General features: G+C 47.6%; 433 protein-coding genes, 2 tRNA genes, 3 pseudogenes, 1 CRISPR repeat array and 2 riboswitches (1 of these 441 only partly in view). Of the genes and pseudogenes, 78 read left to right on the top strand and 360 right to left on the bottom strand.

Translation table 11 applies throughout. The features are described 5' to 3' along the window. The 3 genes from typA to FYJ53_RS02470 form a co-directional block, all read right to left on the bottom strand. On the bottom strand, positions 1 to 474 hold the 5' portion of the coding sequence (gene typA, locus FYJ53_RS02480) for a translational GTPase TypA (protein WP_013382240.1). 1,344 nt of this gene lie to the left of the window's left edge; the window shows 474 of its 1,818 coding nt (coding positions 1–474); the start codon lies at positions 472 to 474; the stop codon falls past the left edge of the window. A gap of 232 nt (positions 475 to 706) precedes the next feature. Next, entirely contained in the window at positions 707 to 1,126 is a 420-nt protein-coding gene (locus FYJ53_RS02475; protein WP_013382241.1) for a MarR family winged helix-turn-helix transcriptional regulator, read from the bottom strand. Beyond that, positions 1,077 to 2,414, bottom strand: coding sequence for a cytidylate kinase family protein (locus FYJ53_RS02470; protein WP_148429191.1), 1,338 nt, complete (start codon positions 2,412 to 2,414; stop codon positions 1,077 to 1,079). Before FYJ53_RS02470 ends, FYJ53_RS02475 begins: the two co-directional genes overlap by 50 nt. Before the next feature lie 140 nt (positions 2,415 to 2,554). Here FYJ53_RS02470 and fliB point away from each other — a divergent pair, with 140 nt between their 5' ends. Next, positions 2,555 to 3,700: a flagellin lysine-N-methylase gene (gene fliB / locus FYJ53_RS02465; RefSeq protein ID WP_148429189.1), complete on the top strand. Its 1,146-nt coding sequence runs from the start codon at positions 2,555 to 2,557 to the stop codon at positions 3,698 to 3,700. A gap of 110 nt (positions 3,701 to 3,810) precedes the next feature. On the opposite strand, the gene FYJ53_RS21610 is transcribed toward fliB, so the two are convergent. From FYJ53_RS21610 to FYJ53_RS02340, 26 genes are all read right to left on the bottom strand, one after another. After that, positions 3,811 to 3,936, bottom strand: coding sequence for a hypothetical protein (locus FYJ53_RS21610; protein ID WP_256168583.1), 126 nt, complete (start codon positions 3,934 to 3,936; stop codon positions 3,811 to 3,813). Positions 3,937 to 4,005: 69 nt separating this feature from the next. Beyond that, positions 4,006 to 4,215: a hypothetical protein gene (locus tag FYJ53_RS02460; protein ID WP_090415031.1), complete on the bottom strand. Its 210-nt coding sequence runs from the start codon at positions 4,213 to 4,215 to the stop codon at positions 4,006 to 4,008. A 288-nt stretch (positions 4,216 to 4,503) separates the two neighbouring features. Further along, positions 4,504 to 5,274: a DeoR/GlpR family DNA-binding transcription regulator gene (locus FYJ53_RS02455; protein WP_013382247.1), complete on the bottom strand. Its 771-nt coding sequence runs from the start codon at positions 5,272 to 5,274 to the stop codon at positions 4,504 to 4,506. 335 nt (positions 5,275 to 5,609) lie between these two features. Then, positions 5,610 to 5,789 (bottom strand): class II fructose-bisphosphate aldolase, encoded by a 180-nt coding sequence (locus FYJ53_RS02445; RefSeq protein WP_148429187.1) that lies wholly within the window; start codon positions 5,787 to 5,789, stop codon positions 5,610 to 5,612. Positions 5,790 to 5,923: 134 nt separating this feature from the next. Next, positions 5,924 to 7,480 (bottom strand): xylulokinase, encoded by a 1,557-nt coding sequence (gene xylB, locus FYJ53_RS02440; RefSeq protein WP_090415035.1) that lies wholly within the window; start codon positions 7,478 to 7,480, stop codon positions 5,924 to 5,926. Positions 7,481 to 8,588: 1,108 nt separating this feature from the next. Continuing rightward, complete coding sequence (locus tag FYJ53_RS21090) at positions 8,589 to 8,747, bottom strand: hypothetical protein (protein ID WP_177190834.1); 159 nt, start codon at positions 8,745 to 8,747, stop codon at positions 8,589 to 8,591. Between the two features lie 96 nt (positions 8,748 to 8,843). Further along, entirely contained in the window at positions 8,844 to 9,818 is a 975-nt protein-coding gene (gene bsh / locus FYJ53_RS02435) for a choloylglycine hydrolase (protein WP_073383364.1), read from the bottom strand. Positions 9,819 to 10,233: 415 nt separating this feature from the next. Beyond that, positions 10,234 to 10,374 (bottom strand): hypothetical protein, encoded by a 141-nt coding sequence (locus tag FYJ53_RS02430; protein ID WP_154556938.1) that lies wholly within the window; start codon positions 10,372 to 10,374, stop codon positions 10,234 to 10,236. Positions 10,375 to 12,163: 1,789 nt separating this feature from the next. Continuing rightward, positions 12,164 to 13,177 (bottom strand): GH25 family lysozyme, encoded by a 1,014-nt coding sequence (locus FYJ53_RS02425; RefSeq protein ID WP_073383362.1) that lies wholly within the window; start codon positions 13,175 to 13,177, stop codon positions 12,164 to 12,166. Next, a complete protein-coding gene (locus tag FYJ53_RS02420) occupies positions 13,177 to 13,632 on the bottom strand; it encodes a holin family protein (RefSeq protein ID WP_337926996.1) in 456 nt (151 codons plus the stop codon). The genes FYJ53_RS02425 and FYJ53_RS02420 overlap by 1 nt, the downstream gene beginning before the upstream one ends. Before the next feature lie 30 nt (positions 13,633 to 13,662). Beyond that, positions 13,663 to 15,579, bottom strand: a complete 1,917-nt coding sequence (locus FYJ53_RS02415; protein WP_154556937.1) for a hypothetical protein — start codon at positions 15,577 to 15,579, stop codon at positions 13,663 to 13,665. Next, positions 15,580 to 15,891, bottom strand: a complete 312-nt coding sequence (locus FYJ53_RS02410) for a hypothetical protein (RefSeq protein ID WP_073383677.1) — start codon at positions 15,889 to 15,891, stop codon at positions 15,580 to 15,582. Beyond that, entirely contained in the window at positions 15,878 to 16,078 is a 201-nt protein-coding gene (locus tag FYJ53_RS02405) for a hypothetical protein (RefSeq protein ID WP_073383680.1), read from the bottom strand. Before FYJ53_RS02405 ends, FYJ53_RS02410 begins: the two co-directional genes overlap by 14 nt. Before the next feature lie 18 nt (positions 16,079 to 16,096). Beyond that, positions 16,097 to 19,045, bottom strand: a complete 2,949-nt coding sequence (locus FYJ53_RS02400; RefSeq protein WP_154556936.1) for a hypothetical protein — start codon at positions 19,043 to 19,045, stop codon at positions 16,097 to 16,099. A gap of 6 nt (positions 19,046 to 19,051) precedes the next feature. Further along, positions 19,052 to 19,408: a DUF6711 family protein gene (locus tag FYJ53_RS02395; protein ID WP_073383684.1), complete on the bottom strand. Its 357-nt coding sequence runs from the start codon at positions 19,406 to 19,408 to the stop codon at positions 19,052 to 19,054. Between the two features lie 10 nt (positions 19,409 to 19,418). Beyond that, positions 19,419 to 22,658, bottom strand: coding sequence for a hypothetical protein (locus FYJ53_RS02390; RefSeq protein WP_154556935.1), 3,240 nt, complete (start codon positions 22,656 to 22,658; stop codon positions 19,419 to 19,421). Further along, a complete protein-coding gene (locus tag FYJ53_RS02385) occupies positions 22,655 to 23,017 on the bottom strand; it encodes a hypothetical protein (protein WP_073383690.1) in 363 nt (120 codons plus the stop codon). Before FYJ53_RS02385 ends, FYJ53_RS02390 begins: the two co-directional genes overlap by 4 nt. A gap of 26 nt (positions 23,018 to 23,043) precedes the next feature. After that, complete coding sequence (locus tag FYJ53_RS02380; protein ID WP_118518162.1) at positions 23,044 to 23,499, bottom strand: DUF6096 family protein; 456 nt, start codon at positions 23,497 to 23,499, stop codon at positions 23,044 to 23,046. 14 nt (positions 23,500 to 23,513) lie between these two features. After that, positions 23,514 to 23,939, bottom strand: coding sequence for a phage tail tube protein (locus tag FYJ53_RS02375; RefSeq protein ID WP_073383693.1), 426 nt, complete (start codon positions 23,937 to 23,939; stop codon positions 23,514 to 23,516). Positions 23,940 to 23,959: 20 nt separating this feature from the next. After that, a complete protein-coding gene (locus FYJ53_RS02370) occupies positions 23,960 to 24,316 on the bottom strand; it encodes a hypothetical protein (protein ID WP_073383695.1) in 357 nt (118 codons plus the stop codon). Beyond that, on the bottom strand, positions 24,313 to 24,810 hold the full coding sequence (locus tag FYJ53_RS02365; RefSeq protein ID WP_154556934.1) for an HK97-gp10 family putative phage morphogenesis protein: 498 nt from the start codon (positions 24,808 to 24,810) through the stop codon (positions 24,313 to 24,315). Before FYJ53_RS02365 ends, FYJ53_RS02370 begins: the two co-directional genes overlap by 4 nt. Beyond that, on the bottom strand, positions 24,807 to 25,181 hold the full coding sequence (locus FYJ53_RS02360) for a hypothetical protein (RefSeq protein ID WP_073383699.1): 375 nt from the start codon (positions 25,179 to 25,181) through the stop codon (positions 24,807 to 24,809). Before FYJ53_RS02360 ends, FYJ53_RS02365 begins: the two co-directional genes overlap by 4 nt. After that, positions 25,135 to 25,476 (bottom strand): phage head-tail connector protein, encoded by a 342-nt coding sequence (locus tag FYJ53_RS02355; RefSeq protein WP_154556933.1) that lies wholly within the window; start codon positions 25,474 to 25,476, stop codon positions 25,135 to 25,137. Before FYJ53_RS02355 ends, FYJ53_RS02360 begins: the two co-directional genes overlap by 47 nt. Beyond that, positions 25,477 to 25,716: a Rho termination factor N-terminal domain-containing protein gene (locus FYJ53_RS02350; RefSeq protein WP_073383704.1), complete on the bottom strand. Its 240-nt coding sequence runs from the start codon at positions 25,714 to 25,716 to the stop codon at positions 25,477 to 25,479. Positions 25,717 to 25,731: 15 nt separating this feature from the next. Beyond that, positions 25,732 to 26,673: a hypothetical protein gene (locus FYJ53_RS02345; protein WP_073383707.1), complete on the bottom strand. Its 942-nt coding sequence runs from the start codon at positions 26,671 to 26,673 to the stop codon at positions 25,732 to 25,734. A gap of 20 nt (positions 26,674 to 26,693) precedes the next feature. Continuing rightward, on the bottom strand, positions 26,694 to 27,326 hold the full coding sequence (locus FYJ53_RS02340; protein WP_154556932.1) for a DUF4355 domain-containing protein: 633 nt from the start codon (positions 27,324 to 27,326) through the stop codon (positions 26,694 to 26,696). A 226-nt stretch (positions 27,327 to 27,552) separates the two neighbouring features. On the opposite strand from FYJ53_RS02340, the gene FYJ53_RS02335 reads away from it, so the two are divergent. Beyond that, positions 27,553 to 27,744: a hypothetical protein gene (locus tag FYJ53_RS02335; protein ID WP_073383712.1), complete on the top strand. Its 192-nt coding sequence runs from the start codon at positions 27,553 to 27,555 to the stop codon at positions 27,742 to 27,744. Positions 27,745 to 27,762: 18 nt separating this feature from the next. On the opposite strand, the gene FYJ53_RS02330 is transcribed toward FYJ53_RS02335, so the two are convergent. The 28 genes and pseudogenes from FYJ53_RS02330 to FYJ53_RS02200 form a co-directional block, all read right to left on the bottom strand. Beyond that, complete coding sequence (locus tag FYJ53_RS02330) at positions 27,763 to 27,987, bottom strand: hypothetical protein (protein ID WP_073383714.1); 225 nt, start codon at positions 27,985 to 27,987, stop codon at positions 27,763 to 27,765. Positions 27,988 to 28,044: 57 nt separating this feature from the next. Continuing rightward, the gene (locus tag FYJ53_RS02325) at positions 28,045 to 28,371 is read right to left on the bottom strand and encodes a YjcQ family protein (protein WP_073383717.1); all 327 of its coding nucleotides are present in this window, start codon (positions 28,369 to 28,371) and stop codon (positions 28,045 to 28,047) included. Then, complete coding sequence (locus tag FYJ53_RS21085) at positions 28,364 to 28,534, bottom strand: hypothetical protein (protein WP_167495218.1); 171 nt, start codon at positions 28,532 to 28,534, stop codon at positions 28,364 to 28,366. Before FYJ53_RS21085 ends, FYJ53_RS02325 begins: the two co-directional genes overlap by 8 nt. Beyond that, complete coding sequence (locus tag FYJ53_RS02320) at positions 28,535 to 30,112, bottom strand: minor capsid protein (protein ID WP_073383720.1); 1,578 nt, start codon at positions 30,110 to 30,112, stop codon at positions 28,535 to 28,537. It abuts the gene before it with no gap. After that, positions 30,099 to 31,502, bottom strand: coding sequence for a phage portal protein (locus tag FYJ53_RS02315; RefSeq protein ID WP_243143929.1), 1,404 nt, complete (start codon positions 31,500 to 31,502; stop codon positions 30,099 to 30,101). Before FYJ53_RS02315 ends, FYJ53_RS02320 begins: the two co-directional genes overlap by 14 nt. A 227-nt stretch (positions 31,503 to 31,729) precedes the next feature. After that, on the bottom strand, positions 31,730 to 31,888 hold the full coding sequence (locus FYJ53_RS02310; protein WP_154556931.1) for a hypothetical protein: 159 nt from the start codon (positions 31,886 to 31,888) through the stop codon (positions 31,730 to 31,732). Between the two features lie 13 nt (positions 31,889 to 31,901). Beyond that, positions 31,902 to 33,188, bottom strand: coding sequence for a PBSX family phage terminase large subunit (locus FYJ53_RS02305; RefSeq protein ID WP_154556930.1), 1,287 nt, complete (start codon positions 33,186 to 33,188; stop codon positions 31,902 to 31,904). Further along, complete coding sequence (locus FYJ53_RS02300) at positions 33,160 to 33,921, bottom strand: terminase small subunit (RefSeq protein ID WP_243143928.1); 762 nt, start codon at positions 33,919 to 33,921, stop codon at positions 33,160 to 33,162. The genes FYJ53_RS02305 and FYJ53_RS02300 overlap by 29 nt, the downstream gene beginning before the upstream one ends. Before the next feature lie 131 nt (positions 33,922 to 34,052). Continuing rightward, on the bottom strand, positions 34,053 to 34,412 hold the full coding sequence (locus FYJ53_RS02295; protein WP_154556929.1) for a hypothetical protein: 360 nt from the start codon (positions 34,410 to 34,412) through the stop codon (positions 34,053 to 34,055). Continuing rightward, a complete protein-coding gene (locus FYJ53_RS02290) occupies positions 34,393 to 34,647 on the bottom strand; it encodes a hypothetical protein (RefSeq protein ID WP_154556928.1) in 255 nt (84 codons plus the stop codon). Before FYJ53_RS02290 ends, FYJ53_RS02295 begins: the two co-directional genes overlap by 20 nt. Next, positions 34,619 to 36,031 (bottom strand): annotated as a pseudogene (locus FYJ53_RS02285) (SNF2-related protein). Before FYJ53_RS02285 ends, FYJ53_RS02290 begins: the two are co-directional and overlap by 29 nt. Before the next feature lie 34 nt (positions 36,032 to 36,065). Then, a complete protein-coding gene (locus tag FYJ53_RS02280) occupies positions 36,066 to 36,386 on the bottom strand; it encodes a VRR-NUC domain-containing protein (protein ID WP_154556927.1) in 321 nt (106 codons plus the stop codon). Positions 36,387 to 36,601: 215 nt separating this feature from the next. Continuing rightward, entirely contained in the window at positions 36,602 to 39,070 is a 2,469-nt protein-coding gene (locus FYJ53_RS02275) for a virulence-associated E family protein (RefSeq protein WP_154556926.1), read from the bottom strand. A gap of 9 nt (positions 39,071 to 39,079) precedes the next feature. Continuing rightward, on the bottom strand, positions 39,080 to 41,053 hold the full coding sequence (locus FYJ53_RS02270) for a DNA polymerase (protein ID WP_154556925.1): 1,974 nt from the start codon (positions 41,051 to 41,053) through the stop codon (positions 39,080 to 39,082). After that, positions 41,031 to 41,198, bottom strand: coding sequence for a hypothetical protein (locus tag FYJ53_RS02265; RefSeq protein ID WP_154556924.1), 168 nt, complete (start codon positions 41,196 to 41,198; stop codon positions 41,031 to 41,033). The genes FYJ53_RS02270 and FYJ53_RS02265 overlap by 23 nt, the downstream gene beginning before the upstream one ends. Continuing rightward, entirely contained in the window at positions 41,191 to 41,466 is a 276-nt protein-coding gene (locus FYJ53_RS02260) for a hypothetical protein (RefSeq protein WP_154556923.1), read from the bottom strand. Before FYJ53_RS02260 ends, FYJ53_RS02265 begins: the two co-directional genes overlap by 8 nt. A gap of 51 nt (positions 41,467 to 41,517) precedes the next feature. Then, complete coding sequence (locus tag FYJ53_RS21380; RefSeq protein ID WP_154556922.1) at positions 41,518 to 42,297, bottom strand: DUF2815 family protein; 780 nt, start codon at positions 42,295 to 42,297, stop codon at positions 41,518 to 41,520. Between the two features lie 14 nt (positions 42,298 to 42,311). Beyond that, entirely contained in the window at positions 42,312 to 42,656 is a 345-nt protein-coding gene (locus FYJ53_RS02250; RefSeq protein ID WP_154556921.1) for a DUF5406 family protein, read from the bottom strand. Between the two features lie 9 nt (positions 42,657 to 42,665). Continuing rightward, the gene (locus tag FYJ53_RS02245; protein ID WP_154556920.1) at positions 42,666 to 43,841 is read right to left on the bottom strand and encodes a DUF2800 domain-containing protein; all 1,176 of its coding nucleotides are present in this window, start codon (positions 43,839 to 43,841) and stop codon (positions 42,666 to 42,668) included. Next, positions 43,838 to 44,356 carry a hypothetical protein gene (locus FYJ53_RS02240; protein ID WP_154556919.1) on the bottom strand — a complete coding sequence of 173 codons (519 nt, stop codon included), beginning with the start codon at positions 44,354 to 44,356 and terminating at the stop codon, positions 43,838 to 43,840. The genes FYJ53_RS02245 and FYJ53_RS02240 overlap by 4 nt, the downstream gene beginning before the upstream one ends. A 3-nt stretch (positions 44,357 to 44,359) precedes the next feature. Further along, positions 44,360 to 44,584, bottom strand: coding sequence for a hypothetical protein (locus FYJ53_RS02235; RefSeq protein WP_073383610.1), 225 nt, complete (start codon positions 44,582 to 44,584; stop codon positions 44,360 to 44,362). Positions 44,585 to 44,639: 55 nt separating this feature from the next. Next, entirely contained in the window at positions 44,640 to 45,032 is a 393-nt protein-coding gene (locus FYJ53_RS02230) for a hypothetical protein (RefSeq protein ID WP_154556918.1), read from the bottom strand. Between the two features lie 102 nt (positions 45,033 to 45,134). After that, positions 45,135 to 45,299 carry a hypothetical protein gene (locus tag FYJ53_RS02225; protein WP_154556917.1) on the bottom strand — a complete coding sequence of 55 codons (165 nt, stop codon included), beginning with the start codon at positions 45,297 to 45,299 and terminating at the stop codon, positions 45,135 to 45,137. A 98-nt stretch (positions 45,300 to 45,397) separates the two neighbouring features. Next, complete coding sequence (locus tag FYJ53_RS02220) at positions 45,398 to 45,610, bottom strand: hypothetical protein (protein ID WP_073383617.1); 213 nt, start codon at positions 45,608 to 45,610, stop codon at positions 45,398 to 45,400. 1 nt (position 45,611) lies between these two features. Next, on the bottom strand, positions 45,612 to 45,914 hold the full coding sequence (locus FYJ53_RS02215; RefSeq protein WP_154556916.1) for a hypothetical protein: 303 nt from the start codon (positions 45,912 to 45,914) through the stop codon (positions 45,612 to 45,614). A gap of 13 nt (positions 45,915 to 45,927) precedes the next feature. Continuing rightward, positions 45,928 to 46,227: a hypothetical protein gene (locus tag FYJ53_RS02210; RefSeq protein ID WP_154556915.1), complete on the bottom strand. Its 300-nt coding sequence runs from the start codon at positions 46,225 to 46,227 to the stop codon at positions 45,928 to 45,930. A 2-nt stretch (positions 46,228 to 46,229) separates the two neighbouring features. Beyond that, on the bottom strand, positions 46,230 to 46,466 hold the full coding sequence (locus tag FYJ53_RS02205) for a hypothetical protein (protein ID WP_154556914.1): 237 nt from the start codon (positions 46,464 to 46,466) through the stop codon (positions 46,230 to 46,232). A 1-nt stretch (position 46,467) separates the two neighbouring features. Then, positions 46,468 to 47,286: an ORF6N domain-containing protein gene (locus FYJ53_RS02200; RefSeq protein WP_154556913.1), complete on the bottom strand. Its 819-nt coding sequence runs from the start codon at positions 47,284 to 47,286 to the stop codon at positions 46,468 to 46,470. 106 nt (positions 47,287 to 47,392) lie between these two features. On the opposite strand from FYJ53_RS02200, the gene FYJ53_RS02195 reads away from it, so the two are divergent. Continuing rightward, entirely contained in the window at positions 47,393 to 47,668 is a 276-nt protein-coding gene (locus FYJ53_RS02195) for a hypothetical protein (protein WP_154556912.1), read from the top strand. Here FYJ53_RS02195 and FYJ53_RS02190 read toward each other — a convergent pair. Both FYJ53_RS02190 and FYJ53_RS02185 read right to left on the bottom strand, forming a co-directional pair. After that, complete coding sequence (locus FYJ53_RS02190) at positions 47,665 to 47,988, bottom strand: hypothetical protein (protein ID WP_154556911.1); 324 nt, start codon at positions 47,986 to 47,988, stop codon at positions 47,665 to 47,667. The genes FYJ53_RS02195 and FYJ53_RS02190 overlap by 4 nt on opposite strands. Before the next feature lie 37 nt (positions 47,989 to 48,025). Next, a complete protein-coding gene (locus tag FYJ53_RS02185; RefSeq protein WP_154556910.1) occupies positions 48,026 to 48,217 on the bottom strand; it encodes a helix-turn-helix transcriptional regulator in 192 nt (63 codons plus the stop codon). Between the two features lie 155 nt (positions 48,218 to 48,372). On the opposite strand from FYJ53_RS02185, the gene FYJ53_RS21305 reads away from it, so the two are divergent. From FYJ53_RS21305 to FYJ53_RS02170, 3 genes are all read left to right on the top strand, one after another. Next, positions 48,373 to 48,813 (top strand): helix-turn-helix transcriptional regulator, encoded by a 441-nt coding sequence (locus FYJ53_RS21305; RefSeq protein ID WP_207639448.1) that lies wholly within the window; start codon positions 48,373 to 48,375, stop codon positions 48,811 to 48,813. 5 nt (positions 48,814 to 48,818) lie between these two features. Further along, positions 48,819 to 49,244, top strand: coding sequence for an ImmA/IrrE family metallo-endopeptidase (locus FYJ53_RS02175; RefSeq protein WP_154556909.1), 426 nt, complete (start codon positions 48,819 to 48,821; stop codon positions 49,242 to 49,244). Positions 49,245 to 49,408: 164 nt separating this feature from the next. Next, positions 49,409 to 50,431, top strand: coding sequence for a site-specific integrase (locus FYJ53_RS02170; RefSeq protein WP_154556908.1), 1,023 nt, complete (start codon positions 49,409 to 49,411; stop codon positions 50,429 to 50,431). A gap of 123 nt (positions 50,432 to 50,554) precedes the next feature. On the opposite strand, the gene rpsI is transcribed toward FYJ53_RS02170, so the two are convergent. The 39 genes from rpsI to FYJ53_RS01975 form a co-directional block, all read right to left on the bottom strand. After that, entirely contained in the window at positions 50,555 to 50,947 is a 393-nt protein-coding gene (gene rpsI, locus FYJ53_RS02165; RefSeq protein ID WP_013382250.1) for a 30S ribosomal protein S9, read from the bottom strand. A 24-nt stretch (positions 50,948 to 50,971) separates the two neighbouring features. Beyond that, a complete protein-coding gene (rplM, locus tag FYJ53_RS02160) occupies positions 50,972 to 51,409 on the bottom strand; it encodes a 50S ribosomal protein L13 (protein ID WP_013382251.1) in 438 nt (145 codons plus the stop codon). 206 nt (positions 51,410 to 51,615) lie between these two features. Next, a complete protein-coding gene (gene truA, locus FYJ53_RS02155) occupies positions 51,616 to 52,350 on the bottom strand; it encodes a tRNA pseudouridine(38-40) synthase TruA (RefSeq protein ID WP_148429183.1) in 735 nt (244 codons plus the stop codon). Between the two features lie 61 nt (positions 52,351 to 52,411). Further along, entirely contained in the window at positions 52,412 to 53,233 is an 822-nt protein-coding gene (locus tag FYJ53_RS02150) for an energy-coupling factor transporter transmembrane protein EcfT (RefSeq protein ID WP_013382253.1), read from the bottom strand. Next, positions 53,226 to 54,092: an energy-coupling factor transporter ATPase gene (locus FYJ53_RS02145; RefSeq protein ID WP_013382254.1), complete on the bottom strand. Its 867-nt coding sequence runs from the start codon at positions 54,090 to 54,092 to the stop codon at positions 53,226 to 53,228. Before FYJ53_RS02145 ends, FYJ53_RS02150 begins: the two co-directional genes overlap by 8 nt. Continuing rightward, positions 54,083 to 54,919 (bottom strand): energy-coupling factor transporter ATPase, encoded by an 837-nt coding sequence (locus tag FYJ53_RS02140; RefSeq protein WP_041690453.1) that lies wholly within the window; start codon positions 54,917 to 54,919, stop codon positions 54,083 to 54,085. Before FYJ53_RS02140 ends, FYJ53_RS02145 begins: the two co-directional genes overlap by 10 nt. A 128-nt stretch (positions 54,920 to 55,047) precedes the next feature. Continuing rightward, positions 55,048 to 55,389 carry a 50S ribosomal protein L17 gene (gene rplQ, locus FYJ53_RS02135; RefSeq protein WP_013382256.1) on the bottom strand — a complete coding sequence of 114 codons (342 nt, stop codon included), beginning with the start codon at positions 55,387 to 55,389 and terminating at the stop codon, positions 55,048 to 55,050. Between the two features lie 7 nt (positions 55,390 to 55,396). Continuing rightward, positions 55,397 to 56,356, bottom strand: coding sequence for a DNA-directed RNA polymerase subunit alpha (locus FYJ53_RS02130; protein WP_013382257.1), 960 nt, complete (start codon positions 56,354 to 56,356; stop codon positions 55,397 to 55,399). Positions 56,357 to 56,459: 103 nt separating this feature from the next. Further along, the gene (rpsD, locus tag FYJ53_RS02125; RefSeq protein WP_013382258.1) at positions 56,460 to 57,089 is read right to left on the bottom strand and encodes a 30S ribosomal protein S4; all 630 of its coding nucleotides are present in this window, start codon (positions 57,087 to 57,089) and stop codon (positions 56,460 to 56,462) included. Positions 57,090 to 57,109: 20 nt separating this feature from the next. Next, positions 57,110 to 57,502, bottom strand: a complete 393-nt coding sequence (gene rpsK, locus FYJ53_RS02120; protein WP_013382259.1) for a 30S ribosomal protein S11 — start codon at positions 57,500 to 57,502, stop codon at positions 57,110 to 57,112. 11 nt (positions 57,503 to 57,513) lie between these two features. Beyond that, on the bottom strand, positions 57,514 to 57,882 hold the full coding sequence (gene rpsM / locus FYJ53_RS02115; protein ID WP_013382260.1) for a 30S ribosomal protein S13: 369 nt from the start codon (positions 57,880 to 57,882) through the stop codon (positions 57,514 to 57,516). A 189-nt stretch (positions 57,883 to 58,071) separates the two neighbouring features. Further along, positions 58,072 to 58,185, bottom strand: a complete 114-nt coding sequence (rpmJ, locus tag FYJ53_RS02110) for a 50S ribosomal protein L36 (protein ID WP_013382261.1) — start codon at positions 58,183 to 58,185, stop codon at positions 58,072 to 58,074. A 15-nt stretch (positions 58,186 to 58,200) separates the two neighbouring features. Then, complete coding sequence (gene infA, locus FYJ53_RS02105) at positions 58,201 to 58,428, bottom strand: translation initiation factor IF-1 (protein ID WP_013382262.1); 228 nt, start codon at positions 58,426 to 58,428, stop codon at positions 58,201 to 58,203. 3 nt (positions 58,429 to 58,431) lie between these two features. Next, on the bottom strand, positions 58,432 to 58,728 hold the full coding sequence (locus tag FYJ53_RS02100) for a KOW domain-containing RNA-binding protein (protein ID WP_038354277.1): 297 nt from the start codon (positions 58,726 to 58,728) through the stop codon (positions 58,432 to 58,434). Between the two features lie 11 nt (positions 58,729 to 58,739). Further along, entirely contained in the window at positions 58,740 to 59,489 is a 750-nt protein-coding gene (gene map, locus FYJ53_RS02095) for a type I methionyl aminopeptidase (RefSeq protein WP_013382264.1), read from the bottom strand. Between the two features lies 1 nt (position 59,490). Then, on the bottom strand, positions 59,491 to 60,141 hold the full coding sequence (locus FYJ53_RS02090; RefSeq protein WP_013382265.1) for an adenylate kinase: 651 nt from the start codon (positions 60,139 to 60,141) through the stop codon (positions 59,491 to 59,493). A 19-nt stretch (positions 60,142 to 60,160) separates the two neighbouring features. Then, positions 60,161 to 61,420 carry a preprotein translocase subunit SecY gene (gene secY, locus FYJ53_RS02085; protein WP_013382266.1) on the bottom strand — a complete coding sequence of 420 codons (1,260 nt, stop codon included), beginning with the start codon at positions 61,418 to 61,420 and terminating at the stop codon, positions 60,161 to 60,163. Continuing rightward, positions 61,421 to 61,864 carry a 50S ribosomal protein L15 gene (gene rplO, locus FYJ53_RS02080; RefSeq protein WP_013382267.1) on the bottom strand — a complete coding sequence of 148 codons (444 nt, stop codon included), beginning with the start codon at positions 61,862 to 61,864 and terminating at the stop codon, positions 61,421 to 61,423. It lies immediately after the preceding gene. A gap of 10 nt (positions 61,865 to 61,874) precedes the next feature. Next, positions 61,875 to 62,057 carry a 50S ribosomal protein L30 gene (gene rpmD, locus FYJ53_RS02075; protein ID WP_013382268.1) on the bottom strand — a complete coding sequence of 61 codons (183 nt, stop codon included), beginning with the start codon at positions 62,055 to 62,057 and terminating at the stop codon, positions 61,875 to 61,877. Positions 62,058 to 62,069: 12 nt separating this feature from the next. Next, entirely contained in the window at positions 62,070 to 62,576 is a 507-nt protein-coding gene (rpsE, locus tag FYJ53_RS02070; protein WP_013382269.1) for a 30S ribosomal protein S5, read from the bottom strand. 17 nt (positions 62,577 to 62,593) lie between these two features. Further along, positions 62,594 to 62,962, bottom strand: a complete 369-nt coding sequence (gene rplR, locus FYJ53_RS02065) for a 50S ribosomal protein L18 (protein WP_013382270.1) — start codon at positions 62,960 to 62,962, stop codon at positions 62,594 to 62,596. 46 nt (positions 62,963 to 63,008) lie between these two features. After that, a complete protein-coding gene (rplF, locus tag FYJ53_RS02060; protein WP_013382271.1) occupies positions 63,009 to 63,542 on the bottom strand; it encodes a 50S ribosomal protein L6 in 534 nt (177 codons plus the stop codon). A 24-nt stretch (positions 63,543 to 63,566) separates the two neighbouring features. After that, on the bottom strand, positions 63,567 to 63,965 hold the full coding sequence (gene rpsH / locus FYJ53_RS02055) for a 30S ribosomal protein S8 (RefSeq protein ID WP_013382272.1): 399 nt from the start codon (positions 63,963 to 63,965) through the stop codon (positions 63,567 to 63,569). Positions 63,966 to 64,000: 35 nt separating this feature from the next. Further along, positions 64,001 to 64,186, bottom strand: a complete 186-nt coding sequence (locus FYJ53_RS02050; protein ID WP_013382273.1) for a type Z 30S ribosomal protein S14 — start codon at positions 64,184 to 64,186, stop codon at positions 64,001 to 64,003. A 14-nt stretch (positions 64,187 to 64,200) separates the two neighbouring features. Next, a complete protein-coding gene (gene rplE, locus FYJ53_RS02045; RefSeq protein ID WP_013382274.1) occupies positions 64,201 to 64,740 on the bottom strand; it encodes a 50S ribosomal protein L5 in 540 nt (179 codons plus the stop codon). Between the two features lie 20 nt (positions 64,741 to 64,760). Beyond that, a complete protein-coding gene (rplX, locus tag FYJ53_RS02040; protein WP_013382275.1) occupies positions 64,761 to 65,087 on the bottom strand; it encodes a 50S ribosomal protein L24 in 327 nt (108 codons plus the stop codon). A 15-nt stretch (positions 65,088 to 65,102) separates the two neighbouring features. Continuing rightward, positions 65,103 to 65,471: a 50S ribosomal protein L14 gene (rplN, locus tag FYJ53_RS02035; RefSeq protein WP_013382276.1), complete on the bottom strand. Its 369-nt coding sequence runs from the start codon at positions 65,469 to 65,471 to the stop codon at positions 65,103 to 65,105. A 29-nt stretch (positions 65,472 to 65,500) separates the two neighbouring features. Beyond that, entirely contained in the window at positions 65,501 to 65,758 is a 258-nt protein-coding gene (rpsQ, locus tag FYJ53_RS02030) for a 30S ribosomal protein S17 (protein WP_176731170.1), read from the bottom strand. A gap of 15 nt (positions 65,759 to 65,773) precedes the next feature. After that, positions 65,774 to 65,977: a 50S ribosomal protein L29 gene (gene rpmC, locus FYJ53_RS02025; protein WP_013382278.1), complete on the bottom strand. Its 204-nt coding sequence runs from the start codon at positions 65,975 to 65,977 to the stop codon at positions 65,774 to 65,776. 2 nt (positions 65,978 to 65,979) lie between these two features. Next, the gene (gene rplP / locus FYJ53_RS02020) at positions 65,980 to 66,408 is read right to left on the bottom strand and encodes a 50S ribosomal protein L16 (protein WP_013382279.1); all 429 of its coding nucleotides are present in this window, start codon (positions 66,406 to 66,408) and stop codon (positions 65,980 to 65,982) included. Positions 66,409 to 66,426: 18 nt separating this feature from the next. Beyond that, positions 66,427 to 67,146: a 30S ribosomal protein S3 gene (gene rpsC / locus FYJ53_RS02015; RefSeq protein ID WP_013382280.1), complete on the bottom strand. Its 720-nt coding sequence runs from the start codon at positions 67,144 to 67,146 to the stop codon at positions 66,427 to 66,429. A 12-nt stretch (positions 67,147 to 67,158) separates the two neighbouring features. Further along, complete coding sequence (gene rplV, locus FYJ53_RS02010) at positions 67,159 to 67,503, bottom strand: 50S ribosomal protein L22 (RefSeq protein ID WP_013382281.1); 345 nt, start codon at positions 67,501 to 67,503, stop codon at positions 67,159 to 67,161. Positions 67,504 to 67,521: 18 nt separating this feature from the next. After that, entirely contained in the window at positions 67,522 to 67,800 is a 279-nt protein-coding gene (gene rpsS / locus FYJ53_RS02005) for a 30S ribosomal protein S19 (RefSeq protein ID WP_013382282.1), read from the bottom strand. 17 nt (positions 67,801 to 67,817) lie between these two features. Then, positions 67,818 to 68,651, bottom strand: a complete 834-nt coding sequence (rplB, locus tag FYJ53_RS02000) for a 50S ribosomal protein L2 (protein ID WP_013382283.1) — start codon at positions 68,649 to 68,651, stop codon at positions 67,818 to 67,820. A gap of 46 nt (positions 68,652 to 68,697) precedes the next feature. Beyond that, entirely contained in the window at positions 68,698 to 68,988 is a 291-nt protein-coding gene (gene rplW / locus FYJ53_RS01995) for a 50S ribosomal protein L23 (protein ID WP_013382284.1), read from the bottom strand. Further along, entirely contained in the window at positions 68,988 to 69,608 is a 621-nt protein-coding gene (gene rplD / locus FYJ53_RS01990) for a 50S ribosomal protein L4 (protein WP_013382285.1), read from the bottom strand. Before rplD ends, rplW begins: the two co-directional genes overlap by 1 nt. A 29-nt stretch (positions 69,609 to 69,637) precedes the next feature. Next, entirely contained in the window at positions 69,638 to 70,267 is a 630-nt protein-coding gene (gene rplC / locus FYJ53_RS01985; protein WP_013382286.1) for a 50S ribosomal protein L3, read from the bottom strand. A 62-nt stretch (positions 70,268 to 70,329) separates the two neighbouring features. Further along, positions 70,330 to 70,638, bottom strand: a complete 309-nt coding sequence (gene rpsJ / locus FYJ53_RS01980; RefSeq protein ID WP_013382287.1) for a 30S ribosomal protein S10 — start codon at positions 70,636 to 70,638, stop codon at positions 70,330 to 70,332. A 515-nt stretch (positions 70,639 to 71,153) separates the two neighbouring features. Continuing rightward, positions 71,154 to 72,038 (bottom strand): DegV family protein, encoded by an 885-nt coding sequence (locus tag FYJ53_RS01975; protein WP_090413899.1) that lies wholly within the window; start codon positions 72,036 to 72,038, stop codon positions 71,154 to 71,156. A 271-nt stretch (positions 72,039 to 72,309) separates the two neighbouring features. Between FYJ53_RS01975 and FYJ53_RS01970 the strand changes: the two genes are divergently transcribed. After that, a complete protein-coding gene (locus FYJ53_RS01970) occupies positions 72,310 to 72,765 on the top strand; it encodes a GNAT family N-acetyltransferase (protein ID WP_013382290.1) in 456 nt (151 codons plus the stop codon). 153 nt (positions 72,766 to 72,918) lie between these two features. Here FYJ53_RS01970 and FYJ53_RS21605 read toward each other — a convergent pair whose 3' ends face one another. The 13 genes from FYJ53_RS21605 to FYJ53_RS01910 all read right to left on the bottom strand — a co-directional run bounded on the left by FYJ53_RS21605 (position 72,919) and on the right by FYJ53_RS01910 (position 84,155). Beyond that, positions 72,919 to 73,047, bottom strand: a complete 129-nt coding sequence (locus FYJ53_RS21605; RefSeq protein WP_256168584.1) for a hypothetical protein — start codon at positions 73,045 to 73,047, stop codon at positions 72,919 to 72,921. Between the two features lie 73 nt (positions 73,048 to 73,120). Further along, positions 73,121 to 74,314, bottom strand: coding sequence for an elongation factor Tu (gene tuf / locus FYJ53_RS01965; protein WP_013382292.1), 1,194 nt, complete (start codon positions 74,312 to 74,314; stop codon positions 73,121 to 73,123). Positions 74,315 to 74,524: 210 nt separating this feature from the next. Beyond that, positions 74,525 to 74,725, bottom strand: coding sequence for a cold-shock protein (locus FYJ53_RS01960; RefSeq protein WP_154556907.1), 201 nt, complete (start codon positions 74,723 to 74,725; stop codon positions 74,525 to 74,527). 288 nt (positions 74,726 to 75,013) lie between these two features. After that, positions 75,014 to 76,024: an InlB B-repeat-containing protein gene (locus FYJ53_RS01955; protein ID WP_148429829.1), complete on the bottom strand. Its 1,011-nt coding sequence runs from the start codon at positions 76,022 to 76,024 to the stop codon at positions 75,014 to 75,016. Between the two features lie 376 nt (positions 76,025 to 76,400). Next, a tRNA-Thr gene (locus tag FYJ53_RS01950) sits at positions 76,401 to 76,476 on the bottom strand. 144 nt (positions 76,477 to 76,620) lie between these two features. After that, a tRNA-Tyr gene (locus FYJ53_RS01945) sits at positions 76,621 to 76,705 on the bottom strand. Positions 76,706 to 76,895: 190 nt separating this feature from the next. After that, a complete protein-coding gene (locus tag FYJ53_RS01940) occupies positions 76,896 to 77,471 on the bottom strand; it encodes a sigma-70 family RNA polymerase sigma factor (protein WP_013382297.1) in 576 nt (191 codons plus the stop codon). After that, positions 77,471 to 78,001 carry an NYN domain-containing protein gene (locus FYJ53_RS01935; RefSeq protein WP_013382298.1) on the bottom strand — a complete coding sequence of 177 codons (531 nt, stop codon included), beginning with the start codon at positions 77,999 to 78,001 and terminating at the stop codon, positions 77,471 to 77,473. The genes FYJ53_RS01940 and FYJ53_RS01935 overlap by 1 nt, the downstream gene beginning before the upstream one ends. A gap of 130 nt (positions 78,002 to 78,131) precedes the next feature. Beyond that, positions 78,132 to 78,983 (bottom strand): 23S rRNA (guanosine(2251)-2'-O)-methyltransferase RlmB, encoded by an 852-nt coding sequence (gene rlmB / locus FYJ53_RS01930; protein ID WP_013382299.1) that lies wholly within the window; start codon positions 78,981 to 78,983, stop codon positions 78,132 to 78,134. Between the two features lie 168 nt (positions 78,984 to 79,151). Then, positions 79,152 to 80,318: a class I SAM-dependent RNA methyltransferase gene (locus FYJ53_RS01925; protein ID WP_148429831.1), complete on the bottom strand. Its 1,167-nt coding sequence runs from the start codon at positions 80,316 to 80,318 to the stop codon at positions 79,152 to 79,154. Between the two features lie 76 nt (positions 80,319 to 80,394). Beyond that, complete coding sequence (gene hisS, locus FYJ53_RS01920) at positions 80,395 to 81,639, bottom strand: histidine--tRNA ligase (RefSeq protein ID WP_227929906.1); 1,245 nt, start codon at positions 81,637 to 81,639, stop codon at positions 80,395 to 80,397. Positions 81,640 to 81,642: 3 nt separating this feature from the next. Next, positions 81,643 to 82,869 (bottom strand): tyrosine--tRNA ligase, encoded by a 1,227-nt coding sequence (gene tyrS / locus FYJ53_RS01915; protein ID WP_148429834.1) that lies wholly within the window; start codon positions 82,867 to 82,869, stop codon positions 81,643 to 81,645. A 38-nt stretch (positions 82,870 to 82,907) separates the two neighbouring features. Further along, complete coding sequence (locus tag FYJ53_RS01910) at positions 82,908 to 84,155, bottom strand: AI-2E family transporter (RefSeq protein WP_090414733.1); 1,248 nt, start codon at positions 84,153 to 84,155, stop codon at positions 82,908 to 82,910. A 241-nt stretch (positions 84,156 to 84,396) separates the two neighbouring features. Between FYJ53_RS01910 and lspA the strand changes: the two genes are divergently transcribed. Further along, positions 84,397 to 85,155, top strand: a complete 759-nt coding sequence (lspA, locus tag FYJ53_RS01905) for a signal peptidase II (protein ID WP_148429836.1) — start codon at positions 84,397 to 84,399, stop codon at positions 85,153 to 85,155. A 74-nt stretch (positions 85,156 to 85,229) separates the two neighbouring features. Here the strand turns inward: lspA and FYJ53_RS01900 are convergent, their stop codons facing one another. Both FYJ53_RS01900 and ispE read right to left on the bottom strand, forming a co-directional pair. Further along, entirely contained in the window at positions 85,230 to 85,910 is a 681-nt protein-coding gene (locus FYJ53_RS01900; protein ID WP_090414735.1) for a GntR family transcriptional regulator, read from the bottom strand. A gap of 14 nt (positions 85,911 to 85,924) precedes the next feature. Then, positions 85,925 to 86,776, bottom strand: coding sequence for a 4-(cytidine 5'-diphospho)-2-C-methyl-D-erythritol kinase (gene ispE, locus FYJ53_RS01895; RefSeq protein WP_090414737.1), 852 nt, complete (start codon positions 86,774 to 86,776; stop codon positions 85,925 to 85,927). 181 nt (positions 86,777 to 86,957) lie between these two features. Between ispE and FYJ53_RS01890 the strand changes: the two genes are divergently transcribed. From FYJ53_RS01890 to FYJ53_RS01875, 4 genes are read left to right on the top strand one after another with little or no spacing between them, the layout of a single operon-like run. Then, the gene (locus FYJ53_RS01890) at positions 86,958 to 87,608 is read left to right on the top strand and encodes an HAD family phosphatase (protein WP_013382307.1); all 651 of its coding nucleotides are present in this window, start codon (positions 86,958 to 86,960) and stop codon (positions 87,606 to 87,608) included. Positions 87,609 to 87,622: 14 nt separating this feature from the next. Then, positions 87,623 to 88,300, top strand: coding sequence for a uracil-DNA glycosylase (locus tag FYJ53_RS01885; protein WP_013382308.1), 678 nt, complete (start codon positions 87,623 to 87,625; stop codon positions 88,298 to 88,300). A gap of 15 nt (positions 88,301 to 88,315) precedes the next feature. Then, on the top strand, positions 88,316 to 88,855 hold the full coding sequence (locus FYJ53_RS01880) for a phosphatase PAP2 family protein (protein ID WP_148429838.1): 540 nt from the start codon (positions 88,316 to 88,318) through the stop codon (positions 88,853 to 88,855). Continuing rightward, positions 88,842 to 89,582: a GH25 family lysozyme gene (locus FYJ53_RS01875; RefSeq protein ID WP_148429840.1), complete on the top strand. Its 741-nt coding sequence runs from the start codon at positions 88,842 to 88,844 to the stop codon at positions 89,580 to 89,582. The genes FYJ53_RS01880 and FYJ53_RS01875 overlap by 14 nt, the downstream gene beginning before the upstream one ends. A 32-nt stretch (positions 89,583 to 89,614) precedes the next feature. Here FYJ53_RS01875 and FYJ53_RS01870 read toward each other — a convergent pair whose 3' ends face one another. From FYJ53_RS01870 to FYJ53_RS01745, 26 genes are all read right to left on the bottom strand, one after another. After that, positions 89,615 to 91,390, bottom strand: a complete 1,776-nt coding sequence (locus tag FYJ53_RS01870; protein WP_090414741.1) for a VWA domain-containing protein — start codon at positions 91,388 to 91,390, stop codon at positions 89,615 to 89,617. Positions 91,391 to 91,431: 41 nt separating this feature from the next. Continuing rightward, entirely contained in the window at positions 91,432 to 92,346 is a 915-nt protein-coding gene (locus FYJ53_RS01865) for an AAA family ATPase (protein ID WP_090414743.1), read from the bottom strand. 39 nt (positions 92,347 to 92,385) lie between these two features. Then, positions 92,386 to 94,125: a hypothetical protein gene (locus FYJ53_RS01860; protein WP_090414745.1), complete on the bottom strand. Its 1,740-nt coding sequence runs from the start codon at positions 94,123 to 94,125 to the stop codon at positions 92,386 to 92,388. Between the two features lie 146 nt (positions 94,126 to 94,271). Beyond that, positions 94,272 to 94,541, bottom strand: coding sequence for a hypothetical protein (locus tag FYJ53_RS01855; RefSeq protein WP_013382314.1), 270 nt, complete (start codon positions 94,539 to 94,541; stop codon positions 94,272 to 94,274). 77 nt (positions 94,542 to 94,618) lie between these two features. Beyond that, positions 94,619 to 94,978 carry a hypothetical protein gene (locus FYJ53_RS01850; protein ID WP_090414746.1) on the bottom strand — a complete coding sequence of 120 codons (360 nt, stop codon included), beginning with the start codon at positions 94,976 to 94,978 and terminating at the stop codon, positions 94,619 to 94,621. A 157-nt stretch (positions 94,979 to 95,135) separates the two neighbouring features. Further along, a complete protein-coding gene (locus FYJ53_RS01845; protein WP_090414748.1) occupies positions 95,136 to 96,116 on the bottom strand; it encodes a hypothetical protein in 981 nt (326 codons plus the stop codon). Further along, positions 96,117 to 96,878 (bottom strand): ParA family protein, encoded by a 762-nt coding sequence (locus tag FYJ53_RS01840; RefSeq protein ID WP_013382317.1) that lies wholly within the window; start codon positions 96,876 to 96,878, stop codon positions 96,117 to 96,119. 128 nt (positions 96,879 to 97,006) lie between these two features. Continuing rightward, positions 97,007 to 97,555 carry a BMC domain-containing protein gene (locus FYJ53_RS01835; RefSeq protein ID WP_013382318.1) on the bottom strand — a complete coding sequence of 183 codons (549 nt, stop codon included), beginning with the start codon at positions 97,553 to 97,555 and terminating at the stop codon, positions 97,007 to 97,009. A 74-nt stretch (positions 97,556 to 97,629) separates the two neighbouring features. Then, positions 97,630 to 98,571 carry a hypothetical protein gene (locus FYJ53_RS01830; protein ID WP_013382319.1) on the bottom strand — a complete coding sequence of 314 codons (942 nt, stop codon included), beginning with the start codon at positions 98,569 to 98,571 and terminating at the stop codon, positions 97,630 to 97,632. A gap of 23 nt (positions 98,572 to 98,594) precedes the next feature. Continuing rightward, on the bottom strand, positions 98,595 to 99,920 hold the full coding sequence (locus FYJ53_RS01825) for a 4Fe-4S dicluster domain-containing protein (RefSeq protein WP_013382320.1): 1,326 nt from the start codon (positions 99,918 to 99,920) through the stop codon (positions 98,595 to 98,597). Positions 99,921 to 99,940: 20 nt separating this feature from the next. Continuing rightward, positions 99,941 to 101,350, bottom strand: a complete 1,410-nt coding sequence (locus FYJ53_RS01820; RefSeq protein WP_013382321.1) for an aldehyde dehydrogenase family protein — start codon at positions 101,348 to 101,350, stop codon at positions 99,941 to 99,943. A 39-nt stretch (positions 101,351 to 101,389) separates the two neighbouring features. Next, positions 101,390 to 102,397, bottom strand: coding sequence for a cob(I)yrinic acid a,c-diamide adenosyltransferase (locus FYJ53_RS01815; RefSeq protein ID WP_090414752.1), 1,008 nt, complete (start codon positions 102,395 to 102,397; stop codon positions 101,390 to 101,392). 12 nt (positions 102,398 to 102,409) lie between these two features. After that, positions 102,410 to 102,688: a EutN/CcmL family microcompartment protein gene (locus FYJ53_RS01810; RefSeq protein ID WP_013382323.1), complete on the bottom strand. Its 279-nt coding sequence runs from the start codon at positions 102,686 to 102,688 to the stop codon at positions 102,410 to 102,412. An 11-nt stretch (positions 102,689 to 102,699) separates the two neighbouring features. Then, complete coding sequence (locus FYJ53_RS01805; RefSeq protein ID WP_013382324.1) at positions 102,700 to 103,536, bottom strand: flavoprotein; 837 nt, start codon at positions 103,534 to 103,536, stop codon at positions 102,700 to 102,702. An 18-nt stretch (positions 103,537 to 103,554) separates the two neighbouring features. Then, complete coding sequence (eutJ, locus tag FYJ53_RS01800; RefSeq protein WP_090414755.1) at positions 103,555 to 104,379, bottom strand: ethanolamine utilization protein EutJ; 825 nt, start codon at positions 104,377 to 104,379, stop codon at positions 103,555 to 103,557. Next, positions 104,379 to 105,038 (bottom strand): phosphate propanoyltransferase, encoded by a 660-nt coding sequence (pduL, locus tag FYJ53_RS01795; protein WP_013382326.1) that lies wholly within the window; start codon positions 105,036 to 105,038, stop codon positions 104,379 to 104,381. Before pduL ends, eutJ begins: the two co-directional genes overlap by 1 nt. A gap of 48 nt (positions 105,039 to 105,086) precedes the next feature. Next, positions 105,087 to 105,533, bottom strand: coding sequence for a BMC domain-containing protein (locus tag FYJ53_RS21600; RefSeq protein ID WP_148429841.1), 447 nt, complete (start codon positions 105,531 to 105,533; stop codon positions 105,087 to 105,089). 15 nt (positions 105,534 to 105,548) lie between these two features. Then, positions 105,549 to 105,914 (bottom strand): glycerol dehydratase reactivase beta/small subunit family protein, encoded by a 366-nt coding sequence (locus FYJ53_RS01785; protein ID WP_090414757.1) that lies wholly within the window; start codon positions 105,912 to 105,914, stop codon positions 105,549 to 105,551. Position 105,915: 1 nt separating this feature from the next. After that, positions 105,916 to 107,730 carry a diol dehydratase reactivase subunit alpha gene (locus tag FYJ53_RS01780; protein ID WP_148429843.1) on the bottom strand — a complete coding sequence of 605 codons (1,815 nt, stop codon included), beginning with the start codon at positions 107,728 to 107,730 and terminating at the stop codon, positions 105,916 to 105,918. 38 nt (positions 107,731 to 107,768) lie between these two features. Then, complete coding sequence (locus tag FYJ53_RS01775; protein WP_013382330.1) at positions 107,769 to 108,278, bottom strand: diol dehydratase small subunit; 510 nt, start codon at positions 108,276 to 108,278, stop codon at positions 107,769 to 107,771. A gap of 12 nt (positions 108,279 to 108,290) precedes the next feature. After that, positions 108,291 to 108,962: a propanediol/glycerol family dehydratase medium subunit gene (locus tag FYJ53_RS01770; RefSeq protein ID WP_013382331.1), complete on the bottom strand. Its 672-nt coding sequence runs from the start codon at positions 108,960 to 108,962 to the stop codon at positions 108,291 to 108,293. Between the two features lie 18 nt (positions 108,963 to 108,980). Next, positions 108,981 to 110,639 carry a propanediol/glycerol family dehydratase large subunit gene (locus tag FYJ53_RS01765; protein WP_013382332.1) on the bottom strand — a complete coding sequence of 553 codons (1,659 nt, stop codon included), beginning with the start codon at positions 110,637 to 110,639 and terminating at the stop codon, positions 108,981 to 108,983. Positions 110,640 to 110,681: 42 nt separating this feature from the next. Continuing rightward, positions 110,682 to 111,467 carry a propanediol utilization microcompartment protein PduB gene (pduB, locus tag FYJ53_RS01760; RefSeq protein WP_013382333.1) on the bottom strand — a complete coding sequence of 262 codons (786 nt, stop codon included), beginning with the start codon at positions 111,465 to 111,467 and terminating at the stop codon, positions 110,682 to 110,684. 26 nt (positions 111,468 to 111,493) lie between these two features. Next, the gene (pduA, locus tag FYJ53_RS01755; protein WP_013382334.1) at positions 111,494 to 111,769 is read right to left on the bottom strand and encodes a propanediol utilization microcompartment protein PduA; all 276 of its coding nucleotides are present in this window, start codon (positions 111,767 to 111,769) and stop codon (positions 111,494 to 111,496) included. Positions 111,770 to 112,082: 313 nt separating this feature from the next. Next, complete coding sequence (locus FYJ53_RS01750) at positions 112,083 to 113,159, bottom strand: response regulator (protein ID WP_013382335.1); 1,077 nt, start codon at positions 113,157 to 113,159, stop codon at positions 112,083 to 112,085. Beyond that, a complete protein-coding gene (locus tag FYJ53_RS01745) occupies positions 113,152 to 114,417 on the bottom strand; it encodes a PocR ligand-binding domain-containing protein (RefSeq protein ID WP_013382336.1) in 1,266 nt (421 codons plus the stop codon). Before FYJ53_RS01745 ends, FYJ53_RS01750 begins: the two co-directional genes overlap by 8 nt. 360 nt (positions 114,418 to 114,777) lie before the next feature. Here FYJ53_RS01745 and FYJ53_RS01740 point away from each other — a divergent pair, with 360 nt between their 5' ends. Further along, positions 114,778 to 115,755 (top strand): biotin--[acetyl-CoA-carboxylase] ligase, encoded by a 978-nt coding sequence (locus tag FYJ53_RS01740; RefSeq protein ID WP_148429844.1) that lies wholly within the window; start codon positions 114,778 to 114,780, stop codon positions 115,753 to 115,755. Here FYJ53_RS01740 and FYJ53_RS01735 read toward each other — a convergent pair. The 7 genes from FYJ53_RS01735 to FYJ53_RS01705 all read right to left on the bottom strand — a co-directional run bounded on the left by FYJ53_RS01735 (position 115,741) and on the right by FYJ53_RS01705 (position 124,654). Further along, positions 115,741 to 117,648: a cation-translocating P-type ATPase gene (locus FYJ53_RS01735; protein ID WP_154556905.1), complete on the bottom strand. Its 1,908-nt coding sequence runs from the start codon at positions 117,646 to 117,648 to the stop codon at positions 115,741 to 115,743. The two genes, FYJ53_RS01740 and FYJ53_RS01735, sit on opposite strands and share 15 nt — an antisense overlap. A 408-nt stretch (positions 117,649 to 118,056) precedes the next feature. Then, the gene (locus tag FYJ53_RS01730) at positions 118,057 to 119,589 is read right to left on the bottom strand and encodes a BCCT family transporter (protein WP_090414765.1); all 1,533 of its coding nucleotides are present in this window, start codon (positions 119,587 to 119,589) and stop codon (positions 118,057 to 118,059) included. Between the two features lie 68 nt (positions 119,590 to 119,657). Continuing rightward, complete coding sequence (locus tag FYJ53_RS01725; protein WP_013382340.1) at positions 119,658 to 121,064, bottom strand: trimethylamine methyltransferase family protein; 1,407 nt, start codon at positions 121,062 to 121,064, stop codon at positions 119,658 to 119,660. Between the two features lie 45 nt (positions 121,065 to 121,109). Then, a complete protein-coding gene (locus tag FYJ53_RS01720; protein ID WP_090414768.1) occupies positions 121,110 to 122,399 on the bottom strand; it encodes a nitrate/nitrite transporter in 1,290 nt (429 codons plus the stop codon). A gap of 205 nt (positions 122,400 to 122,604) precedes the next feature. Continuing rightward, on the bottom strand, positions 122,605 to 123,288 hold the full coding sequence (locus tag FYJ53_RS01715) for a GntR family transcriptional regulator (protein ID WP_013382342.1): 684 nt from the start codon (positions 123,286 to 123,288) through the stop codon (positions 122,605 to 122,607). Positions 123,289 to 123,297: 9 nt separating this feature from the next. Further along, entirely contained in the window at positions 123,298 to 124,023 is a 726-nt protein-coding gene (locus tag FYJ53_RS01710) for a GntR family transcriptional regulator (protein ID WP_148429848.1), read from the bottom strand. Beyond that, positions 124,010 to 124,654 carry a B12-binding domain-containing protein gene (locus FYJ53_RS01705; protein WP_074617960.1) on the bottom strand — a complete coding sequence of 215 codons (645 nt, stop codon included), beginning with the start codon at positions 124,652 to 124,654 and terminating at the stop codon, positions 124,010 to 124,012. The genes FYJ53_RS01710 and FYJ53_RS01705 overlap by 14 nt, the downstream gene beginning before the upstream one ends. Before the next feature lie 648 nt (positions 124,655 to 125,302). Between FYJ53_RS01705 and trmB the strand changes: the two genes are divergently transcribed. Together trmB and FYJ53_RS01695 are read left to right on the top strand one after the other, a co-directional pair. Beyond that, positions 125,303 to 125,962, top strand: coding sequence for a tRNA (guanosine(46)-N7)-methyltransferase TrmB (trmB, locus tag FYJ53_RS01700; protein WP_148429849.1), 660 nt, complete (start codon positions 125,303 to 125,305; stop codon positions 125,960 to 125,962). A gap of 80 nt (positions 125,963 to 126,042) precedes the next feature. Then, a complete protein-coding gene (locus tag FYJ53_RS01695; RefSeq protein ID WP_090414778.1) occupies positions 126,043 to 126,780 on the top strand; it encodes a 1-acyl-sn-glycerol-3-phosphate acyltransferase in 738 nt (245 codons plus the stop codon). Positions 126,781 to 126,819: 39 nt separating this feature from the next. Here the strand turns inward: FYJ53_RS01695 and FYJ53_RS01690 are convergent, their stop codons facing one another. The 22 genes from FYJ53_RS01690 to rpiB form a co-directional block, all read right to left on the bottom strand. Then, on the bottom strand, positions 126,820 to 128,769 hold the full coding sequence (locus tag FYJ53_RS01690; protein ID WP_148429851.1) for an NAD(+) synthase: 1,950 nt from the start codon (positions 128,767 to 128,769) through the stop codon (positions 126,820 to 126,822). Positions 128,770 to 129,309: 540 nt separating this feature from the next. Continuing rightward, positions 129,310 to 130,932, bottom strand: a complete 1,623-nt coding sequence (locus FYJ53_RS01685) for a CTP synthase (RefSeq protein ID WP_073383556.1) — start codon at positions 130,930 to 130,932, stop codon at positions 129,310 to 129,312. A gap of 156 nt (positions 130,933 to 131,088) precedes the next feature. Next, positions 131,089 to 135,873, bottom strand: a complete 4,785-nt coding sequence (locus tag FYJ53_RS01680) for a Cna B-type domain-containing protein (protein ID WP_154556904.1) — start codon at positions 135,871 to 135,873, stop codon at positions 131,089 to 131,091. A 293-nt stretch (positions 135,874 to 136,166) separates the two neighbouring features. Beyond that, a complete protein-coding gene (locus FYJ53_RS01675; protein WP_038352506.1) occupies positions 136,167 to 138,035 on the bottom strand; it encodes a YfjI family protein in 1,869 nt (622 codons plus the stop codon). Between the two features lie 10 nt (positions 138,036 to 138,045). Next, positions 138,046 to 139,479 (bottom strand): helix-turn-helix domain-containing protein, encoded by a 1,434-nt coding sequence (locus FYJ53_RS01670; RefSeq protein ID WP_090414784.1) that lies wholly within the window; start codon positions 139,477 to 139,479, stop codon positions 138,046 to 138,048. A gap of 634 nt (positions 139,480 to 140,113) precedes the next feature. Next, positions 140,114 to 141,055 (bottom strand): transketolase family protein, encoded by a 942-nt coding sequence (locus FYJ53_RS01665; protein WP_038352504.1) that lies wholly within the window; start codon positions 141,053 to 141,055, stop codon positions 140,114 to 140,116. A 2-nt stretch (positions 141,056 to 141,057) separates the two neighbouring features. After that, positions 141,058 to 141,867, bottom strand: coding sequence for a transketolase (locus FYJ53_RS01660; RefSeq protein WP_038352503.1), 810 nt, complete (start codon positions 141,865 to 141,867; stop codon positions 141,058 to 141,060). Between the two features lie 232 nt (positions 141,868 to 142,099). Continuing rightward, positions 142,100 to 142,975 (bottom strand): YitT family protein, encoded by an 876-nt coding sequence (locus tag FYJ53_RS01655; RefSeq protein ID WP_052237270.1) that lies wholly within the window; start codon positions 142,973 to 142,975, stop codon positions 142,100 to 142,102. A gap of 60 nt (positions 142,976 to 143,035) precedes the next feature. Beyond that, positions 143,036 to 144,235, bottom strand: a complete 1,200-nt coding sequence (gene alr / locus FYJ53_RS01650) for an alanine racemase (RefSeq protein ID WP_052237269.1) — start codon at positions 144,233 to 144,235, stop codon at positions 143,036 to 143,038. 18 nt (positions 144,236 to 144,253) lie between these two features. After that, positions 144,254 to 144,940 (bottom strand): 5'-methylthioadenosine/adenosylhomocysteine nucleosidase, encoded by a 687-nt coding sequence (locus tag FYJ53_RS01645; protein WP_090414789.1) that lies wholly within the window; start codon positions 144,938 to 144,940, stop codon positions 144,254 to 144,256. Positions 144,941 to 144,969: 29 nt separating this feature from the next. Further along, the gene (gene ispF / locus FYJ53_RS01640) at positions 144,970 to 145,452 is read right to left on the bottom strand and encodes a 2-C-methyl-D-erythritol 2,4-cyclodiphosphate synthase (protein ID WP_148429855.1); all 483 of its coding nucleotides are present in this window, start codon (positions 145,450 to 145,452) and stop codon (positions 144,970 to 144,972) included. Positions 145,453 to 145,753: 301 nt separating this feature from the next. Further along, a complete protein-coding gene (locus tag FYJ53_RS01635; protein WP_013382362.1) occupies positions 145,754 to 146,074 on the bottom strand; it encodes a hypothetical protein in 321 nt (106 codons plus the stop codon). Between the two features lie 596 nt (positions 146,075 to 146,670). Beyond that, the gene (locus FYJ53_RS01630) at positions 146,671 to 147,351 is read right to left on the bottom strand and encodes a ThiF family adenylyltransferase (protein WP_013382364.1); all 681 of its coding nucleotides are present in this window, start codon (positions 147,349 to 147,351) and stop codon (positions 146,671 to 146,673) included. Further along, a complete protein-coding gene (gene argS, locus FYJ53_RS01625) occupies positions 147,351 to 149,045 on the bottom strand; it encodes an arginine--tRNA ligase (RefSeq protein WP_148429901.1) in 1,695 nt (564 codons plus the stop codon). The genes FYJ53_RS01630 and argS overlap by 1 nt, the downstream gene beginning before the upstream one ends. A 52-nt stretch (positions 149,046 to 149,097) precedes the next feature. Continuing rightward, entirely contained in the window at positions 149,098 to 149,544 is a 447-nt protein-coding gene (locus FYJ53_RS01620) for a DUF1934 domain-containing protein (protein ID WP_013382366.1), read from the bottom strand. 162 nt (positions 149,545 to 149,706) lie between these two features. Continuing rightward, a complete protein-coding gene (locus tag FYJ53_RS01615; protein ID WP_148429856.1) occupies positions 149,707 to 151,236 on the bottom strand; it encodes a D-alanine--D-alanine ligase in 1,530 nt (509 codons plus the stop codon). Further along, positions 151,233 to 151,859, bottom strand: a complete 627-nt coding sequence (locus tag FYJ53_RS01610) for a hypothetical protein (RefSeq protein WP_038352497.1) — start codon at positions 151,857 to 151,859, stop codon at positions 151,233 to 151,235. The genes FYJ53_RS01615 and FYJ53_RS01610 overlap by 4 nt, the downstream gene beginning before the upstream one ends. A gap of 106 nt (positions 151,860 to 151,965) precedes the next feature. Beyond that, on the bottom strand, positions 151,966 to 152,652 hold the full coding sequence (locus FYJ53_RS01605) for a TIGR00266 family protein (protein WP_013382369.1): 687 nt from the start codon (positions 152,650 to 152,652) through the stop codon (positions 151,966 to 151,968). Positions 152,653 to 152,747: 95 nt separating this feature from the next. Next, positions 152,748 to 154,451, bottom strand: a complete 1,704-nt coding sequence (locus FYJ53_RS01600; protein ID WP_013382370.1) for a phospho-sugar mutase — start codon at positions 154,449 to 154,451, stop codon at positions 152,748 to 152,750. 207 nt (positions 154,452 to 154,658) lie between these two features. Continuing rightward, entirely contained in the window at positions 154,659 to 155,531 is an 873-nt protein-coding gene (galU, locus tag FYJ53_RS01595; RefSeq protein WP_013382371.1) for a UTP--glucose-1-phosphate uridylyltransferase GalU, read from the bottom strand. A gap of 17 nt (positions 155,532 to 155,548) precedes the next feature. After that, positions 155,549 to 156,871: a UDP-glucose/GDP-mannose dehydrogenase family protein gene (locus tag FYJ53_RS01590; RefSeq protein WP_038352496.1), complete on the bottom strand. Its 1,323-nt coding sequence runs from the start codon at positions 156,869 to 156,871 to the stop codon at positions 155,549 to 155,551. A 179-nt stretch (positions 156,872 to 157,050) separates the two neighbouring features. Then, on the bottom strand, positions 157,051 to 157,500 hold the full coding sequence (gene rpiB / locus FYJ53_RS01585) for a ribose 5-phosphate isomerase B (protein WP_090414796.1): 450 nt from the start codon (positions 157,498 to 157,500) through the stop codon (positions 157,051 to 157,053). Between the two features lie 162 nt (positions 157,501 to 157,662). Here rpiB and FYJ53_RS01580 point away from each other — a divergent pair, with 162 nt between their 5' ends. Beyond that, a complete protein-coding gene (locus FYJ53_RS01580; RefSeq protein WP_154556902.1) occupies positions 157,663 to 158,211 on the top strand; it encodes a Uma2 family endonuclease in 549 nt (182 codons plus the stop codon). A 44-nt stretch (positions 158,212 to 158,255) separates the two neighbouring features. Here the strand turns inward: FYJ53_RS01580 and FYJ53_RS01575 are convergent, their stop codons facing one another. The 4 genes from FYJ53_RS01575 to FYJ53_RS01560 form a co-directional block, all read right to left on the bottom strand. Then, positions 158,256 to 159,293 (bottom strand): L-threonylcarbamoyladenylate synthase, encoded by a 1,038-nt coding sequence (locus FYJ53_RS01575; RefSeq protein WP_148429862.1) that lies wholly within the window; start codon positions 159,291 to 159,293, stop codon positions 158,256 to 158,258. A 20-nt stretch (positions 159,294 to 159,313) separates the two neighbouring features. Next, a complete protein-coding gene (locus FYJ53_RS01570) occupies positions 159,314 to 160,747 on the bottom strand; it encodes a nicotinate phosphoribosyltransferase (protein WP_090414800.1) in 1,434 nt (477 codons plus the stop codon). Positions 160,748 to 160,927: 180 nt separating this feature from the next. Then, complete coding sequence (locus FYJ53_RS01565; protein WP_148429864.1) at positions 160,928 to 162,763, bottom strand: diguanylate cyclase domain-containing protein; 1,836 nt, start codon at positions 162,761 to 162,763, stop codon at positions 160,928 to 160,930. Between the two features lie 116 nt (positions 162,764 to 162,879). Next, positions 162,880 to 164,553, bottom strand: coding sequence for a YfjI family protein (locus FYJ53_RS01560; RefSeq protein ID WP_187367979.1), 1,674 nt, complete (start codon positions 164,551 to 164,553; stop codon positions 162,880 to 162,882). 190 nt (positions 164,554 to 164,743) lie between these two features. On the opposite strand from FYJ53_RS01560, the gene FYJ53_RS01555 reads away from it, so the two are divergent. Continuing rightward, positions 164,744 to 165,475: a helix-turn-helix domain-containing protein gene (locus FYJ53_RS01555; RefSeq protein WP_148429867.1), complete on the top strand. Its 732-nt coding sequence runs from the start codon at positions 164,744 to 164,746 to the stop codon at positions 165,473 to 165,475. Between the two features lie 202 nt (positions 165,476 to 165,677). Here FYJ53_RS01555 and FYJ53_RS01550 read toward each other — a convergent pair whose 3' ends face one another. From FYJ53_RS01550 to FYJ53_RS01460, 19 genes and pseudogenes are all read right to left on the bottom strand, one after another. Beyond that, positions 165,678 to 166,499 carry a type II secretion system protein gene (locus FYJ53_RS01550; protein WP_243128680.1) on the bottom strand — a complete coding sequence of 274 codons (822 nt, stop codon included), beginning with the start codon at positions 166,497 to 166,499 and terminating at the stop codon, positions 165,678 to 165,680. A gap of 10 nt (positions 166,500 to 166,509) precedes the next feature. Further along, positions 166,510 to 167,319: pseudogene (locus FYJ53_RS01545) on the bottom strand (type II secretion system protein); the annotation flags it as partial. A 49-nt stretch (positions 167,320 to 167,368) separates the two neighbouring features. Next, complete coding sequence (locus FYJ53_RS01540; RefSeq protein WP_013382383.1) at positions 167,369 to 168,670, bottom strand: type II secretion system protein; 1,302 nt, start codon at positions 168,668 to 168,670, stop codon at positions 167,369 to 167,371. Then, complete coding sequence (locus FYJ53_RS01535) at positions 168,667 to 169,968, bottom strand: hypothetical protein (protein WP_148429870.1); 1,302 nt, start codon at positions 169,966 to 169,968, stop codon at positions 168,667 to 168,669. Before FYJ53_RS01535 ends, FYJ53_RS01540 begins: the two co-directional genes overlap by 4 nt. A 2-nt stretch (positions 169,969 to 169,970) precedes the next feature. Further along, the gene (locus tag FYJ53_RS01530) at positions 169,971 to 170,960 is read right to left on the bottom strand and encodes a prepilin-type N-terminal cleavage/methylation domain-containing protein (RefSeq protein ID WP_090414811.1); all 990 of its coding nucleotides are present in this window, start codon (positions 170,958 to 170,960) and stop codon (positions 169,971 to 169,973) included. A 285-nt stretch (positions 170,961 to 171,245) separates the two neighbouring features. Next, positions 171,246 to 172,046, bottom strand: coding sequence for a hypothetical protein (locus FYJ53_RS01525; protein WP_148429872.1), 801 nt, complete (start codon positions 172,044 to 172,046; stop codon positions 171,246 to 171,248). Next, positions 172,043 to 172,597 (bottom strand): hypothetical protein, encoded by a 555-nt coding sequence (locus tag FYJ53_RS01520; protein ID WP_154556900.1) that lies wholly within the window; start codon positions 172,595 to 172,597, stop codon positions 172,043 to 172,045. Before FYJ53_RS01520 ends, FYJ53_RS01525 begins: the two co-directional genes overlap by 4 nt. A gap of 86 nt (positions 172,598 to 172,683) precedes the next feature. Further along, positions 172,684 to 173,571 (bottom strand): type IV pilus biogenesis protein PilM, encoded by an 888-nt coding sequence (gene pilM / locus FYJ53_RS01515; protein WP_154556899.1) that lies wholly within the window; start codon positions 173,569 to 173,571, stop codon positions 172,684 to 172,686. Positions 173,572 to 173,588: 17 nt separating this feature from the next. After that, the gene (locus FYJ53_RS01510; protein ID WP_148429877.1) at positions 173,589 to 174,779 is read right to left on the bottom strand and encodes a type II secretion system F family protein; all 1,191 of its coding nucleotides are present in this window, start codon (positions 174,777 to 174,779) and stop codon (positions 173,589 to 173,591) included. A 60-nt stretch (positions 174,780 to 174,839) separates the two neighbouring features. After that, positions 174,840 to 175,613, bottom strand: coding sequence for an A24 family peptidase (locus tag FYJ53_RS01505; RefSeq protein WP_090414822.1), 774 nt, complete (start codon positions 175,611 to 175,613; stop codon positions 174,840 to 174,842). Between the two features lie 38 nt (positions 175,614 to 175,651). Further along, positions 175,652 to 176,104, bottom strand: coding sequence for a type IV pilin protein (locus tag FYJ53_RS01500; RefSeq protein ID WP_148429879.1), 453 nt, complete (start codon positions 176,102 to 176,104; stop codon positions 175,652 to 175,654). Positions 176,105 to 176,160: 56 nt separating this feature from the next. Next, positions 176,161 to 176,679: a type IV pilin protein gene (locus FYJ53_RS01495; RefSeq protein WP_148429881.1), complete on the bottom strand. Its 519-nt coding sequence runs from the start codon at positions 176,677 to 176,679 to the stop codon at positions 176,161 to 176,163. Between the two features lie 351 nt (positions 176,680 to 177,030). Then, positions 177,031 to 177,507: a type II secretion system protein gene (locus tag FYJ53_RS01490; RefSeq protein ID WP_148429883.1), complete on the bottom strand. Its 477-nt coding sequence runs from the start codon at positions 177,505 to 177,507 to the stop codon at positions 177,031 to 177,033. A 180-nt stretch (positions 177,508 to 177,687) separates the two neighbouring features. Continuing rightward, positions 177,688 to 177,781: riboswitch (cyclic di-GMP riboswitch) on the bottom strand. Positions 177,782 to 178,045: 264 nt separating this feature from the next. Then, positions 178,046 to 179,326, bottom strand: coding sequence for an O-antigen ligase (locus FYJ53_RS01485; protein ID WP_148429885.1), 1,281 nt, complete (start codon positions 179,324 to 179,326; stop codon positions 178,046 to 178,048). A gap of 60 nt (positions 179,327 to 179,386) precedes the next feature. Further along, the gene (locus FYJ53_RS01480) at positions 179,387 to 182,503 is read right to left on the bottom strand and encodes an EAL domain-containing protein (RefSeq protein ID WP_154556898.1); all 3,117 of its coding nucleotides are present in this window, start codon (positions 182,501 to 182,503) and stop codon (positions 179,387 to 179,389) included. Between the two features lie 18 nt (positions 182,504 to 182,521). Further along, entirely contained in the window at positions 182,522 to 183,571 is a 1,050-nt protein-coding gene (locus FYJ53_RS01475; RefSeq protein ID WP_013382398.1) for a type IV pilus twitching motility protein PilT, read from the bottom strand. A 20-nt stretch (positions 183,572 to 183,591) separates the two neighbouring features. After that, a complete protein-coding gene (locus FYJ53_RS01470) occupies positions 183,592 to 185,268 on the bottom strand; it encodes a GspE/PulE family protein (RefSeq protein ID WP_148429890.1) in 1,677 nt (558 codons plus the stop codon). Between the two features lie 119 nt (positions 185,269 to 185,387). Then, the gene (locus tag FYJ53_RS01465; protein WP_013382400.1) at positions 185,388 to 185,903 is read right to left on the bottom strand and encodes a type 1 glutamine amidotransferase domain-containing protein; all 516 of its coding nucleotides are present in this window, start codon (positions 185,901 to 185,903) and stop codon (positions 185,388 to 185,390) included. A 1-nt stretch (position 185,904) separates the two neighbouring features. Beyond that, positions 185,905 to 187,755, bottom strand: coding sequence for a diguanylate cyclase domain-containing protein (locus FYJ53_RS01460; RefSeq protein WP_148429892.1), 1,851 nt, complete (start codon positions 187,753 to 187,755; stop codon positions 185,905 to 185,907). A gap of 321 nt (positions 187,756 to 188,076) precedes the next feature. On the opposite strand from FYJ53_RS01460, the gene FYJ53_RS01455 reads away from it, so the two are divergent. Beyond that, positions 188,077 to 188,499 (top strand): Hsp20/alpha crystallin family protein, encoded by a 423-nt coding sequence (locus FYJ53_RS01455; protein WP_013382402.1) that lies wholly within the window; start codon positions 188,077 to 188,079, stop codon positions 188,497 to 188,499. Between the two features lie 185 nt (positions 188,500 to 188,684). Here FYJ53_RS01455 and FYJ53_RS01450 read toward each other — a convergent pair whose 3' ends face one another. The 6 genes from FYJ53_RS01450 to pyrB all read right to left on the bottom strand — a co-directional run bounded on the left by FYJ53_RS01450 (position 188,685) and on the right by pyrB (position 193,811). Then, positions 188,685 to 189,593: a dihydroorotate dehydrogenase gene (locus FYJ53_RS01450; RefSeq protein ID WP_148429894.1), complete on the bottom strand. Its 909-nt coding sequence runs from the start codon at positions 189,591 to 189,593 to the stop codon at positions 188,685 to 188,687. Continuing rightward, positions 189,590 to 190,288, bottom strand: a complete 699-nt coding sequence (locus FYJ53_RS01445; RefSeq protein ID WP_013382404.1) for a dihydroorotate dehydrogenase electron transfer subunit — start codon at positions 190,286 to 190,288, stop codon at positions 189,590 to 189,592. Before FYJ53_RS01445 ends, FYJ53_RS01450 begins: the two co-directional genes overlap by 4 nt. Then, the gene (pyrF, locus tag FYJ53_RS01440; protein WP_073383541.1) at positions 190,279 to 191,145 is read right to left on the bottom strand and encodes an orotidine-5'-phosphate decarboxylase; all 867 of its coding nucleotides are present in this window, start codon (positions 191,143 to 191,145) and stop codon (positions 190,279 to 190,281) included. The genes FYJ53_RS01445 and pyrF overlap by 10 nt, the downstream gene beginning before the upstream one ends. Next, positions 191,123 to 192,295, bottom strand: coding sequence for a dihydroorotase (locus tag FYJ53_RS01435; RefSeq protein ID WP_148429896.1), 1,173 nt, complete (start codon positions 192,293 to 192,295; stop codon positions 191,123 to 191,125). The genes pyrF and FYJ53_RS01435 overlap by 23 nt, the downstream gene beginning before the upstream one ends. A 165-nt stretch (positions 192,296 to 192,460) precedes the next feature. Beyond that, the gene (locus FYJ53_RS01430; protein ID WP_013382408.1) at positions 192,461 to 192,892 is read right to left on the bottom strand and encodes an aspartate carbamoyltransferase regulatory subunit; all 432 of its coding nucleotides are present in this window, start codon (positions 192,890 to 192,892) and stop codon (positions 192,461 to 192,463) included. Continuing rightward, entirely contained in the window at positions 192,885 to 193,811 is a 927-nt protein-coding gene (gene pyrB, locus FYJ53_RS01425) for an aspartate carbamoyltransferase (protein WP_013382409.1), read from the bottom strand. The genes FYJ53_RS01430 and pyrB overlap by 8 nt, the downstream gene beginning before the upstream one ends. A gap of 286 nt (positions 193,812 to 194,097) precedes the next feature. On the opposite strand from pyrB, the gene FYJ53_RS01420 reads away from it, so the two are divergent. The 5 genes from FYJ53_RS01420 (at position 194,098) to FYJ53_RS01400 (ending at position 199,870) form a co-directional block, all read left to right on the top strand. Then, positions 194,098 to 194,991 carry a fumarylacetoacetate hydrolase family protein gene (locus FYJ53_RS01420; protein ID WP_013382411.1) on the top strand — a complete coding sequence of 298 codons (894 nt, stop codon included), beginning with the start codon at positions 194,098 to 194,100 and terminating at the stop codon, positions 194,989 to 194,991. A 771-nt stretch (positions 194,992 to 195,762) separates the two neighbouring features. Beyond that, positions 195,763 to 196,395: a B12-binding domain-containing protein gene (locus tag FYJ53_RS01415; RefSeq protein ID WP_038352545.1), complete on the top strand. Its 633-nt coding sequence runs from the start codon at positions 195,763 to 195,765 to the stop codon at positions 196,393 to 196,395. Between the two features lie 246 nt (positions 196,396 to 196,641). Further along, on the top strand, positions 196,642 to 197,283 hold the full coding sequence (locus tag FYJ53_RS01410; RefSeq protein WP_013382417.1) for a B12-binding domain-containing protein: 642 nt from the start codon (positions 196,642 to 196,644) through the stop codon (positions 197,281 to 197,283). Between the two features lie 3 nt (positions 197,284 to 197,286). Next, positions 197,287 to 197,991: a GntR family transcriptional regulator gene (locus FYJ53_RS01405; protein WP_013382418.1), complete on the top strand. Its 705-nt coding sequence runs from the start codon at positions 197,287 to 197,289 to the stop codon at positions 197,989 to 197,991. A 13-nt stretch (positions 197,992 to 198,004) separates the two neighbouring features. Beyond that, positions 198,005 to 199,870 carry a glycerophosphodiester phosphodiesterase family protein gene (locus FYJ53_RS01400; RefSeq protein ID WP_180493486.1) on the top strand — a complete coding sequence of 622 codons (1,866 nt, stop codon included), beginning with the start codon at positions 198,005 to 198,007 and terminating at the stop codon, positions 199,868 to 199,870. Between the two features lie 235 nt (positions 199,871 to 200,105). On the opposite strand, the gene FYJ53_RS21595 is transcribed toward FYJ53_RS01400, so the two are convergent. From FYJ53_RS21595 to FYJ53_RS01365, 8 genes are all read right to left on the bottom strand, one after another. After that, complete coding sequence (locus tag FYJ53_RS21595; RefSeq protein ID WP_013382291.1) at positions 200,106 to 200,234, bottom strand: hypothetical protein; 129 nt, start codon at positions 200,232 to 200,234, stop codon at positions 200,106 to 200,108. Between the two features lie 73 nt (positions 200,235 to 200,307). Beyond that, positions 200,308 to 201,501, bottom strand: coding sequence for an elongation factor Tu (gene tuf, locus FYJ53_RS01395; RefSeq protein WP_013382292.1), 1,194 nt, complete (start codon positions 201,499 to 201,501; stop codon positions 200,308 to 200,310). Between the two features lie 165 nt (positions 201,502 to 201,666). Then, a complete protein-coding gene (gene fusA / locus FYJ53_RS01390) occupies positions 201,667 to 203,742 on the bottom strand; it encodes an elongation factor G (protein ID WP_013382421.1) in 2,076 nt (691 codons plus the stop codon). Positions 203,743 to 203,816: 74 nt separating this feature from the next. Then, positions 203,817 to 204,287, bottom strand: a complete 471-nt coding sequence (rpsG, locus tag FYJ53_RS01385) for a 30S ribosomal protein S7 (protein WP_013382422.1) — start codon at positions 204,285 to 204,287, stop codon at positions 203,817 to 203,819. 111 nt (positions 204,288 to 204,398) lie between these two features. After that, positions 204,399 to 204,773: a 30S ribosomal protein S12 gene (gene rpsL, locus FYJ53_RS01380; RefSeq protein ID WP_013382423.1), complete on the bottom strand. Its 375-nt coding sequence runs from the start codon at positions 204,771 to 204,773 to the stop codon at positions 204,399 to 204,401. A 132-nt stretch (positions 204,774 to 204,905) separates the two neighbouring features. Then, the gene (locus tag FYJ53_RS01375) at positions 204,906 to 205,145 is read right to left on the bottom strand and encodes a ribosomal L7Ae/L30e/S12e/Gadd45 family protein (RefSeq protein WP_013382425.1); all 240 of its coding nucleotides are present in this window, start codon (positions 205,143 to 205,145) and stop codon (positions 204,906 to 204,908) included. Positions 205,146 to 205,283: 138 nt separating this feature from the next. Next, positions 205,284 to 209,036, bottom strand: coding sequence for a DNA-directed RNA polymerase subunit beta' (rpoC, locus tag FYJ53_RS01370; RefSeq protein WP_013382426.1), 3,753 nt, complete (start codon positions 209,034 to 209,036; stop codon positions 205,284 to 205,286). Between the two features lie 74 nt (positions 209,037 to 209,110). Beyond that, on the bottom strand, positions 209,111 to 212,794 hold the full coding sequence (locus tag FYJ53_RS01365; protein ID WP_050814121.1) for a DNA-directed RNA polymerase subunit beta: 3,684 nt from the start codon (positions 212,792 to 212,794) through the stop codon (positions 209,111 to 209,113). Between the two features lie 704 nt (positions 212,795 to 213,498). Between FYJ53_RS01365 and FYJ53_RS01360 the strand changes: the two genes are divergently transcribed. Then, on the top strand, positions 213,499 to 216,156 hold the full coding sequence (locus FYJ53_RS01360; RefSeq protein WP_148429181.1) for a cation-translocating P-type ATPase: 2,658 nt from the start codon (positions 213,499 to 213,501) through the stop codon (positions 216,154 to 216,156). Between the two features lie 44 nt (positions 216,157 to 216,200). Here FYJ53_RS01360 and FYJ53_RS21080 read toward each other — a convergent pair whose 3' ends face one another. The 6 genes from FYJ53_RS21080 to FYJ53_RS01340 are packed head-to-tail and all read right to left on the bottom strand — an operon-like array spanning position 216,201 to position 221,625. Beyond that, positions 216,201 to 216,347, bottom strand: a complete 147-nt coding sequence (locus FYJ53_RS21080; RefSeq protein ID WP_013382430.1) for a hypothetical protein — start codon at positions 216,345 to 216,347, stop codon at positions 216,201 to 216,203. A gap of 10 nt (positions 216,348 to 216,357) precedes the next feature. Next, positions 216,358 to 217,509: a uroporphyrinogen decarboxylase family protein gene (locus FYJ53_RS01355; RefSeq protein ID WP_090413906.1), complete on the bottom strand. Its 1,152-nt coding sequence runs from the start codon at positions 217,507 to 217,509 to the stop codon at positions 216,358 to 216,360. 1 nt (position 217,510) lies between these two features. Continuing rightward, the gene (locus tag FYJ53_RS01350; protein WP_148429179.1) at positions 217,511 to 218,848 is read right to left on the bottom strand and encodes an APC family permease; all 1,338 of its coding nucleotides are present in this window, start codon (positions 218,846 to 218,848) and stop codon (positions 217,511 to 217,513) included. 47 nt (positions 218,849 to 218,895) lie between these two features. Next, positions 218,896 to 220,263 (bottom strand): MFS transporter, encoded by a 1,368-nt coding sequence (locus FYJ53_RS01345; RefSeq protein ID WP_013382433.1) that lies wholly within the window; start codon positions 220,261 to 220,263, stop codon positions 218,896 to 218,898. Between the two features lie 46 nt (positions 220,264 to 220,309). Continuing rightward, complete coding sequence (locus FYJ53_RS21075) at positions 220,310 to 220,456, bottom strand: hypothetical protein (protein WP_013382434.1); 147 nt, start codon at positions 220,454 to 220,456, stop codon at positions 220,310 to 220,312. 11 nt (positions 220,457 to 220,467) lie between these two features. Then, positions 220,468 to 221,625, bottom strand: a complete 1,158-nt coding sequence (locus FYJ53_RS01340) for a uroporphyrinogen decarboxylase family protein (protein WP_013382435.1) — start codon at positions 221,623 to 221,625, stop codon at positions 220,468 to 220,470. Positions 221,626 to 221,824: 199 nt separating this feature from the next. On the opposite strand from FYJ53_RS01340, the gene FYJ53_RS01335 reads away from it, so the two are divergent. Then, the gene (locus tag FYJ53_RS01335; RefSeq protein WP_013382436.1) at positions 221,825 to 222,505 is read left to right on the top strand and encodes a TetR/AcrR family transcriptional regulator; all 681 of its coding nucleotides are present in this window, start codon (positions 221,825 to 221,827) and stop codon (positions 222,503 to 222,505) included. 75 nt (positions 222,506 to 222,580) lie between these two features. Here FYJ53_RS01335 and htpG read toward each other — a convergent pair whose 3' ends face one another. The 11 genes from htpG to FYJ53_RS01280 form a co-directional block, all read right to left on the bottom strand. Further along, positions 222,581 to 224,491 (bottom strand): molecular chaperone HtpG, encoded by a 1,911-nt coding sequence (gene htpG, locus FYJ53_RS01330; RefSeq protein ID WP_148429175.1) that lies wholly within the window; start codon positions 224,489 to 224,491, stop codon positions 222,581 to 222,583. Between the two features lie 278 nt (positions 224,492 to 224,769). Beyond that, positions 224,770 to 226,662 carry a GDSL-type esterase/lipase family protein gene (locus FYJ53_RS01325; protein WP_148429174.1) on the bottom strand — a complete coding sequence of 631 codons (1,893 nt, stop codon included), beginning with the start codon at positions 226,660 to 226,662 and terminating at the stop codon, positions 224,770 to 224,772. A 130-nt stretch (positions 226,663 to 226,792) separates the two neighbouring features. Continuing rightward, positions 226,793 to 227,449: a transaldolase family protein gene (locus FYJ53_RS01320; RefSeq protein ID WP_090413918.1), complete on the bottom strand. Its 657-nt coding sequence runs from the start codon at positions 227,447 to 227,449 to the stop codon at positions 226,793 to 226,795. Between the two features lie 120 nt (positions 227,450 to 227,569). Next, positions 227,570 to 228,169, bottom strand: a complete 600-nt coding sequence (gene rbr / locus FYJ53_RS01315) for a rubrerythrin (RefSeq protein WP_013382441.1) — start codon at positions 228,167 to 228,169, stop codon at positions 227,570 to 227,572. An 84-nt stretch (positions 228,170 to 228,253) separates the two neighbouring features. Next, positions 228,254 to 228,823 (bottom strand): ANTAR domain-containing response regulator, encoded by a 570-nt coding sequence (locus tag FYJ53_RS01310; protein ID WP_013382442.1) that lies wholly within the window; start codon positions 228,821 to 228,823, stop codon positions 228,254 to 228,256. Positions 228,824 to 228,864: 41 nt separating this feature from the next. Continuing rightward, a complete protein-coding gene (glnA, locus tag FYJ53_RS01305) occupies positions 228,865 to 230,163 on the bottom strand; it encodes a type I glutamate--ammonia ligase (protein WP_090413920.1) in 1,299 nt (432 codons plus the stop codon). 11 nt (positions 230,164 to 230,174) lie between these two features. Next, the gene (locus FYJ53_RS01300; RefSeq protein ID WP_148429172.1) at positions 230,175 to 230,897 is read right to left on the bottom strand and encodes a glutamate synthase; all 723 of its coding nucleotides are present in this window, start codon (positions 230,895 to 230,897) and stop codon (positions 230,175 to 230,177) included. Between the two features lie 11 nt (positions 230,898 to 230,908). Continuing rightward, positions 230,909 to 232,147 carry an NAD(P)/FAD-dependent oxidoreductase gene (locus FYJ53_RS01295; RefSeq protein ID WP_148429170.1) on the bottom strand — a complete coding sequence of 413 codons (1,239 nt, stop codon included), beginning with the start codon at positions 232,145 to 232,147 and terminating at the stop codon, positions 230,909 to 230,911. After that, complete coding sequence (locus FYJ53_RS01290; RefSeq protein ID WP_013382446.1) at positions 232,140 to 232,598, bottom strand: 4Fe-4S dicluster domain-containing protein; 459 nt, start codon at positions 232,596 to 232,598, stop codon at positions 232,140 to 232,142. Before FYJ53_RS01290 ends, FYJ53_RS01295 begins: the two co-directional genes overlap by 8 nt. A 197-nt stretch (positions 232,599 to 232,795) precedes the next feature. Next, the gene (locus FYJ53_RS01285; protein WP_148429168.1) at positions 232,796 to 234,301 is read right to left on the bottom strand and encodes a glutamate synthase-related protein; all 1,506 of its coding nucleotides are present in this window, start codon (positions 234,299 to 234,301) and stop codon (positions 232,796 to 232,798) included. Positions 234,302 to 234,304: 3 nt separating this feature from the next. Further along, positions 234,305 to 235,408, bottom strand: coding sequence for a glutamine amidotransferase family protein (locus FYJ53_RS01280; RefSeq protein WP_038352040.1), 1,104 nt, complete (start codon positions 235,406 to 235,408; stop codon positions 234,305 to 234,307). Positions 235,409 to 236,208: 800 nt separating this feature from the next. On the opposite strand from FYJ53_RS01280, the gene FYJ53_RS01275 reads away from it, so the two are divergent. From FYJ53_RS01275 to FYJ53_RS01260, 4 genes are all read left to right on the top strand, one after another. Further along, a complete protein-coding gene (locus FYJ53_RS01275) occupies positions 236,209 to 238,329 on the top strand; it encodes a glutamine synthetase III (RefSeq protein ID WP_013382450.1) in 2,121 nt (706 codons plus the stop codon). Positions 238,330 to 238,446: 117 nt separating this feature from the next. Then, entirely contained in the window at positions 238,447 to 238,785 is a 339-nt protein-coding gene (locus FYJ53_RS01270; RefSeq protein ID WP_013382451.1) for a P-II family nitrogen regulator, read from the top strand. Between the two features lie 178 nt (positions 238,786 to 238,963). Next, complete coding sequence (locus tag FYJ53_RS01265) at positions 238,964 to 240,217, top strand: ammonium transporter (RefSeq protein ID WP_148429166.1); 1,254 nt, start codon at positions 238,964 to 238,966, stop codon at positions 240,215 to 240,217. Positions 240,218 to 240,354: 137 nt separating this feature from the next. Further along, complete coding sequence (locus FYJ53_RS01260; protein ID WP_090413932.1) at positions 240,355 to 240,936, top strand: nucleoside triphosphate pyrophosphatase; 582 nt, start codon at positions 240,355 to 240,357, stop codon at positions 240,934 to 240,936. Between the two features lie 6 nt (positions 240,937 to 240,942). Here FYJ53_RS01260 and FYJ53_RS01255 read toward each other — a convergent pair whose 3' ends face one another. The 5 genes from FYJ53_RS01255 to FYJ53_RS01235 all read right to left on the bottom strand — a co-directional run bounded on the left by FYJ53_RS01255 (position 240,943) and on the right by FYJ53_RS01235 (position 246,809). Continuing rightward, the gene (locus FYJ53_RS01255; RefSeq protein WP_090413934.1) at positions 240,943 to 241,818 is read right to left on the bottom strand and encodes a DMT family transporter; all 876 of its coding nucleotides are present in this window, start codon (positions 241,816 to 241,818) and stop codon (positions 240,943 to 240,945) included. 143 nt (positions 241,819 to 241,961) lie between these two features. Beyond that, positions 241,962 to 243,227: a hypothetical protein gene (locus FYJ53_RS21070; protein ID WP_187367946.1), complete on the bottom strand. Its 1,266-nt coding sequence runs from the start codon at positions 243,225 to 243,227 to the stop codon at positions 241,962 to 241,964. A 179-nt stretch (positions 243,228 to 243,406) separates the two neighbouring features. After that, positions 243,407 to 244,237 (bottom strand): phosphoenolpyruvate hydrolase family protein, encoded by an 831-nt coding sequence (locus tag FYJ53_RS01245; protein WP_013382456.1) that lies wholly within the window; start codon positions 244,235 to 244,237, stop codon positions 243,407 to 243,409. 25 nt (positions 244,238 to 244,262) lie between these two features. After that, entirely contained in the window at positions 244,263 to 245,477 is a 1,215-nt protein-coding gene (locus FYJ53_RS01240; RefSeq protein WP_041690475.1) for a Tm-1-like ATP-binding domain-containing protein, read from the bottom strand. 144 nt (positions 245,478 to 245,621) lie between these two features. Continuing rightward, positions 245,622 to 246,809: a phosphoenolpyruvate hydrolase family protein gene (locus FYJ53_RS01235; protein ID WP_148429164.1), complete on the bottom strand. Its 1,188-nt coding sequence runs from the start codon at positions 246,807 to 246,809 to the stop codon at positions 245,622 to 245,624. Positions 246,810 to 246,981: 172 nt separating this feature from the next. Beyond that, a CRISPR array of direct repeats spans positions 246,982 to 247,729; the repeat unit is 30 nt; unit sequence ATTTAAATACATCTCATGTTAAACTTCAAC. A 333-nt stretch (positions 247,730 to 248,062) separates the two neighbouring features. Further along, a riboswitch (cobalamin riboswitch) is annotated at positions 248,063 to 248,234 on the top strand. Positions 248,235 to 248,490: 256 nt separating this feature from the next. On the opposite strand from FYJ53_RS01235, the gene thiC reads away from it, so the two are divergent. The 6 genes from thiC to FYJ53_RS01205 all read left to right on the top strand — a co-directional run bounded on the left by thiC (position 248,491) and on the right by FYJ53_RS01205 (position 256,669). Beyond that, the gene (thiC, locus tag FYJ53_RS01230) at positions 248,491 to 249,774 is read left to right on the top strand and encodes a phosphomethylpyrimidine synthase ThiC (RefSeq protein WP_148429162.1); all 1,284 of its coding nucleotides are present in this window, start codon (positions 248,491 to 248,493) and stop codon (positions 249,772 to 249,774) included. 13 nt (positions 249,775 to 249,787) lie between these two features. Then, a complete protein-coding gene (bzaB, locus tag FYJ53_RS01225; protein WP_154556897.1) occupies positions 249,788 to 251,071 on the top strand; it encodes a B12 lower ligand biosynthesis ThiC-like protein BzaB in 1,284 nt (427 codons plus the stop codon). Between the two features lie 118 nt (positions 251,072 to 251,189). Then, positions 251,190 to 252,266: a nicotinate-nucleotide--dimethylbenzimidazole phosphoribosyltransferase gene (gene cobT / locus FYJ53_RS01220; protein ID WP_090413941.1), complete on the top strand. Its 1,077-nt coding sequence runs from the start codon at positions 251,190 to 251,192 to the stop codon at positions 252,264 to 252,266. Continuing rightward, a complete protein-coding gene (gene bzaC, locus FYJ53_RS01215) occupies positions 252,253 to 253,809 on the top strand; it encodes a 5-hydroxy-benzimidazole O-methyltransferase BzaC (RefSeq protein WP_148429160.1) in 1,557 nt (518 codons plus the stop codon). The genes cobT and bzaC overlap by 14 nt, the downstream gene beginning before the upstream one ends. A gap of 12 nt (positions 253,810 to 253,821) precedes the next feature. Further along, complete coding sequence (gene bzaD / locus FYJ53_RS01210) at positions 253,822 to 255,147, top strand: B12 lower ligand biosynthesis radical SAM protein BzaD (RefSeq protein WP_187367945.1); 1,326 nt, start codon at positions 253,822 to 253,824, stop codon at positions 255,145 to 255,147. Positions 255,148 to 255,169: 22 nt separating this feature from the next. Continuing rightward, positions 255,170 to 256,669 carry a B12-binding domain-containing radical SAM protein gene (locus tag FYJ53_RS01205; protein ID WP_148429156.1) on the top strand — a complete coding sequence of 500 codons (1,500 nt, stop codon included), beginning with the start codon at positions 255,170 to 255,172 and terminating at the stop codon, positions 256,667 to 256,669. 61 nt (positions 256,670 to 256,730) lie between these two features. On the opposite strand, the gene FYJ53_RS01200 is transcribed toward FYJ53_RS01205, so the two are convergent. After that, positions 256,731 to 257,405, bottom strand: a complete 675-nt coding sequence (locus FYJ53_RS01200) for an HAD family hydrolase (RefSeq protein ID WP_090413949.1) — start codon at positions 257,403 to 257,405, stop codon at positions 256,731 to 256,733. A 248-nt stretch (positions 257,406 to 257,653) separates the two neighbouring features. On the opposite strand from FYJ53_RS01200, the gene FYJ53_RS01195 reads away from it, so the two are divergent. After that, complete coding sequence (locus FYJ53_RS01195; protein ID WP_148429154.1) at positions 257,654 to 258,466, top strand: alpha/beta hydrolase; 813 nt, start codon at positions 257,654 to 257,656, stop codon at positions 258,464 to 258,466. A gap of 57 nt (positions 258,467 to 258,523) precedes the next feature. Here the strand turns inward: FYJ53_RS01195 and FYJ53_RS01190 are convergent, their stop codons facing one another. Beyond that, positions 258,524 to 261,190 (bottom strand): cation-translocating P-type ATPase, encoded by a 2,667-nt coding sequence (locus tag FYJ53_RS01190; protein ID WP_148429152.1) that lies wholly within the window; start codon positions 261,188 to 261,190, stop codon positions 258,524 to 258,526. A 285-nt stretch (positions 261,191 to 261,475) separates the two neighbouring features. Then, entirely contained in the window at positions 261,476 to 262,186 is a 711-nt protein-coding gene (locus FYJ53_RS01185) for a TetR/AcrR family transcriptional regulator (protein ID WP_148429150.1), read from the bottom strand. Positions 262,187 to 262,339: 153 nt separating this feature from the next. On the opposite strand from FYJ53_RS01185, the gene FYJ53_RS01180 reads away from it, so the two are divergent. The 3 genes from FYJ53_RS01180 (at position 262,340) to FYJ53_RS01170 (ending at position 266,526) form a co-directional block, all read left to right on the top strand. Continuing rightward, on the top strand, positions 262,340 to 263,632 hold the full coding sequence (locus tag FYJ53_RS01180) for a nitrate/nitrite transporter (RefSeq protein WP_038352056.1): 1,293 nt from the start codon (positions 262,340 to 262,342) through the stop codon (positions 263,630 to 263,632). Between the two features lie 34 nt (positions 263,633 to 263,666). Then, a complete protein-coding gene (locus FYJ53_RS01175) occupies positions 263,667 to 265,112 on the top strand; it encodes a trimethylamine methyltransferase family protein (RefSeq protein WP_148429148.1) in 1,446 nt (481 codons plus the stop codon). 67 nt (positions 265,113 to 265,179) lie between these two features. Beyond that, positions 265,180 to 266,526, top strand: coding sequence for a sodium/glutamate symporter (locus FYJ53_RS01170; protein ID WP_148429146.1), 1,347 nt, complete (start codon positions 265,180 to 265,182; stop codon positions 266,524 to 266,526). Here the strand turns inward: FYJ53_RS01170 and FYJ53_RS01165 are convergent. The 4 genes from FYJ53_RS01165 to FYJ53_RS01150 all read right to left on the bottom strand — a co-directional run bounded on the left by FYJ53_RS01165 (position 266,523) and on the right by FYJ53_RS01150 (position 272,580). After that, complete coding sequence (locus FYJ53_RS01165; RefSeq protein WP_148429144.1) at positions 266,523 to 268,601, bottom strand: 3'-5' exonuclease; 2,079 nt, start codon at positions 268,599 to 268,601, stop codon at positions 266,523 to 266,525. The genes FYJ53_RS01170 and FYJ53_RS01165 overlap by 4 nt on opposite strands. Continuing rightward, positions 268,591 to 269,439: an AraC family transcriptional regulator gene (locus tag FYJ53_RS01160; protein WP_148429142.1), complete on the bottom strand. Its 849-nt coding sequence runs from the start codon at positions 269,437 to 269,439 to the stop codon at positions 268,591 to 268,593. Before FYJ53_RS01160 ends, FYJ53_RS01165 begins: the two co-directional genes overlap by 11 nt. 173 nt (positions 269,440 to 269,612) lie before the next feature. Further along, the gene (locus FYJ53_RS01155; RefSeq protein ID WP_148429140.1) at positions 269,613 to 270,992 is read right to left on the bottom strand and encodes a sigma-54-dependent Fis family transcriptional regulator; all 1,380 of its coding nucleotides are present in this window, start codon (positions 270,990 to 270,992) and stop codon (positions 269,613 to 269,615) included. 175 nt (positions 270,993 to 271,167) lie between these two features. Then, positions 271,168 to 272,580 (bottom strand): trimethylamine methyltransferase family protein, encoded by a 1,413-nt coding sequence (locus FYJ53_RS01150; RefSeq protein WP_148429138.1) that lies wholly within the window; start codon positions 272,578 to 272,580, stop codon positions 271,168 to 271,170. Between the two features lie 318 nt (positions 272,581 to 272,898). On the opposite strand from FYJ53_RS01150, the gene FYJ53_RS01145 reads away from it, so the two are divergent. Then, complete coding sequence (locus tag FYJ53_RS01145; protein ID WP_148429136.1) at positions 272,899 to 274,506, top strand: BCCT family transporter; 1,608 nt, start codon at positions 272,899 to 272,901, stop codon at positions 274,504 to 274,506. Positions 274,507 to 274,707: 201 nt separating this feature from the next. Further along, positions 274,708 to 279,555, top strand: a complete 4,848-nt coding sequence (locus FYJ53_RS01140) for an InlB B-repeat-containing protein (RefSeq protein WP_154556896.1) — start codon at positions 274,708 to 274,710, stop codon at positions 279,553 to 279,555. Positions 279,556 to 279,626: 71 nt separating this feature from the next. Here the strand turns inward: FYJ53_RS01140 and FYJ53_RS01135 are convergent, their stop codons facing one another. The 8 genes from FYJ53_RS01135 to FYJ53_RS01100 form a co-directional block, all read right to left on the bottom strand. After that, positions 279,627 to 280,658: a zinc-binding dehydrogenase gene (locus FYJ53_RS01135; RefSeq protein ID WP_013382486.1), complete on the bottom strand. Its 1,032-nt coding sequence runs from the start codon at positions 280,656 to 280,658 to the stop codon at positions 279,627 to 279,629. 153 nt (positions 280,659 to 280,811) lie between these two features. Then, entirely contained in the window at positions 280,812 to 281,876 is a 1,065-nt protein-coding gene (locus tag FYJ53_RS01130) for a YdcF family protein (RefSeq protein WP_187367944.1), read from the bottom strand. A 142-nt stretch (positions 281,877 to 282,018) separates the two neighbouring features. Then, complete coding sequence (locus tag FYJ53_RS01125) at positions 282,019 to 282,948, bottom strand: hypothetical protein (RefSeq protein ID WP_148429130.1); 930 nt, start codon at positions 282,946 to 282,948, stop codon at positions 282,019 to 282,021. 37 nt (positions 282,949 to 282,985) lie between these two features. Further along, positions 282,986 to 283,618, bottom strand: a complete 633-nt coding sequence (locus FYJ53_RS01120; protein ID WP_133968459.1) for a corrinoid protein — start codon at positions 283,616 to 283,618, stop codon at positions 282,986 to 282,988. A gap of 16 nt (positions 283,619 to 283,634) precedes the next feature. Next, positions 283,635 to 284,438: a methyltetrahydrofolate cobalamin methyltransferase gene (locus FYJ53_RS01115; RefSeq protein ID WP_148429128.1), complete on the bottom strand. Its 804-nt coding sequence runs from the start codon at positions 284,436 to 284,438 to the stop codon at positions 283,635 to 283,637. 12 nt (positions 284,439 to 284,450) lie between these two features. Continuing rightward, a complete protein-coding gene (locus FYJ53_RS21755; protein ID WP_148429126.1) occupies positions 284,451 to 285,527 on the bottom strand; it encodes a uroporphyrinogen decarboxylase family protein in 1,077 nt (358 codons plus the stop codon). A gap of 11 nt (positions 285,528 to 285,538) precedes the next feature. Further along, complete coding sequence (locus tag FYJ53_RS01105; RefSeq protein WP_148429124.1) at positions 285,539 to 287,095, bottom strand: FGGY-family carbohydrate kinase; 1,557 nt, start codon at positions 287,093 to 287,095, stop codon at positions 285,539 to 285,541. 248 nt (positions 287,096 to 287,343) lie between these two features. After that, the gene (locus FYJ53_RS01100) at positions 287,344 to 288,108 is read right to left on the bottom strand and encodes a DeoR/GlpR family DNA-binding transcription regulator (RefSeq protein ID WP_148429122.1); all 765 of its coding nucleotides are present in this window, start codon (positions 288,106 to 288,108) and stop codon (positions 287,344 to 287,346) included. A gap of 164 nt (positions 288,109 to 288,272) precedes the next feature. Here FYJ53_RS01100 and FYJ53_RS21360 point away from each other — a divergent pair, with 164 nt between their 5' ends. Next, the gene (locus FYJ53_RS21360; RefSeq protein WP_227929898.1) at positions 288,273 to 288,632 is read left to right on the top strand and encodes a hypothetical protein; all 360 of its coding nucleotides are present in this window, start codon (positions 288,273 to 288,275) and stop codon (positions 288,630 to 288,632) included. On the opposite strand, the gene FYJ53_RS21750 is transcribed toward FYJ53_RS21360, so the two are convergent. The 3 genes from FYJ53_RS21750 to FYJ53_RS01080 all read right to left on the bottom strand — a co-directional run bounded on the left by FYJ53_RS21750 (position 288,621) and on the right by FYJ53_RS01080 (position 292,792). Continuing rightward, positions 288,621 to 289,355, bottom strand: coding sequence for an HNH endonuclease (locus FYJ53_RS21750; RefSeq protein WP_227929897.1), 735 nt, complete (start codon positions 289,353 to 289,355; stop codon positions 288,621 to 288,623). The genes FYJ53_RS21360 and FYJ53_RS21750 overlap by 12 nt on opposite strands. 178 nt (positions 289,356 to 289,533) lie before the next feature. Then, positions 289,534 to 290,841, bottom strand: a complete 1,308-nt coding sequence (guaA, locus tag FYJ53_RS01085; RefSeq protein WP_133968472.1) for a glutamine-hydrolyzing GMP synthase — start codon at positions 290,839 to 290,841, stop codon at positions 289,534 to 289,536. A gap of 97 nt (positions 290,842 to 290,938) precedes the next feature. Next, the gene (locus FYJ53_RS01080) at positions 290,939 to 292,792 is read right to left on the bottom strand and encodes a lectin like domain-containing protein (protein WP_148429120.1); all 1,854 of its coding nucleotides are present in this window, start codon (positions 292,790 to 292,792) and stop codon (positions 290,939 to 290,941) included. Between the two features lie 155 nt (positions 292,793 to 292,947). On the opposite strand from FYJ53_RS01080, the gene FYJ53_RS01075 reads away from it, so the two are divergent. Further along, positions 292,948 to 293,247: a nucleotidyltransferase family protein gene (locus FYJ53_RS01075; RefSeq protein ID WP_074617770.1), complete on the top strand. Its 300-nt coding sequence runs from the start codon at positions 292,948 to 292,950 to the stop codon at positions 293,245 to 293,247. Beyond that, positions 293,231 to 293,635 carry a DUF86 domain-containing protein gene (locus FYJ53_RS01070; RefSeq protein WP_148429118.1) on the top strand — a complete coding sequence of 135 codons (405 nt, stop codon included), beginning with the start codon at positions 293,231 to 293,233 and terminating at the stop codon, positions 293,633 to 293,635. The genes FYJ53_RS01075 and FYJ53_RS01070 overlap by 17 nt, the downstream gene beginning before the upstream one ends. A 38-nt stretch (positions 293,636 to 293,673) precedes the next feature. Here the strand turns inward: FYJ53_RS01070 and FYJ53_RS01065 are convergent, their stop codons facing one another. The 23 genes from FYJ53_RS01065 to FYJ53_RS00955 all read right to left on the bottom strand — a co-directional run bounded on the left by FYJ53_RS01065 (position 293,674) and on the right by FYJ53_RS00955 (position 327,227). After that, complete coding sequence (locus FYJ53_RS01065) at positions 293,674 to 294,120, bottom strand: D-Ala-D-Ala carboxypeptidase family metallohydrolase (RefSeq protein WP_227929902.1); 447 nt, start codon at positions 294,118 to 294,120, stop codon at positions 293,674 to 293,676. A 164-nt stretch (positions 294,121 to 294,284) separates the two neighbouring features. Then, on the bottom strand, positions 294,285 to 294,512 hold the full coding sequence (locus FYJ53_RS01060; RefSeq protein ID WP_013382495.1) for a DUF2922 domain-containing protein: 228 nt from the start codon (positions 294,510 to 294,512) through the stop codon (positions 294,285 to 294,287). Between the two features lie 14 nt (positions 294,513 to 294,526). Beyond that, positions 294,527 to 294,760, bottom strand: coding sequence for a hypothetical protein (locus tag FYJ53_RS01055; RefSeq protein ID WP_013382496.1), 234 nt, complete (start codon positions 294,758 to 294,760; stop codon positions 294,527 to 294,529). A gap of 205 nt (positions 294,761 to 294,965) precedes the next feature. After that, on the bottom strand, positions 294,966 to 295,541 hold the full coding sequence (locus FYJ53_RS01050) for an RNA polymerase sigma factor (RefSeq protein ID WP_148429114.1): 576 nt from the start codon (positions 295,539 to 295,541) through the stop codon (positions 294,966 to 294,968). A 10-nt stretch (positions 295,542 to 295,551) separates the two neighbouring features. Then, positions 295,552 to 295,752 (bottom strand): hypothetical protein, encoded by a 201-nt coding sequence (locus FYJ53_RS01045; protein WP_090413998.1) that lies wholly within the window; start codon positions 295,750 to 295,752, stop codon positions 295,552 to 295,554. A gap of 4 nt (positions 295,753 to 295,756) precedes the next feature. Further along, positions 295,757 to 296,368: a restriction endonuclease subunit S gene (locus tag FYJ53_RS01040; RefSeq protein WP_148429112.1), complete on the bottom strand. Its 612-nt coding sequence runs from the start codon at positions 296,366 to 296,368 to the stop codon at positions 295,757 to 295,759. After that, entirely contained in the window at positions 296,365 to 296,802 is a 438-nt protein-coding gene (locus FYJ53_RS01035; protein WP_154556895.1) for a hypothetical protein, read from the bottom strand. The genes FYJ53_RS01040 and FYJ53_RS01035 overlap by 4 nt, the downstream gene beginning before the upstream one ends. 125 nt (positions 296,803 to 296,927) lie before the next feature. Next, positions 296,928 to 297,476, bottom strand: a complete 549-nt coding sequence (locus tag FYJ53_RS01030; RefSeq protein WP_148429108.1) for a hypothetical protein — start codon at positions 297,474 to 297,476, stop codon at positions 296,928 to 296,930. A gap of 129 nt (positions 297,477 to 297,605) precedes the next feature. Further along, complete coding sequence (locus FYJ53_RS01025; protein ID WP_148429106.1) at positions 297,606 to 298,064, bottom strand: tol-pal system YbgF family protein; 459 nt, start codon at positions 298,062 to 298,064, stop codon at positions 297,606 to 297,608. A gap of 16 nt (positions 298,065 to 298,080) precedes the next feature. Further along, positions 298,081 to 303,972, bottom strand: coding sequence for a glycerophosphodiester phosphodiesterase family protein (locus FYJ53_RS01020; protein WP_154556894.1), 5,892 nt, complete (start codon positions 303,970 to 303,972; stop codon positions 298,081 to 298,083). A gap of 18 nt (positions 303,973 to 303,990) precedes the next feature. Continuing rightward, positions 303,991 to 304,644, bottom strand: coding sequence for a hypothetical protein (locus FYJ53_RS01015; protein ID WP_148429102.1), 654 nt, complete (start codon positions 304,642 to 304,644; stop codon positions 303,991 to 303,993). 71 nt (positions 304,645 to 304,715) lie between these two features. Further along, positions 304,716 to 308,324 (bottom strand): PLAT/LH2 domain-containing protein, encoded by a 3,609-nt coding sequence (locus FYJ53_RS01010; protein ID WP_154556893.1) that lies wholly within the window; start codon positions 308,322 to 308,324, stop codon positions 304,716 to 304,718. A 3-nt stretch (positions 308,325 to 308,327) separates the two neighbouring features. Beyond that, positions 308,328 to 308,612, bottom strand: coding sequence for a hypothetical protein (locus FYJ53_RS01005; protein WP_148429100.1), 285 nt, complete (start codon positions 308,610 to 308,612; stop codon positions 308,328 to 308,330). 89 nt (positions 308,613 to 308,701) lie between these two features. After that, a complete protein-coding gene (locus tag FYJ53_RS01000; protein ID WP_148429097.1) occupies positions 308,702 to 315,589 on the bottom strand; it encodes a YDG domain-containing protein in 6,888 nt (2,295 codons plus the stop codon). A gap of 255 nt (positions 315,590 to 315,844) precedes the next feature. After that, complete coding sequence (locus FYJ53_RS00995) at positions 315,845 to 317,320, bottom strand: Ig-like domain-containing protein (protein ID WP_148429095.1); 1,476 nt, start codon at positions 317,318 to 317,320, stop codon at positions 315,845 to 315,847. A 109-nt stretch (positions 317,321 to 317,429) separates the two neighbouring features. Continuing rightward, entirely contained in the window at positions 317,430 to 321,593 is a 4,164-nt protein-coding gene (locus tag FYJ53_RS00990; RefSeq protein WP_195840228.1) for a YDG domain-containing protein, read from the bottom strand. Positions 321,594 to 321,896: 303 nt separating this feature from the next. Next, positions 321,897 to 322,499 (bottom strand): HD-GYP domain-containing protein, encoded by a 603-nt coding sequence (locus FYJ53_RS00985; protein ID WP_148429091.1) that lies wholly within the window; start codon positions 322,497 to 322,499, stop codon positions 321,897 to 321,899. A gap of 85 nt (positions 322,500 to 322,584) precedes the next feature. After that, a complete protein-coding gene (locus FYJ53_RS00980; RefSeq protein ID WP_227929901.1) occupies positions 322,585 to 323,655 on the bottom strand; it encodes a site-specific integrase in 1,071 nt (356 codons plus the stop codon). A 933-nt stretch (positions 323,656 to 324,588) separates the two neighbouring features. Beyond that, entirely contained in the window at positions 324,589 to 324,840 is a 252-nt protein-coding gene (locus FYJ53_RS00975) for a hypothetical protein (protein WP_090414019.1), read from the bottom strand. 91 nt (positions 324,841 to 324,931) lie between these two features. Continuing rightward, on the bottom strand, positions 324,932 to 325,192 hold the full coding sequence (locus FYJ53_RS00970; RefSeq protein ID WP_090414021.1) for a hypothetical protein: 261 nt from the start codon (positions 325,190 to 325,192) through the stop codon (positions 324,932 to 324,934). Between the two features lie 6 nt (positions 325,193 to 325,198). Next, positions 325,199 to 325,870 (bottom strand): DUF2589 domain-containing protein, encoded by a 672-nt coding sequence (locus FYJ53_RS00965; protein WP_148429087.1) that lies wholly within the window; start codon positions 325,868 to 325,870, stop codon positions 325,199 to 325,201. Positions 325,871 to 325,888: 18 nt separating this feature from the next. Next, positions 325,889 to 326,395 (bottom strand): DUF2589 domain-containing protein, encoded by a 507-nt coding sequence (locus FYJ53_RS00960; RefSeq protein WP_013378732.1) that lies wholly within the window; start codon positions 326,393 to 326,395, stop codon positions 325,889 to 325,891. A gap of 88 nt (positions 326,396 to 326,483) precedes the next feature. Continuing rightward, complete coding sequence (locus FYJ53_RS00955; RefSeq protein WP_148429085.1) at positions 326,484 to 327,227, bottom strand: AbrB/MazE/SpoVT family DNA-binding domain-containing protein; 744 nt, start codon at positions 327,225 to 327,227, stop codon at positions 326,484 to 326,486. A 253-nt stretch (positions 327,228 to 327,480) separates the two neighbouring features. Between FYJ53_RS00955 and FYJ53_RS00950 the strand changes: the two genes are divergently transcribed. From FYJ53_RS00950 to FYJ53_RS00940, 3 genes are read left to right on the top strand one after another with little or no spacing between them, the layout of a single operon-like run. Beyond that, complete coding sequence (locus FYJ53_RS00950; protein ID WP_154556891.1) at positions 327,481 to 330,552, top strand: hypothetical protein; 3,072 nt, start codon at positions 327,481 to 327,483, stop codon at positions 330,550 to 330,552. A gap of 41 nt (positions 330,553 to 330,593) precedes the next feature. Beyond that, positions 330,594 to 333,989 carry a S8 family serine peptidase gene (locus FYJ53_RS00945; RefSeq protein WP_154556890.1) on the top strand — a complete coding sequence of 1,132 codons (3,396 nt, stop codon included), beginning with the start codon at positions 330,594 to 330,596 and terminating at the stop codon, positions 333,987 to 333,989. A gap of 11 nt (positions 333,990 to 334,000) precedes the next feature. Next, a complete protein-coding gene (locus FYJ53_RS00940; protein WP_148429079.1) occupies positions 334,001 to 334,867 on the top strand; it encodes a CPBP family intramembrane glutamic endopeptidase in 867 nt (288 codons plus the stop codon). 132 nt (positions 334,868 to 334,999) lie between these two features. Here the strand turns inward: FYJ53_RS00940 and FYJ53_RS00935 are convergent, their stop codons facing one another. From FYJ53_RS00935 to FYJ53_RS00860, 16 genes are all read right to left on the bottom strand, one after another. After that, positions 335,000 to 335,191 carry a hypothetical protein gene (locus FYJ53_RS00935; protein ID WP_013378726.1) on the bottom strand — a complete coding sequence of 64 codons (192 nt, stop codon included), beginning with the start codon at positions 335,189 to 335,191 and terminating at the stop codon, positions 335,000 to 335,002. A 165-nt stretch (positions 335,192 to 335,356) separates the two neighbouring features. Next, positions 335,357 to 336,742 carry a BrxA family protein gene (locus FYJ53_RS00930; protein ID WP_187367942.1) on the bottom strand — a complete coding sequence of 462 codons (1,386 nt, stop codon included), beginning with the start codon at positions 336,740 to 336,742 and terminating at the stop codon, positions 335,357 to 335,359. 126 nt (positions 336,743 to 336,868) lie between these two features. Further along, positions 336,869 to 337,678 carry a family 1 encapsulin nanocompartment shell protein gene (locus FYJ53_RS00925; RefSeq protein ID WP_148429075.1) on the bottom strand — a complete coding sequence of 270 codons (810 nt, stop codon included), beginning with the start codon at positions 337,676 to 337,678 and terminating at the stop codon, positions 336,869 to 336,871. A gap of 10 nt (positions 337,679 to 337,688) precedes the next feature. Continuing rightward, complete coding sequence (locus FYJ53_RS00920) at positions 337,689 to 338,054, bottom strand: demethoxyubiquinone hydroxylase family protein (RefSeq protein ID WP_148429073.1); 366 nt, start codon at positions 338,052 to 338,054, stop codon at positions 337,689 to 337,691. A 147-nt stretch (positions 338,055 to 338,201) separates the two neighbouring features. After that, on the bottom strand, positions 338,202 to 340,976 hold the full coding sequence (locus FYJ53_RS00915) for a UPF0182 family protein (RefSeq protein ID WP_013378721.1): 2,775 nt from the start codon (positions 340,974 to 340,976) through the stop codon (positions 338,202 to 338,204). 100 nt (positions 340,977 to 341,076) lie between these two features. Further along, positions 341,077 to 342,447, bottom strand: coding sequence for an MATE family efflux transporter (locus FYJ53_RS00910; protein WP_013378720.1), 1,371 nt, complete (start codon positions 342,445 to 342,447; stop codon positions 341,077 to 341,079). Between the two features lie 21 nt (positions 342,448 to 342,468). Further along, positions 342,469 to 343,098, bottom strand: coding sequence for a M15 family metallopeptidase (locus tag FYJ53_RS00905; protein WP_090414040.1), 630 nt, complete (start codon positions 343,096 to 343,098; stop codon positions 342,469 to 342,471). A 176-nt stretch (positions 343,099 to 343,274) separates the two neighbouring features. After that, on the bottom strand, positions 343,275 to 344,159 hold the full coding sequence (locus FYJ53_RS00900) for an amidohydrolase family protein (protein ID WP_013378718.1): 885 nt from the start codon (positions 344,157 to 344,159) through the stop codon (positions 343,275 to 343,277). Between the two features lie 13 nt (positions 344,160 to 344,172). Then, positions 344,173 to 344,553: a glycine cleavage system protein GcvH gene (gene gcvH, locus FYJ53_RS00895; protein WP_013378717.1), complete on the bottom strand. Its 381-nt coding sequence runs from the start codon at positions 344,551 to 344,553 to the stop codon at positions 344,173 to 344,175. A 121-nt stretch (positions 344,554 to 344,674) separates the two neighbouring features. After that, positions 344,675 to 346,048, bottom strand: coding sequence for a dihydrolipoyl dehydrogenase (gene lpdA / locus FYJ53_RS00890; RefSeq protein WP_148429070.1), 1,374 nt, complete (start codon positions 346,046 to 346,048; stop codon positions 344,675 to 344,677). Between the two features lie 13 nt (positions 346,049 to 346,061). After that, positions 346,062 to 346,940: a methylenetetrahydrofolate reductase gene (locus FYJ53_RS00885; protein ID WP_041689994.1), complete on the bottom strand. Its 879-nt coding sequence runs from the start codon at positions 346,938 to 346,940 to the stop codon at positions 346,062 to 346,064. Position 346,941: 1 nt separating this feature from the next. After that, positions 346,942 to 347,607, bottom strand: coding sequence for a methylenetetrahydrofolate reductase C-terminal domain-containing protein (locus tag FYJ53_RS00880; RefSeq protein WP_013378714.1), 666 nt, complete (start codon positions 347,605 to 347,607; stop codon positions 346,942 to 346,944). Positions 347,608 to 347,672: 65 nt separating this feature from the next. Continuing rightward, the gene (locus FYJ53_RS00875) at positions 347,673 to 348,575 is read right to left on the bottom strand and encodes a bifunctional 5,10-methylenetetrahydrofolate dehydrogenase/5,10-methenyltetrahydrofolate cyclohydrolase (protein WP_148429068.1); all 903 of its coding nucleotides are present in this window, start codon (positions 348,573 to 348,575) and stop codon (positions 347,673 to 347,675) included. A 35-nt stretch (positions 348,576 to 348,610) separates the two neighbouring features. Beyond that, positions 348,611 to 349,240 carry a cyclodeaminase/cyclohydrolase family protein gene (locus FYJ53_RS00870; protein ID WP_148429066.1) on the bottom strand — a complete coding sequence of 210 codons (630 nt, stop codon included), beginning with the start codon at positions 349,238 to 349,240 and terminating at the stop codon, positions 348,611 to 348,613. A gap of 160 nt (positions 349,241 to 349,400) precedes the next feature. After that, the gene (locus FYJ53_RS00865; protein WP_090414046.1) at positions 349,401 to 351,080 is read right to left on the bottom strand and encodes a formate--tetrahydrofolate ligase; all 1,680 of its coding nucleotides are present in this window, start codon (positions 351,078 to 351,080) and stop codon (positions 349,401 to 349,403) included. Between the two features lie 702 nt (positions 351,081 to 351,782). Further along, complete coding sequence (locus FYJ53_RS00860) at positions 351,783 to 352,598, bottom strand: methyltetrahydrofolate cobalamin methyltransferase (RefSeq protein ID WP_013378710.1); 816 nt, start codon at positions 352,596 to 352,598, stop codon at positions 351,783 to 351,785. Between the two features lie 298 nt (positions 352,599 to 352,896). Here FYJ53_RS00860 and FYJ53_RS00855 point away from each other — a divergent pair, with 298 nt between their 5' ends. Beyond that, positions 352,897 to 354,678: an ASKHA domain-containing protein gene (locus tag FYJ53_RS00855; protein WP_148429064.1), complete on the top strand. Its 1,782-nt coding sequence runs from the start codon at positions 352,897 to 352,899 to the stop codon at positions 354,676 to 354,678. A gap of 47 nt (positions 354,679 to 354,725) precedes the next feature. Here FYJ53_RS00855 and FYJ53_RS00850 read toward each other — a convergent pair whose 3' ends face one another. The 6 genes from FYJ53_RS00850 to FYJ53_RS00825 all read right to left on the bottom strand — a co-directional run bounded on the left by FYJ53_RS00850 (position 354,726) and on the right by FYJ53_RS00825 (position 360,138). Beyond that, entirely contained in the window at positions 354,726 to 355,112 is a 387-nt protein-coding gene (locus FYJ53_RS00850; protein ID WP_013378708.1) for a PadR family transcriptional regulator, read from the bottom strand. A 120-nt stretch (positions 355,113 to 355,232) separates the two neighbouring features. Next, the gene (locus tag FYJ53_RS00845) at positions 355,233 to 355,514 is read right to left on the bottom strand and encodes a hypothetical protein (protein ID WP_013378707.1); all 282 of its coding nucleotides are present in this window, start codon (positions 355,512 to 355,514) and stop codon (positions 355,233 to 355,235) included. Between the two features lie 71 nt (positions 355,515 to 355,585). Further along, positions 355,586 to 356,443 carry a 16S rRNA (adenine(1518)-N(6)/adenine(1519)-N(6))-dimethyltransferase RsmA gene (rsmA, locus tag FYJ53_RS00840; protein WP_148429062.1) on the bottom strand — a complete coding sequence of 286 codons (858 nt, stop codon included), beginning with the start codon at positions 356,441 to 356,443 and terminating at the stop codon, positions 355,586 to 355,588. After that, positions 356,412 to 357,659, bottom strand: coding sequence for a CCA tRNA nucleotidyltransferase (locus FYJ53_RS00835; RefSeq protein ID WP_148429060.1), 1,248 nt, complete (start codon positions 357,657 to 357,659; stop codon positions 356,412 to 356,414). The genes rsmA and FYJ53_RS00835 overlap by 32 nt, the downstream gene beginning before the upstream one ends. After that, positions 357,659 to 358,297, bottom strand: coding sequence for an HAD-IA family hydrolase (locus FYJ53_RS00830; protein ID WP_013378704.1), 639 nt, complete (start codon positions 358,295 to 358,297; stop codon positions 357,659 to 357,661). The genes FYJ53_RS00835 and FYJ53_RS00830 overlap by 1 nt, the downstream gene beginning before the upstream one ends. A gap of 35 nt (positions 358,298 to 358,332) precedes the next feature. Then, positions 358,333 to 360,138 carry a PAS domain S-box protein gene (locus FYJ53_RS00825; RefSeq protein WP_148429058.1) on the bottom strand — a complete coding sequence of 602 codons (1,806 nt, stop codon included), beginning with the start codon at positions 360,136 to 360,138 and terminating at the stop codon, positions 358,333 to 358,335. 253 nt (positions 360,139 to 360,391) lie between these two features. On the opposite strand from FYJ53_RS00825, the gene hisZ reads away from it, so the two are divergent. The 9 genes from hisZ to hisIE are packed head-to-tail and all read left to right on the top strand — an operon-like array spanning position 360,392 to position 367,939. Next, complete coding sequence (gene hisZ / locus FYJ53_RS00820; protein ID WP_148429056.1) at positions 360,392 to 361,645, top strand: ATP phosphoribosyltransferase regulatory subunit; 1,254 nt, start codon at positions 360,392 to 360,394, stop codon at positions 361,643 to 361,645. Position 361,646: 1 nt separating this feature from the next. Further along, positions 361,647 to 362,276, top strand: coding sequence for an ATP phosphoribosyltransferase (gene hisG, locus FYJ53_RS00815; RefSeq protein WP_013378701.1), 630 nt, complete (start codon positions 361,647 to 361,649; stop codon positions 362,274 to 362,276). A gap of 10 nt (positions 362,277 to 362,286) precedes the next feature. Next, entirely contained in the window at positions 362,287 to 363,573 is a 1,287-nt protein-coding gene (hisD, locus tag FYJ53_RS00810) for a histidinol dehydrogenase (protein WP_154556889.1), read from the top strand. An 11-nt stretch (positions 363,574 to 363,584) separates the two neighbouring features. Beyond that, positions 363,585 to 364,637 carry a histidinol-phosphate transaminase gene (hisC, locus tag FYJ53_RS00805; RefSeq protein WP_148429054.1) on the top strand — a complete coding sequence of 351 codons (1,053 nt, stop codon included), beginning with the start codon at positions 363,585 to 363,587 and terminating at the stop codon, positions 364,635 to 364,637. Between the two features lies 1 nt (position 364,638). After that, positions 364,639 to 365,226 (top strand): imidazoleglycerol-phosphate dehydratase HisB, encoded by a 588-nt coding sequence (hisB, locus tag FYJ53_RS00800; RefSeq protein ID WP_148429052.1) that lies wholly within the window; start codon positions 364,639 to 364,641, stop codon positions 365,224 to 365,226. Continuing rightward, positions 365,223 to 365,831 (top strand): imidazole glycerol phosphate synthase subunit HisH, encoded by a 609-nt coding sequence (hisH, locus tag FYJ53_RS00795; RefSeq protein WP_148429050.1) that lies wholly within the window; start codon positions 365,223 to 365,225, stop codon positions 365,829 to 365,831. The genes hisB and hisH overlap by 4 nt, the downstream gene beginning before the upstream one ends. Next, positions 365,828 to 366,541, top strand: coding sequence for a 1-(5-phosphoribosyl)-5-[(5-phosphoribosylamino)methylideneamino]imidazole-4-carboxamide isomerase (gene hisA / locus FYJ53_RS00790; protein ID WP_090414057.1), 714 nt, complete (start codon positions 365,828 to 365,830; stop codon positions 366,539 to 366,541). The genes hisH and hisA overlap by 4 nt, the downstream gene beginning before the upstream one ends. A gap of 1 nt (position 366,542) precedes the next feature. Beyond that, the gene (gene hisF, locus FYJ53_RS00785; protein WP_148429048.1) at positions 366,543 to 367,298 is read left to right on the top strand and encodes an imidazole glycerol phosphate synthase subunit HisF; all 756 of its coding nucleotides are present in this window, start codon (positions 366,543 to 366,545) and stop codon (positions 367,296 to 367,298) included. Positions 367,299 to 367,315: 17 nt separating this feature from the next. Beyond that, entirely contained in the window at positions 367,316 to 367,939 is a 624-nt protein-coding gene (hisIE, locus tag FYJ53_RS00780; RefSeq protein ID WP_148429046.1) for a bifunctional phosphoribosyl-AMP cyclohydrolase/phosphoribosyl-ATP diphosphatase HisIE, read from the top strand. Between the two features lie 62 nt (positions 367,940 to 368,001). Here hisIE and FYJ53_RS00775 read toward each other — a convergent pair whose 3' ends face one another. The 7 genes from FYJ53_RS00775 to mtcB all read right to left on the bottom strand — a co-directional run bounded on the left by FYJ53_RS00775 (position 368,002) and on the right by mtcB (position 374,896). Continuing rightward, complete coding sequence (locus tag FYJ53_RS00775) at positions 368,002 to 369,327, bottom strand: MATE family efflux transporter (RefSeq protein ID WP_148429044.1); 1,326 nt, start codon at positions 369,325 to 369,327, stop codon at positions 368,002 to 368,004. A 164-nt stretch (positions 369,328 to 369,491) separates the two neighbouring features. Beyond that, positions 369,492 to 370,289, bottom strand: a complete 798-nt coding sequence (locus FYJ53_RS00770; RefSeq protein ID WP_148430304.1) for a MerR family transcriptional regulator — start codon at positions 370,287 to 370,289, stop codon at positions 369,492 to 369,494. Positions 370,290 to 370,346: 57 nt separating this feature from the next. After that, a complete protein-coding gene (locus FYJ53_RS00765; RefSeq protein ID WP_148430302.1) occupies positions 370,347 to 370,664 on the bottom strand; it encodes an AzlD domain-containing protein in 318 nt (105 codons plus the stop codon). Beyond that, positions 370,661 to 371,392 (bottom strand): AzlC family ABC transporter permease, encoded by a 732-nt coding sequence (locus FYJ53_RS00760; RefSeq protein ID WP_148430300.1) that lies wholly within the window; start codon positions 371,390 to 371,392, stop codon positions 370,661 to 370,663. Before FYJ53_RS00760 ends, FYJ53_RS00765 begins: the two co-directional genes overlap by 4 nt. Positions 371,393 to 371,394: 2 nt before the next feature. Then, a complete protein-coding gene (locus FYJ53_RS00755) occupies positions 371,395 to 371,982 on the bottom strand; it encodes a 4'-phosphopantetheinyl transferase superfamily protein (RefSeq protein ID WP_187368005.1) in 588 nt (195 codons plus the stop codon). 92 nt (positions 371,983 to 372,074) lie between these two features. Next, complete coding sequence (locus tag FYJ53_RS00750) at positions 372,075 to 373,385, bottom strand: nitrate/nitrite transporter (protein ID WP_154556888.1); 1,311 nt, start codon at positions 373,383 to 373,385, stop codon at positions 372,075 to 372,077. A gap of 50 nt (positions 373,386 to 373,435) precedes the next feature. Then, positions 373,436 to 374,896 carry an L-carnitine--corrinoid protein Co-methyltransferase MtcB gene (gene mtcB / locus FYJ53_RS00745; RefSeq protein ID WP_148430294.1) on the bottom strand — a complete coding sequence of 487 codons (1,461 nt, stop codon included), beginning with the start codon at positions 374,894 to 374,896 and terminating at the stop codon, positions 373,436 to 373,438. Positions 374,897 to 375,181: 285 nt separating this feature from the next. Here mtcB and FYJ53_RS00740 point away from each other — a divergent pair, with 285 nt between their 5' ends. Continuing rightward, positions 375,182 to 376,591 (top strand): sigma-54-dependent Fis family transcriptional regulator, encoded by a 1,410-nt coding sequence (locus FYJ53_RS00740; protein ID WP_148430292.1) that lies wholly within the window; start codon positions 375,182 to 375,184, stop codon positions 376,589 to 376,591. A 9-nt stretch (positions 376,592 to 376,600) separates the two neighbouring features. On the opposite strand, the gene FYJ53_RS00735 is transcribed toward FYJ53_RS00740, so the two are convergent. The 10 genes from FYJ53_RS00735 to FYJ53_RS00690 form a co-directional block, all read right to left on the bottom strand. Continuing rightward, entirely contained in the window at positions 376,601 to 376,759 is a 159-nt protein-coding gene (locus tag FYJ53_RS00735; protein ID WP_148430308.1) for an N-acetyltransferase, read from the bottom strand. 45 nt (positions 376,760 to 376,804) lie between these two features. Continuing rightward, positions 376,805 to 377,098, bottom strand: a complete 294-nt coding sequence (locus tag FYJ53_RS00730) for a DUF3795 domain-containing protein (protein ID WP_148430290.1) — start codon at positions 377,096 to 377,098, stop codon at positions 376,805 to 376,807. Between the two features lie 358 nt (positions 377,099 to 377,456). Further along, entirely contained in the window at positions 377,457 to 378,101 is a 645-nt protein-coding gene (locus tag FYJ53_RS00725) for an ABC-2 transporter permease (RefSeq protein WP_148430288.1), read from the bottom strand. Next, positions 378,079 to 378,837, bottom strand: coding sequence for an ABC transporter ATP-binding protein (locus FYJ53_RS00720; RefSeq protein ID WP_148430286.1), 759 nt, complete (start codon positions 378,835 to 378,837; stop codon positions 378,079 to 378,081). Before FYJ53_RS00720 ends, FYJ53_RS00725 begins: the two co-directional genes overlap by 23 nt. Continuing rightward, positions 378,838 to 379,290: a helix-turn-helix domain-containing protein gene (locus FYJ53_RS00715; protein ID WP_148430284.1), complete on the bottom strand. Its 453-nt coding sequence runs from the start codon at positions 379,288 to 379,290 to the stop codon at positions 378,838 to 378,840. A 116-nt stretch (positions 379,291 to 379,406) separates the two neighbouring features. Further along, positions 379,407 to 380,765, bottom strand: coding sequence for an MATE family efflux transporter (locus tag FYJ53_RS00710; RefSeq protein ID WP_090414085.1), 1,359 nt, complete (start codon positions 380,763 to 380,765; stop codon positions 379,407 to 379,409). A gap of 30 nt (positions 380,766 to 380,795) precedes the next feature. Further along, positions 380,796 to 381,239 carry a MarR family winged helix-turn-helix transcriptional regulator gene (locus tag FYJ53_RS00705; protein ID WP_195840227.1) on the bottom strand — a complete coding sequence of 148 codons (444 nt, stop codon included), beginning with the start codon at positions 381,237 to 381,239 and terminating at the stop codon, positions 380,796 to 380,798. A gap of 124 nt (positions 381,240 to 381,363) precedes the next feature. Further along, a complete protein-coding gene (locus tag FYJ53_RS00700; protein ID WP_148430280.1) occupies positions 381,364 to 381,849 on the bottom strand; it encodes a DUF6376 family protein in 486 nt (161 codons plus the stop codon). Further along, on the bottom strand, positions 381,839 to 382,201 hold the full coding sequence (locus tag FYJ53_RS00695; protein WP_148430278.1) for an arsenic metallochaperone ArsD family protein: 363 nt from the start codon (positions 382,199 to 382,201) through the stop codon (positions 381,839 to 381,841). The genes FYJ53_RS00700 and FYJ53_RS00695 overlap by 11 nt, the downstream gene beginning before the upstream one ends. Before the next feature lie 134 nt (positions 382,202 to 382,335). Beyond that, a complete protein-coding gene (locus FYJ53_RS00690) occupies positions 382,336 to 383,007 on the bottom strand; it encodes an MBL fold metallo-hydrolase (RefSeq protein WP_187368003.1) in 672 nt (223 codons plus the stop codon). A gap of 101 nt (positions 383,008 to 383,108) precedes the next feature. On the opposite strand from FYJ53_RS00690, the gene FYJ53_RS00685 reads away from it, so the two are divergent. Then, positions 383,109 to 383,303, top strand: coding sequence for a (Fe-S)-binding protein (locus tag FYJ53_RS00685; protein ID WP_013378675.1), 195 nt, complete (start codon positions 383,109 to 383,111; stop codon positions 383,301 to 383,303). A 17-nt stretch (positions 383,304 to 383,320) separates the two neighbouring features. Here FYJ53_RS00685 and FYJ53_RS00680 read toward each other — a convergent pair whose 3' ends face one another. The 5 genes from FYJ53_RS00680 to FYJ53_RS00660 form a co-directional block, all read right to left on the bottom strand. Beyond that, a complete protein-coding gene (locus tag FYJ53_RS00680) occupies positions 383,321 to 383,569 on the bottom strand; it encodes a MoaD/ThiS family protein (protein ID WP_187368002.1) in 249 nt (82 codons plus the stop codon). Continuing rightward, positions 383,566 to 385,458: an aldehyde ferredoxin oxidoreductase family protein gene (locus tag FYJ53_RS00675; protein ID WP_154556886.1), complete on the bottom strand. Its 1,893-nt coding sequence runs from the start codon at positions 385,456 to 385,458 to the stop codon at positions 383,566 to 383,568. Before FYJ53_RS00675 ends, FYJ53_RS00680 begins: the two co-directional genes overlap by 4 nt. Next, positions 385,455 to 385,874 carry a 4Fe-4S binding protein gene (locus tag FYJ53_RS00670; RefSeq protein WP_148430270.1) on the bottom strand — a complete coding sequence of 140 codons (420 nt, stop codon included), beginning with the start codon at positions 385,872 to 385,874 and terminating at the stop codon, positions 385,455 to 385,457. Before FYJ53_RS00670 ends, FYJ53_RS00675 begins: the two co-directional genes overlap by 4 nt. A 341-nt stretch (positions 385,875 to 386,215) precedes the next feature. Beyond that, positions 386,216 to 386,860 (bottom strand): ethanolamine utilization microcompartment protein EutL, encoded by a 645-nt coding sequence (gene eutL / locus FYJ53_RS00665; protein ID WP_058693179.1) that lies wholly within the window; start codon positions 386,858 to 386,860, stop codon positions 386,216 to 386,218. A gap of 298 nt (positions 386,861 to 387,158) precedes the next feature. Further along, positions 387,159 to 388,037 carry a LysR family transcriptional regulator gene (locus FYJ53_RS00660; protein WP_148430269.1) on the bottom strand — a complete coding sequence of 293 codons (879 nt, stop codon included), beginning with the start codon at positions 388,035 to 388,037 and terminating at the stop codon, positions 387,159 to 387,161. A 146-nt stretch (positions 388,038 to 388,183) separates the two neighbouring features. On the opposite strand from FYJ53_RS00660, the gene FYJ53_RS00655 reads away from it, so the two are divergent. The 4 genes from FYJ53_RS00655 to FYJ53_RS00640 all read left to right on the top strand — a co-directional run bounded on the left by FYJ53_RS00655 (position 388,184) and on the right by FYJ53_RS00640 (position 392,450). Next, on the top strand, positions 388,184 to 389,119 hold the full coding sequence (locus FYJ53_RS00655) for a 4Fe-4S binding protein (RefSeq protein WP_013378669.1): 936 nt from the start codon (positions 388,184 to 388,186) through the stop codon (positions 389,117 to 389,119). A gap of 98 nt (positions 389,120 to 389,217) precedes the next feature. After that, complete coding sequence (locus FYJ53_RS00650; protein WP_148430267.1) at positions 389,218 to 389,547, top strand: MGMT family protein; 330 nt, start codon at positions 389,218 to 389,220, stop codon at positions 389,545 to 389,547. A gap of 213 nt (positions 389,548 to 389,760) precedes the next feature. Then, on the top strand, positions 389,761 to 391,596 hold the full coding sequence (locus FYJ53_RS00645; RefSeq protein ID WP_148430265.1) for a glycerophosphoryl diester phosphodiesterase membrane domain-containing protein: 1,836 nt from the start codon (positions 389,761 to 389,763) through the stop codon (positions 391,594 to 391,596). 86 nt (positions 391,597 to 391,682) lie between these two features. Then, positions 391,683 to 392,450 carry an SDR family NAD(P)-dependent oxidoreductase gene (locus FYJ53_RS00640; RefSeq protein ID WP_013378665.1) on the top strand — a complete coding sequence of 256 codons (768 nt, stop codon included), beginning with the start codon at positions 391,683 to 391,685 and terminating at the stop codon, positions 392,448 to 392,450. Between the two features lie 70 nt (positions 392,451 to 392,520). On the opposite strand, the gene FYJ53_RS00635 is transcribed toward FYJ53_RS00640, so the two are convergent. Further along, on the bottom strand, positions 392,521 to 393,678 hold the full coding sequence (locus FYJ53_RS00635; protein WP_187368001.1) for an aldo/keto reductase: 1,158 nt from the start codon (positions 393,676 to 393,678) through the stop codon (positions 392,521 to 392,523). Between the two features lie 151 nt (positions 393,679 to 393,829). On the opposite strand from FYJ53_RS00635, the gene FYJ53_RS00630 reads away from it, so the two are divergent. From FYJ53_RS00630 to FYJ53_RS00620, 3 genes are all read left to right on the top strand, one after another. Continuing rightward, positions 393,830 to 395,428, top strand: a complete 1,599-nt coding sequence (locus FYJ53_RS00630; protein WP_154556885.1) for an L-serine ammonia-lyase, iron-sulfur-dependent, subunit alpha — start codon at positions 393,830 to 393,832, stop codon at positions 395,426 to 395,428. Positions 395,429 to 395,510: 82 nt separating this feature from the next. Further along, positions 395,511 to 396,257: a LytTR family DNA-binding domain-containing protein gene (locus FYJ53_RS00625; protein ID WP_090414127.1), complete on the top strand. Its 747-nt coding sequence runs from the start codon at positions 395,511 to 395,513 to the stop codon at positions 396,255 to 396,257. Between the two features lie 110 nt (positions 396,258 to 396,367). After that, positions 396,368 to 397,549: a GHKL domain-containing protein gene (locus tag FYJ53_RS00620; RefSeq protein ID WP_158308575.1), complete on the top strand. Its 1,182-nt coding sequence runs from the start codon at positions 396,368 to 396,370 to the stop codon at positions 397,547 to 397,549. Between the two features lie 31 nt (positions 397,550 to 397,580). On the opposite strand, the gene FYJ53_RS00615 is transcribed toward FYJ53_RS00620, so the two are convergent. Further along, positions 397,581 to 398,219 carry an HAD-IA family hydrolase gene (locus FYJ53_RS00615; protein ID WP_148430259.1) on the bottom strand — a complete coding sequence of 213 codons (639 nt, stop codon included), beginning with the start codon at positions 398,217 to 398,219 and terminating at the stop codon, positions 397,581 to 397,583. 128 nt (positions 398,220 to 398,347) lie between these two features. On the opposite strand from FYJ53_RS00615, the gene FYJ53_RS00610 reads away from it, so the two are divergent. Further along, positions 398,348 to 399,235, top strand: a complete 888-nt coding sequence (locus FYJ53_RS00610; protein ID WP_227929891.1) for an amidohydrolase family protein — start codon at positions 398,348 to 398,350, stop codon at positions 399,233 to 399,235. A 178-nt stretch (positions 399,236 to 399,413) separates the two neighbouring features. Here FYJ53_RS00610 and FYJ53_RS21350 read toward each other — a convergent pair whose 3' ends face one another. From FYJ53_RS21350 to FYJ53_RS00570, 10 genes and pseudogenes are all read right to left on the bottom strand, one after another. Beyond that, positions 399,414 to 400,556 (bottom strand): acyl-CoA dehydrogenase, encoded by a 1,143-nt coding sequence (locus tag FYJ53_RS21350; RefSeq protein ID WP_227929900.1) that lies wholly within the window; start codon positions 400,554 to 400,556, stop codon positions 399,414 to 399,416. Between the two features lie 354 nt (positions 400,557 to 400,910). Further along, positions 400,911 to 401,753: pseudogene (locus tag FYJ53_RS21345) on the bottom strand (electron transfer flavoprotein subunit alpha/FixB family protein); the annotation flags it as partial. Positions 401,754 to 401,765: 12 nt separating this feature from the next. Next, entirely contained in the window at positions 401,766 to 402,551 is a 786-nt protein-coding gene (locus FYJ53_RS00600; RefSeq protein WP_090414137.1) for an electron transfer flavoprotein subunit beta/FixA family protein, read from the bottom strand. 183 nt (positions 402,552 to 402,734) lie between these two features. After that, entirely contained in the window at positions 402,735 to 404,087 is a 1,353-nt protein-coding gene (locus FYJ53_RS00595; RefSeq protein ID WP_148430253.1) for an MATE family efflux transporter, read from the bottom strand. 175 nt (positions 404,088 to 404,262) lie between these two features. Beyond that, on the bottom strand, positions 404,263 to 405,537 hold the full coding sequence (locus tag FYJ53_RS00590; RefSeq protein ID WP_074618259.1) for an SLC13 family permease: 1,275 nt from the start codon (positions 405,535 to 405,537) through the stop codon (positions 404,263 to 404,265). Positions 405,538 to 405,635: 98 nt separating this feature from the next. Then, on the bottom strand, positions 405,636 to 405,758 hold the full coding sequence (locus tag FYJ53_RS21590; protein WP_013378654.1) for a hypothetical protein: 123 nt from the start codon (positions 405,756 to 405,758) through the stop codon (positions 405,636 to 405,638). A 10-nt stretch (positions 405,759 to 405,768) separates the two neighbouring features. Beyond that, complete coding sequence (locus FYJ53_RS00585; RefSeq protein WP_148430251.1) at positions 405,769 to 406,935, bottom strand: uroporphyrinogen decarboxylase family protein; 1,167 nt, start codon at positions 406,933 to 406,935, stop codon at positions 405,769 to 405,771. 11 nt (positions 406,936 to 406,946) lie between these two features. Continuing rightward, a complete protein-coding gene (locus tag FYJ53_RS00580) occupies positions 406,947 to 407,087 on the bottom strand; it encodes a hypothetical protein (protein WP_013378652.1) in 141 nt (46 codons plus the stop codon). Positions 407,088 to 407,096: 9 nt separating this feature from the next. Then, positions 407,097 to 408,242 carry a uroporphyrinogen decarboxylase gene (locus tag FYJ53_RS00575; protein WP_148430249.1) on the bottom strand — a complete coding sequence of 382 codons (1,146 nt, stop codon included), beginning with the start codon at positions 408,240 to 408,242 and terminating at the stop codon, positions 407,097 to 407,099. Positions 408,243 to 408,303: 61 nt separating this feature from the next. Continuing rightward, positions 408,304 to 409,698 (bottom strand): MFS transporter, encoded by a 1,395-nt coding sequence (locus tag FYJ53_RS00570; RefSeq protein WP_013378650.1) that lies wholly within the window; start codon positions 409,696 to 409,698, stop codon positions 408,304 to 408,306. Positions 409,699 to 409,903: 205 nt separating this feature from the next. Here FYJ53_RS00570 and FYJ53_RS00565 point away from each other — a divergent pair, with 205 nt between their 5' ends. Further along, positions 409,904 to 410,563, top strand: coding sequence for a TetR/AcrR family transcriptional regulator (locus FYJ53_RS00565; protein WP_013378649.1), 660 nt, complete (start codon positions 409,904 to 409,906; stop codon positions 410,561 to 410,563). Between the two features lie 176 nt (positions 410,564 to 410,739). Then, positions 410,740 to 411,888, top strand: coding sequence for a M20 family metallopeptidase (locus tag FYJ53_RS00560; protein WP_148430247.1), 1,149 nt, complete (start codon positions 410,740 to 410,742; stop codon positions 411,886 to 411,888). Between the two features lie 62 nt (positions 411,889 to 411,950). On the opposite strand, the gene FYJ53_RS00555 is transcribed toward FYJ53_RS00560, so the two are convergent. Further along, entirely contained in the window at positions 411,951 to 413,156 is a 1,206-nt protein-coding gene (locus FYJ53_RS00555; RefSeq protein WP_148430245.1) for an ammonium transporter, read from the bottom strand. 434 nt (positions 413,157 to 413,590) lie between these two features. On the opposite strand from FYJ53_RS00555, the gene FYJ53_RS00550 reads away from it, so the two are divergent. Beyond that, entirely contained in the window at positions 413,591 to 414,094 is a 504-nt protein-coding gene (locus FYJ53_RS00550) for an HD domain-containing protein (RefSeq protein WP_148430244.1), read from the top strand. Between the two features lie 135 nt (positions 414,095 to 414,229). Here the strand turns inward: FYJ53_RS00550 and FYJ53_RS00545 are convergent, their stop codons facing one another. The 7 genes from FYJ53_RS00545 to FYJ53_RS00515 all read right to left on the bottom strand — a co-directional run bounded on the left by FYJ53_RS00545 (position 414,230) and on the right by FYJ53_RS00515 (position 419,729). Further along, positions 414,230 to 414,781, bottom strand: coding sequence for a DUF1062 domain-containing protein (locus tag FYJ53_RS00545; RefSeq protein WP_013378644.1), 552 nt, complete (start codon positions 414,779 to 414,781; stop codon positions 414,230 to 414,232). 203 nt (positions 414,782 to 414,984) lie between these two features. Next, positions 414,985 to 415,302, bottom strand: coding sequence for a CD3324 family protein (locus tag FYJ53_RS00540; RefSeq protein ID WP_256168581.1), 318 nt, complete (start codon positions 415,300 to 415,302; stop codon positions 414,985 to 414,987). Between the two features lie 277 nt (positions 415,303 to 415,579). Further along, complete coding sequence (locus FYJ53_RS00535) at positions 415,580 to 415,717, bottom strand: hypothetical protein (RefSeq protein WP_154556882.1); 138 nt, start codon at positions 415,715 to 415,717, stop codon at positions 415,580 to 415,582. 23 nt (positions 415,718 to 415,740) lie between these two features. Further along, positions 415,741 to 416,913 (bottom strand): uroporphyrinogen decarboxylase family protein, encoded by a 1,173-nt coding sequence (locus FYJ53_RS00530; protein WP_148430243.1) that lies wholly within the window; start codon positions 416,911 to 416,913, stop codon positions 415,741 to 415,743. A 22-nt stretch (positions 416,914 to 416,935) separates the two neighbouring features. Continuing rightward, positions 416,936 to 418,348, bottom strand: coding sequence for a DASS family sodium-coupled anion symporter (locus FYJ53_RS00525; RefSeq protein WP_013378638.1), 1,413 nt, complete (start codon positions 418,346 to 418,348; stop codon positions 416,936 to 416,938). Positions 418,349 to 418,372: 24 nt separating this feature from the next. Next, positions 418,373 to 418,519 carry a hypothetical protein gene (locus tag FYJ53_RS00520; RefSeq protein ID WP_154556881.1) on the bottom strand — a complete coding sequence of 49 codons (147 nt, stop codon included), beginning with the start codon at positions 418,517 to 418,519 and terminating at the stop codon, positions 418,373 to 418,375. A 49-nt stretch (positions 418,520 to 418,568) separates the two neighbouring features. Next, a complete protein-coding gene (locus tag FYJ53_RS00515) occupies positions 418,569 to 419,729 on the bottom strand; it encodes a uroporphyrinogen decarboxylase family protein (RefSeq protein WP_148430241.1) in 1,161 nt (386 codons plus the stop codon). Positions 419,730 to 419,973: 244 nt separating this feature from the next. On the opposite strand from FYJ53_RS00515, the gene FYJ53_RS00510 reads away from it, so the two are divergent. Beyond that, positions 419,974 to 420,630: a TetR/AcrR family transcriptional regulator gene (locus tag FYJ53_RS00510; RefSeq protein ID WP_013378635.1), complete on the top strand. Its 657-nt coding sequence runs from the start codon at positions 419,974 to 419,976 to the stop codon at positions 420,628 to 420,630. Between the two features lie 125 nt (positions 420,631 to 420,755). Here FYJ53_RS00510 and metG read toward each other — a convergent pair whose 3' ends face one another. The 16 genes from metG to FYJ53_RS00430 form a co-directional block, all read right to left on the bottom strand. After that, positions 420,756 to 422,738, bottom strand: a complete 1,983-nt coding sequence (gene metG / locus FYJ53_RS00505) for a methionine--tRNA ligase (protein ID WP_154556945.1) — start codon at positions 422,736 to 422,738, stop codon at positions 420,756 to 420,758. Continuing rightward, positions 422,695 to 423,441 carry a nickel pincer cofactor biosynthesis protein LarB gene (gene larB / locus FYJ53_RS00500; RefSeq protein ID WP_148430549.1) on the bottom strand — a complete coding sequence of 249 codons (747 nt, stop codon included), beginning with the start codon at positions 423,439 to 423,441 and terminating at the stop codon, positions 422,695 to 422,697. The genes metG and larB overlap by 44 nt, the downstream gene beginning before the upstream one ends. Before the next feature lie 79 nt (positions 423,442 to 423,520). Next, positions 423,521 to 424,834, bottom strand: a complete 1,314-nt coding sequence (locus tag FYJ53_RS00495; protein WP_013378632.1) for a sodium-dependent transporter — start codon at positions 424,832 to 424,834, stop codon at positions 423,521 to 423,523. 452 nt (positions 424,835 to 425,286) lie between these two features. Further along, entirely contained in the window at positions 425,287 to 426,186 is a 900-nt protein-coding gene (locus FYJ53_RS00490) for a D-isomer specific 2-hydroxyacid dehydrogenase family protein (RefSeq protein WP_148430547.1), read from the bottom strand. 34 nt (positions 426,187 to 426,220) lie between these two features. Beyond that, complete coding sequence (locus tag FYJ53_RS00485) at positions 426,221 to 427,426, bottom strand: DUF362 domain-containing protein (protein ID WP_148430545.1); 1,206 nt, start codon at positions 427,424 to 427,426, stop codon at positions 426,221 to 426,223. A 169-nt stretch (positions 427,427 to 427,595) separates the two neighbouring features. After that, positions 427,596 to 428,282 (bottom strand): GntR family transcriptional regulator, encoded by a 687-nt coding sequence (locus FYJ53_RS00480; protein ID WP_090414164.1) that lies wholly within the window; start codon positions 428,280 to 428,282, stop codon positions 427,596 to 427,598. Positions 428,283 to 428,452: 170 nt separating this feature from the next. Then, on the bottom strand, positions 428,453 to 429,292 hold the full coding sequence (locus FYJ53_RS00475) for an IclR family transcriptional regulator (RefSeq protein WP_013378627.1): 840 nt from the start codon (positions 429,290 to 429,292) through the stop codon (positions 428,453 to 428,455). Between the two features lie 90 nt (positions 429,293 to 429,382). Then, on the bottom strand, positions 429,383 to 431,128 hold the full coding sequence (locus tag FYJ53_RS00470) for a cobalamin-dependent protein (protein ID WP_148430543.1): 1,746 nt from the start codon (positions 431,126 to 431,128) through the stop codon (positions 429,383 to 429,385). Positions 431,129 to 431,150: 22 nt separating this feature from the next. Then, a complete protein-coding gene (locus FYJ53_RS00465) occupies positions 431,151 to 432,536 on the bottom strand; it encodes a glutamate mutase L (protein ID WP_148430541.1) in 1,386 nt (461 codons plus the stop codon). 291 nt (positions 432,537 to 432,827) lie between these two features. After that, a complete protein-coding gene (locus tag FYJ53_RS00460) occupies positions 432,828 to 434,099 on the bottom strand; it encodes a Glu/Leu/Phe/Val dehydrogenase (RefSeq protein ID WP_148430539.1) in 1,272 nt (423 codons plus the stop codon). Positions 434,100 to 434,233: 134 nt separating this feature from the next. Beyond that, positions 434,234 to 435,412, bottom strand: coding sequence for a pyridoxal phosphate-dependent aminotransferase (locus FYJ53_RS00455; RefSeq protein WP_148430537.1), 1,179 nt, complete (start codon positions 435,410 to 435,412; stop codon positions 434,234 to 434,236). Positions 435,413 to 435,414: 2 nt separating this feature from the next. Further along, positions 435,415 to 436,875 (bottom strand): 4-hydroxyphenylacetate 3-hydroxylase family protein, encoded by a 1,461-nt coding sequence (locus FYJ53_RS00450; RefSeq protein ID WP_148430535.1) that lies wholly within the window; start codon positions 436,873 to 436,875, stop codon positions 435,415 to 435,417. Between the two features lie 9 nt (positions 436,876 to 436,884). Continuing rightward, positions 436,885 to 437,775, bottom strand: coding sequence for a thiamine pyrophosphate-dependent enzyme (locus tag FYJ53_RS00445; RefSeq protein WP_090414177.1), 891 nt, complete (start codon positions 437,773 to 437,775; stop codon positions 436,885 to 436,887). Continuing rightward, positions 437,765 to 438,949: a transketolase C-terminal domain-containing protein gene (locus FYJ53_RS00440; RefSeq protein WP_148430533.1), complete on the bottom strand. Its 1,185-nt coding sequence runs from the start codon at positions 438,947 to 438,949 to the stop codon at positions 437,765 to 437,767. Before FYJ53_RS00440 ends, FYJ53_RS00445 begins: the two co-directional genes overlap by 11 nt. Continuing rightward, positions 438,946 to 439,248, bottom strand: a complete 303-nt coding sequence (locus FYJ53_RS00435; protein ID WP_038351933.1) for a 4Fe-4S binding protein — start codon at positions 439,246 to 439,248, stop codon at positions 438,946 to 438,948. The genes FYJ53_RS00440 and FYJ53_RS00435 overlap by 4 nt, the downstream gene beginning before the upstream one ends. After that, positions 439,249 to 439,797 carry a 2-oxoacid:acceptor oxidoreductase family protein gene (locus FYJ53_RS00430; protein WP_148430531.1) on the bottom strand — a complete coding sequence of 183 codons (549 nt, stop codon included), beginning with the start codon at positions 439,795 to 439,797 and terminating at the stop codon, positions 439,249 to 439,251. A 325-nt stretch (positions 439,798 to 440,122) separates the two neighbouring features. On the opposite strand from FYJ53_RS00430, the gene FYJ53_RS00425 reads away from it, so the two are divergent. Then, positions 440,123 to 440,449, top strand: a complete 327-nt coding sequence (locus FYJ53_RS00425; protein WP_148430529.1) for a hypothetical protein — start codon at positions 440,123 to 440,125, stop codon at positions 440,447 to 440,449. A gap of 486 nt (positions 440,450 to 440,935) precedes the next feature. Here the strand turns inward: FYJ53_RS00425 and nth are convergent, their stop codons facing one another. Next, positions 440,936 to 441,577, bottom strand: a complete 642-nt coding sequence (gene nth, locus FYJ53_RS00420) for an endonuclease III (RefSeq protein WP_148430527.1) — start codon at positions 441,575 to 441,577, stop codon at positions 440,936 to 440,938. 254 nt (positions 441,578 to 441,831) lie between these two features. Here nth and FYJ53_RS21745 point away from each other — a divergent pair, with 254 nt between their 5' ends. The 3 genes from FYJ53_RS21745 (at position 441,832) to FYJ53_RS00410 (ending at position 446,518) form a co-directional block, all read left to right on the top strand. Further along, entirely contained in the window at positions 441,832 to 442,182 is a 351-nt protein-coding gene (locus FYJ53_RS21745) for a type IIL restriction-modification enzyme MmeI (protein WP_371720082.1), read from the top strand. A 32-nt stretch (positions 442,183 to 442,214) separates the two neighbouring features. After that, positions 442,215 to 444,620 carry a DNA methyltransferase gene (locus tag FYJ53_RS00415; protein WP_371720080.1) on the top strand — a complete coding sequence of 802 codons (2,406 nt, stop codon included), beginning with the start codon at positions 442,215 to 442,217 and terminating at the stop codon, positions 444,618 to 444,620. A gap of 80 nt (positions 444,621 to 444,700) precedes the next feature. After that, on the top strand, positions 444,701 to 446,518 hold the full coding sequence (locus FYJ53_RS00410) for a DUF262 domain-containing protein (protein ID WP_038351938.1): 1,818 nt from the start codon (positions 444,701 to 444,703) through the stop codon (positions 446,516 to 446,518). 111 nt (positions 446,519 to 446,629) lie between these two features. Here the strand turns inward: FYJ53_RS00410 and FYJ53_RS00405 are convergent, their stop codons facing one another. After that, positions 446,630 to 446,968: a helix-turn-helix domain-containing protein gene (locus FYJ53_RS00405; protein WP_038351939.1), complete on the bottom strand. Its 339-nt coding sequence runs from the start codon at positions 446,966 to 446,968 to the stop codon at positions 446,630 to 446,632. Positions 446,969 to 447,842: 874 nt separating this feature from the next. Then, positions 447,843 to 448,481 (bottom strand): TetR/AcrR family transcriptional regulator, encoded by a 639-nt coding sequence (locus tag FYJ53_RS00400; protein WP_148430525.1) that lies wholly within the window; start codon positions 448,479 to 448,481, stop codon positions 447,843 to 447,845. A 217-nt stretch (positions 448,482 to 448,698) separates the two neighbouring features. Here FYJ53_RS00400 and FYJ53_RS00395 point away from each other — a divergent pair, with 217 nt between their 5' ends. Both FYJ53_RS00395 and FYJ53_RS00390 read left to right on the top strand, forming a co-directional pair. Continuing rightward, complete coding sequence (locus FYJ53_RS00395; protein ID WP_148430523.1) at positions 448,699 to 449,859, top strand: uroporphyrinogen decarboxylase family protein; 1,161 nt, start codon at positions 448,699 to 448,701, stop codon at positions 449,857 to 449,859. A 153-nt stretch (positions 449,860 to 450,012) separates the two neighbouring features. After that, positions 450,013 to 451,254 (top strand): MFS transporter, encoded by a 1,242-nt coding sequence (locus FYJ53_RS00390; protein ID WP_148430521.1) that lies wholly within the window; start codon positions 450,013 to 450,015, stop codon positions 451,252 to 451,254. A gap of 466 nt (positions 451,255 to 451,720) precedes the next feature. Here FYJ53_RS00390 and FYJ53_RS00385 read toward each other — a convergent pair whose 3' ends face one another. The 6 genes from FYJ53_RS00385 to FYJ53_RS00360 form a co-directional block, all read right to left on the bottom strand. Next, positions 451,721 to 452,992, bottom strand: a complete 1,272-nt coding sequence (locus FYJ53_RS00385) for a site-specific integrase (protein WP_038351944.1) — start codon at positions 452,990 to 452,992, stop codon at positions 451,721 to 451,723. A gap of 137 nt (positions 452,993 to 453,129) precedes the next feature. Continuing rightward, complete coding sequence (locus FYJ53_RS00380; protein ID WP_013378602.1) at positions 453,130 to 453,516, bottom strand: hypothetical protein; 387 nt, start codon at positions 453,514 to 453,516, stop codon at positions 453,130 to 453,132. 500 nt (positions 453,517 to 454,016) lie between these two features. After that, positions 454,017 to 454,517 carry a sigma factor-like helix-turn-helix DNA-binding protein gene (locus FYJ53_RS00375; RefSeq protein ID WP_013378601.1) on the bottom strand — a complete coding sequence of 167 codons (501 nt, stop codon included), beginning with the start codon at positions 454,515 to 454,517 and terminating at the stop codon, positions 454,017 to 454,019. A 428-nt stretch (positions 454,518 to 454,945) separates the two neighbouring features. After that, on the bottom strand, positions 454,946 to 455,860 hold the full coding sequence (locus FYJ53_RS00370) for an AAA family ATPase (RefSeq protein WP_154556880.1): 915 nt from the start codon (positions 455,858 to 455,860) through the stop codon (positions 454,946 to 454,948). A 26-nt stretch (positions 455,861 to 455,886) separates the two neighbouring features. Beyond that, complete coding sequence (locus FYJ53_RS00365; protein WP_154556879.1) at positions 455,887 to 457,635, bottom strand: hypothetical protein; 1,749 nt, start codon at positions 457,633 to 457,635, stop codon at positions 455,887 to 455,889. 31 nt (positions 457,636 to 457,666) lie between these two features. After that, the gene (locus FYJ53_RS00360) at positions 457,667 to 457,978 is read right to left on the bottom strand and encodes a thioredoxin family protein (protein ID WP_013378597.1); all 312 of its coding nucleotides are present in this window, start codon (positions 457,976 to 457,978) and stop codon (positions 457,667 to 457,669) included. A gap of 98 nt (positions 457,979 to 458,076) precedes the next feature. Between FYJ53_RS00360 and FYJ53_RS00355 the strand changes: the two genes are divergently transcribed. Continuing rightward, positions 458,077 to 458,466, top strand: coding sequence for an arsenate reductase ArsC (locus tag FYJ53_RS00355; RefSeq protein ID WP_090414194.1), 390 nt, complete (start codon positions 458,077 to 458,079; stop codon positions 458,464 to 458,466). Positions 458,467 to 458,604: 138 nt separating this feature from the next. Here the strand turns inward: FYJ53_RS00355 and arsD are convergent, their stop codons facing one another. From arsD to arsA, 3 genes are all read right to left on the bottom strand, one after another. After that, positions 458,605 to 458,991 carry an arsenite efflux transporter metallochaperone ArsD gene (arsD, locus tag FYJ53_RS00350; RefSeq protein WP_090414196.1) on the bottom strand — a complete coding sequence of 129 codons (387 nt, stop codon included), beginning with the start codon at positions 458,989 to 458,991 and terminating at the stop codon, positions 458,605 to 458,607. Position 458,992: 1 nt separating this feature from the next. Continuing rightward, positions 458,993 to 459,388, bottom strand: a complete 396-nt coding sequence (locus FYJ53_RS00345; protein ID WP_177190809.1) for a helix-turn-helix transcriptional regulator — start codon at positions 459,386 to 459,388, stop codon at positions 458,993 to 458,995. Between the two features lie 74 nt (positions 459,389 to 459,462). Continuing rightward, a complete protein-coding gene (arsA, locus tag FYJ53_RS00340; RefSeq protein WP_154556878.1) occupies positions 459,463 to 461,178 on the bottom strand; it encodes an arsenical pump-driving ATPase in 1,716 nt (571 codons plus the stop codon). Positions 461,179 to 461,373: the final 195 nt, after the last annotated feature.

Below are 461,373 nucleotides of genomic sequence, written 5' to 3'. Positions count from 1 at the left end.
TTCGTCATTGGCCTTGAGCTCTACAAAGAGATCGAAAACCATATCGACCACTTCCTCGGCGCGCTGGTCCTTCTTGTCAATCTTGTTGATGAACAGAATCGGGCGCAGTCCCTGCTCCAGGGATTTGTTGAGGACAAAACGGGTCTGGGGCATAGGGCCTTCGCTGGAGTCCACCAGCAGAATAACCGTGTCAACCGTCTTTAAGATACGTTCAACCTCAGAGGAGAAGTCCGCATGGCCCGGGGTATCCACAATGTTGATCTTGATATTATCGTGCATGATGGAACAGTTTTTGGAATAGATGGTGATCCCACGCTCCCGCTCCAGGTCATTGCTGTCCATGATACAGTCAACCACTTCCTGGTTATCTCTGAAAACGCCGCTCTGGCTCAGCAGTGCGTCGACCAGGGTCGATTTACCCGCGTCAACGTGGGCGATAACCGCAATATTGATAATCGGTTGTTCTTCTTTCATATGTTTCCTGCTTTCTTAGTTTCTTTATATCCGGAGCCGGAAAGGCTCTTTTTGTACAGAATGCGTCGCCTTTACATTGGCGGTATAATCAGAAAAAGATACCCAGGGCCTCCCCCTGGATATCTTTTCAAAATTGCATTGATTGAAAATTAATCCGTCCTTTATTATACTTCAAAAACACCCTGAACACAAGGGTTTTTATGAAAAAAACTGAAAACTGAAATTTTGTTCTCTATTTTCCATTCAGGTTCTCATAGATCCTGCAGAAAACCGCCATAAACGCTTCGCGCTCCGTCTCCGGGATACCCTCAAAAGCCGCGCTCTCCAGGGCCGCGAAGGCCTCCTCGATCCGGGCAGCGTTTGCCCTGCCCTTCTCTGTCAGATAAACGTACAGGGACCGGCGGTTGCCGTTCTCTGTTCGTCTTTCAATGAGCCCTGCCGCCTCCATCCTCGGCAGCAGGCTGGTGACGGTCGCCGGCTCAATCTGGCATCCGGCGGCGATGTCTTTCTGGACACTGCCGTCGTTGCGGTTCAGGTACTCCAGCACCTTGGGCTGCCCGGAGGACAGGCCCGTTCCCTGCAGTGCTGCGTAGAGCCGCTTGTTAAAAAGGCTCTGGCTGACAAACAGCAGGTTGTGAAAGCTCTGATTCATTTTCTTTTCCTTTCCAGGCACGCCCGAAGGCGTCCTCAATCACCGCAGCAGCTCCCTCAATCCCAAAGACTGAGGTGTCTACCGACAGGCTGTAATTTCCGGCGGCGCCCCAGGCCTGGCCGGTAAAGTGCTTATAATGGCTGGACCGCTCCCGGTCCTTTTCTGCGATCCGCTGCCTGGCGGCAGTCTCGCCCAGGTTTTCCTTTTCCATAATCCGGCGAGTGCGGTCTTTTATATTCGCGCTGAGATAGACATGGAAGCAGTCCGGCCGGTCCCGGAGCACATAATCTGCACAGCGCCCCATGATCACGCACGGGCCCTGGCAGGAAAGCTCACGGATAACCCGGCTCTGGGTCTCAAAGAGAGCGTCCAGCGGCGGCACCTCACCGGGAGCCATGGCGTAATTGGAGGCCACCAGGTCGTAGAGCAGGCTGTTGGTATAGCGCTGCTCCTCCCGCTCCACATACTGGTAGGTATAGCCGCCCTCGGCGGCAGTGCGGCTGCTGATCTCACGGTCATAAAAAGCCATCTTCAAATCGCCGGCCAGGCGTCTGCCCACCTCATTTCCGCCACAGCCATACTGCCGGCTGATGGTAATCACCGGGCAGCCGCAGGGCTTATCCGCCTCAGCGCCCTTGGACCGCACACCAAAGAGTCCGTCCCTCAGAAAGCCGAGACGCCTGCTGTAAAATTTGACAATGGTTCCCACGATCAGGGCCGAGATAAGCGTCCCTTCCCGGATACCCTGCAAACCGTGAAAAAAGACCAGCGACAGAATACAGGCTGTGGCCATCAGCGTAACGTCAAAGCCTACCTTGACCGACCCAAACTGCTTTTTAAAGGTCACTGCGATGGCGTTGACAATCCCCTCGCCCGGCACCAGAATCACATCCGCAAAGACCTCCAGCGTAATGCCAAAGGCCAGAATCGCACAGCCAATCAGCAGAAAGACAAGCTTTATGACATAATTTACCGGGTTTAAGCCACCGAGCAGCAGCATACTGAAATCAATGAAATAGCTGAACACCACATTAACCACAATCTGCAAAAACTGGATTTTCTCAAACCTTCTGCGCAGCAGGGCGATCTCCAAAATAATAAAAATCATGTTGAGCACGAATGAAAACTCACCCAGAGTCGGCTCAAAACGCAGGCTCAGCACATAGGGAACGCTGGAAATAGGCGAGGTCCCCAGACTGGCCTTTGTAATAAAGCTGATGCCAAAGGAGTTGATGAGAACCCCGATGGTAAAGACAATATAGCGTTTAATTTTTTCTTCTGCTGTCATCCTCCACACTCCTTTTAAACAATTAGAACTCTAATTATTATACTTCTAATCATTTAAAAGTCAAGACAGTCCAGACGTGTTTTTATTTTTAAACACAGCCTTGTTCTGCTATAATGGTGTCAAACCAAAAGGAGAATACCATGAATTTTCAAACACCCGAACCCTTCGATTCCTTCAGATGCCTGGCCGGGGACTGCCCGGATACCTGCTGCGCAGGCTGGGAGGTCGTCATCGACCCTAAATCCGAGCGGCTCTACCAGAAGGCAGAAGGCCCCATAGGCAAGCGTCTCCGTGATGCCATGACCCTGGACGGGGACGGCGACTGCATTTTCATCAATCGGGACGGACGCTGTCCCTTCCTCAACCCTGAAAATCTCTGCGACATTCATACCGCCCTGGGCGAGAATGCCCTGAGTGAGACCTGCCGCCTCTACCCCCGCTTTTATGCGGACTTCGGAAGCCTCCGAGAGGCAGGCCTATCCCTGTCCTGCCCAGAGGCCGCCAGACTCATTCTGTCCAATCCGGCTCCCATGCGCTTTGTGATGGCCCAGAACGACGAGTCTTCCGGTTACGATCCGGATCTCGATCCGCTGTTCTGTACGCGCATGCTCAGAGCCCGGCACCTTGGCCGTACACTGCTGCAGAACCGCCGTTTCACAATCTTTGAGCGCCTTGCCCTGCTGCTCCAGTTCGCTACCCGGCTCACTGCCCTCCTGTTTATCTCAGACGAAGCTGCCGAAAACAGTCTGTACACAGCATTTTCAGATGACCGGCAGCTCACCCGGACCTTGAGCGATCTCCGATCCAGCGTTCCGCCCGCAGAAGCTGAGGTGAGCGGCACCCTCGACGCTCTTTTTAACCTCCTTATCCAGTGTGAGCACCGCCAGAGTGCTTTCACAAGACAGCTGGAGCGCGCCCGTAAGCGCCTCAAGGCGCCGGACAGTCTTACTGCCGCCAGGGCCTTTAAGAGCGTCCACGCCCATTATTATGAGCATTTAAGCGTATACTACCTGTTCCGCTATTTCATGGACTGCGCCTGGTCCTGTGAGCCTCTTCTGCAAATCCAGCACATCGCCCTGGCCTGCCTCTCCGTCTACACCCTCTCCTTGAGTTTGTGGCTGGAAAAGGACCGGGCTTTATCCGACCAGGAGCACCAGGCTGTTTTCTGTTCCTACTCCCGCGAAATCGAACATTCTATCCCAAATCAGACCCTTCTGAGTGACCACCTGACCCTTACCCCTGAGCTAAGCGCCCCGGCGCTGAGCCGTCTGCTGGTATCCCTATAGACAACTTGAAAAAGCAGTCTCTTTTAATGATAAAGAGACTGCTTTAGTTTATAATTCCGCAGCCTGCTTTTCAAGCTGCCTTTTAAAAATTGTCCGGAATAAGAACCGCATCAGCGGCCCGCAGAAAAAATCTGCCAGCAGAGGGCCATTGGAAAATTGATGACAATGGTCTCCAGCCAGACGGCCAGAAACTGTACACACGGGCGCTTGAAAATCAGGGTCGCCCAAAAGCTCATCACCGGACACATCACATCAGGCAGTCGGTCACCGCCGCCTGGACGCTAATGCCTTATCCTCGCCTGGCGTTACCATTTTAAAGGCGATTTTGGGGGCGATCCGCTCCATGAAAAAATACCCATCACAAAACAAACGGACACCATGATCCGCATTTCTGAAAAGGCCGTAAAAAAGCCTGCATTGGTCATTCCTCCCATGCGCAGCCTCGTAATGGCCAGCACCATAAAAAGGGCCATTAAAACCGCATAAACGATCTCCTGTAATTTTGTCCTTGGCATCATATCACTTCTTATTTTCAGAAAAATAAAAAAAGCGAGCCGTGGTGTCAACTGGACTTATGTGATGTGCACTACTCGCTAATCTGGACTTTATTATAACACTTGGTTTTTAATTTTTCTAAAATGACCTGCCGTATTCTTTTTTAAATTTCCAGACCTATGCTCAAAAGACTCAAAACACTTCGCGCTGGAGGTTTTGAGTCTTTTGAGCATAGATTTTATATAGCAAACAAAGATTTAGGGTAAAACTTCAAAATCAATGTTTCCTCGGCAAATGAAAACTATATTTTACTTAGTCTGTCCATACGTTGTATTCACCGTGTTAACGCACACCCCACTCTTCTTAAGATCATTCCTGATCTTATCTGGAATCTGGTCATCGGTGTAAAGGGCATGAATACTGGTACTGGGAAGAAGCGCCATAACACCGTGGTTTACAAATTTTTCCGATTCCGTCAGTACAATCGTCTTTTTAGCCTGGCCGGCCATGGTACGGATGGATTCAACACGCATAATGTCGCTGGCAGTAAAATACCCGTCTGGCGTAAAGCCATCAACACCTGTATAGAACTTATCCACATAGAAGTTCTTTGCCGCCTGCACCATGATGGGTCCTACCGTTACCATTGGTTCCATCTGTATTTCGCCGCCCAGCAAAATAACATGATTCCCCAAGGCTGGCCGTATGTGGTCTGCAATATAGATCGAGTTGGTAATAATCGTCACATCCTTTGAGGCCTTGACAATTTCCTCAGCTAAAAGAGTGCAGCAGGAGCCAGACTCAATCATAACGGTCTCACCATTTTTGATCTCCTTCACAGCTTCCTCTGCAATGGACAGCTTCTCCCTGTGGTGATAGGCAAGACGGTTTGTCACATCATTTTCACGATCCAGCTCTGCAATCCCCTGAAGCCGCCGAATAAGTTGCTTCGATTCTAACGCGTCTAGATCTTTCCGAATGGTAACCTGGGACACTCCCAGTATTTCCGCAAGCTTTGCCACCTCAACCCTGCCGTTTTCCGAAATAAGAGCAAGTATTTGAAACTGCCTTTCTGTCATTCCTGCACCTCCAAAGTTTCTATGCTTTTAAATAGAACTAATTAATAGCAATTACTAAAAAATGAACACTTTCTTAAATTTAACATTAATTAACATTTTTTACAACTGCAATCAAATAAATTTGAATTAATTATGATTTTTTTTCATGATATTGAAGGCTACTGGCCAGAACCAAATGTTTTATGGGCCTATTCGTCTATTACCATCACATGGCATTTTCTATCGCGCACCCGGTTGTGATCCTAGTCAACTAAAGTAGATATACCCCACAGAACCAGTGAGCATGGTTCCATTTTCTACAATAAAGGTTTCACTTGCGCCAAATAAGAAGCCTCTTATATGGGCATCCCCGTTAGTGCAATAAAAGGAATCGACAGGGCTTCTGCCAAATTATGAGGGATCTCAAAATCCAGCTTTGTTGTTTCGGCACTCTTGTAGACACCGTAAGCGGTCCCAATGGACACCGCTAAAGAGTCAACATCTGTCATTTCATAAAAGGCTTCCGCCAGAAGCATCCGAGCAGCCCTGACTCATATAGCCAATTTCTGTTTCCATTGTCATATTATGGGCATAGGCATAATTCACCAGGTCTCTGGTTTTGCGTACATGTTCGTCAAAATTTTATTGCTGACCTCTATAAAAAATGCTTTTATTCAGCCGAATGGTGATATTTGTCTACAATAACTGCATTCTGTTTGAAATTAGATTTCAGGGATGGATACAAATTCTTATAAATTTGATAGTATTCATTATAAAGAGCAACCTGCTTTACATTAGGCTCTGTCACAGAAGTTACCTTTAAAATAGCATCACATGCCTCTTGAATATTCTTGAAATAACCTGCTCCAACCGCACCTAAAATGGCAGCACCAGCTCCGGGTCCCTCTTCCATATTCATGGTAACAACACTGGCGTTATAAATATCTGCCTGCATCTGGCGCCAAAGTGGACTCTTAGCACCGCCGCCCGAGGCAACGACTTTTTTAACATCCAATCCACATTCGCGAAACAGCTCCACTGTATCGCGCAGGGAATAGGTCACACCCTCCATCACACTCCGGCAAATTTCCTGAATACCATGCCGTTGAGAAAGCCCAAACCACACTGCCCTTGCGTGCTCATCATTATTGGGGGTTTTGTCACCATTTAAGTATGGCAGAAAAATCAGCCCATCACTTCCTGCTGCTGCCCCCTGGGCCAGCCTTGTCATATAATCGTAGACATCACTTCCTGCTGCTGCCATGGCTGCTTTTTTATCTGGAAATATGTTATCCCTCAGCCACTTAAAGGAAGCCCCGCTGGTAAGCGCCAGCCCTAAAAAGCACCACTTATCCGGAACAGCATGTGCCATACTGAAGGTTCCGCACTCCTGGTCAATCATAAAGGGCTTGTCCACTGATCCGAATACTACGCCGGAGGTCCCAATGGATGAGCCGATGACACCATCGTTCACTATACCTGTTCCAACACCACATGCTGGCTGATCTCCCGCACCAGCCGCCACCGGAATGCCCGGGTTCAGGCCCCAGTCCTTTGCAACTTCAGTACGTAGCTGTCCAACAATTTCATAGGACTCAACCAAACGCTCTGGCAAAATTTCCTTTGGAATACCCGTTGCCTGAAGCATACGCTCGGACCAACAACGGTTCGGTACATCCATTAAAAATGTCAGGGATGCATCACTTACCTCGGTGGCAATCTCACCTGTCATTAAAAACCTTAGAAAGTCCTTTGTGAACATGACCTTTGCAGTCTTCTCATAATCTTGTGGACGGTGCTTTTTAATCCAGAGAATCTTTGGTGCCCAATAGCTGTTCAAACAATGATTCGAGGTGATTTCCAAAGCCTCCTGATCTGAAATAAGCTGTCTTATTTCCTCGACCTCCTCATTGGCTCTTTGATCAAGCCAGATCATACAGTTTCCAATGGGCTTTCCCTCCTTATCCACCATGACATTCCCCTGCATCTGTCCTGAAAAACCAATACTGACAATCTCTTTTCCACAACCGCTACCTTCAACGGCTTCCCTCACTGCACCATCGCAGGCCCGCCACCAGTCCATTGGATCCTGTTCAGCCCAGCCAGGATTTTCACTGATTACATCACATTCCTGATAGCCAATACTTTTGAGTTCGCCATTTTCATCAACAATGACAGCCTTTACCCCACTTGTACCAGCGTCAATTCCTAAAAAACAATGCATCATTCTACCCCACTTTCTGTTGCCCCTGATTAATCATAAGGATTGTGCATGGATCTGCTTTTATTTTTTTTGCATTTTTCTACTGTAGTCCTTCTTTAAATATAATCTAAAATTTGATTTAATAAAAACTCCTTCAAAACTATATATTACTTTTAAAGCTACATTCCAACGCTTCCATTAGTTTTAATCTAAAACACAAATCAGATTCATACATAACTATTATTTCTTTCAAACGAAGGCAATAACTATTTTATTCATTATTATAGCATCTTTTATCGCTTTGTCAATTTATTTAATGCGAAACTTTAATGAACTTTTAAAACAAAAAAATTCTCATAAATATTTCTAAATATTTATGAGAATCATACACAAAAACCCGCTTTCTCAAAGTACCTATATTTCGCCGAATATTCCCATTTCAAAATGACTGTCGGCATAACGGTGTCAGTCACCTCTCAGGATGCTCTCCTTGAAACAACTTGTGTCCCAATCAGACTCCCTGCTTTTATTGCATTATTCACACTCTGGGACAGCTATAAACCTTCTGGGTTGTTAGGATGGCAAATTAAATCGCTGGCATACAGAACCCGATTCCAATCACAGTAACAGCTCACATGGATTTCTTGTCTTTTTATCCCTGATCACATAGATGATATTTCGATTATTTTCGATGTCAACATCACTTCCAACGTTTAGTCCATATGCTCAAAAGACTCAAAACCTGATTTTTCACAGGTTTTGAGTCTTTTGAGCATGCCCATAGAAAATCAAAATTAATTTAACACATAAAAAACCCCGGCATAGAATCCGGGGTTTTGTGATTTCGATAATATTATCTCTTGGGTAATTACAAACAGCTAAAAACCGCTATTTTAAAGGATTCTGCTAAAAGATTGCTGGTTATTTTACAATAGTTTACAAAACGTTCCAGATTTATTTCCCAAAACATCACCCGTTTTTTATTCATAAATAGGTAGAAAACTTCATAAAGACCTCTATTTCTTAGACCTTCTTTGGCTATTTTTTACGACTTTAACGAACATCTTAAGTTAACGCAAAAAAAAGCACGACAACATCCGTGCTCGATGAATCCCTATACTATTATAGTAGCTTAGCTGATGTGGTTTACTTTCTTCTTAAATTCCCGTACAACTTCCTCAACCGTCAACCCCTGGAGTCGATCCTGCGTTTGCTGGATAATGCCATTCACAACCCCATTCTTGTAGAACACATCCAAATAGTAACCTTTGTACTCTTGTGCGATTTTCATTATTATCCTCCATACAAGAAAACACCAAAACAATAAAAGCCCCCGATTCGACTAGGGGCTAAAATACACCATGAAAAATTTATGTTGATACGGTTTTTAGTTTTGTATTTTTATCTGTTGCTCTTTAATTAATGGATAAGAGACAATACTTTGACTGTCGAGGTTTTCATTATGCATGTCTACGCCTGTTATTTGGCTATTTTCGTAAGTTTTATAGTAATAGACTCCCTTATCAACATTGCAACAAGAGCTATAAATAGTTATTTCATACGTATCTTCAGCTAAACGAACACATCCGCGTTCTTGATTGACTGAACCAAGTATGTGAAAAAACTGACTAATGCTTTCAGATTCAGAAGTTCCAGAGACGGAATTTAGTTTAGTAAATACTGCTTTTACAAAACGAGAGGATGAAGAAAGGTCTCCAGGAATCCCAATCCCCCCCATACCACGGCTATAAACATCTAAAGCTATTGCACTTGAAAAACGATTTTCGGGTATTTCTCTGGTGGCATTCACATAATTATTTAGGTTGAAGATCTGAATATCAAAAGTTGGGTTATTGGTTAAAATTCCTACAGGGTTATCATATATTTTCATCCCTTCTTTTACAGATTCCACAGTTATCGATTCGTTCCGGTCCGATATCATCCAGTGCAAGGGTGAAAGCGGTAATTTTTCACTAAAATTGATATTGATAAGATTGATCCTACCAAGGAGTTCTTTTACCTCTTTAATGGTAGAGCACTGCCCTAAAATCCAGGGAATAAACTCGAATGGGGTTACATTATCTTTTCCCTCTGCTTCTTGTTTATAGTCCGCATTTTCTGGAAAATTCAATCCTGCCATGCTTAGTCCCTTTTCGTTGGTGGCATCATAATACAGCGGATAATTATCCACAACGAAGGCCGTACCAATCATAGCATAATGAGATTCCAGTGCTTTTACCTTTCTGAACTGAAACGGATAATTTCGTGGTGTTACTGTTACCGTTTCATTATAGGAGAATTCCAAATCAAGATTACGACCAAAATAATGATCTTTTGTTGTGTATGTCGCTGCCGTACACATTTTAGCACCTCCGTTTTATATGGATTTCAATTATACAATACCCAGAATCTTACTGTCTTAACCGCACATAAATTTAAAAAAACAAAAAACTCCCGATCCAAAAGACCGGGAACTCTAAAAAAGGAAAAGTTAATGGGGAGAGTAATTTGTATTTTAAAAAGTAAGAGGTATGTGTGTTCGTGATTATTTATACCCTCGCTGAGCGGATTTTAAACCATCAAAAAAACCGCCTTAACCAATTCGTTAAAGGCGATTTTTCATCCAATAGACATTGGATATCTCCGAATTGTTTTTCAAGCCAAATTGTGCTATAATCTCACTCACAGGGGCATCCGGCCCTTGTGGCACTGGCACGGTCAAATCCAGTCCCAGAAATGGGGTGAGGCTTATGGATAGTAACCAATTGATCTTGGTTTTAATCCTGATCGGGTTCATTCTGGAGCTCATTAAAAATGGAAAAGACCGCTAGCCCTTCCACAGAATAGCGGTCTACTCTCATGTTGTATTGGGGCGGACCGTTGCCGGTGTCCCTGTTTCTTTTTCTATTATACCACATTTCCATCAAAATTCCTTAAGTTTTAAGCTTTTCACAAAAACAAAAAAGGCCGCCCTTCAAAATGGAGGACGGCCAAAACGGAATAGAAATGAAAAAAGATTCCGTTTATCTCTTTATTTATGTAAAAAATACAACACAAACCTTTAAAACAGCTTAAAAGTATAAATAAATTATCCAAATAGCAGCACAAAGATCTGTTCCCCGACAATCTCATTCACGGTTAACCCGCTACTTTTTGGAAGTCTTTGTCCGCCTGAAACCGCTCAGCTCGCCGGCTCCTCCTCCGTTCCAGCCCCGTTGAAATATTATCTTATAAAGATCATCTCTATTTGCATTATAGACCTTTTGTTTTGCAACAAAAAACTCCTGATCCAAAGACCGGGAGTTTTCAAAAAAAGGAAAAGTTGAGATGAAAATTATCCTAATAGGAGGTAGATGATCTCAGAAAATATTTTACCCATTAAGAGACGTTTTAAACCATCAAAAAACCGCCTCGACCAATTAAAAAGAAAAAGTAACCGCTGTTTACTTATCTTTAGAATCCTTTTTAGTTAAAATAGTGGGGGCCGCTCACAGAGACTGACATTATTCCGACAAAAAGCTCTGTAACGCACCCACATATTCGCCCCCACTATCCTTTTTATTATACAAAAACATGAAAAAAATCTCAAGTATGCTCGGCAACACTTATAAGAAAATTATGATCAGAATTAGCAATACCTCAACTTCCTAAAATTTACACAAAATTCTTTCGTCCAACCAAACGATATCCTTCTTAATGACCGGACATGCCTGTTCCTCATCGATGTAAAAATACCCAAATAATATTCTTTATACTCTACTTATCTTTTTCATCTTTTATCCCTTGTATTTCTTTATACAGCAAAAAGCTCGCGAACCTTGAATCGCGAGCTTTTTGTAAGGAAAGTAAATAAAATGAAACTGAAGTGGATGTTTCTGTGTTTTGATGATTGTCAACTCTCAAAATATTAAAAGGGTACTGGATCCCTCTTCCTTTTCCCCTTTAGAGAGGGACCCAATAATCTGATGCAAAGATGTGAAGGAGACATCATTTTCTGTATAATACGTGATCTCCCTTAAATCTATCTTAAATCCCTAAAAATATTTTTAGTGCCTATAAACATATACTTAGAATCTCTATAACGAATGTTTCATCTTTTCTTTTTTATTCATTTTTATCGGGCTAACTTGAGTCTTTATCTAAAATGTTACAGCGTAACTTTTACAAGAATGATAAAACGTCTTTGAACCTCCGCTTCCAGACCACGATGCCTTTATCTTATAACGCAAACGCTTTAATCCCTCAAAACAAAACCCCTGGTTAAATCAATCCCAGGGGTTTTGCCTATGAAAAGAGGATATATGCTATGGAAGCCCGAATTCTCCTTCATTCAGGCTTATTAGGAGATTTTAAAAAATAGCACTCTACAAAACAACGGTGTCTCTTTACAGGTATTATACAATCATCACAAACGAATGCTCATCCTGTTTTAAAAAGCGTTCCAAACAAAAGGTTGCGTTGTTTTTTCATTCTCCAAACAAAAGGCTGTATTTGGGCGAACCATTGCCAATATCTTTTTTATATTACTCTACATTTCCACAAAATATCCCTAAGGTATAAGGTTTTTCTAAAGAAGAACATCCGCCCCAAAACAGCCGCCCCGAAAGGCAACATGAAAGGAAAAAAATAGAAAAGATAAAGATTATGTGTATCTTTATGCAAAGAGTACAACACAAACCTTTAAAACAGCTTAAAAGTATAAATGTATCATCCAAATAGCAGTGCAAAGGTCTGTTCTCCGACAATCCCATCCGCGATTAATCCGTTGCTGGCCTGGAAGTCTTTGACCGCCTGGAACAACTGTGGTCCTGGGATACTGTCGAACTCGCCATGATAGAAGCCCAGCTCCGCCAAACGTTTTTCGTAGGCCAGAATCTGATCTTCCGCCGGAGCCTGGGTCTGATCGCCAAAGAAACCGTCGACCGGGACCCCATAAGCACGCTGCCCGTTCATGACGCCAAGCTTTGTTTCTGGTCCATCAAGGTTGTCGATCGGGGCGCCGGGGTTATAGTTGCAGATATTCATCCAATACTGAATGGTATCCACGCCCCAGGGGGCGGTTCTTGGGCTGCTTGGGGTTGGCTGTGGCTGCGGCGTTACGCCGGTTCCACCGCCTGCGTAAGCGTCCCAGGCAGCATGATCGCCGTAAAAAACGTTCAGGTCTAACCGATCACCCCAGCCCGCTAAACGCCCACCGGAAGTGTATTGAAGCATCGCAGCATCGCTCCAATAATGGATCGGATACATGGGCGCTTCCGGCCAGTAGCCATCACAGCTGTCTTTACTGTAATAAGCCACCCATAAGCCATAATCCCCGGCCACGACCGCGCTCCAATCCCATTCATTCACAACGGAGCCGCTCATATAGATCATGGGTTTAATGCCGGTGCGGGCCTGTACTCTGTCCAGAAACGCCTTGGCATAGCCGGGGCCGCAGTTGACGGCATCGGTTTCCCAGTCCAAAACCAGAATCGCTTCTCCGATGTAGCCCTGGATATTATCAATAAAGAAATCCGCTTCGGCTACCCCGGAGCTGTTCCCGTCCGCGAAGTGGTACACGCCCAGCTTCTTTCCGGCCGCTTTGGCCTGCTGGTACGCCCGGTCACAGTCATCGTTGATGTAGTCAAGCCCCTGGGTTGCCTTAACGATCACAAAATCGGATGGCACCGATGCGGCGTCAATGCCTCTTTGCCATGCACTGATATCAATTCCGTTTAACATTATTCCTTACCTCCATTTTTATCTTCTGTTTCAGACTTCTTTTTTAAAATCTCAATGGCCTTTGTGATGGCTTCTGGAATCGGAACACCCATCAAGCCCATATTTTCCACAATGCTCAACATTTCATTCACGCAGTACGCGATTACCACCGCGTCCCGGACGAAGTTTGTGCCGATCATAATGTCTAACCGACACGCCACCAGGACCACTAAAAGGACCATTCCTTTTCTCAGCAGCCCCATAAAGGCCGCGTTTGATCCCAATGCGCCGCTGTCTGTTTTCGTGCTGTTCTTAAACACTCCGGCCACAATTAAGCCGGTAATGTAGTCCACACCCATAAAAATAAGCAATGTTATCAGCGCGGCGTCCCAACCACCAAAAAAGCCGGCAATGACACCGCCGACTGCTCCAATGCCCGCAATTACCGGGCCTTTTACTGTTATCATGTTTTCCATTGTTTATTCTCCTATTTTATAAATGCAATATTAACTGCTGGGATGTTGATCTGAAATTTTATTTATAATTAAATAACCGTCCTGTAGTGCAGTTCCTTTAACTCCGCTTGCTAAAAAAAATGTCACTCGAAGATACGAAGCAACAACCTGATAGCAAGTTGTTCCAGTGAAAGCATATATAAATTTGCTCGCATCCTGTGAGCCGTTCACTCTACTGCCTGGGATATCTCCAAAATCAGTATAATTTTCGTCTGTAACACTACAAACCACCTCAAGCGCGGTGTTCGGTTCTGACTCAAGCTCTAACAATGAATTAAATTCAAAAGTGTAGGCTCCTGGACCTGCTAAATCAATCGACCCATCGGCAGCAAGCGTTGCGACGCTTTGATTTTGTACATAATTTACTAAAGGAAAAATCCCACCATCGGCATCTGCAATGAAGCCTTTTTTTATTTTAAAGGCTGCACACCCGCCAGTTGCACCGCCGGAACCGGATTGTCCCTGGGGAATCCCAAAATTCAGGACAGCAGCGTTTTCGGTACCGCTGTTATTGACTGTGGCGGGCTGCCCGGGTTGAAGGGTGGTGACGGTTCCGACGCTCACCGTTGCTGCTTTTCCATCGGCGCCTTTTGCCCCGGGCGCACCGTCTTTACCATTGGTTCCCGGAACCCCCTGTGGGCCGGTCGCCCCTTTGATATTGCCTGTTTTGACCCAGGCTCCAGTAGCTTTGCTGTACACATCATAGGTTGTTGTATTAATATAAAAATCGCCGGTCTTTCCCTGGTTGGTTGGTGCCACATTTCCAAACAGCCAGGTAGCGCCGTCGGCGCCTTTGGCTCCGGGTGCTCCGTCCTTCCCATTGGTGCCATTCTCTGGGACGGCTTTTTTATCGGTCTTTGTCCCATTTATCTCCCAGTAACCATCGGCGGATATGGAAATTTCGGGTGAAACACCATCAACGCCGTTGCGTCCGTCTTTCCCGTCTGTTCCGGGCGGCCCGGTCGGTCCCTGGGCCTTTTGTCCGGTATCCTCCCCGTCGATATAGAAATTTCCGTTTACTCCGATTGTAAGAATGCTGGTGTCGCCTTTGGCTCCCCGGCTGGGCTTTCCGGTATCCACGCCATTCACAAACCAGTTTTCATTGGCACCAATGGTGATGGTTGGCGTTGGTCCTTCTGGACCGATTACGTTGTAGCCTTCCGGCGGTGTTGGGTCATTATCCACAATAAAATTCAAAATCCCATTGGTGATCACGGGTTTCCAGGTCTTAACTTTGGCCGCTTCGGTGGTGGCGGTATTTGCTGCGGTCTCGGCTCGTTCGGCGCTGGTTTCGGCGGCGGTTTTACTTTTGTCCGCTGCGGCTGCACTGGCTGCCGCGTCGCTGGCTTTTTCTTCGGCGCTTCTGGCACTGGCTTCGGCGGCATCCTGTCCCTCTTTTGCCGCTTTCGCACTGTTCGTTGCTTCGGTCGCTTTTGCGGTTGCGGTTTCGGCGCTTCTTTGGGCTGCTGCGTCGGCTGACTCAGCGGCATTTTTAAATTGCTCAACCAGTTTTTTATCGCTTTCGACTTCTTTTTTTGCCTTGACTGCCGCGTTTTCAGCAGCTTCAGCAGCCTCGCGCGCCGTTTCGGCACCCATCTCAGAAGCTTCTGCTTTTTTAGCGGCGGTTTCAGCTCCCGTTTGGGCTATTACCGCGTCATTTTTAGCTTTCGTTGCCTGCGATTCAGCGATTTCAGCCGCAGCTTGTGCGGCTTCGGCTGCTTTTTGAGCCTTTTCTGCGTCCTCCACTTCCTGCCAAATATCTTCCTTCGACGCGAGCTCTTTCACATCTCCCGCAGCGAACGCCGCATATACTTTTCTTGTACCGTCTATGGTGACCGCCAGCTCACCGGGCTTCATCTTTTCTGGCCGAAAATCCGCACCGGCGCCACGGCGCATCTGTATTGCCATTTAGCTTCCCTCCTTTGCCGGGCTTGCTTGTGTTTTGCTCTGAGCAGTTTGAGCGGATTGTGCTTTGAACGCTTCCAGCAACTCTTCTTTTGTCCCGGTTTTTGTTTCGGTTAACGGTTTAGCCAATTCAAGCACGGCACTAGCGTAAAGCCTGTTTTTGGCGTCTTTGATATTTTGAGACAGTCGAGCCACAACCCCCTCAATGTCCGTGATATCCAGTCCGTATTGGCTGCTCATCTCGGTCAGGCGGCTGTCCATTTCGTGGTAAACAGCATCCATATTAGCCATTTTCGTGATATTAATGCCTTCCAAAGTAAATCACTCCCTCCTGTTTCTTTGGTTTTTCTCCAAACCACCCCTCATCTGGTGTGGCCACGATCGTCTCGTTTCCTTGGCTTTCCTCAAAAACGATGCGCCAGCCGTCTCTCAAAAACCGATCCGACTGTTTCTCTGGATCGGACAAATACATTTGCACATTATCTTTTACTGCCTTGTACATTTTTCTCCTCCCACTGGCTTATAGCGCTGAACAAAGCAGACCGTTTATAAAATAATATGTTGATTTTTCCCAGCGAAGCGCTCCCTGTAACTCCACAATATTTGTGATGACAGACATCGATCCACTGCCGCACATATTGCTGACGCCGGACTGCCCGGCCATCGTCGCTAACCGCTCTGCTTTTATGTCAAGAAACTCTGTTTTTATCTGGAATCCCCTGTAATTGGTGCCTTGATAGGTGATGGATGCCGCACAATCAATCAGTCCACGCTGCTTTCCGGCAAAATAGCCGTAGATTGTGCCGCCTTCAATCATAATCTGTCCCATCGTGCTGTAGCCAGAAACCAATTTTCCAAGAAATTCGCAGCCTTCTTTGAATTTTCCTTTTGACGCGATGAGCCCATCCTTGTCAAGTGTGGCAACGACAGCTCCCGAGTCGTTATAAACCCAGATTTGACCCGCTTCGTTATTTTTATTTCCCGCTTGAAGCGTGCCTCCTTGGATCAAATCCGCGCTTAACATCCCAGTTTTAATATATGATGCATTGAAATATAAGTTGCCACTACTATCGGAGTACAGACCTTGCCATTCACCGTTATTGGTCAATTTATTAAAAACCTCTTCTTGGGTCAAAGCCGTCGCATCCTTAATCATCGAAACGATCGTTCTGGCGTAAAGTCCTTGCCTGGGGAAACCCCCTTGCCAAAATGAGGGTGCCGCCGTTACGCGGATGCCTGTCCACGTTTGGTCCTCTAATGTGTAGGTTTTCGTATATCCAGTGACTTCCTGGTCATAGTCAACGACCTCCCATGCGATGCCGTCCGTTGTTTTCTCCAATAACCATGCGGCAGCCTGAACCGTTTCATCCAAATTGGTGCGTTTTGCACAACGAAAAGTGACACTTCCGGGTGTTAGCCCTTCGTCGGTAACCGTGACGGTCTGGGCGCTTGGGGTTACAACATACACGACGCCGTCGGCGCCCGCCTTATTTTTTGAAACCTGAAAAACACCGGTTGCTTTTCGGTTTTGATAGGTTACCGTAAAGGTCACTTTTCCGGTTTCACCTGTTAAATTTGTCACTTTATATCTGTGGGCCGATGCGTCCCAAGTGCCCGTCACTGACGAATCGGCTAAAACCGAATACGCCGCTGCGTCGCTCACATCCTGGGAACCAAACATCGCCTTCACCGTTGTTTCACACTCCGTATAGTCGCCAGTTCCATCTGCTTTTGTCGGAATCCCAAAATAGTCATTCATTTGCAGGTAAAAGCTGGTGGCAATCTCTATTTGTTCAGGCATTGCCACCGGATTGCTTCCGATTGACAAGCGCTCGGCATTGATGCGCACAGCCCCGGTTTCCATGGACGCATAAAACATTTCGCGTCCCTGTTTATCCTTGACCACCAGCTCGCCTGCATTAATCCAGTCGGCATTGATCCCCACCGCAGCGAGCACATTAACCACCGCATTCGCGTTTTTATCAATGCCTGCTGAGTAGGTCTTGCCACCGTCTTGGGAGATAAAAAAACCATCGGCAGTGATTTTATAAACCACCATACTCTCAGCCAGTTTGGGTTTATCATGCATATAGGTTATCCGGCTGCCGTCCTCTAAGGTTTCAACCGTTTGATAATAGCCCATGGCGTTCATGGCCAGTTGATTCATCTGCGTGACGTATTGGTCGTATGCCGAAAGTTTCGCTTCCGTGTTACGGTCGGCCTCAACAAGGGCCTTCGTGATTTCGGAATAGCGCTTTGAGGTGTTGCGGCTGGGCGTTTCTGCGTCGGTTGAGATGCGCTCGTAACTGCCGATCGTATAGGTCAGATTGGTAATATAGCACGAATACGTATTTCCTTTACGGTCTGTCACATACGCAGCATCTCCGGCTTCAATGGATGGATCACCCAGACAAGAGGCGGACATCTTACGAAAGCGCATGCCGACCATTTTCTTGCCCAAATGCGCCGCGACGGTTTCCGCCTGACCATAGCAAATCAAGGGGTTGCCTGTAATCTCCAGAACATAGCCCACACGCCCATAAAGGACCGTTTCCCCTTTTAATGTTTCGGTGCCACGCTTTACCTCATCTGAAGCCGTTACCCGGATTCCGGTAATCACAACATCGTCGGTGGCAACCTTCAGTCCCGACAACGCATAGATATGATGGCAGTTCGTCCAGGCGCTTTGATCAAATTCCCCACCATCAACCGCACTGCCGCTGGCATAATCTGCAAAGTTTCCGCCGTCTGCACAGTCACCGCTTTGATAGTCCGGGGCACCGTTATCAAAACAACCACCGTCCAAACCATTGCTTTCAAAAACTGTCTGGTCATACCACTTCAGTTCCAGTTGCCCATCCGTGTTACACCGGGCATAGCACCCCGCAATCTGCGCACAGTGGGATAAAATTTCCCGCCACGTTACCTGCTCGTTACTTTTAAAGGGGTTTTTCTGGATAACATAGGTGTCAAAATCAAAGGTATTGGTCCCAAGAATCACGCCACATTGGTTACAAGCGTGCCGCACAATCGACTGCATCGTTGCAGGAAAGGTCAGGCTCCCATCATAGTTACGGTCAAATTTCTCCATGTTATCAAGGGCTTCAATGGATAAAATACTGGCGCTGGCTTGCGGGTCGTCTGCGTTATAGACGCCCTTCTTAAGCCATTCCATTGTATTTCCAAGGGACTTTCCAACCCACACAGTAATCACAGCATCAGTAAAATCAACATTTGAAAAGGTATCCTTGATGTTGTTTAGGGATAGCGTTAACTTCCCGATGACCGCTGCACCAACATCAAAAGTGCTGGTACTGCTCGTGCCATCATCAATCTTGACACCTTCCTGAAAAATATCGGTTTGATCGACTTGAAGGGTTTCACCGTTTTTTAAAAGGATCGTCGCTTTGGCCACACAATGGCTGTTTTCAAGCAGCGCGTCTTTAAAGGCATTACTTGTATGAATCATCGCTTATCACCTCTCGATAATGTCAAACGCCACTTGTGTATAGCGTTTGTACTGGGTTGCCCAGTTGCGCATGGGTGCGGAGCGGTCGCCGGCGTAAAATTCCCGGCGTTCACGCTGGCCACTCAAAGCGTCCGGATAGGTCACATAAAAATATTCTGCGTTAAAAGCCTGGAGGATCGCTGCGGTTTCTTCGGGTGTTGGATTATTCCAGGCGAGTTTAATTTTTCTTTTTTGAGCGATCCGGTTTTTGTGCATGAGGGTATCCTCCGTGCGCCCGGCATCAGAACTTGAAACATCCTGTAATCCCCATTCAAAAACAGCGGGGTCCTTGACTGGGACCCCATTCACTTCAATCATTGCCATTGCCTTCCTCCTAAATCTTAACCGTAGCGGAATAACGACGGTCTGCTTTTTCTTCCCCGCGACGCACTGTTCGATAAAGCGTCTCTGTATCCGCGATAATCGTGAGTTCAATGACAGGCTGCAGGTCGTTTTGCCCACTTCCTGTAAAAAACATGGCAGCCTCAACCACTGCTTCCTTAACGCCTTCTTTGATCCCTTCGACGATCTGGCTGTTATTCGCAACCACATTTCGGTTCCCCATTCGTCCCACCAGCTCCGGACCATTTTCACGGGCAATAAACATTTCTCCCATACCTGGGGATCCGCCTTTGGCATACCATCCTACGTGAAAATCCGGAATCGGAATGGACAGGTTCCCGAGTTTTACGTCACGCCAGTTCCAGTCAATGCGTGGCGTTGGAATGTGGAATGAAGAGAATCCATCCGCAAAAGAGCGAATGGCGCTTCTGCCAATATCCCATAAATTACCAATACCACTGGTAATCAAATCCGATACGCCTGACACGGCCCACCGTATCTCATCTTTATGATTTTCATATCCGGTCTTTATGGCGGTGACAATGTCAATCCCTTTTTCCTGGCAGGTATTCACAATATCGCCAATCGCGTTAAAGACTTCATTTTTGGCGTTCCGTAAACCCGATAAAAAGCGGCTTTCTTTGACGCTCTCGTAGCCGTTTTTCAAACCTTCAACAACGTCTTTACCTTTTTCAAACACCCACTCTTTTGCGTTCCCCAACACCTCCCGAACTTTGTTCGGCAGGTCAGCAAACCATGCGAGCACGGAGCCAATGCTGTCGAGGATTCCCTGAAAAAAGCCGGCAATAAGATTCCCGCCGATTTCCATCATTACGGTGGAAGGGCTGTGAATGCCAAAGGCGCTCATAATACCTGAAAGAAAAGGCCACGCTATATTGTCCCATATCCAAATAAGGATATTGCCAATTGCGTCCGTAATGCCTCTTAAAAAACCTAATCCGACACTACCGCCGCATTCTGCAATTTTTTCTTCAAAGTAAGGACCAATCCCAGAAAAAGCATCACCGATCAGTCCGAATAGAAAGGCTGCTAATCCGCCTAATAATGAGCCTAACAACTCAAACAGTCCTCTCACAATTCCAGCCCAGTCAATGTTCATCAGAAAAGTTCGTACCGATTCACCAAGCTGCCACCAGTCAATCCGCTGGACAGCTGTAATTAACATCTCCAAAAGCCCTTTTGCGCCATTGGAAAGTGTTTGCCCAACATAAGCCCAGTCGACGGTTGATGCGATGCCGTTGATTCCGTCGGCGATCGCTTGTCCCAATGAAGCCCAATGAAAATTCTCGACAAACGTCCCCAAAAACATAAAGGCCGTGTTAAAGCCTTCTGCCAGGGTTGCCCCAACTAAACGCCAGTCGGTCGCTTCGATAAAGCCGTTCAAGAAGGTGGCGATGCTTTTGGCAATGCGCGCGGTCGTCTCTTTGATCTGGTTCCATGGAATGCTGGCGAGCGCTGCATTCAGCTTATTGCCAACAGTGGCGCCGATTTCGGTAAAGTCCGCGGCGGCCCAGGCATCTTTAATCTTTTGCGCAAAATCCTGAATTTGCTGCGGGATTGAAACTTCTTCAAACATATCGCCTGGCGAAATCCCGCCGATGTCACTGGAACCCGGGGTGTCCGCGCTGCTGGTAGCGTCGCTGTGGTCATCCAGCTTATTAATCTCATCAAAACCTAAAAGGGTCCGTTGCAGCTTCCGATTTGCCGCATCGGCTTTATCGGCACTGCTGGTCTGTTTATCTAAACTCGCAGCGTAATCCTGTTGGACTTTTTTCGCCCGGATGAACGTGCTTTGACCCGTTAAGCGTGCAATCAGCATCCCGGCAGCCGTGACCGCCTGGGAAATTTTCTGAATCAGGACATTTAAGATGGGGGCTACCACATTTAAGATCGGTGCAAAGGCTGTTGCCAGACTGTTTTTGAGCTGCGTCAGGCTGGACATCAGCATAGAGAGGCTGGCGTTCGTCGCGCTGCTGTACTGTGCCAGGTTCTGCATCCCCTGTTTGGCCCCCTCAAGGGCACCGCGGATCAGGAAGCTGGCAAGCATAAACTTTGCGGTCATGCCGAGTGTTCCGAGGATGCCGCCTAAACGATGGCCGCTGCTCCCCATCCCGTTCATGGCACTTGTCAGGCGCCGGACGCCTGGAATGCCTGTGATAAACCGCTGAATGAGCGCGGCAAAGGCTCCGCCAGCCCGCTTAATTGATGGCGTCACCCGGTCAAAAGCGGCTTTCATGCCGCCTATTTTTGCAACAATATTGGAAGCTGCGTTGCGAAGTCCGGCAAACTGGAGGCCCTCGCCACTCGCTTTCAAGCGCTGCATAGACCGTGTTGCGCTGTTGATCCGCTGCTCGGTCCGGCTGATCTCAGATTGAAGGTTATTCCAGGCATTACTGCCAACGTCCTTCCCAGAAGCCTGCATCCGCTTCATTTCTGTATTATACTGGCTTAGCTTTTCTCTGGCCTCCTGAATCCGGCTGCTGAGGTTCTGCATCTCCTTAGTCGTGTTAAACGCGCCACCCTCCTTTTGAAGGGCTTCCATCCGCGCCTGAAGGTGCCGGATCGCCTGCTCGGCTTCCCTTACTTCTTCCTGAAAGCTTTTCGGCACTGCACTGTCGGGCAATCCCATGGATTTCCAGTTGCTCTGGGTATCCTCCAGGCCACTCAGACGGCTTTTAGCGGCTTCCATCTGCTTCGCAAGGCTTGCGTATCCTTCTGTTGGCTTAGCGCCTTTCCCTGAGGCTTCCAGGACCTTTTGACGGGCCTGAAGCGCAGCCAGTGTCTTCTCCGCTTTTTCGGCCGCAGCGCTCAGCTTCTGATATTTCTCAGACAGCTGTCGGTCTGCGCCTTCTGCCTTTAAATCACGCTGCTTCTGGTTCAGGCGTTCCAGCGCCTTTTCTGCCCGGTCGACGTCGGCCTGAAGGGCCTTGTATTCATCGGTGTAGGTTTTGATACCTGAGTCTACTTGAAAGTCCTTGATTTTATCGCCGATGCTGGCTTTAATCTGCTTCAGCACGTTTTGTACCTGCTTCAGCTTACCAAGAGACGGATCGCTTGTGATGCCCTTTAACGGGCTCTTGACCGCTTCTGTCGCCTGATTGATGGCTTTCGTGGTCTTCTCTGTTTCAGAGAGCGCCTCTTTAAGCGCTTTTTTATACTGGGCTGTGCTGCCCTCAATGACCACCTGCAGCTTTTCAAGCACTTCACTCATTCGGGTTCACCTCCTTTCTGCTTTTTTCTTCGACGGTTAAATTCCCGGACATAGTCCAGGCGCCGCGCTTTGTAATCTTCCATCGCATCTGCGGCCATTCGGGTCTCATACTGCGTTTTTTCGTCGGCGTACAGCTCAGGGTAATACTCCCATACTTTCGGAATCTCACCCTTTCCGTCCATGGCCATGGCCAGATAGCGGGCGTTGACCTCTGCCATAATGAAATCCTGGTTGATCCGCTGTTTGGCCTGCTGCCGTTCAATACGGCGATGGCTTTCCATCAAATCACAGATTTCCATGGGCGAGGCGTTCCAGAAATCAGCCGGTGAAATCCCGCAGTCCAGGGCCAGTGTGTACAATTTTGACAGCTGGTCAGACAGGGTCCTTACAGCAGCTCGTCCACATCTTTCAGGTTTTCCATCATGGACGCTGCCTGTTTTTCGGTAAAAAAACCGGAAACCGCCAGAGTCGGCATGAGTACCTCGGTAAAGAGTTCCATCTGATTGCCGCCCTCCTCCAGCCATCGATCATACAGCTTTTGGACATCCTGATAAGCAATCCCGTGTTCCCAGGGCGCAATGGCTGCCTGGATAATGGTCAACATGATGGAAAGTGGCGGGATACCGCCATCTGAAACCAGGGTCAGCATGTTGGTGCGGTATTTGCTTTCCAGCCTCCCGATCATGGCCGTGGTCAGCTTCAGCTTGTAGTCTTTGCCGCTTACCCGCCAATAATGAAAGGGCTTCCGCTTTGGCTTTTCCGGTTCCTGTTTAACTTCCTCAAAACCAGTATTTGATGCTTCAATGTTCATTTCGTTATCTAATCCGTATAAATCACTCATTGCTTACTCCTTTATTAACTTCCTGCCCCGCTTGTGGGGTCGGTAAATTTCAAATCGCTCTGCACCATCATGGTTAACTCAAATTCGATGACGCCGTTCACGCCGCCGCCTGTGCGTTTCACCGACACCTGGGCATCGTAGGCAGTGGCCGTGCCATCTTTCAGGGTTTCCTGAAAGCTCAGCACCTCCCCAGCGGCCTGCGCCTCACGCATGACTCGGTAAGGCGAATCGGCTTTTGTGTTATCATATTTGAATTTATAAGTCATTTCCGGAAGGTCGCCAATGCCCTGTTCATACATCTTATTGGCGTCTGTCAGACAGGTATTTTCGACCTTTTCGGGTTCAACGCCCATTTCCGGGATTTCTTTCAAGCCGGGCAGGTCGGTATAGGTAGCGCCGCCCTTTTTCTTGAAGCCTAGTTTTGCTCCGTTTGCTAACATGTTTTCACACTCCTTTTCATTTAATTCGGCCAGTAAACATCGTCACTCTCCATGTCGATGATGGCCTCATAGCGCATGACTTTATGCTTTAGCCCCGATGGGTCCGGGGTATCCTGGCACAAGGTCCGGACCAGTCCAAGGGCCGCCAGTGCTTTATCCACTTTGATCGCCTCCGGAGAGGTGGACCGGTTGTGCCAGATATCTACTTTATAGCGCACATACGCCTTATCTTCTTTGTCGGTTTTTTCATAAACCTTGTTGTCTTCCTCAATGTACTGGATCACTGGGAAGTCCGCCCAGTCCTTTGGGTACTGGTCGGACACATTGTCAAAAGCGGCATCCAGCGCCGCGTAAACCTGGTCTTTTACATTTTTCATAGCTGCTCCTTTGCAAATCGCGCGATGATCGCTAAAATGGCGTCTTCATTGTTCTTCAGCGCCGGGTACATAAAAGGCTGGGCCGCCTGGCCGTAGCACTTATAAAAGCGCCCGTTTTCCGTGTCGATATGGAAAAAGCGATAACGCTCAGCAACATCCCGCCCGATCTGGCTTTCGTGAATCCACCAGCCGGTTTGACTGTAGGACATTGCGACATCCGGGGAGATGCCGTCATGATCGGCCTGGCCTTTGGGGCCGGTGCCGAACTCGACATAGGGCGCATATTGTTTGTTGGTGTAGCAGGTCCCTCGAATCTTGCCGTCTTTGTTTTCTACCGCTGTAAAGATACTTTCTCTCAGTTCGCCGTCGTGCACCGGGCAATTGGCCTTTGCGTCCTCCTGGACAAGGGAAATCCCTTTTTCAATGCCTTGCCGCAGCTCCATTTCAGACAGTGTCCTCAGCTTCTTTTCAAGCTCTAACGCCCCCAGAATCATATCTTTTCCGCCTCCAACCGCAAAATTTTGTAGGGTTTCACGGCGATAATTTTGTAATCTGGCGGGCGGTCCGGGCCAACATCCAGGCAAAGGCCGTCCCCTTCCACAATATCCGGTCCGTCCTCAAAAACATAGTGCACCACATCTTTTGAATCCGCCGTGATGGTGTAAGGGCCTTCAAGCCGCAGGTTCCGGATATTGGACAGGCGCTCACCGTACAGCTCTGCCTGTAGCTTGCCGCTGCCCGGCCAGAGTTCGGCTGTAAAAGAAGTCGCCGCGCCATAATCGGTGTAGGTATTGCCCTCGCTGTCTTTTTTCAGGCTTTTACGCCGGTGATGGTATGTCTTCAGACGACTGCGTTTGATTTTCATAGACCTTTCCTCCCACCCGGACCAGACGGTATTGGTTTAAAATAGCGTATATATGCTTTGGGGCAGTGTCAAAGCTGTAGCGCTCACCGCCCTCACTTCGGCCTGTTTCACCCTCTGTGCCCATCCGGTTCAGCGCGATCACCGCCAAGTCCCGCACGGGCTTTTTCAATGCTGGAATCAGTTTTGACCGGTTGGTGTAGCCGAGAACAAAAGATTCTGCGTCTTCCAGGACGACGGTAATTAAATTTTCATCACTCTCACCTGTCAGCAGCTTAATCTTTTCTGCCTCTGTCAACTAAACCACACCTTTCAGGACTGCCAGGAGTTCCTCTTTCGTCAGACTTGAGTAGCCTTCAATCTCTTTTTCTTTGGCAATGGCTTTTAATTCCGCCACTGTTTTTGTGTTGATGTCTACGTCTGCCTGGTCAGCCTCTGCGGCATCCCCGCCAATCGGCCGGAATCCCTGGGCTTTCAGTTTTTCAATCTGAGCTTCTGTAACGGCGACACGCTCAACGTTCTTTCGAATCAGTCTCATGGCTCATCCCCCCCATCACACGGACGGCTTGGCGTCTTTAATGCTCAGGTAGATGGAGTCCAGTTTATTATCCAGTACCCAGATATCATGGAAACGGCGGTAGTCCATCTGCCAGGCGTTGAGCTTCTGATTGATGGTCGGGTCGAAGATACGCATGATATCCTGTTTGGTAATGGCGATCGGAGTCGCTGTTGGCAGGATCACAAAGTTCAGATCCAGCGCTTTCGTTCCCTTTGCGTAGCCGCCCGCTTCCTGTCCAGAGGTGGTGCCGTCATTGATGGTGATTGCAGAGTACATCCGGTTGGCTGGTGTCGCGATAATCGGTACGCCGTCAATGGAGGGCACCTGGGTATTAATACCGCCCTTGGAAAAGGTGACGGCCATAATCTTTCCGGCCAGCTCAATCTCCAGTTCCAGGATGAAACCTGGTGTCGCATGAATCACCAACGGGCCATTATAACCGGCTTCACGGACGGCCTTAATGCCTTCTTTTACCTTTCTCAGTGCGGAGGTGTTCGCTGCGCCGGGAGTGTATCCGTAGTCAATCATCCCTGCTTTGTCCGCCGTGATGGTTTCAGATGCGATTTTGGAAATACGGTAGGCGTCAATTTCCGGAACCACGTGCATCCGCTGGAATTCACCCATCACCGCTGCGGCTGTGGTGACAAAGTTGTTTTCGTTGATATCCATGGGGTCCAGCTGGAACTTGCGGCCACGGTCCTGTGTCATGGTCCTGGTTTCGTAGGTGAGGGTTACCCCGCCCTGCACATAACCGTTATCCCGGTCATAGTCCCCCATGCCCTGTACAGACATTTTTGGAATCTTGACTTCTGCGCCGCCATTGTAAATGACCTGGCCGGCGTTGGCGTCCATCCAGCCCGTCACGGCATCCTGGATGGCGACCTTATCCAGTGTGTTCTGGAAAAGTGTTGCGGTTGCTAATGTGTTAATTGCCATAATTTATCTTTCCTTTCAATTTATACTTTTCCCATCATCAAGTTTTCAACCTGTTTCGCCAGGTCTGTGTCGTCCTGTGACGGGGCTTTTTTCAGTGGTTTATCGCCTTTGAGCCGTTCTTCCACAGAGGCCTCGACAGCCTCTTTAAATGCTTTTTCAACGGCTTCAATGGATTGTTTGCAGGCATCGGCGTCCGAATAATTGAGCACCTCTGCCAGACTAACCGGTAGCTTTTTCTCAGCCAGGGTGTTCTTTGCCTCTGCTGCCAGCTCGCGTTTTGTGATCGCGGCTTCTCGGTCAGCCATCTCTTTTTCTTTTTTCTGCTGCAGGTACTGCGCCTTTTCCTTTTCAGTCATTTTTGCCAGTTTCTCGGCCTCGGTGGCCTTTTCATCAAAGAGCACCTCTAGCTTAGAGCGCTGCGTCTCCAGGGCTTTCTGTACCCTTCGGTCAAACTCGGCCTGGTAGTCCTTATTGCCTAAAATGTCATCAAAGGTTTTGGGCGGTTCCTCCTGCTGTTTATTTTCTGGCGCGTCTTCTGCGCCGGCCATGTGATCGTTTGTGCTTTCACTTTCTCCACCCCCTCCATTGTCGGCGGCGTCCTCAGCGAAAAGCTGCAGATTCATGGGAATCCGTTCATCGTTTGGGTATTTCATTCGTACTTCCTTTCTGCCCCGGCTCGTTCAAAGCCCAAGCCATTGCACTTAAATTTCATAGTTTACCCTCGTTTCGGAGCATGAAAAAAGGCGCGTTACTCTGCGCCTTACGGGAGATAAACGGATCACCTACCTTTCCACTTGCCTTGTTGAAAGTTCGCTTAGAATCCCTTATAATTATATTATCGGTCTACACATCGAAATACGTTTGAAAGGAGACTCTACAATGGACAAGATATTCTCTGGCTTTTGCCCAACCCAAAAGAAAGACTATCAAATTATTGTCAAGTATATTGATACGTCTACCTTTGATGCCCAAGAACATGAAAAAGGCACGTTCGATTGCGCTTACAATATGTATGGAAATAAGTGCAATATTCAATGCCCTATTTACAGTTCTGCTCCAGATTCGATTTGACAAATGCACCCAGGGCCGTTAATCGGCTCTTTTTTCATAAAAACCTTTATAAATCTCTGGCAATGTTGGGATAATATCCCCATCAATTTCTAAGTCGACTGCTTTTAAATCTACTTCCAAAATGGGTAAGCCTCCCGCTGTGTGCTTTAATTGGTATCCGCGAACTCCCTTAATTTCTACGCCATCAATAAAAATCTTGGCCTTTATGCCTGCTGTTTTAATTCTTATTTTTGGTCTTGCCATTTTTCATCACCTTTCCTGATTTTGGGTATAAAAAAACCACTGAAGTTTATTCAGCGGTTATAATTCCGGTATGGTTTCCTTAATGCCTTTTAAAATGTTGGCAGCTTTTTTCATCAACGTATTATCAGCCAGATATTCAAGTCCTTTTAGCGTGATGACCGGCTGTATGGGCTGTTCAATTTTTGGACTGTAATCTGAAGCACACTGATCATAAAAAACGCCCTCGATGTATCCGGACTTTGTTAACATAATTAAAATCTTTTCCCAGCGCTCATAGGAGATGCCAAGGCGCTCATGGGATATCTTAGAAACATCGAAAGCCTCAAAGTCCATGGCTGCTTCTAAAGCCTTTAGGATTTTGTAGATGATGGTGAAGTTATCCATTCGGGATCACCTCTTTAATATCGTCGATGGTGATGTCGATCGTTTCCCAATCCTTTGGAGAACTGCCGACGTCTGCAATAAAAACTTTATTGTCAAAGGCTTCCATAATGTCGGCTTTTCTTCCGTCTTTCAAAAGTACAGTATCAAATTCCTTGATTTCCATTTACTTTACCTCCTTGATGTATGCGCTTGACATTGAGACAGAGCCATCTGGTTTTAGTAACCACCCAACAACAACGTTAGCAGGTGTACCTTTATTCCCATAAAGCACTATTTTTTGCTCGTATCTATCGCCATACCCATTATTGTCCTTGTAGACCGCTGGATATTTCACCGCCCTTTCGGTGATTTCATTTTGAAGCTCTGACCAGTTGTTAATGTCGTAACCCAGTCTTGACGTAAACGCCGCTCCTTTCGCTAACCCCTTTTGATGATCGCCTCCAAACAAATAGTGTGAAAACTTTTTGTCTGGAACAATAACATTTTCAGCATTTGGCAATTTTAATTCTGGGTGCTTCGCAAGTTCATTCTGTCGCTGGTAATCCAGCTTTGTAAACTGCCAGCGCTCACTATTATTATACTTCATTTCCTGGAATTTATCCAGGTTTTCAGGCACTTCGTCTGCAAGGACCTTTCGGTATTTTTGGTGCTGTGAACGGTCAGCTGTCCGGTTCTTCAATTTCTTTTCTTCCCGTTCAACCGCTGGCTTACCCCTCACGTATTTGTCGTACCATTTTTCATAGTTCATGGAGCGTGGCACCTTGATGCGTTTGCCCGTGGCGGGGTCGATGGCGGAGCGCTGCATTTTGGCGATCAAAGATTCTTCCACCACTGAAATGGTTGTTGACCGGCACCAGGGGTGCATTGGCGGGCAGTTCACGCCAGCTTTGCGGTCCTTTACCAGAAACAGTTTACCGTCCAGACCTCGGCATATTTCAGAGGTGCGCAGGTCGAGGGTTGCCAGGTACTGGTATTTCTCGACGCCGCATTCCTCGTAGGCTTTAAAATTCAATTCCGTAGCCAGATAGTTGCTCTCGGTTCGGACGAGGCGCCTTGCTTTGCTGGCGCCTTTACCGAACTTGTTTTGTATGATCTCGGCCACTTCCCGGTTCGTGCGGCCAGTGACCAGGTTGATGAGCAGCTCCTGCTTCAGTTCCTGTGCTAACAGCCGGGTATTTTTCCAGATGCGTTCGGAATAGTTTTTTCCAGACCATTTCCGGTTAACGGCAGCCTCGATCTGCTTGGCGGAAATGTAGGAAAACCCAAAAGCTGCCTCTGCCTGCTGCTGGAGATCAAAGATGCCCCGGTAGTAGGCTTCATTCCCAAGGTCCACATAGTGACTGCGGTTTTTCTGTTTTACCTGATCGTATACCTCGGTCATGATCTGGTCAATCTGGTTTTGCAGCTGCTTCAGGCGTTCAAGGCGGGCCTGATAGGCTGGCGCTTCCAGTTTTGCAAGCAGTTCTTTCTGATGATCCTCGCCATTCCTGAGCTTTTGAAGCAGTTCATCCAGAGATGCCTTATCCTGCAGCTGATTAATCAGGCGGTAAGCTTCTGCTTCAGTCAGACGGTGCTTTGTCTGATATTTATCGAAAATTGCGTCTGCCTGATGGCTGATGTATCCGGAAGCCTTTTGGTACAGCTTCGCGATCTGATCGGCGGCGTCCTCAGCCTTTTCCATGTAATGGTACATATTCTGAACCTGCCGCTGCTCCCAGTAGGAAAGCCTATGCTTCGCCATCTTCCTCGTCCTTACCCTCTATCTCTGGCGATGTGTTTGGCGCATTACCGAAGATTTCCTTTTGCTTTTGGAGGTTCTCTTTTTCTTCCTGCTGCACAGCTTTAAGCTCTTCATCGGGATCATCGACAAAGGGCACCTGAGACAGCAGCGTCTTTTTACTGACCTTACCCCAGAGGTTTGCCACGTATTGGCTGATCTCCAGTAAATTTTTAGGCATCGCTCGTGTGAAAACCAGCGAAACACCTGAAACATCGATTGAAACGGCTTTTTTACCGAGGAAGTTGGCGAAAATACGAAGCCGCTTCCGGAGGCCTTTTTTGTAGCACCGGGTCTTGATCTTTGTGATGTTCTCCATGCCCAGTAACTTGAACTCCATGGCCACACCGGAAACGTTGCCGCCGAAATTCTCGTCTGTCATACAGGGGATGTGGCTGAATTTGTGGATGTCCTGCTCGATGGCTTTCTTCAGGATTTCAACGCCGGCCTCATCAAAAGTGCGGGTGAGATACTCGGCTTTTGCATCGGCGGGCAGTTCAAGCAATTTTTCCTGATTCAGCCGCTTTCTGGCTGCCTCGGTTCCCTTTCCATCGCCCTCTTTTTCGTCATCCTCATCTGAAAGCAGGGCGCCGTACAGGGCAAGGATCGCGTCAATGAACTGTTCCTTGTCAGTGATGCGGTCACTCATGAGCGCGTTGTAGGCATCGATCAGTGGGATTTGCAGCTCATAGTCTCCAATGGCCAGCTTGTTATTGTGGTATTCGATGATGGGGACTGCGTCCATAAAATGGGGCTTTGCGTCTTCTGTAAACGCCTGTGGGCCTTCGATGTCCTGGATGTCCATGATATATTTAAAATTTCGGGTCACAATGGTTGCCACATATACGGTATTGGCTTTGTCAGTAGAATCGACTTTAGCATAATAATAAACAGCAAAGAGTTCATTCTGCTCAATGCTGTCATCGTAAACCATGAAGGTATTTTTAGGGCTGAGGTTTTTGATTTGAAGCGCTGTCTCGCCTTCTTTGGCATAGATGTATTCATAGGCCCGGCCATAGATGGACAGGTCCAGACCATTGTCCCCATCGGCTTCATCCGATCCAGCGCTTTCCAGCGCTTCTGTCAGCCTTGTGATGTCCGCCTCGGCTTTATAGGAGACCGGATTGCCAATAAAGTAAGCGCTGGCTGTGTCCGCAATGTCTTTGGCGTGATTACAGACCAGTTTATTCTCGCGGTCAATATCGCTCAGTATCTGATGCCTGCCCTCGTAGTAGTTCTCCAGTTTCTGCAGGCGCTCAATACCGGACCGGTGCTTGAGGATCAGATGCCGGATGGCCTGCTTATCAATATTTTGTTCGTCAAATTTTTCTGCGGGCATGGTAAATACCTGCATAATATCACTTCCTCTCTTTTCTGTGCTTGTTTTTCCGCTTTCACATCCCTATAATGTACTTATAGCCTATCACGGGTTATAAGTACGAAAGAAAGGGGGCACAGAATGGAAAACTTTGATGCTTTTTTAAAAACAGTTGATCCGGGATCAATTATCTGAAATTGCAGGAAAAGCCGCCGCCTCACAAAACGATGCATTTGCCGGGGCTTCTCAGGCTTCCACGTCCGTTACACTTGCTTTGCTTCGTCAATATCACGAATGGCTGATGCAAGAGCTTCATGAACACCGTTAGAAACTGCCCGAACGCGTTTCGACTCCTTTTCACCTTTTCTGGCTTGGAGTCCTTTTTTTATCAACATTAATTTTTGAAATAATATTGTCAGCATTTTTATAAATCTCCTATCTAAGCCCGGCACGGGCCTTATTTTTTATCTTAGCCTTTCTTCTGGTCATGGCGTCTTCCATCCCATGCCGCACAGCGTCGATGGTGTGGTTGTTCTTGTCTGGGTAGCTGCCCTTGAAATTGCCGTCTTTATCCTGCTCCAGTTCGTAGCTGGTAAACTCTCGGGCGGCATTGGGACAGCGCTTCGGGTCAATGACAATCTCCTCCAGTTCATCAGACAGGAACTCCATCCCATAATCCACGGACCCTGGGCCTTTCTTTGCGCCAATGACACGAAGCCCCAGTTCATTGAGTGCCGCAATGGCACGTGGTTCTTCTGAATCGGCTGTTATGTAATGATTGAGTGGGTTTAGCTTACGGATTTCCCGGGCGGCTTTGGTATTCCCCAGCTTTACGGCGTAGATTTCACCAAATAAAAAAAGACGTTTTCGCGTCTTGTTGTAGTGCATTTTGATATAGGCGAGTGGGTCTGCGCCATAGCCGAAGTCCAGACCGTTTTTAATCCGGTCAAACCGGGACAGCTCTTCATCGGTAATGGTGCGAACGGTGACATTTTCAAAGACGGCTCCTCCGGTCCCGGTGGCCACGCCTAAATATTCGTGTTCGTAGGCTTTTGGCTTTGTGTCCCGCAGATGCTCGGCCTCGATGAAAAATTGTTCGCCAAGCCAATCCCTCGGGACGCTCCGGTAGTCTGTATGGCTCACAATGGTGTCGGGCCGCTCCAGAAGAATGTCCTGATTCACCCAGCTGTTGATGCTTTTTGGCGGGTTCCAGGAATAAAAAACATAATAGTCGGTACCGCCGCGCATCAGGGACTGGAGGATGGTTCTTTCTTCCTCTGGTCCGTCAAACTCGGATCGTTCTTCAAACCAAATGTATTTAAAATAGCCTTTTTTAAGTTTTACAGATTTAATCTTTTGAGGATCATCGGCGCCACGGAAAATGATCTTATTCCCAAATGGGAGATAGGATAGCCCCAGCGGCGAGAACCGGACTTTCCATTTGTCGGAAACGCCCAGTCCCTCAATGGCCCACCGCAGCTGCTCGAAGACGGATTCTTCCAGAAAACGGCCAACTTTCCGCATCGCAATGGCGTTCGCCTCCGGGTCCTGCATCATTCCAAGAATGATTTCCAGGCTGATAAACGAGGACTTTGTCGATCCGCGGCCCCCGGCCAGTTTGTAATGCGTGTGCTTGTGCTCTAAAATATCCCAGTGCAGCTCGTGAAAAGAGGGCGCGATCAGGGATGTCAGTTTAACCGGTGTCTGTTTTTGGGATGTCATTGACAATCACCACACCCCCAATGTCGCCGCCGGCGCGTTCTTTGTTTTCGGCTTCTACCTTGGCGGTCTCGGCTTTATATTTGTCGATCCGCGCCTGCTGCTCGGGATTAAAACTTGTGTAGCGCTCCGTCAGCCACTTGAGCGCCTGCATCCGGTCGGCCAGCTTCACAGACACGCCGGCTTTTCCTTCCTTGACCTCGGTGATCAGTGTGCCGTCTACCTGTCCGGAATCTTTTAAAACAACGCCGCCGGGTCCAAAGCTCGCATAATCTGTCATATCCGAAAAGGCGATGTCCATATATTTTTGAAACAGATCGTCCTCGGAAAGTAGCTCCCGGTTCAGACGGCTCTGCTTAAGGCGTTTTATTTCTGCCTTGATTTCAGGTTTTTTCAGGTTCTCAAAGCCAATGGAGTAGGCTGTTTCTGCACTGTACCCAGCTTTTATGGCTGCTTTCGTTGCGTTGAAACAACGAATATAACACAAGCAAAACAGGCGCTGTTTATCGGTGAGACCATTATTGCCCAGGACCTGCTCAACTTCTTCAGCGGTAATTTTCTGGTCTTTCCTTTTGGTTGCAACTTTTTTGGTTGCAGGGTTGCAACTCCCTTTTTTCCAGTACCGGGCTGCCCAGGACTTTACAGCGGACAGGCTGACGCCATATTTTTTCGCGATATCTTTGTATTTCATGCCCTCGAGATAATCCTGATAAGCTAAATCTCTTATGTCCGGCAACCACCTCACCTCTCTCTTTTACGTACGAAAAAAGACCACAGCTCTTGCCGTGGCCTCTTAATTACACTCTTGTTAACGCCATTATACCACATATGGGGTGTTTTTTATCGGTTAGAGTGTTACCTAAATTGTTACCTGTTTTCGGCATTCATAAAAACACGCCGGATATAGCCATAACTATACCCCAAATACTCTGCCGCCTCTTTCTGCGTCATGCCGTATACGTTCACCAGAAACAATACTTTCTCTGCTAAGCTTTCAAAACGGTCAACACAGTCTTTAAGCTCTTGTCTCAGGGCGTCCATCCTGTCGGTAACACGCTGATATTCCTCAAAAATATCGATCGCCGCCCGGCGATGGTTCCCGTGAATATTGTCTGCATCTGTATAGCTTGTCTCTGATTTCACACTCTCCGGGCCTTGGTATTTCAAAATGTCCAGACGAACTTTGTTCAATCGTTCCAACTCCGTTTTAATCTCGGTTGGATTCATGGGCACCCTCCATTCTCATTCTGGCTATAAATTGCCCGTAAGTTAAGCCGTGTTTTCTGGCGGCATCCTCAATCTCCTGTATGGCCATCCGCTTTTCTCTTGGTTTTGCTGCTTCCAGCTTTTGGCGCTCTCGGGCCAGATGATAACACGCGGGCCCACAGTAGCGCTGGTTCCCAGCTTTGGGATCAAAGAGACCCCCGCAGCCTTCACAGCGCTTTGGCTTCATTGTTGGCATCTTCTTCCTCCTGCTTATATTCTTCAATCCGTGCTTTCAGAGCGTTCAGTAAGGCATCCTGTGTGGCTTCCTTCCCCTGCAGCGCTTCCATGACCTGCTCGTCCATGCCGCCCTGGGTGACCAGGTGCTGGACGATGACGGTCTCGGTTTGGCCCTGACGGTGCAGTCTTGCGTTGGCCTGCTGGTACAGTTCCAAGGACCAGTTAAGCCCGAACCACACGACGATGTGCCCGCCGTCCTGAAGGTTTAATCCATAGGCGGCGCTGGCTGGGTGAGCCAGCAGAATGTCCAGCTTACCGGTGTTCCATGCTTCGATGTCTTCCGGGGTTTTCAATTCCCCGATTCTCAGTTTCATCCGGGACAGGGCTTTCTTGATCCGGTCCCGGTCATGCTGGAAGTTATAAAACACCAGCAAGCTGTTTCCCTGGGCCGTGTCCACAATCTCTTTCAGTGCCTCCAGCTTCTCGTCGTGCAGCGCGTAGACGGCTTTGTTTTCGTCATAGATAGCTCCGTTGCACAGCTGCAGCAGCTTGTTGCTTAAGACCGCTGCGGTGCTGGCGTCGATGGTGGCCTCATCCACCTGCAGCAGCATGTTTTTTTCCATCTCGCGGTACTGCGCGGCGGCTTTTGGACTCAGGTGGACCGGGATCACGTTGTCAATGCGTTTGGGCAAGGTCAGGTAATCCCGGGCTGAAAGACTGATGCAGATGTCGGAGATAGCCGCCTTGATGTTGCCTTCAGACCCGTCTTTTGGCTTGTAGGTGTAAATCCGGTCCACACCCCGCTGGTCGGGGTTAAAATACCGGTCGCGGTAGGCGGTGACGGTTTTCCCTAATCGCTGCCCCTGATCCAACAGATACACTTGGCTCCAGAGGTCCAGTAAACCGTTGGGCGCCGGGGTGCCCGTGAGGCCGTACAGGCGCTTGATGTGCGGCAGCATCAGCTTCAGGGCTTTGAACCGCTTGGCGCTGGGGTTCTTAAAGCTTGACAGTTCATCAATGATCACACAGTCAAAGGGCCAGTCGTTGCGGTAATAGTCCACCAGCCACTGCACATTTTCGCGGTTGATCACCCAGATGTCCCCCGGTGTGTTCAGTGCCCGGATGCGCTTGTTTTTGGCTCCTAAGACAGCGTTAATCCGCAGCAGGTGTAAGTGGTCCCATTTTGAACTTTCTCTTGTCCAGGTGTCCTCTGCGACTTTTTTCGGGGCAATGACCAGGGTTCTTGAAATGGCAAAGCGGTTGAACCGCAAATCGTTGACGGCGGTCAGGGCGATGACGGTCTTGCCCAGTCAAAGCCCCATGTCTAAGAGTAATCCTAGATGGTCCTCAAAAATCATGCGGTTGATACAATAGCGCTGATAATCATGTGGGATAAATTTCATGGGTTCATCACCTCCTTACTTTTCTTGCCTTCGTTCATAGGGCACCATGCAGCCCCCACCGGTAGATTGGCCACAGCCCTGACTGGGTGTCTTCCAGAACGTATGGTATTCTGGCGCAAGAGTCCAGCAGATACACCCTGCACCCTAAAGCCGTTAGCCGATTCATCTGCAGCATCTGGTTTTTGGTCGGCTTCTTTCCGGGCTGTTTTAACTCGATAAAACCGATTTTTCCTTCGGGGAATACGACTAACCTGTCGGGCACCCCGGCATTCCCCGGCGATGTAAATTTATAAGCCCGGCCGCCCTGTTGTTTGACGGCGTCTCTCAGCTTTGCTTCCAGTTCCTTTTCTAGCAACTTTGATCACTCCTCCATAATTTTTTAAATCCTATCGGACAACATTCGCAACGTTCTCCTATATACGTTATGTGAATATAAGGCGTATAAGGCTTTACGTGTCCCCTACGCCTTATATATTCTTATTTATATATATATTTATATATAAATGTTGACATTGTTGTCATAAGGCTTAAAGCCTTATAGAATCAGGGATTACGTGTAAACATTCTATGTCAACTTTTCCTATTTTCATTGTTGTCATTGTTGACAGCGTCTGTTGACAATTCTCTGCGTATGTACCCCCTTTGTTGACCGTAAGACGGACCAAAACGTCGATTTGATTTACACTTTTCAAATTCACTTATATTTGCAAGAATCGCATTTAAGCTCACGGCGTCACTTCTTCGCATTGTCCCGGGCGGATTATTAAAGCACTCGCTCCACACCTCTACAGCACAAATTCGGTCGCGTTCCACAAGCTTTTCTTCTGCAGCTTTTGACCACTCAGTCGCCCAATAGGTACGTCTTGCCGACAGATCCATCTTTTGCCAGTCTAACGGCACTTTACGGAACACAAATTCCGTCACAATCCCTTCTTTAGGATCAACTTCCCGGTGCTCTTCCTGGGCGATTTTTGCTTGTTTCTCAGCCTCACCGACAAGGAATAGCGATTCACCAATGACATAGCGTACATACGCTTCTGCCCAAATCTGATCGACTTCATTTTCCAGGTCTCTAAAAACACTCTTTGTCGGTTTACCCTTCCCCAGATCCACCGGCCAGAACCGGCGCCCGCCCGTTTGATCGCGTAAAAAGGTGGCATCGTTGGTTGTACCGAAGAACACACAGCTTCTGGGGAAGGCGGCGGTTCTTCGTTCATAGGGCACACGGTACACATCTTCCAGCTTTGACAAAAACTGCTTGACGGCATTCATCTCGGACCGGTTAAACCCTGCCAGCTCACCCACCTCAATGATCCAGTAACCCTGTACCAGTTCAGAGGCTTCCTTACCATCAAAAGTGGTTAAACTATCTGAAAACCACTCTTTCCCTAATATTCTTAAGAAAGTACTTTTCCCGATACCCTGTGCGCCAGATAAAATCAGCATCGTGTCAAATTTAGTGCCTGGTGCCATTGCGCGGGCTACTGCGGCCACTAAGGCCTTACGCATAGCCTCTCTTGTATAAACTCTGTCTTCCGCACCGAAATAATCAATTAACAGAGTATCAATTCTAGGGACACCGTCCCATCTCAAAGCGGACAAATACTCTTTAATTTTATGCCGGCTGTGTTTCTTTGCATAAAGTGCCATGGCGTCATATATCCTTTCTTTTCCTGTAATTTTATAAACGGTCTCCATGTACCACCGCAGTCCGGCGTCGTCCACGTTCTCCCAGGGGCGTTCGCCTTTATATGCGTTCCCATTCTCCCAAGGGAAAACACCGCAGACCACAGGCCGGTTGCTGAATTCATCATGGTAAAAGCGATCCCGTATTAAAGGGTCATGCTCTAAGACCGTCAGAATGTTCTCAATGGTTTTTAAATATTGGCCATTTTCATTAAATTTTAGCAGCCCCATCCATGCGGTTGGGTCTTCCACGGCATCCGTTACCTCAATGCCGTCAAATTCAGTCACTGCCTGCTCATAGCGTTCAGTTGACAATAAGGCTTTAACCTCCGGGTCTTCCACGCAGAAACTGCGCATTTCCCGGTAACTGGGCAGGCTGGCCACTGGGGTCTCAGGTTTGGCGTCCTCGTCCAGATGACCGAACTTGTGCAGCCTTATCAAGTCGAAGGCGTTGCAGAGCAGGCCGCTGATCGGGTCGGTAGCGTGGTGGGAGAAAATGAAGTTTCCTCCGTCGTAGAGCACGGCCCCGCCCACGGTGGAGCCCTCCGCGTAGCTGTAACGCCCTGGGGTGTCACAGGGGTTGTAGGCGTCTGGAATAAACTTCGCGATGGCGCCCGGCACATCGTATGTCCGGCAAAACGCGCCCACGACGCCCTTTTTATCCAGGGGATTCCCCTGACGTTTGGCGGCGGTCTGTCGTACTTTGGCCGCGCCGGGCACTTCGGGCCATTCGGCCACGTCCTGCCAGTTGGTGTACTGGGCAAGCACCCCTTCTCCGGAGAGAAAAGGCTTGTCTTCATAGGCAAAAACATACTGCCGTGACATGTCCGCGCTGATGCTGGGCCAGTACATGAGCCGGCTGGCCTCAAAGGTTGACGGGTCCATCATGGCCATGCCGATGTAGCTGGCAACTTTCCGCGCGATGGGCTCGTACTGTTCGGCCGTGCAGGGCTTGTCCAAGGGGATCACAATGCGCAGTCTTGGCGCGGCTTCCTCGTGCTTTCGCGTGGAATACACCACGTAGGCGCAGCCCAAAGCCGATACCGCCTGTAAAACCGCCTGGGTGCCTCCAGACGGGACGGAATCCGCGTCCAGGGTAATCAGGGACCGGTCGATGACTTTGTCGTTTTTACGGCGGTTTTCGGCCAGTCTTCCGCCAACAAAGCCCCCGACGTCCTTGAGGTCGTCCTGCTGCTTTTTGGGCAGGCGCTTGTAGGCCGCAAAGTTCTCGGAGGTGATGATGGGGCTTGATACTTTCTGTATAAAATCGGCCCAGTACAGTTCCTGGGGGTACCAGAAGACCGCATGCCTCCCGGACCCAGTGGAGATGGTTAACTTGATGTTGTTTTGCATAAGGGCCTCCTAATCTTTCTTGTAGTAGTCGGATGTGAACCCATCGGCGTTTAAGGGCAGGTCAGGTGCCCAGGCCGGGGGCTCGCACATGATTTTGATGGCGTTGTCCAGGTTATAGACAGGGTCATTCTTTGGAATTTCCAGCACAACCTCGTCATGGATATGAAAGCAGATTTTGTAACCTGCGCAGTGCAGCTTGTACATGGCTTCTGCCAGGCAGTCCCGGGCGACGGCCTGTACAATATTTTCCACCAGTTTGCCGCCATAGGTCGGCACGTATTCCCATTTCTTAGTGGTCTGGTTTAAGCCTTCAAACTGGACCTGCTTTCGGCCCATATCTCCGGGGACAATGACCGGATTGGTGTAAAAAAGCTGTCTGCCTGAGGGTAAGGTGATCAACAGATAATGCGTGTCTCGGCTGATGGTGATTCCATGTTGCAGCAAACAGGGTTCCCCGAACTCCACGCATCCCAGTGCGGCGTTCTCAACGGTATACCAGAAATCTACAATCCGGCGGTTGGCATCCCGCCAGCGTCTCACAATGTCGGGGAGCTCTTCTTCATCCAGGCCCATCTTAAGGGCGCCCATCTGGATCAGCGCGCCTTTTGACCCCTGATAGCCTAACGCCAGTTCAGCGATCTTCCCTTTCTGCCTCAGCGCGTACTCCGGGTTTCCTTTCTTGATTTTTTCGAGAGGAACACCAAACATGGCACTGGCGGAGGCTTCGTATATTTTCCCATGGGTGCGGAACACGTCCATACGCCACTGCTCCCCGGAGAGCCAGGCGATCACTCTGGCCTCAATAGCTGAATAATCCGCGATGGCAAACTGGCAGCCCTCGCTGGGCACAAACGCGGTGCGGATCAGCTGGCTGACCGTATCGGGTACGTTGCCGTAAATGACTTTGAGCATGTCGACGTTTTGGGTTTTAACCAGGTCGCGTGCAACGTCCAGCGTTTCCAGGTAGTTCCTCGGAAGATTGTGCACTTGAATTAAGCGCCCGGCCCATCGGCCGGTTTTTGCACCGTAGAACTGTAGCAACCCCCGGACACGGTTGTCAAAGCATACGGCGTTGTGCATGGCACGGTATTTCTTAATGCTGGTCTTTGCCAGTTCCTGGCGAATACAGAGCACTTTAGCCGCCTCAGGATGTCCTTCGGCTTCCATGGCTTCGATCAGGTCCGGAAGGTCGGCCTTGTTCAGGCTTGGCACGGGCTTTCCGGTTTCCTGTTCCAGCCAGTTTTTAAGCTGTGCCGGACTGTTCGGATTGTCAAGACCGGTCAATTCTCTCAACGCATTCACCAACTCAGCGGTCATAATATCGTCGATGGCCATCGCGCCGTTCACCAGACCGGTGTCGATCTGAACACCCCTGCTGTTAATGGCCTGATCCATGATCCAGTAGCGCTGCTCCTGTTCAGGCAGGGGGTACTTGTCCAGACGTTCTTTGATAGCTTTTTCCACCACCACGTCCTGGCGGCAGTATTCAATAAAAAGCTTCCATTGTTCCGGTTCATGTTTTGGTAAAGTGCGTGTATAAGGCTTGTTTTTAGTCGGTTTTCTGGGAACACAGAATTTCTTAATCAGGGCCTTTCCCGCTGTGTCTTTTTTCTTATCCTCTGGAAAGCCCATCACTCGGGCGACCAGCCCCAGACCGGCAGGATACCCGGCATACAGACCATGCACCATAGTGCACTCCCACTGCTCCAGCGGGCTCACGAAAAACTTGTTGATGCAGTACCACTCAAAGGCCGCATTGTAGGCGGTCTTTTTCACGTTTGGATCCTGAAGGGCCCAGAGTACACGCTGCGGCAGGGTTCGCCCTTTCTGGGTTAAATCCACCACCTCCACAGGTTCATCGTCAAAGCTGTAAGCAAAGAGCAGAATCTCAAAGTCCGGGGACTGCACGTATTTGTACAGCCCTGCCTTGGTTAAATCTACACTGGAGTAAGTTTCGATATCAATGCTGAGGTTCTTTGCCATCTGGGTGCCCCCGTTTCTTCTTTGTCGTTTGGTTTTTGTGTTTTCGTTTCTCTTCCCGCTCTAAATGCTCGATGGCATCGCCGCAGGTTGGGTCGGGATAACCAGACCCGTTGTATCGGTGTTCATTATATTTATTTTTACTCATCGAGAGATACCTTCTGTATTTTGACTTCCTCAATCCATCTTACTGCAGAGTACGGCAATTTCTCGAATTCAAAGTAATCATTTAGGATTGTCTCTAATTGGTATTGCGCTTCGTCGATTTCGGAATGACCACAATCATCCTCCCAATCATCGTAACTGGCATAGCATTTCTTGGTAATGTCTCCGCCGCTTTTTAACGTTTCCTGGATGTTATCCCATTCGATTCCCGCAATCCAATCTAAAGGATAAGATTTTGTGTTAAAATTCATTTTTTCGATCTCCTTTGCTAAAAACGGCCCCACTCTGGGGGCCGTGAATGCTCAGATGCCCATGACCGCCGGCGGGATCGGCTGGCCGGTAATCGGGTCAATCTGCTGGGGTGCTGCGGGCTGTGCCGGGGTCTGACCGTACTGGGGCTGTACCAGGGCAGGCTGTTGCTGTTGCGGATATCCCGGCGTAACTGCTGGTGCCGTGGGCTGCTGCGCATAAGGATTCTGCATGGCCGCGGTGTATCCGGGCTGTGTTACAACCCCAGGAGCTGCGGGTTGTCCTTGTACAGGGACCGTGACACCGGCAAAGGCGTCTTCAACGCTGGTTCTTGCGCCCGCGAAGGCTTCGCCGTCTCGTGTTTTCCAGACGTGCTGCAGGTAGCAGCCGACACCCTTTTTTCCGCTGGCGTTGTAGGCGGTGAAGTTGACAAATACGTAGCCATAGCAGCCGGAGTAGACTTCACTCTGATCCATTGCAGGGTGACGGTCAGGGCCTGCGACGACGCCAGGCGCCCCGAACTCTGGCTTACAGGATGCGGTCATTACATAGTGCCCTTTACACTCTTCGCCATAAGGTTCCCCGGTCTGCTTTGTGCCGTCGCCGTCGTGCATTGGAGACGCGACAAAGCCGGGCATTGTGCCGCCGAACTTCTTTGCGACCCCCTCCTGTTTGGCCTGTTCAATAGCGGTCTGAATCTGCTGCACCAGCTGCGTGTTGCTCTTAGGGATCAGCAAGGTCACGGAGTATTTTGGCTCTCCACCGTTGGCCGCATAAGGCGCAAACACGTTGACATAACTCATTCTAATTTCACCAATCAATAATTCACTCATTTTATTTATTCCTCCTAAAGTTTATAATTTCGACAGTCTATAATTTCTAACCCAACGATGTAATCGCCAAAGCAATCACACGTATCTTTCACAAGGAGCTCGTCGCCCTGATCGTTTTTTAAGCTCATTTCAAAATAGTATTGGCCTTCGCTGTCCGGGTCTTCAAACTCTTTAAAATCACAGTCGTTCCGTACGGGGCTAATCGAATCGCACTCAGGGTCGAGGTGCTTCAGTGCGTCATAGCCTGAAATGTTGCCCCGAATTTGAATTACCAGCGATCCTTTGTATTCCTCACATTGCAAGGTGGTTTTTATGTCATACTCCCGCGCTTTCCAATGGTGTGCGTCGTATTTTTCCATTTCATCCTCCTAGATTTGAATATCTTTGAATACTTCTGCCGCGCTCTGACGCTTGAACGGCTCCCGTTTGTCGTCTTCGGGCACCAGTGTTGGTTTTCCCTGGGGTTTTACCACGTCGGCGGCTAACAGGCTGTCGAACTGGTTTTTGCCTAAGAGCTTCTCAACACCGGTCAGGGTCAGGGGGACGCGTTCATAGAGCAGGGATTCGTCAAAGCCGGCTTCCTTAATCTTCTGGAATGCGACATCGAGGTTCTTAAAGCTGCGTGTGCTGCGTCCTTCGACCACTTTGAAACCGGGAATCGTCAGGCCTTCTAAAGCTTTGGTCAGAGCATATTCTTTCAGCTTCTTGTGGTAACTGACCACGCCCTCCAGCTTTTCGAGCATCTGAGCCATCTCTGCGGCGTTCATGGTCTGCGGGTCTTTAATCTCTTCTTCTTTGACGTCGTACTGCCCGGCGTAGGCTTTGCAGACAGGCTTGACGGGGCAAAACTGGCAGTGTTTACCCGGGAAGCACTCCCCGCCGCCGGCATAGGCTTTTTCGGCCAGGGGTTTGACCACTTCATTCCCCCACTGGCACAGGGCGGCCACGTCGGTGTCCCATTTCACGATGTTGTCCATGCGGGGCTGCACAATGCAGAGGGTCACGGTCTGGATGGGGTAGATGAAACCATAATCGGCCAGCGCGCCCAGGGCGTAAAGCTTCAGCTGGCTGTTGTCCTCGGCATCGACCTTGATGTTTTTGCCATACTTAAAGTCAATGACCCACAGGTGATTCCCGTGGATGACAATACAGTCCGCGGTGCCAAAGCCTTCGGGGGCGTAAGCGCTGTAATTAACCCGCTTTTCCACTTCCACAAAGGGCGCGGTTGTCTGCGCGTAGGTGATGCTGTTCACAAACTCCAGATACTGGTCGGTGTAGCGCTGCATTTCGGGGTTATACTGGTCGTGATCTTTGGTCAGCTTGTTCATGCGCCTTGTGAAGGTTGCTTTACCCATGGGATCGGTGTACTGCTTTCTCAGCTTCAGCTCGGCGATGGCGTGGGCCAGGGTGCCTTCTCTGGCCGAATCACCTGCCAGGTCCGGCATCCCTTCGGATAACCGGACCGAGGCCGGGCAGTTCATCCACCGCTCCGCGCTGCTGGCGGACAGCAGGGCATGGGCCGGGGTTCCTTTCTTTGAACTCATATCTGCGCCCCCATTTCACGCAGTTTTACGGCCAGGGCGCCGTACTGTTCTTTGGGTAGTTCGACTAAACTGCTGACGCCAAAGCCCTGGATTAACGCCATGATCTCCGGCTGTTTGCCCTGGCTGACCAGGCCGGCCATGGCCACGCTGATCTGATCCTGGGTGTACTCCTGGGTCACGGCAGTGGTCGGCAGAGGTTGTGCCGCCGGCGCTGGTTGCTGTACTGGGGCGGGTTGAGCTGGCGGCGGGGTCACCGGGGTCTGCTGAACGGGTGCCGGCTGCGGAGCTACGGGGGCCGCCGGAGCGGGCTGTGCGGTTGTCTGCACAGGTGACACGGTTGGCGCCTGTCCTGTCGGGGCAGGCTGCTGGGCCGGCTGGTGCATCTGCTGCACGTCAATCGGATGCAGCCCGGAGTTATCAATATAGGCCGGCTGGTGCTCCGGCGCGTTTACCATGTGCAGGGTGTGTGTTGCGTAATCTCTGATTTCCTCGTGGCTATCGAATACAAATTTCATTGTTTATCTCCCTTCGATTAAATCTAAATTTTTTAAATAACATTTTCCAGAGGCGTCTGGGTTTCGTTTTGAATAATACTCCAAGTGGACGCCTTCTCGGTTGATGACTTCTTTTGTGATGACGATTTTACGGCTCTTCTTGAATTTCTCATAATCCGTTTTATAAACGCTTATACTGCCTCCGCTGTCGTCATTGCACGGTAATAAAAGGGTGTTACGTTTGTACATAGGCTTTATCCTTTCTGAGGGCTGCCTTTACAGCCCTCCTGAATTCTGATATAATCTAATTGTTAAATTTTGCATTTTCCTCCGTCTCTCGTGCGTCAACACGATCGGAGGATTTTTCTTTTACTGGGCATTCTTCACGGGCACTTGTCCATTGCTTTGTATATTCTTTCGTCATTTTTACTGGATCACCAATAATCCGTTCAATTTCGCGCTCAATGTGCAGCCCATAAGCAACACCCGCATCAAAAGCATCGGTTAAACTGGCGCTGTGTGCATCTCTTATCGTGTCTACTAAACTTTTTTGACTTCCGCTGCTTTCTACTTCGATACTGTCTAGCAGTTCGTAGAAATAAGCATCTGAATCACTGGTTTCCTGAAGTGCATTCAGCACATTGCCCCGCGTTTTTAAATCTGCTAACGCTCTGAATATCTCAATATTTAATTTCATGTTTCTAATCCTCCTCTTTTGGGCTTTTTATTTCTGTAGTCATTCTGTCAGAAAGTTCCCTGAGCGCTTCGCAAGTCTCACCCATATAATCAGATAAAACATCTACAAAAGCGCTGATGCGGTCATATTGATACAGTATTTTTTTTGCTTATCCTCATCTTTTGTGAAATTGAAGTATTCTCCGATTTCCTTTTGGATAAAAATGGATTTATCCTGCAATACGCGGATGTCCTCGACATCGTCTCTGAGATCAAATAGTAACCCCATATTTTAATCCTCCTAAAATTTTTCTACAATCTTTGTAATCAAGTAAAATAGCACGGGCCCCATAATCATGAATGGTAAGCCAGCAGTTGCTAAGTCCATCATGAAGCCTCCTCTCCTTCGTTCTCTTCTTTTCCCATGTACTCTTCAAACTTCTTAGGTGAAATATGATAAGAATACTCTCCATTTTCCTTTTGCTGTACAGCGTATCCAAATTTCAATATCCCTCGCTGTAGGCCAACACGTATAAACTGTTCGGCTACTCCCATGCGTTGAGCGGCTTCTTTGACTGTTATTTTTCTTTTTACTGGCAAATCACTCACCTCCCATACCGCATTCCTTAAAGAGTTTCATAGCGGTTTTAAACCCTATCTCAAAGCCCATGTACTCACAGCAGGACCCATAACTTGCAAGAATGTCCATTATGCTGTCCCACCGTCTACTCTTGCCTAGATTCTCAATGATTCCAGCATCCACCAGATAGGAGTGAAGTTCTTCTAAATATGCATCGCTGAACGATTCTCCTTCTAGTTTTGTACTATCGTTGTCTGATAAATCGTAAAGACCGTGTAAAGTAGGATTTCTTTCCCAGTATTTTACTTCTTGCTTTTCACCCATTGTCTTAGCCCTCCTATGCCGGCAACGGCCCTTTGTGCAACACGTTATGGCCTTCACGTTCCAGCTGCTTAATTCTTTTAAGAACCTCTGCTTCCGTTTCTCCGGTTACGGCACAAACATCGTCAACGGTAAACAGCTCATTCCCTCCGAACTGACTGGATAAGGCTAAGCGGGCCCCGATAATTGCCGACTTGAGTGAAATGCCCTGCTTTAATCCACTATTGATGATTTCTTTGAGCTGCTTTTTACTGACTCCGTACTTGCCGTATTTTTTATACAACTGCTCAATGGCTTTTTCTTTTTTATTTGCCATAACTACATCACCAATTTTTTTGCTAAGCGAGTAATCGCCATTTCCGCATCAATGCAGTCACATAGATTCACAATTACATCGCTCCCGTACACGACGCTATATTCTTTCACGATTTTTCTTAGTTTTTTTAACTTCTTAATGCTTATGCTGCATTTAAGTTTAATTTCGGATGCTTTAACGAAAAATTCTTCAAACGACCGACACTGGTTCAATTGATACTTAATTTCTTTTGTTTTCATTTTATTTTTCTCCTTCTTCTTTGTAATATTCTTTTAAAAGCTCCACAGCTTTTTCATTCCACAAGGGGCGATAATCAGTGTGTGAACTACCATTATTATGTGACGCAGTGAAAGGCATCATCTCACCATATTCTTTTCCTGCCTCTGTGATAACCCAGTCTTTTTCTTTTACCTGTAATCCCAACGTTTTTAAGGTCTTATTGATGGCTCTTGGTGAAACAGGGCTGTCTGGTCGGACTCTTTTTCCTAAATCTGTTGCATTATACATGCCTGTTGGGTGATCTGCTGCTGGTAACAGCTTTTCATAGGCCAGAAGATTGCAGCCACTTTCCTTTTCAGCTTCATCGATGGCCACGCTGTATGCAATGCCTGGATCAAGGCCAACTTTCTCAATCATGATTTCTACGATATTCATATGCTGTTTTACGGCAAGGTCTTTTGGTTTAAGACGCGGGCGTTTTGGTTTTGGCTGAGTGGCCTGTTCTTTAAATCTAAAGTAGTTGTTCACCAAAGAGCGATGAACAGCCCAGGCACGATCATCATTTAACGATTTTGACAGCATCATGTAACCGGATTCTGTGACGAGAACCAAGCCATTAGGAGCCATTACCCCAAACTCATTTTTCGCTTCGTCCGTTTTTCGGACGAAGTAATCCTCTCCCTCAACAAAACGTTTTTTATTATCATTAAATCTTTTTCTTGCCGTGCCTTCCGGTCTCTCATGAGCCGCATCGATGTCTTTAAAAGTGACAACACGCTGCCCATTGAATTCTTTAATTTGCAAATCGGTCCCTTCAATATTTACGGTTAATTCTTGCATTTTTGTTTTCCTTTCTAAATTTGAGTTTCTTTTTGTTTCGCTAAAAATGTGATATACTTTCCTTATCGGTATGCCTTTACCGAAATCTAGGAAAGGAGTACCTATTATGAACGCAGATTCCTATAACGATTTAACCCCCGAAGAACAAGCTGAATTAAGAGCATATATCGCAGATACGTTCCACCCTGTTCAAAACTACAACACTGAGTGCTCTGCTTATGGATTGAAGCAGCGCTTTACACGCCTGCACCATCTAGATCATCACGTTACCAGCCAATGTTTTATGGAAGCGATGGTTGAGATGGGCTACAAAGCTAAACCGATGGGGAAAAATCCCGAGAACTGGCATTTCAATATCGGGAAAGTCGACTACAGAGACTAATCAAAAACCCAATTTTTAAAAGATTCAACCTGGCCTCGGAGCGTCTCCAACAGTTCTGGGACTGGCCTTTTTTCACTGTCTTTAACTTTTAGAAAAAGGCCAGTCATCTCTGGTCTAAATTCAGGACCATCCGCTTCGGGATGCAAGCCCGGCTCATCTGCTTTAATTCCAGCCTCTTTTAAAAACTGTGTGATTGTAGATTTACCTAGTCCTCGCCCATAGAAGTAAACGGGAAATCCCGATCGTAGAGCAGCTCTTAAAACTTTCTGTTGCTTTTCTGTAAGCAGATCGTTTAGAAAATCGCGCCAATCTTTTTTCATTTTAGTTTCACCTCCTTTTTTACGCTTAAAGCGTCTTTTAAATCAAAAAAATAACATCGTCATACCGCACTTGATAAACCTCTTCTATTTTTTTAATGGCAAGAGCATCTGGGTAGGACTTTCCCCTTTCCCAGTTACTGATAGTGTCTTCAGACACACCAATTAATACAGCAGCCTGTTTTTGTGTAAGATTTCTATTGCTGCGAGCCGCTTTTAGGCTGATCTTCATTTTTATCACCTCCTCAACACATCTTTAGTATGGTTAAATTGTATCACGCTTTAAGCGTATTGTAAATAAAAAAGCGTAATTTTTTCACTTTTTTCTTGCAAAAAATACGTTTATAGCGTATAATAAGGCTAAATATAAATAAGTAGGTGTTTTTCATGAGTGATATAGGAAATAAAGAAATTTTTTCAGGAAACCTTAAGTTTTATATGCAGAAATTCGATAAAACACGCAATGATGTCTGCGATGATCTCGGTTTTAAATACACAACGTTCTCTGATTGGGTTAATGGAAAAAAATACCCACGAATAGACAAAATAGAAATGCTGGCTAACTATTTTGGTGTAGAAAAATCTGATTTAATTGAAGATAAACCCAAAACGCCCACCAAAACCTCTGACTTAACCGAAAAGGACGAAAAAGACATCGCCAAAACAATGAAAAAGCTAAAAAACCAACTTATGACTGAAACAGATTTAATGTTTGATGGCGAGGCCATGGATCCCGCAACTATAGAATTACTCCTTCAGGAGATAGAACAACAGGAGAGGATTGTAAAGGCTGTAAATAAAAAATACATCCCTAAAAAATATAGGTGATCGTTATGTGCCGTGAAAAAGATGTCGTCGACAGGCTCGTGGAGAAATACAAGACCTGCGATCCTTTTGAACTCTGTGATTATATGAATATCGAAGTACGCTATACCGATATTGGAGAGTATCGGGGGATGTATCGCTATTCTAAAAGAAATCAATTTATTACTATTAACACATCCGTTCCGGATGACCTTCTTAAAATTGTGTGTGGACATGAAATAGGCCATGCCCTTCTCCACAGAGGTATGAACCGCATTTTTATGGACACCACCTTTTTCGTCCCATCAAAATACGAACGCCAGGCGGATCGAGTTTCCGCTTATCTTGCACTAGCGAACTGGGATAAACGGGATTTGTACGGGTTATCGATCGATGAAATCTATGGTCTTACAGATATTCCGGTTGAGTATCTGTGGCTAGTCATCGGTAAATAAAAAAAAACGCCCCCGTGCTACCAACACAGAGGCGATGACATAGATTCCCGGGATGATCCGGTACACTAAGTCACTCAACAAACTTATTGTACCACATTATCCCGGTATTTTCCATATACCGGGCATTTTTATGCCCAAAATTCTTAAATATTAGGAGGTACAATATGAGACTGCCCAACGGTTTTGGAACCGTGTACAAGATGAAAGGAAGCCGTCGGAGGCCGTGGATCGCAAGAAAGACTTTAGGATTCACTAATACCGGGAAACAAAAGTGGTTTACCATCGGCACCTATGAGACAAAGAAAGAGGCGATGTGTGCGTTGGTCAAATTTAATGAAAATCCTTATGATGTGAAACAGAACAAATTAACCTTTGAAGACCTTTATAACCGCTTTAAAACTGAAAGTGTAGATAAGCTTTCCAAGAGCGCACAAAACGGATATAACGCCGCATTTAAGCACTGCTCTCCTATCCATAAGAAAATTTTTGCTGAGCTTAAGGCCAGTGACCTTCAGAGGATTGTGGATACGTGTGACAGATCCTACGAAACTAAACGGAAGATAAAGGTTTTATTAAAAGGTGTCTATAAGTATGCGATGAAGAATGACATCGTTGCAAAAGATTATTCAGAGTTTATCGAGCTTGGGAAACGCGAAACGACCATCGAGCGCAAGCCATTTACCGACGCAGAGATCAAACGGCTCTTTGACGTTGAACCTGAAATTTCAATGGTTGATACAATCTTAATTTTAATCTACACCGGTTTTCGGATTAGTGAGCTGCTGGATATAAAAACCGAAAACGTGAACCTGGAGGGCGGCACGCTCACTGGTGGGCTAAAAACAGAGGCCGGTAAAAACAGAATCGTGCCGATCAGTCACAAGATCCTGCCTCTGATTGAAAAACGCTATAACCCAGATAATAAGTTTCTAATCACCAACCGACTGGGCCGACAAATGAAATACAGTAACTATGTCCGCGAATATTTTGAACCAATCATGGAGCAATTAGACATGGATCATAAAACACACGACTGTCGGCATACGTGGTTCACACTGATGGATAAAGCCGGAGCGAACAAAGTTGCGATTAAAAAAATCGGAGGTCACGCCTCCTACCAAACCTCTGAGAAAGTCTATACACACAAAGATATTGAAGACCTTAAAGAAGCCATTGAGCTTTTATAGTTTGCTGGTTATTTGCTAGTTGTTTGCTGGTTATAATACGAATTTTTGCCGTTTTATACCGAAGCATAACATAAGAAAAACCCCGGAAATAAGCCATTCCGGGGTTTTGTGATTTCGGTATAATTATCTCTTGGAGAACTGTGGTGCACGACGTGCTTTTTTGAGACCGTATTTCTTTCTTTCAGTCATTCTTGGGTCACGGGTTAAGTAACCGGCTTTTTTCAGTTCTGGTCTTAAGTTGGCATCGGCTTCGAGTAAAGCTCTTGCGATACCGTGACGGATTGCACCAGCCTGGCCGGTGAAGCCGCCGCCGTATACGTTGACGATCACGTCAAAAGTATCGGTGGTTCCTGTTAAGGTTAATGGCTGTTTTGCGATCACTTTTAAAGTTTCCATACCGAAGTATTCATCGATATCACGGCCATTGATGACGAATTTGCCTTCGCCTGGTAATAAACGAACTCTGGCGACAGAGGTTTTTCTTCTACCTGTTCCAAAATATTGTACTTTTGCCATTCTATTTTTTCTCCCTTCTTAGCATTAAATTTCTAAAGCTTCTGGTTGCTGTGCAGCATGCGGATGTTCATTGCCTGCATAAACCTTTAATTTGGTCATGATCTGGCTGCCCAGTTTGTTGTGGGGAACCATGCCTTTAACAGCTTTGGTAACCAGTAATTCTGGTTTGTCTGCTAAGAATTTTCTGTATGTTACTTCCTTTAATCCACCTGGATGTCCGGAATAGGTTTTGTATAATTTCTGATCTAATTTGTTACCGGTTAATACAATCTTGTCGGCATTGATAATAATCACAAAGTCACCGCAGTCTACGTGTGGTGCAAAATATGGTTTGTTCTTTCCTCTTAAAATGTTGGCTACTTCTGTTGCTAAACGGCCTAATACTTTTCCTTCGGCGTCAACAACGTACCATTTACGCTCTATTTCATGAGATTTTGGCATTTTTGTTGCGTTTGAATTCATCTCAAGCTCCTCCTTCATTCTTCTAAAAAACTCGGTTATTCTGGGTTTAATCTATAGTGTCTTTCCGGTAAAAGTGGGGGTTACCGGAACACGTTCATCAATGTATCGGGGCTAGTGATACAATAACGTCCACGCTATATTCTATTACATCTCACCTGGTGTGTCAATTCTTTTTTGCTTAATTTTCAGGCTTTTTTGATGTTTTTTCAATACAGCACTTCCCGCAGAAAAAGGCCCTGGGGCGGGGCGGTCATACCAGCCTGTTTTCGGTCACAGGAGGCGATGATTCCCGGCAGCGCTTCTGCCTTTATCCTGCCCATTCCAATTTCCGCCAGGGTTCCGGTCATGATCCGGACCATATTATAGAGAAAGCCATTGCCCGTATAAGTTATGCGCAGCAGTGCCCCTTCCTGCTCAAAGGTAATGGCCCGGATGGTGCGGACGGTCCCTCTGACGCTGCTGCCGGCAGCCATAAAGCCGCGGAAGTCGTGCTCCCCCAAAAAGGCCGCTGACGCTGCTTTCATTCTGGAAACATCCACAGGGTAATTAACATGCCAGCTGTATTCGGCGTAAAATGGGCTCGAAACCGGGTTTAAATAGAACTGGTAGGTATAAACCTTGCCTTTCGCCGAATAACGGCTGTGAAAGCCTTCTGTGGCCTCACAGCTTGACAGCACACGGATGTCCCCGGGCAGCCTGGTGTTAAGGGCGGCTGCAAAGCGTTCGGGCGGTACCCGGCTCTCGGTGTGGAAGTTTGCGCTTTGCCCAAGGGCGTGGACGCCCGCGTCGGTACGGCCGGAGCCGTAAAGGGTGACGGTCTCACCAGTCACAGCCTTGATGGCGCCTGTCAGGACTTCCTCGACGGTGGGGGCATTTGGCTGGCGCTGCCATCCGGCGTAGTGAGTGCCTTTGTAGGCGATGATCATCTGGATATTTTTCATGGTATCATTCCTTAAATAAATCGGGACCGGCAGATTTTACCGGTCCTGGATGTTTCTATGATCACGCTGGAAAAATCAGCGGTATTGTAATCAACCGCGACAGGATAAAGACCGCAATCATGACGAACATCATGGCGAACGCAAAACCGTCGCGCTTTGCGAATTTCAGCTGGTTCATGCGGGTGCGGTTTTCGCCGCCCCGGTAGCACCGCGCTTCCATGGCGGTCGCCAGCTCATCGGCCCGCCTGAAGGCGCTGATGAACAGCGGTACCAGTATGGGGATCAGGGCTTTGGCCCTTGAAATGATATTGCCAGTCTCAAAGTTGGCGCCTCTGGCCTTCTGTGCTTTCATGATCCGGTCCGTTTCTTCCATCAGGGTCGGGATAAACCGAAGGGCGATGGACATCATCATGGCCAGCTCATGGGCATATCGGCGCACAAAAGGAATACCCTTCATGCAGAACTCCATGCCGTCGGTCAGGTCAATGGGTGAGGTGGTCAGGGTCATGATGCTGGTGCCCACGACCAGGAAAATCAGACGCATGGCCATAAAGACGGCGACCTTTACCCCTTCCATGGTAATATGCAGCGGTCCAAGGCTGGCGATTTCAGTCCCCGGCGTCATAAACAGGTTGAGAATGACGGTCAGCAGGATGATAAAAATCAGCCCTTTAACGCCACGCACTATGTAGGACAGGGGAATCCGGGAGGCAATGATGACGCCGACCAGCAGCGCGAAGGCTGCGATATAGCCCCACAGGTTGTTGACGACAAAGAGCATGACAATGTATGCAAAGGTAAAAATGATCTTGGTCCGGGGGTCGAGCCGGTGGATGATGGAATCGGTGGGATAGTACTGTCCGATGGTGATATCTTTAAACATCGCTTTCCCTCCTCACTACCCGCTCGATCTCCTGCCTTGCAGCTTCGACGGTAAAGATATCCTCACGGATATCCGGATATTTTTTCTTAAGCTCACGCATGAGGTAGGTAACTTCAGGCACTGCCAGCCCGATGGACTCGAGGGTGTCGATCTGTGTGAAAACCCTGGCCGGGGTGTCGAAAAAGACGACCTCTCCGGCGTGCATGACGATGATTTTATCCACCAGCTTGCCAACGTCCTCCATGCTGTGGGACACGAGGATAACGGTGATTTTCTTTTTCTCATGCAGGGTTTTGATCTGGTTTAAAATCTCGTCCCGTCCGCTGGGGTCCAGGCCTGCGGTGGGCTCGTCCAGGATGAGTACGTCAGGATCCATGGCCAGGACACCGGCGATGGCGACCCGCCGCATCTGCCCGCCGGACAGCTCAAAGGGGGATTTATCCTTGACTTTTTCATAGTTCAGCCCGACCATTTTGATGGCGTGCTTCACGCGCCGGCTGATCTCTGCTTCGTCGAGCCCCAGGTTTTTGGGGCCGAAGGACACGTCCTTTTCAACGGTCTCCTCAAACAGCTGGTGTTCGGGATACTGGAAAACCAGCCCGATTTTATGGCGGATCTGGATCAGGGCTTCCTTTTTCTCGGTAAAGATGTCTGCCCCGTTAAACAGGACGGTGCCGCCGGTGGGCTGAAGCAGCCCGTTGAGGTGCTGGATCAGGGTGGATTTTCCAGAGCCGGTATGGCCGATGAGTCCCACAAACTGGCCGTCCTCAATGTTCAGGTTGATGTCTTTCAGTGCCTTAAACTCAAAGGGGGAGCCCTCGGAATAGGTATGATCTAAATGTCGTATTTCTAGTGGCATAGGGCATTCACCATTTCTTCGATATGAAGGATATCATCGGGAATATTGAAGCCGGACTGGCGTAAATCATGGGCTAGCTCGGTCATCTGCGGGACATCAAGCCCGATTTCTTTCAGCTTGTCCACCTGCCGGAAGATTTCTTTGGGTCTGCCCTGCATGACGATTTTTCCTTTATCGAGTACAATGATCCGGTCTGCGTCAATGAGCTCATTCATGTAATGGGTAATGTGCAGCACAGTCATTTTCTTTTCTTCGTTCAGCTTTTTGATGGTCCGCATAACTTCTTTTCGACCAGATGGGTCGAGCATGGCGGTAGGCTCATCAAAAATAATACAGTCGGGTTCCATTGCCAGTATGCCGGCAATGGCGATCCGCTGTTTCTGGCCGCCGGACAGCTGATGGGGTTTCTGCCTGCGGTAGGCTTCCATGGCGACGGTGCCGAGTGCCTCGTCCACGCGCCTGCGGATTTCCTCCGGCGGTATACCCAGGTTTTCCGGTCCAAAGGCCACATCTTCTTCCACGATGGTGGCAACCAGCTGGTTATCGGGATTTTGGAAAACCATGCCCGCGGTCTGGCGGATATCCCAAAGGTGTTCGGGATCTTTGGTGTTCATTCCATTCACGACGACGTCGCCGTCTGTGGGCTGAATGATGGCGTTGAGGAGCTTTGACAGGGTGGACTTACCGGAGCCGTTATGGCCGATAATGCCCACGAACTCCCCGCGTTCTATACTGAAATCGACGCCTTGCAGCGCGATGGTGTTTTCATTTTCATTGGTTCTGGGGTATTCATAGAACAGGTTTTTAACCTCGATAATTTTTTCCATGAGCTTCTCTTTCTGTTTAATGCAGGGCACGCTCTGTGCTCCCACTTAATTTTCAATGGCATTTTGAAATTTCGGACTAAATCGTCAAAAGGGATTAAACCTTGCGCAAGGCTTAATCCCATTTTCGTTTATACTAATTCAATTACTGCCATTTCAGCACCGTCGCCTCTGCGTGGTCCAACACGGTAGATGCGTGTGTAACCACCCTGTCTTTCGGCGTATTTAGGTGCAATTTCATCGAACAGGCTCTTTACAACATCGTCTTTTGTAATGTATGCTAACGCCTGTCTTCTGGCATGTAAGTCGCCTCTTTTACCCAAGGTGACCATTTTGTCTGCCATTCTTTTTACTTCTTTTGCGCGGGTAACGGTTGTTTCGATTCTACCGTGCTCTAAAAGTGAAGTGGTCAGATTTCTGAGCATTGCTCTTCTTTGATCGGTTGGGCGGCCTAATTTTCTGTATCCAGCCATTATTCTATCACTCCTTTGTCTTTTCGTCTTCTTGACTCAGAGATAACCCGATTTCAGCCAGCTTGTGCTTGATTTCATTTAAAGACTTACGGCCAAGGTTACGCACCTTGATCATGTCCTCTTCGGTTTTCTGAGTTAATTTTTCAACGGTATCAATATTTGCCCTTCTCAGGCAATTGCTTGAACGCACGGATAATTCCAGCTCTTCGATGGACATTTCACGGATGCGTTCTTTTTCATTCTCTTCTTTTTCAACCATGATTTCGACACTGTTTGCGTGGTCGGTTAAATCAATGAAAAGATTCAAATGTTCATTCAGTACTTTTGCTGATAATGACAGGGCTTCTTCGGGGGTGGTGGTCCCATCGGTCCACACCTCCAGGGTCAGCTTGTCAAAATCGGTTATCTGACCGACACGGGTATTTTCCACCAGAAAGTTAACCTTACGGATTGGTGAGAAAATGGAGTCAACCGGTAAGGTACCGATTGGCATACCCGGATATTTATTTTTATCAGAAGCGACATAGCCGCGGCCCTTTTCCAGACGCATTTCCATGTTCAGGGTTGCGCCCTTTGCCAGGGTTGCGATGTGCATGTCGGGATTTAAGATTTCCACATCAGCGTCGGTAATGATATCACCAGCGGTGATCTCGCCTTCGCCTTCTGCTTCAATGCGGACGGTTTTGGGTTCGTCTGAGAAGATTTCAGCAGCCAAACCTTTCATGTTCAGCAGAATTTCCACAACGTCTTCCCGTACGCCGGGGATGGTTGAGAATTCATGAAGAACACCGTCTATTTTAACGGAAGTGACGGCAACGCCTGGGAGGGAGGAAAGCATGATCCGTCTTAAGCTGTTGCCTAAGGTTGTACCATAGCCTCTTTCCAAGGGTTCGACGACAAACTTGCCGTAGGTTTCATCTTCTGATTTTTCAACGATTTCGATAATTGGTTTTTCAAATTCGATCATTTAATCTTGACCCTCCTAAATTTAAATTTTTCAGTTCCATAACGTGAGGGTTACGCATACCGGCGCAGAGCGCCGGCGAATGTCTCATTGTCATTTTATCCTATTATTTAGAATACAATTCGACGATTAGATGTTCAGCAATTTCAACATCAATATCTTCTCTTGTCGGTCTTCCGATAACTTTTCCGCTTAAAGTATCTAAATCTGCTGATAACCAAGGAGCGACAGCTCTGTTTTCAGTTGCTTCAAGAATTTCTTTAAATTTAGGTGATTTTTTGCTTTTTGCCTTTACTTCGATGGTGTCGCCTTCCTTAACCAGGTAAGAAGGTACGTTGACCTTTTTGCCGTTAACCAGGAAATGGGCGTGCTGTACGAGCTGACGGGCTTCTTTTCTGGATGTTGCTAAGCCAAGACGGTAAACAACGTTGTCCAGACGGGTTTCCAGGATTTCTAACAGGTTAGAACCGGTAATCCCTTTCTGTTTTTCAGCTAAATCAAAGTAATGTGCGAACTGTTTTTCCAGAACGCCATAGATTCTTTTAACTTTCTGTTTTTCACGTAACTGTAAGCCGTATTCAGATAATTTTGTACGTCTTTTACCATGCTGTCCTGGTGGTGTCGGTCTTCTTTCAAACGCACATTTGTTTGTAGAATAACATCTTTCACCCTTTAAGTATAATTTCATGCCTTCACGTCTGCACTGACGGCATGATGCTTCTGTATATCTTGCCATACTATTCTTTACACCTCCTATTAGACTCTTCTGCGTTTAGGCGGACGACAGCCATTGTGCGGGATTGGGGTTACGTCTCGGATGAGGGTAATTTCAAGGCCCGCTGCCTGTAAGGCACGAATCGCTGCTTCACGACCTGAACCTGGTCCTTTGACCATTACTTCAACACTCTTTAAACCGTGTTCCATTGCAAGCTTTGCAGCCTGTTCAGCAGCCATCTGAGCTGCGAAAGGTGTGCTTTTTCTGGAACCTCTGAAACCTAATTCTCCGGCACTTGCCCAAGATAAGGCGTTTCCTGCAGTGTCAGTGATGGTCACAATGGTGTTATTGAATGAAGATTGAATGTGGGCCTGGCCGCGTTCAATATTCTTTTTGATTTTTCTTTTCTTAGAACGGATAACTTTCTTAGCCATGATTCAACCTCCTATTTGCTCTTTCTTCCGACTGTTTTCTTCGGACCTTTGCGGGTGCGGGCATTGGTTTTGGTTTTCTGTCCGCGGACAGGTAAACCTCTACGGTGTCTTAAACCTCTGTAGGAACCAATTTCGATCAGCCGTTTAATATTTAAATTAACTTCACGACGCAAATCACCTTCTACGGTGTATTTTTCATCGAGAATGTTTCTTAATGCGTTAACTTCATTTTCAGTTAAGTCTTTAACTCTGGTATCAGGGTTAATGTTTAACTCTTTTAAAATCTTATTGGAAGTTGGACGACCAATTCCATAAATGTAGGTCAAGCCTACTTCTACCCTTTTATCTCTGGGTAAATCGACGCCGGCAATTCTTGCCATATGGTTAGTACCTCCTAAATTTTATTGGTCATGTATATGATGACCTGGAACCCCGGATTCCTTGCTTATTTTTCCTAGTCCCATGTTCGACAGACCCCTTGTGGGTTATGCAATCAGGCCTGTGCCTCTATATCATGCGTACGGATTAATTGCCGCGGCCGCACGCTTGTTTTAGTCCAAAGGGTTTTATTAACCCTGTTTCTGTTTGTGTTTAGGATTTTCACAAATTACCATTACACGACCGTTTCTCTTAATGATTTTGCATTTTTCGCAAATCGGTTTTACTGATGGTCTTACTTTCATTGTTTGTTTCCTCCTTTATGATCTGCCTTTTCCCCGCCATACGATACGCCCACGGGTCAAATCATATGGGGACAATTCTAACATAACTTTGTCTCCAGGTAAAATCCGAATGTAGTTCATTCTTAATTTTCCTGAAATATGCGCTGTTATCTGATGCCCATTCTCTAATTCTACTAAAAAAATCGTATTTGGTAAAGCCTCAATGACTTTGCCTTCGACTTCAATCACGTCTTTTTTGCCCATTGATCAAACCTCCTCACTTTTACCGTCATCAATCTCGCCTAAAAATGGTTCAAGACATTTTCTGATTTCGGCATTGTTTACTTTATCACCGTTTTTCAATTTCTCATGCAATATTGTGACGATCTGGTTTGTCTTTGCCAGGTGCCTGACCTTTTTCTTTTTGGGGTTACTTACTTTTCTAAGCTTTCCATCACAGATCGTTACGTAGTTCTGATCCAGAATCTCGTAGACAACCATGACCTGGCCTTTATCCCGTCCGGCTAATGGCCGGACAATCTGTCCCACTTTTAAATCATCCATCTTCATTACCCTTAAAGCATCGTGAGTATCTCAGGCGCTTCTTTGCCTGTAATGTAAATTGTATTTTCATAGTGAGCGGATAAGGAACCATCCGCAGTCACAACGGTCCAGTCGTTCGCTAAAAGTTTTACGTTGTAAGTCCCCACATCGACCATCGGCTCGATGGCAAGGCACATTCCCTGGCGCAATCTAGGCCCGTGACCGGGTTTACCATAGTTTGGAATGGGCGGATCTTCGTGCATTTCGCGTCCGATGCCATGTCCCACATAGTCCCTTACCACTGAGAACCCGTTTGCTTCCACAACTTCTTGTATCGCATGGGAGATGTCTGACAGGCGGTAACCCTCTCTGGCATACTCAATGCCTTTAAAGAAGGACTCTCTGGTTACATCAATGAGTTTTTGCGCTTCCTCGGAGATTTTACCAACCGCATGGGTTCTGGCCGCGTCGCCGACGTAACCGCCTAACGTCGCGCCGAGATCCACGGCGATAATGTCTCCCTCCTTTAACCTGCGGTTCCCGGGAATGCCGTGAACCACTTCTTCGTTAACGGAAGCACAAATGGAATTTGGGAAGCCCTGATAACCCAGGAAGGTTGGGTACGCACCCTGTTCCCGGATAAACTTTTCAGCGATCCGGTCCAGATCCAGGGTTGTCATACCCGGTTTTATTTTTGATTGAATGAGCGCGTGGCACTCGGCAACAATTCTGCCGGCGCGCCGCATCGCTTCAACCTCGTTTTGTGATTTTATGGTAATCATATTACCGGGCACCACCAAGCGCAACTTTGATAGCTTCTGCAACTTCTGCAGGAGACTGGGTACCGTCTATGGTAACCAGTTTACCCAGCTTGTCGTAATAGCCTACTAAAGGAGCGGATTCTTCTTCGTATACGTCAATCCGGGTTTTTACCGTTTCCGGTTTATCGTCATCTCTCTGAATTAAGGCTGTGCCGTCATTGTCACAGATACCTTCTTTCTTTGGTGCGTTGTACCGGATGTGGTAAGTCGCGCCACATGCTGGGCAGCTGCGTCTTCCGGTGATCCGGTCAACCAGGATGTCTGAAGGAACGGAAATGTTCACAGCAAAGTCCAGAGGATGACCCATTTTTTCGTTAAATGCTTTCAGTGCTTCTGCCTGTGCGACGGTTCTTGGGAAACCATCGAGCAGGTAACCATTTTTACAATCGTCTCTTTCGATCCGGTCTTCTACCAATGCGATGACGAGTTCGTCCGGCACCAGTTTCCCGGCGTCCATATAGGACTGTGCCTTGACTCCGAGCGGTGTTTTATTTTTTAAATTTTCTCTGAAAAGATCTCCAGTGGAAATATGAGGAATGGCGTAGGCATTTGCGATGCCTTTTGCCTGTGTACCTTTTCCAGCACCCGGAGGTCCTAATAATACAACTCTCATTTTCTTATCTCCGTTTTTACTATTTTAAAAATCCTTGATAATTCCGCATGGTCATTTCTGACTCGATTTGTTTAACTGTTTCCAGTGCAACACCGACGATGATCAGTAAGCTTGTACCACCGAACTGTAAGCTGACGCCGCCCATGAAATTCCCGATGATGATTGGAATGATCGCAATCAACGCGAGGAAAATCCCACCGAAAAGGGTCAGACGGTTCATAATACGGGATAAATACTCAACGGTTGGCTTACCTGGTCTTATACCGGGCACATAACCACCCTGTTTCTTGATGTTGTCTGCAATATCGAATGGATTGAAGGTAACAGCTGTATAGAAATAGGTGAATGCTACAATTAAAACGATATAAATAATGGTTGTTACCGGTGCGCCCCAGGCAAAGTATTTAGATATCCAGGCTGAGAAGCCGGAGTTCGGGAAAAACTGTGCTAAAGTTGCCGGGAAGAGGGTTAAGGAACTGGCGAAAATGATGGGGATAACGCCTGCCATATTCACGCGGAGCGGAATGTGGGTGCTTTGTCCGCCGTACATTTTACGTCCGACCACTCTTTTTGCATACTGCACGGGTATTTTACGCTGCCCTTCGGTAACGGCCACAACGGCAACCGTTGCAATGATGATGCCGATGACCAGTAAAATAACCGCTACGATCGACATTGTCCCAACCTGTACGTATTGGTAAATCTGCACGATCGCATTTGGAATTCTGGAGATGATACTGATAAAGATAATCAGTGAGATCCCATTGCCAATGCCGTTTTCTGTGATCTGTTCGCCTAAGAACATCAGGAAGGTTGTTCCTGCTGTAATACAGAGCACAACAACGAAAATGGTAAAGGCATTCTTTTCGGTTAAAAGTCCACCATAGGATAAACTCATCCCCAAGGCTTGGATAATTGCCAGTACAATGGTTAAGTAACGGGTGTACTGAGCAATTTTTTTACGTCCTTCTTCGCCTTCTTTTTGTAATCTTTCTAATGCTGGTATGGCAAATGCTAGAAGATTCATGATGATGGATGCATTGATGTAAGGGGTGATGCTCATGGCAAAAATCGTAAAATTACCAAAGTTCCCCCCGGAAATGATGTTAAACAATCCAAAAATTCCGCCATCATTAACAAGGTTCGCAAGCTGCGCGGTGTCAATGTAAGGGACGGGAATAAAAGAACCCAGACGATAGACGAACAGCAAGGCGATCGTATAGATCATCTTGCGTCGTAAATCCGGAATTCTCCATGCATCCTTCAAAGTAGAAATCATCTAAATCACCTCTACCTTTCCTCCTCGGGCAAGGATTTTTTCTTCAGCAGACTTGCTGACTTTGTTCGCTTTAACGGTTAAAGCTTTTTCCAAATCCCCTTCACCCAAAATTTTTACACCAGCTTTTAATTTGCGAATGAAACCATATTCTAATAATAACTCAGGTGTTACTACTGTATTTTCTTCAAAAGCGTTTAATTCGCCAACATTGACGATGGCGTATTCTTTTTTGAAACGATAGTTTGAGAAACCACGTTTTGGCAGTCTGCGGGCCAGTGGCATCTGACCACCTTCAAAGCCCGGACGTACACCGCCGCCTGAACGTGATTTTTGGCCGTCCTGACCTCTGCCGGCAGTTTTACCCTGTCCGGTTGCGGTACCGCGGCCTTTACGCTTGGTATCTTTCTTAGAGCCTTCTGCAGGTCTTAAGGTATGTAATCTCATCGTACACCTCCTATACTTCTTCAACGTCGAGCATGAAATCTGTTTTGTGGATCATGCCGCGAATCTGAGGGGTGTCATCATGAACAACGGTCTGTCCGATTTTCTTAAGACCCAGGGCTTCAATCGTCTTACGCTGTCTCTGATTGCGACCGATGATGCTTTTCTTAAGTGTGATTTTTAATTGTTTCGCCACGATGAACGCCTCCTAACCTAAAATTTCTTCAGGTGATTTGCCGCGTTTGGCTGCTACTTCTTCAAGAGTGGTTAAACGCGCTAACCCTTCCATTGTAGCGTTGACCATATTGCGGGCATTATTCGTTCCTAAAGATTTCGTTCTGATATCTTTAATTCCGGCTAATTCGCATACAGCACGAACAGCACCGCCGGCGATAACACCGGTACCAGGTCCGGCAGGTTTTAAGAGCACTTTGCCGGCGCCATCTTCGCCCTGTACTAAATGCGGAATGGTTGTTCCAACAAGTGGTACTTTGATTAATGATTTTTTAGCGGATTCGATGCCCTTGCGGATCGCGTCCGGAATTTCCATTGCTTTTCCTTTGCCGACACCTACATAGCCGTTTCCGTCTCCAACAATCACTAAACAACTGAATCTAAAGTTACGACCACCTTTTACAACCTTGGTGACACGGTTGATGGTAACAACTCTTTCCTGTAAATCCAATGTGTTCGGATCAATTTTATTACTCTGCATCAAGCGACCTCCTTTACTTAGAATTTTAATCCGGCTTCACGCGCGCCGTCTGCTAATTCTTTTACTCTTCCAGTGTAGATATAACCGCCTCTGTCAAACACAACATCTTCAATGCCCGCTGCCAGTGCTTTTTTGGCAATGGCTTCGCCGACCATTTTTGCAGCGGCTTTTCCGCCACCTTTTTCGATCTGGTCTCTCAGATCTTTGTCAAGGGTGGAAGCAGAAACCAAGGTGACGCCTTTTGCATCATCAATGATCTGTGCGTACATATTTTTATTGCTTCTGAATACGTTCAGACGAGGTCTTTCATTTGTTCCGGCAATTTTTTTGCGGACTCTCAAATGTTTTCTCAAACGCAATTCGTTTTTATTGATTTTTTTAATCATTCAGATTCACTCCTTTTTCTTACCTGTCGGGCATAGCCGTTAATGATTAACCAGTTTTACCAACTTTACGACGGATATGTTCGTCCGCGTACTTAACACCATGTCCCTTGTAAGGTTCAGGCAATCTCTTTGCACGGATATTGGCAGCGTGTGCGCCAACGGCTTCCTTGCTGATGCCTTTGACAATTACTTTAGTCTGTCCATCACAAACGGTCTCAACGCCTTCTGGATCTTCCATTTCGACAGGATGGGAATATCCCAGGTTCATGACCAGTTTGTTGCCTTTCTTTTCAGCTCTGTAACCAACACCACTGATTTCAAGAACTTTTTCAAATCCGCTGTTGACGCCGGTTACCATGTTGGCGATCAGCGCACGGGTTAAGCCGTGTAAGGATTTGTGCTCTTTGTTTTCAGATGGTCTTTTAACAATCACTTCGTTATCTTCAATTTCGATAATCATATCAGGATGGAATTCTCTAACCAGTTGACCTTTAGGCCCTTTTACAGTTAAGGTATGTCCATCTAATTTGACTTCGACACCAGCGGGAATGGCAACTGGAGCTTTACCGATTCTTGACATTTTCGTATACCTCCTGTTAATTTGTTACCAGACGTAACAGATTACTTCGCCGCCTACGCCGGCTCTTCTAGCTTCTTTATCGGTTAAAACGCCCTTAGATGTAGAAATAATGGCTACACCCAGTCCGTTTAATACTTTTGGGATTTCGTTGTTCCCAGCATAAACACGCAGGCCTGGTTTTGAAATTCTCTTTAAACCAGCAATAACCTTGCTCTTGTTTTCGCCGTATTTAAGTGTGATTTTGATAATGCCCTGTTTGTCATCATCAATGAAATCTACTTTATTGATATAACCTTCTTCCAAAAGAATTTCAGCGATCGCTTTCTTTTCTTTGGAAGCCGGCATTTCTACAGTTTTGTGACCTGCATTGTTTGCATTTCTGATTCTTGTCAGCATATCTGCAATTGGATCAGTCATTGTCATGCTTAGTGCCTCCTTTTCGTTTGTGTAAGCCGTACTTACCAGCTGGCTTTACGAACACCAGGAATTTCTCCCTTATAAGCCAATTCTCTAAAACAAATTCTGCAGATACCAAACTTTCTTAAGTAAGCATGTGGTCTCCCGCAAATCCGACAACGGTTGTATTCACGTGACGAATATTTTTGTTTTTTCTGCTGTTTTTCTTTCATTGCTTTTTTAGCCATTGTAACGAGCCTCCTTATTTAGCATACGGTAAGCCGAGTAAGCTTAACAGTTCGTGCGCTTCCTCGTCAGTTTTAGCCGTGGTTACGAACATAATGTCCATCCCTCTGATCTGTTCTACCTTATCGTAGTCAATTTCAGGGAAGATTAACTGTTCCTTGATACCGAATGCGTAGTTGCCTCTGCCGTCAAAAGACTTGTTGGATAAACCTCTGAAGTCTCTTACGCGAGGGAGAGCGATGTTAAACAGCTTGTCGCAGAATTCGTACATTCTGTCGCTTCTTAAGGTCACTTTAGCACCGACATTCTGTCCTTCTCTTACCTTAAAGTTTGCAACTGATTTTTTAGCCTTGGTAACAACCGGTCGCTGGCCGGCGATGATGCCTAAGTCAATTACGGCAGCTTCCAGAGCCTTTGAATTATCTTTACAGTCCCCTAAACCCATGTTGATTACAACCTTTTCCAGTTTAGGAACTTCCATTACATTTTTATACTGAAATTTCTCTTTCAAAGCCGGTACGACTTCGTTGAGATACTTATCTTGCATTCTAGCCATAATGTGCCTCCTTCCCCAGATTAGTTATCGAGAACCTGTCCGCATTTCTTGCAGACTCTTACTTTTTTACCGTCTTCTGTGATCTGTACGCCGGTACGAACGCCGCGGCCGCATTTATCACAGTTTAACAATACGTTAGAAGCGTCAATCTTACCTTCTTCGCGGATAATGCCACCCTGCTGCATTGCCTGGGATGGTTTTTTGTGCTTGGTCAGAATGTTGACACCTTCGACACGTACTTTTCCTTCGTCAGGGAAAGCTGCTAAAACCTTACCGGTTTTGCCTTTATCTTTACCAGAAATTACCTGGACAATATCATCTTTTTTTACATGCATCTTATTAGCCATATGGTCACCTCCTAATTAAAGTACTTCAGGAGCCAAAGATACAATTTTCATATACTTCTTGTCTCTTAACTCTCTCGCAACAGGTCCGAAGATACGGGTTCCTCTTGGATTTTTATCATCTTTTATCAAAACAGCTGCGTTCTGGTCAAATTTGATATAGCTTCCGTCATCACGGCGCACACCGCGTTTTGAGCGAACAACAACCGCTTTTACAACGTCACCTTTTTTAACGTCTCCGCCAGGAGCAGCACTTTTCACAGCGCATACAATCACGTCGCCAATGTTGGCATAACGTCTTCCTGAACCACCGAGAACTCGGATGCATAACAATTCCTTTGCACCGGTATTATCAGCAACTTTCAATCTACTTTCTTGTTGAATCATCCGAAATACCTCCTTCCGGGCATTAAATCTTATAATGCCTTTTCTACTATTTCAACTAATCTCCAGCGTTTATCTTTACTAAGTGGTCTTGTTTCCATGATTTTAACGGTATCGCCAATGCCACATTCGTTATTTTCATCATGAGCTTTAAACTTAACTGTATTCTTAACTCTTTTCTTGTAAAGAGGATGTTTTACAAAAGTTTCTACGGCAACAACAATGGTTTTGTCCATTTTGTCACTGACGACGCGACCAACACGGGTTTTTCTATCATTACGTTCCATCAGCTAAACCTCCTGTTTTTACGCTTCAGCCGATTTTGCTTCACGTTCCTGCATAATCGTCTTGATACGTGCGTATGTTTTCTTTACTTCTTTAATCCGCATCGGATTTTCTAATTGTCCGGTAGCGTGCTGGAAACGCAGGTTGAATAATTCTTCCTTTAAATCTCCAAGCTTGCCTTCTAATTCTACGTTTGTTAATTCTCTTAATTCATTTGCTTTCATACTTATTCACCCACTTCTTCCTGTGCTGCACGAGTGATAAACTTGGTTTTGATCGGCAGCTTGTGCTGAGCAAGACGCATCGCTTCTCTTGCGACATCTTCAGGAATACCTGAGATTTCGAATAATACGCGGCCTGGTTTTACAACGGCCACCCAGTATTCTGGAGCCCCTTTACCGGAACCCATACGCGTTTCGGCTGGTTTGGCAGTAACCGGTTTGTCCGGAAAAATCTTAATCCAAACCTTACCACCTCTTTTGATATATCTGGTCATGGCAACACGGGCAGCTTCAATCTGATTGGCTGTGATCCATGCTGGTTCCAAGGCCTGGATCGCGTAATCACCATAGGTGATTTTGTTACCGCGGGTAGCCTGGCCTTTCATACGACCTCTATGTACTCTTCTACGTTTAACACGTTTCGGCATTAACATATTGTATGTCCTCCTCTCTTAGTTTGCTTCTTTTCTAGGAGCTTTACGACGGTTGTTTCTTTTGCCCTTGGAATCTTCTTCCTCGCTGACGGCTAAGATGTTTTCACGTCCTGTTAAGATTTCACCTTTGTTGACCCAAACCTTGATGCCTAATTTACCATAGGTTGTGTCCGCTTCAGCGAAACCGTAATCGATATTGGCACGCAGGGTCTGCATGGGGACGTTCCCCTGAGCGTAACCTTCTGTACGGGCCATTTCAGCACCGTTCAGACGGCCGGCAACCATGGTTTTGATGCCCTTAGCGCCTGCGCGCATGGTGCGCTGCATGCACTGCTTCATTGCACGACGGAAAGAAATTCTTCTTTCTAACTGGCCTGCAATGTTTTCAGCGATTAACTGAGCATCCATATCGATGTTCTTAACTTCTACAATATTGATGAAGACTGTTTTGCCAGTCATTTTTTCAAGTTCTAATCTCAGCGCTTCAATACCAGCACCGCCCTTGCCGATGATCATGCCGGGTTTAGCGGTATGAATGTGGATTTTAATCTTGTTACCGAAACGTTCGATAACGATTTTGGAAATGCCCGCCTGGAATTGGCTGGCCTTGATGTATTTACGAATATCGTGATCTTCAATTAAGCAATCCGCAAAATCTCTGTCATTTGCATACCATTTTGCATTCCAGTCTTTAATCACGCCCACACGTAAGCCGTGTGCATTAACTTTTTGACCCAAACCTGATTCCTCCTATTCCTGTACTTCGTATTCTTTTAAAACAGCTGTGATGTGGGAAGTTCTCTTCTTAATTGGAAAAGCACGTCCCTGCGGGCCAGCTTTGTATCTTTTTAAGGTTGGTCCCTGATCGGCGTAGATCTGATCGATGTACAATTTTTCAGGATCCATGTTATGGTTATTTTCCGCGTTTGCTAAGGCAGATTTTACGACTTTTTCAGTGATTTTCGCGGCTTTGTTCGGTGTTAAAGCCAAAATACTTAAGGCTTCTCCGAGGCTTTTACCTCTGATCAAATCAGCCACTAATTTAGCCTTTCTGGATGAAACACGTACATATTTAGCTGTAGCTCTTGCTTCCACTTTGCACCCTCCTTTTGGCTATTTCATTTTTGTTTTCTTTTCGCCGGCATGGCCTCTGTAGGTTCTTGTGGGCGCAAACTCGCCGAGTTTGTGACCAACCATGTCTTCAGTGACATATACAGGCACATGCTTTCTACCGTCATGAACAGCGATGGTGTGTCCAACCATCTGTGGGAATAAAGTGGAGCTTCTTGACCAGGTCTTCAGCACGTTCTTTTCGCCTTTTTCGTTCATTTCTTCTATTCTTTTAAGCAGCTTTTCGCTGACGTAAGGTCCTTTTTTTACAGATCGACTCATATTTTAACCTCCTATGCTTATTTCACGTTACGACGACGTACGATATATTTATCGGAAGGTTTATTCTTCTTACGTGTCTTATAACCAAGAGCCGGTTTACCCCAAGGCGTAACCGGGCCAGAGCGGCCAACCGGAGCGCGGCCTTCACCACCACCGTGTGGATGGTCATTCGGGTTCATAACAGAACCACGAACGGTTGGGCGGATACCCATGTGGCGTTTACGGCCTGCTTTACCAATGCGGACATTCTGGTGATCTAAGTTACCAACTGTACCGACGGTTGCGCGGCATTCCAGGCGCACCTGGCGCATTTCACCAGATGGCAGACGCAGTGTTGCGTAGTTGCCTTCCTTGGCCATCAGCTGTGCAGAAGCACCGGCAGAACGCACCATCTGGCCGCCCTTGCCCGCTTTTAATTCGATGTTGTGTACCAGGGTACCAACCGGGATATTCTTCAGCGGCAGGCAGTTGCCAATGGTAATGTCGGCTTCAGGACCAGAGACGATGGTGTCGCCAACCTTTAATTTTAAAGGCGCGATGATGTAACGTTTTTCCCCATCAACATAGTGGATCAGCGCGATGTTGGAGCTACGGTTCGGATCGTATTCAATCCCTGCAACCTTGCCCGGCACACCGTCTTTGTTTCTCTTGAAGTCAATGATTCTGTATTTTCTCTTGGCTCCGCCACCCTGGTGTCTTACGGTAATACGACCGTAGTTGTTACGACCAGCTTTGGACTTCAAAGGAGTCAATAAGGATTTTTCTGGTTCTTTTTTAGTGATTTCGTCAAATGTATTGACGCTCATATTTCTGCGTCCAGGGGACGTCGGTTTGTATTTTTTAATACCCATTATTCGCAAACCTCCTGTAGTGTTAAATGCTTATCGGGTCTTAGGCTTATACGCCTTCGAAGAATTCAATGGCCTTGCTGTCTTCAGTCAGTTTAACGATGGCTTTTTTCCAGTTTTTTCTTCTGCCTTCGAAACGGCCCATTCTCTTCATTTTACCGTTCATGTTCATGGTCGCAACTTTTTCGACCTTTACATCGAAGATTTCTTCAACGGCATTTTTGATTTCGATTTTGTTCGCATTCTTAGCGACTTCGAAAGTATATCGGTTGAATTCACTATCATCCATGCTCTTTTCAGTGATCAGCGGACGGATGATAATATCGCGAGGATTCTTCATTATGCGTATACCTCCTCAATTTTTTCTAAAGCGTCCTTGGTCATAACCAGAACGTCGTATTTTAACATGTCATAAACATTCAGTTCGCTGACCGTTGTGGTCGCCACCTTCTGAATGTTGTTTGCAGAGCGGACAACCGCATCGTCCTTTTCCGCTGTTACGATCAGAGCCTTCGGCGCGTTAATCGCGCTTAAGATGCCGACCATTTCCTTGGTTTTGGGCGCATCCATTGTCAGCTGATCCAAAACTCTTAATTCGTTGTCCTGAGCCTTCGCTGAGAAAACAGAGCGCATGGCCAGGTTACGAACCTTTTTGTTAACCTTCTTGCTGTAATCTCTGGATTTCGGAGCGAAGATCACGCCGCCGCCAATCCATAACGGAGAACGGCTTGTGCCGGCACGGGCGCGGCCCGTTCCTTTTTGTCTCCAAGGCTTTCTGCCGCCGCCTCTGACCTCGGAACGGGTTAAGGTGCCTTTCGTGCCCTGACGTTTATTTGCAAGCAGTGCTACGACTACTTCATGTACAACCGGTTCGTTGGGTTCGATCCCGAAAACTCTTTCGCTGAGTTCCACGTCACCAACGACATTTCCTTTTACATCTAAGATGTCCATTTTTGGCATTTGAATTCCTCCTTTCAAGCTAAGATATTCTATGCTTTAACGCTGCTTTTGATGGAAACCAGTGAGCCTCTAGGACCGGGAACAGCACCCTTAATGAGCAGAATATTGTCTTCTGCAGAAACCTGAACAACTTCCAGATTTAAAGCAGTGACATTCTTATTCCCCATCTGACCTGGTAAGTTCTTACCCTTCATAACGCGAGCCGGGTAAGCGGAAGCACCCATGGAGCCTGGGCTTCTGTGGTACTTGGAACCATGAGCCATCGGTCCTCTGGACTGGCCGTGACGTTTGATGACGCCCTGGAAACCCTTACCTTTGGATTTACCGGAGATATCAACCTTGTCGCCTGCTTCAAACATGTCAGCCTTGATGACCTGTCCTGTTTCAAAAGCATCATAATCGTCTAATTTAAATTCACGGATGACTTTTTTATATTCAACGCCGTGTTTGTCATAATGACCTTTTAAAGGTTTGGTTACGCGTTTTTCCTTCACATCGCCGTAAGCGAGCTGAACCGCTTCGTAACCGTCAACGTCCATATTTTTCTTCTGGACGACAACACATGGACCCGCTTCCACAACCGTAACCGGAACAACCGTACCGTTTTCTGTGAAAATCTGAGTCATACCAATTTTCTTGCCGATAATTGCTTTTTTCAATTTTTTCCTCCTATATCATTGGATCGCCGGGCGATCATAATATTGTGTGTGGTTGACTAAAATTATAATTTAATTTCGATATCAACGCCTGCTGGCAGGTTTAAACGCATTAAGGCGTCTACTGTTTTCGGTGTCGGATTTAAGATGTCGATCAGGCGTTTGTGCGTGCGCATTTCGAACTGTTCTCTGGAATCCTTGTACTTGTGAACCGCTCTTAAAATCGTGATGATTTCCTTGTCAGTCGGAAGCGGAATAGGGCCAGAAACACTCGCACCTGTTCTCTTTGCTGTTTCAACGATTTTTTCAGCTGATTGATCGAGTAACTGATGATCAAAAGCCTTGAGTCTGATTCTAATTTTTTGTTTTGCCATACCTAAATTTACCTCCTTGTATGTTTTTTGCAATAGCATTTAGGTACGTCAACCACCTTGTCAACTCAGCCGGGTGTTTCATTCTAAAACTTTTAAAAAAAAAGCGGCCCGAAACAGCCGGTTTCAAGGGGTTGTCGTCCGATTCTTTGATCGTGACATACTCCATGGGAATTACCTGAATTAGTAACAGCAACTTCCCATCTCATCGCAGATAGTCAACCTTGTCTATTATACATGCCGGGGCGCCTGGATGCAAGCTTTTTAAGGAAATAAACATCTTTTTTTTGACGCGCTATGAAAAGACGTTTACATTTAAGAAAGTCTTAAGAAAATGCGCTTTCGCATAGTAACGCATCCCCCGGCTCCGAACCCCAAAAGTTCATAACGCCAAAATCAGGCGGCGGCCCATGTGTTATGAAAAAAGGCCAAAACCCCCATGAACACAGGGTTTCAGCCCTCCAAAAAGTCATAACCATATAACACACATAACCCGGGCCGTTTTATCTCTTAAGCCCCTACAGGCAATCCCTCAAAATCACCTCAGGCCGTTCATCCCAGAAGTAAGCGCCGATCCCCCGCAGCCCCAGGTGGGCGGCCAGTACGGTGCCGATGGGCACTGGCGCCGTATCCGGCATGCCCGCAGCCGCAAGCTTATCCTGCAGCGACACCACCAGCTCCTGGCATTCCATGGGATCGGCGTAGGCAATGCCAATGGTCTGATCCCTGTAATCACCGGTCCTCTCAAGCACCTTTTCCACCAGCGTCGCCACTGCCTTTTTATCACCCCGCACCTTGCCGATGATGTTGAGCTCACCCTGGTCCACATAGACCACGGGACGGATTTTCAGAAAATCCCCCACCACAGCGATCCCCTTGGACACCCGGCCGCCCTTGTTCAGCCACTTCAGGTCCTGAACCGAAAAATAAAACTGGGCGTGGGTTTTCAGCTTCTCCGCCGCGTCCGCCAGCAGCGGCAGATCGGCGCCGGCGTCCAGCAGACGGATCAGCTCCATGGCGATGAGGCCTACGCTGCCGCCGCTCTGCAGGCTGTCCACCACAATACATCTGAAATCCGGGTAGGTCTCCTGAACCTCCCGCAGCATCACACGCCCGGTCTGGCAGCTCCCGGACAACTTGGAGGTAAAGGCCAGGTACAGCACCTCATCCCCTGCCTCGGCGTAAGCCTCAAAACGTTTCTTAAAATCCCCGGGACGCACCTGCGAGGTGCTGGGCATTACTCCCTGACGCATATAGGCATGAATTTCATCCAAATGAATCTCTACCTTATCCCGGTAGGAGCGCTCCTCCACAATCACATTGAGAGGGATCATATCCACCCGCGGATGCTTCTGGAAAGCCTCCGGCATATCACACATACTGTCAATTAAAAGTCGCACCATTTCTGTTTCCTCGATCTGTTTTTTTATTTATAGCCTTTAAATCATATCATGTTCCCAAAAAGCTTTCAACACCCGCTGTCATTTTCTGGGGCTGAAAACGCGCCGGGTTATGTGCGTTATGACTTTATGACTTTTTTGCGCTCTCAATCTCCCTGTTTATGCGGGTTCCAGCCTTTTCTCATAACGCACGGGCCGCCGCCTGATTTTTGCGTTATGAACCGCCCGGGCACTGTGGTATAATAAAAACACCTTATCATCAAAGGAGATCATCATGTTTTCAAATTTAACCCTACGAAAAATCATCGCCTACGGCTCCGGGGATTACGACCAGGCCCTTGCCCTCCGGGACCGGTTGCTGCGGAAACCCCTGGGTCTGAGCCTTTATGACGAGGACCTGAGCGACGAAAAAAACAATTATCACCTCGGCATCTTCAGAGGCCCTGAGCTGGCCGCGGTGCTGGTGCTCATCCCAAAGGACAGCACCACCCTCCAAATGCGCCAGGTGGCTGTGGATACCGCCCTGCAGAGGCAGCACCTCGGCGCAAGGCTCATCGCCTTTGCCGAAAGTTTTGCCGCCACCCAGGGCTTTACCCGCATTGTTCTCAACGCACGCCAGACCGCCGAGGCTTTTTACCACAAGCAGGGGTACACGTCTGTGGGCGAGCCTTTTGTGGAGCTGGGGATCGGGCACGTGAGGATGGAGAAGGCGTTGGGAATGGAAAATTGAGAATGGAGAATGGAGAATTTTGGAAGAAACACCGGCTCTGCCGGGTTTCTTTTTTTGGCGTCGGCGGTTATACCTGAATTTCAACGCAGTGTCCGCAACTAAAATTTAAAATTTATTCTGTAAAAAGACCTCCCGAAATCCCGAAAACTGTTTTCAAACAGCGTTTTCGGGATTTCGGGAGGCCTTTTCCAGTTGCGGACACAAACCAGAGCCAGCCGCCGTGCTACCATCGCCTTCCATCAAACGCAGCCAAAGGCTGCCGTTTGCTCCAATAATTCTCAATTCTCAATTCTCCATTAAAAAAGGATCAGGCTCGCAAAAAGCCTGATCCTCTAAATTCTATTCTAATCTAAAATTAATCTGTAATAATTTTTGCAACGGCTCCGGAGCCAACGGTACGTCCGCCTTCACGGATCGCGAAACGTAAACCTTCTTCGATCGCGATTGGGGTGATCAATGTGATTTCCATTTCAACGTTGTCCCCTGGCATAACCATTTCTACGCCTTCTGGCAGTTTGATATTACCGGTTACGTCGGTTGTTCTGAAGTAGAACTGTGGTCTGTAGCCATCGAAGAATGGGGTATGGCGGCCGCCTTCTTCTTTGGTCAGGACGTATACCTGGGCGGTGAAGTGGGTGTGTGGGTGGATGGAGCCTGGTTTTGCCAGTACCTGTCCACGTTCGATCATGGTACGGTCGATCCCACGCAGTAACGCGCCGATGTTGTCGCCTGAACGGCCTTCATCTAACAGCTTACGGAACATTTCAATCCCGGTTACAACGGTTTTCTTGATTTCGTGGATACCAACGATTTCTACTTCATCCCCTACGTGTACGATACCACGTTCAACTCTACCGGTTGCAACGGTACCACGGCCGGTGATGGAGAATACGTCTTCCACTGGCATTAAGAATGGTTTGTCGGTGTCGCGTTCTGGTTCTGGGATGTACGCGTCAACTTCTTTCATCAGCTCGACGATCTTGTCGCCCCATTCGCCGTCTGGATCTTCTAATGCTTTTAAGGCGGATCCGATAACGATTGGTGTGTCATCTCCCGGGAATTCGTATTCGTCTAACAGTTCACGAACTTCCATTTCAACCAGTTCTAATAATTCTTCATCATCTACCATGTCGGCTTTGTTTAAGAAGACGATGATGTATGGTACGCCTACCTGACGGCTTAACAGGATGTGTTCACGGGTCTGCGGCATTGGGCCGTCGGCTGCGGATACAACTAAGATCGCGCCGTCCATCTGGGCTGCGCCGGTGATCATGTTTTTAACGTAGTCGGCATGGCCCGGGCAGTCGACGTGTGCGTAGTGGCGGGCGTCGGTTTCATATTCAACGTGGGCGGTTGAGATGGTGATGCCACGTTCTCTTTCTTCTGGTGCTTTATCGATGTTGTCGAAAGCTACAGCTTCACCGGTTCCGAAGCGTTTGTTTAATACGGTGGTGATTGCAGCGGTTAATGTTGTTTTACCGTGGTCAACGTGACCGATGGTACCAATGTTAACATGTGGTTTGGATCTTTCAAATTTTTCTTTAGCCATTTTGTTATCTCCTTAAAGATTATAAATTAATTTAAATAGATACGATTTGATGCGCGCCGTTTTTTCCATATTCAGGACGGCTTCACTCAGGATATTATACAATAGCATCCGGGGGGTTTCAAGCTTTTTTGTTCCAAAACTTAAATAAAATTGGGATAAAAAAAATAAGCCGGAAGTATCCGGCTTAAAATTTGATAAATCGGCGGCAGACTACGCCGGACAGACGTTCTTAGCCTGCGGGCCGCGCGGGCCCTGTTCGGTGTCAAAGGTTACCCTGTCGCCGTCATTTAAGGTCTTGAAGCCATCGCCAACGATGGATGAGAAGTGTTCGAATACGTCGTCGCCGTCTTCTCTTGAGATGAAACCAAAACCTTTATCGCCATTAAACCATTTAACTGTACCATTATTCATTGTGGTACCTCCTGAAAACTGAAGAAAGCCCCGGCATGTGATGGCCAGGGCTTTCTGAGAGAAAATTGGGAGATTGAATTGTTCGTTAAAATAAGAGGTCTGTGTGTTCAGAAATATTTATACCCGGCGTCTGCCCTTTTTAAACACAGGCCCGTGCTTTTCCCCAATCCATTCATCGAAGGCATTTTATCCCTGATCACAGATCGCACCCCCACAGCTCACACCGTCTCCCGCGGAGTTTCCAGGTTTTAGCTTGCTTCCTGTTCATCGTTTCTCAATGGTCTGTTGTTATCTTTGGTGTTTCAGCAGCGCAAGTGCCCCAAAGGACAGGACGCCCAGGACTGCCAGGAAGCCTAAAAAGTAATTGCCTTCCTTACCGGTTGCCGGGTTTTTGCTGGTTGTGTCTGTCTTGTCCTGAATCGTTCCAGCGCTGTTATTGTCTGCTCCTGCCGTCCCATTGCCTATTCCGGCGTGATTGCCATTGTCTTCTTTGGTCCACGATGCCCATAACGTCATGTTTTTTTCTCCGGCCGGGCGGTTGAAATCCCAGAGCAGGGGGGTGCCATTTTCATCATATGCGTATGCCCATCCCTCAAAAACGTATCCCTCACGCTGCGGGTCGGCGGGGATGTCGGTCACTTTATGCCCGGGCTTGACAACTGCTTTATAAAAATCCGGATACGTTGCCTTTCCGTCATCCGGGTCAAAGGCAACGATGGTTCCATTTTCCCAGACGGCCCACAAGGTGGTATTTTCACTGACGGCATCGGTCTCAAAATTCCATAAAACCGGAATGCCATTTTCATCATACGCGTACGCCCATCCCTCAAAAACAAACCCTTCCTTCTGGGGATCGGCAGGCTGATCCGTTATCTTTCCGCCCGCTGGAATGGTGACCTTGTACCAGTCGCTGTAGCCTGTTCCATCCTCGGGGTCAAATACGATCTGACAGGCTTTCCCCCAGACTGCCCACAGGGTTGTGTTTTCACTCACAGCATCGGCCGCAAAGTTCCATAAAACCGGGGTGTCATTTTCATCATACGCGTATGCCCATCCCTCAAAAATAAAGCCTTCCTTCTGGGGATCGGCAGGCGGATCCGTTATTCTCCCGCCCTCTGGAATGCTTGCCTTATGCCAGTTATGGTAGCTGCTCCCATCCTCTGGGTCGAACACAACCTGATAGATGGGGCTGTCCGGGGCAGCCTGGGCCACCGCAAAGGGCGAAAAGCCTGAGAGCAGAATCAGGCAGGCCAGCAGATACAGCGAACCAAGTTTTTTAATGGAATTTCTCTGTTTCAATTGATCTCTCCTTTATAAATATCATTTAAAAACACCAGTACCTCCCCAGACAAGAATATTAAAAAACATTCTCTTCTGATAATCGTCCTTAAATCATACTGCCTTTTGCCTGTAACCGCAATTCTAAAAAAAATTTGTCACGCTGAGAAAGTGACACCTCTGTGACTTTTTTGTGAGATGCCCACATCCTGCCCTTAGTTTGTGTCTTTGTATCCGTTCAGTAATGAAACAACCCCTACCGGCCTGCGATCTCCTGTTTCCGGATAAGCAGCGGAAAGCCTGCCCAAGCCGAAAATTGGCAAGAAAAAACCGGTCGTCAAAATGGACAACCGGCATAAAAAAAACAGCTTCTGAAAGCCGCTTAAATGTCTGTGTATGGAGCCCTTGTCCGGATTCGAACCGGAGACCCCCACCTTACCATGGTGGTGCTCTACCTGCTGAGCTACAAGGGCATGTATAAAGGATCGTAGATTCCTCAGCAATTCGATTATCCTTATCGGATAACTGCTTCGTCATCTGCGTTAGTTTTGTTGCCGTGCGCCCGCTAACGCTCCATGCGCACTACCAAATTCACTCCATAAATTTGGACAAAACGTTGGTGGGGAGAGATGGATTCGAACCATCGTAGACTCAGTCAACGGATTTACAGTCCGCCCCCTTTAGCCACTCGGGCATCTCCCCATATAAGGATCACAAATGCTTTGGAAATTTCATAACCTTTCAGGAAAATTTCCGTATCACTTGCGCTTGTCTCGTTACCGCACGCTCTATGCGTGCTGCCAAATTCGCTTCGCAAATTCGGACTCAACATCGACAGCTTCTATATGATACTCTATTCTGATAGGATAGTCAAGGGGTTTTATTAAAATTTTTAGATTTTTTTTCGGATACGCTGGATCGCGTTGTCCACAGCCTTTTTCGACCGGCCGATCTTATCGCTGATCTCCTGGTGGGACGCGCCCTTCAGGTAAAAATAAAGCACCTGCTTTTCCAGCTCTGAGAGCTCGCTCTTAGCCACCTGGCTGAAATGCTCCACAGCCTCGCGGGTCACCAGCTCCTCATCAGGGTCCAGCGCCGCAGTGGAGGCCACCAGATCCAGCAGCGTGGTATCCGGGTCATCCTCCGAGATGGGTGAATACAGGGAGACCGTATCGCCCATCGGGCTGTGCTTCGGCCGTTTCGCTTTTGTGACCACACTTTTTATACGGTTTTCCACACACAGGCCGGCAAAGGTTTTAAAGCTTGTGCCCCGGTCCTCACGGTAATCCCAGATCGCCCCCAGCAGCGCGATCATGCCCTCCTGGATCAAATCCTCCTGGTCGCCGCCGATGTAGTAAAAGGGCCGGGCCTTCTGCGTCACCACACAGCGGTATTTTTCCACAATGGTCACCACTGCTTCCTTATCACCGCCCTGGGCTTTTTTCACAAGTTCCAGATCCTTGTCCATCAATCCTCCACATTTCCTTTTCTCAGTTCTTTCATAACGGCCAGCACCTCGTCATCCATGTAATCCTCCAGCTTGTTGCGGGTATCACTCTCGGTCCTACGGTACTGCTTTCTGACCTGTTTTGCACTCTCAGCCATGGCCTGTATCAGTTCGCGGGAGGGCACCCGCTCCCCGCCGTTTGCCAGCACCACACGCTGAAGCGTATAGTCTGAAGTGACCACTTTGACCGTGTAGGGCCTGGGCAGGCTGAATACCAGTTTTTCGATATAGGTGTCGGCGGTTTTGTTCTTCTCAGTAAAGACCACCTTGATGCGTCCCCGTATCTCCTCGCGCCGCTCTGCGTTTTCCTGGGAATAAGCGTCAAAAACCAAAACCGTCTCATAGCCCATCAGCCCGCTGTAGCTGTTCAGCTGCTCGATCAGATCCTCCCGGGCCTCCTCCAGATTAAAATCGGTAAGCCCTTCCATCTCAGCTAAATGGTGGATCACATTGTAGCCGTCGACAATCAGATAGGTTTTTATTTTTGACACCCCCTTCAGTATTTATCCGTTTTGAGAACGGACAGACACAAAATGAATTCATACCGCCCAAACAGGATCCTTTTTAATGGAGAATTGAGAACAACGCTTAACGTTAAATCCGGTGCGGTCCAGACCGTCTCTACTGGTGGCGCTGTCTGGCTGCCTCGCTCAGGATAATGGCCGCTGCGGCCGACGCGTTAAAGGAATCAATATCGCCGTAAAGCGGAATCGAAACACTGTAATCGCACTGTTTTTTCACATTGGGGCTGATACCCTTGCCCTCGTTGCCGATAATAATGGCCAGCTTGCCCTTAAAATCGTTTTTGTAGTAAGGGGCGCCGTCCATATCCGCTGCCATGATCCAGAAGCCCTTTGCCTTGAGCTCATCAATGCACTGGGTCAGGTTTCCGACCTTGACAATGGGGGTATGGGCCACGGCGCCCGAGGATGCCTTGACGGATACGGCTGTCAGGCTCGCCGACCGGCGCTTGGGGATAATAACCCCGTGTACCCCGCAGAGGTTGGCGCTTCTGATAATCGCGCCCAGGTTGTGGGGATCGGTCAGATGGTCTAAGATCACCACAAGGGGCTCCTCGCCCTTAGCGTCTGCCTTTGCCAGCACATCCTCCATGCTGCTGTAGGGAAAGGGCGCCATCATGGCTGCCACGCCCTGGTGCGGCTGTCCGTCCGCCAGACCCTCCAGCTTGATTTTCTCAACACTCTGAACCACAATGCCCCGCCTGCGTGCCTTTTCGGCAAGGTCGCCCAGCACATGGTCTTTATTGTCCTTGAGGATCAGCAGCTTATCCATCTGCTGTTCTGAGCGGAGCGCTTCCATCACCGGGTTTTTGCCCACGATCACAAAGCGGTCATCTCCTTCATCGTCCTGCCTGCGCGTTTCGCGCCGCTTCAGGTCCGCCCGATGGTAGCTTTCCTTTTTCTGTTCCCGCCCATGGTCATTCCGCGTTTTTTTACGATCATTCTTTTTCATTTTATACCTGCTTATTTTTATTTTATTTTAACATTGAAACATTAATCAATTATTATTAAATTTTTTATAAAGAGATAGAGTACATTCTCCATTTTCCATTAAAATCGCCTTTCGCTCTATCTTTGCCGCTTCCTTTCAGCTTTACCCAAAAGCCATGACCGGTAAATATTACCGGTCGTCCGCTTCCCCCTCATGCCGCTTTCTGGGCGGCAGCGGGCCGAAATACTGGTAGAAATAGGTTTTGATGGTGCTGTTGTAGAGCTTGCGGTTTTTCGTGGCTTTTTTGCCAAAATAACGCTCAAATTCCGGATAGCCGGTGATAATAAAGTAGGACCAGTCCTCCAGTCCTGAAAACGCCTCACCCATATCGCGGTAGAGTGCCTGAATCTCCTTTTCCTGCCCGATGCGCTCGCCGTAGGGCGGATTGGTGACAATGACCCCGTAGCGCCGTTTGGTGGCGATGGACTGCACAGGCAACTTCTGGAAGGCCACATAGCCACTCACACCAGCCAGCTCTGCGTTGATACGCGCCTGCTTCAGCGCCGCTGGGTCAATATCCGACCCCAGAAGCCGGAACTCACGGTCATTGACCGCCGCCCGGGCATTTTCCCGCGCTTCCTCCCACTGACGGGCTGGTATGGCTGGCCATTCCTCAGAAACAAAGTTCCGTTTTAACCCCGGCGCAATGTTTTTCCCCATCAGGGCCGCCTCAATAACAATGGTTCCAGATCCGCACAGCGGGTCAAGGAAAACACGGTGGGGCTGCCAGCGTGACAGGTAAACCAGCGCCGCGGCAATGGTTTCCTTGAGCGGCGCCTCATTGCCGTACTGTCTGTAGCCGCGCTTGTTCAGGCCAGAGCCGCTGGTGTCAATGGACAAGACCACCTCATCCTTCAAAATCTGAATGTGGATGGGATAATTGCCTTCGGTTTCCTCAAACCAGCCCACGCCGTAGACTTTTTTCAGCCGCTCAACCACTGCCTTTTTCACAATCCGCTGTCCGTCCGATTTGCTGAAAAGCTTGGATTTTACGCTGGTGATCTTGGCTGCCGGAAAGACCCCCTTCACGGGAATCCAGTCCTCCCAGGGCAGCGCCTTGGTTTTTTCAAAAAGCGCGTCAAAGGTTTCCGCCCGAAACTGCCCCATTTTCAGCAGAACCCGGTCTGCGCACCGCAGCCATAAATTGGACTCCGGAATGGCTGAAAGAGGACCGGTGTAATAAACCCGCCCGTTTTCAACCGCCTCGATTTCATAACCCAGGCGTTTAATTTCATCCTTTACCACACTCTCCAGCCCAAAGGCTGTCGTCGCGATCAGATGTACTTGTCTGTTCATAATTTTCCTTACCGTTCATTTATTTTTTCGCATTAAAACTGAGAAAGGCGTGTGCTAAAGCCACGCCCTTGAACTGCTAAAATGCTTTTATTTCTTCGTCCCTGCCAAAAACCATGAATCCGCCGTAGCCCTTGCCTTCGTAATAATTGATCTGCTTGCCGAATTTTTTCTTCATGGCGACCAGATTGACCGTGTAGCCGTCCGCCCTCAGCTTATCGGCGTAGGGAATGACCTCAGTCATCGCGTCCTTACCCGCGTCGTAGAACAGGAGAAGCCGCTTGTTTTCAACCGCCTTGTCTGCCTGTTCCTCCAGAAGAATGTTGACAATCCGTTCAAAGCCGATGGAAAAGCCAACCGCCGGAACCGAATTTTTAGAGTATTTGCCGATCATATTGTCATAGCGCCCGCCGCCGGCAATGGAAAAGCCATAGGGCCCATAGCTGACCTCAAAGATCTGGCCGGTATAATAGCCCATGCCGCGGATCAATGTAAAGTCAAAGACAACCTGGTACCTGCCGCCAGAAAGGGCCGCGCTGGTTTCAATGACCTTTTTCAGGTCCGCCACCGCCTCGGGCTCGTCAACCTTTTCGCCGATGTTGTCCAGGGTGATGGTGGCTGCCTCATCCACGAAAGCACCCACCATGGCTTCGTCATAGCCCTTTTCGATGAGTTCCTTTTTCACGCCGTCCGCGCCGATCTTATCCGCCTTGTCCAGGGAAATGCAGACCGAGCCTGCATCCTCTTCCTTAAAGCCCGCCTTTGCGATAAAGGCGTTGAGCAGCTTGCGGTCATTCACCTTGATGGTGAAGCGCTCAAAGCCAATGGCCATGAGCGCTTTGGAGGTCGTGTTGATCAGTTCCATCTCAGCCGATACCGTGGGATCGCCAATGATATCAATATCGCACTGCTTGAAGGAACGGTAACGCCCCTTCTGCGGGCGCTCCGCCCGGAACACGTTGCCGATCTGGATGGCTTTAAAAGGCGTTTCCAGCTCACCGGCATTGTTGGAGTAAAAACGGCTCAGCGGCAGGGTCAGATCAAAGCGCAGGCCCATATCGCAGAGATCAGACACAGTGCTTTCCTCATGAACCTTAAGCTTGTCGCCGCGCTTTAAAACCGTGAAGAGCATCTTCAGGTTTTCGCCGCCGTCGCTGCCGAGCAGCAATTCGATATTTTCAAGGGCCGGCGTTTCAATCCGCGAGAACCCATGACTTCTGTAAATCTCCAGGATCTGCTGTTCTAGCTGATCCCGGATAAGCATTTCCCGGGGCAGAATATCACGCGCGCCCCGCACTGGATTTGAACTAATCAATTCGGTCACCTCTTATACTAATTTAATCTGACGATAGACTTTCTTGCCCTTTTTAACGATGATGGCGTCATCCTTGAAATCAGCCGGTGTGACAAGCGCCTTGATGTCTGTAATCTTATTGCCGTCCACTTCAATACCGCCCTGCTGTACCAGCCTGCGGCCTTCACTTCTGCTCGGAATCAGGCCTGCTGCATCGAGCAGCGTCAGGATTTCCATACCGTCGCCCAGCGCATCCCGTGACAGGTCCACACTTGGGATATCGTCGGTCTTCACACCGCCCGCAAATAAGGCTCTTGAAGCTTCCTGCGCCTTGTCGGCGTCCTCCTTGCTGTGAACCATAGCGGTAACCTCATAGGCCAGGATTTCCTTGGCTTTGTTGATTTCAGAACCCTCCAGGGAACCCAGACGGTGAACCTCATTCATGGGCAGGAAGGTGAGCATTGCCAGGCATTTCTCAACGTCAGCGTCCGCCACATTCCGCCAGTACTGGTAGAACTCGTAAGGTGAGGTTTTTTCGGGATCAAGCCACAGCGCGCCCTTGGCGGTTTTACCCATTTTAATGCCCTCGCTGGTGGTCAGCAGAGAGAAGGTCATGCCGTATACGGTTTGGGCATCCTTGCGGCGCACCAGCTCAGCCCCGGCGATGATATTAGACCACTGGTCATTGCCGCCGAACTGCATTTTACAGCCATAGTTTTTGTGCAGCACATAGAAGTCATAGGCCTGCAGCAGCATGTAGTTAAATTCAAGGAAGGTCAGGCCCTTTTCCATTCTTGATTTGTAGCACTCGGCTGTGAGCATCCGGTTGACGGAGAAGTGGGAGCCCACATCCCGCAGGAACTCGATGTAGTTGAGCGGCAGAAGCCATTCTGCGTTGTTGACCATCATGGCTCTGTCATCCTCAAAGGTCAGGAATTTTTCAAAGACCTTTTTGAATTTTTCGCCGTTTTCCGCAATCCGTTCCTGGGTCATGACCTGACGCAGGTCCTGTCTGCCCGAGGGGTCCCCGATCATGGTGGTTCCACCGCCGATCAGGGCAATGGGTCTGTGCCCGTAGCGCTGCATGTGCGCCATCACCATAATCTGGATGAAGTGCCCAACGTGCAGGCTGTCTGCCGTCGGGTCAAAGCCAATATAAAAGGTGACCGATTCGCTGCCCAATAATTTACGGATTTCTTCCTCATTGGTACACTGCTCGATCATACCGCGTTCTTTTAGTACGTCAAATACATTTTCCATTTGTCTGTCTATCCTTTCAAAAGTGTTTTATTATTTCTCTATAAAAGATCCTTCATATTTTCATTAATTTTATCCGTAACCTCTTCCTGAACCGTCGTCTTACGCCGTTCCCAACGAACCAGCGCCTCAGTGACAAACACCTTGATGACCGCAAAAAACGGAATGGCCACAAACATGCCGAGCGGCCCGAAGAGGCTTCCGCCCACCATGACGCAGAACAGCACCCAGAAGGGGTTCAGCTCCACGATTTTCCCAAGGACGTTTGGTCCCAGAACATTGCCGTCAAACTGCTGGACAGCAAGAATCCAGATTGCAACCCCGAGGGCCTTGGCCGGACTGTAAAGCAGCGTCAGGAAAATACCGGGGATCGCCCCGATGATCGGACCAAAATAAGGGATAACATTGGTCACGCCCACCACCAGTGCGATAAGCGGCGCGTATTCCACCCGCAGCACCAGAAGCCCGATGTAGCAGATGAGCCCGATCAACGCTGAGGTCATGATTTTACCAGAGAAGTATTTGTAAAAAACACCGTCAATGGTACGGATGGCCCAGTTAAAGCCATTGTTAGCCTTTGGGCTCATAATGGCACGGTTCAGCCGTTTCAGCTGGCTCTCAATATTTTCCTTGTCCAGCATCAGGTAGAAGCCGGAGAAAAAGACTGCCACAAAGCCGATTAAAAAGCTGGTGGTTCCCTTGGCGAAGCCAACGGCAATGTTCCCAATCTGCTTAACCGATTCGGAGTTGAAATTCATATTGCCAAAAATAAAATCCATGGTATCCTTGGCATTCAGGTTCTGGACCGAAGACAGGTCCAGCTGTATCATGTCCACCAAATCCTTAAAGAAACCGCCCCGCTGTGACAGGTTTATGAGAAAAGTGTTGATTTCTGCCGCATAGGTGGGTATACTGCTCACTAAGCCCACCACGCTGTCAATGATGGCCGGTATCGAGATATACATGAACAGAATCACCACGATGATCGTGATGACATAGATGACCAAAACCGCCAGAAGCCTGACGAGTTTTGGTTTTTTCTCACTTCCCTTAATGTACTTAAAGGCTTTTTTCTCAATCCACCGCATGGGACGGAACAAAAAGTAGGCCAGCACTGCCCCCATGATAATGGGCAGCAGAATTTCAAAGGCCGAGCCCACCACATGGCTGACAGCCGAGAGAATAAAGCCGAGATTGTCGAGTATCTTATAAAACAGAATGATGGTAATGACGCCTAAAACCGCGTAGGTATAGTATTTTAAATACTGCTTATCAAATTTAATGCGCATTCTCTGCACCTCCTGTCTTAAAAAATAGATTAACAACCTTCATCTTACCATTTTAAGAGAAAAATTTAAACAATTTTCTAAGAAATCTTTGAAAAATTTCAAATTATCATGTATACTTGAACAATAATAAAACAAATGAGGCAGTTAACACTGAATTTATAAAATTCCGGACCAAGGTAAAAAGCGAATCCCACGGCACCGCCGCTCCGTTTTTTATCGGCGGCCCTCTTAAGGAGCATCCATGTTATTTTATATATTATTCATCATTGGAGGAATCATCGTTGACCAGCTAACCAAATATCTGGCCGTCACATTTTTATCGCCCGTCACCACTGTCCCGGTCATCCCCCATGTCTTTCACCTGACCTACGTGGAGAATACCGGTGCCGCTTTCAGTATTTTTGCCGGGAAACAGATTTTTCTGATCCTTCTGACCCTGATTTTTATTATTGTGCTGGTCTACTTCTTTGTCATCATGCCAAAGACCAAGCGGTATTTTGATGTTAATCTGGCCCTGTCCATGATCATCAGCGGCGCGGTCGGCAATCTGATCGACCGTATCCGCCTGAACTATGTGATTGACTTTTTCGACGTCCGTCTCATTGGCTTTGCTATTTTCAACATTGCCGATATTTTTGTGGTCGTTGGATGTATCCTCATGGTTATCGCCATTTTCAGAAACAAAGAGCTTCTCAACGACCCGCCAAGTCTGGCTAAAAAAAAACGCCAGCGGGCCGCGCAGACATTAAAAAAGTCCAAAGCCAGCGCAAAAACCGATAATACGCCCGCTGAGCACACGGACGAAGAAGCCCAGGGGCTGAACAAGGATGTGCTTTCAAAGAGAAAGCCCCGGAAACGCCGCCGAAATCTGGAGCCAAAGGTCATGACAAAAATCGAAAAGCTGCCCGAGCATTACAGCTCCATCGACTTTGAGCCTGGACCGCCGCCAGAGGAGCCAGAGTTCCTCCAGCACAAAAAGAAAAAAGATTCCAAAGATTAGTCCGCAGATTAAAACACCTCCTGAAACGCCAGCTTCTGGTTTTTCGGGAGGTGTTTTTGCGTTGGCTGTCTCATCTACTCCAGTACAGCCACCATATCTTTTTCAGTGATCTGAATATGTGCGCCGGCCGCTTCGCTGGCTTCACTGCAGCGGTGGTTGGCGATATTGTCAATAATCTTCTGATGCTGGCCGATGAGCGGCGTCTTATCCTCAATATGATGAACATATTCCACACGGACACGCTGCATCTGCTCTCTCAGAGAGTTGATCATCTGGATCAGGCGCTCGTTTCCCGTCGCGCGGTAAATGGCTTCGTGAAACGCAATATCATAGTTGATAATGCCTTCCTCATCATTTTCAAGGGCGGATTCCTCAAAGCCACGGTTGCTTTCCTCCAGCTTTTTGACATCCTCCTCTGTTGCGTTTTTGGCCGCTAACTCAGCGGACAGGGCTTCCAGAGCGCGCCTTATTTCCATCATATCCCGGAGGTCGTCGATGGACATGGGCGTCACGTAAGCGCCCTTTCTCGGCACCATTTTCACAAGCCCCTCCAGCTCCAGCTTACGGATGGACTCACGCACTGGGGTACGGCTGACGCCCAGCTGTTCTGCCAGCTGCACCTCCATGAGACGCTGCCCTGGCTTCAGGTCGCCGTTGATAATGGCGTTTCTGATGGTTTCAAACACGATTTCTCTCAGCGGCTTGCATGAGCTCACATCAAGGGTTAATTTGATTTTTTCTTTTTCTGCTTCCATGTTCTTTGTATCCTCTATTCTATTTCAGTTAAAAATGTTAAAAAATAATTACGCCTGAAGGCCTCGCAGGCCTTCTCCGCCGCAGTCCTGTCCAAAAAGTAACCGATCACTGTCGAACCGCTGCCGCTCATAATGGATGCGAAAGCGCCGGACTCCAGCATTTCTGCTTTCATCTGGCCAATCTCTGGATAATCCTGGAAAACCACCTGCTCAAAGGCATTGCCCACAACACTGCCAAGGGCCGCGTAATCCTCTGTCTCTACCAGCTGGATGACGCGGTCAATATCCGGGTGCGCCACATGCTCCGCACTGTCCAAACGGCCAAAGGCCCAGGGTGTCGCGATGTCTATCTGGGGCTTTACTACCAGCACCGGCAGCTTTCTCAAAGGCTTTACCGGCTTAATAACCTCACCGATCCCCTCTACCAGCGCCGTTCCCTTATAACAGCAATAGGGAATATCCGCGCCGATGGTGCTGCCGAAAGCGAGCATTTCCCCAAGGCTCAGGTTCAGCTCCCAGATCAGGTTCAGGCCCAGAATGGCTGCCGCCGCGTCGGCGCTGCCGCCAGCCAGTCCCGCTTCACTTGGAATGTTCTTCTGGATGTCGATCTGGACTCCCCGGTCAATGCCAAAACGTGCCTGCAGCTTTTCAGCGACCCGATGGACCAGATTGCGCGCATCTGTCGGAATTTTAGGATCACTGCAGGAAACAGCGATTCTCTGACCGTTTTCTTTAAACACAAGTATATCCGACAAGGCTACCGAATGGTTGACCATGCGCATCTCATGATAACCGTCAGGGCGTTTGCCGATAACGTCCAAAGAAAGGTTTACCTTTGCGGGTGCCCGCACTACATATTCTTTCATACATCCATCCTTCTCGTTTATACTCTGAGCACATTGTATACATTATAACACAAGACAAGGTAAATTCAACTGCTATCTTTAAGTTTGTCTAAAAATTATCTGTAAGTTTAAATGCAATTTCATGTATTTCTTTAAGCAAATAGTGTATAATTAGGGATACTTTGATTAAGGGAGCATCTAAATGAAAAACATAGAGGATTACAGGGCTGTCATCTTTGATTTTGACGGCACCCTTGTAGATTCAATGGGGCTGTGGCACAGCATTGACCACATCTATCTGGAACGCCATCACAAGGTCTGCCCTGAAACCCTGCCCTATGAGATTGCCGGTAAGAGCTTTACCGAGACCGCAGAATATTTTAAGGAGCGTTTCGCGCTCGAGGACTCCATCGAGGACATCAAGGCCGAATGGGTGGCCATGTCCCACGAAGAATATTTAAACCACGTACATTTTAAGCCCGGAGCCCTGCGCCTGATCTATGATTTGCACAGGCGCTGCCAGCGCATTGCCATGGCAACCTCCAACAACCGGGAGACCACCGAGGCTTTTCTGCAAAAGCACAATGTACTGAGCTACTTTGACATTCTCTGCTTCACCACCGAGGTCGGCGCGGGAAAACCCAACCCGGCAGTTTTTAACCAGGCGGCACAGCTCCTGTCCCTGCCGGCAGAGGACTGTCTGGTCTTTGAGGATACGCTGGAGGGGATTCAGGCCGCGAAGGCCGCCGGAATGGATGTGATCGCCGTAGCGGATTTATGGCAGGGCGACCATCTGGTCAAAATCAAGAATCTGTCCGATGGCTTCATTCAGGATTTTACAGATTTAGAATAGAAAGGAAGTCTCCGATGTCCATCAACTTTCAAAATGACTGGGAGGATACTCTCCAAAAAGAATTTCAACAGGAATACTACCAGAAGCTTCGGCGCTTTCTGCTTCACGAGTATAAAACACAGACCGTGTACCCGGATATGTATGACATTTTTAACGCATTTCATTTCACGGCCTACTCGGACACCAAGGTCTGCATCATCGGCCAGGACCCTTACCACGGCAGAGGACAGGCACATGGACTCTCCTTTTCTGTAAAGCCAGAGGTCGCTGTGCCGCCATCGCTTCAGAATATTTACAAGGAACTGCACGATGACCTGGGCTGCGCGATTCCCAGCCACGGCTATCTGAAAAAATGGACCGATGAAGGGGTACTGCTGCTCAACGCAGTGCTCACCGTGCGGGCTGGTCAGCCAGCCTCTCACAGGGGCATGGGCTGGGAACAGTTCACAGACCATGTCATCGAAACCCTGAACAGGCGCGAGGATCCTATTGTCTTTATTTTGTGGGGCGCTTTTGCCCAGTCCAAAATCCCAATGATCACCAACCCGGCCCATCATATTATAAAATCGCCGCATCCCAGCCCTTTCTCAGCAGGCCGCGGCTTCTTTGGCAGCCGGCCATTTTCAAAAACCAACGCCTTTCTCGAAAGTATTGGCAAAAAACCGGTTGACTGGCAGATTGATCCCCTTTAGAAACGAGGTTCATCTTTGGATTTAACAATTTTACTCTGGATTCAGGCACATATGCGCTGCGATGTGCTTGATTTTATTTTTACCCTTATCACAAAGCTTGGCAATACCGGCATTATCTGGATACTGCTGACCCTGATCCTTCTCACCCGCAGAGATACCCGCTATACAGGACTGGTCATGGCCATCGCGTTCATCCTGTCGGCGGCAGTGGTCAATCTTGGTATAAAGCCCCTTGTCAGCCGGCCGCGGCCCTTTCAGGTCCATCCCATCGAGCTTGCCATCGCCGCGCCTTACGGGACCTCCTTCCCATCAGGCCACAGCGCCACCTCCTTTGCGGCTGCCTGGGCCTACTTTATCACAAGAAAAAACCGGCTTCGGTGGGGGCTTTTGGCACTGGCTGCCGCCATTGCCTTCTCCCGCCTGTACCTCTTTGTCCATTTCCCAACAGACGTGCTGGCCGGCATCATCATCGGTATTATCCTGAGCTATGCCGCAAAGCTCATTGCTGACAGGCTCGTAAAAAATGGAAGGTGGGGAATCCATGCAAGCCCATAAGAAAAGCTCCCCCCTGATCATCATTGTCCTTCTTCTGATCACAGGTGCCTTTCTGCTCTACCACTGGGGCATCCTGCAGTTTAACCATCCTGACGCGGAGACCTACCCAGTGCAGGGCATTGATGTCTCCACCTACCAGGGCACCATCGACTGGCCGGTTTTGGCCAGCAACGACCTGACCTTTGCTTTTATCAAGGCTACCGAGGGCAGCAGCTTTCAGGATGAGAAATTCAAATATAACTGGGAAAACGCTGGAAAGACCCATCTGAAGGTCGGCGCCTATCATTTTTTCAGCTATGAAACCAGCGGCGCCACCCAGGCGGAAAATTATATCAAAACCGTCCCCATAAAAGACGATGCCCTGCCGCCTGTGGTCGACATTGAATTTTACGGCAGCTATACCCGTTATACCGCGCCGGATAAAGAGACCATCCGCAGGGAGCTGACAGAGCTTTTAAACCGCCTTGAAAGCCACTATGGCAAGCGGCCGATCATCTACACCTCTACCAAGCCCTATGCCAGCTACATCGCTGATTATTATACCGATTATCCCATCTGGATCCGGAATTTCTACGCCTGTCCCATCCTGTCGGACCACCGGCAATGGACCTTCTGGCAATACTCAGATAAGGGCTCTCTCTCCGGATATACAGGCTACGCGCCCAACATCGACCTCAATGTTTACCGCGGCAGCTATGATGAGTTCATAGCCCAGTTCGGGTATTAAAAAAGCTGTTACCAGGCTGGCAACAGCTTTTTTTAATTGGTTATAACCTGCTTCAGGTATTTGATCACCAGGTCCGCAAAGCGGTTAATGTCTTTGATATAGGCAAAGTCCTTACCGTAAATCAGCTTTTCTGCCGGCAGATCCCTTTCCTTTCCCGTAAATACACCGAGCACCATGATCCCCTGCTGGCGTGCCCTGCGCACCTCAATCGCCGTATCTCTCACGGCTGTGGCGCCGCGGTAGGCCTCCTCAAGCGTCTGGCTCTGTCCTTTCCCCACCTTGATATCATTGGGGCGGCCATCGCTCAAAACAATGAGAATTTTATTATCCTCCGGGCGGCTTTTCAATTCCTCAACCACTGCCTTGATGGCTAAACCATCACGGTTATTGCCAGTACAGTAATACTCAAAAATATTTTCATTGGCCCTCAGGCTTGACTCATAATCACGGTAACGCTTCAGGATCGTGTAATCCAGAAAACTGTTAAACCCCATTACCCGGTTGGGAATGCCGTTCAGGGTCAGCGCCTGAGCCAGCACATAGGCCTGGCTTGCTACCAGCGCCTGGTTGCGCCGCTGCGAGCCGCTGGAATCAATGAGAATATCCACCACATAGCTTCCCTTGTCATTATCCAGTGTACGTACAAACACCTTCGTGTTGCTGCTGCGCCCGACCCGCCACAGCTTATTGGGCACGAGCATTCCCTGGTCTGATGGAATCTCATCCTTAAATTCCTCCTGAACCAGCGTCCGGGCAATACTGTCCCGCAGTTTGTGGATATTGCGCTTGTGAATACGCTTGTTCACACCGTAGGCCAGGGTATTCTTTACCTTGTGCCGTCCAACCAGATTTTTCTGGAATCCGTTGTCACAATTGCTGCGGATAACCCCATCGGTCAAATGAATCCTGCAGTTTTCATGCACATCGCGGCATACCCTGTTCTGCAGCCTCCGGACCTCCGGCGTCGAGAGGTAGGTTTTTCCAAAATGGTAGGAGACCTTTTCGTAAATTTTATCCAGATCCTCTGCCTTGATACGGAGGACACGGTTACTTTTGACATCACTGTTAAGCCCGCTGCCCTCCCCGCTATCACCCAGAAGGGACTCAGCGATTTCATCCAGGCTTTCATCCAGCTGCATTTCTTCTTCCAACGCGTCGTCATAGAATTCTTCCATCATAAAATCATTAAAATCACTTGGCTCCGCATCGCTGCGGCGTTCCTCGCCAATAACCTCCCCATCCTCTGAGTACACATAAATGGGGAAATACTTGATATAGACTGCCTCAACGCCCTTCAGCATCTCAATGGTGTCCTCACAGCCACTGAGGGATTTTATGTCACTAATCAGGCCGTTTGTCGCCACATCCATCCGAGGCGTTTTACCAACCTTTTCCAGCACCAGCGCGTGTCTTGCCTTTTCAAGAAGATTGTCGGTATGCATCCTGAAATAATCGGACAGAATGTCATCATAGGCTTTTTTCCGAATATCATAGATTCCTGGCCGTTCCTCCATGAGCTTTTCCTCTACCAGCACATCCGTCGCCATCTGGATCAGCCCAAGGAGAACGTCCTTGTCCATCCCCGCCTTTACACGGCTGATGATGAAACGCTTCACGGCGTCCCAGTTGATGTATTTGCGCCGTCCGCCTGCTGTGATCCCCTGGTAAAGGGCCACATCCCTGGAGATAAAGCTCTTTTCGCCAGCGTCCATGTTCTCATCGTAATTGCCGGAAATCGTCCACATCAGATTTGTCACACGGTTGTCAAAATCCAGATCGTCATAGACCCATTTTGCCGGTTCTGTCATTGTCATCCCTCCTTTCTCAAGGGGTATCGCCGCGATACGGGTTAAAAAATATCCTCAGCTGTCCAGTCCTCCCGGATACGCGTCCGGATAACGTCATAGACAATCTCTTTCTCATACTGGTCAAAGGTTTTCCCGATAACGCCCATATTGATGGCGAGCATTGGCCGCAAGCCCCTGCGTATGGTGCGGAGGCTGCCCATGATTCCGCGAAGGTCCACCGATTTGGTCGAAATTTCAGAGTTCATGGCTTTTTCCTGTAAGTCCAGAAAGATACCGGCAAACTGCTTCAGCATATCCTGCCTGGCGTCTGGAAATTCATCAGCTAAAATAACCATCAGGGTTTCTTCATCAATCTGAGGAATGTCAATGGTCATAAAACGGGATACCAGAGCTTCATTCAGCTCTTTGGTCCCCGCATATTCATAATTCATGGTCCCGATAAACCGGGTGGCCGGATTCAGGCTGATCTTTTCATAGCCTGGCACATCAATAACCTTACGGTAGTCAAGGGCCGAGTGAAGAACCACCAGCGCGTCATTTTTCGCCATGTTGATTTCATCAAAGACGCCGAACCCGCCGTTTACCGCGCATTCATAAACCGACCCGCGGCGCAGGCGGACCTCATTGTCAATAAAGGTATCGGTTCCGATCAGGCTGGTGCTGTCTGTGTTGACATGAAAGGATGTATTCCACTGGGGTCTGCCGAACAGTTCGCACAGGTTATCGGCCAGGACGTTTTTTCCTGTCGCCTTGGGGCCGGAAAGCAGAATATTTTCGCCCTCCAGAATCGCGGTGATGCACATTGCCCAGATGTCCCTGCCATAAAAGATGGTCTCTGACCTGGGCACACGGTCTGCCAGGTCTACCTCAACCGGGTACTCTTCTCTAAAATGCTTTACATCGTCAATCAATTTTTCACTGATGCCCTGCTCTAAAAGTTTGTTATAAAGTTCCAATTCAATCTCCTTTTGTCTTTTCTCATCATTTATTTTTCTCTACCGCGTAATAATACGCTTGAGATAGGTTGTAACAATATCCGAAAAATGCTTAACATCCCGGGTATAGATAAAGTCCTTGCCATAGATCAGCTTTTCTGCCTTAAGCTCCTGTTCGTTTCCAGTGAAAACGCCGAGGACCGATATCCCACGCTGTCTGGCAATGCGCACCTCCTTGGCCGTATCACCGACAGCCAGACCGCCGGTATAGGCTTTTTCTCCCCTGAACGGATTTTTATTTCCCTTGCGCTCCAGATGCATGTCGTTGGGCTTGCCATCGCTCAGTATAATCAGGATTTTATTCTCCTCATCCCTTGTATAAAGCCCATCACAGATTCCCTTGATGGCCAGGCCATCCCGGTTGCTTCCTTCACAGTAATATTCAAAAATATTATCGGTCTCCCTCAGGGGATCATCATAATTTCTAAAACGTTTGAGGACCGTAAAATCCAGAAAGCAGTTAAAACCGTTGACCCGGCAGGGTATCCCGGCTTCAATCAGCGCCCGGGCAATGATGTACGCCTGAATGGCAACCAATGCCTCCCGCCCTTTTTGAGATGTACTGCTGTCCAGCAAGAGGTCAACCACGTAGCCGCCCTTATCATTGCTCTCAAAACGCCTGAATATCCTGGAACAGGGTGTTCTGCCCACACGCCATACCTTGGCGGCGTCAATATCGCCTGAATCGCTGGCGACTGGATAGAGGGCTCTCTCTGCGACCAGTGTGCGGATCAATGCGTCCCGGAGACGCTTGATCGTTCTGGAATAAACTCTCAGATTTGCCTGATAGGCGTCCTGGTTTCTCTTCAGATCCCTTTTCGCATATTTCCTCTGAAATTCACCGTCACACTCACTCCGCAGCACACCCTCTGTATAATGCAGCCTGCAGTCCCGGTGAACGCCCTTGCATATCCGGCTCTGAAGCTGCTTGACCTGGTAGGACTCCAGGTATGAGCTGCCACAGTAATGCGCCACCTGCTTATGCATATTGTCAATCTGTTCCTGATCAAGATAAACCACATCCGCTTCTGCGATATTTCCAGACATTTCCTTTTGGTCACTGCTTACCTGGAGCGATTCGCGGCTCATCATCGCCGAAATAACACTGTCCACAAAATCCTCTGTGTTGATATCCTTTTCTTTATCCTGGTGCAGAACCGCCCCCCAGTCAAGAGGCCCTGCGTCTTTTAACCCCTGCCACTCAATATAGACGGCATCCACGCCTTCAAGCAGCTCTGCCGTTGTCGCTGAGCTTCGCAGTCTCAGTAAACCCTCTGCCAGCTTCCGCGCTTCAGGTTTAACCGAAGAAGCAGCCCCTGCCAGTATCTCAAAAATGGCATACTCGACCTGATCCAGTATCTTATTTGAATCTGGCGCTTCCATCAGGACGACCAGCTCTGAACAGGCTTCGTTTTGAATGTCTGCGATTCCCGGTCTTTCTTTAACCAGATGGTCAATGACCATTGGGTTTGCAGCATGAAGAATCAACAGCTGAAGCCGGTCCCGCTTAAATCCCTGACGTCTCCGCCAGCCAACATAGGTATCGACCAGCTGCCAGTCTATAAAACGCCGGCGGCCGCCTGCTGTAATGCCATAATAAAGCGCAATATTTTTTGAAAGGTTGGTTTTCTCCGCTGTACTCATCTGCTCCTTGTAATCTCCGCAGATGGTCCACATCAGGTTTGTTACGCGGTTATCAAATTCAAAGTCATCGTATTCCCAATGTAAATTTTCCCCCATTATCTTTTCCTCGATATTCTTTTATAATATCCCCAGTTTATCACTTATTCTTTAAATTAGCCACCCTATGAACGGGTAAATTAATGCTATTCTATTTTAACATACTGCCTCCTTAAATGCTGTTGTAAAAAACACAAAACCGGCATTTAGCAGTGCCGGTTTTCTTTTTTAATCTGTTCATTATGGTATTTTTTTAACATGACCGTTCCAGCAAGAGAACCGCCCCCGGCCAGAAGCAGAACTGCGCCTGTTCCCAACTTTTCCGCAATTCCGGTATTTGGGTTTCCTGCGCTGGTTTGGACTGCTGCCTGCGGCACTGCATTTCCGTCTTCCTTTGCCATGACAAATGCCTGTGGGCTAAAAGCTAAACAAAATAAAAGTATGGCTATAATGATTGAATGGTTTATTTTTTTCATGATAAGACTCCTTATATTTTATAAGTATTTACTTTATACCCCTCCGGCAAAATTTGACACATTGCCTTAAAAAAGTCTTATTCTTCTTTATCCGCTTCCTTTCTCAATGAAAAAAACAAAGCCGCCGATCCGAGAATGGCGACCAGAAAAATCAAGGCCATGCCCACATCCCGGATTTTTATGTACAGGTCTTTTTCAAAAACATTGGCATAAGCTTCATAGGCGCTCACACCGCTGTAAAGCAGGGCATTCTCTTTTTCTGTCTCCTCGCCCGCTTCAACAGATGTGTTCTCATCTTTGCCCCTGTCCTCTCTCTGCTCGAACTCCTGGTCAAGCTGAAGAGATCCCATCTCCTTAACATAAGTAAAAAAGCTGCTGCTGATAATAAATATTATAATCCCCAGAAAAGCCAAAAGGCCTTTCGTAAACTTATCCATCCTTTTTACTCCTTCTCTATTATGGCGTATCTCTTATTATAGAAGACCCTTTCCACTTCTAAACATTCTTTTAGCAAAAATCACGAAAAAAGTGTGACACTTCTGTGCGCAAATAAAAAAAAGACCCATACCTTTATTGGTATGGGTCGCATAATGTTTAAAGCAGATAATCGGGAAGCTCGTGAAGCTTCTTCATTTTTTCTTTCAACTCTCTTTTAACTTTTTCTTCAAGCTCGACTTTATTGCGCGCTTCCTTCTCTTCTTTTTCTTTTCGTTCTTTTTCGATACGGATGGCTTCCTGCCGTTCAAATTCTTTCTTTTTAGCTTCTTCGGCCTTCCGTTTTTCTTCGGCTTCCGCCTTCTTCTTAGCTTCTGCTTCGGCAGCTGCTTTCTTCTTATCTTCCTCTTCAGCTTTCGCTTTGGCGGCCGCTTCTTTCTCAGCCTGCTTTTTCGCTTCCGTTTCTGCCTTTTCTTTTGCCTTGGCGGCTTCCTCAGCTTTTTTCTTAGCCTCAGCTTCTTCCCTGGCCTTTGCCTGGGCTTCTTCAGCCGCTTTTGCTTTCGCAGCAGCTTCTTCCTCTGCTTTTTTCTTGGCCTCTGCCTCGGCTTTCGCTTTTGCCTCAGCTTGCTGTTTTTTCTTTAACTCTGCCTCAGCTTTCTTCTTTGCAGCTTCTGCTTCTTTTGCCTTTTGTTCCGCCAATTTTTCTGCCTTTTCTTTTTCAGCGGCTTCCTTAGCGGCCTGCTGATCCGCCTCTTCTTTCGCCTTTTTTTCAGCTTCCTTTGCCTTGGCAACAGCTTCAGCCTCTTTTTTCGCTTTTTCGGCGGCCTCAGCCTCTGCTTTCTGGCGAGCGGCTTCGGCTTTCTTTTCTTTTTCCTCAGCTGCCTTTTCGGCCAGTTCCTTTTCCTTTTTGATGGCTTCGGCTTTCAGTTTTTCTGCTTCAAGCTTGGCAGCAGAGACCTGATCCTCTTCCTTCGGTTCCCCCATAATCTTTTTCTTCAAATCGTCGATGATTCCCACTTCGTTATCCCCCGTATTAGTAGAATTTTCATCTGTCAAAACCTTAGAAGCCAGTTCATTTTTTTCTTTAATGGTACTATTATGTGTTTTTAATTCTGATTTTAATTTGCTTTTCCTAGCCATTTAAAAGCCCCCTTTGGATTCTATTTCTTTAAATAAATTCAGATAATCTTCAGCGCCATTTGACTTTGGTTTATACTCAAAAATAGATTGCTTGAATATCGGTGACTCTACCAGGGCGATATTCTTTCTGATATAAGTATCCATAAACTTCTCGCCAAAGCTCGCCTTTAAATTATCATATTGAAGATTGTTAATATTATTACGTACATCATGAAGTGTTGCAAAAAGAAGGGTAATATCCTTATTGATTCCCAGTGACTTGCTGATATATTCCAGAGTTTCCTCCAAGAGATGCACCCCGTCCACAGCATAATACTCAGTTTGCACTGGAATGAAAATATCATCGGTGACAACAAGCGCGTTGGTGGTTACAATACTGAATGACGGCGAACAGTCAATGATGCAGTATTCATAATCGTCTGCCACTGCCTCAAGCTTGCGTTTTAAAATAAACTCACGTCCATACATGCCTGCAAGCCGCGGCTCAATCGTTGCCATCAGAAGACTGGAAGGAATGATATCAATGTTATCGCTTACTTGATAGATAACATCCTTAGCCTCTTTTTCGTCAGTAAACAAATGATAGATACATGGACGGTCCAGATCGTACTCCATAAGAGAGTTGGTCAGGTTGCTCTGCATATCGCAGTCAATATAGAGCACCTTTCCTTTTATCTTTTGTCCCAGCAGATATCCGAGATTGATGACAGATGTGGTTTTTCCGCAGCCGCCTTTTAAGTTAAATAAACTGATGGTTTTCACGTCGTTCCCTCTTATCTTTTTATTTTTTATAAAAGATCATAGTGCTATAATCGCTTATAAAAAATAAAAGGTCTGTATATGAAAAGATGTTTAGATGGAATAGCTTCCATCTAAACATTTCATGCGTTTTAGAAAATGACTTTCTTAATATCTTTATGCGGTGACGCGATTACTGAGTAACTTGTGATAACACCTAAATCGCGCATATCTGCCTCTGCGGCTTTAATCGCCTGTTTAACAGAAGCAACCTCACCAGTCAATAATACAAAACCTTTACCACCCAAGCCTCTGGCTATTCTGATTTCAATCAGCTCGACATTCGCAGCTTTAACAGCCACGTCGCCAACGATAATTGAAGAGATTGCATTAATTGTTTCAACGATACCAAGAGCTTTGACATCTTCGATTTCTCCCGCACCTAACATAGCCGGCAATACATCCGGATGAATGTTCGGAATAACGTGGGATTCGAGTACATAGATTCCACCGATGTGCTCACCGTTTCTAATTGATGCCTGAACGGCCCCTACGTCACCGGAAATTATGGTAACATATTTCCCGGGACATAAAGGAGAGGCCATCATTAAATCAACATTTCCGGCTTTCAGCATATCATCAGTGGCTTCGATGCCGATAGGAATACTCTTAAATTCTATAAAACCTACTGCTTTTTTCAAAATACCACTTCTTTCTATACTGTGAATTCAATGCTTATTTGCTACAAATTACGTATAATTACTAGATTAAAAAATTAAAGAACTGATGGTAATAACATCATTAACAGGCTAAAGTTAACTAACTGCCATACCCAGATAGTAGCTGCTGGAGGGTCAATATGAGAATCAGCATAGCTATTGAATGTCAATGCCATTACTTCGCCCCATACAGAGGTAATGATACCCATGATAGCGCCACCTAAGATTGCTAAGAATGGATTTAATGTAGCAGCGAAAACGATCATAGCTGTTGTGCCTGCTGGCAGAATTACGTGGTGGTATCCTTCTAAAGGAAGACCCATACATAAGAACGTCAGGGATACAGCAGCGATACCGAAACCGATGGAACCGATGTTATTGAATAAGTATAAAGCTTCATCAGAACCAGCTACACCTAACTGACCTAAAGTAGCAGCTAAGCCACCAATAGCAATACCAATACCTAAGCCTACCATAATTAAGAAGCTTAAGCGTTTGCCTTCTGGGAAGTATTTTCTCTTTTCAGTACCAGTATATTTACCAGTAAGACCAGATTTTGTGAAGATCAAACGTACTAAGATGTCAGAGATGAATACTGTTAAAGCAACAGTATCGGTCCAACCTGCATAGCTGAATACCATTCCGCCAAGAACGGCACCTAATAAGTACTGAATTAAGAAACCAATAATACCAAATACACCACCGACTAACAGAACACCAGCGTCTCCAGTTTTGAATAATGGAGTAACGATATCCTGACCGTCGTCTAACAGGTTTTTAGTCTTAGCGTATGCAGCACCGGCTACAGCACCACCGAATGCTACGTGAGGTCCAAAGAAAGAACCAAAGCTTAACGCACCAATCATAGGAGCACCAGCTTCTCCGCCAAAAATAGCAGCAATTACAGTTAAACCTGTAAATACGAATGAAGGAACACCACCGATAGCAGCAGCTAATAAACCACCGCCAAACGCGGTAATTAACATTGTAAAGTCCATAATTATCCCCCTTATTAAATTATTTAGGACCGGATGGTAATTTTACCATCTTCGACGGCAGTTACTTTACCGTCGATACTTGCGAAAATACGGGCGCCAAGGCTTCCTTCCGGGATTTCTCCGATCAGGGTTCCCTTTTCAACAACATCCCCTACACTGACAACCGGCTGAGCAGGTGCACCAATGTGCTGTGCCAGCTGAATGGTTACTTCAGTAAACTGTTTGCCGCAATCGACCATCGGAGCTGGTTGATCATATTCATCCAGACCCAGACGAGAAATTAAACGATGTACGTTAAACTGTTTTGCCGATCTGAAAGGATCAGCCTGTTCAGGTTTGTTGTGATGTGGGTTTTTGATGCCTTTGCTGCCTAATTCCCGCTTGAGTGCGATATTGAACTTCCAAGGCTGGAGATCCATAACGCACGCATATTGACATAAGCCACATTCACAGCATAAGAAAGCATTTGTAGCTTGAGTGGTCGTATCACAAGTTGAGCCATAGGCTGCGATTCGCATAAGCTTGTGTGGTTCAAGGTTATGTCCCAGACTGTGTCTCGGACAAACTTCTGTACATAAACTACACTGCATACACGCCATTCCGGCTAATTTTATCGTATCCTGGATGCTTCTTGTCTTTGATTCGATCAATGGATGATCGCTCGGTAAAACAATAAAGCCCTTTGTGGTCTTTGTGACGTAGGAGTCGATATCGACAATTTTCCCCATCATTGGTCCACCATTGATAATGACAAAATCGGAAATGGTTGTTCCGCCAGCCAGCTCAAGTGCTTCACGAACAGTAATTCCAAGTGGAACCTTTGTCGTGATTTTATTGCGGACTGCTCCCGTAACAGTAATATATTTATCTACTACGGGCTTGTCCTCGTTCATTATATCATAAATATTGAGAAGTGTCTCTACATTTATGACTAAAGTTCCAACATTTAATGGAATTCCACCCTCTGGAACAATTCTCCCTGTTGTTTCATATACCAGTGTTTGTTCATCACCGGCAGGATAGAAATTATTCATAATGTGAAGGTCGATTTTTGGAAAATTTGGTAAGTCCTGTCTTAAAGCGCCAATGGCCGGGACATATTTCTTTTTAAGTCCGACAATGCCTGCCTTTGCCTTAGTATGATCCATAACAGCCTGAAGAGCCACCAGCATGTGGTGGGCTCTCTCGGCCATTAATTGTTGGTCAACTCTTAACAAAGGCTCACATTCAGCACCGTTGACAATAACTGTATCAACTTCAGCGTCGATTTTCACATGGGTTGGGAAGCCAGCCCCGCCGGCACCAATAATACCAGCGCTTTTGACTATTTCAACTAAATTTGTGCTCATGAGCAACACCCCTGTTATTGTTATTTAATATCGAATCCCCCAACGAGCACACATCTTCTTCTTCTTGCGAAGGATTTAGCAGATGTTAAGCCTTCACCGGTCGGACCTGCAATCGTGAATGTCGGATAACCTTCACCACCAAAGCCAATACCAGCGTAGGATGGACCATTTTTAACGAAAATGGTCGTCTGGATTCTCTTAGCCATTTCTGTTAATTTATCTACATTTTTGGAATGCATGATAGCGGTGTGTCTGTTTCCATGTTCTAATTCAACAGCAACATCGATACCTTCATCAACGTTAGCAACACGAACGATTGGAAGAATCGGCATCATCAGTTCTTCTACAGCCAACAGATGATCTTTAGAAGTTTCACAGATTAACACGCGTGTGTCTTCAGGAACATCCAGGCCAGCTGCCGCTGCGATGTATTTAGCAGATTTACCAACAAAGTCACGGCTCAGACGGCCTTCAGGACAAACCAGATCGGCTAAAGCGTCAATGGCTTTTTTGTCTGTAATTTCATATGCGCCGTTTTTCTTCATGTTGAAAATCAGATAGTCTGCTACCTGGTCAACAACAACGACTTCTTTTTCTGCAATACATGGCAGGTTATTGTCGAAAGAACAGCCGTCGATAATATCTTTTGCTGCTTTTTCGATATCTGCGGTTTCGTCAACCAATGCCGGTGGGTTACCGGCGCCGGCGCCAATGGCTTTTTTGCCACTGGACAGAACCGCTTTAACAACACCTGGGCCACCTGTCGCAACTAACATTCTGATTTTAGGATGAACCATCATTTCGTTAGCAGCTTCAATTGTGGGGTTAGCGCAGGTTACGATTAAGTTTCTCGGACCACCAACAGAAACAATGGCTTCATTTAATAATTTAATACATAAGAAGCTTGTCTTTAATGCCTTTGGATGGGGTGAGAAAACAACCGCATTGCCGGCAGCTAACATACCAATACTGTTGTTAACAATGGTTTCGTTCGGGTTTGTGGTCGGTGTAATCGCACCGATTACGCCGAATGGTGACAGCTCAAGTAATGTACAGCCGTCATCGCCAGCCCATGCTTCTGTCAATAAATCTTCAACGCCCGGTGTACCCGTTGTTGCAAGACGGTGTTTAGCTAACTTGTGTTCATAGTTACCCATACCGGATTCTTCAACAACCATCGCGCAGATTGTTTCAATATTTTCTTTTTTGAGCATGATTTCACGCATTGCAGCAATCATCTGACGACGCAGTGCCAATGGTTTCTTCATATACTCCTTCTGGGCAACTGCAGCAGCTTCAATTGCAGCGTCCATGGTCTGGAAAACGCCGTCTTTGCCATCTACTACCGGAGCACCGGTTTCTTCAGCATAGTCGATCTGATCCATTACCTTTTTTACAATATATTCAATACCTGTTGTATCAATATTCATACAGATTTCCTCCTGGATTCCTCTATTAAATCTTCTCTTTTATAAAATAGCTAATGCGCTTTGTGCAATGGCCATATCCTGGTCTGCTGTACCGCCGCTAACGCCGATACCGCCGACAACTTTTCCCTCAACAATGAGTGGATAACCACCACCGAAGGTCACAATACGGCCTTCATTAGTAAATTGAATTCCAAAGAGTGCTCCATCTTCTTTTGCCAGATCGGTAACCTTATCGGTAGACATTTTCAACGCATTGGCTGTATAAGCCTTGTTAACTGAAATATCCATACTGGCAAGCAGGGAATCTTCCATTCTTTCAAAATACGTTAAATTACCACCTGCATCAACAACGGAAAAAACAATAGGCACACCCATTTCTTCTGCTTTAACCCTTGCTGCTGCTCCCATTCTCTTAGCAGTTGTCAGAAGTGAAAAGTCTTTTTTTTTCTCTTCCTCAGGAGCTTCTTCTGAAGGCGCTTCAGCCATTTTTATTTTTTCAACGACTCGTCTGACGACTTCTTTCACCATTTCGTTGTATTCTTCAGTTCTTGCGAGAACGAAAAGCAGATCGGAAAGACGGTTGGCAAATTTCACCAGCTCCGGTCTTACATCAGGATCCTTGTGGGTATACTCCACAATTCTTCTTTCGCCGCGCCGTACAACTGTACGAGCCAGATGCAAGGCTGAGGATACAGGGTTTTTCCCTGGTACAATAAACGATTTTTGCGGGCCGATAACGGAAAGGTAATAGTCGAGTTTTTCTTCCATAAAGTCAATGTCTCCCTGGGAAATCCCATCCTTCAACATTGCCTTCCCCTTTTCGTCACTGGCGAGTTCCGCACCTAAAACGAAAATTCTTTCTTGTAAATGGTGGAGGATTTCGCGGATGTCATTGTCTTCAGATAAAGAATAGGCCAGGCCAATGGCTGAATTGGCTTCATCCATTGTACCGTAGGCTTCTACCCGAATATCATCTTTAGGCGTGCGGTTACCGCCGAACAAACCGGTTTCACCTTTGTCACCGCCTCTTGTATAGACATTTGGCATATTTCTACCTCACTAAACAATTTGAATTTCGTCAACAATTCCAACGATAGTCATATCAAGCGGTGCCAGTTTATCCCCGTAAACATAACGGGCCGTACTACCGGTCGTTACAATGACGGTTTCACCAATGCCAGCGCCGACAGAGTCGACCGCAATGGCAGTAGACTGGCTGGAGTATTTTTCAAACTCCCCGTTTTCATTGATTTTTTTGATAATTAAAAGCTTACAGCCCACAAGGTTAGAATCCTTCTGGGTTGAAACCACATTACCAACTACTTTTGCTAAATGCATTCAATCACCTACTATATCTTTTCTACACGAAGACCAAGGGTAGCGATTGCTTCCTTAGCATACTCTGTAATGATAGCGTCCGCAGGCACTTTGATCACTTTGCTGTTGCGGTGTAATAATACATCGCCCCGGCTGATGATACGTTTTGCAATCATGCCATCATCCGGTTCAAAGGGATCGGATTCTTTGGCTGTCTGCGCAGGCGCTGCACAGGCGCTGCTCTGAAGCGCGTCCTTGCAACTGTCTTTCCCAACACAGCCATCATACAGCTCATCTGAGCTGACCAGCTTGATTCCAAAGCTTTTTAAAGCCTTGAGGTTATTTCTCAGTAACTCACGGTAGCCTTGTGGGGATTTTCCCATTCCCAGCTGGGCTCTGACGCTGTCATCCGGACATGCGCCATTGATCGCACAAACAACTGGTGTTCCGGCCATAATCCCGTGGTTGATGAGGGTGAGCATTTCATTATCACAAATACCGTGAGCAACCTTTGCTGCGGTATTAACAGTTGTCGCTGCAATAATGATTTGATCAACTTCACCGTAAAGTTCTTTTTGGGCTACCTTGGAACCACTGTTATAAATGGTGTCTAAGCCTAAGGTTTCCTGTATATAGCTCGGAGTGAATACGTTCATCGCCTCATCCGAAAGGAAAACCTTTAATTGCCAACCATCATTTTTTAACTTGACCAGTGAATCCATTGCCTGTTTAAACCCAATCGCCGCACCGGAAAAAACAACAAGCGCTGTTTTAGGTTTATTTTTTATTCTTTTGATGACTTCTTCGACAACCTTCTGGATAAAAACATCCATAAAGGCTTCACTGTTAATCAAATCTTTTAAGTCCAAATTATATCACCACATTCCTTACCTTTGACAATTAAAGGCTATCCCTAAAGGAGTTACCAACAAAGGTTCTACGGGTTTTACTGTTTTGATGCCGATTTCTTTTTCAAAAACCTGTTCAAATTTATCAAAAACACAGGCCCCGCCGACCACATAAATGGTGTCGACATCATAGCCCTGGATAAAACGATGGACAATTGACGCCATCTTTTCCACAACTGGTTTAATGACTGGAAATATCTTCCGCTGGTCTTCATGCTTTTTCATTTCTTCTGCTTCTTCAAAGCTGATATGATAAGCGCCTGCGATGACAAGACTCATATGCGTCCCGCCAGTTGCCTCATCGGCTGTAAAAATGACTTCACCATTTTTCAAAATACTGATACCGGTGGTACCACCCCCAACGTCTACAACAGCTCCGTTCTGGATTCCCAAAACGGTTGCGGCCGCCGTCGGTTCGTCGACCACATTGGTAACGGTAAAATCAGCTGAATCCACAACATTGGAAATAATCTTAGTATTTCCTTCCAAAATTCCAGGTGGGATAGCGGTTGCGGCATTGGCATACGTTAAATCAACACCAATAATATTTTCGACTTCGGATTTTAATGTTCTGACGATGTTCACCGCTCCGAGATAATCCACGACGATCCCGTCTCTTACAACGTGAGCGCCCTGGGTAGCGCCTGCTACCGGACGGTTATTTTCGTCAACAACAGCTACAACGATATTGGCTGTACCAAGGTCGACGCCAACCTTCAGGTTACCCTGATAAGGGTTTGCTCTTTTGGCTTTGATCAGTTCATTAAACTCTAGTATCGTGTCATTACCGCTCTTCCAGTCCATTATTTCTCCTGCTTTTTAACAATTTTTAAAATGTCATTATTTTTAAGTCCGGCAGCATTGGCTTCATCGGTATCAATATGCATTTCATAAGCATATTTCGGTGATACACGTACCAACACATCACGGAAAAGAGTAGGACGCAGCCCACTGCTTTCCACACCTACACAATCGCCATCCTTCAGTCCCAGCTGTTCTGCAATGTCCGGAGTCATGTGAATGTGACGCAGTGCCGCAATGGCACCATGATCCAGTTCAACACGTCCGCACGGTCCTTCCAGAATAAGTCCCGGTGTTCCTTCCAGTTTTCCGGATTCACGAATCGGTACATTCACACCTAATGTTCGTGCATCGGTCATTGAAAGTTCAATCTGGGTTTCGCTTCTTGCTGGTCCTAAAACTCTAACTTTAGGAAATTCACCTTTGGGTCCAATGATTTTGACACATTCTTCACATGCAAACTGACCAGGCTGTTTAACATCTTTCAAGTTTGTAAGCTGATGTCCTTTGCCGAATAATATTTCGACATGTTCCTGTGTCAAGTGAAGATGTTTATTGGAAACGCCCAACGGCACGCGATTGGGAGCGTCTTTTTCTGCCATTAATTTCTTGACAGTGTTGATGACAATCTCTTCAATCACTTTTCTTTCAATATCATTCATTCGCTTACACCTTTTCTTTAAGATCTATGGATCTGCTGTTCGCAAGGATTATTCTTCTTCTGTCGGTTGTTCTTCGATTGCTTCATCTTTTTCTTCAGAAATAGGCGTCAGTGTTTTTTCCACTGCGGTTGTCGGTTTTTTCTGGTCATACTTGTTAAAAACCCAGTAAGAGTCCAGTTCCATCCGATCGCGATCCTGTTCCGGATCAAAGCCCATTGTCTGGTTGTTATAGATCATCGGTCCAAGCCCATCGGCCGGACGTGCAATCACTTTTGTACTAAAGACACCGCGGCCTTTGGCACAGGCCGCCGTCGCCGCTTCAACAGCAGCTTTAACGGCACCTACGTCGCCAACGACTTTAATGGTATGCATACCGTCGCCTTTAGCGGATTCTAACCCAAGCAACTCGACATTTGCTGATTTCACAGCAGCATCAGTGGCTTCAATGGCTGTTGCCAGCCCAATCGCTTCAATCAACCCTAATGCTTGTCTCAAATAAATCCCCCCTCACTATTTAGCACTGCCAATGTCTTTAAAAGGCATTCGTTTTACAAGTCTGGCCGCATTTGCGCCAATGGCTCTGAGGGTATTCTCATCATCCTGAAGACAGACAGAAAACAGCGGAGCGTTTTCTTTCAGCTTAATGTAATGTAAAACAATACTGTCGCCGATACCGATGCCCACACCGAGATGTGAGACCTCAGCCGCTTTGTAAGCCAGCTCAACGCCGTCATTGTTGTCCTTTTCTTCAAGAGAATAAGGTAAACCTTCTTCTTCGATGCCTAATAAAACCTGTGTGACAATGCTTTTATTGACAGAGTTTTTATTGTAATAAACCTTTATTTCTGGTTTTGGAGCTTCGAAGTTCACGTTCATGTTATTCACCTTCGCCGTACGCAAGTACTAATCCGGTGGCAACTGCGTTTCTTGGACCTTCTACACTTCTTATATTTGCTCTACCTGCTACAATACTAAATTTTGATAAAGCATCCGTTACCAGCTGCGGAATCTCGAAGTCGAGCGCAGAGCCACCGACCAATGTAACAAACTCGATGTCTCTTACATTACCAGTTGGGCTGACGCGTTCCAATGAACGAATCGCGTTGACAACAAAAACTTTGGTTTTTGCTTCTCGGCGCACAGTACGGATTCTTTCCAGCGAATGGTTTCCTGGAATCGGAACCATGCCACTTGGTGTCAGAATAACGACACGTGCAAATGATCTCGGATCTAATGGTTCATCAAAAAATTGAACAGTTCCATCTTCATGACGAATATGGAATAAGCTTTCTACCTTTGCTAAAGGATATTTTTTAATATCTTCTGCCAGACCTGAGTCCTCGAAACCAAGTTCTGAACCGATAAGCATGGTGACCATGTTACCAGCGCCTGCCAGATGAATAGAATGTATTTCGCCAGCCCTGTTAATAATAGCAGCATCTGTCGATCCTGCGCCCATGTCAATGATCGCGAGCGGTTTATTGCTCCCCGGGGTGGTTAACGCACCGCGGATCGCCATGTCAGCTTCAACACCGCCGACTTCAACCTTAACGTTCAGTTCTTTTTCAAGAACTTCAGCAATCATGTTCATCTGTAATTTATCAGCCTTAACCATCGCGGCGATACCAACAGCATTTTCCATGGAAAATTCGTCGGCCATACCACCCTTTACGCTCTGAGGCACAAAGGTGTCAACAGCTAATAAATCCTGAATTTTGATGTTTTGAGGATTCTGTTCAGTCAGGTTTGACATAACCTGTCTTACCTTTTCGAGCATACCGCCGGCGTTTGTCCCGGCTTCCCCCTTAACATCTTCGACAGGCGCAACGCTTCGGATTGCATCCATGATGATTTCCGCGCCTTCATCAACATTAACTTCGGCTTTTTTATGTTCGCCCTGGATAATGATTTTACCAGCTGGGATTTTACGTTCTTTAACGTCCCCTGCTGGTGTTTTGATGACAACGGCAGAACGGTTCCCGATCAAGGCTCTTGATACAGGAACAACTTGTTTGGTTTCATCTGAGGATAAATCGAAGACTGTTGCAATCCCATAAGGATTGGATAATTGTTCAACAACGGCTCCTGGAGCTGCTACTTCTACAGCAGCACGCATTCCAAGCGGAACCTTATCAATTAAAGAAACTTCATCGACAATCGGGATCTGTTTGTTCAAACGGTTATTAATTAAAACGCCATCATCACGCTGGACAATGGCACCATTTACAAAAATGCCGTTTTCAACGGCCTGATTAATAATGCTGGAGGAACTCTCAAAGTCAACTTCACGCGGAATGATGACAATAACCGAGTCGCCTTTTTTAACACTATTAATTTCCCTTATGTTTACAGTAACACCAACGCCGGTCCCCAATCCTCCCGGTGTGGAAGGATTGTGACCGATCATGGTTGATTCTGTAATAATTGTCTCAGTAATAGTTTCCATAGCCACATCACCAATAACTGGAGCGGCTTCATTGATTCTAATTAAATCAACATTATCAACAGTTAAGTTTGCTTTTTCTAGGGCTTGTTTTAGAGAGGCGAACACTCCATGAATATTTTGACGTGTCCCTTTCATACCAGTGGTACTAACGATGCCACTGCTCAGGAACTCAGGTTTTCCGTCAGTATATCGGGCAAGCGCCGTTTCGGTACTTGCGTTACCAATATCAATACCTGCAATAATCATATCGCTTCCTCCAAACAATTTCCTGGATTATATTGTGTTTACTTAAATTCTTTAGATCTCTTTCTTACATAGTAAACTTCAGCGGCTTCTGCTACTAAAGCTGCAGAGATAGGTGCATTGTACTGAGTTTTCAGTTCTTCTGAGATAGCTAACAGTTCATCTTTAGTAGATTTGTAAGGTCTCAGTGCATTGTAGATTTCAAGTAAACGAGCATCTGGAACAGCGATCAATTCAGCAGCTCTTCTTAAGTTGCCTGCGAATGCATCACGATGTACAGATTCAGCTACCTGAGCCTGTAATTCCAGAGTTTCTGGTCTGATTCTTAAATCTTCAGCGGTTAATTCACCAGCTAATAATTTATCCAGTGTTAATTCTTTGTACTGTTTGCCAGTAGCAGAGATAATTAATTCTGGTCTCTTATCACCGATTGGGTAATCATCTTTTGTAACTTTGTCGCCACAAGCACAAGAAGGTGCTTCAGCTGGTGCAGCTGACATAGACGCCATAACTTGTTTAACGATCTGTTCTAACATTTGTTCTTGAGTCATTCTATCCACCTCCTATTTGAATGTAACTTTCATTTCTACAGGTTTCTTACCTGGCACAACATGTTCTGTTTCTTTAATGTGTAACAGAGCAGCTTTAGCCTGATAAGCAGGACGAGCCATCTGGTCATTACGAACCGGAACTGGAGCCGGGCTTTCGCCTTTAGCATATTTAGCAGCATTTTTACCGATGGCACGATAGGTGTCTAAATCGATCAAAGGAGCCTGAGAGAATAATTCCAAGTTAGATAACTGTGGTAAATCTTTCTGGTGGATTAAGCAGGTGCCTTTTGACTGTAAGCCAACAGCAACGCCAGAACCACTCAGTTCAGCAGCGTCATGTCCGCATACAGCAACGTCGGAGCTTCTGTATACTTTGATAACACGAGCTTTTAAACCTTCTTCTTCGATACCGGCAATAATTTCTTTTAAGATTTTATCATGAGGTACGCCAACAATATTTTCTGTCTGGAATTCAGCAAAAGCTGGAGCTAAACCAATCAGAACTTCGTCAGCAGCAACGCCCTGCTGAACATCCCCTACTGGAGTTAATTCAACAGAACCTGCAGCAGCAGCGGCAGAAGCAGCCGGAGCAGCAGGAGCAGCATCGCATGCAGGAGCAGCGCCGCTCATTTCATTTAAAACATCTTCGATGATACTTTTTAACATTTGTTCATTAATAGCCATTCTACTACACCCCTTTCCTTAAATGCTGGCTGGGTCAACAGCCCATGGAATATCCTGAATTTCTTTCCATCTTTCATCACTGATTACATAACCAGTCATTGGACCATGGTAGTCATTCATGTAGTTAACTGCAGAAACAACTTCCCAGTCAGATGTGATCATAGAAGCGGTGTGTAAGTAGTCACCAGCACATTTCTGTAACTGAATGTTGAAGATAGATTCAGCAACATCTCTCATGCCGCCGCGGTCTAATGCTTTAACGAAGTCAACAGCAGTTGCGCGGTTTACTAAGTCTTCAGCAGCTTTCAGGTCAGCAACTACGTCACGGTCAGGCATATCCTGAGAACCGTTAGCGTATGTACCAGCTTCAACTTCTTCATCGGTGATTTCCGGTAAGCCTAATTCACGGAAGATAACCTGCATAGCACGGGCAGCTTTTGCACGGGCGGCAACAACAGTATCTTCATCAGCTGGCTGTAAGCCGGCGTCGATCTTAAGGTCGCGCTGGATTACGTTCCAGTCATCATAGTCTTCAGCATCCCAGTTAGAACCTGCGAACATGTTGTCGTAGTTTGGTGTAGAAGAGTAACCAGAACAGATATAGTCCGTACCTGGTACCATCTGCATTAATGAACGAGCAACTCTACGAAGGTCTGAGTGGGTGAAGGTCTGGTCATTAGAAGAAGCACATTCAAGGTCTAAACATGCTGCTAATAAGTTTTCAGCCAATACTTCACGGATACCGCCAGGTACACCGGCAGGTACACCGATACAGGATACGGAACCATTCTGAGTACCCTGAACGCCAGCGCCTTTTGTTACATATAAGCAGCGGGCTTCCAAGTATAACATGGATTTACCTTCGGCATAACCCATCTGTACTTCAGAACCGGAACCGGATGTAAAACGCATCTTAAGGCCACGGGAAGCGTAGCAGGATGCTAAGAATGCTTTAGAGTAAGGAGTATCATCGCCATCCATGAATACTGGTTCTGTACCATATACAGAAATCGTTTCAGCATAAGCGGTGTAGCCCTTCATACCTAAGTCAAGTTCGGTCGCTTCTTCAACAGCACACTGTGTTAAGATACCAGGACGGCCAACATTTGCGCCAACCATGATCGCTAAGGCGTTGAAAGGAGCGTAACGAGCGATACCAACGGTTGTTTCCATTTCGTCGAAACCACGGATAGCAGCTTCAGCAGCGTCACACGCGATCTGAACCATGTTATCTTTAACGTTGGTAACGTGGCACTGGTTAGAAGGCATTAAGCGGGCACGCATTTTTGTCTGTGCCATCATCATTTCCAGTACTGTCATGTTACCTAAAACTTCGGTAATTTTAGCAGGAGTAATGGAAGTAGTAATGTCTACAACAGTTGCTCTTGGTACGTTGATATCACAAAGCATACGAGCAATTTCCAGAGAATCCATTGCCATGTATTCCTGTGCTTTTTCTGTACGGATACCGTAGTTTGCGATGAAGGTATCGAGCATATCGAATTCTGCTCTTGCCTTACCGTCCATTTCTACGATAACGCCATTTTCAATTTTTAAGCTCGGAGTAGGATCTCCGGGGTTATTCATTGCAATAAGACCTACTTCAGGCCATTCTTTTACGAAACCGTCCTTTTTAACCGGACGAGCATCTAACGCTTCAAATCTTTTTGATCTCATAGTCATTCCTCCTCTTTTCTATAACTATTTCGCTACTGCTTCTTAAATATAAGGAGTTGTAGAAGATGGTGCAGGACCAGCCATAGCTTCCAGAGCTGGTTTACCAACTTCTCTTGCAGCGTAAATAGCTTGACGAACAGCACCTGCGTCGCCAGAGAAGAAAATCATGGACTCGTTTGAATACTGTGTGCCACCATTATCAGGTGAAGCATAACCAACTAATTCTACGTTAGCAGCTTTTAAAGCAGCATCAGACATTAATACGCCGATACCTGCAGGAGCGCCTACAACGATACCGAATGCTTTACCAATTGGAGCGCCTAATACCATGTTGCAAGCGAAAGAAGCTCTTGCTGTGTACTGGAATTCCAGATGGCCAGCGTCGTTTCCGTATACATCGCCGAAAGTTCTGTTTAAGTCATTTAAAGCGACTTCAACAGCACGTTTAGCATCAGATACGTCTTCAGCACCGAAAATAATTAAAGAACCGTGACCAGCGCCACCTTTTGTATCTCTTGCGAATTCGCAGGAAACAACTTCTGTGTTGGTAGCTTTAACAGCTTCGTCAGCTGCGAAAACCTGAGGGCCAGCACCAGTACGAGCGGATAAAATACCGATTGATCTATATTTAGGGTCAATTTTCATTGCTTCATGTAACTGAGAGTCTACATTAGCGATTACGAAACCAATGGTGTCACCAATGGCGGTTCCAACGAATTCAGTTAAGCCACAAACACCAGTTGCTGCTGCACAAGTACCTGTTTCTTCAACTTCATCCATTTTTTTCATGACTTCTTCCATCAATTTGTTCATTAAATCATCTTTCATTAATCTACACCTCCATTAAATTTAGATTAAAAACTAGGTAACATTTTTTCCACATCTTGATGTGGTCTTGGGATAACGTGTACAGAAACAACCTGACCTACTTTGTCAGCTGCAGCTGCGCCAGCGTCTACGGCTGCTTTTACAGCACCAACATCGCCACGAACCATAACGGTTACTAAACCAGAACCGATTTTTTCATAGCCTGTTAATACTACATTTGCAGATTTAACCATTGCATCAGCTGCTTCAATACAGCCAACAAGACCTTTGGTTTCAATCATACCTAAAGCTTCATTTGTCATAAGCTTTGCCCTCCTTGGTTGATATTAATATTCTTACTGTTACTATTTTAATCCATATACGGGAGTAATTACTTGCACTATTGTTATAAAATTATTGTCCGATTGCCGCTTTTTTTGAAAACGGTTTTCAATTTGGTTTCTTTTTGTCTTTGACCTTTCAGAGCCCTATCTTTTTTTGTCTTTTCCCGATATTATTTTGTGAATTTTCGTAAAATAAAAACAGGAAGTGCATTTTTCAATCACACTTCCCGCTTCTCAGACCTGTTTTCTACGTGTTTTTATAGGTTTATCTTTTTTTGCTTTAAGAATAAAATCAGGAAATTTCCTTTTCTTCTTCCTTTTCTTCGCCACTGTCGCCCTTTCGCAGACGCCTGTACTCTGTCGGCGTCATTCCTGTGCTTTTCTTAAAAACCTTACTGAAATAATTTGGCTCATGGTAGGACAAATCCAGCGCGATATTGATAATCGGCACATCAGTGTTGAGCAGCATATCCTTGGCAATCTCAATTTTTCGTTCGGTGAGGTAGGTGACAAAATTGACGCCGGTTTCTTTTTTAAAGATTTTACTCAGATAGTAAGAGCTCATGTTGGCGTACTCGCCCACCTGATCCAGAGAAATGTCCTTATGGCAGTTCCGGTCAATATAATTCAGGATATCCTCAATATTATTCTTCCGGTTTTCCTTATTGTCCATGAGGTGATCGAAAATTTTGTCAATAACCTTCATAATTTCGACCTTCAGATCGTATCGGTTTTTATAGGACGTCACAAATTGCTGGTTGTTCTTCATACGCAGCGGACTTTTGATGTCGTAGCCGCAGGTATCCATGGAGACAATGTTCAGCTCTTCCATAAAATGCTGAATCTCATTCTGGATGGACATCAGGTCGTAGCCATAGTGGTCATAGAGCAGATCCAGGTATTCGGTGAGGACGCTTCTGGTGTCGCTGTATTTTTTCTGGACAACCGCGAAAATGACTTCACTCATCTTCTCGTCAAATTTATTTTTTGCGTTTGCTTTTAATGTAGAGATCACCATGTTGATGGATTCCATAAGCTGCTGGGGCCTGATAGGCTTCAGCAGGAAATCATCCACACGGGCTTTGATGGCCTGGTGGGCAAAATCGAACTCGTTAAAAGCAGTGATTAAAATGACCTTTTTTTCCTGATCCTCTTTTTTGATGGCGCGCAGCACATCAATACCATTGATTTCCGGGATATTGATATCCAGAAGAACAATGTCAGGATCCAGCCTTCTGATCTCTTCCAGGGCAACGCGTCCTGAAGACGCTTTTCCAATGACCGTGATATTTTTACCGTACTGACTTAAAATCAATTCAATCGCTTCAATTTCCAGATGTTCGTCTTCTACGATAAATAATTTATACATTTAAACCTCTCCCTAATAATGCCTTACGGGGTATCTTAATCATCACTTCAGTCCCTTTACCAACTTCACTGTTGATCTTAATACCAAATTCAGGGCCATAATAATATTTTAGCCGTTTATTGGCATTGTTAATGCCAATACCCGTATTTTTGTCATTACCCTGCGCCTCTGGGTCGTAGTTGCCATCAAGGATCTTTTCAATCAACTCCGGAGCGATTCCCTTTCCATCGTCAATAATGCGGACCGTCACGATATCGCCGTCCTGTTCTCCGGTGATCATCACCTTGCCGCCGGCAGCATGGGGTTCAATCGCATGATTGATCGCGTTCTCCACAAAAGGCTGGATCGTCATGAAGGGGCACATCACCTCTTCGGCGTCCTCGTCGATGTGAATGGAATAATCCAGACGCTCTCCCAGGCGCATCTTCTGAATCGAGAGGTAATTTCGCACATGCTCAACCTCTTCCTTCAAAGTAACGATATTGGTGTTTTCCTTTTTTAAAGTATAACGCATCATATCCGAAAAGGCATAGATCATCTCCTGGGTCTTTTCGGCATTTTCAAGAAGAGCCAGACGCCCGATGGTATTGAGGACATTAAAGAGGAAGTGCGGATTGATCTGGGCCTGCAGCGCCTTGAGATCCGCCTCCTTGAGGGCCGCCTCCACTTCACTTCTCAGCTTGACCTCTTCCATGAGCTCGAGGTTTTTGTTGTGCAGCTCTTCCTGCATGATGTGAATCATCTGCTTTTCGACCAGATAATTGGCAATCGTATACAAAAGGTCCGCAGCAGCGTGAACCTGTTTCAGAGTGGTCACCATCGTCTGATCATAAAGCTTCTGAAGCTCCGGATTACCTGAGAAATCGGTGAGCTCGGAAACAGAACCGAGAGGCAGCTTTTTCATTCCCTCCTCGTCAATCCGGATCTGGCCGGACATAATGGCACCCAGATAATTCCCCTTGACCATGATCGGAACTGCTAAATCTACGAGGCCTCCATGACAGATATAGATTGAGGGTTTTCCTGAACGGGCAGACTCAATGCCTCCGTGAGCGTCAGAACGATAGCAGCACTCGAGACACTTGGCGTCCTCCCGCACCTTGGTGCAGTAGCCGGAAAAATTACTGTATTCCGTAATGGGGTTTCCCTTGTAATCTACGGTGATGGTCGCAAAGCCTGTTGCATCTGAAAAAGAATCTTGAATTTTCTGCAGCACTTCCACATCGATGATATCTGTGATTTTTAATAAGACTCTCATAGATTAACCTCTTTATCTTAATGATCTTACTTTAAAAACTCTTGTTTGAATAATATTATAACACAAACGTGCACTTTTTTAACCAAATTTTTGACATTTTAGATTATTTTGACTGAAATAGGCATTAAATTGTCCAATAATTAAGAATCATTTTAATTTGATGGCAAAATATTCCTTTTTTATTTACTTTCCTCTTTTAAATATAAAAGTCATATTTTTACTCCTGTAACCTTTTTAAGGTTTGTTTAAAGATTCTGAGCGCGAAAAACAGCAATATTTTGCCCTCAGAGGATTCTTGCATTGACCGCTGCTTTTCTTCTATCTTATAATAAGACTAATAAATATAAAGGAGAACTGCCCATGTCCACACAAACCGACCTTTTAAAAATACTGGAGGAAAACCGGGGCGACCCTGTGTCTGGCGAAGCGCTGGCAGAAGAGCTGAACCTCTCCCGGAGTGCTGTCTGGAAGGCCATCAAGGCCCTCAGAGATAAGGGCTACCAGATCACGTCCAAAACCCGGCAGGGCTACACGCTGTGTAAAAGCAACGATATTCTCTCCGCTGCTTCCATCGCACCCTGGCTGAAGGACCCGGCGCAGGCGGAGCGTCTGGAGGTCTACCCTTCCCTTGACTCCACCAACAGCCTTGGCAAGGAGCGGGCCCTGGCCGGAGCGCCGGACGGCACAGTCATCATCGCGGAGTCCCAGACCGGCGGACGCGGGCGTATGGGGCGCACCTTTTTCTCGCCCGGCGGCTCCGGGATTTATCTGAGCATGATCCTGCGGCCCGGCACGGCCATCAGCCAGTCCCTTTTCATCACCATTGCCGCCAGTGTTCTGATCCGCCAGGCCATCGCGGACGTGACAGGCCTGGAGCCTGAGATTAAATGGGTCAACGACCTCTACATAAAGGATAAAAAAATCTGCGGCATTCTCACCGAGGCTGCCGCCGACTTTGAAACCGGGAATATTGACTACATTGTCCTTGGCGCCGGGATCAATTTTACCGAACCAAAGCAGGGTTTTCCCGAAGAACTCCAGCCGGTGGCAGGCGCCCTCTTTAAGGAAGCGCCGAACGGGCAGCTCCGCAGCCGGCTGGCCGCCGAGCTGGTCAACTGCCTGAGCCGCCTCACCTGCATTCCTGAGGCCGGCGCCGTCATGACGGACTACCGGAAGCACTCCATGGTGATCGGAAAACCGGTCACTATCCTGAACGGTCGGGAAACCCTGGAGGGCGTGGTCAGCGACATCAATGACGCGGGACATCTGATCCTAAAAAAAGACGATGGAACCTTTCAGTCCATCGTCTCTGGCGAGGTCAGCCTACGGCTGCGATAATTTCAGGGAACCGGACGTTTTCTGCCGGTCCTCTCCGTTTTTCTTCTCATTAAAGTTCAGCAGCATGGCTGAGCTGATGATGACCGCCACCGAGCCCACATTGTGGACCAGCGCGCCGGCCACCGGCCCCATGACCCCGGTCATGGCCAGCACCACCGCCACGGCGTTGAGCGCCTGGGACAGAAAAATATTGATGCGGATGGTCCGCATCGTTTTCCGGGACAGGGTCATCAGATAAGGTACCTTCATCACATCATCTCCCACAAACACCGCGTCGGCGGCGTCCATGGCGATGTCTGAGCCGATATCTCCCATGGCCAGACCCACGTCGGCTGTCTTGAGAGCCGGCGCGTCGTTGATGCCGTCGCCGATCATACAGACCTTTTCCTGCCCCTTCCGCTGGAGCCGTTTGATCACGACGATCTTATCCTCGGGCAGACAGCCGGCTTCAACGGTGTCAATCCCAGCCCGCTCTGCCATATAAAGCGCCGCGGCCCGGTGGTCGCCGGTGATCAGGGCTGTTTTAAGCCCCTGTGCTTTCAGTTTTTCAACCATATTCGGCGCATTGTTGCGGAGAGTATCTGCCAGCACTGCGTAGCCTGCTGCTTTTCCATCCACCGCGATATAAATAATAGTACCGCCCTCACTCAGGTATTTTTCCGCTGATTTTTCAAGTCTTTCCGTCATCGAAACACCCATCGCGTCCAGAAGTTTTCGGTTTCCGGCTGCGATTTCATGCCCCTCTACCACCGCGCAGACGCCCTTGCCGGGCAGCATTGTAAATTCCGACGGTTCTGGCAGCCGCTCCGGATGGCCTTCGGCATAATGTTCTGAGACCGCTTTGCCGAGAGGATGCTCGGAGCGGGCTTCGGCGGCTGCGGTCCATTTGAGCAGCGCGTCCTTTTCCCACCCCTCCTCACACTCAAAAGCACGCACGCAGGGCTTTCCGTAGGTGATGGTGCCGGTTTTGTCAAAGGCAATGCGCCCCACGGACGCAAGCCGCTCCAGCGCATCGCCAGACCGGATCAGAATCCCGTTTTTCGCCGCGTTGCCGATCCCTGCCATGATGGCTGTGGGCGTGGCGAGCACCAGCGCGCAGGGACAGAATACCACCAGGATGGTGACCGCCCGGGTCAGTTCTCTGGTCACCAGGCCAGTGACAACGGCAGCGGTCAGCGCCAGCACCACAATGACCGTAGCCCACCGGTCTGCCAGGTGCGCGATGGGCGCGCGTCCCGCGTCGGCCGACGCCACCAGACGGATCATCCGTTTCAGGGAGCTGTCCTCCGCCGCCCTGGTCACGCGGATGTCCACTGTCCCAAACTGGTTCATGGTCCCGCAGAATACCTCATCACCCTTTTCCTTATCGACCGGCAGGGATTCTCCAGTCATCAGGGACTGGTCCACCGCCGTATCGCCGCAGAGGACCATACCGTCTACGGGTATTTTTTCTCCGGGCAGCACACGCACTGCTTCGCCTACTGCCACGTCCTCCACATTGATGACGACTTCCACGCCATCCCGCATCACACGGGCCTTTTCCGGCGTCAGATCCACCAGACGCTCAATGCCTTTCCGGGCTTTATTCACGGTTCTTTCCTCCAAATAGCCGCCAAGGGTCATGATGACCGCGATCTCGCCCGCCGCGAAAACCTGGCCGATGGCCACTGAGGCAATGATGGCGATGGAGACCAGCACATCCGCCCGGATGTCAAATTCCTTTATCACTGCGGACACCGCGCCGATGATAATCGGCAGGCCGCATAAAACAACCGCAATCCACGATAAATTAAAAGCCAGACGGCCGCCCGCCACAAAATGGATTCCCAGAGCCAGCGCCGAGATTATCATGGCCGCAACCGTTCTTTTTTCTTCATCCTTTAGCCAAGTCATCCTGATTTCCTCCTTGTCTACTCTATACCCCTATAGGGTATGTCGATTTTTTGAAAAAGTCAAGAGGAAGGTAAAAATTTATCTTTAGTTTGGTACGGCGCGTTTCAGACCGTACCCAAATGAACCAATATCAAGAGACGAAGCCTTTTACCTAAGGAAGAAAAAGCCGTCCTGCGGGCTTCAACCTGCCAACAGTATCTTCTTGCATAATGCAGACCTCTCTGCTCTCTAATGTCCGGCTGTTCATGCCAAGCGGCACAACTCCTGGCCGTTGACACAGCGCCTGGATGCTTTTTCTTATCTGGATGAAAGGCGCAGTCTCGGGCTCCGCCACTTCCTGCAAAGGGGTACGGCGCGTTTCAGACCGTACCCAAAAACAACCCGTATCGCGGCGATACGGGTTGAAGCTTATAGCTTTTCTTTTACCTCTCTCTTTTTCAGCCAGCGGAACAGCAGCACGGTCATGGCGATGGTCAGTATGGCTGAGGGCAGGCCCACGACAATGACAAAGGTCTGTAGGGCGTTGATACCGCCGCCGAGCTTCAGCACCGCCACCCCGAGAATGGCGATGGCGATGGACCAGGACAGGCGGTTCCAGCGGGCGGGCTGGCTGATGTCGGTCATTTCCTCTGACGCGATACAGCCCATGGTAAAAGCGCAGGAATCCACACAGGTGGCCAGAAAAACAAAGTACAGAAGAATCACGCCCACAATGATCCCATTTTTAAAGGGCAGCTGATCCAGCATGGCCAGCACTGCGTAATTGCTCCCCTGTTCGGCGTTGATCTTTGCCAGATCCACCACGCCGCTGCTCTGCAGCTTGAGGGCGTAGTTTCCCAGCACACAGAAAATTGCCATGGTGCCGGCCGATCCGGCGCCCATGATGCCGAAAACCAGTTCGCGGACGGTTCGTCCCTTGGATACTCTGGCGATAAAAATAGCCATGAAGGGCACTGAGGCCACCCACCAGCTCCAGTAAAAAACTGTCCAGTCCTGGGCAAAGGTTCCGCCGCCGAATACATCGCTGTAGCTGTTCATGCGGAGGAAATTGCTGAGCAGGGTCCCGAATTCCTCGACCGAGGCTGCCAGAATATAGCGGGCGCCGCTGGCAAAAAAGATAAACAGAATGACGCCGATGAGCAGATACATGTTAATGTCACTGAGAATCTTGATGCCCTTGTCCAGCCCACGGTAAACGCTGATGGAGAAAATAAACATCCAGACCACCAGCACAACGACCTGAAGCTCTGTGGTGTCCGGCAGCCCGGTAATTTTACAGATGAGCACAGAGAGCAGGGGTACCCCTAAGCCAAGGGCCGGCGCAAAGGTGCAGAAGGTCGCAAAAATCGTCACGATGTCAATGGCTTTGCCCGGAACGCCTTTCGCGGCCTTCTCACCGATCAGGTCAGTCATCACGCCGGATATTTTCAGGTTTCTGCGCTTCAGCACCAGAAAATAATAGGAGACCACCAGGCCGGACAGCGCGTAAAAGGACCAGGCCACAGGCCCCCAATGAAACAGGCCGTAGGGAATGGCGATGTTGAAGGCCTCAAGGGAGTAGGGCTCATAGCCAAAGGGCGGCGACGCGATGTAATTCAGCGGCTCGCACACGGACCAGAGGATGGCGGAGGAGCCGATGGCAGAGAAGAAAATCATGGCCAGCCAGCTGTAGAAGCTGTAGGCTGGCGGCTCCCCCTCGCCGCCGAGTCGGATCTTGCCGTAACGGCTGCAGCCCACCACCATACAGACAATGAACACCCCCAGCCCGAAAAGCAGGAAAAACCAGTCGAATTTTGTGATGACAAAGTTCCTGAGCACACCCGATACAGAGAGCGCCTGTTCTGGAAAAGCAAGGCAGGCCGCAGATACCAGGAGCATGAGCAGCAGCGCGCCGAAAAAAATGGTTTTATCAATGGGGATTTTGTTTTTTTGCGGGTCCATATTCCACTTCCGTTTCTTAAATTCAAAAACAAAGACGGGCTTGCCTGCAGCGCGCCCGTCTATGCCGTTTACTTAATTAAATATTTTTCAATAACTTTCATCTGTTCCGTTGTTTTTTCCGGTTCCTGGTAGGCAGCCAGGCGTTCAGCTACCTTTTCGGATGCCTTTTCTTTAACGGATTTTTTATCCTCTGTCTGCCAGGTGTTATAGTCTACCTTCACAAACAGATCGGGCACATAGTGCTCATTGCGGTATTCTTTGGGGGTACGGCCAGACATAAAGTTGCCTCTCGGGCCGACCTTGCTGATCTCTTTAGTATAATCTTTATTGTAGTCAATGGCAATCCCCTGGGTCATACGTTTCAGCATCTTGATGAGCTGTTCGTCCGCCACATATTTTTCCAGCGAGCTGACATTAAAGCCACTGAGCATGCCACAGCTGAAGAAAATCAGGTCTGTGCCGCTGAGGGTGCCGCTCATCAGGTTAAGGGTGGATTCGACCCCTGCCTGGTAGTCAACATCAATGGCGTCGTTGAGGGCGCCGGAGGTTCTGAACGGCATTCTGTAATATTTGGCCATGGCGGCGCTCGCCAGCGAGATCAGGGCTGTTTCGGTGTTGCCCAGAGCCATGGATACTGCTCTCAGGTTCGTGGAAGTGGAGGTGCTGCCGTAGAAAATCGGCAGGCCCGGTTTGATGAGCTGGATGAGCACGGTGACGGCCAGCAGCTCTGCGTTGTTCTGGATAATGGTGCCCAGAATGGAGGCCGGGCTTGTGAGCACCGGCAGTGAGCAGGTAGCCAGCTGCATGGGCTGGTTCAGCTCGCAGTAGGCAAACATGGCGTCCAGACTATCCTTGACCCATGCCAGCGGCGAGATCGGACTAATACAGCCAACCGCCACATATTTGTCATGGACATCTACGAAATCCTGTATCATTTTAACCACATTAGTGGCAACAGTCCCGGAATCGTGCAGCTTGGTTGCCAGCGCCGTCAGCGAAATCGGCAGGGTTGTATAGTTCAGCAGCGCGGCGGCCATGTTGTAGGAGCGGTCTTCTCTCGGGACGTCATAGGTATCGCAGAGCAGAAGATGGGTCATGTCAATACAGTCACTGGTCTGTACCAGCTTGCAGATATCGACATAGTCGTGCATTTCGGCAAAACGGAACTCACCGTTTTCCATCACGTACGGCGGGCTGCCGGCTGTGGCCATGGTGAGGCTTCCCCCGCCCATGTGATAGCTAGTGCCGTCCGGGCGCAGAATATCAAATTCCTGGCTGACGGTAGACAGGCCTTTGGCAATGAGCTCATCGGTAAAATGAACGGTATAGCCATCCACAGTGGCGCCGTGTTTTTTGAAAATTTCAACCGCGCGGTCATCCTCGAACACGCAGCCGGTTTCCTTCAGTAATTTTGCAGACTGTTCGTGAATAAATTCAACATCCTTAGCCTGTAAAAACAGTTTTTCAAGTTCCATATGATTGTTTGTCTCCTTATAATTCTCAGATTCTTTTTGAATGGCTTACGCCTGTGTTTTTTCAGTGGGTTCTTCGATTGAGATCCCCTTTTTCTTATTGTAGACCAGTACCAGCAGTGCGCAGCCCATAGACAGGATCGCGCTGACGCCCAGGGCGATAAAGATATAGGTATAGGCCTGGTTTCCATAGCTGTCCAGCCATTTACCGGCGATCGGTGATACGAACATATCGGGCAGGAAGCCGATCAGTGACAGAATACCCGAGGCAGAGCCGAAGATAGCTGCCGGCACCTTGGTTTCTGTGAACAGGGAGGATTCAACCCCATATGCCCCGCTTAAGAAGAAGGACAGAATCATGATCAGGATAATGGCCGGAATCATAAAGCCTGCGGTCTGCGGTGCCAGAACGATGACAAAGAGGCAGACGGCCGTGATGGCCATACAAAGCAGGATGGTTTTGGCCGGTGATTTGATCTTTGTCGCCAGAGCCCCGATGATCGGTGATGAAAAGAGCGACGTACCGTACATACGGATATTGCCCATGAGCGCAGCCATAGCGACGCTGGCGCCAAATACCGCCTGTACGTAAGGCACCGTATAGCTGAGTGAGGTATAAACCGTATAGGTAAAGAACATGCACAGGGTTGTCAGCCATACACCAGGGTGCTTAATGGCTGCCACCAGCTCAGATAAATCGAATTTTTTCTTGGTTTTGATGATTTCGCCTTCAAATTTCGGAATCAGGAAGAAGGATGCCAGGGCAAAGGCGATGTTTAAGAATGCGTAGAACATGAGCACCATGTTGAAGCCGGAAGCCGGATCTGCAAAGAGGTCGAAAATCCACATGGAAATGAAGTTGACCACTAAGCCGAGAATCCCGACGATCCCGTAGCTGATGCCGATATTTCTGGAATAGGTGTTGTCTGTGCTGACAAGGCGGATACCCTTATAGCGGACGCCCCAGTAAATAAAGGTCGTGCAGACCCCCATGAGCAGGAAGATCACCTTCAGAGTCTCATAGCTCGGCAGTGTCGCGTACCAGAAAGTTAAAATTGCAGAAAGACCAAAACCGGCAGTCGCCAGGTATTTGACGCGAATTTTATCTGCCAGAATACCGCCGGGCAGGTAAGAAATCATGGCCGTTGTGCCATAAAGGCCGTAGAGCACACCAAGCTGTTCGTTTGAGAGCGCAAGGCTCTGTAAAACCGGTTCATAAAAGACGTACCGGATCAGAAATGTCAGATAAACTACTACTGCACCGGAGCTGATAATACCGATTACCGCGTTCCGGGTAAAGCCGCTGATGCTTTCGTTTGTTACTTCGTTTTTATTCATTTTTCCCCTCCATAAAAACTGATAACACTTGGGTCCGGACCATGTGTCATATACAAGTATGCTACAACTATAACACGTGCAACGGTTTCTGTCAATAGAATTTGATCAAAAAATATATAACAGATGATATAACTGTATATATCAATAGAACAATGAGGTTCACCTGTGCAAAAAACAAAGGGTATCGCGGCGATACCCTTTGTCTTTAATATTTCATTTTCAACTGCATTTCCTCACAGGGCACATAAGTTTCCGACACCCCGACAAGCTGTCCGCTCTCAGTGCGGTAGGTCTGCCTGAACTCAAAGACTCCGTCATCGGCGTCAATGAACAGTCTGTCCCGGACCGGGGCGTTGTCCGTCATGAGTGTGATCTCAAGCTCCTTGTAAATATCGTAATTGCCCAGCACCAGGTTCAGCGAATCCATGAGGCGCTCCGGGTTTCGGACCGGCGAGGCACTCCGGACATTGTGGATAATGTACTTGACATCCAGACCAATGGGCATATCCCGGTTATACAGAATCCGCACAGCCCGCAGACAGCGGGTCTGAGACGGAATCTCCAGTCCAAACCGATCCCAAAGAGCCCCGCTGCTCACCTCCTCAATGGTCTCAAGGCGGATGTCGGTCAGATGGTCGATGCTTTTGGTCTCATGAAAGATCATGGTGTAGGTTTTATGGTTGCCTGAGCTCACAAAGAAGCCCTTGCGGTCCACCACATACACATAACCGCGCTCCTCCAGAATCGCCAGGCTTTTCTTTACCGTGACCGGCGTGGTCGTGTAAATTTTCGAGAACTCCCGCAGCGAGGGGAGCTGTTCCTCAGGCTTGTAGTCGCCTTTTTCAATTTTGGCCTGAATGTCATTCAGAATAAATTCATAGGTCTTCACAGCGCACCTCTACACTCTGGAATTGCCGCGGAGACGGCACAGATCGCTCTCCACATACAGCTTTCCGTAGCCGATGGGAATATCGTCGGAATCGTAAAGCTTCTGCTCAAAGAGCATCATAAACTTCTGCTTTTTCTGGGGCTCCCCGGTCATTTCCTCGAAAAAGGCGCCGATCCCGGCGTCGGTCATCACACCGGTGACAAAGATTTCCTCCCAGTAGCCAAAGCCGTAATTCTCACCAAAAATGATACTGACCATATCGCGGTAGCTGAAGCTGTCCTCCTTGATGTTCATACCCGGAAAATAAGGAATGTACTTCTCATCCAAAGCCACAGGCCGATCTCCCTGGAACAGCATGGAGCGGATGCAGACAATCTTTGTCTTGGGGGCCACCTGAAGGTGGTAGACCAGCTCGATGGTGGGCGCCATGATTTTGGCGTGGATGAGTTTGGCATGGCTGTAGCCCCCGCGGATGATCTCGTCAATTTTAAAGCCCACCTCAAATTTGTTCAGAGAGTACTCCCGCACATAGGTCCCCTTGCCCGGGGACGACATCAGGTACCCCTCGCCAATGAGCACCTCGATGGCTTTGCGGATGGTCATACGGCTGACACCGTACTCCTCGCAGAGGCCGTTCTCCGATGGCAGCAGGTCGCCGGGCTTATAGATATTGCTGAGAATCTTGATCTTAATGGAATCGGCAATGTTGAGGTATTTGACTTCATTTTTGCTCATCTTTTAACCATCCCTGACAGATTTCCACCCCTTTGATGGCCGATTTGGTATAGGCGTCTGCGCCCACGAAATCACTGACGGTTTTGTTGGCCACACAGCCGCCGATAATGATCTTGACCTGGTCCCGCATGCCCGCCTCCACAAAGGCGTCCACCACTTCCTTGACCGAGGGGATACAGTCAGTGAGCACAGCGCTCAGGCCGATGATCTCACACTTGTACTTCCTGGCCGCCTCCACAAAATCCTGGGCCTTGACATCCACACCCAGGTCCCTGACAATAAAACCGCCGGCCTGCATGGCGCCCTTAAAAATCGACTTTCCGATGTCGTGTATATCCCCCTCGACCGTGCCCAGCAGCATGGTCTTTCCAAACTCCCCGGCTTCGATGCTGTCGTAAATATCACACATATTGGTGTACTCCAGCACATTTTCAAAAATAATACCCACGACCATGAGGTCCGCGATGGAGTACTCGCCGGTCTCATAGCGCAGACCGACCTTTTCCAGCCCCTTATTGAGGGCCATCCAGATATCCTTAGGCGGTGTCCCCGCTGCCACGCAGCGTTTCACAATCTTCAGAACCTTTTCTTCATCCAGCTCCTCAATGGCGTTGATTAACATTTCTAACATAGTGCTCTCTCCAAATTTTTATATAATTGATAGTTGATAGTTATGGAACGCTTTCGCCAAGGCTCAAGCGAGTTAGACAGCAGCTTTCGACCGCTACGGCATGTCAAAAACCTTAAGAGACGAAGCCTTTTACCTAAGGAAGAAAAAAGCGTCCTGCGGCCACTGCTCCCACAATGGTATCTTCCTTACTAAAGTTAACGCTTTATCTCGACAGTGTCCGGCTCTTCCAATCGTACGGCACGATTCGTAGCCGTTTACCGCAGCGCCTGGACCTTTTTTCTTATCTGGATAAAAGGCACAGTCTCGGACTTCGCCACTTTTTCAGCAGTTTGCTCATTGTCGACGGCCGGACGACCAACGGTCTAAGAGAATGGGCAAAATGCAAGGCGCAGGCTTTTTTAAATGAAGGCGCATATTCATAATATGTAACTGAATTTAAAATAGTCTGCAACGCAGCAGTTTGCCCATTATCGACGACCGCTGTAGTATACTTGTCTAGCCAAATTATATCACAGATCCCACAAAAATAGCTTTACTTTTTTTAACACTTCGGATAATAATTTAAAATTGACGGATGACGGGGCAAATGGTAATATATCCTAGGAATTAATCCCATTTTTTGAACAAAACAATTGACGGAGGGCATTTATGCATATTCGACCAAAACCCTGGGCGCGGCCGGAGCTCTTAGCCTGCGGTTTTTTTATCCCGGAAGCCCCTGAACTGCGGGGACACTGGCAGGACGCTTTTGAGCGCAGAGCGCCGCTGCATCTGGAGCTGGGCTGCGGCAAGGGCACCTTTATCGCCGCTTTGGGCAGACGCCATCCAGAGGTCAACTACCTGGCGGTGGACATGATCGACGCGGTGCTGGGGCTGTCCAAGCGCAACGTGGAGCAGGCCTACGCGCCCAAAGCGGTGGATAACGTCCGCCTGACCGCCTGGGACATCGCCCGTATCGGGGAGATGCTCTCGCCAGAGGATGCGGTAGAGCGGATCTACATTAACTTCTGCAACCCCTGGCCCAAGCGCCGTTACCAGAAAAAGCGGCTGACCCACTCCCGCCAGCTTGAGCAGTATAAAAAAATCATGGTTCCCGGGGCGCAGATCCATTTCAAGACCGACGACGATCCCCTGTTTGAGGCGTCCCTGAAATACTTTGAGGACTCGGGCTTCCGGGTGACCACCCTCATCCGGGACCTGCACGCGTCGGATGAATATCCGGGCAACATCGTGACCGAGCACGAGCGTATGTTTGCTGACCAGGGCATCAAGATTAAGCTGGCGATCGCGGAAATCAATGGAGAATGAAAAACCTGACACAAATTTGAAAATGTCAAACACTGTATCTTTTTTTCGAAAAACATCATATTTATTACGAGGAGACAAATTTGAGAACAATTCTATGGTTTATCCATTTCTGGCTGTATCAGCTGGCCCTTTTACCCAGCCGTTTTAAGGCCCGCAGGCTTGCGAAAGCGGGTGATCGTGCCGCCCATGACGCAGTCGTCCGAAAGGCGGTCGGCCCCTGGGCCAGGAGCATGATCCGCACGGCCGGGGGCACAGTCTCGGTGGAGGGGCTTGAGAACATGCCTGAGGAGCCTGCGGTCTATGTTTCCAACCACCGCAGCTACTTTGACATTCCCCTGGTTCTGGGCTATCTGGGTGATGACACCAAGCCGCTGGTGGCCAAGAAAGAAATCGGCAAAATCCCATTGATCCGCGCGTGGATGGAGGAGCTGCACTGTGTGTTCCTTGACCGGGACAACCCGCGCGAGGCCATCAAAAACATCAAAGAGGCGGAATACTGGGTGGCCGAGGGCTACTCCATGGTTGTCTTTCCAGAAGGCACCCGCACCAAGGACGGGTACCTGGGCGAATTTAAGCCCGGGGCCTTTAAAATCGCCCAGAACAACAAGGTGCCCGTGGTTCCCTTCTGCATGAAGGATACAGACAAACTCATGGGCCGCGACAATCTCTGGATTCATCCGGCCCACGTTGCCATCAAGGTACTGCCCCCCATCGACACCGAGGACTATACCCGGGCCGACTGGAAAAACCTGCCAAAGCTGGCAGAGGAAAAAGTGCGCGAGGGGCTTGAAGCCATGGACGGCGAGGGGTTTCATTAAAAAAGAGGTACGGTCCAAAACAGACCGTACCTCTTTTTTTCACGCCTTGTCTGGCTGGAGAGCGTCCAGCACGCGCATCCATTCCTCCACCTTTGCGTCTGAGGGCATGCGCCAGTCCCCCCTCGGGGACAGGGACACGGTGCCCACCTTGGGGCCGTCGGGCAGGCAGGAGCGCTTGAACTGCTGGGTAAAGAAGCGCCAGTAGAAATTGCGCAGCCACTTGTAAAGGGTGGCGTCGTCATAGGCCCCCTCAAAGGCCTGACGGCTCAGGTAGTAAATCTTGTCCGGGCTGTAGCCGTTCCTGAGCACATGGTACATGAAGAAATCGTGGAGCTCATAAGGGCCCACCAGATCCTCGGTTTTCTGGGCGATTTTGCCCGATGCGTCCGGGGGCAGCAGCTCGGGCGATACGGGCGTATCCAGCACATCGTAGAGAATCCGGCGGATCGCTTCGTCGGGGTTTTCGTCGGCCACGTAGCGCACCAGGTAGCGCACCAGGGTCTTGGGAATGCCGCCGTTAACCCCGTACATGGACATGTGGTCCCCGTTGTAGGTAGCCCAGCCCAGGGCCAGCTCGGACAGGTCGCCGGTGCCGATGACCAGGCCGTTCAGGCGGTTGGCCAGGTCCATGAGGATCTGGGTCCGCTCCCGGGCCTGGGCGTTCTCATAGGTGACGTCGTGGACGCTCAGGTCATGGCCGATGTCCTCCAGATGGTGTGTGGCCGCCTCCCTGATCGAAATTTCGTGGAAGGTGGCTCCCAGGGAACGGATCAGGCTGACCGCGTTGTCGTAGGTGCGGTCAGTCGTACCAAAGCCCGGCATGGTGACCGCGTGGATGCGCTTTCGGTCAATGCCGAACTGGTCACAGACGTTCACGCACACCAGCAGCGCCAGGGTGGAATCCAGGCCGCCGGAGATGCCCACCACCATGGCCGGGTCGCCGATATGGGCCACACGGCTGCCCAGAGCCATGGTCTGAATATTGAAGATTTCCTCACAGCGCTCGTTGCGGCGTGCTGTGTCCGCAGGCACAAAGGGCTGTGGGTTCACACTGCGCAGGCAGTCCTGGGCATCGCAGGCAGTAAAGAAACATTCCTCATACACGCGCCCCTCCAGAATATCCACCGAATCGCCAAAGGAGGTCTGGAGCTGGCGGTCATGGAGGATGGCCTCCACGTCCATGTCGGCCACCACCAGCTGGCTTTCGGTCTGGAAACGGCGCGACCGGGCCAGCAGCATGCCCTTTTCACAGATAAGAGCGTCGCCGCCAAAGACAAGGTCGGTGGTGGACTCGCCATAGCCGCTGGAGCAGTACAGGTACCCGGCGTTTAAGCGGGCAGACTGCTGTCTTACCAGGTCTCTGCGGTACGCGCTCTTTCCGATGATCTCATTGCTGGCCGAAGGGTTCACGATAATGGTGGCCCCAGCCGCGGCCTGATAGCTGCTCGGGGGTACCGGCGCCCACAGGTCCTCACAGATTTCAATGCCCACGACCACTTCTTCCCAGCTCTCGTGGCTGAACAGAAGCCCGGTGCCCATGGGCGCCGGCTCCCCAAAGAAGCTGGTTTCGGATACGCGCAGCTGCCCGGCGGAGCGGAACCAGCGCTTTTCATAATATTCCTGATTGTCCGGCACATAGGTTTTGGGCACAATGCCCAGGATCTCCCCGTCCGAGATGGCGACCGCGCAGTTGTACAGCCCGCTGCCCACAGCCACAGGCGCGCCCACCACGATGAGCATGGCTCTGCCCTCAGACCACGCCCTGATTTTATCCACAGCCGCTGCCGCTGCCTTTTGCAGGGTGCGCTGGAAAAACAGGTCGCCGCAGGTGTAGCCCGTAACGCACAGCTCCGGAAAAGCCACGATGCCCACCTGCTTTTCAAAGGCTTCTGCACACAGCGCGATGACCGCGTCCGCGTTGGCCGCGCAGTCCCCTACCTTGATGACCGGCACCGCGCAGGCGGTGCGAATATATCCTAAATCTTTCATATTTACCCTTTCTTTTTCATTGAAAACATTATCTTTTTTGACGGACAAAGTATGGTGTGAAAAGCCTGCCCCAAGATATAGTTTTGCTTTTATCTCATTATACCGCGAATCGGATTTATGAACAAGTGTGGATAACTACGGGGGGTTATCCACAAGTTGTGCATAAACTTTTCCAGAACCTTATCCACAGATTCTCCACTTTTCAACAATGGATTTATGGGGATTTTCACAGTTACCCACCAAGTTATAAACATTGTCCACAGGAAAAACGGATGTTTTCCACAGTTTTACACATTTTTAACCGGTTTTTATAAACAAAACAAAAGTTATCCACAGTTTTGCACAGGCCTATATCTTGTGTCAAGAGGGAAAATTTCAATGGAGAATGCAGAATGCAGAATGGAGAATTATGGTGCAATTTGGCTTTGCCAAATTGATTTTAATCAAATGTGCAAAGCACATTTGGACTTTTAATTCTCCATTCTCAATTTTCCATTCTCCATTAAAAAAGGGGTATCCTAACGATACCCCTTTTTTTAATTACCGGCTTCCCTTGTTTCTGTAGTTCATGGCCGCTTCCACAAAGCTGCTGAAAAGCGGGTGGGCTTTGTTCGGGCGGGATTTGAATTCCGGATGAGCCTGGGTGGCGATGAAGAAAGGATGCTCCTTGAGCTCAACCATTTCCACCAAAACGCCGTCGGGTGACATACCGGAGAAGACCAGGCCTTTTTCGGCCAGGGTCTGAATATACTCGTCGTTGACCTCGTAGCGGTGGCGGTGGCGTTCCTCGATGGTCTTGGCGCCGCCGTAAGCCGCACAGGCGCGGGAGCCTTCCTTGAGCTCACAGGGGTAAGCGCCCAGACGCATGGTGCCGCCCATGTTCTGGATTTTTTTCTGTTCCTCCATGAGGCTGATAACCGGGTAAGGTGTCTCCTCGTCCAGCTCGATGCTGTTGGCGCCCTCTAAGCCTGCCACATTGCGGGCAAACTCGATGACAGTGAGCTGTAAGCCCAGGCAGAGCCCCAGGAACGGGATCTTGTTTTCGCGGGCCCAGCGGATCGCTTCGATTTTACCCTCGATGCCGCGGTTGCCAAAGCCGCCGGGCACGATGATGCCGTCCACATCCTTCATGATACGGTCCACGTTCTGTTCGTTTAAATCCTCGGAGTGCACCCATTTGATGGTGACCTCGGCGTTGTTCGCGATGCCGCCGTGGCGCAGGGCTTCGGCGACGGACAGGTAGGCGTCATGAAGCTCGACGTACTTGCCCACCAGGGCGATGGTCGCCTTGTTTTCCAGGCTCTTGGCGCGGGTGACCAGCTCCTTCCACTCGGTGAGGTCCGGGTCCTTGCAGCGGATCTTGAGCTTGCTGCAGACCAGCCGGGCCAGTCCTTCCTTCTCAAGCATCAGCGGCACCTCGTACAGCTCCGGCGCGTCCAGGTTGGTGACGACTGCGTCCTTGTCCACGTTGCAGAACAGGCTGATCTTATCCTTGAGGCTGTCCTCTACTTCCTTTTCGGAGCGCAGGACAATGATGTCCGGCTGAATGCCGATGCTGCGCAGCTCCTTGACCGAGTGCTGGGTGGGTTTGGTCTTGAGCTCGCCGGCCTTGCCCAGGTAGGGCAGCAGGGTGACGTGGATATAGAGCACGTTTTCCGGACCCAGGTCGCCCTCAAACTGCCGGATGGCCTCCAGGTAGGGCAGGCTCTCAATATCGCCCACCGTACCGCCGATTTCGGTGATGACCACGTCCGGGTTGGCTGCGCTCTCAGACACGCGCAGGATGCTTTCCTTGATCTCATTGGTGATGTGCGGGATAACCTGTACGGTACCGCCCAGGTAATCGCCCCGGCGTTCCTTGGAGATGACATTCCAATAGACCTTGCCGGTGGTCACGTTGCTGTACTGGCCCAGGCTTTCATCGGTAAAACGCTCGTAGTGGCCGAGGTCGAGGTCGGTCTCTGCGCCGTCATCGGTCACGAAGACCTCGCCGTGCTGGTACGGGCTCATGGTACCCGGATCATAATTGAGGTAGGGGTCAAATTTCTGAATGGACACCTTCAGGCCTCTGGCCTTGAGCAAACGCCCCAGGGATGCACTGGTGATCCCCTTTCCAAGTGAAGAAACCACACCGCCGGTTACAAATATATACTTTGTTTTCATTACGCCTCCTGATGATAAAATAAAGAAAATCACTGCAAAAAAGTGGTTTTTTTTTTGCAGTGATGCAATTAACATTATATATCTTCTATTTTACCTTTTCTTTCAAAAAGTGCAAGGGAAAGTTTTAAAATTCCTGAGAATTTTCTGGTTTCTTTCCTACCGTCTGCGCACTTTCCTTAAAACAGCGGTGACTGCCAGGAGCAGTACAGCGCCGAACACGCCTGCATAGGCAGCCTTTGTGCCGGTGTTCGGGTTCACAGAGGCGGCAGGCACCTGCGGCGGCACCTCAAAACTCTGAGGCGGCACAATATCCGGGGTTCCCGGGTCTGTCGGCGGGTTGACCGGCGGGTTCACAGGTGGGTCTACCGGCGGATCGACTGGGGGCTCCTTCTTCGCAAAACCAACATCTGCGGCCTCCTGCTCCGGCGCGTCCAGAATGATTTTCTGCTGCTGGTTCTCGGTTGTGCAGACATAGCCGTCGCCGCGGTCGCTGACGCTCACAGTGTACGCGCCGTATTCCAGGCCGGTGAAGCGGTAGTAACCGCTGCTGTCCGCAAAGGTCTCGCCCACCTTGTCCCCGGCTTCATTGTACAGGGTAACCACGATGTTGCCCACCGGGGCTTCGGTGTCGTGATCCCATTTCTTATCCCAGTTGTCGTCGTAGAAGACATTGCCGCTGATGCTGCCGAGCTTGCTGGGCTCTGGGGGCACGCTGCAGTCCCGGCACTGGTTGGTGATGTTGTAGCCGTTGTAGATGGTGTCATAGCCCGGAACCGGGTCCTCGACCACGGTATAGGCCACCAGGCTGCCGTCATCGCCTGTTTTGTCCAGGTTCTCGAAAACGTACTGCCAGTCCGGCCCGTAGACAGTCTGGGCGGCGATTTCGACGCCGTTTGCCATGAGGTGTACCCGGACGCTGCCTGGGCGCTTGCCGGAGGCGTCGTTGTCGTCACCCCAGGTCTTGGTGCCGCTGATCTGGATTTTCTCCTTGGCCGGGTGCACGTTGACAATATCGCTGCCGTTGTAGTCGGCGCTGTAGCCATCGGGCAGGTCGATTTCTTTAACGGTATAGACAATGGCGTCGCCGTTCTGGTTGTAGCCCGGGATCCGTTCAAAATTATAGGTCCAGTCATTTTCCGCGGACATGACCCGGGTCTGGCCTTCTACCGGTGTGGCGGCTGCGCCGCCGATGCTCTGCATGAGCTGGACGGTGACGCTCTCGGGCCTCATGCCGTCCTGATTGTTCTTGTCGCTCCAGGTCTTGCGGCCGTGCAGGCTTGTGACCTCGTCGCGGATATTGGTGAAATTAAAGGGGTTCTCCGGGTCCTGATAGCCGCCGTAGCCGGCTGGGACGGCCTCGGTTACGGTGTAGGTGATGGTCTTGCCCTCTGCGTCAAATTTGTCCAGGCTGCGGTATTCATAGGTCCAGACATCGCCGTCCTGCTTGCTCCACTCTGGCGTCTTATCGGGCTGTTCCACGCCGTTTGCCATGAGGATCAGGTCCAGATAAGGCCTGTTGGCGCTGTGGCTGTCCTTCCAGGTTTTGGTGCCTGAGACAGTGATGGTCGGGATACGTGTGTTGATGATGTCCGTGCCGTCATAGCGGGTGGTGTAGTGGTCCACAGGGGCTTCTTTGACGGTGTAGCGGACCGGGTTGTCTCCGGTGCCGGGGTCCAGGCCCTCAAAGCGGTACTGCCAGTCCGGGCCGGTGACGGTCTGGCTGGCGGCCTCTACGCCGTCCTTCATCAGGTAAACGGTAATGCTGTCGGGGCGCAGGCCCTCGGCATCATTATTGTCCTCCCAGGTCTTGGCACCGGCCACCTCGATGGTGGGCTTGGCCGGGTGGGTGTTGATGATGTCGGTGCCGTCGTAGCTGGTGGCGTAATCATCCGCATTAATGCCTTTTTCAGCCACAGTGTAGATGATGCCGCGGCCTTGGCTGTCGTAGGCGGGCAGGCCGGTAAAGCTGTAGCTCCAGCCGGCTGCCTCGTCTGTCACAGCGGTCTTGCCGTCCACGGGCACTGGAGCGCCGTGGTCAATGCTCTGCATGAGCTGGACGGTGACCTCAGCCGGGCGTGTGCCGTCCGCATTGTTGTCATCCTGCCAGATTTTTTTGCCCTCCAGGCTGGTGACGCCGGTGCGGGTGTTGGTAATGTCGTTGCCGTTCATGGTAGTGGTGTAGCCGTCCATGGGGGCTTCTTCTACCGTGTAGGTGATGAGCTGGCCCTCTTTGTTGTATTTCAGCAGGTTTTCAAAGGTGTAGGACCAGGTGCTTCCCCCGTAGGTCCAGAATGGCACTGCATCCTTCACCACCTCGCCGTCTGCTTTGAGGGTGAGCGTAATATTGGGGCGCTGGCTGTTGTTCTGGCCGCCGTCCTGCCAGGTCTTCTGTCCGGTGACCTCGGTGGTGCCAAAGCGGATGTTGGTGATGTTATTGCCGTCGTATTCGGCCTTGTAGCCGTCGGGAACGGCTTCTTCCACGGTATAGGTGATGAGGCGGCCGCTTCCGTCAAACTTGTCCAGGTTGCCGAAGCTCCAGGTCCAGACGTCGCCGGTCTTGTCCCAGGACGGCACCGCGCCTGCAACCGGGGTACCGCCCGCTTTAAGGGTCAACGTGACCTCAGGCCGGGCGCTGCCGCCGTCCTTCCAGGTCTTGGTACCGGACAGGCTGGTCTTGCCCACGCGGGTGTTGACCAGGGTGTAGCCTGAGGTCATATCGCCCTGGGTCTGGCTGGTGTAGCCGTCTACGGTCACCTCGGCAATGGTGTACTGGATGGCCTTGCCGTTTTCAAATTTGAGCAGGTTGTCAAAGCTGCCCCTCCAGCCATTCCCGGCGTTCAGGGTCAGGCTTTCCAGAGTGGGCTTGTCGTTCTTGAGCAGCCTGACCACAATCTCGCCAGGCCGGGCGCTGGTGTCGTCCACATCGTTCCAGAGCTTCTGCACTGGGATGCTGATGGTTTCCGGGGGCACGTAGTAGCCGACGTCGGTGTTGGTCACGTTGGGGGTGGCCGGGTCCACGGTGTCCAACTGGAGCTCATTGGTCTTTGTGGCGTCTGTTTTATCCTTGGTGGTGCAGGCATTCATGCCCGGATAGGGGCTGACCACCTGTGCCCGGTAGGCGTCCTCTGAGAAGGGGACATTGGTGAACACATAGCTGCCGGAAATGTCGGTGGTTGTGGTGGCGATAAGGGTTTTGCCGTCAGGCCCCAGCAGCTCGACCGTCACGTTTGGCAGCGGGTAATCCTGGTCGATTTTGGCGTAGATGCCGTCCTTGTTGCTGTCGTAGAAGACCAGGCCGCGGATCTCGCCGTTGGTGTCGTCGGTTCTTGGGATCAGCTCAAGGCTGGTGCTCAGGCTGCCCGGATCGCCGATTTTGTAATAGGCCCAGACGTCCAGGATGGTCCGGTTGCCCTTGTTGCCTGAGAATTTCATGGCGCCGCCAGTGCTGTCCACTCCTGCGCTCTGGTCGGCGTCTGGGCCGTTCAGGGCCGGGACGGTGGTATTGTTGTAGTCGATGGTGTGGCGCTCGGCATCGGTGCCGCCGCCGTTGCAGCGCTCAACGATGATGCCGCCCGGGTTATTTTCCACATCCAGAAACGGCAGATGAACCTCGCCGCCCCGGGCCTGAAGGGTCACCTGGGTCAGGTCACACCTGCCCGCGGGCAGCACGTTGCCGTCCGCGTCCCTGCCGTCCCAGGATACGCTGTTGAGTCCGTCGACGCAGGCGTTGCCAATGGTCACAATGCCGTGATCTACGGTTTTATAGCTGCCGTCAGCCTGTTTTTCCTGATAGCTCCGCAGGTCAATTTTGAGCTCATAGCTGCTGATGTTCTGGGCGTTAAAGGTAAAGGTGCCGCCCTCGCCCACGTAACCGAAGCCTTCCTTGAAGCCTGTGAATTTAAAACCGCTCACGGTGCCGCTGGTGTCTGGCTCCTGGGCCATCCCCAGGGATTCCAGCAGCTCGGTATCTGGTGTGTTGAAGAAGATGCGGTCATTGATGTCCAGGCCGTTGTCCGGAACAATGGGTGAGTTGAGCTGCAGGGAGGGATCATGGTTGATGAGGGTGTCAATGTCCACGCCCTGTCCTGGATTGTCGGAGTAAAAGGAGTGGTAATAGCTGTTGTTGGTGTCATCCACGACCAGGCCGCGGTTGTTGGCAAAGAAAATAAAGCCAAAGGGGTCCATGCCGTTCATATCCACGCAGTACTGAAACCCGTCGAGGGTGAGCACCCGCACCTTGGACTCCAGACTGCGGCCGTTGTTGCCCATGTTCAGGGTCAGAAAATGGGTGAATACCCTTCCGGGCACCTGGGTGCCGTCCGCCTTGGCCACGGTCACGTCCCAGGCCGCCACGGTGCTGTCGCCCTGTCCGCTTGCCTTCCAGGCGTCGTTGCTGTCCACGTTCAGGGGGCGGGGGTTGTTCCGGTTGCCGCTGTCCAGCCGGGCGTGGAACTCAAACTCGTAGTTGCCGGTTTCGATCACTTTAAAGACCAGGGGCTTGTAGCCCGTGCCGGTGCCCGCAATGTCCGGGCCGGCCTTTTCCTGATCGCGGTTCATGAGATAGCCTGCATTGTCGCCGGTGTTGGTGTCATAGACAAGCTCCATGCCCTGCTGGCCCGGCGCGATGGTAAAGGGCTCGTAGCCCGAGTCATCGGCGCCGGTATAACGCATGACAATGTCCTGCTTATTCACATTATCGGTGACGCTGGAGCCAAAGTACAGGGTCTCCCCTGCCTTGGCGTAGACCTTGACGATCTGATGGCGCAGCACGCCCGCGTCCTTGTGGTCGTACCACTCGGTGTAGGGCCGGTCGCCGCCCTCGGCTGCCAGCTCGCGGCTGCCCTCTGCACGCACCGGCGCAGACCAGAAAAGCAGGCCCGCCAGAAGCAGCAGCACTGCGAATAAAAAGGTCCGGAGGATCGGTAAGCGATGTGTTTTCATTTTATTTTCCTTTTCTTAATGGTAAAAATTAATCTTTTAAAGAGTTTTACCCATCTAATTAAGGAAAAATCAAGTATTTGGGCGGGATGCTTTTTTATCTTTTGGGGTGAATTTAGGCCATAACAACGCATAGCCACTAACTTCCAAACCGTATACCTTTAATTCAATCTTGAAAATGAAAAAAAGACATTTTTATAATATAATATTTATATAAAATAAACATTACATAAAAATGCCTAATGAGTCTTATCCTGCTTTGCAGGTTTTGGGGCTCCTGATAAAAATGTCAGTGGTTATGCGTTGTTATGGATGACCTCCTGGGCTTCAAACACTGCCGGGTTCACCTGGTAGCCTGTAAAGGTGCGGTTTCCATTGGTGAACTGGCCGCTTCTCAGATAGCCGTAGTCTTCCAGAATATTCAGATAGGGCAGCAGATCTGAAATTTTTTTACAGCCCATGCGTGAGATGCCAAAGAGCTCGGTTTTCGAGAAGGTTTTGAGCCCCTGGGCCCGGACCACCTCCACAATCCGCCGGCAGACGCCCATATTCGGGTCCATCCCCTCGCCCATATTATAGATGATGCGTGCGTACTCGCCGAAATAGCGGGCCAGCTTGTAGGCCTGATCCACGGTTTCCTTGGCCACCGGGGTCTCCAGGATGGCATGGGGGTGGGCGGCGCACTGAAGGATGCCCACCAGGCGCAGCATCTCGCCGCCGAGCTTGCTGCCCCAGTCTCTTATATCCTTCATATCCCCTTTCAGACGGCGCTCAAACACAGTCTCATAGGCCATATAGGCCATCTGAGCGCTGTCCTTCAGCTCAAGCTGCCTGGGTTTTGGCTCGAGGGTGATGTGGTTGTCTGCGTACAGGCTGTAGACAGCGTTGTAGTAGTCCGCGTCGATTTTGGGGTCCACGTCGGGGGCGGTCTCGATGTTGCGCTCGCCCACCCTGGTTTTGGGCATGGTGTAGAGAAAGCGGGCGTTCATGCCGCGGCCCCGCATCACAGGGTCGGCCATAATGGTGTCGATGATGATGGGCTGGACCATGAGCAGAATGCTCAGGTTGCTGGCGGGCAGGTGGACGGGGTCGCGGCCCACGCGGTGGGTCTTGGAGCTGCCGCCGGTGTGGCCCTTGAGCAGAGCGCCCAGGGTATGCTGGCCGCCGGTGTACAGGCCCATCATGTTGGCGAACAGGTCGCCCTCATCGGACATGATGATCATACGGCCGCCGTTGCGGGCCAGCTCCTGTTCCAGGGCCGCGTTGGTGGTATCGTCCATATACAGGCAGGGCGGGCATTTTTTCTGGAAAAAGGCGATTTTTTCCTTGAGCTCGAGCATGGTTTCCTTCAGTGCCTCCCGCTCGGAGGATTCTTTGCATTTCTTGTACTGGTTCTTGGCGGTCTTAAAGGCTTCCTCTGCCAGCTCCTGCTCCAGCTCGTCATCGAACTGGTTCTTCTGATATTCTTTCCAGAGCTTTTGCTCGTAGTCCTTGACTGGGCGCACCACCTCGTCGTAGACACTGGATTTCCGCTCGCCGGGGTCGGCCACCACCAGGGTGTACAGTCCCAGAGGCACCGTGAATTTATCCTTTGCGTTGATCTCGTACCGCTTCTGCAGGCAGCCGCCCAGCAGGGCCAGCACGGACACGCCCACCATGTCCACGGGCACCTGGAGGCTCGCGGCCAGGGCTTCGGTGTAGGAGGCGTAGGGCTCGGGCAGGGCGTTCACGGGGAAGGCGGGGCGCTCGATCTCCTCGGTCAGGGGTCTCAGCCGTCCCCACTCGGCGCGGACGCTTCCGGTCTCGGCGTACTCTTTCATGCGCTCTTCGTAGTGCTCATAGTCCTCCAGAGTCCAGCCTTTGCCGGGATCGCAGAGGTATTCGCCCCATTTCAGACGGAAGTCGGGATAGTAGCGCACAGTCTCCTCCACAGTGGTCATGGCCGCCCGCTCCTCATCGGTGAGTTTCCGCTCCTTGCCGGTTTTAGGGTCGCAGAGGGTAATGGTCTCATGGGTGACCCGGTGTGTGTGTTTGATGTAGGGCTTTCCGGGCTCCCGGTCCTTTTCCTCCACGGCCAGGGCCGCGTTAATATTCTCCAGGCTTTCCTCCAGGGCCTTGGCCTGTTCTGGCGTCAGCGCCTGGTTGTTTACGTCGTCGGTTTTCATGGATTCTCCTTTATAAGTAGCTTTTCAGCAGGTCAATCATCCCCTCCCGGCTCAGGGTCAGATCGCTCTCGGGCAGATAGTCAAAGAAATCGGAAAAGGCTTCGCAGATGCCGGGCTCGTCGATGACCACGGCGTTGAGCCGCTGGCTGTCATTGCAGAAGCGCTGGACCACCACCTGCTGGGTGTCGGATAGAATGATCTCCACATTGAGGGGCGTCCTGAATTTGTCAGAATCCATAGCGGTAAAGGCCGTCTCACCGGCCTCCACAGCTGCCAGCAGCTCTTGCATAAAGACCTGCCGCTCCTCTTTGGTGCAGCAGCGCACCAGACTTTCCGGGAAGTAACAGATGCGCCCGGTTTCGACATAGGCCCTCAGCCCTTCCCGGGAAAAGAAGGACCTTGGCAAGGGCTTTTCGCCACGGCTGTAAGGGCCGTAAACCTCGCGCGCCAGGGCGCAGACAGCCTCCCTTCCGGGGATACCTGGCCGCACCAGAGACTCGATGCGCTCGTCGGTCAGGCAGAGGGTCAGGCAGGGGTGGGGCTCCAGACTGGCGTCGCCCAGGTTCTCTCTGGTCCAGCCATACATATCCTCAAGGTTGTCGGTCCTGCGGGTAAGCAGTGGCAGGCCGCGGCAGAGGCGGTCCACTGATTTCTGATAAAAGTCCACAATGGGAGCATCATCATACAAAATGGCGGTTTTAAAGCTTCTGGACAGCTTCAGCACATGGCGGTTGGTGATGATGAAATAGGGCAGAAAGGTGGTAACGGCCTGGGCAGGGTCGGCACCGGTATAGGAATAGTAGGGATGATAACCGTCCCGGCCGCACAGGCTGAAGGACAGAATGTACTGGAGGTGGCGCAGATTTTTTTGGATGGCGTCATGGCGGCTGCTCTCCTTTTCCAGGTAGATAAAGTGCTCGATGTCCACTGCCTCGGCAGTGCACACAAAGGCGTTGTACAGGTACTCGTACACAAACTGGTGGTCAAAATCCAGGGCGATGGCCAGGTGCGGCGCCTCTCTGTGGTAAATCTCGTCGTTGATCACATCAATGATCACGCTGTTGATGTCGTTTTTGCCCTCGATGACCTGTGTCCCGTGCTGGAGTACGGGAAAGGCCTTGTACTCGCGGTCTGCGATGTCCTCGGTGGGGGCGTAGGTGTTGCCGGCCAGCTCCTCCACGAGCCGCTTGACGCTGTTGCGCCGGTAGTAGACCTTATCGCCGATCTTGGCCATCTTGTAGAGATCGTCGAGCTCGCTCTTTTCAAAGGGGGTCAGTAACAGGGAGCGGCAGAGCTTTTTATAGAAATCGGCGCTGGGCACGCGTTCGCCCACCATGACCTTGTGGATGGTGGAGCGGTCGATTTTGGCTTTTTTGGAAAGCTGATAGATGGAAAATCCCGTTGCTTCAACTAAAGTTGTCAGGCGTTCACTGAATTGCGACATGGGCTTTCTCCTTTCAGACGTGAATTTAAAGATTAATAGAAATATTATATATTTATTTGTGGTAAAATACAATGTCAATATTCTCAAGTATAAGAGAATTTTTTGCAAACGTTCTACAGTTCAGCCAAAAAAATACTGCCAATGGCAGTATTTTCACCAAACAGTTTAAACCGGAAAATTTGGAGCAGTCCGGCATGATGCCTCGGAGCAGTCTTTGGCATCAAGGGATAAACTGTAGAGATTGGACATGTTTTACCGGTCTGTGGCGTCCACAGCACCAGAATGTAATCTCATCATATCAGAGTTTTGCGGGGATTTCAATATGTGGCAAAAAGTGTGGCAAAGATATTTTTTAATTTTAAAGATTTTTTACAGGGTTTTTACAAAAAAGTTCTTCCCTAAAACTTGTCCCTTTGCTTAATTTTCTTTAAACGCAAATGTTTCAACCTGAAAATGTTCAATTCTTAAATAAAAATTAATTCGCTGTCGGAACAGGTAGGGATACCAAGACCGCCAATCCCAGAGTCCCGTCCCTTCAGCCCGTATCGCCGCGATACCCTTTGAATAAATCGGAAATTTTCCATTTAAAAAAGAGGCAGGGTCTGTTTCAGACCCTGCCTCTCATGCGGTATCTTTATTTGGCTTTGCGTGCCACGACCTTTTTGGCGGCTTCCACGATGGCGCCAGTAGTCAGGTTGTATTTTTCAAGCAGTTCCAGCGCTTTGCCGGACTGGCCGAACTGATCCATCACGCCGACTTTTTCAACCGGTGCCGGAGTGGTTTCTGCCAGAACTTCGCAGACTGCGCCGGCCAGGCCGCCGATGATGCTGTGTTCTTCAGCAGTGACGATGGCGCCAGTTTCTTTGGCGGCTGCTTCGATGGCTTCACGGTCAATGGGTTTGATGGAGCCCATGTTCAGGACGCGAGCGGAGATGCCTTCTGCCTTTAAGATGTCAGCGGCTTCCAGAGCCTTTTCAACCATTAAGCCCATAGCCATGATGGTCAGGTCGTGGCCTTCTTTTAATGCGGATGCCTTGCCGACTTCAAATTCATAGTCTTCGTCAAAGATCACGTTGGTGTCCAGACGGCCTAAGCGGATGTAGACCGGGCCGTCGATGGCAACGGCTGCGTCCATCATGCGCTGTGTTTCAGTGGCGTCTGCCGGTACCAGAACGGTCATGTTCGGAACCGCGCGCATCAGGGCAACGTCTTCCACAGACTGGTGGGAGCCGCCGTCTTCGCCGACGGAGATCCCCGCATGGGTCAGGGCAATCTTCACGTTCAGCTTTGGATAGCAGATGCTGTTGCGGATGATTTCAAAAGCACGGCCAGCGCCGAAAATGGCAAAGGTGCTGGCAAACGGGATCTTGCCTGTGGTGGCTAAGCCAGCGGACATGCCCATGAGGTCGCATTCTGCGATACCGGCGTTAAAATGACGTTCTGGCATCACCTTTTTAAATTCAGAGGTTTTGGTCGCGCCGGATAAATCCGCGTCCAGAACCACAATATCTTTATTTTTTTCGGCGAGCACTGCTAAATATTCGCCGTACGCCTGTCTTGTTGATTTTTTACTCATGATTAATCCTCCAGTTCTTTCAGTGCAATTTCAACCTGTTCCGCGTTTGGTCCCTTACCGTGCCAGCCAGCATTGTTTTCCATGTAGGAAACGCCCTTGCCCTTAACGGTTTTGCAGACTAAAACAGAAGGCTTGCCTTCGCAGGCATAAGCTTTTTCAAGGCCTTCGCGCAACTGATCAAAGTCGTTGCCGTCTGCGATGTTGATGACATTCCAGCCAAAGGCCGCAAATTTTTCATCAATCGGGTACGGTGACATAACGTCTGTGATGGCGCCGTCGATCTGCAGGTTGTTGTTATCCACAAAGGCGATCAGGTTGTCCAGCTTGTAGTGGGCTGCGGACATGGCAGCTTCCCAGACCAGGCCTTCCTGGAGTTCGCCGTCGCCGAGTAACACATAGGTTTTCCAGTCTGCCGCATCAATCTTAGCGCCCAGCGCCATACCGACAGCAGCGGAGATACCCTGGCCCAGAGAACCGGTGGACATATCCACACCCGGAATCTTCTTCATGTCCGGGTGGCCCTGAAGGATGGCACCAACCTGACGTAAGTTATCCAGTTCGGATGCGTCAAAGAAGCCCTTTGCTGCCAGGGTTGCGTACAGAACCGGTGCGGCATGGCCCTTTGACAAGACGAAACGGTCGCGGTCTGCTTTTTTAGGATCCTTTGGATCAACGTTCATCTTTTCAAAATATAACAAGCTCAAAATTTCAACTGCTGATAAAGATCCACCCGGATGACCGGAAGCGGCTTTACCAATCATTTTCACGATATCCCGGCGGATACCTTTTGCTGTTTTTTCTAAGTTTTCCATATGTTACTCCTTCTAAAATATTTTTAGCACTTCGCAAAGTGCGAACAAACATGGTAATTTATATGCCTTCCTAATAAGAAAGCAAATTTTGCCAATGGAGATTTGAGAATGCAGAATGGAGAATTAGAGGAACAAAATGCAACGCATTTTGAATGGAATGGCGGCCTGCGGCCGCTGTCTTAATCACTTTTTCGATAGAAAAAGGGTTCATCAATTCTCCATTCTCAATTCTTCATTCTCCATTGAAATTCTTAAACCCTGCGCCCAGCACCTCCTGGGTATCGGCCAGGGTTACAAAGGCGTTCGGGTCAATCTCATAGATGATGCTTTTGAGCTTAGCGATCTGGTTTCTGTAGACAATGCAGTAAACCACATCCTTGCTCTGCCCCGAATACGCGCCGTAGGCGTGAAAAATCGTGGCGCTCTTGTTGAGGTCTGTGCGGATGCGCTCACAGATTTCCGGACTTTTGTCTGAGACAATGTTGGCCGCCTTGGCGTAATTGTTGCCCGCGATGACAAAATCCATGACCTGCGTGTATAAAAACAGCACGATGATGGAATAAAGCATGATCGAAATGTTTTTAAAGGCGATCCCCGCAAAGAGGACAACGCAGAAGTCAATGCACATGATCCAGGTGCTCAGAGTCAGGCGCTTTGTGACCTTATGGAGCATCCGGGCCAGCAGGTCTGTCCCGCCGCCGGAGCCGCCCATGCGGTACAGCACGCCCATGCCGACCCCGTAAAGGACGCCGGCGAAAATACTGGCCAGAAGGACGTCGTCTGAGAAGGGCGGTATCACACCTGCCATCACATCGACCAGAACCCCGTAGGCCAGGGTACAGACAAAGCTCTTGAGGCCCACGCTCTTGCCCAGCACTTTGAGCGAGATCAGCTGTGTGGCCACAGAGAATACAAAGGTAACCGTCCCAACCGGCAGCCCCGTCACATAGTAGAGCACAGTGGCAAGCCCGCTGAAGCCCCCGGGTGCCAGCTTATTGGGAATCATGAACATATTGGCAGCCAGGGCTGTCATAAATGTCCCGAACAAAATGCCCACGTACTCAAAAATGGTACGGGCGACCTTATTATCTTTGATTTTGTTTTCCATTTCCCCATCACATCGGCCGACACACCGCCGGCCGGCCTAACCTCATAAATTTTACAGCGGTCAGAGGCCGCCAAAAAATCCATCGTTCAGTATCTCTACCTCCAGATGTTTCTCACCCATAAAATCATAAATGCGGGGAACCCGCTTGTTGACCATACAGAGCAGCTCATAGGAGATGGTGCCCAGCTTTTCAGCCAGCTCCTCGGCGGGGAGGTTCTCCCCGAAAAGCTCCACCTCATCATAGAGCGAAACGCCCTCAAGGCCTGTAATATCAACCATACACTGGTCCATACAGATATTCCCCACAACAGGCGCGCGGTAGCCGTTAATCAGTACCTCCGCACCCTTTCCGGAGAGCATCCGGCTGTAGCCGTCAGCATAGCCCACCGGCAGTGTCGCGATTTTTCGGTCACACTCAGCCGTGAACTTTCGTCCATAGCTCACCGAGTCCCCCGCGTGAATGGTCTTGATATGGACGATTCTGGTTTTAAAGCTCATAACCGGCTTTAGCCCAAGCTTTTCCTTTTTCACCTCGTCTGAGGGGTAGTGGCCGTAGAGAATGATGCCCGGCCGCACCATGTTAAAAACCGTTTTATCAAAATCAATGATGGCGGCTGAGTTTTCCACATGCTTGAGCGGAATCTCAACGCCCTTATCGGAAAGCGCCTTGACCACCTGAGCGTAGCGCATGAGCTGTAAATGCGTAAAGTCCTTGTCGCCTTCATCCGCAGTGGCAAAGTGGGTGTAAAGCCCCTCGATGCGGATGCCCGGCATCTCTGCGATCTTCAGGACCGCCTCCACCGCCTCATCCCACCGGAAGCCGATCCGGCCCATGCCGGTGTCCACCTTGATATGGACCGGATGCACCGAGCCATTGACCACACAGTAGTCCGAGAGGGCCTGGGCAAACTCAAGCTGATAAACCCCAGGCGTCACATCCCATTCCACCAGCTCTGGAATCTGGTCGGCGCCGGTGTAGCCCAGAATAAAGAGATCGCAGCGGTCAATCCCTTTCTGGCGCAGGGCGATGGCCTCGTCCAGAAAAGCGACTCCCAGCCAGGGCACGCCCTCGTCCTGCAGGAGCTCGGCCACATCCACGCCGTGGCCATAGGCGTCCGCCTTGACCACGCCCATGATCCGGGCCTCTGGCCCTACCGCTTTTTTTATCTGCTCAAGGTTAAAGAGCAGGTTCTCAAGCTTGATCTCCGCCCAGGTAGGCCGGTGGGCCGGGACTACACTAAAATCATCAAAAAGATCCAAGGGAAACACCTTCTGTCTTTAGTAATTTTTAACCATTTCCAGCACCATCTTGGCTGCGTTGACCACAGACATCTGGAAATTATTCTGGTAGGTTTCTACCAGATCACCGTCCGCATTGTCTGAAATGGAACGGATCACGATATAGGGAATATGATTGATGCAGGCTGCCTGGCCGATGGCCGCGCCCTCCATCTCCACACAGGCCCCGCCGAAGAGCTCGGTCAGCTCCTGCTTGAGCGCCTGGGAATCAACCCCCAGGTCAGCCGTCATCACACGGCCCACCAGGGCAGCCGCCCCTACCTTGGCGGCCGCCTCTTTGGCCAGTTCAATCAGCCGCTCGTCGGCCGGGAAAAAGGTCATGTCCATGTTGGGGATCTCGCCTCTGGGGTGTCCAAAGGCTGAAGCGTCCATATCATACTGGACCGAATCCTTCGAGATCACAATGTCGCCCACGGTCAGGCCCTTGGCCACAGCGCCGCCCACGCCCACGTTAATCACACAGTCCACATTAAAAAGGTCTGCCAGAGCCTGGGTGCACAGCGCCGCGTTGACCTTGCCCACGCCGCACATCACAGCCACCACCAGCTTGCCGTAGAGCATGCCCTTATAAAAGGTCATTCCCGCCTTCTCACTGGTCTCGACCTGTGTCATGTTGTTTTTGATGTCCCGCACTTCATCTTTCAGTGCCGCAATGATTCCAATCATAATCTATCTCCACTCTCTTCTTTTCATTCTCATTTTTTAACCAGCAGCACCACTGCCTTGGCGGCAATGCCCTCCTGGCGCCCGGTAAAGCCAAGCTTTTCCTCAGTGGTCGCCTTCACGCTGACCTGGTCCCGGTCACCCCCCAGAGTCTTTGCGATATTCTCCCGCATGGCCTCAATGTAGGGGGCGCATTTGGGCGCCTGGGCCACAATGATGGCGTCAATATTGCCCACCTCATAGCCCCTTTCAGCGATCAGAGCGCCCACCTCAGCCAACAGGCCGATGCTGTCCGCACCTTTATATTTTTCATCCGTATCCGGAAACCATTTTCCAATGTCACCGAGGGCCAGCGCCCCCAGCATGGCGTCCATAATGGCATGGACAAGCACATCCGCGTCCGAATGACCGAGCAGTCCCCTGGTGTGCTCAATCTCCACACCCCCAAGGATCAGCTTGCGGCCCTCTGCCAGCTGATGCACATCATAACCGAGTCCGACTCGAAAGGGATTCATAGGGTTACCTCCACGAATGTTTGTCATCATTATTTCTGAAATTGCCCGGGCAGACCTGCCTTTTTCACCCTGAAAAAAGCAATGCTCCCGATAGCTGAATCTTATCATATTCTAAAAGATTTGCATAGAGAATCCCTGAACAAAAACACATGTAATCCTATGCAAATTTACGGTTTTTCCGAAAAACCAAAAATACGTCCATTATGTTTAATTAAGTAAAAATAGTTCTGCCATTCATCCGCCAACAGCGGGTTTAGCGGATACCAATTTTTACAAAATTAAAGGCATTCTCATCGAACACTCAGCGGATTTCATCTTCCTCCGAGAATTCCTTATATACCCGGTAAGGCTTGGTAATCACACGGTAAGGCAGTGAACGCAAGAAGCCGTTAAGGTCTGCCTCCATTTCCTTTGTCATCCGCTTCGGCTTCGACATTACCCGGGAAATAAAATCATCTTTGTAGTGTTCCTTGACATATTCCTGGTTAATCTGAATACCGATCCCACAGTTCTTACAGGTAATCTTATGGATCTGCCCGTCCAGATAATCAATTTCATGCTCGGTTTCCTTATCACAGTTCATGCAAAATAAATAAGCATCAACCTTACTGCTCTTTGCCATTTCACGCCTCCATTCCGTTGTCCCACCGGGACTTTTATGGCTCTATTATACCATAAATCGGAAAAAGCTTCACCGCCGCTGGTACGAATTAATGAATAATTAATAAATTTGAAAGGGAAAGAACAAATGCGAAAATGGGCAAGATCTGTGATAAATGATGTCAAAGGATTTTGAAAGAAAGCGGAGAAATGGCGCAGTCTCGGGCTCCGCCACTTCCTCCAAGAGGTACAGCGCGTTTCACACCGTACCCCAAAAAAACAACCCGTATCGCCGCGATACGGGTTGAAATGGTCAGGAAAGTTTAAAAATCTGAGAGACGAAACCTTTTACCTAAGGAAGAAAAAAGCGTCCTGCGGGCTTCAACCTGCCAACAACATCTTCCTTCATAACGCAGACCTCTCTGCTCTCCAATGTCCGGCTGCTCCGATAAAACGGCACGATTTCCGGCCGTCACCCATAGCGCCTGGACCTTTTTTCTTATCTGGATAAAAGGCGCAGTCTCGGATTTCGGCACCTTCCTGCAAGAGGTACAGCGTGTTTTTTTACACCGTATCCCAAAAAAACAACCCGTATCGCTGCGATACGGGTTGAAATATCTAAAGCCCTGCCAGGCTCCGCGTCACCTCTCCGGCGATCATCAGGCCAGCGACGGAGGGCACAAAGCTCACGCTGCCCGGCGGGGTGCACTTCAGAGCAGGCACTTCCTTTGAATAGAGCACCTTCAGCTTTTTGATGCCCCGGGCCTTCAGCTCCCGGCGCATGACCTTTGCCAGCGGGCAGACCGAGGTCTTGTAGATGTCGGTGATCTCAAAACAGGAGGGGTCCAGCTTGTTGCCGGTGCCCATGCTTGAGAGCACAGGAATCCCTTTTTCCTGACACGCGCAGATCAAAGCCAGCTTGGCGGTGACCATGTCGATGGCGTCAATGACATAGTCATAGGTTTCCAGCTCGAAATCCTCGGCGTTTTCCGGCAGAAAGCACTGGTGCAGCGGGATGATCTCTGCCGCTGGGTTGATGTCCCTCAGCCGTTCGGCGGCTACCTCGACCTTTACGCGGCCGATGGTGGAGTGCAGGGCGATGAGCTGGCGGTTGAGGTTGGTGATGTCCACCACGTCCTTGTCCACCAGGGTCAGACTGCCCACCCCTGCCCGGATGAGCGCCTCAGCGGTAAAGGAACCCACGCCGCCCACGCCAAACAGAATCACCCGGGCGTTCTGCAGCTTTTTAAGGCCCTCGTCACCAAGGACAAGGGCCGTTCGGTCAAACTGTGTTGCCATTACATTCTTTCTGGCGCGTCAATGCCCAAAATCTCCAGGACATTGGCCAGTACCTGCTTGGTCCCCTTGATCAGGGCCAGACGGGCTTTCATCAGCTCGATATCCTCCACGCGCACGCGGCAAGCGTTGTAGAAGCTGTGGAACGCGGCGGCCAGATCCATGGCGTAGTGGGTGATCCGGCTCGGGTCCATTTTCTCCTCAGCCACGATGATCTCATTCGGCAGGTTTGACAGCATATCCAGCAGGGTCAGCTCTTCCTTTTCCCGGAGCAGGGTCAGGTTGGCCGGGCCTTCGGTGTTTTTGTCCTCTGCCATCTGGCGCAGGATGCTGCAGATACGGGCATGGGCGTACTGGACATAGAACACCGGGTTCTCATTGGACTGCTCGATGGCCAGATCCAGATCAAAATCCAGATGGCTGTCCGGTGAGCGCATGTTAAACAGGAAGCGGGCAGCGTCGCGGCCAACCTCCTCGATGAGGTCGGTCAGAGTGATCATTTCACCCTTGCGCTTGGACATACGCGCGATCTCACCGTCACGCATGAGGCGCACCAGCTGCATGATGACAATTTCCAAATGGTCCGGGTTCACGCCGGCAGCCTGCATGGCCGCCTTTAAGCGGGCGATGTGGCCGTGGTGGTCGGCGCCCCAGACATTAATGCAGCGGTCAAAGCCGCGGGTCTTGAACTTGTTCAGGTGGTAGGCGATATCCCCCATAAAATAGGTAGGCAGGCCGTTCTGACGCACCAGCACGTCGTCCTTTTCACAGCCGAACTCGCTGGTGGTAAACCATAGAGCTCCTTCCTTTTCATAGACCGCGCCGCTGTCCTGTAAGATTTTCAGGGCCGATTCGATGGCGCCCTGGTCGTAAAGGCTCTGCTCAGAGAACCAGATATCATAATGGATGCCGTATTTTTCAAGGTCGGCGTGCATTTTTTTCAGGTTCTTTTCAAGGGCATAGTCGACAAAAATCCCTTTGCGCTCAGCCTCGTCCATGGTCAAGTATTTTTGACAGGCATCTGCGCCGCCCTCCTGGTCGATGAATTCCTCCATGTGCACACGGATGTCATTGCCCTGATAACCGTCCTCCGGGAAAGGAATGTCCTCGCCCATGAGCTGGCGAAAACGCGCGTCCAGAGAATCCCCAAACTTGGCGATCTGGTTGCCGGCGTCGTTGACGTAAAACTCGCGGGTCACATCATAGCCCGTCCACTCCGCGATGGCGGCCAGAATATCCCCGATGGCGCCGCCGCGGGCGTTTCCCATGTGCATTGGGCCTGTGGGGTTGGCAGATATAAACTCAAGGTTGTATTTTTTGCCGGCGTTGCCCTGGGTTTTGCCGTAGTTTTCCTGCATGGCTTCAATTTCCAGCAGCACCTCATACACCCAGTCAGACTTGAGCTTGAAGTTGATAAAGCCCGGTCCGGCAATCTCAACTGCCTCCACGTAGGAGTTGTCAATGTTCATATGGCGCACGATGCTCTCAGCAATCACACGCGGCGCTTTGTGGGCCTGCTTTGGCAGCTGCATGGCAATGTTGGTGGCGTAGTCGCCGTGTTCCTTCTCACGGGGCACCTCCAGATAAATCTCCGGCAGCGCACGGGCAGAAAAGTCGCCAGCCTCCATGGCAGCGTCCACAGATCCCGCAATGAGCGCCTTTATTTGGTTTTCAATTTTTTCTCTGATATACATAATATCCTCCAAATCACATCAATAGAAAGGGCGAACATTGTTCGCCCTTTCTGAACTAGTTTTTATAATTACTGATTTTGATGTCCAGCGTATTTTCCGTGTTGGTCATTCCCTCAACCTCGATGGCGTAATCGACCTTGACATTGACCGGGTCCTTCCGGTCGTTGTAGGCGATGTTCACGCCCTTGGTAAAGATGCCCATGGCGATGTCGCCATAAGGGGTGGAATAGAGCGTCACATTGCGTTTGCCTTCTTCAAATTCCATGAGGGAGTTTACTGAGCCCAGGCGGATCACGGAAATTTTACCGCCCTCCACTTTCACAGTGGTGGTAGTGCCTTCCATGCCGGAGACCTCAGATTCTTTATAGGTCAGACAAGAGATGTTTTTTTCCTTATACATATCGCCTTCGGTTGAAAACTCCATCTTATCCTCATTACGGTGCTGATCGCTCACGATTCCAGTAATCGAAAGCCATACTTTTTTTCTTTCATCATCTGTCACAACAATCACCTCCGAATCGTTACAAACTTTTCAGGCTGCTGCACAGCAGGAAGCCGCTACCCGGAGGCACCTTGCTTCGCGCTTTGTACACTTTTAACTTTAGTGTCTCTATTAAATCATTTATGGCTTTATTTTTCAAGGATTTTCTTAAATAATCTGCAATTAGCTGTTGACACGCTTAACCGCAGCGCCCTGGATCAGCTTTTCAACCAGCTCAGCGTAAGAAACGCCCATGTTCTCCCACATTTTCGGGTACATGCTGATATTGGTAAAGCCTGGCATGGTGTTGATTTCATTGATATAAATGTTGTAGGTCGCGCGGGTCACAAAGAAATCTACACGGCTGAGGCTGCTGCCGTCAATCACCTCAAAGGCCTTGATGGCGTATTCGCGGATTTTCTCGAGCAAAGCGTCGCTGATCTGTGCAGGGATCACGATTTTGGAGTCCTGGTTGTCGCTGTATTTTGCTTCATAATCGTAAAATTCCTTGGAGGCGACCACTTCGCCAGGAATCGCTGCTTTGATCTCACCGTTTTCTTCCAGAACCGCACATTCAATTTCCCGTGCGTTCAGGAAGCCTTCAACCACGATTTTATGATCGTAACGGAGCGCTTCGTTGACGCCGTCGATGAATTCTTCCCTATTATGCGCCTTGCTGATGCCGACGCTGGAGCCCATGTTGGAGGGCTTGATAAATACCGGGAAGCCCCGGCCTGCGATGTCATCGATGATGCGGTCCGGATCCTTTTCCCAGTCTCTGCGTTTGAAGTAAACATATGGGCCCACTGGGATGCCAGCGCTCTCAAAAAGCATTTTGGAGGCCACCTTGTCCATGCCAGCAGCGGAAGCCAGCACACCGCAGCCCACATAAGGCTTGTTCATCAGCTCAAAGAGGCCCTGGATGGTGCCGTCCTCGCCCATTGGTCCGTGAAGCACGGGGAAGAACACATCCACATCCTGGATAATGGGATCGTGGAAAATGGAAAAATCCGCGTGGATTTTGTCCGTATCCTGCTCCCAGGAGCCGTCCTTAATGTTTTTATAGTCCCCGGTGTAGACCTTCCAGTCACCGTTTTTGGTGATGCCGATCAGGGTAATATCGTATTTTTCTTTGTCAATCACTTCAATGACATTGCAGGCCGAGGCGCGTGACACCTCATGTTCGCCAGACTGTCCACCGAATACAATGCCTAAATTAATCTTTTTCTCCATAATGGATTCCTCCTTAAATTTTTGCGTCAGCCACTCCTGCTCTGTCATGACCGTCAGGCCGTTTTGCAGGAACAGCTCCGCTGTTATGCCATTTCCAGGCACCAGCCGTTTATGGAAACTGCCGTCATAGACACAGCCGCACCCGCAGGAGGGGCTCTTTGCCTTGAGCACCGCCAGCCGCGCGCCCGCATTCCTGGCAAGGGATAACGCTTTTTCCGCCCCTTTTTTAAAGGCGTTCGTTAAATCTTCATTTTTTACATTATACACTTTCCTTTCCCCTTTGACTACCCTAATTTCACAGGGTTTTCGGGGAATTTCCAGTCCGCCCAGGCATTCCGGACAAATGGTCACTGCCTTTCCTTCCTCCACCAGCGCCCTGAGCTCGGGCACCAGGTTGTCCCGGCCGTCGTAACGGCAGGCCTCCCCGGCCAGGCAAGCGCTGATGACGAGCTCCGCCCTTTTCATTTTATCTGCTCTCATTCCTTCGGCACTTCATTCTCTTTATAAATCCAAGCCCCGCGTTTGTAGACCATTTTCATCACCATATCTTTTACCACAATCTCGCCCGTTTGAATCACCGTACCTGCGGCAATGGTAATCTTATCCTTGAGCGTGGCGCTGTGACCGATAAAGGTGTGGTCCTTCACTGTAACCTCATGGCCGATATTGACCCGGGCCAGCAGCTCACAATAGGGCTCGATCCGGCTCAGAGCCCCGACGATACTGCCCTCTCCGATGACGCTGTGAGCACCGATCGACGCGCCAGTCCCCACAACAGCGCCGGCTCCGATATAGGCGCCGGGCTCTACCACCGCGTCCGCTGCCACATGGGCCGCCGGATGGATTACCGCCTGATAGCCGAGCTCCGGAAAAGCCCTGACCACAGCCTCGCGGTCTTTCAGGCTGTCCGCTGCCACAATAAAGCCCCTGCCATCCCTGGAAAGGCCTGGGGCATCCTCCGGTGCTCCCAGCACCGGATAGGGCCAGCCGTCCGGGGGCAGGTCCGCACTCAGGAAGCCTGCCAAGGTGACCTCAGGCCCTCTCAAAGCGTCCGCGATCACTCTGCCAGCAAGGCCTGTTCCTATAACCACCATTTCTCTCATTTCCGCACATTTTTCCTTTCCTTCATTTACTTCATTTTACCACACCGCCCGGATAAAAACAAAAAAATCCACCCCTTTGCGGGAATGGATTCTTATCTTTTCAGCCTCAGCTGCTGGTGCTGGTCGGCATATAGGGGATCAGGGCTTTGGCCAGCTTGTCCACTGGCATGCTCTGAAGCACAACCCGCCCCGGGCCGGTCAGTGTGGCAAAGAACAGGCCCTCGCCGCTGAACAGGATGTTTTTAGCGCCTTTTACCTGGGTGACGTCAAAGTGCACCTTTTCCTGGAACACAGCGATGTGTCCCTGATCCACATTGATGGTCTGCCCTTCCTCAAGGTTGTACTCAATGGTGCTGCCATTGAGCTCAAGGAACACCAGCCCAGGCCCTGTGAGCTTCTGGAGGATAAAGCCTGCGCCGCCAAAAACGCCGGTCTTGACACTCTTCTTAAAGAAAATTGAGAAATCTACAGATTCCTCAGCCGCCAAAAAAGCTGTTTTGGCACAGATGATGGACTGTCCCGCCTCCAGATGCACTGCCCGGATGTTGCCCGGGAAGGACGACGCAAAGGCGATCTTTCCCTTGTCGCCCGTACAGGTGTAGGTGGTCAGGAATAGCGAATTGCCGCTGAAGCTCCTCTTAATGGCTTTCAGCGCACCGCCTCTGGTGCTGGTTTCCATATCAAAACAGGGGTCCATCCAGGACATGCCGCCGGACTCTGTATAAATCTGCTCACCCCGGTCCAGCTCAAGCTCTACAACCGGCAGGGTATCGCCAATAATTTCATATTTCATTTTTTACTCCTATTCCTTAAACAAGCCTCCCGAAATCCCGAAAACATCGTGTTCAGGATTCCGGGGGCTGCTCTGTCCTCCGGTTTGGTGAAGGATCAGGCCTCGATGATTTCATTAACCGCTTTTCTCAGAATTTCCATTTTTTCCTCTGCGCTCTCGCGGCTCCTGCCGGTCACAGAGTAGTAAACCTTCAGCTTCGGCTCAGTGCCCGAAGGTCTCAGGGCGTACCATGAATTTTCGTTAAAGACAAATTTGAGCACGTTGGATTTTGGCAGGTCAATGGCGGATTTTTCGCCGCCCGCCAGATCCAGGCTTTCCTTAGACTGGTAGTCATTGTAGGTCACCAGCTTTTCATCCGCAAAGGTGTTGAAATGGTTGGCGCGGAATTTTTCCATGATGTTTGCGATCTGTTTTTTGCCCTCGATGCCCTCCAGCGTCATGGACTGGATGCCCTCAATAAAGTAGCCGAATTTCTGGTACAGTCCTTCCAGGGCATCGTACAGGGTCATCCCCTGTTTTTTATAGTAATCCGCCATCTCGCAGACCAGCGCGGAGGCCAGCACAGCGTCCTTATCGCGGGCGTAGTTGCCTGCCAGGTAGCCATAGCTTTCCTCATAGCCAAAGGCAAAGGTCTTTTCGCCGGTCGCCTCGTATTCTGTCATGTGTTCGCCGATGTATTTAAAGCCGGTGAGCACATCCACCACCTCAGCCCCGTGGGATTTGGCCACGATACCGCCCAGCTCGCTGGTCACAATGGTCTTGATGACCACCTTGTTGTCGGGCAGCCCGGTGCGGGTCTTGAGGAAATAGTCCACCAGCAGCGCGCCGGTCTGGTTACCGGTAAAGACCACGAACTCGCCCTCTGCGTTGCGTCCGACCACGCCCACACGGTCGCAGTCCGGGTCGGTGCCGATGATGATGTCCACATCCCTGGCTTCAGGCATTTCCATGGCAATGTTAAACACTGACCGTTCCTCAGGATTCGGATAGGAAACCGTCGGGAAACTGCCGTCCGGCTGTTCCTGCTCAGCCACCACTGTCACATTTTTATAGCCGAGGTCATCCAGCACACGGCGCACCGGCACATTGCCGCTGCCGTGGATGGGCGTGTAAATCACCTTTAAGTCGCTGCCCGGGTTCGCCTTTACCACATTTTCGACCGCAGCGGCGTAAGCGTCGTCCACTTCTCTGCCGATGATCTGGATCATGCCGTCTTCCACAGCTGTCTGCATATTGGCCAGCGGAATATCAAAATAATTGTCAATTTTTTCAATCTCAGCCACCAGCTCGTCAGCCGCCGGAGAAACCATCTGGCCGCCATCGGGGCCGTAGACCTTGTAGCCGTTGTACTCTTTGGGGTTGTGGGAAGCGGTGATGACAATCCCGCCAGCAGCGCCCACGTGGCGTACGGTGAAGGACAGCACTGGTGTTGGTCTCAGGCTTTCAAACAGGTAGGCCTGAACGCCCATGGACGCCAGCACACGCGCGGCGGTCTGTGCGAATTCAGCCGATTTATTTCTGGAGTCAAAGGCGATGGCCACACCCTTTTCAGCATTTTTGGGGTCTGCCCCCAGCAGGTATTTGCCCAGTCCATAGGTCGCCTTTGCCACAATATAAACATTCATCCGGTTAATGCCCGCGCCGATCTTGCCGCGCATCCCGCCAGTGCCAAATTCAAGGTCCTGGTAAAAACGGTCCTCGATTTCACCCTCGTCGGTCATTGTCTCAAGCTCAGCCCGCAGGTCTGCGTTCAGCTCCGGATAATCTTTCCATAATTGGTATACTTCTTTGTAGCCCATTGTGTTCCTCCTTATATGATTTTAAATGATTGATTTCGGTTACATGATCTTATTATACCCGAAATAATGGTTTGACTCAACAAAAATGCGTGTCAAATTCTGTAAAACTTCTATAAAATTTTCACAAAAAACAACAGGGAACACGCCGCTCCGGGCAGACGGTTTTATCCCCTGCTCCAGACCGCGCGTCCCCCATGACGCTTTTGTTTAGTTGTGATGGAAATAATTTTTCAGGTATTCGGTAAAGCGCTCCTCAAGCCCTGGTGTGCGCAGGCCGTACTCAACCGTGGCTTCCAGAAAGCCCAGCTTGTCGCCCACATCGTAGCGGCGGCCTTTAAAGTCATAGGCCAGTATGCGCTGTTTTTCGCCCAGAGTCTTCAGGCCGTCAGTCAGCTGGATCTCGCCGCCGGCGCCTTTCCCGGTATTTTCCAGAATGTTGAAGATAGCCGGTGTGATGATGTAGCGGCCCAGGATGGCTAAATTAGACGGCGCGGTGCCGATGGCTGGTTTTTCGACCATGTCGTCCACCTCAAAAATGTCCCCGGTCACAGGCTTGCCAGAGACAATGCCGTATTTGTCCACCTGGTCATCCGGCACGGTCTGCACGCCGATCACAGAGGCCTGGTATTCGTCAAAGACCTCGATCATCTGCTTGAGAGCAGGCTTTTCCGGGTTGTAGACAATATCGTCCCCCAGCACCACGGCAAAGGGCTCATCGCCCACAAACTCCTTGGCGCAGAGCACCGCGTGGCCCAGGCCCTTGGCTTCCTTCTGGCGCACGGTAAAGATGCGGGCCATATTGGTAATGTCCTCGATCATCCTGAGCTCCTCGGTTTTGCCCTTCATCTTCAGGTTAAACTCCAGCTCTGGCACATTGTCGAAATGGTTGGTGATGATGTCCTTGTTCCGCCCGGTGATGATCAGGATTTCCTGAATGCCAGAGTCCACAATCTCCTCAATAATATACTGAATCGTCGGCTTGTCTACAATGGGCAGCATTTCCTTTGGGACCGATTTGGTCACCGGCAGAAAACGGGTGCCCAGGCCCGCAGCCGGAATGACCGCTTTTTTTACTTTCATAATTCCTCCTCTGATGCTTAATGCATCCCTAATCCATAGTATTTAAAGAGCTGCTTAACCTCCTTGCGCTTCACAAAAAGGTTCTGCAGGTCGATGAGTATATCGCCCTTCATTTTTTCCTTCAGCTGGTTTTCGTCCGTCGCCCGGGTGTTTGGCCATTTGGTCAGTACCACCAGCGCGTCGGCGTTCTCAGCCGCCTCGTAGATGTCATCGCAGAAGGTAATGGCGTCTTTTTCCTTAAACAGCCGCCATTTTGCCTGCTGGTAGCCATCGGGATTGTAAATCCGCAGGCTGGCTTCCTTTTCCACAAGGCATCTTATAATATCCAGCGACGGCGCCTCCCGGAGGTCATCGGTGCCGAAATCCGGGGACAGCCCCAGAATACCGATGGTCTTTCCGCCCACGCCATCCATGATGTTTTCAATCTTCGCCACACATTTCTGCTTCTGGCACTCATTGGCTGTGATGGCGCCCTTCAGAACCTCAGCGGTTTCGTCCGCTTCTTCGGCAATGCGCACCATGGCGCGGGCCGTCTTGGGCAGAATGCTGCCGCCGTAGCCCGGCCCCGGGTCCATCAGCTGGGGTGAAATCCGGGAGTCTTTGCCCATGATCCGGGTGGTCATGTCCACGTCGATGTCCAGCTTCTCGCACAGCATGGCCAGCTCGTTGATAAACGCGGTTTTTACCGCGACCAGGCCGCTGATAGCATAGTCGGCCATCTCCACCTCTGCCGGGGAGGCGTCAATGATCTTGTTCATCACAATGCCCGTCTCGCGGTACAGGTTCCGTACCTTTTCACGCGCTTCCTCATTATCCGCCCCGATGGCCACAAACCGGGGGCGCTCAATGTCCTTCAAAAAGCTGCCGGCCTTGGCAAAGGACGGTGAGGACACCACATCAAAATGGATATCCGCCTCACGCTCGTCAAGGGCTTTCTGGATAGTCTCCTCAATGACCACCGACGAGCCGGGGGGCACGCTGGATTTTAAGACTACAATCTTGGGCTCCTCCATCTGGCTGCCGATGCTCTGGGCAATGGCCCGTACAAACCGCAGGCTTGGCATGTGTTCGTCATCCTCAGGCACCTCACAGGTAATAAAAATGACCTCCGCCTCCTTGATAACCTTGCGCAGATGGCCGGTAAACTCCAGATTGCCCGTGGCCTCAGCCTCAGCCACCACCCGTTCCAGTCCGGATTCATAGCCGGGAAGCTCGCCTTCCTTCACGGCATTGACAATTTCTTCATCCATGTCGGTGCAGTAAACCTGATGGCCGCCGCGGGCAAAGGAAGCCGCATACGCCAGTCCAAGGACCCCCGCACCTATTACACTAATGATCAATTTGCTCTCCTTCAAAATAAACACTGCTCTTTACAGCAGTATTTAGTGCTTTATAAATGGTATACTTAATATCAGATTATAACATAAACACCGTTGGTTTTCCATTAGAAATTCTGATTCCCAGGCATAGAAAAAGCCTCCCAAAATCCTGAAAAGGGGTTTTGGAAGGCCTTATCGTCTTATTTATCGTATTTTTTTTCAATGTCGCCAATCATGTCGATCCGGCGCTGGTGGCGGCCGCCCTCAAACTCGGTGTGCAGCCAGGTCTTGACAATGTTCTTTGCCAGGTCGTCTCCCAGGACGCGCCCGCCCAGCACCAGCACGTTGGAGTCATTGTGGCGTCTTGTCATCTCAGCCATGTATTCGTTGGTACAGAGTGAACCGCGGATGCCGGGAACCTTGTTCACCGCGATGGAGATACCCACGCCGGTACCGCAGATGGCAATACCGCGGTCGTATTCGCCGCTCGCCACCGCCTCAGCAACCTTCTGCCCATATACGGGATAATCCACTGATTCCGCTGTTTCAGGCCCCATATCGGTATAGTCAACGCCTTCTTCACGGAGCAATTCCATGACAACCTGTTTCAGTTCAAACCCACCGTGATCCGATCCAATCGCTAATTTCATTTGAGTTCCCTCCGATTTGTTTTTGTTTATTATAACATACTTTCCCAATTTTAACGATAGTAAGCATTAAGAAACTTTGTAAAAGTATTATTCTTAATCAAAATGGCTTTCCATGACATTTTATCGTCCGGCAAGTATGATTAAGAAAAAGGGGGCAATCTTATGGGCTTGTTACAGAAAAAAGATACAAAATTTGAAAATATGACACTGACCGAATTTGATAAGCTGCCAAGAGACGAGCAAGAACGTTACGAATTTGTGGACGGAATGGTCATGATGCCACCCAAAGCCACATTGATACACCAGCTGCTCATCACTAATCTGATCATCGGGCTTGGCCCTTATTTTAAAGGAAAAACCTGCAAAGTTTTTTCCGAGGCTGAGATCAAGCTGAAAAACGATATTTTCATCCCAGATATCAGCATTCTCTGCGACCCTGACAAATTCAGCAAGCAGCGCTATGAAGGCCCGCCCGCCGTTGCCATCGAGGTGCTCAGCCCAGCTACCAGAAGCTATGACCTCTTTACCAAGCTCAACAAGTACCAGATGACCGGCGTGAAGGAATACTGGATTGTCGATCCCAAATCCCAGACCATCACCGTCCACCGCTTTGAAATCAGCGAGGCCGACATCTACATCCGCGGCGAAGCGCTGACGACACCGCTCTTTGAGGGACTGGAGCTTGCGATGGACGATATTTTCGCATCATAAAATCAACCCGTATCGCCGCGATACGGGTTGATTTTAATTCTTCACTATATAAAATGGTAACCTCCGGCCTTATACAGCCGGTTGGCCAGAGCCAGAGTGTCGTTGCCGACCTCGATGTCCTCGGCGTAGATCTTCTCAATGCCCAGATCGTCAAAGGTGCGGAGTCTGGCGAAAAGATTATGGCTCATTTCCTCCGGGTTCTCCCGGCTGCCCAGGGAGATGATGATCCCCGAATGGTAGTTGCCCATGGTCTCGTCAGTTGCCAGAATGCCGATTTGCATTTCCTCGTGCTTCTTGATATGGCGGTTGATTTTTTCAACCTTCTCGGCGTCTGTGCCCTTCACAATGACCAGATCGCCCTTCGGGGAATAGTGGGTATACTTCATGCCCGGAGATTTGGCCTTTTCCGGGATCACGTTTTCGATGGCGTTGGGGGACACCTGCACCCTGCCGATGACAGCCTCCAGCTCCGCCACGGTCACCCCGCCCGGGCGCAGCACAGTCGGCGGCTCGGTGGTGGTGTCCACCACCGTGGATTCCAGCCCGACATCTGTATCCTCAGACACAATGATGGCCGAAACACGGCCCATCATATCCTCGATCACATGCTCGCTTTTTGTAGGGCTTGGCCGTCCCGAGATATTAGCGCTGGGCGCCGCGATGGGAACCCCGGCGGACTTGATGAGCCCCAGGGCGATGAGGTTGGAGGGAAAGCGCACCGCCACGGTATCAAGCCCCGCGGTCACAACCTCCGGCACCCCGCTGCTCTTGTGCATGATCAGTGTCAGAGGCCCGGGCCAGAAGGCGTCCATGAGCTTCTCGGCCTTTTCAGGCACCTCGGTCACCAGCTTTTCAAGATCGTCCCGGTCAGCGATGTGCACAATGAGCGGGTTATCCGCCGGGCGTCCCTTGGCTTCAAATATTTTCTTCACAGCGTTTTCGTCCAGGGCGTTGGCTCCCAGGCCGTACACCGTCTCTGTGGGAAAAACCACGGTCTCTCCCCTGGCAATCAGTTCGCCGGCCTTGGTCAAATGGACGACCCCGAGCAGGGGGCTGTCTGTTTTAAAAAGTTCTGTTTTCATAAGATCAACCTGCTATATTATTATTCTGCCTCGCTCAGCAGCTGCTGCTTCATATCCCAGAGCGGCTGGGAGAGGTCCACATGGTATACGTGGGGGTTTACCATACGCTTGAAGGCTGGCCACAGGGTTTGTTTTTCCTGCACGAGCCGGTCGTGAATTTCGCGGATGGCGGGCTTCTCATACACGCATTTCCCGTCCACAAACACCGGCACCAGCAGCTCTTTCACATAATAATCCGTAATGGTGCGCTTTTTCCAGGTGTGCATGGGATGGAAGATGGTAAGCGGCTGGCTTTCGTCAATGGTTTCGGAATCCAGGGTCATCAGGTCAGCCAGAGCCATGTTGTTGCTCTTGCCGTAGATCCGGTAAATTTTCTTATAGCCCGGATTGGTGATTTTCCAGGGATCGTTGGACACCTTGAGCTTGGGCTTGCCGTCGATTTCCGCCAGTTTATAGACCCCCCCGAGGGCCGGGCAATCATAGGCGGTGATGAGCTTGGTGCCAATGCCCCAGGAGTCAATTTTGGCGCCCTGGAGCTTCAGGTCCTTGATCAGGTACTCGTCGAGGTCTGAGGACGCGCAGATGGCCGCGTCCTGGAGGCCCGCCGCGTCCAGCAGCTTTCGGGCTTCTGCGGTCAGGTAAGCCAGGTCGCCGGAATCAATGCGGATGCCGTATTTTCCGGTAATACCGCCCTCTGCCAGCGCTTTTTTAAAGACCTTAATGGCGTTGGGCACCCCCTGCTCCAGGGTGTTGTAGGTATCGACCAGCAGCGTAGCGTTCTGGGGATTGTATTTGACAAACTTCTCAAAAGCCTCCAGCTCCGTGTCATAGCTGAGGATAAAGCTGTGGGACATGGTGCCCATGGAGGGCCGGTCCAGCATGGCTTCAGTTTCGACTACCGAGGTGCCCACACACCCGCCGATGACTGCGGCGCGGGCGCCGAAATAGCCTGCCTCAGTGCCATGGGCACGCCGCAGGCCAAATTCCATAACCGCGCCGCCCCGGGCTTCCTCCACAATGCGGGAGGCCTTGGTGGCGATCAGCGTCTGGTGGTTGATGATGCTCAGGATGGTGGTCTCGACCAGCTGAGCCTGTACCAGCGGCGCCTTGACCCGGATAATGGGCTCAAAGGGGAAAAAAATTGTGCCCTCCGGCAGGGCGTAAAGCTCTCCGGTAAATTTAAAATTGCGCAGATAGCTGATAAATTTATCTGAAAATTCCGGGTGGTTCTTTTTGAGAAGCCGTACATCCTCTTCTTCAAAGGCCAGCCCCTCTATATACTCGATGACCTGTTCCAGCCCGGCTGCCACGGTATAGCCGCCGCTAAAGGGGTTGTTTCTGATAAAAACGTCAAAGACAGCCATTTCGTCCTGTTTGCCGTCCTCTACATAAACGTTGCCCATACTCATCTGATACAAGTCGGTCGCGAGCTGGAGTTTCCGTTCAAACTGCATAAGTCTCTCCTTTATCACACATCGGTTTATCCGTTTTTCAATGGGTGTGTGTTTCATTCTCTATTGTAGCACTTTAGTCCGTTCAAATCCAATTCTTTTCAAAATTTTCCACTCCGGGCCTCCCGAAATCCCGAAAAAAAGAACCGGCAGCGCCGGCTTCTCATTTTCTGTCATGCTTCTTTATTCTCCGTAGACCGCGTATTGATTTTTGCCTTTGCGCTTGGCCTCGTACATGGCGTCGTCCGCGTGGCTGTACAGGCTCTCAAAATCCTTTTCGCTGTTCTCAGCAACCACCACGCCCAGGCTGCAGCTCACATACTGCCCCTCGGTCACAGGAATCCGGCGAAAATCCGCGATCAGCTCCCGGGCCCGCTTCAGTATATCCTCACGGGTGTTGGTATTTCTCAGAAAAACGGCAAACTCATCACCACCGATGCGGCCCACTATATCCGAGGTCCTGAACAGGCGCAGCAGGCAGTCCGCAATATCCCGGAGTACCTGGTCGCCCACCCCGTGGCCATAGGTATCGTTAATGCCCTTGAAATCATCAATATCCAAAAGGAAAAAGCCATGACAACAGGTTTCGCGCCGCTCATTTTTCAGAATAAAGGTAATCTGTTCCTCAGTGGCTTTTTTGTTGTAGAGATTGGTCAGCGAGTCTCGGCTGGCCTGGTTCATGAGCTGGACCTCGCGCTTTTTCTGGGTGTCAATATCCTCAATGAGCCCCATGATCCGGCGCACATTGCCCTGCTGGTCTCTGATCCCCGTCAGGCGCACACGGCACCAGAAAATACTGTTGTCCAGGTGCCGCATCCGGTATTCCTCCTCGCCGTGGCTCAGGCCGCCGCGCACACTCTCCAGAAAGCCCGCAAAGGACAGGGCTTCATTGACATCCACAATCCCGCCGGATTCCACTTCCGCAAGAGTTGGTGTATAGCCCATCCGCTCCTGCCAGCCCTGGGAGCAGACCAGAGTATTGTCCGTCAGATCCCATTCAAAGAACAGGGCGTCCATATTTTCGAGCAGCACGCGGTAGCGCTCATTGTCCATTCTGGACAGCTCCTGCCGCTCTTTTTCCTTGCGCTCATTTCTTCGATGGCTCAGGCCAACGTACACACCCACTGCCAACAGCGCCAGGCCGATTTTTACACAGAGCAGCAGCGCCATCTGGCTGATGTACTCCGCCTGGCCCATAATCACCCGGTCTGGCACCATCGTCACCACATACCAGTTATTAATGGTTGTGGGCACATAGCAGAAGTGCCAGGTTTCATCACCATCTTTGAAGGAGGCATAGCCTGACTCGCCGCTGTGCATTTTCCTGCTGACCTCCTCCTCAGAATCACCATTCGCCAGCCATTTTGAAATCTCGATATTACCGTTCCTGGGCAGGAGAACATAACTGCCATCTGTCTCCACCACATAGGTCAGGCTCTCTCCTCCGTACACCTCCATGTTTACCACATTGTTGAAGGTTTCAGTCAGGTAAGAGCCTGAGAGCACGCCGGCCAGCGCCCCCTCCCTGTAAACCGGCACCGCCACCGCAAAGCCCTCTTTGCCCGTATGAGCAGAAACGATAATACCTGACACCGCATCCTGACCCTCCAAGGCTTTTTTATAATACTCGCGGCCGCTGAGGTCCTGCTCTGCCCCTGTGGAGGTGTAGGCCATGCCGTCCGGCTGGATATAGGTCATGCGGTCAAAGGAATAATTCTCACAGCCCAGTCTGAGGTTGCGGGTAATCATGTCTTTATTGTCAATGGAGTCATCCTCCACCATGATGGCCGCCAGGCTGTGAAGAAACTCAAAATCCCGCTTAATCTGCGTCTCTAAAAGCAGAGCACTCTCGTGATTCATATCGTGCAGAGTCTGCTCCGCATTGCTGTGGACCGAGTTCCGTACTCTTTGGGAAAACTCAAAAAAGGAGGCCGCAATCAGAAAAACAATCAGAGCGGCAAACAAAATATCCAGGACAATACGCTTGCCTGTTCGTTTGACTTTTTTCTGATCCTCCATTAAAGCAACCCCCTTTTATCTGTCCAATACCTTCTATAATATTCTATTATATTTTATCACAACTGCTTCTCCTTTACAAACCTTAACCCCCTGAAAAATAAACATCTGGTTTAACTTTAAGATACCTCCGCGGTCGTCTCCAGCGCTGCTGTTTTCGGGTTTTCGGGATGCAGTTCTGTGACAACCGAAGCATTTTTACCCAACACCTCATCCTGTAAAAGCGGATTGATGCCGTAGCGCAACGCTTTGGGCCTTCCATTCTTTCCAGCCGCTGCTTCCTCCTCTGGCAGTACCCTCAGATACCCCCTCTCTATGAGCCCGGAGATATACGGCCTTTGCTCCTCATTGGTGCGCAGACGGCCGCGGCAGCTCTCACGCAGCACATCGTGCGGCACCACCATTTTCTTGAGCGCGCGGCATTTTTCCCACACATATTTCAGACTCTGCACCTCCTCGCTGTCCTCCACGGTTTTGTGCGCCGCCTTGGTGTGCTCCAGAAAATAATTGGTCAGGCGGATGGCCTTCTCCACCGTCTCCGCCGAAATCTCACGCTTTTCCACCGCCTTGCCGCCATGCTCCATGAGGTGCAAAATTCCCGCCAGGCGGATGGTCTGGCCGATCACGCGCCGCGCCACCCGCTTGATGCAGGCCAGATCCTCCTTAATACGTTTTTGAATGTTCTGGTCATTATAAGCAACCATCAACCGTTCGGCCTCTTTTGAAAAACACAGCTCGTAAAGCTCATGCCCATTGCGTTTAATGGACATAATATCTCTGATCTTATTTTCATAATTCGCCAGGACCAGCGGTTCAATATCCGGTGAATCCCCAAGACAGCGCTCGTCCAACTCCTTTGGGATTGAATAGATAAAGCGCGAAGTCATCCCCTTTTCAATAAAATCCCTGCGCATAAAATCTTTAAGCACCGTAGGCTGAATAGAAAAATTTACCGTCAGATAGAGATGATCGACATGAATATGACCCTGTCCCGCGCGGTCTTTGTCCAACGACTCATTACTGTATCCATGCAGATAAACATCAATATTTGAGCTGCCGTCCTTGCTGTAACGTCCCCCCATAATATCAATGACGCCGCCCTCCGTCGAGACCACCGACATAACCCCATTGTTCTCAGCCAACAGGTTCTCAAGGGCCTCCGACGTTACATTGTCCGTCATGCAGCGCAGATTTTTTACAGGCTTAAAGGCCGAAAATTCCTTCTGTACCTTCTCCAGATCCGAATACTCGGCCTTGCCACTCACACACTGTTTTTTCGTCTTTTCCACACGATCCCTCAAAACATTCTGCCAGTTCGCGTCCATGTCGATTTTCCCCTTATACTTCTCATTAAAATCATGGACAAAATCCTCCACCGGCTTTTTAAGCACATTCATGATCTCCGACTTGCCCGTACCCGATTCCATCACCGTCATGGTAAACAGGTTAACCCCCTTCTGGTACACCGCTGCTTTTCCTGGATTTACCTTAAAACGGCCCCCCTCCGCCAGAGAGATCATCGAAAGCAGCGATACCCCCACTGCGTCCACTGGTGCCTGCTTACAGGCTGCCAGGTCTTTGGCAAAGCGTCTAAAATCATCCGTCAGGCAGTCCAGCGGAAAATCCGGCAGCCGATCCTGCACCAGCTCAATACGTTTGAGCGGCGCGTATTTCGCAATTTCATCCAGACGGCGCTTTTCACGCGCTTCCGCCTCCAGTCTCAACGCGTTTGGCGATTTCTCCCCAATCATGCTGCCATTCCCCTGAACCATTAAATTCGTGATTGTTGACATCCTCATTACCCCGTGCTTTCTTAAATTTTTGAAAACTACTTGCCAATTCATCTTATTCCTGATATAATCACTATAGTGAATAATATATAATTTATTCACTATAGTGATTATTCTATTTTATTATCCAAACTCCTTTAAAATAATCAGTATTTTATAAAATTTAAGCATTATTTAAGAAACGAGGCCCAGAATGTCCGACATCAACCTTTCCTATTTTCCAGCCCGCCTCCGGGAGCTCCGGAAATCCCATAAACTTACCCAGGCTCAGATGGCTGCCCGCCTCGGTATCGCCCCGGCCAGCCTCAGCTATTACGAAAGCGGCGAGCGCCTGCCCGACCTGCGTGTCATGGATACCCTCTACAACGAGTTTGACGTCAGCTTTGAGTATATGCTTGGCTATACCCAGTCCCCCCTGCCACCAGACCCCACTGTTCTGGATTTCCTGGACCTGAGCCCTGCCGCCTGCGACAACATCGTAGAGCATTTTAATAAAACCCATACCGATAACGCCGCCCTCAATATCCTGCTGGAATCCCAGAGCTTTTTCGAGTACGCCCGCCTGCTGGCCGACAAAGCCATCCGCCAGCTGCGCAAAGAAGCCCCAGACCCCGATGCCGATAAAAATGAAAAGCTGCTGTACACCCTGATTGAGGAGAGCATTGAAACCAGCTACAGCCAGGAGCTCAGCCGTCTCGAAAAAAGCATGGAAGCCGAAATGATCGAAAAGGGCACCAGCCACCCTGCCTTCCAGCATATCTCCGAAAATGTGCCCAACCAGCTGGACGACTGCCTGGAGCTTTTGTATAAATACCGTATTTATACAAAGGAAGGCCGCCCCTTCCCGCCAGAGGACCAGATGAAGCTGAACAAGCATTTTAAATGGCTTAGGCAAATGGATGAGGAATTTGAGGGAGAAGCATAAAAAAGACGACCGGTAAATTTTGCCGGTCGTCTTTTGATGTTTGGGGATAATCTTATTTAATTTTGATTTCGTCCGAACAGATACTTTTTATTAAACAAGTAAAAACTCCCGAAATCCTGAAAAGTCCTGGAGAGAGAGTTTTCGGGTTTTCGGGAGATATATTTAAAAATTTCTCAGATTACTTTTTCAAAATGGTGGTCTATTATCCATTTTTCCAGTTCCTCGCTATTTTGAAAGCTGGTTTTGTTAGACAGACTGTCGGATTGATCGAGCATTCCGTTATAGTTATTTTTTTTGTTGTTCTGTAATACACACCATTTATTTCAACAACATATCCTTTCCACTGCGCATGATCTTGTGTATTCGTTGTATTAGCATACATGATATAAGTTTTTTCACCATTTACCTCCATAGTCAGTGGACGCCAATATAGGGATTCTGGTTTTCCGTTAATCGTTGAATTCCAATCCTCACCAAAAATATTTTTCAGGTCAATCTCATCTACAGGTTTTAAGCTGTTATTATTTTCTTTGAAAAACTCTTTAATAAAATCTGACTGCTGACTTGATTTAAATAAATCTAATAGTTTTTCTGCCAAACTTTTTGATGCGTCTAAATTCGGCCGTGATGAATCTTTATCATGGTGCACACTACATGGGACTTCTTTCAAACGATAATATCCATTTTCAAATTCAAATCTACATTCTGCCAGATTATACTCACCACCTGCTGGACAAACCCCCTTTGCGATATTATTTTCTATCGTCGCATCACCATAGCTATTCTGAATTGCCTTTGCTAATATGGGAATCGCTTCTTCTCTGGTTGCCGGCAGTTTTTCTGTGGCCTGCGACTGATAGTAACGCAGACAGTCACTCCTTGCCGATTCACACAGCTTTTCTTTTGAATTACCGACAAAGCCCAACATGGCGGGAATTGTAAAAGCGGCCAGAATCGCGAGGATCACGAGGACGATGATGAGTTCTATGAGGGTGAAGCCGCTAGAATTATTATATTTTTTCATCTTTCTCAAATTATTTATCCTCTATCCAATTGGCATTTGTTTCGATATGTTTAATATCCTTTTCACCATCAGAGTGTACTCCAACTTCTGTCTTGGCATGATAAAACTTACCTGTTGAAACATTGTATTTTGTTACATATATTTCACTTCCCTCTGGTAAATCATCAATAAAAGTTTCTGTCCAATAAATATTATAGTCTTCACCAATTTTTTCAATACGCCAACTACATGTTGTCTTTGTATCAACGCCTAAAAATTCCAATATTTTTTGTACATCTGGCGCAAAATTCTTACCTGTAGAGTCCAATGTACTCGTTGGATGTGCATTAAAATAGCTTACTATAAAGGAATTATCACTTTTTATATCATTCTCAAGAGTACGTATCGCAATATGCGTTACCCCAGCCTTGTCACTTGTATGTCCTTCACAAGAGCATAGAATATGCATCTCAACTTCCGTACCTTTACTTTCTTCGGTATCTACGAACTGAATAAGATAAATCCCCCCGCTCGGACAAATACCTTTATAAACTTTTTCCACTTTACTTCCTGTTTCATCTTCTGTATCAAGCACTTGGGTTTCTCCGCCGTATTTATCAATAACAATTTTATCAACAATCGAAAAGCTCCGATACTTTGTAGGTACCTCTACACCTTTGTCAACCACTAAATCCGTATAAGATCGCTTAATATCATTTGTTTTCGACCGGCAATCCTTGGCCTTAGCATCATCGACAAATCCCAGAAGTGATGGAATGGTAAAAGCCGCGATAACGGCCAGTACAGTAATCGTGACAATGAGCTCGATCATGGTAAAGCCCTTTTCAGTTTGAAAGTAATTTTTTTAAAAAACCTCAAACAACGCTTTTTCATTCCACTTTTACCCATGTCCCTTCCTGCGTGCTGGCTTTGTTTGTTATTTCATCATAAACGGGGGTTTTACTGCTAGATACACCATCCTCTTTTCGCCAAACTTTATTGTCTATAGTAATATTATCTGTAATTCTCCCGTTTGTTCTTTTACCCTCTCTATAAGCAAGATAATACCATCCGCTTTCTCCTGGTACATCGCAGTAAATCAATCGGGTTGCCCACTGTTGCCCCTGTGAATTCGAAACATATACAAAGCATGAGACTTTTTTTGTATTGGATTCCGATATAAGATATGCCCGCATTTTCATCGTGCCTTTATAATTTGTCAGATAATTCGTCAAGGTTTGATTATCACTTTTTTTGTCATCTGCTGTCCCCTTATACTCTGTAAGTTCCATTACTTTTTTGTCAACATTATCGATGGTATTTTGATCGAATCCCGGGAAATCCGGCCAGTATGCATAAACAATATCTTTACTCCAGCTTCCCAGATAAGGCTGTCCTTTATAGTAAAATTGTGTAACGTAAGCTGAAATGAAATCATTTGAAGCAAATTGATTATTAATTAAGCCCGTTATCGCTTCACCGTCTTTAAGGGCCTCACCCTTTATGATTCTACTGTAAGTATCCAACATCTGATCTTTCAACGCGAGTGGATCATAGGTGGTGGTGGCTGTTTTTTCTTCGTTGTATGAAATCACCGGGTTCGTATAAATAACATTGCGTTCGCCGCCTGTCACTAAAATGCTCCCGCTATCCCGTGTATTGGCCTTTAAATTAATGGTCTTTAACACCTCGCTGGTGCTATAAACCGGACTGGTGTTTCCCTTGTCCAGTACATTGACTGTTAATTCTAAATGGGTTGTATCCAACACTTTTACCTGATAATCTACCTGATAGCCACTATCATAAAATGCTGAACCAAAAACATTGGTGTAAGCGTAAGTTTTCTTCTTTTCTTCTTCTTTTTCAAACGTTCCAATCATAAGCTGTCCGCTATCGCTTAGCCTAAAAAGCTTATCATACTGAGGATCTTTATCTTTCGTTTTATCTGGATTCATGATCTCCACATGTGTAGCGTAAGTAAGACGTCTCTGTACATATTCAAAAACACTGTCACCAATATATTTTTGGGTATTTTTAACTTCAGTTTGAGCAAAAAGATTGTTTCCAAAATACAAATAATTTCCGGCCACTGCCAGTATAATGGAAAAAATAGCCAGCGTCACGATTAGCTCGATGAGCGTAAAGCCGTTCTGATTCCTTTTTGCCTTTCCTGACAGTTTTAAAATTTTCATTCGATTTTCTTCCTTTCGTACTGGTATATTTCCCAGCTGTTTTGAAGAATACCGCCTTTATCTGCAAGCGTCTCCCCTACCTTTGTCGCATTATTATTATAGGGTTTTCCAGCCTGCTTGTAGCCACTTAAGGGCAAACGGCTCGGAACACCATTATTTTCATTTTTAGAAAAGACTTTTCCTTCATTGTCCGTCAGCCATTCATCGGAATTATTTTTTTTAGAAATTTCGACATCTTGTATCCAATAAATTTTAACATCTGTATTCTTCTCTGTCGTTACTTTTGGCTTTGTTTCAGTATTGCTTGTACCTGTAATGTAAAAGGGAAATGGCACAATCTCGCTACTATTTGCATTTCGATTAGGATTCATAAAATTAACGGAAGCTTCATCCTCCATATAAATAAAAATATCTGGCCCATAATAATATTCCCAAGCTTCAGTGGTATACTCGCCCTTCTCATTTTCAAACCATTTATCCTTTTGTGTTGATGTTACATTTTGAGCCGTAGTATTTTTAAAAAGCTCATAATCCATTCCATAAATATTGAGAGTTGCGCCTTTTTCTAAATAAATAAAAACCGCTCTTTTTTCAAGGTTCCCGTTTCCCACTATATCCCTGCTAATGGTTAATTTACCTGAAAGTGTTTTTTCTGCTTCCAACTTATAGACTGCCACATCCATTGTGTTATCTGCTACATTCTTTTTTGTTTCATCGTTCACGATAGTGCTGTTGTTTCCCACATAAATTTTTCTGCTGTTTTTGTCTCCGCTTAACTGTTCATCATCTTTCAACGTAGTCGCCCATTCTTTCGCTGGCCAGATAATACTTTCCGGCTTTCGGTAAGCATCTAAAATAACTGTCTCTGTTGTGTCGTTTACCGTTGCGGTAGAGGTAATAATGGCATGTCCTTTGGACATGGCAGCTTCTACATTCGCTTCTCCCATACCCTCCGTATTTTCCTGAACAGAGCCACCATCCTTTTCGAGAACATTGTCATATTTCACAAAATAATTCTGCCCGCTCACTTTATTTCCATAGACAAGATTCTTATATAAATCATCATAAAAATTTTTACTTTGATTATTGCCGCTAACATATCCATTCAAGCTATTAAAAACCGAATTAGCTGTAGACAGTGCAGTAAAATAGCTCTGATTAAGATTGTCATTTTTTATACTTCGCCGGTTCATGGACAGGGCAACCCAACCAATGGCGATTCCTAAAAGACCAAAAATCAGGCAAATAACCAACACCCACACCAATGCAGATCCCTGCTTGTTATTGATTGCTTTCATGGCTAGTTATTATCCTTAAATAAATTTGTGACATAATCATACACGATCTGATTTTGATCTAAATAGGACATGTTTTTGATATTGCAGACATCAAAATCTTCTTTTTTCATGCTAAAAAGATCTTTCCCCGCCGTACCTAAATCAATCAGATAATATCCTTTTTCAATGCCTGTCGTTGTCCCGACAGTAACATCATTGGCAAAATAAATTAAAATTTTATTTTTATTAGTGTCTTTAACTGTTTTTATATTGGTTAGTATTAGCTTACTATTGTTTTCTTGTATAATATTACCTTTAACATAAAGAAAATCCAAATCCAATTTCAGGTTTTTTTGTATCTCCGGCATTTTTACCTCAATAGAAGTCGTATCTTTTGTAAAATAGAGCTGACGAACCTGATTAGCACCACCTGCATCTGCATCGGTAAATGGTTGTGTTAAAGTGATTACGCCAATATATGTATCTTTTTTCAATTTATCATAATATTTACCTGTTTTGCTGTCGAGCACTGATCCACCATAACCAACATTGGCATTTTGTTCAGCCGGCACTGTAGGCGCTTCCACTGGTTTTGCTTCTTTTTTGGGTATTTCTGATAGTGTTGGCGTAGTTAGAGCGTCCACGCTATTATCTGGCTGAAACAGTTTCATATCCATATCTGCCTTTTCTGTCGAAGTCGCAATATAAAATGTGCCAGGCACTGCGTATTTTTTAAAAAAGGTTAATATCGTCGTCTTGCCATTTTCTGGAATCGTCGTAATCTCCGAATTTTTCAGCCCCTCAAATTCCTCAAGCGCCGAAGCACCCACCGCATTTAATTTCCCTGTATTCTCCTGGCTCGCATTCTTTATAGACTCACTATTCCCCATCACCTTCAGTGCCCCGTTAAACCCGGTAATCAAAATCGTAGCCGCAATCGCAAAAATCGCAAACGCCACGATCACTTCCAGCAGGGTCATGCCCTTATTGTCGAGCTTCCATTGTTTTTTCATCCATCAACGCTCCTTTCCGGGCTTTTGGCTGTTCTGCCCGTGGTGCTGGACCGGTAAATTCCACCAGTCGTCTCATCGCTTCCCGGGACGTAGCGTTTCATTGCCGTCCCGGACTTTTCCATTTCCTTATCACAAAGCACCCTCGGGTGCGCTCTGATCAAAAAACAAAAATAATCCTAAAATCCCCTCCCGAAATCCCGAAAAGTACCTGGCGCAGTATTTTTCGGGATTTTGGAAGGTTTATCAAAGGAGAACGGGGCGTGCCCATCCTCAATTAATAGCTTGTTATTCAGCCGTGTTGGCCGCGGCAGCGCCTTTATCCACCATATACACGTTAAAGGTCACGCTGACCGTGTTTGTGCCCGCACGCAGGTTGGCAACCTTATTTTTGCTGCCTGAGCTTGATGCACTGCTGGTTCCCGGGCTCACATCAAAGGCGGTAATCTGGATATCGGAACGGGCATTGACAGTGTCTAACAGATTCTCGAACTGGCCGATGTTTCCCTGGATCGTCATGGTGACGGTCCCGATATAGATACCGTTGATGGTGGGCTCAGCAGTGGTGGTTGTACTGTTTTTATCCGTGGTGGTATTGCCCTGCATCTCGGCCAGGTCTTTCATTTCCTGGGCCTCGGTGGTGGTGTCGCTGGACTCGGTAGACTCGGCAGCGTCACTGCCAAAAGAGGCGACTGTGGCAATCTCATTGGCTGTGATCGCGAGATCCTGGGCTTTAAAGCCTTCGTTCACCACCAGGTTGGTAATGAGGTTATCCAGCTCATCGTTGGTCATACGCTTTTCGTAGCCTTCTTTTTTAGCTGAAAGATCCGCAGCGGCTGCGTCCTTGATGGTCTTATTGGCTGGCAGGCTGGCAATGGCCATTTCCATTTCCTGTTTTTTAAACTCGGCCTCACTCCGTTCCTCGGACAGGGTCTGATATTTGTTGATCCCCGGGAAAAACACCAGGTACAGGGCGGCCATGATGAGCAGGGCCATGCCTAAAACATAGAGCAGGCCCTTTTCACGCCTGGTAAACTCATAATTGATGTTCATCTTGATATTGGGTTTTTTAAATTCTGGCTTTTTCATGGCTGCACCACCCCCGGTTTCAGATAGGCCACAACGGAGAAGCCGTAGCTGTCCGGTGTTTTGACGGTTTCGGTATTTGGGGTTGTCACCGTCTGGCCGTTTGGCAATGTGCTTGTGGATGAGCCATTGGTCACTGTGGACGTGCTGCCTTCGCTCAGGCTGTAGCCCTGGTACTCAATGCTGCTGAACAGGCCGGAACGGTTGAGCTCGCTGACATAGGCCGCTGCCGCAAACTCATTAGGCGCAGAGGCGGTAATGCCCACGCCGCCAGTGGTCCAGTCATAGCTCAGGGCGCCCACGGTAATGTTATTGCCCAGGTTGAGCACCTGGTAGACTTTATCGCTATTGACCACCGGATAAGATTCCATGGCCTTTCGGTTGGTATCCAGAATACTGGTCTGGCTCTGGATGATCTTCAGGGCGCTGTCCAGCTGCTGGGCCTCGCTGTACTCGGACACGTTAGTAGGGTCGTTGATGTATTTGTTGGCCTTTTTAAGGGCCCTGTCCACATTGTAATTCATGATGGTAAAAAACGTAAATCCAATGACCATAACCGCCACCACCACCAGAGGCGGAATGGCCCATTTGTTTTTGATAGAAAAGGAGCGTTTAGGCTTGAGCGCTGTCTTGTAGCTCGTCAGCAGATTGACATCGTTCTTTTTCTCAAAGAAAAGGGACGCAGGAGAAAATCATCGTCAATGCTGAAATTTTCCTGGATATTCCCGGTGTTTTCCACCGCGCAGACGGATACCTCGGTGTCGTCCACATACGCCTGGAGCCGCCGGATCTCGTCTCTGGTCAGGCCAGCGTAGTAGGCCTTGTCCAGAATGTATTCGGATTTCTGGCTCTTGTTAAACTGCACCAGTGAGGACAGCTTGGAGGCCATCTCAATGGTAAAGGCCTCAGTGCCACGCTCTGCCATGATTCTGGCCTGGCTGGAAAATGTATACACACCATTTTCGAAAAGGGCGTACATAAGGTTATTGCCGTCCAGCATGTTGATGGCAAAGGTCTGTCCGCTATATTCGCTTGTGGCCTCCACATAATTGATGGTGGCGTTCAGAGCAGTGTCGATGCGTCTGAGCTTGATGCCCGCCGTCTCGAAAAGGCGGATGTAGCTTTCCAGCACCTCCCGCTCCACGGCACAGCAAAGCATGTTGGTGCCCTGTTTCCCTCGGATACTGCTGTAGTCAATGATCAGATTCTCAAAATTGGTGGCGTCCTCAAACTCATGGTGGGACAGCTCGGTGAGCTCCTTTGGCGTCATCTTGGGCACAGCCACATTTTTGTTGACGATCAGGCTGGAATTGATGACCAGATTGGTGCTGTGAAAATCAATATCGCCTGCCTCGTCGGCCTGGTCAATGGCGTCAAGAAGCATATCCTCGTTGGTGATGACCCCGTTGATCATGGCGCCCGGTCCCATCTCCACGGTCAGGTGCTTTGATATGGTCAGCTTGCCGCTGCGCACATCCCCCTGGAGTATCTGAATGGCGTCGCTGCCTAAATAGATGGTTGTCTGCATACTCTCTTATTATCCCCCTAACCGATACTCTGATAAAATGTGACGATCGGTACCATAACGGACAGCATTACCGTCCCAACGATCACCGCCATGATAATAATCATTACCGGCTCGATGATCGTAACCATTCGCTGTATGGCCATTTCTGAGTCATAATCGTAGGAATCCGCAATGGAGTCCAGCATGGTGTCAAGATTCCCGGTTTCCTCACCGATAAAGATGGTGGATACCAGCTTCTTATCCATACCGTCAATGCTGCCGATGGCCTCGGACAGAGTGCTCCCGCTGCGCACCATCTGGGTGGCCGGGCCAAACTGTCCCTCGATATACTTATTGCCCACAATGCTGGCGCTGATTTCCATGGCGTTGATCATGGAAAGGCCGCTGGAATACAGCGAGCTCAGCGTCCTGGCAAAACGCGCAGTGTAAATAATTTTAATAAGCTTCCCTGCCCAAGGCAGGTGGACCTTCATCTTGTCAAAGCGCAGCCTGAAGGACGGCGTACCGAGAAGCGCCCGGAAAGCCCCAATACACAGGGCCACCGCAATAAGCAGCCAGTACCAGTTGGCGGTCATAAAATTGGAAATCCCGATGACCATGACCGTAATCGCTGGCAGTGCCGCATCCATGCCCTCAAACAAATCAAAAAACTGGGGCAGGATAAAGGTAAACAGCCCGATCACCACCACGACCGTTGCCACTAAGAGCAGGATCGGGTAGATCATAGCGTTTCTTATTTTGGTGTGGAGGCGGTGCTCCTTCTCATAATACAGCGCCATCTTGTGCGCGGTCTCGGCCATCTGGCCGCTGGACTCGCCCGCCCGGAACATATTGATGATAAGCTGGGGAAAAGAGCCCCGGCTGTTTTCCATGGCCTCCGACAGGGTAATCCCCTGCTGTACCTCACGGTAAAGGGCTTTATACACCTTTGCCACATTGGGCTTGATGTTGCGCTCCATCATAATGGAAAGCGCGCGGATCACCGTAATCCCCGAGGCCAGCATGTTCTCTATCTCCCTCGAAAAATCCGAAAGCTCCATGTTTTTCATCTTGTAAGCTTTCTTCTCAGCGTCCACTTCACGGCACTCAAGCAGAAATTCATCCTTTTCCCGCAAAGCCTTACGCAGCGTGCTCTCGTCAATGGCGTCCGCCATTCCATTTACTATTTTTGAGTTCATGTTTTTTGCTTTATACTTAAACTTTGGCAAAGTCTCATCGCTCCTTCCGGCCGCTTCATAAGGTTGAAGTCCAGGGTGTCTACCTTCTCATTAAAGTCCAAAAAAATTCAAATACCAAAAGATGATCTGCATTCCCCACAACATGGATACCAAAATCCCCACTGAGAGGTATGGGCCAAAGGCCATGTGCTTTTCCCCGCTCTTGCGGATAAGCTTGATGACACCTACAATACCGCCCAGCACCAGGCCGATAAAGGTCGCCAGCAGGGTGCAAGGCCAGCCGAGGAGAAATCCAGCGACTGCCATGAGCTTGACATCTCCGCCGCCAAAGCCGCCGGGAATGACCAGTGATAAGACCAGCATGGGCACCGATATGACAAACACACCGATTACCCGGGAAATAAGACTGGGTTCCAGAAACACAAAGTAGCTGGCCGCCACAGGGATTATCAAAGCGATCACCAGGCCATTGGGGATGGTCATGGTGTCAAAATCTATGAGGGTAACTGCAAGTAAAATGGCCGCTACCGCAAACCCCACCACCGCCTGAAGGCCAAAATCATAATGCCCGGCCATGAGCAGGGCCAGCAGCCCGCCGCACAGCTCGGTAAAGAAATACCGTGGCGCGATTTTCGCCCCGCATTTCCGGCATTTTCCCCGCAGCCACAGATAGCTGAGCAGGGGGATATTATCATAAAACGCAATGGGCTTGCCGCAGTTCGGGCAAAAAGACCGGCCCTTGGCGACTGAAATGCCAATGGGCACCCGGTAGACCACCACATTTAAAAAACTGCCAATCATACAGCCAAAAATAAAGACAAAGGCATACAGCACAAAATATATCAAAGATAAAGAATCATACAAAGCGAAACCTCCAGGATTTATGTGTGAATTCATACATTTTACTTTTGATCATCCCTGGAATAAACAGTTCTCACCTTTCCATCGACAACCACATTTTTTCCTGGTTCAATTATAACATTGATGTTATTTTTAATCATCTCAATTTTATCAATGGTGCCGTCACGGTTATCGTCCACAATGGTCAGCTTTGTAACCCCCTCATAGACGTTATCCGGCCCCACCAGATCCCGCAGGTCATTGGCATCCGGAATGCGGTAAGGGTTTTCCGCTGTCTCGGCGGATTTAAACTCCGTTGCCCGTATCTGGGCCGCCAGGTAGATGGTTCTTGCCTCAGCCACCACCGCGTCTTTTTTGGCGTCGCCGATGAAATGGAGGTACCCTGGAATGATGATCACAGCCAACAGGGCAATGACGACAATGACAGTGATGAGTTCCATCATGGTGAAGCCGTGAACGCTTTTGATTAAGTTTTCCAGTTTACGGTTAATCATGGACAGGCTCCTTTTGTTCTTACTAATTTAGTTTTTGGGTTTTCGGGATACAGGTTTTAGTTCTTTTCTATTTTTGTGATTTCGGCGGAGCCGCCTGCCGAAATAATTACAATATATTTTCCAGTTTTATCTAAATATTGAATTTCTCGAACTTTCCCCTCATCTTCAGTACCTTTTTTACCAAGCATTACATAAATACGATTAGTTTTAGCCGCGTTATTATCAGAAGCTAAATCATGCCTCTCCCCATCATCGAAAGAGTCTGTTTTAAACCAAAGCTCGTCTTTACTCATTCCAAAATCACTCGCTAAATACTCTGCGATTTTTTCAGGAATTTCTATTCTTGAATTATTATTACTGTAGTATTCCGTAGCTACCGCCTGTGCCGCCACATAAACCTCCCGTGCCTCGGCAATGGCGGCTTTTCCTTTGGCGTCCTCAACAAACCCTAGCATGGCGGGGATGGCAAAGGCTGCGAGAATAGCCAGAATAACCAAAACCATAATCAATTCGACCAAGGTGAAGCCCGAACGGGACCGAATACTGTTTTTTAATCTTCGTTTTAGAAAAATCATCTTCCTGCCCCCTGCACAGAAAATCGGAATCCTGCTCTGCCATTCTCCATTCTCAATTTTTCCATTGAAAAACCCCTCCAGAAATCCTAAAAACACAACGGCTCATCTACTGAAAAAGTAATAGAATCTTGTTTTTAAGGCAGAAAAGCATTTAAACCAATTTTAAATTAGTTGATAGTTGATAATGGGCAGTTGATCGTTCATGTACAAATTACCAAAAGCAATTTGCTCCATAACTATCCACTATCAACTGTCAACTACTCTCTTTTCTTTCCGGCAATAAAAAAAGCGCCTGAAAAGATGGGGAAAAAGGCCGGCTGCGGCGCTGCAAGCTCGGCCTTAAATATAATATTATTTTATAGTAACTGAACCACCTGAAGCATTTTCTTCAATAGTAATCAATTTTCCATTTGCCCCCATGTATTCGACTTTTTTTACAATAGCCGCTCTGTCACCTGTATCCATTGTAACATTTACTTGACCACTAGTACCAGGGGTAGTTGTAACTGGTGCAAAATTCGGAATATCATCTTTAACTAATTTTTGTACTTTTAAAGGAAAAGCATCTGTCTTATCATTCGCAAGAGCAGCAGTCCATACTGGAGCTGCATTAGTAGTATTATAAATTTCTGTCGCGGCTGATTGTGCAGCTACATAAATTTCTCTCGCCTTTGATACCTCTGCTTTTTCTTTCGCATCATTCACAAACCCCAACATCGCCGGAATCGTGAACGCTGCTAAAATCGCCAAAATAACCAATACTACAATCAATTCTACCAAAGTAAAACCTTTCTGGTTTTTCTTCAGCTTATTAATCATCTGAATCATTTACATCTCTCCTTTTATGTTCTCTTGTTTACCTTTAAATATAAACCTTTATTTTAACCGTCCGCGCCATGACGATTATAAACAGAGTGATTGCCTGCTCCAGCGGTCCTTTTTGTTAAAGGCTACTCAAAAAATAAAAATAGCCGGAAACCATACAGGGGTTTTCGGCCATCTACCGGTTGTGGCATCTGGCTGTCATATCGGCCTGGAGCTTCCGACGTAGACCCTGTAGTTTTGCGCCACGGGCTTTCGCACCGCTTTGCCTTTTGAACAATTCTATTCTACAACTGATTCGGACATTTGTCAAGAACTATAAAAACCAGTTACTTTTAAATATTCCGAAAGTTTCCTGTCAATCACTATTCATACACGTTGACACACTCTTAAAAATATGTAAATCTGCTTTTTACGCTTCTCTTATAGCGATAAGTTATTATAAATGCTGTTTCATTTACCACCAGCATTAAACAAATGGTAAAAACAGTACTATTTGGGTAAAATACTAAATTTTTTCAAAATTTTTTCAATTTTTGTTTCCTTAAATCATATTCAAATTCGATTGAATTTCACCACTCAAACGCACCGCAATTCCGCAGAATATCCAAAAAACCGGAGCCACAGTTACCACGGAAATATTAAAGCAGGCGGCGGCCATGTAGGCAGCGATGCTGCAGACAAGCGGCACAAGCATGGGCGAGCGGCGCCAGTTTTTAATACCACGGTAAAGCGTCGTTCCCTCAAACGCCAGATAGCTGAGGGCTGCGGGGATACCGCTGCTCACCGCGATGTGCAGGTACTCGTTGTGTGCCCGGTCGATGACCAGGTGGCGGCTGGTCACCCTGATAATATCCTTTTCAAAATACTGGCCCATGACCTGGCCCAGGGTCTCGATGCCAAAACCGGTCAGCGGGCGCATGCGGATGAGCTCCAGGGTTTTTGACCAGATAAAAAGCCGGTAAGAACCGCCTTTTTCCCAGTCATCGCCCCTGAGCATTTTAGACAGATCGGCAAAGACACTGAGAAAACGCGCGCCAAAGCCGCTGTTCACCAACAGAAAAACAAGGGTTAAAAGCACAAACACCCCACTCACCACCGCGAAACGGCGCCGGTTTTCCCGCTCGCCCAGCAAAAACACCCCCAGCAGCGCAAAGCCCAGCAGACTGCCGATCCACGCTCCCCTGGTGTTGGTGCACAACAGGCAGAAATACACCAGCCCGCAGGGCAGCAGGTAAGCCTTTGGGCCTCTGATAAAAGCATAGATGAGTATGGGCAGCGCCAGTGTCAGAAAGGAACCCAGGAAATTCGGGTTGCCGATGGTGGCGTAGGAAGCGCCTGGCCCGCCGTACATCAGAGGGTCCTGTGGCTGAAAGTCCAGACCAAATTTCTGGAAGATGCCGTAAACCGCCACGCAGGATACCCCCACCACGTAAAGGCGTACATGCCAGGGCTTAAAGGTATAGAAAAAAGCGCCCAGCATCATTAAAACACCATAAAACAAAATAGCGGAGTAGCTCTCCAGGCGAAAGGACCGCCCCTTGAGCGACAGCATCACATCTGTCGAAAAGGGCAGGGTGATGGTAACGCACAAAAGGTACAAAAGCACCAGCTTCACGGACAGAGGGATTTTCGGCTTCCCGGTAAAATACTCGGTAATGGGCCGCACATACAAGAGCAGCAGCCCAAACACCAGCACCTCGATGGTCATCAGCTTGGGCATATACAGGGTATCCCCAAAGGGCGGCACTACAATCAGCGGCACCGCCCCGGCGACAATGGCCAGCACTGCGGAGACAGCGGTTTTAAGTTCAAGTTTTCGCATTATTTTCCTCAATATTTATGTTTTTTAAATGGCATCATCCCTTTAACACACCTGCATTTTCTACCATTCCCCATCCAGCTTCTTAAAAAACTCGTCCATGGGCATGGGCTTCGCGAACAAAAAGCCCTGGGCGCTGTCGCACTGGATACTTTTCAGGAATTCGGCCTGGCCGGTGGTCTCGATGCCCTCAGCCAGCACCTGGAGGTCGAGCTCCTTGGCCATGGCGGCAATATTTTTGAGAATGACCCGTTCCTTGGGTGAGAGGTTTTCCTCCCGGCAGAGGGAGCGGTCAAGCTTGAGCACATCCACGTCGATTTCGGACAGCAGATTTAATGAGGAATAGCCTGAGCCAAAATCGTCGATGGAGACCTTAAAGCCGTCGCTTCTCAGCGTGCTGACCAGCCGTTTGACATAGCCGCTGTTTTCGATGAAGATGGTCTCAGTCACCTCCACCTCAATGAGGCCAGGGTCGATCTGGTATTTGTCTGCCAGCGCCCGGAAGCGCTCGATGTAGTTGCCGGATTTCAGATGAATTCTGGACATATTCATGGAGATGGGGACGCATTTCAAGCCTCTGGTTTTGCGGTAATAGTGGGCTTTAAAGACTTCCTCATACACGTAAAAGTCCAGCTCGACAATAAAGCCGTTGCTCTCGAAAATGGGGACAAACTCCCCGGGCAGCACAATATTGCCCCGGTCATCCACCCAGCGGGCCAGAGCTTCGGCGCCCACCACTCTGCCGCTTTCCAGATCAATTTTGGGCTGCAGATAGACAAGAAACTCCTTATCTCTCAAAGCCCTTTCCATCCGCGCCTCAATCTGGCGGGTTTTCAGGATCTTTTCTCCCATGGATTTATCGTAAAAGGCAATGCCGGTCTTGCGGCTGCCCTTGATGGATTTTCTTGCAATGTCGGCGTTGTCCATCATTTTTCCAATATCCCGCTCGCCTTCCCTGGCGTGGTACACACCAATCTGAAAATTGAGGCGGATGCCTGGTATCACATAGTCCAGCCGTTTGTTGATTCCGTCGACCATCTGCATAATTCTCATGACCAGGGCTTCCTCACTGGTCCATTCCACCAAGGCCACAAACACGTCGCCGGTCACCCGGGCGCAGACCTCCGCGCCGCTCATGGCGCCCACCAGGCCGCCGGAGATATAGCGCAGAAGCTGATTGCCCATGCTGTAGCCGTGAAACTCATTAATATACCGGAACTCGTCGATGTCAAAGGTGACCATGGCGTATTCCTTGCCGGTTTCATGGTCAAAGATTTCGGTGGTATCCAGCTCAAAACGGCTGAAAGTGGAAATGCCAGTGAGCTTATCCACATACAGGATGTTGTCCACAAAATTGGAGATGTCGTCCATGGCGACAAGCACAGCTTCTCTGGCACCCCGCCACTGCAGGCTGTGGCACTGGAAATTAAACCAGCGGTTCCAGCCGCTGATGTAGCGCTGCCAGTTAAAATCTGGTGTTTCCTGGGATATTTCATCCAGACGGCAGAAGGGGCAGGGCGCGTCCAGGCCCATGACGGTCTCGTAGCACAGGCTGCCCACCCGGGCATTTGGCCGCTCAGCCTTCAGAGACGCGCTGACAAACAGCAGCTCATGGGTTTTGGGATCGATCACATGGCTTTTGATACTCTGGGAATCCACGATGGCGCGGGCCACCTGGCTCTCGTAGGCGTTTTCGGTCTGGAGCTTTGCTTTATACAGGTTTACGCTGATGATCTTAGCCACCAGGCTCACAAATTCCTTTTCGCTCTCACTCCAGACACGGTTGTTCCGACTGCCAGAGAGCCCGATGCACCCTAAAAACCGGCCGTTTTCCACCAGTGTTTTATAAAGTCCGGAGCAGATTCCCCTTTCCCTGAAAAACGCGCGCTCCCGGGCCGGAAAGTTGTCCACACTCCCCAGGGCATACAGGCCGTTTTCATCAAAAAAGGTTTTGTAATACGCATGCGCTTCTTCCCCAACCCGTTCGGTTTTGGGGCGGACAGCAGTGCCGGAATACCAGCTGTACTGGTTGACCAGCTCCTTTCCTTCCTGCTCCTGCTCAAAAATACAGACCCGCTCCACGCCGATAAAACGGCCGATCATCCCCAGAATCAGAAGCATGGAGGAGGTAAAATCCTTAGAATCGGCCAGGATTTCGAAAATGTTGATGAGTACCCGGTTTTCTGCAGAGATCCCGCTTTTCTGAAAAATTGCGGTATCAATATTAGTGGCATGGCCGTTCAGGTAAGACATACCGCTCATCTTTTCATCATAACGGCACCAGCGGTCTCTCCCCTCCATTTTCGCCATGCTCAGGGCCTGGTCAGCGCAGTGGAACAGCGTCTCGAAGGTGGTGCCGTCCTTAGGGCAGGCCGCAACGCCCAGGCTGCATGAAATGCGGTAGGCCTGGCTTTTCCCCTCAAAGGTATGGTCAAAAATGCGGCGGATACGGGCTACCCGCCCGGCAATCTGGTTTTCTGCCACGCCTGGGCTGTAAACCAGAAACTCATCGCCCCCGATGCGGCCGATGACATCGCCGGGAGCCGCGTGGGCTGTCAGCTTTTCGGCGGTTTCCACCAGGACGGCGTCACCAAAAATATGGCCCAGATTCTCATTAACGGCTCGAAAGCCGTCAATGTCTATCAGCATCAGGATACCTTTATCCATCTTATTGTTTGCTTCCAGGGCCTCGCCGATTTTTATGCGGGTCCACTTTTGATCGTAAAGCCCTGTGAGCTGGTCACACCGGGATTCCTCAACCAGGCGGTCCTCTCTGCGCTTCTGGTCGTCAATATCCCGCATGATGCCCACGGTCTCTGTCACTCTGCCCTCACTGTTTTGCACGGTGGCGGCCCTGACGAGTGTCCAGTGGTAACGTCCGTCCGTTTCATCGGGGCGGGTCACACGGATAACGATGGCCTGGACTGTCAGCCCGTTGATCAGGCGGATGGTTTCCTCGATATCATCGGGATGCACCAGATTGCCCAGGTGCAGGGCCTCGGTGTAGCGGTCCACCGCCAGCGTGTAGTGCACATACCGGCCCTTCTCCAGCCTGGCTTCGTCGAACAGCATCCGGTCCTCGTCGATATGGTAGTCAAATATAATGTCTCCGGTGGTTTCCAGGATTGTCCCATAGCGTTCTATTTTCTTTTCCAAAGCGGAGAGCTGTTCATTGCTCATGGCGATTTTCTCCCTTACTTAAAAGTATTGGTTAAACTCGTTTTTGTCTGACGACCACTGGAGACCGGTATCAAAGCCGATCTTTCCTTCCTTCACCAGCTTGGCCAGGTGGCTGTTCAGGGTGTTCATGCCGTCCCGGCTGCCGGTCTGCATGGCAGAGGAAAGCTGATGGGTTTTGTTTTCACGGATAAGGTTGAGCACTGCGTCGGTGCCTGTCATCACCTCAAGGGCGGCCATCCGGCCTTCGCCGGAAGCCAGAGGCACAAGCTGCTGTGTCACAACACCCTTCAGGGTGCTGGCGAGCTGTGTCCGTATCTGCTGCTGGCTGTGGGGCGGGAACACGTCGATAATACGGTCTACTGTGTTGGCAGCACCGATGGTGTGCAGAGTAGACAGCACGAGATGCCCGGTTTCAGCGGCGGTTACAGCGGCCGAGATGGTTTCGTAGTCACGCATTTCCCCTACCAGAATGACGTCGGGGTCCTCACGCAGGGATGAGCGTAGCGCGTCGGCAAAGGAGGATACATCCACTCCCACCTCACGCTGGTGGATCATGCTCAGTTTATGGTAATGGCGGTATTCCACCGGGTCCTCAATGGTGATGATATGCTTGGCAAAATTGACGTTGATGTAGTCGATCATAGCTGCCAGTGTGGTGGATTTCCCACTCCCGGTCGGCCCGGTGATCAGGATCAGCCCTCTCGGCTCAGCGGCCAGCTTGCGGATAATGGGCGGCAGGCCCAGCTCCTCAAAGGTAGGAATGGTGTCGTTGAGCAGGCGAACGGCAGCGCAGAGCTCATTCTGCTGGCGGTACACGTTAACCCTCTGTCTGAGCCCCTCTGGCGTGACAAAAGTAAAATCCGCGTCCTCTCCCCGCTTGATTTTCTCACGGTTCATCTCACTGAGCATCCCGATGATCATCTCTCCGATTTCCCTTTTGCTCATTTCAAAGGGGCCTTTGACAAGCACCCCGTTGCTCCTGAATACCGGCGGCAGATCTGCCGTCAAATGAATATCCGAACAGCCAGTCTGGCGGCCGTAGTCGATTAGGTCTAAGATGGTTGGCATTTGTTTTTCCTCACTTTTATTTACTCAACGTAATACGTAACCTTCAGCAGCTCTTCCATGCTTGTCACACCCTGTTCTACCAGCTCGGCCAGACTTTGGCGGAGACTGGTGGTTTTGTGGCCTGCCGTCACGTACTCATAGACCTCCTCGATGGGGGACTGGCTGGAAATCATGTTGCGAATGGTTTTGTCGATGGCTAAAATTTCATGGACAGCGATACGGCCTTTATAGCCCGTATGGTTGCACTGGTGGCAGCCCCGTCCGCGGTACAGTACAGGGACATCCCTTCCCAAAAGCTCCCGCTCGGCCTCACTGGGGCTGTAGGCCTCCTTGCAGTCCGGGCAGATTTTCTTGACAAGGCGCTGGGCCACCACCCCGGTCAGGGAGTTAGCGACCATATAGGGTTCGACCTCCATATCCACCAGACGCACAATGGTAGACACGGCGTCGTTGGTATGCAGGGTGGAGAGCACCTGGTGCCCGGTGATGGCGGCACGCACAGCGATGTTGGCGGTTTCCGAGTCTCGGGTTTCACCGACCATGATGATGTCCGGGTCCTGCCTTAAAAGGGAGCGCAGGCCGCTTTCAAAGGTGAGGCCGGCCACGTTGTTCACCTGTGTCTGGTTGATGCTGTCCAGGTTCCGTTCTACGGGGTCCTCGATGGTACAGATATTGACGTTTTTGCTCGAGAGCATTTCCAGAACCATGTACAGGGTGGTGGTTTTACCGCTCCCGGTGGGTCCGGTGATATAGATGATGCCGTGGGGGCTCTGCAGAATCTGGCGCATGCGTGCGTAATTGTCATCGTTCATGCCAAAGGTGCCGGAATGGTCGAGCTTGGTGTTCTGGTTCAGAAAACGCAGAACGGCTTTTTCGCCGTAGACCGTCGGGATGACCGAGGTACGGATATTCATCTCGATGCCCTTGATCCGGGCCCGGAAGTGCCCATCCTGGGGCAGGCGCCGCTCGGCGATATCCAGGTTGGACAGGATCTTGATACGGGCGATGACGGACTGGTGCAGGGCGCTGGCCAGTGTCAGATAATCAACGATGAGGCCGTCGATACGCAGACGCACATTGGTTTTATCCTCAAAGGGCTCGATATGGATATCACTGGCGCCGGTATTATAGCCCTTTATGAGCATGGTATTGATGAGGTTGACCACTGGCGCGTCATCCCCGGCGGCGTCCAGGTCCTCTACGATGGAGACAGTTTCCATATCGTCGGCCATCTCGTTGGCACTGGTGGCTGCCTGGCGGGCCTCGATTTCCGAATAGCTGCTGTCAATGCCCTTGAGAATGGCATCCTTTTCGGCCAGGACAATATCAATGGGCATATTGGTGATGAGACGCAGATCCTCGATGGCGTAAAAATCCAGTGGGTCATTGGTGGCAACCAGCAAATGGCCGCTTGAAAACCCTATTGGGATAAGGGTGTACTTCTGTGCAATATTTTTGGGTATTTTGGCGGCTGCCTCCAAATCCACCTCAATCTGGCTCAGATTGATGACCTGAAGGTCCAGACGTTTTGCCAGTGCACCCAGCAGCTGGCTCTCTGTCACGTAGCCGTAATCGACCAGGATCGCGCCCAGGCGCTTGCTCTTATCCACCTTCTGATAGGCCAGGGCTTCCTGAAGCTGTCCCTCTGTAATATAGCCGTCGCCGACCAGTATATCCCCTATACGGATGTTCTTCATGCTTCTACTCCTTAACGCTTTATAATTGCTATATTATACCACAATTGTGAATGATAGTAAAAAAATCCCGAAATCCTGAAAACCGTTTTTAGATTTTCGGGATTTCGGGACCTGCTTTTCTACTTCATCAAAACCTTGATGTAATCCTTCATGTACTGCGGAAGATCCGGCGGACGCCTGGCCGAAATAATATGGCCGTCGACAATGGACGGGGTGTCATGCCAGACAGCGCCTGCGTTTTCCATATCGTCCCGGATGCCGGGAGTGCTGGTGACATTTTTCCCCTTCAGGATACCGGCGGAGATAAGCACCCAGCCCGCATGGCAGATTTCCCCGATGGGCTTGCCGGCCTTATCCATTGCCCGCACCATGTCCAGAACGGCTGGGAAGCGGCGCAGCTTGTCTGGCGCCCAGCCGCCAGGTACCAGAATCCCGTCGTATTCGTCAGGATTGATTTCGTCAAACCGGTAATCCGACACGCAGGGCACACCGTATTTTCCAATATAGGTCTTACCCTTTTCCTCACCCACCACATCGACAGTCACGCCTTCTTCCTCGCGGAGGCGGTGTACCGGATACCATAATTCCAGATCTTCAAAGTCGTCGCTGATCAGCGCAATAATTTTTTTGGACATTTCAAAACGCTCCTTTTCGTGTATTGTTATCATTATTACCCAAAGCATCCCCTATGGACGCGTCATAAACCTTAACATTGTTTTTTCCGTGATCCTTCATATAGTAGAGCGCCTCATCGGCCATGCTGTAAAGCATCTCAAAGGCACTGTTCCTGAAGGAATAGGCAAGCCCGACACTGACAGAGACCTCGATTTGGCCGCTGTTTCTTTCATAGCAGCGGTTCATGGCCCGGCAGAGGGCTCTGGCTGCCTGAACAGGCTTGTCTCTACAGGCTTTGACATCTTTCACAAAGACCAGAAACTCATCGCCGCCCAAACGGCCTAAAACAGCCTCTTCGCCAAAGCAGGCGGTCATTTCCCGGGCGAGATCCTCCAGCACCTCATCGCCGCCCTGGTGGCCCAGGGTATCGTTGACAGTTTTAAAGTGGTCCAGATCCACAACCATCATGGCGCCTTCCTCATCCCCACGCTCCTGCAGATAAGTGTTCACCAGCTCCTCAAAGGTCGTGCGGTTATACAGCCCGGTGAGAGCGTCCCGGTGCGCCTGGTTGATCAATGCTTCTTTTTCGCATTGCTCAGCGTTGATATTGATGATTTTGCCAATGGCCCGCATGGGCTGGTTATGCTTATCAAAAATGATCATGCTGGTAGCGCGCACCCACTCCTCATTCCCGGAAGGCACTGTGGTTTTGTATTCCACCTCATAGCGCGCCTCCTCCGGCGGACGGCGTTTTATCAGACCCGCAAAACAACGGGCGCTCTCATCAATATCCAGCCTTTTGCTCAGGATTGTGGAAAAAAAGTGGTCAACCTGTGATTTACCGCCAAAGGTATGGGCAAACTGCTCGGATACCACTATGCTGTCCTCACGGTAGTCATACTCAAAAATAAATTCCTTGGACATCTCTGACAGAATACGGTAGCGCTCATAGTTTAAGAGCATCTGCTGGTTGCGCTGCATACGGATATACATGGTCATACCGACCACCGCGGCCAGCACAAGCCCGATGCCCAGGGCCGCCACAATGCTCTCAGTGGGGTTGGCTTTGATAAAGCTCTCCAGGGTAACCTGCTGGTTATTTTTGTTAAAATATTTCATGTACAGTTCGGTGGCGTAGTTGGGGTTTTGCTCATTGATGGCTGCTGTGGCTGTATTGATGCCGCTGACCACCTCAGTATTGCCCTTAGTGACCGCGAAATAATAAGGCCGCCCGTCAAACCGCGCGACAATGCGCTCATCGTCGCCCATGGCGACGTCCGGCCCCAGCAGGGCGTCCACCCCGCCGGACTTCAAAGCTGCCTGCATGGCCTCATCGCTGTCGTACTCAACGATACTCAGGGTAATCCCATTGGCGCGGCAAAATTCATTCAGGGCCTGTATTCTTCGGGTCGCGGTTTTGCGTGCCCCTACTTTCATGTTGTTAAAGGTCGAATAGTTGGTCGCGTTGACATCCTCATTGTCTTTTAACACCGATAAGGTGGAGTAGCTGTAGCCGCAATTATACTCTGGAAAATCATAATCCTCGGCCAGCTGCGGTGTGTACACCATACCGCCCATAATGTCAATCCGGCCGTTTTTCAGGTCCTCCATCATTTTTAACAGGCTCTCATCGCTGCTGTCTCCGGTGATGAACTCATACTCCCAGCCTGTATATTTTGCAATTTCTTCTAAAAACTCGTAAGTATAGCCTGAATGGTTTCCCGCAGAGTCGGTGGATGAAAACCCAGTCTGTTCGGGAAATGCAACCCGGATGATCTTCTTTTCTTCTGCCTGTACCCGAGAGGTTGTCAGGCAGAAAACAAGACACAGTGCCAGGCCCATACTCCATATTTGTATTGTGTGCTTTTTCACTTTTCCCTCCCCGACTTCTTTGTTCTCACTTTAGTATTACTCCTTATTATATACTGATACAACCAAATATACAATTTTTTTGTGAAGGGTTTTCTGTCAAACCAATTTTACGCCGTCATTTCTGGTATTTCGGGAGGCCTGTAAGCTTAAATCTTCCTAAAATTTTAGCACTCACCGCTTGACAGTGCTAACAATCCGACCTATAATATACTCGTAAACAAAGTTAAGCGAAGTCCCTTGAAAAAGGAACCGAACTCAATGGTTATAAAGGTTTATCACTTCATAAATCATGAAAACTAAAATGCAAAGGAGGAATGCCTTATGTTGTTGATGCCTAGAGATCGTTTCGGTTTTAATTTGTTTGATGATATGTTTAATGACCCGTTTTTCAAAAAAGCAGAGTCACCTGCTCTCATGAAAACAGATATTCAGGAAAAGGATGGCAAGTACATTCTGGATATGGACCTGCCGGGCTTTGGCAAGGAAAATATCAAAGCGGACCTTGAAAATGGCTACCTGACCATTACCGCTTCCAGAGATGAGTCGAAGGAAGAAAAGGATGAAAAAGGCAACCTGGTCCATCAGGAACGCTACACTGGCCAGTGCTCAAGAAGCTTCTACGTTGGCGACAACGTAAAAGAAGAAGACATCAAAGCCGGCTATAAGGATGGTATTCTCCATCTGGAATTCCCGAAAAACGAAACCAAGCAAGTAGAACAGAAAAAATACATTGCGATTGAATAAATCATAGATTATCCCTTATCGGATCATTCCGATATTCATTTTATTACTCCCCCGTAATCACAAAGCCGCGCTCACTCCCCTGAGCGCGGCTTTTGTGTTCTGATCTAAAAAAACACCTCCCGAAATCCTGAAAACCCATTCGATCTGGGTTTTCGGGATATTTGGGAGGTGTTTTCAGTTTTAATTTACAATAAAATACCGCGCACCTCATCAATGTTTACCAGGCTCTCGGCCTGGCAGTAGGCTTCTAAGCCCTCGATGATTTTAACCGGCGACTTGGGGTCAATGAAGTTCATGGTTCCCACCTGCACACAGGCCGCGCCAACCATGATAAACTCAAGGGCGTCTTCCCAGGTGCTGACGCCGCCCATGGCCATGACCGGCACGTCCACTGCCTTGCAGACCTGATGGGTCATGCGCAGTGCGATGGGCTTGACCGCCGGGCCGGACAGCCCGGCGTAGGTGTTGTCAAACACGATCTTCTTCTTCTTGTAATCAACGGCCATGGCCTGAATGGTGTTGATGAGCGAGATACCGCAGGCGCCGGATTCCTCACAGGCCAGGGCGATCTCCGCGATGTTTTCCACATTCGGGGACAGTTTGACCATGACGGGCGCTTTGGAGACAGCCACTACCTTGCGGGTGATATCCGCCGCCATTTCTGCCTTGATGCCGTAGGCCATACCGCCTGCCTTGACATTGGGACAGGAAATGTTCAGCTCAACCAGCTGGGCGTTGATGGCGTTGATGCGCTCTATGGCTTCCAGGTAGGAGGCTTCATCCTTTCCGCCCACGTTGACCACAGTGACGGTGTCGATCCCCTTGAGGTGGGGCCACTCATTTTCGATAAAAGCGTCCACGCCGGGGTTCTCAAGGCCAATGCTGTTGATCATGCCCGCTGGGGTCTCCCACAGGCGCATTCCGGTATTTCCCGGACGCGGCTCCAGGGTCAGGCCCTTGGTGCACAGGCCGCCCAGCTCTGCCAGATCATAGTATTCCTCAAACTCCCGGCCGAAGCCAAAGGTGCCAGACGCGGTGAGAACCGGGTTTTTAAAAACAATATCGTTAAATTTCGTTTCTAACGCTTTACTCATAGGGCTGCCACCTCTCTGGTAAACACTGGCCCGTCCTTACAGACCTTCTTATTGCCTTCACTGGTCTCGCAGGTGCAGCCCAGACAGGCGCCGATGCCGCAGGCCATATGCGCCTCCAGCGACACGTAAACCGGGTTTTCGGCCGGGACAATGTCACACAGGCTCTTCATCATGATTTCCGGGCCACAGGTAAAGAATACCTCGCCGGAACGGGCTTCTACCCGGTGGGTGATGATGCCGCCGATATCCACGACCACTTCATCGGCCACTGCGTCAAATTCCTCCACACAGTAGGCAGTGTCGCGGTAGCCCAGGTAAACACGCAGGCTGCGGTCCGGGTGTTTTTTCTTGAAGTCGCGGCACACATAGTATAGGGGCGCGACACCAATGCCGCCGCCCACCACCACCAGGTCAGCGTCCACATCCGGGAAGCCCTTGCCGTACGGGCCCTGTAATTCCACAGTGTCGTCCTTTTCCAGTTTTGACAAAAGCTGGGTGCCCTTGCCTACAATCTGATACAGGAAGGTGAGCACACCGTTTTCGTAATTATGGACGGAGATGGGCCGTGACAGCAGCGGGTCCTTATCCCAGGCTCTCAGCATGAAAAACTGGCCGACGCCCACTTCACCGTCGTAGGCCACGTCCATTTTGTAAATGCCCTCGGCCACAAACTGGTTATCTAAAATTAAAGCCACTTTAAAATGTCCTCCTTCATGGCCAGTGTTTTTTCACGGATCAGGGCTTCAAAGCCCTCGGTCTCACAGGGGGTCTCTGCCTTCTGATGGGCAGTGATCAGCCCTCTGGAGGAATTGATGACCGCGCAGCGGGACTTTTTGAAGATGTTGGCAATATCCTTACCGGTACCGCCCTGTGCGCCGTAGCCCGGCACCAGGAAAAAGGTGGAGGGACACTGGTCCTGCAGCGCTTCAAATTCTTCTGGGAAGGTCAGTCCGACCACAGCGCCCACTGCAGAGTAGCCGCTCTCCCCGATATAAGGTTTTCCCCACTCGGTGATCTTGTCCCCGACTGCCTCGTACAGCTTCTGGCCGTCTTTTTCCAGCTTCAGCTCCTGAAAATCCCGCGATGATGGGTTGGAGGTGTGAAGCAGGACAAAAAGGCCCTTTTCATTGTTTTCGATGTAAGGGAAGTAAGGTGATACGGCGTCCTCGCCCATGTAGGCGTTGACGGTCAGGATATCCACCTCGAAATCGCCCTCAAAATGGCCTTTGGCATACTGGGCAGCTGTGGAGGTAATGTCGCCTCTTTTCGCGTCTCCGATGGCAATTTTACCGCTTTTCCGTACATATCTGACGGTTTCTGAGTAAGCCTTCATACCGTCCAGGCCCAGGGCCTCGTAGCAGGCGATCTGCATTTTGTAACAGGCCGCAATATCGGCGGTGGCGTCTACAATCTTTTTGTTAAACGCTGTTATTTTTTCACCGGCTGACCAGTCCTTATCCTTCAGGTACTGGGGCAGAAAGTCAATTTTTGTATCCAGGCCCACACAGACGGGGCTTTTTAATGCTTCGTTATACAAGCGATCCATTATCATATGCGATCTCTCCTCCTTTAAATGTCATGAGCACCTTGCCCTTGAGCAGTTCCCTGCCAAAGGGGGTGTTGTGGCTTTTTGAGATAAAGGTCCTGGGGTCTACCCGTTCCTCAGCGTCCAGATCCACTAAAACCAGGTCTCCGGCGTAGCGTTCCTTGACCAGGCCGGCCTTTATCCCCATGCGCTCAGCCGGCGCCTCGCTCAGCATCCGACTCAGGCGTTCCACAGAAATACCCGCTCCCTCAAAAACAGTGTAGTACATGGCAAAGGCGGTCTCAAAATTATTGATCCCCGGCGCGCCTTTCAGCTTGTCCTCGTCGCTGTGCGGGGCGTGGTCGGTGCCGCAGATATCAATGCTGCCGTCCCTGGCGCCCTCGATCAGAGCCCGGCGGTCCGGATAGCTTCTGAACGGCGGGTGTACCTTATATTCCATGGCAGAGGCGTACAGATGGTGCGGGGTGACCTCACAGGTAATGTCCAGACCTTCTGCTTTGGCGGCCTTGATGGCGTCCAGGGTATCCTTTTTGCTGATATGGCACACATGCAGGTGTCCTGGCGTTTCACGCAGAAGGGCGATGTCCCGCTCCACAGTCTCGGTTTCCGGCTCACAGTGGGTGGCCAGAATAAAATTGTACTCGGTGGAGGCCGCCAGCCCCTTTTTCATGGTCTCTTCATTGTCCACATTGTGCCCATCGTTGGAGTAGACATTGGTGTATTCCCGGGTGCTCTCAAAATCCACCAGGTCAGCGTCGCTGAAATCCTTTGTCAGTGCACAGACCTGTACCAGGTCGCAGAGGCCCAGGGCTTCTGCTTTGTCCATATTGGCTTTCAGGGCTTCTGCGTTGTCCATGACCGGCTTGGTGTTGGCCATGGCTACCAGCGTGGTGAAGCCGCCTTTCAGAGCTGCCTTCATGCCTGTTTCCATGTCTTCCTTATAGGTGAGCCCGGGATCGCGCAGATGACAGTGCATGTCGATAAAACCCGGCATCAGCACCTTGCCCTGGCCGTCGATTTCCCGGTCGTGCGCTGCCTTCACCTGTCCCTTTTCCTTATAAACCTTTTTGATCTTACCATCATCATCGATCAGCACCTTCCCCGGCCTTCGGCCAGTGGCGTCGATGATTTCAACATTTGTGATTAAAGTTTTCATGGTCGTTCCTTCCCCTTTATTTAAGGATCACAAATTCTTCGGAAATCTTTTTATCCTTTCAGGATGATTTCCTCATCATTTGCATTTGCTTCGTTACCGGACGCATTCGCCTGACGGCTCATAGAACTGCGTCCTGCCAAATTCTTTCAGAATTTGGACTCAGCTTCACTTCTCAATAAACGTCGTATAAGAATCGCAGTATTCGCAGCGGTATAATTTCTTTTCTGCGTCTACCAGGTAAAAGTCAATATCGCCCACGTCTTCGTACTGGCTGATGCAACGCGGGTTTTTGCATTTCATGATGCCGGTTACCCGGGTTGGCAGGGTCAGCTGCACCTTGCTCACAAGCTCGCCGTTGTTTACAAAATTAATGGTGACATTGGGATCGATAAGCCCCAGAACGTTCATATCGAGCTCCAGGTCGGTTTCGATTTTGATCAGGTCTTTCTGCCCCATTTTTTTGCTGGGGACATTTTTCATCAGCACGACAACATCGTCGATTTCGTTGAGGTGCAGCTCCTTGTAAATTTCAAAGCCGTGGCCGGATTCGATATGGTCAATAATAATTCCTTTTTTCAGTTTTGATACATTAATCATTGATGTCTACCCCCAGTAATTTTGAAATCAGGGCCATGCGCACATACATGCCATATTTTGCCTGTTTGAAATAAACCGCTCTCGGATCATCGTCCACTTCCACGGCAATCTCATTGACACGCGGCAGCGGGTGCATGACGATCATGTCTTCCTTGGCTTTTTTCATTTTCTTTTTATCTAAAATGTAGTAGTCCTTCAAGCGCAGGTATTCTTCCTCGCTGACAAAGCGCTCGCGCTGCACGCGGGACATATACAGAATATCCAGATCGCCGATGACGTCGTCCAGGCTGTCTGTTTCAATGTAGGAGCCGGGTTCCAGCATGCTCAGGAAAAATTCCGGCATTTTCAGTTCCTTTGGCGAGATGAACACAAATTTATTGCCCTTGTAGCGGTTCAGGGTTTTGACCAGTGAGTGGATGGTCCGTCCGAAAAGCAGGTCCCCGCAGAGGCCCACCACATGGCCGTCGCAGCTGCCGCGTTCATGGCGGATGGTCAGCAGGTCTGTCAGGGTCTGAGTGGGGTGCTCATGGCCGCCGTCACCGGCGTTGATGATGGGCATATCGCAGGCGGCCTTGGATACCAGCTTGGCAGTCCCTTCTCTCGGGTGGCGGATCACCGCGATATCGGCGTAGCAGCCGACTGTACGGATGGTATCGGCAATGCTTTCGCCCTTGGATACTGACGAGTTGGCAGGGTTGTCAAATCCAATGACCTTGCCGCCTAAGCGCAGCATGGCCGACTCAAAGCTGAACCGTGTACGGGTGGATGGTTCGTAAAAAAGGCTGGCTAATAATTTTCCCTTGCAAACGTCAATATAATCATCCTGATTTGCAATAATATTATCAGCCAGCCCAAAAATGGATTCTAATTCTTCTATGGTAAAGTCACCGGGTTCTATTAAATGTCTTCCTTTTAGCATCTCTTGCCTCCTTGGCTTAAAATTCGTCCACGACGTGCATTTTTGCAAAAAAAAACACCTTTTCAAACTGTTAAAAGGGCGTTTCACGCAATATTTATGCACTATAATACTCTAAGGTCGTGGTCATCTTTAACAGGGGTTTCCTCTGCCCTTTTGTTAAGAGTTTAATTAAATTAATGATAAAGTATAACCTCAAAAATGTCAATATCTTAAAGGTTCAAAATATTGGCCTTTACTAAGAAATTATGGTAAGATTAAGCAAATGAAATGAACGGAGGTAATTCAAATGTATTTTGTCACCTATCAATACGCTTCTTTCAGCGAAGCGGGGATTCTCACCGCGGATTTCAAACGCGTAGTGCCCGTTACTACCATCGGCAAGGTGCTTGGCATCAAGCTGCCTGAACAGATGACGGACTTTATCCGCCTGGCCGATGACGCTCTGATCGCTTCGATCGAAAAAGCCATGGCCGATAATCCCAATATGGGCATTAACCTGAACTCTGTCAAGCTGCTGGCCCCCATTCCCAAGCCTGAGCGCAATATTTTCTGCCTTGGCAAAAACTACACCGAGCATGTCCAGGAGATTAAAAATATTCCCGGCCTCGGCGCGGCTCCGGAAAGCCCCATTTACTTCTCAAAGCTTTCCTCATCGGTTACTGGCCCCGATTCGGTGATCCTGTCCCATGCCAATGCTACCAAACAGATCGACTACGAAGCCGAGCTGGCCGTCATCATTGGTAAGGAAGGCTCAGATATCGCCAAATCGGACGCTGAAGACTATATTTTTGGCTATACGGTCGCCAATGACATCACCGCCAGAGACCTCCAGAAAAAGCATTCTCAGTGGTATAAGGGCAAATCCCTGGACACCTTCTGCCCCCTTGGGCCAGCCATTGTCCACAAAAGCGCCCTGCCCCTTCCCCTGAATCTCGGCATCCGCTGCCGTGTCAACGGTGAGACCCGCCAGGAATCCACCACTGGCCACATGATCTTTGACATCCCCACCATCATAAGCGACCTGTCCCAGGGCGTTACCCTGTACCCCGGCGACATCATCCTCACCGGAACACCTGCTGGCGTCGGCCTTGCCCAGGACCCGCCCGCCTTCTTAAAACACGGCGACGTTGTCGAAGCCGAAATCGAAAAGATCGGCATCCTCCGGAACCATATACAGTAGATGGAACGGGCTTGCAGCCAAACCCGACGGGAGATTTTCAGCAATATGCCGCAATCAGGGTACTCTTACCTCTCGGCTTCGGCGGCTCTGCGTAAAATGTACTAATTTTTTTCTCAATGAGACCGCAGGCGCCGTTCGGTAAAGTACCCTGCTCACGGCATGGGGGAAGAAAATCTCCCGTCTCCTCAAAAAATTGAATGCTTGCAGTTCAGCGTTTTTAAAAGCATCCAGACGGCTCGAAAACCAATAAGGCACCATCATCACAAAACACTGCGGAGTCAAAGAATTTTTCATCCACTCGCGCCGCAGAGCGCGGTACTTTATTGAGCTGCGCCTATGGTCTCATTACCTATCAATGACTGTTGATTTTTCAAAGAGCCATCGAAGCTGCGAAATAAGAGTACCGCGATTTGCGGCCTCCCACAGAAAAATTCTTTGACGGTCCCCGGTCCCCCGCTAAACATCTTTTCCTCCTCCATACACCTCCCGAAAACTCCTTTTTTCCGATTTGTTTAAAGAGGTTTTCGGGATTTCGGGAGGTATTTTCTTAAGGAAACCGCTTTTTTTTTCATGTAAATTAGTGTAATTCCTCCTGCACATACTTCGAAACAGATAAATTTTTGTTTTTTGCCATTTTTGAGCAAAAAATCGAAAGCGTTTTCTTGACAACGGATTCAAAAGAGAGTATTATATAATCACAAACAACACATGTACACACATGTGCTTACTGAAAAATTATTTATTCAAAAAATGAAGGGATGGTATTTTAAAATGGCAGATTGGAAAAATTTAACACAGGCAGTTGGAGACTTAGAAGAAGACGATGTAATGGAAATCTTAAATGATTTCGTAGCTACAAATCCTACCGAAGCAGAAGCTGAAGAAGCAGTTGCAGCTTGTCAGGCTGGTATGGCTGTTGTTGGTGATTTATTCGAAGAAGGCGAATATTTTGTTGGGGACTTAATTTTCGCAGGCGAATTATTAACCGAAGCAATCAACGTATTAAAACCAGTATTAGGCAGCGGCGACACAGCAGTTGCTGGCACCATCTTAATTGGTACCGCTCATGGCGATTTACATGACATCGGTAAAAACATCTTCAGAAGCATGGCTGAAGCAGCTGGCTTCCAGGTTACTGACTTAGGTATTGACGTAGCGATCGACACATTCGTTGAAAAAGCTAAAGAAATCAAACCAGACATCATCGGTATCAGCGGCGTTTTAACCCTGGCGATCGATTCTATGAAAGAAACTTCAGACGCTCTGAAAGCAGCTGGCGTTGACTCTAAATTAATCATCGGTGGTAACCCTGTTACTAAAGAAGCCTGCGAATATGTTGGCGCTGACGACTTCACAACAAATGCAGCTGAAGGCGTTAAGATCTGCCAGGCATGGGTTGGCTGAGACAAATCCGTAAAGTAAGATCAAATATAAAAAGACACCAATAATGGTGTCTTTTTTGATGTCTTTTTTTGTCTTATGTCTAGATTTGTATATACAGGTTAGTATAAGTATGGTATAATAAAGACAAAACGATTTCAGATTGTTTGAATTTTTTTAAGTTTATTAAGATAATTTTTTCACAAACAATCTTTTTATGGTATAATTTTTGAATAATTCTTTGTGTGAACACAAGTTAGGTAAAGAATCATGAAAGAGAGTATTGTAAGATCAGTAGAAGGGTTGTATGAGCAGCGGACACTGGAGCTGGTAAAAATCGCTGTGCGCAAGGGTTTTACCCCGCTTCAGATTTTGGACTGGCTGCGCATCGGCATGGAACGGGTCGGCGACCACTATGAGAAATGTGACTATTTCATTGCAGACCTTATTTTTGCCGGCATTATCTTTCAGGAGGTCATGGATCTCGATGAGCTGAAAGCACTGTACGCCATGCCGGCAGTGCCCAGAACGGGCAAAATTGTCGTCGCCTCTGTTTATGGAGACTGCCACGACATCGGCAAAAATATTTTTGCCTCCTTTGCAACCACAGCAGGCTTTGAAGTCATCGACATCGGCATTGATGTTCCCTCCTCCACTATTCTGGAAAAGGTACAGGAGCACAAGCCTGATATTATCGGCCTCAGCGGAATGCAGCAGGAAACAACCATCGAAATGAAAAAAATCACCGACGGACTTGATGATCTCGGCATGAGGGATCAGATACGTGTGATGATCGGCGGCGCATGTGTGGATGACGGCGTAACGCATCTCAGTGTAGGCGCAGATTATGGCACAAAAGACGTAACCAAAGCGGTGGAAATATGCAAACAATGGATACAGGAGAAAAAGTAAGTCATGGGTGCACCTGAATATATTAAAATTGTCGAAGCGATAAAAAATAAAATAACCAGCCAGGAGCTTGAGCCCGGGGACGCCATCCAGTCAGAGAACCTTCTCTGCGAGGAATTTAACGTCAGCCGGATGACAGTACGCAAGGGTCTGGCCGTACTCGTCAATGAGGGTTACATCTATTCGATTCCCGGCAAGGGCAATTATGTCTGCGAACCGGATCTGGACCAGTATATCCTCCACTACAACGAGATGGCGCCAGGCAATGAGCGTGGCGATGAAGTCCGCCTCATTGAGGTGAACGTTGTCAAGCCCAGCTACGAGGTCGGCTTTAATCTGGAAATTCCTGAGACCAAGCATGTCATTGTGGTAAAACGCATCTTTTTAAAGGACGGCTTTCCAACGGCCTACGACATTAAATACATTCCATACTACCGTGGGATTCCAATCGTCGAAAAGGAAATCCGCTACGCGACCTTCCCGGAAATGGTAGCAAAGAAAAACTCGATTTTTGCCATGACCAAGAAGCTTAAAATCCGGGCCGCCATCGCAGAGGATGAAACCGCCAGAAATCTTGAGATCCCTGTGGGGATGCCCCTGCTGGTTGTTGAGGAAAAGCTGCTGGACGAAAAGGACAAGCCCATCGGCTGGGGTATGATGTACCTGGCGGGTGAAGATGCTGGCCTTGAAGCAGTTGCTTCCTTCGATTGATGGGAGCGGTTTTATGAAAAAACAAAAAACTCAATATAAACGCTTCTCAAGAGAGACCTTTGGACTATTTCGCTTTAATTTCTGGCCCCTGGTCATTTTCGAAATCTTATATTCTTTCTGCGGAAGTACGATTATCTTTCCTGCGACTGGGTTTATTCTAAAGCATTCACTCTCGGCCGCAGGACTTTTCTATATTACAGGCTCCAATATCAGTGAGCTGCTCAGACATCCGCTGCTTTGGATTGTGGGCTTTGTGCTGCTGCTCATTCTGGCCTTTTATACCCTCATCGAGTTTACAACACTGGCTGTCTGCTTTCACGAAAGCCTTGCCGGACGGAAGGTTCAGATCATCCCTTTAATGCGGAGCGGCTTTAAACGGGCTCTGGCGATTTTTAAACCTAAAAATTTCCTGATGATTCTTTTTCTGATCCTCATTATCCCGTTTATGAATATAATGGTCACCTCCAATTTTATTGGAGAACTCACCATTCCAGGATTCATCTCGGACTATATCGCAGACTCTGCCCTTTTATCGGTTATTTTTCTGGCCCTGGTTGTCTCTCTGGCCATCCTGGTCATCCGATGGCTCTTTGTTTTCAACATATTTGTTCTAAAGGACTCCTCCTTTAAAGACACCCGGCGTCAAAGCGCAAAACGGATTAAAGGACGTTTTTTCCACACCCTGTGGCGGTTCTTGCTCTGGAATCTGTTTCTTTTGGCCATCAGCCTGATTGCAGCACTGGTATTTTTAGTGGTCTGCGTTATCCCCGCCTCTCTGATCATTGAGCATATCCAGGGCATGGACGATCCTTCTTTCTGGCTTACGCTTTTGATCAGTGTGGTTTCCATCATTTTTCTTTTGGGCTCAAGCATTCTGGACGCAGTTGTGCCCCCCTTAAATTTTGCTTTTATCTCAAAGCTTTATGACGCTTACTCCCGGGCCGACAGCGCCGTGCAGGAGGATATACCGCTGGTCAACAACAACATGTCCCTCGCGCCTAAGAAAAAGCATCTAGTCATTGCTGCCTGTATTCTGCTGGTCATTTCCATCGGTGTTAAAAGCGCACAGATCATACTGGCCTTTGATGTTGACACTGCCAATATCCTGCTGAGCGGTCCCCAGGTCACCGGGCACCGCGGCAATTCCACCGAGGCTCCGGAAAATACCCGGGCGGCGCTGGAAGCCGCCATTGCCAACAACGCCGACTATGTGGAGATTGACATTGCGGAAACCAAAGACGGCGTTCTGGTGGTTTCCCACGACAATAACATCAAGCGGATTTCCGGACAAAATCTTGACATCTGGAACAGCAATTACGATGATCTTAAAAACATTGACATCGGAAGCTGGTTCTCCCCCGAGTTCAGCGGCGAGCGCCTCATGACCTTAGACGAAGCCATTGAGACCTGCCGGGGCAAAGTAAAGATGAACATTGAGCTTAAGCCCACCTCCCACGATCACGAATTTGTGGAAAAGGCTGTCGATGTGATCCAAAAACAAAATTTTAAAGATGAGTGTATTCTCGCTTCACTGGATTACCCCACTATTGAGCGGGTGAAGCAAATTGACCCCAGCGTCCGCACGGCCTACATCAGCGCCATTGCCTACGGTGACATTGATACCCTTCCGGTAGATGCTTTCAGCATTGAAGCCACCTTTGTCAACAAAAGGCTTGTCGATGCTGTTCACCGGCAAAACAAGGATATTTTCGTCTGGACAGTGGACAATGAGGAGCTCATTGATGATATGATTGACCTCAATGTGGATAATATCATCACTGACGATGTGCCTCTGGCTAAGGAGATGGTAAAAGAAAACGGCATTAACAGCCAGGATATTTTCAGAAAGACGCTCGAACAAATTGTATTCGGTATGTAAATTTTTTATTAAGCTATAGAGAATTAAAGATATTCTAAAGGTTGAACGATTAGAATAGTACTTGAGAGATAAACATCTCCCCTTTTTCTTTTCATTCCTAATTTATATAAAAGGCAATGGGTATCGGAGCCCGTTGCTTTTTATTTTTTTGACGTCGGCCATTTTATCTGTTTTTCAGCAGCTGAAATTTTAATTTTATTCTACAAAAGGCCTCCCGAAATCCCGAAAACTGTTTTCAAACAGCGTTTTCGGGATTTCGGGAGGCCTCTTCCAGTTGCGGACACAAACCAGAGCCAGCCGCCGTGCTACCATCGCCTTCCATCAAACGCAGCCAAAGGCTGCCGTTTGCTCCAATAATTCTCAATTCTCAATTCTCCATTAAAAAAGGATCAGGCTCGCAAAAAGCCTGATCCTCTAAATTCTATTCTAATCTAAAATTAATCTGTGATAATCTTCGCAACGGCTCCGGAGCCAACGGTACGTCCGCCTTCACGGATCGCGAAACGTAAACCTTCTTCGATCGCGATTGGGGTGATCAATGTGATTTCCATTTCAACGTTGTCCCCTGGCATAACCATTTCTACGCCTTCTGGCAGTTTGATATTACCGGTTACGTCGGTTGTTCTGAAGTAGAACTGTGGTCTGTAGCCATCGAAGAATGGGGTATGACGGCCGCCTTCTTCTTTGGTCAGGACGTATACCTGGGCGGTGAAGTGGGTGTGTGGGTGGATGGAGCCTGGTTTTGCCAGTACCTGTCCACGTTCGATCATGGTACGGTCGATCCCACGCAGTAACGCGCCGATGTTGTCGCCTGAACGGCCTTCATCTAACAGCTTACGGAACATTTCAATCCCGGTTACAACGGTTTTCTTGATTTCGTGGATACCAACGATTTCTACTTCATCCCCTACGTGTACGATACCACGTTCAACTCTACCGGTTGCAACGGTACCACGGCCGGTGATGGAGAATACGTCTTCCACTGGCATTAAGAATGGTTTGTCGGTGTCGCGTTCTGGTTCTGGGATGTACGCGTCAACTTCTTTCATCAGCTCGACGATCTTGTCGCCCCATTCGCCGTCTGGATCTTCTAATGCTTTTAAGGCGGATCCGATAACGATTGGTGTGTCATCTCCTGGGAATTCGTATTCGTCTAACAGTTCACGAACTTCCATTTCAACCAGTTCTAATAATTCTTCATCATCTACCATGTCGGCTTTGTTTAAGAAGACGATGATGTATGGTACGCCTACCTGACGGCTTAACAGGATGTGTTCACGGGTCTGCGGCATTGGGCCGTCGGCTGCGGATACAACTAAGATCGCGCCATCCATCTGGGCTGCGCCGGTGATCATGTTTTTAACGTAGTCGGCATGGCCTGGGCAGTCGACGTGCGCGTAGTGGCGGGCGTCGGTTTCATATTCAACGTGGGCGGTTGAGATGGTGATGCCACGTTCTCTTTCTTCTGGTGCTTTATCGATGTTGTCGAAAGCTACAGCTTCACCGGTTCCGAAGCGTTTGTTTAATACGGTGGTGATTGCAGCGGTTAATGTTGTTTTACCGTGGTCAACGTGACCGATGGTACCAATGTTAACATGTGGTTTGGATCTTTCAAATTTTTCCTTAGCCATTTTATTTCTCCTATTATTATTTTAAATATTTAATGGGGTCTGCCGTAACGATCCGGCAGACCGTTAGTTTTTATAAGGTTCACAGATGTTTCGTTATCGGGCGCATTCGCCTAGCGGCTCATAGAACTGCGTCCTGCCGGTTTTCTTCAAAAACCGGACCCAGCTTTATTTAGTGCGTCCTTCGATAATTTTTTCTGAAACGCTCTTTGGTACGGGTTCGTAGTGTGAGAACTGCATGGTGTAAACGCCGCGGCCCTGGGTTTTACTTCTCAGGGATGTTGCATAGCCGAACATTTCTGCCAGCGGCACCATACCATTGATAACCTGAGCGCCGTTGCGGGCTTCCATACCTTCTACACGGCCACGTCTGGAGTTAATGTCCCCCATGACATCGCCCATATATTCTTCCGGAATAACAACTTCCAGCTTGAACATTGGTTCCATGATAACCGGATCCGCTTTGCGCATACCATTTTTGAAAGCCATAGAACCAGCAACCTTGAAGGCCATTTCGGAGGAGTCAACTTCATGGTAAGAACCGTCATAGACAGTTACTTTAAAGTCGATAACCGGGTAGCCGGCTAAGACACCATTCTGCATTGCTTCCTGGATACCCTGGTCGATTGGTCCGATGTATTCTTTCGGAATCGAACCACCAACGGTTTTATTTTCAAAAATATAACCTTCGCCTGGTTCCAGCGGTTCCAGTGTGATAAGACAGTGACCATACTGACCACGACCACCGGACTGACGAGCGAATTTGCCTTCTGCGTCGACGGTTTTGGTGATCTTTTCTCTGTAAGCTACCTGAGGCTGTCCGATGTTGGCTTCTACCTTAAATTCACGCAGCATACGGTCGATGATGATATCCAGGTGAAGCTCACCCATACCAGAGATAATGGTCTGGCCGGTTTCTTCATCGGTATGTGTACGGAAGGTCGGGTCTTCTTCTGCCAGTTTCTGGAGCGCAACACTCATTTTTTCCTGGCCGGCTTTTGTCTTAGGCTCGATGGCAACATCGATAACCGGTTCAGGGAATACCATGGATTCCAGAATGATCGGGTGATCCGGATCAGACAGGGTGTCCCCGGTAGTGGTATCTTTCAGACCAACGGCAGCTACGATATCACCGGTATAAACCTTGGAGATTTCTTCACGGTGGTTCGCATGCATCTGCAGGATACGGCCAAAACGTTCTCTCTTACCTTTTGTGGTATTACGAACATAGGAGCCTGCTTCTGCAGTACCAGAGTAAACACGCATAAATGCCAGTTTACCAACGTATGGGTCTGTCATAATCTTGAAAGCTAAAGCGGAGAATGGTTCCTCGTCGCTTGGTTTTCTTTCGTCTTCTTCGTCCGTTTCCGGATTTGTACCCTTGATAGCAGGTACGTCAAGCGGTGACGGCATATAGTCAACAACAGCATCCAGCATCATCTGAACACCCTTGTTTTTATAGGAAGATCCGCAGGTTACTGCGATCAATTCTACGTTACAGGTTCCCTTACGGATGGCTGCCTTGATTTCCTCGACGGTGATTTCTTCACCTTCCAGGTATTTTTCCATCAGGTTTTCATCTACTTCAGAAAGGGCCTCAAGCATCTTATCGCGGTAGCTTTCAGCTTCTTCTTTCATATCGTCAGGAATATCGGTGATTTCAATTTCTTCACCTAAATCATCCTTGTAGATTTCAGCCTTCATGGTAAGCAGGTCAATGATACCAATAAAATCACTTTCCTTACCGATTGGCAGCTGGATACATACTGGGTTTGCGCCCAGACGGTCACGGATCATATCTACCGCATGGTAGAAGTCCGCACCGGTGATGTCCATTTTATTAATGTAAGCCATTCTCGGTACATGGTACTGGTCAGCCTGACGCCAGACGGTTTCGGACTGAGGTTCAACACCGCCCTTGGCACAGAATACCGCTACAGAACCGTCAAGAACTCTTAAAGAACGTTCTACTTCAACGGTAAAGTCAACGTGGCCAGGAGTATCGATAATGTTGATACGGTTGCCTTTCCAATGACAAGTTGTAGCAGCAGAGGTAATGGTGATACCTCTTTCCTGTTCCTGTTCCATCCAGTCCATCTGCGCGCCACCATCATGGGTTTCGCCGATTTTATGGATTTTACCAGAATAGTAAAGGATTCTTTCAGTAGTAGTGGTTTTTCCTGCGTCAATATGCGCCATAATACCGATATTTCTTGTGTTCTCTAAACTATATTCTCTTGGCACAGATTTTTCCTCGCAATTTTAATTTGAATACTAAACAGTAAACATATCGCATAAAATCCAATAAGGATTTTATGCTACCAACGATAATGTGCAAAAGCTTTGTTGGCTTCTGCCATAGCGTGTGTATCTTCTTTTTTCTTAACGGCTGCACCACTGTTGTTCAGAGCATCCATGATTTCACCGGCTAAGCGGTCCTTCATGGTTTTTTCAGAACGTTTGCGTGCGTAAGTAACTAACCATCTTAAAGCCAGAGCCTGTTTACGGTCTGCACGAATTTCGATTGGAACCTGATAAGTGGCACCACCGACTCTTCTTGCTTTTACTTCTAACACAGGTGTGATGTTTGCTAATGCTTCTTCGAATGCTTCTAAGGCATCCTTACCGGTTTTTTCATTTACCTTTGAGAATGCGTCATATACGATTCTCTGGGCAACGCCTTTTTTTCCGTCTAACATAACGTTGTTTACCAATTTGGTAACAACAACGCTACCATAAATCGGATCAGGCAATACTTCTCTTTTTGGAACTGGTCCTTTTCTAGGCACTTTGCTTCCCTCCTTAACAATTGATGTTCATCGGTACTCGACATCCAAAGTCGTTGTGCTTATACATACAATCTAGATCTATTATCAGATTTGCAGTACGATGCACTACTCTTACTTCTTAGGCTTTTTAGCCCCGTATTTGGATCGAGCTTGTTTACGATTTTCTACGCCAGCGGTATCTAATGCACCACGGATGATCTTGTAACGAACCCCTGGTAAGTCCTTAACACGGCCGCCTTTTACCAGAACAATACTATGTTCCTGTAAGTTATGGCCGATACCTGGGATATAAGCAGTTACTTCCATACCGTTTACCAGTTTAACTCTGGCAATTTTTCTCAGAGCCGAGTTTGGTTTCTTTGGTGTAGATGTTCTAACTGCAGTACAAACACCTCTTTTTTGGGGGTTTGCTTTCAGTGCCGGAGTCTTTGTTTTGATTTCCGCACTTTTTCTTCCTTGTTTAACAAGCTGATTAATGGTAGGCATTCAGTCCTGCACCTCCTTCTTAAAATTTTATATCAAAAATCCAAATGAAAACAGCCTTTCTGTTAAATCATTCGAAATTTCAACCAAATGCAAGCGTCAAATAAGCGCCCATCAGGCGCCTGCGCTTTAATACTATTTCAGCAGTGCGATCACTGCCGCTCCCCGTTCAATGCCGCTGTCCTGACCGAGCGCGATCTTGCTTTCATAGGGCTCAATGGGAACAGATGCTTCCTGACACGCGGTGACAATTTTTTCCTTAATAGAATCTTCGGTATCTTCAGCTAAAACAACCACGGTTGCTTTTCCTTCTTTCACAGCTTTCAGAGTCTGCTTTGTCCCGATGACCTTTGGGGTCTCACCAAAACTTTCCAATTTATACCTCCAGCAGTTTATAAGACTTTGCTAAACATACCTTTCTAATATACACTCTTTTTGCCAGCTTGTCAAGCGGTAATTAAAACTTCCTTTATCTTGAAAGAAAACCCCGCCAAATAGCGGGGTTTGTGGGTTTTAGTCGTCAAGATCTCCGATAATCATATCGCTGGCTTCACTGCTGCTGTTGTCTAAGAAATCCATGTCGAACATATCAAAGGCCTTGGCCAGTTCATCGTCCTTTTCAAGGTTTTCGCGTTCTTCCTGAACAGCTTTGGCTAAGATGTTATCATCATCCATGACAATATCCATGTCATCAGAAAGCTCCTTCACATTGGTGATATCGTCTTTGATCATATCATCGATCAGTTCTTCTTCCTCATCATCCTCATCCTCGCGGTCATAGTCGAGCTCGACGCGGCTGTAAGCCTTAACGCCGGTTCCGGCAGGTACCAGCTGACCGATGATGACATTTTCCTTGAGACCGATGAGCGGGTCGACCTTGCCCTTGATGGCAGCGTCGGTGAGCACTCGGGTGGTTTCCTGGAAAGAAGCAGCTGACAGGAAGGAATCCGTTGCCAGAGATGCCTTGGTGATCCCAAGGAGCTCTCTGCTGGCCTGTGCCGGTTCCAGCCCCATATCCAGAGCTTCGTTGTTCTTTTCTTCCATTTCAAAAATATCAGTTAAGGCCCCGGTGATCAGGTCGGTGTCTCCGGCATTTTCAATCTTAACCTTACGCAGCATCTGTCGGATGATCAGCTCGATATGCTTATCGCTGATGTGTACCCCCTGCAGACGGTATACCTTCTGCACTTCGGAAAGCAGATACTGCTGTACAGCGTCGATGCCCTTGATGCGCAGGATATCGTTCGGGTTGATGGAACCTTCAGTGATTTCCTGGCCAGCTTCGATTTTATCGCCGGTATGTACCTTTAAGCGTGAGCCGTAAGGAATCAGGTAAATTCTGGATTCACCGTCTGGCGCGGTGACAACCGCTTCGGTTTTCTTGCCTTCCAGAATTTCAACACGGCCGGCTATTTCTGAAATAATAGCCTGCCCCTTTGGCTTACGGGCTTCAAAAAGCTCTTCGACACGGGGGAGACCCTGGGTAATGTCGTCCGCGGATGCAACCCCGCCGGTATGGAAGGTACGCATGGTTAACTGGGTACCCGGTTCACCGATGGACTGGGCGGCAATGATACCGACCGCTTCACCGATTTCGACAGGTTTCCAGCTGGTCATATCGACACCGTAGCATTTTTTACAGACACCGTATTTGGAATTACAGTTGAATACGGCGCGGATAACAACTTTTTCAACACCGGCTTCCTGAATGGCTTCTGCCTGGTCGCTGGTGATGACTTCGTCCTTATGGGCCATAATTTCGCCGGTTTCAGGATGCACAACATCCTCGAAGGCGTAGCGGCCTTCAATACGTTCGGCCAGATCTTCAATGACCTCACCGTGTTCATTGATGGCTGTTACCTCATAACCGCGGGTGGTTCCGCAGTCTTCCTCACGGACGATAACGTCCTGGCTGACGTCGACAAGACGACGGGTCAGGTAACCGGAGTCCGCTGTTCTCAGGGCCGTATCGGCAAGACCTTTACGGGCACCATGGGTAGAGGAGAAGAACTCGAGTACGTTCAGACCTTCACGGAAGTTTGAGCGGATCGGCAGCTCGATAACACGGCCGGTCGGGTTGGTCATAAGACCACGCATACCCGCCAACTGACGAATCTGGTTCTTGGAACCACGGGCACCGGAATCGGCCATCATGTTGATTGGGTTCAGTCGGTCCAGATGGCTTAACAGCGCGTCGGTTACTTCATCGGTAGCGTTGTTCCAGATATCGACAACGTTCTGGTAACGTTCCTCTTCTGAAATGAGACCACGGCGGAACAGCTTGAGGTTCTTAGCGATCTTTTCATCGGCACGGGCAAGAATTTCTTCCTTGTTCCCCGGTACCTGCATGTCGGCAACACCAACGGTGATGGCGGCCTGGGTGGAGTATTTATAGCCCAGACGTTTGATTTCGTCAAGGGTTTCGGAAGTGATGGTTGGGCCGTGGGCCTTGAAGCAGCGGTCAACAATTTTGGTCAATACTTTTTTGTCAACCTGCATATCCACTTCCAGTTTAAAGTGATCGTCAATGGTTTCACGTTTCACAAAGCCCATGTCCTGCGGCAGGATCTGGTTGAAGATGAAACGGCCAACGGTGCTTTCCACCAGCCTTGTGTAGGTTTCACCGCCTATTTCTTTGGTGGTGCGGACCTTAACCTTGGCGTGAAGCTCAACATCGTGGTTAAAATATGCCATTTCCAGCTCGTTCATATCACAGAAAATCGAACCGGTTCCTTTGGCGTCTTCTTTGTAAAGCGTCATATAGTAGGAGCCGAGGATCATATCCTGTGAAGGAACGACAACTGGTGTACCATCCTGAGGTTTCAGGATGTTGTTGCAGGCCATCATTAAGAAGCGGGCTTCTGCCTGAGCCTCTACAGACAGCGGAACATGGACGGCCATCTGGTCACCGTCAAAGTCGGCATTGTACGCCGTACAGGCCAGCGGGTGAAGCTTGATGGCACGGCCTTCGACCAGGATGGGCTCAAAGGCCTGAATCCCCAGTCGATGGAGTGTAGGTGCACGGTTCAAGAGCACCGGATGTTCGTGAATGACATCTTCTAAAACGTCCCAGATAATCGGATCGAGTTTTTCGACCATCTTCTTGGCGCTCTTGATGTTCTGAGACAGCTGTCTCGCGACCAGCTCGCGCATAACGAAGGGCTTGAACAGCTCGATGGCCATTTCCTTCGGCAGACCGCACTGGTACATTTTAAGCTCAGGACCAACAACGATAACGGAACGGCCGGAGTAGTCGACACGTTTACCGAGAAGGTTCTGACGGAAACGCCCCTGTTTCCCCTTGAGCATATCACTCAGAGATTTAAACGGACGGTTTCCAGGGCCGGTGACCGCACGGCCGCGTCGGCCATTGTCAATCAAGGCATCAACCGCTTCCTGAAGCATACGCTTTTCATTCTGGACAATGATGTCCGGCGCATCCAACTCCAGCAGCTTGATCAGACGGTTGTTACGGTTGATCACACGGCGGTACAGGTCGTTCAGGTCAGAGGTCGCAAAACGGCCCCCGTCCAGTTGTACCATCGGGCGCAGTTCCGGCGGAATAACCGGAATGGCTTCCATAATCATCCATTCTGGCTTATTATGAGAATTTCTGAAAGCCTCAATGGCTTCCAGACGTCTGGCCACACGGATCTTCTTCTGGCCGGAGCTGTCTTTGAGCTCTTCCTTAAGCACAGCGGCTTCCTGATCCAGGTCCACCATCTTCAGGAGCTCCTGGATAGCTTCCGCGCCGATGCCGGCAGTAAAATCTTTGCCATAGTTGGCTCTTGCTTCCTTATATTCGGTTTCGGACAGCACCTGCTTGTATTGAAGCGGGGTTTCGCCTGGGTCCGTTACCACATAAGAGGCAAAATAAATGATTTTTTCAAGATTGCGGGGTGACATTTCAAGGATCAGGCCCATACGGCTCGGAATCCCTTTGAAATACCAGATATGTGATACGGGTGAGGCAAGCTCGATGTGCCCCATCCGTTCTCTTCTTACTTTTGCTTTTGTTACTTCAACACCACAGTTTTCACAGACGATGCCCTTATGGCGAATACGCTTGTATTTACCACAGTTACACTCCCAGTCTTTGGTTGGTCCGAAGATTTTTTCACAGAAAAGACCTTCTTTTTCCGGTTTCAGGGTTCTGTAATTAATGGTTTCGGGTTTTTTAACCTCACCCCGAGACCACTCTCTGATTTTTTCAGGTGATGCTAATCCAATTTGCAACGACTTAAAGGTAAATTCTTCATTTAACAATTGGTTTTGCTCCCTTCGTATATAAATGGATAATAAAACTTGTCAATTTTCAATTCAACACAACGACACAGCCGTTACATTAATGAATCCGGATTGTCGATATCTTCGGCGTCGACGATGGAGATCATATCCGCTCCCGCGTAATCATCCTCAGTCGCAATGTTCGCATCGGGTTCACCGCCGATTTCGTTGGCCAGCTCTTCGACTGGATCGTCTGCAAAGTCACCGTCCAGAATTTCGACGACTTCGTCGTCATTGAGGATCTGCACATCCAGGGCCAGACTCTGGAATTCCTTCATGAGTACCTTGAAAGATTCTGGGATACCTGGTTTCGGAATGTTTTCACCCTTGACAATGGCTTCGTAAGCGGCAACACGGCCGACGACGTCATCGGATTTAATGGTCAGGATTTCCTGGAGTGTATGGGCCGCGCCGTAGGCTTCAAGGGCCCAAACTTCCATTTCCCCGAAACGCTGTCCACCGAACTGGGCTTTACCACCCAGCGGCTGCTGGGTAACTAAGGAGTAAGGTCCGGTTGAACGGGCGTGCATTTTATCATCAACAAGATGATGGAGTTTTAAGTAGTACATATAACCAACGGTTACCGGATTATCGAAGGGTTCGCCGGTGCGGCCGTCGTACAGCTTAATCTTACCATCGCTCGGCAGATCCGCCTTTTCCAGAAGCTCTTCAATGTCTTCTTCATTGGCCGGGTCAAATACCGGTGTGGCGATATGCCAGCCAAGGGCCTTCACTGCCATCCCCAGATGAACTTCCAGTACCTGTCCAATGTTCATACGGGAAGGTACGCCAAGTGGGTTCAGCACGATATCAAGCGGAGTACCGTCCGGCAGGAACGGCATGTCTTCCTGAGGAAGAACGCGGGAGACAACCCCTTTGTTCCCATGACGGCCGGCCATTTTATCCCCAACAGAGATCTTACGCTTGGTCGCAATGTAAACACGCACCATGGTGTTGACGCCTGGTTTTAAGTCCTCGTCCTTATTGGCTCTTGAGAATACCTTCACGTCAACGACAATGCCAGCTTCACCGTGGGGCACCTTCAATGAGGTATCACGGATTTCACGGGCCTTTTCACCAAAGATGGCGCGCAGCAGTTTTTCTTCTGCGGAAAGGTCCGTTTCACCCTTTGGTGTGACCTTGCCGACTAAAATATCTTCGGATTTTACCTCGGCGCCCACAAAGACAATCCCGCGTTCGTCAAGGTTTCGCAGAGCGTCTTCTCCAACGTTGGGAATATCACGGGTGATTTCCTCTGGTCCGAGCTTGGTTTCACGGGCTTCACATTCAAACTCTTCAATATGGATGGATGTGTATTTGTCCGTTTTCAGCATATTTTCATTGATGAGAACAGCATCCTCGTAATTGTAGCCTTCCCAAGTCATGAACCCGATCAGAGCGTTACGGCCAAGGGCCAGCTCGCCCATTTCAGTGGAAGGACCATCGGCGATGATTTCGCCGGCTTTTACACGCTGTCCCTGGACAACCAGCGGCTTCTGATTCACACAGGTTCCCTGGTTGGAGCGTTTGAATTTCAATAATTTATGCTTTTCAAGGCTTCCGTCGCTGTCTCTGCGGATTCTTATATGATCAGCATCCACAAACTCAACGGTTCCGGCTTCCCCCGCGATGGCGCAGACACCAGAGTCCTTAGCGGCCTTGTGCTCCATCCCTGTCCCGACAACCGGCGCCTTTGGAATAAGCAGCGGCACAGCCTGACGCTGCATGTTGGCGCCCATGAGGGCACGGTTGGCATCATCATTTTCAAGGAAAGGAATAAGGGCAGTCGCCACAGATACAACCTGCTTCGGCGAGATATCCATAAAATCGACGCGGTCTGGCGCAACGGTGACAAAGTCACGGCTTGAGCCGGCACGACCGGTGATTTGTTCATTGACAAAACGGTTATTTTCATCCAGCGGCTCATTGGCTTGGGCAATGGCGTACTGGCCTTCTTCATCGGCTGAGAGATAGTGGATCTCGTCAGTTACCACCCCGTCGATGACCTTGCGGTAGGGGGATTCGATAAAGCCATATTCATTGACACGCGCGAAGGTCGCCAGCGAACCGATCAGGCCGATGTTCGGGCCTTCAGGCGTTTCGATCGGGCACATACGGCCATAGTGGCTGTGGTGAACGTCACGGACTTCGAAGCCGGCGCGCTCACGGGAGAGACCGCCAGGTCCAAGGGCGGACAGACGGCGCTTATGTGTCAGCTCAGACAGCGGGTTATTCTGGTCCATAAACTGTGACAGCTGGGAGCTCCCGAAGAATTCCTTCAGCGCTGCGTTTACCGGACGGGTATTGATTAACCCCTGTGGCGTCAGGATCTCATCATCCTGAACAGACATTCTTTCACGGACAACTCTTTCCATACGGGAAAGGCCGATACGGAACTGATTCTGCAGCAGCTCGCCAACAGAACGGAGGCGGCGGTTGCCAAGGTGGTCAATATCGTCGGTATTCCCGATGCCGTAGTCGATGCCGATAAAATAAGAAACCGTCGCGAAGAGGTCGGACTGAAGAATGTGCTTTGGCACCAGACGTTCCATGTGGTTCTTAATTTCATCATGTTTTTCTTCATCAGTCATTTCGTCATTATCAAGGATCTGCATGAGCGCTTCGCGGCAAACCAGTTCCTTAATTTCCAGATCGCTGATATCAAAGGGGATATCCTGGGTATGAATATCAACGAAGCCATTACCGATGACGCGGACGATTTTTTCTTCACCCTGATGCAGGACCTTGACATTGACCACATTGATTCCGGCATTCTGGATCTGCCATGCAACGTCCTTTTTAAAGATCTGGCCTTCCTCTGCCAGGACTTCACCGGTTTCAGGATCAATGACATCCTCGGCGGCGACCTGCCCGGTAATACGGGTAGCCAGAGATAATTTCTTATTGTATTTATAGCGGCCGACGCGGGCTAAATCATAGCGGCGGTCGTCAAAGAACATGGAGTTCAGCAGTGACTGGGCGCTTTCCACAGTCGGCGGCTCGCCCGGACGCAGTCTCTTGTAAATTTCCAGAAGACCGTCACGTTCGTCCTTCATGCCTGCGGTTTCATCTTTCTTGATGGTTTCCAGCAGACGGTAGTCATCCCCGAACACCTCGAGGATTTCCTCGTTGCTGCCCAGACCAAAGGCGCGCAGCAGCGCTGTAATCGGAAGCTTACGGGTACGGTCAATCTTGACGTACATGATATCGTTGGAATCGGATTCGTATTCCAGCCAGGCCCCGCGGTTCGGGATAACCTGTGCAGAATAGAGCTTTTTACCAAGCTTATCACGGGTCAGGGTGTAGTAAGCACCCGGAGAACGTACCAGCTGGCTGACGATAACACGTTCCGCTCCGTTGACGATAAAAGTCCCGGTATCGGTCATTTTGTGCAGGTCGGCCATATAGACCTTCTGTTCTTTTACTTCATTCTTTTCTTTATTGATTAAACGGACACGCACCTTTAAAGGCACATAGTAAGTCTGATCCCGTTCCTTACATTCCTCAATGCTGTATTTCGGTTCTCCCTCAATGGCGTAGTCCACGAACTGCAGCACCAGATTACCAGTGTAATCTGTAATTTCGTGGATGTCGTCAAACACTTCCTGGAGGCCCTTTTCAATAAACCATTTGTAGGAATCGAGCTGTACTTCTAATAAGTTCGGCATCTCAAGGACTTCTTTAATCTTTGAGAAGCTCTGTCTGGTTCTTAATCCGTATTGTACAGGATGCACCATAACCATCCATTATCACCCCTTGCAAATTATTTCGGCATTTTCAAAATACACTTTTTACGTATATGCTCTTTTCTTTGTCGCAAAATTGTGGTACTATTTATAGAGTGGTAATCCTCCCCAATTTCGGGAATTGTCGCGAAAAAATAAAAATGGACCAAGACGAATTTCAAACCTTTGATCAGCCTGAAAAAGCGCAGCCTGCTTAAGAATTCAATTCATCAAGCATTTGGTTTGCCTTTGATCAGCAAACCCGCGCCCCATCCATAAGTCTATTTTAATTTTGTTCCTATTTATTGACTTCTGTCGGTCACATAAATAGCACAATTTTATCTTCTAATGCAATTTAATATCTTATCATAATAAATTTTAGCCGTCAAGGCTTTTTTTATTGGATTGGTAAGTCTGAAATTTCCTTAAGCAGCCCGTTTAAAGAAAACGCTGCCGCAGCCTTTCCCATAGCGATCTTAAATTTAACACAAATTTAACATTCACCCATTGACGCAGTGCCGCAAAAACTGCTATAATGCACTAACAGTTGAAAAGGGAGTAGTTTAAGACGCGCCGTCAACACCACGGTTTTTAACCTGGCGGTGTGCGCCTATCTTTTTTGGTAACGAGACTTTTCGACAGCCTGGCAAAAGGGCTGCCGGAAGTCTTTTTTTGGTGCTTCCGGTGTATACAATCTTAACAAAGGAGTATCGATAATGTCAGAAACCTTTTTTAACCGTTCTGCGCAGGAAACACTGGACGAGCTGCACACCTCGCCCTCGGGCCTCAGCACTGCCGAGGCTGAAAGCCGGACCAAAACCTTTGGCCCCAACAAGCTTTCAGAGGGCAGGAAAAAAAGCGTCGCTGTGGTTTTTCTGGAGCAGTTCAAAGATCTGCTGGTGGTTATCCTCACCATTGCCGCCATTATTTCCCTGCTTTCGGGCGAAAGCGAAAGCACCATTGTTATTTTTGCTGTTTTACTTTTAAACGCCGTACTCGGCACCGTTCAGTATGTTAAAGCTGAAAAATCCCTTGAGAGTCTGAAGGCCATGTCCTCGCCCGTTGCCCGGGTGATCCGCGACGGAGCGCGCCTTGAGATCCCCTCCCAGGAGGTGGTCCCCGGTGATATTCTGCTGCTGGAGGCCGGCGACCTGGTGGTTGCCGACGGACGTATCCTGGAAAATTTTTCACTCAAGGTCAATGAAAGCTCCCTGACTGGTGAATCCGAAAGTGTTGACAAAACCGCCGATGCCATTCCGTCTGAAAAGGTAGCCCTCGGCGACCAGATCAACATGGTTTTCTCCGGTTCTCTTGTAACCTATGGACGGGCAACCGTTGTTGTCACCTCCACGGGCATGGGCACAGAGCTCGGCAAAATTGCTTCTCTCATGAACCAGACACAACAGCGGAAAACGCCGCTTCAGACCAGTCTTGATAATTTCAGCAAAAAACTGGCTGTCATTATTCTGGCCGTCTGTGTGGTGGTTTTCATGCTCTCCGTTTTCCGCAGCCACATGCCGGTACTGGATTCCCTGATGTTCGCGGTTGCCCTGGCTGTAGCCGCCATTCCTGAGGCGCTCAGCTCCATCGTGACCATCGTTCTGGCCATGGGAACACAAAAAATGGCCAGACAGAACGCGGTTATCAAAGACCTCAAGGCCGTCGAAAGCCTCGGCGCTGTCTCGGTCATCTGCTCAGATAAGACTGGAACACTGACCCAGAACCGCATGTGCCCCCAGAAAATCTATGCTGATGGCAGGCTCACCTCCTGTAAGGACTACGACCTCACCAACGACGCGCAGCGCCTGCTGTTAAAAATCGCTCTGCTGGCAAGCGACGCCACCACAGATGAAAACGCGGGCACCTCCATTGGAGACCCCACCGAGGTAGCTCTGGTACAGATTGGGGATTCCTTCGGCATTGAGGAATCTACCTACCGCAGCCAGCACCCCCGCCTGCGTGAGCTGCCCTTTGACTCTGACCGCAAGCTCATGAGCACCCTCCACGAGCTCGAAAAGGTACCGACCCTGCTGACAAAGGGCGCGCTGGATGTCATGCTCGAGCGCTCCAACTGGATTTACACCACCGATGGTATCCTGCCAATGACTGATGAAAAGCGCAGCGAGATCATCAACACCAACCGCTCCCTGTCCGAGGAAGGGCTCCGCGTTCTGGCCTTCGCTTACCGTGAACTGCCCGGGGTGCGGGATCTGTCCATAGAGGATGAAAATGATTTTGTGTTCGTCGGTTTGATCTCCATGATCGACCCGCCGCGTCCAGAATCTGTCCAGGCTGTGGCTGACGCCAAACGGGGCGGTATCCGCACTGTCATGATCACCGGGGACCACAAGATCACCGCAACCGCCATCGCAAGACAGGTCGGTATCTTCGAGGACGGTGACATTGCTGTGGAAGGCGTTGAGCTCGATGCCATGACCGATGCCGAGCTGGACGAAAAGCTTCCCCGCATTTCTGTCTATGCCCGTGTCTCACCCGAGCATAAAATCCGCATCGTCGACGCCTGGCAGCGCCAGGGACGGATTGTCTCCATGACCGGTGATGGCGTCAACGATGCTCCAGCCCTCAAAAAAGCCGACATTGGCGTGGCGATGGGCATTACCGGCACCGAGGTCAGCAAGGACGCAGCATCCATGATCCTGACTGACGATAACTTTGCCACCATCGTCAAGGCTGTTATCAACGGGCGTAATATCTATGCCAATATTAAAAACGCCATTCAGTTTTTGCTCTCAGGCAACACTGCGGGTATCCTCTGTGTGCTATACGCCTCACTGATGGCTTTTCCTGTCCCTTTTGCCCCGGTGCATCTGCTGTTCATAAACCTGCTGACTGACAGCCTGCCCGCCATCGCCATTGGCATGGAGCCCTCACGCCGCGGACTTTTGAACCAGCCGCCCCGCAATCCTAAGGAACCGATTTTAAACGGCAGCCTGCTCAAGCGCATTGTCTCTCAGGGCCTGCTGATCGCTGTTGCCACTATGGCAGCCTTTTACCTTGGACATCAGACCGGCAGCGCCATGCTGGCCAGCACCATGGCCTTTGCAACCCTGACCCTGGCCCGTCTTTTCCACGGTTTTAACTGCCGTGGTGATGAGTCCATTTTCCGGCTGAAGTTCGGAACTAACAAATATTCACTCATGGCCTTCTTTGGCGGCGTCCTGCTTCTCGCAGCGGTGCTTTTTATACCAGGCCTTAACACCCTGTTCCTTGTAGCGCCGCTCACCATGACTCAGATCGGCCAGATCATCCTGCTGGCATTCCTGCCTACCCTGATCATTCAGATTGTTAAAGTGATTACTGACCGGCAGCACGGCAGTGTCGTGACTGGCAAAGCCACGCTTTCGGACGATTAAGCATTTAAAAATCCCGGTTTTCAAAAGAAAACCGGGATTTTTTGCTACATCAGCAAAAACATTGCAAAGCTGAAGATCATCTCTTCATTTCCCTGAAATGCCTCAATGGCATATGGAATTGCTTCCTTGGGAATCTCATATTTTTCAATGTTCGCTTCATAATCATTATAATATTCGGAATTAATATTCATTATTTTCTCCTTAATAGACGCCGTATTCTTTAACAAAATTCAATAATTCTTTATACAGATTTATATCCGCGTCATTTGCCCGAAGCAGTGATTTGTCTAAGCTGAAAATATAATTTCCGCCTGGAGCCAGCACATCAATTATTTCCTTGGCCTTATCTTTCACCTGCTGCAATGTACCTGCCTTAAGCAGCGACAGAGGATAAAAACCCGTGAGGACAAATTTTGAACCGAGTTTTTCCTTGAAAACCTTGGGATCACCAAACTCTGCCATCAACTGGCATCCCTCCGGAAGCTCCTGCATATAGTCCAGGTAGCGCGTAAAATCATTTTCCATAAAAATTGAGACTGCCGTATTGGTTTTAACCAGCTCCTCAACCAGCTTTTTAAAGGTTGGCCAGTAGAAGCGCTCAAAATCCTTCTTTTTAATATAGGTTGCCATATGGAGCGGGATCATACAGGCGCCGCGCACTTCAGGCGTTCCCTTGGCCCCTGCCTTGATCATCAATGGGAGGACCGCTTCACAGGCCGCTTCAACTTTTTCCGGATTCCTTCGAATATCCATGGACATGCCCGTAAAGGACCGGAGCAGGTCTGCGATAAAATCCATGGGCGCATCTGTTTGTGCAAAAGCGCCGCCCAGATTTGATTTACCATATTTCAGACAGATTTCATTTTTAGCTGCACCGATTTTCCCCATTGTTCCATAAAAGCTTGAAAAACCTTTTGCCAGAGACATGGAGGATTCCGGCCACGGCTTATCGAGCTCTTTATACAGTCTTGGGATAATCTCATCCCATAGGAATTTGTAGGGCGCTTCGATCAATGCGTCATATTCCCCAGGCTCCATCACAGAAATTTCCGGATGCTGTAAAAAGCCATCGCTCCCCATCTGAAAATGCCTTGCGCCCAGAAGCTTATAAAAATGCGGGAACCGTACTGTTGTGACACCAAGATTATCGCTTTCAAAATCCTCCGCGACACGTTCCATAGCCTTTATCAGATAATTAATATCAAACTGGTGAATATTCAGATTGTAGCCTGCATACTCCAGAGCAGCGGCTGCGTCCATGTTCAGATTAATGGGCACACGCTTGGGAATTTTTCCTGAACGCACATCGGTATAAAGCTGATTTCTTTCAACTGTGTTTTTGTTTATTTCCATACTAATCTTTTTCTCCTTCGCCTTCTGTTTTTAGTGTCTTGTATTTTGATTTAAAAAATAAATATAAACCTGTTCCTAAAATATAAAGCAGTATTACGATATTTACCGTTGCCGGATTCCCGGCAAACAGAGCATACACCTGGGTGGACATAATGAGGTATGTAATGACCACCATTACCCTGAGACGCCATTTGGGATAACGTTTCGAATAAACGCTTTGCTTCCATTCTTCTGGATATTTCTCCGGTAATTTCAAAATTCCCGCCATCGGGATCAATATTGACAAAATGGTCATACCAACCGCAATTTTAGAAACCACTGTTAAATCCATCCCTAAAAGCGCTGGGACGAGCCCCAGAATATAGAAAATGGTCGTCAGAATATAGGGAACCTCGTATTTATTTGTTTTTCCCCAGGCCTTTGGCAGCCAGCCATCCTTGCAGGCCTGAATTAAAGAGCTCGAATACCACACAAAGCTTGAATTTAAAGTGGTGATTAACGCTCCCAGCGCTCCACCAACGATGAAAATGCTGAAAAGCAAATTACTGGGATATACGATACGGGCCGTGACAACCAGGGATTGATATGCTGCTTCAGCCTGCGGAATCACACCGCTTGCCACAATACCAATGAACATATACAATATCGTCACACCAATGGTAACGATATAGATAACCTTCATCATCACCTTTTCAGGATTTCTGATCTTCGGTGCAAAATCCGTGATGATATATGCACCCCCAACAGCGAAGAATAAAAGTGAAACTGCAGAGTAAAAACCACCGAATCCATTTACAAAGAATGCTCTTTGTTCAAAAAAGTTAGATTCCACCTTTCCAATGCCAAAAATAACAAAGGAAAGCAGACTGAATACCAAAATGACAAAGAGAACATTCTGCACAATCGCTGCATTTTTTATGCCAAAAAGATTGATGATATAAAACAACGTTAAGACACCTGCCGCCACCACCTTCATTCCTACCGGATTGTTAAGCGCTGGGATCAGGCTTGCCAGATACTGCGCAATGGATATGCCAAAAATCGCAATCGTGATCCGTCCAAAGAAGTAAGTATATACATATAAGCCGCCTGCCTCTTTTGTAATCAGCTCTTTAGAGTAGCTGTACGCAGCGCTCATTCTGGGAAGAACGCTGCTCATAATAAAGAGAGGCCGAAAAGAGATCAGAAACAGGACAGCACACACTGCAAATGCTACAAAAACGCTCCTGCCGGTCATTCCAATGCCGATACCTGTCAGCGTAATAATTCCTGATCCTATTGTAAAACCGGTTGCCATCGTAAGTGTTTCGAAAAAAGAAAGCCTGTTGTCTTTTTTCATCTGGTAACCTCCCGGCAGATAAGTCTGTTGACTCGCTGCCTCAATCTTTAATTGTCAGCTACCTTTCTTTCCGCGATTTCAGCGCGCAATTCTGGTAATTTTCTTTCATTGACGTTATAAAACAGCATCGCAATCACAGCGACAAGGCTGACGCCTGCCGGGAAAAACATTGCCAGTGATTTTATACCTTCTATTACTTCTGGTGTTGGCTCAACCCCGCTTTGAAGTCCGATGAGCCCAAGACCAAAGGCTGCTACGCTCGTTGAAAATACCGCCGCAATTTTTATGGAAAGCTGGTAAACACTGAATATAACTGCTCTGGCATTATAGCCTGTTTTCCATTCGCTGTAATCAGTGATATCTGCATACATGGCTGTATTGACAACATTCGGGAATGCGACCCCCACGTAACCAATACAGGCAATAACCAAAACAAGCGTCGCATTGCTGGCATTAAAGAACATGAGCACCAACGCTGCACAAATCCAGACCATTCCTAAAATATAGGTTTGTTTTTTAGTCAGCTTTTTGGTAATAAATGGTACAAGCGTTGACCCAATAAGCATGAGAATACTGGTCAAGCCGAAAAATGTTGGAATGATATCCGGATTTTTGACAACATAGATATAAAAATAAGGGAACATTGCAACAATCAGCAAGGTCGTTAATACTCTGCACACATCTGCGACTAAAATCGCCAAAAGCGGACGGTTTGTTACCACCTGTTTAAACATCTGTGCAACTGTAACTTTTTCGGCCTTACCACCCTTGACAGTAACGCCTGAATCCTTGTAGTCTTTTGTGGCTGCAAAAAGGTTTCCATATCCTAAAACTGTCAGAAGCCCTAATAGCAAAGCCGTGATAAAAAATCCCTGTACCGTCATTTCCTGAGCGCCGGCAACCAGATAGATTAAAGGCAGTAAACACCAGCCAGCCAGAATTTTGCCAATAGAGTTTCCCTGTCCACGGAAGGTGGAGAGTTGCACACGCTCCGCCGCATCAACAGTCAGCGTCGAATTTAAGGATGTGTAGCCAATGTATGAAACATTCGTGGCAATACAGAATGCCGCATAGAAAATTGTATAGAGCACAATGTAGGCGCCCTCTGGGAGTCCTGTTAGGTTTGCGCACATAATTGTGTTGAAAAGAAGTATAAAGAACGAACCAATGAGTATCCATGAACGGTAGCGTCCCCATTTAAAATTGCTTTTCTCAATGATCGGTCCGAGTATCGGAACACTGATCGTGTCCAAAATACGGCCAAAGGTCATAATAACCCCCGCCTGAACTGGAGAGATTTTCAATACCTCTGTAAAAAAAACCAGATAATATGTATTTGAAAATGTAACCATAAAAATAAAACATAAATCTGCAAAGCCATATGAAAATTTTATGTAATTACTTAATTTTTTCATCTCGATCTCCTTATTTTGCCTATCATAGCGTATAAAATCCGTTTGTTCATATTAACAGTTTGATGACAAATCCAAACAGCTTCTCCTGGGCTACCTGCCAGTAAGGTTCAAGATAGCTGTTTTCCTCATAATCAATTTCATTTTGTTCACAGTATTCTTTCCATGTTGCCAGATATTTTGTATTTTCTTCCATTGCCTTCCCTCCTAATATTTCCCGTAGGATTCTACAAATTCATACAGCGCCCTTACATTTTCCGGCGTTCCGTCGTTTGGATAGGTAATCCCTTTAGCAACAGTAAATATATAGCCTCCGCCCGGCGCCAGAACATCCATCAATTTTTTTGCTTCATCAATAACTTTTTCTTTTGTACCATACTGAAGCAATGACACATCATAACCGGCAGTAATACACATGGTCTTACCCAGCTTGTCTTTAGCCAGCTGCGGATCCATATATTCAAAGGCGCCTAGAATGTGTCCCTTTGGAAGATCCTGAAGATAGTCATAATAGCGTGTCCAGTCACCTTCAAAATAAATGCGCATATACTGCCCTCTTGCCGCCATACGCTCTACCATTTCTTTAAAAGTCGGCCACCAAAGTTTTGCAAAATCTTTTTCACGCATAAAAACAGGCATATGAAGTGGAATGCTAATGAGTTTCCCCTTTACCGCAGGCAGCTGGGCTGCTAATCGGTCCATCAGTGGTAATACAGCTTCTGCTGCTGCCGCAACTTTTTCCGGACATCTCCGAATATCCATTGTAATTTCTGAAAATCCGCGAATCATATCCGAAATATAGTCCATCGGCGCTTCAACCAGTCCTGCACCTGTCAGAGGCAGACCATATTTCTTACTGACACGTCCTGCCTCCATTAAAATCGGGGTGGTCATGTCAGTCTGTATATTCATCGCCCGGACAAGCGACATCCCATAACCAGCTCCCTCCGAATCCAAAGCTTTGTAGACTCTCGGCAAAACCTTGTCCACAATAAACCCAAATGGGTTTTTAATAAAAGCATCATACTCTGAACGATCCATACAGCTGACTTCCGGATGCTGCATTATCCCAGTTTTACTTTCAGTAAAATTAATTGATTTTAATGATTTGTAAAACAAAGGATTTCTTGAAAACAAAGATGGGCATGTATCTGTCGCAAAATCCTGAGCAATTTTCTCCATTGCCTCTCCCATTATCTTTGGATCTACCGCGCTCCCCTTGATAGGATAGCCCGCGTAATTAATGGCCCAGTACTCACCAAACCTTGTTTCATGAGGAACCCTGTCCGGCTGCTCCAAATCAACAGCCTGAATATACCTCTTTTCCCTTTCTTCATACAACTGATCCACGTTTTTATTCATCATGTCCCCTCCTGACTGAATTTTAAACTGAATATTCAATTCTATATTCAGTATGATACAATGAACTCGTTTTCTTGTCAATGTTTTTTTGTTTAATTTATTTTTTTACTATTTTAAATATTGATTAATGCCAAATTTCACGTGTACTTTTGAAAATAATATAGTATAATGAATAACCACAAAGCATTTTAGAGGATGGTCAATGGATACATACAAAAATACAGATGAGGGACAAAGAGAAAATATTTTATATACGGCAAAGGCACTTTTCCTGGAACTAGGCTACCGTAAAACAACCATTGCGTTAATCGCTGAAAAAGCTGGCGTTTCAGTTGGCCTGGTGAATTATTATTTTAAAAAAGAAGAAATTGTCGGTCAGATATTTCACGATTTCATTCTTTATATCCGTCGTTTTTTAAACAAAAAGCTTGGCTTTATGATTGAGAACCAGTTTCAAATGCACATATTATTCAATCGTATTTTTTTCATTAAAATTTTTGAGGCCCCCGCGGCCTCAGAACTGTACAGTCTTCTCCGTGAAAAAGAGCTTTATCTTGATGCTACGCATGATTATATTCGCAGCTCCATGTCTGCCATTATTCTGGAGTTTGATCTCGACATACAGCCAAAAATGTTCAGAAAACTGACCATTGCTGAATACGGCGCCCGAAAAGCCCTTTATCAGGATATCTACAATTCCCCCAACAAAGAAATTTCCATAGAATTTACCGACTTTTTATCAACTATTTCTGTCCGGTTGGCTGGTGTTACTCCTGAGATTGTTGATGAGAATATAAAGCACTGTAATAAGCTTATGCGCTATATCGATCTTGACAACATTCATTTTGAAGATGACTTTCATTCTCTCGATGAAGTGCCATAACCTTTTTCAAAAAATACAAAAGCCCCATTCTCTACAAGAATGGGGCTTTTAAATTATTATTTTTCCTGATCAGCGTTACACCATCAGCTCACAAATAGATCTCGCAAACTCTACCGGATCCTCAATGGTCATGCCCTCAATAAGCATAGCCTGGTCATAAAGCAGGTTGGCGTATTTTTTCAGCTTATCGTTGTTTTTGTCCTCATAAGCTTTTTTCAAGGCATCAAACACCGGATGGCTTCCATTGATTTCGAGAACCTTGTCGGCTTTGACGTCACCGCCCATGGGCTGTGCGTTTAAGACCTTTTCCATTTCTAATGATATTCCCTCTGTCGAGAAGCATACCGGATGACTTTTCAGTCTCGTGGACAGTTTAACAGCATTTACCTTACCGTCCAGAGCATCCTTGATGGCGGTCATTAAATCTTTATTTTCTTCATTTTTGGCTTCGGATTCTTTTTTAGCCTCTTCGGACTGTTCGATACCCAGATCATCATCGGAAGCGGAACGGAATTCTTTTTCATCATATTTCATGAGGCTCTTAAGCGCAAATTCGTCCACGTCATCAGTACAGTAAAGCACTTCATAGCCCTGGTCTAAGAGCATCTCGATCTGCGGCATTTTTCCAATCTTTTCAATGGAATCACCGCAGGCATAGTAGATATATTTCTGGTCTTCCTTCATTCTGCCCACGTACTCGGCAAAGGTGACTGCTTTCTTTTCGCTGGAGCTGTAGAACATAACCAGATCTTTGAGCTTATCGGCGTTCATGCCGTAATTTTCGTACATACCAAATTTGAGTGGCAGGCCGAAGTTTTTATAGAATTCATCATATTTTTCACGATCTTTTTTCTGCATGTCCATAAGCTCAGAGGTGATTTTCTTTTCAATACGCTGAGCAATGGCCATGACCTGACGATCCTGTTGAAGCATTTCTCTGGAAATGTTCAGTGACAGATCCTGTGAATCGACCAAACCTCTGACAAAACCAAAATAGTCTGGCAGCAGATCCTCACATTTGTCCATAATCAGCACGCCGCTGGAGTACAGCTGCAGGCCTTTTTTAAATTCCTTTGAAAAATAATTATACGGAACATTCGATGGGATGAACAGCAGCGCATCATAGGTACACACCCCTTCTACATGGGTTGCGATAACCTTGGCAGGATCGGTATAGTCATAGTATTTTTCCTTGTAGAAATTATTATAGTCCTCATCAGTGACTTCACTTTTATTCTTTTTCCACAGCGGCACCATGCTGTTGAGGGTTTCTTCTTCCAGGTAGGTATCATACTGTGGTTCGTAATCTTCTTTGGCTTTCTCTTCCTCTGAGGCTTCTACCAGGGTACTCTTTTCCACTTCCATTTTAATAGGGTAGCGGATATAGTCGGAATAGCGCTTGATCAGTTCTCTGAGACGGTATTCTTCCAGGTACTGGCTGTATTTTTCATCCTCTGTATCGTCCATAAGTGTCAGGATGATTTCAGTCCCGACCTCATCTTTATCACATGTTTCAATGGTGTAGCCTTCCGCGCCTTCGGATTCCCATTCATAAGCCACATCGCTGCCGTCTGCCTTTGTCCGGACCTTGATGTCCTTGCTGACCATAAAGGCAGAATAGAATCCGACACCAAACTGGCCGATGATATCAATATCTTCCTGAGCTTCATGTTCAGACTTAAATTCCAGAGAGCCGCTGTTGGCGATAATACCAAGGTTTTCTTCCAGCTCTTCCTGGGTCATCCCGATACCATTATCGGTGATGGTCAGCGTTCTTGCTTCCTTATCCGGAATAATGTGAATCGCGTAGTCTTCCCTTGAAAGGCCGCTGCCACCCTCCGACATATTTTTAAAGTAACGCTTGTCAATCGCGTCGCTTGCGTTTGAGATGATCTCTCTTAAAAAAATCTCTTTGTTTGTATAAATCGAATGAATCATTAAATCCAGCAGGCGTTTGGATTCTGCCTGGAATTGCTTTTTAGCCATAATCTCCACTCACTTTCGTTTCGTTATTGTTAGCACTCGTTATCTTCGAGTGCTAACAATACTATAGATCATTCTGATAAAAAAATCAAGATCTTTTGAAGAAAAATTTAAATAATCTTAATGACAATTTTAGTTCTCAGGATTTTCTCCCGTTTTTGGGCAGTCTCTGTTACTGCCGGTACCTTTATAAAAACTTAACAGGGATTTCCTTCCCTTTCCGAAGCATCGGATTGAAAGGCTGCCGGCACCTCTTCTGACGCCCCTGCTTTTTGTTATATCTATTTTTTACCGTATCCTTTTATGCACCACATATACCCTATGCCTCCAGCCAACAAGATGAACAGCACTGTAAAAATGGCTGCGGCGTTATGGCTTCCAGCCATCCCGGTTTTCACACTGCCGCCCCCATCTCTGTTTAAGGTACCGGCACCAGCCTCAGTGACCGCTGCCAGATTCTCCATCTCTACAGTTACTTCATATATCTGACTTGTTAAATCCTCTGCGATAACTGTGTAGTCCACCGGTTCGGTAAAATCATTGACGGTATGGCCGCTTATCTGAAGGGCTTCACCGACTCGGACCTCTGCGCCTTCACTGGCCTCAAACACAGCAGTCTGCCGGCTCAGGTCCGTATTCCATGGAACCTTTACAGTAATCTTATACACATCCTTATCAATTGTTCCTGCGTTTTCGCCAAGCTTAAACCCTGTGATCGCCTTTTCCGCTGAAAGATCTGGCGCTGGGTCATCAGAGGTGTAGGTTTTCTGGATAACAGGAGTATAAAGGTCTGTGATTAACTGGTGTCCTTCCAGATTTGGGTGGGGATCAAAATTCAGGCACAGTTTTCCGTCAATATTTTTTATTTCAACATTGGTCAGGTCAGGATGGTTAAATTCCTCATAGATGTCAACAGAATGGTAGCCCTCTGTATTTTGAAGAAAAGCCTGATTCATTTTTTCAATATAGTAAGCGCCATCGGCGCTCAGGTCAATGGCTTCAAACTGCTTAAAGATCATGGGAAGCTGCCTCGCAAGCTCTGGAAAAAGCTGGCTCAGATCAACTTTTTCTCCATAAAAAGGATTATACAATGTGTTCCAGTAAATTTCAGCCTCTGGAGCCTGCTCATGCAGCGTGTTCAAAATCGCCGGCTGAGTCTTTTCTCTAAAATTCTCACAGCCTGCCAGCAGCTCAGGGTTATCCTTTAATGTTTCATTGAGCTGGCTGAGGGTATTGGCAATCTCAGTGACCAGACTATTCTGCCTTTCCCTTAACCACGCGTCACTGCTCCGGCCTTCCGCCGCCTCGGCAGACAGGAACTCCAGCTCGCTGACCTTTTTACTGAAATTATCGTCAATGGCTTCCTCTACAATTTTAATGAAAGGGCCCAAAAGATCGTTTGACCCAATGGTTACGGTTACCACATCGGCGTCCTTCAGCAGTCCAGCATACTCTCCGCTTTGCAGAGCCTTCAGCAGCTGTTCACTGGTCCAGCCGGATACAGCCTGATTGGAGGTAAGAGCCAGCCCCTCCTGGGCGTTCAGCATTTCCCCCAGATTCCTGACAAAGGCTCCCTCTGGCGTTGGAAAACGGTCATCATTCGGCGTACCGTGTTTGTACCCCGGCAGTGCGTACCCTGCGGCAATGCTGTCGCCAAAGGCCACATAATTTGTCCTCACTCCGGTGTAGTGTATGCGGCTGGGTTCTATTCCATAATGTAGCAGCGCCTTCTTAGTCTCCCTGCTGCTGGTTTCAAAGACTGTCGTCTCAGGCAGGCCGTCAAAAGCATGGGATGAAAGCGCAACCTCGCCCTCAAACTGTACTTTTTCAAGACTACCGCACCCGCTAAAGGCATAATCGCCAATGGCTTTCACCGCGTAAACCCTGACCTCCTCAAAATCGCCATAATCCGTCACTGACTTTGGTACAAAAACAGTCCCGGTAATTTCCTCATCAACCGCTGGCGATATGCCGTCTCCAAGCTGCGCTTCATTTTCATCCAACACTAAAAAGGCTACAGGGTAAGCTTCTGGCGTCCCGCATTTATAGCTCTCGATAAGACCGCCAGCTTCTGCTGTTTCTGCAAAGACGCTCCCGATTCCAGTACCTCCCATGGAGCCTGTCATCAAAAGCGTCATGGCCATTAATCCGGCTAAAATTTTCTTAATCTTCATTTCCCTCTCCTGTAAATGTTTTTTCCATTATAGCACAGGAGAGAACACCAAAGTCTTGCACCGCTTAAATAACATGTCTGGCCGCCTGAATGACAAAAAAACAGCACCTCTACGGTGCTGCAGCATTGATTTAGTATTTTTCCTTCAGCATCTCGCCATGCCTGTTAAAAGTTTCGATGGCCGAAACTGCCAGCTCTTTGTTCATCATCTTTTCAAAGATATTATAAGGGATGGTGACTGAATGGGCGCCGGAGGCCAGGGTCTGTATAACCTGATTGGTATTCTTAAAGCTTGCGCCGAGAATCTCACAGTTCAGCTGACGCTCATCAATAAAATCGCGGATGATGGAAACGGCTTTGTAAGGGTCCAGGTCATTGTTGGACATGCGGTTAATATAAGGCGCAATACTGTTACAGCCTGCCAGCGCAGCAAATATCCCCTGATCCGCAGAGTAAACGGCTGTTCCCAGAATCTTACAGTCTGGATATTTTTCGCGTATCTGCTTTACCACCTCCAGTCCTGCGATGTCCATTGGTATTTTAAGGCCGATTCGCCCCTCGCCGTCAAGAGCCAGAATGGTCTCACAGTCCTCCAGACGCTCCTCTACTGTTTCGCCGATGGTCTGCACATAGATAAAAGGCACTCCTTCCTCCAGAATTTCGCGCACCTTTTCCGCTCTGGGGGTCCGCTCGTTAAGAAGAATGGTCGGATTGGTGGTAACACCTTTAAAAACACCGGTTTTCATAGCCTTTCTGATTTCCTCAATATTAGCTGTATCTAAAAACATTTTTTATTCCTCCCTTTATTTTGTCCAACGATTATAACAAAACTGTCTTAAAATTTTTCAAAAAAAGCTCCGGAGTCAGTTTTTCTGATCTCCGGAGCCTTTTTCGTCCCAAATGATTTTTTAATAAGCTTCCACAAACAATTCAAAGTATTCTCTGCCGTGCTTGCAGGCCGGGCATACCTTTGGTGCTTCCTTGCCTTCACTGATATAGCCGCAGTTGCCGCATTTCCATTTAACGGATTCTGAGCGTTTGAAGACACGTTCCTTTTCAATGTTTTCAGCTAATTTTAAATAGCGGGCTTCGTGGGCCTTTTCAACCTCTACAATATATTTGAAGGTAGCCGCAATGTCTTTAAAGCCTTCTTCTTCAGCGGTTTTTCCAAAGTTATTGTACAGGTCGCTCCATTCTTCACGTTCGCCGGCTGCGGCGTTGATCAGATTGGTGCGGGTGTCGTCGCTCAGGCTGACAGGATATTCCGCAGTAAAACCAACCATCATGGCTTCGCCGTCCAGACCTTCATTTTCCACGATGTATTTGTAGAACATTTCTGCATGTTCTTTTTCATTGGCTGCTGTTTCCAGGAAAATGTTCTGGATCTGAATATAGCCTTCCTTTTTAGCTTTTGACGCAAAAAAAGTATAGCGGTTGCGTGCCTGGCTTTCACCTGCAAATGCCTTCATCAGATTTTCCAGTGTTTTCGTTCCTTTTAATTTACCCATTTTGTTTATTCCTCCTTGAAACAAGACGTTCTGTTAGTATTTATACACTTATTCCAGAGGAATAAACAGGTTCTTTAAATCTTTTTAACGCTCATAGGTCCGTATGAGGTTCTCGGCAACCTGCCGGGGCGATATCCGCATGTCCATGGCCTGCTTCTGGATATAACGATGAGCCTGTTCCTCGGTCATGTCCAGGTAGCCCATCAGGCACAGCTTAGCCCGGTAAATGATCTTAATATCATCCATTTTTTTCTGCAGTTTTTCGTTCTGTTCCTTAAGGCGCTGCATTTTTGCCTTTGAGTTCAGTACAAACTTGATGTTCTGGGTCAAAAGCTGGCGGTTGATGGGCTTAGACACCACGAAAGCCGTTGTGTCCATCAACTTGGCCTCCACCTGGTCTGCCAGCTCATTTTTCACGATAAGCACAACGCCGATCAGATACTTTTCGATGGTATCAAGGGCCAGCTCTATGCCAAATTCATCGCCCAGGGGGGTATTGATAATGACCATATCATACTCAATTTCCTGAAGGCGCCTTCGGCCTTCACTGCCGGAGGGAACTGCGTCGACCATGCTAAACTCCATGCCCCGCATGATCTCTGTCAGTGCTTTTGTTATCTCATTCTGCCTGCATACCAACAACACATTACTCATTATTTCATCCCCCCTTCCTTCAGATTTTTGTTTTTCCTAAATCAGAAGGTTGAAAAATAACGGTCGATTTCCCACTCGTGGACCATTCCGATGTATTGTCTCCATTCCCAGCTTTTGAGCTGAATATATTTCTGTGCTGTTTTCTCGCCGAGAACTTCTGCTACCAAGGTGTCCTTTTCCATTTCTCCCAGCGCCTCCCTTAATGTCATGGGCAGCTTTTGAAGCTTTGCGGGTGCTTCCCCCAGCGGGTTCATCAGAGGCAGTTTCTTTTCAATGCCCTCAAGGCCGGCAGCCAGAATCAGCGCAAAGGTAAGATAGGGATTGCAGGCAGGGTCCGGGCTTCTGAGCTCCATACGGCAGTAATCGCCCACAGCGGCCGGAATACGGATAAGCGGCGAACGGGAGCCATAGCCCCAGCTGACAGTCTGAGGCGCCTCATAGCCATCCATCAGGCGCTTGTAGGAATTGACCAGCGGATTGGATACAGCGCTGATCCCACGGATATGCGCGAGCACACCGGCGGCAAACCATCTGGCTTCATCGGTCAGCCCGCCGAAATCACTGGTAAAGACATTTTCGTTGTCTTTCATAAGAGACATATTGATGTGCATGCCGCTGCCTGGCTGCCCGTTAAGGGGCTTTGGCATAAAGGTAGCATGCAGGCCGTTGCGCTGGGCAATGGTTTTGACCACTGTTTTAAAGGTCATAATATTGTCTGCCGACTCCAGGGCACCGCTGTATTTAAAGTCGATTTCGTGCTGTCCCCGGGCCGATTCATGATGAGAGCTTTCGATTTCAAAGCCCATTTCCTCCAGTGTCAGGATAATCTCCCGCCGTGTATTTTCGCCCCGGTCAAAGGGGGCCAGGTCAAAATAGCCGGCGCTGTCAACCGGCTCTCTGGTCGGCTCTCCGTTTTCACCCAGGCGGAACAGAAAAAATTCGCATTCTGCGCCCACGTTAAAGCGATAACCCAGCTTCTCGGCTTTTTTCATCTGCTCCTTCAATATATAACGGCTGTCTCCCTCAAAATTCGTACCGTCCGGGTATTTCACATCGCAGAGAATTCTGGCGACCTTTCCCTGCTGCGGGCGCCAGGGCAGAATTTGAAGCGTAGACAGGTCCGGATGCAGGATCAGGTCAGAATGATCCGCGTCCAGATAGCCCGCCACAGAATTGGCGTCAAAGGGCACACCATAGAGGATGGCACGCTCGATCTGCTCGTTGGATATGGCAATATTTTTACTCTGTCCATAAATATCACAGAACTGCATCCGGATAAATTTAATATCATTTTCCTCGATATAGCTGACCGCATCGAGTGTTTTTTTGCCAAGATTCATTTTCTCTCTCCTTAATACGCTGTATATAAATCATTATAAGGATTGTTGGCACCTGGTGTCAATTTATAAAAGGGTTTTGCTAAAATCTCCTTAATATCAGCGTCAAAATAATGACAATAATTTTCAATAAAAGCCATGGCTGGCTCCAGCATTGCAGGCGTACACAGCTCTGCCACTACCTGCGGTGCCAGCTCTGTCGGCGGCACATCACTGCGGATATACATTGCTCCGCCGTGCATACCCGTGCCGCAGTAGCCGCCTGCCGGAAAAGCGCTGTCCACGCCCAGCCCCAGAACCACAATGGTTCCGCCGGCCTGATACTCGCCCAAAAAAGAGCCGACCTTACCGCCGATCACCACCACAGGCTGGTGCTCCATATAGGCTTTCATATGAATGCCTACGCGGTAGCCCCCGTTATCGCGGATGTAGATGCTGCCGCCGCGCATTCCATAGCCCAGGGTATCGCCACCGTTTCCGTAGACCACGATATCGCCGTTATCCATGGTGTCTCCCACTGCATCCTGCACGTTGCCGTAAACGGTGATATTCGTGCCGCTAAGATATGCGCCCATGGCGTTTCCCGGTGTGCCGTAAACCGTAATGTCCTTATTCTTAACACCGGTACCGATATAGCGCTGGCCCAGAACCCCCTTGATGATAATCTCACGATCCTCTGCTGCCTTTACCTCGCGGTTCAGCTCTGTATAATATTTTTTTCCTGCTTCAATGATCATCCTTGTTCCTCCTAATGCTCTGCGCTGAGCTTCGCATAACGTTCTCCCGGGTTAAAAGCCATCAGGCCCGGCTCTTTTATCAGCATTTCCATATCCACTGTCTCCAGCGGAGTCTGTTCGCGGATCATATCGGTGTAAATACCGCCGCGATCGCAGTTGCCAATGATGATATAGCCCTTTAAAACGCCGTCCTTTGTATAAAACTTTTTATAGCTTTCATCAGTTTTGACGGTGATGGATTCACCGATGCGGCTGCCTGCCGTCAGCATATACAGGCCCAGAAGCCCCATAGAATTTACCGGAAAGGCCTTTTCGTACACAGCGCTGCCACCAGCCATATTTTGTCCTGCCACCTCACCCTGCAGATAAGCGTTTGGAAGAATCGCCATGTTTTTAGCCGTCTGTGAGGTAATATCATAGCTCTGTGTGCAGTCTCCAGCCGCGTAAATATCCTTCAGGCTGGTCTGCTGGTGATCATCGGTCACAATCCCGCGTTCCACCTTTCCGCCCGCCTGCTCAACCAGTGACATCTCCGGTCTTGTTCCCACCGCCAGAATGAGAATGTCATAAGGGAGAAGCTCGCCGTCACTCAGAGTGACCTCCATATCGCCGATTTCAGTAATACTGGTTTCCAGCTTTAAAACCATTCCCTGGCTGGTCAAATGCGCCTCGATAATCTCAGCGCTTTCTGTATCCAGAACACTGGGCAGCACCCGGTCTGCCAGATCTACTACCGTCACACCTGCACACTGTCCCACAACTGCTTCAGCTGCCTTCAGGCCAATGAGCCCTGCGCCTAAAATGACAACTTTAGAATTTCTATCCAGAATCTCACCCACGCCAGCCGCGTCATCCATGGTTGTAAAGGTAAAGGTATTTTTAGCTGTTTCCCTGCCCTTGATCGGCGGCACAAAGGGAACAGAGCCCGTTGCGACTAAGAGCTTTTCATAGGTAACAGACCCGCCGCCTGCCAGGTATACCTGCTTCTTTTGAACATCAATACGTTCTGCCTTTGTGCCAAGTATTACCTCACACGCGTTTTTTTCATAAAAATCCTCATCCCGGTAAATCATTTTCTCCTGAGAAACCTTACCCTCCAGCCAGTAGGAGATCAACGGTCTTGAATAGGTGTGGTGTTTTTCCGCGCTGATAATCGTAATGCTGCCGTCCGTGTCTTCTCTGCGGATACCCGTGACACCACCGATGGCTCCGGCGGAATTTCCAATGATCAAATATTTTGTCTTATTCATTGACAGCACCTCTTTCTTCAAAAACAATGGCACGGTTCGGACAGTTTTTAACACAGGCCGGCTCACCGCCATTTTCCGTGCACAGTTCACATTTCAGCATGGTTTTCGTGTGACCGACCACCAGACACCCGTATGGGCACATGGCAATACAGGTACGGCAGCCCACACAGCGTGTATCGTCGATTTTGATCACGCCATCTTCCCCGATCGATAAAGCGCCGGTTATGCAGCCCTTGACGCAGTAGGGTGTCTTGCAGTGGCGGCAGGAAACCGCAAAATGGATTTCCTCTCCGTTTTCCACACCATCCTCCACACGGATGCGCGGCAATGGTTTTTCTTTTTTATTAAAGGCCTTGAACATATCCTCCTCACCGGAGTTTGCAAAAGCGCACTGATATTCGCAAAGGTGACAGCCCAGGCACCATTCTTCATTTACATATACTCGTTTCATTGTTTATTTTCTCCTCGGTTTTGTTCTCAATAAACCTTTGTTTATCGCTTCTCACGACCGCGTCTTTATTTGAAAAAGCCTTGATTTTTCCTTCGGAAGGCTTTTTCAAACAAGACGTTAGCCTCATGCGCTCGTCCGCTCACCTGCCGGTTCGCTTTTCACTCGCTGCTAATTTCTTCCAGAAATTGGACTCGGCGTCATTCCCCTGCATGTTTAATACCTAATATTTCCAATTCCTTATCGGACAGGCCGATGCCGCGCAGCATCAGACGGTTTCCTTTCAGGGACTCAATGGAGTTGATACCCATGCCGCCCATCATTTCCTGAATTTCATGATTCCAGGCGCGCATGAGGTTTGTGAGACGTTCTGCGCCAATTTCCGGGTTCAGCCGTTTTACAAGATCCTCGCGCTGAGTGGCGATTCCCCAGTTGCAGCGGCCGCTCTGGCAGTGGCGGCATAAATGACAGCCGAGCGCCAGAAGGGCGGCCGTGCCGATATAGCAGGCATCTGCGCCAAGGGCAATGGCCTTAACCACGTCGGCGGAGCTGCGGATGCTGCCGCCGACAACAATGGAGATATCATTGCGGATCTGCTCATCCCGCAGACGCTGGTCCACAGCTGCCAGCGCAAGCTCAATGGGAATTCCGACATTATCGCGGATACGGGTCGGCGCTGCGCCTGTACCTCCTCTAAAGCCATCAATGGCAATAATATCCGCGCCTGAGCGCGCGATCCCTGAGGCAATGGCTGCCACATTGTGGACCGCGGCAATTTTGACAATCACCGGCTTGGTATAGCCAGTGGCTTCTTTTAAGGAAAAAATCAACTGCCGCAGGTCCTCAATGGAATAAATATCATGATGCGGCGCCGGTGAAATCGCATCGGCCCCTTCTGGGATCATACGTGTTTCGGATACCTTTTCTCCAATTTTTTTGCCGGGCAAATGACCGCCGATGCCGGGCTTTGCCCCTTGTCCCATTTTAATTTCAATGGCTGCGCCGGCCATCAGGTAATCCTCATGCACTCCAAAGCGGCCTGAAGCTACCTGAACAATGGTATTATGGCCATAGGGATACAGGCCCCTGTTCAAGCCGCCCTCACCGGTATTGTAACAGGTTCCAAGCTCCGCTGCCGCGCGGGCAAGGGATTTATGGGCATTTTCACTGATAGAGCCATAGGACATGGCCGAAAACATGATGGGCAGCTCCAGCTCAATCTGTGGCGGAATCTCAGAAATAATATTTCCCTTTTTATCCATCTCCAGATGACCCGGCTTTTTACCCAGGAATACTTTGGTTTCCATGGGTTCACGCAGCGGGTCGATGGATGGATTGGTTACCTGGCTGGCATTGATGAGCATTTTATCCCAGTATACCGGATATTCGTTTGGATTTCCCATGGAGGACAGCAGAACGCCGCCGCTGTCAGCCTGACGATAAACCTCCTCGATGGTACTCTGTTTCCAGTTGTAATTTTCTTTGAACTGGTTGTCGGTTTTGACAATTTTAAGGGCGCGTGTCGGGCACATACTCACACAGCGCTGGCAGTCCACACAGCCGGTTTCGTCTGCCTTCATGACATCCAGCTCCGCGTCGTAGCTGTGCACATCGTTGGAGCACTGCCTTTCACAGACACGGCATTTGATGCAGCGGTTTGGATTTCTGACAATTTCATATTGCGGATAAATATAATTGATTCCCATTGTTTATTCTCCTTCACGATTCACTCGGACAATGATGGGTTCACCGCCCTTTGGCGCCCAGATATTACCTACATCCGGACATACTGCGCGGATCGCGCTCTCCTCACTGGCGATATAAACCACATCGTCCTTTTCTCCTGCCACCATCGAACGCAGCTTCAGCCGGTCGTTCAAAGCCATTAATCCATCGGTAAAGCCACACATGATTGAAAATGGGCCGGTGATCAGCAAACTGGCAAAGGTGTTGCGCAGCGTTTTAAAGCGTCTGGCCCTTTCTGGCTGCATCTTTTCGATTTCTTCCCAGAAAGGCGCGGCAATAATGCTGGCGATGTCCTCAAAATCAAAGCCCTGCTTTCGGTTCAGAAAATCAATAATATAGGTGATAACCTCGGTATCGGTCAAGAGGGTGCATTTATAATCGAACATCTCAATAAAACGCCGGTTTGCATCGTAGGAGGAAATTTCCCCGTTATGGACAATGGAGTAATCCAGAAGGGCAAAGGGATGAGCGCCTCCCCACCAGCCCGGCGTATTGGTCGGGTAGCGCCCGTGCGCGGTCCAGCAGTAGCCGTCATATTCCTCAAGCTTGTAAAAATCACCGACATCCTCAGGAAACCCAACCGCTTTAAAAACGCCCATGTTCTTTCCGCTTGAAAAGATATAGGCGCCGTCGATGTAAGTATTGATATAAAATACCGTATCAACAATGAATTTTTCTTCATCAATTTCTCCCTTCTCCTCCTGTATTTTGGTGAAGATCGGATCGACAAAGTAACGCCATATCAGAGGCTCGTCTTTGATATTTTTATTTTTACGCACGGGTATCCGGCTCAGATTGACCACGTCAAAGTATTTATCCAGATAGCGCTCCGTTTCCTGTCTGGCCTTAAAGTCGTCATAAAAGACATGAAAGGCATAAGAGTCTGCGTATTCCGGGTAAATCCCATATCCTGCAAAGCCGCCGCCCAGACCGTTGGAGCGATCATGCATCACCGCAATGGAATCCACAATCTGGCTGCCGTTAATCACGGGCTTTCCCTTTTTATGTATGATTCCCGAGATCGCACAACCGCTTGGGATTCTGATCTGTCCTTCTTTTTTTAACATAGCTCTCTCCTTCTTTTACATAAATTGAATACCGCATTGTCTCTGAATTAAAACAATAAAAAAAGAACATGACGAACCAACCCCTGACCAAAACTTCAAAAAATTTTATTTTGAACTCACATATGTTAGTTTGGATAACGCCAGTGTTGTCCATCTTTACATACGCAGTCTGTTTTGATCCTGTACGGTTCGAACGCCATTGTTCTTAATCGAGTACTTATTTATTTTTATTATTTATACCATAGATTGTATACAAGTTCAATCAAAAAAGAATTGATAAGGATTGCAAAATGTATACAATATGCTTTTGTAAAATTATTGTAATCCTGATAACCGTTTCAGTGTATTTTTCTTTAAAAACCCCTTTACAAGCCCCTGAAATTAGTCTATAATGACATCACAACTTGAAAGAAACGCGGAAACAACATTCCGCAATTGAAGATAGCAATGGTGCTGTTGAGAGTGTTTTCGCACTTTTAATAGCGCCTTTTTTTATTATCTTCACCGCTTGAGTTCAAAAGTTAATGACGGTATCTTTCTTCCACAGGCAGTTGCATCTATTTTACCGACGATAAATGCTTCCTTAAAACGAACTGTTTATAAGTTCCTCAGGATACCTTAATTAATCGGCGGAGAAACACCTCAATTTCTCCGCTTCCCTCATGGAACGATGACCGCAGCAGAGGAATCTCCCTTTCCTCTGTCCGGTTAATCTTTCCCTTTACATTATAATCGACCCCATGTATCATTATCATACGCAGGAAAAATAAAATCATATTATCTATATTTAGGAGGCTGTTATGTCTGAAGAGTTAGAAGTAAAAGATTGTAAGAATGACGTTATTGATCTTTTCGGTTCAAAAGTGTTTAATATTACGGTAATGCGTAAGCGCCTGCCAAAGCACATTTACAAATCCATGATGAGTACCATCAAAGAGGACACCCCTCTGGATGAAAACGTGGCTGAAGTAGTTGCAAATGCCATGAAGGACTGGGCTTTAGAGCAGGGCGCTACCCACTTCACACACTGGTTCCAGCCAATGACCGGTATCACCGCGGAAAAACACGACGCTTTTATCAGCCCGACTGAAGAAGGCAAGGTCATCATGGAATTCTCCGGCAAAGAACTGATCAAGGGTGAACCGGATGCTTCCTCTTTTCCTTCCGGCGGCCTTCGCGCAACCTTTGAAGCCAGAGGCTACACCGCGTGGGACCCGACCTCCTTTGCTTTTGTGAAAGGGACTACCCTGTATATTCCAACAACCTTTATTTCTTACTCCGGTGAAATTCTGGATAAAAAAACACCGCTTTTAAGATCCATGAAGGTCATCAGTGACGAAGCCATCCGTATTCTCAGGCTCTTTGGCAAAACGGATGTTAAAAAGGTTACAACCACGGTCGGCGCTGAGCAGGAATATTTCCTGATTGAAAGAGATATGTACAAGAAACGCAAGGACTTGATCCTCACCGGCAGAACCCTGTTCGGCTCAAAAGCCCCTAAGGGCCAGGAGAAGGAAGACCACTACTTTGGCCGTATCCGCGGACGTGTCTGCCACTTCATGCGTGATGTTGACCGTGAATTATGGGAGCTTGGCATTCCTTCAAAAACCCGCCACAACGAGGTTGCCCCTGCGCAGCATGAGCTGGCGCCTGTTTTCTCAACCTCCAACCTGGCTACTGACAACAACCAGCTGATCATGGAAACTCTGCAGAGGGTCGCTTTCAGGCACGACCTGCAATGCCTGCTTCATGAAAAGCCCTTTGCCGGCGTCAATGGCTCCGGTAAACACAATAACTGGGCTTTAAGCACAGATACTGGTGAAAACCTGCTGAATCCTGGTAAAACACCTTCCGAAAATTTACAGTTTTTAACCTTCCTGGTCGCTGTTATCGAAGCGGTTGACCGCTATCCTGAGTTACTGCGCTGTACGGTTGCCAGTGCCGGCAACGACCACCGTCTCGGCGCAAACGAAGCGCCGCCGGCCATTGTGTCCATCTTCCTGGGCGATCAGCTGACACCGGCCCTCAAATCGCTCGAAACCGGCAAGCCGGTCGAAGAAGCAAAGGATCTGGTTATGGACCTGGGCGTTGACGCAGTTCCGAACTTCATTGTCGACGCAACCGACCGTAACCGTACTTCACCTTTTGCCTTTACCGGCAATAAGTTTGAATTCAGAATGCTCGGCTCAAACCAGTCGATCGCTGGTCCGAACATTGCGCTCAATACCATGGTTGCCGAGGTACTTGGCGAATTTGCCGATAAGCTGGAAGCCGCCGATGATTTCAAAACCGCATTGATCGACCTGTTAAGAGAATCTCTTAAAGAACATAAGCGGGTTGTCTTCAACGGTAATAACTATTCTGAAGAGTGGGTTGAAGAGGCAGAACGCCGAGGCTTACCAAACCTGAAGGCCACACCGGACGCTTTCGCAACTTACTGTGAACCCAAAAACGTTGAGCTGTTTGACAAGCACGGCATTTACACCCACGGTGAGCTGGACGCCCGTCAGGAAATTCATTTTGAGGATTACAGCAAAACCCTTAATATTGAAGCCTTAACCATGCTGACCATGGCAAAACGTGAAATTCTTCCAGCTGTTCTGGACTACACCAAGGATCTGGCAGATATTTTAACCCAGAAAAAAGCCCTCGGTGATTTCATCGACGCAACTGCCGAAGAAACAGTCCTTCAAAACGTATCTAAATTATCCGGCTCTCTGGTTAAAAAAGTCGAAATTCTCGATAAGACTGTCATTGAAGCTCAGGGCATCGAAGATGTACAGGAACAGGCTCGTTTCTATCAAAACAAGGTCATTGAAGCCATGGAAAGCCTGCGTGCAACCGCAGACGAACTGGAAACCATGGTCGGTGAAAAATACTGGCCATTCCCCATCTATGAAGATCTGCTCTTTTATGTATAAAACACCTTTTAATCTATAATCCCTTCTCAATCGGCTCAAAGAGGAGCCCGTGATTCTGGAAAACGATCCAGAAACGGGCTCCTCTTTTTTTATTATAAAATTTACAAGGAGGTTCTTATGAAAAAATTAGAAATTGTCGTCAAGCCCGACATGCTGGAGGATTTGAAAGACCTTTTAAATACCTGCGATGTCCAAGGCATGATGATTACCAACATCATGGGCTATGGTAACCAAAAAGGCTTTAAAAAATCCTACCGGGGTACATCCTACACGGTAAACTTTTTGCCAAAAATCAAGGTCGAAACCATCACAGACGATGAGACTGCCGGCATCATCATCAAGCTGGTAACCGACCGCCTTACCACCGATGGCATCGGCGGCGGTAAAATTTTTGTTTACGACGTTGCCGATGTTATCCGCATCCGTACCGGGGAAACCGGCTCAGATGCCCTTTAATAACAATTCTATATCCAACCCTCTCCTATTTACAAAACCAATGAATAATATTCAAAACGCACTGATAACACTTTAATACTTAAACCATTATTTATCAACGGGGATAGATTTTGATTTTTACGCATCCTGTAAAAATCGAAACCAATCCCTTATTTTTTATTCAGAAAGAGGTCTTATTATGGAAATGCAACAATTAGCAGATATTGTATGGGTTTTTCTTGCGGCATGTCTTGTTATGTTCATGCAGCCTGGCTTTGCCATGGTGGAAACTGGCTTTACCCGGGCCAAAAACGCTGGTAATATTATCATGAAAAATTTCGTCGACTTTATGGTCGGCTCTGTCTTGTTCCTGTGTGTGGGCTTTGCCGTTATGTTTGGCGGCGACGGCGCTTTTATCGGCACCTCCGGTTTTTTTAACCCCACTTCTTTATCTCTGGAACAGTTTGACGCGGTTACCCCTGAGCTGTTCATTTTCTTCCAGACAGTTTTCTGTGCAACCGCAGCCACTATCGTATCCGGCGCTGTTGCCGGCAGAACAAAGTTTACGGCCTATTGTATCTGTTCTGCCTTTGTCAGCTTAATCATCTACCCGGTTTCGGGCCACTGGATCTGGGGCGGCGGGTGGCTTTCGCAGATGGGCTTTATCGACTTTGCCGGCTCCACCGCTGTCCACTCTGTCGGCGGCTGGGTTGCCCTGATGGGCGCTGTTATGGTCGGGCCGCGTATCGGTAAATACAATAAAGATGGCTCGGCCAATGCCATCCCCGGCCACTCGTTGACACTGGGGGCGCTGGGTGTGTTTATTCTGTGGTTCGCCTGGTTTGGCTTTAACTGTGGCTCTACCCTGGCCGTCAACGGCGACATCGGGCATATTGCCATGACCACGAATCTTGCTGCCTGTGCCGGCGGCTTAACCGTCATGTTCTTTACCTGGCTGCGCTATGGTAAGCCTGACGTCTCTATGACACTCAACGGTGTGCTGGCCGGACTGGTCGGCATCACTGCCGGCTGCCAGGTCATCACCCTGTGGGGCGCACTTCTCGTGGGTCTGATCTGTGGTATCACAGTCTCACTTCTGGTGCCTTTTATCGATGCCAGGCTCAAGATTGATGATCCCGTTGGCGCTATCAGCGTCCACGGCGGCTGCGGCGTCATGGGGACGCTGCTGGTCGGGCTTTTAGCCAACTACGCGCCAGGCACCGAGGATGCTGTCACCGGCCTGCTCTACGGCGGCGGCTCCTCCCTGCTGGGCGTGCAGCTCCTGGGCATCATCGCCGTAGCCGCCTGGGCCCTGGTGACCTCTGGAGTGATGTTCTTCATCATCAAGAAGTTCCACGGCCTCCGCGTTCCGCGCGTGGTCGAAATTGAAGGACTTGATGTTCATGAGCATGGCTGCGAAGCCTACGCAGACTTTGTAAGCAGAATCCAGTAAAACATCAAACCGTCAGAACACCACTATAAAACTCGCTCTCCTTCAGCAAGTCTCTCCATCTTCGGATGGGAGGCTTGTTTTTTTAGATTTCCGGGCATATAATAAGGCTAACCAACACGCAATAAAAAGGAGTTTTTATGAAAATTATTCTCGCCTCTGCGTCACCACGGCGCAGAGAACTCATGACACTAGCCGGTATTCCCTTTGAAGCCCGCCCGGTGGACGCTGACGAAACCATTATCTGCTGCACCCCACCCGAGGGGGCGGTCATGATGCTTGCCACCAGAAAAGCCCAGCTGGCTGCCGAACAATTTCCGGATGATCTCATCATCGGCGCAGACACAGTCGTTGCTGCCGGCAAACATATTTACGGCAAGCCTGCTACCAAGGAAGAGGCCTTTGAGACGCTGTCGGCGCTCTCCGGAAAAACGCATCAGGTCTTTACTGGTGTCTGTATTTACACCAAATCCGGTGAACGAAATGCCTTCTGCACGCGCACAGACGTTAGCTTCTTTCCTCTGTCTGAGGACGAAATACGGGCATATATTGCCACCGGAGAGCCTATGGACAAGGCCGGCGCTTACGGTATTCAGGGAATGGGCGCTCTGCTTGTGGAAAAGATCAATGGTGATTACTACAATGTGGTCGGCCTGCCCATCAGCCAACTTGTACGTGAGCTTAAAAGCTTTAAAGCGCAGATCAGCCTGTCCAAAGAATAAAGCGCCCTACTCTCCGTTAAAGAGTGAGGCCAGCACAATACTTGCCATAATCAAAGCAGCACCAAAAATACCGCTAAGCGTAAGGCGCTCCCCCAGTAAAAAAAATGAAAAGATGGCTGTAAAAATCGGCTCTGAGCATAGGGCCAGCGATACAAAAACAGCCGACAAATGCTTAAGCGCAACATTTTGAAGCAGATAGGCTATGACTGTACAGCCAAGGGCCAGATACACCACAGCGAACCATCCCGTAATACCAACCTGGCTGAGCACCTGACCATCTTCCAAAAAAAACGCAAAGACGAAGCAGATAACTGCCGCCACACCAGACTGAATGGTTGACAGTACTTCCGGCCCGATATTGGTTACATGCTTTGAACTGTAGGTAATGGTCGCTGCATAGGAAATCGAGCTAAGCAGGGCCAGCAGCTCACCGATTCCAAAGCGGAAGCCTCCCTGGCTTCCGCATAAAAAATAAAGGCCCAGCACTACCAGACCGACAAAGATAAGTGTCCGTTTTTTTAATTTCCTGCCCAGGACAATATAGGCCATAAACGGGGTGAAAATAACCGCCAGAGCCATCAAAAAACCCGCTATGGTCGCACTGCTGTAGATGAGCGCCAGCGTTGAAAAAATAAAGGCCGCAGCATTAAAAATACTGATGACCACTGCGTCTTTAAAATTATTTTTATTAACCTGTGTCTTAATTTTTTTGCGGAACAAACCATAGCAGATAATAAAGGCGACCAAAAAACGCAGGGCAAGACAATAAAAGGGACTGATGGTTTCCATTCCTATTTTAGCAACAGGATTCCCCAGTCCCCAGAACATGCACTGCAAAATGATAAAGCTTCCGTATATCATACTCTTTGAGTTTCTCATCATACACCATTTCCCGGACAGTCGTTTTTGTTTTGGGTGAGTACTATCCAGTCTAAGCTTTTCAGAACCATTCGTCAAGCAAATCTTCAAAATAAAAACCAGTTCGGATCTGCGTGATCCAAACTGGTCTGTTTTAATAAAGAGAATTAACGAACTGTAGCGTCATTTGTTTCTACAACCACTGCAGTAGGCTGCGGAGCTGCTTCTGATTCATCATTACCGGGCGTCTGGTCTGGAGTTGGAGCAGGCTCGGGTGTCGGCTCAGGTTCTGGTGCCGGTTCAGGCGTTGGTTCAGGCTCCGGTTCGGGTGTTGGCTCCGGAGTCGGTGCGGGGGCTGGTGCCGGCTCAGGCGTTGGCGTCGCTGCCGGTGTTTCCGGCGCTGACGGCGTTACAATTTGTTCAGGCGCAGCGTTGACTTCCTGTCTTGGCGCTGCGTTTTCCGTGCTCTGAAAAGCTGAAGACGGTTCTGTTTTGCGGTTTTCAGGCTGCTCCAGAGACTGTGTGATCATTGGCAGCGGAGGCTGTGACATCTGGAACGGGCTGGCATTAGGGTCCATATTGATGGCGTTGCCTTCTGCTTTGCGTTCAATGGGATGGCCCAGCACATTGATTTTACCGGTTGTCACACCACCTGTAATGTTGGCAGGTGAATTGACATACATGGTATTAATGCTGCCGTCTCCTCCAAGGGTCATCTGTGCCTCAGAGGCAAAATTATCAATTACAGCGCCGTTCGCCAAGGTAACGCTGCTTCCCTTCGCGCTGTCAGTCAGCAGCATGGTCTGGATATTTGCTCCCACAACAGCATCCACTCTCGCGTTGATATCAAGGGTTTCTACCGGAGCATTAACATTTAGACGGCAGCCTGCAGCACTCGAACTGACCACTACCTTTTTCATACTGCTGTTAATGGTAACCTCTGTTTGCTGTCCATCAATGACCATCTGCTCAACCCCGACATCAGGTGTAATGGTGAGATTACTGCCGCCGGCCACCTGAGAAATTTTAATCTCGGGGATTTTTCCTCCGATTTCGGCTGCTGCCGGACTGCTGACATAAAAGCTGTTGCCATGAGAAGCTTTATCGAGCCTTACAATCGTTCCGCTTTTATTGACGATAAGGTCCTGAAAACTGGTATTTTCCAGATGGACGGTTTTGCTGTCCGCATCGGGAATAACGAAAATGTCTCCATCCACCTGGGTATTGCGGACATAAATATCACCTTCCGCACTTCCCTCCCTAATGGTCATATCGCCCTGAATCCTTTCATTACTGGTCAGGGTCACAGACCCGTCGGCAGCGGTGACCGGTTCATTGGTATCATTGGCGCTAACATACTGCACGCAGCCAAAGACAAATAAAGCAATGACAGACATGACAGCAACCGTAGTTGCCATGGATTTTTTCTTCAAAATCGCATTCCCCCTTTTATAGAATTCAATTAACTTTATTGTACCCCAAAACGAGTGAAAGTCACAGTCTATTTCAGTAATAACAGAACGCTTTTGGTAAAATTAAGAAACCCGGCAGCCAATACCGGCTGCCGGGTAAAAAATCTCTTATAGTCCCCGAAAGAGATCCCGTTCAATGCTTATTTTTTAATTTCCTTAAAGGCCTCTGTCTGAGCGGTAATACCTTTTTCCGCTGCGAAACGTTCGATGCTGGAAGCGCCGAAGAAACCGTCAATGCCATCGATACGGTCAATAACATATTTTGCGTCTTCTGGCTCTGCAATCGGACCACCGTGACAGATAACCATGATGTCCGGATTAACTTCGCGTCCGGCTTCCATAATGTCACGTACTTTTACGACACAGTCATCCAGGGTTAAAGCGGTTTTCGCGCCAATGGTTCCTTTAGTGGTGAGACCCATGTGTGCGACTAAAATATCTGCGCCGGCTTCTGCCATTTTACGCGCCTGATCCGGATCAAAAACATAAGGCGTGGTTAAAAGATCAAGCTCATGCGCTTTACGGATCATTTCAACTTCCAGGTCATAACCCATGTCTGTTTCTTCCAGATTCTGTCTGAAAACACCATCGATCAGACCGACGGTCGGGAAATTCTGAACGCCGCTGAAGCCCATGTCCTTTAATTCTTTTAAGAAAACATCCATAACGCGGAAAGGATCTGTACCGCAGACACCAGCAAGTACTGGGGTATCCTTAACAACCGGCAGTACCTCGGATGCCATTTCAACAACAATCTGGTTAGCGTCACCATAGGACAGTAAGCCTGCCAGAGAGCCGCGTCCGGCCATTCTGTAACGGCCAGAGTTGTAGATGATCAGCATGTCTGCGCCGCCGCGTTCGCTGCTTTTGGCTGTGATCCCGGTACCTGCGCCGACACCAACTAAAATATCGCCTTTAGCTCTCTGTTCCTTGTACATTTTAACAATTTCCGCTCTTGTCTGTTGATTCATTATCGTTCTCCTTTAAATATTTTATTTATTTGGCAGCCTGCATTAAGTCAATTAATTTCTGAGCTGCCGCTTCTGCAAATTCCTTATCGTTGACGTGCAGGTCAAATTCTTCCAGATCTACCACATCGCGGTTAACTTCACTGCGGATGGTATCAAAGAGCATTTTATCCTCTTCTGGACCATAAAAAGGTTCGCCCTCAGCGTCAATTCCAGATACGCCCTTAAGCGGCAACATGATGGTTGCCGGTCCTTTTGCTGCGCTCAGCTTTTCAGCGATGACATGCCCGATTTCTTTATTTTCTTCAATGGTTGTCCGCATAAGGGTAATCATTGGATTGTGTTTGTACAGATTGCGCTCCTTAAACTTTTCAGGAACAGAATCCATTGGGCCAAAGTTAACCATATCCACTGCACCAACTGAGACAACCTGTGGAATGCCCATTTTACCGGCGGCTTCCAGACGGTGCGGGCCTGCCGCCAAAATACCGCCGACCAGCTCATCGGCCCATTCTGTTGTCGTAATATCCAGAACACCCTCGATAAAACCGCCTTCTACCAAGGCCTCCATAGACTGTCCGCCCGTACCGGTTGCGTGGAAAATGAGCACCTCATAGCCCCTGGCTTCCAGATATTCCTGCGCTGCTGTGAGGCAGGGTGTGGTAACGCCGAACATTGTGGCTGCTACCAGTGGCTTTTTCTCGATCACATGAGTATCTTCAAATTTTACCATACCGGCTATGGCAAAGGCCGCATTGGCAAAGATTTTAGTGGATATGGAGTTTAATCCAGCTACATCCACAACAGACGGCATCATGACAATATCGCTGGTGCCGACATAGTTTGATACGTCGCCGGAGGCCATGGTGGACACCATTACCTTGGGAACGCCAATGGGCAGTTTACGCATCCCCGGTGTTACCAGAGAGGTTCCGCCGCTTCCGCCAAAGGAAATGATTCCGTCAAACTTACCTTCCTGGTAGAGCTTTGGAACAAGAATTTCCATTCCCTTTGATAAAATTTCTGTCGCATAAGCACGGTCACCCTTAGCTGCGATTTCCTTTATGTCTGCGCCTGCCGCTTTTGCGACTTCCTCGTTGGAAACATCTGCTTCAAATACCGGCTCAAAAACCCCGGTGTTAATGGTCAGCGTATTCAGTCCAAGGCTTTCGATCAGATCCTTGACATACGCATACTCATGACCTTTAGAATCAAATGTTCCTGCAATTGCGATTGTCTTCAAATGCATTTACCCCCTGTAAAAGATTCCAGATGATTTCAGACAGCCGTTGTCTCCCAATAACGGGCATCTGTATTATCCGGTGTACTTATATGATACTGCCAATCCTTTACAAAGTACATGTGCTTATGTCTTTCCGTTTTGTGTTTATGTCTTATGTTTAACCGTTTTCGGTGAAACACCCATATATTTCTTGAATATTTTACTGAAATGGGCCACATCCTGATAACCTACCAGCTCCGCCACTTCAGAAACCCTTAAGTTTTCTTCTTTCAACAGCTTGGCTGCCTTATGAATCCTGAAGTTAACCAGATACTCCGGAAAGCTGCAGCCCACCTCTTTTTTAAACTGGGCGCTCAGGTGACTTCTTGACACATGGCAGACCTTTGCGAGATCCAGAAAAGATATCTCATTCATGTAGTTTTCCTTTACATATTCCTTTATAAACCCCGTATAATCGTAATACTTGGTAATGCCGTTAAGCATTTTGGACATCAGATCACTCTCATCAATATCATCGGTTGTCTTAAAAGCCTTGGTAATGTTCATGAGCGATTTCTCTGTGGGAATCCGGTCAAAGGCTGATCCGCCGATATAGCCATGTGCGCTGGTATTCTGGTACATGTACTGCACATCCACCGGCGTCTTTACCGGTCCGCCATACAGCATTTTAATAACTTCAGGACGCTGTCGGTCACAAAGTGCATAAATCGCCTCAATACGGTCCTTGCTGGCTACCAGAGACAGCGCCTTTGCCGCTCCCAGCATCCCGCCCTGAGTAAGACCGAGATGTACACAGAGTATGTCTGTCCCAGCGTCCAGCATTGCCCCTGCCTGATTTTCATCAAACACAAAAGCCACCGTCACCATTCCCCGCTCATGAGCCATACGAAAAACCTCTACCTCATGCTCAAAAGCACTGCCATTTTCCTCCAGCGCCTCTCTGAACTTACCATCAATGAGGCCGATAGTCGGGTAATTATTGATGCCGATAAAACCACTCTGCCTGATTTCATCGAGATAAGCAGCCATATCCCTTGTGGGATCTGTGGCGTTCAGGCCAAATACCACTGGAAAATCACCCACCAGCGGAATAAGCTCCCGCACACCAAACTCATAAACCATATCATTACTGTTGGCATAGGGCAAAAGCCCGCCAAGAGAACCGCGTCCCATCCCGCGGAAAATGCCTGAGTTCAGCGCCAGAAGAAAATCAGCGCCGCCCTGAATCGCGTATTTTGCCGTCAGCCCCGTTCCAGATGCGACTGCGATCAAATGATTCTCTGCATCAATTTCTTTTCTCAATTTCTCCAGAAAAGCTTCCCTCGAAAGCATGCACTTCCCTCCTCACCTTTTTATCCATTATCTGATAATATGCTTAAAACCAGCCCAAGCTGCACCTCTGCTTTGCAAACTTTCCATAGAACAGTGATAATACAACAACTGGTAAAACTATGCTGAATATTCACAAAGTCTAATCTGAAAAGCTTAGTAAAATATTGTTCAATAAAGAGGATATCTCATGTTAAACTTCAACCTTTGTTTGCCATAACTTCAATATCCTTGCGGCTTCATTTAAATATATCTCATGTTAAACTTCAACGGCGGTTTTTCTGCCGAAGATCTATTTCAATCTGCCATTTAAATACATCTCATGTTAAACTTCAACAAGGGATACTTTTGGGACTCCGATATTATTATTTTATTTAAATACATCTCATGTTAAACTTCAACGGGAGTGTGCGAAAGAAAAGGAGATAAAAGAAAAATTTAAATACATCTCATGTTAAACTTCAACGCTCGCGGGGTCCAGCTCGCCGGCCAGCTGGATGGTATTTAAATACATCTCATGTTAAACTTCAACGCTGAAAAACAAGTAAAACCAATTGTGAACGTGTGATTTAAATACATCTCATGTTAAACTTCAACCCGACATCAACACCCGGTCCCAAAGGCGACACCCCATTTAAATACATCTCATGTTAAACTTCAACCCTCCTTGGTTCAATTTTTTCTGATCACCAATCATATTTAAATACATCTCATGTTAAACTTCAACATGCGACGCGCCGATGTTCCAGTTCGCGTTGCCTGCATTTAAATACATCTCATGTTAAACTTCAACTAACCTCTATAATCTGATATACAATTAATATAGCCCATTTAAATACATCTCATGTTAAACTTCAACGATTCAATCTTTTTGTGGTATTGGAATTCCAATGATTTAAATACATCTCATGTTAAACTTCAACAACCATAGCAATCAAGCCAATCTTAAATTAACGAATACCTTTTAATCCTTTTGGCTTCGCCATTTTTTATTATTTTTACCAGGCAGGTAAGGCTTATGATATTTTTATCCCATTTTCTTTCCAAAGCATTTGTTTATGGTTCTTTTTATCCATCTGCACCAAAAGATACCTGGGAAATTCTTAAATCTTTTTCATAATAAAATTATACGCGCAAAGCCTTCCGAGAGCAACTCCCTTTGGGCATTTCTTGAAATTGTTTTTTTTATAATACATAAAAAATTGCAGATAACGCTTGCAAAAAGAAAAAAATGCCGTTATAATAAAGATCAAGTTAATATTTACGAATGATATGGTGCCCCATAAGGGGAGAATAGGGAATCAGGTGGAAGTCCTGAACGAACCCATCACTGTAAGCGGTAGTGACCGGCAAGTGCCACTGAAAGGGAAGGCGTCGGATCATGTTAATCCGTAAGTCAGGAGACCTGCCTATGATTCTTAACGCATATGAACGATGGTAAAGTTCATAGCTGGTAAAGCAGCTATGGATTTTACCATTTTTTTCGTGACAGCAAACGGTCGTGCGCTGAAGTGAAAATAAAAAATCGCCAAAGCTTGCTTTAAGGCGATTTTTTATTTTCACTTCAGCATAGGGCGCAGCCCGTGACAAAGGTGTTCACAGAGCACCGAAGCAGCACGCTGAGAACGGCAAAATAAAAACGCCATTCCACCAAATTTTTTTGTTTTAGGAGGATTTAAAAACCATGACTTTGTTGGAAAAAGCGAAAAGCGGTGAGATTACCGCGGAAATGCAGTACGTTGCTGAAAAAGAAGGCGTTACCCCAGAATTTATCTGCGAAGGTGTCGCTAAAGGGGAAATTGTAATCTTGCACAGCTCAAGAAAAAATATTCATCCGGTAGCTGTGGGAAAAGGATTGTTTACCAAGGTCAGCGCCAGTGTGGGCATGTATGAAGCGGCTGATACCATCGACGGTGAAATGGCAAAAATCGACGCCGCAGTCAAGGCCCATGCAGATACCATTATGGATCTCTCAGTTCGTGGACCAATCGGGGAAATGCGCGAAAAAGTATTGTCCACTGTTGACCGTCCTGTCGGCACACTGCCCATGTACGAAACCCTGTCTGTCGCAGAAGCCAAATATGGCACCGCACTGGATATGACGCCGGACGATCTATTCGACATGATTGAAAAACAGGCGTCACAAGGCGTTGCCTTCATTGCGCTGCATCCCGGAACCACCCTTTCAGTTATTCATCGCGCTAAGGATGAAGGCCGCATTGATCCTCTTGTGAGCTACGGCGGCTCTCACCTTATCGGCTGGATGCTCTATCACAATACCGAGAATCCCTTATATACTGAATTTGACCGTCTCATTGAAATCTGTAAAAAACACGATGTTGTGCTGAGTTTTGCGGACGGTATGCGCCCGGGCTGTATTGCCGACTCCCTCGATCATGCTCAGGTTGAAGAACTTGTGATCCTCGGCGGTCTGGTCAGACGCACCAGAGAAGCCGGCGTACAGGTTATGGTTAAAGGGCCCGGCCACGTACCGCTCGATGAAATCGCCACAACTGTACAACTTGAAAAGAAGCTCTGTTACGGTGCTCCTTACTTTGTATTCGGCTGTCTGCCAACCGATGCAGCTGCCGGTTATGACCATATTACCTCTGCCATCGGCGGCGCTGTTGCTGCTTATGCCGGCGCAGATTTTCTCTGCTATGTCACCCCGGCTGAGCATATTGGTATGCCAAACGTCGATGATGTCTATCAGGGCGTCATGGCCTCTCGGATTGCCGCCCATGCCGGCGATGTTGCCAAGGGACATCCTCAGGCTGTCAAGTGGGATCTGGATATGTCTGTTGCCCGCCGCGCCATGAACTGGAAGGAACAGTTTAAGCTGTCCATCGACCCTGAAACCGCTGAGCGCGTCTGGCGTGAACGCAGCACCAGCTTTACTTCGGAATGTACCATGTGCGGTAAATACTGCGCCATGAAGGTTGTTGAAAAATATTTGAGAGCAGAGTAAGGAGGACAAGACAATGACACAGATGCTAGAAGCCCGCAAAGGCCGTATTACAGAAGAAATGGAAAAAGTCGCCCTGATTGAAGGCGTTACCCCGGAATTTGTACGCGAAGGGGTTGCCAAAGGCCACATCGTCATCCCCAAAAACAAGTTTCGCAGCCGTGAAAAAATCTGCGGTATCGGAGGCGGTCTGGATGTAAAGGTCAACGGCCTTATGGGCACATCCTCTGACCGTAATGATATGGAAATGGAAGCAAAGAAGCTGCGGATTCTGGAAGAATGCGGCGCCAACGCTTTTATGGATTTGTCCACTGGTGACGATATTGACGCCATGCGCAAGCAGAGCCTCGCAATCTCGGGTATTGCGGCAGGCTGCGTACCTGTCTACCAGGCCAGTGTCGAAGCCATTGAGAAGCACGGCAGCATGGTTGCCATGACCGAGGATGACCTTTTTGCTACAGTAGAAAAACAATGCCAAGAGGGCATGGATTTCATGGCCATCCACTCTGCTTTAAACTGGTCGGTTTTAAACGCTCTGAAAAAAAGCGGCCGTGTCACCGATGTTGTCAGCCGTGGCGGTTCCTTCCTGACGGCGTGGATGTTCCACAACGAAAAAGAAAACCCGCTGTATGAACACTTTGACCGCCTGCTCGAAATTCTCAAGGCTACCGATACTGTATTATCCATCGGCGACGCCATCCGCCCAGGCGCAGGCGCAGACTCTCTGGACTCTGCCCAGGTACAGGGCCTGGTTGTTGCCGGTGAGCTGACTAAACGCGCCCTGGAGGCCGGTGTGCAGGTTATGATTGAAGGACCGGGGCATGTGCCGCTTAACCAGATTGCGACCACTATGCAGCTCCAGAAGCAGCTTTGCTACGGTGTTCCCTACTATATTCTCGGTTTCCTCGCCACCGATGTGGCCCCAGGCTACGATAACATCACAGGCGCCATCGGCGGTGCCTTTGCCGGCATGCACAGCGCAGACTTCCTCTGTTATCTGACCCCGGCAGAACATCTGGGTCTGCCAAACGAAGATGATGTACGTATGGGTGTCCGCACGACCAAAATCGCAGCGGATGCCGCCAATGTTTTAAAACGGGGCGGCAATGCGTGGAACCGCTCTCTGGCAATGTCCAAGGCGCGGGTGGCGCGGAATGAAAAAGCCCAGATTGCCAATGCCCTTGATCCGGAATACCTGGAAAGCAAGCTGAAAGCTGAGCCCGAAAGCCACGGCTGTGCTGCCTGCGGCAAAAGCAAATGCCCGGCGGATATTGCGGCTGAATTTTTCGGTATCGCCTGATCCGTTGACGATGGTCTGAAAATCAGGCAAATCTTTCTCATTACTGCTGAGATTAGTGCTATAATTAATCTTGAAGATCACCTGAAATCTGCAAAATTCAAATAATGAGGTATTTATCATGAGTGCATTAACTTTAAAGGAAGTTATTGAAAATATTGAACCAAAGGACCCTGATTGGGAATCCAAAGCCTGCGCACATGTGGAATCACTTGCCATTCCGCCCTGGAGTCTGGGACAGGTCCTGACACTCGGTGTCCAGCTGGCTGGAATTAAACGGACCATCCACCCCTGTGTGGATAAAAAAATGATCCTGACCATGGCGGCTGACCACGGAATTGCTGAGGAGGGCGTTTCCGCCTTTCCTCAGGAGGTAACCATGCAGATGGTCGCCAATATCGTTGCCGGCGGCGCAGGCGTCAACGTTTTGGGAAAAGCCTCCGGTGCAGAGGTGCGGCTGGTGGATATGGGCGTTAAGGAGGATATGCCCGAGCTGGTAAAAAAGGGTGCCATCATTGACGCCAAGATCGCTCACGGCAGTGAAAACTTTCATAAAGGGCCAGCCATGAGCAGGGAACAGGCAATCGCTGCCCTGGAAGCCGGCATCAATGTCGCTGCAAAAATGATTCAGGAGGAGGGTGTCGAGCTTCTGGGTACCGGTGACCTGGGCATTGGCAACACCACCCCCAGCGCTGCCATTCTCGCGGTTATGGGTGAGTATCCTCTGACTTCCATTACAGGGCGCGGCACAGGGCTTAACAACGCCGGACTTATGCACAAAATCAAAATTATCCGCGAGTCCATCGCGCTCAACAATCCGGATAAAAACGATGCTCTGGACGTGCTGTCAAAGGTCGGCGGCTATGATATCGCCGGTATTGCCGGCATGATCCTTGGCGCAGCCTATAATAAGGTGCCAGTGGTTGTGGACGGCTTTATTTCCACTGCCGGCGCGCTAATTGCCAAAGGCCTCTGCCCCACCTGCGCAGACTACATGATCGCTTCACACCAGTCCGAGGAGCCAGGACATCAGATGATGTGGCAGACTTTGGGAATGCATCCGCTTCTAAATCTTAATTTTCGTCTTGGCGAGGGCACCGGTGCTGCGGTGGCCATGCATCTCGTGGAATGCGCCGCACGGTGCATGAACGACATGCTCACCTTTGAAGACGCAGGAGTCACCAATGGCCTCGCTTAAATGGGACCCCAACACATCCGGTGGACAGTATCTTGAAGATCTGTCCACTGCCTACTGGTATTCGGAATCACTTTTTACGGCCCTGGATATGGGCCTTTTTGAACTTTTGGAGAAAGGCAGCACACCCCTTCCCCGACTGGCAAAAGCTCTGAACTGCAACGAATCCAGCCTGTCCCGCTATCTGCATCTGCTAAAAACCCTGGATCTTGTAGACTGTTATGAAAACAGCTGGTATAACACCACGCTCTCAAGCACCTATCTCATTAAAGGAAAGCCGCTTTATCAGGGCAATTCCATCTTGTGGCGACGTGATATTAAAGCCGACTGGGACACCTTGAAGCCGGCCCTTGAAGCCGGCGGACGTGTCCATTTCCCCCCCGAAAACATCAGTGACGCCGAAATGGACGCCCGGCGTGAGGAATATATCACGGCTATGGACAATATTGTCAGGCTCAAGGTTCCAGAGATTCTTGAATTTTTCGGAAACGGCCTGAAGACTGGCGCCCGTATTCTGGATGTCGGCGCAGGCAGCGGTGCTTTTGCCCTTGGCTTTCTTGAAAAGTTCCAGGACTCCCAGGCCACTCTGGTGGATATTCGCCAGGTCTTGCCACAGACCCGGAAGCTTGTTGAAAAAAGTCCTATTGATACTAAAAACCGTGTTCTGTTCCATGAACAGAATATTCTGGATCCTGACTGGCAGCTTGAGGGCCGTTATGATCTTGTCATATTATCCAACATCGTCCACGCCTATGCTGAAGAAGAAATCAGCGGTATTTTAAAAACCGCGTCCCAGCTTCTCTCAGAGGATGGCATCCTGCTGATTCACGACTTTTTTCTGGATCACTGGGACATCAAGGCGGCCTTTTCGGATATCAATATGTTCATCAATACTTATAACGGCAAAGTCTTTAACTCAAAATGGGTCGATCGGACCCTTAAAAACAGCGGTCTGTCCACCACAGGGCTCATCCCTTTGCAGACCGATACAGCTGTTATCTTTGCTGCCAGAGAGTCCGCCGCACTTGACAGCCTGACCATTACACCAGTCCAGAAAATTCTGCAGCCCATCAAAGCCATTGGCTTTGACAAAGTGATGCCCTATGACCCCAAGGACGTGGTCGTCGCTCCCTTTGCCAAAAACAAATGCAAATTCGGTTGCCGCTCCTGGGATAAAAAGCACTGCAGCACCAATCAGGAAATGAGCGCAGATGAGACTAAGGCCTTTGTGAACAGCTTCAGCAAAGCCCTCCTGCTAAAAAGCGAGCCGCCAACTGGCGATTTCCAGCGCAAGGCACTGAGGGCTGAAACCCTTGCCTTTAAAGCTGGCTACTACAAAGCTTTTGTTTTCTGGGCCGGCCCCTGCAGCATCTGTCCAGACTGTGACCTCACTGCTCCCTGCAACAACCACACCCACTCCCGCCCGTCCATGGAAGGCTCGGGTATTGACGTTTTCGCCACTGTAAAAAAGGCCGGAGAGTCCTTGAAAACCCTGAGTGAGCGCGGTGAAGTCATTAAGTATTACGCGCTGCTGCTTTTGGAGTAAACGGAGTTGAAAATGAAACGAATCCTACTAATTCAGGCCATATCCATGGAAGGTATGGACATCGAGCGTGTCTACCCCATCGGTATTGTCACCCTGGCCTCCTGCATTGAAAAGGCTGGCCGATACAGCCTGGAAATTTTTGATATGAACATGGCTGCAGACCCCTATGGTGAGCTACGCGAAAAAATGTTCAGTTATCAGCCGGATATCATTGGTATTTCTCTGAGAAATGTGGACCCGCTGGGCAACAGGACCACCTCGCTGATCGTTCCCTTTGCCATTACCCTGTCCTTTATCAGGCGTTATCTGCCCGACGTTACCCTGATGGCCGGAGGCACCGCCTTTTCCCTTTTTCCAGAACGCCTGATGCGGGAATTTCCCGAAATCGACCTGGGTGTCGCCGGTGAAGCCGAAGAAATTATTGTGCCGCTTCTGGACAGCATTGATCATCCGCCAAAACTGCCCGGGCTGGTTTACCGTGAAAACGGCGAAGTGAAAATGGTGCCCCCTGTGGGAAAATTTGATATGGGCAGCTATACCATGCCCAACCGCGAGCTTTTAGACCCGCGGGAATATCTGAGGGTCAATAAATATGTGGAGAGCGTAGGAGTTGAAACCAAGCGCGGCTGCTGTTATAACTGCGGCTATTGCTCCTATCCGCTTCTCTCCGGCTGTGGCATGCGGTGCCGTGAGCCAGCGTCTGTGGTCGATGAGATCGAGTTTCTGCACAAAGAATACGGTGTCAGCCGTATCCATCTCACCGATTCCATTGTCAACTTCCCCGTAAACCATCTGGATGACATCTGCAAAGAGCTGATCCGGCGCAGGCTGGATATCCACTGGAGCGGCTTTTTCAGGGAAAACCTGCTGACCCCCGAAAACGCCCCGCTATACCGGGATTCCGGCTGTGAGTGCTTCTCCCTGTCGCCAGACGGGCTCAGTCAGACTGCTCTGGATATTCTGGACAAGCACCTGACGGTCGATGAGATTCTTCACACTGCCAGGGTCTTGTCAGACGTGGGCATCACCACTGTTTACCATTTCCTGGTCAACACGCCCGGTGATACCTGGAAAACAGTGGATGAGGGAAAAGCGCTCATCGACCAGATCTACGACATCCACGCTGCCTCCAAAACCATTGGTACCATCGTGCTCAACCTCATCCGCATTATGCCAAGAACCAAGGTTGAAAAACTTGCGCTGGAGAACGGCGTTATCACGCCCGAAACGGATTTGCTTTTCCCCACCTACTATAATCCCGATCCCTTTAAAACGGTTCGTTACGATCTTGAGATCTACCATAACAAACGAAATATCTTTATGTGGCAGGACGCCTAATAACAAAGACTGGAGCGATTAAATGAAACGAATCCTACTACTCGAACATCCCAGAACACCCGGCGAGGACCGTCAGAATGACATTGCCAACACCACCCTGTCCTCCTGCCTGAACAGCGGCTATCTGGCCGCCGTTCTGCTTGAAAAAGGTTATCAGCCGGCCATTGTAGAGGGCTATATGGAAAACCTGAGCTACGAAGCCATCGAAGCCCGCATCGCCGCCCACAAGCCTGAGGTGCTGGGCATCCACCTGGTTTATAACTGGGAGGATAACCACACCCTCTACGCCTTTATTGCCAGAGTAAAAGCAAAATACCAGATCAGCCATGTGACCGTATACGGCTACTATCCCACCTTTGCCTATGAAGAAATCCTGGACCGGTGTCCAGAGATCGACACCTGCATGCTTGGGGAAAATGAGATAACCATCATAAACCTTATGGCAAACCTCCCGGATTACAGGGGCTTAAAGGGCCTGGCTTACCGGAGCAATGACGGCTATGAGGCCAGCCGGGGTGAGCTGGTCCGCGACCTTGACAGTCTGCCCTTCCCGCTTCGCAAGGCAGCCTCCTACCCTGGCGGCGAGGTCAATATCTTCGGGAGCCGCGGCTGCTACGGGGGCTGCACCTTCTGCTACATTAACCCCTATTATGGCGCAGATGAAATGCACTGTCCCAAGTGGCGGGGCCGTTCTCCTGAAAACATCATCGCGGAAATTGATGCGATCATCGCTCAGACCGATTACCGCTATTTCTATTTCACCGACCCTAATTTTTATGGCCCGGGAAAGGCTGGAAAGGAACGTGTACTCAAGCTGGCCGCCCTTTTAAAAGAGCGCAATATCCGCTTTGGCATTGAGGCAAGGGCCAACGATATCGAGCCCGAAACCACCAGGGCACTGGTGGACGCCGGGCTGCAGAATATCCTTGTTGGCCTGGAATCCGGCAAGGACGAATCCCTGAAGCGTCTCAATAAATATACGACAGTAGCAGACAACGAAAACGCTCTGCGGGTACTGCGCGAGGCCGGCATTGAACCCAGCGTGGGCTTTATCATGTTTGAGCCTGACTCTACCATCGACGACCTGAGAATTAACCTGGATTTTTTAAAGCGCAACGCCCTTTTGGAAACCCTGGAAATATCTGTCAACGTGCTCTACCATCATCAGATTATCCTGGCGGGCAGCAGCTCCTACCACGACCTTCTGGCTGCAGGACGGCTGAACATTTCCGAGCATTCCACCTACGAGGCCAACACCGATTATGTCAATCCCAGCGTTGCTGCCATGGCAAAAATGATGCGGGATATTACCAACCATATTTTTGACTACATGCATGATACCTGGCAGAAAAGCGCCTCAGGCGATCCCGAGACAGTGGCGCGCTATCAGGCCATCAACCGCCTGCTGGTGGATGGTTTTGAGAACGCCTTAAAGCTTTTAGAAAAGGGCGATATCACCGAAGACGAAAGGCAGGACTGGGTCCGCTGTTTTAACGCTGAAATTGACAAAATCACCGCATAAAAAACTCCGGAAATCTGCAAATAGATTTCCGGAGTTTTTTATTTCTATTTTTATACAGCGCTTATTGTTCAAGCTCCTTCACGATAAATGCCAGCGCTTCATCCAGGGAACGCACCACCATAACACCATCCGTCTCCTGTGTTCCCTTTCTGTCAAGGAGAATCGGACGGATTCCTGCCGCGCGGGCGCCTGCCACGTCCGACGCCATAGAATCGCCGATATGAATGACCTCATGGGCACTGCAGCCGCTGATCTCCAGTGCCTTTTCAAAAAGCTCCCGATGCGGTTTATAGGCCCTTGCCATATCGCCGCAGATAATGCCCGCCGGCTCCAGCGCCTTGTGTCTCATACCTTCTCCCACATAACGGACGCCGTTATTAGTGATAACGTATATGGGCAGCGGACAATTTTCAAAAAATGGCTTGGCGTCCTCAAAAGCCGGCGCGTACATCCAGAAACGCCGGCAAAGCTCATGGGCTTCCTCCAGATTTTCCTGAAGATTCAGCTCCTCGACACAATCTGCCAGAAGCTTGTCCACAATCTCATCCTCCGTTAAAAAGGCGTCGCCGAAACTTTCGTTCTCATACTTTTTCAATTTTCCCCACCAGTAGTTCAGCATAGCCTGCGGGCTTTCAATATCGCTGTTTTTATAAAGCCGCATGGTCATTTCCTCAACGTCTTTTCCCGCTTCTTTCATGATGGTTCCCGTATAATCAATAAATACTGCCTTTAACATAATTTCTCCTTTATAAAAAGTGTGCTTTCCTTCTGTCCGCAAAATGTATCCCTGTTCATTGTCGCACGCTATAATAATCAATATTCATTGACCATTATAGACCATTTTGGCAAAATCAACAACATGCTGCAAAAATTGGATTCATTAAATTTGAGCCAGAAAGCTGTTCGCTGTAATCATTCTAAAAAACATACAGCTTTAAGAAAGGCCTGATATAATGTTTGAAACGCTTTCAAACGAGGTGAACCATGAAAAAAGAAAAAATCATTCAAATGATACAGGCTTATGACGGCCTGAACCTTTATATGACAACCGATACACCCGAATCCCCAAAGGCTGTGGTGATCATCAGCCATGGCATGTGCGAGCATTCAGGACGCTACGCCGCAGTCACCCAGAAACTTTTTGACCGCGGGTTTAAGGTGTACCGCTACGACCTCCGGGGACACGGCAAGTCCGAGGGCGAACGTGGCTTCTACAGCGCACCGGATGAAATCACCGAGGATCTCCACCGTATTGTGGATATCGCCTCAGAGGAAAATCCCGGCCTTAAGCGCTTCCTGCTGGGCTACAGCATGGGCGGCTTTGCTGTGGCTGACTTTTGTACAAAATATCCCGATAAGGCAGAAGGCGCCATTTTGTTTGACGCCGCCACCCGGGATAATCTGGGCGGCTTCAGCCGTGTCTCCCAGTCCCTTGACCCTCTGACCCGCTTTCCAAACAAGCTGGCAAAACGGCTGACCTCAGATCCCGAAGTTACTGCGGCCTACAAGGCAGACCCCTTAAACGCTTCCTACTTTACGGCTGGCCTGAGCCAGCAGCTGACACTCGGTATCCGGCAGTTAACCGCAAATCCTGATTTCCGTCTCCCTGTCCTTTTGCTCCACGGTGAAAAAGATACCCTGGTTGACCCAAGCGATTCCACGGATTTTTTTGCGCAGATCGCCTCTGAGGATAAACAGCTGAAAATTTACGGCAACACTCAGCATGAAATTTTTAATGAGGCCGTCAAAAACCAGGTCATGACAGACGTAACCCGTTGGATTGAAAACCGGCTGTAAACGCGCATACTAAAAGGGCCCTGTGGCATAAAAACCACAGGACCCTTTTTATTTATCTTAACGGCTGGCCTTTGATCCCCGCATTCGTTTAATCCATTTAACAACCTCTACCTGGACAACAGAGAGCAGTGAAAGCCCAAGGACGGTCAGCCACTGGCTGCCGCTCAGCAGCGTTACCTTAAAGGCTGCCTGCAGCGGTGGAATAAAAAGAATACAGGCCATCAGCGCGGCAGATACCGCAAAGGACAGGATCAGCCATGGGTTTGCGCCTTCGGCCCGCACCCAGACCGGCTCAGTATTAGAGCGCTGATTAAAAGCCCGGAGCATCTGGGAGAGCGCCAGCACACAGAAAGCCATGGTCTGGCCAGTGATGTGGCTGTCTGTCTCAAAACCGATCCAGTAAGCCACCAGCGTCATGGCGGCGACAAAAACTCCCTGTCGGATTACCCTGAAAATAAGGTCACGCTCAAACAGCGTTCCCGATTTAACCGGCGGATGGCTCATGATATTTTTGCTGGCCGGGTCTACCCCCAGGGCAAGCGCCGGCAGTGTTGCGGTTGCCAGGTTGACCCATAGAATATGAACCGCCAGCAGCGGCGCATCCCAGTTAAAGACGGTTGCCACAAAAAGGGTTAAAATCTCAGCAATGTTTCCTGCCAGCAAAAACTGAATAACCTTTTGAATGTTCCGGTAAACACGCCGTCCCTCCTTAATCGCGTAGGCAATGGTGGTAAAGCTGTCATCCAAAAGAATCATGTCGGCGGCCTCCTTGGCCACATCCGTTCCTGTGACACCCATGGCAACACCGATGTCTGCTGCCTTAAGGGCTGGTGAGTCATTGACTCCGTCCCCGGTCATGGCCGCAACCTCCCCGCCCCGCTTGAGCGCCTTGATAATCCGCAGCTTGTCTGCCGGCGATACCCGGGCATAGACGGTGGTGGTCTTCACTGCCTCTTCGAGCTCACGCTCTGACAGGCGCTCCAGCTCATCGCCGGTCAGCACTGTATTTCCTTCCTGGAAAATATCCAGCTCCCGGGCAATGGCAATGGCTGTAACCTTGTGGTCGCCAGTGATCATCACCGTCCGGATTCCCGCCTTCCGGCAGGTTCTTACCGATTCCGCGACTTCCTTTCTCGGCGGGTCAATCATTCCCACAACACCGATAAAGGTCAGGTCATGCTCTATATTTTCTTCATCATCCTCGGGAATTTCCTCAAGCTGCCGTGTTGCAAAGCCCAGTACACGCAGCGCTTTTTCCGACAACTCAAGACAAAGCCTCTGAATATTTTTCCGGTCGGTTTCTGTCATGGGGCGGGCTCCCTGCTCAGTGAGCATCCGGCTGCAAAGGGGAAGGAGTTCGTCTACCGCGCCCTTCGTGTAAGCCGTCAGCTGCCCCCCAACTGGATGAACCGTCGTCATGCGCTTCCGGTCAGAGTCAAAAGGATTCTCAAAAACCCGGGGATAGGCCGCCTCCATGTTATCGTGGTCCAGCCCAAAAGCTCTTGTCATGTACAGGAGCGCACCCTCGGTGGGGTCGCCGATTATGGCGCCCTCCTGATCCGGATCAAAACTGGCGTCATTGCATAAATCCGCCGCGACCATGAGCTCACGGTATACCTCAGGATGCGCCTCAGCTGCCGCGCCGGCCAAAACGGCCTGTCCTGCCTCAAAGTCTCCGTTTACCGCTACCTGGGTAACTGTCATCTGGTTAAGGGTCAGCGTCCCTGTTTTATCGCTGCAGATGACCGTAGCACTCCCAAGAGTCTCCACCGCAGGCAGCTTACGGATCAAAGCGTTTCTTTTAGCCATGCGCTGAACCCCCAGAGCCATGACAATGGTAGCCGTGGCGGGCAGCCCCTCCGGAATAATGGAAATGGCCAGAGAAATAGCCACCAGGAACTGCGGAATCAACGGCCGGTGGTAAACAGCGCCGATGGCAAAAATCAGCACACAGACAATGACCCCTATGATGGTCAGTGTTTTACCCACCGCGCCCAGCTTGCGCTTAAGCGGCGTATCGGTCTCATCCTGACTGTCGAGCATACCGGCAATGTTCCCCACCTCTGTGTTCATGCCCGTTGCCACCACCACACCAGTGGCACGGCCATAGGTGACAATGGAGGAGGTATAGGCCATGTTGCCCCGGTCCCCCAATGCGCAGTGCTCAGGAAACAGCGCATCCGCGTCCTTTTCCGACGGGACAGACTCCCCGGTCAGGGACGCCTCCTGCACCTTCAGATTGGCCGAATCAATGAGCCGCAGGTCTGCGGGCACCATGTCCCCGTCACTCAGAAATACAATATCCCCGGTCACCAGCTCACTGGCAGGCACAATACTCTCCTCATCCTCCCGCAGTACGCGGGCGGTAGGTGCGCTCATATTTTTCAACGCCTCCAGAGAGGACTGGGCCTTTTTCTCCTGGACAATGCCAATAAGGGCATTCAGCACAACGATGGCAAAAATGACCCCTGCCTCTGTCCATTCCCTCAGCACAGCTGAAAAAATGGCAGCGCCAATCAAAATAAGAACCATGGGGTCTGTGATCTGAGACCAAAGCATCTGCGCAATGGATCTCGGCGGTTTTGAACGCAGCACATTGCGTCCGTTTTTTCTTAGCCTTTCGGCTGCCTCAGCATCGCTTAATCCCTCCTCCGAGGTCTGCAGGCCGGCGAAAACATCTTTTGCCGGCAGCGCGTGCCAAGGCTCCTGTTTGTGATTATCCATATTGGATAAACCACCCCTTTCCTGTAAAAATTTTATCTAAGCCAGAATATAAAAAAAGGCACAGTCAGACCACCCATATGCAAAATGGGCGTGACTATGCCTTGTATATTCTGAGACTTATTCGCTTTTAAGATTTTGATTTTTCGGTCAGTGTCGCTCTCGTCACTATCGTCCATCAATTAAGATTCCTTTACTTTTAATATAAATGTTTTCTAAATTCTACATAAAAAAACGGTAAACGTCAAGGGAATTAAGGAAGATTTAACAAAGGGCGCTGTCTTTATTTCATCCTTCTTCTAAAATCAAATGGATATGATAGATTGGAATATCTTTTAAAAGCTCCTCTGCCACCGCGATTTTTTCAAGAATAAACGCTTTGTCCAGACCGATATTCATCCACCGCGTCAGGTCAGTACGCTTGCGTATTTCTGAATCTGTAAGCTCGAGGATTCCGTTCTGCTTAGCCTCGTAAAGGCCCTTCCATACATAATCGCTCATCAGCACAGCGGTCTGAACGTCCGTATAGCTGACATTCATACCCAGACCTTTTGCTATGGTGTAGGTTTCAATGGAAAAAGGACGGTCAATCTGCTCCTCCTCCCAGGCGTTAATATAGCATTCCAGCTCTATGGGATCCTGTGAAATCTCTCTGAATAAAAACCTGAGCAGTAAAAGGTGGTACAGTAAATAATCGCTTTGATATGAATAATGCTTTGACAGGGCTTTTATACATTTTCTTATATGCTCGTTAATCAGGTACTGGGCAATGCCGTACTTGCCTGATTTAAAATAATAATAAATCAAAGAATGATTTATCCCCGCATCCTTACAAATCTGGCGGACCGATGTTTTTTTAAAGCCCTTCTCATAAAAAAGCTTGCGGGCCACTGCCACAATCCGGTCATTGGTTTCTTTGCTTTTTTTATAGGTGATACGATCACTTCCTTCCCTTAAACGGCCATTTTTTCTTATTTTTTCTCTATTATAACACATCATTCAAAAAATAAAACCCTTTGATGTTAAAAATTATACTGTATAAAAAAACGTTGACATATTAAATTTTATACTGTATAATTCTAGCCATCAAATACTTTTTATACTGTATAAAATATTACGCGCGGTATTTTTGCAGAAAGAGAGAGGAAATTTATGAAAAAGCAATTGAATTTAAAACGTATTGTTCAATTCCTGTGTTTGAGCGGTGCCAGTATCATTTACTATGTCCCTTACATGATCGGTCTGTATTATGACACCTTCCAGGCCGCCACCGGCGCTACCGATATCCAGTTAGGTGTTATTCAGAGTGCTTATACCACGATGACCATTGCCACATATTTTTTAGGCGGCCTGCTTGCTGACCGCATCTCCTCCAAGACGCTGCTGTCCCTATCCTATCTTGCAACAGGACTCTTGGCTGTCTTTGTCGGATTCTTCCCTTCCTACACGGTCATGGTTATCCTGTTCGGAGCCATGGGAATCACAACAACGCTGACATTCTGGGCTGCCCTCATCAAGGCAACGCGTATTTTCGCAAAGGCCGGTGGTGAGGGTACTGCTCTCGCTTCCATGGAGGGTACACGTAATGTTCTATCGTCAATTGTAAGCACTGTCGCCCTGATTCTTTTCGGCGTCTTTGCTGACAAAATCTTTGGTCTCCGAATTGTTATCTATATTTTTGCCGGTATGAACGTCCTCATTGGCCTGCTGATCCATTTTATCTTTGACCGCGATACTGTCGAAAAACCTGAAGGGGAGGGCGTGATCAAAATTTTGCTCTCTGCGTTAAAGGACCCTAATGTATGGCTTATGTCCTTTATTATTCTTGGTGTTTTTGCCACTAATGTCAATCTCCGCTATATTACGCCTTACGCTACCAGCATGTTCGGCCTCTCTGCCCTTGGCGGTGCTATCCTTGGAAACTTCCGTGAATACATGCGTCCGGTCGGCTCTTACATTTCAGCCTTGGTCGGAGACCGGTTTGGGATTTCCAAATCCATCATCGTTATGACACTTCTTCTGGCGGCTTTTAACTTTGGTCTGCCCCTGCTTCCAACCGGCGCCGCCAATGTCATCGGTATTTTTGTTGGCGGTGCGATGGGTTATATTTTAATCGGCGCTGTGAGAGGGCTTTATTTTGCAACACAGTCCGAAGCCAAGATGCCATTGTTTATGGCTGGTACGGTCACTGGAATTTTATCGACCATCGGCTTTCTGCCAGACAGCTTTTTACCCATCATAAACGGAAATATTATCCAGAACAATGACCCCAGTGTCTGCTATGGCATAATCTTTAACATTTCCGGAGCCTTTGCTCTGTTTGCCTGTGTCATTGCCATTATCTTCCATATCCGCAATAAAGAAAATATCAAGGAGCTTAAGGCAATCCGTCTGGCGCGCATTGCCGCAGAAAAGGAAGAAGCCTCCTCCAGTGTTGAACAATAAAATTCTCAGTCTAAAGATGAAAGTGTAACTAAAAATGAAAAATTACGAAAAATATATTTCTAAATCAGCAATTGAAAAAATTCATGAAAAATCTCTGTACATTCTTGAAAACATTGGTGTCCAGGTCGAACATGACAAAGCCTGCGCCCTTTTAAAACAGCATGGCGCCCAGGTGGAAGGCCATCTTGTCAGGCTCAGCGCTGAAATGGTTGATGCCGCACTGGCTCTGGCAAAACCAACCTTTGATCTATATTCCAGTACATTGGACAAACCTCTTACCGTTGGCGGCGGCAGCTCGCTGGTTGGCCCAGCCTCCAGCAACATCTATATCAATGATGACGGCTATATCCGGAAAATGGATGACCATGATGTTATCCGGCAGTTTAAGCTCTCTGACACCAGCCCAGTCACTGACTTTAACTCCATTAACTTTACCGTCGATCATACACATATGTCAGATGACCAGCTAAAATACGGCAATATGGTAACCGCGTTAAAATACAGCCATAAGCCCGCCTGTACTGCACGTCCAAACATGTTTAACGTGCCTGAGGAACAGATTTATTCAGAATATAAACGGGGCGTCGATCTTTTTAAAGCTTTTGAAGGGATTGAGGGAAATGAGAAAATTGTACATGTAGGTCTCATGAACACGCTTACGCCCCTCGCGCTGCACGGCGGACAGATCGACATGGCCTATGCTATCTGCGAGGCCGGCCAGGCCATCTGGCTGGCGCCCTGCGGTATGCCGCTGATGACTGCCCCTGCCTCCATTGCAGGGATGATGGCCATGACCAATGCTGAGGTGCTTATGGGCTATGTTCTCTGCAAGCTCATCAACCCTGACTGCGCATTTATTTACGGCAATACCTCAGGCTCCACCGACATGCGGGCCGTTCAGCTGACGATCGGTACACCCGAAACCGCACTCGTCTGCTATGTGACGGCTGGTCTGGCAGATTATTACCACCTTCCCTTCCGCACCGGCGGCGGTCTGAGTGATGCAAAGGACTGTGATATTCAGGCAGGGATGGAATCAATGATGATGATTGAAGCCTCTGTTGACTGCGGCGCTGATTTTATTCATCACGGCTGCGGCACCATCGGCGCCTTCAATGTGATCAGCTTTGAGAAATTCCTGATGGATGAAGAAGCCTACACTATGGCATGGCGGATGCAGCGCGGTGTCAACTGTGAGGACAAGCTCTTTTTAATGAAAGACATTGAAAAAACAGGGCCACGCGGCACCTTCCTTTCCGGCAGAACCCCTAAAACCTATCGTCAGGAATTCTTCATGTCAAAATATATGAATAAAGAAGACCCTAATCAGTGGCAGAATGCCGGCTCAAAATCTGTGCGTTCTGTCTTGAAGGAAGCCGTTGAAACGCGTATCGCAGCGTATACCGCACCGGATATCTCAGGCGATCGGCTGAAAATTATAGAAGCCTATCTGCCGGATTCCTACAAAGAATCAATTTAGGCTGGACTTGCAGGGAAAATATTTTGTTTTCCCTGCATTTTGTGCTATTCTGAAAAAGGGGGATATTATGGAATACTCAGTCACATCACTTATTACAGACATTGCTTTGGCATCGTTGTTAATCTTTACTGGCCAGATACTCCGCGCAAAAATCAAAATAATACAGAAGCTTTTTTTGCCTGCTCCTTTAATCGCCGGCTTTCTGGGTCTCCTGCTCGGTCCGGAGGGGCTGGCTGTGCTTCCCTTCAGCAGCGCACTTTCCAGCTATCCCTACACGCTGATCATTGTCCTTTTCGGGTCGCTCTTTATCGGGCGTCAATCCAACGGAGGCCTTAAAAAAATGATTACCAGTGTAGAAGATACCTTTCTGCTTAACATGGCCGCCGAAACAGGGCAGTTTGGATTCGCACTGGTTATTGGCACTTCTGTCTTTGCGCTGCTTTTTCCCGATCTTCATTCCGCCTTTGCTCTTATGATGCCGGCCGGATTTGCGGGCGGACACGGCTATGCGGCTTCAATCGGCGGTACCCTGCAGGACATTACAGGCTGGGAGGAGGCTATTACCATCGGTCAAACCTTTGCTACCATTGGTCTCATCCTGGGGGTTTTAATTGGTATTGCCGCCATTAATTACGCCATCAAGAAAGGCTATACCCGGTATATCACCAACATGTCCGGCCTTCCCGAAAGCATGCGCACAGGCTTTTTCAACGCTGCTGAACAAAAAATACACGGCCGGGAAACCACCTGCTCCATCTCCCTGGAAACCCTGACCTGGCATCTGGCATTAATTTTAATGGCCGTTGGCGGCGCATATCTGATTGACTATCTCTACGGTTTGCTCAATTTAAACTTTTCCTTGCCCATGGTCTGCCTTTCCATGTTCTGCGGTGTTTTTATTAACTGGTTTCTGAAGCTTCTCCGTCTTGATAAAAGTATTGACCGCAATACCATCAGCCGGGTTGGTTCCAGCATTACAGATTATCTTGTCTTTTTCGGCATAGCCTCAATCCGAATTTCTGTCGTGAGTGAATATCTTGTCCCCATTATCATCATGAGTCTGCTGGGTGTTGCCTACTGCCTTTTCTATGTTTTTGTTATCTGTAAAAAGCTATACACCGACAACTGGTTTGAGCGGGGCATTTTTATTTTTGGTTGGAATATGGGCGTTGTCGCCATTGGCATTATCCTCCTTCGGATCGTCGACCCGGATATGAAAAGTGGTACTCTGGAGGATTACGGCTTTGCCTATGTGCTGATCTCGATCATTGAGCTGGCCATGATCACTTTTATCCCCGTCTTTGCCGCATACCATCATGGATTCCTTACCGGCTGGGTACTTCTTATCTTTTTCGCTTTTCTCCTCATCAGCGCACAGCGCATAAAGAAAAGAAACCAACGCAGTTTGTATTAAAGCGTTTCTGGGATCAGCGCAGATATCTCCCCGCTGTACAGAAGCGTCAGGCTGTGCATGGCCCGGGTGCAGGCAACGTACAGCAGACTTCTCTCATACGCGCTGCTGTAATGCCTGCTGTCTGCATCTGGGATAAGGACCGCGTCAAATTCCAGCCCCTTGGCCATCTGGATAGAGGTAACGGAAACGCCGTTTTTAAACTGCCTGCTCTCTGGCGTGATCAGATGGACGCTGTGCTGTTTGGAGAGCTGCTCGTATAATGCCCGTGTCTCGCGATTTGTTTTCAGAATAATCCCCAGAGAGGACCATCCGCTTTTTTCAAAAGCCCGGATTTCATCCACAAGCTTTTCAAGCATTTCCCTTTGGCTGCTGCAGCGGATAACCTCCGGCGGTTCCCCGTGGCGCTCCACGGGCTCTAATGCGCTGACGGGCTGTATCTTCCCGGCAAATTGTATGATCTCACAGGTGGAACGGTAGCTCTTGTTGAGCGCCACGTATTCCGCGCCGCTGTAAAGCCTTCTCATATCGTCCAGTGTATTTTGATTATTGGGATTGACACATTGCCCAAAATCGCCCAGAATGGTCTTGGGGCAGCTGTAAATACTGTTGATCACCGCGTACTGGACCGGCGTGTAATCTTGCATCTCATCGACCACCAGATGTCTTATTGATTTATTCTCCCTCAAGCCCTCAAAGGCTCTCTTAAAATACAGATATGGGTAGACATCTGCCCATTCAAAGGTCTTCTTTTCAGGCAGGACAAGCATATGTGACAGCCCTGCCTGTCGGTAAAAGTCCTTATAAAGGGAAAAAGTGTTCTTCACCCTGAGCATGGCGTTGAGGCTTTTCAGGATGGCCCCCGGCTTCGGAAGCTCCTCACCCCGGATATTATCCGCCTCAAACCGCTCATGGATCGTCTCCGCCATGCACTTCAGGCGCTTTTTAAAAGGAAGTCCACTGTCTGCCTCAAACATGTTTTTTATCCAGGCCGCCTCTGCCTTAAACCGGCCAAAGCCGTAATCCTCAGGCGCAAAGGCCATTTCGGGCAGGCTTTTCAGATAGGCGTCCATCTGCCCTTTAAACGCGAAGCTCGACTTCAGCCGGGCCCGCTCCGCCCAGCACGCGTCCTCAGTCTCCAGCGGATCTTTTTCCTTTTTAAACCGAAATTTTCCTTCCAGCTGTTCTTCGGCAATATCCTCAAAGCTTATTTCGTAGATGGGCTCTTCTCCCAGCTCTGGCAAAACATTTGAGATATAATCTCCAAACACCCGGTTAGGAGATAAAATTCGGATGTCAGCCGCTGACAGCTGATCCTTAAAACGGTAAAGCAGAAAGGCAATCCGGTGCAGGGCAATGGAGGTTTTACCCGATCCCGCTACCCCCTGGATGATCATCGTTCCGGCCTTCTCGTTTCGGATAATTTGATTCTGTTCTTTCTGGATCGTCGCGATAATGGATTTCATCTTTTCATCGGAGGTATGGCTCAGCTCACGCTGCAGCACATCATCCTGGATATTGACCGAGCTTTCGAGCGCGTACTCCATTTTTCCATCTTTGATTTTAAACTGCCGCTTTCGGGTCAGACGTCCTTCGATTTTACCCGAAGGGGCTTCATAGCCTGCCGGACCCACCTCGCAGTCGTAGAACATACTGGCCACCGGCGCGCGCCAGTCACAGATCAGCAGCTCATTGTTATCATTAAAGGACGCTGGCCCAATATAATATTTTTCCGCATCTTCTCCCTCCTCATACTGAAAATCAATTCGGGCAAAATAGGGGGAGGCCTTCAGCCGCGCCAGCTTTTCCCGGACGTTCACTGCAAATGCCCCTTTCTGGTCCAGCTGTTTTAAGGCCAGCTCATTTTGGAACATTTCATGGGGGTCGATCTCCCCCCGGTTTTCAACCATGTAACGCTTGGTATCCATATAGTGCTCATCCGCCAGCCCAACGCGGCCCTCCGCGGCTTTAAGCGCTGTATCCAGACGGCTGGCGACCTCTGCCAGATGGCGGATCTCTTCTGGAAAGGGGACGGCGCTTGTTCCTCGCTCTGGCTGGCGTCTTTTTTTATACTTCATCGCTGCTCTCCCCTGGCAAAACAAAGCGCTGGGTAGGATAGCCAAATTCCACCAGGAGCTCAGCCTCGGCAAAACCCAGATCCACAATGGCCTGCCGGTGCCCGGTGTCGGCCTTGTCACCCTCCCGGTAGGTGGTGATGCTGATATCCCTGCCTTTGAGCAGCTCACCCATCATTTTATCCAGAAAAGCCCTGGGGATTCCCTGGCTGCGGTACAGCGGATGTGTCCCCATAAAATCAATGCTGCCGGTTTCGCCGGAAAAAAGCATTGCGCCGGCAGCCACCTCGCCATCCTTCAGGATCAATGCCTGCCGTTTGCGGATCCGGCGTTTAAGCTCACCGACATATTCCTCCTCATACAGGTGCGGAAACCCGTCGATGACCAGGCGGACCAGTGCCATCCAGCATGGGATATCGCCCTCGTCAGCATAGGTGATCTTCCACTGTTTTTTTTCTTTGCTGTTTCGCATATTATGGCTCCCTTCAAATTGAAACCTCAGCTGCAGAGGATAGAACTTTTCATTTTCCCGGTATTGGCTGGGGGACTGCTTATACATGGCCGAAAAGGCGGCTGTAAAGGCCTGCTGGCTCTCATACCCAGCCTGCAGGGCGATGTCGAGTATGGTTCTCTCCGAAAACACCAGCAGCTTGGCAGCCTCTGTGAGCTGCCGCCGGTTCCGGTACTCATGCAGGGTCAGCCCCACAGTTTTTGAAAAAACGCGGTGCAGATGGTATTTTGAATAATGGACTGCACCGGCAATGGCGTCAAGATCCAGCTTTTCGGTTAAATGGCCCTCTATATAATCAATGGCGGCCTGTACTTTTTCGATGTTGTTCATTACTGCCACTCCTTTCTCAGAGCATTATACCCCATTATATCGGAGACGTTTTAATATTTCTTGCTCTTGCTTGCGCTTTTTGTCCGGGCGCCCTCCAAAAGCAGAGAAACCTCCTTCACGGCCAGAGACCGCCTGGAGGTTTCTTCTTCCGAAAGCATTCCGCTTTCACTGCGTCACTCTTTATTCTTAATGTACTTGTTAATCAAAAGATTGGCGGTGGACTGGCTGATGCCCATACGTCTGGCCACTGCCCGGCTCGATTTGTGCTTTGCGTAAAGCTTGATGACCGTCTGCTTTTTAAACTCCTCTACATTGTAAGTTTCGCCGTCGGTTTCTTCCCGGTCTTCCTCCTGGTCCAGATAACGGAAAAACAGCTCCTCATTGATAATAATGCCGTCAGATAAAATGATCATGCGCTCCACAGCATTCCTGAGCTGACGCACATTGCCCGGCCAGTCATAATTGTTAAAGCAGGAAAGTATTTTTTCATTGAAAACTTTATTCGTGTTGTAACGCTTGTTAAAGTCATTCAGGAAAGCAGTCGCCAGATAAAAAATATCTTCCTTTCTTTTGCGCAGGGGCGGCAGCACAACCTTTACGGTGTTGAGCCGCCAATAAAGATCCTCCCTGAACTTTTTCTCCCGGATGGCATTCATTAAATTTTGATTGGTCGCGGCAATGATCCGGATATTGACATACTCAGGCTTATTGCTCCCCACCGGGAAAAACCGCTTATTTTCCAGAACATCCAGAATTTTAACCTGCATGGCCGGAGACAGCTCCCCAATTTCATCGAGGAAAATGGTGCCGCCGTCCGCATTTTTAAGAAGGCCGATTTTCCCTTTAACGTTGGCACCTGTGAAGGCCCCCGGCATATAGCCAAACAGCTCACTCTCCAGCAGCCCGTCCGGTATGGCGCCGCAGTTAATGGCCACAAAGGGCTTGTGGTTTCTGGGGCTGCGCTCGTGCACCATCTGGGCCAGATAGCTTTTCCCTGTACCGCTCTCACCCAAAATCAGGATATTGCAGTCAAACTTGGCCGCCTTCTCAAGGTCTGTCAGGCACTGCTCAAACAGGATGCTCTTTCCGATAATCTCATCTGAAAAGTCCAGGTTAATGGACTCAATGGGGTTTCTCAGATCACGATAGCTCAAATCCACAGCGCGGATGTTATCCAGGGAGGTGGACACCATCAGCTCAAACTCATCGTTGTCGTTATAGACCGGAACGTTGATGCAGATCATGCTCCGGTTGGTTTTATAATAGATGTTTTCTGTCACGATCGCCCGGTGGGACTGCCTGGTAATATCAAAGCTGTAGGGGTCCCAGAGATCTTTTTTGGCGGCCTTGCTGTTTTTATTGATGAGGTCTTCAGGCGGAACTCCGTACAGCCGCATGGCTGCGGGATTGATATAGATGATGCGGCCGTTTTTGTCCAGCACATATATTTCCGAGAAGGCGTTCTCCAGAATGGTGAGTAATGTCTCACGGGGTATGGCGTTTAAATAGTCGATGTACTCTTGGGAATGGGATGGTTTTGATATATCCAGCATGGTATTGTACTGATCCTTTACTTAATTTTCAGACAGCGCGTCTCAGGCGCTGCTCGCTGTCTCTATTATACCTCAAGGAACGGCGCGGGAACAGACCCGGCGATCTCAGCACCGTTTCTCTGACAAAGCAAAAAAGCTGCCCGCGAATCGCGTGGCAGCTTTAAAGCCGGGCTGTCTATAAAATCCATTCCTTTGGCAGCAGCTCTTCGACCATTTTCTGCTGTTTTTTGTCCAGTTCCAGTGGCACATATTCTTCCAGCCGTTTTTTCCAGGCCAGGGTCGCGCGCTCCTGCACGCTGATGGCGTCGTCTTCCTTTTTCCAGTTTGAGTAAGCCTTCCGGTTAGCGATTTCAGGGAAGACAAAATCGTTGCGGTAAATCTTGGAGGTTCTGGCCAGATAATTGGCAGAGTGCTCGATTTTTTCCATTTTATCCATATAGAGGTTTTCTTCCTTAAACTCGACGCCTCTCAGGAAACGACCGCAGATTTTATAGGTGTCCTCATCCATCATAAATTTTTCATAGCCCAGCGTATTAAAGGAATCCATGATTCCGGCCAGCATGTAGACCAGCTCCGGCTCGCACATTAAGGCTGAAAGGCCAACCATGGTGGATTCCCTGCCGGACTGGTAGTCGTCCTCCTTGGCGTCTGACAGACAGCCGTGGGATCTCTTGGGAAGGCCGTAAAAATTGGCAAGCTCATTTTCGACAAACCATTCCACGCTGGTTTCCGCTCCGCCGCAGACACAGAGCGAGTAGCGAAGGTCTGTTTCCAGAGCGCAGAACTGATAGATCACTGGCGCGCCGGGGTTTACCACCTGTGTGGCCACAATGCCCGCAAGGCGCTCAGTATTATTCTGGATAATAGCGCCTGACAGAGACGGCGGCGCCGTCAGTCCCGCAAGGCCAACGCCTGCGATGCAGCTGCACTGTCCGTTTTTTGCGTATTCGATGATGGTTTCACACATCAGGCGGTCCCAGGTGAATGGCGGCGCACTGGTGATTAAGGTTGACATAAGCACCTGGTCGTGAATATCATTGAATTCTTTAGCCAGCTGGATAGCTCTGCGGCAGGTTTCACGGCTTCCGTTCAGTCCTGCCAGCGGCTTGTCACTGTAGATCATGGGCGTCAGTGTCATAAAATCCGTTTTGTACTGGGCCGGCACATCATTTGGGTGCAGCAGCTCACAGTCAATCACGTCGATCACGTCGCTTGTCTGAAACAGCTTCACAAAATTGACAAAATCTTCCGCGGCAGCCGGGCGGTGTTCACCCTCCTTAAGCACATTGACCGGCCCGAGAGAGGACTGTCCAATGGTTTTTTTCTGGGTTGTTCCAACACGGTGCCTGTGTCCTCTGGACACATAATCAAAATTTCTCGGGCAGGAGGCCAGGGCGTCGTCGACCTGTTCCTCTGTTATATAGACAAGCTCGCCGTCAACCTTAAACCCTTTTTCCCGAAACATCTTAAGCAGCTCCTCCGAGCAAAACCGTATCCCCTTATTCTTTAATAAATACAGTGATTTTTCATGGATGAGTTCAATGGATTCCTGTGTGACAAAGCTTCTAGTAAAATTCCGTTTATACATATTAATACCTCCAGTATTTGATGCTGTTTAGGTAACGCAATATTTATGCCAAAATCAAAGAAGCCCGTTGCAGGGCGTTTAGACGCTTTTTTCAAGCAAAGAACCATCCATATTTCTTTTTTAAATCGAACGAAATTCGTTCATTTGAATGATTTTCACTCATCTCTTTTCGGAAAATCGCCTCAAAACCCCTGAAATTCCACATTTTTTCTTTTTATTGCTTTGGCATGTTTATTGCGTATTTATAGATAGCAAGTAAGAAAATACAAGAAGGGGGATGGCTGCTGCAGGCCTAATCCGCAGCAGCCTGAAAACAAAATGAAACCTGACAAAAAATCACCTTTTTCCATGGTCAACGGCTGGACTTTCTTTCCGCCGCTCATCTTTACTGTGCTTCTGACAGCCGTGGTCATGGCCAACCCAACGGTTGCCGGCAGTGTGCTGGAAACACTCTTTTCCTTTATCACGGATAAATTCGCCTGGCTGTTTGACTGGTACTACCTGGCGCTCATCGTCGTTGTGCTCATTCTGGCCTTTGGCCCACTGGGCAAAAAACGCTTCGGCAATGAAAAGCCTGAGTATTCTACCCTTTCCTGGCTGGGCATGATCTTTACCGGCGCAGCCGGCCTCGGCGTCCTCACCTGGACAAGCGTGGAGTGGTTGTACACCTACCAGTCTCCCATGTGGGGCGTTGAAGCCGGCACCGTGGAAGCTCTCCAGCAGGCAGCCATGATGCCGCTGTTCCACTGGGGGCCTGTGTTCTACCTGGGCTATGCCTTGATCGCGGTACTTTTTGCCTACCAGTTCTACTGTAAAAAAGTAGATGATACTCTGCCGAGTACAGCCTGCATTTCCCTGCTCGGTAAAAAACGCGCCCGGGGCGGCCTCGGCAAAACCATTGACATTATTTATATTGTGGCTCTTCTCTCCTCTGTCGTGACCTGCGTTGGCGTCAACGTCCCTACTCTGGTCGCCATCATTACCAATATTATCGGCTATGAGCCGCCTTTTATCGTCTCTGTTGTCCTCATCATGGCCTGGAGCATCATCATGGCGGTTCTCCTGTTCGCCGGGCTTAAAAAGGGCATTGGCCTCCTCAGCAATATCCGCGTGTACGTGGGCTTTGGGATTCTGGTCTTTGTCCTGCTCTTCGGGCCATCCTTCTTCATGCTTAACAGCTTTACAGACGGTCTGGGCATGCTCATGCAGAACACCCTCCATCTTGTCTGTAATACAGACCCCTATGCCAAATCCGGCATTCCCCAGAACTGGACCGTTTTCTATTATGCCTGGTACATTACCATGTCCATCCAAAACGGGGTATTCTATGGACGTATCTCCAAAGGGCGTACTGTGCGTGAGCTGGTTCTGGGGCTTCTGGGCGCCACAGTCATCGGCACATACATGTTCTTTATCGTGTTCCAGGGCTTCTCCATCAATACCTTCCTGGAGCAGGGCTTGGATTTAGGCACCATTCTCGCCGAAGGCGGACAGGGTGCTGCCATTGCGGCAATCTGGAAATACCTCCCCTTTGCCGGTATCCTCATGCCAGTGCTGTTCCTCTTTGCCAACATCTGCATGCAGACCCTGTTAAACGCCAATGCCTACAGCATGGCCATGTCCACGACCAAGGTATTAAAAAGCGGCCAGGAGCCGCCTTCCTGGATTAAAATTTTCTGGTCATTGTGTATTGGCGTTATCAGCATTGCCCTGCTGATGATCGGCGGCATCCGTCCCTTCCAGACCATCACCGTCATCTGCGGCGTCCCCGCCCTCGCCATTATCGCACTGATGGCACTGTCCTTTTTTAAGGACATCAGGAAAAACGGGTGGCGGCTGTCCGGCGAAAATTCTGAAGATAAAATTTCAGAAGACCTTCCTGAAACAGCAGAAGCCGCCGACCTGACAACCGAAAAAAATTTATAAAGGACAAAAGCAGCTTTCAAAACAAAAAATCCTCCGGTCTTTCAAAATAAAGGCCTGGGGATTTTCTTACTTTTAATACACTGGCTAGGTTACAAATTGGTAACCTTTCCATTTTTCTGTTTTTATTGTGCTATAATTAGAGCGTGTTTTAATTGATAGAGATTTTTAATGGCTACAAACTATATTTAAAGGAGAACGCTCATGATAAAAAGGAAACTTATTTCAGCAGTCACGTGCTTCGCACTTCTGGTAAGCCTTCTTTCTCCAGCCAGTGTGCTGGCACAGGATTCTGACCACAGCGATAACAGCGGCACCCCGGAAGGTACTAAAAACTATGTCAGCGACGCATCCTATGAAGCCTTTGGACTGACCGGTGTAACCGATAAAAGCCAGCAGCCAAAGGATTTCACCTCGAATGCCGCCGATCCTCTCGCAAACTACACACCCATGGAACTTTCTGAGCTTTACGTGGCCTCTGCTAACAGGCATACCCCTTATACCGGCCAGGCCCAGATTTTGAAAGGGCCAGAAAAATTTACCGGAGATAATATCAAGCTGGACAACCTGAAGGAGGAAGCACACAAAAGCTATTCTCCAAGCGATCACTACCAGGCTCAGAACGCAGTGAGCATGGAGTACGATAGCAAGCCAGGGGAAGATACCCCCCAAAAGGGCATCGCCGAAAGCACCCTTTATACCAGAGAAGACCCAAATCACCACAACCAGGTAATGAGTTTTATGCGGATCACCACTTACGATAAGGATATGAATGTGCTGGACAGCAAGGAATACTCGCTTTCGGATCCAGCTGGCCCCAGCAATTCCGATTGGGTGAACAACGTTGAGGCGGACAGCGCCCTTGGGCTCACAGCTCTCGCCGCCGGATCTTACTACTATCATAATTTTCCTCCTGCCCTTGCGTTTTACGTCCCCTCCAATGCCTATTGGGGTCCTTATATTATCATCGCAGGCCTTGACCAGCATGGCAAAATCAATGAACAACAGCGTATTTATCTCAGCGACCTTGATAAAAACGCCTTTGGAGATTTCGCCTACCATGACTGGCAGCTGCCAGTGGTAGATCTTGCCACCACAAGCATCTCCGGAGCTGACGACCTGGTGATCAACGCCTCACTCCCAGTCAAAAACTCTAACGGCTATGACAGGCGTTTCCAACGCAGTGTATCATGTATTTACGACTTCACAAACGTCCCTGCAACTGGAAAATATGAGATGGTGAAGGTTTTTGACATCCCTCATGAGGCTGGCTACAACAGCATGCGTTTCGCCTCAGCCTGCGACACAGACCTCAACGGCAACGGCGTCAAAGAGCTGATCGTTGCCGGCCACGTTAACTATTCAAAAAGCTACTATGACTGCGGTTATATGGATGTGAATTCAAACATGGTGCAGATGGTTACCTGGGATTCAGGATACCAATATGTCTGGTCCAATCCTCAGACAGTCCATAAAATAAACGATGTTTACGTCGGTAAGGAAATGCTGGAGCCAGCGGCTCTGAGTGCCGGAAGGTATTTTTCGGAAGATCCAAAGGATTACCTGTTTTTGGAGGGTGTTACCTTTAAGTTTGACAGAGACTTCCCCGCGACAGCCCACACCGAGGCCGATTATTTTAAAGACAACGCGCTGAAAGACATACACTCCATGTCGCTGGGCGGTATGCGTAATAAGTTTATTTCCCGCGCTGTGACTTCCTGCTTTGCAAAGGACCGGTACGGCACAGAGCAAACAGTGGTGGTAAGCGGCGCCATTGAGGCCTACACCAACTACCATATCGACTATGATGTCAGCTGGGTGCATGGCAGCGGCGTCCCCAAAAGCACCGAGATCTCCCAGACAAAATCCGATATTGGCTACATTGATGACCGAGGCGAAAACTTTGACGGCACCTTTCTAACCATCACCGATGTAGACTTTGACGACGACACCGTCTATTTTAAGTATAAAGGCAAAGAAAGCGGCTGGAGCGCACCGACCTCACTGGCCGTTCTGTCTCCTACGCCGCATTATAACGAATTGCTGGGAATGGACGGCTACAAGCCCGGCGAGGTCTCCTTTAAGATCAGCTCCTCCCACGGAAGCGGTACAGAGGGCGACTGGAATGTGGGCGGCGGTGTCAACATGGGGGTCCAGCTCACAGCAGGAGTAGGCCTTTGCGCCAATGAAGTCTTAATCGGCGGCGCCTTTAACGATCAGTTGATGCTCTCCTACGTCGGCTCGGTCTTCTCATCCAACAATATCACCACCAGCCTCACCTACACCGCGGACAGCGACACAGCAAACGTCGTCTGCATTGCCTCGCCGGTCACCTCTTACCTCTATGATGTATGGATACCGGAGTATACAATAACCCAGGAGCTGCTGGACAACTATAAGAAGAACACAGGAGAAGACTTAAAGGGCTATAAAGTCGGTGATACGGCTGGCGGTAACTTTGAAACCTGCTCCATTGACAATGTATATGACCCTCAATACAGCCTGATAACAGCAGCGCAGTATAATAAAGCTGCTGAGAGCGCAAAACCCATTGGAAATAATGCGGGGATCAAAAAAATTAATACCGCCGAAATTTTCGGAGATTCCTTTGTTCCCGGCGCACCGGACACCTATCCAAAAGAGCTGGCAGATATTCCAAATGTTGCCGATCAAAGCTATAATAAAGGCGGAAAATACGCTGTCACCAGCGGCGGCAGCTCCGTAACCTTTGACGTCGACCATGAGCAGACCCAGGAATACAAAAACGGCTTTAACCTGGACTTCAGCGCCGAACTTGACATGGTAGCAAGTGTAACAGCAAGCTTTTTCATGAGGCTTAATGCCGAAGGAAGGATTGGTCTTGACTTCACGGCGGGCGGCGGGGCGTCCTGGATTAACTCGACCGCTCACGGAAAAGGGGTCGGGGCAACGGTTAATGCGCTTCCCAAAGCTGCAAATGCCTATGCCTTTAATATCACACCGGTTATGTGGCGTACCACTGCCCTGGAAAAGGATAAGGATGGCAAGAACCCCTACATCCTTGGCTTCCTGACAGAAGGCGCTGAGAATGCCCCGCCAACGCTTCCGGATATGTGGATCTACGATACACAGCTGGCGCCAGACTCTAAAACATCTTCCGTGACCCTCTGCTGGGATGCGGCGGACGCGACGCGGCAAGCCGACCTGTTTGAGCTGTATATGACCGCGCGGGATGGCACGGCTCTGCCGCAGGGAACCACCACAGGCAATATGATGACCGTCACAGGTCTGGAACCCGGCGAAGTTTATAACTTCCAGCTGCGGGCCTATAAAGACCAAAACAAGGCCAATCCCAGCGTGCTCGGAAAAATGCTGACCGCCACCACACAGCCCGCTTCCCACCCTGACATATCCCAGCAGCCTAAAGACGTCAAGACACTGGTGGGCTCATCTGCCTTGTTTAATGTCTCGGTTGTTGACGAGACTACCCCTCCTACGCATATGTATCAATGGGAAAAGTTTGCTTTTGACGAGGATTCCTTCCTTGGAAACTGGGAGCGCCAGGGCGAGCCGTCAAACAATGATGAATTCAGAATAGAACACACCCAGTTGGAAGATAACAATACCAAGATTCGCGTCATTGTCTATGACAACTACCTGGAAAACGGCATCTACCCCATGGCGTATTCGAAGGAAGCGTATTTGACCGTTTTACCAGCATCCACAGACACCAGCGCTCAAACTGGCAGTACCATATCCAGCCAGCCTCAGCTTAACCTCCAGGTCGGCGATACTGCCAGTATCGGCGAGGAGGATATGGTGCCACAGGGCGAGGACGGCAGCAGCTATCCCATCACAATTGACGGGCTTGACAGTACACAGCTCCCCGATGACGCCTGGGCTTACCTGTTGTTTATCGACTCGGACGAAAATGTCCGTCTCATGGAAAAAAATCTGTTTACAGAAGGCACCAACTTTAACATCGACCTTGACAGCTTTTTCAGCGGACCAGATGCTTTAAAAGAAGGACGTACACAGGTGCTCTGTGTTTACACTGAGTCCAGACTGCAGGGCAGCGTACCGGAGCAATTAGAAACACTAAAGCAGTTTCTGCATGGCGACAGCACAGCACTTCAACAGACTCAGAAAACTTTGCCGGACTACACATACCTGCCGAGCTTTGCTACAGCAGCCATCAACTATCACAATGTCGATTTGGACAGTAACTCCATAAAGCTGGATTACGAGACAGGCCGGGGCCGCAACAACCCGCTTAATCTAAAAAGGCTTACACGGGCCACACCACGCTTTACACTAAAGCCCGCAGAAATCAAAGGTGGAAAGTTCACAGGCTGGTTCGCAGACTCAGAGCACACAGCAGCCGTAGATACAGTTGGCCCGGTGCCGCCTGTCAGCGTCCATCCCATACTCCACGCAGCCTATGAGAATACAGAGTATCCCATTACTTATCACCTGGACGGAGGGACTAACCATCCGGATAACCCCCTCACTTACACCATTGTATCACCCTCTCTCTACCTGAACGCACCAGAAAAGCCCGGTTACCGCTTTATGGGCTGGTACACAGACCCCGGTCTGCAAAACGCCATCGACTCCATTGGTCATGGCTCGACAGGTGGTCTTGATCTTTATGCAAAATGGGAATTGATCCATTACAGCATTTACTACACTGCCGGCACAGGTGAACTGCCTCCGGGCAACCCGGATACTTACACTATCCATGACGCAGTGTCCTTAACTCCGCCTTTGTATGCCGAGGGCAACGGCACATGGTATCAGGACAGCGTCTATACACAATTATTTGAAGACAAGCCAGCGGGATCTACCGGAACACTGGTACTTTATGGCAAAGAAAACCAACAGCCAACTCCTGGCCCAAGTCCTTCCGATGATCCAAATTCCGGCGATAAACCGGCGGCCGGCTCAGCAAAAGGCGTTAGTACCGGCTATCAGCCAGATAACCAGCTGTGGATTATTCTGACTGCCTTTGGTGCAGCCGCCGTAATCATTCTCGCAATGCGGCAGTATCAGAAAAAGCATCAGCGTTCCTGATGTACTAAAAATAAAAAGGCAGCTCCCCTTTCACAGGGCAGCTGCCTTTTTGCATACACGTTGCGCATTATCTAAAATGTAATAATCCCTTTTTTCATCACCCTGCGGTCCAGCAGCTTTTCATAGGCTTCAATGCTGTCCTCAAACTTAAAGTAGTCCGAAATAAAGTCTTTGATTTCCAGCTGGCCGGAGCGCATCCATTCCAGAACCTGTTCATGGGCTTTTCCTTCTTCGCTCTTTCTTGGCATCTGCTGGTAAATAACACGCCAGTTATAGTCAGCCTGGCTGAAATCAATGGTGATCTCTTCCTTTTCAGGCACGCCGTAGCACAGCACTGCCCCACGGTCCTTGATCAGCCCCATGCCCTGGTTTACAATGGCTGGTGAACCGGCAGCGTCCAGTACAAAATCCACGCCTTCCGGGAAAATCTTCCGTACTTCCTCACGCACATCCTGGTCCTTGCTGTTGATCAGATGTGTCGCGCCATGCGCTTTGGCCTGTTCCAGTTTTTCCGGTACAATGTCGCAGGCAATCAGATTTTTAACCCCAAGCAGGCTCATAAACTTCATATAGGTCAGCCCAACCGGACCGCAGCCAAAGACCACAACAGAATCGGTGGGCTGGATACCAAAGTAACGGATGGAGGATAAAACCTCGCGGAAGGTGATGATCATGACCGCGTCTACCGGGTCCAGGTCGTCATCAAGCACAGTCTGGGCATAAGCACATTCCGGCGCTTCTCCCTCCGGGTAAGCCTGCGGATCGCATACTACAGCGTACTCGCTCAGCGCACCCCAGCCTGAGCCAAGCCCAGGCAGATTTTCTTCGTCTGGATCAACAAAGGGCAGCAGCACCTTATCGCCAGGTTTTAAGCCCTTTACCTTTGCGCCGACTTCAACGACCTCTCCCACGCCCTCATGGCCCAGCATAATCGGGTATACCGACTCTGGAAAGCCCTTAAAGGTGCGGTGAAGCAGCTTGACATCTGTACCGCACATACCGCAGGCAATTGTTTTCACCAATGCCTGGTGCTCATCATATTTTGGCTTATTTACCTCTTCAAGGGACATGCTTCCGTCTTTTCCAACAACAAATGTTCTCATTATTAACTCCTCCTCTGGATCATGCCTGCACCCTATTATATTTCCCCTACTGAAAATAATGTGCAGCTCTCATGTTTTAATGTAATTACATAATAACGTAAATTCTTTAATAGGTATATTAGCACAGTCTTTGGAGAAAAGCAATACTATTTTTTAAATAAATTGGGTAACAAGATCCGGATGGTGTATCAGAAGACTTGCAAATCCCACAATGATCAGCAAAATAAGCATGCAGACAATATGCGTCTTCTTATGCATCGCCAGAATTGCCACATACTCCCTAAGCAGCGCGTTATACCAAAAGTAGAATTTTGTTTTCGCGCCAATGCCCTGAGCCTTAAGCTCTGCCTTTCTGGCATAGATGCCTGCACGGAAAACATGATAATTGGAGGTTGAGAACAAAATGTGCAGGTGTTTCATATCCGCTTCCCGGCTTTCGATGAGTTGTCTGGAAAACAGCATATTTTCATAGGTATTTTTAGATTGATCCTCGACCAGAATACGATCCGCTGGAATCCCCTGCTCCAGGGCGTACCGCTTCATAGCTTCGCCCTCGGCAATCTGCTCATCGCCGCCCTTGCCGCCAGACATGATGAGCATGGGCGGTTTCTTTTTTTTATCCGCCTGCCGCCGGTAAACCTTGAGGGCCCTGTCGATCCGGCCAGCCAGCAGCGGCGTAACTCTATTACCGCCCATCAGGCCAGAGCCCAGTACAATTATGTAATCCTGCCTGAGAAGCGGCCTGTAAATCCCATAAATAAAGGATGACAGAATAAAATTTGAAAACACGAGCAGAAGGTATAATAAAATTATGTTGACCACCAGCATAATAACTGAGAGTACATCGTCGATCTCGACATTTTTAAAGGAGACCATTCCCAAAACCAGCCACAGCAGAATACCGATGCCTACCAGCAAACTGAGTAGATTGGCTTTGCTGCGCCCTTCCTTTCTCAGGAGGTTCACGGCGCTGTAAAAAGAAATTGCCAGAATAATAAACACGCCTGTAAATAGAAGCAGGATGGCTGCCATTGCGATAATAACAAGCAGGAAAAATAAAAATGGATTTCCTGTTTCACCCGCCAGCATAACAAGTGAAAGACCGCTGATCATCAATAAAATAAAAAACAGAAACCCATTGATCAGTCTTCTTCGATCCTGTAGATATACAAGTAGGAAAAACAAGAGATAAATGAGATTAACAGCATATATAAGCATTGTATTTCTCCTTATTTTCAACTTTTTCTTATTTATACCCATTTTTATACCATTCTCACTGCACATCCCTCCTCTCAAAAAGAAAAACGCCTGCTGTCAGGCGTTCCTCTTTATATGATAATTTAATTAGGGAGCATTATGATCATGCCAGAAGCATTGGCAAAATTGAAAAATTAAAAATTTGCAGTACAGCGATGGTAAAAGCCGGTGGGTCGATATGGCTGTCGGTATTCGTATTGAAAGTACGCGCCGCAATATCACAGAGAACTGCGCCGATCATACCGATAATAACACCGCCGATAATCGACAGAACTGCGTTCTGGGTTACCGCAAAAACCGTAAGGACAGTGGTCGCCGCCGGTAAAATGATCTGGTGAAGGTTTTCCATTGGCAGCTTCATCGGCAGCCATAGGAAACAGATTGCCGCAATCCCAAAGGCAAAAGACCCCATGTTGTTAAACAGGTACATAGCTTCCTGGGAACCGTCAAGCCCCATCTGTCCAAGCGCCACCGTGATACAGCCTACCAACAGACTGCTGCCGGCGCCCAGGACCAGCAGAAAGGTAAACCTGTTTTTATCCGGCAGGAAAACATGCTTTTCCCCTTCCCATTTTCCAAATAAACCGCTCGTCCCCAGTGTGAGACGGGTGAGCAGGCCATTCAGGAAAACGGTGATAGCAACCGTATCGGTCCAGCCTGCCAGATTGAGCACATTTACCCCAAACAGGTCTGAGATCACAAACTCAATAAGGTAGCCGACAACGCCGAACACCCCGCCGACCAGCAGCGCAGCGCCATCATTGTATTTACACAGCGGCGTGATGATATCTGCGCCGCTCTCCATCTTTCCCCTGCGCATGAGATAAGCCCCGGCCGCTGCCGCGCCGCAAAAGGAAATATGCGGTCCAAACCATGAGCCAAAGCTGACAAAGGGTATCATCGGCGCGCCGGCCGCCCCTCCGAGAATGGCTGCGACGACTGTAATCCCTGTAAAAATAAATGCTGTTACCCCACCGATACACGCGCCGAAAACACCGCCGCCAAAGGCGGCAATTAACATTAAAATATCCATATTTTCAAATCCCCTTATTTATCCTCTAAATAAACCGCTATGCGATTTCCTTTGCTACCTTAGCGGCAGACCCTGCATCCTCTGCAAAAGCATCTGCACCGATCTCATCGGCAAACGCCTGCGTGACCGGAGCGCCGCCGACCATAATCTTAAAACTCTTTTCCACATCCGAGCCCTTAATGGCTGCCACTGCGTCGCCGAGCGCGGGCATGGTCGTTGTGAGAAGGGCAGAAAGGCCCACAATTTTAACGTCCGGATTCTGTCTTATCGCCTCGATAATCACTTCGTTTTTCACATCGACGCCCAGGTCAATCACCTCAAAGCCAGCACTTTCAATCATCATTCCCACCAGATTTTTGCCGATGTCGTGAAGATCCCCTTCGACAGTGGCGAGAATGTACTTTCCCATGGAGCCAGTGGCGTCTGCAGACAGATACGGCTTTAAGACGTCCACCCCTTTTTTCATGGTCTTTGCCGCAATGAGCATTTCCGGCACATAGATGTCGCCATTTTTAAATTTTTCCCCTACATTATCCATGGCGCCGATCATACCTGTATTTAAAATATCCATCGCATCACAGCCCTCATCCAGGGCTTCCTGCACCAGGCCGGCAATGATTTTTTTCTTCCCCTTCTCAACTGCCTGGCCGATCTCATCAATTTTCGTCATTTCTATTAACCTCTTTTCATTTCACATTTCCAAACAAGCCGTCACGGTAAGCGTTAATATACTCGATGCAGTATTCATCCTCACCCAAAAGTGCCTCGGCCGCGTAAATCAGGCCCATCATATCCGCATTCAGCGGGTCCAGAATGGCGCTGTCCATGCCTGCGTTCATGGCCAGAATCATAAACCCCTGGTTCACGTATTTGCGGGCTGGCAGATTAAAGGAAATATTGCTGGCGGCGCCGGTCACATGGACTGACGGGTACCGCTTTTTAATTTCCCGGATAGTTTCTGTGACAGTCTCAATCCCGTCCTCAGACGCACAGAGCATCTCCACCAGCGGGTCGATATGGATGCGCCCCGGCGCTATACCATATGTTTTTGCTTTATCCATAATGGCTTCAAAAATCTCCAGCCGCTTTTTCGCTGTTTTGGGAATGCCCGAATCATCGCAGAGCAGCGCCGTGCATTCCCATTTTGTATCCGCAATGGCCGGGAAAATAATGTCAATCTTATCCCCTTCAAGGGACACCGAATTAACCAGCCCCGCGCTGTTGCAGTGCGGCAGCATTTCTCTGAGGACCTCCGGTGACGGGCTGTCCACAGCCAGCGGCGTATCCGTCACTTCCTGAACTGTCTCGATCATCCATTTCAGGGTTTCTGCCTCGCGCTTTTCTGGCACCGACGCACAGACGTCAATAAAATCAGCGCCGGCAGCGCTTTGCTTTTCAGCCAACTCCTGCAAAAATGCTGTATCTCTTTCCTCTATAGCCTTTGCCACAGATGGGATTGAGCCATTTATTTTTTCTCCGATAATAATCATGGGCTTTCCTCTTTAATATTCATTCCAGTTCAATGCCACGTCATACATGGCGTCAATGTTTTCAAGGGGCGTATCCTGCTGGATACGGTGGCTTGGACTGAAGAAATAACCGCCATCCCTTCCCAGTACAGCAAGGGTTTCCTTTGTAAGCTCACGGATCGCATCAGGCTTGAGGTTCGGCAGATCCTGTTGGGTGTCCATACCGCCGTGAAAGGTGAGCCTATCCCCGAATTTCTCCTTGAGTATATGAATGTCCATATTTTTGGCTGAGGTCTGGATAGGGTCAAGGACCCTGACGCCAGCGTCGATGAAATCTGGGATCAAGGGCATAACAGAACCGCAGGTATGGTAGATCAGTGTCGCGTTGTGGCTGTCCGCCATATCGCACAGCTCCTTGAGCCCGGGCGCAAAGTAGGTCATAAAGACATCCCGGTTGATCATCAGGCTGTTTTGAGTGCCCATGTCATCCTTATAAAAGATAAAATCCATTTTCCCCTTGGCCGCGGTGAGCAGCCGGTCATAATAGCCCACCCAGAAGTCTGTAACGCGGCGGACTGCCTCCTGCATCATTTCCTCCTCAGACATAAGCAGGATCATAGCATTTTCCATGCCAAAAAGGTAAGTCAGCTGATGGAAAACTCCGTGGTAGCCCTCACAGTGGATACCGGGGCCGCAGACCGCATAACCCTCGTACTGGTCACACATCCTTTCCACAACCGAATAGTCATAGGCGTCAGGCGTCGGCCATTTATAGTCCCGAACCTTGTCCATATCGTCATCGTCCTCCACATCACCCAGAGGATTAAGGTCTACGTATAAATCACGGCTGTGGCCAGTGATGCGTTCCCTCCGGCGAACTCCCCATTCGTCATAAAACGTACCGTCTGCGGATTTTTTAAAGGCCGGGCCTGTATAAGGCGGAATCACCTCCCTGAAATCCACCTGATAGTATTCCAGCAGCTCGTCATAGGTTTTTCCATAGTATCTCCCTAAGTTTTTTGCCACAATATCTGTCGACCGGAAATTGATTGGCGCCCGGTCCGGCCGTTCATGGTGCAGCGCCATTTGCACACGCTCTCTAGAATTCACAATACACACTCCTATTTGGTAAAATTATATTTGAATAACAGCTGATGATGGTCGTCCATTTCCCTTTTCAGATTTTCGTACACGCGCTGCCAGATGCCGAAGAAATCCTGGTACATCTCATGGTTCTTCATATCCGGTTCAATGGTTTCGGTCACCTTGACAATATCCCTGGACATGGCAATTATGCTGTCGCAAAGCCCCGCGCCCTTGGCTGCCAGTATCGCATCGCCCAGCGGCGCTGCCTCATCCACATTGGTGGTGCTTAGCGGAATGCCTGTGACATCCGCGGTAATACGGTTCCAGAATCTGCTCTTGGTGGGGCCGCCGTTCAGGGTCAGTCCGTCAATCTTCGCGCCGGAGGCCTGGGCTATCTTGATGTTAGAGTACAGGTCAAAGGCTACGCCCTCCATAAGCGCACGAATCATATCTTCACGGCTGGTACTCAGGGTTACGCCGAAGAATACCCCCTTTGAATTAGGGTTCCAGTGAGGTGAAAGCGTGTTCCCGAGATAAGGCAGGTATAAAAGTCCGCCGGCGCCCGGCTTAGTCTGGGCTGCCGCCTCGGCGTCATAGAGACTGAAAACATTCTGCCCGGTCGATTTCGCAATGATCTGCTCGTGACCGCCGAAGGTGCCGTTAAACCAGTTAAGCGAAGCGCCGGTAAAGGCCATGGGCGCATCGAACATGGTCAGCCCTGGAATGACATGAGGCCACTTGAGAATCCGGAATTCTTCCTTGCGCTCCGGTGTCGGAATCATGATCCCCAGGTTGGAGCCTGTGCCCATGGAGTAATACGCCTGATAAGCCTTGGTAACGCCGCAGCCCAGAGCCGCTGAGCTGATGTCTGTGCCGCCGGCCACTACGATGGTGCCCTTCTTCAAACCCGTTTCGGCAGCGGCTTCGTCATCCACAGTGCCGACCACCTCGTCACAGTCATAGATCTTTGGATATTTATCAATGGGCACACCGATTTTTTCTGCCAGCTCCGCGTTCCATTCGCCTTTCTGGTAATCGAAGGGATAAAACAAACCGGCGTCCCCCTTGTTGATGGTAAATTCCTTACAGAGCCGGTAGGTGCAGTAGCCTGCGGGCGATAAGAGCTTATAGGTCTTGTTAAAAAGCCCCGGCTCATGTTTTTTCATCCATAACGCCTTTGGCTCAATAAACCAGCAGGCAATGCGGTTACCGTTGTTGTAGTTGATAACCTCCTCGCCCACACGCTCACGGATTTCATTACATTCCTCCTCGGCCCGGGCGTCCATCCAGATCATCCCCGGGCGCACCGGGTGGCCGCCTTTATCAATGGGCAGCATTACCCCTACCAGCCCTGAAAGAGCAACACCCGCAATGTTTTCCGCATCAATGCCGCAATCCAGACACTGGCGGATGGCTGATTTTACAGCAGACCAGTAGCTGTCGCCCTCCTGCTCGGCGTAGCCTGGCTTTGAGAGCAGAAGCGGATGCGTCTGGAATCCCTTTGCCACGATCTGGTTGGTTCGGGTGTCCAGTACCCGCGCTTTTACACTTGATGTACCGATATCAATTCCTAATGTTAAATAGCCCTTCATTTTTAAATCCCCTTATGTTTTTTAATACTACATCTTCTTTGATACTTTTTGAAACATTCTGATCAGTTTGTTCATTTAGACATGTTTTTCAACATCTTATGATCACATTTTAGTTTATTTTGACATGATTGTCAATATATTTTTTCAAATAATTTCATTTTTACGATGTTATTTGAAATATTTAGATTCATTTTTGACATGTTTTGACATTTTTATAAAAACAAAAACCGCTGCGGAGCTTTACTCCGTCAGCGGTTCGTAATGACTTCAACCTGCATTTCATCAAATGCCTTTTTATATTCCTCCGGATAACCGGTCGTGGTGATAATATGCCCAACAGCGTCAAATTCACATATCTTGCGAAACGCGCGCTTGCCGAATTTGGTTTCATCGGCCAGTACATAGGTTTTATCCGAAAATTTCAAGAGCATGGTGTATATCTCGGCAAGGTAGTTATTGTTGATGGTATAGCCAAAATCCTCCGACACGCCATTGACCGTTATGAAGGATTTCTCAATATAAATATTTTTAAGGGTTTCCTGCGCAAAGGAGCCTGAGGTAAAATACTTTTTACTCTCGATTTCCACATCGCCGCCCAGAAAAATCAGACGGATATTAGGCTTTGGCGCCAGCTCCATAACCACGTTAAAGCTGTGCGTTACCACCGTAATGTTTTCAGCTGTAATAAATTTGCTCATCTGCCAGCAGCTGTTCCCAGCGCCGATAAATATAATATCGCCTGACTGCACCAGTCCCGCTGCCGCGTAGCCCACCTCGGTTTTCAGCCCGATCAGGTCATCGGCATTTTCATAGAACACCTGGTTGATCTGAGTATCGCTGAGCACCATACCGCCGCGCTTTTTCTCGAGGAATCCCTCCTTCGCAAGCTTATCAACATCCCGCCGGACCGTTGAGAGGCTGGCCGGCACTGCCTCACACAGGGTCTTGTAGTCTGCGCTCCGGTGCTCCAGCAAATATTTTTTTATTTTGTCAATTCTCTGCTCTTCAAACATGGGTTACCACCTGTCTGTTATAGTAAATTCATTCTAGCATTTTTTTGAAGGTAAGACAAGGGGAGGAATCATTTTAATCGCCTGTCTGAAACCGCCTCGTTGACACTAAAACGAAGAAAGGCTATAATCATCTTGATTACACCTGTAAGATCAGGAGGACTAGAATGACCGAAAAACTTCCCCAAATATCCGAAGCCGAGTTCGAGGTGATGCAGATCATCTGGGATAAAGCGCCCATCAACACTAACCAGATCGTCGGTCTGCTCATCGGTGTCATCTCCAGTATCAAAAAGCTCCTCGGCGACAGGCTGACCCGCAGGTACCATTATTTCATCTGGTTCGTCCTGTTAATCTCCCTGTGCGTTGTGCTCCTGCCCGATTCTTTATTTAAAGCCGTTGGTTTTTCGATCTTTCAGCACTGCAAGCAGTGCCGGAGGTACAAAAAAGCAGTTCCAGGAACGTATACGGTAGTATATGAGATAAAGCGACATAAAATACGTTTTTCACTACACCTATTTGACTGAGTTATTCTTAATTATTTTTTTTAGCTCTTCAATTGATAAAACCGAATCTCTTTTTCTATGTATCATTCTATGACAATTTGGACAGACACATACTAAATCCGTTTCAGGATTGATCACTTCTTCACTTTTCATATTGGATAAAGGCTTAATATGATGCACCTCAATAAAATCCTTTCCGTATTCTCCGTATTTTTCTTCAAAATCAAATCCACAAATCATACATTTTGTTCCATGTAAAACAATAGCTTTTTCTCTGTTTTTCTTATTTCGTTCGTATTTTGTAGTATAAATAAGCTTTTTCTTACCCTCCTTATCATATATTTCACTTCTAAAATTCCCATTTCCATCATAATTTACTTTTTCCAAGTCAATCATTTCAATCTCATACAACATAGAGCTTAACTTTTTAAACTTTAATGACGGATAATTCATTCCATGATGATATATGCTATGAAACTTTTTAGAAAGATCTGCCATCCAAAAAAGTCTGGTGCGCGCTGTTTTCATCGACTCCTTACTAATCCGAGCTTTGTACTTTTTATTTTCATATAACAGCTCAATATTTACTTTCTCACCTAGATTCAAAGCATCTATACCAAAAAACCATCTAATTCCAATAGGTACTGCAGTTCCACTGCTGACAAAAACAGATTTATCACATTTTTTTATTGCTATATTATCGCTGTAAGCTTCCCAAGAATAAAATTTCCCTAGCCTTTTCACAAAAATATCCTTTCATTTATATCCTTTATTCTAAGTAAAATCTAATTTAAAAAATCTTACTACTTTTAGATATTTTCATAATTATTAATCTTGATTTTTCACTATTAGTTTAACAAAAATAGCTCCTCAGAAACAATAGGTTCTCGAAGAGCTATTTTACTTTAAAGTCTATTCTTTTCTATTCCCACTCAATCGTAGCACAAGGCTTAGGACTCAAATCGTAGCACACGCGGTTCACGTTCTTTACTTCGTTCAAAATCCGGTGGGTAATTTTCTGGAGGACGGGCCAGTCGATTTCTTCGATGGTGGCGGTCATGGCATCAACAGTGTTGATGGCGCGGAGGATGACGGGGTATTCGAAGCTTCTGGCGTTATCGCGGACGCCGACGGATTTAAAGTCTGGGACAACGGTAAAGTACTGCCATACCTTTTTATCCAGTCCGGCCGCTGCAAATTCTTCTCTCAGGATGGCGTCGGATTCTCTGACGGCTTCGAGGCGGTCACGGGTAATGGCACCAAGGCAGCGTACGCCAAGGCCCGGGCCCGGGAAGGGCTGGCGGTAAACCATATCGTCTGGCAGACCAAGCTCTGTGCCGCAGGCGCGGACTTCGTCCTTGAACAGCTGGCGGACAGGTTCGACCAGCTCAAACTGTAAATCCTCGGGCAGGCCGCCGACATTGTGGTGGGATTTAACCATTTTGGCGGTTTTGGTGCCGCTTTCCACGATATCCGGGTAGATGGTTCCCTGTCCCAGGAAGTCAATGCCCTCCAGTTTACGGGCTTCTTCTTCAAAGACGCGGATAAATTCTGCGCCGATGATCTTGCGTTTTTCTTCAGGGTCAGCCACACCGGCCAGCTTGGTTAAAAAGCGTTCAGTGGCATCCACATAGACGAGGTTGGCGTCCAGCTGGTTTTTAAAAACCTCGACCACGCTTTCAGATTCGCCTTTACGCATGAGGCCGTGATTGACGTGGACACAGACAAGCTGTTTTCCGATGGCTTTGATGAGAAGGGCGGCTACAACGGAGCTGTCCACACCGCCGGACAGGGCCAGCAGAACCTTGCGGTCACCTACCTGGCGTTTAATAAGCTCAACCTGGTCGGCGATAAAGTTTTTCATATTCCAGTTCTTTTCTGCTTTGCACTGTACCAGCACAAATTCTTCCAGGCTTCCCTTTAGTTCTGCTTCATCCTCAGGCCATTTTTCCAGTGTGTCCGCGCATTTGGCCGGGGCATGGTCTACTGCCAGCACCGGACATCCTGCTTCGTAAACCCACGGGCCCACATCTATTTTTTCACCGTCTACCACGTTATTCGGGCCGCCGTTTACGATAATCCCTTTGACATTTGGCAGGGCTTCCAGTTCTGCCTTTGTAATATCGTGAGGGTAAATTTCACTGTATACGCCCAGGCTGCGGATCGCTCTGGCCAAGGTTGTGTTTTCGGTATTTCCCAAGTCTAAAATGACAATCATGTCTTGTTTCATCTTCCACTCTCCTCAATAAAATTTTAAGATAGTTCGTGTTCTTATTTTATCATAGGAGAATGGATGCCCGCAAGCACAACGGCCATATGCCACCAGCCTATTTTTTACGTCTTCTGAGGTACAGAGCCGCGATCAGGACAGCCACCACCACAAACACACCTACAAGGATAAAGGTCGTTGTCTGGTGGGACCCTTCAATTCCCGTCTGTGTATTTTTACCCATTTCGGACGCTCTGGCCGTATCTGCTCCCGATTCCTGAATATTCTGATCCGGTTCTCCCGTACCCTCATTGGGCTGTGGATCAACCTCTGGTGTTACGGGTTCTTCGGACAAATCACTGGTAAATGCCTTGATCATGGCATTGCCGTAGTTTCGGGTGGCCGTTTCACCATATAGCTCAATGGTCTCATCGGGCAGGGCCTTGACATCCTGCCAGCCTTCACCGGCTTTTTTGATAAAGCTCTGCCCGGCGTCTGCCTGCGCAATACAGCGAAAGGTTCCCTCCATACCATAGAAATCATACGCGCCGGTTCCAGTCTCGATGGGCCAGTAATACCCGTCACTGCCTGAAATTTCCTGGATAACAGCAAAGGTCTCGCCCGCCTCCAATGGGACGGCCTGCTCCAGAGAAAGAGTATGGTAGCCGCCGTATTTTACAGTCTCTGTCTGATCCGCTGCCAGTGTTCCGCTCTCTGGATCATTTTTATCCTTTAAATTCTGATAAACACGGGTATGAACCGTTGATCCTGGGGTAATGGTAACCGCGGAGACAGCCTTCAGGCTTTCGTTTCCAGCGGCTGTAAACACATTGGCGGCCTCAGCAGACTGCTCCTGAAGCCCCATCGGCGCATAGGATTTTAGCCCCAGAAAATCATACTGATAATTATGGTCATAGGAAAACTGCCCATCCCCATCCGGGATATCCACCTGATAAGAGGCAAAGGACTGTACGCTCCGGTCATAGTAAGACAGATAAAAGTACCCGTCGTTACCCCAGCCGCTGCCCCAGCTGTTCTTGACGATCCAAGCGCCGTCGCCCTCCGGGGCTTCGGCAAAATTACCGGCTGAATAGCCATCATCCCAGCCCACAATGGACACGAGGTGGTTGGGCGCCGCATAGGTTTTATTAAACTCGGCGGCATCCTTCTTTCCGGCGCCGTCTGTGCTGTCTGCTGCTTCCTGAGGGGTGCTCTGGCCTGCGGCAAAGTATACCTGGACCTCTCCGTTTTTCATCAAACTTTCCTTAATGGCCTTCTCCGCGTTTTTATCATAGACAAAGCTTTGTTTTTCAGTATCTGTAAAGGTGGCTGTCCCAGGCAGAAAGTCGGCGTTCTGAAGGTGTACGGCCGCGTTAAAAAATTTATCCTCGGCGACTTCCCAGTTCATTTCCTTGGGATTTTCAGTCGGATGCCACTCGTAGGGAGTCCCTTCATAGGGCACATCGGCCTCGGTGTCAACGCCGCACCAGGTAATCAGAGTACCAGTCAGCAGCTCCCGGGTGCCGCCAAGATCCATAAAAAGGCCTTTGACAGAGGCGGTTCCCTCGGCACGGTTATTTACACCGGCAGCATCTGCCAGGCGATAAGCGAAATACGATAAATGCCGTTCGGAATAATCCGGCTCAGCGGCTGTCTGTACCCCTTTATTCTTCTGCTGTGTCAGCACGTTGGACTCAATGGCAGATATCCCGCTGAAAGCCCAGCAGGAGGACCAGGGATTTTGATTTTTCACGCTGGTGCTCCGGCCAAGGGTGCGCAGATCGTAAGCTGCGGACAAAGGCTCATCGTACCTTTCCGAATGCTTGAGATTATAATATGACTGGTCAAGGCCTGGCTGCGCGCTCTCCTGCCCATCCGCATGCACAGGAGACATCAGGCCAGAGGCCATTATGAGCACTGCCGCCAAAATACCCGCTGTCCGGTTAAGGCTGCTTTTCTTTCTGATTTTCATGTTCTCATCCTCCGCTTATTTTTGATTTAATCATACTGTATTTTTTATTCATGGTCAAATTGATTTAAGGCTGACTTTTATAGTATTTTTAATTAAAATACGTTACAATAATAATATACGCACGTATAACAATGCATTTTTGAAAGGAGAGTATCATGCTGAACATTGAAAAAATTCAAAAAGAAGTGGCACCTATTGCCCAAAAATATGGAATTCCCCGGGTATATCTTTTTGGCTCTTATGCACGAGGTGAAGAAAAAGCAGATAGTGACATTGATTTAAAGGTCGATATTCAAGGCACAAAAATTGGTCTTTTTGAACTCTCCGGTCTTCGTCTGGATTTAAAAAACCGGCTTGGTGTTTCTGTCGATGTTGTAACCGAGGGCGGACTGTATGAAAATGTAAAAAATGAAATTTCAAAAGACCAGGTATTAATCTATGAGCATAAAAAATAGAAACATCGACATTGTTGATCATATTTTAAATTACTGCTACCAGATTGACGAAACACTCCAACGCTTTGGCAACAATTTTGACAACTTTCAGGCAGATAAAATATATCAAAATGCTGTTTGTATGTGTATTCTTCAAATCGGAGAACTCAGTAAATATTTAACAGATGATTTTAAAAACCTGTATTCAGAAATCCCTTGGAAACAGATCCGGGGTATCCGTAACATCTTTGCCCATGATTATGGCAGCATTGACGTCCTTACTATTTGGAATACAATAAATTACAATATACCTGAACTAAAAGATTTTTGCGAAAATATTCTGGCACAAAACAAATCTTTAAATCAGGAAGCCTTACATGATCCAGATATCTCCGATGATAATTTTTAAACTAGAAAATTCCCAGGGCATTAATGCCCTGGGGATTCTTAATGCCATATCTCCACATGGTCAAACGCCTGCCCCGGGTACTCGATGACGCCGAGGCCCAGGGTTCTGGCGACGCGGGCAACCTCGGTGTAGGGGATACCAGGGCAGTACAGATCGGCGGCGTGGCCGAAGCAGTGCCAGGAATTGGGGATACCGCCCACCTCGGCATTGCGCTGATCGCAGCGCACCCCAGAGGTGATGATCACCGGGCGGTCAAGGGCGCAGCGCAGTGCCTCAATTTTTTCCAGAAGCTCTGGCGCCATCTCCGCAGGCCAGCCGTCGCAGTAGCCGTCACAATCACAGGCATACTCCTCCATCAAAAAGTGGGCAGTGGCCCAGGGGCCGTCTGTTATAATGGGGTCCGGCGGCAGGGGATGCTCAATGACAAGCCGCTCCTCCGGGGCAGCCTCTGTATTCGCCGGGCTTTCCGCCTCCGACACAGGCACCGTCTCTGCTGTTTCCACGGCTTCCGGGCTCTGTGTTTCGGCCAGGGCTTTTTCCGGCGCGTTTATCCGGGCTGCAAAAACCAGCCCGGTAACCGACCAGACCGCTGCCAGGCAAAAGGCCAGGGGCTTTTTAAAGCGCCCCGGCCCACTGCGCTTCGGTGTTTTTATAATTCCACCTTGCGCACGGTTTTGTCCACATACTGGTACCCGGCCAGCTTTTCCAGTCCCACGCCCGAGGGCTGGAAAATATTCTGGGTGATAATGGTCTGGGCCGAGGCCTCAATCTGCTCCTGGGTCAAATCCTCCAGATAATCTGGAAGGCTCAGGGTCATGCTGTCGCCGTTCTTCATCAGAAAATCCAGCTCCAGCGCTTTGGTAGTTGTTGTCTCCATTTACATTTCCTCCTTTATGCTGTTTCAATATTCTGGTAAGTCATAACGTTGTTGCTGTCTGTTACAATGGGTGTTATCAGCTTGCCGATGGCCTTTCCGGTGAGCACTACCGCTTCCGAAGTGACAACACTCTCATCCAGACCGAGATCTGCGTAGGTGCGAGTTTTCTTTTTAATTTTCCCGTCAACCTCCCCATAATTCAAAATAAGCTGCAAAATATTTTTCAGCTTCACACGCTCATATGCCATTTTTCAACCTCCAATTTATTTTTTAAGGCTTCAGCGGCAGCGCTGCCTTTTTCATAAACGGTGGTCTTTCATCAACCTTTTCTGCTTCGCTAGTGGCCGGCCATAGCGCACCTCCTTTTGTTTTCCGGCAGGACTGCCGCTGTTTTTGCCTTATACCTGTAAATTGTCTCTGGGTACTGCTTTGACCAGAGTCTTTTTTATTTTTTTACAGCTGGCCTTTCAGTCTTTTAAGAATACGGCTGTGGCGGTACTGAAGCGTGCTGTAGCCAACCCCCAGGCTCTGGGAGGTCCCCCTGATGGACTGGTTTTTCCCATAGACTGCTTTTAAAAGCGCCCGCTCCTCTGGCGTCAGCTCCTTGAGCGCTGCTGTCAGGCGCTCAAGCTCCTCCCTGTGGATATAGCCGCTCTCAATATCAGCGCCGGGGTCTTCCAACAAACTGATGAACGTTTCACCGTCCTCATTCCCTGCTTTGGCATCTGCCGGTACATCGCGCGCCAGGCGGCGCAGGCATTTGCGCCGGCGGTTCTGCCCCTTCTGGTACACATAGGGCTTGATAAAAGCCGCGAAGCCCGTTCCGGCAGCCGTGTCAAAAGCCTGTATTCCCTCAAGAAAGGCCAGCCGGGCGTCCTGCAGGCTGTCCTCAAAGCTGTAATTTTCTGTCTTTCCAAATCCTGCCGCCGACAGCATCAGCGGGCGAAAGCAGCGCTCCAAAAGCGCGGCTGCGGACGTATCCCCCTGCTGTGCCTTTAAAGCCAGGGCGTCGATCTCTTTATAATCCATTTTAACCTCCTCAGTTATCCTCATACACATCTGTAACCTCAAGGACCATTTCCGGAAAACGGTCCTCCACCGCGCCGCTGTACTCATAAAACAAATCCTCGGCCTCCTCAGGGCTTCTGGCACAGAAGCCCACGCGCACCCGGCACTCCGCTTCTACCAGGTATGCCCGGCGGCGGTTGAGAATACCGGGGCCTTTTCCATATCGGTTCATATTGTCACCTCTTTTCCTTCTGTTTTCTTTCCCGCGCTGCCCACATGGCGTTAAAGCACGCCACCTCATCCTCCGGATACAGCGACACAATGGCAGCCTTTTCGGCCTCAGTGAGTTGAGGCAGCAGATTGAAGCCGTTGGAAGCAGGCAGCGCCTCAGGAACAGAACCATACGGATAACAGGGTTTACTGTTTACATCATTTATGAACGGTGCAGCCGGGTGTGCGCCCCGGGTGACGCCCTGCGTCCACACCAGGCGTTTCTGTCCGGTATCCATCACGCTGATCTCTGTCTCGCACAGCCCGGTATCAAAGGGCTTTATCCGGTAATCCCCGGCGTGCTGGCTCACGTGAGGTGTATAGTCGATGCGCCCGTGACGGATCAGGTGCTTTCTCTGGGCATTGACCTGAAAGCGGCTGGTCAGCCCCAGAAACCGGCAGACATCACTGTTGGGTGCCTTGAAAACCACCGGCCAGTACCACCTCCCGTCCTCACTGCGGACAGCCGCCTTATTGTTGAAAAACATGAGCAGGTGCCAGAAGGACTGGAGCAGCGGGCCCAGCCTGTCCACCTCCAGCCATCGGTAAAAGGCCAGCAGCTCAGTCAGGTAGTTCACCGTGCCCCGCCTTTCCTGCCCATTGGCGGCAGCCCGGCGTCTCCCCGGCCCACAGCGCCGCCCAAAATACCCGACAGGCAGTCCAGACACTGGGCTTCAACGCGCTCGTAACCCTGGGCCTCCTCCTTTCTTTTCAGGCTTTCCTGCACCTTTTTGCCATAAAGCTGCAGCGATACCTCATATTGCTCCAGCAGCACCGCGATACGTCTTTTCATGGTCTCAAGATTTTCCGCCTGCTCACAGACGCCCATTGACTGAAAAGCCCTCAGACCGTCGTTCATAATGATGGCGTCCTGGTTTTTACAGCAGCCCTCGCAAAAGGCCTGGTAAAAGGTCATGGGCACCTCTCGCCCCAGCTCCAGGGCGCATTGAACACACCCCAGCTGTTTGCTCATGGTCAGTTGGCCAAGCCGGTTTCTTTTGGTTTCATTCATCTTGTAATCCTCCTGTAAAATAGATTGGTTTGATTTCAGCGGTGCACTTTTTTTCTTGCTCCTGCTGATGGTTCTATCTTACAGGAATTTGTGGTTTTAACGGATGCAAGAACGTGTTTTTATTATTATAAATCAAAAATTATTTTTATTCTCTGCCGCCAGCGGTACACGGTGCTCAGCTCTCCGTAAAAAGGCATGGTGAGCACCGGGCGGCCCCGGCGGGGCTTTAGGGGCTTTTCGTCCAGTTCATCGTTTTCAAACACATGTAAAAGGGTATGGGCAACGGTAAACAGGGTATGGCGCAGCCAGCGCCCCGCGAAAACGGGCAGCACACGCTGGCGTCTGGCGCAGTGCCTGCACTCACAGCTGCATACCCACAGCACGTACAGATTGCCCTCGGCGTCCTCCACCTCCTTGGACAGGCCGTTGACTACATGGTTTCTGCCGTTTCTTTTCACCAGGCGCAGGGTTTTCTTTTTGAGCGCGCGCTGGCAGTAGCGGCAGACGTGATGGCTGTGGCCGTGGTAGATGAGCTCTGTAAAATGTGTTCTGCCATCCTTGGCCACGTAGCCGGTATCCACGGCCTCAAAGAGCTCGTAGTGTTTTTTGAGATAGGTCTCCAGATCCATTTCCAGTGCTTCTAACAGTTCTTTTAAACGTTTTGCCAGTGCCATTTTTTCTCCTCTTTTTATGTTCTTATATGCAAAAAACCCTGATGACCACATACACGTGTGTGTACGCGGCCTTCAGGGTTTTGATGGGTGACAGCCAGTGTCCCATTTCCTCTTCTTCCTATAACGCTTTTATGCTCCTGCGATCATGACGCCCACCCCCAAAAGGATGAGCAGGACGTCCAGCAGAAATGTGAGCATTGAAAACTTCTTAAACGCCCTTTTACAGTATAATTTATGAACCATTAACAGCCCGGCGGACACCAGCTCCGCCGCGCAAACCAGCCCGAGGTACAGATTGAGCACCGCGCTGCTGGATTCGATCACAAAGGATAACGGATAGGTGATGAAAAACGCGCCGCAAAAGCTAAAGACCAGGATATAAAACGCGGTCCATTCCAGGCTTGGGCCCTTTTTTTCTGCTGTTTTATATTGGGCATTGATCCGGACCAGCCTTTCTTCTGATATTCTTGCAATCTCAGAATCCGGGGCTTTTTTCAGCAGTCTTTTATAAAGATGCCGGGCTTTTTTATAGTCTCCATGGCGCTCCAGCCTTTGGGCATTTTCAAGGATATCTTCCAGTTGAAACATGTTTCCCTCCTTAATTTTAGAAATGAATATTAATATCTGCAGCGTATTGCGCAATTTTTTGTGCGTCTATAATATTAAGCTTCTGATCAAAATTGACGTCTCCTGATATTTTTTCTGTATTAGGTATAACAGCACCAGATGCTACCATGTTAGCGATTCGCTGAGCGTCAATGATATTAATTTTTTCATCATTTGTAATATCCCCAAGCTTCCTGCATTTTGCACTAATTTTCAAAACGCTATCTTGGTCATTTATCGTGTATACGCCCTCATAAACTTTTTCATTTTCAAGCTTCTTTAACGGAACTGCTTTCCCATTAACAGACATCTCATAAGGCACATAGACTACGCGCCTATCAGGTATACTAAATTGATAGCTCAGGGTATCTCCTTTCTGAAGCAATGCACCAGTTTGAATGGGTTGATTGTTCTGGAAAATATCTATCGTTATGTTTTCCGCCGCTTCTTGGCTCAACCCCGTTTCTATCTCAGGAAGAATAATACGTTCCAACTCATTAATCACTAAATTAGCGGTTAAGGCTTTAGGTTCAGTTATATGGTTAGCATCGGTCAAAAACTTTGCCTCAACAAGATAGTGACCTTTATTTTTAGGTGGTATAGCCTGCGAAATGGATTCGCCTCGTTTTAAATAGCTGTACTCTACGCTAACTTCTCTGGGAAGGGTTCCCTGTATCGACATTGTTTGGGGTGTTCCATCTTCAAAGGTCGTTTTGTCCTCAAAGCTAATCCCTGAAAGCTCAATGACCTTTGGAAAAATCGTCGCCGTTACTCCGCTAGTATCTAAATCATAGTTTTCAGCATCCATTCCTGTCAGTCCAAGTCCATTGATGCGAACCGGTTTATCAACACCAGCACTCTCATCTATAAACTGCAGCTTCGCAATTCCCGAAAGCTGTACGGCTGTTCCTGCGGTCAGTTCTTCTAAGTTAATATACGGATAAGCTGCCAGCTCAGCGTCTTTATTGCCATCATACGTTTTATCCTTAACATTAATGATTGGTTTGATAAGAATTTTATTAGTTAACTCGACATTTACCCGTACGCCTACATTCTGTATACTCGCCCACGCAGGCACCTCTGCAACACCTTCAAAAACATAGGGCTTTTCTAAAACTGTTTTTCCAAAATCTTTTGGGATTTCAGTTGTCCATCGTATCCCCACGTTCTTTTCATTTCCAACAACATTTATCCCCTCTGGATAAATCATTCGGACATTTTCAGGCAAACCCAGTGCCCTATAATTATCATAACCATTTTCATGAATGGTTTTAATAACATCTTGTAATGGACTTAATTCAATGGCCACAGGTTTTACCGTAATTGTCTGTTCAAGTACGCTTTCTTTAAATTTTATTTGATAGGTATACTCGCCTCCTTTTGGCTGGTGAGCCGTTTCAGCAACCCACCGCAGCCCCATCTCTTCTGCGCTCCCTATTTCTACTTTATCGTCAACGTACACACCTTTTACCAGTGCATTCATATTAACATACGCATTGAGGGCATCTGCCGATTTGTTCGCAACATTATTGGCATAAACTTCAAGTGTTTTTCCTGCATCGACCAACTCCACCTCTTTCAGTATATTCTTTATGGTTAACTGCACTTGTGCCACACGCTTGTTGCTGCTGGCTATACCTGGCTCTTTTGGCATAGCCGTAATCTTTAGATTCATTGTTCCAGCTTGCATTGGAGTTCCTGTAATTTCGCCATTATCGCTAAACTGCAGTCCTTTAGGCAATGGTGTTTCTTCGTCTAACACATAATTAAAGCGTTCATTTCCTTTGCTTATGCTTCCTTTATACGCCTGACCAATGAAGCCTTCATCAAGTGTGGGCTCATATGAAAAGGGCATTACTATTACAGGATCACTTTCAAGACTCCAGAATTCCTCTGATTCCTCAATAAATGCTGTGAAATCATAAATTTTTTCACCAGTAAGCCCTTGAAACACATACTCGTCTTGGCCTTCAACATAAGCCTGACGTTCTCCAACCTGATTTTTGGTTCCATGCTCATAAGCTACCAAAAAGATATTCGTTGTACCGTCTATGTTATTCAAAGACAGTGACACCTGATTTTCTGTAAAACGCTTTAATTCAATATTGCCAAGACTCTGCGTTTCTCTTTCCATTTTTAAAGGAATAACAGGATCTTCAAAAGTAAAGCCTTGGTTGTAAATAAGCCTTACGCCTTGGTTCATGTAATTTTGCGTTACGCCATCTATTTTAGTTGTAACTGGCTGTTCGTCATTCATCTCCTTTGTCCATATGGTTATCTTTCCGCCAGTTGCGCGCAAATCTTTTTTAAAGACCTTATCGCCAATTCCTATCTCTTTAATGTCAAAGCTTTCATTTTTATCACCAAAGATGAGGGAAGCAGGATAAACGTTCTGGTTTTCACTATTTTTTGCTGTTACAGACATCTTTTCATTCACGACTTCAAATAAGCCATCGTCAATCACAATATCAATTGTATTGTTTTCTAAAGCGCCAACATCCTGAATTGTTGGATCTACCGACTTCGTTTCTGCCCGTAAATTTCCGCCTGTACTCTTAAATTTAAACGTATTGTTGCTGGCGGCATCAATGTTTAAATCCATATTGTTCTTATTTTTATCCGATACGCCGACAGCAGGCGAAGACGCTGTAAAATTCCCAACATCTTGCGAAGTTGTATTGACAATACCACCTGAAAGGTTCATTTCAAAAACTGTATCTTTTGAAAACATCCCTATCCCTATTGGTGAAGCGCTGCCGGTTTTGTCTGCTCCTGTATTTTTTACGGTTACCTTACCCTGGCTCATATTGACAAAAACCTTTTTAAAAGGCATATTATTTCCTGATCCAATACCAATCACAGGTGCCTGTCCGCTGGTTTCCCCGGTGATCTCTCCACCATGAATGTTAAGCTCGACGGTTTCCTGTCCAAAACCTGCTGTGTTGCCGGTTGTCTCTCTGCCAAACCAGCAGCCTGCCGTACCAATACCAGCACCGCCATAGGCAGATTTAACATCTAAACTTACTTTTGAATCTTCAGGAATATTGCAAATGACATGCTGATTTCCCGCATTTCCATAGCCTGTTCCAATGGCGGCTCCCGAACGAATGCTTTCTCCTCCAGACAGATTATCCTCAGATTCTGTCCGAGCATTAACCACGCCTCCGTTTAAATTAACGGTTACACTGCTGTCGTCACCAGTCTGTCCTGAACCCGGAGTCCCAATGGCTGCTCCCAGTCCTTTGCTTACCGCATCAACGTTTCCTCCATTGATATTAAGCACAAGGGTGGAATTCTTTGTTGCACCAATCGCTGGAGCGTTGTCCTTTGAGGTAGCTGTAAGCGCTCCTGAATCCATATTCAGTGTTGCTGTCGCTTTAAGGCCAGATGGTTGGTTAATGCCAATAAGCGCTTTTTGATAAGCTGCATTTTTCAGTTCTGTTCCCTGCGCCAGTATGACTTTGCCTTCTGTTTCTTCAAAATTCTTAATTTTAATGGTAGATCCGTTGCCTAGTTCAATGGCGCCAACTTCAGCATTGACTTGTTCAATCTTGTTTTCGCCTCTCACCAATACAGTTAAATCAGCATTATTCCCTACTTTAATAGCCGAAGCAAGGTTTGTCCTCTGATTAATGTTATCCAGAATAAGCGTAGCTTTTACATTATCTCCCATTGTAATACCATAAGTCGTTTGTTCATTTGGATTTGACTGGTATATGCGTACCATGTCTCCCTGATTGATCCTTACGTCACCCTTGCTTAAATCGAATGTTTTATCCTGACTTCCCAGAATATAATTTGCATTCAATCGTTCCGGAGAAAAGACTGCATCATATCTTCCTCTGATATTTGAATCATCCGTTGTAATCGAAAAGGCTCCGTTATTAATCTGCGCTGCAATATTGGTTTCACCATCAACCGTCCAGACATTGGTCGCGATTCCACGGTGTCTCAATGCATACATCTGCTCTTTATTGACATTTCCATAATTGGGATCGAAGGCAGAACCCAGCTTTCCCACTGATTTCATAACCTGGTAAACCGCTTCACTGGTACTGCTTCCAGAGTGTGATGAAAGATAACCTAAACCAATACCAGGCATTGTTTTTCCCATAGTACTTATCTGGTTTGCGTTAAAACTAATCACAACAATCCGATCAGCCACGCCTTTCTCCTCAGCCAGATCTTTAATCATTTGGGTTACTTCTGGCTTGGATGTCTTAATCTCAACTACCAAGACCATTTCTGGGAATTCATTGACCATCGTGTCAAAAAGTTCATCTAAAGTTGCAAACTTACTGTTTCCATATTGTCCTGTTTGCTTTAAGGTATAAGACTTTAGCTGATTCAATGTCATCGACTCAACGCTCCCTTTTGCAGAAGAATTGGTTGTATAACCACTTATATCCCCATTATGATTTACAATTAATTGTTTGTCGCTTGTTATGTACACATCACACTCGACGGCCTCTGCGCCAGCCCAGCCCGCTTCTCTCAAAGATTCCACCGTATTTTCCGGTGCGACCTTGGGATAGCCTCGATGTCCGATAAAGGGTGTTTTTCGGCAATAAACATTCTTTCGATCAACCAGTTCGTATAACCGGTAAGCTGTTTCTTCATCTTTTAGCACAATACCATTTGCACCATTGTCCAGCGCTCCCTTTGTTATCGCTTCATCAGTCGAAGCATCGTCCATTACCCAAACAGACAAAAAACGGCTTTGCAGATACTCCATAGATGTACGTTTCATGGACTTTGGTACCATAGCAATAGAAGCTTTGGAGGTGTGTGTCGTAGTAGAAATAAGCTGATCATTTTCAACAGATTGAAACTTCTGTACGGTTCGAATGGCTGAAGGCTCTTCTTCATAAATGTACTGGAGCACCTCACTGCTTTCCGAAACCGCCATTAAATCAAATTCACTATTTAGTCGAACATACTGAACCAATGCTTTTGCTTCCTCAATATTATCCACTGTAAAGGCAGGAATGACTTTTTTCCCGCAGGCTTCAAAGGCCTGTTCTAAATCAATTTGCATTTCTGCACCTAATTGAATTTTGGGTTCCCCCATCTGCAGCACTAAGTCAAACAAGGCGGCCTGTGGGGGCTTATTGCCTGAAAGCCTTGCCGTATCTGCTTGTTCATCCATTTGCAGAACAACGGTCGGCGGTGCCACAATTCCAGTATTCGGTTCATAAACTTCTTTAATTTTATCTGCCTGACTCGGTATTGTGTCAGGCAACGGCTGTGTCTCTTTTAATCTAAGACCATAAACCCGGGCCTTACACCCGTCTGTCTGAAGCGCGAATTTTCCGCTTTCTCCTGATGTAACGCTGTCATAAAGGATCACCGGCTTAGAATTGATGGATTCCATCACTTTGTTGCCATTTACAATCGCTTGAGCTGTATATATTTTGCTGCCATCAATAAAGCTGTCATAACTTGCCGTTTTTACCACATTCCAGTCATAATCGGATGTTCGGTATGCAACCTCGACACCGTTACCGGCAGTGGCATCCTGTCGGATGCACATATTCATATATGGGGCCGGATCCGGTCCAGAACCACCAAGACGATACATCAAAGAAAACCATCGGCTGCTGTTGTCAGCATTTGTTATGGTAAAATCCGCCTCATAAGTAAAATTACTGTTTGTCATATTTTCAGGCAAGCAGAGAATGGTCCCCTTTTCCATTTCAAGGTAGCCATTTTTCATACTGACGCTTCCTTTGTAAACACTCCAGCCTTCAGGTAGCTTGTCCCCTTCCCGGCTTTGAGTAAAATCAATACTGTAATCTGTATCTGCCGCTTTGCCGGGAATACTTGTCAACAACAGAACTGACAGTACAGACAATGCGAGGCAAATTATCCTCTTCAAATATATTGTCATATCATCACTTTCTTTACATCATTCTTTTACAATCTCAAAATACGTTTGCTGCTCCACGGGCTCAAGGACTCTTTTGCCTAAGGTATGAACGTCGCTCTCATAGAGTTTTTCTTTCAGCCGCTGCACCTTGTCGAAATGGGCCGCGTTAATCCTGCCAATGGCGTCTTCCAGTTTTTCCAGATCATCATACTGAACCACCATTTCGTTTACTTCTTCTTTGATACGAACCACTCTCAACGTGCACTGCTTGCTGCCTTTTGGCTTTTCTCCGCCACAAAGCGCGTTATACTTTTTAATGATTTTTGTAATACTCCCTTGAAATTCAGGATAAAGCTCAATATCGATGCCCTTTGCCATGGCGCGCCGCAGCCACTGGATATTGGTCAGCGGCATCCCCGCGTCGGCCAATGGTTTAATATCCAGCCCTGCTTCAAGGCCAAGCCTGAGTTCTTTTGCCCTTGCGCCGCCCAGCTCCGGGTTGCGCAGCAGGGTGTCGTCCAGTCCTTCGGACTGAACCCGGAAAATCTCACTCATCTGCGCGCCGCTATACGCTGGGTTGGCGGTGCCAAGTACATCGGCACCCACGCACAGCCCATAGTTTATCGCGACATTCTGTTCGATACTAAACGTGTATCCTTTTTCCTCCTTTAAAATTTTTAATGTTTTTTCCATGTCCGGATGCTCCTGTTTTGATACATATCTTCGACGCATTCTTCTCCCTTTCTCAGATTGCGAACTTTTAATTATTTTTCATAGACCTTTTTGCTGTCAATCCATTGATTAAATGCAAAGCGGACATTCTCTCCAACGTCTTTATTTCCAAGTAAGGGCTGGACATCGATACGTTCGAGGTACCAATCCGGCCCGACGCCGCTCATATCGGAACGCACCTGGATTTTTTGAACCTTGCCAATGGCGTTCTCAAAGTTGGCGGTAAAGGTATCGGTATCTCCACGTTCCAGGGCGTTGCCAGGAATAAGCGATGTGATCTCAACCTCGTTGGTTTGCCCTTTGTCCCCAATGAGACGGACATAAATGTCCGCGTCGGTTCCTTCTCCTTTGGGCCAGCGTGAAAGTTTGCCGGTTTTTACGGTCATACGATAACGGGTTATGGCGTTTTGGTCTAAGCTGTAGGCTCGGCTGCTTTTATTCACAATCCATTCCTTGCAGTCAAACGTTTTTTCCCCGGCCTGTGCCTGATTTTTCCAGAATGGCGCTACCTGAATACAGTCTAAAAACCAGTCTGGCCCAACGCCGCTCATATCGGAGCGGACCATCACCTTTTGAATCTCCCCGATGTTTTTATCAAAGTTGGCAACAACCGCGTGATTGGTTCCTTTTTCAAAGGCGTTTCCGTTATAAAGCGCGGTGACTTCCACTTCATTGGTTTCGCCTTTGGTCCCAATGAGCTTCACATAAATATCGGAATCGGTTCCGGCGCCCATCAGGTTACCGGTCTTAAAACTCAGGCGGTACTGCGTGCTGTCTTCGGGGGTATTGCTGAAGCTTGTCCAGTCGCTTTTTACAATCCACTGTTGAATATCAAATTTCTTTGTCTGTGTTTCGGTGGTATTGTACATTGGAACGACCTCGATGGCATCCAGCAGCCAGTCGGCGCCGGCGCCTGAACGGTCTGTCCGAACCTCGATGCCCTTAATCTTTCCAACATCCTGATTGAAATTAAAGACGCCGACATCGTATCCCTTTGTCTCAAAGGGGTTGCCGCGTGTGTTAAACTGGTTAGTGACGCCGTAATTCAGCAGCACCTCATCGGTTGTTCCCTGATCGCCAACCAGGCGAATATAGACGTTCGAATCGGTTCCCGCGCCAATGGCCGAACCGGTTTTTACCTTTATCTGGTACTGAATGCCCTCGCCTAAAACCACGCCCTCGTGAAGGGTGGGGTTAAAAACCGTTCCGGTTATTTTATAACGCCGGGCGTTTCCGTTGGCTTCTTTGTATTCCAGTGTTTTAACCGGCTTCCAGGCGGAGCCGGTGCTCACATAAAAATCCAGCCGTATGTCTTTGGCGTCAATGGGAATCTGTACATCCCCTTTTTTTCCTAATTCAATACTCTTTGTCGTTTGTGTTTCCTGCTTCCCTTCTTTTGTTGTATAGGTAACGTCCAGTTTGGAAACCGTCCCGGATTTATTTTCTAAAAAGTAGCTTTGACCTGCCGTATAGGTGGTGATGGGCAGGGTATTACCGCCAAACAATGCCGAAACAGCGTCTGACCCAAGGGAACCGAGGATATTAAAATGCGCGTTGCCTGGGACACGCCGTGTGGTGTGCACCGAAAATCCTTCGGGGCTGTCAACGGTCAGTGTCGCAGCATAGCGGAAATGGCTCCCAAAAACAAGCAGATCGTCATCATAGGCCTCGACGTCTTTTCGCTTTAAAAACTCGACATTTATCCCATTGGGGTTGGAATGGACATCCACCTTGTACAGCTCCAGGCGGTCATCATAATTGAGCCCCGCAAACCCGCTGGTATCTATCAGATCCGCAATGCTCCCCTGCTGGGATGCTTCGCTGGCAAAGGCAACCAGATAAACCTGATTGTTAACGTCGGTCACCAGGGCAATACTCTGGTTCTCTTTCAGATTTGGCCCGTTGTATCGCCGCTCTGTCCAGTTAAAGCTCACACCGTCTTCAGGCATCACCGATTCAAAGCATTGGTTCCGCACACCGATCAGGATAAGCCTTTCGGTTCCATCCGCAGCGGTGTAATTGGTGGCGCCCACACAGGCGCCCGTCATTGACGGACCGGTTTCTCTCGGCAGCAGTACGGCCTCTTTCCCTTCATTCAGGGGCCGTAAATCAACCATTTGAATATAACTATCCGGGTCGCCGTGCAGTCCGTTCATCATGATCAGCATATCGCCCACTACCTGCATGCCGGAGGTATGAAAGCTCTTTGTCTGAGGCGGCACTAAGGTTTGAACCATCCGCTCTTGGTCATAAATAAAAATCTTACCTGGCGTGCCATCGCCGTTCACGTTAATGATGGTGTAATCGCCATAATAGCCCAGACCCTGGATGTGGTTTTTCGTGGTGGTGATCAAATCGCTTGGAAAGCCGGCGGCAGAGGGTTCGCGGGTTTTATAGCCGGCGGTTGAAATCTGGTCAAAGGCTTGCTCGACGTTATTCAGACGGGGGTTTTTCAGTTCTTCCTTGCTAAAAGGCGCGAAGGGCAGTGTCACTTCGGGTGCTTCGGAAGCTTCGGGCTGCTCTGGCGTCTCGTTCGGAGCAGCGGGTGTGGGGGCTGCTTTCTTTTCGGAAAAAGTATAGGGATCTTCCTTTGTTCCGGTGCCGCTCTGCTCCAGCCCCTCTGGATTGACTAAAATCCCAAACGCCAGTCCTTCCGGACGGGTATCTGGGGTATCGGAATCCTGTGTTTCAGACACGCTTGTTTTCATGACGGACGTGTCCATCGCAAATGTCTGGCCTGCAACCGCACGACCGGCTGGCGTATTCCCTGCTGCGCAGCTGAGGGCAATCTGCTGGGCATCTAAAATATTTACCTTTTGATCGCCGTTCACATCGCCAAGAATCGCTTTTTCTGTTTCTTCCATTTCCTCACCCGATGCGCAGCTGAGGGCAATCTGCTGGGCGTCTAAAATATTTACTTTTTGATCGCCGTTCACATCGCCAAGAATCGCTTTTTCTGTTTCTTCTGGTTCGTTCACTGTCGGAGGCGCAACGCTGGGCGCGGGGGCTTCTTCCGGCGCTTCTGGCGTCTCTACGCTGGGTATGGGGGCTTGCTCCGGCGCTTCTGGTGTCTCTACGCTGGGTATGGGGGCTTCTTCCGGCGCTTCTGGTGTCTCTACGCTGGGTATGGGGGCTTCTTCCGGCGCTTCTGTTTTTTGCCCGGTTTTAAATTTCTCAAGGGCTTTTTGGACGTCCGCATTCAAAATTTCAACGGTATCGTCGTTTGGCAAAAACACTTTTACGGCTTTTGCCCCGCGGGCTTTTTGGGTATCCTCTGTGGTTTTCTTTTGGAGCGTTACCTTGTCTAAATGGGCTTTTTCAACCGCATTGAAGCTCTCTAAAAAATCCTGATTCAAGAACTGATACTGCGCTTCCGCGTCTTTTTCGATCAGTGCCTGATCCATTTCCAGCTTTTTCTCAATGGCCGGATCGGTGCACAGGAGCAGACGTCCATCCACCTGTTCAACCACTTCCCACAGGTGGCCGCCGTAGGATACATAACGCTTTTCTTCTTTCGGGCCGTTTTCTTTCACCGTTACAGAGCCGGGTGTTTCTGCTGTGTTTTGAGTTTGAGCGAAAACCGCGGTCTGGCTCAACACCAGACTGGCGGTAACGAGTACGCTGCAGATTTTCTTTAACATTGTCTAATCCTCCTGATTTTCTTTTAATCGTTCATTTTCAGCCGCGTCTCCCGCGGCACACATACAGCACATGACCGCCAATGCGGTCACAAAGCTGATCAGGCTTAACAGGAACGCCCCGATCCCCTTAAGGGAAGCATATACGCCGGAAGCGCCTGCCATGAGTGTGAACAGCCCGCTTACAAGCCAGGATCTTCTGTTTTCACCTCTTCTCTTTAAATTTTGATGGATGGCCAGCCCGGCTCCGGAAAAGCCGGATGCCAGCATCCCCAGTAAACCGTTTAACATCTCACACCTCTCTTTCCTGACACCCTGTCTTTTTGCAGAAGCCGCCGATGCTGCTTAAGCGCATCGGCAGGCTTTTTTAGAATACAAATTTAAAACTGTTTTTCAGGATCTGCCAAATACAGCGCGATCTGCTGGGCGTCAATGATATTGATTTTTCCATCAAAGTTCACATCGCCAGCGGCTTTTTGAGTCGGTGAAGGGGTCTCTCCGGCGGCCAGGCTCAGTGCAATCTTTTGGGCGTCGATGATATTAATGGTCTCATCGCCATCAAAGCTTCCAAGTAAGACATAGTGAACCGCTGCCGCAATGGATGCTGTTGGGTCCTCAGCCACATAGGCTCCCTGATACTGCCCGCTTGCCTGATCATAGGTAAGCGGTACAACCTGACCGTTAACGGTCATGGCTGCCGGCACGTAGGACTTCCGTTCTTTGTTCCGGGTCAGGGTATAGGTGACGGTTTCTCCGGCCTCGGTCACATGGTCTTTATCCGCGGTCACGGTGCAGCCGGTCACGCCTTCGGGCAATCCTTCCACCACGGCCTCCTCAACGGTTCCGCCGGCTTCGCCAATGGTCATGGTAGCCGTCATGGGCGCAAGGGCCTGATGGTTATCGTCCACGGTGAAGGTGGCGGTCACTTTGTAGATCCCCATTTCTTTTGGGGCTTCGGTGGTTTTCACGCCGTTCTTTTCATAGGTATAGCTCACGCCTGTAATCCCACAGCCCTCTGGGTAAACGGCTTCCAGGCTGTGCGGGTTTCCATCTTCCGGGAATCTCGCACTTTCAAAAACCACGCCTTTAATTTCGGCTTTTTGAATGCTTGCGCTCACCTGCTCAACGCTTAAAATATAGTGGTCCGCATCTTTACCCGAAAGCACAATGCCTTCCACCGTCACTTTTTTGTGGTCGCCGGCGTTGGCGTCCTCAAAGGCTCCGGTGGCCTGCTCCCAGTCCACGGTATAGCTGCCAAAGCCTGGATCACCCGTAAAGGTGGCCTGGCTGAAATCCAGCGCTGCGTCGGTGGTGCCATCGTATACCTTATCCTCAGCCTTCACACCTTTGATGACCAGCGGGCTTTTTTCGCTCACACGAATGGTCTTGCTTAAGGTTTTATCGCCGTCCGCATAGGCTGGCAGCGCCAGTCTGGCGGTAAAGGTCTGGGTGGTTTCGGTGGTGCCGAAATCGCCTGGGACTTCTGGCGTCCAGACAAGGGGTTCGTCCCGGGTTTCCTTGACCACGCCGTCTTCGGAGGTGTAGGTGACCGCAAGGGTATCGCTGAGTCCCAGTTCTTCCTTAGAATAAGCATTTTCGCGAATGGTCAGGGTGGCATCTGCAAAGGGTTCATAGACTGCGCTGACCGGCTTGACGGTCACATTCTGCAGGGTGAAGAACTGTCCGCTTGCGCCGACTGCCGCCACATAGATATAGCTTCCGCCCTTAGGATTCCAGGCCGTGCCCGATGGGCTCCATTGACGGATGGTTTCGGTGCCTCGTGTGCCGTTGTCATAGACCACGGCCACTTCCTTAGACAGGCTGTTCGCCAGACTTTCGGCGCTTTGGTTGCGTGCATCATTGGCATACATTTCAACCGGCTCTGGTGATTCCACATTTACCGCCTGACGGTCATTAAAGGTCACCTGTGAAATTAGCTGGCTGTCCTGGGCGGTGACGGTGTAGACGCCGGTGCGCACTTTGCCGGTACCGGATAAGGCTACCTCGGTTTTGCTGTTAATGAGCAGCTTGCCCGGTGTATGGCTGTCACAGCTTGTAACTGTGTAGTGGATCACATCTCCGGTACCCACTTCACTTTTGACTGTAATGGGGGCGCCCTGGGCGTCGGTCATATCGACCTTGCATTCGCCGCCTTCACAGGGGGAGGTTTTGGCAATGATGGGCGCCACTGGGTTAAACTTTGTCCGGATGGTTAATCCCGCGCTGGCTTCGGACGCCTTTGTGTTGGCAGTGACTTCCACACTGGCTTTAAAGCTGTAGGCCTTTCCGGGATCAAGGTTTTTGAAGACCGGGCTGTATTTATCCGCCGGATTATCCGTATAGGTTGTACCATTATTGGTTGAATACTGGTAGACCACCTTGGCGCCGGCAGCCTTGGCGGCGCCTTCCAGGACAACGGGTTTCAGCGCAATGCTGTTCAGGCTGATGCTGTCCGCCTCCGGCGCTGCCGGGGCGGCCACGGCGGCTTTTACAATGACACCATTTTTATAGGTAGCGCCAAGGGCGTACCAGTCGGCGTCGGCACCGGTCAGGGTCAGTCCTTCCACGGTATAGGTCAGGTTTTGGCCCACATTGGGTGTCTGGAAACGGATGGTGGCGGTCTCTGCGGACAGGGCAACGTCTTTGTGCGCCGCATCAAGGCTTACCGTATCCAGTTTAACCGGCACGTTTTCCATGACGGCGCTGCCGTCGTAGGTTTTGGTAACATCCCCTTCCAGAATCGCCAGTTTTACCTGGGGTCGGGCGGTGATCTCAAAATGCGCTGAGAGGACTTCGCTCGTGGCTGCGGTTGCCCATTCGGGCAGCTGGACGCTTCCGGTGATGTCCACAGCGCCGGATGTTTTCCCAAAGTCCTCGGGCAGCTGCCATGTGATGGCCGTTGTTTTATCGGCCTGGTCCACGTAGCTGTCATAGCCGATGCTGGCCGTCATGGGCAGCCCTTCGCCTTCCAGATCGGCCAGGGTATAGCCCTGGGGCCGTTCCTTAAGGGTGATTTTACCCACAGTGGTTTCAATATTGGCTGTCACAGGCTTCACAGTCACCGATTGGGTCACTTTGGTTCTTGGATGGTTTTTGAGGGTGCCTTCATAGGTCAGATCCGCTCCCTTAAGGGCCCATTCTCCTGTTTTCAGTGTCCAGTTTTCCACAAGATCGGTGCCCTCTGTCCCATTGTCATACTGGAACTTAATGGTTTTGGGCAGACTCTTCAAAAGCGTCTCTGGGCTCTGGTTGCGGGCATCGTTGGCCGCCATGATAATGGGATCGGCCGTTATATTTTTAACGGTTTTCGCGGTGGCTTCTGCCGAGGCCGTCACGGTCTTATCGCCGGCTGCAATGGTGTAGTCATAGTACCAGGTGCGTTTTTCGTCCGCTGCTTCACGCATGCCATCTGTCGCTGTCGAAAGCGCCAGTTCATTGCCTTTAAAGGTAAAGTGCATGGTATGGCTGTCGCAGTAGGTGATTTTGTAGGTGACTTTGTCATCAAGCTTTGCTTCCAGCACACCATCAATTTTTTTGTTGGCAGCGTCGTAGAGCTCTACCTTACACGCCTGACCGGCTGTGCAGTCGCCGTCTTGTTCCAGAACCGGCGCTACAACGGCCACCTTGGTGGTAACAGCCGCACTGGCATCTGAGAGGCCAGAGGCATTGGTATTGCCAGTGGCGCCCACACGGGCGTAAAAGGCGTAGGCGGTGCCGGGCTCCAGATTTTTGAAAACCGGACTTTGCTGCCAGTTTACCTGATCCTTACTGTACTGTGCCTTGGCGCCAGCCGCCAAAGCGGTTTCATCGGTTATGGTTACCGGCTCCAGCGTGACGCTGGTGGAGGTGGTTTTGGTATCATCGACCACCGGTGCAGATGGCGCATCAGTTACATCCGCCTTGGTAATCTTGCCTTTAATGTCACAGGCGCTCCAGTCAATGATGTAGTTCCCTGCATTATCACCGGTCAGGGCGTTGCCGGTCACCGTCACTTTTTTATCGGTGCCCACGTTGGCATTGTCGAATTCGGCGGTTAAAGTTGCGTCTTTATTAAAGCTTACTTTAGTTTCCGACTTAGGAACGCCTGCCAATTGGGCATTGGCTAACTTTAACTCCGCAAGGGTTGTCCCGTCATAGGTCTTATCGGTAACGGTAATGCCCGTTACCGTCAGGGGTGTGGCGGTTTTTACGACTGCTTTAACCGTTGCTCCTGTAGTATCTGGCGCTGTGGCCCAGGCCGGCAGGGTGACGGTTCCGGTAAACTCCTTCTCTGTATCACTATTGGTTTTGGTGCCAAAATCGCCCGGTGTATTCGGGTTCCAGCTCACCGGACAATCCATGTCCTCAACGCTATTGTCAAAGCTAACTTCAAAGGTGCTGCCCAGTCCCAGCTCTTCCATGGTGTAGGCCTTTTCACGGATGGCGATGGTCTTTGCATCAGGGGCTTTGATGGTGGCCTTTACTGGATTGATCGTGACCGTCAGTTCGGCTGTCTGGGTCTTATCGCTGACCAGGGTGCCGGTATAGGTATAGGTTTTCCCTTTAGCGTCCCAGTCTGGGCTTGTGCTATCTTTAGCCCACTGTACAAGCTCCTGTCCCGTTACCCCATTGTCATACTTAACTTCAAGGGTCTGGGGCAGGTTCTGCTCCAGGGCCTGCTGACTGGCATTAATTGGGTCGTTGGCTGTCGTGGTGATGGCGTCGGGGGATGTAACGGTTTTAACCGCCCGTTTGTTAAAGGTTGCTTCGGCCTGGATAACCGTATCCTCCTCTGTAACGGTGTATGTTGCCGTATAGGTTGAAAGCCCCTTCTCATCCGGGTCTCCGCTCGCTGTCAGCTTGACGGCCTTTCCGTTGATTTTCAGGCTGGTGCTCTCATCAACACTATAATTTTCAGACGGCTTCACCGTATAAGTGACCGGATCGCCTACGGCCACGTGTTCGACATCGGCGGTGATGGTACAGCCCGCATCCTGTTTCCCAGCGCCTGCCTTGGTGGGTGCTGCAACCTGGGCGTTGGTTTTGGTGGATGGGCTTCCTGTCTTTGCGGCATCAGACGCGTTGTTATTGCTGGTTTCGGCGTAGCGGGCATAGAAGTCATACGTGGTGCCGGGTTTTAAGCCGGTAAAGGTACCGCTTGTCTGCCAGAGCGTGGGCTGCTGACCCGGTTCGGCGCTGGCGTATTCCAACAGATAGCCCTCAGTCGGATTTGTCACGCTGACGGCTGCGCTGGTATCGGTGACACTGTCGGCTGTTACCGTCACCGCATCTGGGGCTTGGACGTTGGTCTGCTTGGTGATGGTGGCGGTCATGCCGCTGAAATCCAGAACGTATTGATCTGCCTCTGGGCCAGCGATGGTAAGGCCGGAGACGCCTGCGATGGTGCGTGTGCCCACGTTGGGGCTGTCCAGATGGATCGTCGCACTGCTATCTTTTTGCAAGGTGTATCCTTGTAAGGTCGTTCCGTTCACCTTAAGGCTCATCCTGCCAATGTCATTTTCATTCCAGCTGGCATTTTTGGTTCCGTCATAGGGCTTATCAAAGAACATTATCCCATGTATGGTTACCGGAATCCCAAAGGTAACTTCCCGGCGCAATGTTGGATCCGGAATCGTTGCCCATTCAGGAACGCTTACCGTACCCGTAAAAGTCGCGCCATCGGTCTGGTTTGCGCCAAAGCCGGGCGACACTGCCGGGTTCCACACAACCGGTACGGCTTTGTCGGTCTGGGTTTCAAAGCCGGTGCTGGTATAGGTCACCTCAATGCTGCTTATAAGCCCCAGCTCCTTGGCGGTATAGCCCCCGGTCTTCACTGGAAGCTTAATATCCCCGATCGGCTCAAAAGCGGCAACCACGGGCAGCACCTTAACATCCTGAGCCGCCCTGGCTTCGCCAACCTGGGCTTCATAGGTATAGTCGCCCCCCTTTATGTTCCAGGCGCTCTCCTTTTTCAGCTGCCAGGACGCATCTTCTTCTCCTTTTGTCTGGTTATCGTAGGTTACGCCCACCTTTTTCGGCAGGCTCTCCGCCAGGGCCTGGGCAGACTGGTTCGAAGGATCGTTTGCGTAGAGGGTTTTGGTTTCCTGAGCATCGACGGTTTTTACGGCACGTTCATTAAAATGGGCCACGGCGTTAACAGTGGTATCCCCTTCTTTTACCGTATATTTAAAGACCGCTGTTTTTTTCTCTGAATCAATCGTTGCTGCGGTATCAAAGGCCAGTTCATCGCCGCCGATGGTCATACTTGGCGTATAGCCCTCCCCATAGGTAACGGTATAGGTAATGGTCTCGCCAAGATCGGCTTCTGTTTTGTCGGCCTTGACGGTATTGGCCGATTGGGAAGCTCCTGAGCCAGCCGTGGTGGCAGGCGCCACCACGCTCTTGGTGCGGATCTCCTGGGTGTTGGTGCCGGATTTAAAGGCGGTCTCCGTTGCCTGGGTATAGTCTGTCAGGCTGTAGACTGTTCCAGGCTCCAAACCTGTGACCTTGCCGCCCACAATGGTTTTAGGTGTGGTCTGTCGGCCGCCGGTATACTGGTAAACGCCCTGAGGGTTGGGCGTAAAGTGAAAACCGGTTGTGCTTCGGGTAATCTGGTCGGCCGGCACCGTCGTCGTGTTGGCCGGACGGGCAGCAACCTCATAAGCCTTAGCAACCCCTGCCGGGATATCCCCTTTCTTAGCCGCACGTATATAAAGGTCTTTGCCAATAAAAGCAGAAATCGAAGCGCCGCTCACCACCGGGTCCCCATTAAAGTCACTTGTCGTATTCATCTCATAGCCTGGGCTAATGGTCATGGTTTCTTCCGGATACGATATTGTCGCAAGGATGGCAGGATTATCCGGCGCAGCCTGAAGGGTATAAATCGTGCTGGCAGGGCTCATCCCCGTTCCCTGGTTATCGGCAGCGCAGACGAAATCATAGGCGGTGCCTGGTGTCAGGTCGCTGAAGGTAACGGTGTCGCCTGTCGCCTTCGTCCAGGTGTACTTAGATGGTTCCTTATCCGCTTCCACTCTCGCATAATGTAAATCCTTTGTGCTGTTCAGAGTGACCGTGGTATCGGTACGGCTCGCAAGGGTCGGGGCGGCTTGCTGCTGTGTCCTTGAAACACCCTTGGCGGTCTGCTTTGCATCATCCCCCTTAAAAAGCTCGGTTCCCTGGATCTCCTGCGCCAATGCCGTCGCGCCGGTAGAGCTCAAGAGCATCACGCCGGACATGACCCCTGCCGCAACTTTTTGCGGTATTTCTTTTTTTCTCATTTTTTTCTTCATGAATGATTTCTCCTTTTACTGTCAAATCCCATATGCAATAAGGGCGGGCGCTCGTTTTGCTTTTCCAGATTGGCTGCAAAATCCAACGTCCGCCCAATTGCTTTAAATGCCTTGTTTCTTTGCCTTAGAATTTCGTGTTTTTTCGTGTTTTGGAAAGAAGCTCGCGCTTCTTTCCGGTGTGCTTAATGATAATATGTGTGTGTAATAATTAATCGATGATTTGTTCGTGTTCGTTTTTGTTAACTCAATAAAGAATTAATCCATTTTTCTTCTCATGCGGAAAACCTTGATGCCGGAAACCGCTAAAATGGCTAAGCCGGTGGTCAGGAAACCAAAACCATTGACGGCGTCCTGAGAGAAGTTTAAGCCCGTTACAGGGTTTTTAACATTGGATGGCGCTTTACCATCGGCGCTCTGGCCATCATTATTGCCATCAATGCTGCCGCCGCCAGCCGGAGCTTCGGCAACGGTAATTTTAAATTCAATGGATTTGCCGCCATAGGTTGCGGTTAAGGTCTGTTCGCCGGCTTTTGTTTTGTCATAGCCGGTGATTTCAGCGTCGGATAATGGCAGCTCACGGACGGCTTCGCCATCATTGATGGTGGCTTTCATCATGCCGCCTTCCAGGTTTGGCATTGCATCGCCAACGGTGGTTTTTCCAGTCGGTGCCTGGATCAGTTCCAGCGCGGTAACCGTGGCTGCTTTAATGTTGATGGTAAAAGCGTTTTCCAGCTTCTGTCCGCCAAATTCAATGGCGACTGGTACGGCTTCGCCGACCTGGTTCATGTCCACAATGGCGTTGGCCTGGGCCATATCCATTTCGACATCGCCTGCCTGTTCATAGGTCACCGTTAATTTACCGCCGGTTAAATCGATGGCGTCGCCCTGAAGGTAATCCACCTTGGTCGGAGCGGCAGCCACAGCCAGTGCTTTGACATTGTCGGCCTTGACGGTCACATCTGCAGATGCTGTAAAGCCGCCTTCTTCGGTGGTTGCGGTAATGCTGGCAGTACCAGCCGCAATGGCGGTCACTTTACCGTCTGCGTCAACGGTTGCCACCGCATCATCGGAAGAAGCCCATGCCACGTTCGGGTTGTCGGCGTCTGCCGGTTCAACCGCGGCAGTGGCCTGTGCGCTCTGTCCCGGGAACAGTTCGGTTTGATCTAAGGATACGGATACGCCGGTGACCGGTACTGGGGCCGGCGGCGCTTCGGTAATGTTCACGCTGGTGGCAGTACCTGTGCTATTGGCAGTGATATCGCCTGCCGCAGGATCTCCAACGGCATTTAAAAACATTTCGAGGCCTGCATCGCCAGTGGCGCCATCTTTAACCTTGAAGGTTGCGGTAAATAATTCTGTTGTTGAGGTGATCGAATTTTGTCCACCACTGAAATCAGCCCAGAGTGCATAAACGCCCGTGAAACCGCCACCGCCAGGTGTAACTTCACCCATTACATAACTTGATTTAGTGGTGTCTGTAACTTCCAGCTTATCAAGGTCATAATTCAATACCGCTTCATAGGAACCGATCGCTGGTTCCGGGGTCACCGAAACAGCCACGGTAAAGGTGTCGCCTGGGTGCACCTCGGTTTTAGTGGCCACAGCAGAGAATGTTGCAGCGCCCTCTGCTGCTTTCGCCTGCGGCATGATGCCTGGAATCGCCGCAGATGCGAGCAGACTCAGTCCCAGGAAACCTGCGATCAGTCTGCTTGAAAGTGTTTTTGCTTTCATTTTTTCCTCCTTAAAGAAAATAGAATAAAAATTTATATCAAGCGCGCGGCGTTTCTTTGTCCGCGCGCTTAATAACCTTAATGATTGTGTCTAAAATTTAAAAGCTTTTCTAGAAAACGCTGCTTGTATCTACCAGGTAGAGTGCGATTTTTTGAGCGTCAAGAATATTGATCTTTCCGTCAAAGTTGACGTCTCCGGCAGCTTTTTGCATCGCTTCGATGTGATCGCCGGACGCAAGCGCCAGTGCGATCTTCTGTGCGTCAAGAATGTTAATCTTATCATTACCGTCAAAGTTGCCTACCAGAACGCATTTGGCGTCTGCTTTAAGGGCGGTATCGCCTTCTTTAACTGTGTATTCGGCGCTATAGCCTTTGCCTTCTGCTAATTTTGTCACTTCAACGGTTTCGCCGTTCATGGTAAAGGCGTAAGGCACATAGGCTTCACGGACTGCGGCGGGCGCAAACTGATACGTCAGTTTATCTCCGGCCGCTACGGTATCCCCTGCCTGCACGGCTTCGCCGTTTTTCAGGACCGTGGCGTTCATGCCGGCTGCCTGTTCTTCGGTCAGGCCGGTAGTGATTTCTTCTACCACTACGCCGGTGCTCTTTTCCTCAATCACAAGCTTGGCGCTCATGGTTTCGGGGTCAACCACATGGTTGGCATCGGTTTTGAAGATGGCGGTTACGGTATATGTTCCTGGAACGCTTGGCGGCAGTTCAACCGCTTCGCTTGCGCCTTCTCTCTGATAGGTGTAGCTGACGCTTACACCCTCTGGCAATGATCCTTTGATTTCAATGGTCTGGGGATTGCCGTCCTCGGTTACGGTTTTGTTTTCCATGGTAATTCCCGCAAGGCTGATGGGCGCTGGGGTGATATTACCAGTGGCCTGGCTTAAATCCAGGATGTATTTGTCCGCATCCGCGCCAACTAAGCTTAAACCGCTGATTTTAACCGGAATATTCTTTCCGGCATTGGCGAGAATGAACTCAGCCTTCGGAATACCGGATAAGTGGACGTCTGTCCCTTGTGTCAGGTCGTCTGGATTTAAAGTTGGGGTATCTGCAAAGTCGGCTGTTTTTGTGCCGTCATAGATTTTGTCTTTAATTGTAACAACTGGCGCTAATACCACCTGATCACTAATGCTGACATTGGCTGAAACAACCGTGCTTTCAATGGTTGCCCATGCCGGTACGGCAGCGTTTCCTTCAAACACAAACGGTGTTTCGGTTGCTGTCTTACCAAAGTTTTCTGGTACTGCTGTGGTCCAATCGATTGCGACCTCACGGTCCGCACTGTTTACAGGGACACCTGTCTGATAAGTACAAGCAACGGTTTCCGGCAGTCCCAGGGACGCGATGCTCGGATAGCCCGCTTCATTGACCGAACGAATCACATCATTTAAGGTGCTCAGTTCTGCGGTAACGGTGTTAACGACCACTTTTTGCGCTACACGGGTATCCTCAGCGGAAACGCTGTAATCATAGGTGCCGCCTTTAACGGAGTATGCGCTGTTTGTCGCCCATGCTAAGCCCAGTTCGGTCGCCTTGCCGGTTTTTTCTTCGCCATCGTTATAGGTGGCCTTGAGTGTTACATTGTTGTTAACGTAAGCTTTTAAATCTTCCGGGCTTTCATTTCTTTCGTCATTCGCATAAAAAGCAATGGCCTTTTCTTCGCCAACCCGTTCAATCTTTGTGATTCTTTTTTCACTCTTCTTCATAAAAGCTTTCATGTTCATTTCGGTGTCGCCTGCTTTTACAATATAAGAGTAAGTAAATTTTCCGTTCGATCCGGGCACGGCCTGTACCTCATTGCCATTCAGGTTAAACTTGACAAAGTCATGCAGCGGGCATGGGGTTAATGTGAATAAAACCGTATCGCCCACAGCTGCGCCTCCTTTTGCCGCTGTACTGGTCAGCTCACAGCCACAGCTTAAAGGCTGGCCTGCCTGATCCACTACGGATAAAACAGCTTCTACTGGTTTTACCTTGATGGCAACCGCCGCGGTCCGGCTGTTGTTCGCAGAAATGCCTTCATCGGCTGCGGTCGCGGTAATGTTAACCTTAAAATCGCCCGCCTGTGTCGGTGTGCCCGAAACCATGCCATTTTTGTTCAAGGTTAAACCTTCTGGTAATACAGCGCCGCTTGCCAGAGCGTAGGTAAAGTTTCCGTCTGGAATCGCCACACTTGCCTCATAGGCGTTCTTCAATGTGGCGTCTGGTAAGGCCGGGGTGTATTCAAAGGGTTTTACCACTAGCGCCACTTTTTCCGCTGACCAGTATGTGTCATTTTCACTAATCTTAATGTCATAAAGCTTGTTTTTCGTCAGCCCACTAAAGGTACACTCTGTTTTGCTGGCTTCATAGGTCTGCGGTTCGCCAACGGCTTTGGTGGTGCCGTGCTCATAGGCCTGCAGTAAAACAGGCAGATCATCACTGTTTACTCCACCCACTTGAATGGTGACGCTGCTGTCCGTAACATTTTTAATGCTAAAGCTTCCCAGCTCTTCGGGCGTGATGGTTTTCTTTAAGGTGACATCTGGGTTTGTAAAGGTAAAACCACTGTCGTAAGCCAAAGTTACCGCTGAATTGCTATAAGCCTTGGAATCGCCATTAACGGAGGCTGTGACCGCCTTGTTTTCGCCTGGGTTTGTCCATAAGTAGAGCTTTCCAGACTGGGCAACTAAATTTTTGCCATAATCTTTACCGCCGATACTTGCACTACTTATATCCGTATTTCCTGTTGTAATCCCACCCAGATTAACCGTGGCAGGATAAACATTCTGGCCTTCGCTGTTCTTGGCCGTCACGTTCATTCTCTGGTTTACAGCGTTTAAGGAGCCGCCGTCCACTTTTACGTTAAAGGTATTATTTTCAATGGTACCAATATCTGGAATGCTTGTATCGGTTGATCGGGTTTCAGCGTTGATGGTGCCACCTGTTACATTTAAGTTGAAGGTGTTTCCAGATGCGTCAGACACGTTGTTTGTAATTATATGGTTTTTATGCCTTGCCCCGATCCCCATTGCCGGCTCGTTAACCGTAATGCCTTCGCTGTCTTTAGAAAGCAGGTTGACGTTTCCGCCTGAAATATTACAGTTTACCGTTCCACCTTTAGCAAGAACGCCTACACCAATGCCAGGACCTACTGAGGTTTCCTGCGCGGCACTGTTAGTAATACTAACATTTCCGCCTGAAATATTCGCCTCTACCTTCCGAGGATCACTTACCGCTGCACCAGTCCCGATTCCGGCAGCCTGTCCATCAGCATTTATTTTTATATTTCCTCCTGCGATGTTTGCGATAATTTCTTCGCTAGAACCGCCGCCTAAAAGAATAGCATCTACTTGTGCACCAGTCCAGCTTCCACCAGTGCCAATTGCCGCGCCACCGTAGTTGCTTGTCAAATCAAGCTCAGCCGTTGAATCCTCAGGAATATTCAATGTAACTTTTTGCTCATAGCCACTGAAATATCCTGAACCAATGACAGCGCCACTTCTGTACTCTGCTGTTTCACGTGTCTTCCTGTTACTGGCAATAACCTCCCCGCCATTTATGGTTATATTTACGTCATTCGAATTCTTATCACCAAATAAATCTCCTGGGATGCCGATTGCCGCGCCCCAACCTTCCGCATGGGCCTCAACGGTTCCTCCATTGATGATCACGCCAAAGTTTTTCGTGTTATGTCCCGCGCCAATGGCCGCCACAGCACCCTTGGACGTTGCTTTAATTGAACCAGAGTTAATCGTCATACTTGCATCCCACGAAGACCATCCGCCCATAAGGGCATCCGCAGCTTTGTCACTACTATTTGATACTTCCAGACTTCCATCTCCATCTCCATAGTCTTCTATGACGCATGTACTCTCAGCTGCAACCAAAAAGCTCGTACCGATCTCTTCTGATGTTTGCTGGAGTTTATTTTTTCCTTTTAGAAACACCTTGGTATTTACCTGATAACCAACCTGAACTTGGCCTAGACGTTTATCAGAGATAATATTTAAACCATCCAAGATAACTGTTGCATTTTTGGCCGGAATCATAACACTATTTGAAGTGGTTGCGGTTGTTTGGTACACCCGAACTACTTCGTCTTCTGTTATAACCAGATCCCCTTCGCATTTACTCAAATCAACAGATCTGTCCTCTGCAACAGGTGCGGCTTTTGCAACGCTCCCCTCCAACATCAGTGTTGGAAGCAAAAGTATGATACTTAAAAACAGAATCGTCAATGTCTTTAAGAAATAATTTCTTTTACTTATTTGTCTTTCCATTTTTACTCCTTTCATATTTAAATCATTTTTTAATGGTCTTTATGATTGTCAAGCCTGATTTCAGTCCGTTTTACGGATTAATCCTCTTCCACCTCCCAAACAGTTAATAAGGCTTGCCACCTAAAGACCCTTCTCTATTCATCAGGTTTCTGTTTCCCTGTGAATGACGTTGTGCGAAGGGCAGCCGCGCTGGTGTGAGCGGCTCTTTGCCCTCCGCGATTACAAAAAAAGGTAAAAGGTGAGATGGAGCATGAAACGGCTTTTGGCGCATGCCGTTTCTTCTCACTATATATTCAACAGATTTCACCTGTGAATAACGTGTGGCGCCAAGGCACAAAAGACCTCGGCGATCTCGGGGTCGAACTGGGTGCCGGCGTATCTTTTTATTTCCTCCAGCGCGGCGTCCGGCGTTATCACCTCCCGGTAACAACGGGGGGTGGTCATGGCGTCCCAGGCGTCCGCCACGGCGCATACCCGGGCCACAAAGGGGATCTCGCTGCCCCGCAGCTGATCTGGGCTGCCCTTGCCGTTATACCATTCATGGTGGTGCCGGCACAGGTCGTACCCCATTTTACAAAAGGCTTTTTCCTCCGGGCGCATGGGTCCATCATCGAAGAGCTCTTTAAACATACCAGCGCCCAACTGGCTGTGGCGCATCATGATCACGCGTTCTCCCGCTGTCAGCGCGCCGGGTTTTTCCAGAATGGTTTTGGGCACCAGGGATTTGCCGATATCGTGGTAGGACAGGGGCACGGCGCCATCCTGCAATTGTCCTTCTGCCAGCTGGCTGCCGTACCCCATCTCCAGAAAAATAGTCTCGGTCAGCACCCCTACCCGGAAGCAGTGCCCCTGGACTTCCGGCGTGCAATTCCTTAAATGATTTTTAAGTACGCGCTGTATTTTCATCTTCCGCTTTTCTTTCCCAGACTTTTAGGGTATATTTATTACCGCTAACGACTAAATCTGTCGCAAAATTATATATTTTGCGTCTTTATACAACCTCTGGATATATTTCTTCCAAGATATTTTCAATTTGCTTTCTTAATCGTTGCGAATTTTTCCCTTTATTTAAACGGTTCATCAGCTGTATCGCATTTTGTTTATCACTGTCTGATGGATGAACATAGATGTCCATCGTCGTTTTTGTCTGAGAATGCCCCAGCATCTCACTGATTAATTGAATATCAATCCCGCAGGCCTTTGCATTGGTCGCAAAAGTATGCCGGAGGTCGTGAAAGTGATGATGTTCGATATTCGCTTTTTCACAAACATCATTAAAATAGCGCTGAATGGTTCTCACATCATAAAAACTGCCATTTTCTTTACTGATTACAAACAGCTCTCCCTTTTTTTGCCATTTTTCTAATCCTTTATAGTATTCTTTTATTTTCATTGCCAGCACATCATTCATTGGAATACTGCGAACCGATTTAACCGACTTCGGTTTTCCAAGAAGCAGACTGCTTTTATTGGTGCCGTCTGTCATTTGCTGGCTAATCCGCTGAAAACTGTGCCTTACATAGATAAATTCATTTTCCATATCAATATCTTTCCATTTTAAAGCCGTAATTTCAGAAATACGCAGCCCACTATGCAACGCAATATAGACGGCCAAAGTTTTGCTCCCTTCATCGTTATTTAAGACTTTTTCAAGCTTGTCCTGCTCTAACCGGCTTAATGCCTTGCCTGTCCTTGTGCTTGCCTTTGGGAGCACCACATCGGTACACGGATTTTCTATAATAATGCCCTCTTTATGGGCTTTATTTAAAACAGTCGCTAACCGTCCAAAAATATTCTTAACCGTTGTTGGATTCAATCCGTTTTCTTCCTCTAAATAGAGCACGAAATCTTGCAGCACCTCAGTTGTGATCTCCTGTACCTCATACTCACCCAGCATGGGTATTAAATGAACAAAAACCTGTCTCCGGTAGTTTTCCAATGTTTTTGGTTTAACCCTTCCTTCTTTTTCTTTTTCCTTAAGCCAGTTTTCCAACAAATCACGCATTAGTATTTTTGGTCCAAATACAGCATTTCGGACAATTGTTATTAACCGAATAATCATTCTTTTCACTGTTATTCACTCCTAAAAATTTAAAATTTAAAAATTTCTTTAAAAAAAGACTGGTGTTTTTTCACAAATAACGTTATAATAGTTTCATCAAGAGTTATTGAATCCAAAAAGACGCAAAATATATAATTTTGCGTCTTTTTTGTTTTCCCCTTCAAAGCTATTTCTTCTAAACTCTTATAACGTTATCCCTCTCACCGCGTTCATCTCTCTTGTCTCTGTTCTACTGCCCTCTCATCGCGCCAATTCCACCTTTCCTCTCATTCTTGGTAATACTCTCCATCGCCATTATAATAAAACCTAAAGCGTGCTTCAATCGGCATTTTTTCGCCTTATAATAGAACTAAAGTTAATTTTTTATCATTTTTTGAAGTTTATCCCACCAATTTGTGACGAACGGTCATTAAACGTGACGAACTGTTATTTTTTGTCTGTTTTTGTATAAAAAATTATTAACGGGCTATTTAAATTTTTTTGAGAAATAAAAAAAGTGCAGATGTCAGAGTTAATTACTCTCTAACAACTACACTTTTATGGTACTAAAAAAGCCTCCGGTCCAGGACCGGAGACACTAGCAAAGAAGAAATAAAAAAAGCTGTGTGTGCGTGTTAAGAAGGTCAAAGCATTTTGGCTTTGCTTACCATTACCATTCTTTTTTGCTAAAATAACAGGGAGGATTACAGAGAGTTTGACAAATTGAGTGAGAGTCTCTGTAATCTACCCACATATTCTCCCCGTTGGTTTCTATTATACACGAGCGTAAAAAAACTTCAAGCGTTTTTGCATGCTTTTACAAGAGAATAAAATAAGAGTTAATTATAATTCCATTTATCGACTTTTTCGGGCATTAGTCTGCTGCCGCTGATGCAAAAGGAATTGGCGATCTCTTTTGCTAAAATCAAACGAGATCGCCAAAAGTCTTATGAATCATTCCGTTTTTTTACTTTTGCTTTCCCATTTAAAAAAAGTATTTTGCATAGTATATTTAGGCCCATATTTCTCTGTAAAATCTTTTTTAACGGCGTCTTTAAATTCAAACTGTCCAAGACCGGCATTTTTGTAAGTGTAAGCGACGGTAGTATAGGGATATCCTGTGGTTATTGTATCCTTTGACATTGTTCCGGTGACTTCATTTGGATTTATTTCGTCATCCACTGTGAAAGTTACTTCAAATTCCATACTTTTCTCCTTTCTCTTATATTTTGTATGGCTTAAGGACATGACAGGCGGCCATGTCTCGATCCATCTTGCCAAAATCGGGTGGTCTTAATTATAACCAGTGCGGTTTTCTCACAAAACCGATCTGGTAAACGATATACTGCATGACTACCTGATGCTCTCCGATATTTAAAAGATAGAAGTTTTTTTCCTGTCCGATGATCCGCCCTCTCGGCACTTCTGTGAGGCAGCGGTTTAAAAGCGCCAGCTGCTTCTGTACTTTGGCCTCATCGGGCTGCTGCTCAGGAATGTCGTTTCCTACGATAACGCGGTAAACATATCCCACATCGGACAATGAAAACTGATCGTTCATCTCGGCTTAGCTTTCGATGGGCTGCTCAGGTTTTTTCGGCTTTGGCGGTGATGGGATTTCCGGATTCTGCGGCCCTTCTGGCTGCTTCTGCTCGATGGCTACCGGAGCGCTGGCTGTTGCCAGGATATCCAGCATTCTTGCCAGGCCTTCTGGCATGGCGCTGTCTCGGGCGTGCACCTCGACGTGGTATTTGGCGGAGTTGTCACTGCTTCTTGTGTTGCTCTCATGACAGGCGATGGACCCTTTAATTTTGACGTCCATGTGAAAAGGCCCAATCTTAAGGCCTGCGTTGGCCTCCAGCTCTCCTTTTTTATCGGAGGTGCTTTCGGATGAGGTTGAGGACTTCACTTCCATATCAAAGGTGATATCCACAGCATTGACCATTAAGCTCGGTATCTTGATAATGGACAGGAAGGGTACGTTCATCATTACTTCCTCTGAACCGATACTGGCACCATCTGGCGCGGTGGCTGCCCGGGTAAAGGAAAACAAGGTGGTTCTCACTTTTCTGCTGCCATCCTCTGCCGGTGGCTCTAAACCGACATCCTCTATGAACCTGGCCGTGGAATTGGCAAGCATCATCTGAGCGTCGCAGGCTGCTTTCAGCGGGCCGCCGACAAGGGCGGCCATATCCAGACCACTGAACTGATCCTGCATACTTACTAAACCTTCTGGCATTTTTTTACTCCTTTCGTTTTATAATGTGACTTTGGTCAACTGATCAGAAATACGCATCAGTCCTTCCGGGGGATCTTCGGATTCAAATTTCAGGCTTATCTGCGCGTAGTTATCTGAGCTGTCCCTCCTTCCTAATCCCGGTATATATCCAAGATACCCCGTTTCCTGTGGGGGTCTCTGACCAGACGTAGCGCCTTTCAGGGCATTGGTTTGCTGCTGGGGCTCACTTTTTTTCAGGGCTATTTTTCCATAGAGCTTTACTTTAAAGTCGACTGAGATTTCCTTTAATTTTAAGGAGGATAGCGGCACAACACACAGCTTTGGCACGGAAAGGGTTCGGTAGACAACTTTGCCGTTTTCATCATACTCTGGATATGCCATCTGAAAGCAAATGGGTTTTTTGTCCTGATCAAAATAATGGGACAGCATGTCCAGGTGCTGTGTCTCCGCGATCTTATTGGCTTGGATAAAGGCCTCCTGGATTGACGCGATTAAATCATTAAAGTTTTCCTGCTTTTTCATCATTACCCTCCTCCTTTTTCTCCTTTAATATCTTTTTTTACTATAGATTATATAACGGCCCATTGGAAATTTTTTGGAATATTTTTCTGATTTATTCTTCTAATATCAGGCTGATGTATTTCTGGGCTTCCTGTATCCGGTTGTGGCTTCTATACTCCCTGATCAGCCACTCTGCTGCTTCCAGATATTCCATATCAAAATAGGCCTCCTGACTGCTGAGCCACTCAAAGGTTTCATTCTGAAAGAGTCTTCCCTGGTACAGAAGCAGCATTCTCCGGCGGTTCTCAATGGTGGGCGCCTGTCTTAAAAGCTGGCTGAACTCGTTGATATCCGAATAAATCCGGCTCATATCCAGCGACAGGGCTCCGCCGCTGTTTACCAGTGGAGATACTTCGTTAAACCCGGGTATATTTTTGAGATACTGATTGGCTTTATAAAAGCACGCCATTGATTTTTGCGGCATTTTATTTGGCCAGAGCAGCTCGGCAATCACTCTCTTGGACAGGGGCTTTCCATTTTGCAGCAGTAAAAGCGCCAGCATTTCCTTTGCCTTTTTACTGGCAACGCCCATTGTGACACCATGATAATAAATTGAAAAGCCTCCAAAACACAGAAACACTAATGGGACGGGCGTCATACTGGATTTGACCCTGCTTTCTCTTCCGGGAACAGAAATTTTTTGATGCGGCTTTGTCTCTGCCTCTCTCACCAAAGCCAGGCAGATCACCCTGTTTTTGATGGTTAGCTCCAGCTCGTCTCCTTCCTTTAATAGCAAAGCCTGCATAATCTCACCTGGTATGGTGACCTGCGCCCTTTTCCGAATTTTAATTCTCATACTCTCCTCTTTCCCAAAGCAGCTTTTCTGCTATCTCGAATCTGGGACAACATCTGCTTGCTTTTACTATTTATTTTTTATAGTATTTTTAGAAGATTATATGAGAAATAAATTAACAGGTTCTTATTTTTCCATTTTTAAAAGGATATTTTTCAATAAAATATGACAAACGGTTCTTTCTCGATGTAAACGGTAGGGTATGGTTTGCAGAAACATGTTATAATAGGAGCAACGATACCCAAAGGAGCTATTTATGAAAACCTACGCAAAACACGTTGGCCTTGCGGCGCTGCTGCTTTTTGCCCTGCTTTTATTTTTTATGCCTGGGGCACAGGCCCAGGAGGCTTCACCTTCCCCCTGTATGCCAGACGCCGAGACCCTGGAGGCCTACCGGGCCGATGGCACCCTGGCGGAAAGGCAGGCCTATTATGAAAGCCTGTCCCTTAACCAGACCGATCCGGGGCTCATTGCCCAGGCGCAGGCCCGGGAATCGGGAAGCGCCAGTCTGCGCGCTGTTCCCTCGGGCTGGAAAAGCGGCATGGCCACCACCGGAAACGCCAGAATCCTGCTCATAAGGGTGGATTTTCCGGACTACAGCTTTAGCGAGGACGATACCGAGGATGCCCTAAAGCAGATTGCCTTTGGGGCGGCGGGTGAGGATCAGCCCGGCTACCCCTATGAGAGCCTGTCGGCCTACTATGAGCGTTCCTCCTACGGACAGCTTCATATTTCCGGCCAGGTGGCCAGCTACAAGGCGGTAAACAACCGGGATACCTACAGCCGCAATATGGCCAGCCTGTTTAAGGAGGCCATGACCGCGCTGGATGCGCAGGGTATGGATTTTAGCCAGTTTGACGGCAATGCCGACGGGCTCATGGACGGGGTGTACATTCACTTTGCCGGGCCGAATACGGGCTGGGGCAGCCACTGGTGGAGCTATAAAGCGAGCTATGAGGGCGCTCCCTTTGCGCTGGACGGCGTGGCCCTCTCCGATTATGTGACCCTGCACGACAACTCGGCCTATGGCGCGCGAACCCTGATCCATGAGACGGGCCACATGCTGGGCCTGGCGGATTATTATTCCTACACTGCCCAGACCTATGAGAACGGCATCCGCACCTTTGACATGATGTGCGACAATACGGGCGACCACAATGGCTTTTCCAAGTGGCTGCTGGGCTGGATTAAGCAAGAGGACATTACCCGGGTTTCGGCTGCGGACGGCAGCGCAGCGCTCACCTTAAGCGCCATCTCGGGCAATGCTGGCTCTAAAATCGCGGTGGTTTCCCCCACGGATTCGGGCATGTTCTCCGAGTATTTTCTGATCCAGTATGACGTGCCGGGGCTTAACAATGAGGGCGTTTATTACCCGGATGTACCGGACAGCGGCTTTCGGGTCTTTCACATTAACGCGGCGCTGAACGCGGATGGCTCAAACTTTATGTACATGAACAAAACGCCCGCAGAGCCGAAGCTCATTGAGGCCGTGGGCCCGGAAGGCCAGACGGCTCCCTATATGCCGCTGTTCTATACAAAGGGCATGCGTCTGGCGCCGGACACCACCCCGGACAGCAGCTTTTTCGGCGGCCAGTACCAGGCCTACACGGGCGTGGTACTGGAGAACCTGGACACCCAAAATGCCAGCTTAAGCGTCCGGTTTGAAAACACGCCGCCAGTGGTGCCCACACTTACCCTCACACCGGACAGCGCCCTGGATAACCAGACCAATCTGCCCACCTTTACCTTTACGGCCAACATACCGGTGCGCGATCATACCGGGGACGGTGCGCGGACGCCCATTACACTGGAGGGGCCAGACGGCACTTCTTACCCCATGCACTGCGCCATTGACGGAACCTCCCTGGCGCTGGGGCTTGCGGACAGCTCTAATATCGCAAACCTGAAGGCCAACACGGCCTACACCCTGGTATTTCCCGAGAAATATTTTGATTTGGGGCAGGGCATCTACTCAGAGGCGCTCCGTTTTCCGGTAAAAACCGGGGATATCCTCGCTGTACAGAGCTCTGGCGTTCTGGAGCAGCCTTCCTTCTTTGGGGGCAAAGAGACTGAATTCGCGGCGCTCTCAGACGGGCGTATGTTCCGGTTTATGGGCTGGTATAAGTCTTCCGGCGAAACTTATTTCAGTTATTTTGACCAGGTTCAGCTTTTACTTGCCGACACAGACCTTCAGACCAGCCTGCTGAATGTGGAGGGCATCCCCGACATTGAGTCTTACTCCGATGTTCAGGGCTTTGCCCTCTCCGACAACACGCTGGCTCTGGCGCTTTATAACAAGACAAATGACACCACCTCGCTTTTCTCGGTGGATTTAGAGGGCAGGGTGCTGGCCGGCCCTTATACCCTGAGCGGCAGCCCTAAGCTCTTTTCGGGCGGCGGCAGTGTGAAGGCCTGGCGGTCCTTCTATGGCAATGGCGAGGAGCTGCCCGGCATCCAGCTTGAGACCATCGACTTTAAAAACCCGGTAGCCACCAGCTTTATCTATGGCGAGGGGCTGAACAGTGATCTTAAGCTCTTTCCGGTGGACACGGCCCGCTACGCGGTGCAGGAGCGGATTTCCACTAGTCTGTGGGAATATAAGAATTATCTGAGCCTTTACAGCATGGACAGTGACACCCCAAAATGGCGGACGGAGTGCACCACCACCAATGCCATCATCGGTGTGGCGGCGCAGAACGGCGGCATCGCCCGGATCGAGACAGACTATGGCATGATGGACGCCCATGCCGCCAGCTTCAGCAGCCAATATAAAAACGTCCTGGTTACTGCCTTCGACGCGAATGGCCGCCTGACGGAAAAATCCAAGGTGGTTGGGCGCGTCCGGGCTGCGGTTAATGCCACCAAAAATGTCCTTTCTGTAAAGGGCGGCGTCTCGGGCATCGCGGTGGAAAGCAGCTTCCTGGCGCCAGCTCTGCCCTTTATAGAAAACAACAATGACACGGAATGCCGGGACTATCTGTTCATTGGCAGCGATGGCCAGACAAAGGCCCTCAGCGGCCAGAACGCCTCACCGGGCTTATGGACTGGGGACCGCTACCTCATCACTGGCCGTGATCTGGATACGGGCAAGTGTCTTTATTACCAGACGGATACGGTCTTTGCTGATACGCCGGATGTGCCTGTGACGCCGGACACCCCGGACACTCCGGGCGGCAGCGCAGACGCTCCGGCGGATAGCGCTGGCACCAGCGGAAACCTCTCCACTGGTATTCTGGGGACACAGGCTTCCCTGTACATGTGCCTTGCCCTCCTGGGTGCGGCGCTCTGCGGTCTGGCCGTTTACCGAAAAAACAGCGGACAGAAATAACAAATTCATTATATAAATAAGTAAAACGAAAGGAGAATATTGTGAAAAAACGTATTCTATGTATTTTACTCAGCCTGCTCATGGTTTTATCACTGGTTCCGGCGGGTGTATTGGCCCAGGAGGAAGAAACGCCAGTGTCCTATGAGGACTGCGCGGCAGGTGAGGCCATTGTCTGTATGGAGAAGGCTTCGCCGCTCACGCGCAGCGCGGTACCAGGCCTGCTTGCTGGCGCCGAGGTGCTTATGGATCTCTCAGATTTTCCAGCCACCAGGGCACGCAGCACGTCGGCAGACACCAGCGGTCAGGTGCTGGCATTGGTGCGGGACGAGAGCCGTAGCACTGAGGAGCTCATCGCGGAGCTTAACACCTATCCTCAGGTGGCCTTCGCTGAGCCAAATTACGCCATCTCGCCTATGACGGATGAATCCGGCGCAGCGGAGGCTCTGGCACCGGAACCGTCGGCGGTCGAAACCGACAAAACTGTGGTGCCGGAAGCTGCCGCTAATGGAGAAACCAGGGCCGCCGCAGATGAGCCGGCTGCCAAAGGCTTGCAGGCAGCGCCTGCCGCCAAGGTGCCCGGCGCTGTCAACACAGCCGATTTTATGACAGATTACCAGTGGGCTTATGATAACACGGGCGACTATTTCAGCTCTTTACCGGGCTTTGACATGCACTATGACGGCTGGAATCAGGCTTCTGGCACCACCGACGGTGACGATGTTGTCGTCGCGGTGCTGGACACGGGTGTAGACCACGATAATCCCGATTTAAAAAACAAAATGTGGCGCCGGGGCACTCTGAACCTGCCTGGGGGTGAGCACGGCATCAGCTACGCCAGTGCTGATCCGGCGGATACCTCTGACCCCGACGGCCACGGCACACACTGCGCGGGCATCATCGGCGCAGAATGGGGAAACGGCGGTGTTTCCGGTACTTCTCAGAACGCCAAAATCATGGCCCTGCGCTTCGGAGGCTTTGTTTCCACTGTGCTTGCGTGCTATGATTACATGGCGTCTGCCATTGATCTTGGCGTTAACCTGAAGGCGGTCAACTGTTCCTTTACCAGCTCTGGCTCTCCAAAATCTCTGGATCTGGCTGTGGAAAAGCTTGGCAAGATGGGGATGCTCTCTGTATACGGGTCTGCCAACTCGGCAACGGACAATGACCGAACCGGGATTCTGTCCTCCACTTTTATAAATAACCCTTACGCCGTTGTGGTGGACGCCGCCAACGCCTATGGCCTCATGGCCGCTTACAGCTGCTATGGTGAGCGCACCACGGATATCGTGGCGCCTGGCTCCCGGATCCTTTCTACCTGGCTAACAGACAAAGCTCTTTACTATCCGGAATTTTCAGACAACAATCTCTTTTACGAGGGCTTTGAGGGCTCGGATTCCCTTAAATTTTATACCAACGCTGATCCCTCAAAGGGTGCGCTGTGTGGCGAAATCTCTGGTAAAAAGGTGTATAACGGTAAGAACAGCTTAAAGCTCCAGGGCACCGCGGAGGGGAACGCTGTTTACTCGGAGCCGGTCGACCTGACCCAGGCTTCTGGCTTCGATTCTTCTGAGGCGTATCGCTTTTCTCTGAACGTCGCAGGTGAGGGCGGCCACAGCTGCGGCCAGGCCGAAGTGATGGTCAGGCTGACAGACGGCAGCTTTGCGCTCCTTGGCGATGGTACGTCTCTGGCAAGGGGACGGGACGGCGGCTTTAACAGTTTTAACACTGGCGCCGCTCAGATTTTGCCAAAAAATACAGACTACGCGAATTTCCAGCTCTGCCTGACCTTAAAGGGGCTTGATATGGTCTTCCCCAACGGCCACGGCGAATATGTCTATGAATACGGCCCTGTCTACATCGACAATCTGGGGATTGGCAGTACCACGCTCCCCTATAATTATTCGGATGGTACCTCCATGGCAACGCCCATGATCACCGGCGCGGTGGCGGTACTGGCTGGACGTTACCCGGATGATTCAGCCGCGATGCGCACTGCCCGCACCATCGGCAGTGTCACAAAATACGATGAATTTAAGGACAAATGTGTGTCTGACGGCTTCATCAATCTTGATCAATCCGTTACGGATAATCCGTATCCGGTTGTCAACGCTGCGAATATTGCAGAGGATACTGTGACCATTGACGGCTACTTCTTTGGGAAAAACCCAACGGTCACCATTGGCGGCAAAGCGGCTGGCATTCAGTCTTCAGTGGCTTTTGAAGACGGCGGCCAGCGGCTGGTGGTTTCACGACCTGCGGATGTGAGCGGCATGGCCCGGGTATCGGTCACTTCTTCTGAAAAAGGTGAGGGACACCAGTCCTACGACTTCGGCAAAGTCAAAAATGTGGATTATTTTGAAAACACGCTGCCTCTGCCGGAAGATCCTGCCTTCTATGATATTGACGCTTACCAGATGGTGGGCTACGGTGATTATCTCTACTGCATCCCCCATTATTATACCTTCCCTGAGTTTGCTGAAAAGCTCTGGCGTTTCAACGTCAACACGAAAGCCTGGGATCAAATGGCGCTGCCTGAAAACACGGTCATGTTCAATGCCACAGCGGTTGTCTGGCAGGATAAGCTCCTGATTTACAGCTACAACACCGGGGTTGAGGATCCGGCTGCCGCGGAGCCGGTCTCCATTGGCATGATTCTGACCTATGACGGCAGCACCTGGACACAGACGCCGGGCTGGAATGACAAAACCTTCCCAAACTCGGCTGCCCTTGTCAACAATGACGGACAGCTGCTGGCTGTGTCTGGCATTTTCAATAACACATTCAACAACACTGTCTATTCCGTCAGTCTTGAAAACCACACGCTCACCCCAATGGGCAATACGCTGCGGACAGTCTCTGGGCCTCTGGTCAGCGCCGGACATGGGCAGCTCATTGTAACCGGCGGCCTGGAATCGGGCAACCAGAACGGTACTCTGCCAGGTGTGGAACGTCTTACCCTGGATAACGGTGTTTATGTTCCATCCAAGCTGGACATGACAGGCATTAAAACCGGTAATCTGTCAGGCTTTGCCAGTGCGGCGGTCAAGGACGGCTTTATGCTGGTGGGCCCTGAAACCACCGATGCCAGTACCGATACCTATACCCTCGGCACCTCGGGTGGTCTGACGCCTTATAAAAAACGGGTGGACAACGCCGCGCTGGCCAATCCGTCGGCTGCTGCCTATAAGGGGCAGTTTTATGTGCTGGCCCGCACTTACACCTCAGACAGCAACTTTATCTTTAAATCAACGGCGGTACAGACCGAAGAACCGGTAAACCCAGATAATCCGGTGAATCCCGATAACAATAACGGCCAGGCCGCCAATGTGGGCACCGGCATAACAGACACGCTGCCTCTGGCCGGCGCCGCTGTACTGCTTCTGCTCTGCGCCGCAGGCATTATGGTTTGGGCCCGCAAAAAAAGAAAACTCGATTAAAGGAGCATTTTATGAAAGAAAAAAAGCATCGTTTTTTAAAGCATCCTATTCTGGCGGCTTTTCTGCTGCCTGTCATTGGGCTTCTGGGCGGCGGGATCATCGGCCAGATCGTCGTGCTGTCCCTCAATGGTTTTGATACTAAAGCGGCGCAGAATACCCTGATGAGCAATGATCTGCCGGAAATTTTTCTGGCCTTACTTGTCATCCTGATCATGAAACACAGCTATGACAATCAGTTTAAATTCGGCTTCTGGAAAAAGAACCTGAAGCCGAGTATGGTTTTTGCTTCCTGGGGATTTTTGGTCCTTCTCTTGAATATTATTCCCAACCTGTTTTTGGGCACGCCTCTGGAATCCTCCTATGGCCTGCTATTAGCCGTTACGGGCGGCATTGCCCCGGGACTTTATGAGGAGGTTACCTGCCGCGGTGTGGTTCTCTCCAATATGATGTACCAGTGGCGCAATGCCAAAAACCCAATTATGATGTCTCTTCTGGCTTCCAGCATTGCCTTTGGCCTCATACACCTCGTAAATCTGTTTTCCACCGTTGGGCCGACACTGATTCAGGTGGGCTATGCCACAGGTCTGGGTATCTTTTTCGGCGCGGTTTACCTGCGTACCCGCAATCTCTGGGGCCCGGTTGTCGTTCACGCTCTTATTGATATCTCAGCAAAGATTTTTGTGACTGAGGATCCGGTTGCCGGCATTGCCAGCCTTGCTGTTCCTCCAGAGCAGATGTTAGTTGGCATTGCTGTTTTTATCGTCTTTACCGCCATCGGCCTTTATCTGGTGCGCCCTGCCAAGCATGAGGAAATCAAAGCGCTCTGGCGCGAGGATTCCTGGCATCATGAGGTGGCCCCAGAGACGGAAGCTCTATAATTAAAAAGCCGTAACTGTTTCGGGAATAAACAACCAATACCGCATCATTTTTCAAGGCAAAATAAAAAACTTCAGAATAAACATTTCTTATAATATTTATTCTGAAGTTATCTTATTTTTAATCATCTGTTCTTATTCGTGTTCCAGGCTGTAAGCGTCTCGCCGCTGCTTCATTTCGCCAAAACCCTCAAAATATTCATAGGTAGCGTCGATCTTCCCCCCACAATCATTACACGCCATCCAAAATCCCAGCTGGTCTGTTTCCGGATGAACACCTGAAGGCTCTTTACATTGGCATTGCTTTACTTCTTTTTCAATCATCATTTTGGGTAACACTCCTTTCCAACATTACAATACTACACACTACTAAATTTTTACCCAAAATAGCGGATTTAAAACAACTTTCAGCGACTTATTCTAAAACAATCGCTTTAACACAACAGTGTGTCTCTTATTCTTTCTCTTACTCTTTCGCGAAAGGGTCTCACATTAATAAAGCATTGGCTCGTCAAGCTCAGCAAAGAAAGCATTGAGCGTCTCCATTAAATCCATGGTACCATACATGATTTCATATTTATAACGCCCCATGAGCGCCATAACATATGCGCCATAGCCATGCTTCAGCAGGGCCTGAAGCAGTCTCGGGGTCATCTCCATGGGGGTGGGCTGCAGCTGGCCGTATTTATTCATGCTCAAAAGCCCGGCCTCCTCAATAAAGTCCATCATTTCATCCAGCGCCCGGGCATTTTGTTCCGGCATTTCTCCCTGGGCACCGCTCAGATAGCCCACCGCCAGTGTCTCAAAGGCCGTCGGCGGAACAGGCTCCTGAGAATTTTGCTCAATCATGAGCTGGCTGGCTTCATCCAAAAGGCTCATACCAGCGGACTTCAGGTAAACCAGATGCATTAAGAGGTAAAAAAGGTAGTCGGCGCGCATCCGGGCAACGGTGTTGATCAGGATCGTATCTGTAGCATTTAACTCAGGTATCATGGCCAGGATGGGCTCGTGAAGGGTGTTCAAACGTTTATAAAGGGTTACGGCGATCTCGCCGTTCAGGCTTTCATCACCGGTTTTAAAGGCATCCTGCGCCACTGCCATTTCTTTAAAGGCCTTTTGCTTGAGGGATGGGTTTTCAAGCATCAGCTCTGCGCAGCGTCTCACATACTCGCCGTAAAAGGGCTGGGGCTTTTTGGGCATCTTCTGTTCAACTGCGCATTTGCGCATTTTCTGTTTTGAGTTCCGGGTGCCTTCGTTGTATATATCAAAGTACAGCTTCTTTTTATCCCCATAAATCTGCCACCAGCCAAACTCAAAACGCTCAAACTGGTCATACAGGTAGACATAGTTTATCTTATCAAGACTCAGAGGCTCATCTAGCATCCTCCCCCAGCTCAAGCCAGCCTCTATTTCGCCAAAGACCACATTGCAGTAAAAGTGATGAAACCCATCGGAAAGACAGCGGCCTAAAGGTCCGATATCCGTAATATTATAAGATTCTGTGTCAAAGTCCACACCGTCGTACAGGCAGCGGGTCATCAGGTCGTAGGTTTCCCGCACTACCTCAAATACCATGCCGTGCTCAACCTCGTCGGAGTCATCACCGTAATAGGATAGGGCATCCTGACGCATACTGTCAAAATCCAGCCTTTTGGAGGGCAGCAGCTCCATCAGCTCTTCCCATGCCGCATCCCGTTCTGCAAATGCGCACTGGGTATCCCTGCACCGGGCAACCAGTCCGGCAAACTGCGGATCGCTCATGGCAAGCTTCATCTGTGTTTTAACGACGGGGCAGCGCTCCTCCTGTACCTCCAGAATATGGGCAGCAGTCTTCCTGATTTTATCCGATGCTTTCTTACTCAACTCAAACCTTATCATATTACTCTCCATTTAATTATGTGGTACTTTCATTATATTATGCTTTCTGTTAAAAGGCAACGGTTTAATAAAATAAAGCGCTTTTCGCTCCAGAAGCTGGGGAGAAAGGCGCTTATAAAATGACTTTTATTCAAATACGACGATAGCTTCACTGTTCTTAACGCGAAGCGCCGCGGTTTCAAGTATTCTGAAATAATGGTTCAGGTTAACCAGCTCTAAGTAGGCCGCGGCCAGATCCTGGCCGATTGTCAGATCCATGTACTGGGCTTCGGCGCAGACCAGAACGGCTTTTCCTGCCAGCGCGTTTGAACGGTAAACCCGTCCGTCCAGCAGGCTTTTAATACGGTCAATTTCCATAACGCCGGTTCCCGGCTGAATCCGCTGAAGCTTAAAATAAAGATCTGGCCCCATGACCAGGGCGAGACGGCCAAGCATATCCTTTTCGACCAGCATGGACGCGCCGGCGGCGATATTGGCAAAGGCATTCTGCCCTTCTGCCCAGTCGTCCATCTTAATGGTATTGCTGCCGGGTACGGTCAGCAGGCCGTCTACGCCCAGCGCTTTATTTCCAAAGAAAATCAGCTGATCCTCAGCCTTTGCGCTGGCCTGTGCCGCGCGGGCCGCTGCGGAAAGATCCACTGGCACGCCGGTTCTCTCGCTGGCTTCCAGGTCTCTCCAGAATAACGGAAAATCTTCGTACAGCTGTACCAGCTCCACAAATTTTCGTCCTGTGGTCTGCACCACACCGTCCTCAAAGCTTTCATCCTTGTCGCTGCTGTCAACTGCAACTGACTGGGCGCCTGGGCCAAGGGGGCCGTAAAGCGGCAGAAAGCGGCGGCCGACCAGATACTTCTTAAGTGTTTCGACAATGGTTGTATCAATCTGTTCCCAAAGGGCATCGCCAAAAGGCGCAGCTTCTCTTGATAAATAATCCATACGGTCCCTCCTAATCCTCAATCAGGCTGCCGACAGTCGGGCCTCCTGCTGTCTGGGCTTCACTGCTGCCCGATTCAATACCGAGCTCTTCCAGCATTTCGTGGACTTCCCCGGCGCCTTCCTCAAACAGCTCTGCCTCCACAGGGTCCAGATAACGCAGCAGCGTTGTCAGTTCACCCATATGGGCCTTTTCTTCATCACGGATGTCCTCTAACACCTTTTTAGCGACAGGATCGTCTGTCGCCTGCGCATGGGCATCGTATAAATAAATCGCTTCAAGCTCACCTGCTAAATCAAGGCGGATGGCTTGAGCCAGTTCCTTCTTAGTCATTTTTCGTTCCACATTTGCTGCAAATGGATCTCCAAAAGATGGCATAAAAATTCAACTCCCTTCTAAATTTTTTATACTTTAGAATCATTATAACATACTGTGCAGCAAAAAGACAGTTAAATTTAGCTAACTTAATGTTAATTTTAAGACAAACAAAAGACCCCTTCCGCTTGGAAGGGGTCCATGTACTTTCTATTGCGGCTGTGAGGCACCTGTTGCCTGCTGCAGCTGGTTCAATACGTCCTGAAGCTCATTGAGCTTGCTGCCATAGCCTGCCCAGTCGCCTGATTTCTGGGCGTTCTGGGCTTCCTGGAACAGCTGGTTTGCCCGGATGGAGAGATCCGCTGCGCTTGTGGCAGAGCTGCTGTTCGGCGTCGCCGTGGAAACGGCGGTATTGGCCCCTGCGGGCGCTTCACCTGCATCGTAATTGAAAATCTGACCGAGGGCCTGGTTCAGCGAGTCTGCCATGACAATCTCATTCTGATAGCTCACGATCACCTTTTTGACCTCTGGCAGGTTGTTCTCTCCTGCGCTGGCCTGTATATAAATCGGTTCAACATAGATGATGGCATCCTCGATGGGAATGGTCATCAGGTTACCGCGCAGCACTGTGGAGCCCTGCTGGCTCAGCAGTGTCAGCTGCGGGGATATGGTGGTATTCTGGTCGATCCGCTGCTCGATCTGCATGGGGCCGTAAACCAACTGCTGTTTCGGGAACTGGTACAGCAGCAGCTGTCCATAATCGTCCCCGTCCGATACCCCGGCCAGCCAGGCAATCATGTTGTCCTTGTTCCTGGGGGTAAAGGTTGTTGTCAGCATAAACTCAGTCTGCCGGTCCGGCAGCTTCATAATCGTATAGGACGAGTCAATGGGCACCTCCTCCTTGGATGCGCCAAAGAACTGGTTGGCGGTTTCCCACTGGTCCTCGCGGTTATAGAACACTTGAGGATTACTCATGTGGTAGGTTTTATAAATATCGGACTGAATGTCGAACAGGGTTTTGGAGTAACGGATGTGCTCCTTCAGGCCCTTGGGCATCTCAGAAATATCTTTGACCAGCCCCGGGAAAATCTTGCTGTAGGTTTCAAGCACAGGCTCATCGTCTACCTTATAGAAGGTGACGTCACCATTGTAGGCGTCCACCACTACCTTCACCGGGTTTTTAATGTAATTCTTGCCAGTGGTTTTATCATAGGGCTGGGCGTATGGGTACTTGCTGCTGGTTGTAAAGCCATCCACAATCCAGTACTGCTTGCCGTCCGCCAGCGCCATGTAGGGCTTGTTGTCATACTCTAAGAAGGGCGCAAGCTTGGATACACGGTCCATCACATTCCGATTGATGAGAATTTTGCTGTCTGAGGTAATCTCACTGGTCAGCAGCATCTCAGGCGATCCGTAATACAGGGCAAAGGAAATCCGGTTGAGCAGCGACAGCTTAATACCGCCGGTGCCTTCGTAATAGTTTTCCTTATTGTTGTCCCCTTCCGGATAGTCAAATTCTGGATTGGCCGCGTTGGTGACCACATATTTGTAATCCCCTTCGCCAAAATAAACCCTTGGCTGTTCGATTTCAAGGCTCTGGGTATCCGTCACTGGCGGAATATCCTTGACGATAAGCTCTGGCTGCCCCACAGAATTGGTTTTATTCACTGGCGACATGGCAACACCGAAGCCGTGGGTATATTTCAAATGCTGATTCACCCAGGTCTTAGCATCATCCGGCAGAGCCGAATTTTCCATTTCACGCGTTCCCAAAAATACCTGGGTATATTTGCCGTCAACAAAATAACGGTCCACATCCACATCGTAGAACTTATAATAGTTTCGGATCCCCTGCAGCGAATTGTACATGTCCTTGGTTGGTTTCTGGTCATTGATGGGGATATTGCTGATGGTCGCTTCATTTTCCTGAATATCCCGGGCTGTAATGTCCTGGGTCGGTGAAAAATCCTTGATGGTCACTTTGTCCAGGCCATAGGCCTTTTGCGTGCTGGCGATATTCTTTTCAATGTAAGGTGCTTCCTTGGTATACTGGTTTGGCACCACCGACAGGTATTCGTAAGCTGCCTGTCCCACGCCGCCCAGTAGGGCCACGGCAATCAGGAGTACCGGACCGGCTGCCATCATCTTGTAATTTTTGCGGAAGCCCGCAAGCACAGAGGTAACGGCCAGAACCAGACACAGGGCGATCTTCACATAAAGCACCTTCATGCCAATGGTGATGTCCGAAGCGCCTGCACCATAGACCATTCCCGTTCCACCATAGAGCATTTCATAACGGCCGATAAAGCTGCTGAAAGCCAGAAGCAGAAAAAATATTCCCAGGAATACGCCAATCTGCTTGGAGGCCAGGGTCAGGAAGGTGGTAAAAATATCCTTGGCGCCGCTTTTAAAATCGTCCATGCTCTGGGCTGTCTGAATCCGAAAGTCCTTTTCGCGGTACATAACAAAAACAGTATACAAAAGCGTCAGAATGACCATGCCAAAAAAACAGGTCATAACCACACCGTAAGCGCCCTTCAATAACGGCAGCGTAAAGAAATAAAAGGACAGATCCTTTCCAAACAGCGGATCTGTCGTGCCAAAATCCGTGGCATTGGTAAACTGAAGGATTTCAGACCAGAGGCTGTTGGCAATAAAACCGGTAATCACAGCAGCTGCCACCACTGACAGCACTGCACCGATGGTTTTTTCCCGTTTTGTTCGCACTGCCTGGGTAATACCCAGATAACGTTCCGAAATCTTTTTTAAGAATTTCAGGTAGAAGAAGAGCAGGACCAGCAGCACCACAAATACCGGTGTACCGATCTGCACCTTCGTGACCAGCTCCTTAAAAAAAACGTTGAGATAACCCATTTCACTAAACCAGAGATAGTCTACGTAAAAATGGTTGAGGGACAAAAGAATCGCGAGAACGACCACCACGGCCACCACGACTGTCCAGAAGGCTTTTTTTCCTTTTTTCATTTTCCTTTTCCTTTAAATATAGAAGTTGTAGGATATTATACCACAGATTGCGTACATCCACGGCCATCTTAACGAAATCTTTATGCTATGCTTAATGGATTTAAGCTGTTTTGGCTGGTCTCGGGATAATCTTCCTTATCTTTACAGCAAACACAGCCACTGTCGATACTACCGCGATAAAATCCGCAATGGGCTGTGCCAGAAAAACCCCGGTCATTCCAAGGCCTGTCACCCGGGGGATAATCAAAATCAGTGGAATCAGTAGAATCAGTTTTCGCAGCATGGCCAGAAAGACCGAAACCTTAGCCTGTCCCAACGACAGGAAGGTTTGCTGGCATCCGGTCTGCAATCCCATAATACCAAGGCACATCATAAAAATACGGATCGCCCAGACCGTCAGGCTGGAGAGCTGCGGGTCGGTTGTAAAGATGGCGATGACCACCTCTGGAAAAAATTCCACAATGGCCCAGATTACCATGGACAGCGTAAAGCTGGCCGCAATCATCAAATGGTAGGCCTTGCGCACACGATCGTAGTTTCTGGCTCCATAATTATAGGAAATAATGGGCTGCCCACCCTGGGTCAGTCCCATGAGCGGCATGAGTCCCAGTTGCGAAATACTGCCGATTATGGTCATAGCGCCCACAGCCAGGTCTCCGCCGTAAAACTGAAGCGAGGCATTCAGGGTAATGTTAAGCAGGCTCTCGGTGGACTGCATGATAAAAGGCGATATGCCAAGGGAAATAATCCCCACCACATACTCTTTTTTAAGACGCATTCTGGAAGGCTTAATTTTGATGGTGGTTTTTTTGCCCATCAAAAACCGACAGACCCAGATAGCCGAAACAGCCTGTGAAAGAATGGTTGCCAGTGCGGCGCCCCGGACGCCCATGCCAAACACAAAAATAAAAACCGGATCCAGGATAATATTCAGTACTGCGCCGATAAGTACAGTCAGCATACCGGTTTTCGCAAAGCCCTGTGTATTGATAAAGGAGTTTAAGCCTAAGGTCGCCATCACAAAAATGGTCCCGCACAGATAAATCGTCATATACTGAAGCGCATGCTCAATGGTGTTTTCACTGGCGCCAAAGGCCATGAGCAGCGGCCGCTGGAAGATCAGAAAGAAAGCGGTAAGCACCACTGACAGAATGAGCAGCAGCGTTGCTGCGTTTCCCAGAATCCCCTCAGCGCTGTCCCGGTTCTTTTCTCCAAGATGAATGGCTGCCAGAGGCGCGCCCCCCATTCCAATCATCGCCGCAAAGGCTGTAATCAGCATAATGATCGGAAAAGTAATGCCCACCCCGGTCAGGGCCATAGGCCCAACCCCTTCAATATGGCCGATATACATACGGTCAACAATGTTATAAAGGGCATTGATAACCTGAGCCACAATGGCTGGCAGAGCCAGCTTGAACATCAGCCTGCCTACCGGCATAGTCCCCAGTTCCGTGTTTTTTTCATTGTCCATAATTTAATTTTCTACCTCTTACTATTGAATTTCAAAATCGAAATAAGTGTTGGGATAGGGCTCGTTACTCAAAGTAAAGTGCCACCATTCCTGAAAAAACGGCTCAAAACCGCAGGACAGCATCAGATATTTCAACATCATCCGGTTACGGCTCTGAATTGCCGTAAGATCCGTATAATTACTGTAAGAGCTTTCCTCAAAATAGTCGAAGAAGCCCCCCATGTCCAGTTCCTGTCCATTGCGCATATCCACCACCGTCAAGTCCACTGTGCTGCCCCTTGTATGGGTTGAACGGGCAGCGATAAAGCCTTCGTCAAAAACCTCTGCCCTGGTAAAATCCGGGTAATGGCGGGCCTTGGTTTCGCCGGTTTCCGGCCTGTCCTTCCACCTCAAAAAATGTTCTACAGCTCTCTGAGGCCGGTATCCGTCATACACCCTCAGGCAGTAGCCCTTGGTCATCAGCTTGCTCTGGGCTGCCTTCAACGCATCAGCCGTCTCCCTGGTTACCAGGATAATAGGAGCATTGTAGCCTTCGATCCGTTCGCCGACAAAGTTATCCCCAGAATAATACTTTACATCTGTTTCAATGGTTGGTATATAATCCGCTACATCCACAAAATTGTCTGGACGCACTGTTACGAGTTCATGCATAATTTATTCCTTATTTTTCAGAAGTTTAATGTTTTAAGCACACATCCCACATCGTTTAATTGTACCCGATTTAAAGCATTTTGAAAAGGGGGTTCCTCTATTGTCTTAGATGACTTTATTTCTCTTTTTTACAACGCGCACTAAAAAGGAGCCCTGAAGGACTCCTGAATTTGTTATCATTTTTTAAATTGCGCTTCATCCAGTTCCAGAACCCTGCAGCCATTTGTAAACACCTCGGCCTTTGTCAGTCCGCAGTCTGTCAGATAGCTCAGTTCTTCTCTGGACGCCAGTCCATGTATCACAAGCGACGCGCCGGCGTCACTGCCCAGGGCAATGGTTACGCCAGCCTCGTGGGCCTTTTTCACCTGAAGCTTATGCCCGGTAAAATAGCGCTGTGAAACCTCCCGGTATCGGGAAAGCGGATGGCTTTTATCGCAGCCTGCTATATTGGCAAAAGGCGCCAGTGTCGGTACCCAGACAATATCTTTTTCTTTCATAGCTGCGATGCAGTCTGCATCAATGCAATATCCATGTTCAATGCTGTCTGCCCCGGCTTCGATGGCCATCATAATGCCCTTTGGCGTATTGACATGCACCATCGTCCGCAGTCCGGCGTCATGGGCCCGGTCAATCAGATAGCGGAGCTCCTCATCTGTGAATTCCAGACTGCCAGCCTCTCCAAAATGATCAAAGCTCATAATTCCTGACTGAATAATCTTAATAAAATCAGGCTTACGTTTGAGCAGCTGATCCATTTTTTTACGGCAGGATTCAAAATCGGTAATGGCTTCTCCCAAAAAATCTCCGTAGTGACCTGTTTTATACAGGGCCACCAGCGGTGTTCTGAAGATAATACCAGCATCCTCAGCGATTGGCTTAAAAGCAGTGCCCGCGCCATAAGCGTCACCGCCGTCACGCAGCGCTTTGACATTGTGCTTGCGGTACCGCGCTGCCAGTGACAAAAACCAGCCTTCTCGCTCCGGTGTATCCTCAGACATCAATCCTTTTTTCAGTTTGCCAAAACCACTTAAAGCGCAATGGATATGACAATCAATGACCATTTAAAGAAAAACCTTATTCAGCAATTGCTGCTTCGTATTCAGCTGCATCTACCAAGTCTTCAATACCTTCGTCATCTGTGATCTGAACCTTAACAATCCAGTTTGCATAAGCATCCTCATTAATCGCTTCTGGTTCGTCATCTAAATCCTGATTGGATTCCAGAACCTTAAAAGCGAATGGCGCTTCCAGCGGAGAGGCTTTCTTTCCGGATTCAACAACTGAGAATTCATCCCCACGTTCAAATTCGTCGTCTTCATCTGCAAGCTCTACGAATAAGATATCACCCATTTTATCCTGTGCGAAATCCGTAATACCAATGGTTGCTACATTATCATCAACTGCAATCCAAAGATGTTGTTCCTTATCGTATTTTAATTCCTGTGGTACGTTCATGGTTTTTTCTCCTTAAATATTGTATATTTTGACTTTAATATATCACGATAACGCCATGAGTTCAAGCTAAAAAAGAACTCTCTTTTAAAAAAGGCTCTCTTTTTGAGAGAGCCTCATTTAATTATTTATGAACGGATTTTCCGTGTACGTCGTGCAGTGCTTCCATCAGTGCTTCAGACAGTGACGGATGCGGATGAATAACATCACCCACCTGTTCAGCCGTTAAGCCTAAATGTACTGCCAGACTCAGTTCAGCTAACAGGTCGGTCGCGTGTGGTCCGACAATGGAAGCGCCAACGATCACATCGTTGTTATCCACAATGACCTTTACAAAACCCTGAATTTTACCAATGGCCTGTGCCTTACCTAAAGCTCTGAAATCAAAGGTTCCAAGCTTATATTCGACGCCCTTCTTTTCACAGTCCTTTTCAGTTAAGCCAACGCCGGCAACTTCTGGCTCGGTGTATACGCAGCGCGGTACCGCGGCATAAGCGACATGCTTGTCTGCGCCCATGGCGTTTTCAACAGCGACGATCCCTTCTTTTGAGGCAACGTGCGCCAGCTGAGCTGTCGCAACGATGTCCCCAATGGCATAAACGCCGGGAACGGAGGTTTCCATCTTGTCATTGACAACAATACGACCGCGCTCATCCACTTCAACACCAGCATCCTGTGCACCCAGATTGTCCACAAAACTGCGGCGGCCAATAGCAACCAGCATAATTTCAGCCTCAACGGATTTGCCGTTAGCCAAAGAAGCTTTAACACCATCGTCAGAAACTTCAACTTCAGCCACCCCTACACCGGTGTGTACCTTAATTTTGTCCTTTTTAAACTGACGCAGAAGCTGCTTGGAAACATCCTTGTCTTCATTTGGAAGAATTTGTTCCAGTGCTTCTACAATGGTTACCTTTGTGCCCATGCGGCTCAAGAACTGGCCGATTTCACAGCCGATGACACCGCCGCCAACGATAATAATGGATTCCGGAGCTTTTTCCAGATCCAGCACTTCGTCGGAAGTGATCACCTTTTTCCCGTCATATTTAAACATTCCCGGGCTTACCGGAACAGAACCGGTGGCCAGAATAATTTTATCCGTTTCAACAGTTTCGGTTGAACCATCTTCTTTGGTAACCTCAACGGTATTTTTATCGACGATTTTGCCCGTACCCTTGATCAGGTTTACCTTGTTTTCTTCAAAGAGAAAATGAATCCCTTTGATCAGGCCGTCTTTTACTTTATTTTTACGGTCGACAACCGCTTTGTAGTCAACGCTGACAGTGCCGTCAATGTTAATGCCAAAATCCTTAGCGCTTTCAACAGTTTCCAGAACATCGGAGGCTGCCAGAAAAGCTTTTGTTGGAATACATCCGCGGTTTAAACAGGTACCGCCGACTTCGTCTTTTTCAATACAGGTGACTTCTGCACCCAGTTTTGCAGCCATAATAGCGGCTTCATAGCCACCCGGGCCTGCACCTATTACAGTAATTCTCATCAGTTCACTACTCCTATAAACCAGCTACGTCCAGAATCTTCGGTACGTTTTCTTCTGCGCCGATCGCCATAATGTGAGCACCGTCGCACACGCCCTCTTCCTTCAGCTGCGCTACAAATTCGCCGGCAATTCTAATGCCTTCAGCGGCCTTGTCTTCAGCTTCGGTTAAGCGTTCAATTAAAGCGTCCGGTACAGAGATTCCAGGTACGCTGCGGTTCATGAATTTTGCCATACCGGCAGATTTAAGCGGAATGATACCAGCCAGAACATAGCAGTCCATGTCCTTGGTCAGTTCTTTAAATTCACGCATAACTTCAATGTCAAATACACCCTGTGTCTGGAAGAACTTGGCACCGGCTTTAATTTTATTGCGCATTTTGATCAGCTGTACTTCAATCGGATCAAAAACAGGGGTAACACAAGCGCCCAGGTAGAAATCTGGTGCTCCCTTCAACTCATTACCCGCGAGATCCTGACCGCTCATTAATACTTCAGCAGTCTGAAGAATGGATACAGAATCCATTTCAAATACCGGCTTAGCTTCAGGATTGTCACCTGTGGTGGTGTGGTCACCGGTCAACGCCAGCATATTTTTTACGCCAAAATGACCTGCGGATAACATTTCACCCTGGATGGCGATACGATTGCGGTCACGTCCTGTCATCTGTAAAATTGATTCCAGGCCTTTCTTTTCAAGTTCAACGCACATAGCCAAGGAAGACGCTTTAACGGCAGCAGACTGATAGTCTGTAACATTAACACCCTGCACACGCCCCTTTAACAGGTCTGCAATTTCTAAAATATGGCTGAAATCAGTCCCTTTTGGTGGTGCCATTTCTGCAGTAATCGCAAATTTACCGGCTTCTAATGTCTGTTGTAATAAACTGCTCATCTTATTCACCATCCTTTTCCTGATCTCTTAAATTAATTGTTCTTGGGTAAGCAACTTTTTTATAGCCGCGTAATGGCTGAATTTCTTCAAGTAATTCTTCTTTACCCTGTTCTTTCAATTTTTTATAAATTTCAATCCATGCACAGTCATTTTCAGGAATAACTTCGCATTTGCCGTCTCTGGAGCCACCGCAGGCACCGTTTAATAAGGATTTGCCACAGCGGGTAATCGGGCAGATTGCAGCAGTTCTTCCAAGTACGCAGTCACCGCAGGTTTTACACATTTCTTCAAAGATACCATTGCGGACGGTTTCGCCAACAAACATGGTGTCATTTGCCGGATAGGTTTCTTTTTTAACCCCCTTGGCAACAGTCTGGACTCCATCGCCGCAAGCCATACACAGTACAGCATCTGCGTCGCCCAGCTCGCCTTTGATTTCCTTTAACTCTTTTTTGTTTAAAAGCACATTACAGGAAGTTGTTAAAACCTTGGTTGCCAAGACTTCCTTACCTTCGGCTTCCAGTGCAGCTTTCATGGCTTCAACTTCTTCTTCCCCACCGGTTTTACAAACGGTCGCACATTCAGAACAACCAGTGATGACCACTTTCTTTGCATCCTTTAAATATTCTAATACATCTTCAAAAGATTTTTTTTGAGAAATAATCATTTTTACTTCCTCCGTCTATATTTAATCCGCCCGGGGAGATACTCTCCCGGGCTTAATTCCCATTCCTATAAATTGTTCTGCTGTTTGCAGGCTTTAATGACATGCTGTGCCAGAAGAGCGGTGGTGATCGGGCCAGTTCCTCCGCCGCAGCCAGGCGTAGCAGAGGTGATCATTGCAACCTTATCCAGGCAGTCAACGTGGGCATCACCCGTACGGATCTTTTTGCCTTCTTCGTTTAATACAAATTCGCCGTTTTCATCTTTCATCTGGGACATTGCAACGTCAACCAGAATACAGTCTTCGCTTAACATATCCGGTTTAACCAGGCCATAGATACCAGCAGCTGTAACAACAATATCCGCTTTTTTTGTATAAGACTGTGTGTCTTTTGTGAACACATGACACATGGTCACTGTTGCGAATTCATTGGTCAACATAATTGCCAGCGGTTTTCCAAGAACATTTGAGTTATTGATAATGACAACATCTTTACCCTTAACATCAATTTCATAGTGCTTCAGCAGCTCCATAACGCCTTCTGCTGTACATGGGAAGAAGCCTCTTTCATCCGCAATCATTAATTTACCAAGGTTTGTTGGATTTAAAGCATCCGGGTCTTTTTCCGGGCTTAAGATATATTTGATTTCTTCTTCATCCAGCTGTTCTGGAAGCGGTTTAAAAATCAAAACCGCATGGATATTTTTGTCATCATTAAGCGTTTTTAATTTTGCTACAAAATCAGCCTGTGTTACATCTTCAGGGAATTCTACAGATTCCACTTCAATGCTTGATTTGCCCATTCTGGTAATAATACTCTTTTCATAAGAGATAGACCCTGGGTCTGCGCCAACACGCATAATTGCCAGTTTAGGCTGAACGCCTCCGGCAATCAGGGATTTTGCATCCTCCAGAACCTTTGCTAACATGGACTCACTTACTTCTTTACCACTTAATAATTTTGCTGCCATAATTTTCTCCTGAATTTATTTTTTAAATTTTAGTTTTAAGACAACTGTTTTTCCACTTCGGCATAAACAGTGTCGCAAATTGCAATACCATCTTCCAGCATAGGCTTCAGCTCATTTTCAACAAAAGCCACGTAGTCTCTGTCCTTCATGGTCTTGATGTTGATTAAAACATTCAGCCAGCCGCTGATCATTGCTGCGCGCAGGCATTGTACCCCAACGCCAACGTCAGAAATAGCCAAAGCGGAACCCTTGTGGACAAGTTCTTCGTGAAGCTTGATGCTCTTATAGCATACACGAACAATCTCAATGGGTACGCCGCAGGCTACCTTTGTACATTCTTCCATTACTTCTGCCTTATGTGCCTTTTGCTCTTCCGTTTCTGTCGGAAGGCTGTAGGCCTTGGCCAGAGGCGCGAAATTTTCGGCATCCTGATCAATCATCGCCATCAGCTGATCCTGTAATGCCTGTGCTTCGCCAAGAATTCTCTGGATATCTTCTTCATATTCAGCATATTTTTTCTTACCGGTGGTCAGATTGCCGACCATTCCTGCCAATGCTGTACCAATGGCGCCTACCAGTGCCGCTGCACCGCCGCCTCCCGGAACAGCACTTTTACTGTAAAGTACTTCGACAAATTCTGTACATTTTTTGTCTGCGATTCCCATAGTGTTTCCTCTCAAAATTTTTGTTCTTTATTAAGGTTCACATTTTTCATGAAAAAATTTTTGTCTGAAAATGCGAATGGGGAGGAGTCGAACCCCTCCCCCAGACTGCCAATGTAGCGAAAGCAGTCAAATTTTTTATTTAATTTTGTATTTCAGTTTTCTAGAACAGGCCAGAGATTACGCCGTTTTCATCAACATCAATACGTTCTGCTGCCGGCTCTTTTGGTAACCCTGGCATTTTCATAATTTCACCGGTTAAGCATACAATAAAGCCTGCACCTGCGGAAATGCTTGCCTGACGAACAGTGATTCTGAAACCAGTCGGACGGCCAAGCTTAGTCTGATCATCCGTTAAGGAGTACTGTGTCTTAGCCATACATACCGGAACTTTGTCAAAGCCCAGTTTGGTTAATTTTGCAATTTCAGCATCCGCTTCCGGAGTATAGTCTACACCGTCAGCGCCATAAATCTTAGTAGCAATGGCATTGATCTTATCTTTGATGCTCATGTCATCTTCATAAGAGAACTGGAAGCTGTTTTCGCCTTCTTCGCAGAGACGAATAACTTCGTTGGCAACTGCGATACCGCCTTCGCCGCCTTTTGCCCATACTTCGGACAGCGCAACGTTAACGCCAAGTTCTCTACATTTGTCTTCTACTAATTTTAATTCTGCTTCGGTATCTAATGGGAAGCGGTTGATCGCAACAACTGCAGGTAATTTGTAAACCTGAGTAATGTTTTCAACATGCTTCAATAAATTTGGAAGACCTGCTTCCAAAGCTTCTAAGTTTTCGTTGTTTAATTCGTCCTTTGGAACTCCACCGTTGTATTTCAGCGCTCTTACAGTTGCGACGATAATAACGGCGTCTGGTTTCAAACCAGCCATACGGCATTTGATGTCCAGGAATTTTTCTGCGCCTAAGTCTGCACCGAAACCAGCTTCTGTTACAACATAATCAGAAGCAAAATGCATTGCCATCTTAGTAGCGATTACAGAGTTACAGCCATGAGCGATGTTTGCAAATGGTCCACCATGTACAAAAGAGGGTGTTCCTTCCAGCGTCTGTACCAGATTTGGTTTCAAAGCATCTTTTAATAAAGCAGCCATTGCACCGTTAGCTTTTAACTGACCAGCGGTAACCGGTTCATCATCGTAAGTATAGCCAACAATGATACGACCCATTCTATTTTTCAGGTCAACAATGTCACTTGCCAAACAGAAAGCTGCCATAATTTCAGACGCAACAGTAATGTCAAAACCATCCTGACGAACTGCACCGTCACCTTTTTTACCAAGACCATCGACGATGTTACGCAACTGACGGTCATTCATATCAACGCAACGTCTCCATGTAATTCTCTTAGGATCAATGTTTAATTCATTTCCCTGATGAATGTGATTATCAAGCATTGCAGCTAAAAGGTTGTTTGCTGCACCAATCGCATGGAAATCGCCTGTGAAATGCAGGTTAATGTCTTCCATCGGAACAACCTGAGCATAACCGCCGCCAGCGGCGCCGCCTTTAACACCAAAAACTGGTCCTAAGGAAGGTTCTCTTAAAGCAACGAGTGTGTTTTTGCCCAATTTAGAAAGAGCATCTGCAACGCCAATTGTTGTTGTCGTTTTCCCCTCACCAGCAGGAGTCGGATTAATTGCAGTTGTTAAGATTAGTCTTGCTTTCTTTCCGGTTTCCCGTTTTAACAAATTATAATCGACTTTAGCTTTATATTTACCATATAATTCTAAGTCATCCTCTGTTAAACCCAACTTGGCAGCAATCTCACGAATGTCTTGTGGTTTAGCTTCCTGTGCAATTTCGATGTCTGATTTGAAACCCATTTTTAAATCCTCCAATACTTTGATAAATTTTTAACATTTCTTACTTCATATTCTAAAGCATTTTACGAAAAAAATCAAATACAAAGTAAGATAAATTTTCTTTTTTTTAAGGCTGTTTAGCGTTTACACTTGTATATTCCTGTATTACCTGTATATGCTTATATATACAAATTTGTTACAAAACATGTTAATTTTCATATATTTACATAAATTTTTAACACTGTATATTCATGTACTTATATGTAAATAGTTGTATATACAGATTTGGCTAAAAAAAGATTTTTTCGACTAACCATATTTAAAATACGCTTAATCTCATTTCCATATTCACATTTCCGTCAGTGCCTCTCACCATTTCCCTTAGTTATGAAGACTTGACGTTTACAATCTGCCCGCCGATTATGTCTGGGTACTATTATATATAATATGCCACTTCTTGCTTATGGTTAAATCATACCACGTAAAAAAAAGCTTGTCAATGCTTTTATGGCAATATTTTAAAATAAATCGCCGTTAGATTGATAGATAAATATCAAACAAACTTATCGTAAAAATTTCATGAAAACGATTTTGAAAGAAAAAAATTAAAAGAGACAAATCGACAAATCACAGCCCGCCAATGTTGTCTCTCTTAACTAAGAAATGTTATATACTTAAAATTCATCAAGTATCAGCACAATTAAAAGTAGGATGGGCTAAAGATTATTTCGCCTGAACTGGTCCAATCTTGCCCTGTCTGAAAGCTTTGCTGTATTTTCTGCAAAGTCTGTCATTTCCTAATAAAGCGTCTGTTGCGAAAATTGCGCCCATCATGTCGCGGCTTGTCGGATCCATAACAGCAGAGTCCATACCCACGAACATAGATAAGGTCATAAAATTCTGATTCATTAATTTTCTGGCTGGCAAGCCGAAAGAAATGTTACTTAAGCCTGAGGTAATATGAATGTCAGGATAAATTTCTCTGATTCCTTCGATTTCTGCTTTGAAGTTTAAGAAAGAATGGTTTTCTGTTGATAAAGCCATTACACAAGGGTCAATATGAATTCTGTTTGGTGTCAGATTATGCTTTTTAGCTTCTTCAACCATCATTTTAGTTAATTCAACTTTCTTTTCAACAGTATTTGGAATACCGGCATTGTCACAGGTCATGGCAACCAGTTCCCATGCTGGATCTGCATCGTCAAACAATGGTAAAAGAACGTCCATTTTGTTACCTTCGCCGGAAACAGAGTTTACCAGACCTGGTTTTTTACATAATGGGAAAACAGCTTTCAAAATTTCAGGGTCCGGGCTGTCAATACACAGTGGTGTTTCAACGGCTTCCTGTACAATGTCCATCATCCATTTTAAGGATTCCAGTTCAATTTCAGGAGCTGTACCAGCACATACGTCAATGTAGGTAGCACCGGCTTCTGCCTGAGCAATTGCTCTGTCTCTAATGAATGCTTCGTCTTTTTCTTCAATGGCTTTTTTAACCACTGGAATCGCACCGTTCAGTTTTTCTCCAATAATAATCATCATAATCCTCCTCTGACAGCGTTTACTTCGCCGCTACTCAAATAAATGTACATACAAGTCTTACCTGTATATACAGATATATCATATACATAGGGTACCACGTTCAGAAACCGTTGTCAATATTTTTTCACAAATTGTTTAAAAATTTACCCTTTCTTCCTGAACCCCTGATTTTTCTTATTGCAAATTTAAGGAATCTGTATTGTAAAATCAGCTATGAAAGCGTATAATTAAAACGATTAAAGATGATGTTTACCTGTATATACATAATTTTCAATATTAATAAAGGAGATTTATCATGCGCGTATTGTTCCCATTACTTGAGGAAGAAATAGAAGTGTCTCAGGACAGTTTGATTTCTGATGTCTGTTCTTCCATTGGTCTGCCCTTAAACCTTGTGTGCGGCGGAAAGGGACGCTGTAAAAAATGCCTGGTTAACATTAAGGAAAATGGAGAAATGAAAGAGGTATTGGCCTGCCAGTATTCTGTTTCTGACGGGATGGAGATTTATGCTTCCCGTGAGCAGGCTGCCAGCCAGATCCTTGAAACCTCATCCAACAGCGACCTGCCTTTTGATCCAACTGTAAAATGCTATTCATTAAATTATACCGATCTTGTTACGCCTATGTGTACCTATGATCTGGATGTTTTGCGCAAGCTCATACCGCAAACTCTTGACACGCCGGACTATTCTGTTTTAAAGCATTTTTCAGAGGTTTACTTTCTGGAAGGTTATGAAAAGCTGCATGTTATCGTCTCCGGCAACAGGATCATTGATTTTATCCCTTCTAATGAAACGGAAAAACCCATTTATGGCATTGCCTTTGACATTGGCACCACCTCTGTTGTCGGTTACCTCTATGATATAACAAGCGGATGCCTGTTAAACCAGCATTCCATGCTTAACAAACAGATTGCTTTTGGGGGAGATGTTATCAGCCGCATTGACTATGCCGGCGAATCGCCGGAAAGCCTGCATAAAATCTACGAAGCCATCATGGAAACTCTGGCTGAGATTATCACTCAGGTATGCAAAAAAGCGTCGGTGGATACGAACGATATTTATCAGACTGTTTATTGTGGAAACAGCACCATGGCCCACTTGTTTCTGGAACTCAATCCAAAGCATCTTGGCCTGGCACCATTCCTCGGGTTCTGCAAGGATGCCATATCCCTCAAAGGTATGGACACACCGCTTCCGATTAACCCTAAGGGTACGGTTACCTTTATGCCACTGCTCGGAGGTTTCGTAGGGGCAGATACCACAGCGGTTCTTTTGGGCCTGCCACGCGATAAAAAAATGCGGCTAATGATTGACCTTGGTACAAATGGTGAAATCGCCGTCGGAAACTGTGACAAGTTCTATGTCGCTTCCACCGCATGCGGACCGGCTCTTGAGGGCGCAGGCCTGACTATGGGAATGCGCGGTACTACAGGAGCCATTGAAAAGGTTGGCTGTGAAAATGGCAAAATCACTTATTCTGTCATCGGTAAAACAGCTCCTCAGGGCTTCTGCGGCTCTGGCATTGTTGACGCCATCGCCATGCTGTTTCGTGAGGGACTCATCGCCAAACGGGGCAACTTCATTAAAGGTGATGCTTTAGATGCCCACCCTATGAAAAATCGCTTTGGCGTGGATGAAAATAATCAGCGGTATTTTAAAATTGTAACTGCCAGTGAGCATCCTGAAGGCAAAGACATCATTATCACACAAAAGGACGTCCGCGCTGTCCAGCTCGCAAAAGCTGCCATTTACACGGGCTGTTGCCTGCTCTCTGAAAATTACGGTATCAAAGGCAGTGATCTTGAAGAAATTGTCATTGCCGGCGCCTTCGGAAACTACATTGACGTTCATAATGCACAATTTATTGGATTACTGCCAAAAATCGAAGGTGTTCCTGTACGTTCCATCGGCAACGGGGCAGGCACTGGGGCACAGTTGTATCTGCTGTCAAAGAAAGAGGCTGATATCTGTAATGCTATCCCGACCATCACCACCCATATTGAGCTGGCAACAGACCCCAAATTTGTCGAGACCTATATGATGAATACCATGTTCGGGGATAATGTGATGATTTAATTCTGAACACAAAAAGACGAAGCTGAACACGCTTCGTCTTTTTATTTTCAATCCAGTTTTCTTTTCCCGGCAGCTTCTGCAATCCCCTCAATAATTTCATCAATGCCTTTCTGGTAGTCTTCCAATGTTTCCTTCCAGTGCATCATACATTCCAACCCGGCGGGTGTGATGGAAAAGACCCTTTTTCCCATGTTCTCATTGTCTGCAATGTCGATATGCGAAACGATAAGCCCCTGCTGTTCCATATTTTTAAGGGTTCTGTAAAGACCGGAGGCATCCGGTTTTTTATCCTTCCACAGATAAGTGCCAGCCAGCTTTGATAAAATGCTGTAGCCATGGTCGTCCTGTTCTGAAAGAATGGTCAGGATCACAGGCTGTATAAAACGGGTCAGGGTTCCGCCTTTACAGGCGCACACTCTTTTAATACTCTTCATTCGATTCCTCCATTATTGGATTAAGTCTTATGCTCGCTAATAAAAGTATACGTCATTTTTAATTTTTTGTAAAGATCCACATAATCAAAAAGCCCCGTTGATCACGGGGCATCTGTAAAATCAATCAATGGCTTTATTATCCATAATATAGGATGCTACTGCATCTGTCGTAATAACCAATGTCTGTGTATACTGGTTTTCCAATTGTTTTTCTCTTAGTTCCTGTTTGTCAATTTTTGATATCGTCAATTTTTGTTCAGGCAGCATACTGACACCGGTCAGGCTGCTGAGCCTTCCCATCTCTCTAAAGAACAGGAAACCAAAAAGACTAAACATAATGATTGCTACCAAAGCCAGTGTTACGTAAAACGGACGTGTCTTTCTTGCGGGTTTCGTTTCCATTAAAATGCCCCCCTTTCAATCATTAAGATATATATCCAAAATGACCGTTTTTATTCACAGAGGGTATTTATCTATTCTCCTGACAGAGTATTTGCCAGACGGGCAAAATCTTCTCCCGTCAGCGTTTCACCCCGTACACCCGGAGCTATTCCACATTTTTCCAGAGCATTCAGCAGGCGCTCTTTCGAATAATCGGTGTTCATTTGCAGACCGTTGATCAATGTTTTTCTGCGGTTTAAAAACGAAGCCTTTACGATCTGGAAAAAAAGCTTTTTATCAGACACCCGGATTGCCGGCTCTGCCCTTTTTTTCAGCGTAACCACAATAGAATCAACTTTTGGCCTCGGCATGAACACCGCCGCAGGCACATAAAAGCTGATTTCTGTTTCGGCATAAAACTGCGCTGCAATGGTCAGCGAGCCGTAAGCCTTTGTCCCAGGCTCTGCACAAAGCCGTTCCCCTACTTCTTTCTGGATCATAAAAGTCATCTGCTCAATGGGCAGTTCTGATTCCAGAAACCCCATAATAATGGGGGTTGTGACATAGTAAGGCAAATTCGCAACAATTTTTAAAGGATTCTTCTGCAAATTTGTCCGGAGGAGCCCGGGAATATCTGTTTTTAAAATATCTCCCTGAATAATCTCAACATTATTACAGTCCTCCAGGGTTTCGGCTAAAACGGGAATTAATTTTTTATCTATTTCCACAGAATAGACTTTTCCGGCAGCTTCAGCCAGCACCTGAGTCATGGTTCCGATTCCCGGCCCTATCTCCAATACTGTATCATTTTTATGCACATTGCCGGCTTCTACAATTTTTCGCACGATATTTTCATCAATCAAAAAATTTTGTCCATAGCGCTTGTTAAAATGCAGGTCGTATTTATTTAAGATCCCTTCAATTACCTTCGGGGAGGTCAGTTTCTCCATGTGTTTCTCTTTCCAGCCAGGCCAGGAGCCTGTCTTTCTTATTTTCTTCGGGATATTCATAAACTCTTTTCAGAAGCCTGGTCAGACTTTCCTTAATCGCTTCTCCCTGATAGCCCCTGTCTGTCAGGTCTTTTCCATTAACGGCCAGCTCTCTTAAGGTCATGGGCTCTCGGTTTGCAGCAATCCGACGGTACACCCGTTGATTCTGTTCGGCTGCTCGTTTAATTGAAGGATCGCCATCCCAATAAGCCAGTCCATCCTGAAAAGCCAGAAAATCCTCCGCATTTTCCATTCCGATATCGGCCAGGGCTTCTTTAAAGGTAACACTATCCTGGCTATCCGCTACGACATGGTGGCAAAAGCCATAGGCCAGCTGCTTTTCTTTGTTGGAATAACGCATTTCTCTGAGAAAGACTCTCCGCTCTTCCGGAAACATGTTTAGCAGAAATGCCGCCAGCCTGAGCGGCAGCTTTTTGGGCAGATAACCCATAATTTCAAAACCATCGATAAGATAGTCCTCACACCGCTTCCAATACTCCGGAACCATACGGTTTAGCAGATCGCCCAAAAGTTCTGTTTTTATGAGGAGATATCCGCCCCACGCTACTTTCTCACATAACATGATTCGGGTAAGCTCTCCGCGTATCCGCTCAATGCTGACGCCAGCCGTATCCGGATTATCCCGGATAGCGCTGCGGGTCCGCTCATCCAGCTCCATACGCTTTTCGGCCGCAAGGCGGATACAGCGCCATTTTCTCAGGCGGTCTTCCTCAAAGCGCTTTTTAGGATCGCCAATGCAGCGGACCATACCATTTCTGATGTCCTCAAGCCCACCGACATAGTCGAAAACACAGCCGCGCTCATCCATTAACAGGCCATTAATGGTAAAGTCACGGCGGCTGACATCTTCTCTTACATCATCGGTAAACAGCACCTCATCGGGATGGCGGCCGTCAGCGTAGCTGGCTTCTTTACGAAAGGTGGTAATTTCATAAACTTTTTTGTCCATAATAACGCCAATGGTTCCAAAGTGTTTACCGACGGTGACGGTATGCTCAAACCAGCTTTCTACCTCATCTGGCAGGGCATCGGTCGTGAAATCATAATCGCTCGGGGCTTTGCCCAGAAGCATGTCACGGACAGCTCCTCCCACAATAAAAAGCTGCTTATGATGTTTTCTGAAAACTTGAAATAAGGTTTCGATTGCTTTTTCCATTACATTTTATTCTTTACAATGGTCAGGATATCCGTGGTATGATCCACCATGTAAGTGGGGTTGCAGCGTTCCAGGGCTTTGGGCGTGTTATAACCCCATTTTACTGCCACCACGTCCACACCTGCCCGGAGGCAGGATTCGATATCTCTGGTTTCATCGCCAACGTAAAGCAGTTCCTCCTTCTTAAGATCATATTTCTTAAGAACTTTTTTTATTTTCTTTTCCTTTGATAAAAGCGCTGAGCACATAATAAAATCAATATCGTCCTCCAACCGGTAATGCCTTAAAAAGGACTGGACGGTTTTTTCGATGTTGGAAGTCAGTATCCCGCGGTATTCAGTAATCTGGGTAAGGTCGTCCATAAAGGTTTTTATTTCCGGATAAAATGCCCGTATGTCTTCCATTGTTGCCCGCATTCTCTTCTGCCCCTCGCTGAGGACTCTGGGCAGTTTATAGAAAGGGATATCCACAATTTCCATGATTTCCTTTATATGCAAATTTTTTATATGCTGCAGCTCTTCTTTTGTGATTTTTCGATATTTGTACTTTTCAGCCATATCGTTGTATATGTTAAAGGTTTTTTCCTCTGTATCGGCCAAAGTACCGTCAAAATCAAAAACCACACATTTATAAGCCATTCTGTTCTCCTTATGTTTATCTGGCCTTTTCTACCTCATTTTTTGTAGTTCTTCCTGTACATCATTTTATCATCGACCATTTTTCTTCTGAGCTTTTCATCAAAAAAGTAATAGTCGATGGAGGTATCCAGCCGGGCGCAGTTCATAGCCGCGTCGGCAAAGCGCTGAAGATCCTCTTTATTCTGCGCGTTTTCCGGATATTTTGCTATGCCAATCTGTCCGCCTATAGTAAAGGTCATTCCCTCCACAACGCAAGGCTCGTTGAGGCATTCGATGATTTCTATACAAATCGGTTCAATCTTTTCTCTGGCATTACGGTTTGGCAGAAAGAGCACCACCAGGTCATCGCTGTGGCGGGCCAGAAGACCATAATGGCCTACACGATCACTCAGCTGCTCACATACCTGCTTAACGACCTGATCCCCAACCTCATAGCCATACAGATCATTGATTTCGTGGTAGTTGGTCAGCGATATATTGAGCAGTGCCATATGCTTACCAGGCTTTCCGGCATTTTTGGCAAAATAGCGGCTGAGAACCTGACGCAGCTTAAGCCGGCTCGCAAGACCGGTGATGGGTTCATGGTAGGCCAGGTATTCAAACTTATTGCGGTATTCCACACCTTCCGACACATCCAGTCCAACACTGACGCAAACACGCCGGTTATCGAAATAGGGCAGTTCTCTTGTATTCCAGTAGATCCAGCGGATTCTGCCTTCCTTGTCACGGAGATCAAGGGGCTTTCGATAATTTCTGTCTTTGTTGGTGCGGCGCTGGGCGACATGGCCAAAGATCGCTTCTGCCGGCTGTCCGATAAGAACTTCTCTTGACTGACCTGTCAGCTCTTCAATGAAGGGGTTCACCTCCAGAATATTGTTGTTTTCATCTGTCGTTAATACCAGCATGTCGGAGTTATCCACAACAGCCTTTGAAAACTGGTTCTGAAAATCCAGATTATCCCTGAGTTCCTTTTCCTCTGTAATATTCTGAACGATCCCAATGGTGGAAAGGTGCTCATTTTTGCTGGAAAATGTATGCCGGATCCGGATGAGCACATCCACAACTTCATTTTTAGTCGTGATAATGCGGTGATGGATATCCACCGTCTCCTGATTCTGGAAAGCGTCCAAAAACGCCTTGGTTACACGCTCCTGATCAGCCGGATGAACCATTTTAAACAGAATATCCAGATTCGGCTTAACCGTATTAATTTCATAGCCCAAAATATGATAGAGCTCTCTGGACCAGACAATTTCCTTGCTCTGGTGGTTTAACTCCCAGTAGCCCATGCGGGCAATGTGCTCGATCTCTACCAGTTTACTTGCCTGCTCTTCAATATAAGCTTCTCGTTCCTGAAGGTTTTTTTCATCTCTGGCTACAATGCCATAGTACACCTTCTCACTGAAGACAAAACGATGGATTTCTACTGAAAAAGGGATGACGGAACGGTCTGGCATATAATATTTTACCGGAAGTGTATAGGTACTTCCCAAATCAAAATTGAGCCGCATATTCGATTTATGTTCTTCATAGTCAAAATCTGTATGAAACCGCTGATAGTTCTTGCCGACAATCTTATCAGCCGAACGGCCATAATATTCCTCCAGCTTTTTGTTGACGCGCAGGATTTTGCCGCTTTCATCCAGAAGGATAACGCAATCTGATACCATATTGAGCATGGTCCTGATCAGGTCTACATCCAGACGGTACTGTTCCTTTTGTTCAAGGTTTTCCTTTTTTAAACGGTAATTATAATAGAAAAAGGCAGTTACAATCAAGGCAATGATCAACAGCCAAAGGCTGATGTTGCCAATCAGGTTGAATATTAAAAATGTATCCATAAAATCTTCCTCGATTTTCTGTACTCATGCGCCAGTCCAAACTCTCTTTATCTATTTTGCACCATCATTCACTATTTTTCAATATAAAACTGAGTTGCCTTAGGGATTTTATGATAAAATAATAATATCCTGAGTATACCATACTCAAAAAAGATTAAATTTTCCTAAGAATATTGACCTTTTATAAAATAAATGTTATTATATCACCACATCACTTTATTGCGCTACCGCAATAAATCACCGGAGGAAAGCAATGCTCGAAAATTACACGATTGATGGCTTTGAAAATATCCAGTATCAGGGCTATCCCGCACTGCAGAAAATAGAAAATAACCTGGGGCAGCTTTTTGAGCTGTACGGTTATCATCCCATATCAACACCGACCTTTGAGGCCTATGACCTGTACGCTGCCGAGGATTCCATCGCCAGCGATGACCTTTTTAAACTTGTCAACCATCAGGGGAAGGTACTTGCCCTTAAGCCTGACGCCACTCTGGCTGTCACCCGCATGGCTGCCATTAATCACCACGATCCCGATGAAATAATCAAATTTTCATATTTAACCAATATTTACCGCAGTTTCGCATCACCGGAAAGCGTTAAAAAGGAAATGACTCAGATGGGCGTTGAGTATTTTGGGAATAACAGCCCCGAGTGCGATGGTGAGATCATCGCACTGGCCATTGAATCCCTTTTATCAAACGGCATCGAGGACGTCCATATTGACCTCGGACACGTTGGCTTTATCAATCACCTGATGGATGAGCTGGCCTTCAGTGTTAAGGAAAAAACGCAGCTGTTTAAATATATCGAAAATAAAAACATCGGCGATATTGGTGAATTTTTAAACCGTAAAAATCTCGATGCTAAAGTCGCAGCTATTATTTTAAAATTACCCAAACTTTATGGAGAACCACAGCAGGTTTTCAAAAAAATGGAAGCGCTCTGCATAAACGACGCCATGAGACGTGTTGTGGATAAGCTAAAGGCCATTTACCATCATCTGGAGGTTACGGGCTACGCAAAATATATCTCCTTTGATTTAGGCTTCACCAATCAGATGAACTATTATTCCGACCTTATTTTTAAGGGCTATATTAACAACTGGGGCGAACCCGTGATCAACGGCGGCCGTTACAACCATTTATCTGAAAAGTTCGGAATTTCCCGTCCTGCCTGCGGCTTTGGGATCGACCTGCTGAAAATGATGGAATATATGGAGCAGTACCATCTTCTGCCTCAATCTGAAAAGCGGAAAACCATCATTCTTTATGCTCCAGAAGACAAATGTGAAGGGTATAAAACCGCAGGCATCCTGCGTCAAAAGGGGCAGCCCACTGAGCTGTTTGTCTTAAAGACCACTCCTGAGGAATGCGCAGCAGCCCTTGCACAGAACGCGCTCTACCAGAATGCCCATTATTATCTGATCCGTGACCAGAAGAACTACCATTTTACAAAAAAGGGCTTCCAAGCCATTGACAGCATTGTCGAAGCAGAGGTGAATTAAGATGCAGATACGTTTAGCTTTAGCCAAGGGCCGGGTAGCCAGAAAAGCCATCGAGCTCTTACAGAAAATCGGATATATTTTTGAAGATTATGACGAAAAAAGCCGGAAGCTCATTTTTCAGGATACCACTGGTGCCATTGAGTTCTTTCTGGTAAAATCTCCCGACGTTCCAACCTATGTGGAAAAAGGAGCGGCGGACATTGGCATTGTCGGCCGGGATGTTTTAATGGAGCACCCAGCCAATGTCTATGAGCTTTTAAACCTGGATATCGGCCAGTGCAAAATGTGCGTCGCCGGCTTTAAGGATTCCAAGCCCCAGTTCGGTAAAAAACTGGTGGTGGGAACAAAGTATCCAGCCATCGCCAAAGATTATTTTAACAGCAAGGACGAGCCTGTGGACCTGATTAAAATCAACGGTTCTGTGGAGCTGGCTCCTCTTTTAGGCCTGTCAGACTGTATTGTGGATATTGTGGAAAGCGGCAGTACCTTGCGAGAAAACGGCCTGGTGGTGCTGGAGGAAATCTGCGATATCAGCTCACGGCTCATTGTCAACAAGGTCAGCCTTAAAACCAAAGGCGCCATGATTGACCCGATTATTGAAAGATTTGAAGCTAACCTTTCGATCAATTAAGGAGAATCCCATGAAAACTTACACATACAAAGAAAGCATTAACAAGCTCGACACACTTCTCAAGCGCGATGAGGGCGAGAATCAGGAAATCCGCCGCCGTGTTCTGGAAATCATCGACACCGTCAAATCCCAGGGCGATGCAGCGCTTATAAACTATACTGAAAAATTTGACGGCTGCCGTCTGGATACCCTGCGTGTGACCAACGCTGAAATCCAGGAGGCTTTTGACCTTGCAGGACGGGAGATGGCCGCTGTCATTGAGGAAGCCGCAGGCAACATCCGCGCTTTTCACGAAAAGCAAAAAGAGGAAACCTGGATGTATAATCCCGGTCCGGGCATTACCCTTGGGCAGCACATTACGCCTCTGGAGAGAGTTGGCCTCTATGTGCCCGGCGGTAAGGCCGCGTATCCCTCCACGGTGCTTATGGACAGCATCCCAGCCCTTGTCGCCGGTGTAGATTCCCTGGTCATGGTAACCCCACCGGGAAAAGACGGAAAGATCAACCCAAATATTCTGGCCGCTGCCAAAATTGCAGGCGTTCATGAAATTTACAAGGCAGGCGGCGCACAGGCGGTCGCCGCACTGGCCTACGGCACTGAGAGCATCGCCCCCGTCAACAAAATTGTCGGCCCTGGCAATATCTATGTGGCTACCGCCAAGAAAGAGGTCTTTGGCAAAGTCGCCATTGATATGATCGCAGGGCCCAGCGAGGTATTGATCCTGGCCGATGGAACCGCCAATCCTGTTTACGCCGCCGCTGATCTGCTTTCTCAGGCTGAGCACGATGAAATGGCCATGCCGATTCTGGTCACTACCGACGCCGATTTTGGGGGAAAAGTTATCACTGAGGTTTACCGCCAGATTGAAGCTGACCTGGGGCGCAAGGAAATTGCCCGAAAATCGGTGGATAATTACGGCTTTGTCTTTGTGGCAGAAAACCTGGAGCAGGCTTTTGAACTCTCCAACGCCATCGCGCCTGAACATATGGAAATTCTTCTTCCCGAGCCAATGCAGTATCTGGAACGCGTCCGCAACGCCGGCGCTATTTTCCTCGGAAGTTATACCCCAGAGCCGCTGGGAGATTATTTTGCAGGACCAAACCATACGCTGCCGACCTCTGGCACCGCCAAATTCTCTTCACCGCTTGGTGTTTACGACTTTATGAAAAAATCCAGCATTCTCTCCTATTCCGAGGATGCTCTGGAAAAGGTTTATACAAAGATCGCTGCCTTTGCCCGCTCCGAAGGGCTTGACGCCCATGCAAAATCCGTGGAGCGCCGCTATGAAAATAAGTAAAGGAGTCCGCCATGAAAAACTTTGCGCGTAAATGTGTTAAAGACCTCGAAGCCTATAAGGTCGAGGCCCCGCAGTATGACATTATCCTCAATGCCAACGAGAACCCCTGGGATTTTCCTGAAGCGCTGAAAAAAGAGCTCTGCGACGAGATCATGAAAGCACCGCTGAACCGTTATCCGGAGGCCTGCTTTCCTGAGCTTCTGGCTGAGCTTTCAAACTATACCGGTGTACCCGCAGACCAGATCATCTGCGGCTCTGGCTCAGACGAGCTTATCGCCATGATCAATCAGTCCTTTATGAATCCCGGTGACACAGCCGTCACCCACACACCGTCCTTTGCCATGTACCAGATCTGGACAGCCATCGCGGATGGCCAGTTTGTAGGCGTACCCGATAAAGACGGACACATCCCCGATGTGGAGGGCATGATCTCCGCCGCAAAGGTAAATGACGCCAAGCTCATCTACCTCTGTAACCCCAACAACCCCACCGGCTACCTGTTCCCACGCTATGACATTGTCCAAATTCTTGAGGAAACCAATGCTCTGGTTATCCTGGATGAAGCCTATATGGAATTTAAGGGCAGCACACATGTGGATCTGATTGAAAATTATCCAAACCTTCTGGTTTTAAGAACACTCTCCAAAGCCTTTGGTATGGCAGGCATCCGCTGTGGTTACTGTCTTGGGAACAAAGCGCTTATCGACGTGATGTACAAGGTTAAATCGCCCTATAATCTCAACGTACTCACCCAGAAAGCAGCTGTCATCGCTCTTAAAAACCGTGAAAAGCTTCTTGACCGACTGAAAACCTTGAATGCTGAACGCCATAAAATGTACAAGGCCTTGCGGGATATGCCCCTGGATTCGCTTTATCCTACCGCTTCCAATTTCATTTACTTTGAAACCGGCAAAGGCGAAGCAATCTATGAAGCCATGAAGGAAAACGGCATCCTCATCAAATTTTTTAAAGGAAACGAAGCGATGTCTGCCAGTATCCGGCTGTCCATTGGCACCCCTGAGGAAAACCGGAAAGTACTTGAAATATTGAAAAAGGTATTATAAGATGGAAAGAAAAATCACATTGACAAGAAAAACCTTTGAAACCGACATTGAGCTGAGCCTGAACCTTGACGGCAACGGCCAGTGCAACGTCTCCACCGGTGTTGGCTTTTTTGATCACATGATGACCCTGTTCACCAAGCACGGCCGCTTTGATCTGACCCTGAAAGCAACAGGCGATGCTACCGATAACCACCATGTGCTGGAGGATATCGGCATTCTTCTCGGCAAGGCTTTTGCCGAAGCCCTTGGCGATAAAGCCGGCATCACCCGCTATGCTTTCCAGTTTACCCCGATGGATGAGGCCCTTTGCCGTATCTGTATTGACATCAGCGGACGGTCTTATCTGGTTTACGACGTTCCACTGACGAGAGAATATATCGGGGAATTTGAAACCGAAATGCTGGAAGAGTTTTTCATCGCATTTACAAACAACAGCAAAATGACCATCCACGTAGCCTCTCTTTATGGACGCAACAACCACCATATTGTGGAAGGGATTTTTAAATGCTTTGGCCGTACCCTGAAACAGGCTGTCACCATTGACCCCAACGTTAAGGGTGTGCCCAGCACAAAAGGAGTTTTGGAATGATCGCAATCATTGATTATGACGTAGGCAATTTAAAAAATGTCTACACTGCATTAAAGGATGTGGATCTGGAAGGCGTGATCACCCGTGACCCAAAGGTCGTGGACAACGCCGAAGCCATTATTCTTCCCGGGGTCGGTGCTTTCAGCGACGCCATGGAGCATCTCAGACAGTTTGACCTTATCGACTGCCTGGACAAAAACGTGCAGTCCGGAAAAACCCTCATGGGTATCTGTCTGGGTATGCAGGTTCTGTTTGATAAAAGCACTGAGGATGGCGAGTGGACAGGTCTCGGCTATATTCCCGGGGACATTGTCAAATTTGATGCGCCGGGGTTAAAAATCCCACATATGGGCTGGAATAACCTCATCATCAACCGCGATGATCCTCTGGTGAAGGACATCGGCGGAGAGGATTACGTTTATTTTGTCCATTCCTATTACGCACAGCCAAAAAGCTTTGACGATGTTGTCGCCTATGCCGACTATTCTGTTAAGGTACCTGGCATTGTCCGGAAAGAGAACGTCATCGGCATGCAGTTTCACCCTGAAAAAAGCTCGAGGGTCGGAACTCAATTACTTATGAATTTTAAGGAGAATCTCAAATGATCATATTCCCCGCCATCGATATTAAAAACGGAAAATGTGTCCGCCTGAAGCAGGGGGTTAAGGACGATGAAACCATTTATTTCGACAACCCTGTGGAGGTCGCTAAGCGCTGGGAATCCGAAGGCGCTGAATATCTGCATCTCGTAGACCTTGACGGCGCCTTTGACGGAAAGCCCCAGAATCTGGAGGTTGTCAAGGATATTGTCAAAGCGCTCGACATCCCGGTTGAACTGGGCGGCGGTATCCGCGACGAAGAAATTGCAAAAATGTATGTGGATATCGGCGTCAGCCGCATTATCATCGGCACACAGGCAGTAAAGGATCTTGGCTTTATCGAAAAGCTTCTGGCCCTGTATGATGAAAAGGTCTGTGTCTCCATTGACGCCAAAGACGGCATTGTCTGTACAGAGGGCTGGGTGGAAAGCAGCAATATTGAAGCACTGGAGCTTGCGGCAAAGCTGGAGCGCCTCGGCCTGTCCACTCTGGTGTACACCGATATTTCAAAAGACGGCATGATGAGCGGCCCTAATTTTGACATGTTAAATGTCCTCAACCTGCATCTGAACATGGATATTATCGCCTCTGGCGGCATCGCCTCTGCTGATCATCTCAAAAAACTGGAGGAAATGAACCTTTACGGCGCCATTACCGGCAAAGCCCTGTATGAGGGCACCATTGATCTGGCCGCTTATCTCAAAGGAGAATGCTAAAATGCTGACCAAACGTATTATTCCCTGCCTGGACGTGGACCATGGGCGGGTCGTCAAGGGAAAGAAATTTAAGGATATACAGGATGTGGCGGACCCGGTAGAGCTGGGGCGCTATTACTCTGAGCAGGGTGCAGATGAGCTGGTTTTCTATGATATTACCGCCTCCTACGAGGAGCGCGATATCTTTATCAATATCGTGGAGAAGGTGGCTGAGGCGATTCGAATTCCCTTTACCATCGGCGGCGGCATCAGCCGGGTGGAGGATTTCCGCAAGGTTCTCATGGCCGGGGCTGACAAGGTTTCGGTCAATTCCTCCGCGGTTAAAAATCCCCAGCTGATCCGCGACGCTGCCCTTAAATTCGGCAACCAGTGCGTGGTGCTCTCCATCGACGCCAAGCGCAATGACAGCGGCTCCTGGGATGTCTATGTAAAAGGCGGCCGTGAAAACACTGGCATTGACGCCATCGAATGGGCCAAACGCGGCCAGGAGCTGGGCGCAGGTGAAATCTGCATCAACTCCATTGACACCGACGGTGTTAAGCGCGGTTATGACCTCGAGCTCAACCGTAAACTGTCTGAAATTCTGACGATTCCCGTTATTGCCTCCGGCGGCGCGGGAGAAAAGGCCCACTTTTCAGAGGTTTTAAAGGCAGGAGCCGACGCCGCCTTAGCCGCATCTGTCTTCCATTATAAAGAAATACCAATCCCAGAGCTAAAGACCTATTTGGCCGGCGAAGGGATTGCGGTGAGAAAATAAAATTTAGGAGAAACGAAATGAACAATGACATCGAACTAAAATTCAACCACCATGGCCTGATCCCGGCAGTCCTTCAGGACTATTACACCCGTCAGGTACTCATGGTGGCTTATATGAACAGGGAAGCCCTGGACAAAACACTGGAAACCGGCAAAGCCACCTTCTGGAGCCGCAGCCGCAAAGAATTGTGGACAAAGGGCGAGACATCTGGCAACTACCAGGAAGTCGTCGCCATCGACTATGACTGCGACGCAGATACCCTGCTGGTTCAGGTGCTCCCAAAGGGCCCTGCCTGCCACACAGGCGAAACTTCCTGCTTCTACCGTAATCTGTACACCAATGAAGAAAAAGCCACTGGAAACGTGGATATCATCCATAAACTGGCCGATCAGGTACAGGACCGCCGGGAAAACCCTGTGGAAGGCTCCTACACCAACTACCTCTTCCGGGAAGGCGTTGACAAAATCTGTAAAAAAATCGGTGAAGAATCCGCTGAAACCATCATCGCTGCCAAAAACGATTCAAAGGAAGAGCTCACCTACGAGGCTTCTGACCTGCTTTATCATCTGACTGTGCTCTTAAATAACCAGGGCGTGACCTTTGATGATTTATTCGCCGAACTGACTAAGCGTCATAAATAAGCCTTAATAAAAAGAGAACCTGAAATCAAGTTTTCAGGTTCTCTTTTTATTTTGATTTTTGTTCAAGACAGCATCTTAAGCCTTTTGTTATAACGCCGCATCAAAACAGCGACTATAACAGCGGTAACCATTTCCGTTATGGGCATTGCAAACCACAGCGCTTCCGCGCCGAACAGAGCGGGCAGCGTATAAATAAGCAGTCCGCTCACCACCATTCCACGCAGGACAGACACTGCAAGGGAGGCCTTCGGCCTCATGATGGCCTGGAAATAATAGGTCGAATAAATATTATAGGTTAACAGCAGAAAGGAAATAAAGTATTTCCGCATGATATCCGGGGCTATGGCCAGTACCTCTGGCGTCGGGCTCATAAAGAGGCGGATGAGCGGCTCAGGCAACGCCATTGTCAGGGTCGTCCACACAATACTCAGCACCGCAACTGTGATCAGGCTCAGCCTCAGTGTTTTCCGGATACGCTCCCCTTTTTCTGCGCCATAGTTCATAGAAATGATGGGCTGAGCTGCCTGTCCCACACCGTAGGCACAGGCCTGCACCAGGGTGTTGACATTGATGATAACACCGTAAACCGCCAGCGCCGGGCTGCCGCTGTATTTCATAATCTGATTATTAAACATCATGGATAAGATCCCCATGGCGATATCAATGAAAAAAGTCGAAAATCCTGTGAGCACGATCTGACGGGTCATATGACCAAAGCCCACGGGCCTTTCAAATCTGAGACGGCATTTTTTACTCAGAATGTGGCTGCATAAAATACAGATTGACAGCACCTGTCCCAGAGCTGTCGCCAGACCTGCACCGCTGATCCCCATGTCACATACAAAGACAAAAATATAATCCCCGATAATGTTAAAAACACCCCCTGCCATGACAGCCACGGTCGCCGTTGCCGGCGCATTGTCATTTCGTATAAAGGCGGCAAAAAACTGCCCGAACACAAACAGCGGCGCCACAAATTTTATCCAGAAAAGGTATTTTCCCGCCAGCCCTAAAAGCAGGTCATCCGCACCAAACAAACGCAGCAATGCATCCTGAAAGAAAATAATGCCCAGCCATGAAAGTACAGCGACAACAGCGGCACCGATGAATGCCATTGTGTAAAAGCTGTTCCCGCGGCTTTCATCTCCCGCGCCTTTTGCCGCACTCATCAAAACAGAACCGCCGATACCGAACAGCAGGCCCAGACTGTAGATAATATTCCAGACAGGCGCCACGGTCGCCAACGCAGCCACACCGTCTGGCCCTTCATACTGCCCCACCATTACACAGTCCACCAATGAGTAGACGGATACGATCAGCGCACTGCCAAAGGATGCGAACAGATATTTAAAGTATATCTTTTTCAGATTTCCCTTCAGTAAGTCCATTGTACTGCTCCTCTATTTTCTAGTTTTCCCGGAAACGAAAAAAAGCCAGATAAAATGGTATCAACCATCTTATCCAGCGTATCAATCTCATAGACTGCACACCCTCCGATGAACGCCTCTATTTTAGCAAAAGGTTTTTAGAATGTCAATATATAATAAGCGGTTTAGGCAAAGGGAATGACGATCTCCGTCATATATTTATTTTCGTTTCCCCTGAAAATAGCGCCCGGTCCTTTCATGTATATTTCCCGTGATGGAGTCAGCAGCTTCAGGTCCTGTGCCCTGGAGTAATCCAGCAATGCCTTGTAGGCGTGATTAAACTGGCTGTAGCTGCCCTGATGTGTGGTCGAAACAGCACGTTCCACTGCCGGAAGCGTTCTGCACTCAATGCCATCGGCTTCAATATAGCGCTTGACAGGCACACAGATTTCGATATCCGCTTTTTCCTGGTAGGCTTCGTTGTAGTACAGGTTAAAGGGGACCCCGCCAGCGTTCCCCTTCACCGCTTTATAGATCCTGGCGATATATTTCCCCACCTCACTGTAAAGACCCTGGTAGCGGATAGATGCGACCATTACAGGTTCCAGACGTTTTACTTCAATTTTATACTGCATAGGGCTTTCCTTCTGACCAGTTGGTCCGATATAGAGGGAGATTTTTTTCAGCAGCTCCTTTTCCTTTTCAATTTTATGCTCGATCATTGCTTTCTTTTCTTCCAGAAAATAGGCCAGATCGGTGTCTTCGTCAAAGTTTTCCATGACATCCCGCAGCTCGGAGATGGAAAAGTCAAAGGACCGCAGCAGCGCAACCAGCTGTGCCCGTTTGAAATCCTCTTCGCTGTAGTAGCGGTAGCCATTCTGGCTGTCCCGATGGGATGGCACCAGGATTCCCTGCTCATCATAGTAGCGCAGAGCCTTGACTGTTAAATTGGTTATTTTGGAAAATTCACTGATCCTGTACATGGTTCTCAACTCCTGTTTATTATACAGCCTTCCCCGCAGGGGAAGGTCAATCTCTTTCTACAGATACCCCAGCACCGTCTCCACCAGAAGCACTGCCGCACAGGCAAATACAGCCACTGTGACCAGCCCTTTTTCCTTCATGGCCAGAAGAATGGCGACGATCAGCCCCGCAGCGGCAGAGTACAGACTTCCAGTCGAATAGAAAATAGCCGGAAAAGTCATGGTTCCCAATACCGCGTAAGGCACATAATAGAGAAAGGATTTCACAAACTTGCTTTCTATTTTCTTTTTAAAAAGAGCCAGCGGCAGCACACGGATCAGGTAAGTAACGCCCACCATCACCAGGATGTATATCAGCAAAGTTGTCGTCGTCATATTTCTTCCTCCTCACTGATGGGAAAGAACCAGGCGCCAAAGGCCGACGCGGCAATGGTACAGATAATAATGGTAAAACCCGTTGATACCTGGCCCAGGACAGGCGCAAAAGTAAAAATACAGCTTAATGCCACTGCAAAGATCAACACCGTTCTGACGGATTTTTTCTTTCTGGCCGGCGGTATGATAATGGCGATAAACATGCCGTAAATGGCGATACCCAGGGCAGAGCGTATGAACTCTGGAAGAATGGTGCTGGCCGCAGCGCCAATGAGTGTTCCGCCGGACCAGCCAATATAAGGCATCACCATCAGGCCAAACATGTACCATTTTCCCAGTTTTCCAGGCTGCCCGCTGCTCACGGCAAAAATTTCGTCGGTGTTTCCAAAGGCGATCAGGCAGCGCTCCAGCGTGGTCACAGAGTCTTCCAGTTTTTGCGACAGGGACAAAGACATGAGCGCATACCGCAGATTGATGATCAGCTGAGTGAGCGCCATCTCCACAAAGGGCGCGCCAAGCACAATCAAATCCAGCCCGGCAAACTGCCCCGCTGAAGTCAGGTTTGTCATGGAAATAAGTACCGCAGACCAGGCAGGAATCCCCTGGGTAACGGCCATCATTCCAAAGGTAAAAGCCACCGACAGGTAGCCCAGGCCTATGGGAATCCCATCCTGCAATCCCTTTGCGAAGCTGTTGTTAATGATGATCTTTTCTTCTGTCGTTTCCATTCCTACTCCTCATAAACTGCAAATTCAATTTTTCGTACCTCATCCTCCTCACCGCAGACCCAGAGCTCGTAATCCGGAGCCAGCTCCAGACGTCTTAAAGAAACGCCTCCAGTCTGGCAGCCCTCATCAAGGATTTGGTATTCTTCCCCCTTTTGCTGTATCTCAAAGGCGCTCAGCGGCAGGGCAAAACCCAGCCCCCGGTATTTCATATAGCTTTCCTTCTGCGCCCACAGTCTGTAAAATGCCTGTGTCCGTTTTTCATCGTCCAGAGCTTCCAACCCCCGGACCTCTCCGGGCGACATAAAACGCTTTGCCAGGGACATCATCCGTTTTGTCCGGTCAATCCGCTGCACGTCCACTCCCACTGGGTTTTGGGACATGGCACATACCAGATAATCTCCCGAGTGTGAACCGTTAAAGTGCAGACTGGGGTATTCTTTCAAAAAAGGCTTTCCATAGCGGTTCTTTTCCACTTTCACCGGAACTGGCAGTCCCTTTTTCTCAAATATTTTATTTAAGAGCATCTCAACATGCACTGTTTTTCCTGTAACCGAAAAAAAATGCGTATCCAGCGTGTACACATCAATCATGGATTTTCCTCCAAAAGGTGATAACACTACTATTATACGCATTTTTTTACTGTAACTCAATTCTATTTTGAGGGAATCCCCTAAATTAATCTTTATTCTACCGCGGTATCCACTTCTTTTACGGTCTTTTTATCTTCCCCTGTGCCCGTATGCTTCTTAGCATAACGGCGCACCAGCAGCGAAGCGCCAATACTCAGCACCGCGCATACGATAAGGATCCCGAAAATAGTGGTAAAGGCCGCGTTTCCCTGTCTGTCGATCATACCACCAAACCATTGGTGCATAAAGCTTTCCGGTAAAAAGCCAATGACAGAAACCATTCCGGTTGCCGCTCCGAATACATGAATAGGTACCTTGGTTTCTGTGAGCTGTGACGAGGCGATGCCAAAGGCACCGTTTCCCACAAACCCCAGAACCACCATGATCACGGCAACGACAATGGCCATGGCCGCTGTCTTTGGCAGGATCAGAAAAGATCCGTAGCAGAGGGCAGCCACTGCGGAAATAGCCATAATAACCTTGGCCGGCGAGTTGATTTTTTCCGCTACCTTTCCAAGAATCGGCGATGAGATCAGGGTGATGCCATAGGTTCGTATCATTCCCACTACGGATACCAGCCCAAGAGACGCGCCAAAAACATTCGTCAAAAACGGCGTGGTGTAATTCATGCCCTGATAGACAAAGCAGATAAAAAACATGGAAATTGAGGCCAGCCATACACCCGGATGCCTTAACGCTTCGGCAAACTCTGACAGGTTAAAAGACTTGCCGTCGGTTTTAATTTCTCCTTCAAACTTCGGGATAAAGAAAAAGGAGAGGATGCCAAACAGCAGGATAATGGCGCCCATAATGATCAGCACCGTAGTCACTCCCCTGGTCTGGTCAGCGATCATCCCGAAAACACCGAGGGCGATCATGTTGAAGATAAGCCCCGCCACACCGTAAAGGCCGTAGCTGAAGCCAATATTCTTAGGATATTCCTCCTCAGAGGATACCAGCCGGACCAGTTTGAAACGGGTGCCCCACCAGATCAGAATAGTAGTGACTGCCATCAGCCCAAAGATAAAGAGCAGCACGCCGTAAGACGGCATGGCAGCGTACCAGAATACGGCCAAGGCCGTCGCGGCAAAGCCTACCCAGGCCAGAATCCGTACCCTGACCTTATCTGCTACAATACCAGAAGGTATATATAAAATCGTCGCCATAATGCCGTACATTCCCACCAGCGCGCCAAGCTGCTCATTGGACACGCCAAGGCCCACCATCAGCGGTTCATAAAAGACGTTTTTTAAATAAACCGGCATATAGATTATAGAGCTTCCCATACTGATAAGCACAATGAGAAACATTTTGTGAAATCTGGACAAGTCACTCAGCTTTTTTTCACCCTTTAAAAAATTCATTGATTACCTCACTTTTTATTCACATAAGGATCGCCGATCCTCCATTCTGCCTAAAGGTCAAATTTATATTGTTCCGGCAGCTCAGTGTTCAACAGCTTCTTTTGTTCCAGCGTGGTATCCGGCAGCTCATAAGCCTCCATGCGGGCATCATAGGCCTTTTTGGCGCGATCCCGGATATCGCCCTGCTCTTCGCGGGTGTTCTCCTTGCAGCCCTTGCGGTTAAACACCTCGGAGGCCAGATAGTTATCTTCCCGGTATTCCTTAGGGGTACGTCCTCCCAGAAAGTTTCCTCTTGGACCTACCTTGGTGATATCCTTCAGCGCTTTTTCCTTCCGCTTGTCTGACACTTCAAAGCCCCTGCGCAGACGCATGAGATAGCGGATGGTTTCTTCATCCATGATGAATTTTTCATAGCTGGTCAGATTAAAGCTGCCCATTGTGCCGCAGCCGTGAGGTATCATCGCCGCCTGGCTCAGCATCGGCGCCATCAGCCCTACAAAGGATTCGACACCCGCCTGGTAATCGGCCTTAAAGGCATCCCCCAGAGCGCCGCCGACACGTACCGGAATTTTATAGAAATTTGCCAGGGCAATGTGTCCCAGTGTGATCAAAGCAAATTCCGGCGCGCCCATGCACAGCTGCACATAGCGCATATCCGACATGGAGGAAAGACTGGTATATAATACCGGAAGGCCCGGATTCATGAGCTGGGATAAAACCACAATGGATAAAATCGCCGCCGCATCCTCTACAACCGATCCATACAGAGAGCCCGGAGCGGTCAGGTTCGTCATGGAGCAGGCCGTAATGCTGATGGGCTGGTTCTCCTTAATGAAGCCCATAAAATGATCCATGGCCTCCCAGCCAACACCCAGTGGTGAGATGACGCAGGTGCCGCTGTAAATAACATATTTGTCATCATAGCCATAATATTTTTTGGCAAACTGAATATTCTCGCGCACACCCTGGGCTACGCTGCCTTTTTTGTAGTTGTGGATGGTTGCGCCCAGAATATTGTAGATGGGCTTGCGGCTGTATTTCATCAGCAGCGCCGTCTGCGCCAGCAGCGAATCCTTCGTTTTATCAAGACCCGGTACGTCCACAGCGATCTCGCTGGTGACCTGCATCACATCCGAGGTGTCGATGAGCTTGTAAAAATTGACTAAATCATCGGTGTTGGTATCCGAATAAGAACCGTCAAAATTGAGTACCAGCGGTGTGCCGTTTGTCGGGATAACCACCGGGTCGTGGTCGAGGCCGACCTGTACTGTGCGGTCAAAGCCCTGCAGTTCAAAGTTTGCTGGAACGGTTTCCAGTGCTTTGTTCAAAAGAGCCTCCCCAATATAAACCGTACCGTCCTCTACCCTCGCGCCATACTGTTTAAAAATTTCAAGCGCTTCATCATTCTCAATTTTAACCCCAACTTCGCTTAAAACGCGTAAAACACCCTCATGCAGATTTTCAACATCATCCTTTGTAAAAAACACATCAGTTAAACTGTTACGAATCATTTGTCTCTCTCCTTAATCTCTCGAAAATTTTTCTAGTTAGTTGATGCTTTATATTAATGCAAGGTTTATGCCAAAACAGATTTCTCTATTTCTCACAGTTTCTTTGATTCTTATGTTTAATAAATATATTATTTTTAATACACTTATCTTATATTTCCTTTTCTATTTCTTTTATAAAGGGCTAATTAAAGGGAGTTGCCCCTTTGATTCATAAATGATACAATTGACCTGAAAATAAAACAAAAGCAGAACAAGCTTATTTTTACGAAGCAGAGAGGGCTGAAAATGAAAAAATCTGACCATGATCCTGAATACAGCGCTTACCTGAACAGCCTCCCCAGGGAAATGCTGTTGTCCATATTGGAAAATTGTTATAACGAAATTTTTGTCAATGACCGTGATGGCAGGATCGTCTATGTAAACCCGGCCTGTATCCGCCATTATGGCCTGAAGCCAGAAGATCTGGTCCACGCCAAAAACGCTGATGTTTTTCAGGGGAACTGGACGCCCATGGCTCTGGACTACGCCATTGATGAAAAGCGCATTATCTTTGCCAAGCAGCGTTTTATCCCCGCTGGCGAAGAGCTGGTTACCATTTTGACCCCGGTTCTGGATGAGGCCGGCAATATCGAGCTCATCATCGGTAATGTTCAGGAAAATGAAATCACCCACTGGGATGTTTCCTATAAGGATGACGACCTGAAAACCAGCCGTCGGCACAAGAGCAGTCATTTTAACTCCAATGAAACGCCCATCATCAGCCGTTCCTTTAACTATTGGAAAATCATCACTGAGCTCAAGCAGGTCTCAGACTCCACCATTCCAGTTCTCCTTCTGGGCGAATCCGGTACAGGGAAAACCTATGTGGCTGAGTACATCCATGAGAACAGCGGACGCGACGGGCTGTTCATCACCCTCAACTGTACCGCCATTCCTGAGTCCCTGTTGGAATCCGAGCTTTTCGGCTACGCGCCCGGAGCCTTCACAGGCGCCAGCAGCAAGGGGAAAATAGGCCTGATCGAAATGGCCAGCAACGGCACATTGTTTTTGGATGAAATCGGCGACCTGCCCCTCTACCTTCAGGCCAAGCTTCTGGATGTGCTTGAAAACCAGCGGTATATTCCCGTCGGCGGCACAAAAATGAAATATGTGAACATCCGCATCATCACTGCCACCAACAAAGATATCGACACACTGGTAAAGGAGGGAAAATTCCGAGAGGATCTGTACTGGCGTATCAGTACCTTTAATACCATTTTGCCGCCGCTGAGAAAACGGCGGGATGATGTTCTTCCCCTGTCCAACTTTTTCCTCAAGCTGTTCAACGAAAAATACGAAAAAAATAAGACCTTCTCGCAAGAGGTCCTCAGCGCCTTTATGCGCTACAGCTGGCCCGGCAATGTGCGCCAGCTCAAAAATATGATCGAACGCCTGGTGGTCGTCACCATGGGCAATATCATCGACCTCCAGAAGCTCCCGGAAACCATGTTCAGAGAAAACCACGACACCCCAGACAACACCGCCCTCACCCTTGACGAACGGGTGGAGGCATTAAAAAAGGACATCGTCCGCGACGCCTATAGAAAAAACCAGACCGTCCGCAAGGCTGCCGCCGCGCTTGGCATTACCGCCTCCAAAGCGCAACGGCTGATTAAAGAGTACTGCGGGGATTTACAAAAAGAAAATGAAGGGTAGCTCTACCCTTCATAATTTTTTCTTATAGCCTGCATTATCTGCCTGGTAGCCATTCGCTTCGTAAAAACGGCAGGCATTCTTCCGATTCTCTTCTGTTACCAGAATGATCTGGGTGCATCTGCGTTCTTTTGCCTGCTTTTCCAGAGCGCCAAGCAGAGCCTTACCAATACCGCTCTGGCATGTCGAAAAACTGCATTTTTCTTATTTTCACAGCTATTCCATCCTTTTGAGCTGCTCCATCTGTCTCCTGAAGTCCGCTTTGTTTTCCTCTGGGGTCTTGGTGGGATCAGGGGTATCGAAATAGCGGCGGCAGGGCAGCTCTCTGCATTTTCCACAATGAGGCTGTTTCCTCTCAAGGATACAGCATTCATAAATACCGCAGACATCCCCTCCGGTATACTCAAGCCAGAAAGCTTTCCCCTCAATGGCTGGACAGCCCGCACAGGTTTCAGGGTAATACTCACAGCTTGTACAGACAACGCCGCAGCAACTGATGATTTCTTTCATGATATTCTCTCCTTAAGGATTCGTGGAACAAATGGCTTCTTTAAACCCAGCATAACGGAACTAAAGTCTTCTGTCAATCTTTTTACAGTCTGTATAATAAACTTGAGAGATGAAGCCTTTTACCTAAGAAAGAAAAAACGTTCTGCGGGTACTGGCCTCACACCGATATCTGTTTCACTAAAGTTGATACTTCATCTCGCCAGTGTCCGGCTGGGCAGATAATTTTACACGATTTCTGGCCGTTATTCAAAGCGCCTGAACTTTTTTTCTTATCTGGCTAAAAGGCGCAGTTTCGAGCCGCGGCACTTTTGGCAGTTTGAAACGAAGGGCTCACACCCTTCGTTCATTGCCCATTATTCTATAAATCAACTTTTTCAAACCGCCGGATAGAAACACGGCAGGCCACAAACATGCCCAATATGTAAATGACGATTCCGGCTGCCAGAACCGGCAGTTGTCTCAGCATCATAGATGGGTTGGTAGTGTCCAGATATGTACCGGGCGCCGGAAAATGCACCAGGGCTTCCATCACAATAATATACAGCCACAGAGGGATCTGCGCTATGATAAAAGCTTTTCCAACATTATAGGCTGTTTTATAAAACTGTGTCAGAAATATTACGTTAAAAATGGTAAACATGATCAATACAAAGCCATAAAATGCAGGATTCGGCTCAATCCCTACCGGATTCGGCGGCAGCACATACGCCCGCAGAACCGCAAATGGAACAGAGATAAGCACCTCACCAAGCTCCACCAGCACTACCAGAAGGCATCTTGCCCTGACAACATCTCCTTTTGAGATGGGCAGCGCTGCGGTATAAAAGGTATCCTTGTTTTCGCGCCCGTTCTGAAAGGTAAAGAAAAGCCCTAGGCATCCAAAGAAAAACGGAACATAATAGGGATAGCCAGGAATCATCAGCATGGCGCCAAAGAACATAAAAATAAACATCGGCGGCAGACTGGTTAAAAGCAGTTCTTTATAAAGCAATGCTCTCATCATATTTTTTCCTTTCCATATGAACCATAATATCTTCCAGTGCCAATTCCGGGTCGCTTTCATTATCTTTAAGATACTGGAAATGACGGACAAATGCTTCCCGATCTTCACTGGCGAGAATGGCGCCGTCCTTAATATAGGTAATCGTATCCGCGCATTTCTCCAGGTCTGATGTGATGTGCGTAGAAAACAGGATGCTGCGGTCACCCGACTGCACCAGTTTTTCAAACAAAACCAGAAGATCATCTCTCGATACAGGGTCCAGGCCGCTGGTCGGCTCGTCAAAAATCAAAAGTCTGGCGTGGTGAGAAAGCGCCAGCGCTATGAGGTATTTAACCCGCATGCCGGCAGACAGCTGGTCCACCGTTTTACGCTCATCAAGCTCAAAAAGCTTTAAAGCCTGCTGATACTTTTCGTCATCCCATTTTTCATAAAACCGGCTGGTCACTTTTGTGATGGTCTTTAGCTTCTTTTTGGGATAGTAATCAATTCCTCCCAGCACCACACCGATATTCTGCTTGCACCATGCTTCGTTTTGATTGAAATCTTTTCCCAGCATTTCAATGGTGCCGCTGTCTGGATGGACCATATTCAGCATGGCCTTGAGGGTGGTGCTCTTTCCCGCCCCGTTTTTTCCAATAAAACCCATAATGCTGCCCTGCTTTACGTTAAAGGAAACCTCCTTTAACTCAAAAGCCGGATATTTTTTGTTGAGATTTTTGACAGATAACAGATTCATCTATTCCTCGCCTCTTTTCACTGCGTCCATGATCTGGGCGGCAAGCTCCATAAAAACATCTACCTTTACAATGGCAATACCGGCTCTCTCAGGGTCTTCATCGCCAAGAACCATCAGCCGGTCACCGGGCTTTATATCAAAAATTTCGCGTGCCTTTTTGGGAATAACAATCTGCCCCCGCTCACCCACACTTACACAGCCAAACATATGCTTATCCTTTGGTGGGATGGCCAGTCCATCCTTTTCTTTTTCATTATAATTCACAAGGTCATCCAGGCTCACATTGTACATTTCAGCCAACGCGTTGCAGTTAATGACATCCGGCGCGCTTTCGCCGTTTTCCCATTTTGCCACAGCCTGACGGCTGACGCCGATTCTGGAGGCTACCTCTTCCTGCGTATACTGGTTCATTTTCCGGAGTGCTGTCAGATTCATACTTAAATGATTTTTCATATTTTTCATACCTCCTGATACCCATTTTAACAGAATCTGACCAATTGTCTACCAACCATCATTAACAAAATATGTTTGTTCTGGTTGCATTAAAAAAGGATGCCCTGAGGCATCCTTTAAGCTTCAACCTGCTTTTTACTGATAATGGCTTTGTTTTCCCACTTTTTACTGCGGTAGCGGATATAATTAACCACCAGGCCGACGCCCCACCCCATGGGGATAGACCACCAGATCGCGCTGGAGCCGATCATTCCAGCCAGAATATACGCTGCTGCGATACGGACAACAAAGTTTGAAAGAGAGCCCATCATAAAGGCTGTGGCATCTCCCGCGCCGCGCAGCACACTGCCAGCTGAAAACATGAGTCCCATAACCACGTAAAATACTGAAACGATGCGGATATACTCAACACCAACCTGAATAACGCCCGCGTCTGCCACAGAATCCACAAAAGCTCCGATAAAGACATCCCCAAATAAAAAGATCAATCCGGAAATCGCAAGGCACATGATTACAACAATCAGAATTGTTACCTTAAAACCCTCGTAAACACGCTCTGTACGTCCAGCGCCGATGTTCTGGGCCGTAAAAGTGGACAGCGACATGGTGACGCTGAGCAATGGCTGAATCGCGATGGAGTCGATCTTAGTCGCTGCGGTATACCCTGCGATAAAAACCGAGCCAAAGCTGTTTACCAGACCCTGGATTGCCATCATCGAGAACGATACAATACACTGCTGCACCGTTGAGGGAATGGCATAGGCCAGCAGATCCTTCAGCATTTTAAAATCAAACACACAGTCTTCCCTGTGGAGCTTGAGCACCGGCACTTTAAAATAAACATAGATCAGGCAGGTAACCGCCGATACTCCCTGTGCGATCAGCGTAGCCCATGCCACACCGGCCACACCCATGTTAAAATAAATAACGAACACTAAATCCAGTACAATATTTAAAAGCGCCGCGACAATCAAAAAATACAAGGGGGTTTTTGAATCGCCCACAGCGCGGCATATTGCTGCCAGGCCGTTGTAGGTAAACAAAAAAATACAGCCCATGTAATAGATGTTTATGTAGGTGGACGCGCCTTCATAAATGTTTGCCGGCGTCTGAATCAAATGCAGCAGCCAGTCCGAAATCGCAAGGCCCAGCACGCAGACCACAACTCCGACAGCCAAAATAAAAACCATGCTGGTAAATACTGCACGGCGCATATTTTTCTTGTCTCCCGCACCAAAATACTGGGAAATAAGCACAGAACAGCCCATACTCAGCCCCATGGCGACCGCCACCAGCAAAAATACCATTGCCGCCGTTGAGCCAACCGCCGCCAGAGCATCTGATCCCACATAATTACCCACGATGACCGTGTCCACAATATTGTAAAGCTGCTGAAAAATGTTTCCGAGCAGCATGGGCAGCATAAAGATCATCAGAATTTTTACCGGCTTGCCCCGAGTCATATCATTAACCATAAATTTTCACTCTCCTCCAAAGTTTTCGTTTTAAGACGGCCTGCCTAAGCTGTCACTTTCTTGATTTAGCTTCCAAACTTTTACTGCAATCCTTTCTGACAGCTCATCGAACAAAGCCTTTTCCCCTTCTGTAAATTCTGCCATTACTTCCTCCTCCAGCTGCCTTCTGCTTTCCTTGATAACCACTACTGCCTCATTGCCGGCCTCTGTCAGATAAACGCGCTTTTCACGTTTGCTTTCACAGTTGGTTTCACGTTTAATGAGCCCCATATCTTCCAGTGCGGACAGCGTTTTTGCCACAGTTGTTTTGTTAAACTGAAAAAAACGGGCAATAGCATGCTGGTTAACACCGTCATTGTGTTTTAAATACAAAAGAATAGACTGCTCTGTATTATTGAGCTGCATACTGCCCAGGTACTTTTGAAATAAGATTTCGCTGTGGCGGTAAATGATTGAGATATTTTTAAAAAACATCGTTTCCTCCATATCGTTTGGCCGCAAACAGTTTCTTGTTAAACAGTTTACGTATAAACTATTTTAAATTTGATTTTGTTTTTTGTCAATCAAAAAAACAGGCTGATCGCCTGTTTTTCGTTTTCTAATTTTGACTGCCCAGCAGATTTTTAAGCTCAGGGATATATGATTCCAGTGAAGCCGCCACAGTTTTTACCTGTTCGTTGGCTGAGGACAGCGCATCATAATCTTTGTTTTCGATGCCAGTTTTATATTCTGTCACCGCCGGTTTAAGCTGATTTGCCACATCGGTAAGCTTACTGTGAAGATCCACATAATCCTGAGGCACCTTATCATAACCAATAATGGCGTCACAGGCTTTATCCACCTGATCCAGCTGCTTATCCATATCCGATACCCATGCGCTGTCAGACAGAGAATCCTCTGTAAAGCCTGACAGTTTATCCTGAATATTCTGTACTGTAGTGGTCATCGAGGTAAACTGGCTGCCAAGAAATCCAAGGTACTCAGCCTTTCCTGCTGGCCCGTCCTTGCTGCCGCAGCCAGCCAATACCAATGAAGTCACCAAGACCGCCACTGTAGACATAAAAAGCTTCTTTTTAACTTTCATGTTTACCTCCGCAGCCTCCACAGCTGCCGCAGCCCTTTCCCGAAGCTTTGCAGCGCGCAGCGATTGTATCTTCTGTAATGCCAAACCAGTTGGCGATTTCCGTGTTGGACGGGTAACCGCCCTGCTTTACCAGCACACCGTCGATCAGGGTAATGGGCAAAACCTCGGGTCCTTCGGCATCCAGCAGGTTTTCAACCATTTCGTTTTCGGCAAAATCCTTTTTCATTCCGATTATATCATAGCGCTTCACCGTTTCCCCGGCGTTAACAAGTGCCTGAATCACCGCGTCCATACGCGCGTCTTCATCCGACACGTCAATGGCCGCCGGCTCGAAAAGCTCTAATACTTTCATTCGAATCCTCCCAATTTATGATAATCTCATTGTAACACCAAAATCTTAATAAATTCAGTTAAAAGTAAAGATATTCTTTCAAGACCACAAAAAAACAGCCCTTCTATCATTTACAAGGCTGTTTTTCTGCCGCTTCAGAGCAACGCGCTCAGAATATTTTCTCGGCCTGCCGCCGCACCATGTCCTGGCAAAAACTGCTGACAATTGGTTTCAAGCAGCTTTTGTAAAGAGTTTTTTACCTGCCGCTCGTCGTTGGCAAAGGGTGGATAGACCTGCTTGTTTCTATGGATAATAGCATCGCCAACCAATGCAATATCTTCATTCAAAATCAGACTCATGGAGCCCTTTGTATGGCCAGGTGTGTGAAGCACACGCAATCCCGGCCCAATGTACTGTCCATTTTCAACCGCCATGACATTTCTGCAGGGCTCAAAGCAAGTCCAAAGCCCAAGGGCTCCCGCCACGCTCACAACTTTTTTGGTAAAGGGAAGCGTTCCCTGGGGCAGCGGGCAGCAGCCGTCCCGAAGCGCTGTCCGCTCATGAGCATGTACGTAGACCAGACAATTGAATTTCTTTTGAAAACAGGCAGCATTTCCCACATGATCGGTATGGACGTGGGTTAAAATAATGCCGTCGAGCCCGCTGATTCCAAGCTTCTTAAGCTGCCGTTCAATACTCTGGCGCTCCATCACCACGCTGGTATCTACCAGATAGACAGCGCCGGCACACTGAATCACATAGCAATTACATTTTAAGGTATTTAAACGCTCAATGGTGATCCCGCCTGAGGTTGTCCATCTTTTCATCTCCGTCCCTCCTTCTGTCAATTCACATCTTTTATCCCGCCTTGACAGGCCGCCGGAACAAGCGTACAATGAATTCATTCTGATTACAAGTGAGGATAAATATGGAACCTATCTACCCTACCGACATTTATGAATACCTGCCCCACAGCAACTGCAAACGCTGCGGGGAAGATAACTGCATGGCCTTTGCCGACAAACTTTCTAAAAATGAAGCCAATCTCAGCAGCTGCGCTCCACTCCGGCTTCCTGAACAGGAGAGAAACCGGAAAGCGGTGGAAAAACTGCTGAATGGCTGACGTTTGCTTCGTTGCGCTCAGCCTCCCGCGCAGACGGGGACAAAGGTGACGACATCGCTGGGTTTCAGGCCTGTCCGCATGCCGTTGTGCAGATTGACATTATCGCTGTTCAGCAGGATCAGACACCGCCTGGCTTTCGCTGCCGCCTCTTTTCCATGGGCGGCTTTTATTTTTGCCAGCACCTCTTTAATATTTGCCGCCTCCAGTCTCTCCTGCGCTGTGCCGGTTAATGCCCTCAACGCTCCGAAATATTTTACTGTAATCATAAGCTTCCAAGCCCCAGGCGCTTGAGCGTTGGCCATGTTGGCACACCGCGCTCATCCCAGCCCCTCACCTTGTAGTATACCGGAAGCATTGTCTCGAGATCTACCCTGGTGCTGGGATCAGTTGGTTCCTGAAGTTCGTCTGTCAGCCGGCCTGGCAGGCTGTCATTCTCAGCAGTCAAACCTTCCCGCAGATTAAAGAGCCGTTCAATGGTAAAACCGCGCTCACCAACCTGAAGGAACTCTCCGGTCGTCATACGCATACCGGTAGCCAGCTCAATGGCCTTGCAGTGGGGCATCAGATACATGGTTTTAACAGGCAGCAGTCCCGGCATCAAAGGCCACATATTTCCAAGAACCCCCCGGGCCATGATCATAGCCTTTCCTGCCGTATGGGTTACCGGGCTGACTGGTCCCATATGATACAAAATCGACGGGATCATGGTCTGCATGGTGAACAGGCAGAAGCCTGCCGCCGAACCGGCTTCCATGCCGTTCTGCATAAAAGCGGTAAGCTCAGGCTTTCCCTTTGTTCCCTGTGCACCGACACTCATGACACCCACGGATTCCATCAGCGCCAGATAGCCGCCGTTCAGATGACAGCCTCCGCGGTTGGAGGTCGCATAGCCAAGGCCCATGCCAACTGAGCGCCGCGGCTCATAAGATGCCAGTTCCATGCCCTTAGCGTTGATGGCAAAATCTGCCCCGCCGTATTTTTGGGCCAGCCTGGCGCTGCCCTCAGCCAGCTCGTCACCAATGTCCTGGCGATACGCAATTTTTTCGATGATCTCCAGCAGGTTGCCGGTTTCCCCAAAGCGAAGTCCAAAGTCTGCCATTTCCCTTTCCTGAAGTTCCATGGCAAAGGCCAGTGTACCCGCCAGGGAAATAGTATCCAATCCCAGAATATCGGCTTTATAATTAATCTCATTGATCAATTCCAGATTGCTGTTTTCAATATTTGAGCCAAAAAGACCCACGGTTTCAAACTCCGGCCCTTTTACCTCGTGTCCGTCAACCATCACACGCCGCTCACACCGTATGGGACAGCTTACACAGCCACTGTTGCGGGTCAGGTACTTATCCGCAAGGGTCTCCCCGCAGATTTCCTCCGCAGCTTCAAACTGGCCCCTTTTAAAATTATGGGTCGGAAGCGCGTGTGAGGCATTGGCGTTATTTACCAGACCGGCAGTACCGTAATGGGGCAGGCTGTCACCCGTCATGGGATGATTCTGAATGAATTTCACCCACTTTTTCACATAGGCGTCAAAAGCTGGTTTGTTGTAAAGCTCTGGCCGTTTGGTTCCATAAGCCACAATACCTTTCAAATTTTTAACACCCATTACCGCGCCGCAGCCGCATCGTCCGGCTACCCGTTCGCCTGAAACAGCGCAGGCATAGCGCACCCTATTTTCTCCGGCCGGCCCGATGACCACCTTCCCATAAATCTTGGGAAAGCGTTCCTGAACAGCCTCGGCATCCAGCCCCCACAGGTTTTCTGCGTCACGAATCGTCACCTCGCCGTCCAGAATTTCCAGATATACCGGTTTTTCTGCTCCGCCCGCCAGAATAAGCCCGTCCACTCCGGCGCGCCGCATCATCATACCAAAGCTTCCGCCGCAGTTAGATGAGGCGATTCCCCCAGTCATCACATTTTTAAAGGTCATGTTAAAACGACTGGATGAGGGCGCACCAGTGTCCGTCATAATTCCTGTGTTGATAATCAGAATATTTTCTTTTGACAGAGGGTCTACACCCTTTGGCAGCAAATCATAAAGCAGCTTGGCTGCCAGCGTTTTACCGCCTAGATATGCCCTCACAACCCCTTCTTTGATGGGCAGCGAGCGTATTTTACCTGTGCTCAGGTTAATATGCAAATAATTCAAAGGCTTCATTGAATCACCTCCATGCGAATTGCTGAAAGAGGACACAGGCTTTCGCACAGGCCGCATCCCACACAGGCCTTTGGTTTGACCAGCTCTGCGTATACGCGGATATCGCCTTTAAAAGCCGGCATCGAAATTGCCAGACATCCAAATCGGCAGCCGTCCACGCACATTGAGCAGGCACTGCACACAGCTGGTTCTATCATTGGTTTTTTCCATTGATCCTTTGGCTCTTTATTCGTGATCTCTCCTCTGTTGTCCAAAATGGCAGCCTGTGGACAGGATCTTCCGCAAACACCGCAGTCGATACAGCGCTTGTCATTCACCACATGCTGCTTTTTCTTTTCACCGGTGATGGCCATCACCGGACAGTTTCTCGCACAGATCGTGCATCCGATACATTTCTCTGTAATGGTATAGGCCATCTTTATCCCTCGCTTCCTTGTTTATTATCTTTATTATAACAGGTTTTTTGTGAATTTGGGGAACAAAAAAGACTCTGATAAAAACTCAGAGTCTCTTGTTCTTTTGTATTCTTAATTTTAGAATTGACTTTACCGCGCTCGTTCTCTCGCTGTCGCTCGCTCCTTACTCGCTGCCAATTTTGTTTTCCAAAATTGGACGGCTTCGTCTTTATTTGAAAAAAACTTTATTCCTCCTTCGGAGGTTTTTTTCAAACAAGACGTTTGCTTCGTTGCGCTCGTTCTCTCGCTGTCGCTCGCTCCTTACTCGCTGCCAATTTTGTTTTCCAAAATTGGACTCAGCTTCAATAATCAACTGGTTCTTCGACGCAGTCCATGACCATTTTGGCGAAGGCCATGCAGGCGGTTTTACAGGCGGACTGAGTCCCGGTTACGATGGCGCCGCCGCGGTTGGAGACGGTTGGCGGTCCAAAGAATTTTACAACCTCTACATCAGCGGCTGTCAGAGCTTCATCGACGCCCATCATAGATTCCAGCGGAGGGCCGACAAGATAGGCGACGGATGAACCAACAGGCAGATCACAAACTTCTGCGAGGTAAGTACCAATTTTTGAGATAACCTGTGCATAAAATTGTACCCCGTCATCTTCACGGGCGCTGAACAGACAGGCATTGTGCTCGGTAAAATGTGTAATGGTCCGCAGACCGCTCTCAACATCGCTGATAGATGGCCCTGAGATAATGCCGATCATTTCTCCACCGTAGGCACAGCCAAGTCCCCCGTAGGTCGATTTGGCATAGCAGACCCGCACATTGGCCTTTTTGGTCGCTTCATCTGCCGCCACATAGCCAATATCCTCATTATCGGTGGTAAAAAGACCGATGTCAATGTGGCCTTCAGGCAGACCGAATTCTTCAATCATGATATCTTCAATGTCTGTCATCAGTTTGCTGGACAGAACATGTGCTTTCAATAAATCCCCGGTCATTTTTTGAACTCCCTTTTTTAAGATTTCTGTATTGTTTATTATCATACCATCTGTTATTTTGTTAGTAAAGAAGAAACTCTGCCCGAGTCATGGAAAAATTTGCACCAAAAATGATATATACCCCCTTTCCACAGACTATTCACACTTTTATCACGAAAAAACACAGTTTATCCACATGGTTATGCACAACCTGTGGACTTAATTCCTGTAATTTTCGTTAAAAGCCATTTTTTATTCTAAAACTTATCCACACTATCCACGTTAAAATGTGGACAAAAAGTGAACAAAAAGTGGAAAACTAATCTTTATATTCCTCGCAGGCTTGAACAAAAGCCTTAAGAGGAGGTGATAAAAACTTGTTTTTGTGATAAATCAGCGTAAAACTCCGCAGCAAACGGATTCCCTGGATCGAGAGTATGCAAAGCCGCCCCTGCTCAAAATCCCGTTCTACCAGGCGTTTGGAGAGCACTGCCAGACCCTGGCCATCCATTACTGCATTCTTAATGGCTTCTGTATTTGTACAGGTCCATTTTTCCACAATCTCCACACCTTCTCTGTCCAGTATCTTTTCAAAAAAGCTGCGGGCTCTGCTGCCTTTTTCACGTATCACAAAATATTGTCCCTGCAGTTCATCAAGACTGATGGTCTTTCGGCCGGCAAAAGGATGCCCCGTGCCACAGATCAACACCATTTCATCCTCCACTGCCGGTATCTGGATAAGGTCCTCGCTGCTTACCTCGCCCTCAACAAGCCCGAGGTCCAGATCACTTTTTAAAATCATAGACTCAATGACTGGTGTGTTGTCCACCAGAACTGTCAGTGTAACTGGCGGATTTTCTGCCTCAAACCGGCTCACCAGCTCGCTGAGAATGGTAGTTCCAACTGTCACTGTTCCGCCGATTTTAAGGGTTGTATGTTCAGTGGAATACTTCATCTCCAGTTCCATTTCATCAAACAGCGCCACAATATGCCTGGCGTAATCTAAAAGCCTTTCACCTGCCGGCGTGATGTAAAGCTTGCGGGAAAGCCGTTCAAACAGACGTACATTGTAGTATTTTTCAATATCCGCGATGGCCTGGCTGACAGATGGCTGGGCAATAAACAGCTGTTCGGCAGCAGCGCTCATCTTGCCTGTCTCCGCAACTGCCAGAAATACTTTCAGATGCCTGATAGTCATAATTATCCCCCATTGTTCTTCTATAGGTATTTAGCTATTAAACTGATTATAAAATACTATTTTACAATCGTCAAGAAATCCGTTAATCTATAGACTGAAGAACAAAGAATATTTTCACCTAAACGGAAAAGGAGATTTACAAGCTTATGAACATCGCACCTGAAGAAATTAAACGCGTCAAGGGACAGGGCTTCCTGTTCAATAATGACCACGAACATTTTGCTGCCCGCGTTATCACAGAGGACGGCGTTTTAAACGCCGCTCAGTTTGCCTGCCTGAGTGAAGCGGCTGAGAAATTCGGGAATGGCAACATTGCCTTTACCACTCGTCTTACCGTGGAAGTACAGGGATTGACCTGGGATGATATTGTACCTTTTCAGGAATTTATCGCTAAAGAGGGCATGGTAACCGGCGGTACTGGCCCAAAAGTCCGCCCTGTTGTTGCCTGTAAAGGAACGGTCTGCACCTATGGCCTGATTGACACACAGGGTCTTGCCCGCGAAATACACGAGCGTTTTTACGAGGGCTATCGGGACGTTACACTGCCTCACAAATTTAAAATTGCTGTTGGCGGTTGCCCAAATAACTGCGTAAAACCTGACCTCAATGACTTAGGTATCGTCGGCCAGAAAATCCCCAATTATAATGATGCGCTGTGCAAGGGCTGCAGCAAGTGCTCTGTTGAGGACCGCTGCCCAATGGATGCTGCCACTGTAACAGACGGAAAACTCGTCATTGACGAGGAAAAATGCAACAACTGCGGTTTATGTGTTGATAACTGCCGTTTTGACGCGATTCCTGACGGTGAAGTCCGTTATAAAGTTTATGTTGGAGGCCGCTGGGGAAAATCGATCCGCCGCGGCACTGAACTAAAAACATTGTTTACCCGCGGCGAAATCATGGATGTTGTGGAAAAAGCCATTCTCTTATACAAAAAAGAAGGGCAGAACAGCGAACGTTTTGGCTCTACCGTTGAACGCCTGGGCGCGGAAGCTGTAGAGCGCGCTCTGACCACCAATGATTTATTAGACGAAAAAGACAATATTTTGGGTATTGCGACCGTATCTGGCGCTACCTGCTGATTTTTTTAAAGGCCTCCAGAAACAATGGAGGCTTTTTATACGTTGTTTTTCACAGAACAATCTTCTATAATGAAATTATAATCAGGAGGTAACGCCTAATGTCTGTATCACTCAACGAAAAATTCTATCGTGTCATTGCAAATATCCCAGAAGGCCGGGTAGCCACTTACGGGCAGGTAGCTCTTCTGGCTGGCTGTCCCCGGGCTGCAAGAGCCGTGGGCGCTGCCCTCCACCATGTTCCCGCTCATCTGGAACTCCCCTGTCACCGGGTTGTCTTCAGTGACGGCTCCCTTTGCAAGGGACTTATTTTCGGCGGTCCTGGTATTCAGGAACAGCTTTTGAAAAAAGAAGGCGTGGCTTTTCTGCCAAACGGCAAGGTCAATATGCGGTGCTGTCTCTGGGAAATTGCTGAAGACTTTTCCCATTAAAAGGGAAAGCTGACAGCTTCACATCCTTAAAATACAGCTCCCTCAATACCGCATTATCCGCTGAAATACCAAGATTTTCAGCTATACCCTCAAGATGGTAATAGACCTCACGCACATCTTCCAACAGCTTTTTTTCTTATAACAAAATTTCTGTTTTTCATGTCCGCTGTCTGATTTTATGGTAAACTATTAAAAAACTCTGGGGTCTCTGACATGAAATCAAAAAATATTCAGAATACCCTCATTGCCTTTATTCAGACCTTTCCGGCACTATTGGCTTTTGAGGTTGTATATAAAATACTTTGCTCCGTTCTGCTGAAACCGCTGCTGTCATTTATCATGCAGATTTTTTTGAACCTCAGCGGCTACAGTCTGGCATTTAACGAGCGAATTCTTAATTTTTTTACCAATATTCCCGGGGTCATTACCCTCATCATCATGCTGGCGCTGGGCGCACTTATGGTTTATTATGAGTTTTCTGTCATCATCTTAATGCTCTACCACAGGCTTCATAAAAATCCAATCCGCCTTGGCACTGCCATGAAAATGGCTTTAACGACCTATAAAAGCCTTGAAAATTTTGGCTCGGTTGGTTTTACTGCCTATGCGCTGGGGCTCCTGCCGCTGATACATATCGGCTTACGCCCGTCGCTGCTGCCGCAGACCCGGATTCCCAATTTTATCACCGGAGAGCTGTCAAAAACCCTGCTTGGAAATATTGGTGTTTACCTGTTTTACGTGGTTATATTTGTACTTTTTGTTATTCTGCTTTTCGTACTGCCCGCCATGGTTCTGGACCGCGTTTCGTTCATGAAGGCTTCACGGCGAAGCTTCAGTATTTTAAAAAAAGGGCGTCTGCCTGATGCTTTAGCGCTTGGCATTTACCTGATTTTATGGATTGTTTTGTTTAACTTTCCAGGGTTTGTACCCACTTATTTCCCCGGTATCTCCGGCAACGGCCCTTTCACTGTTTTCCTGAGTCTCTTTTCAGGAAATATGTTTGCGCCGCTTATGGGCTTTCTGCTGGCAGGCCTGCTGCGCATCACCCTCATGCTTTTGCTTTTAACGATCCTGACTGCGGGCTACATCAGGCTCGACGGCCGGGTAAATATTGACGGGGAAGCCCTTCCCTTTATTGACGAAAGGCTTGGCCACACAAAGGAAAAGGCCATGAGTTTTTTTCATATTTCACGCCATACGGCCAAAAGCGCCTGGACGCATATCAAAGCCCATCCCTTTTTTATCAAACACCAGAAGCCCATTGCTCTTGGCGTTGTTATTCTGGCTGCCGTAGGCATGTTCAGCCTCTTTTATAACCCACCCGCTTTGCACAGCCCCATCGTCATCGGGCACCGCGGAAGCTCGGAGGGTGTGGAAAATACCCTCGGCTCCATCCAGGGGGGGATTGACCAGGGCGCTGACTACGCGGAAATTGACATTCTTTTATCTAAAGATAACGTGCCAATGGTCATCCACGACAGTAATCTCCAGCGTCTTTCCGGCGAAAATGTCAACGTCTATGACCTGACCGCTAAGGAGCTCGGTGAACTGACCTTGTTCCAAAACGACGCTAAGGGGAAGATATCAACTCTCGAAGAAGTAATAAAGGCCACAAAAGGACAGATCAAACTGCTCATTGAGTTGAAAACCCACGGACACGAAACCGCTGACGTTGCCGCTGAAACCGCCAAAGTCGTTGAAGCGCAGAATGATGAAAAAAATTGTATGTTCATGTCCCTGGACTACAGCCTGGTGGAACAGCTAAAAACCCTGCACCCCGAATATACGGTTGGCTACTGTGTCTACGGCAATCTGGGCAAGGCAGACACAAGGCGGCTGGTCAATATGGACATTGACTTCCTCACCGTTGAGGAGAATATGGTCACAAAAAGCCTGATCAGCAAAGCCAGAAAAGCATGGCTCCCGGTCTATGTCTGGACGGTGGATGAGCCCAAGGCCATGCGACAGTATCTCGATCTTGGGGTGCTCGGCCTGATTACCGATAAACCCGCCGCAGGCCGTGAGGTTATTGACCAACAAAACCCATGAAGCCAGTCGATGTTTGAAGCTGTTTAAAATGGGTATTTCTATTTTAATAATTACTAACCATTATAAAATAGAAGGAGATAATTGATATGTTTGATTTGACAGATAAAGTAGCGGTCGTCACAGGCGCCTCCAGCGGGTTAGGCGCAGATTCCGCAAGAGCATATGCGCAAAACGGCGCAAATGTTGTACTGCTTGCCAGAAGAAAAGAAAAACTGGAGCAGGTGGCCGCCGAAATTTCCGGAATGGGCCGAAAGGTTTTGGTCATTTCCTGCGATGTGACTGACGAAGAATGTGTTAAAAAAGCCGTTGAAGAAATAATCGAAAAATTTGGCAGAATTGATATTCTGCTCAACAACGCCGGCGTTGCTGTCCGCGGCGGTGTAGATACCCTGACCGTAGAAGACTGGGACCACGCCATGGATGTCAATGTCAAAGGGATGTTTATTATGAGCAAATATGTCGTCCCGCATATGAAAGAACAAAATTACGGAAAAATCGTTAATATCAGTTCTGTCAACGCGCTGATCGGGGACAAGGCCGATATGTTTATCCGCCACTCCTACAACGCCTCCAAAAGCGCGGTTCTTGGCCTGACAATCGGGATGGCTGCCTCCTATGGGCAATTTAATATCACCGTCAACGCCGTATGCCCAGGGCTTTTTGAATCCGAAATGACAAAGGATACGCTCTTTAAGTCTGAAGCCTTCCTTCAGGGGTACAGCGCCCAATGTCCTATGAGCCGTCCTGGAAAACGCGGCGAGGTCAGCGGACCGGTACTTTTCTTTTCCAGTGATGCTTCCAGCTATGTCACTGGCCAGCACATTGTCGTAGACGGTGGCACTTCAATCGTCTGACAAATAAATTTACGCCCTGTCATCTCCCCTCCGCACTGCTGCGCATAGTGGAGTGACAGGGCTTTTTATTTTACAGTCCAAAAATACGGCGGGCTTCCTGCATATTGACAACAACATCCACACCAAAGGGACAGCGCTTCAGACAGCTTCCGCATTCGATACAGTCTGAGGCGTGCACCGCCAGCGCTTTATAATGCTCAGCTGTGGCTCCTGGTAGTCTGCCCCCATGCTCTCTGGCGACATCCAGATATTTTGTCACTGCCGCCACATCAATGCCCATGGGGCAGGGCTGGCAGTGATTGCAGTACATGCATTGCCCCTGCATCTGAAAGCTGGGCGCTTCGGCAATAGCGCTGTAGTCCCTTTCCGCCTCAGTGCTCTGGCAGTAGGCTGCCGCCTCGTCAATTTCATGAAGCGTGGAAAGGCCAGGCAGCACAGACACTACTCCAGGACGATCCAGCGCATAGTGATAGCACTGCGCCGGTGTCATGGCTTTTCCAAAAGGTGAGCTTTCCGCTGACAAAAGCCGCCCTGCAGCCAGCGCTTTCATGACAGTAATGCCAATTCCAAGGGCCTCACAGAGCTGATACAAAGCGATTCTGGCCGGAGCGATCCCCAGCGCCCTTTCATCCACCGATACGCCTCTAAATTCCATGATATCCTCAACCTCCCTCTGTCCGTGGTCCAGATCATAGGCTGGGTTGAGGCTGAACATGAGCATCTCGTACAAGCCGGTCTCCACCTGTTTCATGGCAGTAACAGCATTGTGCGAGCTAAATCCAAGCTTTCGGATAACACCCTGGCTCTTTAAATCCAGGGCATACTCCAAAATACCGCTTTTTTCTACTGCTTCACAATCCTTTTCCGAATCCAGAAAATGAATTATCCCAAAGTCCACGTGGTCCTGCTTCAGCCGGTCCAGCATATCCTCAAAGGAGCGCTTCACCTCTTCCAGATTTCTGCTGCGGATATACTGCCCATCACCACCGCATACTGTACATAAATGCCCCTGTATCATCATTTTGCCAGGGTGCGTCCTTATTGCCTCTCCAATCGCATCTCTTATTTCCGGCTGGGGCATGTAAAGATCCAGCAGGTTAACGCCAAGATCCATGGCGTGGTGGATCATCTCAATGATTTTCTCCCCGGGCATTCCCTCCAGATAGACGCCTCCAAAGCCAATCACACTGACTGGTGTCTCGATCCCCTTTATTCTTCGATATTCCATAGCAATTGCTCCTTTCCCCATTTAACCGTATTATATCACCCTTTTCTCCTGCGAAACAGATGTAAAATTTCGTCGGACAAAAGCCCTTTTCTTCTTGACCCTGCTCCCTCCTCAGACTTACAATAAAAGCAGCCCACCAAAGGAGTTCTTTATGACTAATTATAAAACCAGTATTTTCAATGATGTGCTGGGGCCTGTGATGACTGGACCTTCCAGCTCCCATACAGCCGGTCCAGGCCGTATCGGATACTTTACCGGCAGTCTGATGCCGGATTTTAAATCCGTTCAGCTGATTTTTCCCAAAAGCAGCTCATATGCCACCACCTATAAAGGTCAAAAGTCGGATATTGCCTTTGCCGCTGGCCTTCTTGGCTTGCCGCTAAACCATCCTGACTTTAAAAACAGCCTCCGCCGTCTTAAAGAAAAAAGCATTGGCTTTGATATCTGCCTGACCGACACAGCCTGCGAGCATCCTAACACCTGTGACCTTGTTCTTGGGGGCCCTTCCGGGCGTCTCTGTGTCACTTCTCTTTCCACAGGCGGCGGAATGTTCTGCATAACTGCCCTCAACGGTGCCCCCGTCGATTTCAAAGGGGACTGTCCTGTACTCGCAGGATTTTACACCACGGAAACACAGGGCGCTCTCAGAACCTTTCTGGAGACGCTGCCACCAGCCATCGCTGACACCAAAAGCCTGATCTGCGGCACTGATTTTTATGTGCTGCCGCTGAAAGCATCCACTTCGCCCGATGAAATTAAAAGACTCATAAAAACAGCACCGGAAACACTGCGCTATATTCCCGCCATCCTTCCTGTACCCACGCCCGCGCAAGCAGCGCTGCCTTTCAGCACCTCTGGCGCGCTCACCGCATTTTTAGACAAAAATCCCATGCCACTCTGGCAGACCGCAGTTGAATATGAAGCCGCCAGGAGCGGATGGGCTGCGGAGAAAGTGCTGAGCTATTCCAAAATGCTCGTAAAAACCATGCATCAATCCATAAGCTTTGGTTTGCTGGACGCTTCAAATGGCGAAAGCCTTACAAACCGTTCGGCCCGGTCAATGGCAGCGGCAGCTTCTGCCGGCAGGCTTCTTTCCGCCAGTCCTTATCAAAACGGAGCAGTCTACAGCACCGCTGTCATGGAGGCCAGCAACGCCATGGGCGTCGTGGTCGCCGGACCAACGGCAGGCTCCTGCGGCGTGCTTCCCGGAGTGCTCTTCGCACTGCTTCAAGAGACAGGAATACCCCCTTCTTTCCCGCCTGTTTTACCTGAAAAGGCTTTAGAACAAGCTGCGAAGGCCTTACTGTGCGCTGGCATCATCGGCGTATTCATCGCAGAGCAGGCTACCTTTGCCGCCGAGCTTTGCGGCTGCCAGGCAGAGAACGGCGCTGCCAGCGCCATGGCCGCAGCGATGGCGGTCTCCCTCGTGAACGAAGACCCGATCTTATCTCTGCGCGCTGCCTCTACCGCGCTGCAGAATGTCCTTGGACTCATCTGTGACCCGGTTGCCTGCAGAGTTGAGATCCCCTGTATCAGCCGGAACGCCATGTCGGTTTCCAATGCTCTGACCAGCGCGGAAATGACGCTCGGCGGCTACGATTCCCAGATACCTCTTGACCAAACCATCGAGACAATGTACCGCGTGGGCCGCCAGCTCCCATCTGAACTTCGCTGCACTGGAAACGGCGGACTCTGCCTTACTCCGGCTGCTCTTGCGATGGCAAAAAATGCGGGACAGCCGCACGAATGACGCTTTTTACCGCTTAAATAAACTCACGATTTTTTTAAATTGTGCTATAATGATAAAAAGCCTAAAATGAAGAGGAACAGCCATGATAAAAATTGCCATCTGCGACGACCAGCCCGATGAGCTGGCTGAGCTGGCCGCCATTATAAAAAACTACTGTAAAAGCAGACAAAAGACGATCTCTCTGGACTGCTTCCAGTCCAGCCATGCCCTGCTGGATACCGTGGAGGGGCAAAACCACTTTGATATTCTAATTCTGGATATTATTCTGCCAGAGATGGATGGCATCGCCTTAGCCAAGGCGCTTCGGACCATTGATGATGAGAGCACAATCATCTTTTTGACCACTTCCCCAGACTATGCGCTGAAATCTTATGAAGTAAATGCTTTTCAGTACCTTCTTAAGCCCCTTGACAGACAAAAATTTTATGACATCCTGGATAAGCTGTTGGACCGACTGACGCTGACCCAGACTCAGCGTCTTGTCATAACTACCCCTCAGGGCATCCAGAGCCTGAAGGCCTACGACATTACCTATGTGGAGCATATCAGTCATGTGCTCTATATCCACAAAAAGGACGGCGCCGCCATTGCCACGGCCAACTCGACCATTACCCTGACCGAACTCGAAAATCAGCTCAATGATCCCGGCTGTTTTTTGCGGCCACACCGCGCATTTATAGTAAATCTCCATGCTATCAGCACCTTAAATTCAGACAGCTTTATTCTGGAGGACGGCACGATTATCCCCATTGCCGGACGCCGTTACACAGCGGTCAAGGAACAGTATCTCAATTTTCTTCTGCATAATAAAGGCGGCCTCCTGCTATGATGTCCGGAACCTTCTGCCAGTCATTTTTACGGGCGTCTTTATCCCTTTTATGTACCATTGGCCTGATTTTTGTTATGACAGAGTTCCGCTATTCCCGCAGGAAGTGTTTTTTGATCATTTTCTTTTTCTTTGTAGCCGCTATGACGATCAATGGCATTATTCTCTATGCAGCAGGTCTTGACGTGCTCTTTCGATATTTTCTGTTCACCACGACCCTGCCCTGTGTTATTCTGCTGGCCGTTTTGGCAAAGGATGATATCTTTAAAGCCCAGTTTAACTTCTGGACCCAGATCAACCTTTTTTTTGCCATTGTCATACTTTCCTATTATGGCACACAGGCCCTGGGCGGCGGTTTTTATACAGAACTGCTTCTGAGGCTTCTGCTCTATGGGGGTGTCTTTCTGCTTTATACCCGGTATCTGCGCAAGCCCTTCCGGCTTTTCGCAAAATCATTGGAAACTGGCTGGATTTTGATCTCCTTTGTACCGGCACTGTTCTGTACAGTGATCATTTCTCTGGTGCTTTTTCCCACAATTTTTTATGAAAGGCCCCAGGTCCTTCCTACACTGGGGCTGGTCTACCTGACCATGTTTGGCGTTTATGCGGTGATCTTTATTACCTTTCAGCGTTCCTATGAGCTCACCAGCGCCCGCCGGGAGGCCGAATTTCTAGGCCTTCAGATCAATCTGCAAAAACGCCAGTTTGATACTCAGCAGCAGAAAATGGAGGTTATCCGCATGTACCGGCACGATATGCGCCACCACATTGGTATTATCATCGCTTTTTTGCAGGATGGACACCCGGAGAAGGCCGAAGCCTATTCCCGCCAGATACAAAGCATGATTGATGAAACTTCCTATTATCAGTTCTGTGAAAATTATCTGGTGAACACGCTGGTTTCTTTATACACGGATCTGGCCATGACAAAAGGCATCACGATCTGCAGCGATCTGTCCATTCCCAGAGAGCTTTTTGTAGAGGATACCGACCTCTGCGTCATTTTCTCAAACGCCCTTGAAAATGCCCTTAACGCCTGCAGCAAGCTCCCTGCTTCTGATGAACGGAGCATTGATCTGATCTGCCGGAAGTATCCGGATAAGCTTGTCATTGAAATCAGCAACAGCTTTAACGGCCAGGCTGAGTTTAATGAAGAAGGCCTTCCCGTCAGCCACGACGAGCATCATGGCATCGGCACACAGAGCATTGCTTTTATTGTAAAAAAATATAGCGGCATTCTGCATTATAAAACAGAGAACCGCCTGTTTACACTCCAAATTTTGCTGAACCATTAAAAAAACGGCAGTATGCCGTTTTTTTAATGGTTCATTTCACAAGCTCAGACAAATTTTTCATAACGTTCACGTGTGGCACCGTTTCAAAATCCGCAGCGGTGGTTGTGCCTGTGGTCACGGCTGCAAAGTGCACCCCTGAATTCTCCGCGGTGCGGGCATCAACCAGACTGTCGCCGATATAAAGTGTTTCTTCTCTGGCGCACTCCAGCCTGTCCAATGCTTTCCAGACCCCTTCCGGGTCTGGTTTGGCTGTTTTTACATCCTCGCCGCCGATAACCAGGTCAATCAATTCATCCATACCATAAAGGCGGATAGTGCTCTCAATCCGATAGCGGTATTTCGTGGAGATAATCCCTGTTTTCACTCCCTGTTTTTTTAGTTTTCTAAGCATGGGCAGCGCTTCGGGGAACAGCTTAGTGTTTGCCACCATCACTTCATCGGACTTCTCGACATACTGTTTCCGGTAGCCGGCAACGGTCTCCCGGTCCTTAATGCCCGTCAGCAGCATAAACGCCTCCTCCAGGGTTAAGCCAATGGTTTTCTTAATGGCATCCTCCTCAATCCCTTTAAAGCCATTGCGTTCAAAAACATGCTGGAAACACATGACGATGCCCTTTTCTGAATTTGCCAGTGTATAATCAAAATCAAAAAGATATGCTTTGTAATCCATTTTCTACCTCCTGGTATCACAATAGCTTTATTATAGCAGTTCTGCTGTCTTTTTTACAGCTTTCCCTTTGTTTTATGGTAATCCGGCGTTATAATAGAATTCAGAATTTAAACGAAGAAGGGATCAGCATGTTTGGAGAATGCCATGCCCACATGATCATGGATGGTGTATGCTTCCGTGAAGCTGCGGCAAAACACAGAAACGGCCCCGATGAAGCCCTGATCCGGCAGGTCCTGTCAGCCTACCAAAAGCGCAATGTCCTCTTTATCCGTGACGGCGGCGATAATCTGGACGTTTCACGACTGGCTGCCGACCTGGCGCCAGAATACGGTATTGACTACCGGACGCCGGTATTTGCTATCCACCATCGGGGTTACTACGGCGGAATCGTCGGCTTTGCCTATGACAGCCTGAAGGAATATGCCCGGCTTGTTCAGAAAGCCCGCTCCCTTCGGTGTGATTTTATAAAAATCATGACTGCCGGCATCATGGATTTTGACCACGCCGGACGTTTAAGCTGCCCGGGCCTGCCGGGGCAGGAGGTGGCTGAAATGGTCCATATCGCTCATTCTGAAGGCTATTCAGTCATGACCCATGTCAATGGCGCCGATCATATAAAAGTTGCCCTGGAGGCTGGTGTGGACAGCATTGAGCATGGCAACTTCATGGATGCGGAATGTCTTTCTCTTTTGAAGGAAACCGGAGCAGTCTGGTGCCCTACCATTGCCATAACCGGTAATATCATCGGCAGCGGACGGTATAATGACACTGTTCTGACAAGCATCCATGAGCGGCAGCTCGCCAATATCCAGAGAGCCTTTGACCTCGGGGCCGCCGTAGCCCTTGGCAGTGACGCCGGAGCCTTCCGGGTGACGCATCCCCGGGGGATTTTTGATGAGTATGGCTATTTCAGGCAGGCTGTACCTGACCAGGCCTTTCTGGACGCCCGGCTTGTAGAGGCAGAGGCAACGGTGCGGGAAAGGTTTAAGGCTGGAGGGATTATAATGGAAAATTGAAAATGGAGAATTTTTCATTTTTAATTTTCGTATGCAGCAGCGTCTTTATTGAGAAAAGCCTTTATCCCTCCTTTGGAGGGCTTTTCTCAACAAGACGTTTGCTTCGTTCCGCTCGTTCGTTCGCTACCGCTCTCTCCTTACTCGCTGCCAGTTTTGCTTTGCAAAACTGGACTCAGCTTCATTTTACCCCTGCCCAGCTGGAGATGACCATGCGCTGGACTTCGGAGGTGCCTTCGTAGATTTCGGTAATTTTGGCGTCCCGCATCATCCGTTCTACCGGGTAGTCCCTTGTAAAGCCGTAGCCGCCGAAAAGCTGGACGGCCTCACAGGTAACGTCTCTCGCTGCTTCTGACGCGACGAGCTTGGCTAAAGCGGCAAGATGATTATAGGGTTTTCCTGCGTCTTTCGCGCAGGCTGCCTGATAAACCAGCAAGCGCGCCCCTTCTGCCCTGGCGATCATGTTGGCCAGCTGGAACTGGGTGTTCTGGAAAGCCGACAGCGGCTGTCCAAACTGTTCCCTGCCCTTGACGTAAGGGATGGTTTCATCAATGGCTCCCTGCGCCAGTCCCAGAGCCTGAGAGGCAATGCCGATCCGTCCGCCGTCCAGGGTTTTCATGGCGATCTTAAAGCCCTTTCCGACTTCGCCGAGCAGGTTTTCCTTTGGCACAATACAGTCCTTGAAGATCAGCTCGGTTGTGGAGGAACCGCGGATTCCCATTTTGTCCAGCTTTTTGCCGATGGAGAAACCCGGAAAATCCTTTTCCACAATAAAAGCGGTGATACCGTGGTTGCCTTTTGTGATATCCGTCATGGCAAAAATAACATAGGTATCGGCTTTTCCACCGTTGGTAATGAATATTTTGCTGCCGTTTAAAACATAGTGGTCGCCTTCAAGAACAGCCGTCGTCTTTTGTCCCGCCGCGTCTGTTCCAGCGCCCGGCTCCGTCAGGCCAAAGGCTCCGAGGTGTTCACCTTTTGCCAGTGGCACCAGATATTTACGCTTTTGTTCCTCTGTTCCAAAGGCAAAGATCGGCCATGCGCACAGAGAGGTGTGGGCTGAAATAATAACCCCGGTGGAGCCGCAGACCTTTGAAATTTCCTCGACGCACATGGCGTAGGCCAGATTGTCCATACCCGCTCCGCCGTATTCTTCCGGAAAAGGGATCCCCAGCATACCGGCTTCAGCCAGCTTGGGAATGGTCTCTTCTGGAAAACGTTCCTTTTCATCCAAATCCTTGGCGATGGGCTTTACTTCCATCTGGGCAAATTCACGGAACATTTCACGCAGCTCCTGATGTTCCTTGGACAGTTCAAAATTCATGGTTTCTTCCTCCTCGTCTGCATGGGTTTTATCAACCGTATTAATCTTTTTAATCTCACGCTTTGGTCCTCTTTCTAAAGGAACCGCTGCTGTTTCTTCTTTCTTCCCAATTTCAGGCGTCTGATGTTCCTGGGCCTTGGGTGCTTTTTCTTCGAAATAAGCCGCCTTTGTATTGGTTGGATTCTGGCTCCGCTCTGCCGGTGATCTGAGCTGGCGCTTTTCACGGATCATCCCGGCAAGGGCCGGAACCACCTCAAACAAATCGCCAACCACACAGTAGTGGGCAATTTTAAAGATAGGGGCCTCTGGGTCATTATTGATGGCGACAATCATATCCGAGTCCTTCATGCCCATCGTGTGCTGTACCGCCCCGGAAATACCGCAGGCGATATAAAGCTTCGGGTGGATTCTTTTACCGGTAACGCCTACCTGATGCTCAATGTCAATCCAGCCATCCTCCACTGTTGGCTTGGAAGCCCCGACCGCAGCGCCAAGGGCGTCTGCCAGCTCCCGTATGACATCAAAGCCCTCGGGACCTCCGAGGCCGCGTCCGCCGGCCACCACAATATCTGCTTCCTCCAAATCATCCGCAACCTTTGAGACTGCCTCGACATATTCCAGCAGCTTCACCCGCAGCGCACTTTCCTTTATCGGAATATCTTCCTCGATCACCTCAGCCTTCAGGCCCTCCACTGGCAGGCCCTTGGCAAAAATACCAGAGTGGACACTGCCGATCTGGGGACGTGTGGCCATGGTAATTTTGGCGAACTCCTTACCGTCGTAAGCCGGGCGGATAAAGGTAGCGGCATTATTTTCTTCCAGTTCAATCTCTGTACAGTCCGCCGCAAGGCCAAGCTCCAGACGGGTTGCCAGACGTCCGCAGAGGTCACGGCCATTATGGGTCGCTCCCACCAGCAGGAGATTCGGCGTGTAACGCCGGATCAGGGCTTCCATCGCATCGGTATAGGTGTCGGTGCTGTAAATTTCATAGCCATCGCCCGGGACATTTAAAATAATATCCGCCCTATAACCTGAAAGCTCGGTGGTCATATCACAGGAAAGATAGCCAAAAACCACAGCAACCAGCTCGCCATCTTCATGCTTGAGCTTTTTTCCCTTGGACAAAAGTTCAAGACTTACGCGCCTGATCTGCTCCTCCTCTTTTTCAATAAAGATCCAAATCGCATTTTCTTTCATGATGTTTCCTCCTTACCACACGCCCAGGCTTTCCAGGGTTTCAAACAGGACTTTTGCGCCTTTCTGACCGTCCTTCGCGTCAATCCGGACGCCAGTATCCAGAACTGCTGGTGAAAAAGTCCCGGCCACCTGGGTCGCTGAGCCCTTAAAGCCAACATCATCCGGTGTTAACCCAATATCCTCCGCTGATAATGTCCGGATCTCCACACTTTTTGATTTCATTTTGCCCTTTATCGAGGGGTGTCTCGGCGCATGGGCTTTTTCCGTAATAGTGCAGACTGCTGGCAGCGCGGCCTGCAGGATTTCAACACCATCTCTATTTTCACGTTCTGCTGTCAAAACATAATCTTCAACCTTCAGCCGGTTCACATAAGTGACCTGAGCCCAGTCCAGCCGTTCGGCAATTCCAGGGCCCACCTGCCCTGTATCGCCGTCGCTGGCTTGCTTACCGCAGAGTACCAGATCATAGCCGCCCAGCTTCTCGACCGCTGCAGCCAACACGCGGCTTGTGGCAAGTGTATCCGACCCCTGCAAAGCGTCGTCACAAAGCAGAACCGCTTCATCTGCCCCCATGCCGACACACTCCCGGAGCGCTTCCTCGGCCTGGGGCGGCCCCATGGTTAAAACCATTACCCTGCCTCCATGCTTTTCCCGAAGTCTGAGGGCCTCCTCCAAAGCATTTTTATCACAAAGGTTTACAACCGCGGGCACATCCTCTCTCAGCATTCGGTTTGTGCCCTTTTCAAGCTTAATTTCCGACACAGCAGGAACCTGCTTAATACATACAGCAACATTCATCTGATTACCTCCTTTTTTCAATCGGTTTCAAATAAAAAAGCAGCATCTTACGTGCAGCTCAAACAAACACAATTGTCAGGCATTTAACTTATAACATGAATATATTTACCCATTTGTTTGTATTTTATCCACTAAAAAAAGTCTCTGCAAATAAACACATATTTCGCAGAGACTTTTAAGCGGCTATTCTTCTTTCATTTTTGACCATACAGTGACCATCATGGTAATAAAGCAGGCTGCTCCCCCAATGAAATTGGAGATGGGCTCTGCCAGAAAAACACCGTTGACACCAAGGCCGAAAACCGTTGGCAGGAACAGGGTGAGCGGGATAACAATGATTGCTTTTCGAAGCAGCGAAAAGAAAATAGCCTGCTTCGATTTGCCGAGGGCAATGAAAACGGTCTGGCCTGAGAATTGCAGCGCCATCATAAAAAACCCGAAAAAATAAATATACAAAGCTGGCACACCAAGCCTTATAAGCTCCGGCTCACTGTTGAAAATATGGATAAAGGCCTGGGGCGTAAGCATCAGAATCAACCAGGCAATAAAGGTGTACGCCACCCCGATGATGGCTGTAAACTGAATTCCCTTCCGCACTCTGCCGTAAGCCCCAGCCCCATAATTAAAGCCGAGTACCGGCTGCGCCCCATTGGTAATCCCCTGCACTGGCATGGTGAGCACCTCACGAATGGAGTTTAAGACGGTCATAACGCCCACGTAAATATCTCCGCCATAAAACTGAAGACTCGCATTGCATACGATCTGCACCGCGCTGTTGGTGACCGACATAATGAACCCCGACAGACCCAGCCCTGAAATCTCGCCGATCAGCGAAAAATCCAGCCTCATACTTTTCAGACTGAGGCGATAGATGGCTTTTTTTCCTGTCAGAAAGCGTAAAACCCAGAGGGCTGAAAGCAGCTGAGACAGCACTGTCGCCAGAGCTGCGCCCCTGACGCCCAAACCAAAGATAAAAATAAATACCGGGTCCAGCAGAATATTAACCAGGGCCCCCAGGGCCACAGTCATCATTCCAGTTTTTGCAAAGCCCTGTGAATTGATGAAGCTGTTCATTCCCAGGCCGATCATCACAAAGAGACTGCCGCAGAGATATATTTCAACATAGTCGTCAGCGTACGGAAAGGTCTGGTCACTGGCGCCAAAGGCGTATAAAATCGGCCTCTTAAAAATCAGGCATACGATCATGAGCAAAACGCCGGAGATGAGCAGCATGGCAAAGGAATTCCCCATAATACGCTCTGCCCTGCGGTCATCTCCCTTCCCCCTGGCAATGGAGCAGAGCGGCGCGCCGCCCATGCCAAAAAGGTTGGCAAAAGCCGTAATGATCATGATAATTGGAAAGGTAAGACCCAGACCTGTCAGCGCAAGTGTCGAGGCATCCGGTAAATGGCCGATATAGACGCGGTCAACCACACTGTACAGCACATTAATCAGCTGTGCGGCCATCATCGGAAATGCCAGGCGCATAATATTGCCGGATATGCTCCCTTTAGTAAAGTCATTCTGTTTTTCCACAGGCATCCCTCCCTTTATTGTAATATTATAACATTAGGCAGAGATTTTAAGAGCACTTTTATTTATTCTTTTAACACTAGCTTATTTTCACTTTTTAAACTTAATTTTTATATATATAGAGAGAGTCTTTTTATATAATCTTTTAAATAAATACGATCCAAAATATCATACAATTTTAAAAATAAATGGGCCAAATTAATGGTGCGAAAAAAATGTAAACTAAAAAACATATTAGAAGAAGTGGCAATCCTATTTTCATATAATCTTTAAACTGATATCCTCCACTGGCCATGACAATTGTATTACTTCCTGTACCAATAGGGGTGATAAAAGCACAAGAAGCCGCAACAGTTACCGCAATCACGATAACTTTAGGATTACAATTCAAGCCACCAGCGACAGCAATTGCAATCGGGTATAAAAGCGCTGCACTTGCTGTATTAGACATAATTTGTGTAATACCCGCAGCTGCAATAAAAATTAAAGCTGTAAATATAACAGGACTTGCTGTCTCGCCTCCCAGCTTAATCAGATTATCTGCAATCAGCTTAACGCCTCCTGTTTTATTTAATGCGAGTACTAAAGGAAACATTCCCGCTAAAATACTTAACCCTGACCAATCAACCATGTTTACCATTTCCTTCTCATTAATGACACGAAAAAACAAAAGTAAAAGCATTCCAATAAATGCAGTAATATGAACCGGCATCTTAATTCTGTTTTCAAAAATAAATCCTAAAATACAGAATACAAAAATCACCGTAGCAAAAATTTTATTTCTATATTTTGTTTTTGGAGAAATACTCTTTTTTTCATTACTTGTTACAGTTTCCTTTATCGTTCCATTTACAGGCAACATTTTATATCCCCAGAAATAAAAATATAAAACCCCTGCTATCGAAAATAAAATTCCCATTTTAGAAAGTTCAAAAAATCCTAAACTTTGCATTTCATTCATCTCTAAAATGGAATTTGCGAGAAGATTATGGGGTGCTCCGATCGTTGTATTCATTCCACCCAGGGAACAGGCAAATGCCATGGGCATTAACAAGCGCGACGGAGAGTACTTAGCCGATCTGCATACCCCAAGTGTTATTGGTAACATTATCATGGCTGTGCCAATATTACTGAGAAAGGAAGACATTAAAATTGTAGCAAGCATAATGATGACCACAGCGCTTTTTTCACTCTTAATATACTTTATTATGTAGTTTCCTATATCCTCTGCTACCCCTGTTGACAGTATACTCCCGCTGATCACAAACATGCAACCTGCTAAAATTACACTTTCATTGGTGAACGCAACAAAGATTTCGTTAATCTCCAGTACTCCGGTAAGATATAAAAGAATAGGGATACTCATCGATATTGCCAAATAGGAAAATTTTCCACAAACATAAAGAATAACCGCCGCAAGTAAGATTAAAAGTGAAATATACATAGGGTTCATTGTCTTTCCTCCATAACCAAATAGTTTTTACTACTTTTTGGTGAACCATGTGCCACTGCGCCAATAAAATCCGGTCTAATCGGCGCAGTGGCTTTTTCTTACATTTCGATTAAAATCATTCGAAATGCTGAAACAATTTTCTCTCTTTTTTGCGGATCACATTCCCAAGAAGCGTCCTCTGCTAATTCTTTTAATAATTCATCCAATGTTTTTTCTTTCATTTTAATTTCCTCAATACTTTCCATATTCATGTGCAAATTGATAGACAGCAAATAAGTTTTCCGGATTCACATCATTTTCACTAATGAGCGGTTTGTCTGTTGTGAAAATGAAACCTCCTCCAGGCGCAAAGGTATCAATGGCTTTTTTAGCAATATCCAAACATTCCTGCTTTGATAAACATTTTAATTGATTTGTCGTAATACCACAAGCAATGGTAGCATGATCGCCTATTTTCTCATAAACTTTATAAGGATCATCTTCCATATCTAATTGAAGTATGAATGAAGATTTAGGACAATCCTTTAATACGTCTAAAATATGCCCGCACCGTCCTTCACTTTTCATAAAGATCCTTCCGCCTTCTGCAATAATGGGGTCAACAACTTTTTTATAGGTAGGCCACCAAAATTTTTCAAAATCAGACTTTCGAATAAAAGGAACCGCATGACAGGCAGTAAAAGGAAACGGCACGGTGGATCCATTTTCCCTGAGTTTTTCTAATCCGGGGTTTCCATAAACCTCAAACACATGTTCCAGTGCGGTTAACAGCTCATCCGGCTTTCGCTTCATGTCAAAAATTGTTTCTCTAAATCCTCGAATACGATCAAACATTGTATCGCAGGCTGCCTTTGTTCTTCCTCCACATACCGCAACAACGCCCAGTTCATTTTGAAGGGCAGCACTAAGTTTACCGGCTGCTTCCATGTGCTTTGAAAATGCCATAATCGCATTTTTTAAGACAGCGTAGTTTTCATTGTCCGAACCATTCAAATTAGAAAACTTACGTTTTGGCAAAATATTTAAAATAAAATTTTTCGTGTCCCTGATCAGCTCTCCATACTCTTCAGCTTCCATCGTGCAATTCTGCGTATGCTGAATGGTTACTTCATCTTCCGAAATAAAGTATCCTTTTCCGCCAAGTATATTTAAAGCAACCAACGGATAAGGAATTCCTGCTGAGGTAATGCAGTCACAATATATTTCCCTGAGTGTTTTCGTAAAAGTTCTTACCATTAAATCTGCATCTTTGATCAAATCCGCCGTTTTCTTTTTCTGATATGCGATCGGCCAGGAAATCACATCTAACATAACCGGAACATATTGAGGCTCCTGATGCCCTGTCGTCGCAATTAAATCCGCTTTTCTGTTTTCATACTCTTGTAATTTTGTCAACATAATCTTCCCCTCTATAAAAATAACATCATAATAAATTTGAACATCTCTTCTTCATAATTCTGTATTTTTTCTGTTTTACACGCGTTATCAGAAATATTCAAATGTTCTTCTTGATATTTTTCCCATGTCGTGTAGTATTCTGATTCAAACATATTCTCCTCCTAGTAATTACCATGTAACGAAACATACTCCAGCACCGCACGGTAATTCTCTGCAACAGAACCTTTTAATGACATAATATTTTTATCAACATTAAAAATGTATCCTCCGTCAGGCGCGAGAATATCCAGTAATTCCTTTGCCTTATCAATACACTTTTGTTTTGTCTCTGTTTGAAGCAGGACGGTTGGATAAAATCCTGTAATAATATGTTTATTTATCTTTTTCTTTGTTAGCTGAGGGTCTCCATACTCGAAGCGCATGTACATCCGCCCTGGCAACTCATTGAGCTTATCTAAAAAACGCATCCAATCCTGCTCCATAAAAAGGTGTAATGTCTGTCCTGCCGACACACACCTGAAAATTAATTTTTCAAAAGATGGCCAGAAAAATTCGTTTACCGATTTATCTCCTAAATAAGGCGCCATATGCAGCGGTACACTCGCATAACGATACTTCATCGGCTTAGGTGGAATAAGCGTCTTTTCCATTAATGGTACGGCAGCATCACATGCCTGTTTCACTTTATCAGGATATCTTCTTATATCCTTAGAAATTCCAGTAAATGATCGGAGCAAATCCGAAAGAAAATCAAAGGGTGCTTCACCGAATCCCGCACCGCCAATCACAGCATACTCATAAGGCTCCGCTGCCTCACGACTGGCCTTCCGGGCAATATTATCTTCATCTGTTTTTGCTTTAAATGCTTTTGCTAAAACCATCGCTGCTTGCATTGGAGAAGTGTCCAACTCCGTATACAACCGGGGTAACAAGATATCACACATAAATTTAAACGGATCTTTTATAAAATCATCGTATTCATCTGGTTCCATAGCTGTAATTTCAGGATGCTGCATTACCCCCGTCTCTGACATTACATAACTTTTTGCCCCTAAAATTTGATAAAATAGCGGATTACGCATTGTCGGACTCGTACAGGGTGCGTCTGTTTGAAAATCCTCATTTATTTTTTTAAACACTTTATACGCAATTTCGCTGTCCCATTGTCCTTGCTTTAAATCAAATCCAGCATACTCAATGGCTGCTTCATACATGATATTCCCCATAACAGGTACTCTTTTAGGTATTTTATTGTCGATAACATCATTAAAAAGCTGTTGCCGTTCATTTATTTTTTGTTGTATCATTTTAACTCCTCTCAGCTTCAAAAAACAGTTACAATTATTCGCATAATTTATTCTTTTAAACTTATTTAATTTGTTCTGTTTTTACAGCTGATGTACACTTTCTTTCATCAATTTCCTGCTGCATCTCTGCTACTTTTTTAGAATTTAACCGGAACCCGAAAAGTATTAATAAGGAAGCGATCAGAGCACCTGTCGCCGGAAAAATAATGTATGCGTTGGCAATCCCAACCTGAAGCTCTGGCGTTGGCGCCGCTCCTGCCACAAAGCCGGCAGCCGCCAATGCGGAGGCAATAATCAATCCTTTCAAAATCTGCGATATCTTAGAAGGTACAACAATCATTCCCATAATAAAAGATGCCGTATTTTTACCAGTTTTCCACTCACCATAAACAATCGTATCACTGTAAAGAACTACCGTAAGAGCCTGAAGCCCACCTACGCAAAATTGAACCATTGATAAGCAGAACATAAACACTGGAACATTCTGATAAAAAACACGCCCTAATACCAAGAAAACAGTAATCCCTGCAAACAAAATGACACAGGACATCTTCGCCTGGAGTTTTTTACCAATAAACTTAGCAAAATAAGCGCCCAGCACTGCTGCACATGCTGTGATAAACAAGTGTAACGGAAATAATCCCATATCCTCTGCAATATATTTATAATAGTAACCAGCCAAAGCTGACATTAGCATATTAACAAGCGTTCTCCCGGTATCTGCAAGAATAATAACCATTAAAGGATAATTGGTGAGAAAATTCCTTATTAAGTCTTTTGCCTTAACTTTCTCTCCATTCGATTCTTTCCTGATTTCCTCCTGAGTTGGCTCATATCCCTCTGTCATTTTAAAATGCGCAAAATAACCTATGCAGAATAACAATGCACAAAGGCCAGCCAGTATTGTATATCCTGTTACTTCATTATGCAAAGCAAATCCAAGATAAATCGCCAATGGCGGTCCGATATATGAAAAGAATACTTTCGCAAGATTATTAAACATACCTCTTCGCGATGTAAGAATAATTTTATCATCTTCATTACTTGAAAGCATCGGAACAAGCGAAACGTTTGCAACTGTAGCTAAATTCCAGGCAGCATGGCTAATAATAAATCCCAAGCAAACTATTACTGCAGCAGTTATATCTGAACCTATCTTAGAAAACTGAAATATAAAAGTCATTAAAACAATTGGCGGACAGATCAACAACCACGATCGAATTTTACCCCACTTCATTGGCTTAACCATATTTACGATTGCCCCGCTAAATAGCGAAATAATTGCATCTACAGCCCCCGTTATCGTTGTTATGGCTGCAACTATTCCTAAAGGGAATTTAGCAACATCCGTCAAAAACAGCATAAATAAAGACAACTCAGCAGCAGTCATCATACAAAAACCAAAGTCACCAACTCCATAAAACCTTTTTAGAGTTTTACTTAATGGCTTTTTCATATTTTTACACCTCCATCTTTTTTATTTGAATTCCGGCCGGAAAAACAAACTTTTTACTTTACATGTTATATTTTAACTTTACATGTAAAGTAAGGTTATGGTATCATGTTTTTATCGTAAAATCAACATTTTTTTATTTTATTTTTTAATATTATTAGAAAAATGAAAAAAACTATGCTAAAATACTAAAATATGGAGGTGTATAATGGCCGAAAAAACCGAAATACGCGAATTATTGTTAGAAAAAGCAAAAATATCTTTCTATGAAAAGGGCTATCAAAAAACTTCTTTTGAATATCTGGCCAATGAGTGCGGTGTCACAAAACCAACAATCTCATATTATTTTAAAAACAAGGTTAATTTAGCCAACGAAGTCTATTCTCGCTATATTAGTACAATACGAAAACTAATTTCAGAAAGAATCATGATTACGTATGGAACACAAGATTTTCTTACAGTATCCGCTGTACAAATTCGTATGCTTTTGGAGATGTACCATCAGGATAAGAACGCTTACCGATTTTATCACGAACTGATCAATTGCGGGTTCACCTCTTTTTCTGTAGAACCATCTTTGAACTATAATCGTCTGATTCATCAACAATACCATCTAGATATTGATGAAAATATTGATGAAGTACAATTACTGACCTATGCTATTCGCGGTGCTGCTACTTCATTAGTTGTCGCTTTTTTTGACGGGAATTTAAACTGTACATATGAACAATTTATGAAATATCGTTTAACAATTGTGTTTAAAATTATGAATCTGCCAGAAACAAAAATCGAACAAATTTTAGAAGACGCTGATAAAATCATACAAGATTTAAACTTTAAAATTAAACCTTATTTTCAAATTGTATAACTAAAAAAGCTCTATATCCCTCTTAATTTGATATAGAGCTTTTTTAATTTGTATCTTTTTTACATTGCAAGCCACAATACTGCAATTCTTTAAGAATCTTTTATTGTTATTCTTTTTATTTTAGAAAATTTATTATATAATATAAAAAGAATTTATCGAACAATTGGGAGGCTTTTATGCATATCATAAACGCACAGACACTGACCCAAGAGCTTGTCCGTATCGACAGCTCAGATCCCGGCGCATACGAGGGGGCCATCAGCCTTAAAATCGCAGAGCTTCTGGAATCAGCGGGCGTTCCTGTTGTCAAAGAAGAGGTTCTGCCCGGCCGTTTTAATGTCATGGGCAAAATCAAAGGAGAAATTGACGATCCAGCGCTTATTTATATCTGCCATATGGATACAGTGACATTGGGAGAGGGCTGGAGTATTCCGCCACTCTCTGCCAAAATAAAAGACGGACGGCTTTACGGCAGAGGCGCCTGCGATATGAAATCCGGCCTGGCCTGCGCCCTTTCCGCTTTTCTAAAAGCCGCTGTTTCTGGAAAACAACCGCGCCACTCCTTTGTTTTCATCGGAACAATCGATGAAGAAGACTATATGCGCGGTGTGGAAGCTGCCATCGCCTCAGGCTGGGTAACTGAAAAAAGCTGGGTGTTGGACACCGAACCCACAAACGGGCAAATTCAGGTTGCCCACAAAGGCCGCACCTGGTTTGAACTGACGGCAGACGGCGTAACCGCCCATGCCAGCACACCCTGGAAAGGGGCGGACGCCATTTCTGCCATGGCAGAAATGATCGTTGCTGTGCGGAAAGGAATTGAGGCAACAGCACCCCATCATGACCTCGGCCGCTCCACAGTCACTTTCGGGCAGATCAATGGCGGCTATCGCCCATATGTAGTCCCGGACCACTGCACAGTCACCATTGATATGCGCCTCGTGCCGCCTATCACCACTGCTGCTGCGGAATCCATTGTAAAATCAGCCATATGCCGGGCAGAAAAGCAGATTCCTGGCGTCCATGGTCATTATAAAATTACCGGTGACCGTCCTTTTGTTGAAAAAGATGGGCACTCCTACCTTTTAAAAATGTTGAGAGAAAGCTGCGCAGCCGTAACCGGCAGCCCTGCCCAAGTCAGCTTTTTCCCAGGCTATACCGATACCGCCGTTATCGCGGGAAAACTGAATAACCACAATTGCCTTTCCTACGGCCCCGGCGACCTTGAACTGGCCCACAAACCCGATGAGTACGTTCCTCTGGCCGATATCGCCCGATGCGAAAATGTACTGACCGACCTGGCAGACAGGATGCTGTTTGTCTAAGCTGTTTTTCAAAAAACAATACGCCCTGCCAATACGGCAGGGCGGTAAAATATGAACCGGTTCTATTCCACCATTCCTTTTTCCTGATAGTATGCTTCGTCAATCCCAACTGATTCCAACTGTTCTGAAATCCTCAGGGGTGTAAAACAGCTGATTATTTTAAGCATGACAATGGTTAGCACAAAGCTGTAAAGCATGACGATAACCGCGCCCGCAAGCTGTGTCAGCAGCTGCCCTGGATTGCCATAAACCGCACCTGTTACAGCATTGATTGCAGGACTCGCGAAAATACCCGTCATAATAATGCCAACGGTGCCTCCGACTCCATGCAGCCCAAAAACATCCAGTGTGTCATCCAGATTCTTTTTAATACGCAGCTGAATCATTCCATAACAGCACAGCGTGCCCGCGACACCAATTATCGCTGCCGCCCACGGTTCCACAAATCCTGACCCCGGGGTTATACATACCAGCCCTGCCAAAGCCCCCATCATTGCACTGAGAACACTGGGATGTTTTTCCTGTATCCAGCTGGCAATTACCCAGGTCATAAGTCCAAAGCCCGCCGAAATCTGTGAATTGGTGATGGTCATTGCTGCAATTTCATTGGCCGCCAGGGCGCTTCCTCCGTTAAAGGCAAACCATCCAAACCATAAAAGCCCTGCGCCAATAGCGACATAGACCATGTTATGCGGAGTATAATCACGTTTTTTTCGTCCGCCGATTACAAGCACTGCCGCCAAAGCCGAGAATCCTGCGCTCATATGAACCACTGTACCACCGGCAAAATCTGCCAGACCCATCTGAGACAGAAATCCTCCGCCCCATACCCAATGCGCTACCGGAATATAAACCAGAAGGCTCCACAGCGTCAGAAATACCATATAGCTTTTAAGTGTCATACGCTCTGCCACCGCGCCGCAGATGAGCGCAGGCGTCACCAGCGCAAACATCAGCTGAAAGACAAAAAATGCAATAAACGGAATGGTCGGAGCCCAGAGTGCCAAGGGCGCGAGACTGACATTCTGTAGAAATGCAAATTCCAGATTACCGATTATTCCCGAAACATCATCGCCAAAAATCAGGCTGAAACCACCCATAAACCAAAGAACCGTTACAATACCCATGGCAATAAAGCACTGAAACATAATATCAACAATATTTCCTTTTCTCAGCAGCCCTGCGTAAAAAACAGCTAACGCCGGTGTCATCAGGCACACCATTGCCGCACAGACAAGAATAAATCCTGTATCCGCAAAATTAATCATACTTCCCTTTTCTCCTCATAAAATCATACAAAATTTATATTCAAGATTATCAGCTTTTACTTTGTCTGTCAAATGAGTTCTCTATAAATTTTATCTTTATAAATCTTATAATTATTTTTGTTGAATTTTTACTTTTCTAGTGCAAAGTTTAACTGCTTATTATCTTTTCTCATAAATTATGATTTTTTAATTTTTGTGAAATTATTTTTTAAGTCATAAAAATTGATTTCCATGACCTTTATTATAAAATAATTTGAAAATTCCACCCAACAAATCCCTCTAAAGCCTTTCTGCACACGCTAAACTCCCTTTTTTTTGTGTAAAACCGCATTTTATGACAAATTTCACTATTCCGTTGCAAATACGCTGTCTTTTTACTGCTTTGCAATGTATACTTGCAATAATCTTTATCGAAACAAAGAAAGGAATATACAATGCTTAACCAATCTCAATTGATTCTCGAGATGAGCGATTACCTGGCAAATGACCCAAGACGAATCCATCATTTTCTCAAAGTACTGGGATTTGCCCAAGTTATCAGCAGTTGTGAGCAGCTTGACCCTTGCACGGCGACTATCCTTGAAACCACTGCAATTGTCCACGATATCGGAAGTAAGATCAGTGAGGCAAAATATGGTCAAAGTAACGGCAAGCTGCAAGAGCAGGAAGGCCCCGCTGAAGCCCGAAAGGTACTTGAAAACCTTGATTATCCATCGAATATCATTGATCGTGTCTGCTATCTTGTTGCTCATCACCATACCTATAACACCATTGCAGGCTTAGATTATCAGGTTCTTATCGAAGCGGATTTTCTTGTCAACGCCTATGATCACAGCCTGTCTCCTGAGTCAATCCAAAGCTTTGGCAGCCGATATTTTAAAACACAAACCGGAAAATATCTCCTTGAACGCCTGTACCTGAAAGATCATCGCACTTAAACCGTCAACTGTTTTCTCAGCGGGCAGATCTGCACTGTCTCTAATTCACAAAAGAAGAACCTCTTACCCAATGTAAGAGGTTCTTCTCCATATGGTATTATCCAGCGTATGTCTGTTGAATTGAAATTTATTGTCTTACTGAAAAATAAGGACCATTCCATTTTTCAGCCTGCATTTCCGCAGGTCCTGACCTGCGCTGCTCCTGATCTTGCCCTCTGTGACTCGTTCCAGATAATCCTTCTGTGACAGGCACAGCTTATCCCGCACCAGTGTGGAAACCTTGACTGGAAACGGGTATTCGCTTTGTATCTCCACCTCTGATACTTCTCCGGATGCGGGAATATCGCCTAAAACAGAGCAGGATGGCCGAAGGACATCGGCGCCGTTTCCTTTCAGAAATTGAAAATCCATGGCATACTGCCGGGCAAGCCCTTCTTCATTGCTGTAAAAGCCTTCCAGCAAATTGGCGTTCAACGCCTGTGGCGAAACACGCGAATAAACCGCCGCATTCCAGGTTGTGTCACATTTTGCGCATTTGTAAATCAGCCAAATATCCAGATATTTCCGCTGGGCATTAACACGAAATTGTCCCGAACAGCTAAACTCTGACGTTTTACCACATTTTTTGCAATGCCTCAACACCAGGGGCAGCCCAAGGGGTTCTATTTTCCAGATAATTTTTTTCATTGTCTGGCTCCTTTCACTATTATAAGAAAGAAGCCTAATAAGGTGGATTGTCACAAATTCTTTTCATCCTGTGCCTCCCTGATTCGTATTTCTTTTATGAATCCATTGTAGCATGATGCTTCTGTACGCCCTACCTAATACTCTTTTCATAAATAAACATAAGAAAAAAGCTGACCCAGTCTGTAAAACTGAATCAGCTGTCATTAGCCGTTATTCTCTTTTTTTAACTGCCCGACAATTCTCTGGATACTCTTCAGGCTCAAAAAGTATTTCTCCGCCAGAACTTCCATAGACGCTCCGGCCAGATAGTCTGCGTAAATATTGGTATTCCGGTCCTTCAATTCCTGACGGGTCGAGGTTGATGCTCCCCAGACTTTTTTATTGTCAGAAATTCTCGGAATGTAGATAAACTCTCCGTCAATATACTCCTGAACCTTTTCCAGAAGCTCCCGCGGCAGAATATGTGTTGCTTTCTTATAGCTCATTTTGCGCTCCTGATATTGTTTTTCAAACGGGAACAGCAAAGCTACCGACAAGCATTTATTCAATTTATAAACCGTTGCGACAGCTCTGCCTACGCAACCATAACGATAGGATTAAGCATAAAACTTCACCCCTCCTTCTTCATTGTTCTTTTCCTGTCCAATTTTATCACAATCTAAAAAAAGACAAAACCTCATTCTTTTTTATTAAAGGAAAATGAGGTTTGTCTTCAAGTATGATATTATTTTATGCCTTCACAATCTAAGCCAGCTTCACCCTTTGACACTGCAAATAGGCTTTCTATGTACTTCCCCATCAATTCTTAGTCAGGATAAAAATCAATTTATCCATTATTTTATCTCTCTCTATTTCCTGCATTTCACTATCTGTCTTTTCTTGCTTCAGACGTTCGAATAATTCTTTTACGGTATTATTTTTTCGCGTGCTTTCCATTTTTCCACCTCACAAACAGCTTTTTAGTAAGTTCCATACATTTTGACTGCCTCAATCATTGCTTTGATATTTTCAGGCTTTGCATCTCCTAAAGTGAGAATCCCTTTGTCTGTACTGATCATAAACCCGCCGTCCGCTGCGCAGTCATCAATCATCCTTTTCACGCAATCCTTCACTTCTTCTTCACTTCCGAATGCCAAGAGGCTGATCGGAATACCGCCGCACACACAAAGCTTATTGCCAAGCTTTTCTTTAAACTTTTTACAATCGCCGTTCTCCTGCAGACAGACCAGCTTCCCATCATTATCCGGAAGCTCCTGGAGCAATTCGTAGTATGGCTCCCAGTTGCCCTCCATAAACACCCCCACGGTATAGCCGCAGGTATTCATTGCATAATCCAGCTGCGCGCGGAAATAAGGAAAATAGAATTCCTCAAAATCCTTTGGTTTTAAAAATGGCGCGATATGTGTTGCGCAAAACAGAAAGTGTGCGGAATCTTCCCGCTTCCTGTATCCATCACAACTATTATGAATAAGAAAATCATTAAAGCTTTCCATGGCGTGCTTCAGCTCATCTGGGTGTCTGCGGATGTCCGTCATAACTCCGGAAAAATCTCTGCAAAAATCCATAATACTGTCTAATGGGTGGTTAATAGCTCCGTTTGACAGCACTGGATAGCCGTCTGCCTCAATGCGCATATTGGCTTCAATTGTTTTTTTCATATACCAGCCAAATTTATCAAAGGCCTCGCACAAAGCCTCGTAAGCCTTTTCTCCGGTCTCGTTGAGGACAGGATACTTTCGGGGCAGTAAATAATCACGGAAATAGGCAGCTGGATCTTTTGCCAGCAATGGATACTCATCTTCATTCATAACATTACAACTGAGGTTTGAAACCTGCAGGCCCTTTTCCGTTACGATATAATGTCCGCCTCCAAGCGCGTTTGTAGCTGGAATCGGTACATTATTCCCCATGGTAAAGAATGCGTCAAAATCAAATTCTTTAGCCAGACGCGAATGGACATCATAGGTCAGTTCTGGTTTTGTGTCATAAACCTCTTTGACGCTGTAGCCATAGTAGTTTTCTGCCCATGCATAAATATTCGCCACAACAGGAACCCTGTCCGGCACTTTTCTCTGAATTGCTTTTTCACAGCGTTCAAGTCGTTTTTGATATCCGCTATTTTTATTTTCCATTTTAAACTTTCACCTCATGTCCTTAAATAAATCCAACAATACTGCCAGCTAACGGGAACCATACTGCCATCAAAACAACCAGTATTACCTGAATAAGGGCGGTTGATTTCGGCATTTCGCTCATCTTGTAAAAACCTTTGGAATAGGTAATCATTGGAACGGTATCGAGCGGCAGTAAATAGGCATTACCAGCACAGATCCCGAGAATAATCATCAGAATTGCCGGGCTGTATCCACAGTTTGCAGCAACAGAAATCATGGCTGGTGCTAAAACAGCAATAAACGCCGGAGCGACTGGAACAACAATCAGCATCGCAAAACCAATGAAGCCGCAGATTGCAATAAGAATTGGCCCTGTGATACTCATTTGTTCCGGCATAAACGACGCAACCAGCCAGTTTCCAATCCCATTGGCTGAAATGGCCGTACCCAGTGTAAGCACCGTACCCACCAGAAAGAAGACCTGCCAGCTGACACTTTTTACAAATTCATCCCATGTGAGCGCACCAATCTTTGGTAAAAAGAGACAGAATAATCCACACAAAGCGACCATTGTCACATTAAATACAGGGAACCAGGAACTGGCGATCCAGCATACCAGCATGATCAACGTTACCAGAATAACAAATTTTTCCTTTATGTCCATCTTGTCATGTGTATTTAACGTGTTGACATAGGCCTTCAAACGATCCGGGTCCATGTCTGCCGGATGATAAACCTTGGTAATAATCAGCCAAGCAGCCGGAAGTATCACAATCGCAAGCGGTATTCCAAACACCATCCATTGAACAAAGCTGACTGTAATACCTGTCATTTGCTCAAGCATACCGATAACCAGCAAGTTAAGTGATGAGCCGGCCGGCGTCATAACGCCCCCAACCATTGCGCTGACTGGAATGGCAATCATCAGCGCCTTACCGGTTCGCTTCTTTTCATCTTCATCTTCAAAAATATCAAGGAACCCCAATGCGATTCCCATAAAAATGGCCGTCGTCGGAATATTCGATACCATGGATGAGAACAGGGCTGTACACACCATGATTCCAAAGATAATTCCCCGGGTACTCCCTTTTAACAGTCTGATAATAACCAATAGAATTCGATGGGCAATCGGCATTTTAGCGATCGCCGCTGAAATCCCAAAGGATGCCAGAATGAAAAAGGTAACAGGGTTCGCAAATCCTGTAAACCCATCTCCAATACTTGGAACCGCTCCCAATACAGGCATCAATATCAGAGTAATGATACAGATAACCCCAGCCGGAAAGGCTTCGGTTACAAGCAAAATCAGAAAGACCAGCAAAATACTGATCGTTCGCCATCCAGCTACACCCAGATCTGCCGGTGCCGGCATAAAATACATAATAATAACAATTGCAATGCTGACCAGCATGCCAATTATCTGCTGTTTTTTTATTTTGTTATCCTGCTGCATTTCGGATCCTCCTCTTTATGCACTCTATAAAAACAAACTGAAAATAAACCGGTATAAATCTTCTTCATAGGGCTGAACATACTGTGACGCATCAAATTCATCGTCTGAATTTAATTGAGAGCTGCTACGTTTACATTCTTCCTCATAGTTATGATAATATGCGGGCTGCATTTGTTTTCACCTCCTGTCATTATATTGTCTCTACCTCTGCCGTATACATTTAATAGCGTCCGTAGGTTTTCACAGTTTCAATTACGGCTTTGAGGTTATCCGCGATTTTACCTTCTAAAGAGTATATTGTTTTATCTGTATTAAAAATATATCCGCCATCCAGAGCAAGTACATCGAGCAAAGCCTTTGCCTTATCGGTACACTCTTTTTCGGTACCAGTCTGGAGCAGGGTGATCGGATATAATCCCGATATAATATGCTTATTTCCCAATGTCTGTTTAATCTTTTGGGGATCACCATATTCAAATTGAAACTCAACTCGGTTGCCGAGTTCACCCAGATGATCAATTTTATCTCCCCAGTCATGTTCCACAAAGGCCTTTACCCCTACGTTTTTCTCAGCGATATAATCCATTAATTTTTTAAAGGTTGGCCACCAAAATTGATCAAAATCTTTTGGGCGCATGAACGGAGCCATGTGCAGCGGTATAAAGGTTCTTGAATACCGGGAGGAACTCGGCACAACCGCTAATTTCTGCATGTGCGGCAGAACTGCATCACACGCCTTAAGCACCTTCTCCGGATATCTTCGTATATCTTTTGCAATGCCGCTAAAAGAACGAATGAAATCCGCCAGAAAATCAAAGGGCGCCTCGGTCATCCCTCCTGCTGGAAAAGCAGCAAACTGATATTTTTCAATCATCTCCGCCATGGTTGCTCCCATGACTGCACCCGTTCTGTTCTTCGCATGAAAAGCCCGGGCTAAATTCAGCGCCTTTTCATCTTTACCGGCGTCCAGCCCTTCATAAAGCCGTGGAAGAAGTTTTTCAACCATACATTGGTATGGGTCTTCAATAAAAAGATCATATTCCTCCGGTTCCAGGCAATATATTTCAGGATGCTGCATATAGCCGGATTCACTCATTATAATTGCCTTTGAACCAAGCAGCCAGTAATGAGCCGGATTTCTCAATGTGGGCATGATCGGCGATTTATCCGTGTTAAATTCCTTGCAAACCTTATCAAAGAAAACCCCGTAAAGTTCTGTATTCCACTGCGCTTCTTTCAGTTCAAGACCGGAATACCGAATTGCCGCTTCCCATGAAACCGACACCTCGACAGGAACCCGTTTAGGAATTCTTCCCTCATAAACGTCTTGAAATAATTTTATCCTTTCAGCCTGACTTTCTGTAAATTTTCTTTCTCCCATTTCTCCTCCAATTTAGGCTTTTTATTAATTTCGCCTATTTAATTATAATTAAATTATACCTATATTTCTTTTTTTGTCAATATTTTTATATTTTTTCTTAAAAAACCTATTTCAAGAATGTGAAAACAAGTGTTTTCAGGCATTTTCTTCAGATTTTTATGATAAATTATGGATAAATATAGTAATGCTGTAGTATAATGGGCTTAAACAAGTAAAAGAAAATCTGGAAAGTAGGCTGAAAAAAATGGCTGTATCGAAATCTAAGAGAGGTTTAAAAACCCAAAAGTTAATTCTTCAAACAGCAAAAGAATTTTTTTATGAAAAAGGCTATGAAAAAACAACGATAAAAGAAATCTGTGAAAAAATTGATATAAGGACAGGTAATTTGGCGTATTACTATAAAACCAAAGATGACCTTGTCAAAGCGATCTATGATGATCTTTTCTTAGAATCCTATACTTTTGTGTCAACTCATCTTGAACATAAAACTTCTGCACTCGAACGGAACACCATCAACAGTCTCGTCGACTTCCGCGCACGGCTCCGGGACAAAAATACGACAAGATTCTATTTAGACAATTTGAAAAAAAAACAGTTATCACTCTACCTTGACAATAATTTAATCCGTTTTGTAAAGCAGTTTATTACCGAATTAAAATTGGATATTTCTGAAAAGGAGCTTCAGGACATTCTATACGCCGAGTATGGCCTGCGCCGCGAACTTACGATCCGTATGATCGAAAATCCAGAGGAAAATGATTTTTGGGATTACTTTACAACGATCAATATTTTCAGATGCCGGCTCTATAAAATTGATGAAAACCTGATGCGCGCCTTCTTGTTTAACGCAATGGAGTTTGAACGGAAGAACGACTTTTCACAAATCCGGCTATTGATTTAAAATTTTCAGCTGTGGTCGGATTGCTCTACAACAATCGAGAACTCTATCTCTTTTAAAATAATACAAGCCAGCATCTAAAGATACTGGCTTGTATTATTTTAAACAGACAGCAAGTGCCGTTTCCCTTAACACACCTTACTTCCTGCCGGCATTGTGGAATCCTCTACTGTCAGCAGCGAAAGTCTTTTCCCCCCGATGGCGGACAAAATCATTCCATTGGATTCTACGCCGCGCAGCACAATGGGTTTGAGATTAACGCATACCACAACCGTCATTCCAATCAGATCTTCCGGTTTATAATATTCCGCAATTCCTGAAACGATCTGACGTTTCTCACTGCCCAAATCAATTTGAAAAACCAAAAGCTTATCCGCGTCCGGATGCTTCTCACAGGCTAATATCACGCCGATTTTCAATTCTACCTTTGAAAAATCATCGATAGTAATCTTATCGCTGTTTTGTATTTCAGCTTTCTTCTGCTTTTCCTTTTGCGCCGCCTTGTTTTTCTTATTCTGCTTTTCTGTCTCCACTCTTGGGAACAGCACATCGCAGTTTTCTATCTTGATGTTCTCTGGATATTGTCCAAACACCTCAAGGCTTTTCCAGGTTCTCAGTGTTTCTGGCACGCTTAAGCTTTCAAGTATTTTTCTGCCTGTTTCCGGCATCACCGGACCTACCATAACGGCCGTAAAACGCAGAGCCTCTGTCAGGTTATACATAACTGCCGCCAAACGACTGTGGTTTTTCGGGTCTTTATACAAAATCCATGGCTCGGTTTCATCAATATATTTATTGGTTCGGCCGACCAATCTCCAAACCGCTTCCAATGCTCTGCTGAAATCCACCTTGTCCATATACCCCGCAAAAACCTCTGGGGTGTCCTGTGCCAGTTCAATCAGCTCAGAATCCAACGCGGCGGCTTCCCGCTGCCCGGGTATTTTTCCATCAAAATATTTCACAGTCATTGCTGCGGTTCTGCTCAGGAGATTTCCAAGGTCATTGGCTAGGTCCGAGTTGATACGGTTTATCAGCAGCTCCTCACTGTACACGCCGTCTGCACCGTCCTTCATTTCCCTGAGCAGGTAGTAGCGCAGGGCATCCACTCCGTATTTACCGGCCAGCTCTACAGGGTTTACGACATTGCCAACCGATTTTGACATTTTTCCGCCCTTAAGTAATATCCATCCATGCCCGTAAATCTGGTTGGGCAGCGGCAAATCCAGCGCCATCAGCATAATGGGCCAGTAAATGGTATGAAAGCGTATGATGTCTTTTCCTACCAGATGCACATTGGCTGGCCAGTACCGTTCCATCAGGTCAGGCTTATCATTAAGATAACCCAGGGCTGACAGATAATTTGGCAGCGCATCGATCCAGACATAGACGACATGCTTAGGGTCAAAATCAACCGGAACACCCCAGCTAAAGGAGGTTCGTGAGACACAGAGATCCTGAAGGCCAGGCTTGATAAAATTATTGATCATTTCATTTTTCCGAGACTCTGGTTTAATAAAATCCGGATGGGTTTCAATATGCTCAAGCAGACGGTCTGCGTATTTGGACATTTTAAAGAAGTAAGCCTCCTCTGAGGCCATCTCCACTGGCCGGCCGCAATCCGGGCATTTTCCGTCGACGATCTGGCTTTCTGTCCAGAAGGACTCACACGGGGTACAGTACCAGCCCTCATATTTTCCTTTGTAGATATCGCCTTGGTCATAGAGCTTTTTAAAAATACGCTGAATGGTTTTCATGTGCTCGGGATCTGTGGTGCGAATGAGCTGGCCATGATCAATCTGCATCAGCTTCCAGAGTTCAGCGATACGCGCAGCCTCTTCGTCCACAAAAGCCTGGGCAGACATGCCCTTTTCCTCTGCCACCTTTTCAATCTTCTGTCCGCGCTCGTCAATCCCTGTAATCATGTAAGCATCGTAGCCCTGAAGCGCCTTAAAGCGTTTGAGGGTATCTGCCGCCACAGTTGTATAGGTATGGCCGATATGCAGGTCACTGCTCGGGTAATAGATGGGCGTTGTAACATAATACTTTTCTTTCAATTCTGTCTCCTCTTTACCTGTTAATTTTTGACGCCAGGCAGGCCGCGCCGAACCCATTGTCAATATTCACAACCCCAATGCCGCTGGCACAGGATGTCAGCATTCCCAGCAATGCCGAAACACCGCCAAAGTTCGCACCGTATCCAATACTCGTAGGTACGGCGATGACTGGTTTATCCGTCAGTCCGCCAACCACACTTGCCAGGGCGCCTTCCATCCCGGCAATGACAATGATCACACCTGCACGGTTGATCCGTTCTACATTGTCAAGCAGCCTGTGGATACCTGCAACTCCGACATCATAAATCCGATCCACACAATTTCCCATGACCTCCGCACAGACTGCCGCTTCCTCCGCCACCGGGATATCCGAAGTTCCTGCGGATACGACTGTAATACTTTTTTCACTCACCTTAAATGCCTGCCGCTTGACAACAACAATTCTGGCATCCTCGTAATACTTCGTTTCATCAGAAAGCTCCGCGATGGTTTTGTAAACATTCTCGTCAGCCCGGGTTGCCATAATATTCCCATCTGTACGCTCAATCATATCCTTGACAATGCCACGGACCTGCTCAAGGGATTTCCCAGGGCTGTACACAACTTCCGGAAAACCATTGCGCAATTCTCTATGATAGTCGACCTTTGCGTATTCCAGATCATGATATGGTATATCCTTTATTTTTTCAAAAGCGCTGTCAACACTGGTTTGACCGCTCTTTACCTCACCTAATAAATCTTTTAATTTTTTTGCATTCATTTTCTGTCCTCTGTTCTTTTTAGATGAAAGACTGGAAAGGAAAAATCCTTTCCAGTCTGTTACTTGCAAAACAACCTGTTTAGCTGAAAAAGCCAATAAACCCTGTCGCAAGGAAATATATGAATACCGGCACAGTGAGGAACTTGTATAAAACATCTTCCCATGCTCCGTATTTGACAACAGAGGTCGGATTAATCCACTCCTCACGTACCCGCTTTGCCTTATAGAACCATGCCAGGTAAACAGCAAGGCCAGTGGCAGCGGCGGTATACAGAAATGTCCCAACCAAGTAGTCGAAATGTTCCAAGAATTCAGAAATCCAGATGCATGGAACCGCGCCGATAATAGCGACAAGTGTCACGATAATAACCGCTGTTCTCCGCTTCATTCCAAAGCTGTCAATTAAAACAGTAACTGGAACCTCCCAGGCGGAAATAGTGGTGGATAAACCAGCGAATAGTAATGCAATCAGGAAAAACACCAGCCAGACAGGACCGCCAGCAAGCTGTTCAAAAACCTTCGGCAATACCATGAAAATAAGACCGCTGCCTGCGTCTGGGTTCATTCCAAAAAGAATAACCGCGGGAATCATGGCAAAGCCACTTAAAACACAGATTAGCATCTGGGTAATATTGACAGTTACCAGGTCTGTCCCGATATCCGCTTTGTCGGAGCAGTAGCTCCCAAAGGTTATGAGGTAGCCCGGCCCGCAGCCTATTGCAAACAACGCCATACCGGCCGCTTCAACCCAGAGCTTTGGATTTGCCCATTGTGAAAAATCTGGACGGACATAAAATTCAATCCCTTCCATAATCCCTGGCAGTGTACAGATACGGACAACCAAAACGACCAGAATAACAAACAATGCCGGTAAAAGAATTTTACACGCCTTTTCAATACCGCCCTTGATACCGCCCAGACAGATAACACCTGTCAGAATATCAAGCCCGGCAACCACCAGAAACACGACGATTTTATTGTTTGCAACAACATTGTAAAATCCTTCAGGATCTGCCAGAAACGGCGACCCTGCAACAGTATAATAAATGTATTGCACAACATTCGCCATAATAACAGGATAATAGAACATTAACAAAAGCGGAATCAGTGCAATGAATGTTCCGATCACTTTTCCTTTTTTACCGGCCAGAGACTCAAGCGCACCGGCCACACCGGATTTTGTATGTCTTCCCAGTCCAACTTCTCCCCAAGCGGCCGGGATTACAATAATAATACTGATTAGAAAAAACGCCAGGACAAATGCGCCTCCACCATACTTTGCAGTCAGCATTGGAAAACGCCACATCGCGCCGACGCCAATCGCCATCCCCAGGGTTGACAGAATATAGCCTATCCGTGATCCCCATGCCCCACGGCTTTTTTTATCACTCATTTTATTTCTCCTCTTCTAAATCTCTTTATTCCTTAACGAATGCGCAATTAGGGCAATACTGCCTCCACCGAGAACAACGCCGTAAAATATCAACATAATCCAAGTACCAATCGACATTTTTAACCTCCTGATTTTTAAAACACTTTACCAATTACTGTCAAATTAATAGATTTTCACTAATCATGCCGATAAAACTCGATCTTCTTGAGAAATAAAATGAATTTTTAAAATAGACTTGCTAATTATAAAAACCGTGGTATTATTAGTACAAGAGAGATTAGTGAAAGATAACCCTTAAAGAAAAGCTTTGCTGTGCGTCTATTCCAATAATCAGCAATCTGCACTGCTTTACTTTTTTGCTATTCTCTTTTATTTATTATACAAAAGGGCTCTGACCAGCTCTTTTGTATATATTCTGTGTCATACTTGAAAATATTTTTAGACTTTTCTTATCAAAGGGGAGCTTCTAAATAAACACGAAGATTTTCCAGCACTTTTTCACTCAGCCGAACTTTAGATAGTGTTGATGTCCCTGCGGTTTTATTTGGACAAAACACATTTGGATACCTAAGCAGCTCTTCTGCACCAAGCCCGCCTGCCGTATCGCTCAAGGCATAATTTTTCTCATTGCTAAGCCATCTTTTCAAAGCATTAATATTGTGTGATGGACCGATTGATGTGTTAACAAAAATTTTTCCAGCTCCAAAAATTTCAAACTCACGCTCATTCATTAAAATGACATTTTTATTGAGACATGTACACAGAATATCAACTTTTTCAAGCAATCCTTCCTTGTTTATCCATATAAAACCTTCCTGCTCTTCAACATCTGGTTTTCTTGTCCTGCTATAGTAATGCACATTTGCACCAAAGAATTTCAAAGCTTTAGCGACCATTGTCCCACTGGTTCCCAATCCCATAATACCAACGTTTATATTTGTCAGTTCCATCGGAAAGCTCTTCCACATAGTGCCGCCAAACCCATGCAGCAAACGTACAAGCTCGCTGATTACATATTCTGGCACGCCTTCATCGCCATAATCACGGACCCCTTTAACCACAATTCCTTTTTCCTCTGCCGCAGCGATATCCACATTGGCGTTCTCCGGCGCATACAGGCTGCAGCACATCCCAATATACTTAATATTCGGGCAGGCATTCAGCACCTCACTGTCAATCTGGCTTGTATAGCTCAGAAGTACCGCGTCGGCATCGCCGATCCGTTTGATAATCGCCGGATTATCCTCTGGAATACTGTAGTAAAACTGTACCTTTTCTGCATACTGTGAAAGCCTGTTTTCAGCTTCCGGTGTCAGATTTAACCGTTCAATTGCCACCATTTTTTTGAACATACTTTTCCCCTTATATAAGTCTGTCGAATTAAAACTAATTTATCTTTTCTTCATCCGCATCGCTGTATCTCCGGCCAACCTTTACTTCATCGCCGACAATACCTTGTACAACAAAAACATTTCCTGGAGGACACCCTTTTACAGAACGGCCTTTACCCTTGAGCGGATTGGTGCATTTACCGATTAGCACAGTATTTTCCGGTGTGGATTCCGGCGGCAGTTCTTCTTCTTTTACCGGCCCCACCACCAAAATTTTTCCTTCCAGATACTGGGTTAATTCCTGGCTTTTCAAATCCATCAATGAGCTGATAACGGTATTTCGACAGCCTGTGCAGGCCCCTTCAGCAAAAATCAGCTTATATGGCGGCAGACCTTCAATTTCCACTTCACTTGAGCGTTTAAACCGGTGTTTAACGTCTTCAATGGGTTTTCCTTTAATCTCAATTTTATCAAGGTCCATTTCCCCAAGCCCTCTGGCATTTGCCTCAACCGTGAGCATTGGCTCATCCACCTTGTAGCCCATAATAACACTGGCCACCGCGTCACAAGCGACAACATCCTTTGAAGCAACAATGAGATCCATTACAACTGTTTCGCCAAAAATCGGCCCCAGACCCTGCTGACAAAATGTACCATCAATAACATTGAGGACAGGCTTTACCGTCTGGATAATATCGATGACACCGTTTATTACGCCAATGGAATGAAACTCCTTTTTCTGAACATCGCCGATCAGCCCCTTAAGATTTTTCAGTCCAAGGGTAACCTCTGTCTGGTCATGTGTTTTCATAACAGGCACTGTGATAATGGCGTCAGCCTCTGCCACAACATCCCAGGAGCTCAGCTCACTGATCAGTTTTCCGTCCGGCACAGGAATTTTAACTTTCTTTGCCTGCTTTTTTAAGTCGATAACCGAATAGCCTTCGTCGCGCAGCTGGTCATACCCGCACGCTTTTATGACTTCCTCGGTATCAACGCCCGCTGCGCTGGACTCCGCAATGATCGGCACGCCTCCCTCCTCCTTCACCATCTCGGCAATGGCCTTAACAACTTCCCAACGTGTAACACCACCGGACAAGCGGTCATCAGGGACGGCCACCAAATTGGGCTTAATTAGGACTTTGTACCCTGGCTTTACGATGTCACTGAGACCGCCGCAATCAGCAATGGCTTTCTGCACAGATGCCTGAATACTCGCATAATCGTTTCCTTCAGTTTTTTGAATCGATACTACTGACATTCTTTTTACTCCTTTCTGCTTTACTGGAACGCGCTTTTTGCGATTCCACTATATGGAATTATTAATTCCATATTATAGTCAAATTATATCCGGTATCTGTGCAATTGTCAATATGAAATTTATTGTAAAAACCATATTTCAAAATAGGGAACTGTTTTTAAATCCGCAGTTACATGATTCTCTCATTATAAAAATCAACTGCTTCCAACGCCTCTTCAACCCCAGAGGCAAGGTGTTCATTTTTCAATTGGTATAGCGCATCATCATAATGATTCTCCCTGATACCTATGATGATTTTCCTCATACTTTCAATGACCTGTTTTGCATAATCATTATCCCTTTTGCGGTATTTAAAAATCAAAACCATAATTCTCACAAGCTCATCCTGAAGGTTGAGGTAAATCTGATCAATCCTTTTATTGTCTAAAACACTGACCATTGTCCGGTGTACCTCGCTGTCCGCATATTCAAAGGCATAGTAATCATGGTAACTGGCCTTCATACGGACAAATTTTTCTTCAAGCTTAAATGAAAAATCCCAATTCAACTTTTTTTCAAAAATGGTGTCCAGAGCCTTGACCTCCAGAATCTCCCGGATTTCGTAAATCTCCCTTACATCCTTTACTGAAATTCCCTTCACATAAACTTTTTTGCGGAAACCTGTCTCAATCCATCCCTCATTGGTTAATTTCTGGATCGCGATATGAACCGGCATACGGCTTACTGAAAATTCCTCAGCCAGATTTGCTTCAGTAATGGCAATCCCTGGTGGATAATCAAGTGTCAGTATCCTTTCCTTAATTTTTGAGTATACTTGCTCTGTTAGTGATTTTTCCTCATTATATTTTTCTTTCATAGTTCCTCCACATTTAAATACAATATATATTTTGGTATACTAAAACATATATTGTATTCATGGTATTACTTTCCTGTTTTCTTGTCAAGCTATTTTCGTAATTTATTACTTTTATCCAAATTAAAAAAGTCCTTGTGATATATAATGTTATCACAAGGGCTTTTTAAGCATTAACGGATTGTTGAGGATAGCTTATCTACATCAATATATGTAAATCTTTTTTTCAAATCCAGTGAAATCTGGGATGCTGTGGACTGCATCATACCTATAATATTCTCTTTATTGCTTTCATTCAGTCTTATCTTAGGGATACTCGTGCTGATTGCCGCGACAACACGGTCATTCGCGTCCCATACCGGGGCAGCGATGCAAAAAAGTCCAGGCTGAAACTCTTCATCCTCTGTTGCATAGCCATTCCGCTCAACTTCTTCCAGCATTTCATGAAATTCGTTGATATCTTTATTAAAATTCGGCTGCAGCCTGATCATTCTCTCAACCTTATCCCACGGCTGGTATGCCAGCAGACATCTGCCAAGAGCGGTATTCAGCGCAGGATAGGCTGTTCCTACTGTAAAATTGGGGCGCAGAATATGCGGGGAGTCCACCTTTGTCAGATAAATGACGCTCTTTCCCTGCAAAATAGCCAAATTGACGGTTTCCTGTGTCTTTTCGACCTGTTCTTCCATATGCGCTTTGGCCACCTCTACCCAGTCACGGCTGTTGGAATAACGGCTGCTGATATTAAAAAACGCAATGCCCAGCTGATATTTTAAAGTATGCGGATTTTGCACCAGATACTGCTTCATAACAAGGGTGTTTACGATTCGCTGCACGGTGCTTGCAGGGATTCCCGTACTCTCGCTGAGCTCCTTGATTCCAAGCTCATCCGCTTTGGAATATTGTTCCAGAATGCTCAGTGTCTTCAGGATCGATTTTGAAAATGAGGTTTCCTTTTCTGCGGTTTTCCCTTTTGCCGCTGTGTTATTTTCATTTTTAGCCGTATTTCTCACCTCGATTCTTTAATTTAGAATTCCCGATTCTATATTACTAACTATATAATAATTATTCTATTTTTTCAATTCTTTTTTTATGTCTGCAATTTACAGAAAAGCCCGAATCGTATCGACCAGTCCCTCAGCGTTATTATCGCAGGACACACCAAGAGCGCGCAGATCATCGCTGACGTCCACGGCCAGATCACTGCCATCCTTGTTTTCATTGAGAAGCCCGCCCATGATCAGGTGCGCGTCCATGCCGCTCTTTTCAAGGCCTTCCAGCATTTCCCGGGCAAAGCTGAGCGCAATGCCATTAAAACTGCTCATCACAATAAAACGGCTTTCACTTTCAATCATCGTATCCAGGATATCCTGCACCGGAACGCTTTTACCCAGGTCAAACACGTTCGCTCCGGCCTGAAGCAGAATACTTTTCACGATTTCTTTTCCGAACTCATGGCCGTCGGTTGAACCGATAATCACGTTAACGTCCTGGAGGGCCCCTTCAAGATTCTGGATCTGGTCGCTGATCTCACGCTGGCGTTCATTGATGGTCATGACGATGTTGGTTGGGCGCACCGGTACGCGCCCGCGCATTGCCAGCTTATCTGCTTTTCCAACGCCAAAAACTTCTTCGAGCTGTTCTGATCCAATGGATTTTAACGCGCCCAGTATCTCTCCTGCGTGGGTAATATCCACATCTAAATCATCAAGTCCATTCATGATCCGCTCAAAAAAGATTCTGCCGCACGCCACCAGCAGGTTTTTTTCGGCGTTTATCTCTGTCCAGTTGATGTACGGCAAATAATAGCGTCCTTTTTCAATCATCATATCCACCGTCATATGTGCCTGTACAATCTCTTCAATCGACGGAACACGGGCCGCCTCTGTCACAGGAATCGGCGTTACCGCGTGGCCGGTCGGACACTTCGACTGCCCCATGCTGTCTGCCATGACAAAGGAGGACAAAGCGCCGAAGTTGCGGTCATAGTCAAAGCCGAAGTCAATGGTGTTCCCATAGATCATGGACCCTGGTGTTTTGTAGGTGTTGATTTCCCACATCGCCTGATTAAAGGTCATACGCAAAACAGGGTCGCTGAAAAGATTACCGAAGCAATGGCACATTCGGCCGCCCAGCAATTCCTCTACGATATATCTTTCCATGATACACCAGCCCACAAGGTTGGCCAGGTCATGGAACTGAGAACCGAATCCATCGTCTACATTTGAATGGATAATGGTCCCCTGGTCTTTAAATTTTCCCATTAGAACAATGGCCTTGAGCATGTCAATAACACGCTGCTCCTCAATATCTACCCCGGGATACTCATAGGTATAGTAGTGCGAAACGTTTCCAATTGTTGTTACACCGGCTGCCAGTGCGTAGCGTGTGTTTTCAAAGGAATTGCACGAGGCGATCATATGGTCGCCCAGATGCGGCTGAACAGGGACAATCTGCCCAAGCTTCTGCCACTCATCAGGGTTTTTAAACGTCAGCCCTGTTCCTACAGGCAGCTTATCACGGTATTCTGCCGGCACACCCATAACCCAGTCCAGGCAAAATCCAAAACGATCGACATAGCTGCCCCGCTTCTGAAGGGTATTATAAACCTCTTCCACACCCTTTGCGGTGGCGTCCCATGAGTTCCAGCCAATATGACTGTGCTTCATGATATGGCCCTCTTCTGCCATTTTACGCTTATATTCGGCTTCAGACGTCACTCCCTTTTCTTTCATGAACAAAGTTTTTCCAATAACGGTATCCGCGGCCACTTTATCCACTTCGTCCAAAATACTCTTCATATCCGGCAAATTCTTATACTCAAATCGTTTTTTCATTTTAATTTCCATGGTTAGTGTCTCCTTGATCCTCTTATTTTTTTATGATACTGTTCATCCCAACAGCAAACGCCAAATCTTTATCAACATAGCTCAGCAGACCCACTGCATATAGAATATAATCCCGATCCACCACAAAATCACCTACCGAAGGAAGCAGAGCGTCCTTCTCTCCTTTTTTCCTCCTGAGGACATGCTTCAGAATCGCTTCAGGATTTTCACTGTTAATAATCGGACCGCCTGTGCCGATAATGGTCCGCACATGCGTTAAATTCTTTCCATGCTGTATCCTGCGGCAGTAATTGCTGCTTTTATGCTCAATAACTCCCGCGTGCCGTCTGGCCGCCAGATACGCAGCGCTCTCGGCAATGATCTGGTCAATACGTTTTTCAAGGGAAGTGCCCGGCAGAAATTTAGTATTGTGCACCCTGTTCGATATGGATTTTTCAAGCACCTCCTCCGGTACCCCTATTTCATTTGCGAAAAATTCCATCCCAAGCTCACGCACCAGCACATCGGACGACTCGCGCATTCCCAGATCACCCTCAACCGTTCTTCTGGCATAGGGCTCGTCTGCGCCTACTAGCCTTGCGCCCTCGTAGGAGGTGTGCTCGGCGTAGGAATGTATGTCTGTTGTCGCGCCTCCGATATCCACAAGCATTAACTCGCCAAGACCATCATGCCCACTGGTACCCTGAGACAGCAGAAGGCCTGCGTCCAAAACCGCTGCCGGTGTCGGAACAATGGGGCCGTCAACCAGCTTGATAATATCGCCGAGTCCCTTCATATCTACAATACGGTTCATAAACAAATGGCGGATAATCTCTTCGGCCACATCAATATCCAAAACCCCGACCTGAGGAATAATATTGGGTGCCTGAAAACATTCCTTTTTATTTTGCAGGAGCTTCGCGCGAATCTCCTGTGCAACCTGGCTGTTGCCGCCATAGATAACCGGACAGCTGATCTGGCTCTGGGCAATCATTTCCGCATTATGTCTGATAATCGTCTGGTTGCCATTTTCATAGCCTCCGCACAGCAGAATCATCTCGGCTGGCAGTCCTTCTATTTTTTCAATTTCTTCCTTTGTCAGAGCGCCGCTTGTGACGTGAATAATTTTAGCGCCTGCGCCAAAGGCCGCATTTCTCCCCGCAGAAATGCTCAGGTTATAGGTCAATCCAACCACCACAATCCGGAGTCCGCCGGCCGCGCTGCTGGAAGCGTACTTCTCAGCCCTGTCCGCCGCGCTCCCGCCAATGGCTCTGCGGATATCCGAAAGGCACGCTTTCATGGCAATCCGCGCGTCCTCTTTCACCGTCGACGGATGGCGGGTGGTAAAAACCACTGCCTTTTCTTCTTTGCAGATTACTGCCGCCTTTGTAAAGGTACTTCCAAAATCAAATAAAATACGATACTCCATGCTGCTCCCCCCTATGTCTGATAATCTAATTTTACAGTTATAACCCTCAAAGTCAAATCTAAAAAAATAACTCTTTTATCATTCTTTGCCCATAAGCACGTAGGAAATAAGGAAGCAGGCATTTTTCTGATAAAAGAGTTATTAGCAATATATTAAAACTTTGCAACATTCTGCACGATCTTACCGGCGCATCATGTCTCTGATTTCGAAGTGTATTCGATATGGTTATTTCAAGCAGGAGGTGTCTTCTCCGATAAGATTGTTACAAAGTTACTGCCCAATAATCTTATATCATGGGAAGATACCGCGGATTCTTGTCGCCATGCTCAGGCGCTTAAGCCCAAGAATGTAGGCTGCCACACGAAATGTCACACCATCGGTATCATGGATATTCTGAACTTCACCAAAGCTGTCAACCATAATTTTACGCAGCGTGCTGTTGACATTGTCTTCATCCCAGGTCAGATTCTGGGTGTTCTGAACCCACTCAAAATAAGATACAACAACGCCGCCGGCATTTGCGAGAATGTCTGGGATAACAGCTATATTTCTCTTTGTAAGAATTTCATCGGCTTCCACGCTTGTCGGGCCATTAGCGCCCTCAACGATTAATTTTGCCTGAATCCGGTCTGCGTTATCTGCGGTAATCTGGTTTTCAAGCGCGCAGGGAATCAGCACATCACAATCGCAGCACAACAGGCCGTCGTTATCAATTTTTTTGACGCCCTCAGCGCTGTACCCTTCCAGAGAGTGGCTGCTGCTGTTTGCAATATAGGCTTCCAGGTCACGGATATCCAGTCCGTCTGCCTTATAGTATCCACCGGAGACATCGCTGACACCAACGATCTTATAGCCAGCTTTGGACAGAAGGCGCGCAGTGGTGCCGCCAACATTCCCCATACCCTGTACGGCAATGCGGAGAGACGGCGAATCGATGCCCAGGTATTTAAAGGCTTCCATGGCCACAATGCTGACGCCGCGGCCGGTTGCTTCATTTCTTCCAAGGGACCCGCCGATGTCAATGGGCTTTCCTGTGACCACGCCGGGAACAGAATAGCCTTTGAACATACTGTAGGTATCCATGATCCAGCCCATTACCTCCGCGTTTGTGTTCACATCCGGCGCGGGAATATCGCGTTCAGGCCCGATAAGCGGTAAGATTGCCGCGGTATAGCGTCTTGTCAGGCGTTCCATTTCTCCTCTGGATAATTCCGAAGGGTCGACTTCAACGCCACCCTTGGCGCCGCCGTATGGAATGTTGACAACCGCGCATTTAAAGGTCATCCACGCCGCCAGAGCTTTTACCTCATCGATATTGACATTGGGATGAAAGCGGATACCGCCCTTGCTTGGGCCGCGGCCGCTGGAATGCTGCACACGGTAGCCCTTGAACACGCGGATGGAGCCATCGTCCATATGTACGGGAACCGCTACCTGCAGTTCTCTTTCAGGATAAGTGATGGTAATGTATTCATTTTTATCTAAACCCAGCTTACCTGCGGCTGTGTCTACAACTTCCAAAAAGTTATCATAAGGATTGTATTCTGATTTTTGACTGTTCAATTTCTTACTCCATATTAATCATAAATTTAAAAGGTTTGGTATTTTGGTAGAGAGATTAATGGTATTTTTACATTTTTATTTTTTGCTTATTTATTTCAAGAGGGGGATAGAGGATTGTTTATCTTTAAAATAAATTAATAGTTTTTCTTAACGTATGCGTCAATTCGCTGAAGGGCTTCCTTCAGATTTTCGTCTGAATTTGCAAAGACAAAGCGCATATAGCCTTCACCCATACTTCCGAAAGCAGAACCGGGCACGGTGATGACCTTCGCCTCGCGGACTAAGTCCTCCGCGAATTCCTGTGATGTCTTTCCAAAGGCTTTAATGTTGGCAAATGCATAGAAGCTGCCTGGAGATTTTTTTACACTAAAGCCTGGAATTGCGTTGAGCCCGTCAATTAAAATCTCACGGCGTCTGGTATAGTCTGCGATCATCTGCTGCACTGCGGTTTGGGGACCCTTCAGCGCTTCGATGGCAGCTACCTGCGTAAAGGTGGACACGCAGGACACCATCCCTTCCTGGATCTGGGCCATTCTTTTTGTCAGCGCGCTGTCTGCCAGCAGATAGCCAATACGCCAACCCGTCATGGCATAGGCTTTTGAAAAGCTGTTCATAACCATCACCTGGTCTGTCAGCTCTGGTATCTGCGCCATGCTGAAGTGCTTGTGCCCGTCGTAAATGATTTTGTCATAGACTTCATCGGAGAAGACATACAGATTGTATTTTTCAACAACCCTGGCGATTGCTCTCACATCCTCTTCTTCCAGTATGGAACCAAGAGGGTTGCTGGGGGAATTGAGAATAATCGCCTTGGTTTTGGGGGTTATGGCCTTCTCAATATCTTCTGCCTGAATTTTATAGTCATTTTCTTCATATACAGGGACGGTTACCGGCTTTGCCTTGGTAATCATAATCTGACCCAGGTAGTTGGGGAAACATGGATCCGGCACAAGCACTTCGTCTCCCGGGTTAACGATGGTTAAAAGGCCCAGGGTCAGCGCCTCTAAGGCGCCGACGGTAATGATGACATTATCTGCCTGGTAACCGCAGTTGTAATGGGCGTAGCTTTGGGCTACGGCCTCACGCAGCGCCGGCATGCCAGCATTTGGATTGTAGTGGGTAAATCCATCGTCGATGGCTTTCTTTGCCGCGTCCTTTACATTCTGCGGCGTATCAAAATTCGGCTCACCAACGGTTAAATTCACAATTTCCTTTGGGTCATACTGTGCTGCTATCTCAAACATTTTCCGGATTCCGGAAGCCGGGTATTCATTCGCTACCTGCGAAAAATAAGTATTGATCTCGTTGCTCATCTTTATTCTTCCTCACTTTTATCAGAGTGGATTCCTGCCAGGTGCGCTGCAAACTCCTTCTTTTTCTCCAGATTGGAAAGCTTGGAGTACATGACCTTCTGGGCCTGGGGCGATCCTGCGCCATGCATGCTTTCCACCAGTGCCGTACCGCCGGTCATATTTTCGATCAGGCGTCCGATGCGCATCCGGTCCTCGGTTGGCACATCTGCCACGCCTTTCAGGTATTTATCCACATATTTGCCGATTTCCGGATTCCGCAAATCAGATTCCGATGGCATTGTAGCAATTATACCACCGCCGATATCCTGTGCCAAACGGTCGATGTCGTAAATCAATTGTGTCACATTGTGTTTACCGACATTGGCCAGCAGCGGGTCTACAAAATAAGCGCCGGATTCCGTGGGCTTTCCTTCACAGGAGCAGGCAAGGGAGCAGGCATAGAGGGTTTCTGTCAGGTGAATCATCTCGTTGATCTTTTCCTTAACATGGCCCGCCTTTCCATATCCGCTGTAGTCTGCCATCAGCGCAGCCGCGCCGACCACAACATCGGAAACACCGCCTTTACAGCCACCGTAATTCTGTCTGTGGTAGCAGGCAAAACGTTCGACCAGAAGCCCCGAGTAAGAGGTTTCGCCGCACATGAACACACGCTCCCACGGGACAAAAACATCATTGAGAACCGTCAGGCATTCGCCGCCGACAATACCGAATTTTGCGTTGCCCTGGTCAATCTCGCCTTCCATTTTCCGGTCGTCATTTGTCTGGCGGCCAAAGATATGGATCACTCCCGGGGCGTCCACCGGCAGCGCGCAGCAGACTGCATAGTCCGCGTCATCTTCCTTCATTCCCATGGTGGGCATAATCAGCATCTCATGAGAATTAACCATCCCGGTCATATGCGCTTTCGCGCCGCGGATGACAATGCCCTCTTCGTTTTTGTCCACGACATGGACAAACAAATCCGGGTCTGCCTGCTGGCTTGGGCGCAAACTGCGGTCACCCTTCGGGTCTGTCATGGCTCCGGCAATCATCAGGTCGTTTTCCTGTACATACAGAAGAAATTTTTTAAAACGTTCATGATACTCTGTCCCCATTGCCTTATCCATATCATAGGTAACAGAATAGGTCGCGTTCATGGCGTCAAAGCCCACACAGCGCTGATAGCAGGTACCTGTCTTCTGAGAGATCAAGCGAAGCATCTTGACCTTTTTCACCAGATCGCTGACGCTTTGATGGATATGTGTAAACCGGTTGATTTTTTTTCCCGTTAAATGGGAGGTGGTGGTCATTAAATCTTCATATTGCGGGCTGCCTGCCAGAGCGTAGGTCATGGAAGCTGCATTGACATGGCCTTTAATAAAGGGATGGTCAATGACCTTATCGCTGTCGATCAGCTCTCCCTTTATATAAACTTTGATATTCCGGCCGCGCAGGCTGTCAATATAATCGCGTGCTGTTTTCATCTTTTTCTCCTATTTCACCCAATCTCTTCGTATTTTTTCCCAGGTTTCATCTCTGCCTTTGGTGATAAGCGCAATGTCATTTTCATCGAGATGTGAAAACCGGCCCTGCTTTGAGAGATAATCCGAAATATCGGCAAACTCTTTAGGGTTGCGGTTCAGGGTAAATTCCTTGTTTTCATATTCTGCCAGATACCACAGGCCGTTATCGACGGCTTCTTTTGCCAGCTCGATTGAAATATCCGTGGGTGTCTGCCAGCCTGTCGGGCAGGGGGCGAGTACGTGGATAAAGGATGGCCCGTCACAGTTCTTGGCTTTTTCCAGTTTTCTCAAATAATCTTCCGGATAGCCCACACTGGCAGTAGCCGCATATGGGATTTCATGGGCTGCAATGATCTCAAAGATTTTTTTCTTTGGCCGCGCCGCGCCGTGAATATTTTTTCCTGCAGGCGTGTTTGTGGTCTTTGCTCCATAGGGCGTTAAGCCACTTTTCTGAATTCCGGTGTTCATGTAAGCTTCATTGTCGTAGCAGATAAAAATTTCCTTATCGTTACGGTCAATAGCTCCCGACAGAGCCTGCAGGCCAATATCGGAGGTGCCGCCGTCTCCGGCAAAGCCAACGACATGGTAGTCCTCAAGCCCCAGGGCCTTTGCTCCTGCCAAAACACCGGACATCACTGCCGCAGTTGCGGCAAAGGGAGGTATAATCCCATTGACAAACAATGGCATATGCGGATATACGAAAGCAACCGTTGACATGCAGTTCGGCGGAATAACCGCAATGCTTCGTTCTCCCAGCACCTTAAGGGCCAGACGAATCGCAAGGGCTCCGCCGCAGCCGCCACAGGCCTTATGACCATAAAACAGTTCTTCATTTGGGATTGTTTTTGCATTAAGCGCCATAATCAATGTCCCTCCTTACATTAATGAATTCAACAGGCTTTTCAGTATTGCCTGCCAGCAGTGCGTCAAAAATACCGCTGATATCTTCTTTTGAGATGCTGCGGCCGCCTAAGCCGCCAACATAATTAAAGGTCGGTACATCCACACCCTGCTGTTTGAGGGCAGAGTTAAAATCAGAGTAAACTGCACCTTCAAATCCAAAGCTGATATCACGTTCCATGACACCGACCGCTTTAGCGTTTTTAACGATCTCTGCGACCTTTTCCGTTGGGAATGGGCGTACACAGCGGAGCTTCAGCAAACCGACCTTTTTACCTTCTGCGCGGCAGGCATCCACAACCACGCGGGCTGTTCCCGTCACACTGCCGATTGTCACCAGGATTGCTTCCGCATCCTCACACTGGTATGCTTCTACCATACCACCGTAGGTGCGTCCGAAAAGCCTGCCGAATTCCTCGTCACTTTCGTCAATCACTTTCTCAGCCTTCAGCATTGCGATCTGCTGCTGATAACGGAACTCTGTATTATAGGTCGGTCCCGCAGTAATACAGGTGCTCACCGGGTCCTCCAGATTAAGCTTGTTGATGTAGTCCTGATAAGGGATATACGCATCTACTGCCGCCTGATCGGTCATCTCAAGAGGCTCGTAGGTATGGGTTAAAACAAAACCATCCAGGTTGACCATGACCGGCGTCATGACCTCAGGATCCTCGGCGATTTTGAAAGCCTGAATGGTGGTATCAAAGGCTTCTTGAACGTTTTCAACATATAGTTGAATCCAGCCTGATTCCAGCTGAGATAAAGAGTCTCTCTGATCACCGTAAATATTCCAGGGCGCTGCCAGTGAACGGTTTGCGTTCATCATAACAATTGGGAAACGGGAACCGCTGGCATAGTGTAGGCCTTCAACCATGTATAAAAGCCCCTGGCTCGATGTTGCGGTAAAGGAGCGGGCGCCCATGGCTGCGGAGCCGATAACAGCCGACATGGCGCTGTGTTCAGATTCCACATACATGTACTGGCAGTCAAGACTGCCATCCTCTACATAATCCGCCAGACGTTCTACTACAATTGTCTGAGGTGTGATGGGGTAAGCGGCAATCACATGTGGTTTTGCCTGTCTGACCGCCAATGCGACAGCCTCGTCGCCGGATACAAATAATTTTTCGCTCATGCGTCTGCCTCCTTAATCATCGTAATGGCCTCAACCTTACATGCTTTCGCACATACGCCGCAGCCTTTACAGTAATCATAATCTATTTCAAGGATATCTCCTGATTTATCAATGGTGCCATCGGGACACACTAAAAAGCAGCGCAGGCAGTTAACACATTTTTCCGCGTCGATCACCGGCCGGAATGTCCGCATCCCTGAGCTCACGTCAATCAGATGGCCCGAACGTGTCGACGGCCCCATGGGCAGCTGCTCGATCGTGCCTGCCGGCTGTGGCGGCGATAATTTAGGTCGGTTCATTTAGAGTGCCTCCTTTACAGTATTATAGGTTTCTTCCAAAAGCGTTTTATTTTTTGCCCGCACCTTTTCAGGGAGCTGCGTATCAATGGCCTTATAGATGGAGTCAAGGCTTGTCAGCTCTGTGGCCGCTGTCAGCGCGCCCAATAAAGGGACATTTGTGATGGGCCGTCCAAGGATTTTCAGCGCAAGGCCTGTCGCATCGACGGTAATAACCTTGCAGTCCTCACAGTCGCTGAAATCAAATGCCTCTGCAGGCTTCATTGTATTGATAATCACCTTTGCCCCAGGCTTTAACCCCGCCTTAACCGGCGCGCCTAAAAGCGTCTCATCCAACACAATGGCACAATCACAATCGACAACATCGCTTCTATCCTTGATTGGCGCATCATCAATTCGTGTAAAAGCTAATACCGGAGCCCCCCTGCGTTCTGGTCCGAACGATGGAAAAGCCAACGCCGATTTATCGTCGCACACAACGGCATCTCCCAAGAGCCGAGCTGCTGTGAAGGCACCTTGTCCCCCACGACCATGCCAACGAATTTCAATCATTTAATACTTCCTCCTGTATTCCATAATACGGAATCATTGATTCCATATTTGTATTATAGTTCCATAATCAGGTTTTGTCAATTCCATTTTCTAAAAAAATAATAAAAAATTAAGGCACTTTTTTAAAGGTACCATTTGGCTGAAAAATGTATTTAAAAAATCAGACTCTTTATAATTCCATAATACGGAATTAATGTTTTTATATTGTAGAATTTTAATCAATTTTAAATACTATAATTTATATTTAAATCATAATATTGTTTTTTAATTGATTTACTTGCTATATTTATTTTGTTATAATAATAAAAAATTGCTGGAGGAGCGTATGGAGAAAAAATTCAATCTGATTGCAGGCATCTTCATTATCCTGTTTTTTTTAATGATTTTAATTATTACCTCAACGATGAAAATACAGCCTGGCACCTGGGAGTCAGAAAGCGACTCTACCTTCCGCATTACCCTTTACCCGGATGATACCTTTGAATCCAGCATTTATGGAAATGGAACCTACGCAGTCCAGAAAACTGGGGTCACCCTTCACAGCAATACTGACATTACCCTGACCGTCATCCGGAAGCCTTTAAAGCTTGTCCTCTATGACAGACAATCCCAAAATTATTTTTACCCTGCAAATACAGATCTCAAAAAATAAAAAAGCCCTGGAAAGCATTCCAGGGCTTGCTTAATAGAGCAAAGCATTGTTGCCAATCAAATCATAATTTCATATTTTCTGCCGTCACCATCATGTTATCAAACTCTAAACGGGCCCTTTTCCAGAATTTGTTCGACAGCTCCGGCTTTTGTGCTCCCCTTTTGAAGTTTTTACCTGTTTTCAGACGCGCGCTTTCCCAAAAACGGATGCTTATATTTTAAACTCAAAAACGGATCACATTGTGCCAGCTTTATCGCACTGGCTAATCTCTAAATCACTGTAAACTACACATCCAGCAAAGCGCCTTTTCCAACTTGTCTTTCCATTCCCCTTAACGCATTCGGCTGAATCAGCGTATTCGTTTTTGGCGGCTGGCTTAAAGTTCATCTTCAGCGTCAATGCCTGGCTGCTTTATTCTTCATTGATTTAACTTAATCATACGCCATCTGCCTCCTGCCTGCAAGCCCATTAAGAGAGCAGTTTTCTCTAAACCCCATTTTTTTCACAGATGTCTGCCAGACAACAGCGTTCACAGTGCGGCTTTGTCCTGGCCGTACAGATTTCCCGCCCGTGGAGGACCAGACGGTGGCAAAAGCTGTTGCCTTCTTCCGGCGGGATAAGCTTCCACAACGCCATCTCCACTTTTTTGGGGTCCTTGGTGTTTTCCACCAGCCCCATCCGGTTAACCAGACGAATACAGTGTGTGTCTGTGACAATGGCGGGTTTTCCAAAGACATCTCCCACGATCAGATTCGCGCTTTTTCTTCCCACACCGGGCAGCTTTAAGAGCGCGTCAAAGTCATCTGGCACCATCCCGTCATACTGGTCCCGGAGAATCTTCATACAGGCGCTGATATCTCTGGCTTTGCTTTTACCAAGACCGCAGGGCCTCACAATGGCCTCGATTTCCTCAGGCTCTGCCTGAGCCAGGGCCGCTACATCCGGAAATTTTGCATAGAGCTCCTTAACCACCACGTTGACGCGGGCATCCGTGCATTGAGCCGCCAGCCGCACACTCACCAAAAGCCGCCAGGCTTCTTTCGGGTCATACTCCAAACTACACTCCGCATCCGGGTATTCTTTTTTGAGCCGGTCAATGATTGCCAGGGCCCGTTTCTCTTTTGTCATATAAAGCTCCTCCTCATTCCGTGTATTTTGCAAACATCACTGCCATGCAATCTTTTTTATATTCTAAAATATATTATAACCATTCTAATCCGCTTGTCAATGCTTCTTAGAGCAGCTTTTCTTTCCCGCTATCTCCGTTTTTAAAACAATAAAATATCTCTTCAAATTTTTCATAAATATTATATTTCTTTAGCCAGTATGCTATACTTAATTCTAACACTAGAAATAATTCTGCTTTAATGGGAGATATATAGATGACGGACAATTTACAACGAATTGCTGCTAAAAAATTTGCAGATACTTGGAAAGGTAAAGGTTATGAAAAGGGAGAAAGTCAGAAATTTTGGCTTGCTTTACTTCGAAATGTGTATGGCATCGAGGAGCCAGAAAACTTCATTGTATTTGAAGATCAGGTTCACCTGGATCATACCAGTTTTATTGATGGTATTATACCCTCTACGCATGTACTCATTGAACAAAAGGGATTAGGAAAAGATCTGAGAAAGCCTATTAAGCAATCCGATGGTACACTGCTAAAGCCTATACAGCAGGCGAAACGGTATGCAGCTGAGCTGCCTTATTCTCAACGCCACGCTGGATTGTAACCTGCAACTTTAGTACTTTTCTCGTTTATGATATGGAAAATCCTGCAAATGAACCCGAAGAAATTTTACTTGAAAATCTTCCCACTGAGTATTATCGTCTTGCTTTTCTTGTTGACACCGGAAACGAGCATTTAAAGCGGGAAATGGAAATTTCAATTCAAGCGGGCGAAATTGTAGGGCTATTATACGATGAAATTTTAAAACAATATCTAAATCCTGCAAATGAAGAATCGTTAAAAAGTTTAAATATGCTTTGCGTCCGCCTTGTATTTTGTTTGTATGCCGAAGATGCCGATATATTTGGTAAACACAGTAAATTTTATGATTACCTCAGCCGCTTCGAAGCAAGAGACTTAAGACGCGCCCTAATAGACCTTTTTAAGGTTCTAGACACCAAACCAGAAAACCGCGACCCTTATATGGACCCTCTGCTTGCCTCATTCCCTTATGTTAATGGCGGTTTGTTTTCAGACGAAAACATTGAAATACCCCAGTTTAACGAAAAGATAAAGGAACTCCTGCTCGAAAAGGCCAGTGATGACTTTAATTGGAGTGAAATCAGCCCTACTATTTTTGGCGCTGTTTTTGAAAGCACCTTAAACCCTGAAACAAGACGTTCCGGGGGAATGCACTATACTTCCATCGAAAACATTCATAAAGTCATTGATCCGCTATTTCTTGACGATTTACGTAAAGAATTAGAAGATATAAAATCCGTTTCAGTGGATAAAACGCGTGAGAAAAAACTAAAAGAGTATCAGGCCAAATTGGGGAGTTTGCAATTTTTAGATCCCGCCTGTGGCTCTGGCAATTTCTTGACAGAAACCTATCTTTCTTTAAGAAGACTAGAAAATAAGGTTTTAGAAGCGATCACTTATGGTCAAATTGGCTTTACAGACCAGGCATACAGCCCAATACAGGTATCCATCAGCCAGTTTTATGGTATTGAAATTAATGACTTTGCCGTGACCGTTGCTAAGACAGCATTATGGATTGCAGAATCACAGATGATGAAAGAAACCGAAAATGTTATCCACATTAGTTTAGACTTTCTTCCATTAAAGTCTTATGCCAATATTATTGAAGCCAACGCACTACAGCTAGATTGGGAAAGCGTCGTTCCCAAAGAAAATGTAAATTACATTATGGGAAATCCTCCGTTTATTGGCTATTCCCTTCAAACGCCGGCTCAAAAGCAGGAGATCCGTTCAATTTATATTGATGAAGAAGGAAAACCTTATAAAACTGCTGGCAAAATTGATTATGTGGCAGGCTGGTATTTTAAAGCTGCCCAATTCATGGATAAAGTCAAAATCCGCACCGCCTTTGTTTCAACAAATTCCATCACACAGGGCGAACAGGTTGCTGGTGTGTGGAAGCCGCTTTATGACCGTTTTGGTATTCATATTGATTTTGCTTACAGAACCTTTAAATGGAGTAGCGAAGCAAAAGAAAAAGCTGCTGTACACTGTGTAATTGTGGGGTTCAGTCAAGCCTTCAATTCAAAAAACCAAGTAATTTATATAGATGGGATGGTTAAGCATGTCGTTGAAAATATTAGCCCTTACTTAATTGATGCGCCTTTAGTTTTTATTGAAAGTAGAAAAAAAGCTTTATGTCACGTACCTTCAATGACAACTGGAAATCGTCCTGCTGATGGCGGTAATTTAATTATCGAAGCAGATGAATACGACGACTTTTTAAGAAGAGAACCCTCAGCAAAAAAATATATTAAACAACTGACAGGTGCAACAGAATATATTAATAATAAGCTTAGATACTGTCTCTGGTTAGTTGGCGCAACCCCATCTGAAATCAGAAAAATGCCTGAGGTTATACGACGGGTTGAAGCTTGTAGGCAAGATCGGTTAAAAGGTGCGCCAGACAGACAAAAACTAGCAAACACACCTACTTTATTTCGAGAAGTAAAAAATCCTGAAAATTACATTATTATTCCAAGGGTCTCATCAGAAAACAGAAGATACATTCCTTTAGGGTTTCTCGATAGTAAAATAATCCCAACGGATTCAGCAACGATTATAGAAGATGCTTTAATATATCATTTTGGCCTTCTTACTTCTAATGTACATATGGCATGGATGCGAGCAGTTGCTGGGCGCCTAAAAAGTGACTACCGTTATTCAAAAGATATTGTTTATAACAACTTCCCCTGGCCCACTCCAACGGAAGTTCAAAAATCAAAAATCGAACAAACCGCCCAGGCTATTTTAGATGCCCGGGCTCTCTATCCCGACTGCTCCCTTGCCGACCTCTATGATGAAGCCACTATGCCAGCGGAGCTTCGAAAAGCACATCAACTCAATGATCGCGCCGTGATGCAAGCTTATGGTTTATCGGTCAAAGATACCTCAGAAGCCCAATGTGTTGCTGAGCTAATGCGGCTATATCAAAAGCTTGTCTCAAACTTGGACAGCTAAACTGCTTAATACTATTTTTTTAAATATATTGTACTAAATTTATTTCAAATAACACTACAACAACTGATAGGAGGATTCAAATGCCTGCTGCTTATGATAAATATTCTGTTACACAATACTCTGTAAGCTCAATTTTAGGTTACATTAACGCTGGTGATATTGCCATACCCGAGATTCAAAGACCTTTTGTCTGGAAAGGGAAACACGTTCGCGATTTAATTGACTCATTATACAACGGCTATCCCACAGGTTATCTCATTATATGGCAAAATCCAGATGTACGCTTGAAAAATGGAAAAGATGCTGTTGGTAAAAAAGTGCTGATTGACGGTCAACAACGGATTACCGCCTTAATGACTGCAATTGCAGGCTATTCCATTTTAGACGAAGATTACAACGAAAAGCGTATCAAAATCGCTTTCAACCCATTGGTAAACGACAATGAGGATCGTTTCGCCGTTCAAACCCCAGCTCATATTAACAGTTCTGCCTGGATTTCAGATGTTTCAGAGGTATTTCAAGATACTTTTTCCACAAGAAAATTTATCAACCATTATTTACATGAGAATCCTGATGCCGATGAAGACCTTGTTGATAGTGCAGTTTCTCAACTGCTGTCCATTAAAAGCTGTCAACTTGGCGCTATTACTCTAGTTCCTCAATTGGATATCAGTGAAGTAACTGAAATATTTGTGCGTATTAACTCCCAAGGCAAGCGTTTGAATGAAGCAGACTTTGCTATGTCAAAAATTGCTGCTGATGACAACTATGGTGGCACTCTGCTAAGGAAAGCCATCGACTACTTTTGTCATTTGGCCGTCGATCCTTCCTTCTATTCACAGCTTGAAAAAAGAGATCCTGACTTTATGAACAGTCCTTATGCCTCAAAATTAAGTTGGTTGAAAAATGATAATGAAGAAATTTATGATCCAGACTATAATGATATGCTCAGAGTCTCTTTTATGCATATATTTGGTCGAGGAAAGCTTGGTGACCTTGTAAGCCTTTTATCAGGGCGTGATTTTGTTGATCGTAAATTTAAGGAGGAAATTGCTGCCAGTAGTTTTGAAAAGTTAAATACCGGCGTTATGAATTTTATGAACCAATACCATTTCGAACAGTTTTTGGTTGCCATTAAATCCGCAGGATATATCTCATCTAAACTGCTAAATTCTAAAATGACTTTAGATTTCGCCTATACGCTCTTTTTAATGCTGCAAAACTCCCGCGAAGTCCCAAAAATTCAAGTCAAAAAATATGTTCAAAAGTGGTTTGTCCTTGCAACCTTAACAAGCCGCTACATCGGATCTCCCGAATCACAAATGGATCGGGATTTAAGAAACATCGCAAGCAAAGGGTTTATTTCCTTTTTTAATGAAAATGAAGATTCGATGTTGGCCGATACTTTTTGGAATGTTCGTTTAGTTCAAAATCTTGAGACATCATCTACAAATAGCCCATTTTTTAATACTTATATTGCCGCACAAATTTTCAACAATGATAACTCGTTATTATCAAACAGCACCAGAGTAAGCAGTCTTCTATCTGCAGGCGATGTCCATCATATTTTCCCCAAAGAATATCTAAAACAAAATGGTTTTTCCAATAAAACAGATTATAACCAAGTAGCTAATTATACCTATTTAGATACTGGTGTGAACATTGCCATTGGAAGAAAAGCGCCAAATGAATATTTCAGATCCGCCTTACTTCAATGTCAGAATAAGAATATGACGGTAGGCACTATTCTTGATGAAGCTCAACTGTTTGATAACCTGGAAACAAACTGCATTCCTCAGAGTATTATCAGTATGAACGCTTCTGATTATCCCACATTTTTATTAGAACGCCGTAAAATGATGGCACAAAAAATAAAACAATACTATTTTTCTTTGTAAATTAAATTTTAAGAGTCAATCAACTATATTGACTCCGTGGATGTTTTTATTGTAATTTTCAAAAAAGGGCCGTGGTAATTCCACAGCCCTTCTCTCTTTGTTTCTTCCCCTCTACTCCACCGGATCGTGGCTTAAAAGAAACAATGTCAAAATTTCCTCTGCATATCTGCCCTTCTCCCTGGGGCAGCGTTCCAGCAGTTCCAAAACCTCAGAGTATCTTGTTCCCATATAGTCCTTGGGACCATAGAGAATGGCGTCTGCCGACATTTTTAAAACATGGCAGAAACGGTTCAGGCTCTTTAATGAAAAGCCCTTTGTGCCCAGCTCGATATCGGCTAAAAAAGTCGGTGTAATATCAAGCTTTTTAGCCAGCTCCTCCCGGGACATGTTCAGAAACGTTCTTTGCTTGCGGATACGCAGGCCCATGGCCTTGTGATCTAGCTCTTGCATTTAATTTCCTCCCCATCTATGTGAATAGATTATTTTTAGCGGTGTTCCGTTTGCGGATTTTCAGGGGAGAGTAAGCTCTCCCCGTCATCCTCCGTAAACTTCACAAACAAAAAAGCCATGCAAGGTTGTTGTAAATACCCATACACAGCTTCAAAAAATAATCCAGATATCCCTTATCTTGATTTGAAAATGCTTTACACTGCGCCCGTTTTCTATCTGCATAAAAAGCCTTGTTTAATTGGCAAAAATCATGTAAAATTAAAACGTGCGGTACGTGGCTGTAGCCCGTTGTGTAGGGTGGTGTATTCACCTGAAGCAAGCCAGTCAGGAGGTCGGATGCCTGGCTGGATGCCGCCGCTTTTTTATTTGTTCGTTTACGCTTTCTCTCCCTTACCCTTTTAATCATGTACTTTTTATCAGATAAAGCCATCGGATAAGGGTTTAAGAATTAGAAAACATAGCAGACGCGACAGGATCGAATGGGCTGAGGCTATCCATCATCCGTCCGTCCTTTCGGAAAATAAAAACTGCGCATGGCAGCTACCCACACACAGTTAAGAAAGTTCAAGAAAAAACTCAACAATATCACAAAATTAAGTACAGCTATTGAATAAAAAAGGAAAATAGCATATAATTAACTTTGCGGTACTCCTCGGAGGTGTGGTGCCCAGACACCGCATGTCACATTGTGCTGATCCCACAATGCGGATGCCGCAATTTTTATTTCTATACTCTTTATTATAGAATAGATTGAAATAATATGCAATTCTTATTTGTTTTTTCAGGCTAATAGTTTTTTTCGTATCTCATTTTTCTTTCAGCGTATTTCTTCGTTTTTCACCAGTTCCATTTTTTTAGAAACCAAAAAAGATGGTTAAAATGTAAACTGGCTTAAATTCAAATTACTGCAAATTAATTTTGATTGTTTCAGCTCCTCAAGCACAACCGTGTTGGGTATGCCAACTAACAATGGAAAAATACTGGTAATAAATCGAATAAAAGTCTCATCATTATACATTTCAGGCTTAAAATGCAACAAAATCTCTCGCTCACTTCCCAGCTCAAGATAAATGAAATAAGAATCCTCATATTCCTTTTTCACATCATAATAGGCGAAAAAATCGCTGTACATCTTTTTAATATACGGAATTTGATTGAATATGTTATGGAGCAACCCCGCGGAGACCGCTTCCGAATAAAAATTAAGAATATTAGGATTATCCGCCAAAATTTGGTAATGGATACGATTCCGAATGGCGTAAGTAAGCATCGGTGAGTAGGTTTCTTTTATATATTGATCAACAAGATTCCGTTCTGCATCAAAAAAATCAATCAAAACATATTTAGCAAGTGTTTTCTTATTTGAAAAATAGTAAGTGATTAAATTGGAATTAATATTTAAGTATTCACCAATCTTTTTAAAAGTACTTTTAGTAAATCCTTCTGTTAAAAAAAGTTTTTTGCTGCCCTTTAATATTTTAGTTTTTGTTTCCATTCCCTTTTGATAAGCCATATATTTCCCCTCTTAATATCAATCATTATACTTATGGTAATATACTTTTCTTCTGTTTTCAACCTCTAAGCCAATAAATACGTAATTAACTTTTCGTCACCTGCATGATTTTACTTTCTATTTTGTATATCGTTTACCAAAAACCACTTGACATTTCAAAAAAAATATAATATTATGTTTGCACAATATTGTGCGCACACAAAAATAGGAGCAGATCATGGATAATAAGCAGGTAAAAAATAATTTGATTAAAAAAGTTCTAAGTCCAAATGAGTTTCCTGAAAAGGTACCCTTATATTTAAATTTACAGGGATGGATCGTTTATCATAATGCCGGCTATGGATTTTCAGAAGCCGTATATGATAGCGATAAAATACTCCATGCTTACGAAAAAGCTGTATGTGATTTTCCGGCAGATATCTATTATGATATGGGTGGTTTTTCTTCTATGTTTTTTTCAAGATGTTTAGGCTCTGAAGACTATGTTCTTAATGATGAAAAATATAGCTTGAATTTTAAAGACATCTGTTATTTGGATTCAAGTGAAGAATACGCGGAATTAATCCAAAATCCCAAAAATTTTTTATGGAATAAATTCTATACACGCAAATTTAAAAATTTAGCACCTCATACAGTTAAAGAAACTTTATGCCAATACCTAAATTATGCTGCTTCACATAATGAAAAAACTGCAGCAACCAAAAAGCGCATTATTGAAAACAGAGGGGCGTTTTTTCTCTCCGATGTTCCAATGTATCAATCCGCTTTTGATTACCTCTTTCAATATATCGTTGGAATAAAAGGCATTTCAATGGATATGCGCCGCAATAAAAGAAAATTGACAGAGGCTTTAGATAGCTTGGAGGATCTCTTCAATCATTATATGGATCAATTTACACCGATATTAGATTCTCGAAGTACGCCATTTCAAATGCAAATGTGTATGCTTGGCCAGACCATTACAAATAAAAAACAGTTTGAACATTTTATCTGGAGACATGTTTCTAAGAAAATTAATACATTTATTGAGCATGGCATAAAATTTTACTTTATGGTTGAAGGCGCAGCAGGGCCTTTGCTGGACTTTTTAGATTATATACCCGAAGGTCTATGCGCTTTACATGTAGAAAAAGATTGTATTGATGATCTCAAAGAGAGATATGGCAACAAATTTACTTATGTTGGAGGAATGCCCGTAAGCGTATTGGGAAAGGCTTCCTTAGGCGATTGCCGTTCATACATAACGAACATACTAGAAAAATATGGACATGACGGAAATTTTATATTCAGTACAGATAAAGGCATTAGCTATGAGGCTGATGCTACCGTCGACAATTTGAAAATGCTTTGTGAAACTGTTAATTCTTTTAAAATGTAAAGAGGAGGAAAACAAATGGAAGCTATTTATCCTGAAATTGTAGAAAAAGCATTAATCGAGTACGGTATACCAAAAGAAGAAGTTGAGCTAAACATTGATATCTTAACTTTTTCACTAATCGCTTATTTATAGCAGTTGCAAAGGGGAAAAACGATGCAAACCAAAAAGAAAAATTTTGTATTATTTCTAGTTAGCTTTATGGTTGGTATGATCTATTTTATACCATATATTCGATTTACATTTTATGATCAAACGCTCGAAGTATTTCAATTAACAAATACACAGATGGGTACATTAGGTTCAGTATTTGGCTTGGTTGCCATTTTCTGTTACCCTATATCCGGTATTCTAACGCAAAAGATCGAACCTAAAAATTTACTTGCGATTGCCTTTGCAGGGTCTGCTGTCGTAACATTGTGGCAATCGACGTTTCCTAATTTTGCGATGCTAATTGCAATTTATGTTCTCTTCGCCATTTTCTCGACTGCAACGCTCTGGTCTCCATATCTGGTTATCCTGCGTAACCTTGGAAGTGAAGATGAACAAGGAAGAATCTTTGGTGTCAGCGAAGCGATGCGAAATATATTTTCGGCAATTGCAGGTTATCTTTTCATTTGGATTTTTAGTATTTTTGCAAATCAAGTGGCGGGTTATCGAGGGATACTGATTATCGCCGTTGTATTAGATATTATCTTTGCAATTGCCGCATTTTTGTGGTTACCCAAAATCCATCATTCAAAAACTGAGGGACAGGAGGAAAAACCACAGTATACTATTAAAGACGCGCTCAAACTACCAGGCGTATGGTTAATGGGGCTTTTTATCTTTAGTTGTTACAGTATGATTATGGCTGGAACAAACTATTTGGGAACTTATACAACACAGATTCTGGGGGTTACCGCTTCTGTTTCAAGTAGTCTGGCAATAATCAGAAGTTATGTTATCAGTATTGTATCTGGTTTTGTCGCTGGGTATATTGCCGATAAGCTGAAATCAAAAATCATCTTTCTCATTTATCTCTTGGCTGCAATTCTCATTGTCTGTATTTTAACACCGCTCCTTAGCCATCAGGTGGCAATTGCGATTGTATTAACAATGATTATATCATTTATCTCATTTATGATTCTCTCAACTTATTTCTCCGTTATGGGTGAAAATGATATTCCCTTAGAAATGACAGGCGTTGCCAGCGGCATTATTTCTTGTATTGGTTTTGTTCCGGACTGCTTCGTAACAATTATTATCGGTAGTTGGATTGACCAAGATCTTATCCAGGGCTTTAACCGAGTGTTTATCTGGATGGCTGCGTGGGCTGTTGTAGCAATTGCGGTTGCTGTCATAATGTATTTAAGAACGAAAAAAGTGATTGCGGATTCATCGAAAAGTGAAATATAACCTGATGTAAATACTTGCAGAAAATATATTTAATGACTCTTCAATTAGATTGTAAAAACAATTGATATAAATCGACTTTTGTTTTAATAAAAGTCGATTTATATCTGGACCTGCTTACCTCCACATTACGTTCATCTTACCCGAAAAATTATGGCATAATTGCCTTTACTGGCCTGAGCTAAATTATATTCTGTTTTGACTTCTTTATTTTGCATAAAAAAACTGGCTTTCAGAATCTCTGAAAACCAGCGTTTTTTTATTGTTGGCGGAGAAGGAGGGATTTGAACCCTCGCACCGTGTTAACGGCCTATACCCTTAGCAGGGGCACCTCTTATAGCCACTTGAGTACACTCAGAGTCCAACAACTTTGGAGAGTCCTGAACCCCGCATAAATACTAGGTTTTTGAAGTTTTTCTTTTTTTAAATTTTAGCTTACTGACTATTTTTTAGTTTATACTGACTATTTTTATAAACCTTGAATCATTTCGACCGCAGCCTTACATGCCTGTTTCTTATCTTCTTCATTAACATCCGTATATACCTTTAAAAACATATTTGGATTGGAATGTCCCAGAACTTTTGCACCAACAGTAGGCGATACCTTTCCACGTGCCATTGCCGTTGCAAAATTATGCCGAAAGCGGTGGGGATGAATCCCCTCAATTCCGCAACGCTCCGCAAAGTTTCTAAGTTTTAATGCTAGCACATTTGGTTGTACAGCGGTTCCCCGTTGGCTAATAAAAATAAAATCTTTATTTCCTTTCTGCCTGATTTTTTCCATAAGTTTTTTATCTTCACGATAACTTTCATGCAGTTTGATAAAATTGTCGATAATCTCATCCGGTACATAAACGAATCGGTTTCCCGATACTGTCTTAGGCGGAACGGTAATGACACCACGTTTTGTAATGTTAAAGTCCTCGTCAATTTCGATATTATAGGTCAATGTCTTTGTAACCGCTATTTTTTTATTCTCTTTATCTATATCCTGTATCTTAAGGCCTGCCAATTCTCCAATACGCAACCCCGTTGCAAGCAAAGCCGTAACCATGACATAAACAAAGAAATTTTCTTTTCGGCTGCATTCTATAAGTTTATGGTAATCCTCAACACTTACCTCTCTTACCACTCTCGATTTCTTTTTACACAACGGCAATTCAAGTTTTTCTTTTTTCAAGATATTGCTTTCGATCAATTTTTTCTTAACTGCATAATCCAATGTCTGTTCAATAAAATTTAGTTTTCTTAAAAAAGTAGTCTTTACTATCGGCTTTTTTCCAAGCAGTAAGTCTTTTGCAAACTTTTCAAAGATTTCAATATTATCAACCGTCTCCTGTAATGTAACGTTCTTAAGATATTTTTGGATTGTTTTATAATTATCAACATAGGTTCCTAACGTCCGGTCCGTCACATAACCACGCTTTTTTTGATTGACAAATTCCTTGTAAAATTCAGATAAGAGAATCCCATTTTTATTTATTTTTTCTTTTTCAATCTGGGATTCTATTTCAAGAAGTTCTTTGTGAAGCGTCTCTTCCAATTTGGAATAATGGTCCATTACTGCTGTTTCAAGGTTCTTAAAAGCGATTTCTTTTGTTTTTCCAGTACGCACCTTTCGGATTCGTTTTCCATTTGAATCAATCCCTAAATCAATGGAAGCTTCCCATATTTTACGCTCCTCACGATATCTTAATCCACCGCTCCCTTTTTCTCTTCTTTGGTTATCAATGCTTTCCATACTCACGATCTTTTTTGATCTCAATATTTCAATCGCACTAAGTATTGCATTTCTTCTAGCTTCCAGTACATCTGACATTGTCATTTTTTAAATATACGGTACACCAACAGTGTATAATATATTTTCATGCAATGCAATTATGTATTAGCCAGTGTATATACAACTAACCTTAGCGGCGTTATTCCTTTACGTTTCGACGTGATAAAAATCGAAGGAAAAGTAGGGTCGTGGTAGAGTTTTTCCTGAATCGTTTTGTCGCTAACCTGAAAGAAATCTTTTAATTCTTTGGAGCCAAGTATTTCTTTATCATAATTTTTCTGAAGTCGGCTTGATTCATTTGTGATTGTCACATTTAACGCTTTAAGTAAGTTAGAATAATATTCTTCTTGCTCTTTTTTAACAGCATTTTTTAAAGTCACGTTATTTAATTCAATTGTCGCGCTCTTTTTTCTTATAATAAGCTCGTGACAGATATTTTTTCTGCTTAATATTTCATTCTGTATCTTTAAAATACTGTTGTCCATTTATAGGCACCTCTCATTATTAAAAAGATGTTTTAAACAATTTATTTCTATGTCGGTTTGCCATACACCACCGACAAGGCATTATTAAGGCATCGGTTTTGGTTAGAAACCGACGAAGGTAAAGCGAACCCATCTTCCCTCTCTCCATATTGCATAGAGAGCAGCACATAACCGTCGCATTGCCCTTTCTCCAGTATCCTTGCAAAAAATACTACCATGAATTTTTTATAGCCGTAGTTGACCGCAAATGCGCCTACGCTAACGTCGCTCACTGCCGGATCAAGGGGTCTACCTTAATAATCTTAATTCAGTTTTCAAAGACCTAAAAGGATTTGAAACAATTGTTTTCAAATGGATATTGTGATCATTTTAAAATCAATTTTCTGATCTTAATATTTATCCTCTTATATCTATATAGGAAAAAATCTGAAAAGCGTCGAAGCTTTTTTGATTTCTTAAGAAACGAGCCTAAACCAAAAAGGTTTAGGCTCGTGAATTACTTACTTTTCAATAATGCTCTTTAACTTTTTGAGAATCTTTATTTTTCGACTGGTAATCGTTGATCTGGGTATGCCTGTTTCCCGGGCAAGTGCTGTATCTGTTTTCTGCTCAAAAAACAACGCGTTAATGATGAACATTTCCTGCTCGTTAAGCTGATTTAACGCATTTTCTAGCGATTCCAATAACATTCCTGTCTCAACAATTTTAAAAACATCTACATTTGCCTTAATGAGCATACTCTTGTCGTTTTTTAATTCATTAAGTGAAATAGGATTATAATAATCATCTAAGTTTTTTAAGTATCTTTGCCTTTCTAAATCTCGATATAAAGATTTATACTGTTCTGGTGTTACTTCTAAAAGCATCCCTTGTAATGGAAAGAATTTTTTGCTTGCATACTCCTCTGGGTAAGCTTCACAATACTTACAAAGCTCATCGTACGTGATTTCGTCATACTGGCCGACCTCATTCTTAACAAAACATTTTGCAGTTGCTTTCATGGTTTTATCCTCCGTTCAATTTGATTTTTAAAGTTCAAATTAAACGGAGGCGGACCGCGAGGGTAACGCAAAAAAAAGGCACGATATTTCTCAGTGAAATAAGCGTGCCCTACACAATGTAAAAATTTTAGTTTTAGAAAATACTTAGAAGCGTTTTATTATTACATATACAACAAACAGTTAAAATATAAAAATAACATAGAATATTTCATTTTGTTGTTTAGGTATACCTATTTCTACTCCCTCTTTTCTTTAAGCATTTCTTAAGATACTATTATTCTACCATTTTTAGGTGGGATAAGCAATACTTTTAAGCATAATATAATGAATAAAGATATTTATTATATTAATTATTAAAATATTTATTGATTTACTTTTTTCTAAAATAAGATACCGAATTTAAGCGCAATCATAACAAAAAAATACATCTAAAATATATCCTCAGGTAGCCAATCCTCTCGGATTCTTGTTCGGATAACATCATAGACAATCTCTTTTTCGTATTGATCAAAAGTTTTTCCGATAACACCCATATTAATCGCAAGCATCGGTTTTAAACCACGTCGTATTGTTCTCAAACTTCCCATGATTCCCCTTAAATCCACCGATTTAGTTGAAATTTCTGAGTTCATTGCCTTTTCCTGCAAATCGAGGAATATTCCAGCAAATAGTCGCAACATATCCTCTTTTGCATCAGAAAATTCTTGTTTTAAAATAACCATTAGTGTTTCTTCATCAATCTGAGGAATATCTATAGTCATAAAACGGGATACTAATGCTTCGTTCAATTCTTTTGTTCCTGCGTATTCGTAATTCATCGTACCGATAAAGCGTGTCGCGGGATCAAGACTAATTTTTTCATATCCTGGCACATCAATAATTTTTCGATAGTCAAGTGCAGAATGGAGCACAACAAGCGCATCGTTTTTTGCCATATTAATTTCATCGAAAACACCAAATCCGCCATTCGCTGCACATTCATAAACAGATCCACGGCGCAGACGCACTTCATTGTCAATGAATGTATCCGTTCCAATAAGGCTTGTACTGTCAGTATTAACATGAAATGATGTGTTCCATTGAGGTCGTCCAAAAACCTCACAAAGATTATCGGCCAAAACATTCTTACCTGTTGCCTTTGGCCCACTCAAAAGAATATTTTCACCCTCCAATATAGCGGTAATACACATTGACCATATATCCTTTCCGTAAAAAATCGTTTCACATTTTGGTATACGATCTTTAAGATTTTCAGCAACAAGATACTCTTTTCTAAAGCATTCAACATCCTTGATTAATTTTTCATTAACGCCTTGTTCTTCTAATTTTTCAAAAATAGTCATTTTCTTTTATCCTTTTTCTAGTAATCTTAATTTGTCATAACTCGTTTTAAATAGGTCGTGACAATATCCGCAAAATGGTTAATATTTCGGCTAAAAACAAAATCTTTGCCATATATATGTTTTTCTGCTTCCAGATCACGCTCATCGCCTGTAAAAACGCCTAACACTGAAATTCCTCGCTGCCTGGCAACACGGACTTCTTTTGCCGTATCTGCAACGCCCAATCCTCCATTATATGCTAATATTCCCCTAAATGGATTTGTTCTATCCGTTGATTCCATATGAACATCATTGGGCTTTCCATCGCTTAAAATAATTAATATTTTATTTTCTTCACTACGTCGGTATAATCCGTCACAAATACTTCGAATTGCCAAACCATCCCGATTGCTCCCCTCGCAGTAATACTCAAATATATTTTCTGTCGTTTTTATTGAATCGGAATAATCTCGGAAACGCTTCATAACTGTAAAATTCATAAAACAATTAAAACCAGTCACCCTGCAAGGTATTCCAGATTCTAGTAATGCCATTGCAATGATATAGGCTTGAATCGCCACTAACGGCTCACGCCCTTTTTGAGACATACTGCTATCTAAAAGGAGGTCAACAACGAACCCGCCTTTATCATTACTTTCAAAATGCTCAAACAGACGACTTGTCGGAGTTTTTCCAACTCTCCATACTGTTCTTGCATTAATACTTCCCCAATCGCTCAGAACAGGATACTTAGAACGCTCCATCGTTAAAGTACGTAATAACGCGTCACGGAGTCTTTTTACCGTCCGCGTATAAATACGCAAATTTTCCTGATAAACATTGATATTGCGGTGTTGGTCTCTTAATGCATATTTTTTCTTAAAATCACTGTCACATTTACTTCTTAAAACGCCATCCGTAAAATGTAAACAACAATCACGATGCGCTCCTTTGCATAAAGTATTCTGAAGTTTTTTTGTCTGATAAATTTCTAAATAGGGACTCCCGCAAAAATGTGCGACCTGTTTCTGCATATTATCAACATCATTTTGATTAACAAAGACTACTTCAGTTTTTCCAATTTCCCATTCTTCTTCCTCACGATTATCTTCTTCCCGATCCACTTCTCTCAGCTCTTTTATTTGAAGCAGATCATCAACAGACTTATTAATGAATTCTTCGGTGTTAATAACTTCTTTTTTGCTGTTTTCATCCAGTAAATACTGGATAGGTTCTACCTCTTTGACATTCTGCCATTCAATATAAAGGTTATCCACCCCATTAATAAATTCTTCAGTGGTATCCGATAGTGAGATTTCTAAAATTTTTTGGCTCATTGCCAGAACGTTTTTTTCTGCTTTGCTGCTAATTTCGGCTAATGCTTCAAAAATCGCAAATTCTACCAAATCTAAAAACTGTTGTGATTTTGGATTTTTAAGCAGTGTAACGATTTCGGAACACGCTTTTTTTTGAATGTCTGCTACACCCGGACGCTCTTTAGAGATCTGTCTGATTACCATTGGATTCACCGCTAAAAAGATCAAAGTTTGAAGTTTTTCAAGATTGAAATTCTGTCTGATTCGACCTTTTATATAACCGTTTACTTTCAGCCAATCAATAAATTTCCGACGACCACCTGCCATAATCCCATAATAGAGTGCGATATTTTTTGTTAAACTTGTTTTTTCTTTTGGACCCATTTGTGCTGTGTAATCGCCGCAAATCGTCCACATCAGATTTGAAACCCTGTTATCAAATTCACAGTCATCATATTCCCAATGTATATTTTCGTTCATATTGAACCTCTTTTTCCATACAACAACTACTTTAAAATTTTTTTAACAATTCAACAATATCCTCAATTTCAAGGTTGCTGCCATTTTTTATTACACAATCATTAATCACTAATACCGCCTGACTTGTTACTTTACATCCAGCAATGTTTTCAGAATCTTTAATTCTCTCGCATTGTCCTTCTTTCTTCAAAATTGCCAAAGCATCCTGGGCTTTTTGAAGCAATCGGGTGCACTCCGGTTCTTCTGCACCTAATACTTTTATATAAAAAAATTGTTCACCCATTTCTTTCATTGCTTTTTCCATAGAATCTTCATTTCCAAACATATTGTCCAAAATCGACATTTTATTTCCTCCTGAAATCATAAAATTAACGTTGAATACTTGATTTTATATTAGGGATATAATAATATAACAATAAACTTATTTAAAAGGAGCACTAAATGAAAAAAGTAGCCTTTATATGTGTACATAATTCTTGTCGTTCTCAAATTGCAGAAGCCCTCGGAAAGCATCTTGCCAGTGATGTTTTTGAAAGTTATAGTGCTGGTACCGAACTAAAATCAAATATTAATCCCGATGCTGTCCGCATAATGAAAACCTATTATCATATTGATATGGAACAAACCCAAAGACCAAAACTCCTCGAATCCTTACCCCCAATTGATATTGTCGTTACAATGGGCTGTAATGTTACTTGTCCACACATTCCCTGCTCAATTCATATGGATTGGGGACTGGATGATCCAACTGGTAAAGATGACACTGTCTTTCTCAAAACGATAAAAGAGATCGAAACTAAGATACTCTTACTAAAGTCAAAACTTAAGTGACAATTCATTTATAATTATATAATTATTTTAGCATATACTCAAATGCTTTTCTATAGCGAATACGGGTAATATTTTATCGCAAAAAAAGGAAGCAACGCTAACATCGCTTCCTTTTGCATTTTCATTTATTCATTTTAGTTAACAACAGCCACTTCCGCCACTGCAGCAGCCACCGTTTTGTGCCACTTTTTCCTGAATTAATAATGTTACCAATTCTTCCTTTGACATCCCACTCCAATCAAGTAATTCATCATTTGTCGGATACTCGCCTTTTTTCAAAACCGCGCCATCCACCACTGTAACTGGCAGCGCATCTGCTCCTTCCTTCAGAATCACATCATTTACTGCTGCATTATCAATGTAAGCCTGCGGTTCTTCGGAAAGATTATGCCGCTTAATATCCTTGCCTGCTTTTTGCAGATTGCTGACCATGGTGGCCATCCGCAGCAATTCAGGATCAACACCCGGGCCGCAAACACCTGTTGAACAACACATTGCTGGATCAAATATTTCGATTTTTTTCATTTTAACTGCCTTCTTTCTGTTCATACTTTTTTTCCAAAAGCATTTTTGTCACACATGCGCAGGGAATGTTTTCCGCTATATACGCATTAAAATTGTCCAAATCTTCCTGCAACTGCTTTTCTTCGGCCAATCGCTCAAATATTTCTTTAATAAAAGGATTCGCCTTTATAAAATCCTCGTTTATTTTATAGTAAGCAAATTTATTTTCGCGCCAGGTATCCAGCAGGCCCAACTGATTCATATTCCGCAGATGTCTGGAAAGATTCGATTGGTTTAATTCCAATAGATACTCTATTTCACACACGCACAAAGGCTTTTGTTTCAAAAGGTTTAAGATTCTCAGACGATTGACGTCAGATAAAGTTTTTAATATATTTATGATCATGATTTTCTCCATTCCAACACACATGAATTTATACTCATATTATTATAAACTATTTTCATATGTTTGTCATCAAAATGGTGTCCATCTTATTTTTGCCATGGAATAACGACATAATTTCCTTTGGTTTCTTCTGCAATGCGGTTAATCCATTTTTCTTCATTTGCTGCACGTGCTTTTAAAAATGGATCATTCGTATCCGCAGCCAATAAACTGGCGTTGATGACCCACCACTTATTGTCAATATCGGCTCGGTTCAGGTCTTCTTCCAAACGGTAGGCTTCGAAATAAGGTGTTGCTTCTGGAAGAGCAACAATCACTACTTCGGTTTCGTTTTTATTTTTCAATCGTGGCAACAGTTTCATCACTGACTCAGGAATCTCCGCATTCGAGCGCTCCATTTCCTTGTGGTAGCTTTCTGTTGAGTTGAGCAATAATAAGGTGTGTCCGGTAGGTGCCGTATCAATAACGACGACTTTTTCCTCTGCTTTTTCAACAATATCCGCAAAAGCCCGGAACACCGCAATCTCCTGAGTACATGGAGAGCGCAGATCTTCTTTGATATAGTCTAAATCTTCTTTGCTCACACCGCCTGCAATGGCTTTACTGATTACTTCATCTTTATATTTCTGTAATTCTTCGGCTTCGTCAATATTGCTGACTTCCACATTCCGGTTGGCAATGGCCTGTGCACTGATATGCCCTGCCGGATCGGTAGTGGTCAGATGTACTTTTTCGCCAAACTTTGCTAATCCCAGAGCAATGGCGGCTGCGATTGTTGTTTTTCCGACACCACCTTTTCCCATTGTAAAAATAACTTTTTTCTTGCTTTTGTGCAAATCGTTGATTAATGTGGTTAATCCGGGAAACTCAAAATCGTTATTAAAATCATCCGATTCTGACAGATCATCACTTGTCAACATTCTCCGGATATTATCAATCCCACTGACATTATAAGAGCGAAGCGGCAGCACAAAAATTGGCATTGTTTTTAGAGATTCAGGAATTCCCGCCATAGCCTTTTGCTGCTTTTCAAAAAAGCTTTCTGAAACAGGATCGTTGGTATTTACTTTTTCCAAAACACCATTAATAATTAGTTTCTGATTATTTACACCAATATCGGATAATTCTTTTGATGCTCTGGCGGCTTCATCAAGCGGTGCCTTTTCAGGTCTGGAAACTAAGATTAAAGTCGTTATGTCTTTATCTGACAGGGTTTTAACCGCATGAGCATACATTTCTTTTTTATCCCCCAAGCCAGAAAGCTGGCCTAAACAGGAAGCCCCATGAGTACTTTCATCAATAAATGAATCCCATGCGGATGGCAGTTGAAGCATCCGCAATGTATGGCCCGTTGGTGCCGTATCAAAAATAATGTAATCATACTGATTATTGATTTTATCATCCGTGATAAAGTTTGCAAATTCATTAAATGACGCAATTTCCACTGTACAGGAGCCCGATAATTGTTCTTCCATATTCGCAATAATGGATTCCGGCATTTTCCCTCGATAAGGGCCAACCACAGACTCGCGGTATTCTGCTGCCGCTTCTTCTGGATTAAGATTTGCAACGACTAAATTCGGTACTTCTTTGATGGGGACGCCTTTGTTATCCAACTCTGTTTCAAAAACATCCTGTAAGTTCGAAGCAGGGTCAGTACTGATCAAAAATACTTTTTTCCCTTTATCCGCAAGGGATACTGCCGTTGCGCAAGCGGTTGACGTTTTGCCAACACCACCTTTTCCTGTGTAAAATAAATATTTCGTCAGACCGGCATTGTCCGGGTTAAAAACTTCATACATATTAACGCCTCATTTCTGTTATTATTTGCATGATTCAAAAATAATATGTCTTTATAGTCATATGATAATGCAATCATATAATTTTGTCAACGATTTTTTTAAAATCCTTTTTACGTCTGGCAAAGGGTAAAAGAAATGGTATGCCGCCCACGGCCATGATTGCATCCATATATTCCGGAAAAATTCAAATTTTGT

The sequence above is a fragment of the Eubacterium sp. BL-380-WT-2B genome (assembly GCF_009696115.1).
GTDB lineage: Bacteria > Bacillota > Clostridia > Eubacteriales > Eubacteriaceae > Eubacterium > Eubacterium callanderi.
The sequence above is the reverse complement of the archived record's forward strand: the minus strand, read 5'-3'. Positions and strand labels throughout refer to the sequence as shown.

Bases quoted from the DNA above. Each gene is read 5' to 3' on its own strand.
- FYJ53_RS02475 (WP_013382241.1), bottom strand. From the start codon at position 1,126: ATGAATCAGAGCTTTCACAACCTGCTGTTTGTCAGCCAGAGCCTTTTT.
- FYJ53_RS02470 (WP_148429191.1), bottom strand. From the start codon at position 2,414: ATGACAGCAGAAGAAAAAATTAAACGCTATATTGTCTTTACCATCGGG.
- fliB (WP_148429189.1), top strand. From the start codon at position 2,555: ATGAATTTTCAAACACCCGAACCCTTCGATTCCTTCAGATGCCTGGCC.
- FYJ53_RS21610 (WP_256168583.1), bottom strand. From the start codon at position 3,936: ATGAGCTTTTGGGCGACCCTGATTTTCAAGCGCCCGTGTGTACAGTTT.
- FYJ53_RS02460 (WP_090415031.1), bottom strand. From the start codon at position 4,215: ATGCCAAGGACAAAATTACAGGAGATCGTTTATGCGGTTTTAATGGCC.
- FYJ53_RS02455 (WP_013382247.1), bottom strand. From the start codon at position 5,274: ATGACAGAAAGGCAGTTTCAAATACTTGCTCTTATTTCGGAAAACGGC.
- FYJ53_RS02445 (WP_148429187.1), bottom strand. From the start codon at position 5,789: ATGCTTCTGGCGGAAGCCTTTTATGAAATGACAGATGTTGACTCTTTA.
- xylB (WP_090415035.1), bottom strand. From the start codon at position 7,480: ATGATGCATTGTTTTTTAGGAATTGACGCTGGTACAAGTGGGGTAAAG.
- FYJ53_RS21090 (WP_177190834.1), bottom strand. From the start codon at position 8,747: ATGAAAATCGCACAAGAGTACAAAGGTTACTATTTGGATGTGTTCTAC.
- bsh (WP_073383364.1), bottom strand. From the start codon at position 9,818: ATGTGTACGGCAGCGACATACACAACAAAAGATCATTATTTTGGTCGT.
- FYJ53_RS02430 (WP_154556938.1), bottom strand. From the start codon at position 10,374: ATGTGGTATAATAGAAAAAGAAACAGGGACACCGGCAACGGTCCGCCC.
- FYJ53_RS02425 (WP_073383362.1), bottom strand. From the start codon at position 13,177: ATGTTAAACGGAATTGATATCAGTGCATGGCAAAGAGGCATTGACGCC.
- FYJ53_RS02420 (WP_337926996.1), bottom strand. From the start codon at position 13,632: ATGGAAAACATGATAACAGTAAAAGGCCCGGTAATTGCGGGCATTGGA.
- FYJ53_RS02415 (WP_154556937.1), bottom strand. From the start codon at position 15,579: ATGGCAATACAGATGCGCCGTGGCGCCGGTGCGGATTTTCGGCCAGAA.
- FYJ53_RS02405 (WP_073383680.1), bottom strand. From the start codon at position 16,078: ATGTACAAGGCAGTAAAAGATAATGTGCAAATGTATTTGTCCGATCCA.
- FYJ53_RS02400 (WP_154556936.1), bottom strand. From the start codon at position 19,045: ATGATTCATACAAGTAATGCCTTTAAAGACGCGCTGCTTGAAAACAGC.
- FYJ53_RS02395 (WP_073383684.1), bottom strand. From the start codon at position 19,408: ATGGCAATGATTGAAGTGAATGGGGTCCCAGTCAAGGACCCCGCTGTT.
- FYJ53_RS02390 (WP_154556935.1), bottom strand. From the start codon at position 22,658: ATGAGTGAAGTGCTTGAAAAGCTGCAGGTGGTCATTGAGGGCAGCACA.
- FYJ53_RS02380 (WP_118518162.1), bottom strand. From the start codon at position 23,499: ATGAGTGATTTATACGGATTAGATAACGAAATGAACATTGAAGCATCA.
- FYJ53_RS02375 (WP_073383693.1), bottom strand. From the start codon at position 23,939: ATGTTAGCAAACGGAGCAAAACTAGGCTTCAAGAAAAAGGGCGGCGCT.
- FYJ53_RS02370 (WP_073383695.1), bottom strand. From the start codon at position 24,316: ATGAAAAATGTAAAAGACCAGGTTTACGCGGCGCTGGATGCCGCTTTT.
- FYJ53_RS02365 (WP_154556934.1), bottom strand. From the start codon at position 24,810: ATGATTCTGGGGGCGTTAGAGCTTGAAAAGAAGCTGAGGACACTGTCT.
- FYJ53_RS02360 (WP_073383699.1), bottom strand. From the start codon at position 25,181: ATGAAAATCAAACGCAGTCGTCTGAAGACATACCATCACCGGCGTAAA.
- FYJ53_RS02350 (WP_073383704.1), bottom strand. From the start codon at position 25,716: ATGAGACTGATTCGAAAGAACGTTGAGCGTGTCGCCGTTACAGAAGCT.
- FYJ53_RS02345 (WP_073383707.1), bottom strand. From the start codon at position 26,673: ATGGCAATTAACACATTAGCAACCGCAACACTTTTCCAGAACACACTG.
- FYJ53_RS02340 (WP_154556932.1), bottom strand. From the start codon at position 27,326: ATGAAATACCCAAACGATGAACGGATTCCCATGAATCTGCAGCTTTTC.
- FYJ53_RS02335 (WP_073383712.1), top strand. From the start codon at position 27,553: ATGGACAAGATATTCTCTGGCTTTTGCCCAACCCAAAAGAAAGACTAT.
- FYJ53_RS02330 (WP_073383714.1), bottom strand. From the start codon at position 27,987: ATGGCAAGACCAAAAATAAGAATTAAAACAGCAGGCATAAAGGCCAAG.
- FYJ53_RS02325 (WP_073383717.1), bottom strand. From the start codon at position 28,371: ATGGATAACTTCACCATCATCTACAAAATCCTAAAGGCTTTAGAAGCA.
- FYJ53_RS21085 (WP_167495218.1), bottom strand. From the start codon at position 28,534: ATGGAAATCAAGGAATTTGATACTGTACTTTTGAAAGACGGAAGAAAA.
- FYJ53_RS02320 (WP_073383720.1), bottom strand. From the start codon at position 30,112: ATGGCGAAGCATAGGCTTTCCTACTGGGAGCAGCGGCAGGTTCAGAAT.
- FYJ53_RS02315 (WP_243143929.1), bottom strand. From the start codon at position 31,502: ATGCAGGTATTTACCATGCCCGCAGAAAAATTTGACGAACAAAATATT.
- FYJ53_RS02310 (WP_154556931.1), bottom strand. From the start codon at position 31,888: ATGCTGACAATATTATTTCAAAAATTAATGTTGATAAAAAAAGGACTC.
- FYJ53_RS02305 (WP_154556930.1), bottom strand. From the start codon at position 33,188: ATGACATCCCAAAAACAGACACCGGTTAAACTGACATCCCTGATCGCG.
- FYJ53_RS02295 (WP_154556929.1), bottom strand. From the start codon at position 34,412: ATGAATCCAACCGAGATTAAAACGGAGTTGGAACGATTGAACAAAGTT.
- FYJ53_RS02290 (WP_154556928.1), bottom strand. From the start codon at position 34,647: ATGCCAACAATGAAGCCAAAGCGCTGTGAAGGCTGCGGGGGTCTCTTT.
- FYJ53_RS02275 (WP_154556926.1), bottom strand. From the start codon at position 39,070: ATGCAAAACAACATCAAGTTAACCATCTCCACTGGGTCCGGGAGGCAT.
- FYJ53_RS02270 (WP_154556925.1), bottom strand. From the start codon at position 41,053: ATGGCAAAGAACCTCAGCATTGATATCGAAACTTACTCCAGTGTAGAT.
- FYJ53_RS02265 (WP_154556924.1), bottom strand. From the start codon at position 41,198: ATGAGTAAAAATAAATATAATGAACACCGATACAACGGGTCTGGTTAT.
- FYJ53_RS02260 (WP_154556923.1), bottom strand. From the start codon at position 41,466: ATGAATTTTAACACAAAATCTTATCCTTTAGATTGGATTGCGGGAATC.
- FYJ53_RS21380 (WP_154556922.1), bottom strand. From the start codon at position 42,297: ATGAGTGAATTATTGATTGGTGAAATTAGAATGAGTTATGTCAACGTG.
- FYJ53_RS02250 (WP_154556921.1), bottom strand. From the start codon at position 42,656: ATGGAAAAATACGACGCACACCATTGGAAAGCGCGGGAGTATGACATA.
- FYJ53_RS02245 (WP_154556920.1), bottom strand. From the start codon at position 43,841: ATGAGTTCAAAGAAAGGAACCCCGGCCCATGCCCTGCTGTCCGCCAGC.
- FYJ53_RS02240 (WP_154556919.1), bottom strand. From the start codon at position 44,356: ATGAAATTTGTATTCGATAGCCACGAGGAAATCAGAGATTACGCAACA.
- FYJ53_RS02235 (WP_073383610.1), bottom strand. From the start codon at position 44,584: ATGTACAAACGTAACACCCTTTTATTACCGTGCAATGACGACAGCGGA.
- FYJ53_RS02230 (WP_154556918.1), bottom strand. From the start codon at position 45,032: ATGAAATTAAATATTGAGATATTCAGAGCGTTAGCAGATTTAAAAACG.
- FYJ53_RS02225 (WP_154556917.1), bottom strand. From the start codon at position 45,299: ATGGGGTTACTATTTGATCTCAGAGACGATGTCGAGGACATCCGCGTA.
- FYJ53_RS02215 (WP_154556916.1), bottom strand. From the start codon at position 45,914: ATGGGTGAAAAGCAAGAAGTAAAATACTGGGAAAGAAATCCTACTTTA.
- FYJ53_RS02210 (WP_154556915.1), bottom strand. From the start codon at position 46,227: ATGGCAAATAAAAAAGAAAAAGCCATTGAGCAGTTGTATAAAAAATAC.
- FYJ53_RS02205 (WP_154556914.1), bottom strand. From the start codon at position 46,466: ATGAAAACAAAAGAAATTAAGTATCAATTGAACCAGTGTCGGTCGTTT.
- FYJ53_RS02200 (WP_154556913.1), bottom strand. From the start codon at position 47,286: ATGCAAGAATTAACCGTAAATATTGAAGGGACCGATTTGCAAATTAAA.
- FYJ53_RS02195 (WP_154556912.1), top strand. From the start codon at position 47,393: ATGAACGCAGATTCCTATAACGATTTAACCCCCGAAGAACAAGCTGAA.
- FYJ53_RS02190 (WP_154556911.1), bottom strand. From the start codon at position 47,988: ATGAAAAAAGATTGGCGCGATTTTCTAAACGATCTGCTTACAGAAAAG.
- FYJ53_RS02185 (WP_154556910.1), bottom strand. From the start codon at position 48,217: ATGAAGATCAGCCTAAAAGCGGCTCGCAGCAATAGAAATCTTACACAA.
- FYJ53_RS21305 (WP_207639448.1), top strand. From the start codon at position 48,373: ATGAGTGATATAGGAAATAAAGAAATTTTTTCAGGAAACCTTAAGTTT.
- FYJ53_RS02175 (WP_154556909.1), top strand. From the start codon at position 48,819: ATGTGCCGTGAAAAAGATGTCGTCGACAGGCTCGTGGAGAAATACAAG.
- FYJ53_RS02170 (WP_154556908.1), top strand. From the start codon at position 49,409: ATGAGACTGCCCAACGGTTTTGGAACCGTGTACAAGATGAAAGGAAGC.
- rpsI (WP_013382250.1), bottom strand. From the start codon at position 50,947: ATGGCAAAAGTACAATATTTTGGAACAGGTAGAAGAAAAACCTCTGTC.
- rplM (WP_013382251.1), bottom strand. From the start codon at position 51,409: ATGAATTCAAACGCAACAAAAATGCCAAAATCTCATGAAATAGAGCGT.
- truA (WP_148429183.1), bottom strand. From the start codon at position 52,350: ATGAAAAATATCCAGATGATCATCGCCTACAAAGGCACTCACTACGCC.
- FYJ53_RS02150 (WP_013382253.1), bottom strand. From the start codon at position 53,233: ATGTTTAAAGATATCACCATCGGACAGTACTATCCCACCGATTCCATC.
- FYJ53_RS02145 (WP_013382254.1), bottom strand. From the start codon at position 54,092: ATGCCACTAGAAATACGACATTTAGATCATACCTATTCCGAGGGCTCC.
- FYJ53_RS02140 (WP_041690453.1), bottom strand. From the start codon at position 54,919: ATGGAAAAAATTATCGAGGTTAAAAACCTGTTCTATGAATACCCCAGA.
- rplQ (WP_013382256.1), bottom strand. From the start codon at position 55,389: ATGGCTGGATACAGAAAATTAGGCCGCCCAACCGATCAAAGAAGAGCA.
- FYJ53_RS02130 (WP_013382257.1), bottom strand. From the start codon at position 56,356: ATGATCGAATTTGAAAAACCAATTATCGAAATCGTTGAAAAATCAGAA.
- rpsD (WP_013382258.1), bottom strand. From the start codon at position 57,089: ATGGCAAGATATACAGAAGCATCATGCCGTCAGTGCAGACGTGAAGGC.
- rpsK (WP_013382259.1), bottom strand. From the start codon at position 57,502: ATGGCTAAGAAAGTTATCCGTTCTAAGAAAAGAAAAATCAAAAAGAAT.
- rpsM (WP_013382260.1), bottom strand. From the start codon at position 57,882: ATGGCAAGAATTGCCGGCGTCGATTTACCCAGAGATAAAAGGGTAGAA.
- rpmJ (WP_013382261.1), bottom strand. From the start codon at position 58,185: ATGAAAGTAAGACCATCAGTAAAACCGATTTGCGAAAAATGCAAAATC.
- infA (WP_013382262.1), bottom strand. From the start codon at position 58,428: ATGGGCAAAAAAGACGTGATTGAAGTCGAAGGCAAAGTCATTGAGGCT.
- FYJ53_RS02100 (WP_038354277.1), bottom strand. From the start codon at position 58,728: ATGGATGATTTAAAAGTGGGACAGATTGTCCGGCCATTAGCCGGACGG.
- map (WP_013382264.1), bottom strand. From the start codon at position 59,489: ATGATTACCATAAAATCACAAAACGAGGTTGAAGCGATGCGGCGCGCC.
- FYJ53_RS02090 (WP_013382265.1), bottom strand. From the start codon at position 60,141: ATGAGAGTTGTATTATTAGGACCTCCGGGTGCTGGAAAAGGTACACAG.
- secY (WP_013382266.1), bottom strand. From the start codon at position 61,420: ATGATTTCTACTTTGAAGGATGCATGGAGAATTCCGGATTTACGACGC.
- rplO (WP_013382267.1), bottom strand. From the start codon at position 61,864: ATGAGATTACATACCTTAAGACCTGCAGAAGGCTCTAAGAAAGATACC.
- rpsE (WP_013382269.1), bottom strand. From the start codon at position 62,576: ATGCAGAGTAATAAAATTGATCCGAACACATTGGATTTACAGGAAAGA.
- rplR (WP_013382270.1), bottom strand. From the start codon at position 62,962: ATGATTAAAAAAATCAATAAAAACGAATTGCGTTTGAGAAAACATTTG.
- rplF (WP_013382271.1), bottom strand. From the start codon at position 63,542: ATGTCAAGAATCGGTAAAGCTCCAGTTGCCATTCCCGCTGGTGTCGAA.
- rpsH (WP_013382272.1), bottom strand. From the start codon at position 63,965: ATGACAATGACTGATCCAATTGCAGATATGCTGACAAGAATCAGAAAT.
- FYJ53_RS02050 (WP_013382273.1), bottom strand. From the start codon at position 64,186: ATGGCTAAAAAAGCAATGAAAGAAAAACAGCAGAAAAAACAAAAATAT.
- rplE (WP_013382274.1), bottom strand. From the start codon at position 64,740: ATGGCTAGAATGCAAGATAAGTATCTCAACGAAGTCGTACCGGCTTTG.
- rplX (WP_013382275.1), bottom strand. From the start codon at position 65,087: ATGGCTAATAAGATGCATGTAAAAAAAGATGATATTGTCCAGGTAATT.
- rplN (WP_013382276.1), bottom strand. From the start codon at position 65,471: ATGATTCAACAAGAAAGTAGATTGAAAGTTGCTGATAATACCGGTGCA.
- rpmC (WP_013382278.1), bottom strand. From the start codon at position 65,977: ATGAAAGCAAATGAATTAAGAGAATTAACAAACGTAGAATTAGAAGGC.
- rplP (WP_013382279.1), bottom strand. From the start codon at position 66,408: ATGTTAATGCCGAAACGTGTTAAACGTAGAAGAGTACATAGAGGTCGT.
- rpsS (WP_013382282.1), bottom strand. From the start codon at position 67,800: ATGAGTCGATCTGTAAAAAAAGGACCTTACGTCAGCGAAAAGCTGCTT.
- rplB (WP_013382283.1), bottom strand. From the start codon at position 68,651: ATGGGTATTAAAAAATACAAACCGACGTCCCCTGGACGCAGAAATATG.
- rplW (WP_013382284.1), bottom strand. From the start codon at position 68,988: ATGAAGAATCCTCGCGATATTATCATCCGTCCGCTGATCACTGAAAAG.
- rplD (WP_013382285.1), bottom strand. From the start codon at position 69,608: ATGCCAAAAATGGACATCTTAGATGTAAAAGGAAATGTCGTTGGTGAC.
- rpsJ (WP_013382287.1), bottom strand. From the start codon at position 70,638: ATGGCAAAACAAAAAATTAGAATCAGACTCAAGGCTTTTGATCATCAG.
- FYJ53_RS01975 (WP_090413899.1), bottom strand. From the start codon at position 72,038: ATGGTGCGACTTTTAATTGACAGTATGTGTGATATGCCGGAGGCTTTC.
- FYJ53_RS01970 (WP_013382290.1), top strand. From the start codon at position 72,310: ATGTTTTCAAATTTAACCCTACGAAAAATCATCGCCTACGGCTCCGGG.
- tuf (WP_013382292.1), bottom strand. From the start codon at position 74,314: ATGGCTAAAGAAAAATTTGAAAGATCCAAACCACATGTTAACATTGGT.
- FYJ53_RS01960 (WP_154556907.1), bottom strand. From the start codon at position 74,725: ATGAATAATGGTACAGTTAAATGGTTTAATGGCGATAAAGGTTTTGGT.
- FYJ53_RS01940 (WP_013382297.1), bottom strand. From the start codon at position 77,471: ATGGACAAGGATCTGGAACTTGTGAAAAAAGCCCAGGGCGGTGATAAG.
- rlmB (WP_013382299.1), bottom strand. From the start codon at position 78,983: ATGAAAAAGAATGATCGTAAAAAAACGCGGAATGACCATGGGCGGGAA.
- FYJ53_RS01925 (WP_148429831.1), bottom strand. From the start codon at position 80,318: ATGAACAGACAAGTACATCTGATCGCGACGACAGCCTTTGGGCTGGAG.
- tyrS (WP_148429834.1), bottom strand. From the start codon at position 82,869: ATGGAAAATGTATTTGACGTACTAAAAGAACGCGGTATGATCGAGCAG.
- FYJ53_RS01910 (WP_090414733.1), bottom strand. From the start codon at position 84,155: ATGCGCATTAAATTTGATAAGCAGTATTTAAAATACTATACCTACGCG.
- lspA (WP_148429836.1), top strand. From the start codon at position 84,397: ATGTTATTTTATATATTATTCATCATTGGAGGAATCATCGTTGACCAG.
- FYJ53_RS01900 (WP_090414735.1), bottom strand. From the start codon at position 85,910: ATGGAAGCAGAAAAAGAAAAAATCAAATTAACCCTTGATGTGAGCTCA.
- ispE (WP_090414737.1), bottom strand. From the start codon at position 86,776: ATGAAAGAATATGTAGTGCGGGCACCCGCAAAGGTAAACCTTTCTTTG.
- FYJ53_RS01890 (WP_013382307.1), top strand. From the start codon at position 86,958: ATGAAAAACATAGAGGATTACAGGGCTGTCATCTTTGATTTTGACGGC.
- FYJ53_RS01885 (WP_013382308.1), top strand. From the start codon at position 87,623: ATGTCCATCAACTTTCAAAATGACTGGGAGGATACTCTCCAAAAAGAA.
- FYJ53_RS01875 (WP_148429840.1), top strand. From the start codon at position 88,842: ATGCAAGCCCATAAGAAAAGCTCCCCCCTGATCATCATTGTCCTTCTT.
- FYJ53_RS01870 (WP_090414741.1), bottom strand. From the start codon at position 91,390: ATGACAGAACCGGCAAAATGGGTCTATGACGATCTGGATTTTGACAAC.
- FYJ53_RS01860 (WP_090414745.1), bottom strand. From the start codon at position 94,125: ATGGGGGAAAATTTACATTGGGAATACGATGACTTTGAATTTGATAAC.
- FYJ53_RS01855 (WP_013382314.1), bottom strand. From the start codon at position 94,541: ATGAAAAAAATAAACCATTCAATCATTATAGCCATACTTTTATTTTGT.
- FYJ53_RS01850 (WP_090414746.1), bottom strand. From the start codon at position 94,978: ATGGATAAGTTTACGAAAGGCCTTTTGGCTTTTCTGGGGATTATAATA.
- FYJ53_RS01845 (WP_090414748.1), bottom strand. From the start codon at position 96,116: ATGGCTAGGAAAAGCAAATTAAAATCAGAATTAAAAACACATAATAGT.
- FYJ53_RS01830 (WP_013382319.1), bottom strand. From the start codon at position 98,571: ATGGACTTTACAATGTTAATTACCGCGTTTGGCGGTGGTTTATTAGCT.
- FYJ53_RS01825 (WP_013382320.1), bottom strand. From the start codon at position 99,920: ATGAGCACAAATTTAGTTGAAATAGTCAAAAGCGCTGGTATTATTGGT.
- FYJ53_RS01820 (WP_013382321.1), bottom strand. From the start codon at position 101,350: ATGAATATTGATACAACAGGTATTGAATATATTGTAAAAAAGGTAATG.
- FYJ53_RS01815 (WP_090414752.1), bottom strand. From the start codon at position 102,397: ATGCCAAATGTCTATACAAGAGGCGGTGACAAAGGTGAAACCGGTTTG.
- FYJ53_RS01810 (WP_013382323.1), bottom strand. From the start codon at position 102,688: ATGCATTTAGCAAAAGTAGTTGGTAATGTGGTTTCAACCCAGAAGGAT.
- eutJ (WP_090414755.1), bottom strand. From the start codon at position 104,379: ATGGACTGGAAGAGCGGTAATGACACGATACTAGAGTTTAATGAACTG.
- pduL (WP_013382326.1), bottom strand. From the start codon at position 105,038: ATGAATGATATTGAAAGAAAAGTGATTGAAGAGATTGTCATCAACACT.
- FYJ53_RS01785 (WP_090414757.1), bottom strand. From the start codon at position 105,914: ATGAACGTGAACTTCGAAGCTCCAAAACCAGAAATAAAGGTTTATTAC.
- FYJ53_RS01780 (WP_148429843.1), bottom strand. From the start codon at position 107,730: ATGATTATTGCAGGTATTGATATTGGTAACGCAAGTACCGAAACGGCG.
- FYJ53_RS01775 (WP_013382330.1), bottom strand. From the start codon at position 108,278: ATGACTCAAGAACAAATGTTAGAACAGATCGTTAAACAAGTTATGGCG.
- FYJ53_RS01770 (WP_013382331.1), bottom strand. From the start codon at position 108,962: ATGGCTATTAATGAACAAATGTTAAAAAGTATCATCGAAGATGTTTTA.
- FYJ53_RS01765 (WP_013382332.1), bottom strand. From the start codon at position 110,639: ATGAGATCAAAAAGATTTGAAGCGTTAGATGCTCGTCCGGTTAAAAAG.
- pduB (WP_013382333.1), bottom strand. From the start codon at position 111,467: ATGAAAGATGATTTAATGAACAAATTGATGGAAGAAGTCATGAAAAAA.
- pduA (WP_013382334.1), bottom strand. From the start codon at position 111,769: ATGACAAATGAAGCTTTAGGTATGATTGAAACCAAAGGTCTTGTTGGC.
- FYJ53_RS01750 (WP_013382335.1), bottom strand. From the start codon at position 113,159: ATGTATAAATTATTTATCGTAGAAGACGAACATCTGGAAATTGAAGCG.
- FYJ53_RS01745 (WP_013382336.1), bottom strand. From the start codon at position 114,417: ATGAGAGTCTTATTAAAAATCACAGATATCATCGATGTGGAAGTGCTG.
- FYJ53_RS01740 (WP_148429844.1), top strand. From the start codon at position 114,778: ATGTCCACACAAACCGACCTTTTAAAAATACTGGAGGAAAACCGGGGC.
- FYJ53_RS01735 (WP_154556905.1), bottom strand. From the start codon at position 117,648: ATGACTTGGCTAAAGGATGAAGAAAAAAGAACGGTTGCGGCCATGATA.
- FYJ53_RS01730 (WP_090414765.1), bottom strand. From the start codon at position 119,589: ATGGACCCGCAAAAAAACAAAATCCCCATTGATAAAACCATTTTTTTC.
- FYJ53_RS01725 (WP_013382340.1), bottom strand. From the start codon at position 121,064: ATGGAACTTGAAAAACTGTTTTTACAGGCTAAGGATGTTGAATTTATT.
- FYJ53_RS01720 (WP_090414768.1), bottom strand. From the start codon at position 122,399: ATGAATAAAAACGAAGTAACAAACGAAAGCATCAGCGGCTTTACCCGG.
- FYJ53_RS01710 (WP_148429848.1), bottom strand. From the start codon at position 124,023: ATGAGCAAAAATGAAGTCAAATACCTCAACATTGCCGATTCCATTAAG.
- FYJ53_RS01705 (WP_074617960.1), bottom strand. From the start codon at position 124,654: ATGTTAGAAATGTTAATCAACGCCATTGAGGAGCTGGATGAAGAAAAG.
- trmB (WP_148429849.1), top strand. From the start codon at position 125,303: ATGCATATTCGACCAAAACCCTGGGCGCGGCCGGAGCTCTTAGCCTGC.
- FYJ53_RS01690 (WP_148429851.1), bottom strand. From the start codon at position 128,769: ATGAAAGATTTAGGATATATTCGCACCGCCTGCGCGGTGCCGGTCATC.
- FYJ53_RS01685 (WP_073383556.1), bottom strand. From the start codon at position 130,932: ATGAAAACAAAGTATATATTTGTAACCGGCGGTGTGGTTTCTTCACTT.
- FYJ53_RS01680 (WP_154556904.1), bottom strand. From the start codon at position 135,873: ATGAAAACACATCGCTTACCGATCCTCCGGACCTTTTTATTCGCAGTG.
- FYJ53_RS01675 (WP_038352506.1), bottom strand. From the start codon at position 138,035: ATGAAAACCGACGACGTAAACAACCAGGCGCTGACGCCAGAACAGGCC.
- FYJ53_RS01670 (WP_090414784.1), bottom strand. From the start codon at position 139,479: ATGTCGCAATTCAGTGAACGCCTGACAACTTTAGTTGAAGCAACGGGA.
- FYJ53_RS01665 (WP_038352504.1), bottom strand. From the start codon at position 141,055: ATGAGTAAAAAATCAACAAGACAGGCGTACGGCGAATATTTAGCAGTG.
- FYJ53_RS01660 (WP_038352503.1), bottom strand. From the start codon at position 141,867: ATGGAAAACTTAGAAAAAACAGCAAAAGGTATCCGCCGGGATATCGTG.
- FYJ53_RS01655 (WP_052237270.1), bottom strand. From the start codon at position 142,975: ATGGAAAACAAAATCAAAGATAATAAGGTCGCCCGTACCATTTTTGAG.
- FYJ53_RS01645 (WP_090414789.1), bottom strand. From the start codon at position 144,940: ATGATTGGAATCATTGCGGCACTGAAAGATGAAGTGCGGGACATCAAA.
- ispF (WP_148429855.1), bottom strand. From the start codon at position 145,452: ATGAATCCCTTTCGAGTCGGACTCGGTTATGATGTGCATCAGCTGGCA.
- FYJ53_RS01635 (WP_013382362.1), bottom strand. From the start codon at position 146,074: ATGGCAAAGAGCAGTAAGGTTGATGCTTATTTATTTTGCATGAACTGT.
- FYJ53_RS01630 (WP_013382364.1), bottom strand. From the start codon at position 147,351: ATGGCAACACAGTTTGACCGAACGGCCCTTGTCCTTGGTGACGAGGGC.
- FYJ53_RS01615 (WP_148429856.1), bottom strand. From the start codon at position 151,236: ATGAGAGCAGATAAAATGAAAAGGGCGGAGCTCGTCATCAGCGCTTGC.
- FYJ53_RS01610 (WP_038352497.1), bottom strand. From the start codon at position 151,859: ATGAGAGAAATGGTGGTTATAGGAACAGGCCTTGCTGGCAGAGTGATC.
- FYJ53_RS01605 (WP_013382369.1), bottom strand. From the start codon at position 152,652: ATGAAATATGAAATTATTGGCGATACCCTGCCGGTTGTAGAGCTTGAG.
- FYJ53_RS01600 (WP_013382370.1), bottom strand. From the start codon at position 154,451: ATGGGCTACAAAGAAGTATACCAATTATGGAAAGATTATCCGGAGCTG.
- galU (WP_013382371.1), bottom strand. From the start codon at position 155,531: ATGAAAGTAAAAAAAGCGGTCATTCCGGCTGCGGGCCTGGGCACCCGT.
- rpiB (WP_090414796.1), bottom strand. From the start codon at position 157,500: ATGAAATTAGCGATTGGATCGGATCACGGTGGGTTTGAACTGAAACAG.
- FYJ53_RS01580 (WP_154556902.1), top strand. From the start codon at position 157,663: ATGGGCTTGTTACAGAAAAAAGATACAAAATTTGAAAATATGACACTG.
- FYJ53_RS01575 (WP_148429862.1), bottom strand. From the start codon at position 159,293: ATGAAAACAGAACTTTTTAAAACAGACAGCCCCCTGCTCGGGGTCGTC.
- FYJ53_RS01570 (WP_090414800.1), bottom strand. From the start codon at position 160,747: ATGCAGTTTGAACGGAAACTCCAGCTCGCGACCGACTTGTATCAGATG.
- FYJ53_RS01565 (WP_148429864.1), bottom strand. From the start codon at position 162,763: ATGGAGGATCAGAAAAAAGTCAAACGAACAGGCAAGCGTATTGTCCTG.
- FYJ53_RS01560 (WP_187367979.1), bottom strand. From the start codon at position 164,553: ATGTCAACAATCACGAATTTAATGGTTCAGGGGAATGGCAGCATGATT.
- FYJ53_RS01555 (WP_148429867.1), top strand. From the start codon at position 164,744: ATGTCCGACATCAACCTTTCCTATTTTCCAGCCCGCCTCCGGGAGCTC.
- FYJ53_RS01550 (WP_243128680.1), bottom strand. From the start codon at position 166,499: ATGAAAAAATATAATAATTCTAGCGGCTTCACCCTCATAGAACTCATC.
- FYJ53_RS01540 (WP_013382383.1), bottom strand. From the start codon at position 168,670: ATGAAAATTTTAAAACTGTCAGGAAAGGCAAAAAGGAATCAGAACGGC.
- FYJ53_RS01535 (WP_148429870.1), bottom strand. From the start codon at position 169,968: ATGAAAGCAATCAATAACAAGCAGGGATCTGCATTGGTGTGGGTGTTG.
- FYJ53_RS01530 (WP_090414811.1), bottom strand. From the start codon at position 170,960: ATGAAAAAACAATGGAAGCTCGACAATAAGGGCATGACCCTGCTGGAA.
- FYJ53_RS01525 (WP_148429872.1), bottom strand. From the start codon at position 172,046: ATGAAAAAGCCAGAATTTAAAAAACCCAATATCAAGATGAACATCAAT.
- FYJ53_RS01520 (WP_154556900.1), bottom strand. From the start codon at position 172,597: ATGGTCATTGGATTTACGTTTTTTACCATCATGAATTACAATGTGGAC.
- pilM (WP_154556899.1), bottom strand. From the start codon at position 173,571: ATGCAGACAACCATCTATTTAGGCAGCGACGCCATTCAGATACTCCAG.
- FYJ53_RS01500 (WP_148429879.1), bottom strand. From the start codon at position 176,104: ATGATTAACCGTAAACTGGAAAACTTAATCAAAAGCGTTCACGGCTTC.
- FYJ53_RS01495 (WP_148429881.1), bottom strand. From the start codon at position 176,679: ATGATTTTTCTAAAACGAAGATTAAAAAACAGTATTCGGTCCCGTTCG.
- FYJ53_RS01490 (WP_148429883.1), bottom strand. From the start codon at position 177,507: ATGATTCAGATGATTAATAAGCTGAAGAAAAACCAGAAAGGTTTTACT.
- FYJ53_RS01485 (WP_148429885.1), bottom strand. From the start codon at position 179,326: ATGCGAAAACTTGAACTTAAAACCGCTGTCTCCGCAGTGCTGGCCATT.
- FYJ53_RS01480 (WP_154556898.1), bottom strand. From the start codon at position 182,503: ATGAGCAATGAACAGCTCTCCGCTTTGGAAAAGAAAATAGAACGCTAT.
- FYJ53_RS01475 (WP_013382398.1), bottom strand. From the start codon at position 183,571: ATGCCAACCATCTTAGACCTAATCGACTACGGCCGCCAGACTGGCTGT.
- FYJ53_RS01470 (WP_148429890.1), bottom strand. From the start codon at position 185,268: ATGAAGAACATCCGTATAGGGGATATACTGGTCGGCGACGGCTATATT.
- FYJ53_RS01465 (WP_013382400.1), bottom strand. From the start codon at position 185,903: ATGTCCAAAAAAATTATTGCGCTGATCAGCGACGACTTTGAAGATCTG.
- FYJ53_RS01455 (WP_013382402.1), top strand. From the start codon at position 188,077: ATGTTGTTGATGCCTAGAGATCGTTTCGGTTTTAATTTGTTTGATGAT.
- FYJ53_RS01450 (WP_148429894.1), bottom strand. From the start codon at position 189,593: ATGAGTAAAGCGTTAGAAACGAAATTTAACGATATTGTTTTTAAAAAC.
- pyrF (WP_073383541.1), bottom strand. From the start codon at position 191,145: ATGATAATGGATCGCTTGTATAACGAAGCATTAAAAAGCCCCGTCTGT.
- FYJ53_RS01435 (WP_148429896.1), bottom strand. From the start codon at position 192,295: ATGAAAACTTTAATCACAAATGTTGAAATCATCGACGCCACTGGCCGA.
- FYJ53_RS01430 (WP_013382408.1), bottom strand. From the start codon at position 192,892: ATGATTAATGTATCAAAACTGAAAAAAGGAATTATTATTGACCATATC.
- pyrB (WP_013382409.1), bottom strand. From the start codon at position 193,811: ATGCTAAAAGGAAGACATTTAATAGAACCCGGTGACTTTACCATAGAA.
- FYJ53_RS01420 (WP_013382411.1), top strand. From the start codon at position 194,098: ATGTATTTTGTCACCTATCAATACGCTTCTTTCAGCGAAGCGGGGATT.
- FYJ53_RS01415 (WP_038352545.1), top strand. From the start codon at position 195,763: ATGGCAGATTGGAAAAATTTAACACAGGCAGTTGGAGACTTAGAAGAA.
- FYJ53_RS01410 (WP_013382417.1), top strand. From the start codon at position 196,642: ATGAAAGAGAGTATTGTAAGATCAGTAGAAGGGTTGTATGAGCAGCGG.
- FYJ53_RS01405 (WP_013382418.1), top strand. From the start codon at position 197,287: ATGGGTGCACCTGAATATATTAAAATTGTCGAAGCGATAAAAAATAAA.
- FYJ53_RS01400 (WP_180493486.1), top strand. From the start codon at position 198,005: ATGAAAAAACAAAAAACTCAATATAAACGCTTCTCAAGAGAGACCTTT.
- tuf (WP_013382292.1), bottom strand. From the start codon at position 201,501: ATGGCTAAGGAAAAATTTGAAAGATCCAAACCACATGTTAACATTGGT.
- rpsL (WP_013382423.1), bottom strand. From the start codon at position 204,773: ATGCCTACCATTAATCAGCTTGTTAAACAAGGAAGAAAAAGTGCGGAA.
- FYJ53_RS01365 (WP_050814121.1), bottom strand. From the start codon at position 212,794: ATGGTGCATCCTGTACAATACGGATTAAGAACCAGACAGAGCTTCTCA.
- FYJ53_RS01360 (WP_148429181.1), top strand. From the start codon at position 213,499: ATGTCAGAAACCTTTTTTAACCGTTCTGCGCAGGAAACACTGGACGAG.
- FYJ53_RS21080 (WP_013382430.1), bottom strand. From the start codon at position 216,347: ATGAATATTAATTCCGAATATTATAATGATTATGAAGCGAACATTGAA.
- FYJ53_RS01355 (WP_090413906.1), bottom strand. From the start codon at position 217,509: ATGGAAATAAACAAAAACACAGTTGAAAGAAATCAGCTTTATACCGAT.
- FYJ53_RS01350 (WP_148429179.1), bottom strand. From the start codon at position 218,848: ATGAAAAAAGACAACAGGCTTTCTTTTTTCGAAACACTTACGATGGCA.
- FYJ53_RS01345 (WP_013382433.1), bottom strand. From the start codon at position 220,263: ATGAAAAAATTAAGTAATTACATAAAATTTTCATATGGCTTTGCAGAT.
- FYJ53_RS21075 (WP_013382434.1), bottom strand. From the start codon at position 220,456: ATGGAAGAAAATACAAAATATCTGGCAACATGGAAAGAATACTGTGAA.
- FYJ53_RS01340 (WP_013382435.1), bottom strand. From the start codon at position 221,625: ATGATGAATAAAAACGTGGATCAGTTGTATGAAGAAAGGGAAAAGAGG.
- FYJ53_RS01335 (WP_013382436.1), top strand. From the start codon at position 221,825: ATGGATACATACAAAAATACAGATGAGGGACAAAGAGAAAATATTTTA.
- htpG (WP_148429175.1), bottom strand. From the start codon at position 224,491: ATGGCTAAAAAGCAATTCCAGGCAGAATCCAAACGCCTGCTGGATTTA.
- FYJ53_RS01325 (WP_148429174.1), bottom strand. From the start codon at position 226,662: ATGAAGATTAAGAAAATTTTAGCCGGATTAATGGCCATGACGCTTTTG.
- FYJ53_RS01320 (WP_090413918.1), bottom strand. From the start codon at position 227,449: ATGTTTTTAGATACAGCTAATATTGAGGAAATCAGAAAGGCTATGAAA.
- rbr (WP_013382441.1), bottom strand. From the start codon at position 228,169: ATGGGTAAATTAAAAGGAACGAAAACACTGGAAAATCTGATGAAGGCA.
- FYJ53_RS01310 (WP_013382442.1), bottom strand. From the start codon at position 228,823: ATGAGTAATGTGTTGTTGGTATGCAGGCAGAATGAGATAACAAAAGCA.
- glnA (WP_090413920.1), bottom strand. From the start codon at position 230,163: ATGAATCTTGGCAAAAAAACACTCGATGCGGTCAGCTATATCGAGGAA.
- FYJ53_RS01300 (WP_148429172.1), bottom strand. From the start codon at position 230,897: ATGATCATTGAAGCAGGAAAAAAATATTATACAGAGCTGAACCGCGAG.
- FYJ53_RS01295 (WP_148429170.1), bottom strand. From the start codon at position 232,147: ATGAATAAGACAAAATATTTGATCATTGGAAATTCCGCCGGAGCCATC.
- FYJ53_RS01290 (WP_013382446.1), bottom strand. From the start codon at position 232,598: ATGAAACGAGTATATGTAAATGAAGAATGGTGCCTGGGCTGTCACCTT.
- FYJ53_RS01285 (WP_148429168.1), bottom strand. From the start codon at position 234,301: ATGGGAATCAATTATATTTATCCGCAATATGAAATTGTCAGAAATCCA.
- FYJ53_RS01280 (WP_038352040.1), bottom strand. From the start codon at position 235,408: ATGTTAAAAAAAGAAGGACAGATCAGAATCCCAAGCGGTTGTGCGATC.
- FYJ53_RS01275 (WP_013382450.1), top strand. From the start codon at position 236,209: ATGTCTGAAGAGTTAGAAGTAAAAGATTGTAAGAATGACGTTATTGAT.
- FYJ53_RS01270 (WP_013382451.1), top strand. From the start codon at position 238,447: ATGAAAAAATTAGAAATTGTCGTCAAGCCCGACATGCTGGAGGATTTG.
- FYJ53_RS01265 (WP_148429166.1), top strand. From the start codon at position 238,964: ATGGAAATGCAACAATTAGCAGATATTGTATGGGTTTTTCTTGCGGCA.
- FYJ53_RS01260 (WP_090413932.1), top strand. From the start codon at position 240,355: ATGAAAATTATTCTCGCCTCTGCGTCACCACGGCGCAGAGAACTCATG.
- FYJ53_RS01255 (WP_090413934.1), bottom strand. From the start codon at position 241,818: ATGATGAGAAACTCAAAGAGTATGATATACGGAAGCTTTATCATTTTG.
- FYJ53_RS01245 (WP_013382456.1), bottom strand. From the start codon at position 244,237: ATGAATCAACAGACAAGAGCGGAAATTGTTAAAATGTACAAGGAACAG.
- FYJ53_RS01235 (WP_148429164.1), bottom strand. From the start codon at position 246,809: ATGCTTTCGAGGGAAGCTTTTCTGGAGAAATTGAGAAAAGAAATTGAT.
- thiC (WP_148429162.1), top strand. From the start codon at position 248,491: ATGACTTTGTTGGAAAAAGCGAAAAGCGGTGAGATTACCGCGGAAATG.
- bzaB (WP_154556897.1), top strand. From the start codon at position 249,788: ATGACACAGATGCTAGAAGCCCGCAAAGGCCGTATTACAGAAGAAATG.
- cobT (WP_090413941.1), top strand. From the start codon at position 251,190: ATGAGTGCATTAACTTTAAAGGAAGTTATTGAAAATATTGAACCAAAG.
- bzaC (WP_148429160.1), top strand. From the start codon at position 252,253: ATGGCCTCGCTTAAATGGGACCCCAACACATCCGGTGGACAGTATCTT.
- bzaD (WP_187367945.1), top strand. From the start codon at position 253,822: ATGAAACGAATCCTACTAATTCAGGCCATATCCATGGAAGGTATGGAC.
- FYJ53_RS01205 (WP_148429156.1), top strand. From the start codon at position 255,170: ATGAAACGAATCCTACTACTCGAACATCCCAGAACACCCGGCGAGGAC.
- FYJ53_RS01200 (WP_090413949.1), bottom strand. From the start codon at position 257,405: ATGTTAAAGGCAGTATTTATTGATTATACGGGAACCATCATGAAAGAA.
- FYJ53_RS01195 (WP_148429154.1), top strand. From the start codon at position 257,654: ATGAAAAAAGAAAAAATCATTCAAATGATACAGGCTTATGACGGCCTG.
- FYJ53_RS01190 (WP_148429152.1), bottom strand. From the start codon at position 261,190: ATGGATAATCACAAACAGGAGCCTTGGCACGCGCTGCCGGCAAAAGAT.
- FYJ53_RS01185 (WP_148429150.1), bottom strand. From the start codon at position 262,186: ATGATGTGTTATAATAGAGAAAAAATAAGAAAAAATGGCCGTTTAAGG.
- FYJ53_RS01180 (WP_038352056.1), top strand. From the start codon at position 262,340: ATGAAAAAGCAATTGAATTTAAAACGTATTGTTCAATTCCTGTGTTTG.
- FYJ53_RS01175 (WP_148429148.1), top strand. From the start codon at position 263,667: ATGAAAAATTACGAAAAATATATTTCTAAATCAGCAATTGAAAAAATT.
- FYJ53_RS01170 (WP_148429146.1), top strand. From the start codon at position 265,180: ATGGAATACTCAGTCACATCACTTATTACAGACATTGCTTTGGCATCG.
- FYJ53_RS01165 (WP_148429144.1), bottom strand. From the start codon at position 268,601: ATGAAGTATAAAAAAAGACGCCAGCCAGAGCGAGGAACAAGCGCCGTC.
- FYJ53_RS01160 (WP_148429142.1), bottom strand. From the start codon at position 269,439: ATGAACAACATCGAAAAAGTACAGGCCGCCATTGATTATATAGAGGGC.
- FYJ53_RS01155 (WP_148429140.1), bottom strand. From the start codon at position 270,992: ATGCTGGATATATCAAAACCATCCCATTCCCAAGAGTACATCGACTAT.
- FYJ53_RS01150 (WP_148429138.1), bottom strand. From the start codon at position 272,580: ATGTATAAACGGAATTTTACTAGAAGCTTTGTCACACAGGAATCCATT.
- FYJ53_RS01145 (WP_148429136.1), top strand. From the start codon at position 272,899: ATGAAACCTGACAAAAAATCACCTTTTTCCATGGTCAACGGCTGGACT.
- FYJ53_RS01140 (WP_154556896.1), top strand. From the start codon at position 274,708: ATGATAAAAAGGAAACTTATTTCAGCAGTCACGTGCTTCGCACTTCTG.
- FYJ53_RS01135 (WP_013382486.1), bottom strand. From the start codon at position 280,658: ATGAGAACATTTGTTGTTGGAAAAGACGGAAGCATGTCCCTTGAAGAG.
- FYJ53_RS01130 (WP_187367944.1), bottom strand. From the start codon at position 281,876: ATGCTTATATATGCTGTTAATCTCATTTATCTCTTGTTTTTCCTACTT.
- FYJ53_RS01125 (WP_148429130.1), bottom strand. From the start codon at position 282,948: ATGGATATTTTAATGTTAATTGCCGCCTTTGGCGGCGGTGTTTTCGGC.
- FYJ53_RS01120 (WP_133968459.1), bottom strand. From the start codon at position 283,618: ATGACGAAAATTGATGAGATCGGCCAGGCAGTTGAGAAGGGGAAGAAA.
- FYJ53_RS01115 (WP_148429128.1), bottom strand. From the start codon at position 284,438: ATGATTATTATCGGAGAAAAAATAAATGGCTCAATCCCATCTGTGGCA.
- FYJ53_RS01105 (WP_148429124.1), bottom strand. From the start codon at position 287,095: ATGAAGGGCTATTTAACATTAGGAATTGATATCGGTACATCAAGTGTA.
- FYJ53_RS01100 (WP_148429122.1), bottom strand. From the start codon at position 288,108: ATGTTTGAAGAGCAGAGAATTGACAAAATAAAAAAATATTTGCTGGAG.
- FYJ53_RS21360 (WP_227929898.1), top strand. From the start codon at position 288,273: ATGACCGAAAAACTTCCCCAAATATCCGAAGCCGAGTTCGAGGTGATG.
- guaA (WP_133968472.1), bottom strand. From the start codon at position 290,841: ATGAAACAAGACATGATTGTCATTTTAGACTTGGGAAATACCGAAAAC.
- FYJ53_RS01080 (WP_148429120.1), bottom strand. From the start codon at position 292,792: ATGAAAATCAGAAAGAAAAGCAGCCTTAACCGGACAGCGGGTATTTTG.
- FYJ53_RS01075 (WP_074617770.1), top strand. From the start codon at position 292,948: ATGCTGAACATTGAAAAAATTCAAAAAGAAGTGGCACCTATTGCCCAA.
- FYJ53_RS01070 (WP_148429118.1), top strand. From the start codon at position 293,231: ATGAGCATAAAAAATAGAAACATCGACATTGTTGATCATATTTTAAAT.
- FYJ53_RS01060 (WP_013382495.1), bottom strand. From the start codon at position 294,512: ATGGAGACAACAACTACCAAAGCGCTGGAGCTGGATTTTCTGATGAAG.
- FYJ53_RS01055 (WP_013382496.1), bottom strand. From the start codon at position 294,760: ATGGCATATGAGCGTGTGAAGCTGAAAAATATTTTGCAGCTTATTTTG.
- FYJ53_RS01050 (WP_148429114.1), bottom strand. From the start codon at position 295,541: ATGGATTATAAAGAGATCGACGCCCTGGCTTTAAAGGCACAGCAGGGG.
- FYJ53_RS01045 (WP_090413998.1), bottom strand. From the start codon at position 295,752: ATGAACCGATATGGAAAAGGCCCCGGTATTCTCAACCGCCGCCGGGCA.
- FYJ53_RS01035 (WP_154556895.1), bottom strand. From the start codon at position 296,802: ATGAATGAAACCAAAAGAAACCGGCTTGGCCAACTGACCATGAGCAAA.
- FYJ53_RS01030 (WP_148429108.1), bottom strand. From the start codon at position 297,476: ATGGCACTGGCAAAACGTTTAAAAGAACTGTTAGAAGCACTGGAAATG.
- FYJ53_RS01025 (WP_148429106.1), bottom strand. From the start codon at position 298,064: ATGTTTCAACTGGAAGATATCCTTGAAAATGCCCAAAGGCTGGAGCGC.
- FYJ53_RS01020 (WP_154556894.1), bottom strand. From the start codon at position 303,972: ATGACAATATATTTGAAGAGGATAATTTGCCTCGCATTGTCTGTACTG.
- FYJ53_RS01015 (WP_148429102.1), bottom strand. From the start codon at position 304,644: ATGGAAAAAACATTAAAAATTTTAAAGGAGGAAAAAGGATACACGTTT.
- FYJ53_RS01010 (WP_154556893.1), bottom strand. From the start codon at position 308,324: ATGTTAAAGAAAATCTGCAGCGTACTCGTTACCGCCAGTCTGGTGTTG.
- FYJ53_RS01005 (WP_148429100.1), bottom strand. From the start codon at position 308,612: ATGTTAAACGGTTTACTGGGGATGCTGGCATCCGGCTTTTCCGGAGCC.
- FYJ53_RS01000 (WP_148429097.1), bottom strand. From the start codon at position 315,589: ATGAAGAAAAAAATGAGAAAAAAAGAAATACCGCAAAAAGTTGCGGCA.
- FYJ53_RS00995 (WP_148429095.1), bottom strand. From the start codon at position 317,320: ATGAAAGCAAAAACACTTTCAAGCAGACTGATCGCAGGTTTCCTGGGA.
- FYJ53_RS00990 (WP_195840228.1), bottom strand. From the start codon at position 321,593: ATGGAAAGACAAATAAGTAAAAGAAATTATTTCTTAAAGACATTGACG.
- FYJ53_RS00985 (WP_148429091.1), bottom strand. From the start codon at position 322,499: ATGAAAATACAGCGCGTACTTAAAAATCATTTAAGGAATTGCACGCCG.
- FYJ53_RS00980 (WP_227929901.1), bottom strand. From the start codon at position 323,655: ATGATTATTCGGTTAATAACAATTGTCCGAAATGCTGTATTTGGACCA.
- FYJ53_RS00975 (WP_090414019.1), bottom strand. From the start codon at position 324,840: ATGGAATTTGAAGTAACTTTCACAGTGGATGACGAAATAAATCCAAAT.
- FYJ53_RS00970 (WP_090414021.1), bottom strand. From the start codon at position 325,192: ATGAACGATCAGTTTTCATTGTCCGATGTGGGATATGTTTACCGCGTT.
- FYJ53_RS00965 (WP_148429087.1), bottom strand. From the start codon at position 325,870: ATGCCAGAAGGTTTAGTAAGTATGCAGGATCAGTTCAGTGGTCTGGAT.
- FYJ53_RS00960 (WP_013378732.1), bottom strand. From the start codon at position 326,395: ATGATGAAAAAGCAGGAAAACTTTAATGATTTAATCGCGTCAATCCAG.
- FYJ53_RS00955 (WP_148429085.1), bottom strand. From the start codon at position 327,227: ATGAGAATTAAAATTCGGAAAAGGGCGCAGGTCACCATACCAGGTGAG.
- FYJ53_RS00950 (WP_154556891.1), top strand. From the start codon at position 327,481: ATGAAAACCTACGCAAAACACGTTGGCCTTGCGGCGCTGCTGCTTTTT.
- FYJ53_RS00940 (WP_148429079.1), top strand. From the start codon at position 334,001: ATGAAAGAAAAAAAGCATCGTTTTTTAAAGCATCCTATTCTGGCGGCT.
- FYJ53_RS00935 (WP_013378726.1), bottom strand. From the start codon at position 335,191: ATGATGATTGAAAAAGAAGTAAAGCAATGCCAATGTAAAGAGCCTTCA.
- FYJ53_RS00930 (WP_187367942.1), bottom strand. From the start codon at position 336,742: ATGATAAGGTTTGAGTTGAGTAAGAAAGCATCGGATAAAATCAGGAAG.
- FYJ53_RS00925 (WP_148429075.1), bottom strand. From the start codon at position 337,678: ATGGATTATTTATCAAGAGAAGCTGCGCCTTTTGGCGATGCCCTTTGG.
- FYJ53_RS00920 (WP_148429073.1), bottom strand. From the start codon at position 338,054: ATGCCATCTTTTGGAGATCCATTTGCAGCAAATGTGGAACGAAAAATG.
- FYJ53_RS00915 (WP_013378721.1), bottom strand. From the start codon at position 340,976: ATGAAAAAAGGAAAAAAAGCCTTCTGGACAGTCGTGGTGGCCGTGGTG.
- FYJ53_RS00910 (WP_013378720.1), bottom strand. From the start codon at position 342,447: ATGGACAATGAAAAAAACACGGAACTGGGGACTATGCCGGTAGGCAGG.
- FYJ53_RS00905 (WP_090414040.1), bottom strand. From the start codon at position 343,098: ATGCATGAACTCGTAACAGTGCGTCCAGACAATTTTGTGGATGTAGCG.
- FYJ53_RS00900 (WP_013378718.1), bottom strand. From the start codon at position 344,159: ATGGTCATTGATTGTCATATCCATTGCGCTTTAAGTGGTTTTGGCAAA.
- gcvH (WP_013378717.1), bottom strand. From the start codon at position 344,553: ATGAACGTACCACAGGAATTAAAATACGATAAGGAACAACATCTTTGG.
- lpdA (WP_148429070.1), bottom strand. From the start codon at position 346,048: ATGAGAATTACTGTAATAGGTGCAGGCCCGGGTGGCTATGAAGCCGCT.
- FYJ53_RS00885 (WP_041689994.1), bottom strand. From the start codon at position 346,940: ATGAGCAGTTTATTACAACAGACATTAGAAGCCGGTAAATTTGCGATT.
- FYJ53_RS00880 (WP_013378714.1), bottom strand. From the start codon at position 347,607: ATGATTATTTCTCAAAAAAAATCTTTTGAAGATGTATTAGAATATTTA.
- FYJ53_RS00875 (WP_148429068.1), bottom strand. From the start codon at position 348,575: ATGGCAGCAAAATTATTAAGTGGTAAAGAAGTAAGTGAGTCCATGTTA.
- FYJ53_RS00870 (WP_148429066.1), bottom strand. From the start codon at position 349,240: ATGGGAATCGCAGACAAAAAATGTACAGAATTTGTCGAAGTACTTTAC.
- FYJ53_RS00865 (WP_090414046.1), bottom strand. From the start codon at position 351,080: ATGGGTTTCAAATCAGACATCGAAATTGCACAGGAAGCTAAACCACAA.
- FYJ53_RS00860 (WP_013378710.1), bottom strand. From the start codon at position 352,598: ATGATTATTATTGGAGAAAAACTGAACGGTGCGATTCCAGTGGTTAAA.
- FYJ53_RS00855 (WP_148429064.1), top strand. From the start codon at position 352,897: ATGCGCGTATTGTTCCCATTACTTGAGGAAGAAATAGAAGTGTCTCAG.
- FYJ53_RS00850 (WP_013378708.1), bottom strand. From the start codon at position 355,112: ATGAAGAGTATTAAAAGAGTGTGCGCCTGTAAAGGCGGAACCCTGACC.
- FYJ53_RS00845 (WP_013378707.1), bottom strand. From the start codon at position 355,514: ATGGAAACGAAACCCGCAAGAAAGACACGTCCGTTTTACGTAACACTG.
- rsmA (WP_148429062.1), bottom strand. From the start codon at position 356,443: ATGGAGAAACTGACCTCCCCGAAGGTAATTGAAGGGATCTTAAATAAA.
- FYJ53_RS00835 (WP_148429060.1), bottom strand. From the start codon at position 357,659: ATGGAAAAAGCAATCGAAACCTTATTTCAAGTTTTCAGAAAACATCAT.
- FYJ53_RS00830 (WP_013378704.1), bottom strand. From the start codon at position 358,297: ATGGCTTATAAATGTGTGGTTTTTGATTTTGACGGTACTTTGGCCGAT.
- FYJ53_RS00825 (WP_148429058.1), bottom strand. From the start codon at position 360,138: ATGGATACATTTTTAATATTCAACCTGATTGGCAACATCAGCCTTTGG.
- hisZ (WP_148429056.1), top strand. From the start codon at position 360,392: ATGCTCGAAAATTACACGATTGATGGCTTTGAAAATATCCAGTATCAG.
- hisG (WP_013378701.1), top strand. From the start codon at position 361,647: ATGCAGATACGTTTAGCTTTAGCCAAGGGCCGGGTAGCCAGAAAAGCC.
- hisD (WP_154556889.1), top strand. From the start codon at position 362,287: ATGAAAACTTACACATACAAAGAAAGCATTAACAAGCTCGACACACTT.
- hisC (WP_148429054.1), top strand. From the start codon at position 363,585: ATGAAAAACTTTGCGCGTAAATGTGTTAAAGACCTCGAAGCCTATAAG.
- hisB (WP_148429052.1), top strand. From the start codon at position 364,639: ATGGAAAGAAAAATCACATTGACAAGAAAAACCTTTGAAACCGACATT.
- hisH (WP_148429050.1), top strand. From the start codon at position 365,223: ATGATCGCAATCATTGATTATGACGTAGGCAATTTAAAAAATGTCTAC.
- hisA (WP_090414057.1), top strand. From the start codon at position 365,828: ATGATCATATTCCCCGCCATCGATATTAAAAACGGAAAATGTGTCCGC.
- hisF (WP_148429048.1), top strand. From the start codon at position 366,543: ATGCTGACCAAACGTATTATTCCCTGCCTGGACGTGGACCATGGGCGG.
- hisIE (WP_148429046.1), top strand. From the start codon at position 367,316: ATGAACAATGACATCGAACTAAAATTCAACCACCATGGCCTGATCCCG.
- FYJ53_RS00775 (WP_148429044.1), bottom strand. From the start codon at position 369,327: ATGGACTTACTGAAGGGAAATCTGAAAAAGATATACTTTAAATATCTG.
- FYJ53_RS00770 (WP_148430304.1), bottom strand. From the start codon at position 370,289: ATGTACAGGATCAGTGAATTTTCCAAAATAACCAATTTAACAGTCAAG.
- FYJ53_RS00765 (WP_148430302.1), bottom strand. From the start codon at position 370,664: ATGACGACGACAACTTTGCTGATATACATCCTGGTGATGGTGGGCGTT.
- FYJ53_RS00760 (WP_148430300.1), bottom strand. From the start codon at position 371,392: ATGGAAACGACAGAAGAAAAGATCATCATTAACAACAGCTTCGCAAAG.
- FYJ53_RS00755 (WP_187368005.1), bottom strand. From the start codon at position 371,982: ATGATTGATGTGTACACGCTGGATACGCATTTTTTTTCGGTTACAGGA.
- FYJ53_RS00750 (WP_154556888.1), bottom strand. From the start codon at position 373,385: ATGAATTTTTTAAAGGGTGAAAAAAAGCTGAGTGACTTGTCCAGATTT.
- mtcB (WP_148430294.1), bottom strand. From the start codon at position 374,896: ATGATTCGTAACAGTTTAACTGATGTGTTTTTTACAAAGGATGATGTT.
- FYJ53_RS00740 (WP_148430292.1), top strand. From the start codon at position 375,182: ATGAAAAAATCTGACCATGATCCTGAATACAGCGCTTACCTGAACAGC.
- FYJ53_RS00730 (WP_148430290.1), bottom strand. From the start codon at position 377,098: ATGAAAGAAATCATCAGTTGCTGCGGCGTTGTCTGTACAAGCTGTGAG.
- FYJ53_RS00725 (WP_148430288.1), bottom strand. From the start codon at position 378,101: ATGATGAGAGCATTGCTTTATAAAGAACTGCTTTTAACCAGTCTGCCG.
- FYJ53_RS00720 (WP_148430286.1), bottom strand. From the start codon at position 378,837: ATGAATCTGTTATCTGTCAAAAATCTCAACAAAAAATATCCGGCTTTT.
- FYJ53_RS00715 (WP_148430284.1), bottom strand. From the start codon at position 379,290: ATGAAAAATCATTTAAGTATGAATCTGACAGCACTCCGGAAAATGAAC.
- FYJ53_RS00710 (WP_090414085.1), bottom strand. From the start codon at position 380,765: ATGGTTAATGATATGACTCGGGGCAAGCCGGTAAAAATTCTGATGATC.
- FYJ53_RS00705 (WP_195840227.1), bottom strand. From the start codon at position 381,239: ATGTTTTTTAAAAATATCTCAATCATTTACCGCCACAGCGAAATCTTA.
- FYJ53_RS00700 (WP_148430280.1), bottom strand. From the start codon at position 381,849: ATGAAAGTTAAAAAGAAGCTTTTTATGTCTACAGTGGCGGTCTTGGTG.
- FYJ53_RS00695 (WP_148430278.1), bottom strand. From the start codon at position 382,201: ATGAAAGTATTAGAGCTTTTCGAGCCGGCGGCCATTGACGTGTCGGAT.
- FYJ53_RS00690 (WP_187368003.1), bottom strand. From the start codon at position 383,007: ATGAAAAGATGGACAACCTCAGGCGGGATCACCATTGAGCGTTTAAAT.
- FYJ53_RS00685 (WP_013378675.1), top strand. From the start codon at position 383,109: ATGGAACCTATCTACCCTACCGACATTTATGAATACCTGCCCCACAGC.
- FYJ53_RS00680 (WP_187368002.1), bottom strand. From the start codon at position 383,569: ATGATTACAGTAAAATATTTCGGAGCGTTGAGGGCATTAACCGGCACA.
- FYJ53_RS00675 (WP_154556886.1), bottom strand. From the start codon at position 385,458: ATGAAGCCTTTGAATTATTTGCATATTAACCTGAGCACAGGTAAAATA.
- FYJ53_RS00670 (WP_148430270.1), bottom strand. From the start codon at position 385,874: ATGGCCTATACCATTACAGAGAAATGTATCGGATGCACGATCTGTGCG.
- eutL (WP_058693179.1), bottom strand. From the start codon at position 386,860: ATGACCGGGGATTTATTGAAAGCACATGTTCTGTCCAGCAAACTGATG.
- FYJ53_RS00660 (WP_148430269.1), bottom strand. From the start codon at position 388,037: ATGACTATCAGGCATCTGAAAGTATTTCTGGCAGTTGCGGAGACAGGC.
- FYJ53_RS00655 (WP_013378669.1), top strand. From the start codon at position 388,184: ATGAACATCGCACCTGAAGAAATTAAACGCGTCAAGGGACAGGGCTTC.
- FYJ53_RS00650 (WP_148430267.1), top strand. From the start codon at position 389,218: ATGTCTGTATCACTCAACGAAAAATTCTATCGTGTCATTGCAAATATC.
- FYJ53_RS00645 (WP_148430265.1), top strand. From the start codon at position 389,761: ATGAAATCAAAAAATATTCAGAATACCCTCATTGCCTTTATTCAGACC.
- FYJ53_RS00640 (WP_013378665.1), top strand. From the start codon at position 391,683: ATGTTTGATTTGACAGATAAAGTAGCGGTCGTCACAGGCGCCTCCAGC.
- FYJ53_RS00635 (WP_187368001.1), bottom strand. From the start codon at position 393,678: ATGGAATATCGAAGAATAAAGGGGATCGAGACACCAGTCAGTGTGATT.
- FYJ53_RS00630 (WP_154556885.1), top strand. From the start codon at position 393,830: ATGACTAATTATAAAACCAGTATTTTCAATGATGTGCTGGGGCCTGTG.
- FYJ53_RS00625 (WP_090414127.1), top strand. From the start codon at position 395,511: ATGATAAAAATTGCCATCTGCGACGACCAGCCCGATGAGCTGGCTGAG.
- FYJ53_RS00615 (WP_148430259.1), bottom strand. From the start codon at position 398,219: ATGGATTACAAAGCATATCTTTTTGATTTTGATTATACACTGGCAAAT.
- FYJ53_RS00610 (WP_227929891.1), top strand. From the start codon at position 398,348: ATGTTTGGAGAATGCCATGCCCACATGATCATGGATGGTGTATGCTTC.
- FYJ53_RS21350 (WP_227929900.1), bottom strand. From the start codon at position 400,556: ATGAATTTTGAACTGTCCAAGGAACATCAGGAGCTGCGTGAAATGTTC.
- FYJ53_RS00600 (WP_090414137.1), bottom strand. From the start codon at position 402,551: ATGAATGTTGCTGTATGTATTAAGCAGGTTCCTGCTGTGTCGGAAATT.
- FYJ53_RS00590 (WP_074618259.1), bottom strand. From the start codon at position 405,537: ATGAACCCTATGTATATTTCACTTTTAATCTTACTTGCGGCGGTTATT.
- FYJ53_RS21590 (WP_013378654.1), bottom strand. From the start codon at position 405,758: ATGAAAGAAAAAACATTGGATGAATTATTAAAAGAATTAGCAGAGGAC.
- FYJ53_RS00585 (WP_148430251.1), bottom strand. From the start codon at position 406,935: ATGTTGACAAAATTACAAGAGTATGAAAACAGAAAAGCGGATTTAATT.
- FYJ53_RS00580 (WP_013378652.1), bottom strand. From the start codon at position 407,087: ATGTTTGAATCAGAATACTACACGACATGGGAAAAATATCAAGAAGAA.
- FYJ53_RS00575 (WP_148430249.1), bottom strand. From the start codon at position 408,242: ATGATACAACAAAAAATAAATGAACGGCAACAGCTTTTTAATGATGTT.
- FYJ53_RS00570 (WP_013378650.1), bottom strand. From the start codon at position 409,698: ATGAAAAAGCCATTAAGTAAAACTCTAAAAAGGTTTTATGGAGTTGGT.
- FYJ53_RS00565 (WP_013378649.1), top strand. From the start codon at position 409,904: ATGGCCGAAAAAACCGAAATACGCGAATTATTGTTAGAAAAAGCAAAA.
- FYJ53_RS00560 (WP_148430247.1), top strand. From the start codon at position 410,740: ATGCATATCATAAACGCACAGACACTGACCCAAGAGCTTGTCCGTATC.
- FYJ53_RS00555 (WP_148430245.1), bottom strand. From the start codon at position 413,156: ATGATTAATTTTGCGGATACAGGATTTATTCTTGTCTGTGCGGCAATG.
- FYJ53_RS00550 (WP_148430244.1), top strand. From the start codon at position 413,591: ATGCTTAACCAATCTCAATTGATTCTCGAGATGAGCGATTACCTGGCA.
- FYJ53_RS00545 (WP_013378644.1), bottom strand. From the start codon at position 414,781: ATGAAAAAAATTATCTGGAAAATAGAACCCCTTGGGCTGCCCCTGGTG.
- FYJ53_RS00535 (WP_154556882.1), bottom strand. From the start codon at position 415,717: ATGGAAAGCACGCGAAAAAATAATACCGTAAAAGAATTATTCGAACGT.
- FYJ53_RS00530 (WP_148430243.1), bottom strand. From the start codon at position 416,913: ATGGAAAATAAAAATAGCGGATATCAAAAACGACTTGAACGCTGTGAA.
- FYJ53_RS00525 (WP_013378638.1), bottom strand. From the start codon at position 418,348: ATGCAGCAGGATAACAAAATAAAAAAACAGCAGATAATTGGCATGCTG.
- FYJ53_RS00520 (WP_154556881.1), bottom strand. From the start codon at position 418,519: ATGCAGCCCGCATATTATCATAACTATGAGGAAGAATGTAAACGTAGC.
- FYJ53_RS00515 (WP_148430241.1), bottom strand. From the start codon at position 419,729: ATGGGAGAAAGAAAATTTACAGAAAGTCAGGCTGAAAGGATAAAATTA.
- FYJ53_RS00510 (WP_013378635.1), top strand. From the start codon at position 419,974: ATGGCTGTATCGAAATCTAAGAGAGGTTTAAAAACCCAAAAGTTAATT.
- metG (WP_154556945.1), bottom strand. From the start codon at position 422,738: ATGGGTTCGGCGCGGCCTGCCTGGCGTCAAAAATTAACAGGTAAAGAG.
- larB (WP_148430549.1), bottom strand. From the start codon at position 423,441: ATGAATGCAAAAAAATTAAAAGATTTATTAGGTGAGGTAAAGAGCGGT.
- FYJ53_RS00495 (WP_013378632.1), bottom strand. From the start codon at position 424,834: ATGAGTGATAAAAAAAGCCGTGGGGCATGGGGATCACGGATAGGCTAT.
- FYJ53_RS00490 (WP_148430547.1), bottom strand. From the start codon at position 426,186: ATGTTCAAAAAAATGGTGGCAATTGAACGGTTAAATCTGACACCGGAA.
- FYJ53_RS00485 (WP_148430545.1), bottom strand. From the start codon at position 427,426: ATGTCAGTAGTATCGATTCAAAAAACTGAAGGAAACGATTATGCGAGT.
- FYJ53_RS00480 (WP_090414164.1), bottom strand. From the start codon at position 428,282: ATGAAAGAAAAATATAATGAGGAAAAATCACTAACAGAGCAAGTATAC.
- FYJ53_RS00470 (WP_148430543.1), bottom strand. From the start codon at position 431,128: ATGGAAATTAAAATGAAAAAACGATTTGAGTATAAGAATTTGCCGGAT.
- FYJ53_RS00465 (WP_148430541.1), bottom strand. From the start codon at position 432,536: ATGGAGTATCGTATTTTATTTGATTTTGGAAGTACCTTTACAAAGGCG.
- FYJ53_RS00455 (WP_148430537.1), bottom strand. From the start codon at position 435,412: ATGAGCAACGAGATCAATACTTATTTTTCGCAGGTAGCGAATGAATAC.
- FYJ53_RS00450 (WP_148430535.1), bottom strand. From the start codon at position 436,875: ATGAAAACAGCACGCGATTATATTGACAGCCTGCGCGGCCGGAATATC.
- FYJ53_RS00445 (WP_090414177.1), bottom strand. From the start codon at position 437,775: ATGGCGCTTAATGCAAAAACAATCCCAAATGAAGAACTGTTTTATGGT.
- FYJ53_RS00440 (WP_148430533.1), bottom strand. From the start codon at position 438,949: ATGAGCGAAAAATTATTTGTATCCGGCGACGAGGCTGTCGCATTGGCG.
- FYJ53_RS00435 (WP_038351933.1), bottom strand. From the start codon at position 439,248: ATGAACCGACCTAAATTATCGCCGCCACAGCCGGCAGGCACGATCGAG.
- FYJ53_RS00430 (WP_148430531.1), bottom strand. From the start codon at position 439,797: ATGATTGAAATTCGTTGGCATGGTCGTGGGGGACAAGGTGCCTTCACA.
- FYJ53_RS00425 (WP_148430529.1), top strand. From the start codon at position 440,123: ATGGAGAAAAAATTCAATCTGATTGCAGGCATCTTCATTATCCTGTTT.
- nth (WP_148430527.1), bottom strand. From the start codon at position 441,577: ATGACAAAAGAGAAACGGGCCCTGGCAATCATTGACCGGCTCAAAAAA.
- FYJ53_RS21745 (WP_371720082.1), top strand. From the start codon at position 441,832: ATGACGGACAATTTACAACGAATTGCTGCTAAAAAATTTGCAGATACT.
- FYJ53_RS00415 (WP_371720080.1), top strand. From the start codon at position 442,215: ATGGAAAATCCTGCAAATGAACCCGAAGAAATTTTACTTGAAAATCTT.
- FYJ53_RS00410 (WP_038351938.1), top strand. From the start codon at position 444,701: ATGCCTGCTGCTTATGATAAATATTCTGTTACACAATACTCTGTAAGC.
- FYJ53_RS00405 (WP_038351939.1), bottom strand. From the start codon at position 446,968: ATGCAAGAGCTAGATCACAAGGCCATGGGCCTGCGTATCCGCAAGCAA.
- FYJ53_RS00400 (WP_148430525.1), bottom strand. From the start codon at position 448,481: ATGGCTTATCAAAAGGGAATGGAAACAAAAACTAAAATATTAAAGGGC.
- FYJ53_RS00395 (WP_148430523.1), top strand. From the start codon at position 448,699: ATGGATAATAAGCAGGTAAAAAATAATTTGATTAAAAAAGTTCTAAGT.
- FYJ53_RS00390 (WP_148430521.1), top strand. From the start codon at position 450,013: ATGCAAACCAAAAAGAAAAATTTTGTATTATTTCTAGTTAGCTTTATG.
- FYJ53_RS00385 (WP_038351944.1), bottom strand. From the start codon at position 452,992: ATGGAAAGCATTGATAACCAAAGAAGAGAAAAAGGGAGCGGTGGATTA.
- FYJ53_RS00380 (WP_013378602.1), bottom strand. From the start codon at position 453,516: ATGGACAACAGTATTTTAAAGATACAGAATGAAATATTAAGCAGAAAA.
- FYJ53_RS00375 (WP_013378601.1), bottom strand. From the start codon at position 454,517: ATGAAAGCAACTGCAAAATGTTTTGTTAAGAATGAGGTCGGCCAGTAT.
- FYJ53_RS00370 (WP_154556880.1), bottom strand. From the start codon at position 455,860: ATGACTATTTTTGAAAAATTAGAAGAACAAGGCGTTAATGAAAAATTA.
- FYJ53_RS00365 (WP_154556879.1), bottom strand. From the start codon at position 457,635: ATGAACGAAAATATACATTGGGAATATGATGACTGTGAATTTGATAAC.
- FYJ53_RS00360 (WP_013378597.1), bottom strand. From the start codon at position 457,978: ATGTCGATTTTGGACAATATGTTTGGAAATGAAGATTCTATGGAAAAA.
- FYJ53_RS00355 (WP_090414194.1), top strand. From the start codon at position 458,077: ATGAAAAAAGTAGCCTTTATATGTGTACATAATTCTTGTCGTTCTCAA.
- arsD (WP_090414196.1), bottom strand. From the start codon at position 458,991: ATGAAAAAAATCGAAATATTTGATCCAGCAATGTGTTGTTCAACAGGT.
- FYJ53_RS00345 (WP_177190809.1), bottom strand. From the start codon at position 459,388: ATGGAGAAAATCATGATCATAAATATATTAAAAACTTTATCTGACGTC.
- arsA (WP_154556878.1), bottom strand. From the start codon at position 461,178: ATGTATGAAGTTTTTAACCCGGACAATGCCGGTCTGACGAAATATTTA.